This is a genomic window from Bradyrhizobium sp. 215_C5_N1_1 (assembly GCF_052075935.1).
GTDB classification, from domain to species: Bacteria; Pseudomonadota; Alphaproteobacteria; order Rhizobiales; family Xanthobacteraceae; genus Bradyrhizobium; species Bradyrhizobium barranii.
The window spans coordinates 4,575,059-5,019,687 of sequence record NZ_CP197228.1 but is presented as its reverse complement, the minus strand read 5'-3'; the positions used below and the strand labels follow the sequence as shown (position 1 = coordinate 5,019,687).

Annotated in this window: 452 protein-coding genes, 5 tRNA genes and 14 pseudogenes (1 of these 471 cut by a window edge); 252 read left to right on the top strand and 219 right to left on the bottom strand. The window is 63.0% G+C overall.

Features of this window, described 5'->3' with window-relative positions; translation table 11 throughout:
• The first annotated feature begins 60 nt into the window (after positions 1-60).
• Positions 61-318 (top strand): hypothetical protein, encoded by a 258-nt coding sequence (locus AB7G19_RS24380; RefSeq protein ID WP_014495671.1) that lies wholly within the window; start codon positions 61-63, stop codon positions 316-318.
• Positions 319-495: 177 nt separating this feature from the next.
• Positions 496-1,587, top strand: a complete 1,092-nt coding sequence (locus AB7G19_RS24375; protein WP_063983601.1) for a TRAP transporter substrate-binding protein — start codon at positions 496-498, stop codon at positions 1,585-1,587.
• A gap of 141 nt (positions 1,588-1,728) precedes the next feature.
• Here the strand turns inward: AB7G19_RS24375 and AB7G19_RS24370 are convergent, their stop codons facing one another.
• From AB7G19_RS24370 to AB7G19_RS24345, 6 genes are all read right to left on the bottom strand, one after another.
• The gene (locus tag AB7G19_RS24370; protein ID WP_439034831.1) at positions 1,729-2,511 is read right to left on the bottom strand and encodes an ABC transporter ATP-binding protein; all 783 of its coding nucleotides are present in this window, start codon (positions 2,509-2,511) and stop codon (positions 1,729-1,731) included.
• A complete protein-coding gene (locus tag AB7G19_RS24365; RefSeq protein WP_441268154.1) occupies positions 2,499-3,554 on the bottom strand; it encodes a dihydrodipicolinate synthase family protein in 1,056 nt (351 codons plus the stop codon). The genes AB7G19_RS24370 and AB7G19_RS24365 overlap by 13 nt, the downstream gene beginning before the upstream one ends.
• Before the next feature lie 6 nt (positions 3,555-3,560).
• Positions 3,561-4,382 (bottom strand): GNAT family N-acetyltransferase, encoded by an 822-nt coding sequence (locus AB7G19_RS24360; protein ID WP_441268153.1) that lies wholly within the window; start codon positions 4,380-4,382, stop codon positions 3,561-3,563.
• Positions 4,369-5,406: an NAD-dependent epimerase/dehydratase family protein gene (locus AB7G19_RS24355; RefSeq protein ID WP_441268152.1), complete on the bottom strand. Its 1,038-nt coding sequence runs from the start codon at positions 5,404-5,406 to the stop codon at positions 4,369-4,371. The genes AB7G19_RS24360 and AB7G19_RS24355 overlap by 14 nt, the downstream gene beginning before the upstream one ends.
• Before the next feature lie 30 nt (positions 5,407-5,436).
• Positions 5,437-6,207 carry an ABC transporter permease gene (locus AB7G19_RS24350; RefSeq protein WP_166353007.1) on the bottom strand — a complete coding sequence of 257 codons (771 nt, stop codon included), beginning with the start codon at positions 6,205-6,207 and terminating at the stop codon, positions 5,437-5,439.
• 84 nt (positions 6,208-6,291) lie between these two features.
• Positions 6,292-6,939 carry a TetR/AcrR family transcriptional regulator gene (locus tag AB7G19_RS24345; protein ID WP_063983595.1) on the bottom strand — a complete coding sequence of 216 codons (648 nt, stop codon included), beginning with the start codon at positions 6,937-6,939 and terminating at the stop codon, positions 6,292-6,294.
• 99 nt (positions 6,940-7,038) lie between these two features.
• Between AB7G19_RS24345 and AB7G19_RS24340 the strand changes: the two genes are divergently transcribed.
• The gene (locus AB7G19_RS24340; RefSeq protein WP_441268151.1) at positions 7,039-8,055 is read left to right on the top strand and encodes an ABC transporter substrate-binding protein; all 1,017 of its coding nucleotides are present in this window, start codon (positions 7,039-7,041) and stop codon (positions 8,053-8,055) included.
• 119 nt (positions 8,056-8,174) lie between these two features.
• Here the strand turns inward: AB7G19_RS24340 and panB are convergent, their stop codons facing one another.
• A complete protein-coding gene (panB, locus tag AB7G19_RS24335; protein WP_441268150.1) occupies positions 8,175-8,996 on the bottom strand; it encodes a 3-methyl-2-oxobutanoate hydroxymethyltransferase in 822 nt (273 codons plus the stop codon).
• A 370-nt stretch (positions 8,997-9,366) separates the two neighbouring features.
• On the opposite strand from panB, the gene minC reads away from it, so the two are divergent.
• From minC to AB7G19_RS24315, 4 genes are all read left to right on the top strand, one after another.
• Positions 9,367-10,065 carry a septum site-determining protein MinC gene (gene minC / locus AB7G19_RS24330; protein ID WP_441268149.1) on the top strand — a complete coding sequence of 233 codons (699 nt, stop codon included), beginning with the start codon at positions 9,367-9,369 and terminating at the stop codon, positions 10,063-10,065.
• A 21-nt stretch (positions 10,066-10,086) separates the two neighbouring features.
• Complete coding sequence (gene minD, locus AB7G19_RS24325; RefSeq protein WP_063983591.1) at positions 10,087-10,902, top strand: septum site-determining protein MinD; 816 nt, start codon at positions 10,087-10,089, stop codon at positions 10,900-10,902.
• Complete coding sequence (minE, locus tag AB7G19_RS24320) at positions 10,899-11,180, top strand: cell division topological specificity factor MinE (protein ID WP_063983590.1); 282 nt, start codon at positions 10,899-10,901, stop codon at positions 11,178-11,180. The genes minD and minE overlap by 4 nt, the downstream gene beginning before the upstream one ends.
• A gap of 208 nt (positions 11,181-11,388) precedes the next feature.
• The gene (locus AB7G19_RS24315; RefSeq protein ID WP_028161169.1) at positions 11,389-11,574 is read left to right on the top strand and encodes a hypothetical protein; all 186 of its coding nucleotides are present in this window, start codon (positions 11,389-11,391) and stop codon (positions 11,572-11,574) included.
• A gap of 16 nt (positions 11,575-11,590) precedes the next feature.
• Here AB7G19_RS24315 and AB7G19_RS24310 read toward each other — a convergent pair whose 3' ends face one another.
• Together AB7G19_RS24310 and AB7G19_RS24305 are read right to left on the bottom strand one after the other, a co-directional pair.
• The gene (locus AB7G19_RS24310) at positions 11,591-11,839 is read right to left on the bottom strand and encodes a hypothetical protein (protein WP_441268148.1); all 249 of its coding nucleotides are present in this window, start codon (positions 11,837-11,839) and stop codon (positions 11,591-11,593) included.
• Between the two features lie 110 nt (positions 11,840-11,949).
• On the bottom strand, positions 11,950-12,339 hold the full coding sequence (locus tag AB7G19_RS24305; RefSeq protein WP_441268147.1) for a hypothetical protein: 390 nt from the start codon (positions 12,337-12,339) through the stop codon (positions 11,950-11,952).
• 129 nt (positions 12,340-12,468) lie between these two features.
• Here AB7G19_RS24305 and AB7G19_RS24300 point away from each other — a divergent pair, with 129 nt between their 5' ends.
• Positions 12,469-13,251: an SDR family NAD(P)-dependent oxidoreductase gene (locus AB7G19_RS24300; RefSeq protein WP_441268146.1), complete on the top strand. Its 783-nt coding sequence runs from the start codon at positions 12,469-12,471 to the stop codon at positions 13,249-13,251.
• A 95-nt stretch (positions 13,252-13,346) separates the two neighbouring features.
• On the opposite strand, the gene AB7G19_RS24295 is transcribed toward AB7G19_RS24300, so the two are convergent.
• Both AB7G19_RS24295 and AB7G19_RS24290 read right to left on the bottom strand, forming a co-directional pair.
• A complete protein-coding gene (locus AB7G19_RS24295) occupies positions 13,347-13,577 on the bottom strand; it encodes a DUF6894 family protein (protein WP_441268145.1) in 231 nt (76 codons plus the stop codon).
• 377 nt (positions 13,578-13,954) lie between these two features.
• A complete protein-coding gene (locus tag AB7G19_RS24290) occupies positions 13,955-14,986 on the bottom strand; it encodes a hypothetical protein (RefSeq protein WP_441268144.1) in 1,032 nt (343 codons plus the stop codon).
• A 335-nt stretch (positions 14,987-15,321) separates the two neighbouring features.
• Here AB7G19_RS24290 and AB7G19_RS24285 point away from each other — a divergent pair, with 335 nt between their 5' ends.
• Complete coding sequence (locus AB7G19_RS24285; protein WP_166105773.1) at positions 15,322-15,939, top strand: L,D-transpeptidase; 618 nt, start codon at positions 15,322-15,324, stop codon at positions 15,937-15,939.
• Positions 15,940-16,006: 67 nt separating this feature from the next.
• Here AB7G19_RS24285 and AB7G19_RS24280 read toward each other — a convergent pair whose 3' ends face one another.
• Together AB7G19_RS24280 and AB7G19_RS24275 are read right to left on the bottom strand one after the other, a co-directional pair.
• Complete coding sequence (locus AB7G19_RS24280; protein ID WP_085399034.1) at positions 16,007-16,438, bottom strand: COG4315 family predicted lipoprotein; 432 nt, start codon at positions 16,436-16,438, stop codon at positions 16,007-16,009.
• Between the two features lie 121 nt (positions 16,439-16,559).
• The gene (locus AB7G19_RS24275) at positions 16,560-17,024 is read right to left on the bottom strand and encodes a MarR family winged helix-turn-helix transcriptional regulator (RefSeq protein ID WP_441268143.1); all 465 of its coding nucleotides are present in this window, start codon (positions 17,022-17,024) and stop codon (positions 16,560-16,562) included.
• A 102-nt stretch (positions 17,025-17,126) separates the two neighbouring features.
• Here AB7G19_RS24275 and AB7G19_RS24270 point away from each other — a divergent pair, with 102 nt between their 5' ends.
• Together AB7G19_RS24270 and AB7G19_RS24265 are read left to right on the top strand one after the other, a co-directional pair.
• On the top strand, positions 17,127-19,049 hold the full coding sequence (locus AB7G19_RS24270; RefSeq protein WP_441268142.1) for an FAD-binding monooxygenase: 1,923 nt from the start codon (positions 17,127-17,129) through the stop codon (positions 19,047-19,049).
• Positions 19,050-19,288: 239 nt separating this feature from the next.
• Positions 19,289-19,516, top strand: coding sequence for a hypothetical protein (locus AB7G19_RS24265; protein WP_224580733.1), 228 nt, complete (start codon positions 19,289-19,291; stop codon positions 19,514-19,516).
• Positions 19,517-19,531: 15 nt separating this feature from the next.
• Here AB7G19_RS24265 and AB7G19_RS24260 read toward each other — a convergent pair whose 3' ends face one another.
• Entirely contained in the window at positions 19,532-19,810 is a 279-nt protein-coding gene (locus AB7G19_RS24260) for a DUF3551 domain-containing protein (protein ID WP_176400468.1), read from the bottom strand.
• Between the two features lie 112 nt (positions 19,811-19,922).
• On the opposite strand from AB7G19_RS24260, the gene AB7G19_RS24255 reads away from it, so the two are divergent.
• Positions 19,923-20,129, top strand: a complete 207-nt coding sequence (locus AB7G19_RS24255) for a hypothetical protein (protein ID WP_071914443.1) — start codon at positions 19,923-19,925, stop codon at positions 20,127-20,129.
• Positions 20,130-20,217: 88 nt separating this feature from the next.
• Positions 20,218-20,580 carry a hypothetical protein gene (locus AB7G19_RS24250; RefSeq protein WP_354113124.1) on the top strand — a complete coding sequence of 121 codons (363 nt, stop codon included), beginning with the start codon at positions 20,218-20,220 and terminating at the stop codon, positions 20,578-20,580.
• Positions 20,581-20,592: 12 nt separating this feature from the next.
• On the opposite strand, the gene AB7G19_RS24245 is transcribed toward AB7G19_RS24250, so the two are convergent.
• The 3 genes from AB7G19_RS24245 to AB7G19_RS24235 form a co-directional block, all read right to left on the bottom strand.
• Positions 20,593-21,162, bottom strand: a complete 570-nt coding sequence (locus AB7G19_RS24245) for a TetR/AcrR family transcriptional regulator (protein ID WP_071914440.1) — start codon at positions 21,160-21,162, stop codon at positions 20,593-20,595.
• Positions 21,162-21,506 carry a DMT family transporter gene (locus AB7G19_RS24240; RefSeq protein ID WP_014495640.1) on the bottom strand — a complete coding sequence of 115 codons (345 nt, stop codon included), beginning with the start codon at positions 21,504-21,506 and terminating at the stop codon, positions 21,162-21,164. The genes AB7G19_RS24245 and AB7G19_RS24240 overlap by 1 nt, the downstream gene beginning before the upstream one ends.
• Before the next feature lie 222 nt (positions 21,507-21,728).
• On the bottom strand, positions 21,729-22,394 hold the full coding sequence (locus AB7G19_RS24235; RefSeq protein ID WP_354113125.1) for an O-methyltransferase: 666 nt from the start codon (positions 22,392-22,394) through the stop codon (positions 21,729-21,731).
• A 97-nt stretch (positions 22,395-22,491) separates the two neighbouring features.
• Between AB7G19_RS24235 and AB7G19_RS24230 the strand changes: the two genes are divergently transcribed.
• The 3 genes from AB7G19_RS24230 (at position 22,492) to pdxY (ending at position 24,836) form a co-directional block, all read left to right on the top strand.
• Entirely contained in the window at positions 22,492-23,124 is a 633-nt protein-coding gene (locus AB7G19_RS24230; protein WP_354113126.1) for a TetR family transcriptional regulator, read from the top strand.
• Positions 23,125-23,231: 107 nt separating this feature from the next.
• Positions 23,232-23,873, top strand: coding sequence for an FMN-binding negative transcriptional regulator (locus AB7G19_RS24225; RefSeq protein WP_354113127.1), 642 nt, complete (start codon positions 23,232-23,234; stop codon positions 23,871-23,873).
• A 144-nt stretch (positions 23,874-24,017) separates the two neighbouring features.
• Positions 24,018-24,836 (top strand): pyridoxal kinase, encoded by an 819-nt coding sequence (pdxY, locus tag AB7G19_RS24220; RefSeq protein ID WP_085399041.1) that lies wholly within the window; start codon positions 24,018-24,020, stop codon positions 24,834-24,836.
• 5 nt (positions 24,837-24,841) lie between these two features.
• Here pdxY and AB7G19_RS24215 read toward each other — a convergent pair whose 3' ends face one another.
• On the bottom strand, positions 24,842-26,164 hold the full coding sequence (locus AB7G19_RS24215; RefSeq protein ID WP_354113128.1) for a hypothetical protein: 1,323 nt from the start codon (positions 26,162-26,164) through the stop codon (positions 24,842-24,844).
• Between the two features lie 305 nt (positions 26,165-26,469).
• On the opposite strand from AB7G19_RS24215, the gene AB7G19_RS24210 reads away from it, so the two are divergent.
• The 3 genes from AB7G19_RS24210 to AB7G19_RS24200 all read left to right on the top strand — a co-directional run bounded on the left by AB7G19_RS24210 (position 26,470) and on the right by AB7G19_RS24200 (position 27,526).
• Positions 26,470-26,634 carry a Flp family type IVb pilin gene (locus tag AB7G19_RS24210; protein ID WP_028169565.1) on the top strand — a complete coding sequence of 55 codons (165 nt, stop codon included), beginning with the start codon at positions 26,470-26,472 and terminating at the stop codon, positions 26,632-26,634.
• Between the two features lie 207 nt (positions 26,635-26,841).
• Positions 26,842-27,096 carry a hypothetical protein gene (locus tag AB7G19_RS24205; RefSeq protein WP_028161188.1) on the top strand — a complete coding sequence of 85 codons (255 nt, stop codon included), beginning with the start codon at positions 26,842-26,844 and terminating at the stop codon, positions 27,094-27,096.
• A 283-nt stretch (positions 27,097-27,379) separates the two neighbouring features.
• Positions 27,380-27,526 (top strand): hypothetical protein, encoded by a 147-nt coding sequence (locus AB7G19_RS24200; RefSeq protein WP_166096368.1) that lies wholly within the window; start codon positions 27,380-27,382, stop codon positions 27,524-27,526.
• A 25-nt stretch (positions 27,527-27,551) separates the two neighbouring features.
• Here AB7G19_RS24200 and AB7G19_RS24195 read toward each other — a convergent pair whose 3' ends face one another.
• The gene (locus AB7G19_RS24195; protein WP_028151760.1) at positions 27,552-28,133 is read right to left on the bottom strand and encodes a bifunctional transcriptional activator/DNA repair enzyme AdaA; all 582 of its coding nucleotides are present in this window, start codon (positions 28,131-28,133) and stop codon (positions 27,552-27,554) included.
• A 122-nt stretch (positions 28,134-28,255) separates the two neighbouring features.
• Between AB7G19_RS24195 and AB7G19_RS24190 the strand changes: the two genes are divergently transcribed.
• The 3 genes from AB7G19_RS24190 to AB7G19_RS24180 all read left to right on the top strand — a co-directional run bounded on the left by AB7G19_RS24190 (position 28,256) and on the right by AB7G19_RS24180 (position 30,144).
• The gene (locus tag AB7G19_RS24190) at positions 28,256-28,672 is read left to right on the top strand and encodes a nuclear transport factor 2 family protein (protein WP_441268141.1); all 417 of its coding nucleotides are present in this window, start codon (positions 28,256-28,258) and stop codon (positions 28,670-28,672) included.
• Between the two features lie 76 nt (positions 28,673-28,748).
• A complete protein-coding gene (locus AB7G19_RS24185; protein WP_135216145.1) occupies positions 28,749-29,669 on the top strand; it encodes a DMT family transporter in 921 nt (306 codons plus the stop codon).
• Positions 29,670-29,742: 73 nt separating this feature from the next.
• Positions 29,743-30,144 (top strand): VOC family protein, encoded by a 402-nt coding sequence (locus AB7G19_RS24180; protein WP_354113129.1) that lies wholly within the window; start codon positions 29,743-29,745, stop codon positions 30,142-30,144.
• Positions 30,145-30,164: 20 nt separating this feature from the next.
• Here AB7G19_RS24180 and AB7G19_RS24175 read toward each other — a convergent pair whose 3' ends face one another.
• On the bottom strand, positions 30,165-30,515 hold the full coding sequence (locus AB7G19_RS24175) for a zinc ribbon domain-containing protein YjdM (RefSeq protein ID WP_354113130.1): 351 nt from the start codon (positions 30,513-30,515) through the stop codon (positions 30,165-30,167).
• Positions 30,516-30,802: 287 nt separating this feature from the next.
• Between AB7G19_RS24175 and AB7G19_RS24170 the strand changes: the two genes are divergently transcribed.
• The 4 genes from AB7G19_RS24170 to AB7G19_RS24155 all read left to right on the top strand — a co-directional run bounded on the left by AB7G19_RS24170 (position 30,803) and on the right by AB7G19_RS24155 (position 33,081).
• Entirely contained in the window at positions 30,803-31,336 is a 534-nt protein-coding gene (locus AB7G19_RS24170; protein WP_354113131.1) for a helix-turn-helix domain-containing protein, read from the top strand.
• Between the two features lie 254 nt (positions 31,337-31,590).
• Positions 31,591-32,262: a cell envelope biogenesis protein TolA gene (locus AB7G19_RS24165; RefSeq protein WP_354113132.1), complete on the top strand. Its 672-nt coding sequence runs from the start codon at positions 31,591-31,593 to the stop codon at positions 32,260-32,262.
• A 66-nt stretch (positions 32,263-32,328) separates the two neighbouring features.
• On the top strand, positions 32,329-32,610 hold the full coding sequence (locus AB7G19_RS24160) for a hypothetical protein (RefSeq protein ID WP_071914421.1): 282 nt from the start codon (positions 32,329-32,331) through the stop codon (positions 32,608-32,610).
• 183 nt (positions 32,611-32,793) lie between these two features.
• A complete protein-coding gene (locus AB7G19_RS24155) occupies positions 32,794-33,081 on the top strand; it encodes a hypothetical protein (protein ID WP_063983572.1) in 288 nt (95 codons plus the stop codon).
• Positions 33,082-33,343: 262 nt separating this feature from the next.
• On the opposite strand, the gene AB7G19_RS24150 is transcribed toward AB7G19_RS24155, so the two are convergent.
• Positions 33,344-34,138, bottom strand: a complete 795-nt coding sequence (locus tag AB7G19_RS24150; RefSeq protein ID WP_354113133.1) for a transglycosylase SLT domain-containing protein — start codon at positions 34,136-34,138, stop codon at positions 33,344-33,346.
• 346 nt (positions 34,139-34,484) lie between these two features.
• Between AB7G19_RS24150 and AB7G19_RS24145 the strand changes: the two genes are divergently transcribed.
• Positions 34,485-34,991 carry a hypothetical protein gene (locus AB7G19_RS24145; protein WP_071914417.1) on the top strand — a complete coding sequence of 169 codons (507 nt, stop codon included), beginning with the start codon at positions 34,485-34,487 and terminating at the stop codon, positions 34,989-34,991.
• A gap of 68 nt (positions 34,992-35,059) precedes the next feature.
• Here AB7G19_RS24145 and AB7G19_RS24140 read toward each other — a convergent pair whose 3' ends face one another.
• Positions 35,060-35,284: a GCG_CRPN prefix-to-repeats domain-containing protein gene (locus AB7G19_RS24140; protein ID WP_371498184.1), complete on the bottom strand. Its 225-nt coding sequence runs from the start codon at positions 35,282-35,284 to the stop codon at positions 35,060-35,062.
• A gap of 185 nt (positions 35,285-35,469) precedes the next feature.
• The gene (locus AB7G19_RS24135) at positions 35,470-36,516 is read right to left on the bottom strand and encodes a hypothetical protein (RefSeq protein WP_354113174.1); all 1,047 of its coding nucleotides are present in this window, start codon (positions 36,514-36,516) and stop codon (positions 35,470-35,472) included.
• A gap of 489 nt (positions 36,517-37,005) precedes the next feature.
• On the opposite strand from AB7G19_RS24135, the gene AB7G19_RS24130 reads away from it, so the two are divergent.
• Both AB7G19_RS24130 and AB7G19_RS24125 read left to right on the top strand, forming a co-directional pair.
• A complete protein-coding gene (locus AB7G19_RS24130) occupies positions 37,006-37,302 on the top strand; it encodes a hypothetical protein (protein ID WP_014495618.1) in 297 nt (98 codons plus the stop codon).
• A 100-nt stretch (positions 37,303-37,402) separates the two neighbouring features.
• Positions 37,403-37,600 carry a hypothetical protein gene (locus tag AB7G19_RS24125; RefSeq protein WP_014495617.1) on the top strand — a complete coding sequence of 66 codons (198 nt, stop codon included), beginning with the start codon at positions 37,403-37,405 and terminating at the stop codon, positions 37,598-37,600.
• Between the two features lie 228 nt (positions 37,601-37,828).
• On the opposite strand, the gene AB7G19_RS24120 is transcribed toward AB7G19_RS24125, so the two are convergent.
• Both AB7G19_RS24120 and AB7G19_RS24115 read right to left on the bottom strand, forming a co-directional pair.
• The gene (locus AB7G19_RS24120) at positions 37,829-38,521 is read right to left on the bottom strand and encodes a phasin family protein (RefSeq protein WP_354113134.1); all 693 of its coding nucleotides are present in this window, start codon (positions 38,519-38,521) and stop codon (positions 37,829-37,831) included.
• Between the two features lie 143 nt (positions 38,522-38,664).
• Positions 38,665-38,838, bottom strand: coding sequence for a hypothetical protein (locus tag AB7G19_RS24115; protein WP_198518601.1), 174 nt, complete (start codon positions 38,836-38,838; stop codon positions 38,665-38,667).
• A 388-nt stretch (positions 38,839-39,226) separates the two neighbouring features.
• Between AB7G19_RS24115 and AB7G19_RS24110 the strand changes: the two genes are divergently transcribed.
• Positions 39,227-39,430, top strand: coding sequence for a hypothetical protein (locus tag AB7G19_RS24110; RefSeq protein WP_354113135.1), 204 nt, complete (start codon positions 39,227-39,229; stop codon positions 39,428-39,430).
• Positions 39,431-39,512: 82 nt separating this feature from the next.
• Here AB7G19_RS24110 and AB7G19_RS24105 read toward each other — a convergent pair whose 3' ends face one another.
• The 6 genes from AB7G19_RS24105 to AB7G19_RS24080 all read right to left on the bottom strand — a co-directional run bounded on the left by AB7G19_RS24105 (position 39,513) and on the right by AB7G19_RS24080 (position 46,881).
• Positions 39,513-40,247, bottom strand: coding sequence for a transglycosylase SLT domain-containing protein (locus AB7G19_RS24105; protein WP_354113136.1), 735 nt, complete (start codon positions 40,245-40,247; stop codon positions 39,513-39,515).
• Between the two features lie 140 nt (positions 40,248-40,387).
• Positions 40,388-40,903 carry a ParB N-terminal domain-containing protein gene (locus AB7G19_RS24100; RefSeq protein WP_354113137.1) on the bottom strand — a complete coding sequence of 172 codons (516 nt, stop codon included), beginning with the start codon at positions 40,901-40,903 and terminating at the stop codon, positions 40,388-40,390.
• Between the two features lie 331 nt (positions 40,904-41,234).
• Positions 41,235-41,813 (bottom strand): hypothetical protein, encoded by a 579-nt coding sequence (locus tag AB7G19_RS24095; RefSeq protein ID WP_439036433.1) that lies wholly within the window; start codon positions 41,811-41,813, stop codon positions 41,235-41,237.
• Positions 41,810-42,445 carry a DUF5343 domain-containing protein gene (locus AB7G19_RS24090; RefSeq protein WP_354130244.1) on the bottom strand — a complete coding sequence of 212 codons (636 nt, stop codon included), beginning with the start codon at positions 42,443-42,445 and terminating at the stop codon, positions 41,810-41,812. The genes AB7G19_RS24095 and AB7G19_RS24090 overlap by 4 nt, the downstream gene beginning before the upstream one ends.
• A 321-nt stretch (positions 42,446-42,766) precedes the next feature.
• Complete coding sequence (locus AB7G19_RS24085; protein WP_354113140.1) at positions 42,767-42,994, bottom strand: hypothetical protein; 228 nt, start codon at positions 42,992-42,994, stop codon at positions 42,767-42,769.
• A 122-nt stretch (positions 42,995-43,116) separates the two neighbouring features.
• Positions 43,117-46,881, bottom strand: a complete 3,765-nt coding sequence (locus tag AB7G19_RS24080; protein ID WP_354113141.1) for a vitamin B12-dependent ribonucleotide reductase — start codon at positions 46,879-46,881, stop codon at positions 43,117-43,119.
• Positions 46,882-47,626: 745 nt separating this feature from the next.
• On the opposite strand from AB7G19_RS24080, the gene AB7G19_RS24075 reads away from it, so the two are divergent.
• Positions 47,627-48,523: a DMT family transporter gene (locus AB7G19_RS24075; protein WP_354113142.1), complete on the top strand. Its 897-nt coding sequence runs from the start codon at positions 47,627-47,629 to the stop codon at positions 48,521-48,523.
• 15 nt (positions 48,524-48,538) lie between these two features.
• Here AB7G19_RS24075 and AB7G19_RS24070 read toward each other — a convergent pair whose 3' ends face one another.
• The 4 genes from AB7G19_RS24070 to AB7G19_RS24055 all read right to left on the bottom strand — a co-directional run bounded on the left by AB7G19_RS24070 (position 48,539) and on the right by AB7G19_RS24055 (position 56,773).
• The gene (locus tag AB7G19_RS24070; protein ID WP_354113143.1) at positions 48,539-52,900 is read right to left on the bottom strand and encodes an autotransporter domain-containing protein; all 4,362 of its coding nucleotides are present in this window, start codon (positions 52,898-52,900) and stop codon (positions 48,539-48,541) included.
• A gap of 336 nt (positions 52,901-53,236) precedes the next feature.
• A complete protein-coding gene (locus AB7G19_RS24065; RefSeq protein ID WP_085401107.1) occupies positions 53,237-55,495 on the bottom strand; it encodes a CHASE3 domain-containing protein in 2,259 nt (752 codons plus the stop codon).
• Positions 55,492-55,905, bottom strand: coding sequence for a response regulator (locus tag AB7G19_RS24060; RefSeq protein ID WP_028148724.1), 414 nt, complete (start codon positions 55,903-55,905; stop codon positions 55,492-55,494). Before AB7G19_RS24060 ends, AB7G19_RS24065 begins: the two co-directional genes overlap by 4 nt.
• Before the next feature lie 247 nt (positions 55,906-56,152).
• The gene (locus AB7G19_RS24055) at positions 56,153-56,773 is read right to left on the bottom strand and encodes a BA14K family protein (RefSeq protein ID WP_354113144.1); all 621 of its coding nucleotides are present in this window, start codon (positions 56,771-56,773) and stop codon (positions 56,153-56,155) included.
• Positions 56,774-57,019: 246 nt separating this feature from the next.
• Here AB7G19_RS24055 and AB7G19_RS24050 point away from each other — a divergent pair, with 246 nt between their 5' ends.
• Positions 57,020-57,427, top strand: coding sequence for an NADH:ubiquinone oxidoreductase subunit NDUFA12 (locus AB7G19_RS24050; RefSeq protein ID WP_028148726.1), 408 nt, complete (start codon positions 57,020-57,022; stop codon positions 57,425-57,427).
• Between the two features lie 355 nt (positions 57,428-57,782).
• Here AB7G19_RS24050 and AB7G19_RS24045 read toward each other — a convergent pair whose 3' ends face one another.
• A complete protein-coding gene (locus AB7G19_RS24045) occupies positions 57,783-58,430 on the bottom strand; it encodes a glutathione S-transferase family protein (protein WP_354113145.1) in 648 nt (215 codons plus the stop codon).
• 87 nt (positions 58,431-58,517) lie between these two features.
• Positions 58,518-59,291: a DJ-1/PfpI family protein gene (locus AB7G19_RS24040; RefSeq protein WP_354113146.1), complete on the bottom strand. Its 774-nt coding sequence runs from the start codon at positions 59,289-59,291 to the stop codon at positions 58,518-58,520.
• Between the two features lie 94 nt (positions 59,292-59,385).
• On the opposite strand from AB7G19_RS24040, the gene AB7G19_RS24035 reads away from it, so the two are divergent.
• The gene (locus AB7G19_RS24035) at positions 59,386-60,327 is read left to right on the top strand and encodes a GlxA family transcriptional regulator (RefSeq protein ID WP_283018737.1); all 942 of its coding nucleotides are present in this window, start codon (positions 59,386-59,388) and stop codon (positions 60,325-60,327) included.
• 35 nt (positions 60,328-60,362) lie between these two features.
• A complete protein-coding gene (locus AB7G19_RS24030; RefSeq protein WP_354113147.1) occupies positions 60,363-61,157 on the top strand; it encodes a methyltransferase domain-containing protein in 795 nt (264 codons plus the stop codon).
• 7 nt (positions 61,158-61,164) lie between these two features.
• Here the strand turns inward: AB7G19_RS24030 and AB7G19_RS24025 are convergent, their stop codons facing one another.
• The gene (locus AB7G19_RS24025) at positions 61,165-62,172 is read right to left on the bottom strand and encodes a Na+-dependent transporter (RefSeq protein WP_166096383.1); all 1,008 of its coding nucleotides are present in this window, start codon (positions 62,170-62,172) and stop codon (positions 61,165-61,167) included.
• 8 nt (positions 62,173-62,180) lie between these two features.
• On the bottom strand, positions 62,181-63,128 hold the full coding sequence (locus AB7G19_RS24020) for an alpha/beta hydrolase (RefSeq protein ID WP_354123635.1): 948 nt from the start codon (positions 63,126-63,128) through the stop codon (positions 62,181-62,183).
• 465 nt (positions 63,129-63,593) lie between these two features.
• On the opposite strand from AB7G19_RS24020, the gene AB7G19_RS24015 reads away from it, so the two are divergent.
• From AB7G19_RS24015 to AB7G19_RS24000, 4 genes are all read left to right on the top strand, one after another.
• Positions 63,594-64,175, top strand: a complete 582-nt coding sequence (locus AB7G19_RS24015) for a hypothetical protein (protein WP_441268140.1) — start codon at positions 63,594-63,596, stop codon at positions 64,173-64,175.
• A 2-nt stretch (positions 64,176-64,177) separates the two neighbouring features.
• Positions 64,178-65,320 carry a DUF262 domain-containing protein gene (locus AB7G19_RS24010; protein WP_354131253.1) on the top strand — a complete coding sequence of 381 codons (1,143 nt, stop codon included), beginning with the start codon at positions 64,178-64,180 and terminating at the stop codon, positions 65,318-65,320.
• A gap of 435 nt (positions 65,321-65,755) precedes the next feature.
• Positions 65,756-67,165 (top strand): invasion associated locus B family protein, encoded by a 1,410-nt coding sequence (locus AB7G19_RS24005; RefSeq protein WP_354131254.1) that lies wholly within the window; start codon positions 65,756-65,758, stop codon positions 67,163-67,165.
• Between the two features lie 137 nt (positions 67,166-67,302).
• Complete coding sequence (locus AB7G19_RS24000) at positions 67,303-69,033, top strand: adenylate/guanylate cyclase domain-containing protein (RefSeq protein ID WP_354131255.1); 1,731 nt, start codon at positions 67,303-67,305, stop codon at positions 69,031-69,033.
• A gap of 115 nt (positions 69,034-69,148) precedes the next feature.
• Here AB7G19_RS24000 and AB7G19_RS23995 read toward each other — a convergent pair whose 3' ends face one another.
• From AB7G19_RS23995 to AB7G19_RS23955, 9 genes are all read right to left on the bottom strand, one after another.
• Entirely contained in the window at positions 69,149-69,487 is a 339-nt protein-coding gene (locus AB7G19_RS23995; RefSeq protein ID WP_354131256.1) for a hypothetical protein, read from the bottom strand.
• A 369-nt stretch (positions 69,488-69,856) separates the two neighbouring features.
• Positions 69,857-70,048 (bottom strand): hypothetical protein, encoded by a 192-nt coding sequence (locus tag AB7G19_RS23990; RefSeq protein WP_354131257.1) that lies wholly within the window; start codon positions 70,046-70,048, stop codon positions 69,857-69,859.
• Between the two features lie 34 nt (positions 70,049-70,082).
• The gene (locus AB7G19_RS23985; RefSeq protein ID WP_354131258.1) at positions 70,083-70,604 is read right to left on the bottom strand and encodes a hypothetical protein; all 522 of its coding nucleotides are present in this window, start codon (positions 70,602-70,604) and stop codon (positions 70,083-70,085) included.
• Entirely contained in the window at positions 70,591-70,947 is a 357-nt protein-coding gene (locus tag AB7G19_RS23980; protein ID WP_354131259.1) for a hypothetical protein, read from the bottom strand. Before AB7G19_RS23980 ends, AB7G19_RS23985 begins: the two co-directional genes overlap by 14 nt.
• Entirely contained in the window at positions 70,944-71,363 is a 420-nt protein-coding gene (locus AB7G19_RS23975; RefSeq protein WP_354131260.1) for a hypothetical protein, read from the bottom strand. The genes AB7G19_RS23980 and AB7G19_RS23975 overlap by 4 nt, the downstream gene beginning before the upstream one ends.
• Before the next feature lie 231 nt (positions 71,364-71,594).
• Positions 71,595-72,392, bottom strand: coding sequence for a hypothetical protein (locus AB7G19_RS23970; protein ID WP_354131261.1), 798 nt, complete (start codon positions 72,390-72,392; stop codon positions 71,595-71,597).
• A gap of 770 nt (positions 72,393-73,162) precedes the next feature.
• A complete protein-coding gene (locus AB7G19_RS23965) occupies positions 73,163-75,652 on the bottom strand; it encodes a phage NrS-1 polymerase family protein (protein ID WP_354131262.1) in 2,490 nt (829 codons plus the stop codon).
• 134 nt (positions 75,653-75,786) lie between these two features.
• Positions 75,787-76,032, bottom strand: coding sequence for a helix-turn-helix transcriptional regulator (locus AB7G19_RS23960; RefSeq protein ID WP_354131263.1), 246 nt, complete (start codon positions 76,030-76,032; stop codon positions 75,787-75,789).
• Positions 76,033-76,206: 174 nt separating this feature from the next.
• Positions 76,207-77,550, bottom strand: coding sequence for a tyrosine-type recombinase/integrase (locus AB7G19_RS23955; protein ID WP_354131264.1), 1,344 nt, complete (start codon positions 77,548-77,550; stop codon positions 76,207-76,209).
• Positions 77,551-77,802: 252 nt separating this feature from the next.
• On the opposite strand from AB7G19_RS23955, the gene AB7G19_RS23950 reads away from it, so the two are divergent.
• Complete coding sequence (locus AB7G19_RS23950) at positions 77,803-78,864, top strand: DUF2155 domain-containing protein (RefSeq protein WP_354123636.1); 1,062 nt, start codon at positions 77,803-77,805, stop codon at positions 78,862-78,864.
• Positions 78,865-78,903: 39 nt separating this feature from the next.
• On the opposite strand, the gene aat is transcribed toward AB7G19_RS23950, so the two are convergent.
• The 10 genes from aat to AB7G19_RS23900 all read right to left on the bottom strand — a co-directional run bounded on the left by aat (position 78,904) and on the right by AB7G19_RS23900 (position 88,767).
• Positions 78,904-79,584, bottom strand: a complete 681-nt coding sequence (aat, locus tag AB7G19_RS23945; protein WP_166096386.1) for a leucyl/phenylalanyl-tRNA--protein transferase — start codon at positions 79,582-79,584, stop codon at positions 78,904-78,906.
• 47 nt (positions 79,585-79,631) lie between these two features.
• Complete coding sequence (locus tag AB7G19_RS23940; RefSeq protein WP_208071663.1) at positions 79,632-80,747, bottom strand: sensor histidine kinase; 1,116 nt, start codon at positions 80,745-80,747, stop codon at positions 79,632-79,634.
• Complete coding sequence (locus AB7G19_RS23935; protein ID WP_166096387.1) at positions 80,744-81,184, bottom strand: response regulator; 441 nt, start codon at positions 81,182-81,184, stop codon at positions 80,744-80,746. The genes AB7G19_RS23940 and AB7G19_RS23935 overlap by 4 nt, the downstream gene beginning before the upstream one ends.
• On the bottom strand, positions 81,181-82,698 hold the full coding sequence (locus tag AB7G19_RS23930) for a sensor histidine kinase (RefSeq protein ID WP_166096388.1): 1,518 nt from the start codon (positions 82,696-82,698) through the stop codon (positions 81,181-81,183). The genes AB7G19_RS23935 and AB7G19_RS23930 overlap by 4 nt, the downstream gene beginning before the upstream one ends.
• A gap of 103 nt (positions 82,699-82,801) precedes the next feature.
• Entirely contained in the window at positions 82,802-84,157 is a 1,356-nt protein-coding gene (gene accC, locus AB7G19_RS23925; protein ID WP_354123637.1) for an acetyl-CoA carboxylase biotin carboxylase subunit, read from the bottom strand.
• 59 nt (positions 84,158-84,216) lie between these two features.
• The gene (accB, locus tag AB7G19_RS23920) at positions 84,217-84,705 is read right to left on the bottom strand and encodes an acetyl-CoA carboxylase biotin carboxyl carrier protein (RefSeq protein WP_063983552.1); all 489 of its coding nucleotides are present in this window, start codon (positions 84,703-84,705) and stop codon (positions 84,217-84,219) included.
• Positions 84,706-84,740: 35 nt separating this feature from the next.
• Positions 84,741-85,208 (bottom strand): type II 3-dehydroquinate dehydratase, encoded by a 468-nt coding sequence (gene aroQ, locus AB7G19_RS23915; RefSeq protein WP_135213477.1) that lies wholly within the window; start codon positions 85,206-85,208, stop codon positions 84,741-84,743.
• Positions 85,209-85,465: 257 nt separating this feature from the next.
• A complete protein-coding gene (locus AB7G19_RS23910) occupies positions 85,466-86,260 on the bottom strand; it encodes a DUF1236 domain-containing protein (protein WP_063983551.1) in 795 nt (264 codons plus the stop codon).
• Positions 86,261-86,497: 237 nt separating this feature from the next.
• Entirely contained in the window at positions 86,498-87,265 is a 768-nt protein-coding gene (locus tag AB7G19_RS23905) for a DsbA family protein (RefSeq protein WP_135213478.1), read from the bottom strand.
• A gap of 98 nt (positions 87,266-87,363) precedes the next feature.
• Complete coding sequence (locus AB7G19_RS23900; RefSeq protein ID WP_071914367.1) at positions 87,364-88,767, bottom strand: M48 family metalloprotease; 1,404 nt, start codon at positions 88,765-88,767, stop codon at positions 87,364-87,366.
• Between the two features lie 178 nt (positions 88,768-88,945).
• Here AB7G19_RS23900 and AB7G19_RS23895 point away from each other — a divergent pair, with 178 nt between their 5' ends.
• The 3 genes from AB7G19_RS23895 to AB7G19_RS23885 all read left to right on the top strand — a co-directional run bounded on the left by AB7G19_RS23895 (position 88,946) and on the right by AB7G19_RS23885 (position 92,215).
• Entirely contained in the window at positions 88,946-90,133 is a 1,188-nt protein-coding gene (locus AB7G19_RS23895) for a pyridoxal phosphate-dependent aminotransferase (RefSeq protein ID WP_354123638.1), read from the top strand.
• 106 nt (positions 90,134-90,239) lie between these two features.
• Positions 90,240-90,797: a biotin transporter BioY gene (locus tag AB7G19_RS23890; protein WP_354123666.1), complete on the top strand. Its 558-nt coding sequence runs from the start codon at positions 90,240-90,242 to the stop codon at positions 90,795-90,797.
• Between the two features lie 83 nt (positions 90,798-90,880).
• A complete protein-coding gene (locus AB7G19_RS23885) occupies positions 90,881-92,215 on the top strand; it encodes a dicarboxylate/amino acid:cation symporter (RefSeq protein ID WP_208086594.1) in 1,335 nt (444 codons plus the stop codon).
• 35 nt (positions 92,216-92,250) lie between these two features.
• On the opposite strand, the gene AB7G19_RS23880 is transcribed toward AB7G19_RS23885, so the two are convergent.
• Positions 92,251-93,135 (bottom strand): SDR family oxidoreductase, encoded by an 885-nt coding sequence (locus AB7G19_RS23880; protein WP_354123639.1) that lies wholly within the window; start codon positions 93,133-93,135, stop codon positions 92,251-92,253.
• Positions 93,136-93,226: 91 nt separating this feature from the next.
• On the opposite strand from AB7G19_RS23880, the gene AB7G19_RS23875 reads away from it, so the two are divergent.
• Positions 93,227-94,066: a helix-turn-helix transcriptional regulator gene (locus AB7G19_RS23875; protein ID WP_354113150.1), complete on the top strand. Its 840-nt coding sequence runs from the start codon at positions 93,227-93,229 to the stop codon at positions 94,064-94,066.
• On the opposite strand, the gene AB7G19_RS23870 is transcribed toward AB7G19_RS23875, so the two are convergent.
• Positions 94,063-95,295, bottom strand: a complete 1,233-nt coding sequence (locus AB7G19_RS23870) for an NAD(P)/FAD-dependent oxidoreductase (protein WP_354113151.1) — start codon at positions 95,293-95,295, stop codon at positions 94,063-94,065. The genes AB7G19_RS23875 and AB7G19_RS23870 overlap by 4 nt on opposite strands.
• Before the next feature lie 64 nt (positions 95,296-95,359).
• Positions 95,360-98,455 (bottom strand): Rne/Rng family ribonuclease, encoded by a 3,096-nt coding sequence (locus AB7G19_RS23865; RefSeq protein ID WP_354234043.1) that lies wholly within the window; start codon positions 98,453-98,455, stop codon positions 95,360-95,362.
• A gap of 705 nt (positions 98,456-99,160) precedes the next feature.
• On the opposite strand from AB7G19_RS23865, the gene AB7G19_RS23860 reads away from it, so the two are divergent.
• The 8 genes from AB7G19_RS23860 to AB7G19_RS23825 all read left to right on the top strand — a co-directional run bounded on the left by AB7G19_RS23860 (position 99,161) and on the right by AB7G19_RS23825 (position 110,987).
• Entirely contained in the window at positions 99,161-100,456 is a 1,296-nt protein-coding gene (locus tag AB7G19_RS23860) for an N-acetylmuramoyl-L-alanine amidase (RefSeq protein ID WP_354113154.1), read from the top strand.
• Positions 100,457-100,719: 263 nt separating this feature from the next.
• On the top strand, positions 100,720-103,230 hold the full coding sequence (locus AB7G19_RS23855; protein ID WP_071914354.1) for a penicillin-binding protein 1A: 2,511 nt from the start codon (positions 100,720-100,722) through the stop codon (positions 103,228-103,230).
• A gap of 104 nt (positions 103,231-103,334) precedes the next feature.
• Positions 103,335-104,466, top strand: a protein-coding gene (gene prfB / locus AB7G19_RS23850) for a peptide chain release factor 2 (RefSeq protein ID WP_166341001.1) whose coding sequence is annotated in 2 segments (ribosomal slippage) — positions 103,335-103,403 and positions 103,405-104,466 — 1,131 coding nt in all. Because the reading frame shifts where the segments join, the coding sequence is not laid out codon by codon here.
• Positions 104,466-105,347, top strand: coding sequence for an NAD(P)-dependent oxidoreductase (locus tag AB7G19_RS23845; protein ID WP_283018754.1), 882 nt, complete (start codon positions 104,466-104,468; stop codon positions 105,345-105,347). The genes prfB and AB7G19_RS23845 overlap by 1 nt, the downstream gene beginning before the upstream one ends.
• Positions 105,348-105,361: 14 nt before the next feature.
• Positions 105,362-106,237, top strand: a complete 876-nt coding sequence (locus AB7G19_RS23840) for a DMT family transporter (protein WP_354113155.1) — start codon at positions 105,362-105,364, stop codon at positions 106,235-106,237.
• A 78-nt stretch (positions 106,238-106,315) separates the two neighbouring features.
• On the top strand, positions 106,316-107,221 hold the full coding sequence (locus AB7G19_RS23835; RefSeq protein WP_354113156.1) for a DMT family transporter: 906 nt from the start codon (positions 106,316-106,318) through the stop codon (positions 107,219-107,221).
• Positions 107,222-107,330: 109 nt separating this feature from the next.
• Positions 107,331-108,566, top strand: coding sequence for an ABC transporter substrate-binding protein (locus tag AB7G19_RS23830; protein ID WP_354123642.1), 1,236 nt, complete (start codon positions 107,331-107,333; stop codon positions 108,564-108,566).
• A gap of 237 nt (positions 108,567-108,803) precedes the next feature.
• Positions 108,804-110,987, top strand: coding sequence for a hypothetical protein (locus AB7G19_RS23825; protein WP_441268139.1), 2,184 nt, complete (start codon positions 108,804-108,806; stop codon positions 110,985-110,987).
• Positions 110,988-110,992: 5 nt separating this feature from the next.
• Here the strand turns inward: AB7G19_RS23825 and AB7G19_RS23820 are convergent, their stop codons facing one another.
• From AB7G19_RS23820 to AB7G19_RS23800, 5 genes are read right to left on the bottom strand one after another with little or no spacing between them, the layout of a single operon-like run.
• Entirely contained in the window at positions 110,993-112,351 is a 1,359-nt protein-coding gene (locus tag AB7G19_RS23820) for an O-antigen ligase family protein (protein WP_441268138.1), read from the bottom strand.
• A gap of 12 nt (positions 112,352-112,363) precedes the next feature.
• The gene (locus AB7G19_RS23815) at positions 112,364-113,743 is read right to left on the bottom strand and encodes a glycosyltransferase family 4 protein (protein ID WP_354123645.1); all 1,380 of its coding nucleotides are present in this window, start codon (positions 113,741-113,743) and stop codon (positions 112,364-112,366) included.
• On the bottom strand, positions 113,740-114,480 hold the full coding sequence (locus tag AB7G19_RS23810) for an ABC transporter ATP-binding protein (RefSeq protein WP_354123646.1): 741 nt from the start codon (positions 114,478-114,480) through the stop codon (positions 113,740-113,742). The genes AB7G19_RS23815 and AB7G19_RS23810 overlap by 4 nt, the downstream gene beginning before the upstream one ends.
• Before the next feature lie 3 nt (positions 114,481-114,483).
• Positions 114,484-116,412: a glycosyltransferase gene (locus AB7G19_RS23805; protein WP_441268137.1), complete on the bottom strand. Its 1,929-nt coding sequence runs from the start codon at positions 116,410-116,412 to the stop codon at positions 114,484-114,486.
• 7 nt (positions 116,413-116,419) lie between these two features.
• A complete protein-coding gene (locus tag AB7G19_RS23800) occupies positions 116,420-116,581 on the bottom strand; it encodes a hypothetical protein (protein WP_193375689.1) in 162 nt (53 codons plus the stop codon).
• A gap of 126 nt (positions 116,582-116,707) precedes the next feature.
• Between AB7G19_RS23800 and AB7G19_RS23795 the strand changes: the two genes are divergently transcribed.
• Both AB7G19_RS23795 and AB7G19_RS23790 read left to right on the top strand, forming a co-directional pair.
• On the top strand, positions 116,708-117,607 hold the full coding sequence (locus tag AB7G19_RS23795; protein WP_354123648.1) for a DUF6502 family protein: 900 nt from the start codon (positions 116,708-116,710) through the stop codon (positions 117,605-117,607).
• On the top strand, positions 117,604-118,812 hold the full coding sequence (locus tag AB7G19_RS23790; RefSeq protein WP_354123649.1) for a DUF5666 domain-containing protein: 1,209 nt from the start codon (positions 117,604-117,606) through the stop codon (positions 118,810-118,812). Before AB7G19_RS23795 ends, AB7G19_RS23790 begins: the two co-directional genes overlap by 4 nt.
• 36 nt (positions 118,813-118,848) lie before the next feature.
• Here AB7G19_RS23790 and AB7G19_RS23785 read toward each other — a convergent pair whose 3' ends face one another.
• Complete coding sequence (locus tag AB7G19_RS23785) at positions 118,849-120,216, bottom strand: M23 family metallopeptidase (RefSeq protein WP_201266171.1); 1,368 nt, start codon at positions 120,214-120,216, stop codon at positions 118,849-118,851.
• Positions 120,217-120,326: 110 nt separating this feature from the next.
• Positions 120,327-121,016 carry a peroxiredoxin gene (locus AB7G19_RS23780; protein WP_166096410.1) on the bottom strand — a complete coding sequence of 230 codons (690 nt, stop codon included), beginning with the start codon at positions 121,014-121,016 and terminating at the stop codon, positions 120,327-120,329.
• Between the two features lie 202 nt (positions 121,017-121,218).
• Here AB7G19_RS23780 and AB7G19_RS23775 point away from each other — a divergent pair, with 202 nt between their 5' ends.
• Positions 121,219-125,019 carry a DUF3971 domain-containing protein gene (locus tag AB7G19_RS23775; RefSeq protein ID WP_166105781.1) on the top strand — a complete coding sequence of 1,267 codons (3,801 nt, stop codon included), beginning with the start codon at positions 121,219-121,221 and terminating at the stop codon, positions 125,017-125,019.
• A gap of 166 nt (positions 125,020-125,185) precedes the next feature.
• Here AB7G19_RS23775 and AB7G19_RS23770 read toward each other — a convergent pair whose 3' ends face one another.
• Both AB7G19_RS23770 and AB7G19_RS23765 read right to left on the bottom strand, forming a co-directional pair.
• Positions 125,186-126,880 (bottom strand): methyl-accepting chemotaxis protein, encoded by a 1,695-nt coding sequence (locus tag AB7G19_RS23770; protein WP_441268136.1) that lies wholly within the window; start codon positions 126,878-126,880, stop codon positions 125,186-125,188.
• Between the two features lie 270 nt (positions 126,881-127,150).
• Positions 127,151-128,842 (bottom strand): methyl-accepting chemotaxis protein, encoded by a 1,692-nt coding sequence (locus AB7G19_RS23765; protein WP_441268135.1) that lies wholly within the window; start codon positions 128,840-128,842, stop codon positions 127,151-127,153.
• On the opposite strand from AB7G19_RS23765, the gene AB7G19_RS23760 reads away from it, so the two are divergent.
• Complete coding sequence (locus tag AB7G19_RS23760) at positions 128,825-129,064, top strand: hypothetical protein (RefSeq protein WP_208086614.1); 240 nt, start codon at positions 128,825-128,827, stop codon at positions 129,062-129,064. The two genes, AB7G19_RS23765 and AB7G19_RS23760, sit on opposite strands and share 18 nt — an antisense overlap.
• 138 nt (positions 129,065-129,202) lie before the next feature.
• Here the strand turns inward: AB7G19_RS23760 and AB7G19_RS23755 are convergent, their stop codons facing one another.
• From AB7G19_RS23755 to tyrS, 3 genes are all read right to left on the bottom strand, one after another.
• Positions 129,203-129,646 (bottom strand): DoxX family protein, encoded by a 444-nt coding sequence (locus AB7G19_RS23755; RefSeq protein ID WP_071914328.1) that lies wholly within the window; start codon positions 129,644-129,646, stop codon positions 129,203-129,205.
• 219 nt (positions 129,647-129,865) lie between these two features.
• Positions 129,866-131,125, bottom strand: coding sequence for an MFS transporter (locus AB7G19_RS23750; RefSeq protein WP_208086615.1), 1,260 nt, complete (start codon positions 131,123-131,125; stop codon positions 129,866-129,868).
• A 56-nt stretch (positions 131,126-131,181) separates the two neighbouring features.
• Positions 131,182-132,435, bottom strand: a complete 1,254-nt coding sequence (tyrS, locus tag AB7G19_RS23745) for a tyrosine--tRNA ligase (RefSeq protein WP_135213502.1) — start codon at positions 132,433-132,435, stop codon at positions 131,182-131,184.
• A 164-nt stretch (positions 132,436-132,599) separates the two neighbouring features.
• On the opposite strand from tyrS, the gene AB7G19_RS23740 reads away from it, so the two are divergent.
• The 3 genes from AB7G19_RS23740 (at position 132,600) to AB7G19_RS23730 (ending at position 134,823) form a co-directional block, all read left to right on the top strand.
• Entirely contained in the window at positions 132,600-133,703 is a 1,104-nt protein-coding gene (locus tag AB7G19_RS23740; RefSeq protein ID WP_063983525.1) for an anhydro-N-acetylmuramic acid kinase, read from the top strand.
• A gap of 108 nt (positions 133,704-133,811) precedes the next feature.
• On the top strand, positions 133,812-134,489 hold the full coding sequence (locus tag AB7G19_RS23735; RefSeq protein ID WP_354123651.1) for a glutathione S-transferase family protein: 678 nt from the start codon (positions 133,812-133,814) through the stop codon (positions 134,487-134,489).
• A gap of 10 nt (positions 134,490-134,499) precedes the next feature.
• The gene (locus AB7G19_RS23730; RefSeq protein WP_354123652.1) at positions 134,500-134,823 is read left to right on the top strand and encodes a DMT family transporter; all 324 of its coding nucleotides are present in this window, start codon (positions 134,500-134,502) and stop codon (positions 134,821-134,823) included.
• Here AB7G19_RS23730 and AB7G19_RS23725 read toward each other — a convergent pair.
• A complete protein-coding gene (locus AB7G19_RS23725; protein ID WP_135213506.1) occupies positions 134,820-135,332 on the bottom strand; it encodes a DUF1697 domain-containing protein in 513 nt (170 codons plus the stop codon). The genes AB7G19_RS23730 and AB7G19_RS23725 overlap by 4 nt on opposite strands.
• Before the next feature lie 8 nt (positions 135,333-135,340).
• Positions 135,341-135,988, bottom strand: a complete 648-nt coding sequence (locus AB7G19_RS23720) for an alpha/beta hydrolase (RefSeq protein WP_014495555.1) — start codon at positions 135,986-135,988, stop codon at positions 135,341-135,343.
• Between the two features lie 345 nt (positions 135,989-136,333).
• Between AB7G19_RS23720 and AB7G19_RS23715 the strand changes: the two genes are divergently transcribed.
• The 8 genes from AB7G19_RS23715 (at position 136,334) to AB7G19_RS23680 (ending at position 143,882) form a co-directional block, all read left to right on the top strand.
• A complete protein-coding gene (locus AB7G19_RS23715; protein WP_441268134.1) occupies positions 136,334-137,473 on the top strand; it encodes a cysteine desulfurase family protein in 1,140 nt (379 codons plus the stop codon).
• 115 nt (positions 137,474-137,588) lie between these two features.
• Positions 137,589-139,085, top strand: coding sequence for a Fe-S cluster assembly protein SufB (sufB, locus tag AB7G19_RS23710; RefSeq protein ID WP_135213508.1), 1,497 nt, complete (start codon positions 137,589-137,591; stop codon positions 139,083-139,085).
• Between the two features lie 62 nt (positions 139,086-139,147).
• On the top strand, positions 139,148-139,900 hold the full coding sequence (sufC, locus tag AB7G19_RS23705) for a Fe-S cluster assembly ATPase SufC (protein ID WP_028161255.1): 753 nt from the start codon (positions 139,148-139,150) through the stop codon (positions 139,898-139,900).
• An 11-nt stretch (positions 139,901-139,911) separates the two neighbouring features.
• A complete protein-coding gene (sufD, locus tag AB7G19_RS23700) occupies positions 139,912-141,216 on the top strand; it encodes a Fe-S cluster assembly protein SufD (RefSeq protein WP_354075584.1) in 1,305 nt (434 codons plus the stop codon).
• On the top strand, positions 141,213-142,460 hold the full coding sequence (locus AB7G19_RS23695) for a cysteine desulfurase (RefSeq protein WP_166096422.1): 1,248 nt from the start codon (positions 141,213-141,215) through the stop codon (positions 142,458-142,460). The genes sufD and AB7G19_RS23695 overlap by 4 nt, the downstream gene beginning before the upstream one ends.
• Positions 142,457-142,828: an SUF system Fe-S cluster assembly protein gene (locus AB7G19_RS23690; protein WP_354123653.1), complete on the top strand. Its 372-nt coding sequence runs from the start codon at positions 142,457-142,459 to the stop codon at positions 142,826-142,828. Before AB7G19_RS23695 ends, AB7G19_RS23690 begins: the two co-directional genes overlap by 4 nt.
• A 49-nt stretch (positions 142,829-142,877) precedes the next feature.
• Positions 142,878-143,288 (top strand): HesB/IscA family protein, encoded by a 411-nt coding sequence (locus tag AB7G19_RS23685; protein ID WP_071914312.1) that lies wholly within the window; start codon positions 142,878-142,880, stop codon positions 143,286-143,288.
• 162 nt (positions 143,289-143,450) lie between these two features.
• Positions 143,451-143,882, top strand: a complete 432-nt coding sequence (locus AB7G19_RS23680) for a TfoX/Sxy family protein (RefSeq protein WP_354123654.1) — start codon at positions 143,451-143,453, stop codon at positions 143,880-143,882.
• A gap of 60 nt (positions 143,883-143,942) precedes the next feature.
• Here AB7G19_RS23680 and fabA read toward each other — a convergent pair whose 3' ends face one another.
• The 4 genes from fabA to AB7G19_RS23660 all read right to left on the bottom strand — a co-directional run bounded on the left by fabA (position 143,943) and on the right by AB7G19_RS23660 (position 148,660).
• Entirely contained in the window at positions 143,943-144,473 is a 531-nt protein-coding gene (fabA, locus tag AB7G19_RS23675; protein ID WP_354075579.1) for a bifunctional 3-hydroxydecanoyl-ACP dehydratase/trans-2-decenoyl-ACP isomerase, read from the bottom strand.
• A 104-nt stretch (positions 144,474-144,577) separates the two neighbouring features.
• Entirely contained in the window at positions 144,578-145,645 is a 1,068-nt protein-coding gene (locus tag AB7G19_RS23670; RefSeq protein WP_247310734.1) for a GGDEF domain-containing protein, read from the bottom strand.
• A gap of 165 nt (positions 145,646-145,810) precedes the next feature.
• Entirely contained in the window at positions 145,811-147,349 is a 1,539-nt protein-coding gene (locus tag AB7G19_RS23665; protein ID WP_063983517.1) for a DEAD/DEAH box helicase, read from the bottom strand.
• A 300-nt stretch (positions 147,350-147,649) separates the two neighbouring features.
• Positions 147,650-148,660 (bottom strand): helix-turn-helix transcriptional regulator, encoded by a 1,011-nt coding sequence (locus AB7G19_RS23660; RefSeq protein ID WP_354113161.1) that lies wholly within the window; start codon positions 148,658-148,660, stop codon positions 147,650-147,652.
• A gap of 200 nt (positions 148,661-148,860) precedes the next feature.
• Between AB7G19_RS23660 and AB7G19_RS23655 the strand changes: the two genes are divergently transcribed.
• The gene (locus AB7G19_RS23655) at positions 148,861-150,381 is read left to right on the top strand and encodes a caspase family protein (protein WP_354113162.1); all 1,521 of its coding nucleotides are present in this window, start codon (positions 148,861-148,863) and stop codon (positions 150,379-150,381) included.
• A 49-nt stretch (positions 150,382-150,430) separates the two neighbouring features.
• On the opposite strand, the gene AB7G19_RS23650 is transcribed toward AB7G19_RS23655, so the two are convergent.
• Positions 150,431-150,715, bottom strand: coding sequence for a hypothetical protein (locus tag AB7G19_RS23650; RefSeq protein ID WP_028148780.1), 285 nt, complete (start codon positions 150,713-150,715; stop codon positions 150,431-150,433).
• 121 nt (positions 150,716-150,836) lie between these two features.
• On the opposite strand from AB7G19_RS23650, the gene AB7G19_RS23645 reads away from it, so the two are divergent.
• Positions 150,837-152,096, top strand: a complete 1,260-nt coding sequence (locus AB7G19_RS23645; RefSeq protein ID WP_354113163.1) for an FAD-dependent oxidoreductase — start codon at positions 150,837-150,839, stop codon at positions 152,094-152,096.
• 179 nt (positions 152,097-152,275) lie between these two features.
• Positions 152,276-153,043: an outer membrane protein gene (locus AB7G19_RS23640; RefSeq protein WP_354113164.1), complete on the top strand. Its 768-nt coding sequence runs from the start codon at positions 152,276-152,278 to the stop codon at positions 153,041-153,043.
• A gap of 366 nt (positions 153,044-153,409) precedes the next feature.
• Here AB7G19_RS23640 and AB7G19_RS23635 read toward each other — a convergent pair whose 3' ends face one another.
• Both AB7G19_RS23635 and AB7G19_RS23630 read right to left on the bottom strand, forming a co-directional pair.
• Entirely contained in the window at positions 153,410-154,180 is a 771-nt protein-coding gene (locus tag AB7G19_RS23635) for an SDR family NAD(P)-dependent oxidoreductase (RefSeq protein ID WP_063983511.1), read from the bottom strand.
• A gap of 21 nt (positions 154,181-154,201) precedes the next feature.
• Complete coding sequence (locus AB7G19_RS23630) at positions 154,202-154,387, bottom strand: hypothetical protein (protein ID WP_007609848.1); 186 nt, start codon at positions 154,385-154,387, stop codon at positions 154,202-154,204.
• A gap of 139 nt (positions 154,388-154,526) precedes the next feature.
• On the opposite strand from AB7G19_RS23630, the gene AB7G19_RS23625 reads away from it, so the two are divergent.
• On the top strand, positions 154,527-155,177 hold the full coding sequence (locus AB7G19_RS23625; RefSeq protein ID WP_354113165.1) for a hypothetical protein: 651 nt from the start codon (positions 154,527-154,529) through the stop codon (positions 155,175-155,177).
• Between the two features lie 92 nt (positions 155,178-155,269).
• Here the strand turns inward: AB7G19_RS23625 and AB7G19_RS23620 are convergent, their stop codons facing one another.
• The 3 genes from AB7G19_RS23620 to parE form a co-directional block, all read right to left on the bottom strand.
• Complete coding sequence (locus AB7G19_RS23620) at positions 155,270-156,094, bottom strand: outer membrane protein (protein WP_354113166.1); 825 nt, start codon at positions 156,092-156,094, stop codon at positions 155,270-155,272.
• Positions 156,095-156,372: 278 nt separating this feature from the next.
• On the bottom strand, positions 156,373-157,155 hold the full coding sequence (locus AB7G19_RS23615) for an outer membrane protein (protein ID WP_085401054.1): 783 nt from the start codon (positions 157,153-157,155) through the stop codon (positions 156,373-156,375).
• 428 nt (positions 157,156-157,583) lie between these two features.
• The gene (gene parE, locus AB7G19_RS23610; RefSeq protein WP_071914292.1) at positions 157,584-159,629 is read right to left on the bottom strand and encodes a DNA topoisomerase IV subunit B; all 2,046 of its coding nucleotides are present in this window, start codon (positions 159,627-159,629) and stop codon (positions 157,584-157,586) included.
• 271 nt (positions 159,630-159,900) lie between these two features.
• Between parE and AB7G19_RS23605 the strand changes: the two genes are divergently transcribed.
• On the top strand, positions 159,901-160,431 hold the full coding sequence (locus AB7G19_RS23605) for a DedA family protein (RefSeq protein WP_354113167.1): 531 nt from the start codon (positions 159,901-159,903) through the stop codon (positions 160,429-160,431).
• 40 nt (positions 160,432-160,471) lie between these two features.
• Here AB7G19_RS23605 and AB7G19_RS23600 read toward each other — a convergent pair whose 3' ends face one another.
• A complete protein-coding gene (locus AB7G19_RS23600) occupies positions 160,472-161,473 on the bottom strand; it encodes an MBL fold metallo-hydrolase (protein ID WP_441268133.1) in 1,002 nt (333 codons plus the stop codon).
• Positions 161,474-161,861: 388 nt separating this feature from the next.
• On the opposite strand from AB7G19_RS23600, the gene AB7G19_RS23595 reads away from it, so the two are divergent.
• The 4 genes from AB7G19_RS23595 to AB7G19_RS23580 all read left to right on the top strand — a co-directional run bounded on the left by AB7G19_RS23595 (position 161,862) and on the right by AB7G19_RS23580 (position 165,258).
• Entirely contained in the window at positions 161,862-162,530 is a 669-nt protein-coding gene (locus AB7G19_RS23595; protein WP_063983505.1) for an FMN-binding negative transcriptional regulator, read from the top strand.
• Positions 162,527-163,513 (top strand): N-acetyl-gamma-glutamyl-phosphate reductase, encoded by a 987-nt coding sequence (argC, locus tag AB7G19_RS23590; RefSeq protein WP_208071606.1) that lies wholly within the window; start codon positions 162,527-162,529, stop codon positions 163,511-163,513. The genes AB7G19_RS23595 and argC (AB7G19_RS23590) overlap by 4 nt, the downstream gene beginning before the upstream one ends.
• Positions 163,514-163,609: 96 nt before the next feature.
• Positions 163,610-164,656 carry an N-acetyl-gamma-glutamyl-phosphate reductase gene (argC, locus tag AB7G19_RS23585; protein WP_208071604.1) on the top strand — a complete coding sequence of 349 codons (1,047 nt, stop codon included), beginning with the start codon at positions 163,610-163,612 and terminating at the stop codon, positions 164,654-164,656.
• Positions 164,657-164,670: 14 nt separating this feature from the next.
• On the top strand, positions 164,671-165,258 hold the full coding sequence (locus AB7G19_RS23580) for a class I SAM-dependent methyltransferase (protein ID WP_085401209.1): 588 nt from the start codon (positions 164,671-164,673) through the stop codon (positions 165,256-165,258).
• A 19-nt stretch (positions 165,259-165,277) separates the two neighbouring features.
• On the opposite strand, the gene AB7G19_RS23575 is transcribed toward AB7G19_RS23580, so the two are convergent.
• Together AB7G19_RS23575 and AB7G19_RS23570 are read right to left on the bottom strand one after the other, a co-directional pair.
• Positions 165,278-165,676, bottom strand: coding sequence for an MAPEG family protein (locus AB7G19_RS23575; RefSeq protein ID WP_063983501.1), 399 nt, complete (start codon positions 165,674-165,676; stop codon positions 165,278-165,280).
• A 63-nt stretch (positions 165,677-165,739) separates the two neighbouring features.
• The gene (locus AB7G19_RS23570) at positions 165,740-167,548 is read right to left on the bottom strand and encodes a PHA/PHB synthase family protein (RefSeq protein ID WP_354234062.1); all 1,809 of its coding nucleotides are present in this window, start codon (positions 167,546-167,548) and stop codon (positions 165,740-165,742) included.
• Positions 167,549-167,801: 253 nt separating this feature from the next.
• Between AB7G19_RS23570 and AB7G19_RS23565 the strand changes: the two genes are divergently transcribed.
• From AB7G19_RS23565 to AB7G19_RS23540, 6 genes are all read left to right on the top strand, one after another.
• Entirely contained in the window at positions 167,802-168,077 is a 276-nt protein-coding gene (locus AB7G19_RS23565) for a hypothetical protein (protein ID WP_135213523.1), read from the top strand.
• A gap of 209 nt (positions 168,078-168,286) precedes the next feature.
• On the top strand, positions 168,287-169,507 hold the full coding sequence (locus AB7G19_RS23560; RefSeq protein ID WP_014495524.1) for an LL-diaminopimelate aminotransferase: 1,221 nt from the start codon (positions 168,287-168,289) through the stop codon (positions 169,505-169,507).
• Between the two features lie 30 nt (positions 169,508-169,537).
• Positions 169,538-170,854, top strand: a complete 1,317-nt coding sequence (locus AB7G19_RS23555; protein WP_085401211.1) for a homoserine dehydrogenase — start codon at positions 169,538-169,540, stop codon at positions 170,852-170,854.
• 139 nt (positions 170,855-170,993) lie between these two features.
• Positions 170,994-171,995: a class II fructose-bisphosphatase gene (glpX, locus tag AB7G19_RS23550; protein WP_063983497.1), complete on the top strand. Its 1,002-nt coding sequence runs from the start codon at positions 170,994-170,996 to the stop codon at positions 171,993-171,995.
• A 142-nt stretch (positions 171,996-172,137) separates the two neighbouring features.
• On the top strand, positions 172,138-172,857 hold the full coding sequence (locus AB7G19_RS23545; RefSeq protein ID WP_135213525.1) for a haloacid dehalogenase type II: 720 nt from the start codon (positions 172,138-172,140) through the stop codon (positions 172,855-172,857).
• 71 nt (positions 172,858-172,928) lie between these two features.
• Positions 172,929-173,822, top strand: a complete 894-nt coding sequence (locus AB7G19_RS23540) for a LysR family transcriptional regulator (RefSeq protein ID WP_135213526.1) — start codon at positions 172,929-172,931, stop codon at positions 173,820-173,822.
• Between the two features lie 18 nt (positions 173,823-173,840).
• Here the strand turns inward: AB7G19_RS23540 and AB7G19_RS23535 are convergent, their stop codons facing one another.
• From AB7G19_RS23535 to AB7G19_RS23505, 7 genes and pseudogenes are all read right to left on the bottom strand, one after another.
• Positions 173,841-174,050 (bottom strand): hypothetical protein, encoded by a 210-nt coding sequence (locus AB7G19_RS23535; RefSeq protein WP_354123658.1) that lies wholly within the window; start codon positions 174,048-174,050, stop codon positions 173,841-173,843.
• Between the two features lie 7 nt (positions 174,051-174,057).
• Positions 174,058-174,183 (bottom strand): MFS transporter small subunit, encoded by a 126-nt coding sequence (locus AB7G19_RS23530; protein WP_014495518.1) that lies wholly within the window; start codon positions 174,181-174,183, stop codon positions 174,058-174,060.
• 4 nt (positions 174,184-174,187) lie between these two features.
• Positions 174,188-174,346 (bottom strand): hypothetical protein, encoded by a 159-nt coding sequence (locus AB7G19_RS23525; RefSeq protein ID WP_157790313.1) that lies wholly within the window; start codon positions 174,344-174,346, stop codon positions 174,188-174,190.
• 27 nt (positions 174,347-174,373) lie between these two features.
• Positions 174,374-175,795, bottom strand: coding sequence for an L-lactate MFS transporter (locus tag AB7G19_RS23520; RefSeq protein ID WP_354131283.1), 1,422 nt, complete (start codon positions 175,793-175,795; stop codon positions 174,374-174,376).
• A gap of 264 nt (positions 175,796-176,059) precedes the next feature.
• Entirely contained in the window at positions 176,060-176,746 is a 687-nt protein-coding gene (locus AB7G19_RS23515; protein ID WP_071914273.1) for an alpha/beta fold hydrolase, read from the bottom strand.
• 278 nt (positions 176,747-177,024) lie between these two features.
• Positions 177,025-177,507: a bleomycin resistance protein gene (locus tag AB7G19_RS23510; RefSeq protein WP_354123660.1), complete on the bottom strand. Its 483-nt coding sequence runs from the start codon at positions 177,505-177,507 to the stop codon at positions 177,025-177,027.
• A gap of 110 nt (positions 177,508-177,617) precedes the next feature.
• Positions 177,618-178,090, bottom strand: a pseudogene (locus AB7G19_RS23505) (GntR family transcriptional regulator).
• Here AB7G19_RS23505 and AB7G19_RS23500 point away from each other — a divergent pair.
• Positions 178,052-178,192, top strand: a pseudogene (locus AB7G19_RS23500) (4-hydroxythreonine-4-phosphate dehydrogenase PdxA); the annotation flags it as partial. The pseudogenes AB7G19_RS23505 and AB7G19_RS23500 overlap by 39 nt on opposite strands.
• 10 nt (positions 178,193-178,202) lie before the next feature.
• Here AB7G19_RS23500 and AB7G19_RS23495 read toward each other — a convergent pair.
• Both AB7G19_RS23495 and AB7G19_RS23490 read right to left on the bottom strand, forming a co-directional pair.
• A complete protein-coding gene (locus tag AB7G19_RS23495) occupies positions 178,203-178,616 on the bottom strand; it encodes a cupin domain-containing protein (RefSeq protein WP_354097772.1) in 414 nt (137 codons plus the stop codon).
• Between the two features lie 50 nt (positions 178,617-178,666).
• Complete coding sequence (locus AB7G19_RS23490) at positions 178,667-179,410, bottom strand: SDR family oxidoreductase (RefSeq protein WP_354123661.1); 744 nt, start codon at positions 179,408-179,410, stop codon at positions 178,667-178,669.
• A gap of 370 nt (positions 179,411-179,780) precedes the next feature.
• Between AB7G19_RS23490 and AB7G19_RS23485 the strand changes: the two genes are divergently transcribed.
• Positions 179,781-179,954, top strand: a complete 174-nt coding sequence (locus AB7G19_RS23485) for a hypothetical protein (protein ID WP_166096445.1) — start codon at positions 179,781-179,783, stop codon at positions 179,952-179,954.
• A gap of 73 nt (positions 179,955-180,027) precedes the next feature.
• Positions 180,028-180,786, top strand: coding sequence for a sulfite exporter TauE/SafE family protein (locus AB7G19_RS23480; RefSeq protein ID WP_354123662.1), 759 nt, complete (start codon positions 180,028-180,030; stop codon positions 180,784-180,786).
• An 80-nt stretch (positions 180,787-180,866) separates the two neighbouring features.
• Here AB7G19_RS23480 and AB7G19_RS23475 read toward each other — a convergent pair whose 3' ends face one another.
• Positions 180,867-181,943 (bottom strand): methyl-accepting chemotaxis protein, encoded by a 1,077-nt coding sequence (locus AB7G19_RS23475; RefSeq protein WP_085401220.1) that lies wholly within the window; start codon positions 181,941-181,943, stop codon positions 180,867-180,869.
• Positions 181,944-182,226: 283 nt separating this feature from the next.
• Here AB7G19_RS23475 and recJ point away from each other — a divergent pair, with 283 nt between their 5' ends.
• The 3 genes from recJ (at position 182,227) to AB7G19_RS23460 (ending at position 185,875) form a co-directional block, all read left to right on the top strand.
• Positions 182,227-184,068, top strand: coding sequence for a single-stranded-DNA-specific exonuclease RecJ (gene recJ, locus AB7G19_RS23470; RefSeq protein WP_071914265.1), 1,842 nt, complete (start codon positions 182,227-182,229; stop codon positions 184,066-184,068).
• A 91-nt stretch (positions 184,069-184,159) separates the two neighbouring features.
• Positions 184,160-184,969 carry an SDR family NAD(P)-dependent oxidoreductase gene (locus AB7G19_RS23465; RefSeq protein WP_283018788.1) on the top strand — a complete coding sequence of 270 codons (810 nt, stop codon included), beginning with the start codon at positions 184,160-184,162 and terminating at the stop codon, positions 184,967-184,969.
• A gap of 108 nt (positions 184,970-185,077) precedes the next feature.
• Positions 185,078-185,875: an aldolase gene (locus AB7G19_RS23460; RefSeq protein WP_283018789.1), complete on the top strand. Its 798-nt coding sequence runs from the start codon at positions 185,078-185,080 to the stop codon at positions 185,873-185,875.
• Positions 185,876-185,881: 6 nt separating this feature from the next.
• On the opposite strand, the gene AB7G19_RS23455 is transcribed toward AB7G19_RS23460, so the two are convergent.
• Entirely contained in the window at positions 185,882-187,111 is a 1,230-nt protein-coding gene (locus AB7G19_RS23455; protein ID WP_354131284.1) for a lytic murein transglycosylase, read from the bottom strand.
• 133 nt (positions 187,112-187,244) lie between these two features.
• On the opposite strand from AB7G19_RS23455, the gene AB7G19_RS23450 reads away from it, so the two are divergent.
• The 3 genes from AB7G19_RS23450 (at position 187,245) to AB7G19_RS23440 (ending at position 188,103) form a co-directional block, all read left to right on the top strand.
• Positions 187,245-187,505, top strand: coding sequence for a hypothetical protein (locus tag AB7G19_RS23450; RefSeq protein WP_028151025.1), 261 nt, complete (start codon positions 187,245-187,247; stop codon positions 187,503-187,505).
• Between the two features lie 73 nt (positions 187,506-187,578).
• Positions 187,579-187,830 (top strand): hypothetical protein, encoded by a 252-nt coding sequence (locus AB7G19_RS23445; protein WP_063983484.1) that lies wholly within the window; start codon positions 187,579-187,581, stop codon positions 187,828-187,830.
• 84 nt (positions 187,831-187,914) lie between these two features.
• Complete coding sequence (locus AB7G19_RS23440; protein WP_166096450.1) at positions 187,915-188,103, top strand: hypothetical protein; 189 nt, start codon at positions 187,915-187,917, stop codon at positions 188,101-188,103.
• 6 nt (positions 188,104-188,109) lie between these two features.
• Here AB7G19_RS23440 and AB7G19_RS23435 read toward each other — a convergent pair whose 3' ends face one another.
• Complete coding sequence (locus AB7G19_RS23435) at positions 188,110-188,640, bottom strand: MarR family winged helix-turn-helix transcriptional regulator (protein WP_441268132.1); 531 nt, start codon at positions 188,638-188,640, stop codon at positions 188,110-188,112.
• Between the two features lie 53 nt (positions 188,641-188,693).
• On the opposite strand from AB7G19_RS23435, the gene AB7G19_RS23430 reads away from it, so the two are divergent.
• A complete protein-coding gene (locus AB7G19_RS23430) occupies positions 188,694-189,173 on the top strand; it encodes a carboxymuconolactone decarboxylase family protein (RefSeq protein ID WP_283018792.1) in 480 nt (159 codons plus the stop codon).
• Positions 189,174-189,205: 32 nt separating this feature from the next.
• Positions 189,206-189,709, top strand: coding sequence for a cupin domain-containing protein (locus AB7G19_RS23425; protein ID WP_208086655.1), 504 nt, complete (start codon positions 189,206-189,208; stop codon positions 189,707-189,709).
• A gap of 31 nt (positions 189,710-189,740) precedes the next feature.
• Here the strand turns inward: AB7G19_RS23425 and AB7G19_RS23420 are convergent, their stop codons facing one another.
• Both AB7G19_RS23420 and efp read right to left on the bottom strand, forming a co-directional pair.
• A complete protein-coding gene (locus tag AB7G19_RS23420) occupies positions 189,741-191,360 on the bottom strand; it encodes a M23 family peptidase (RefSeq protein WP_283018793.1) in 1,620 nt (539 codons plus the stop codon).
• 17 nt (positions 191,361-191,377) lie between these two features.
• Positions 191,378-191,944 carry an elongation factor P gene (gene efp, locus AB7G19_RS23415; protein WP_063983478.1) on the bottom strand — a complete coding sequence of 189 codons (567 nt, stop codon included), beginning with the start codon at positions 191,942-191,944 and terminating at the stop codon, positions 191,378-191,380.
• 162 nt (positions 191,945-192,106) lie between these two features.
• Here efp and epmA point away from each other — a divergent pair, with 162 nt between their 5' ends.
• From epmA to AB7G19_RS23400, 3 genes are read left to right on the top strand one after another with little or no spacing between them, the layout of a single operon-like run.
• Positions 192,107-193,171, top strand: a complete 1,065-nt coding sequence (epmA, locus tag AB7G19_RS23410) for an EF-P lysine aminoacylase EpmA (protein ID WP_283018794.1) — start codon at positions 192,107-192,109, stop codon at positions 193,169-193,171.
• Entirely contained in the window at positions 193,168-194,262 is a 1,095-nt protein-coding gene (locus AB7G19_RS23405; RefSeq protein ID WP_283018795.1) for a lysine-2,3-aminomutase-like protein, read from the top strand. The genes epmA and AB7G19_RS23405 overlap by 4 nt, the downstream gene beginning before the upstream one ends.
• Positions 194,263-194,305: 43 nt before the next feature.
• The gene (locus AB7G19_RS23400; protein WP_085401231.1) at positions 194,306-194,563 is read left to right on the top strand and encodes a hypothetical protein; all 258 of its coding nucleotides are present in this window, start codon (positions 194,306-194,308) and stop codon (positions 194,561-194,563) included.
• 58 nt (positions 194,564-194,621) lie between these two features.
• Here AB7G19_RS23400 and AB7G19_RS23395 read toward each other — a convergent pair whose 3' ends face one another.
• From AB7G19_RS23395 to AB7G19_RS23355, 9 genes are all read right to left on the bottom strand, one after another.
• Positions 194,622-195,707, bottom strand: a complete 1,086-nt coding sequence (locus AB7G19_RS23395; RefSeq protein ID WP_283018796.1) for a 3-deoxy-7-phosphoheptulonate synthase — start codon at positions 195,705-195,707, stop codon at positions 194,622-194,624.
• Positions 195,708-195,938: 231 nt separating this feature from the next.
• Positions 195,939-196,517, bottom strand: coding sequence for an HdeD family acid-resistance protein (locus AB7G19_RS23390; protein ID WP_063983474.1), 579 nt, complete (start codon positions 196,515-196,517; stop codon positions 195,939-195,941).
• Positions 196,518-196,586: 69 nt separating this feature from the next.
• On the bottom strand, positions 196,587-197,627 hold the full coding sequence (locus tag AB7G19_RS23385; protein WP_283018797.1) for a PrsW family glutamic-type intramembrane protease: 1,041 nt from the start codon (positions 197,625-197,627) through the stop codon (positions 196,587-196,589).
• Between the two features lie 579 nt (positions 197,628-198,206).
• On the bottom strand, positions 198,207-198,464 hold the full coding sequence (locus AB7G19_RS23380; RefSeq protein ID WP_283018798.1) for a hypothetical protein: 258 nt from the start codon (positions 198,462-198,464) through the stop codon (positions 198,207-198,209).
• 138 nt (positions 198,465-198,602) lie between these two features.
• Positions 198,603-199,610: an acyl-CoA desaturase gene (locus AB7G19_RS23375; RefSeq protein ID WP_283018799.1), complete on the bottom strand. Its 1,008-nt coding sequence runs from the start codon at positions 199,608-199,610 to the stop codon at positions 198,603-198,605.
• A 122-nt stretch (positions 199,611-199,732) separates the two neighbouring features.
• The gene (locus tag AB7G19_RS23370) at positions 199,733-200,359 is read right to left on the bottom strand and encodes a PilZ domain-containing protein (RefSeq protein ID WP_283018800.1); all 627 of its coding nucleotides are present in this window, start codon (positions 200,357-200,359) and stop codon (positions 199,733-199,735) included.
• Between the two features lie 141 nt (positions 200,360-200,500).
• Positions 200,501-201,160: a hypothetical protein gene (locus tag AB7G19_RS23365; RefSeq protein ID WP_283018801.1), complete on the bottom strand. Its 660-nt coding sequence runs from the start codon at positions 201,158-201,160 to the stop codon at positions 200,501-200,503.
• A 1,211-nt stretch (positions 201,161-202,371) separates the two neighbouring features.
• A complete protein-coding gene (locus tag AB7G19_RS23360) occupies positions 202,372-202,602 on the bottom strand; it encodes a photosystem reaction center subunit H (RefSeq protein WP_081369264.1) in 231 nt (76 codons plus the stop codon).
• A 744-nt stretch (positions 202,603-203,346) separates the two neighbouring features.
• A tRNA-Glu gene (locus AB7G19_RS23355) sits at positions 203,347-203,421 on the bottom strand.
• Between the two features lie 225 nt (positions 203,422-203,646).
• Here AB7G19_RS23355 and AB7G19_RS23350 point away from each other — a divergent pair.
• The 3 genes from AB7G19_RS23350 to AB7G19_RS23340 are packed head-to-tail and all read left to right on the top strand — an operon-like array spanning position 203,647 to position 204,376.
• Positions 203,647-203,901, top strand: coding sequence for a PilZ domain-containing protein (locus AB7G19_RS23350; protein WP_071914215.1), 255 nt, complete (start codon positions 203,647-203,649; stop codon positions 203,899-203,901).
• Positions 203,902-203,957: 56 nt separating this feature from the next.
• A complete protein-coding gene (locus AB7G19_RS23345; RefSeq protein WP_283016370.1) occupies positions 203,958-204,203 on the top strand; it encodes a hypothetical protein in 246 nt (81 codons plus the stop codon).
• A 5-nt stretch (positions 204,204-204,208) separates the two neighbouring features.
• Positions 204,209-204,376, top strand: coding sequence for a hypothetical protein (locus AB7G19_RS23340; RefSeq protein WP_014495480.1), 168 nt, complete (start codon positions 204,209-204,211; stop codon positions 204,374-204,376).
• 131 nt (positions 204,377-204,507) lie between these two features.
• Here AB7G19_RS23340 and AB7G19_RS23335 read toward each other — a convergent pair whose 3' ends face one another.
• From AB7G19_RS23335 to AB7G19_RS23305, 7 genes are all read right to left on the bottom strand, one after another.
• Positions 204,508-205,146 carry a glutathione S-transferase family protein gene (locus tag AB7G19_RS23335; RefSeq protein ID WP_441268131.1) on the bottom strand — a complete coding sequence of 213 codons (639 nt, stop codon included), beginning with the start codon at positions 205,144-205,146 and terminating at the stop codon, positions 204,508-204,510.
• Between the two features lie 355 nt (positions 205,147-205,501).
• Positions 205,502-205,954 (bottom strand): VOC family protein, encoded by a 453-nt coding sequence (locus AB7G19_RS23330; RefSeq protein ID WP_014495478.1) that lies wholly within the window; start codon positions 205,952-205,954, stop codon positions 205,502-205,504.
• Positions 205,955-206,154: 200 nt separating this feature from the next.
• Positions 206,155-207,726, bottom strand: coding sequence for an IS66 family transposase (gene tnpC / locus AB7G19_RS23325; RefSeq protein ID WP_354134956.1), 1,572 nt, complete (start codon positions 207,724-207,726; stop codon positions 206,155-206,157).
• A 73-nt stretch (positions 207,727-207,799) separates the two neighbouring features.
• Positions 207,800-208,147 carry an IS66 family insertion sequence element accessory protein TnpB gene (gene tnpB, locus AB7G19_RS23320; protein ID WP_354125837.1) on the bottom strand — a complete coding sequence of 116 codons (348 nt, stop codon included), beginning with the start codon at positions 208,145-208,147 and terminating at the stop codon, positions 207,800-207,802.
• On the bottom strand, positions 208,144-208,554 hold the full coding sequence (gene tnpA, locus AB7G19_RS23315) for an IS66-like element accessory protein TnpA (protein ID WP_441268130.1): 411 nt from the start codon (positions 208,552-208,554) through the stop codon (positions 208,144-208,146). The genes tnpB (AB7G19_RS23320) and tnpA (AB7G19_RS23315) overlap by 4 nt, the downstream gene beginning before the upstream one ends.
• Positions 208,555-208,791: 237 nt before the next feature.
• On the bottom strand, positions 208,792-209,412 hold the full coding sequence (locus AB7G19_RS23310; RefSeq protein ID WP_283016371.1) for a hypothetical protein: 621 nt from the start codon (positions 209,410-209,412) through the stop codon (positions 208,792-208,794).
• A 78-nt stretch (positions 209,413-209,490) separates the two neighbouring features.
• Positions 209,491-209,880 (bottom strand): hypothetical protein, encoded by a 390-nt coding sequence (locus AB7G19_RS23305; RefSeq protein ID WP_283016372.1) that lies wholly within the window; start codon positions 209,878-209,880, stop codon positions 209,491-209,493.
• Between the two features lie 852 nt (positions 209,881-210,732).
• Between AB7G19_RS23305 and AB7G19_RS23300 the strand changes: the two genes are divergently transcribed.
• From AB7G19_RS23300 to AB7G19_RS23290, 3 genes are all read left to right on the top strand, one after another.
• Positions 210,733-211,266, top strand: coding sequence for a hypothetical protein (locus AB7G19_RS23300; RefSeq protein ID WP_283016373.1), 534 nt, complete (start codon positions 210,733-210,735; stop codon positions 211,264-211,266).
• 188 nt (positions 211,267-211,454) lie between these two features.
• A complete protein-coding gene (locus AB7G19_RS23295; protein ID WP_028151003.1) occupies positions 211,455-211,661 on the top strand; it encodes a hypothetical protein in 207 nt (68 codons plus the stop codon).
• Positions 211,662-211,666: 5 nt separating this feature from the next.
• The gene (locus tag AB7G19_RS23290; protein WP_354113853.1) at positions 211,667-212,380 is read left to right on the top strand and encodes a hypothetical protein; all 714 of its coding nucleotides are present in this window, start codon (positions 211,667-211,669) and stop codon (positions 212,378-212,380) included.
• A gap of 362 nt (positions 212,381-212,742) precedes the next feature.
• Here AB7G19_RS23290 and AB7G19_RS23285 read toward each other — a convergent pair whose 3' ends face one another.
• Positions 212,743-212,928: a hypothetical protein gene (locus tag AB7G19_RS23285; protein WP_028151001.1), complete on the bottom strand. Its 186-nt coding sequence runs from the start codon at positions 212,926-212,928 to the stop codon at positions 212,743-212,745.
• 240 nt (positions 212,929-213,168) lie between these two features.
• Here AB7G19_RS23285 and AB7G19_RS23280 point away from each other — a divergent pair, with 240 nt between their 5' ends.
• A complete protein-coding gene (locus AB7G19_RS23280; RefSeq protein ID WP_283016375.1) occupies positions 213,169-213,369 on the top strand; it encodes a hypothetical protein in 201 nt (66 codons plus the stop codon).
• Positions 213,369-213,647 (top strand): hypothetical protein, encoded by a 279-nt coding sequence (locus AB7G19_RS23275; RefSeq protein WP_283016376.1) that lies wholly within the window; start codon positions 213,369-213,371, stop codon positions 213,645-213,647. The genes AB7G19_RS23280 and AB7G19_RS23275 overlap by 1 nt, the downstream gene beginning before the upstream one ends.
• A 467-nt stretch (positions 213,648-214,114) precedes the next feature.
• Here the strand turns inward: AB7G19_RS23275 and AB7G19_RS23270 are convergent, their stop codons facing one another.
• The 3 genes from AB7G19_RS23270 to AB7G19_RS23260 all read right to left on the bottom strand — a co-directional run bounded on the left by AB7G19_RS23270 (position 214,115) and on the right by AB7G19_RS23260 (position 215,344).
• Positions 214,115-214,291, bottom strand: a complete 177-nt coding sequence (locus AB7G19_RS23270) for a hypothetical protein (RefSeq protein ID WP_283016377.1) — start codon at positions 214,289-214,291, stop codon at positions 214,115-214,117.
• A gap of 92 nt (positions 214,292-214,383) precedes the next feature.
• Complete coding sequence (locus AB7G19_RS23265) at positions 214,384-214,686, bottom strand: hypothetical protein (protein WP_028150997.1); 303 nt, start codon at positions 214,684-214,686, stop codon at positions 214,384-214,386.
• A gap of 163 nt (positions 214,687-214,849) precedes the next feature.
• Entirely contained in the window at positions 214,850-215,344 is a 495-nt protein-coding gene (locus AB7G19_RS23260) for a hypothetical protein (protein WP_283016378.1), read from the bottom strand.
• 350 nt (positions 215,345-215,694) lie between these two features.
• On the opposite strand from AB7G19_RS23260, the gene AB7G19_RS23255 reads away from it, so the two are divergent.
• Complete coding sequence (locus AB7G19_RS23255; protein WP_007591377.1) at positions 215,695-215,991, top strand: HU family DNA-binding protein; 297 nt, start codon at positions 215,695-215,697, stop codon at positions 215,989-215,991.
• Positions 215,992-216,119: 128 nt separating this feature from the next.
• Positions 216,120-216,296: a DUF2934 domain-containing protein gene (locus AB7G19_RS23250; RefSeq protein WP_283016379.1), complete on the top strand. Its 177-nt coding sequence runs from the start codon at positions 216,120-216,122 to the stop codon at positions 216,294-216,296.
• A 295-nt stretch (positions 216,297-216,591) separates the two neighbouring features.
• Here AB7G19_RS23250 and AB7G19_RS23245 read toward each other — a convergent pair whose 3' ends face one another.
• Both AB7G19_RS23245 and AB7G19_RS23240 read right to left on the bottom strand, forming a co-directional pair.
• Positions 216,592-216,819, bottom strand: a complete 228-nt coding sequence (locus AB7G19_RS23245; protein WP_208086669.1) for a hypothetical protein — start codon at positions 216,817-216,819, stop codon at positions 216,592-216,594.
• A gap of 324 nt (positions 216,820-217,143) precedes the next feature.
• Positions 217,144-217,476, bottom strand: coding sequence for a hypothetical protein (locus tag AB7G19_RS23240; protein WP_283018953.1), 333 nt, complete (start codon positions 217,474-217,476; stop codon positions 217,144-217,146).
• A 112-nt stretch (positions 217,477-217,588) separates the two neighbouring features.
• Here AB7G19_RS23240 and AB7G19_RS23235 point away from each other — a divergent pair, with 112 nt between their 5' ends.
• Positions 217,589-217,717 carry a hypothetical protein gene (locus tag AB7G19_RS23235; protein WP_256461575.1) on the top strand — a complete coding sequence of 43 codons (129 nt, stop codon included), beginning with the start codon at positions 217,589-217,591 and terminating at the stop codon, positions 217,715-217,717.
• A 370-nt stretch (positions 217,718-218,087) separates the two neighbouring features.
• A complete protein-coding gene (locus tag AB7G19_RS23230) occupies positions 218,088-218,285 on the top strand; it encodes a hypothetical protein (protein ID WP_248883244.1) in 198 nt (65 codons plus the stop codon).
• Here the strand turns inward: AB7G19_RS23230 and AB7G19_RS23225 are convergent.
• Together AB7G19_RS23225 and AB7G19_RS23220 are read right to left on the bottom strand one after the other, a co-directional pair.
• Entirely contained in the window at positions 218,282-218,407 is a 126-nt protein-coding gene (locus AB7G19_RS23225) for a hypothetical protein (RefSeq protein ID WP_085965803.1), read from the bottom strand. The two genes, AB7G19_RS23230 and AB7G19_RS23225, sit on opposite strands and share 4 nt — an antisense overlap.
• Positions 218,408-218,485: 78 nt before the next feature.
• Entirely contained in the window at positions 218,486-218,824 is a 339-nt protein-coding gene (locus AB7G19_RS23220) for a hypothetical protein (RefSeq protein WP_245344071.1), read from the bottom strand.
• A gap of 171 nt (positions 218,825-218,995) precedes the next feature.
• On the opposite strand from AB7G19_RS23220, the gene AB7G19_RS23215 reads away from it, so the two are divergent.
• Positions 218,996-219,262, top strand: coding sequence for a hypothetical protein (locus AB7G19_RS23215; protein ID WP_283016380.1), 267 nt, complete (start codon positions 218,996-218,998; stop codon positions 219,260-219,262).
• Between the two features lie 69 nt (positions 219,263-219,331).
• On the opposite strand, the gene AB7G19_RS23210 is transcribed toward AB7G19_RS23215, so the two are convergent.
• Positions 219,332-219,496 (bottom strand): hypothetical protein, encoded by a 165-nt coding sequence (locus AB7G19_RS23210; RefSeq protein WP_166096472.1) that lies wholly within the window; start codon positions 219,494-219,496, stop codon positions 219,332-219,334.
• Positions 219,497-219,780: 284 nt separating this feature from the next.
• Between AB7G19_RS23210 and AB7G19_RS23205 the strand changes: the two genes are divergently transcribed.
• From AB7G19_RS23205 to AB7G19_RS23160, 10 genes are all read left to right on the top strand, one after another.
• On the top strand, positions 219,781-220,542 hold the full coding sequence (locus AB7G19_RS23205; RefSeq protein WP_071914182.1) for an SIR2 family NAD-dependent protein deacylase: 762 nt from the start codon (positions 219,781-219,783) through the stop codon (positions 220,540-220,542).
• 199 nt (positions 220,543-220,741) lie between these two features.
• On the top strand, positions 220,742-221,374 hold the full coding sequence (locus AB7G19_RS23200; RefSeq protein WP_028150990.1) for a cold-shock protein: 633 nt from the start codon (positions 220,742-220,744) through the stop codon (positions 221,372-221,374).
• 123 nt (positions 221,375-221,497) lie between these two features.
• Complete coding sequence (locus tag AB7G19_RS23195) at positions 221,498-221,980, top strand: DUF192 domain-containing protein (protein ID WP_038936099.1); 483 nt, start codon at positions 221,498-221,500, stop codon at positions 221,978-221,980.
• Positions 221,981-222,072: 92 nt separating this feature from the next.
• Positions 222,073-222,149, top strand: a tRNA-Pro gene (locus tag AB7G19_RS23190).
• A gap of 326 nt (positions 222,150-222,475) precedes the next feature.
• A complete protein-coding gene (locus AB7G19_RS23185) occupies positions 222,476-222,694 on the top strand; it encodes a helix-turn-helix transcriptional regulator (protein WP_441253917.1) in 219 nt (72 codons plus the stop codon).
• A 35-nt stretch (positions 222,695-222,729) separates the two neighbouring features.
• Positions 222,730-223,611, top strand: coding sequence for a hypothetical protein (locus AB7G19_RS23180; protein ID WP_441253915.1), 882 nt, complete (start codon positions 222,730-222,732; stop codon positions 223,609-223,611).
• Positions 223,545-223,964 (top strand): hypothetical protein, encoded by a 420-nt coding sequence (locus AB7G19_RS23175; RefSeq protein WP_441253913.1) that lies wholly within the window; start codon positions 223,545-223,547, stop codon positions 223,962-223,964. Before AB7G19_RS23180 ends, AB7G19_RS23175 begins: the two co-directional genes overlap by 67 nt.
• Before the next feature lie 305 nt (positions 223,965-224,269).
• Complete coding sequence (locus AB7G19_RS23170) at positions 224,270-225,097, top strand: DUF7146 domain-containing protein (RefSeq protein ID WP_441253911.1); 828 nt, start codon at positions 224,270-224,272, stop codon at positions 225,095-225,097.
• Positions 225,097-226,389, top strand: coding sequence for an AAA family ATPase (locus AB7G19_RS23165; protein WP_441253909.1), 1,293 nt, complete (start codon positions 225,097-225,099; stop codon positions 226,387-226,389). The genes AB7G19_RS23170 and AB7G19_RS23165 overlap by 1 nt, the downstream gene beginning before the upstream one ends.
• 1,242 nt (positions 226,390-227,631) lie before the next feature.
• Entirely contained in the window at positions 227,632-229,995 is a 2,364-nt protein-coding gene (locus tag AB7G19_RS23160; RefSeq protein ID WP_441253907.1) for a PAS domain S-box protein, read from the top strand.
• 298 nt (positions 229,996-230,293) lie between these two features.
• Here AB7G19_RS23160 and AB7G19_RS23155 read toward each other — a convergent pair whose 3' ends face one another.
• From AB7G19_RS23155 to AB7G19_RS23145, 3 genes are all read right to left on the bottom strand, one after another.
• On the bottom strand, positions 230,294-230,695 hold the full coding sequence (locus AB7G19_RS23155) for a transporter substrate-binding protein (RefSeq protein WP_441253905.1): 402 nt from the start codon (positions 230,693-230,695) through the stop codon (positions 230,294-230,296).
• Between the two features lie 357 nt (positions 230,696-231,052).
• Positions 231,053-232,087, bottom strand: coding sequence for an IS110 family transposase (locus AB7G19_RS23150; protein WP_441253904.1), 1,035 nt, complete (start codon positions 232,085-232,087; stop codon positions 231,053-231,055).
• Positions 232,088-232,263: 176 nt separating this feature from the next.
• Positions 232,264-232,473, bottom strand: a complete 210-nt coding sequence (locus AB7G19_RS23145) for a hypothetical protein (protein WP_441253902.1) — start codon at positions 232,471-232,473, stop codon at positions 232,264-232,266.
• Positions 232,474-232,724: 251 nt separating this feature from the next.
• Between AB7G19_RS23145 and AB7G19_RS23140 the strand changes: the two genes are divergently transcribed.
• Positions 232,725-233,894 carry a sensor histidine kinase gene (locus AB7G19_RS23140; protein ID WP_166341767.1) on the top strand — a complete coding sequence of 390 codons (1,170 nt, stop codon included), beginning with the start codon at positions 232,725-232,727 and terminating at the stop codon, positions 233,892-233,894.
• Positions 233,895-234,206: 312 nt separating this feature from the next.
• Here AB7G19_RS23140 and AB7G19_RS23135 read toward each other — a convergent pair whose 3' ends face one another.
• Positions 234,207-234,449, bottom strand: a complete 243-nt coding sequence (locus tag AB7G19_RS23135; RefSeq protein WP_084795104.1) for a septal ring lytic transglycosylase RlpA family protein — start codon at positions 234,447-234,449, stop codon at positions 234,207-234,209.
• A 176-nt stretch (positions 234,450-234,625) separates the two neighbouring features.
• Here AB7G19_RS23135 and AB7G19_RS23130 point away from each other — a divergent pair, with 176 nt between their 5' ends.
• The gene (locus AB7G19_RS23130; RefSeq protein ID WP_063982871.1) at positions 234,626-234,850 is read left to right on the top strand and encodes a hypothetical protein; all 225 of its coding nucleotides are present in this window, start codon (positions 234,626-234,628) and stop codon (positions 234,848-234,850) included.
• A 6-nt stretch (positions 234,851-234,856) separates the two neighbouring features.
• Here AB7G19_RS23130 and AB7G19_RS23125 read toward each other — a convergent pair whose 3' ends face one another.
• From AB7G19_RS23125 to AB7G19_RS23095, 7 genes are all read right to left on the bottom strand, one after another.
• Positions 234,857-235,192, bottom strand: a complete 336-nt coding sequence (locus tag AB7G19_RS23125) for a hypothetical protein (RefSeq protein ID WP_071911101.1) — start codon at positions 235,190-235,192, stop codon at positions 234,857-234,859.
• 12 nt (positions 235,193-235,204) lie between these two features.
• Complete coding sequence (locus AB7G19_RS23120; protein ID WP_038936050.1) at positions 235,205-235,708, bottom strand: YciE/YciF ferroxidase family protein; 504 nt, start codon at positions 235,706-235,708, stop codon at positions 235,205-235,207.
• A gap of 363 nt (positions 235,709-236,071) precedes the next feature.
• Positions 236,072-236,710 carry an isochorismatase family cysteine hydrolase gene (locus AB7G19_RS23115; protein WP_071911104.1) on the bottom strand — a complete coding sequence of 213 codons (639 nt, stop codon included), beginning with the start codon at positions 236,708-236,710 and terminating at the stop codon, positions 236,072-236,074.
• 69 nt (positions 236,711-236,779) lie between these two features.
• Entirely contained in the window at positions 236,780-237,346 is a 567-nt protein-coding gene (locus AB7G19_RS23110; protein ID WP_441268129.1) for an MOSC domain-containing protein, read from the bottom strand.
• The gene (locus AB7G19_RS23105; protein WP_304494832.1) at positions 237,343-238,491 is read right to left on the bottom strand and encodes a YihY/virulence factor BrkB family protein; all 1,149 of its coding nucleotides are present in this window, start codon (positions 238,489-238,491) and stop codon (positions 237,343-237,345) included. Before AB7G19_RS23105 ends, AB7G19_RS23110 begins: the two co-directional genes overlap by 4 nt.
• 78 nt (positions 238,492-238,569) lie before the next feature.
• On the bottom strand, positions 238,570-238,974 hold the full coding sequence (locus AB7G19_RS23100) for a VOC family protein (protein WP_441253896.1): 405 nt from the start codon (positions 238,972-238,974) through the stop codon (positions 238,570-238,572).
• Positions 238,975-239,053: 79 nt separating this feature from the next.
• Complete coding sequence (locus tag AB7G19_RS23095; RefSeq protein ID WP_441253894.1) at positions 239,054-239,971, bottom strand: sensor histidine kinase; 918 nt, start codon at positions 239,969-239,971, stop codon at positions 239,054-239,056.
• A gap of 298 nt (positions 239,972-240,269) precedes the next feature.
• On the opposite strand from AB7G19_RS23095, the gene AB7G19_RS23090 reads away from it, so the two are divergent.
• From AB7G19_RS23090 to AB7G19_RS23080, 3 genes are read left to right on the top strand one after another with little or no spacing between them, the layout of a single operon-like run.
• Positions 240,270-240,833, top strand: coding sequence for a phosphatase PAP2 family protein (locus AB7G19_RS23090; protein WP_304489690.1), 564 nt, complete (start codon positions 240,270-240,272; stop codon positions 240,831-240,833).
• Positions 240,830-241,177: a DUF3147 family protein gene (locus tag AB7G19_RS23085; RefSeq protein ID WP_071911114.1), complete on the top strand. Its 348-nt coding sequence runs from the start codon at positions 240,830-240,832 to the stop codon at positions 241,175-241,177. The genes AB7G19_RS23090 and AB7G19_RS23085 overlap by 4 nt, the downstream gene beginning before the upstream one ends.
• Before the next feature lie 2 nt (positions 241,178-241,179).
• Positions 241,180-241,650 (top strand): hypothetical protein, encoded by a 471-nt coding sequence (locus AB7G19_RS23080; protein ID WP_038937345.1) that lies wholly within the window; start codon positions 241,180-241,182, stop codon positions 241,648-241,650.
• A gap of 20 nt (positions 241,651-241,670) precedes the next feature.
• Here the strand turns inward: AB7G19_RS23080 and AB7G19_RS23075 are convergent, their stop codons facing one another.
• Positions 241,671-242,186 carry a YciE/YciF ferroxidase family protein gene (locus tag AB7G19_RS23075; RefSeq protein ID WP_038937344.1) on the bottom strand — a complete coding sequence of 172 codons (516 nt, stop codon included), beginning with the start codon at positions 242,184-242,186 and terminating at the stop codon, positions 241,671-241,673.
• Positions 242,187-242,273: 87 nt separating this feature from the next.
• On the opposite strand from AB7G19_RS23075, the gene AB7G19_RS23070 reads away from it, so the two are divergent.
• Positions 242,274-242,468 (top strand): hypothetical protein, encoded by a 195-nt coding sequence (locus tag AB7G19_RS23070; protein WP_038937343.1) that lies wholly within the window; start codon positions 242,274-242,276, stop codon positions 242,466-242,468.
• 180 nt (positions 242,469-242,648) lie between these two features.
• The gene (locus AB7G19_RS23065; protein WP_038937342.1) at positions 242,649-242,837 is read left to right on the top strand and encodes a hypothetical protein; all 189 of its coding nucleotides are present in this window, start codon (positions 242,649-242,651) and stop codon (positions 242,835-242,837) included.
• A gap of 558 nt (positions 242,838-243,395) precedes the next feature.
• Here the strand turns inward: AB7G19_RS23065 and AB7G19_RS23060 are convergent.
• Both AB7G19_RS23060 and AB7G19_RS23055 read right to left on the bottom strand, forming a co-directional pair.
• Positions 243,396-243,611: a hypothetical protein gene (locus AB7G19_RS23060; RefSeq protein WP_304489691.1), complete on the bottom strand. Its 216-nt coding sequence runs from the start codon at positions 243,609-243,611 to the stop codon at positions 243,396-243,398.
• A gap of 394 nt (positions 243,612-244,005) precedes the next feature.
• Complete coding sequence (locus AB7G19_RS23055) at positions 244,006-244,407, bottom strand: hypothetical protein (RefSeq protein ID WP_441254544.1); 402 nt, start codon at positions 244,405-244,407, stop codon at positions 244,006-244,008.
• A gap of 136 nt (positions 244,408-244,543) precedes the next feature.
• On the opposite strand from AB7G19_RS23055, the gene ku reads away from it, so the two are divergent.
• From ku to AB7G19_RS23040, 3 genes are all read left to right on the top strand, one after another.
• Complete coding sequence (ku, locus tag AB7G19_RS23050) at positions 244,544-245,470, top strand: non-homologous end joining protein Ku (RefSeq protein WP_441253891.1); 927 nt, start codon at positions 244,544-244,546, stop codon at positions 245,468-245,470.
• Between the two features lie 80 nt (positions 245,471-245,550).
• On the top strand, positions 245,551-245,778 hold the full coding sequence (locus AB7G19_RS23045) for a hypothetical protein (protein WP_038937338.1): 228 nt from the start codon (positions 245,551-245,553) through the stop codon (positions 245,776-245,778).
• Between the two features lie 15 nt (positions 245,779-245,793).
• The gene (locus tag AB7G19_RS23040; RefSeq protein ID WP_441253889.1) at positions 245,794-246,369 is read left to right on the top strand and encodes a cell envelope biogenesis protein TolA; all 576 of its coding nucleotides are present in this window, start codon (positions 245,794-245,796) and stop codon (positions 246,367-246,369) included.
• Between the two features lie 17 nt (positions 246,370-246,386).
• Here the strand turns inward: AB7G19_RS23040 and AB7G19_RS23035 are convergent, their stop codons facing one another.
• The 3 genes from AB7G19_RS23035 to AB7G19_RS23025 all read right to left on the bottom strand — a co-directional run bounded on the left by AB7G19_RS23035 (position 246,387) and on the right by AB7G19_RS23025 (position 247,944).
• Positions 246,387-246,650, bottom strand: a complete 264-nt coding sequence (locus AB7G19_RS23035) for a hypothetical protein (RefSeq protein ID WP_441253887.1) — start codon at positions 246,648-246,650, stop codon at positions 246,387-246,389.
• Positions 246,651-247,054: 404 nt separating this feature from the next.
• Positions 247,055-247,405, bottom strand: a complete 351-nt coding sequence (locus tag AB7G19_RS23030; protein WP_049813237.1) for a hypothetical protein — start codon at positions 247,403-247,405, stop codon at positions 247,055-247,057.
• 77 nt (positions 247,406-247,482) lie between these two features.
• Positions 247,483-247,944 (bottom strand): Hsp20 family protein, encoded by a 462-nt coding sequence (locus AB7G19_RS23025; protein ID WP_038959803.1) that lies wholly within the window; start codon positions 247,942-247,944, stop codon positions 247,483-247,485.
• 331 nt (positions 247,945-248,275) lie between these two features.
• Between AB7G19_RS23025 and AB7G19_RS23020 the strand changes: the two genes are divergently transcribed.
• Genes AB7G19_RS23020 through AB7G19_RS23005 form a run of 4 tightly spaced genes read left to right on the top strand, consistent with a single transcriptional unit; the run spans position 248,276 to position 249,813 of the window.
• The gene (locus AB7G19_RS23020; protein WP_304489694.1) at positions 248,276-248,497 is read left to right on the top strand and encodes a hypothetical protein; all 222 of its coding nucleotides are present in this window, start codon (positions 248,276-248,278) and stop codon (positions 248,495-248,497) included.
• Positions 248,494-248,670, top strand: coding sequence for a hypothetical protein (locus AB7G19_RS23015; RefSeq protein ID WP_441253884.1), 177 nt, complete (start codon positions 248,494-248,496; stop codon positions 248,668-248,670). The genes AB7G19_RS23020 and AB7G19_RS23015 overlap by 4 nt, the downstream gene beginning before the upstream one ends.
• A complete protein-coding gene (locus tag AB7G19_RS23010; protein WP_441253882.1) occupies positions 248,667-249,020 on the top strand; it encodes a hypothetical protein in 354 nt (117 codons plus the stop codon). Before AB7G19_RS23015 ends, AB7G19_RS23010 begins: the two co-directional genes overlap by 4 nt.
• The gene (locus tag AB7G19_RS23005) at positions 248,956-249,813 is read left to right on the top strand and encodes a glucose 1-dehydrogenase (RefSeq protein WP_441253880.1); all 858 of its coding nucleotides are present in this window, start codon (positions 248,956-248,958) and stop codon (positions 249,811-249,813) included. Before AB7G19_RS23010 ends, AB7G19_RS23005 begins: the two co-directional genes overlap by 65 nt.
• A 317-nt stretch (positions 249,814-250,130) precedes the next feature.
• On the opposite strand, the gene AB7G19_RS23000 is transcribed toward AB7G19_RS23005, so the two are convergent.
• Positions 250,131-251,231, bottom strand: a complete 1,101-nt coding sequence (locus AB7G19_RS23000; RefSeq protein WP_441253878.1) for a DNA topoisomerase IB — start codon at positions 251,229-251,231, stop codon at positions 250,131-250,133.
• Between the two features lie 515 nt (positions 251,232-251,746).
• Positions 251,747-252,016, bottom strand: a complete 270-nt coding sequence (locus tag AB7G19_RS22995; protein WP_441253877.1) for a hypothetical protein — start codon at positions 252,014-252,016, stop codon at positions 251,747-251,749.
• A gap of 26 nt (positions 252,017-252,042) precedes the next feature.
• Here AB7G19_RS22995 and AB7G19_RS22990 point away from each other — a divergent pair, with 26 nt between their 5' ends.
• Together AB7G19_RS22990 and AB7G19_RS22985 are read left to right on the top strand one after the other, a co-directional pair.
• Positions 252,043-252,168: a hypothetical protein gene (locus AB7G19_RS22990; protein ID WP_354134884.1), complete on the top strand. Its 126-nt coding sequence runs from the start codon at positions 252,043-252,045 to the stop codon at positions 252,166-252,168.
• Between the two features lie 511 nt (positions 252,169-252,679).
• Positions 252,680-252,940: a hypothetical protein gene (locus tag AB7G19_RS22985; protein WP_441253875.1), complete on the top strand. Its 261-nt coding sequence runs from the start codon at positions 252,680-252,682 to the stop codon at positions 252,938-252,940.
• A gap of 192 nt (positions 252,941-253,132) precedes the next feature.
• Here AB7G19_RS22985 and AB7G19_RS22980 read toward each other — a convergent pair whose 3' ends face one another.
• Together AB7G19_RS22980 and AB7G19_RS22975 are read right to left on the bottom strand one after the other, a co-directional pair.
• The gene (locus AB7G19_RS22980) at positions 253,133-253,522 is read right to left on the bottom strand and encodes a hypothetical protein (protein WP_354134882.1); all 390 of its coding nucleotides are present in this window, start codon (positions 253,520-253,522) and stop codon (positions 253,133-253,135) included.
• 322 nt (positions 253,523-253,844) lie between these two features.
• Positions 253,845-254,079: pseudogene (locus AB7G19_RS22975) on the bottom strand (IS5/IS1182 family transposase); the annotation flags it as partial.
• A gap of 359 nt (positions 254,080-254,438) precedes the next feature.
• On the opposite strand from AB7G19_RS22975, the gene AB7G19_RS22970 reads away from it, so the two are divergent.
• From AB7G19_RS22970 to AB7G19_RS22950, 5 genes and pseudogenes are all read left to right on the top strand, one after another.
• The gene (locus tag AB7G19_RS22970; RefSeq protein WP_441253873.1) at positions 254,439-254,759 is read left to right on the top strand and encodes a hypothetical protein; all 321 of its coding nucleotides are present in this window, start codon (positions 254,439-254,441) and stop codon (positions 254,757-254,759) included.
• 41 nt (positions 254,760-254,800) lie between these two features.
• On the top strand, positions 254,801-255,421 hold the full coding sequence (locus AB7G19_RS22965) for a hypothetical protein (RefSeq protein WP_354134880.1): 621 nt from the start codon (positions 254,801-254,803) through the stop codon (positions 255,419-255,421).
• Between the two features lie 69 nt (positions 255,422-255,490).
• A pseudogene (locus AB7G19_RS22960) lies at positions 255,491-255,929 on the top strand (YidB family protein).
• A gap of 26 nt (positions 255,930-255,955) precedes the next feature.
• A complete protein-coding gene (locus AB7G19_RS22955; protein WP_441253871.1) occupies positions 255,956-256,219 on the top strand; it encodes a GlsB/YeaQ/YmgE family stress response membrane protein in 264 nt (87 codons plus the stop codon).
• A 21-nt stretch (positions 256,220-256,240) separates the two neighbouring features.
• Positions 256,241-256,594: a CsbD family protein gene (locus AB7G19_RS22950; protein WP_441253869.1), complete on the top strand. Its 354-nt coding sequence runs from the start codon at positions 256,241-256,243 to the stop codon at positions 256,592-256,594.
• 204 nt (positions 256,595-256,798) lie between these two features.
• Here AB7G19_RS22950 and AB7G19_RS22945 read toward each other — a convergent pair whose 3' ends face one another.
• Together AB7G19_RS22945 and AB7G19_RS22940 are read right to left on the bottom strand one after the other, a co-directional pair.
• A complete protein-coding gene (locus tag AB7G19_RS22945) occupies positions 256,799-257,365 on the bottom strand; it encodes a hypothetical protein (protein WP_441253867.1) in 567 nt (188 codons plus the stop codon).
• A gap of 163 nt (positions 257,366-257,528) precedes the next feature.
• A complete protein-coding gene (locus AB7G19_RS22940) occupies positions 257,529-258,839 on the bottom strand; it encodes an OpgC family protein (protein ID WP_441268128.1) in 1,311 nt (436 codons plus the stop codon).
• Between the two features lie 758 nt (positions 258,840-259,597).
• Here AB7G19_RS22940 and AB7G19_RS22935 point away from each other — a divergent pair.
• Positions 259,598-260,575: an AraC family transcriptional regulator gene (locus AB7G19_RS22935; RefSeq protein ID WP_441253863.1), complete on the top strand. Its 978-nt coding sequence runs from the start codon at positions 259,598-259,600 to the stop codon at positions 260,573-260,575.
• 208 nt (positions 260,576-260,783) lie between these two features.
• Entirely contained in the window at positions 260,784-261,137 is a 354-nt protein-coding gene (locus tag AB7G19_RS22930) for a methyltransferase domain-containing protein (RefSeq protein ID WP_441254543.1), read from the top strand.
• A 519-nt stretch (positions 261,138-261,656) separates the two neighbouring features.
• Here AB7G19_RS22930 and AB7G19_RS22925 read toward each other — a convergent pair.
• Together AB7G19_RS22925 and AB7G19_RS22920 are read right to left on the bottom strand one after the other, a co-directional pair.
• Positions 261,657-261,884, bottom strand: a complete 228-nt coding sequence (locus tag AB7G19_RS22925; protein WP_354134873.1) for a hypothetical protein — start codon at positions 261,882-261,884, stop codon at positions 261,657-261,659.
• Between the two features lie 152 nt (positions 261,885-262,036).
• Positions 262,037-262,321: a hypothetical protein gene (locus AB7G19_RS22920; protein WP_441253860.1), complete on the bottom strand. Its 285-nt coding sequence runs from the start codon at positions 262,319-262,321 to the stop codon at positions 262,037-262,039.
• A gap of 977 nt (positions 262,322-263,298) precedes the next feature.
• Between AB7G19_RS22920 and AB7G19_RS22915 the strand changes: the two genes are divergently transcribed.
• The gene (locus AB7G19_RS22915) at positions 263,299-263,535 is read left to right on the top strand and encodes a hypothetical protein (RefSeq protein ID WP_441253858.1); all 237 of its coding nucleotides are present in this window, start codon (positions 263,299-263,301) and stop codon (positions 263,533-263,535) included.
• A 921-nt stretch (positions 263,536-264,456) separates the two neighbouring features.
• Here the strand turns inward: AB7G19_RS22915 and AB7G19_RS22910 are convergent.
• Positions 264,457-264,612, bottom strand: coding sequence for a hypothetical protein (locus AB7G19_RS22910; protein ID WP_166341775.1), 156 nt, complete (start codon positions 264,610-264,612; stop codon positions 264,457-264,459).
• A 477-nt stretch (positions 264,613-265,089) separates the two neighbouring features.
• On the opposite strand from AB7G19_RS22910, the gene AB7G19_RS22905 reads away from it, so the two are divergent.
• Entirely contained in the window at positions 265,090-267,849 is a 2,760-nt protein-coding gene (locus AB7G19_RS22905) for an AMP-binding protein (RefSeq protein WP_441253856.1), read from the top strand.
• Between the two features lie 113 nt (positions 267,850-267,962).
• On the opposite strand, the gene AB7G19_RS22900 is transcribed toward AB7G19_RS22905, so the two are convergent.
• Complete coding sequence (locus tag AB7G19_RS22900) at positions 267,963-268,553, bottom strand: ATP-dependent DNA ligase (protein ID WP_441253854.1); 591 nt, start codon at positions 268,551-268,553, stop codon at positions 267,963-267,965.
• 631 nt (positions 268,554-269,184) lie between these two features.
• Complete coding sequence (locus AB7G19_RS22895; protein ID WP_441253852.1) at positions 269,185-269,565, bottom strand: hypothetical protein; 381 nt, start codon at positions 269,563-269,565, stop codon at positions 269,185-269,187.
• A gap of 535 nt (positions 269,566-270,100) precedes the next feature.
• On the opposite strand from AB7G19_RS22895, the gene AB7G19_RS22890 reads away from it, so the two are divergent.
• The 4 genes from AB7G19_RS22890 to AB7G19_RS22875 all read left to right on the top strand — a co-directional run bounded on the left by AB7G19_RS22890 (position 270,101) and on the right by AB7G19_RS22875 (position 271,824).
• Positions 270,101-270,343, top strand: coding sequence for a DUF6894 family protein (locus AB7G19_RS22890; RefSeq protein WP_441253850.1), 243 nt, complete (start codon positions 270,101-270,103; stop codon positions 270,341-270,343).
• A 129-nt stretch (positions 270,344-270,472) separates the two neighbouring features.
• Positions 270,473-270,670: a hypothetical protein gene (locus tag AB7G19_RS22885; RefSeq protein ID WP_166341785.1), complete on the top strand. Its 198-nt coding sequence runs from the start codon at positions 270,473-270,475 to the stop codon at positions 270,668-270,670.
• 674 nt (positions 270,671-271,344) lie between these two features.
• On the top strand, positions 271,345-271,545 hold the full coding sequence (locus AB7G19_RS22880) for a hypothetical protein (RefSeq protein ID WP_224517253.1): 201 nt from the start codon (positions 271,345-271,347) through the stop codon (positions 271,543-271,545).
• Positions 271,546-271,593: 48 nt separating this feature from the next.
• The gene (locus tag AB7G19_RS22875) at positions 271,594-271,824 is read left to right on the top strand and encodes a DUF6894 family protein (RefSeq protein WP_166341789.1); all 231 of its coding nucleotides are present in this window, start codon (positions 271,594-271,596) and stop codon (positions 271,822-271,824) included.
• Between the two features lie 9 nt (positions 271,825-271,833).
• Here the strand turns inward: AB7G19_RS22875 and AB7G19_RS22870 are convergent, their stop codons facing one another.
• Positions 271,834-272,103 (bottom strand): hypothetical protein, encoded by a 270-nt coding sequence (locus tag AB7G19_RS22870; protein ID WP_166341791.1) that lies wholly within the window; start codon positions 272,101-272,103, stop codon positions 271,834-271,836.
• Between the two features lie 381 nt (positions 272,104-272,484).
• On the opposite strand from AB7G19_RS22870, the pseudogene istA reads away from it, so the two are divergent.
• Both istA and istB read left to right on the top strand, forming a co-directional pair.
• Positions 272,485-273,975, top strand: a pseudogene (gene istA / locus AB7G19_RS22865) (IS21 family transposase); the annotation flags it as partial.
• 8 nt (positions 273,976-273,983) lie between these two features.
• On the top strand, positions 273,984-274,847 hold the full coding sequence (istB, locus tag AB7G19_RS22860) for an IS21-like element helper ATPase IstB (RefSeq protein WP_441253413.1): 864 nt from the start codon (positions 273,984-273,986) through the stop codon (positions 274,845-274,847).
• A 1,894-nt stretch (positions 274,848-276,741) separates the two neighbouring features.
• Here istB and AB7G19_RS22855 read toward each other — a convergent pair.
• From AB7G19_RS22855 to AB7G19_RS22830, 6 genes are all read right to left on the bottom strand, one after another.
• The gene (locus AB7G19_RS22855; RefSeq protein WP_441253848.1) at positions 276,742-277,062 is read right to left on the bottom strand and encodes a hypothetical protein; all 321 of its coding nucleotides are present in this window, start codon (positions 277,060-277,062) and stop codon (positions 276,742-276,744) included.
• 1,322 nt (positions 277,063-278,384) lie between these two features.
• Complete coding sequence (locus tag AB7G19_RS22850) at positions 278,385-278,585, bottom strand: ribbon-helix-helix domain-containing protein (RefSeq protein ID WP_441254542.1); 201 nt, start codon at positions 278,583-278,585, stop codon at positions 278,385-278,387.
• 125 nt (positions 278,586-278,710) lie between these two features.
• Positions 278,711-278,935 (bottom strand): hypothetical protein, encoded by a 225-nt coding sequence (locus tag AB7G19_RS22845; protein ID WP_441253846.1) that lies wholly within the window; start codon positions 278,933-278,935, stop codon positions 278,711-278,713.
• A gap of 31 nt (positions 278,936-278,966) precedes the next feature.
• Complete coding sequence (locus tag AB7G19_RS22840) at positions 278,967-279,227, bottom strand: hypothetical protein (RefSeq protein ID WP_441253844.1); 261 nt, start codon at positions 279,225-279,227, stop codon at positions 278,967-278,969.
• 226 nt (positions 279,228-279,453) lie between these two features.
• On the bottom strand, positions 279,454-280,719 hold the full coding sequence (locus AB7G19_RS22835; protein WP_441253842.1) for a tyrosine-type recombinase/integrase: 1,266 nt from the start codon (positions 280,717-280,719) through the stop codon (positions 279,454-279,456).
• 367 nt (positions 280,720-281,086) lie between these two features.
• On the bottom strand, positions 281,087-281,308 hold the full coding sequence (locus AB7G19_RS22830) for an RNA-binding protein (RefSeq protein ID WP_166096495.1): 222 nt from the start codon (positions 281,306-281,308) through the stop codon (positions 281,087-281,089).
• 957 nt (positions 281,309-282,265) lie between these two features.
• Here AB7G19_RS22830 and AB7G19_RS22825 point away from each other — a divergent pair.
• Complete coding sequence (locus AB7G19_RS22825) at positions 282,266-282,457, top strand: hypothetical protein (protein ID WP_166096496.1); 192 nt, start codon at positions 282,266-282,268, stop codon at positions 282,455-282,457.
• A 65-nt stretch (positions 282,458-282,522) separates the two neighbouring features.
• Here the strand turns inward: AB7G19_RS22825 and AB7G19_RS22820 are convergent, their stop codons facing one another.
• Positions 282,523-283,704: an OpgC domain-containing protein gene (locus AB7G19_RS22820; RefSeq protein WP_063983449.1), complete on the bottom strand. Its 1,182-nt coding sequence runs from the start codon at positions 283,702-283,704 to the stop codon at positions 282,523-282,525.
• A 258-nt stretch (positions 283,705-283,962) separates the two neighbouring features.
• Between AB7G19_RS22820 and AB7G19_RS22815 the strand changes: the two genes are divergently transcribed.
• The 3 genes from AB7G19_RS22815 to AB7G19_RS22805 all read left to right on the top strand — a co-directional run bounded on the left by AB7G19_RS22815 (position 283,963) and on the right by AB7G19_RS22805 (position 285,596).
• Positions 283,963-284,268: an ETC complex I subunit gene (locus AB7G19_RS22815; protein WP_014495449.1), complete on the top strand. Its 306-nt coding sequence runs from the start codon at positions 283,963-283,965 to the stop codon at positions 284,266-284,268.
• 309 nt (positions 284,269-284,577) lie between these two features.
• A complete protein-coding gene (locus tag AB7G19_RS22810) occupies positions 284,578-285,069 on the top strand; it encodes an Lrp/AsnC family transcriptional regulator (protein ID WP_135213563.1) in 492 nt (163 codons plus the stop codon).
• A gap of 239 nt (positions 285,070-285,308) precedes the next feature.
• Positions 285,309-285,596, top strand: a complete 288-nt coding sequence (locus AB7G19_RS22805) for a DUF3551 domain-containing protein (RefSeq protein WP_063983447.1) — start codon at positions 285,309-285,311, stop codon at positions 285,594-285,596.
• Positions 285,597-285,687: 91 nt separating this feature from the next.
• Here the strand turns inward: AB7G19_RS22805 and AB7G19_RS22800 are convergent, their stop codons facing one another.
• Positions 285,688-286,716 carry an AraC family transcriptional regulator gene (locus AB7G19_RS22800; protein WP_166096498.1) on the bottom strand — a complete coding sequence of 343 codons (1,029 nt, stop codon included), beginning with the start codon at positions 286,714-286,716 and terminating at the stop codon, positions 285,688-285,690.
• Positions 286,717-286,863: 147 nt separating this feature from the next.
• Between AB7G19_RS22800 and AB7G19_RS22795 the strand changes: the two genes are divergently transcribed.
• The 4 genes from AB7G19_RS22795 to AB7G19_RS22780 are packed head-to-tail and all read left to right on the top strand — an operon-like array spanning position 286,864 to position 292,541.
• Positions 286,864-287,991, top strand: coding sequence for an isovaleryl-CoA dehydrogenase (locus AB7G19_RS22795; protein ID WP_283018864.1), 1,128 nt, complete (start codon positions 286,864-286,866; stop codon positions 287,989-287,991).
• Between the two features lie 24 nt (positions 287,992-288,015).
• Positions 288,016-289,620, top strand: a complete 1,605-nt coding sequence (locus AB7G19_RS22790; protein WP_166096500.1) for a carboxyl transferase domain-containing protein — start codon at positions 288,016-288,018, stop codon at positions 289,618-289,620.
• Positions 289,621-289,624: 4 nt separating this feature from the next.
• Complete coding sequence (locus tag AB7G19_RS22785; protein WP_283016381.1) at positions 289,625-291,628, top strand: acetyl/propionyl/methylcrotonyl-CoA carboxylase subunit alpha; 2,004 nt, start codon at positions 289,625-289,627, stop codon at positions 291,626-291,628.
• A 1-nt stretch (position 291,629) separates the two neighbouring features.
• A complete protein-coding gene (locus AB7G19_RS22780) occupies positions 291,630-292,541 on the top strand; it encodes a hydroxymethylglutaryl-CoA lyase (RefSeq protein WP_283016382.1) in 912 nt (303 codons plus the stop codon).
• Between the two features lie 108 nt (positions 292,542-292,649).
• Here AB7G19_RS22780 and AB7G19_RS22775 read toward each other — a convergent pair whose 3' ends face one another.
• From AB7G19_RS22775 to AB7G19_RS22760, 4 genes are all read right to left on the bottom strand, one after another.
• Positions 292,650-293,576: a dihydrodipicolinate synthase family protein gene (locus tag AB7G19_RS22775; protein ID WP_166096502.1), complete on the bottom strand. Its 927-nt coding sequence runs from the start codon at positions 293,574-293,576 to the stop codon at positions 292,650-292,652.
• Between the two features lie 73 nt (positions 293,577-293,649).
• Complete coding sequence (locus tag AB7G19_RS22770; RefSeq protein WP_283016383.1) at positions 293,650-294,633, bottom strand: TRAP transporter substrate-binding protein; 984 nt, start codon at positions 294,631-294,633, stop codon at positions 293,650-293,652.
• A gap of 24 nt (positions 294,634-294,657) precedes the next feature.
• Positions 294,658-295,923: a TRAP transporter large permease gene (locus AB7G19_RS22765; protein ID WP_063983439.1), complete on the bottom strand. Its 1,266-nt coding sequence runs from the start codon at positions 295,921-295,923 to the stop codon at positions 294,658-294,660.
• Positions 295,923-296,531: a TRAP transporter small permease gene (locus AB7G19_RS22760; RefSeq protein ID WP_283018865.1), complete on the bottom strand. Its 609-nt coding sequence runs from the start codon at positions 296,529-296,531 to the stop codon at positions 295,923-295,925. Before AB7G19_RS22760 ends, AB7G19_RS22765 begins: the two co-directional genes overlap by 1 nt.
• 231 nt (positions 296,532-296,762) lie before the next feature.
• Here AB7G19_RS22760 and AB7G19_RS22755 point away from each other — a divergent pair, with 231 nt between their 5' ends.
• Positions 296,763-297,455 (top strand): GntR family transcriptional regulator, encoded by a 693-nt coding sequence (locus AB7G19_RS22755; protein WP_071914159.1) that lies wholly within the window; start codon positions 296,763-296,765, stop codon positions 297,453-297,455.
• 126 nt (positions 297,456-297,581) lie between these two features.
• On the opposite strand, the gene AB7G19_RS22750 is transcribed toward AB7G19_RS22755, so the two are convergent.
• Genes AB7G19_RS22750 through AB7G19_RS22740 form a run of 3 tightly spaced genes read right to left on the bottom strand, consistent with a single transcriptional unit; the run spans position 297,582 to position 300,510 of the window.
• Positions 297,582-298,940 carry a TRAP transporter large permease gene (locus AB7G19_RS22750; RefSeq protein WP_063983437.1) on the bottom strand — a complete coding sequence of 453 codons (1,359 nt, stop codon included), beginning with the start codon at positions 298,938-298,940 and terminating at the stop codon, positions 297,582-297,584.
• Positions 298,937-299,491, bottom strand: a complete 555-nt coding sequence (locus AB7G19_RS22745; protein WP_063983436.1) for a TRAP transporter small permease — start codon at positions 299,489-299,491, stop codon at positions 298,937-298,939. The genes AB7G19_RS22750 and AB7G19_RS22745 overlap by 4 nt, the downstream gene beginning before the upstream one ends.
• Positions 299,488-300,510, bottom strand: coding sequence for a TRAP transporter substrate-binding protein (locus tag AB7G19_RS22740; protein WP_063983435.1), 1,023 nt, complete (start codon positions 300,508-300,510; stop codon positions 299,488-299,490). The genes AB7G19_RS22745 and AB7G19_RS22740 overlap by 4 nt, the downstream gene beginning before the upstream one ends.
• A gap of 297 nt (positions 300,511-300,807) precedes the next feature.
• On the opposite strand from AB7G19_RS22740, the gene AB7G19_RS22735 reads away from it, so the two are divergent.
• Complete coding sequence (locus tag AB7G19_RS22735) at positions 300,808-301,050, top strand: pentapeptide MXKDX repeat protein (RefSeq protein ID WP_354131290.1); 243 nt, start codon at positions 300,808-300,810, stop codon at positions 301,048-301,050.
• Between the two features lie 116 nt (positions 301,051-301,166).
• Here the strand turns inward: AB7G19_RS22735 and AB7G19_RS22730 are convergent, their stop codons facing one another.
• Positions 301,167-301,514, bottom strand: coding sequence for a DUF6481 family protein (locus AB7G19_RS22730; RefSeq protein WP_071914157.1), 348 nt, complete (start codon positions 301,512-301,514; stop codon positions 301,167-301,169).
• 263 nt (positions 301,515-301,777) lie between these two features.
• Between AB7G19_RS22730 and AB7G19_RS22725 the strand changes: the two genes are divergently transcribed.
• The 3 genes from AB7G19_RS22725 (at position 301,778) to AB7G19_RS22715 (ending at position 303,256) form a co-directional block, all read left to right on the top strand.
• On the top strand, positions 301,778-302,005 hold the full coding sequence (locus AB7G19_RS22725) for a hypothetical protein (RefSeq protein ID WP_028150973.1): 228 nt from the start codon (positions 301,778-301,780) through the stop codon (positions 302,003-302,005).
• 70 nt (positions 302,006-302,075) lie between these two features.
• Positions 302,076-302,300: a hypothetical protein gene (locus AB7G19_RS22720; RefSeq protein ID WP_166096504.1), complete on the top strand. Its 225-nt coding sequence runs from the start codon at positions 302,076-302,078 to the stop codon at positions 302,298-302,300.
• Positions 302,301-302,473: 173 nt separating this feature from the next.
• Positions 302,474-303,256, top strand: a complete 783-nt coding sequence (locus AB7G19_RS22715) for a hypothetical protein (RefSeq protein ID WP_247310434.1) — start codon at positions 302,474-302,476, stop codon at positions 303,254-303,256.
• A 100-nt stretch (positions 303,257-303,356) separates the two neighbouring features.
• On the opposite strand, the gene AB7G19_RS22710 is transcribed toward AB7G19_RS22715, so the two are convergent.
• Positions 303,357-303,515, bottom strand: a complete 159-nt coding sequence (locus AB7G19_RS22710; protein ID WP_028161343.1) for a hypothetical protein — start codon at positions 303,513-303,515, stop codon at positions 303,357-303,359.
• A gap of 608 nt (positions 303,516-304,123) precedes the next feature.
• Here AB7G19_RS22710 and AB7G19_RS22705 point away from each other — a divergent pair.
• The gene (locus tag AB7G19_RS22705) at positions 304,124-304,342 is read left to right on the top strand and encodes a hypothetical protein (protein ID WP_063983431.1); all 219 of its coding nucleotides are present in this window, start codon (positions 304,124-304,126) and stop codon (positions 304,340-304,342) included.
• Between the two features lie 147 nt (positions 304,343-304,489).
• Here the strand turns inward: AB7G19_RS22705 and AB7G19_RS22700 are convergent, their stop codons facing one another.
• Positions 304,490-304,744: a hypothetical protein gene (locus AB7G19_RS22700; protein WP_354123820.1), complete on the bottom strand. Its 255-nt coding sequence runs from the start codon at positions 304,742-304,744 to the stop codon at positions 304,490-304,492.
• A 276-nt stretch (positions 304,745-305,020) separates the two neighbouring features.
• Positions 305,021-305,097 (bottom strand) — tRNA-Arg (locus AB7G19_RS22695).
• Between the two features lie 163 nt (positions 305,098-305,260).
• Here AB7G19_RS22695 and AB7G19_RS22690 point away from each other — a divergent pair.
• The 7 genes from AB7G19_RS22690 to AB7G19_RS22660 all read left to right on the top strand — a co-directional run bounded on the left by AB7G19_RS22690 (position 305,261) and on the right by AB7G19_RS22660 (position 316,709).
• On the top strand, positions 305,261-305,503 hold the full coding sequence (locus AB7G19_RS22690) for a hypothetical protein (protein WP_155795229.1): 243 nt from the start codon (positions 305,261-305,263) through the stop codon (positions 305,501-305,503).
• The gene (locus AB7G19_RS22685) at positions 305,500-310,704 is read left to right on the top strand and encodes an alpha-2-macroglobulin family protein (RefSeq protein ID WP_354123819.1); all 5,205 of its coding nucleotides are present in this window, start codon (positions 305,500-305,502) and stop codon (positions 310,702-310,704) included. The genes AB7G19_RS22690 and AB7G19_RS22685 overlap by 4 nt, the downstream gene beginning before the upstream one ends.
• Positions 310,705-310,781: 77 nt before the next feature.
• Positions 310,782-312,932 carry a penicillin-binding protein 1C gene (pbpC, locus tag AB7G19_RS22680; protein WP_354123828.1) on the top strand — a complete coding sequence of 717 codons (2,151 nt, stop codon included), beginning with the start codon at positions 310,782-310,784 and terminating at the stop codon, positions 312,930-312,932.
• Between the two features lie 50 nt (positions 312,933-312,982).
• A complete protein-coding gene (locus AB7G19_RS22675; RefSeq protein ID WP_028151725.1) occupies positions 312,983-314,725 on the top strand; it encodes an ArnT family glycosyltransferase in 1,743 nt (580 codons plus the stop codon).
• Positions 314,726-315,571 (top strand): phosphatase PAP2 family protein, encoded by an 846-nt coding sequence (locus AB7G19_RS22670; RefSeq protein ID WP_354123818.1) that lies wholly within the window; start codon positions 314,726-314,728, stop codon positions 315,569-315,571.
• Positions 315,572-315,636: 65 nt separating this feature from the next.
• Entirely contained in the window at positions 315,637-316,374 is a 738-nt protein-coding gene (locus tag AB7G19_RS22665) for a glycosyltransferase family 2 protein (protein WP_085401448.1), read from the top strand.
• Positions 316,371-316,709, top strand: coding sequence for a lipid-A-disaccharide synthase N-terminal domain-containing protein (locus AB7G19_RS22660; RefSeq protein ID WP_071914138.1), 339 nt, complete (start codon positions 316,371-316,373; stop codon positions 316,707-316,709). Before AB7G19_RS22665 ends, AB7G19_RS22660 begins: the two co-directional genes overlap by 4 nt.
• 9 nt (positions 316,710-316,718) lie before the next feature.
• Here the strand turns inward: AB7G19_RS22660 and AB7G19_RS22655 are convergent, their stop codons facing one another.
• Both AB7G19_RS22655 and metC read right to left on the bottom strand, forming a co-directional pair.
• On the bottom strand, positions 316,719-318,407 hold the full coding sequence (locus AB7G19_RS22655) for a Na/Pi cotransporter family protein (RefSeq protein ID WP_354234379.1): 1,689 nt from the start codon (positions 318,405-318,407) through the stop codon (positions 316,719-316,721).
• Between the two features lie 179 nt (positions 318,408-318,586).
• Positions 318,587-319,771, bottom strand: coding sequence for a cystathionine beta-lyase (gene metC, locus AB7G19_RS22650; protein WP_135213582.1), 1,185 nt, complete (start codon positions 319,769-319,771; stop codon positions 318,587-318,589).
• Between the two features lie 394 nt (positions 319,772-320,165).
• On the opposite strand from metC, the gene AB7G19_RS22645 reads away from it, so the two are divergent.
• From AB7G19_RS22645 to AB7G19_RS22630, 4 genes are read left to right on the top strand one after another with little or no spacing between them, the layout of a single operon-like run.
• Complete coding sequence (locus tag AB7G19_RS22645) at positions 320,166-321,182, top strand: amino acid ABC transporter substrate-binding protein (protein ID WP_085401451.1); 1,017 nt, start codon at positions 320,166-320,168, stop codon at positions 321,180-321,182.
• A gap of 19 nt (positions 321,183-321,201) precedes the next feature.
• Positions 321,202-322,407 carry an amino acid ABC transporter permease gene (locus AB7G19_RS22640; RefSeq protein WP_247310409.1) on the top strand — a complete coding sequence of 402 codons (1,206 nt, stop codon included), beginning with the start codon at positions 321,202-321,204 and terminating at the stop codon, positions 322,405-322,407.
• A complete protein-coding gene (locus AB7G19_RS22635) occupies positions 322,404-323,924 on the top strand; it encodes an amino acid ABC transporter permease (protein ID WP_354123816.1) in 1,521 nt (506 codons plus the stop codon). The genes AB7G19_RS22640 and AB7G19_RS22635 overlap by 4 nt, the downstream gene beginning before the upstream one ends.
• 11 nt (positions 323,925-323,935) lie before the next feature.
• The gene (locus AB7G19_RS22630; protein WP_063983419.1) at positions 323,936-324,673 is read left to right on the top strand and encodes an amino acid ABC transporter ATP-binding protein; all 738 of its coding nucleotides are present in this window, start codon (positions 323,936-323,938) and stop codon (positions 324,671-324,673) included.
• A 167-nt stretch (positions 324,674-324,840) separates the two neighbouring features.
• Here the strand turns inward: AB7G19_RS22630 and AB7G19_RS22625 are convergent, their stop codons facing one another.
• Both AB7G19_RS22625 and AB7G19_RS22620 read right to left on the bottom strand, forming a co-directional pair.
• Positions 324,841-325,875: a cysteine synthase A gene (locus AB7G19_RS22625; protein ID WP_028161359.1), complete on the bottom strand. Its 1,035-nt coding sequence runs from the start codon at positions 325,873-325,875 to the stop codon at positions 324,841-324,843.
• 109 nt (positions 325,876-325,984) lie between these two features.
• Positions 325,985-327,214 (bottom strand): cyclopropane-fatty-acyl-phospholipid synthase family protein, encoded by a 1,230-nt coding sequence (locus AB7G19_RS22620; RefSeq protein WP_354265823.1) that lies wholly within the window; start codon positions 327,212-327,214, stop codon positions 325,985-325,987.
• Positions 327,215-327,862: 648 nt separating this feature from the next.
• On the opposite strand from AB7G19_RS22620, the gene AB7G19_RS22615 reads away from it, so the two are divergent.
• The 11 genes from AB7G19_RS22615 to AB7G19_RS22565 all read left to right on the top strand — a co-directional run bounded on the left by AB7G19_RS22615 (position 327,863) and on the right by AB7G19_RS22565 (position 341,512).
• Positions 327,863-329,314 carry an efflux transporter outer membrane subunit gene (locus AB7G19_RS22615; RefSeq protein ID WP_354265824.1) on the top strand — a complete coding sequence of 484 codons (1,452 nt, stop codon included), beginning with the start codon at positions 327,863-327,865 and terminating at the stop codon, positions 329,312-329,314.
• Positions 329,304-330,704: an efflux RND transporter periplasmic adaptor subunit gene (locus AB7G19_RS22610; RefSeq protein WP_439036522.1), complete on the top strand. Its 1,401-nt coding sequence runs from the start codon at positions 329,304-329,306 to the stop codon at positions 330,702-330,704. The genes AB7G19_RS22615 and AB7G19_RS22610 overlap by 11 nt, the downstream gene beginning before the upstream one ends.
• A 36-nt stretch (positions 330,705-330,740) precedes the next feature.
• Positions 330,741-333,890 (top strand): efflux RND transporter permease subunit, encoded by a 3,150-nt coding sequence (locus AB7G19_RS22605; protein WP_354265825.1) that lies wholly within the window; start codon positions 330,741-330,743, stop codon positions 333,888-333,890.
• Positions 333,890-336,994 (top strand): efflux RND transporter permease subunit, encoded by a 3,105-nt coding sequence (locus AB7G19_RS22600; RefSeq protein WP_354265826.1) that lies wholly within the window; start codon positions 333,890-333,892, stop codon positions 336,992-336,994. Before AB7G19_RS22605 ends, AB7G19_RS22600 begins: the two co-directional genes overlap by 1 nt.
• Before the next feature lie 225 nt (positions 336,995-337,219).
• Positions 337,220-338,020: a class I SAM-dependent methyltransferase gene (locus AB7G19_RS22595; protein ID WP_354265827.1), complete on the top strand. Its 801-nt coding sequence runs from the start codon at positions 337,220-337,222 to the stop codon at positions 338,018-338,020.
• 83 nt (positions 338,021-338,103) lie between these two features.
• Positions 338,104-338,478 (top strand): hypothetical protein, encoded by a 375-nt coding sequence (locus AB7G19_RS22590; RefSeq protein ID WP_208012672.1) that lies wholly within the window; start codon positions 338,104-338,106, stop codon positions 338,476-338,478.
• A 151-nt stretch (positions 338,479-338,629) separates the two neighbouring features.
• Positions 338,630-339,364: a tRNA-uridine aminocarboxypropyltransferase gene (locus AB7G19_RS22585; protein WP_063983412.1), complete on the top strand. Its 735-nt coding sequence runs from the start codon at positions 338,630-338,632 to the stop codon at positions 339,362-339,364.
• 67 nt (positions 339,365-339,431) lie between these two features.
• On the top strand, positions 339,432-340,277 hold the full coding sequence (locus tag AB7G19_RS22580; protein WP_441268127.1) for an ABC transporter permease: 846 nt from the start codon (positions 339,432-339,434) through the stop codon (positions 340,275-340,277).
• Between the two features lie 7 nt (positions 340,278-340,284).
• Complete coding sequence (locus AB7G19_RS22575; RefSeq protein WP_208071470.1) at positions 340,285-341,046, top strand: ABC transporter ATP-binding protein; 762 nt, start codon at positions 340,285-340,287, stop codon at positions 341,044-341,046.
• 56 nt (positions 341,047-341,102) lie between these two features.
• Positions 341,103-341,176: transfer RNA gene (locus tag AB7G19_RS22570), tRNA-Cys, on the top strand.
• A gap of 189 nt (positions 341,177-341,365) precedes the next feature.
• Positions 341,366-341,512, top strand: a complete 147-nt coding sequence (locus AB7G19_RS22565; RefSeq protein ID WP_008132040.1) for a hypothetical protein — start codon at positions 341,366-341,368, stop codon at positions 341,510-341,512.
• A gap of 81 nt (positions 341,513-341,593) precedes the next feature.
• Here the strand turns inward: AB7G19_RS22565 and AB7G19_RS22560 are convergent, their stop codons facing one another.
• On the bottom strand, positions 341,594-341,788 hold the full coding sequence (locus AB7G19_RS22560; RefSeq protein WP_354265855.1) for a hypothetical protein: 195 nt from the start codon (positions 341,786-341,788) through the stop codon (positions 341,594-341,596).
• A gap of 262 nt (positions 341,789-342,050) precedes the next feature.
• Between AB7G19_RS22560 and AB7G19_RS22555 the strand changes: the two genes are divergently transcribed.
• The 16 genes from AB7G19_RS22555 (at position 342,051) to AB7G19_RS22480 (ending at position 358,865) form a co-directional block, all read left to right on the top strand.
• Entirely contained in the window at positions 342,051-342,314 is a 264-nt protein-coding gene (locus tag AB7G19_RS22555) for a hypothetical protein (protein ID WP_166096520.1), read from the top strand.
• 440 nt (positions 342,315-342,754) lie between these two features.
• Positions 342,755-343,672, top strand: coding sequence for an ABC transporter substrate-binding protein (locus AB7G19_RS22550; RefSeq protein ID WP_166096521.1), 918 nt, complete (start codon positions 342,755-342,757; stop codon positions 343,670-343,672).
• Complete coding sequence (locus AB7G19_RS22545; protein ID WP_354265856.1) at positions 343,672-345,294, top strand: amino acid ABC transporter permease/ATP-binding protein; 1,623 nt, start codon at positions 343,672-343,674, stop codon at positions 345,292-345,294. Before AB7G19_RS22550 ends, AB7G19_RS22545 begins: the two co-directional genes overlap by 1 nt.
• Before the next feature lie 43 nt (positions 345,295-345,337).
• Positions 345,338-346,579 (top strand): acetamidase/formamidase family protein, encoded by a 1,242-nt coding sequence (locus tag AB7G19_RS22540; protein ID WP_208071464.1) that lies wholly within the window; start codon positions 345,338-345,340, stop codon positions 346,577-346,579.
• Between the two features lie 134 nt (positions 346,580-346,713).
• A complete protein-coding gene (locus tag AB7G19_RS22535; RefSeq protein ID WP_441268126.1) occupies positions 346,714-349,044 on the top strand; it encodes an acetamidase/formamidase family protein in 2,331 nt (776 codons plus the stop codon).
• A 14-nt stretch (positions 349,045-349,058) separates the two neighbouring features.
• Positions 349,059-349,442 (top strand): RidA family protein, encoded by a 384-nt coding sequence (locus tag AB7G19_RS22530; protein ID WP_441268125.1) that lies wholly within the window; start codon positions 349,059-349,061, stop codon positions 349,440-349,442.
• A 340-nt stretch (positions 349,443-349,782) separates the two neighbouring features.
• Positions 349,783-350,946, top strand: a complete 1,164-nt coding sequence (locus AB7G19_RS22525; RefSeq protein ID WP_166096524.1) for a PspA/IM30 family protein — start codon at positions 349,783-349,785, stop codon at positions 350,944-350,946.
• 10 nt (positions 350,947-350,956) lie between these two features.
• A complete protein-coding gene (locus AB7G19_RS22520; RefSeq protein WP_166096525.1) occupies positions 350,957-351,616 on the top strand; it encodes an OB-fold-containig protein in 660 nt (219 codons plus the stop codon).
• A 23-nt stretch (positions 351,617-351,639) separates the two neighbouring features.
• Positions 351,640-353,334: a flotillin family protein gene (locus tag AB7G19_RS22515; protein WP_441268124.1), complete on the top strand. Its 1,695-nt coding sequence runs from the start codon at positions 351,640-351,642 to the stop codon at positions 353,332-353,334.
• 210 nt (positions 353,335-353,544) lie between these two features.
• Positions 353,545-353,913, top strand: coding sequence for a hypothetical protein (locus tag AB7G19_RS22510; RefSeq protein WP_354175623.1), 369 nt, complete (start codon positions 353,545-353,547; stop codon positions 353,911-353,913).
• 132 nt (positions 353,914-354,045) lie between these two features.
• Positions 354,046-354,120 (top strand) — tRNA-Asn (locus AB7G19_RS22505).
• Between the two features lie 390 nt (positions 354,121-354,510).
• A complete protein-coding gene (locus tag AB7G19_RS22500; protein ID WP_441268123.1) occupies positions 354,511-354,750 on the top strand; it encodes a helix-turn-helix transcriptional regulator in 240 nt (79 codons plus the stop codon).
• The gene (locus AB7G19_RS22495; protein ID WP_441268122.1) at positions 354,747-355,391 is read left to right on the top strand and encodes a DNA N-6-adenine-methyltransferase; all 645 of its coding nucleotides are present in this window, start codon (positions 354,747-354,749) and stop codon (positions 355,389-355,391) included. Before AB7G19_RS22500 ends, AB7G19_RS22495 begins: the two co-directional genes overlap by 4 nt.
• Positions 355,318-356,394, top strand: coding sequence for a DUF7146 domain-containing protein (locus tag AB7G19_RS22490; RefSeq protein ID WP_441268121.1), 1,077 nt, complete (start codon positions 355,318-355,320; stop codon positions 356,392-356,394). Before AB7G19_RS22495 ends, AB7G19_RS22490 begins: the two co-directional genes overlap by 74 nt.
• Positions 356,394-357,599 carry an AAA family ATPase gene (locus AB7G19_RS22485; protein ID WP_441268120.1) on the top strand — a complete coding sequence of 402 codons (1,206 nt, stop codon included), beginning with the start codon at positions 356,394-356,396 and terminating at the stop codon, positions 357,597-357,599. The genes AB7G19_RS22490 and AB7G19_RS22485 overlap by 1 nt, the downstream gene beginning before the upstream one ends.
• 834 nt (positions 357,600-358,433) lie before the next feature.
• A complete protein-coding gene (locus AB7G19_RS22480; RefSeq protein WP_441268119.1) occupies positions 358,434-358,865 on the top strand; it encodes a hypothetical protein in 432 nt (143 codons plus the stop codon).
• Positions 358,866-359,082: 217 nt separating this feature from the next.
• Here AB7G19_RS22480 and AB7G19_RS22475 read toward each other — a convergent pair whose 3' ends face one another.
• A complete protein-coding gene (locus AB7G19_RS22475) occupies positions 359,083-359,607 on the bottom strand; it encodes a hypothetical protein (RefSeq protein ID WP_441268118.1) in 525 nt (174 codons plus the stop codon).
• Positions 359,608-360,282: 675 nt separating this feature from the next.
• On the opposite strand from AB7G19_RS22475, the gene AB7G19_RS22470 reads away from it, so the two are divergent.
• The 3 genes from AB7G19_RS22470 to AB7G19_RS22460 all read left to right on the top strand — a co-directional run bounded on the left by AB7G19_RS22470 (position 360,283) and on the right by AB7G19_RS22460 (position 362,655).
• Positions 360,283-361,254: an MBL fold metallo-hydrolase gene (locus tag AB7G19_RS22470; RefSeq protein ID WP_441268117.1), complete on the top strand. Its 972-nt coding sequence runs from the start codon at positions 360,283-360,285 to the stop codon at positions 361,252-361,254.
• 60 nt (positions 361,255-361,314) lie between these two features.
• The gene (locus AB7G19_RS22465) at positions 361,315-361,752 is read left to right on the top strand and encodes a DsrE family protein (RefSeq protein WP_441268116.1); all 438 of its coding nucleotides are present in this window, start codon (positions 361,315-361,317) and stop codon (positions 361,750-361,752) included.
• A 135-nt stretch (positions 361,753-361,887) separates the two neighbouring features.
• Positions 361,888-362,655: an HD domain-containing protein gene (locus tag AB7G19_RS22460; protein ID WP_441268115.1), complete on the top strand. Its 768-nt coding sequence runs from the start codon at positions 361,888-361,890 to the stop codon at positions 362,653-362,655.
• A gap of 234 nt (positions 362,656-362,889) precedes the next feature.
• Here AB7G19_RS22460 and AB7G19_RS22455 read toward each other — a convergent pair whose 3' ends face one another.
• The 6 genes and pseudogenes from AB7G19_RS22455 to AB7G19_RS22430 form a co-directional block, all read right to left on the bottom strand.
• Positions 362,890-363,846 (bottom strand): NADP-dependent oxidoreductase, encoded by a 957-nt coding sequence (locus tag AB7G19_RS22455; RefSeq protein WP_441268833.1) that lies wholly within the window; start codon positions 363,844-363,846, stop codon positions 362,890-362,892.
• Between the two features lie 144 nt (positions 363,847-363,990).
• Positions 363,991-364,425: a cupin domain-containing protein gene (locus AB7G19_RS22450; protein WP_354100441.1), complete on the bottom strand. Its 435-nt coding sequence runs from the start codon at positions 364,423-364,425 to the stop codon at positions 363,991-363,993.
• 41 nt (positions 364,426-364,466) lie between these two features.
• A pseudogene (locus AB7G19_RS22445) lies at positions 364,467-365,158 on the bottom strand (glutathione S-transferase family protein).
• 26 nt (positions 365,159-365,184) lie between these two features.
• A complete protein-coding gene (locus tag AB7G19_RS22440; RefSeq protein WP_441268114.1) occupies positions 365,185-366,423 on the bottom strand; it encodes an MFS transporter in 1,239 nt (412 codons plus the stop codon).
• Positions 366,424-366,506: 83 nt separating this feature from the next.
• Positions 366,507-367,148, bottom strand: a complete 642-nt coding sequence (locus tag AB7G19_RS22435; protein ID WP_441268113.1) for an HD domain-containing protein — start codon at positions 367,146-367,148, stop codon at positions 366,507-366,509.
• A gap of 210 nt (positions 367,149-367,358) precedes the next feature.
• On the bottom strand, positions 367,359-368,369 hold the full coding sequence (locus AB7G19_RS22430; protein WP_441268112.1) for an RES family NAD+ phosphorylase: 1,011 nt from the start codon (positions 368,367-368,369) through the stop codon (positions 367,359-367,361).
• Between the two features lie 242 nt (positions 368,370-368,611).
• Between AB7G19_RS22430 and pdxR the strand changes: the two genes are divergently transcribed.
• Entirely contained in the window at positions 368,612-370,015 is a 1,404-nt protein-coding gene (gene pdxR, locus AB7G19_RS22425) for a MocR-like pyridoxine biosynthesis transcription factor PdxR (RefSeq protein ID WP_441268111.1), read from the top strand.
• 484 nt (positions 370,016-370,499) lie between these two features.
• On the opposite strand, the gene AB7G19_RS22420 is transcribed toward pdxR, so the two are convergent.
• Together AB7G19_RS22420 and AB7G19_RS22415 are read right to left on the bottom strand one after the other, a co-directional pair.
• Positions 370,500-371,903 carry an FAD-binding oxidoreductase gene (locus AB7G19_RS22420; RefSeq protein WP_441268110.1) on the bottom strand — a complete coding sequence of 468 codons (1,404 nt, stop codon included), beginning with the start codon at positions 371,901-371,903 and terminating at the stop codon, positions 370,500-370,502.
• Positions 371,904-372,268: 365 nt separating this feature from the next.
• Positions 372,269-372,511: a hypothetical protein gene (locus AB7G19_RS22415; RefSeq protein ID WP_441268109.1), complete on the bottom strand. Its 243-nt coding sequence runs from the start codon at positions 372,509-372,511 to the stop codon at positions 372,269-372,271.
• A gap of 244 nt (positions 372,512-372,755) precedes the next feature.
• Here AB7G19_RS22415 and AB7G19_RS22410 point away from each other — a divergent pair, with 244 nt between their 5' ends.
• Entirely contained in the window at positions 372,756-373,253 is a 498-nt protein-coding gene (locus AB7G19_RS22410) for a hypothetical protein (protein ID WP_441268108.1), read from the top strand.
• 12 nt (positions 373,254-373,265) lie between these two features.
• On the opposite strand, the gene AB7G19_RS22405 is transcribed toward AB7G19_RS22410, so the two are convergent.
• Positions 373,266-373,787: a hypothetical protein gene (locus tag AB7G19_RS22405; protein ID WP_441268107.1), complete on the bottom strand. Its 522-nt coding sequence runs from the start codon at positions 373,785-373,787 to the stop codon at positions 373,266-373,268.
• 137 nt (positions 373,788-373,924) lie between these two features.
• On the opposite strand from AB7G19_RS22405, the gene AB7G19_RS22400 reads away from it, so the two are divergent.
• The 3 genes and pseudogenes from AB7G19_RS22400 (at position 373,925) to AB7G19_RS22390 (ending at position 376,029) form a co-directional block, all read left to right on the top strand.
• Positions 373,925-374,773, top strand: coding sequence for a hypothetical protein (locus tag AB7G19_RS22400; RefSeq protein WP_441268106.1), 849 nt, complete (start codon positions 373,925-373,927; stop codon positions 374,771-374,773).
• A 163-nt stretch (positions 374,774-374,936) separates the two neighbouring features.
• Positions 374,937-375,224: pseudogene (locus AB7G19_RS22395) on the top strand (transposase); the annotation flags it as partial.
• Positions 375,225-375,687: 463 nt separating this feature from the next.
• On the top strand, positions 375,688-376,029 hold the full coding sequence (locus AB7G19_RS22390) for a hypothetical protein (protein ID WP_441268105.1): 342 nt from the start codon (positions 375,688-375,690) through the stop codon (positions 376,027-376,029).
• Between the two features lie 496 nt (positions 376,030-376,525).
• Here the strand turns inward: AB7G19_RS22390 and AB7G19_RS22385 are convergent, their stop codons facing one another.
• Together AB7G19_RS22385 and AB7G19_RS22380 are read right to left on the bottom strand one after the other, a co-directional pair.
• Positions 376,526-377,164, bottom strand: coding sequence for a hypothetical protein (locus AB7G19_RS22385; RefSeq protein ID WP_441268104.1), 639 nt, complete (start codon positions 377,162-377,164; stop codon positions 376,526-376,528).
• 158 nt (positions 377,165-377,322) lie between these two features.
• On the bottom strand, positions 377,323-377,562 hold the full coding sequence (locus tag AB7G19_RS22380) for a DUF6894 family protein (RefSeq protein ID WP_441268103.1): 240 nt from the start codon (positions 377,560-377,562) through the stop codon (positions 377,323-377,325).
• A 426-nt stretch (positions 377,563-377,988) separates the two neighbouring features.
• On the opposite strand from AB7G19_RS22380, the gene AB7G19_RS22375 reads away from it, so the two are divergent.
• Both AB7G19_RS22375 and AB7G19_RS22370 read left to right on the top strand, forming a co-directional pair.
• Positions 377,989-378,264 (top strand): hypothetical protein, encoded by a 276-nt coding sequence (locus AB7G19_RS22375; RefSeq protein WP_441268102.1) that lies wholly within the window; start codon positions 377,989-377,991, stop codon positions 378,262-378,264.
• Between the two features lie 695 nt (positions 378,265-378,959).
• Positions 378,960-379,262: a hypothetical protein gene (locus tag AB7G19_RS22370; protein ID WP_259258585.1), complete on the top strand. Its 303-nt coding sequence runs from the start codon at positions 378,960-378,962 to the stop codon at positions 379,260-379,262.
• Positions 379,263-380,006: 744 nt separating this feature from the next.
• Here AB7G19_RS22370 and ligD read toward each other — a convergent pair.
• Positions 380,007-380,927: a non-homologous end-joining DNA ligase gene (ligD, locus tag AB7G19_RS22365; protein WP_441268101.1), complete on the bottom strand. Its 921-nt coding sequence runs from the start codon at positions 380,925-380,927 to the stop codon at positions 380,007-380,009.
• Between the two features lie 2 nt (positions 380,928-380,929).
• Positions 380,930-381,277, bottom strand: coding sequence for a hypothetical protein (locus tag AB7G19_RS22360; RefSeq protein ID WP_441268100.1), 348 nt, complete (start codon positions 381,275-381,277; stop codon positions 380,930-380,932).
• Positions 381,278-381,394: 117 nt separating this feature from the next.
• Between AB7G19_RS22360 and AB7G19_RS22355 the strand changes: the two genes are divergently transcribed.
• Together AB7G19_RS22355 and AB7G19_RS22350 are read left to right on the top strand one after the other, a co-directional pair.
• Positions 381,395-381,622, top strand: coding sequence for a hypothetical protein (locus tag AB7G19_RS22355; protein ID WP_038937520.1), 228 nt, complete (start codon positions 381,395-381,397; stop codon positions 381,620-381,622).
• Between the two features lie 369 nt (positions 381,623-381,991).
• The gene (locus tag AB7G19_RS22350) at positions 381,992-382,234 is read left to right on the top strand and encodes a hypothetical protein (protein WP_135216011.1); all 243 of its coding nucleotides are present in this window, start codon (positions 381,992-381,994) and stop codon (positions 382,232-382,234) included.
• A 1,766-nt stretch (positions 382,235-384,000) separates the two neighbouring features.
• On the opposite strand, the gene AB7G19_RS22345 is transcribed toward AB7G19_RS22350, so the two are convergent.
• Positions 384,001-384,267 carry a hypothetical protein gene (locus tag AB7G19_RS22345; protein ID WP_157788513.1) on the bottom strand — a complete coding sequence of 89 codons (267 nt, stop codon included), beginning with the start codon at positions 384,265-384,267 and terminating at the stop codon, positions 384,001-384,003.
• 352 nt (positions 384,268-384,619) lie between these two features.
• Here AB7G19_RS22345 and AB7G19_RS22340 point away from each other — a divergent pair, with 352 nt between their 5' ends.
• The 3 genes from AB7G19_RS22340 to AB7G19_RS22330 all read left to right on the top strand — a co-directional run bounded on the left by AB7G19_RS22340 (position 384,620) and on the right by AB7G19_RS22330 (position 386,533).
• The gene (locus AB7G19_RS22340) at positions 384,620-385,027 is read left to right on the top strand and encodes a hypothetical protein (protein WP_441268099.1); all 408 of its coding nucleotides are present in this window, start codon (positions 384,620-384,622) and stop codon (positions 385,025-385,027) included.
• A 27-nt stretch (positions 385,028-385,054) separates the two neighbouring features.
• On the top strand, positions 385,055-385,315 hold the full coding sequence (locus AB7G19_RS22335) for a hypothetical protein (RefSeq protein ID WP_441268098.1): 261 nt from the start codon (positions 385,055-385,057) through the stop codon (positions 385,313-385,315).
• 237 nt (positions 385,316-385,552) lie between these two features.
• Positions 385,553-386,533, top strand: a complete 981-nt coding sequence (locus tag AB7G19_RS22330) for a tripartite tricarboxylate transporter substrate binding protein (RefSeq protein ID WP_441268097.1) — start codon at positions 385,553-385,555, stop codon at positions 386,531-386,533.
• A 74-nt stretch (positions 386,534-386,607) separates the two neighbouring features.
• Here AB7G19_RS22330 and AB7G19_RS22325 read toward each other — a convergent pair whose 3' ends face one another.
• The 3 genes from AB7G19_RS22325 to AB7G19_RS22315 all read right to left on the bottom strand — a co-directional run bounded on the left by AB7G19_RS22325 (position 386,608) and on the right by AB7G19_RS22315 (position 388,051).
• Positions 386,608-386,901: a hypothetical protein gene (locus tag AB7G19_RS22325; RefSeq protein WP_162479075.1), complete on the bottom strand. Its 294-nt coding sequence runs from the start codon at positions 386,899-386,901 to the stop codon at positions 386,608-386,610.
• Positions 386,902-387,280: 379 nt separating this feature from the next.
• Positions 387,281-387,658 carry a hypothetical protein gene (locus AB7G19_RS22320; protein ID WP_162479076.1) on the bottom strand — a complete coding sequence of 126 codons (378 nt, stop codon included), beginning with the start codon at positions 387,656-387,658 and terminating at the stop codon, positions 387,281-387,283.
• A 102-nt stretch (positions 387,659-387,760) separates the two neighbouring features.
• Positions 387,761-388,051, bottom strand: a complete 291-nt coding sequence (locus AB7G19_RS22315) for a LuxR C-terminal-related transcriptional regulator (RefSeq protein ID WP_354131014.1) — start codon at positions 388,049-388,051, stop codon at positions 387,761-387,763.
• A gap of 293 nt (positions 388,052-388,344) precedes the next feature.
• On the opposite strand from AB7G19_RS22315, the gene AB7G19_RS22310 reads away from it, so the two are divergent.
• Positions 388,345-388,575 (top strand): DUF6894 family protein, encoded by a 231-nt coding sequence (locus AB7G19_RS22310; protein ID WP_162479166.1) that lies wholly within the window; start codon positions 388,345-388,347, stop codon positions 388,573-388,575.
• Between the two features lie 254 nt (positions 388,576-388,829).
• On the opposite strand, the pseudogene AB7G19_RS22305 reads toward AB7G19_RS22310, so the two are convergent.
• Together AB7G19_RS22305 and AB7G19_RS22300 are read right to left on the bottom strand one after the other, a co-directional pair.
• Positions 388,830-389,052, bottom strand: a pseudogene (locus AB7G19_RS22305) (hypothetical protein).
• Between the two features lie 103 nt (positions 389,053-389,155).
• The gene (locus tag AB7G19_RS22300; protein ID WP_162479078.1) at positions 389,156-389,485 is read right to left on the bottom strand and encodes a hypothetical protein; all 330 of its coding nucleotides are present in this window, start codon (positions 389,483-389,485) and stop codon (positions 389,156-389,158) included.
• A 1,998-nt stretch (positions 389,486-391,483) separates the two neighbouring features.
• Between AB7G19_RS22300 and AB7G19_RS22295 the strand changes: the two genes are divergently transcribed.
• The 4 genes and pseudogenes from AB7G19_RS22295 to AB7G19_RS22280 all read left to right on the top strand — a co-directional run bounded on the left by AB7G19_RS22295 (position 391,484) and on the right by AB7G19_RS22280 (position 393,027).
• The gene (locus AB7G19_RS22295; RefSeq protein WP_441268096.1) at positions 391,484-391,705 is read left to right on the top strand and encodes a hypothetical protein; all 222 of its coding nucleotides are present in this window, start codon (positions 391,484-391,486) and stop codon (positions 391,703-391,705) included.
• 151 nt (positions 391,706-391,856) lie between these two features.
• Entirely contained in the window at positions 391,857-392,162 is a 306-nt protein-coding gene (locus tag AB7G19_RS22290; RefSeq protein WP_441268095.1) for a hypothetical protein, read from the top strand.
• Positions 392,163-392,255: 93 nt separating this feature from the next.
• Positions 392,256-392,656 (top strand): annotated as a pseudogene (locus tag AB7G19_RS22285) (response regulator).
• Positions 392,657-392,664: 8 nt separating this feature from the next.
• Complete coding sequence (locus AB7G19_RS22280; RefSeq protein ID WP_441268094.1) at positions 392,665-393,027, top strand: response regulator; 363 nt, start codon at positions 392,665-392,667, stop codon at positions 393,025-393,027.
• Positions 393,028-393,491: 464 nt separating this feature from the next.
• On the opposite strand, the gene AB7G19_RS22275 is transcribed toward AB7G19_RS22280, so the two are convergent.
• A complete protein-coding gene (locus tag AB7G19_RS22275; protein WP_441268093.1) occupies positions 393,492-394,184 on the bottom strand; it encodes a helix-turn-helix domain-containing protein in 693 nt (230 codons plus the stop codon).
• A 580-nt stretch (positions 394,185-394,764) separates the two neighbouring features.
• Between AB7G19_RS22275 and AB7G19_RS22270 the strand changes: the two genes are divergently transcribed.
• Entirely contained in the window at positions 394,765-395,121 is a 357-nt protein-coding gene (locus AB7G19_RS22270) for a hypothetical protein (protein ID WP_441268092.1), read from the top strand.
• A 60-nt stretch (positions 395,122-395,181) separates the two neighbouring features.
• On the opposite strand, the gene AB7G19_RS22265 is transcribed toward AB7G19_RS22270, so the two are convergent.
• Positions 395,182-395,343, bottom strand: coding sequence for a hypothetical protein (locus tag AB7G19_RS22265; protein ID WP_441268091.1), 162 nt, complete (start codon positions 395,341-395,343; stop codon positions 395,182-395,184).
• Between the two features lie 574 nt (positions 395,344-395,917).
• Here AB7G19_RS22265 and AB7G19_RS22260 point away from each other — a divergent pair.
• Together AB7G19_RS22260 and AB7G19_RS22255 are read left to right on the top strand one after the other, a co-directional pair.
• Positions 395,918-396,160 carry a DUF6894 family protein gene (locus tag AB7G19_RS22260; protein WP_441268090.1) on the top strand — a complete coding sequence of 81 codons (243 nt, stop codon included), beginning with the start codon at positions 395,918-395,920 and terminating at the stop codon, positions 396,158-396,160.
• Positions 396,161-396,609: 449 nt separating this feature from the next.
• Complete coding sequence (locus tag AB7G19_RS22255) at positions 396,610-397,773, top strand: ATP-binding protein (RefSeq protein WP_441268089.1); 1,164 nt, start codon at positions 396,610-396,612, stop codon at positions 397,771-397,773.
• Positions 397,774-397,959: 186 nt separating this feature from the next.
• Here the strand turns inward: AB7G19_RS22255 and tnpC (AB7G19_RS22250) are convergent, their stop codons facing one another.
• From tnpC (AB7G19_RS22250) to tnpA (AB7G19_RS22240), 3 genes are all read right to left on the bottom strand, one after another.
• Positions 397,960-399,438, bottom strand: a complete 1,479-nt coding sequence (tnpC, locus tag AB7G19_RS22250) for an IS66 family transposase (RefSeq protein ID WP_441268832.1) — start codon at positions 399,436-399,438, stop codon at positions 397,960-397,962.
• 122 nt (positions 399,439-399,560) lie between these two features.
• Positions 399,561-399,917 carry an IS66 family insertion sequence element accessory protein TnpB gene (gene tnpB, locus AB7G19_RS22245; protein WP_441268088.1) on the bottom strand — a complete coding sequence of 119 codons (357 nt, stop codon included), beginning with the start codon at positions 399,915-399,917 and terminating at the stop codon, positions 399,561-399,563.
• Positions 399,914-400,342 carry an IS66-like element accessory protein TnpA gene (tnpA, locus tag AB7G19_RS22240; RefSeq protein ID WP_135179689.1) on the bottom strand — a complete coding sequence of 143 codons (429 nt, stop codon included), beginning with the start codon at positions 400,340-400,342 and terminating at the stop codon, positions 399,914-399,916. The genes tnpB (AB7G19_RS22245) and tnpA (AB7G19_RS22240) overlap by 4 nt, the downstream gene beginning before the upstream one ends.
• 573 nt (positions 400,343-400,915) lie before the next feature.
• On the opposite strand from tnpA (AB7G19_RS22240), the gene AB7G19_RS22235 reads away from it, so the two are divergent.
• Positions 400,916-401,110: a hypothetical protein gene (locus tag AB7G19_RS22235; RefSeq protein WP_084795114.1), complete on the top strand. Its 195-nt coding sequence runs from the start codon at positions 400,916-400,918 to the stop codon at positions 401,108-401,110.
• Between the two features lie 514 nt (positions 401,111-401,624).
• Here the strand turns inward: AB7G19_RS22235 and AB7G19_RS22230 are convergent.
• The 7 genes and pseudogenes from AB7G19_RS22230 to AB7G19_RS22200 form a co-directional block, all read right to left on the bottom strand.
• Positions 401,625-401,912 (bottom strand): hypothetical protein, encoded by a 288-nt coding sequence (locus AB7G19_RS22230; protein WP_135217207.1) that lies wholly within the window; start codon positions 401,910-401,912, stop codon positions 401,625-401,627.
• An 864-nt stretch (positions 401,913-402,776) separates the two neighbouring features.
• Complete coding sequence (locus AB7G19_RS22225) at positions 402,777-403,007, bottom strand: hypothetical protein (protein ID WP_135217208.1); 231 nt, start codon at positions 403,005-403,007, stop codon at positions 402,777-402,779.
• Between the two features lie 559 nt (positions 403,008-403,566).
• A pseudogene (locus tag AB7G19_RS22220) lies at positions 403,567-403,847 on the bottom strand (tyrosine-type recombinase/integrase); the annotation flags it as partial.
• 487 nt (positions 403,848-404,334) lie between these two features.
• Positions 404,335-404,616, bottom strand: a complete 282-nt coding sequence (locus AB7G19_RS22215) for a c-type cytochrome (protein WP_063982906.1) — start codon at positions 404,614-404,616, stop codon at positions 404,335-404,337.
• Positions 404,617-404,724: 108 nt separating this feature from the next.
• Positions 404,725-405,606: pseudogene (locus AB7G19_RS22210) on the bottom strand (AI-2E family transporter); the annotation flags it as partial.
• 1 nt (position 405,607) lies between these two features.
• Entirely contained in the window at positions 405,608-406,729 is a 1,122-nt protein-coding gene (locus tag AB7G19_RS22205) for an IS630 family transposase (RefSeq protein ID WP_063981152.1), read from the bottom strand.
• A gap of 341 nt (positions 406,730-407,070) precedes the next feature.
• A pseudogene (locus AB7G19_RS22200) lies at positions 407,071-408,141 on the bottom strand (AI-2E family transporter); the annotation flags it as partial.
• A 494-nt stretch (positions 408,142-408,635) separates the two neighbouring features.
• Here AB7G19_RS22200 and AB7G19_RS22195 point away from each other — a divergent pair.
• Positions 408,636-409,746 (top strand): annotated as a pseudogene (locus AB7G19_RS22195) (TAXI family TRAP transporter solute-binding subunit); the annotation flags it as partial.
• A 611-nt stretch (positions 409,747-410,357) separates the two neighbouring features.
• Here AB7G19_RS22195 and AB7G19_RS22190 read toward each other — a convergent pair.
• Complete coding sequence (locus AB7G19_RS22190; protein WP_063982908.1) at positions 410,358-410,783, bottom strand: hypothetical protein; 426 nt, start codon at positions 410,781-410,783, stop codon at positions 410,358-410,360.
• 1,870 nt (positions 410,784-412,653) lie between these two features.
• Between AB7G19_RS22190 and tnpA (AB7G19_RS22185) the strand changes: the two genes are divergently transcribed.
• The 6 genes from tnpA (AB7G19_RS22185) (at position 412,654) to AB7G19_RS22160 (ending at position 416,277) form a co-directional block, all read left to right on the top strand.
• Positions 412,654-413,079, top strand: coding sequence for an IS66-like element accessory protein TnpA (tnpA, locus tag AB7G19_RS22185; RefSeq protein ID WP_283017312.1), 426 nt, complete (start codon positions 412,654-412,656; stop codon positions 413,077-413,079).
• Positions 413,076-413,423, top strand: a complete 348-nt coding sequence (gene tnpB / locus AB7G19_RS22180; RefSeq protein ID WP_283017311.1) for an IS66 family insertion sequence element accessory protein TnpB — start codon at positions 413,076-413,078, stop codon at positions 413,421-413,423. Before tnpA (AB7G19_RS22185) ends, tnpB (AB7G19_RS22180) begins: the two co-directional genes overlap by 4 nt.
• Positions 413,424-413,492: 69 nt before the next feature.
• Positions 413,493-415,142, top strand: coding sequence for an IS66 family transposase (gene tnpC, locus AB7G19_RS22175; RefSeq protein WP_283017310.1), 1,650 nt, complete (start codon positions 413,493-413,495; stop codon positions 415,140-415,142).
• Positions 415,139-415,390, top strand: a complete 252-nt coding sequence (locus tag AB7G19_RS22170) for a hypothetical protein (protein ID WP_283017309.1) — start codon at positions 415,139-415,141, stop codon at positions 415,388-415,390. Before tnpC (AB7G19_RS22175) ends, AB7G19_RS22170 begins: the two co-directional genes overlap by 4 nt.
• Positions 415,391-415,670: 280 nt before the next feature.
• Positions 415,671-415,880: a hypothetical protein gene (locus AB7G19_RS22165; RefSeq protein ID WP_441268087.1), complete on the top strand. Its 210-nt coding sequence runs from the start codon at positions 415,671-415,673 to the stop codon at positions 415,878-415,880.
• Positions 415,881-416,028: 148 nt separating this feature from the next.
• Complete coding sequence (locus AB7G19_RS22160; RefSeq protein ID WP_038958497.1) at positions 416,029-416,277, top strand: DUF768 domain-containing protein; 249 nt, start codon at positions 416,029-416,031, stop codon at positions 416,275-416,277.
• A 12-nt stretch (positions 416,278-416,289) separates the two neighbouring features.
• Here the strand turns inward: AB7G19_RS22160 and AB7G19_RS22155 are convergent, their stop codons facing one another.
• Together AB7G19_RS22155 and AB7G19_RS22150 are read right to left on the bottom strand one after the other, a co-directional pair.
• Entirely contained in the window at positions 416,290-417,480 is a 1,191-nt protein-coding gene (locus AB7G19_RS22155) for a tyrosine-type recombinase/integrase (RefSeq protein WP_441268086.1), read from the bottom strand.
• Between the two features lie 312 nt (positions 417,481-417,792).
• Positions 417,793-418,677: a helix-turn-helix domain-containing protein gene (locus AB7G19_RS22150; protein ID WP_354079866.1), complete on the bottom strand. Its 885-nt coding sequence runs from the start codon at positions 418,675-418,677 to the stop codon at positions 417,793-417,795.
• Between AB7G19_RS22150 and AB7G19_RS22145 the strand changes: the two genes are divergently transcribed.
• From AB7G19_RS22145 to AB7G19_RS22060, 18 genes and pseudogenes are all read left to right on the top strand, one after another.
• Positions 418,657-418,836: a hypothetical protein gene (locus AB7G19_RS22145; RefSeq protein WP_223153560.1), complete on the top strand. Its 180-nt coding sequence runs from the start codon at positions 418,657-418,659 to the stop codon at positions 418,834-418,836. The two genes, AB7G19_RS22150 and AB7G19_RS22145, sit on opposite strands and share 21 nt — an antisense overlap.
• Before the next feature lie 459 nt (positions 418,837-419,295).
• The gene (locus tag AB7G19_RS22140; protein ID WP_441268085.1) at positions 419,296-420,309 is read left to right on the top strand and encodes a formylglycine-generating enzyme family protein; all 1,014 of its coding nucleotides are present in this window, start codon (positions 419,296-419,298) and stop codon (positions 420,307-420,309) included.
• A gap of 18 nt (positions 420,310-420,327) precedes the next feature.
• Positions 420,328-422,037 (top strand): arylsulfatase, encoded by a 1,710-nt coding sequence (locus tag AB7G19_RS22135; RefSeq protein WP_441268084.1) that lies wholly within the window; start codon positions 420,328-420,330, stop codon positions 422,035-422,037.
• A gap of 72 nt (positions 422,038-422,109) precedes the next feature.
• Positions 422,110-423,930 carry an arylsulfatase gene (locus AB7G19_RS22130; protein WP_085399539.1) on the top strand — a complete coding sequence of 607 codons (1,821 nt, stop codon included), beginning with the start codon at positions 422,110-422,112 and terminating at the stop codon, positions 423,928-423,930.
• A 166-nt stretch (positions 423,931-424,096) separates the two neighbouring features.
• Positions 424,097-424,333: pseudogene (locus tag AB7G19_RS22125) on the top strand (hypothetical protein); the annotation flags it as partial.
• Between the two features lie 36 nt (positions 424,334-424,369).
• Positions 424,370-424,861: a hypothetical protein gene (locus AB7G19_RS22120; protein WP_441268083.1), complete on the top strand. Its 492-nt coding sequence runs from the start codon at positions 424,370-424,372 to the stop codon at positions 424,859-424,861.
• Between the two features lie 32 nt (positions 424,862-424,893).
• Positions 424,894-425,133, top strand: a complete 240-nt coding sequence (locus tag AB7G19_RS22115; RefSeq protein WP_439034963.1) for a DUF3302 domain-containing protein — start codon at positions 424,894-424,896, stop codon at positions 425,131-425,133.
• Complete coding sequence (locus AB7G19_RS22110; RefSeq protein ID WP_441268082.1) at positions 425,133-426,074, top strand: HlyD family secretion protein; 942 nt, start codon at positions 425,133-425,135, stop codon at positions 426,072-426,074. Before AB7G19_RS22115 ends, AB7G19_RS22110 begins: the two co-directional genes overlap by 1 nt.
• 11 nt (positions 426,075-426,085) lie before the next feature.
• Positions 426,086-427,105: a DUF1214 domain-containing protein gene (locus AB7G19_RS22105; protein WP_441268081.1), complete on the top strand. Its 1,020-nt coding sequence runs from the start codon at positions 426,086-426,088 to the stop codon at positions 427,103-427,105.
• A gap of 21 nt (positions 427,106-427,126) precedes the next feature.
• Positions 427,127-428,554 (top strand): DUF1254 domain-containing protein, encoded by a 1,428-nt coding sequence (locus tag AB7G19_RS22100; protein WP_441268080.1) that lies wholly within the window; start codon positions 427,127-427,129, stop codon positions 428,552-428,554.
• Positions 428,555-428,615: 61 nt separating this feature from the next.
• Positions 428,616-429,632 carry a SphA family protein gene (locus AB7G19_RS22095; protein ID WP_441268079.1) on the top strand — a complete coding sequence of 339 codons (1,017 nt, stop codon included), beginning with the start codon at positions 428,616-428,618 and terminating at the stop codon, positions 429,630-429,632.
• 22 nt (positions 429,633-429,654) lie between these two features.
• Positions 429,655-431,760, top strand: coding sequence for an adenylate/guanylate cyclase domain-containing protein (locus AB7G19_RS22090; RefSeq protein ID WP_354175611.1), 2,106 nt, complete (start codon positions 429,655-429,657; stop codon positions 431,758-431,760).
• Positions 431,757-432,761, top strand: coding sequence for an ABC transporter substrate-binding protein (locus AB7G19_RS22085; RefSeq protein WP_354175609.1), 1,005 nt, complete (start codon positions 431,757-431,759; stop codon positions 432,759-432,761). The genes AB7G19_RS22090 and AB7G19_RS22085 overlap by 4 nt, the downstream gene beginning before the upstream one ends.
• A 286-nt stretch (positions 432,762-433,047) precedes the next feature.
• A complete protein-coding gene (locus tag AB7G19_RS22080; RefSeq protein WP_094183926.1) occupies positions 433,048-433,224 on the top strand; it encodes a hypothetical protein in 177 nt (58 codons plus the stop codon).
• A gap of 137 nt (positions 433,225-433,361) precedes the next feature.
• Positions 433,362-434,018: a protein-L-isoaspartate O-methyltransferase family protein gene (locus AB7G19_RS22075; RefSeq protein WP_071914066.1), complete on the top strand. Its 657-nt coding sequence runs from the start codon at positions 433,362-433,364 to the stop codon at positions 434,016-434,018.
• A gap of 217 nt (positions 434,019-434,235) precedes the next feature.
• A complete protein-coding gene (locus AB7G19_RS22070) occupies positions 434,236-435,627 on the top strand; it encodes a TolC family outer membrane protein (RefSeq protein WP_071914064.1) in 1,392 nt (463 codons plus the stop codon).
• A 307-nt stretch (positions 435,628-435,934) separates the two neighbouring features.
• Positions 435,935-436,696 carry a PopZ family protein gene (locus AB7G19_RS22065; RefSeq protein ID WP_441268078.1) on the top strand — a complete coding sequence of 254 codons (762 nt, stop codon included), beginning with the start codon at positions 435,935-435,937 and terminating at the stop codon, positions 436,694-436,696.
• Positions 436,697-436,846: 150 nt separating this feature from the next.
• Positions 436,847-439,723 (top strand): valine--tRNA ligase, encoded by a 2,877-nt coding sequence (locus tag AB7G19_RS22060; protein WP_441268077.1) that lies wholly within the window; start codon positions 436,847-436,849, stop codon positions 439,721-439,723.
• Between the two features lie 86 nt (positions 439,724-439,809).
• Here AB7G19_RS22060 and AB7G19_RS22055 read toward each other — a convergent pair whose 3' ends face one another.
• A complete protein-coding gene (locus AB7G19_RS22055) occupies positions 439,810-440,418 on the bottom strand; it encodes a DNA-3-methyladenine glycosylase (RefSeq protein ID WP_441268076.1) in 609 nt (202 codons plus the stop codon).
• Between the two features lie 130 nt (positions 440,419-440,548).
• Here AB7G19_RS22055 and lipA point away from each other — a divergent pair, with 130 nt between their 5' ends.
• Both lipA and AB7G19_RS22045 read left to right on the top strand, forming a co-directional pair.
• On the top strand, positions 440,549-441,505 hold the full coding sequence (lipA, locus tag AB7G19_RS22050; protein WP_063983327.1) for a lipoyl synthase: 957 nt from the start codon (positions 440,549-440,551) through the stop codon (positions 441,503-441,505).
• Positions 441,506-441,511: 6 nt separating this feature from the next.
• Positions 441,512-441,982, top strand: coding sequence for a type II toxin-antitoxin system RatA family toxin (locus AB7G19_RS22045; RefSeq protein ID WP_071914058.1), 471 nt, complete (start codon positions 441,512-441,514; stop codon positions 441,980-441,982).
• Positions 441,983-442,092: 110 nt separating this feature from the next.
• Here the strand turns inward: AB7G19_RS22045 and AB7G19_RS22040 are convergent, their stop codons facing one another.
• The 3 genes in view from AB7G19_RS22040 to AB7G19_RS22030 are tightly spaced (each overlapping or abutting the next) and all read right to left on the bottom strand, a layout consistent with a single transcriptional unit that may run on beyond the window.
• Positions 442,093-442,908, bottom strand: coding sequence for a c-type cytochrome (locus AB7G19_RS22040; RefSeq protein WP_166096541.1), 816 nt, complete (start codon positions 442,906-442,908; stop codon positions 442,093-442,095).
• A complete protein-coding gene (locus tag AB7G19_RS22035; RefSeq protein ID WP_135213613.1) occupies positions 442,908-444,530 on the bottom strand; it encodes a b(o/a)3-type cytochrome-c oxidase subunit 1 in 1,623 nt (540 codons plus the stop codon). Before AB7G19_RS22035 ends, AB7G19_RS22040 begins: the two co-directional genes overlap by 1 nt.
• Positions 444,517-444,629, bottom strand: partial view of a cytochrome C oxidase subunit II gene (locus AB7G19_RS22030; protein WP_135213614.1) — the end only. 451 nt of this gene lie beyond the right edge of the window; 113 of the gene's 564 nt are visible here — the last part of the coding sequence; its start codon lies beyond the right edge, outside the window; the stop codon is at positions 444,517-444,519. The genes AB7G19_RS22035 and AB7G19_RS22030 overlap by 14 nt, the downstream gene beginning before the upstream one ends.

Below are 444,629 nucleotides of genomic sequence, written 5' to 3'. Positions count from 1 at the left end.
TGCTGGACGGCGGGGGTGCCGTTTCCCCTTCGTTAAGCCCACCTCGTCCAGAAGCAGCCCATGAGTGATCCCCAGAGTTCCGAGACCCCGCTGCGTACGACGTTCAAGATCAAGCTGAACGGCGACACGCTGGCGATTGCGACCGTCGGCCAGGCCTATCAATTCCTCACCAACTTCAAATCGGTCGAGTGGATGGAATTCCGCTCGCTCCATGAAGAGGCGGTCGCGGCGCTCGAAGGCGCCGCCGACAACGCCATGCTCGCGGTGCAGGCGACCAACGCCGTGCGCGCGTTGTTCGTGAGCGCGAAGCTGCTCTGAGCGGCCTTTCAACGCGCTCTCGTCGCCCGGATCGCGCTGCGCGCCATCCCGGCTACGGACGCCAGCAGGCCTTCCGCTCCCGGCTTGAACTCCGCTATAGGAACGGGCAAACGGTCCGCGAAGACCGTCGCCGGACGCCGATATGTTTAAAATTTACCTCCAGGGAGAGACCCCAACATGAAACGCCGTACATTCCTCAAGGGCGGCGCGGTCGCCGGCGCGACGACGCTGGTTGCTGCACCTGCGATTGCGCAAGGCGCGCCCGAGATCAAATGGCGCCTGACCTCGAGCTTCCCGAAGTCGCTCGACACCATCTACGGCACGGCGCAGACCTTCGCGAAATACGTTGCGGAAGCCACCGACAACAAATTCCAGATCCAGACCTTCGCGGCCGGCGAGCTCGTTCCCGGCCTCCAGGCGCTCGATGCCGTCAGCGTCGCGTCCGTCGAGATGGCGCAGACGCCGCTGTATTTCTACATCGGCAAGGAGCCGGCGCTGGCTTACGCCACCGGCGCGCCGTTCGGCATGAACCATCGCCACCAGGAATCCTGGTGGTATTTCGGCGGCGGCGCCGAACTCACCAACGAGGCGTTGAAGCCGTTCAAGACGCACGCCATCCTCTGCGGCAATTCCGGCACCCAGATGGGCGGCTGGTTCCGCAAGGAGATCAAGACCGTCGACGATCTCAAGGGCCTCAAATTCCGCATCGCCGGCATGGGCGGCCATGTGCTGGCCAGGCTCGGCATCGTGCCGCAGCAGCTCGCCGGCGGCGACGTCTATGCGGCGCTGGAGAAGGGCTCGATTGACGCCGCTGAATTCGTCGGTCCCTATGACGACGAGAAGCTCGGTTTCCAGAAGGTCGCCAAGTACTATTACTTCCCCGGCTGGTGGGAAGGCGGCGCGATGCTGCACATGATCGTCAATGACGAGAAGTGGGCGAGCTTGCCGAAGCAGTACCAGGCGATCGTCAATCAGGCTGCGTCTGCGGCCGGCGCCTGGATGCTGGAGAAATACGACAGCGTGAATCCGGCGGCCCTGAAGCGGCTGATCGCCAACGGCGCGGAGCTGAAGGCGTTCCCGCAGCCGGTGCTGGAAGCCTGCTACAACGCGACCCAGGAGCACCTGAACGAGCTCGCCGCCAAGAGCGATTTGTTCAAGCGCACCAAGGAAAGCCACGACGCCTATATGAAGGAGCTGCTGTTCTACACGCAGATCGCAGAAAACTTCTACGACAACTATTTGCTCAGCAAGATGCGCAACAAGACCTGAGTGTGAAGGGGGCGCGGTGGTTACGCCGCGCCCCGCTTCCGTAGCCCGGATGGAGCGCAGCGAAATCCGGGATCTCGCACGTCAACGGCACCGCCCCGGATTACGCTGCGCTCCATCCGGGCTACGGACGCATCGGGCAGCCTACCCCGCGCTCAACCCCAGCTTCGCATAGATCCGCCGCGCATAGGCGCCGAACGCGTCGGTCGTCTTGAGCGGCAGATCGCGCGGGAAGGGCAGGTCGATCGGGAAGTAGTCGGCCATCTTCGCAGGCCCCGCCGTCAGCACGGCGCAGTGCGAGGACAGGAACACGGCTTCCTGGATCGAGTGCGTGACGAAGATGATGGTCTTGCCGCTCTCGCGCCAGATCCGCAGCATCTCCAGATTCATCTGCTCGCGAGTCAAGGCGTCCAGCGCCCCGAACGGCTCGTCCATCAGGATCAGTTTTGGATCGTGAATGAAGGCCCGCGCGATCGCGGTGCGCTGCTGCATGCCGCCCGAGAGCTCTCGCGGATATTTCTGCTCGTAGCCGGCAAGCCCGACCAGGTTGAGCAGATCGCGCGCCCGCTCGCGCGCGGCCTTGATGGGCAGGCCAACGATCTCGGCCGGCAACAGCACGTTGTCCAGGATGGTGCGCCACTTCAGCAGCAGCGCCTGCTGGAACACCATGCCGATGTCGCGGGTCGGATCGAACGGGCTTTTGGCATTGCCAATTCTGACGGTGCCGCCGTCGGCGCCGTGCAGGCCGGCCAAGATCTTCATCACCGTGGTCTTGCCGCAGCCGGAGGGGCCGACCAGCGAGACGAGCTCACCTTCCTGCACGTCCATCGTGACGTCGGACACCGCCAGGAACTCGGCGCCGCCGCTGCGATAGACCTTTCGGACGCCGCTCAGGCTGATGAAGGGCTCGGCGCTCATGCCAGCCATTTGTCCAGATTGGAGGCGACGAACGCATCGTCGCCGAGGTCGGCGTGCTCGCGATAGACGCGGTCGATCTCCTCTTTCTGGCCGGGGCTGAGGCCTTCGTTCGGGTCGAGGCACCACAGGCCCTGCATCAGGCCCTGACGCCGCAGCACCTCGTGGCAACCGGCGATGCAGCCGTGAAAATTGTTGGCGACGTCGAAGAAGGCGCTGTTGCAGTCGGTGACGCGGGCATCGAGCGCGAGCAGATCGGCCGGCACGGCCTCCTTGTGCCGCGCCGCCTTGCAGCGCTCGAACTGTTTGATGGCGCTCGCGGTCCACACCGACCAATGGCCGAGCAGACCGCCCTTGAAATAGGTTCGCGTGGTGATGCCGTTGTCGCGCAGATCGAACGGCAGCATCAGGTCGAGCAGGATGTGGTCGTCGTTGCCGGTGTAGAGCGCGACGCGATCGAGCGCACCGGCCGCCGCGACGCCGCGCAGCACGTCGAGCGTGCGATAGCGGTTGAACGGCGCGATCTTGATCGCGATCACATTGTCGATCGCGGCGAAGCGCTGCCAGAACCGGCTCGACAGGACGACCCCGCCGACGGCCGGCTGGAGATAGAAGCCGACCAGCGGGATCTCGGCGGCGACCGCCGTGCAATGCGCAATGATCTCATCCTCGGAGGCGCTCTTCATCGCGGCGAGACTGAGGAGCCCTGCGTGATAGCCGATATCGCGCGCGGTGCGGGCCTCAGCCGCTGCCTGCCGGGTCGGGCCGGCGAGGCCTGCGACCATCGCCAGCGGACGCTTGGTCCAGTTCGCAGCGGTCTCGGCGGCGAGCTCGAGCACGGGACGGTAGAGGCCGACGTCCCGGATCGCAAATTGCGTGGTGTGGACGCCGACCGCAAGGCCGCCCGAGCCGGCGTCGATGTAGTAGCGCGTCAGCGCGCACTGATGCTTCTTGTCGAGCTGGCGCTCCGCCGTGAGCGCGAGGGGGTGCGCCGGCAGCACGGTGCCGTCGGCGATCAGCTTGCGGACGTCGCTGTTGATCTGGCTGTGGTGCATGATGTCCTATCCGAATTCTGGGCCGGCGACGGCGAATGGCGTATCCTTGGCAGCGATGGTGGCGGGGCCGAACCGCATGCGCTGGAACGGCCGCTCGATGGTCCAGCCCGAGGCGATCAATCCGTCCAGGAATGCGGCTTGCGAGGCAACGGCATCGATCAGAATCGGGCCGGTCTCGGAGCGCGTGATCGCATGAACCAGGGCCAGCGCTGGCGCGGCATTGTTGGCAAACAACGGCCCGATATGGCGCGCGGTTCGGCCGTCGCGAACCAGCGCGATGGCGCCATGCGCGGCGACGATGCGCGAGCCGGAGCGCAGGGCGATGGCGGAGAGGAGCGCAGTGCGGTCGAAACCGGTGGCGCGCCGGTCCCGCGCCCGCAGCGCATCGATGGTGGCCGATGAAGACGGTGGGGCTTCGGCTCGCCCGGATTTCACCAGCTTCAGCCGGCGCAATTGCAGCGTCGGCGTGAATCCGAGCGGCCCGTAGACGGCGGCGCCGTCGGGCGTCGCGTCGAGCCAGCTCGTCAGGCCGTTCTTGCGCGCGGTTTCCAGGCAGGCATCGACGAGCCGGGTGGCGAGGCCGCGGCGGCGATGCGTGCCCGATACCAGCACCATGCTGATCCAGGCGTTGTTGCCGGAATAGGGCAGCAGCGCCGCGGTCGCGACCAGCCGTAGGCCGTCGCGAATACCGAACACCACGCCCTCGTGCAGGAAGATTCGCCAGTCCTCCTCGGTCTGGTTCCAGTGCGCTTCCGTCGACAGCACCAGCCCGGCGATCGCGTCGTCGACGCCGAGCTTGAGGATGGGCGAACCGTCAGTAGCGTCCATCGCGCACCTCGTATTTGGTGGGCTTGCCGAGGCTTGGCATGGAACGCGAGACCCAGTCCGCGGTCCAGGCGATCAACTGCTCGGTGTCCACGACCGGCAGGCCGAACAGCTCGACCGCCCTGGACGTGTCGGTCAGCCATGCCGTGGGTTCCTCCTTGCCTGTCAGCACCGGCGCGCGGCCGAAGCGCGCGCCGAATTTTGCCGCGAGATCTCGCACCGCCAAAATCTCGTGGCCGCTGACGTTGATCGGCGAGCTTGGCGCGGTGCAATGCGCAAGGCAGCGCAGCGCCTGCGAGGAGGCATCGCCCTGCCAGATGAAATTGACGTGGCCGAGACTGACATCGATCGGCGTTCCCGTGAGCACCTTTGTGGCGATGTCGTGCAGCACGCCATAGCGCATGTCGATCGCGTAATTGAGCCGGAACAGGCGGCCCGGCGTTTCAAACTTGCGCGAAAAATACTCGAACATGCGCTCGCGGCCGACGCAGGACTGTGCGTATTCGCCGGGCGGGTTCGGTGCCATGTCCTCGGTCGCGCCTTTGCCGTCGACGGGGACGAAGGGATAGATGCAGCCAGTCGAGAACGCCACGATGCGCGACGTCGGGAAGGCCTGCGCGACGAGGGCCGGCACATGCGCGTTCATCGCCCAGGTCAGCGACAGGTCACCCTCGGCGCCGAACTTGCGGCCGGCCATGAAGACTATGTTGGGTGCCTTCGGCAGGGCCTGAATCGCGCTCTCGTCCATCAGGTCGCAACTGATCGTCTCGACGCCGCGCGCGTGCAGCCAGTCCTTGACGCTCGCATCGCTGAAGCGGGCGACGCCGATGACGCGGCGATCGGGGGCGGCGGCTTTCGCGAGCCCCGCCAGCGTCGGTCCCATCTTGCCGGCGACGCCGAGGATCATGATGTCGCCCTCGACCTTCTTGAGGTCGTCGATCAGCGCCTGGGTCGGCCGGCACAGGAGATCGTCGAGGGCTGCGATATCCGGGATCGTCTTCGGCAGCGTCTGGCGGGTGAGCAGCATGGATCGGTCCTTGTCGTTAGTTCTGCCGTTTCAAGTTTGCCTGGCATCGCCGACCACGAACCTGCGTTCGAGGGCGAGGACCAGGCCGTAGAGAGCGACGCCGAGCAGGGTCAGCAGCACGACGGCCATCACCATCGCGGGCGTGTCGAGCGACGACTGAACCTGGATCATGAGATAGCCGAGCCCGCGCTCGGAGGCGATGAACTCGCCGACGATGGCGCCGGCCACCGCGAGGATGGCGCCGACCTTCATGCCGGAGAACACGTAAGGCAGCGATCCCGGCAACTGGATCTTGCGGAACAGCGTCCAGCGCGAGCCCCGCAGCGATTTGACGAGGTCGAGCAGGTCCGGCTCGACCTCGCGCAGGCCGCGCGCGGTGGTCAGCAGGATCGGGAAGAAGCAGATGCTGAAGGCGATCAAAATGTTCGGCACGATGCCGTAGGAGAACCAGACGATGAAGAGCGGGCCGAGCGCGACCTTCGGGATCATGTTCATCGTCACGAACAGCGGCAGCAGCACGAGGCTCAGCAGCGGTGCCCAGCTGAAGATCACGGCCAGCGCGACGCCGACGAACGCGCCGAGCGCGAAGCCGCCGAGGATTTCGATCGCCGTGACCAGCGTGTTGGCGCCCCAGGCATAGCTCGCGGTGCCCAGCGTCTGCACCGTCGCGAGCGGGGAGGGCAGGATGAATTTCGGCACGTGGAAGGCATCGACCGCGACCTGCCAGAGCACGAGCACGGCGAGATGCACGATCAGGATGATCGCAAAGCTGCGCGAGGTGCGTGCGCCGTCTCCGGTCACCGGTTGCTCCCTGTCACTGCGGCGACGATGCCGCTGGAAGTTAAGCCTAGCCGGCCTTTCGGAAAGTTTCAACCAGTTGGTTGATTAGGGCCGGAGCGAATGCAGCAAGAGGTCGACGACATGCCTGCGGCGGGCGCGCCTTGCCGCCCGGCTCGACAGGTCCTTGCCGAAGATCGCCGACAGCGTCGGCGTGTTGGAGAGATAGAAATAGCTGAGGCCCGCGATCGAGATATAGAGCTGGATCGGGTCGATCCCCTTGCGGAAGACGCCGGTGCGGACGCCCTCGTGGAGGATGTGGGAGACGCTCTTCACCAGCGGCGAATGCATTGCCTCCAGCCGCGTCGAGCCGCGGACGTGGCGGGCGCCGCCGCGGTTCTCGTCGTTCAGGAGCACGATGAAATCGGGGTTTGTCGCGAGGTAATCGAACGAGGCCTCGATCAGCTTCCGGATCGCCTTTTCCGGCGGCAGGCCTTCGAGGTTGAGCTGGCGTTCCTGCTCGCGGATGTCGGCGTAGACCCATTCGAGCACGGCGAGATAGAGCGCGTCCTTGTCGCCGAAGTAGTGGTAGACGAGCTGCTTGTTGACGCCGGCGCGCTCGGCGATCTCGTCGACGCGGGCGCCGGCAAAGCCGTGCCGGGCGAACTCCAGGCGCGCCGCCGTGAGCAGCTTCTTGCGGGTGGCGACGGGATCGCGCCGCTGCGGCACGGTGTCGCCTGAACGTTTTGCGGGCATTTCCAACCAGACAGTTGACAAGTCGAGGGCGGCTTGTTGCATTGGTATCCTCACATGGGGAGAGCGACAAGCCGGGTCGCGGCAATGAGGAGGGATGCGATGAAGCGTTTGCAGGCTGCGGGCTCGGCTTTGGCTTTGGCCCTGATGCTCGGTGCGCCGGCGGTGCCGGCGAGCGCGGGCGAGGCGGTCAACCTGATCCTGAACTGGACGCCGACGGCCGACCATTCGCCGTTCTATTTCGCCAAGGCGCAGGGCTGGTACGAGAAGGCCGGCATCGACCTGACCATCGAGGTCGGCAAGGGCTCCGGCGTCTCCGCCGCCAAGGTCGGCTCGGGCGGCTCAGCCTTCGGCATCGCCGATCTTGCCACGATGCTGGTCGCGAAAAGCAAGGGCGCCGACGACGTCGCGCTGATGAGCATCTACGCCAACACCGGCCAGACGTTTTATTGGCTGAAGAGCTACGGCGTGAATGGCGTGAAGGATTTTCCGAGCCACAAGATCGGCAACCCGCCCGGCGACGCCTCGCGCGTGATGTGGCCGGCTTTTGCGAAGGCCGCAGGCATCGCGCCTGATGCCGTCAGCTTCGTCAATATCGGCCCGACCGCGAAGATCGCGGCGCTAAAGAGCCATACCGTCGACATCATCAGCGACTTCTACAACGAGCACGATCTCAAGGTAATCGAGTTCGGCCCCGATCTCGGCTTCGTCAACTGGAAGGACATCGGGCTCAACCCCTACGGCAATTCGCTGATCGTCAACGGCGCCTATCTCCAGAAGAATCCCAAGCTGGTCGAGGAGTTCGTCCGCGTCTCGCAGAAGGCCTTTGCGGCCTGCGTCGCCGACGTCACGCCGTGCCTGAAGGCGCTGCTCGACCAGGTCTCCGGTCTCGACAAGGAGAACCAGGAGCGCCAGTGGGAGCGCATCAAGTATTTGATGACCGACGAGTTCACGACCACCAAGGGTCTCGGCTGGATCGACGGCGAGCGGATGAAAAAGGACTATGAGCTGGTCCAGACCTATCTCGGCATGGAGAAGCCGTTCGACGTGACCACGGCGTTCACGACGAAGATGCTGGATCCCGCTGTCAAGATGGATGCGAGCAAGGTGAAGAAGTAGGGGGAGCGGTACGCTTCCGCTTGTAGCCCGGATGGAGTGAAGCGTAATCCGGGAAACCTGCCGCTGAGGATGCGCTGTCCCGGATTTCGCTGCGCTCCATCCGGGCTACGGTGCCACCCTCAGCTCTGTTTCATCTCGTAGACGTGTTCGGGCCCGGGAAAGGTGCGTGACCGCACGTCGGCGGCATACCCTTCGATCGCCGCTTCGATGGCCGGACCAAGATTGCCGTAGCGCCGGACGAATTTCGGGGTTCGCGGCGACAGCCCGAGCATGTCCTCGAGCACGAGCACCTGACCGTCGCAGGCAGCGCTCGCGCCGATGCCTATGGTGGGGATCGCAATCGTCTCCGTAATCTTGCGCGCCAACGGTTCGGCCACGGCTTCGACGACGACCGAGAATGCACCGGCATCGGCGACGGCCTTCGCATCGTCCTCGATCGGGCTCCAGTCCACCTCGTTGCGCCCCTGGGCACGAAACGAACCGAGCGTGTTGATGGATTGCGGCGTGAGGCCGATATGACCCATCACCGGGATGCCGCGACCGGACAGGAATGCGATCGTCTCCGCCATGCGAACGCCGCCTTCAAGCTTCACTGCGCCGCATTGCGTCTCCTTCATGATCCGCACCGCGGAGTTGAACGCCTGCTCCATGGAGGCTTCATACGATCCGAACGGCATGTCGACCACGACCAGCGCCTGCTTCGAGCCCCGCATCACCGCGGCGCCCTGGAGGATCATCATGTCCAGCGTAACAGGCACCGTTGTCTCGAAGCCATGCATGACGTTGCCAAGGGAATCGCCGACCAGGATGACGTCGCAATGCCGATCCACCAGTGCGGCCGTATGCGCGTGATAGGACGTCAGCATCACGATCGGCTCGCCCCGCTTGCGTGCACGGATGTCCGGCGCGGTCTTGCGCCTGATGGAAGACTGAATTGACATGATCGGCTCCGTCTGCGGGGGAGGCGGATCGAAACCAGATGCCATGAGCATGTCAATCCGGATGGTCGGGCCTGCGATCACAATGGACGGCGTGAGGGCCCACTGTCTCGACATTCTCAGTGTCATCGCCCGCGTAGGCGGGCGATCCAGTATTCCAGAGGCCGTGCCATGATGCGGATAAGCCGCGGCGTACTGGATGCCCCGGTCAAGCCGGGGCATGACAGCGGTGTGTTGCGCGGAAGCGCTCGCCCAAGCCCTTCCGCAGGCCCAGCCCGTCCACACCCCCACGTGCCCTAGGATAAATTAACCAGCCATTAACCAAATTCGCCGCATCGTTAACCATTCAATAACAGGGATCGAGTCGGCCGCTATGGAGGCTGCAGCAAAAGTCCAACGCCAAATGGTTCGCCTGCGCGGGCGCTCCTACGTGGCCTTCGTGTTCGTGCCGACGGTTCCGATCCAGGACTGGCTGCAGGAGATCGACGCCACGATTGCGCGCTCGCCGGGTTTCTTCGCCGGCCGGCCCGTGGTGATCGATCTGTCCTCGGTCGATCTCAGCCAGTCCGGCATCGCCCATCTGCTCACGAGCCTCCAGGATCGCAACATCCGGGTGCTCGGGATCGAGGGGGTGGAGGAGGGCCGGCTGACGCCGACCATGCCGCCGCTGCTCTCGGGAGGGCGCAGCTGCGTGGTCGAGCCGAGCGCGCCGAAGAAGGCCGAGGCGAAGGCCATAACCAAGCCGACCTCGCTCCTGCTCGATAGCCCGGTGCGCTCGGGCCAGACCGTGATCTTCCCGGAGGGCGACGTCACCATTCTGGGCTCGGTCGGCTCCGGCGCCGAAGTCGTCGCCGGCGGTTCCATCCACATCTACGGCGCGCTCCGCGGCCGTGCCATGGCGGGGGTCAATGGGCACACGAGCGCCCGCATCTATTGTCAGAAGATCGAGGCTGAACTGCTTGCAATTGATGGATTTTACCAGACTGCGGACGACATCGACGCCGCTTTGCGCGGCAAGCCGGCGCAGGCCTGGCTGCAGGGGAATACCATGCGAATTACAGCACTGAACTGACCAGCAAAGGAGACATTTCAGATGAGTAAGGTACTGGTCGTGACATCAGGCAAGGGCGGGGTCGGCAAGACAACGACGACCGCCGCGTTGGGGGCTGCGCTGGCGCAACGCGGCGACAAGGTCGTCGTCGTCGATTTCGACGTCGGCCTGCGCAACCTCGATCTCGTCATGGGCGCCGAACGCCGCGTCGTGTTCGACCTCATCAACGTGGTGCAGGGCGTCGCAAAGCTCCCGCAGGCGCTGATCCGCGACAAGCGGCTGGAGAATCTCTGGCTGCTGCCGGCCTCGCAAACCCGCGACAAGGACGCGCTGACGGAAGAGGGCGTCGGCAAGGTCATCGACGATTTGCGCGACCGCTTCGACTGGGTGATCTGCGACAGCCCGGCCGGCATCGAGCGCGGCGCCTCCATGGCGATGCGCTTTGCGGACGAGGCCGTGATCGTCACCAATCCGGAAGTCTCCTCGGTGCGCGATTCCGACCGCATCATCGGCATGCTCGATTCCAAGACGGTGCGGGCCGAGAAGGGCGAGCACGTCCAGAAGCACATTCTCATCACCCGCTACGATGCCTCGCGCGCCGCGCGCGGCGAGATGCTGACCATCGACGACATCCTCGAAATCCTCGCAACGCCCTTGCTCGGCATCATCCCCGAGAGCCAGGACGTGTTGAAGGCCTCCAATGTCGGCACGCCGGTGACGCTGTCGAACGTGGACGGTGCACCCGCACGGGCCTATATCGACGCGGCGCGGCGGCTGTGCGGCGACACGGTGGCGATGCAGGTTCCGGCCGAGCGCAGGCGCTTCATGGATCGTCTGCTGCGACGGAGGGCTGCATGAGCATGGGTCTGCTTCGGCTTCTCCGCGGCAAGAAGGCCTCTGCCCCGGTCGCTCGTGAGCGATTGCAGATCCTGCTTGCCCATGAACGCGGATTGCGCGGCCAGCCCGATCTGCTCGGCGTGCTGCGCGAGGAAATTCTTGCTGTCGTGTCCAGGCACGTCACGCTGGACCCGACCAAGGTCATCGTCCGGCTCGAGCGCGGCGACGAGGTATCGACCCTGGAGGTCGATATCGAGGTGCCGAACGATTTGGAGCGCAAGCGCGCGGCGGTCGGGTAGGGGATCCGGCCGGCTGCAAATTTGGGGTGGGTGAGAAGGCGGTCCGCTGGGCATAGCGGACCGCCTTTGTCTTGCTTGCTCGTCACGTCAAATTCCAGGCCTGCCGATGTGATCGGTCGTGGGCGGAACGGGACCTGCGGCGAAATCGTTGTCAGAGGCCGCGGAGCGCCAAGCCAGGCGCTGCGGTTTCCTGAACAGGAGAGCGCCCATGATATCCGAGATCCAGGTCCACACCATCGCGCGCCAGATGCTGGAAAAACATGGTTTCGCTGCGATTGCGAAGGCCGCCGAGCAGGCCCAGGCCTGTGAGGGCCGCGGCGAGGCCGATGAGGCCAAGGAGTGGCGTCACATCGAGGACGCCATGAAGATCATCCGCGGCCCGCACCAGAGCTGATCCGCGGCCAGCGCGCTCAGCGCTCCCCGCGGTCGGCGCCCGACTGCGTAGTGCGATTTTGTGTCTGCGGCTGGGGACGCTCGCCTGTCTCTTTGCAGGGCAGCGGTTCCCACGAGCCGTCGGGTGCCTGCTGGTAAGCACTGCAGGATGACGAGGTGGATTTTTCCTCGCCTTTCTGGGCATCGGAGTTCTTCGCCAGGGCGGGCGCGGTCAGCACAGCGGCGGCCGCAAATGCGCCGGCGAAAACAAAATGGATACTCCGCATGTGGGCTCTCCTGTTCGAATTCGAAGAGGCCGCATGGTGTCGAGGATTATGACGATAGTTGGCCGCCGCGACGGTTCCGCCACGGCGTGCTTAACGCGGCGAGAGAGCGCCTAGCCGCCCTTGCTGCGGATCAGGCCGGCGAGGTTGGTTTTCTGGGCCTCGCACCAGCCGGGCATGCCGAGGCGGCGCTGGTCCATGTCGGTCGCCTGCGTCGCGACCGCGACCTCGGCCATCAAATCGTCGTCCTGCTTCTCGCCCATCTTGCCGCCGGTGTGCATCCAGGCGATCGCCTTGCGCACCCTCTCGGTGGTGCCGTCCGGCAGCTGCATCTGCTGCGCCTTCTGCACGAGGTCCTGATAGACGAGATCGGTGTTCGGACATTCCACCTTGGCGGCGAAGGCCTGCAAGACCATCGTCACATAGGTCGAGCGTGCACGGTCCGCCGCTTGGGCCGGCGCGGCGAGCAGTAACAGACCTGCGATCAGGAAACCGGTGCGCATCCTTGGTATCTCCTCCGTTTTTTTGGGAGGCTAGCGTCCGGCAAGCCACTCCGCAATGGTGCCGGGACGTATTTGTCGCTCCCCGGTGCGGTGCGCTATCGTCACCCCGTCCTGGCCAAGGAGAGCGACATGAGCCTGTTGAGCACGCCGTTCGACCCCGCACGCGACACGGCCCTCGTCACCGGCGCAGGCAACGGCATCGGCCGCGCGATTGCGCAGGCGCTGGTCGGCGAGGGCGTTCGGACCCTGTTCGCCGATGTGAGCCTGGAACGGGTGAATGCGGCGATCAGCGCGAGCGGCAGGCCTGAGCTGGCGGTGCCGTGGGTCGGCGATCTCGCCAGGTCGGACGCTTGCGATGCCCTGCTGGCCGCCGCAGAGGCGCTCGGCGAGGTCTCGCATTTCGTGCACAGCGCATCGCCGCCGCGGCGGGAGGCCGATCATGCGCTCGCGGTCGATCGCAAGACCTGGCAGGAGATGCATGCCGTCAATCTCGATGCCGGATTCCATCTGGCGCGCGGGCTGGCAAAACGGCTGATCGCTGCGAAACGGCCGGGCTCGTTCCTGTTTCTCACCTCGCTACACGCGGGCACGCCGCGCAACCTGCCGCATTATTCGACGGCGAAGGCGGGGATGGCGATGCTGGTGAAGGAGCTCGCGAAGACGCTCGGGCGTCACGACATCCGCGTCAACGCGCTGGTGCCCGGCGCGATCGCGGCGGGCGGGTTCGTTGCCGATGCCTCGCTGACGAAGCACATTCCGCTCGGGCGCCTCGGCGAGGCCAAGGACCTCGCGCCGATGGCGCTTGCGGTGCTGTCGAACAAGCTCTCGGGTTACATCACCGGCGCAGCCTTCGTCGTCGACGGCGGATTGTCGCTGACGAACTGGTTCGAGCCGCCGGAGCTGGACGACTAAGGCCCCGTTCCGATGACTCGGAACAGTGCTTTTGAGTCACGGTTCGACGCACATTTGCGCGAACCGGTTTCCAAATCGCTCGAAAACGCTGTGACCTAGCGTTGCCAGGCCGGCACGGGATCGAGCGGCGTGCGATAGACCTCGTTGTGATCGCGATCGGTGACGCGCACCGCGCAACCCTTCCGTTGCAGCTCCGGCTTCACCTGCGACAGCTCGGTAGCCAATTGAACGGCGCGATCGGAAGCGACCTCGATGTCTTCGAGGATGATTCCACCCTGGTTCTTGAACTCTTCACCAACCACGAGATCGAAGGAATAGTAGGGCATTCGATTTCCCCGGTGTGACGACGTGAGCTTCAGTGGAAGTCTCAACACATCCCGGATGATACCACTGAGTCGATATTTTCGAATGAACAGGTCGCGCAATCTCTGTGCTTATGGCGCAGAAATCATGTGCAGCATTTGTGTGCGTTAAGATTTTATTAAATATGTCGACGTGATCATAAGGCATGGAATTGCAGCAGAACCGGGCTCCGGGAACCGGCAGCTGCAAGAGAAGGCCGGCGGCATAAATCCCGACGGCCTTTTCTCTTGACGGAAGACGATCGAAATATCGGTCTCCGTAATTGCCCGGACTCAACGCGTCGCATCGACTCGGACAGCTTGGGCGACGTCGCGACAGCGACGCTGCGCTCACGCTTGGTCTAGCGCAGCGGCATCGGCGGACGCACGACAGGTCCGTCGTCATCGGCAACGGCTTGCGTCGTGGCGACCGGGGCTGCTGTCGGCGCGACCGCGGCAGCCTGCGAAGGTGCAGGCGGCGCGGGCGAATAGGCCGGCATGTAGGTTTGCGACGCGACCGGCTTCGGCTTGCGAACCGGAGGCGCCGGAGATCGCGGCGGGAGCGTGGATACGCGCGCGCGCGGATCGACCGGCTTGGCCTCAGCCACCGGCTTTGGCGCGGGCGGTTTCGCCATCTCGCGCGCCATCTGCTCCTGCCCGGCCTTCAGCTCGGCGATGTTGGCCTTGAGCGCTTCGATCTGCTGCGCCATCGCTGCGAGATCGCGCGTCATCGATTGGACCGACTGCGCGGGATCGGGCTGTGTTGCGACAGGTGCGGCTGCTGCAACCTGAACCGGAGGCGGCGTCGCAGGTTGAGCAGCTTGATCCGCCGCTTGATCCGTTGCGACTGGCTCCGCGGGCGGCGCGGCCTGCGCAGCGGTGACCGGCGCGGCGGTCACCGGTGCCGCCGTTCGCGATGTCGAAGGCAACAGCGAAGTCAACGCAGTCAATGCAGGTGTCCATTCGGCGAGCATCTGCCTGGCCGTGTCGCCATGTTTCTCCCAGGCGACAGTGGCGGCCGCGCTTCCGCCCGCAAACAAGATCATGACGAACGCGCCGCGCAGCCATTTGCCGGCGGAGGATCGCTTCTGCCGGCGACCATCGCTGGCGGCGACGCGCACGGCGGTGTCGACCGAGGGCGCTGCCGTCTGCGGCTCCAGGACGGGACTGAATTTCGGCTCCGGATTGATGGTGCGCTCCGGCGCGAACTTCGGATCTATTTTCGCCTCTGGACGGGTTGCGATCTCAGGGGCCAACGCGGGCGCACCACTGATGGGGCGCGAAGCCAGCACCATGTCGGGTGAAATCTCAACGGCGTCGTGCGGATCGTTGTCCTTGACCGTGTCCTTCACGATCTCATCGACGATTTGCCTAGAGTTCAGCGTCGCGAGCATCGCAGCTCCTTTGAAGTCCGAGTGTTTAAAGTATGGGCGTCCGCATTGGCGCGAGCCGATCTGTCGAGGTGAACCCATCCCAAATCCGATGAGTCCGCACGATGACCCACGAGTCCAGCCGGGTTTGACGAAAGCAAGGCGAGGGGATGGAGACTGTGCGACGGTTCTTCGCCGTTTGTGGTGATGGAACCATGCCAGTCGAACACGGGCACGTGTTCCGCATTGCCTTGTTTTCAGCACGATTTGGGCAGCATCTGGCGTCGCTGGGAGCGCAACTATCCGCTATCGGGGGGCCGGTGGTGCCAAAATCTCTAATCGTATTGTTCGTCATGGCCATGCTTCCGCTCGCCGGCTGCATGCAGACGACGCTTTCTCCATCGACGGATGCGAGCATGACGCCGCGCGACCGGCAGTTGCTTGCGCACACGCCCTACGCGCAGGCGAACGTGCCTGAGCAATATCTCCGTCATATTGTCGACTATCCGCGCAAGGAGCAGCCGGGCACGATCCTGGTCGATACCGATGCGCGCTACCTCTATTTCGTGCTGCCCGAAGGCAAGGCGATCCGCTACGGCGTCGCGGTCGGCGAGGAAGCCATGGCCTTCTCCGGCGTCGCGCGCGTCGGCCGTCTGGCGGAATGGCCCGACTGGGTTCCGACAGCGGAGATCCAGGCGCGGCTCGGACCGTATCCAGCGCGCGTCGCCGGTGGCCCCGCCAATCCGCTGGGCGCGCGGGGCATCTATCTCTACCTCGGCAACAAGGACACGCTCTACCGTATCCACGGCACCAACCAGCCGGAATATATCGGGCAGGCGATCTCGTCCGGCTGCATCCGGATGCGCAACGAGGACGTGATCGATCTGTTCGACCGGGTGAAGCTGAATGCCACGGTGGTGGTGCTGCCGCCCGGGCAGAATGCACGGGTCGACGCGGGGTCTAGCTGGCGCGGCTAAGCGCAGTGCGATCGGTCATTCCACTGCTCACGAGGCTTTCGTCGTGGGCAGGGTTGCCGGTTGAGACCTAGTTCTCAGGCCGGGCGACGCGCCATTGCAGAGTCGTGGCATTGCCGTTGGCATCGCCTGGCGCCTTGTCGGCCGGCGAGGTGTAGAGCGGACGATAGCGGTACGCCCACATCTTGCTGCCGTCGTTGCGGCTGATCACGGTGAAGTCGCCGATGGCCTTGGCGTCGACCGTAGCGGATAGCGGGACCCAGCTTTCGGTGCACTTGCCGTTGCAGTTCGACGTCTTGCCGGTGGTGTCGCGCTCGTAAGTGTAGAGCGTCATGCCCTTGAGGTCGACGAGCGTGGGGCCCTGCTTGGTCAGGACCACCTTCGCCGGTGCGGTCGTGGCCTCGGGCTTCGGCGGAGCAGGGTCGCCGCCGCCATGGCCGTTGGCAAGCGCAGGACCGGCCGAGAGCGCGATGGCCGTCGCCGCAATGAGGAACCTGAACATCCGAAACTCCCGAGCGGCAAAGTAAATCGCGCGTTAAACGCCGAATGTTGCCGACCCTAGCAGCCGAAGGTTAGTTCCAGGTTTCGCGGCACTACGACAATTACGGATGGAAATACGGGGTTCATGCTTCCACCCCGCGCAGCGGGGCGCGGCTGAGCTCGTTGCCGGCGGCAATGGCCTTGCGCAGCAGCCGCATCAGCTCTTCACTTTCCTTCGCGCTGAGGCCGCGCAGCATGACGCGCTGGGCGGACTCCACCGCCGGAGTGATCTTGCGCAGCGTGCGTCGACCCTCGTCGGTGATCTCGAGCTCGCGGGCGCGGCGGTCGCGGCTGGAGGCGCGGCGCTCGGCAAGGCCTTTCTGGACGAGGCGGTCGATGACCCCGGTGATGGTGGTGCGGTCGTAGGCAATCAATCCTGCGAGCGTCACCTGGTCGAGCCCCGGATTGGCCTTGATGGTCGCAAGTGCCGCGTATTGCACCGGCGTGAGGTCGAAGCCGGCTTCGCCGACCTCGGCCAGAAACACCGCCACCGCGATCTGCTGGAACCGGCGCGCCAGGTGCCCGGGCATGTCGTTGTTGTCTTTCACCGAATTCTCCGTTGCGGCAGGGAAGGCGCGGATCGTTGACAAGTATACTGATAGTCAGCATACTGAGCAATATCGAAGAAGACGTTGACGGGAGAGGTGCTCATGCAATTCCATCTCAATGGATTTCAGCCGGGCGATCCTGAAATCGCCGATCCCGCCGAACGCATTCTGGCTTCGGGCGCAGCCGGGGCCGTGCCTGAAGAGGTCGATGTCCTCATCGTCGGCTGCGGCCCTGCGGGCCTGACGCTCGCGGCCCAGCTTGCGCAATTCGGCGACATCAAGACCTGCATCGTCGAGCAGAAGCCGGGCCGTTTGCTGGTCGGGCAGGCCGACGGCATCGCCTGCCGCACCATGGAGATGTTCCACGCCTATGGGTTTAGCGAGCGCGTGCTGAAGGAAGCCTATTGGGTTAACGAGACCACGTTCTGGAAGCCGGACGAACGGAAGCCCGAGACGATCGTCCGCAGCGGGCGTGTGCAGGATGTCGAGGACGGGCTGTCTGAATTCCCGCATGTCATCCTCAACCAGGCGCGCATCCATGACGGCTTTCTCGATGTCATGCGCAAAGCTCCGGCCAAGCTCGAGCCCTATTACAGCCGCCGCCTGCTCGATCTCGTGGTTGATCCGGCGGCGGGTCCCGCCAACCATGCCGTGACGGTGCGCCTCGAACGTGCCGATGCCGGCAATGAGGGGAAGGTGGAGACGATCAGGGCGCGCTACGTCGTCGGCTGCGACGGCGCGCGCAGCACGGTGCGCAAATCGATCGGCCGCGAGCTGCATGGCGATTCCGCCAACCACGCCTGGGGCGTGATGGACGTGCTGGCGGTGACCGATTTTCCCGACATCCGCTTCAAGGCCCTGATCCAGTCGGCGAAGGACGGCAGCCTGCTGATCATTCCGCGCGAAGGCGGCTACATGGTCCGCCTCTATGTCGAGCTCGCAAAGCTCGATGTCGGCGAGCGCGTCGCCAATCGAAACATCACCGCCGATGACGTGATCGCGAAAGCGCGGCGGATCCTGAAGCCGCACACGTTGGATGTGAAGGAGATCGCCTGGTGGTCGGTCTACGAGATCGGCCAGCGCCTGACCGACAAGTTCGACGACGTTCCGGAGGCCGAGATCGCCTCGCGCCTCCCGCGCATCTTCATCGCCGGCGATGCCTGCCATACCCACAGCCCGAAGGCGGGGCAGGGCATGAACGTCTCGATGCAGGACGCTTTCAATCTCGGCTGGAAGCTCGCCGCCGTCCTCCGGGGGCAGTGTGCACCGGGCCTCTTGCATTCCTATTCGGCCGAGCGCCAGGCGGTGGCGAAGGAGCTGATCGATTTCGACCGCGAATGGGCGGGCATTCTCGCCTCCGCCGCCAAGGCCGGTGGTGCCGATGCGGCCAGGACGCAGGACTATTTCGTCAGGCACGGGCGCTATACCGCGGGCACGGCGACGCATTACCGGCCGTCGCCCCTCACTGGCGCGACATCACACCAGCATCTTGCCGAAGGCCTCGTCATCGGCACGCGCTTCCATTCCGCGCCGGTGATCCGGCTTGCGGACGCCAAGCCGGTGCATCTCGGCCATGCCGCGCAGGCCGATGGCCGCTTCCGCGTCTACGCGTTTTCGCCCGCGGAGGATCCCGCCGCCGCGGGATCGGCGATCCGCGCGCTGTGTGATTTTCTCGCAGAGGCCCGTGAATCGCCGGTCCGTCGCCATACGCCCGCTGGAGCCGACATCGACAGCGTGATCGACCTGCGTGCCGTCTTCCAGCAGGATCATCGCGCGCTCGCCGTGGAGGCGATGCCGGCGCTGCTGCTGCCGCGCAAGGGGCGACACGGCTTGATCGACTACGAGAAGATGTTCTGTCCGGACCTCAAGAGCGGCCAGGACGTTTTCACCATGCGCGGTATCGATCGGAGGGCTGGCTGCATCGTCGTGGTGCGCCCCGACCAATATGTCGCGCAGGTCCTTCCGATCGACGCTTTTTCTGCGCTCGCGGCGTACTTCGACGGGTTCATGCTGCAAGCGAGCTGACGCTCAAACAGCCCTGGCGTTGCCAACGAAAGCCCGGTCCTCGCGCCGGGCTTTCCGTTTGGTTCGAGTCAGGTTCCCGGCTTGTCCAATTTAAGAAAGTTCTTCGCGGGCAGATTTCATCGATCGTAATATGTGTACTCAAAGCTGTAAGCATCCACTCGGGGCAGCGGGGCAACGGGAGGATGACGATGAGACAGAGCCAGGCTGAGACGCGCCGCCAAAATGTCGCGAAGCGGTCGATGACCAAGGAGGCCAAACAACTGTCCAGCCTGATCGCCGGGCTGCGCAAATCCCTCGACGGGATTCACAAGGAGCGGACGAGCACGAAGCTCACCGGTGCCGAGATGGGCATGCTCGACGAGCGCCGCAACAACCTGTTGCTGACCATCGCAGCGTTGGACGACCGTCTCTCGGCGGTGCAGGGGCTGATCGATCTCGGCCGTCCCCATATCATCCGGGTCCACTGACCGGATCGCGATCCCCTAACGGTTCCGTCGCGGCGGCGATGGGCCCGGGCCCGGTGGCCGGCTCCGCAGGGCATAAGGGTTGGCGTAGCACTGGGCGGACTGCCCGGAAGCAGTCGCGGCGCACTGCGCGATCGACGTGAAACTGCAATCGATGCTGCTGCCGTCGATGGTGTAGATCTCGATGCAGACGGGATAGCGCGGATCGTAGGTCTGCGCCCGCGCAGGTGCGGTGGCAAGCAGCGCCACGCCAGGCAAGCCCGCGACAAGCAGAATCGCATTTCTGATGCTGCGCACGATCAATCTCCGTCGCTCAGTTGGAACCAGGGCACAATGCTGCCGTCGATGGCACCAAATTGCCACGCTCCCGGCGAATTGCCGCCAAAGCCCGCTGCCACGAGGGGAGCTGGTGCAGGGCGACGCAAGGGGATGCGCATTGGCCTATAAAATGGTCGCAGAACGCGACAATGAGAAGTGCAGTTTTGCCCGCGAGAGCCGGTTGCTCATCGTGGCGAAGGCAAAAGTATGGGCGAGCGAGGGATGGAAGGTCGTCATCACCGACCCGGACGGCAAGGCCTACACTCCGCCCGAATTCGATCAGCTGTTGGCGGCGTGACCGCGCGACGGGGCCGATTCTTCTTTTGACGCGTTTTCTTTACGCGAACCGGAATCCACTTCGCTCGAAAACGCTCTAGGGGGCGACATTGATTTCGCTGTTTCGACCGGGGCGCGACGTGATCGCGCCCCTGGTGACTCTCGCAGCCGCGGCGCTGACGGTGACGGTCGCGTCCGCGCAAAATCTCGATGCCGGCAAGCCGGCCGCAAAGCTCTTCGCGGACGGCTGCGCGACCTGCCATCGCAGCCCGCGGGGATTGGCGAAAGGGCGCTTTAGCCTGACGCTCGCCTGGTTCCTGAAGGACCATTACGTAACCAGCTCCGACTCCGCCAAGGCGCTCGCCGCCTATCTGGTGTCCGTCGACGAACCGCCGCCGCGCGCGGCGGCCAAGTCCGGTGCAAAGCCGGCCAAATCCGCGCCGCGTCCGCCCAAGGCAGTGCAGAGCCAATAGCTGTCGTTCCGGTTATCCGCGCCGATAGGTCTGTGCGATCAGGCGGTCGTGCACGGCACGCAAGTCCGCGCCCATACGCGTCTGTCCCGTCGTGATGTAGGACAGCCAGGCGCCGTCGGCGGCGAGGCGCACGACGTGGAGTTCGGGCGCCGCGTCGGTCGTACGGTGACGCTTCAGGCGCGCCTTCATCCAGTCGTTCCAGAGCCGGCGCAGAGAGGGATCGGTGACGACGACCATGCTCAGCGCCGCCCAGGGCGTCGCAAAGCCGAAGGCCTTGCCGGTGAAGACCGCATTGACATAGGCCCGCGTAAAGCTGCCGCGCGGCTTCGGGTCCGCTTCGATAGCGGCGTCGATCTCGGCATCGACGCGGGCGAGAAGATCGGCGAACAGGCCCTCGATCAGCGCCTGCTTGCTGCCGAAATGATGAAACAGCCCGCCCTTGGTGACGCCGGCCGCCGCTGCCACCGCTTGCACCGTGATCCCCGATACGCCGTGATCCATGGCGATCGCCGCGGCATGGTCGAGCAGGGCGCGCCGGACCTGCTCGGGCTGCTTGGCGCGGGTGTAGGCGCTGGCTGGCATCAATGCGCCGTCGTCTGCGAGAACAGGTTGATGACCACGACCCCTGACACGATCAGCCCGATGCCGACGAAGGCTGCGGCGTCCAGCATCTGGCGGAACAGCACGAAGGAGACGGTGGCGGTCAGAATAATGCCGACGCCGCCCCAGATCGCGTAGGCGATGCTGAGCGGAATGACCCGGATCGCCACCGACAGCGCGTAGAAGGAGGCGACGTAGAACAGCACCATGGCCAGCGTCGGCCATGGCCGCGTGAACTGCGCGGACTGCTGCAGGAAGGCGGACGCGGTCACCTCGAAGACGATGGCGAGGGCAAGCGCTGCGTAGGCATTGAAGGCGGAGGTCATGGCGAGCTCAGATGTGGCGCGCGAAAGATACCGCGCGGTAGGTATGTTTAGCACGCGGAACATGGCTTTTGGCGGGTGGAGGTATCACGTGTGAGTGACGAGCCTGCGACAGGGCGGAGCCTGCTGGCAGCGGTTTGCCGGAGTTTTGGCTGTTTCGCCGAGAAGACGAAGCCGCCGCGCGATGGATCGCACGACGGCTCAGAGTGTCGATTTTACGCGGCGTCAGCTGATCCGCACGGACAGCTCGACGTCTTCGGCGAAGGGGGTGGACATGTATCCGCTTGCGGGCCTGCGGACGCGCGCGAGATAGTCGGGGCTGTCGTCGGCATTGTCGGCGACGATGATCGCGCCCGGCTTGAGATGGCCTTCGACCAGATCCAGGATCTCCGGGTAGAGCGCCTTGGCGCCGTCGAGCAGCACGAGGTCGATCGTGTCGGGCAGATCGGCGCTGAGCGTCTTCAGCGCATCGCCCTCGCGGATTTCGACGAGATCGATCAGCCCACCAGCCGAAAGATTGTCCCGCGCCCGCGCCGCCTTGGACGGCTCGAATTCGCTGGTGATGAGGCGGCCGCCGCCATTGTCACGCAGGCCTGCGGCAAGGTGCAGGGTCGAGATGCCGAACGAGGTCCCGAACTCGACGATCACCTTGGCGCGCGAACTGCGCGCCAGCATGTAGAGCAGGTGACCCGTCTCGCGCGAGACCGCGAGCGGTGCGTCCTTCAAGCGTCCGTAGAGGTCGCGGTAATCGGTCTTGCTCCGCATCATCCGCGCGCGGTCGGCGTCGGACAAATCGGCGACGGCGGCATGCGTTGCGCCCCTGGCCGCTTCGGCCTCGTCAAACAGGCGATCCAGCAGCGGCGCCAGCGTTGTGATGGTCGGGGTGGTCATTTGATGTCTCCGGAGTTCGCGAAGAAGCGCGTGCTTGCGCAGGGATTGAAATACGACTAATTCGTCGCATTTCCTATTCGCATTGCCCGAGCACGCCATGGCCGATCGCCGAAGCCGTTCAATTTCCTCACGAAAACAGCCGCAACAGGCCCGATCGAGCGGGCTGGTGGCCGCCATTCTGGATGCCGCTGTTCAGGTCCTGGCAAAGGAAGGGGCGCAGCGTTTCACTACGGCGCGGGTGGCGGAGCGGGCCGGTGTGAGCGTCGGATCGCTCTACCAATATTTTCCGAACAAGGCGGCGATCCTGTTCCGCCTCCAGAGCGACGAGTGGCGGCGCACGAGCGAGCTGTTGCGCGGGATCCTCGCGGATGCGGCGAAGCCGCCACCGGCGCGGCTGCGCGCGCTGGTCCACGCCTTCATTCGCTCCGAGTGCGAGGAGGCCGCGATCCGCGTCGCACTCAGTGACGCTGCACCGCTGTATCGCGACGCGCCCGAGGCGCAGGACGCCCGGGCAGCCGGCGAGGGGATCGTCGCCGCGTTCATGCGGGAGGCGCTGCCGAATGCCTCGGATGCGACGCGTATCCTTGCCGGCGAGCTGATCACGGCGACGCTGAGCGAGGTCGGCAAGAGTTTTTCGGAAGAGACGCGGAGCGAGACGGAGATCGCAGCCTATGCCGATGCCATGGCCGACATGTTCTGCGCCTATCTTGCGACGCTGGCGCGGCGCTGAGGCATTGCTGACATCAGCGTTTGCGGGCCGATTATTCTTCAGATTTTGCCGGGTCATGGGTTAGCCTTCGCTCGCCGTCCCCTATTCGCCCCATCGAGCGCCGCGCCATGCATCTGCTTCGCCCCCAGTTTCGCATCGAGGAGCAGCGCGCGCTGGAATTTGCCGGGCGACGCGGCTTCGGCATGATCGTCGCGGCGGACGAGCACGGTCCGCGCGCCTCGCATGTGCCGTTCGTGCTGGGCGAGCGCGACGGGCAGGTGATCGTGCAGATCCATTTCACCGCCAAGAATCCGCTCGTGGCGCTCGCAGACGGCACGCGGCGCTTCCTGCTGATCGTTGCCGGCGACGACGCCTACATCTCCAACGACTGGTACTCTTCGCGCGACAATGTCTCGACCTGGCTCTACGAGGCCGTGCACCTGTCCGGCGTGGCGCATTTGCGCGAACTGGACGAGAACCGCGGGCATGGCGATGCGCTGCTTGCGGCGTCCGAGGCGCGGTTGCCGAAGCAGCCCTGGGACCTCGCGCAAATGGAGCCGGGCAAGCGCGAGAGCATGCTGGCTGCTATCCGGGTCGTCGATCTCGTGGTCGACACCGTCGAGGGGCAGGCCAAGCTCAATCAGCACAAGAGCGATGCGGACCATGTCGCGATCGCTGACCGGCTGGCGCGGTCGGAGGAGACGGGGCACCGGCGGCTGGCGCGGAAGATGCGGGCGCTGCGGCCGGGGCTGGGGTATGAGATGCGCTAAACTTGTAGCCCGGATGGAGCGCAGCGTAATCCGGGATTCATGCCGCGATCTGAGAACCCCGGATTGCGCTTCGCTCCATCCGGGCTACGCCAGCCGTTCCTGCTACGCTTGCTTCGCTCAGCATTTGATCTTACGGACCTCTCAATGCTCGTCATCTCCATTCAAAGCCAGGTGGTCCACGGCCATGTCGGCAACAGCGCGGCCGCCTATGCCATGCAAGCGGAGGGCGTGAACGTCGCGGCGGTGCCGACGACGCTGCTGTCGAACCATCCGCGTTATCCGACGTTGCGCGGGCGGGTGCTGGAGACCGAGCTCGTCGCCGATCTCCTCAAAGGCGTCGAGGAGCGCGACCTCGTCGACGAGGCCGCGGTGCTGGTCACCGGCTATCTCGGCTCGCCTGGCAACGCGGCTGTGATCGCCGACTTCGTCGAGCGGGCGCTGACGCGGAATTCGAAGCTCGTCTATCTCTGCGATCCCGTGATCGGCGATGACGGCCGCGTCTATGTTGCCGACGGCATTCTGGACGTGGTGCAGCACCGGCTGCTGCCGGCCGCCAACCTGACCACGCCGAACCAGTTCGAGCTCGAGCTGCTGTCGGGCGTCACGATCGCGGACACGCAGAGCCTGCGCACGGCCTGCGCGGCGCTGGCGGGGCAACGTCGCATCGATGTCGTCGCTACCGGCTGCACGCTCGCTGACACGGCAGAAGGGCAGGTGGAGACGATCCTGTGCGCCGACGGCCAGCTGTCGCGCTTTGCGACGCCGCGGTTGCCGATCCGCCCCTCAGGCACCGGCGATCTCCTTACCGGCCTGATTGCGGCGCATCTGGCCAAGGGCAAGGCGATGCAGGCGGCCGTACGGCTCGCGGTCGAAACCATCTTTGCGGTGCTGGTGCGCACGCAAGACGCAGGCACCGCCGAGATGCGCCTCGTACCGCTGCCGATCCCCGGGCGGAAGCCGTAACAGGGTCAGGTCGCGCGCTTGCCGGCCGATTGCGCCGACTTCTGCGGCTTAGCCAAACTCTTCTGCTCGCGCGCGGCGTGTGTCTTTCGCAGCTTTGCGTGGGCCGCGGCCCGCATCACCTTCTTGGACCTCACGTTGGCCGCTTCCTTGCGGTCTCCCGTGCCACGCTTCGAGATGTATTCCTGGCCGTCGACCGGGCCGACATGCGGCGGATCGCGGCCGAGATAGGGCCGGCCAATGCCGAATGCCTTGCCGTTGGCGTCGACCCACTTCCACAGGATTTCGGTCGAGACCCAGCGCTGTGCGCGGTTGTTGCCCTGGGTGCTGACGATGTCGGCCGCCATGCCGTGGCCGTAGCCACCGCGCGTGCTGCCGCCATGATAGGAGCGGTCGAACGCGGCCTTCAGGCCGCTCGCGATCGACTGGCGGTAGTCGTCGCGGAACGCGCTGGTGATGCCCGGCGACAGGCCGGCGGCCTCGGCTGCGAGCAGCATGCGAAACAGCTTTCGCTTGAAGCTCTTGTCCATGCCGCCGATGACGTAATCCATCATCGGCATGCTGGCGCGCTCGGCCGCTTTCGGATCCTTCCAGCCAAAATCCTGATCGACCAGCTTTGTGAAGCTGCGCATCACCGTGACCATCTTGCCCCTACGCTTGACGGTAACGGCGCGGCGGTCCTCGACCTTGATCGAGTCCTCCTTGGCCGTGCGCTGGTAGAGCGCCCAGAGGTAGCGGTCGATGCAGGCGTCCATGACAAAGCACTCATCGAGCACGGCGACGGTGTCGGCCGGCGGCGACGGCTTGCTCGCGGCAGGCGCTGGGCCGGTCGCGATCGCCGCGGGCGACAGCTCATCTGTCGTCACGATCTCGGTGGGATCGGCGGATGCGAGTTTGATCACGGGCTCCGGCGCCGGTGCGGCTTCTGCTGGTGCAGCCTCGCTGAGGACGGGCGCGGGTTCAGGCGAAATCTGTAGCGCCGGCGGCGCTTCCGCCGGCAAGATCAGCGCCGAATCGGCCGAGGCGAGCTTGATGACGGCGGCGGGCATCTCGGCTGTTGCGGCCTCGGGGGCCGGATCCGGATTCGGTGTCGCAGCGACAGCGGCCGCGATATCGGCGGTCAGGGCGACGCCATCCTCGATGGCCGCAGCATGCGGGACGTCAGCGAGTTCGAGCCGGCCAAGATCTTTCGCGCGCGACACGGCGGAAGCATTGGCGCTGCTTTTTTCGATGAGGGCCGGAGCGTAGGCGGACAGGGAGAGCGCCAGCCAGCCGGCGAGAACGGCCGAGGGGCACGAGACCGCCACCAGAAGAGACCGCCGATCATTCATGATCCCTGCCTCCAAACGGTTCTGTTCGAACCAATCTTGCACAGCCAGGCACGCGACGCGTCGATTGTTCGGAGGATGGTGTGGCGGCGCAATGGCGCAAATGGGCGAAACGGGGCTTTTCGGGCGGGTGTTGCCGAGGTGCAACGCAAGTTCCCTGCGGTTTAGGGCGGCAAGTGGCTGAAAAGCGGCAGCCATTCATTGTCATCAAATTGAAGGGATTGAATTTACTCAATCTTGGATTGCGACTTGGTATCTCTCCCGTGCCGGCAACGTGCGGTAGAGTTGGAAGGATGCGAGTTGTGAAATTGAAATGCCTGTTGACCGAATTTGCCGCCGATGAATCCGGCGCCACCGCGATCGAATACGGTCTGATTGCAGCCGGTATCGCGCTGGCGATCATCGAGATCATCTATGCGCTCGGCACCAATCTCGTCGCAAAGCTGCAATCGCTGGCGACGGCGCTGAAATAAGCCGCGTGGACGCGGGGCATGTGCTTGGTGCCTGACCGCCGCCCATAAAAGTGTCATGTCGCGTCTGGCGGGGCTTCGACCAAGCGCTTGTGCGCATTAAACATATTGCCATGCAGCGGGCGCGCTGTTGCAATGCAACAGAGCATGTCGCAATGCAGCAAAACGCGCTTAAATGTGCTCCGAACCTTCCACTCAGGAGCATCACCAATGAACAAGAAGACTCTGTCGATCGCCGCCGCCATCCTGACGATCGCGGGCAGCACCGCGGCCTTCGCCGCCGAGCTGCCGACCTATGAGGCCAACGGTTTTCCGGTCTCCCCCCTGCAGGTGCGCGTGCTCGGTGCCGCGCATGTCGAGCAGCAGGCAACCGTGCCGACCACGGTCGCTTCGGTCCACCAGGCCCGCGTGCTGACGCCGCGCAAGGTCAAGACCGCGGACGTCACGACGGGCACGGCCCGCTGATCTCAATCGCTTGAAGACATGAAACAGGCTCGTCTCCTCCCGAGCCTGCATGGACCGCGTTCCCTTTCAGGAGCGCGGTCTTTTTTTTGAGAAGCGAGCCACGTTCTGGCGCGGCCGTGCGCGGGTTGAGAAAGTCGCGGCAAGAAAAACCGCCGTCGCGCGCCGATTGTGGACGGCCGTTCAAGACGAGTGTGATCTCTTTAATAGTTGCTTTGCAGATCGCGGCGCCTGATGCGGGCGCCGCTTAGTGGCGGCCAAAAACCGTTTTCATAATGGAGCCGTCATGCCCGTTGCGCAAAAAGCAGTTATTGCCACCACCTCGCCGCGCGCGTTTATTCTCAGACATATTGCATTGTTCGCAGCCGCCGCGCTGTTCGTGTTCGTGCTGAGCCTGACCTATGGGCTCGATCTCAGCCCCGGATTTTTCTGAGCGAACTTGCGCAGCTCGATGCGGGCTACGCATGCTTCGATGAGCGCAGGCTGGACGGCGATCTTCCATAGAGCTCGGCGAACGCGGCGTTGAATCTGCGCAAGCTGCCGAAGCCGGCCTGAAACGCGATGTCGGTCATGGTGTGTTCACCAGCATCGAGCAGGCGTTTTGCGCGCTGGACGCGCAGCGTCTTGGCAAGCTGCTGCGGCGTCGCGCCGACATGGCGCTCGAACAAGCGCGCCAGGTGACGCGAGGAGATGCCGAGCCGCATCGCGAGCGTCACCACCGAATCTTCATCGAGCGCGCCCTCGTTGATCAGCTTCACCGCGCGCGCGACCGTCGAACGCGTGCCGTTCCAGGCCGGGCAGAACGGCGCGGTTTCGGGACGGCAGCGCAGGCAGGGCCGGAATCCCGAGGCTTCGGCCGCGGCCGCCGTGGGGTAATAGACGACGTTGCGCGTCAGCGGCTGCTTGGCCGGACAGACCGGGCGGCAATAGATGCCCGTGGTCTTCACTGCGGTGAAGAAGCGGCCGTCATAGCGGGGATCCCTGCGCAGGCGCGCGGCGTTGCAGTCGTCAAAACTCAGCATGGCCGGATGATAGCGCATGCCCGCGCGGGCGGAAGGGCCGCGGGATGACCGAGTCCGATTGTGGCGAGCCGCAACGCGCATGGTGGCCTAGAAGGCGGCCCTCGATGCAAGCCCCCTCAATGCCAGTTCTGGAGCGCGCCGTGACCAGCCCGAAAGACATCGTTCTCAACGCCTGGAAGACCTTCTCGTCGCGCGATGCCGGCCGCATCGCCGCACTGTTCACCGACGATGCCGAATGGATCGCGCCGAAGGGCAACGCCACCGCCGTCGCGCTCGATCACACCGATCACATGGTGGGCGCGCAAGCGATCGCGCGCTTCATCGCGCAGGAGATGCACAGGATGTTTTCCGAGATCGATATCGCCTTCCGCGGCGTCTACGCCGACGGCGATGTCGTGATCGTGGAGGAGCGGATGCGTGCCGCGCTTGCGGGCGGCAAGCCCTACGAGAACGACTATTGCTTCGTGTTCACGGTGGCCGGGGACCGTATTCGCGAAGTGCGGGAATACATGGACACGCGCAACGGATGGCAGATGGTGTTCGGCGAGGAGGCATGATGGTTGGGCTACGCTGCGTGCCAGACCTGCAACGGCGTGGGTTGAGGCGGCTCACGCGCTGACATAAGGCTTGTCGATGGATCAGCGAACGAGCGGCGCTGACGCTCTCATTCAGAAGAACGATGCGGCGCCGGCGTTACTCGGCGTCATCTGCGGCCTGTCGGCTGCGCTGTTCTGGGCGCTGGGCTTTGCCGGCACGCGGCACGGCCTCAAGGTCGGTTTCACCCCGGTCGATCTGCTCGTGCATCGCTATGTCTGGTCGGGCATCGCGTTCCTGCCGCTGGTCGCGCGCGCCGGCATCGGTGATCTCTGCGGCATCGGCTGGGGCAGGGGCCTTGTGCTGATGGTGCTCGGCGGTCCCGTGATGTCGCTGATCTCCTACACTGGATTCCTGTTCGTGCCGCTCGGCCACGGCAGCGTGATCCAGCCCTCCTGCGCGACGCTCGGCGGCCTCCTGCTCGCGGCAGTCGTGCTGAAGGAGCACATCTCCGCGTCGCGCCTTGCCGGCGCCCTGGTCATCGTCGGCGGCCTCTGCGTGATCGGCGCGGAATCGATCGGCCATATCGGGTCTGATGGTGTGCTCGGCGATCTGACCTTCGTGCTCACCGGATTCATGTTCGCCGGTTTTGGCGCGCTGCTGCGGCACTGGCGCGTCTCCGCCGTGTCGGCCGCGCTCGTCATCAACGTGCTGTCGCTGCTGCTGTTGCCGATCTATCTCGCCACCGTCGGTCTCGCCCATGTCGCGGCGATCGGTGTGACCGAGAATGCCATTCAGGCGCTGGCGCAGGGCGTGCTCGCCGGCCCCGCCGCGCTTTATCTGTTCGCCGTCTCGGTCCAGCGCCTCGGCGTCGCCCGCGCCGCCGTGATCCCGGCCTGCGTGCCGGCGCTGACGCTCCTGGTCGGTTGGCTGCTGCTCGGCGAGCCGCCGACGATGTTGCAGGTGGCGGGTCTGGTCACGGTGCTGTGCGGGTTCTATCTGGCGCAGCGGCAGCGGTGATCGCATAGCGCGACCGGAGGTGCGGCAAGATTCCGGATTATGCGTCCGCTCCGTCCGGGTTACGCTGCCCGTCATGACCATCCTGCTCAACATCGACGTTCCCGACGCAGCGCAAGCGACCACCTTCTACACCGCCGCCTTCGGCCTCACGGTCGGCCGCCGCTTCGGCACCGACTTCGTCGAGCTGCTGGGCTGGCCCGCGCCGCTGTATCTTCTGACCAAGCAGGCCGGCACACCGGGCGCGGGCAGCGACCGCCGCCGCTACGAGCGGCACTGGACGCCGCTGCATATCGACGTCGTCGTTGACGACGTCGATGCCGCCGTCGCGCGCGCACTTGCCGCCGGTGCGATCCTCGAGGCGCCCGCGTGCGATGCGCCCTATGGCCGGATCGCCATGCTGGCCGATCCGTTCGGGCACGGGTTTTGTCTTCTGGCGTTCACCGCGAAGGGGTATGACGCGCTGCTGGAGGAATAGCGCGAGCGGACGCGGGCGGCTCAGGCCTTCTTCACGAACTCCGATTTCAAATTCATCGCGCCGATGCCGTCGATCTTGCAGGCGATGTTGTGGCCGTCGGTGGCGTCCTGGAGGCGGATGTTCCTGACCTTCGTGCCGCCCTTGACGACCGACGACGACCCCTTGACCTTGAGGTCCTTCATCACGATGACGCTGTCGCCATCGGCGAGCGCATTACCATGCGCATCGCGCACCCCGGCCTCCTGCGGGGCAGGCGCGGCCGCATCGCCCCCAGCGCGCCATTCATGGGCGCATTCCGGACAGACCCAGAGATCGCGGTCCTGATAGGCGTGGTCCGACTGGCAGTTCGGGCATTTCATCGGTTCGGTCATTGCTTGCCTCGTCACCCCCTAGAGCCTTTGCTCCAGGTTTTTGTTTTGGCGCGTTTTCTTTACGAAAACCGGTATCCACTTCGCTCGAAAACGCTCTCACGGGCGCGCCGCACGCATTCCGCCGGAAAAGATGGATTGGGAGCAAATCCTTTACCATGGCGTCCGGTCCCGGTTGAAGTGCCGGAGCCTTAGGAGTTCGGGAAAAATTCCGCGGTATCCATGTCCTGATCATACGGATGCGTCGGCTACGCCGTTCGACGCTGCCGCAAGCTTTGGGAGTCCAGGTCATGAGCGAGCATCGTGCCGCTGCCAGACATCAGACGTTGCGAACCGGGATTGTCGAGTTCGACAACGGCACCGGCAGCCTCGTCAGCGTGCCCTGCACGATCCGCGATGTCTCCGGCACCGGCGCCCGCCTGCAGCTCAACTCGTCGCTATGGGTCGCCGAGCAGTTCACGCTGGTCTTCAGCAGCGGACTGCGCAAGGACTGCCGCGTCGCCTGGCGCAAGGGCAGACTGATCGGCAGCGCGTTCGCCGAGGGTTATGCGAGCCCGGACGAACAGGCCGTCATGATGACCGCGGACGAGCAGTCCCGGCACCGGCTCGGGATCGGCGCGCGTGTTAAAGCGGCACGCGAGACCCGCGGCTACACCGCACTCCAGCTCGCCGAGCGCATCGGCGTCACGCCCGCCTTCCTGGCGCTGGCCGAGAGTGGCGAGGCGGACATTCCGCTCTACCAGCTGATGCACATCGCCGATTTGCTGATGGTCGGCCTCGACGGGCTCGTGGCAGGTCCGGCGCCTGAGGACGTCGACGCGTAGGGGGCACACCTCGCGGAACTGCGCGGCCAACAAAAATGTCGAAAACAACCCCATGCACAGTAGAAAACACGCATGATTTCAGGGGGCTGCGAGACCGAATTTTGTGTTGATCCGTCGGCAAGCCAGGTCGTTGCTTGCCTCGCATCGATTTCGGTGATCCCGAATAAAATTTGACTCGTCGGGCAAAACAGGGGCACTATGGCATGGTGGCGCCGGTGCGACGGACAGGTGCGTCGCCGGGGCCGCGGGGCGACATGCCGAAAAAACCGAAAAGCGAAGCGACAAGAAAACCGCAAAGAAAACTGAAGACCTACCAGACCTCGCTCGGCTTCTACGACCAGGCGGTCGCCGCACCCTCGATGAAGGCGGCGCTGGAGGCCTGGGGCGCCAGCTTCAACCTCTTCCATCAGGGCGCCGCGAAGGAGACCAACGACCCCGACATCGTCGCGGCGACCATGGCAAGCCCGGGCGTCGTGCTCCGGCGCCCGGTCGGCTCCGGCGGCCCGTTCACCGAGAGCGCCGCGCTGCCGACCGATCTCGCCGACGATGAGGCCAAGCCAAAATCCAAATCCAAGTCCAAATCCGAGTCGAAGCAGCGTCCGGCCGAGGGCGTAACAAAACAGTCACGCAAGATTGACGATCAGGACGCGCGCAAAGCCGCCGCGGCGTTCGAGAAGGAAGAGCGGCGGCGAGACGCCGAGCGACGCAAGGAAGAGGCCGCCCACGCTAAGCAGCGCGCGCGCCGCGACAAGGCGGTCGCCACGGCCCAGGCGGCGTTGGACAATGCGAGGCGGCAGTACGATGCGAAGGCGGAGGCGATCGAAGCCGAGCGGGCCGCGCTCTACGAACGCGCCGAGGCCGAGCAGGGCCGGTGGGACAAGCAAAGGAAAAAGCTCGAGGAGGCTCTGCGCCGCGCGCGCACGTAGCGCGAGCGAATTTAGCTTGCCTTGCCTTGCGTCCTTTTGCACTCTTCCAGGGAAGGAGACCAACGCATGAAGATCATCACCGCCGCGTGTGCGCTCGGAACGGCCCTGGTGCTGTGCAACCTCGGGATATCAGGCGCTGAAGCCCGGACGCGGAAGGCCCAGGTGGTTCGCGAACCACAGCAGAGGCTTATCGTCACGGCGCCCGTGCTCAGGCCGACGCCGTGGGATTACTACATTGTTCCACGATATCGTTATCGCCCTGAAGACGACCGAGTCGATCCGAACGGCCCGCCCTATGTGTCGTCATGGGTCCGCTATGAGGGATGGCGGTGGCCGTACTGGTGGTAGAAGAATAGATGCGTAGGATGGGTAGAGCGACTTGTCCGCCGTAGCTCGAAGAGCGAAGGCGGAAGCGAAACCCATCGATAGCTGTCGCGGCACGATGGGTTTCGCAAGCGCTCCTCCCATCCTACGTGCTGCTCCTCGAGGCATCCCCGAGACGTGCTATGCTCCTGGGCGGGAGGAATCAGCATGAGAGTCCCTACCGCGATACTCGCCCTGCTTCTTTCGAGCCCGGCCGCCGCCCAGGAGTGCCAGACATGCTCAATGGCCGACGCCTGCATGAAGGAGTACTCTAAGGCGACGTTGGAGGCCCAAAGGGCCACGAAGCAAGCAATCCGGGACTGGAAGCAGAATCTGGACAGAAAGGCCTCCGCCGAACTGTCCAGCAGGGGCATACTCGCATTGCAGGACGCGATGGAGGCGCAGGTTCGTTCCGAGCTGGAGCGGCTGAAGGAGTGCCTGGCGAAGATCAGGTAGGGCGCAAGCGCGCGGCGGAAAGCACCCGCATATAGGGACGGGTTGAGCCTTTGCCAAAACGCATGATCTTCGTGGCTGGCAAGGCACTGGTTGCGCCTTCTTCGCGGCAAGCCTCGCATAAGCGCGCGTTAGGAAAGCGATGAGTGTTGGAAGGATATCAACGCGCCTCAAAGCGCCGGCCAGCCCGCTGAAGCACGCGCCCTCGCGACTATAATGTCTAGGCTGGTGCACTGCGCTTCGCGCAGCCGCAGGCAAACCCACCCTACGGGGCATCCGCCGATAGTCGCAGGAACTGCCGCTTCATCGCGTTGACCCTGGCGATATAGCTTGCAACCGAGTGATCGCCGCAGCGTTCGTCGGCGATCATCTGAAACTTGCGGCGCGCGTAGGCTGTGGCGGGACCGGCGCCGCAGAGATGGATGAAGGCGGCCAGATCCTGCTTCTGCTCGCGGCTTGCCTTCACATCGCCCGTGCGGGCGAGAACGTCAGCCACGTTGCGATCCAGATACACCGATGCCAGCTCGATGGCGTGGCTCGGGATCGCGCGGGTATAGAGGCCCGTGAACCCGCAACCGGTCTCCGTAACCGCGTTGCCGCGGACACAGAACCGTGCGGCGTCGGCGTAGGCGGGATCGGTCATCTGGTAGAGGCCGACGGCGCTGGAGGCGGGCCGGTAGATCGCGAGCGGATTGAGGCTCAATCGCCAGCGCCAGTAGGTGCGCGCCACCGGATTGCCCGAACTCTCGACCTGCGCCAGCGCCGCCAGCAATTCCGGCGTGATCGTCGCGGTGGAAAAGCTTCGGAACAGCGGCCCGTATTGCCGCCAGTTCTCGGCCGGTTCCTTGTCCAGCGCGTTGCCGACAAGGACGAACAGCTCGGTCGGCTTGCGGATGACGTGATAGACGATGTTCACAAGCGCTGCGACCGCAAGCAGGATCGCCACGCTACCCGCGATCCGAACCACGCTCGGTGCGCGCGCGAACCTCTTTCGCACCCACCGGGCGCCCCGCCGGACGCTGCGAAGGCGGGGGAGGCGGCTCTTGCTTTTCCTTGGCATGGGTCTGGTGGAAGCGCGTGGATGAGTTGAGGCTTTGCGAAATCCATCACCTGACGAAGTTGATGGGGATCGATCCGCTCCACCCATCCTATGGATCGTGTGGGGGTATCACTGCAACGATTCGTCCCTATCCTCTGAGAGTTGGGGGCACCGTCACCGCAATTCGAACCGCGACTAGGAGAGGTTGAGCGCTGATGACATCCATCATCGCTGCGTGCCGGGGTGGAAACTGCACAAAAATGGCAAAGCTGCGACTGTCAACGACATATCTGATTAGAAGGTCGCTTATCCACGTAATACACTCAGCGCCGTTTGGGGTACGGGGAGCGTATTGGGAGGGTCAATCATGGCAAGTGTCGAACAATTGCGCAGACGTGAAGGCGTAAACCTGGTCCAGCTCGAGGCGGACATTGCATCGGTGCGCACGGGAAGCTCGATTGCTTCAATTGCGCTGCCCGATTACGTCGAGCACACCGAGGGGGTCACGCGCGTGGGCGCGCTCAGTGCAGAGGCGGTCATTCGTGACTATGAGTCCGCTGCAAAGGAGATCGAGGCCATGGGCGCCGAGCTGATCGATGCCGCGCGAAAATGCGAGGCGCTGACAGCCCAGGTCCATGATGCGATCGCCTTCATGCGCGAGACGGCAGCGGGGTATCGCGACGAGGGGCGGAAGATCTTCAAACGCATCGAGGAATGCGCGCTCTTCACGGAAGACGTCCGCAAGACGTGCGAGCAGGTCAAGCGCAGGATGAAGGACGTCTCGGTCGGCGAGTACTGCAGCGAGGAGCTTGCGACGGAAGAGCTCGAGCCGACCGGGATCGAAGCCAAGGTGTCGGTGTGCGAGGTACGGTGAGGCGGGCGTAGAGCGTCGTTCGCAGGATGGGGTGAGCGCTCGCGCGCCCCCATCCTGCGGGCTGGGCTTCAAAGCCAATCGCGCGTCGACGGGAAACAAGCCCGTTTGCGAGAGTCCCAGACGTAATCCGAACCGCCGCAAGGCGGACGCGCACGCGACGTGGCCGGACATTGATTCCAGACCCGCGCACCCGTTGCCCAGCCATCGACCACGCACGCGCCGGAAACGGTGGCGTGGCAACCGGTGCCGCAGCCGTCTGCGGCGCTGGCCGCGCAGACTGCAAACAGAAGCATCATGGGGGTCAACAGGACGCGTGAAAGGTGCCTGGTCATGGGCTTGCTCCTTCATGCCGAGGCCCGTCGTGACGTCGCACAGATCTGGCCGAGGGCCTGCCGGCCGATCACCGCGCAGCATAGCACCAAGGTTCTTGGCACCAAGGCTCTTGGCACCAAGCCTCTTGGCCGAGAACGCTGACGGCTTACCAATCCGGATCGTAGGGGTCGGCCATATAGGGCGGGGGCATCCAGCGTCCTCGCGGCGGCGGTGGCCTGGGCCGCCGGGGGGCGGTCGCTTGCACGTGCGGCCGTGCAGGCGCAGCCGTCTCGCTGCTCGTCGCGCTCCGCACGACGGGTTTCGCGGGTGCAGGCGCCGATGAAGTCGTCGGTTGCGTTTGCAGCGCCTGGACCTGTGCGGCGAGGCGCGCATTGTCCGCGGCATCCTTCTCCTGCGCCGCCTTGAGCTGTTGAATGGTGTCGGCCTGCTCGCGCAGCGTCTGCTCGTTGCGGCTTTTCAGTTGCTCGAGCTTTCCGTTGATGCTCGCAAGCTCGCTGGTGATGGTCTTGAGCGATTGCGCGAGATCGGACGATGACGGATCAGGCGCCGTGGCGCCGGTTCTTGGCGCGTCAGGTCTTGCAGCGTCAGGTTTTGGAGCCTCAGCTCTTGGAGCGTCAGTTCTTGGAGCGCTTTCCGTTTCCTTGCCGAGCGGCGGCGCGGGCACCGGACTGGGCCCATCCGCAGCAGCCAGTTGCACGGCCGGCGGTTGCGCCGGACTTTCGACCACGGACGCTCGCGCGGGTTCGCTCGCGGCCGGCGGAGCCCATCGCGCCATGATGGACCTGGTCATCGACTTGGCCTCATCGCGATATTGCGAAGCGAAGGCGGCGCCGAGAAGGCCGATCGCCAACACGAGGCCAACCAGGGCACGCAGCATGGTCCGATCTCCCTTCAGGCCTTGATTGCCCACCTTGCTAACCGGTGCCGGCACCTTGTCCTTGGGACCCTCGGCTGCCTTCGCTCCGGCGCTGGCCTGCGAGGTCCGCGGGGCTTCGTTGCCGCGTTCCATTCCGGAAACCAGCCGGTCCAGCCGCGCAAGGTCTTGCTCTGCGCTCTTGATCTGGTCATAGGCCCGCGCCAGCCCGCCATCGGCGCGCACCTCGTCCGGCTTGGCGGCCTCAGGCTTTTGGGCCTCAGGCTTGTCGGTATCAGGCTTGGGGTCGTTCGCTTCAGGCACCGATGCGCGCTCCATCCAGTCGGGCGTCAATGGGAGTGCGGCAGTCCGATCGTCGGAAGGATAGGCCTCACCGTTGTCCAACACAACGCGTGAGCGAAGGAGAAATTATGGCGGGCTACGGTTGCTGAAGCAGCCGGGCGCTGCTCCCCGGGGCATCCCTGCGACGTGCTGTGCTATCGCGGGAGGAAGCGCCATGAGGGTCTCCACCGCGACAGCCGCTCTGCTTCTTTCAGGTCCGGCCGCGGCCCCAGGAGTGCCAGACATGCTCAATGGCCGACGCCTGCATGATGGAGTACGTTAAGACGACGTCGGAGGCCCAAAAGGCCACCAAGCAAGCCATCCGGGATTGGAAGCAGAATCTGGACAGAAAGGCCTCCGCAGAATTGTCCAGCAGGGGCATACTCGCATTGCAAGACGCCATGGAGGCGCAGGTTCGTACGGAGCTGGAGCGCCTGAAGGAGTCCCGGCGAAGATCAGGTAGGGAGGGGCGCAAAGGAGGATCCAATGAAATCGCTTCTGCTGCTCACGGCGAGCGGTCCGCTGCTCATTCTCACCTCGCACCAGTCCCTGGACGACCAGAAGCTCCTTGGGGTGCTCAGGCAAAAAGGCATCGGCAAGTTCGTCGCGTTCGAGGTTCCCTTGTCGCTCGCCAGAGAGCGCTACGGCGGGCACTTTCACGCGGTCGAAAGCAATCTGCACGAGACCGATGATTTGAGAGTGCTCGACTTCAACGGCCAGCGGGTCTTTCAGCTCTTTCATTTCGAAGAGCTCGGTTCACCGATCCTGATAGAGCGGTCGTGATCCGGCTTTATTCGGCGGCGAAAGGGGATGTGTTGAGCAGGGCTGTTCCGAAGAGACGCCGATTGAGGTACGGTGGAAGCCTGGACCCGTGGAGTCTGCCATGACGTCATATACTGTCGGGTTGAAGCTCGGGGTGCGTGCCAAGGTGCTCACGATCGAAGCCGAGGACGCATTGGTCGCGGCGCTGAAGATCAAGCTCGAGAACCCCGAGGCACTCGTCACCTACGTTCGCAAGTCAAATCGGCGCGGCGATCGTCGCCACCCGCACGAAGTGCAGCGGGCCAAGACAACCGGCTAAAGCGCGATGAGATTGAGATGAATCGTCATCGCGCTTTAGGTTGTTGTTTGAGCATGATCTTTTCGGAAAACCGCTTCGCACTTTTCCGGATCATGCGTTAGCCGATGCCGAGACCGCGGCAGGTAGCCCGGATTTCGCTTCCGCCTTCGCTCTTCGAGCTACGGCGGACAAGTCGCTCCATCCGGGCTACGCTCGCTCCCCCCGCTGTGTCGGAATACGCAGTTGTCATTAGTGACGTGTCGCGCGGATTTCGAGCGTCGTCTGGGTGAGCTTGGCCACGAATCCCTCAAAATGCATGACCCTTTGTCTGGTCAATTGTCCATGCAACTCGGCGATCTTCTGGGATTCGGCGATCAACGATCCGCACACCTGTTTCGCGTACTCCATCTGAAGCTCAAAGGCCTCGACGGGTGAGCGCGCCGCCGCGAGCTTTCCCAGGAAGTTCCAGGCGTGCTCAAGCGACGTCCTCGTGTAGTCGCTATAGGCATCGGCAATCGCCTGCGGGCTGGCCTGGGAGGGTTCCACCGGTGCGACGGGCGCGCTTGCAGCGATCTCCATCCCGGAAGCCTCGCCTGGCAAGGCTGCAGCCGAGGGTATCTGGGCACTGATCTCTCGGCTCGTCTCTTGCCTTATCTCTTGCTCGGCCTCTTGCCTGTTCTCTTGGGTGCTCTCTTGCTTGTTCTCTTGGCTGATCTCCGCCGAGGCATCCGGCAATTGATGGGCCGCAGTTGCGTGTTGCTCGCCGGCCCTGGTCCGTTGCCCGGCCTTCTTCTTCGCGCCGCGCCGGCCGGATTTTCCCGTTGTCTTATTTTCGCCCGCACTCAACATTGCAAATAACTCCTGAATATCGCTGAAGCCGCAAGCCTCCGTCGTGTTTGCGCTGAAATCGCGATTGTGGGTTGTTGCTTGCGTGGCGGCCATGTGGTGAGATTTTGCCGGGCATCGGCAAGGCGCAATTCGCGGGTGACGGCCTCGACTGCTTCGCGGAGCCTGTCATCGGGCCGCGCTCCGCGCGGACCCGGTGGCTCGCAATGACGGGCGTCCCGGTCCTTGCGCGTTCGTCGTCACCCGAACAGGGCGACATAGATCACGTAGAGCCAGCCTAAGATGCCGTGGATGATCGCCCACAGGATCGAATGATTGTTGGTGTACGAGATTGCGATGGCGAGTGCGGAGCCAAAACCCACGCCGTATTTGGCGCCCTCGACCCGAACCCCGTAGTAGCGATTGCCGTTCATGGCGGTCCTTCCTGCGGGCCACGCTTGCTCATCATGCCTTATAAAAGTCTTCCGGTAATTGTGAAATGGCACACAGACGGCAGCCCTCGGGTCTGCTTCTGTGGCGCCGACACTACACCTCGTGCGCTTGCTCGGCGATGCGCACCGGCGGGTCGGCATTTGGCAATTTCGGGATGATCGCTATGGGCGTTTTCAATCGCACGGCCATGCTTTGCAGCTCTTTCATCGAGTCCACCATGAGCGGGTGAACCGAGAGAGTTTCGCGTGCGCGCAACGGCGCGTGCAGGGATTTTTCTTGAGGCCCCGCCGGTGACGGACGGGGCCTTTCCATTTTTCATGTCAGCCCACGACTGCCCGGCGGTGCCTTCGCGAAGAAGGATGCAGGGTCATGTGGGAGTATTTTGGACCCGATTTCGCTTTTGACGTGGTGAAGGGATTTGTCGCTGGCGTTGCCTCCATGGCGTTTCAGGTCGTGGCGCCGCGGGCGTTTCATGCCGCGAAGCGATTTCGCGCGCACTGGGTTGCCAGAAAAGACGAAAGACAAGCCGCAAGGCAAGCACGCCGCAACGCGCCGGCGAATGATGAGCCGTGAGGTCTCTGGGCGAAGCGAAACCCATCAACAGCCGTCATGGCACGATGGGTTTCGCAAGTGCTCTACCCATCCTACGGACAAGCTAACCGCCGTCATCCGCCGCCAGGCGCTGAAATTGCCGCTTCATCGCATTGACCCCAGAGATATAGCTTGCGACGAGATGATCGCCGCAGCGCTCGCCGGCCGTCAGCTGAAAGTGGCGGCGTGCGTAGGCCGTGGCGGGACCGGCGCCGCAGAGATGGATGAAGGCGGCCAGATCCTGCTTCTGCTCGCGGCTTGCCTTCACATCGCCCGCGCGGGCGAGAACGTCGGCCACATTGCGGTCCAGATACACCGATGCCAGCTCGATGGCGAGGCTCGGGATCGCGCGGGTGTAGAGGAAGGTCGACCCGCAGCCGGTCTCCGTGACCGCGTTGCCGCGGACACAGAACCGTGCGGCGTCGCTGAGGGCCGGATCGGTCATCTGGTAGAGGCCGACGGCGCTGGAGGCGGGCCGGTAAATCGCGAGCGGATTGAGGCTCCATCGCCAGCGCCAATAGGTGCGCGCCACCGGATTGCCAGAGCTCTCGACCTGCGCCAGCGCGGCCAGCAATTCGGGCGTGATCGTCGCGGTGGAATAGGTGCGGAAGAGGGGGCCGTATTGGCGCCAGATCTCGGCGGGGTCCTTGTCGAGGGAGTGGCCGACGAAGGCGAAGAGCTCGGTTGGTTTGCGGATGATTTGATAGGCGATGTCGAGGAGGGCGAGGGCCGCAAGCAAGACTGTTACGCTGAGCGCGATCCGGACGATCCGCGGTGCGTGGGCGAACGCCTTTCGCATCCGCCGAGCGCCTCTTCGGAGGTTGCGAAAGCGAGGGAGAGGGTGGCTGCGTTTTCCTGACATTGCGCTTGCGCAGCACTGTCACCGCAATTCGAGCTGTGATCTCAAGACGCTGAAATCTCAAGAGCTGGAGCCGGCCATCAATAGCGGCCGCCGGTGCCCTTTTGCTGCGTGATCCAGTCCGACAATGTTTTCGGTGTCGATCCCGCAGTCCGGCCCGGTGATGCCTTCGGATTGTCGCGGACGCCTTTCGTCGAACGGGTGCGCGGCGATTCCGTTGCGTTGACGCTCTTCAAGGCAGCCGTCGATGCCTCTGCGGCTTCCTTCTCGAGCCGCAACTGTTTCAATCGCGCCATCTTGATGCGCTCTGCCTCGACTTCGGGTCCGTCGGACAGCAGCGGCTTGTGTTGAGCCAACTCCGCCGGGACCATGACACCGATAATGGTTGTCTCGCCGAGCGCCTTGCAGGCTTCGAGCCGATGCAGTCCCTCGACCAGAACGAGGCGGTCTCCGTCGGGCCGAACGAAAATGGGGGCCTGTTGTCCGATGTCCAGAATACTTTCGGCGATCTCCCCGACGATCTCGGGCTTGATGGCCTTCTTCATTTTCGTGGGAACGAAAATCTTCTCGATCGGGAAGCTTTCCGATGTGGGCATAACTCGACTCCGCTTCTACCGGGCCCGTCGGAACCCATGCCGGTGGTGTTGGGAGTTTAGGAGAGAAGGGTTCGACGGCAAAGGCAATTTCGGCGGCAGGGTGTTGATGAGCATCGAAGCCGGAACCAATCTGCGATGACGGTGACAGTGCAATCAATCGAGGTCGCGCACTAAAAGCGATCCGAACCCGCAGATCGGAGCGAGTGAATTTAGTGCGCTGTCACCGTAATTCCATGATCAGCTCTTGCCGCCAAGCCATCGTGCATCATGGGTTTTGTGCACTGTCACCGTAACTCTACGGATTGCTGCATTTCATCAGTGGGGCGGCACCTTAAGAATATACTTGTGCAGCCCAGTCGCGAATGAACGTCCCAAGTCTTGCCATGTCGCGTTTCGAGACTCGTCCAGAATGCATGATCACGTTGCGAGAACGTTCGATTACTTCGAAAATGTTTGATGCCCATTCGATATTGGGGAGCAAAGGAAAGCGATCCTGATTCTGGCGAATGATATTTAAGAGGTTCGGAAGCATCGTAAAATTGATAGGATCGTTACCCCTCGGCGTGTGCCAGCGTATCTTCTCTTCCTCCTCCATGCGCTGAGCAGCTTGCTGACGAATTTTGTCTGACACACACGTAGCCCACCAATTTTCTCCGACTTCCTCCTTGAGCGTCGAAGAGATCAACTCCCTGACGGAGTTTTCAAAGGCCGCAATCAGAACGTAAACTTGTGCCATCTGGCGTGCCTCCTGAACGAACCGCTCGTCAAGGGCATCAAGAGCTAGCAATGCTTCGACGTCTTCCGTGGCTTGGTCGTTAGGCTCAGAAGATTCCGCAATTACGGAATCGATCGCCTCTTTGGCGAGCAGGCCTCTAAAGACAAAGCTGTAGATTCTATCCGAGGGGGTCATCCGATGAGATGCTCCCGCAGACTTCGGAAGATGCTGTCGTAAATCTTCGGATCTCTGGTTTCAGGTAAGACGACTTGGATTACGTAGTTGAGGCCGCCAAAACTCGGAGGGGAGGCCGTTGCGCCATTTGCTTGTGGCATCGTCGGTAAACTCTGGGGTCGCTCATCCACTTGCGCACTCAAAACGGCGTCCGAGAGGGACGCTTGTTTTTTGAAGTCAGCAAGCTTGCAGAGTTCTAAAAACGTCATCGCCATCTTATCGATGACAGATTCCGAAAATTGCCCTTGGCCTAGGGTTTTCATTTTATTCATGACGTCAGTTTTCGTCATGTTCTGGGCGCTTGTATTGACCTGAAACAGGTCACGATAGGCATCTCGGATACCTTCTGCGAGCACCACGGCAGACTGTGTTTGGTCTAGAAAACGAAAATAGCGCTCTGTGGGTGATCCGTCTGGTCCAATCAAACCGACCGACTTAAGTACGCCAACAATCAACCGGTCCGCGGTGGATTTGAAGTCCAGTGACTCTAGGAATTTGATCGTGAATTTGGAGGGTGCTTGAGCGGCCTTCATTGCCTCCAAAATCGCACCGAGGTTTTTTGCCGAAGTTAAATAGCTGCGAGGAAGCGCCATACTCTACCCCTAATTGAAAGTAGAGATGTGCATGATCTGTTCTTTTCAATCAACAGCAGTGGTCTTTATATCCACAACTAAAGGCCGATAAGACTGGATCTATTCTGGCTCGTTAACAGGCGGCTAATCAGGCGGTTACGTTGCCCCGATTGCTCTTTTCTTCTCCGGCAGCATCTTCGGGTTCCTCATAACGACCATATACCCCCAAGAACGATCCTCGGGGATGATATTGGCCATCAGAGCCAAGGAAGGAGCCGGGTAGATGATAGACGCCATCGGATCCCAGGAATGATCCGGGGAGATGGTATCGACCGTCAGAGCCTAAGAACGATCCGTGAGGATGATATTGGCCGTCTCGACCGAGAAACGCTCCTTGCGCGTGATATCGTCCATCTGTCCCAAGGAACGAGCCTGCTGGATGATACTTTCCGTCGGTCCCCTGGAATTGGCCGGCGGGATGGTAGCGTCCATCGCCGCCGACAAATTGTCCTCTGCGATGGTATCGACCATCCGAGCCAAGAAACGACCCTGCTGGATGATATCTGCCATCGGCGCCGAGAAAATATCCCTTGGGATGATACTTGCCATCGACCCCAAGGAATGACCCCATGGGGTGATACTTTCCATCCACGCCAAGAAATTTTCCCGCCACCGCAATCTGCTCCTCTAGGTTACGAACACCCCGTCGTGGACCCGCAAGTATCGCACTTCATGCACGTGCCATTCCGCACCAGCGTGAAGTTGCCGCACTCCGAGCACATCTCGCCTTCGTAGCCCTTGGCCTTCGCTTCCGCGCGGCGCTCGGCCTTGGAGGGGACCAGGGTCTGCGCGGTGCCGGATTTGCTCCACTGGAGCTGCTCGAGCTTCTCGGTCGGCGAGAGGTCGTGGCTTACTTCCTGCTTCAGCGCGACCGCGCCTTCCAGGGCATCGCCGACCCGCGCGCTTGCGCCGTGCGAGGCCAGCGCCGTGACCTTGCTGCCACCGGTCGGGGCGCTGTCGTTGCCCTGGGCGACCGCGGCGGAGCCGCCGCGCATCACGACGAGGTTGTCGGTGCGGGAGCGGGTGAGGCCGCGCGAGACCAGCTTGGTCGCGTGCTGGGTCTCGTCCGGCTCCTTGCCTTCCTCGACGCCCTTGCCGAGTGCGTCGAAGTTCGACTCGGTCGGATCGACATGGGCGAGATCGAAGCGCGACATGTAGCTCACCGCGAGCTCGCGGAAGACGTAGTCGAGGATCGAGGTCGCGTACTTGATGCTGTCGTTGCCCTGCACGGGTCCCGCCGGCTCGAAGCGGGTGAAGGTGAAGGCGTCGACATATTCGTCGAGCGGCACGCCGTACTGGAGGCCCAGCGACACCGCGATGGCGAAGTTGTTGATGAAGGAGCGGAGCGCCGCGCCTTCCTTGTGCATGTCGATGAAGATCTCGCCGAGACGGCCGTCGTCATACTCGCCGGTGCGCAGGTAAACCTTGTGGCCGCCGACGACTGCCTTCTGGGTGTAGCCCTTGCGGCGATCCGGCATCTTCTCGCGCTCGCGCATCACGATGATGCGCTCGACCAGCTTCTCGACGATCTTTTCCGAGACCTGGGTGGCACGCGCCGCCATCGGCTTCTCGTAGAGTGACTCGACCGCATCCTCCTCGTCCTCATCGTCGGCGATGAGCTGCGAGTTGAGCGGCTGGGAGAGCTTGGAGCCGTCGCGATAGAGTGCGTTGGCCTTCAGCGCCAGCTTCCACGACAGCATGTAGGCGGACTTGCAGTCCTCCACCGTGGCGTCGTTCGGCATGTTGATGGTCTTGGAGATCGCACCCGAGATGAAGGGCTGGGCCGCCGCCATCATGCGGATGTGGCTCTCGACCGACAGATAGCGCTTGCCGATCTTGCCGCAGGGGTTGGCGCAGTCGAACACCGAATAGTGCTCGGCCTTGAGGTGCGGGGCACCTTCCACCGTCATCGCGCCGCAGATGTGGACGTTGGCCGCCTCGATCTCGCGCTTGGTGAAGCCCACGGCCTGGAGCAGGTCGAAGCCGGGGGCGGCGATCGCCTCGGCACCGATGCCGAGCTGGTCGCGGATGAAATCTTCGCCAAAGGTCCACTTGTTGAAGGCGAACTTGATGTCGAAGGCGGTCGGCAGGGCCTTTTCGACCTTGGCGATGGCTTCATCGGTGAAGCCCTTGGCCTTCAGCGTCGAGGCGTTGATGGCCGGCGCGTTGGAGAGCGAGCCGTGGCCGACGGCGTAGGCTTCGATCTCCGCGATCTCGCTCTCGCGATAGCCGAGCGCGCGCAGCGCCGCGGGGACCGCGCGGTTGATGATCTTGAAGTAGCCGCCGCCGGCGAGCTTCTTGAACTTCACCAGGGCGAAGTCGGGCTCGATGCCGGTGGTGTCGCAATCCATGACGAGGCCGATGGTGCCGGTCGGCGCGATCACCGTGGTCTGGGCATTGCGATAGCCGTGCTTCTCGCCGAGCTCGAGCGCCGCATCCCAGGCTGCCTGCGCGTGGCTGACGATGTCAGCCTGCGGGCAGGACACGAGGTCCATCGGCACCGGGTTCACCGAGAGCGCCTCGTAGCCGTTGGACTGGCCGTGGGCGGCGCGGCGGTGGTTGCGGATCACGCGCAGCATGTGCGCGGCGTTCTTCTTGTAGCCCGGGAAGGTGCCCAGTTCAGCAGCCATTTCCGCGGAGGTCTTGTAGGTGATGCCGGTCATCACAGCGGTGAGGGCGCCGCAGAGCGCGCGGCCTTCCTTGCTGTCATAGGACAGGCCCATGGTCATCAAGAGGCCGCCGATGTTGGCATAGCCGAGGCCGAGCGTGCGGAACTCGTAGGAGAGTTCGGCGATCGCGCGCGACGGGAACTGCGCCATCATCACGGAGATTTCGAGCACGATGGTCCAGAGCTGGCAGAGGTGCTCGTAGCCGGCGACGTCGAACTGCTTGGTCTCGGTGTTGTAGAACGTCAGCAGGTTCGCAGACGCCAGGTTACAGGCGGTGTCGTCCAGGAACATGTATTCCGAGCACGGATTGGACGCGCGGATGTCGCCGGACGCCTTGCAGGTGTGCCAGTCGTTCATGGTGGTGTTGAAGTGCAGGCCGGGATCGGCCGACGCCCAGGCGGCGTAGCCGATCTTCTCCCAGAGGTCGCGCGCCTTCAGCGTCTTGGTGATCTTCTTGGTGGTGCGTCCGACGAGATTCCAGTCGCCATCCGTTTCCACGGCGCGGAGGAAGTCGTCCTTCAGCGAGACCGAGTTGTTGGAGTTCTGGCCTGATACCGTGAGGTAGGCTTCCGAATCCCAGTCGGTGTCATAGACGTCGAACTGGATGTCCTTGTAGCCCTGCTTGGCGAACTGCATCACGCGCTTGATGTAATTGTCAGGCACGAGGCTGCGGCGCGCGAGCTTGATCTCGCGGCGGAGCGCCGGGTTCTTCTCGGGGTCGAAGCAATCGTCGCCCGAACCTTCGCAGTTCACGCAGGCCTTCAGCACCGCCTTGAGGTGCTTCTGGTTGATCTTGGAGCCGGTGACGAGAGCGGCGACCTTCTGCTCCTCCTTCACCTTCCAGTCGATATAGGTCTCGATGTCGGGGTGATCGACGTCGACCACGACCATCTTGGCCGCGCGGCGCGTGGTGCCGCCCGACTTGATCGCGCCGGCTGCCCGGTCGCCGATCTTGAGGAAGCTCATCAGGCCGGACGAGCGGCCGCCGCCGGAGAGCTTTTCGCCTTCGCCGCGCAGGCGGGAGAAGTTGGAGCCGGTGCCGGAGCCATACTTGAACAGGCGCGCTTCGCGGACCCAGAGGTCCATGATGCCGCCCTCGTTGACGAGGTCGTCACCGACGCCCTGGATGAAGCAGGCGTGCGGCTGCGGGTGCTCGTAGGCCGACTTGGACTTGGTCAGCTTGCCGGTGAAGGGGTCGACGTAATAGTGGCCCTGGCCGGGGCCGTCGATGCCATAGGCCCAGTGCAGACCGGTGTTGAACCATTGCGGCGAGTTCGGCGCGACCATCTGCATGGCGAGCATGTAGCGGATCTCGTCATAGAAGGTCTGGGCGTCCTCGTCGGAGGAGAAGTAGTTGCCCTTCCAGCCCCAATAGGTCCAGCAGCCGGCCAGCCGGTCGAACACCTGCTTTGCGCTGAGCTCGCTGACGAAGCGCTCTTTCTCAGGGAGAGCGGCGAGCGCCTCGGTGTCGGGCACGGAGCGCCACAGGAAGGAGGGGACGGATTCCTCCTCGACCTTCTTCAGGCGCGCGGCGACTCCCGCTTTGCGAAAGTACTTCTGGGCGAGCACGTCGGAGGCGACCTGCGACCACTCGGTCGGCACCTCGACGTTCTCAAGCTTGAACACGACCGAGCCGTCGGGATTCCGGATCTCCGACGTGGTCAGCCGGAAATCGATCCCGGCGTAAGGTGACTGTCCCGAAGTGGTGTGGCGCCGCTCAATCCGCATGGTCTTGCCCCGTCCTTTTATCTGCCGGACTGCCTCCGCAAGGCGCCCGGGTCGCTATTTCGGTTCGCGATTCCTCCGAGGGCCTCATCGGCCCAAAGGCTTCGCAGTTCAGCCGGTGGATCCGGCCCAGTTTCTCCCGGCGCGATGGTTCTCATCCGCCGGCATGTCCACACCCATCCGCCCCCAAGGGGATGTGCGCGACATGCGTTCAACGCCCCACACGCCACTTCAACCAATGCCATCCGAGCCTGTTGCCGGCCCGTTCTGGCGCCCGAAGGTCTGCATTTCGAGGGCAGACAAGCCCTCATCCGCGGCCTTTGGCTGGCTTGGCGGAGTGGCGATTTGCGAGACCCTTTGGGGGAGTGCCGGCGGGACGCAAACTCACTCGCGCCGAACGGACCGAAAGCTAGGACTCTCCGTTGCGCCCGTCAAGAACTAGTGCGAGTTCCTGAATCAAATACTAAATATGGTGGATTGCGGGGGATAACAGGGGGCAAGCCCGCGCCTGTTGTTGAGCCAAGTATCAGTGAGTCCTCAGGGATTCCCAACCAAAAAAATTTGCATCCCGTGACGATACGGACCCTTCACCCCGCTGTTCACAGGGCAGGTATATTTTTCGGGACCGGGCTTGCCTCAGCGGGACTCACGTAGGGCTACGGAAGGTGAGGGCAGGCATGCCCGCCGGGGTGGTGGTGGCGCGTGCGAATCCGCGCCAAGCTGACCGCGATTTTGCCGGGTACCCCACATGCTTGATTCGACTCGCCGGGATGCGCGACCGCGCATCGCCCCGGCCGGCCTGATGTTCCTCGCCATCACCTCGATCGGCTGGGGCTTCAACTGGCCGGTGACGAAGTTCCTGCTGTCCGAGCTGCCGCCGCTGACGCTGCGCGGGGTGACTGGCGTGCTGGGCGCGGTGTTGCTCGCCGCCCTCGCGCTGATCCGCCGGCAGAGCCTCAAGGTGGGGCCGGGGATCTGGCCGCGGCTCCTGACCGCCGCCGTCCTCAACGTCACCGGCTGGATGGTGCTGATGGGCCTGGCGCTGCTCTGGCTGCCGGCCAGCGAGGCGGCGCTGATTGCCTACACCATGCCGGTCTGGGCCTCGCTGATCGCCTGGCCGGTGCTGGGCGAGCGGCCGACCGTGCTGCGCACGCTGGGGCTGGTGATGGCCTTCATCGGCCTGGCCTCGATCATGGGCGGCAACGGCTTTGCCGCGAGCGTGGAGAAGCTGCCGGGCATCATCATGGCGCTGGCCGGCGCGCTCGGCTTCGCCATCGGCACGGTGTTCTCGAAGAAGTACCCGATCCATCTGCCGCCGATCACGGCCGCGGCCTGGCAGATCGGGATCGGCTGCCTGCCGATCTCGATCATCGGCCTCTTGGTCGAGACCACGCATCTTTCGCTGGTGACGCCGGTCGGCTGGTGGCTGCTGGTCTATTCCACCGTGGTGCAGTTCTGCATCGCCTATGTCAGCTGGTTCGCAGCGCTGGCGCGCCTGCCGGCCTCGGTCGCCGCGATCGGCACCATGGCCGTGCCTGTCATTGGCGTGGTCGCCTCCGCGCTGGCGCTGGGCGAGCCGTTGGGGCCGGGCCAGATCGCCGCGCTGATCTTCACGCTGGCTGCCGTGGTGCTGGCGACGCGCTAGCTCGAGAACCAGGCATCACCATGCGTAGCGGATCGCGCCCTTGCCGGCATAGCTTTGCGTGACATTCGAGAACTCGCCCTCGAACGTCGCGGCGGCAGACCAGCCGTTGGTCCACTGCCATTCGGCCGAGGCTGTGGTCAGCGCAGAGTCGGGCGCCTGCGCCGCACCGTTGACGACGAAGCTTGCGCCCGGCAGCGACTGGAAGGTCGGGGCAATCGAACGATCCGGATTAAAATCATGCGCCCATGCAAGGCGGCCGCGCAGCGTGACGATGCCGTTCTGCATGGCAAATGATTTGTCGGTGCGAATGCCGAGCTCGCTGCGCGTGTCGGTCACGCTCTTGGCGGCATAGGTCTGTGCAAACAACAACGAACCGGCGACGACACTTTCGGCATAGGCCGGCAGGTCGAATGTGGTGAATTGCCCTGCGGCGTAAGGGGTGATGCCGAGACCGCCCAGCGTCGGCATGACGAAGCGGTAGCCACTTTCCAGGCGGCCCGAATACGCGTTCGCATTGAACTCGGCGCGCAGGTGGTCGATGCCGGCGACCGTGACGATGCGGTTGGTCGTGATGTCCTGCCAGCCATAAGCCAGCGCAGCAATGATGTAGGCCGCACCGATGTTATGGCGAACGAAGGCGCCGGCCTGGAACAGGTCGGAGCTGCCATAGCCGAGGCCGTTGACGTTGAAGCCGGTGCGGCCGCCCGCCAGCGCAAATCCCGCGAGCGTGTCCGGCGAGACCCGATAGTCCGCACCGACCGCGATGCCGTAGATGCTGCTCGCGCTGTTGTTCGAGCCGATGATTGCGTTACCGGCCGTGGTCTGCGAGCCGCCGAAGCCGGCGGCCCACACGCTCCAGCGCTGTTCGAAGGTCGGGACTGCCAGCGCCTTGGTGGACATCGCCGCATAAGCGTCGCGCTCGCCAACAGTTCGACTGCGTGCCGCGTAGGCCGAGCCGTCCTCGGCATACGCATTCGGCGGGCCGCCGGCGCTGACGGGACCGCGGCGACCGGAGATGAATGGATCCGTCATCACGCCGATGAACTGGTTCATCGCGTTGAACGTCGTCTGCTGAGAGCCGGTGGCGCTCTCGCTGGAGACCTGGGTCAAGCCGGCGGGATCGAGCCCGAAGAAGCCCATCGGAAGGCCGCCGTTGTTGTTGAAGGCGTTGGTCAGCGCGTTGGCGACGTTCTGTTGGTTGACGTTGAGGCCGGTGTAATTGGTGAAGGCGGCCGTCAGGTTCAGATAGGCGTTGTTGGCGTCATAGCTCAGCGTATCGCTCGCGCCCGTCGGCAGTCCGATATTGGTGATGCCCGCGAACGTCGTTCCGCCCCGTCCGCCGGCCGCGGTCAGGATCGTGTATGTCTTCGAGACATAGCTGCCGGGCAGGAAATTCGCGACCACGGTCGCGCCCGTCAACGTCACCGCGCCGGTGACGTTGGCGAAGCTCGACGTCGATGGATTGAGCGCAACGACGTAGAGCGCGCCCGATTGGAAGGCCAGATTGCCGGCGACCGTCGTCGACGTCCCCGGAGTGTTGACGGCTCCAGGCACGAACGTGCCACCGGCATTGACCGTCGTTGCGCCGACAGTGCCCGTGCCGCCAAGCGTGCCGCCGGCGTTCACGGTCATGGTCGAATTGGCCAGCGAGCCGTTCACCAGCAGCGTGCCGGCGGCGATCGACCACGGCAATGCAGCGCTATTGGTGCCGCTTAGCGTCCAGGTCGAAGCGCCCGTCTTCTCGAAGCTCGCGAAGCCTCGATACTGCGCAGCGGCGCCGATCAGCGAGACATCGAAAGAAGCAGTGGGGTTGGTGCTGCCGCCGAACTGCAAGGTGCCGTTGCCCGTCTGATCGACGACGTTGCCGCTGAAGCTGTAGCCGGCCTGAAGCTGCAGCGTGTTGGTGCCGCCGGTGAAGGTGATGGCGTTGGCACGCGTGACGCCGTCGCCGGCGAGACCGCCGGAAATCGATCCGCTGTTGATGATGCTGAGATTGGTGCCGATGACGCCGGCGCCGCCTGCACCGACCGCGCCGGAGACCCCGGCGGTGACGGTGCTGCTGCCGGAGCTACCGCTCGCGCCGGCGCTGCCGCTCACGCCGGAGAAGCCGTTCGTCCCCGTGGTGCCGTTCGTGCCGCCGCTGGCGGCCAAGGCCCCGGCACCGCCGACGCCGCCGGAGCCGCCGACACCACCGCTGCCGGCGCTGCCCGCGGTGCCGCCGAGGCCACCGCTGCCCGCGGCCCCGGCGATGCCGCCATTGCCGCCGGTGATCGTGCCGCGATTGATCAGCGTGCCGCCGTTGGAGAAGGCGGCGCCAACGCCGCCGGTGCCACCATAGCCGCCATTGCCGCCGCGGCTCGAGGCGCTGCCACCGTTGCCGGCATTGCCGCCGGCACCGCCAAATCCGCCGGTCCCGCCGTTGCCGCCATTGCCGCCGTCGGTCGAGCCGGCCACGTTGACGCCAGCGGTGCCGTTGCCGCCGGCGCCGCCAACGCCGCCGACACCGCCGTTGCCCGCATTGCCACCGGCGCCGCCGTTGCCGCCACTACCTGCGGTGCCGCCGCGGCCGCCATCGCCGCCGGTGATGATGCCTTGATTGGTCAGCGTGCCACCGTTTGAAATGGTCGCGCCGGCGCCGCCGGCGCCGCCATGACCACCTACGCCGGCATTGCCGGCGCTTCCTCCGCTCCCGCCGTTGCCACCCATTCCGCCGGCGGCGCCGCTGCCGCCGCTGCCGCCAGCGACGGCCGGGAGAAGGGCACTCGCGCCAGCACCGCCGGTGCCCGCTGTGCCGGCGTCACTGCCGTTGCCCCCGGCGGCGCCGTTGCCGGCATTGCCGCCGGAGCCGCCAAACCCGCCGGCGCCACCAGCGATGCTGCCCGAAACTGTAACGGTCCCGCCGTTCGTGAGCTGGACACCATCGCCGCCGCTGGATCCGCTACCGCCAATGCCGGCATTTCCGCCGGCGCCACCATTCCCGCCGTTGCCGCCAGCGCCACCAACCAGACCGTTGTTGCCATTGAGAAAGCCGGAGCCGGAGGACCCGTTGGCGCCATTGTCGCCTGTGCCGCCGGCGCCGCCAGTCCCGCTTGCGCCGCCATTGGCGCCGTTGCCGCCAGCGCCGCCATTGCCACCGGCGCCTCCCATGATCGTTTGGGAAATTGAGAGCGTGCCACCGCTCGTCACCTGCAGACCAACGCCACCGCCGGCACCATTGGCGCCATCGCCTGCGTGGGCGCTGGCGCTGCCGCCAGTGCCACCATTGCCACCGCGCCCGCCGGCTACGCCGAGCCCGATGCTGGATCCCGCGTTGCCGCCGTTGCCGGCCATGCCGCCGGCGCCGCCTGCACCGCCAGCGCCACCGCTGCCGCCGGTACCTGCCGTGACGCTTTGCAAAATCGTCACGGTGCCGCCACCCGTGACCTGGATGCCATCGCCACCGCTGCCGCCGATCGCACCGTTGCCGCCGGCACCAACCCCGCTATTGCCGCCGTTTCCACCGGTCCCGCCATCGAGCGCGCCGAGAACATTGGCGCCGGAAGCGCCCGCACCACCGCTCCCGCCGTTACCCGCTGTACCGCCGCGCCCGCCGCTGCCGCCATCGCCGCCAGCGACCGTTTGCAGGACCGTCGTGGTGCCTGCGCCGGTGACTTGCACGGCGGTGCCGCCATTGCCGCCGCCGCCGGCAGCGCCCCCGCTGCCGAGGACGTCGCCACCGGTCCCGCCGGTCACACCAGCGACGCCCAGGGAGAGAGCACTGGCTCCATTGCCGCCGCTCCCGCCGGCGCCGCCACTGCCACCAACCCCACCCGCGCCGCCGGTCACCGCTATCGAAAGCGTGCTGCCGCCGACGCTGACCTCTACGCCGGTGCCACCCCCACCGCCGCCGCCGCCGATGCCGCCGCTGCCCCCTCCCGCGCTCGCATCAAGGCCGCCAATGACAGCAGAACCATCGGCGCCGCTCGCACTGGCGCCGCCGTGACCGCCGGCGCCACCCGCTCCACCGGAGCCGGCACCGAGCGCACCTTCGCCGCCACCGCCGCCGCCACCGCCACTACCCGCAGTGAGGGCTGAGTTGCCGTTGCCGCCGTTTCCGCCGTTGCCACCGACAACGTTGCCGCCATCACCGCCCAGTCCGCCGTTGCCGCCTGAGGTGGCCGTGCCCCCGGAGCCTCCGGTGCCGCCTGCGGCAGCGCCGCCGCCGCCGCCCGCGCCTTGTCCGGTCGCGTTGTCACCGCCATTCCCACCGTTAGGAGAGGCGCTGGTACCGGCCGCGCCACCGCCGCCGCCCGTGCCATTGCCACCGGCTCCGCCAGCGCCGCCGTCGGCGCGCACCGACACGATCGTCAGCGCCAGTGCGACAGCCGTGCTCGCCAACAATGTGGGGAGCCTGAAACGGCGCCGGGTCGGACAAGAACCAATTCTCGATTCAATTATCAATTGTATTACCGGCAGCCTTGGCACCGACCCGCAGGCCATTCCGAGGTGAAATCCTCAGAAACAGACCGCAACATATTCGCTCGCCGAAGCGGCTCAACGAGAATGGTCTTGCCTGCCAGGAATACCGTTTGATTTCGGTCGCCTGTCACCCGAAAACAACATCGACACCCGCCGCGAGACCGCGGATGACGTCAGTGAGCATTCGTAATTCAGTGCAGTTCTCAGCCGAGCGCACAGACAATCCGCGCGCTTTCGAAGCCGTGAGAAAGTGCTCTAGCCCGCCGTCATCCCGCCGCCGTTCAGCGCCTTCCTGATCATCTCGGCGAGCTGGTTGCGGCGGTAGGGCTTAGTCAGCAGCAGCACGCCGTCGTCGAGCTTGCCGTGGTGGACGATGGCGTTGTCGGTGTAGCCGGAGGTGTAGAGCACCCTCACGCCCGGCCGGCGCTTGGCCACCTCTTCGGCGAGCTCGCGGCCGCTCATGCCGCCGGGGATGACGACGTCGGTGAACAGGAGGTCGAAGTCCTGGCCGGCCTCGATCATGTCCAGCGCGGCCCGGCTGTCGGGCGCGGCGACCGTGTCGTAGCCGAGGCTCTGCAGCTGCGCGGTGACGAAGTTGCGCACCAGCGTGTCGTCCTCGACCACGAAAATGGTCTCGGCGCCGCCTTCGGCCTGGGGCGCCACCGGGGCCGCCGCATCCGTCATGCCGTCGCCCGGCGGCAGATAGAGCTTGATCGTGGTGCCGTGGCCTTCCTCGCTGTAGATCTTGATGTGGCCGCCGGACTGCTTGACGAAGCCGTAGACCATGGAGAGGCCGAGGCCCGAGCCCTTGCCGACCTCCTTGGTGGTGAAGAACGGCTCGAAGGCCTTCTGCTGGATGTCCGCCGACATGCCGGTGCCGGTGTCGCTGACCGCGAGCATCACGTAGGGGCCGGGCTGCACCTCCACGTGGGCCTGCGCGTAGGCCTCGTCGAGCACGACGTGGTGGGTCTCGAGCAGCAGCTTGCCGCCGTTCGGCATGGCGTCGCGGGCGTTGATCGCCATGTTGAGCACGGCATTGGTGAGGCGGGACGGATCGATGTGCGCGGTCATCGGTCCCTGTTCCAGCACGGTCTCGATCTGGATCTGCTCGCCGAGGGTGGGGCGCAGCAGCTTGGCGATATCGGCGATCGCGCCGTTGATCTCGACATTGCGCGGCTGGAGCGGCTGCCGACGTGCAAAGGCGAGCAGATGCTGGATCAGCTCGGCGCAGCGCTCGGCGGCATCGTCGATCAGCCGCGCCACGCGCTGGAGCTCGGGCTGCTGCTTCAGGCTCGCCACCAGCGTCTCGGTATTGCCGGAGATCACCGTGAGCATGTTGTTGAAGTCGTGTGCGACGCCGCCGGTCAGCTTGCCGATCGCATCCAGCTTCTGCGACTGGTGCAGCTGTCGCTCGGTTTCGCGCGACGTGGTCGCGTCGTGATAGACCAGCACGGCGCCGGAGACGTTGCCTTGTCCGTCGCGCATCGGCCGGCCGCTGATCATCAGATGGCGGGGATCGTTGCCGTTATGCGGGCGGACGATCATCTCCAGATTCTCGAACTGCTCGCCGCGCAGCACGCGCGTCGAGGGCAGTTCGTCCGCCCTGAGCGGCGTGACGCCGTCGCCGTGAAACACGTCGGACAGGGCGCGCAGATTGCGCAGGCTCATCCCGGCGCGATGCAGCAAGATGCGCTCCGCGGCCGGATTGGACAGAAGGACAGTGCCCTCGGCGTCGATCACCAGCACAGCCTCGGCCATGCTGTGGAACGTGCTCTGGAGCACGTTCACCGACAGGCGCAGCTCGTCATGCGCGTTGACGAGATGCTCGGTGCGCTCGGCGACGGCCGCCTCGAGTTGCTCCTTCGCCGCCGTGGTCTCCAGCAGCGTGCTCTTCAGCGCGACCGTGGTGCGCTGGCTCTCGCGCATCAGCATTGCGACCAGCAGCAGGATCACCAGCGCGCCGATCACGTCGATGCCGAGCAGGACGATGCCGGTTCGGCGTGAACTCTGGGCGCGGGCGGCGAGCAATCGCTCTTCCTCCGCGCTCAGATGATCGAGATTGCCCATCACCGTGTCCATCAGGCCGCGGCCCTCGGCCTTGCCCTGAAGCGCGGCAACGCCGGCCTGGTTGTTCTCGGCGCGCAGGCGCATCACCTCTGCGGCGATCTCGACCCGGCGCAGCGCCAGCGACTCGGTGCCCTCCATGAGCGCGACCTGATCCGGATTGTCACGCAGGCTGCGCTTGAGGTCGGCGAGCGCCGGCGCGAGCTGGGCGTGCACCGCCTGAAACTCGTCGCTGAAGCTCGGGTTGCGATAGATCTCGTAGCCGCGCGCGGCGCTCTCGGCGTGGCGCATCAGCACGCGCAGATCGGAGATCTTCTTCTGCGTCTCGATGGTGTGATTGACCCAGGCGGCATCGAACCGCGACTTGACGTCGAGTCCGATCGAGGCGGCGGTGATGATCAGGAGGATTGCAAGTCCAGCACCGAGAATGACGCGCTGCGTTGGGATCAAGGGGCTTCTTTCTTGTCCTTCGGCTGCGCGGCCTCGCCGAGGCATTCCCGGATCGTGGTCAGGAGCGCGTCCGGCGTGAACGGCTTGCGCAGGCAGCGTGTCGCGCCGAGTTCCAATGCCATGCGGAGGAAATCGGGGGAGGGCGAGGCGGACGAGGCGAAGGCGTAGCCGGACATCGCGATCAGAGGGATCGCCGGCGCGCGCTCGTGAAAGATGCGGATGGATTCGAAGCCGCGCATGTGCGGCATGAAGATGTCGACCAGCATCACGTCAAACGTCTGCGCTTCGAGCGCAGCCAGTCCCGTTTCGCCGCCGTCAGCCATCGTGACATCGAAGCCCTGACGCTGGAGCAGAACCTCGATGGTCGCGCCGACCATCGGATCGTCATCTACCACGAGGATACGCGGCATGACATTTCCCAGTAGATCGAAGTCCCAACATTCATCGGTGATATAGGCGAATCGCGGGACGGGTCAATTTGGGATTGGATCATTGTAGATATGCACGGTGCGGTGAATAAAGGTCCCTCGCGCCTCGCATGTATAGATCGTCGCACGAGATGCGCGGGCTGCGCGCGAAACTGGCGATGAGCGCGCGACAAACGAAAGAGGCGCCGCACCGATGCGACGCCTCTTCCTTCAAGCGTTGTCGATCTGCTTACGGGCAGGGATGACGCTGGCCGTCATAGCCGAGATACGTGCCCGAGGCCGGATCGTAGGACTTGTAGCGCTGCGCGCAATAAGCCGACGAGTCACCACCGCTATCCGGCACCACTGCGACCGACGGTTCGTCATAATAGCTGTCGTCGCCATAGTAGTAGGGATCGTTGTAGTACCCCCCACCGTAGTAGGCGTAGGAGCCGAGCCCGCCGATCGCAGCACCGGCTGCGACGCCCGGCCAGAAACCGCCACCGTGACGACGCCAGCCGCCACCGTGCCAGTTGCCACCGCCGCCGCGCCAGTTGTTACCCGCGACTGCGAGGGGACGGCCGCCGCCACCACTAAACGTGGCTCCTGCGGTCGGACGCATGGCTAGGCCGGCGCTCGGGCGCATGGCTCCGGCTGCGAAATTGCCGCCGCCGCCACCGAACCGCGCGCCGCCAAAGCTGCCGCCGCCCATGCGGGCGCCGCCACCGCCGAAATGGGCGCCGCCACCACCGCCAAAATGACCACCGCCGCCACCGCCGTGGCCGCCACGGCCCTGGGCGAAGCTCGGCGTCGCCAACGGAAGGACCAACGCTACCGCTGCCGCGGCGCTCAAAATTCTCAGACTTTTCATGTTCAAACTCCTTATTCCCTGAAGCAAACCTCTTGAAGGGCCCGCGGTTCCAGGGTTCACGCCGGTGTGCGCGTATGGCGCAGGTTTCCATGCGGCCGCTGTACCCGGCATGAACGGATCGCGTCCGATTTGCGGCAGTGCTTGCGCCGGGGCACCACATTTTGCGGGGGCACGGCCGCCCCCGCCGAACTGGACATTTCGCCGCCCGGATGGCATCAGGGCCTCACGAAGCAGGGCCCTAGCCGCATGAAACAGTTCTTCCTCAAGTTCTTCACCTGGTGGAGTGGCCAGACCTTTGGCACCCAGCTCTGGACCAAGCGGTATGGCGAGCTGGTCGGCCAGGACGAGCAGGGAAACCGCTATTATCGGACCCGCGGCGGGGCGATCGATCCGACGCTCGGCTTCGAGCGGCGCTGGGTCATCTACAACGGCTACGCCGAGGCAAGCCGCATCCCGACGGGTTGGCACGGCTGGATGCATCACGTCGTCGATGTGCCGCCGACTGAAGAGAACTACCAGCCGCGCGAATGGCAAAAGCCGCACCAGCCGAACCCCACCGGCACGCCGAACGCCTATCGGCCCTCCGGCTCGACGCTTGCCAGCGGTAAGCGTCCCAAGGCGACCGGCGACTACCAGCCCTGGACGCCCGGCTAGCTTTCCGATCTCCGTCCGAATCCTTGCCGTGGGGGTGGATGCACCAGCATCCGCCTCACCTTGCTGTGGACAACGGGAACAGCGGGGACAGCGCCTGCGCGGGCGTTGCAGCTACGCGAGCGATGCGGCTCAATGGTCCCATCTTACGGAGATGGGAGACCATCGCGTTCGGTTCGGGCAACAGTTCGCGACTGTCCCGAGATGCAGCGGCCGCCGACGAGGACTCGATTGGGAGATAGGCCCCCGGTCTGGAAGTTCGAAATCGCCCGATGGAATGTGCAGCCACCGTAAGACAGGAAAGGCCGCTTGGGAAACCGAGCGGCCTTTTTCTTTGATCTGTTGCTCTGCTCGCTTCTCAGAGATGGAGCGTCGGTGAGTTGCCGACTGGCATCATCTCATAGGGCGGCTTCCAGCCCGGCAGTTCGGCGACACGCCGGCGCCAGGCATCAATCGCCGGGAAAGTCGCGGCAAGATCAAAGCCCGTCTCCTCGGTCGGATAGTACAGATAGCCCAACATTGAGAAATCGACGATCGTCGGCCGATCGCCCAGCATGAAGCTGCGGTGGGAGAGGTGTCTGTCGACGATCGAGAAGGCGCTGTCGGTCCGCGCGCGCAAGTAAGCGAGCACAGCGGGATGGGCGGGCTCCGGCATGAAGCAGCGTTGAAACCGGTGCTGGGCAAAGTTCGCGGTGAACTTGTGGTTGTCGAACAGCAGCCAGCGCGTGGCTTCGAACGTCTCCTCGGGCGTCGGACGGAACACGCCGTGAGTCTCGGCGAGCCGCAGCAGGATCGCACGGGACTGGCTTATGTGCCGGCCATCGACCTCGAGGACGGGGACCTCGCCCATGACATTGGTTGCGGCCCGCCAGTCAGGCGTGCGGGTCTCGCCGCCGGCGAAGTCGAGGCCGACCGGCTCCCAGTCGAGCCCGGCGCAGTTGAGGAATAGCGCGACCTTGAACGAATTGCCCGAAGCTCCGATGCAGTGCAGCCGGTATCGCGCCATGGTCAGATCCTCCTGTGCGCACGCGACCGGGAAGCGTCCGTGGGCGTTGGGCGCGATATGGATTGTCGCGACAGGCTCCTGACAGCGTCATGTCAGCAGTGCGGAGCTTCCGGACGATGCTTTGCATTGCCCGGGAAGTGCTGCGCTGCGTTCGGGGCGCGTGAGCAAAGCCTCTGCTCTACACCGCTCAGCCGCGCGCTTGACCGCCTCGAGGCGGCGGGCCTGGTTTGCGGCGCCGCGCTCTCTCAGCGAGGCCAGCACCTCGGCCGGCGCGGTGTCGGGCGAGCCGGACGTGAACGGCGGGGCGGGGTTGTATTCGATCTGGAGCTGGATCGCTTCCGCCGTGGTGCGGTCGACCAGGATCGACACCAGCGTCAGCGCGAAATCGATCCCGGCGGTGACGCCACCGCCGGTGACGCGGTTGCGGTCGATGCAGACGCGCGTCTTGGTCGGCGTCGCGCCGAACTGGCCGAGCATCTCCATCGCGCTCCAATGGGTGGCAGCGCGGTAGCCCTTGAGCAGGCCGGCAGCGCCGAGCGCCAGCGCCCCCGTGCAGACCGAGGTGACGTACTTGGCGCCTTCGGCCTGCCTGCGCAGGAAATCCAGCACCTCTTCGTCATTGAGCAGGTCGTTGGTGCCGGCGCCGCCGGGCACGCAGATCACGTCGAGCTGCGGACAGTCGGCGAATGTCGTGGTCGGCGTCAGCGTCAGCACGGAGTCGCTCGGCACCGGCTCGATCCGTTTCCAGATCAGGTGCAGCTTGGCGCCGGGGACGGAGGAGAACACCTGCAATGGACCGGTGAAGTCGAGCTGGGTGACGCGCGGAAACACCAAAAGACCGATCTGGAGCGGTGACGACATGGGCAGGTCCTCCAAAGATGAGCTTGACGGACGCAGCCTCTCATGATGCCATTCCGTCCAAAATGGCGTATTTCCCTCACTTTCGGACACAACCATGATCGGCATCCTGATCTTTCCCGATTTCCAGTTGCTCGATGCGGCAGGTCCGATCTCGGTGTTCGAGATCGCGGCGCGCTGCACGGGCAAGACGACCACCGGAATCCGCGTGCTGGCACTGAACGCGGGGCCCGTGCGCAGCTCGTCCGGCGTGGAAATGATGGCGCGCGACTTCAGGTCGGCGAACGCGATCACCACACTGGTCATCGCGGGTGGCGCAGGCGTGACGGACGCCGCACGCTGCGAGGCCACGCGCGCCTTCGTGCAGCGGCTGGCGCGGCGCGGTGTGCGTGTCGCCAGCGTCTGCTCGGGCGCCTATGTGCTGGCCGAGGCGGGCCTGCTCGATGGGCGCCGCGCCACCACGCATTGGGGCCGCACGCGGGATTTCGTCGCGCGCTATCCCAAGGTGAAGTTCGAGCCGGACCAGATCTTCACGCATGACGGCAATGTGTGGACGTCGGCGGGCATCACCGCGGGTATCGACCTCGCGCTCGCGATGGTCACCGAGGACCATGGTGAGGAGATCGCGCAACAGGCCGCGCGTCAGCTCGTGCTGTATCATCGCCGCAGCGGCGGCCAATCGCAGTTCTCCTCACTGCTGGAATTGAAGACACCGAACGGCCGGTTCGGCGCGCTGCTGTCCTGGGCGCGCGAAAACCTCGATGCCCGGCTGACGGTCGAAGATCTCGCCGATCGTGCCGGCATGAGCGCACGGCATTTTGCCCGCGCCTTTGCCGCCGAGACCGGCACGACGCCGTCGAAGGCGATCGAGCGCTTACGGATCGAGGTCGCGCGCGAGCGCGTGCAGTCCTCGCGCGAGGCGATCGAGCTCGTCGCGGAGGCGACCGGATTTGGCGACCCCGAGCGCATGCGGCGCGCCTTCATCCGCGCCTTCGGCCAGCCGCCGCAGGCGCTGCGGCGCGCGGCGCGGGCGGGTTAGGGAATCTCACCTGGCACTCGAGCGCGGAGGCGAAGATGGGCGGGATGGAGTACAGCAACGAGAACGCGAAACGGCTCCAGAGAATTTATCTCACGGGGGACGTGACCGCCCAGCGCGCGGAGACCATTCGGCAGCTCAATCTGTCTGCCGGCGAGAGCGTTCTCGATATCGGATGTGGTCCCGGCTATCTCTGCGAAAGCATGGCGCAGATCGTTGGGCCTGATGGTGCTGTCGTCGGTATCGATGTGTCGACTGACCTGATCGCGGTCTGCAACCGGCAGAAGGCTTCCGCCTGGATTTCATATGCGATCGGCAACGCCACGGAATTGGGGCAACCCGATGCGTCGTTCGATGTCGTCGTGTGCACACAGGTTGCCGAGTACGTGCCTGATGTCGACCGCGTCCTTGCAGAGACATTTCGCGTGCTCAAGCCAGGGGGCCGCACGATTTTTGTCGCAACGGATTGGGACGCGGTGGTGTGGCATTCCGAAAGCCCGGAACGTATGGCCGCGGTCATGAAATCATGGGAAGCGCACTGCGCTCACCCGCGTCTCCCGAGGTCGATGGCCCGCAGATTGCTGAATGCACGACTTCACCTGGACGGAGCATCGGTCTTTCCAATTCTGAATTTGCAGTACGATGACGATAGCTACAGCAAGGGGCTGGCCCAGGGCATTCGGGACTTCGTCGCCCGCAGGAACGACGTTTCAGCCGATGATCTCGAAGCATGGCACAGCGAGTTCGAGCGTCTGGGCGGGGCGGGACAATACTTCTTCAGCACCAACCGGTATCTCTTCAGGGCCTCAAAGCCGGCTGCGACGCCGCTATGACTGCGGCCTAGGTCGCCTTGCCTGCAGCGGCCTCGCCGTTGCCATCCGCGCGGGCCACCAGGCGGCGTGCAATCGGCGTCAGCATGTAGGGCGCAAGATGGATCGGAAACTGCGTCATCGCGAAATAGAGCCAGGTGGTTGGCGGCAGCGCGCCGGCGGTCGCGGCCAGCATCAGGCCCAGATTGCGCTGTGACACCATCAGCCCGAGCGCCAGCGCGCGCTCATAGCCGATGCGGCGGAACAGCAGCGTGGTGACGGCGAGCAGCGTGAAATAGATCGCGAAGGACAGAGCCGCCAGGCTGATGGTGAACACCGGCTGCGCCACCAGATCGTTCACAACATCGCCCATGATCGCGGCGGCGAAGATCAGGAGGATGATGATGTTGAAGCCGTCGATCGGCTTCCTGTGGCGCTGGATCGCTTTTGCGCCGAACACCCAACGGATGATGGTTGCGGCCAGCAGCGACGCCGCGAGGATGCCGAGCAGCTTCAGGCCGAGCGTCGCCGGCGTGACGCTGAGCATGCCGTCGAGGAACAGGCTTGCGAACAGCGACGCTGTGAAGGGGACCAGCGCGGTGGAGGTCACCAGCGTGACCAGCACGAGCGTGGCATCGAGGCCCATCAGCGCGGCGAGCGCCGGAGACGCCATCATGGGCGAGGCCATGCTCTGGAGCATCAGGGCAACGGAAAGGCCGGGCGAGCGGTCGTTGAGCCCTGTTGCATAGATGATCAGTCCGACGATCAGCGGCACGCCCATCGTAGTCCAGGCGGTTGCGGTCGCAATCAGCGCCGGGCGGCGTAGGTGACCGTACAGCGCCGCGAGATCGACTCGCATGAAGGAGATGCAGAGCAGGACGAGGATCGCTTCGGTGATGTAGGGCCGCAGCAGCGCGCCGAGCGGCGGCACGGCGGCGGCGACGAACACGACCGCCGCGACCCCGCGGGTGCCCTGGCTGCCGAGCCATGTCAGCGCGCGCAGGGGGAGGGCGAAGACGGTTTGAAGAACGAAGGGCATGGGAGGCGTCAGCCCAGCTCCTTCAACCAGGCGCCGATCTCGCGCACCGCGACATTGGCCAGCGGCAGCAGCTTGCCCATGGTGAAGAAGCCGTGGAATTGGCCGGGATAATGCTTGTAGGCGACGGGCACGCCGGCTTGCCTGAGGCGCTCGGCATAGTCGTCGCCTTCGTCGCGCAGCGGATCGGCGCCGGCCGTGAGCACATAGGTCGGCGGCAAACCGGCGAGGCTTTTCGCGCGTGCCGGCGAGGCGCGCCAGTCGTGGATGTCGGCTGTGCCGTTGAGATAGTGATCGCGGAACCAGCGGATCACCGAATGCGTCAGCAGCACGCTGGTCTCGGGCTCGCTGTGGGAGCCGTGCGTCATGGCGAAATCGGTCGCGGGGTAGATCAGGACCTGGCCCGCGATCTTCGGACCATTGCCGTCGCGTGCGGTGAGTGCGACCACGGCGGCGAGATTGCCGCCGGCGCTGTCGCCGCCGATCGAAAGGCGCGAGGCATCGATGCCGAGTTCGCGCGCATTCGCGGCGATCCATTTTGTGGCGGCGATCGCGTCATCGGCGGCGGCGGGAAACTTGTGCTCGGGCGCGAGGCGGTAATCGACCGAGATCACGATCAGCGCGCCTGAAACGGCGAGCTGGCGGCAGACGACGTCGTGGGAGTCGAGATCGCCGATCACCCAGCCGCCGCCATGGAAGAACACCAGCGCCGGCGACAACCCGTCCTGAAGGCGCGGATCCTTCGGCACGTAGATGCGGGCGGGGATTTCGCCGTGCGTCGCCGGGATCGCCAGCGCGGCGACGCGCGCCAGTTCCGGCGGCTCGGGGTTGGTGGCGAAGCGGGCCTGCCCGTAATAGGCGCGGGCTTCCGGTGCGGTCAGGGTCTCGTAGGCGGGGCGGCCGGCGTCCTGGAACGCCTTGTAGACAGCGGCGGCATCGGGATCGAGCACGACGGGCATGGGAGCGACCTTGGGCTTTCTGTTGTCGTTGGACGTCGTTTCCGGGGGCGCTGCCCGCCTCAGCCCCGGGGAGGGGCCGGTGAACTATCCCATCCGGTCGCCGGTCTGGCCAGCCGGCGGCGGGCAGGCAGGGATGCCGCCCTTTCCGCCCGTCAAGGCTAAAAAGTCAATATTTTCAATGTTTGGAACATTTGGCTAACCAGTCGCCGCTAACCACTATGCCACATCGCCGTAACGCAGGTTGCAGCGATCGAAACCTGCCCGGCATAAGCGAAAAGCTGTGAACAAAGGCATATTGAGCGAAGTCTCACACCCACACCAAATTATGGTTCCATGCCAGATGATCTGGGCAGTGATTCGTGCCGGGTCTCCGTTCCCAGGGCTCCTAAGCCTCGGGCAGGGATCGGCAACACGAATCGCTGCAGCACTGCGCAACGCGCAACCAGGTCCGAGCCGACAAGCGATATGAAAATCGATGATTTAAAGAACCACGTTCGGACAATCGGTAAGAAATATACTGATCGCGAACAGCGCGCCCGCCGTCTCTTCATTGAAGAGCGGGCCGCTGCCCTTCACAACGAAAGAGATCGCGAGTTCGCGATCAAAACTGAAATATCAAACTATTTTTGCATCGCTTATTCGGCTGTCAGCTTTTCCGGGTCGGGACAAATTGGCTTCAGCATCCATAAAGACAAATTTTTCGAACCGAGCGTCTCCGATCTGGACGTCGCCTGCATTGACGTCGAGCTATTTCAGAGAGCCTGGATCGATGTAGTATCCACCACTCGAGCCTTCACCGACCTGACGCCGTTCGGAAAACGGGGCGTGGGCTACATCGACCAATTCAAGGAACAGATTTTGAGGCGCGGCATGATTCGGATCGATGTCATGCCCCAATCCCCCCTCAGTCAGGCTTGGTCTCGATTTCAAGGACAGTTAAGCCGGAAACACACCACGATGTTCAAAAACATCAACTGTGCGATCTACATGAACGAATACGCTTTTTGCTGGAAACAAGACAGTGCGCTAGCTGATCTCATAGGCTGAATATGCAAAACGATCTCAAATATACCGTTCGATCAAGAGAGATAATTGATCTTGTCGCGGCGATGCGCAGCTCTCGTTTGACGCTGTCACCGTATTTTCAGCGAAATCTCGTATGGCGTGAGGCACACAAACGTGACTTCATCGACACGATCATGAAAGGATATCCGTTCCCGCAAATTTTCCTCGCTAGAGGACCAATCGACCTCGACACGATGGAAGCAAGTCAGGCGGTTGTCGATGGTCAGCAACGACTCAACTCCATACGGGACTTTGTTGAGGGAAAGTTGGACTTTGAAGGAAAAACATTCAGAGAACTTACGCCTAAAGAGCGCGAAGATTTTTTGAAGTACGAAGTGGCCGTGATCGACTTTGATCTTGATGCGGGAGACCCCCGCCTGAAAGACGTATTCTACCGGCTCAACAGAACTTACTATTCGTTGTCCGCAATCGAAAAGCTTGCATCAGAATACTCGGCCTCTGAATTCATGCTTGTGGCGAGAGTGCTGTGCGGTGAGATCGTCGGACACCCTCCGGACGACGATGAATTAGGTGATGTCGGCAGTGAGACTGACGGTGAAGAAACGATACCGGCAAATATCTTCAGCCGTGACCCCGGCATAGACTCGGACACGTGGCACTGGCTTCTTTCACAAGCCGAGGGTCCATTCACGAACCTGGTCCGATCGAAGGAAATCTTCACCAGCTTTGAGTTTGACCGCAAAGTCCCTTTGATGTTCACTTTGAACCTCATGTGCACATACATGACGGGTTACTTTCAGCGAAATAATCGAGTCCGTAAGTACCTCGAAGATCGCGCCAGCAGCTTTCCAGAAAAAAACGAAGTCATCGAGGCGATCAACAAAGCCGCTGCCTATATCAAGTTGATGAATCTGCCCGACGGTTCGATGTGGTGGAATAAAGCTAACTTCTTTACACTCGTCTCCGAACTTTCTCGAATCCCTGAAACAATGGAGCAATCTGCGCAAGATGCGAAACAAAAGCTGCTCAGTTTTGCGGATGCAGTGCCGATGGACTACGCACTAGCGGCCCGCGAAGCGGTCGGTCAGAAGGCAGAGCGAGAGTTGCGTGGTAAAATAGTTCGCAATTTGCTGGTTACACGCGCAGGGAACAAAAAGAGCCGCTAGAAGGCGTTGCTGGTCAATCGTCTTCGTTAGCGACCGCAATTCGATGAAACAATTCAAAGAAGTTGGCGGATGACGTTTCCGCCGCTCGTCCACTTCAGCACGCTTACCAGACATTGCCGCGCCCCGCGCGAAGGTCAGCCACGGGCCAGCAACAGACAAACAAGACCAACTAGTCCAGACTGAATCGCCCCCGTATGGTCCCTTAAGACAAGGGGGTCTAGTGAGGCTTTCGGCCCGGAGCCGGTATATGCTCTGCGGCGCTCCGGGTCCCGCCTCCGGCCCCGAGGAGCCATGGGAGAGACACTAATCCCACGGTTCCAACGCGGTTTAAACCATTAGCACGCCGGGCCGTCCCGATTGATCATTGATCCAGATCAACGGCTTCCTGCCCCTCAGACCTAGCGTTAGGCTAGAACTCATGGGCGGAGACAGCACATGCTGAAGCACTTGCTGATGGTTCTCGTCTTGCTGGGCAGTGTCCCCTCGGCATTCCATTCCTCGGCGATCGCAGATGACCGAAGCGCGGGACCAGCAATCCAAGAGGAGATTTGGGCGCTGCCGTTTCCACTGCCGGTGCTTGCCTTCCTGGTACGGCCGGTCGGAGATGGTCCGTTTCCCCTAGTGGTTATGAACCACGGAATTTCGCTCGACGCCAATCAGCGGACGTTGTTTCCCGCGATCGAATATCGGGACGCGGCACGTTGGTTTGCACGCCGCGGTTATGTGGTCATCTCGCCTATCAGGTACGGGGCTAGTAGTCTCGATGACAAGGATCAAGGTCTCTACGGATCTGTCTTTGCCCACGTCGGCAGCTGCGACAACCCGAACTTTCGTGGTCCCGGACTCGCTATCGCCACTTTGAATGAGTGGGTCATCGACTACATGAGTAAGCGGAAGATGATCCAGCCTGGCAAGGTTGTCGTCGTTGGCCAGTCCGGCGGCGGATGGGGTTCAATCGCTCTTGGGAGCCTAAACCCGTCATCAGTTCAGGCCATCATTACATTTGCGGCTGGCCGTGGGGGCCGCGTTGACGGCAAACCCAACAACAATTGTGCTCCCGACAAGCTCGTTGCCGCTACTGGTGAGTTTGGCCGCACCGCACGCGTCCCGATGCTCTGGATCTACGCGGAAAACGACACCTACTTCGGACCGGAATTGACGAAGCGGATGCATCATGCCTTTGTCGAAGCGGGCGGAAATGCCGATTACCGTATGTTCCCGTCCTTTGGGACCGACGGGCACTTCATGATCGATTCCGCTGACGCGGTGCCGATCTGGTCGCCCTTGGTATCGCAATTTCTAGAGAAGCATTCGGCGACCGCCCCGCCGCTTGGGCAGCAGGTCAACGGCGCTTCGGCCCGGCAGGAGCCTCATTCGACGCCGCCGCGATTGCGGCTGCCTGAAAACATCCATTTATCAACCTGGCAAAAATTTTGTTTCGCCTCATCCGATCGAACCACGATATGCCGATCGACATCAACCGCCACGGACGATCTCGATCAGGTCGTGGTGCGTGTCGATCTGATCGAGCGAGCTGACGGTCCGGCTCGCTTGCAGCTATTCGTTCCGCAAGGGGCAAATCTGCAGCAGGGAGTCAAGGTGACGGTAGATCAGGGCAGCCCTATCCAGGTTCCTTTCAACTGGTGTCTCACCAACATCTGCATCGCAGCCCGCGGAATCGAACCAACTGTGGCGGCCCAAATGGAAGCCGGTCAACAGCTCAAACTCGAACTCACCGACCTTTACTCCTCTTCGCTGGTGATAAATTTGCCGCTTAGCCAGTTCGGGGCTGTTCACCAAGGCCCGCCCGCCAAAACCTTCGAATTCAGCTTGAATGAGGAATGAACGAAGTTGGTCTCTGACCGCTTGACGTGGCTGAGCGCGGGGAAGCTCGACTGTGAGTACATCGGACGTTTCACCACGGAGCACGAGACATCTCAAAGGTTCTCGCTCTTAAAGGATTCAAGAATTTCTCCGGATCGATGATCAAACAGTCGATACGGCGGCGGATTGTTGCGATCTCCGTCGGATTGATCATCCTCATGCTGGCGACATCGGTCCTATCGATAGTGATGGTCAGGCGGGTCGGCCATCTGCTTGATGAACTCTCTGCACGGTACGCCCCGATCAACGGGCATCTGACGCGGATCAATACTCTGTCTCTGGAACGAGGTCTCGCGGTCCGCCGCATGGTGATCGCGAAGATGCAGGAGCCGCCCGATGTGCTCGGGTATAGGGCCCGCTTGGAGCTATACAACGCGAAGGGAGACGAGGTCGAAAGTGAGGCGCAAGCCGCGCGGACACTGATCAATTCGATCATTGAGGACGCAAGTACACCCTCGGACAATGCAGGCCTGGCGCGCATCGAAAACAGAATTGAAAATCTGAGCGATACTCGCCGCCAACTGAAGCAGGAAACCGGAGAGCTACTTTCACACCTTGAGGCCAGAGACTTTGCGGCGGTCAGGCGCAGCCTTGCGCAAGCAGACGCTGCTCGCGACGAGCTGGATGAGAAAGTCAACGCTATTCGGTTGAGCATGTTGACCGTCAGCGATGGGGCTATCGCAAAAATCAGGTCGGAACAAACCCGGGTGGCCCTGACCTCGGCCATCGTTACGCTGCTTGCCGCGATCGTCGGATTGATTTTCGCCAACCTGGTCAGTGGCGGCATCATTCGCTCGATCCGTCAACTGCTAGAGGGTACCCGCGCGGTCGAAGCGGGCCAGCTCGATCAGTCAATCGATGTAAGGGCGACTGACGAAATCGGACAACTGGCGGCCGCCTTCAATCGGATGGTTGTGCAATTGCGCAACAACCAACGCATCAAGGAAACATTCGGCAAGTATATCGACCCGCGCGTCGTTGAAGGACTGATCGATCGCCCTAATTTGACGGCCGCCGAAGGCCAGCGCCGAGTGATGACTGTGTTGTTCTGCGACTTGAAGGGCTTCACCAGCCTGAGCGAAGGCATGACCCCGCAAGGTCTCGTCAAGGTTATGAACCACTATCTTTCGGTCATGTCCGAACCAATTCGGAACAACCGAGGGATCATCGACAAGTATATCGGCGACGGCATCATGGCGTATTGGGGCCCTCCTTTCGTCGATGAGGCCGATCATGCCCGGCTTGCATGCCTCGCCGCGCTGGAAATGATCGAACGTATCGACAAATTGCGCGAGGAGATTCCTGAACTGCTTGGCGTTCGCGCAACCCCAATGGAGAAATGCGATCTAAGGATCGGAATCGCGACCGGCGAGGCGCTGGTCGGCAGCATCGGCTCCGACGTGATGATGAGCTACACCGTCATGGGCGACGTCGTGAACCTCGCCTCGCGGCTGGAAGGCGCAAACAAGGTGTATGGCACCCGCAATCTCGTTTCCGAAAGAACAATTGCTGCCGTGGGCACCTCACTTGAGGTTCGGGAGATCGATCGCATCGTGGTGGCGGGCCAGACTCGTTTCGAGGCCGTGTTCGAAATCGTAGGAAAGAAAGGTAATCTTACGCCGCAGCAGCTTGCATCACGTGACAAGTACCTCAAGGCGCTCGCGGCCTACCGGGACCGGCGATGGGATGAAGCGCTTGCCGCGTTCAATGTGTCGCTCGAAGCGATGCCCGGCGACGGGCCTGCCACGGCTCTAATCCAGCGCATCGAAAGCTTCAAAGCAAAACCACCTCCATGCGACTGGGACGGGTCGTGGCACATCGAAAAATAAGCGTCGGACCGACACGGCGGACGTCTCCTATGGGTCTTAAGCCGCCGATGATCGACCGAACTGGCAACTTCCGCTTTATAACCGAAAGCCGACGTTTATGAGTACTCGCCACTATTTAGCCCTGCGTGAACGATGCGACTTGCATGTTCGACGCTGTGATGATCTGAGCCGGCCAATCCTGCTTTAAGTTGGGCGCGAACTCGGCGTGTTGCAGGAGCCGCACAAGATCATCAACCGCGTTCTTGTCACGCAGGAAAGACAGCACGGGAACCGGCCCGCCATTGGGGATCGGACCGAAGACGACAGAGGGGACCGGTGCGACGACATTGCGATTTTCCATCGTGCGGTCGAGCGCGGCGAGGTTTACGTAGGCAATCTTCAGCGCATCAACCGCGCTGGCGTAGGCTGCACCGGCAGCGGCTCGCTGCGTCATCAGTTGTGAAAGTGTGCTCATTTGACGGATCTCCTTATGCGCCTCTGTGGCCGCACAAGATCGGCCGTTCGGGCCGGACGGTCAAAAGTGGCAGATTGGGATCAGAAAAGGTTACTAAGCGTCACGAGCGGTCATGAACGGTCATCGGGCGGATATCGCGTGACGATTTCCACAGCCATATAAACCGCGATGGTCAGACAGTTTGGTGAGTGCGCGGGCCATCGCGATCCTCATCGCAATCAATTCAGCAATTTAGGAGTAGACCTCGGCGGAGGGCGCGTCCGTCTTCGAAGCATTCCCCGGACGTGTTGCGTACATCCGACAACACGTCCGGGGTGCGAGCACCGGCAATGGAGAAGCGACTAACCTTTGCCGGTGCTGCATTCCGACTTAATGCTTTGTGGGTTCGCGCGTATCGATCACGCCAAGCGCTTTCACGCTCTCATATATGAGAATTGAGCGTAGGTGATCGGCATGGAGATTGAGCGTTGCGCTGTCGCCGTGCTCTTTCAGTAGCTGGCGCATGTGCTCGATGTGTGACATTCCTGCTTCGCAATATTGTGCTTTGGTCATCTTAGCCATGGGTGCGTACCTCTGTTGTTCGGACTGGAAAACATTACGGTTCGTCCGATAAACCGTGTCGCTGTTGCCATTCAACCATTTCGCGCAAGATGGTCAAAAAGGCGCGCGCACGGTCGCGTGGAGTAATTGCTTCGAGCCAGTCGAGAGCGTCGTTTTTCTGGTTGGTGTACTGCTCGAATAATAGTGCAAGCTCGCGAGGCTTGAATGCACCGCCCGGATTGCTGTTGCGCATGGAATGAAACGTAATGATCTTGGTCAACGTTTCGCCGTTGACCAATAGATTGTCATGCCCAAGAGCATCTTTACCGATGCGAAACGGTTCAGCTATCCCGCTTAACATCAACGCTTCAACACGTTGAATGTCTTGTCGCTTGTTTGCTTCATACAGACCGTGCTTGCGGTCAAATTCCTTTACCGTTAGGAAATGTCTAAACGTTGATGGTAGCTGCTGCCATGTGTACGGATCGATTTCAGGACCGAAAGTATAGATGATCGGCGTAGGATGCTCGACGCGGATCATGTGCCAACCTTCGGGAATTCTATCAACGTTGCTCATCGCAATATTCCTTGTAAATCCGCATGGCTTCGTCCTCGCTCGCCGTTTTCAATATCCTTGGCGTCGGTCCGAACAGCGCCATTTGCACACGCGCGTCTAATCTCGGTTCGTAACTCTTAGAGTCAATCGATCGCGCGTATAGATGCGCATCGATACCGCCTTCATAATCATCTGGGCACATTGCATTTATGCGTGTTGCCCATTGCACCATCCGCCAACAATAAATGTCGTACCGAACGCGATGTTCTTCGCTCAACTTCTCAAGACGTGCTTCCAGCGAATTGGCAGGCTTCACGATCGCGATAATCGACGCAAGTTGTCGCTTGTCTCGCTCGGTGATCATTGCCTTGGCAGCTTCTCCAAAATCTCGCTCATCATCGCCCGGTGTTCATCGAGTTCGTTGATTGCCTTGCCGTCCTTTTTGTTGGCGATCATCGCCTTGGCTTGCTCGGATGAAATGTCACCGCTAGCAAGCGCGCTTTCCACGTCTGCCGGCTCAACGCCATGCATGGCGATAGTTAAGCCGGATGGTAGGGCCAACTTTATGATGGCTTGCACCGCCCACGGCTCAGAATTGTCTAGAGCGTCTGAAAGCTTTTGCGCTGCGCGCGGGATCATCGCGACTATGAGCGCGGAGAAATCCCGTTGATGACGGGACTTGGCACCGACCGGCCGTCCGATATTGCCGGGGCCTTTTGCCCAGCGACCCTTGCCGTCGCGACCGTTATTATCGGCTGGCAACGGCGTGACATTGCTCATGATCTCAACACCAAAGTACGGCGCAATTGCGAGATGCGCACCATTTTCCAATTTCGGAACGCACGACCGGACCGTGTGATTTCGTCGGGCGAGGAAACTGATACGCGTGGCGCCAATAATGCAAGCGCGCTTTACTGATGTTGAACGCACGCATGATTTCGCCCGGTCCGATCTCCCGTCCAGTTGCCAAAACGATCTGAGCCGGGAGACGTGGACCACGGATCAATGCTGTCACTCCACAACATCAATGCTGCCTGTGGTCAGCAGTCGATAGGCTTGCGGGCGGTGCAAATCACAGCACGTTTCAACGACGCTAATCACTTCGTTGAGCGCCTTCTCAACAAAGCCAATATTTTCCGATCGCTGTTTCAGTTGATCGAACGAAGCTTTCGCCGCACGTTGGGCGCTAGCGACATCGGGTCCACTTAAAAGTGGGGCAGTGTCGGTCGGTCTCTGGGTGTGATCCGCCTGAATGCCTGACACGCGGATGCCCCTAAGTGAGGCATATCGTTCGCGAGCTTGCTGAGCTACCTCAGGCGGGAGGTCATCGAGCGCCCCGACTTCCATTATGCCCGCCAGTTCTTGCTCTCGCATCACGGACAGCAGCGTTGGTCTCTGGCCGTCCGGTGTGGCGTCAAACTTCGCCACGCCGCGCGCACGAATAGCCGCCGTGCCAAAGTTTGCAGGTTCGATAGCAGTGCGCTCAGCCCAATCCTTCCGGGTGCCGTCAGCTTCAATCAATCCGGCACGCTGCGTGCTCTTAAACGCGGCTGAAACCGTGGAGAATTCAACAGCGGCGCGATTGTGGGACATAAGGGATGCCGGCTGGTACTCAGCGGAGTTCTTTTCAACGATAGCCCCGAGGTTTAAGAGGGCGTTATCGAGCATCTTGAGCGAAGCATCGTAGGGTGTGCCGGTCAGTTCCGTCACGGGGATGAACGTACTAGCGTTCCTACCAGTGGCGACGTTCGTGAACGTGTAATTGACGCCACGATTCTCAACGATGCTCCGCGTCATTTGAAATTTCATTTCCGAAAATCCTCAATTTGACCTTTTGGGATCAGCGCCGGGCGGGAAGGTCAAACATCCCCGGACACGCGTCGTGTGGCACTCATGAATCACCCATGAAGCAAAGTCGAGAGACGCATCGGGCGTCTCCCGATCGACGGCAAACATGAGTTACAAATTGATGCGGACAAAATCGTCGTGATGCGTTGTGCTATTGCGACGTTACAAATTGATGCGGGTGAAAATCGTCGTGATGCGTGGTGCTATTGCGAATTGATGCGGGTGAAAATTGCGATGGTAGCAATCGGAGATTCATGCAACTTACCTGTGGATAAGTCGGGCGGCAGCAAATCGCCGGGCGCTCACCCTGTAGCCGGGACGCCGCCCGATGGAACGGTGTGACGCTATTTGTCCAGGGGGAGGGGGGGCTCGCGTGGCGACCGTCGCAATCATCATCGTAACCGAGGAAGTGATCAATTTGGTGATCAGGGTGGTGAGTGCCCCGATCATCGCATGACCGTCGCTTGTTCCAACGGCAATCAATTCAGATGGTTGGGACGGCGAGCACGGCGGATGGTTCTTCCGCCGTGGATCGTCCTTCTCCATAATTCGGCTGGACAGCTTGGACAGGTCTCCCATTCCCCTACGAGACGAAACATGCCTGATGTATTTTCTTCTAGAGTAGCAGAAAGGCTGTCCAAGCTGTCCAGCGAGATGAAAATGAAATTATGGAAGCTGCCACTGTGACCGGGAGGGCAACAAAAAGCCCGGTGCGAAGCCGGGCTTGATGATCATTCGGATGGTTGGTTGAAAAACGTTGCTGCTGTGGTGTGAGTTGCCGAAGCCTGCCAGCGGGCGGGGTTGTCGTAAACATCGGCTGGTCTCAAGTCGCGGACGATCACCATGCGTCTTTTGTCGTTTCCGGTGCCAATGCGTTTATCCAGATACACCATGTCAAGCTTCATCAGGTTGCGTCTGATCGCGGCTTTATTGAGCTGTTCGCCGGGCGCGCGTTGCCTGAGAAAGTTTTCGATGGTGATGTAATCGACCACTTGGGCGCTGCATTGGTCTTTGAATTCCTTTAGCGCCTGTTCAAGATCGGTCGAAACGCTGTTGAGCATCCTTTCGCGTGCGGCATTGTTTATCGATCGATCGCCGACGTTGAAGCCGTCTAGCGGCCGTGTGGACAGATGCGCCCATACCGCCGCAATGAATTCATCGCGCCGGACAAGGTCATAGATTTCTTTGTAATAAGCAGTTGATTGCGGTTTCGTCGGGTTTTCGACGATGTTCCATCGCCGATCGTCGCGTTCAATGGGGAGCGCGTCCCAATTGTTGGAAAACACAAGCCAACGCATCGCGTTGTGTTCCACCCATTCCAAGCCGTGCTTTTCGTTTATCTCGCGGAAGTCCGGATTGACCATCGTTTTAAGTTTCTCGGACAACGCCCATGTGTTCGGGCCGCGCATTCCTGCCTTGGCTTCGTCAACGATCATCAGCAATTTGCGCGACATTCGACCGTTGAACTTGCCGTCTAGGACAACATCCAAAATCGCGTTGTTCAGCACGTAGCCGCGCACCACGCGCGAGAGAACGCTACCAAGCCAGTTGCGGCCAATGCCGGTCATGTTCGCGACGAAGCACCAAGCCGTTTCGACTTTCTCGCCGGGGTGCTGCAAAATGTGCGCAAGCCAGCGTTCAAATAGATCGCGCTCAGCTTCGATCGGGACCAGATAGCCGAGGTGTTCGCGCCATCTTGTCAGCCATCGCTCGCGCAACTGATTATCGTTGATGAAGTGATCATGCCACGTTGGCTTGATCAATCCGCGCCACGTGTTGAACCCGCTTAGACCAACCTTTTCCGGAACGTCGCAAATCGAGCCACCTTCCGGCTTCCATGTAACGCTATCAACGCGTTTTCGCTTTTCGTGCGGCAACCATTGTTCAAACGCTGGAACGATCTTAGTCTTTGTTTCGCCCGTTCGCTTATCGGTGTATTCAAGCGGGTGTTTTGACGGCGCGTATTCGTTGCGCGCAACCGCAACAGACAGAACGTTCAGCGTCTTTGCGCTTGCCACGCCGCCCGACGCTCCGACGCCGCTGACGAAATAGAAATCGCTGATCATTTCATCCAGCGTGATCAGCTTCGTCGTGATATCGAATTCAAGCTGTTCGCCGATCCGCTCGTTTTCTTGGCGCTGTTTGTCTCGTCGCTCTTGATTGGTGCCCCGATAAACATCGCGACATGACTGGTTGCTGCTGCTGGCTGTCCTGTTGCGATAATATGCCCGGTTGCACCATTTCTCGCGTTTGCCTAATGCCGACATGCTGAAAAGCCGGATCATCCGCACGTGATCCTTGCCGCTCCAGAAAGCGAGCTTGTTCATAAGCGCCAGATCCGCCGCACTGTGGTCGAATAGCTTTCCTGCCGACGACGGATAGAACTGGTTCAATACATTTGCATCAGCGTTCCACAGCGCGGCGAATGGAACGCGACGGCTTAAAATGTCGAATTGGGCTTTCGCGACAAAGTTGCTCGGATCGCGCATGATAGCGTCGTTCAGCTCGGCAATTCGCTCCGATGAAATCTTATCATCAGATGCAAGCATGCGGGCCAGTAGTTCTTGATCGTCTTCCGGCCCTGACCATCGTGGATCGCGGATCGTATCGAGTTCTTGATTGTCGCGGCCATGTTCACGAATTTGCAGGAATGTTTGCAGCGATGCCGTTTGCTCTAGATCGGCGTTGCCAATCCATTCGTTACCCGCAATCGCAACAAAGCGGTTGTTTTGATAGAACTCAAATCGACCGCCCCATTTGTTGCGCCGATTGCCGAATTGGGTTTTGTCGCCTCTCATGATCAGGTGTAAACCTGTTCCTGATTGGCTAACCTCAGCTGCGACGCCCGGAAATAGGCGCGTGCAAATATGCGTTGCTTCGTCGTTATATGTGCCGGTGTCCGGATCGCGGCACCCGTCTAGGTCAACGAAGATATACGGATCGTTCAGGGTGAAGACGAAGCCGATGCGGAATTCCGGATTGATCGTTGCGATCGTCGTTGCGGTTTCGAAACTCGCCCATGTGGTCGGATTGGTCGTATCGGCGCGTTGAAGCGTCTTCGGATCGTAAGGGATTTTGCGCGGTTTCGGTTCACCATCGTATTGCTCAAGTCGCCATAGCACCCATTGCGGAAGGGCTGTCAGTCCTGCGAGAGGATCGGCGAGGTGAGGGGATGGCTGCGCGAAGCTGTTGAGCCGCGCGACATGAGCGTGTATAGTCATCGGACTTTCCTAAATGACGTTGATTGAGGCCCTGCCGGGTGCCACTGGCGGGGCCTACTTCTCCGTGCTGCGGATGAACGTTCCGCCGTTTTCATTGAGAGGGTTCACAGATTGTCGCGCCACTAACCGGACGATTAACCGTCCGCTGTGGCGAGTGCGGCTTTGCGCCGGTTCGCGATGTAGTTCTCGATGTCGCTGGCGAGATAGCCGACACGACGCGGACCTAAGGGAATCTTGGGAGGGAAGCCGTGGCCTGCTTTGGAGTAGCGGCGTAGCGTCGGCGCGGAGATCGTGAGGCGCTGGCAGACTTGATCGGTGGTCAGAATGGTCGTGCTGTCCTGGGACATGTGGGCGGGGTCCTGCTTCGAATTGATGGGCATTGCAGGGCATCCACCCACGCACGCTGCGTCTTCACCGCAACTCAGGCCATCCGACCCTTACGCCGCTGTCATCCGACCACGCGACTAGCTAAGCAGTCTCATATTCGCTCACGATGCGTCAAAAAGAAAAAGCCCGCGAACGGGCTTCTTCCGGGGATTATACACAATCCGCTTTCAGGCGATCAGTTTTTCCCATTTCGCTTTGTATGTCGGTGCGTCCGTTAAGAGGTAGTCGCACCATTGTTGCATTAGATCGCGGCGGCGGTCGAATGCATTGCCCCGGCGATAGGCCCGCTTGGTCTTGTTCTTGATCGTGTGCGCGAGTGCCATATCGGTGATCACGTCCGGATGCACGGTTGTGTCTTCCGCCCAATCTTGGAACGTTGATCTAAAGCCGTGTACTGTGAAGCCTTCGCGCATTCCGCATAGCAATTCCAACATGCTCATGTGGCCTAGCGGCTTACCGCGCTTCATACCGGGAAATGCGTAGGGGTTCTCATCGATCGTTGGTAGCGACCGCAGTAGCTGAACAGCAGCATCCGACAAAGGGACGCGGTGTTCTACGCCCGCTTTCATACGCTCGGCAGGGATGATCCAGATCGCATTGTCTAGATCGAATTCGGTCCGTTGCGCGTTTAGCGTTTCGTTCGTGCGCGTCGCGCAGAGAATTGTCAGCATCAATGCCTTTGCGCTGTAGTCAGGTTTCTCGCGCAATTCGATCATGAATGCGGGTGCGTCTTTCCAGTCCATGGCGTTGAAATGTCCTCTCGATTGCTTCCCGTTCAGCCAATGTTCAAGATGATCCTTCCATTGCGCCGGGTTGTGATGGTTGATCCAAATTTCGCGCGTGTCGGGATTGGTTATCCCTTTCGCCTTCGCGGCGCCGATCACGGTTTCGATTCTCATACGGAGACGCGATGCTGTTTCACGTGCGCCTGTCCAAAGCGTGTCGTTCTTTTCCGCGCGCTCGTGATCCTGTCGCAAGACCTTCAACACGTCATCGGTTGTGATCTCGTGCGATCGTAATTTGCCGATGATCGGATATGCATAGGTTTCGAGCGTGTTTTCCCACTGCTGAAGGTGTTTCGCACTTTTCCAACCATCCTTATGTTGAGCGATGTAGTCGCGGGCGACTTCCTCGAATGTATCGACGGCTAATCGGTTGACCGTCGTGCCCGCCGTAGCGGTCGCGGCGGCGTCCGCGTCGCGTTCGGCCAACGGGTCGCGGCCTGCCTTGATCAGCTTGCGGAGTTCCGCAGCCTGCCATTCGAGGGCTTTCAGCCCGGCTGCATCGATCGGCTGGTACGGCTGCAAGGTCATCAGTCGCCGCCGACCCTCTGCTGTGGAATAGCGGAACGCCCAGAAGGCTGAGCCGCTTTTGGCGACCGCAAGGCATAGCCCGCGTTCGTGCGCCCACATGCCCGGCTGAGCGGCTTGGACAAGGGTTTGGATGGTTTTGAGGGTGAGACCTTTTTTGGGGCTTGCTGGCTGGGGTCTATGGGGATTTGGTGCGTGCACTGCTGGCGACCTCGCTGGTTAATCGCCACGCTAGACATTCACCTTTCCGAGTTCACCACTGCTCTCTGCGCCTGTTTCTTCATGATCGCTCATGATCGTCTAAACTTGGGGATAATAAAACAAGCTCAAAGAGTTAAGTGCGCTCGTGATCGCTAGTGACGTCGCGTGACGCCGCCAAGCTACGGCCGCCCTTCCCCCGCCGTATTCGCCGTGTTAACCGGATGGCCTGCGAGCGGCGGTATCCCCTGTAGAATGTCCAGCAAGCCCGATTCGCTGTTGAAGCCGCGCGAGAAGATGGTTCGAACCTTTACCCTTACAAGACTTGCCCTGCCAGGTCTTGCGGCGCTTCTGGCCGCCACCGCATTGACGGTTGCGACGCCCGCGCAGGCGCAGATCGGCACGATCTTCTCCGACCCGCCGCCGCGGCCGCCGGGTTCGATTCCGCGTGGTCAGCCGCAGCCTCAGATCCCCGATGACGACGAAGAGGTCCCCGAGCTGCCGCCGCAGGGCCGCGTGCTGCCGTCGCGCCCGATGGCGCCGCCGCCGGGCCGGCAAGGTAACGTGATGCCGGGGCCGGTCGAGTCCCAGCCCCTGGCGCCGCCGCCGGGCTCAACCGTCGCTCCGCCGAACCAGCCGCCGCCGTCCGTGGCGGTCGCTCCGCCCAATCCGCAAGCCGCCCCGGGTGCGCCCGGTCAGCGCCAGCCCCAGCAGAAGGGCGGGCCGGGCGGCACTGTCCCGCAGACCCCGGCTAGCCTCCAGCCGGGCGACGAGGTCGTGACCGAGCCGCCGGCCCAGAAGATCGTGAACAAGAAGGCGACCTTCTCCGGCCTCGACAAGATCACCGGGCGCATCATCAATTTCGACGAGGACATCGGCGAGACCGTCCAGTTCGGCGCGCTGCGGGTCAAGACCGACGCCTGCTACACGCGGCCGGCGACGGAGGCCACCAATACCGACGCCTTCGTCGAGGTCGACGAGATCACCTTGCAGGGCGAGGTGAAGCGCATCTTCTCGGGCTGGATGTATGCGGCAAGCCCCGGCCTGCACGGCGTCGAGCATCCGATCTACGACATCTGGCTCACCGACTGCAAAGAGCCGCAGCAGACCATTGCAACCGCGGCGCCCGATCCGGCCGCGGCAAAGCCGCCGGCTCCGCCGCCCGCGCAGAAGAAGGCGGCGCCACCCAAGCAGGCCGTGCAGCAGCGCCCGCCGCAGCCCTTGCCGCCGATCCAGCAGCAGCAGCCGGCGCCGCCACCCCCGCCGCCGCCGGAGCAGCGGCCGGGCCTGTTCGGTATCCCGGGGTTTGGGCGTTAGACCAAATCCCCGGGTTCGGGCGCTAGGCCCCATCACCGATTATGGCCGGGAGGCGACGATGTCGAGCGCGCGCGCGCCCGGGATCGCGTCACCGGCTGACAGCCTCAGGAAATCGCCGGGGTCGCCGGCGAGGGCCTTGTCGAGCAGTGCGGTGTAGCGCCGACGCGAAATCTCGACCGCGCCAAAACTCTTCAAGTGCTCGGTGACGTATTGCGTGTCGAGCAGCTCGAAGCCGCCATGGATCAGCCGCGCGACCAGATGCACCAGCGCGACCTTCGAGGCATCGCGCGCGGTGTGAAACATGCTCTCGCCGAAGAAGGCGCGTCCGAGGCTCACGCCGTAGAGCCCGCCGACGAGGTCGTCGCCCTGCCAGGCCTCGACGCTGTGGCAATGGCCGAGCTCGTAGAGGCCGCCATAGAGGTCGCGGATCCGCTTGTTGATCCAGGTGTCCTCGCGTCCCGCTTGCGGCGCCGCGCAGCCGGCGATCGTTGCCTTGAACGCGGTGTTGACGGTGACGCGAAAGGCGTCCGTACGGACGGTGCGCGCGAGCCGCGAGGCCACGCGAAATCCCTCGAGCGGGATCACGCCGCGCAATTCCGGCTCGACCCAGAACAGTGTCGGATCGTCGGCGCTCTCGGCCATCGGAAAAATGCCGCAGGCATAGGCACGCAACAGCACGGCCGGCGTGATTTCAGACGAAGCGGAGTCGCGCGAAGTCATGGCGCAACAATAGCAGGATCGTGGAGGTGTTGCGAAGGGGGCGAGGGTCAGCCTGCGGCGGCGTTGTTGGTCTTGTCGGGGGCCGCGGGCGTGCGGCGGAACCTCAGCATGACGCGAGTTCCGGAATGGGCGGGGTCGCGCTCGACGGTGGCGTCGAGCTTGGTGGCCATCGCCGCGACGATGCGCTGGCCCATGCCGGTCGAGCGTGGATCCGCCTTGACCTTGTCGCCGACGCCGTTGTCGGTGATCGCCAGCAGCAGATCCTCGCCCTGCGAGGTCAGCTCGACATGGATGGGGCCGGCGCCGTCGGGATAGGCGTATTTCACCGCGTTCATCACCAGCTCGTTGACGATGATGCCGACGGCGACGGCGCGGTCCGGATCGATCTCGATCGGCTCGGCCTTCACCGTCAGCCGCGACATCCGGTTGCCTTCGGCCGAGCGCCTGAGATCCTCGAGCAGCGAATCCAGATACTGGTTGAGCACCACGCTCTTCAGGTCCTGCGAGGTGTAGAGCCGGCGGTGCACCTGCGCGACCGCGGCGACGCGGCCCATCGCGTTGGTCAGCGCCGCCTTGACCTCTTCCTGGCCTGCGGAGTTCGCCTGGAGATGCAGCAGCGAGGCGATGATCTGGAGCGAGTTGCCGACGCGGTGATTGACCTCGCGCAGCAGCAGCTCACGTTCGGCAGCGAGCGCGGCGTAGCGGTCGCGCGATGCGTGGATCTCGGCCTCGGCTTCCTCGCGCGCCTTCTGCAATTCGGCCTGGCGTAGCGCGCCGTCGGCGGCGACGTGGAGCAGGGGGATGAAGTCGCCCTTGACGTCCTTGACGAGATAATCGGCCGCGCCCGCCTTCAGCGCGGTGACCGCGATGCTGGAATCCTGCGATGCGGTGACGAACACCACGGGCGGAGCGCCTGCGATCGCCATGATCTGCTCGAGCGTCTCCAGCCCGTCGAGGCCGGGCATGTACTGGTCGAGCGCCACGACGTCGATGCAGCCGTCGGCGCTGTTTTGGGTCCCCGCGCGACGGATACGCTCCAGGCCTTCCTCGCCGCTCGCGGCATGAATGACCTTGTAGCCGCGCCGCGTCAGGCCGCGCTCGACCAGGCGGGCCAGCGCCGCGTCGTCGTCGATGTAGAGCAGTGTAGGCGGGTGCTGGTTCATGAGGCGGCGGGCGGGACCTGGATGACCGAGAAGAACAGGCCGAGCTGCCGGATGGCATTGGCGAAATTCTCGTAGTTCACGGGCTTGGTGATGTAGACGTTGCAGCCGAGCTCGTAGCAGCGCTTGATTTCCTGGCTGTCGTCGGTGGTGGTCAGCACCACCACGGGCGAGGCCTTCAGATATTTGTTCTCCTTGATCTGCTTCAGGATGTCGATCCCGGTCATGTCGGGGAGATTGAGATCGAGCAGGATCAGGAGCGCATTGCCCTTCTGCACGAGCCCGCTGCCGTCGGCGCCGAACAGGTGCTTCATCGCGTCCGTGCCGTTGGCGAAGGGAATGATCTCGTTGTTGACGCCGGATCGGCGGATGTTGCGCTCGATCAGCCGGGCGTGGCCCTCGTCGTCCTCGATCATGATGATGGTGACGGGTTGAGTCATTGGTCGGCGTTCCGGTTGCTCGTGTTCCAGGTGATGGGCAGCGTGATGGTGAAGGTGCTGCCGGTATTCAGTTCCGATGATACCGACATGGTACCGCCGAGGCGGCGCACAAGTGCACGCACATGCGCAAGACCGATGCCCTGACCAGGCTTGTCCTGGGTTCCCGCCCGGCGAAACAGGTCGAAAATCCGCTGGTGATCTTTCGGATCGATCCCGCGGCCGTTATCGCTGATCTCGAAGATAGCGTAGCCAAGCTTGGTGCGCCCGCGGATTCTGATCTCGCCGGGGGCGCCGGCCTTGAGATATTTGATGGCATTGTCGATCAGATTGGAGAAGATCTGCTCCAGCGCAAGGCGGTCGCTGACGAGATCCGGCAGCGGCGCGACATGGATCTCGGCCTGCGCTTCGGCGGACTGATGCGCCAGCGTCGAGACGATGGCTTCGATCAACTCGCGGGTGTCGATCTTTTCGGGCACGAATTCGCGCCGGCCCTCGCGGGTGAGGTTGAGGATCGCCGAGATCAGGCGGTCCATCTTGGCGATCGACGACTTGATGAAGCCGAGCGCTTCGGAAAAATCCGTTGAAAGCTGCTTGTCGGGGCCTTCGAGCGTGACCTCGCCGTCAGCTAGCGGCGGGCCATCGGCCGGGACATGGGTAAGGCCGCCGATACGGCGGAAAATGTCGCCGCTGAGCTCTTCGAGTTCGCTGGTGAAGCCCATGATGTTGACGAGTGGCGAACGAAGGTCGTGGCTGACGATATAGGCAAAGCGCTGAATCTCGTTGTTGGCCTCGCGCAGGTCTGCCGTGCGTTCGTCGACCACGGTCTCGAGGTTGGCGTAGGCGTCGCGCAGGCGCGTCTCGGCCTCGTCGCGGGCCAGCACCGAGCGCCGCACCAGCCAGATCGAGATCAGGGTCAGCAGCACCACGAGGCCCGAACCGATGCCGGTCATCGAGGCCGCCAGCGTCTGGCTGCGGTCGGAATTGGCCGATCGGAGCCGGAACAGACGCTCCTCCTCCTGGATCATGGAGACGGCGACTTTGCTGATCTCGGCCGTGGTGTCGGTGGAGGCGGCCTCGCGGACCTGCGCTATGGCCTTGTCCGGCCGATTCTGGCCGATGAAGTCCAACTCCTGCTTGAATTGCCCCAGCCGGATTTCGATCGCCGCGCTCAGCTTCTCGATGTTGCCGCGTTGGTCCGGATTATCGCGGGTCAGGCGCGTGAGCTTGTCGAGGGCAGGTATGATCGCTGCCACGGCTTTCTCATGGTCGGCCTTGAAATCCGCCCCTTGGGTCAGGAGATAGCCGCGGGCGGCGCTCTCGGCACGCCGGATTTCCAGCAGCAGAGCGTTGATCTGGTTCTCCGCCTCGATGGTGTGGATCACCCATTTGCTATCGTCTCTGGCCTTGTTGACCAGGTAGACGGAGCCGGCGCTGATCACGGTCAACACCAGAAGACCCGCCGAGAACAGCAGGATCTGCCACATGGAGCGCCGTCGTTGCGCTTCAGTCGTCACGACGGTCTCGCTTCGTCACGTCAACGGAACTCAAAAGGCCCCCTCGGAACTGTCCCCGTCCAGAACGCGATGGGGGCCAAAGGGTTCCACGGGAGGAGAGGGGTCACCCCGCGACCGGTTCCTTGCCCGCGAGGTACTGTTCCAGCCAGTGGATGTGATAGTCGCCGTTGATGATGTCGTCCTGGCGCACCAGGTCGCGGAACAGCGGCAGCGTCGTCTCGATACCCTCGACCACCATCTCGTCCAGTGCCCGGCGCAGCCGCATCAGGCATTCGGCGCGGGTCTTGCCGTGGACGATGAGCTTGCCGACGAGGGAGTCGTAATAGGGCGGGATGGTGTAGCCCTGATAGACCGCGGAATCGATGCGCACGCCGAGCCCGCCGGGCTGGTGATATTGCGTGATGCGGCCCGGCGAGGGACGGAAGCTCTGCGGGTTCTCGGCGTTGATACGGCACTCGATCGCGTGGCCGATGATCTGAATCTCGCTTTGCTTGGCCGGCAGATCGCCGCCGGCAGCGATGCGGATCTGCTCCAGCACGAGGTCGATGTCGGTGATGCTCTCGGTGACGGGATGCTCGACCTGGATGCGGGTATTCATCTCGATGAAGTAGAACTCGCCGTCCTCGAACAGGAATTCGATGGTGCCGACGCCGAGATATTTCATCTCGCGCATCGCCTTGGCGCAGGTTTCGCCGATCTTGGCGCGTGCAGCGGCGGCAAGGACGGGCGAGGGACCTTCCTCCCAGACCTTCTGGTGGCGGCGCTGCAGCGAGCAATCGCGCTCGCCGAGATGGATCGCGCCGCCGCGGCCGTCACCGAGGATCTGGATCTCGATGTGGCGCGGCTTCTGGAGGTATTTTTCGAGATAGACGGACGCGTCACCGAAGGCGGACTTGGCCTCGTTGGCTGCCGTCGACAGCGCCACCTGGAGGTCGGCCTCGCTCTGCGCGACCTTCATGCCGCGGCCGCCGCCGCCGGCGGCTGCCTTGACCAGCACGGGGAAGCCGATCTTCCTGGCGATCGCCATCGCGTCGTCCTCGGGGCCGACCGCGCCGTCCGAGCCGGGCACCACGGGAATGCCGAGCTTCCTGGCCGTCTTCTTGGCCTCGATCTTGTCGCCCATCAGGCGGATGTGCTCGGCCTTGGGGCCGATGAAATGCAGATTGTGCTCGCCAAGGATTTCGGCGAAGCGCGCGTTCTCGGAGAGGAAGCCGTAGCCGGGATGCACGGCATCCGCGCCGGTGATCTCGCAGGCCGCGAGCAGCGCGGGCACGTTGAGATAGCTGTCCTTGGACGGCGGCGGCCCGATGCAGACGCTCTCGTCCGACAGGCGCACATGCATGGCGTCGGCATCGGCAGTGGAGTGCACGGCGACGGTCGCGATCCCGAGCTCCTTGCAGGCGCGCAGGATGCGAAGGGCGATCTCGCCGCGATTGGCTATGAGGATCTTGTCGAACATGGTGTCCTTAAGGGACTGGCGCGCGGGAGGCGGCTAGGGCGGCTGACCGCCCACGACCATTACTCTATGATGACGAGCGGCTCGCCGTACTCGACCGGCTGGCCGTCTTCGACCAGAATCTGCGTCACCGTGCCGGCGCGCGGCGAGGGGATCTGGTTCATGGTCTTCATGGCTTCGATGATCAGCAGCGTCTGGCCGACCGAGACCTTGCTGCCGACCTCGATGAACGGCTTGGCGCCGGGCTCCGGCGCCCAATAGGCGGTGCCGACCATCGGCGAGATCACCGCGCCCGGATGCTTCGACAGGTCGGCCGCGGCTGGCGCGGCGGCAGCTGCGGCCGCCGGCAGGACGGCGGGACCGGCCGCCATCTGCATCGGCATGGTGGCGGCTACGCTGATGTTGCGGGCGACGCGCAGGCGAAGGCCGGCCCGTTCGATCTCGATCTCGGTGAGGCTGGTCTCATCGAGCAGAAGTGCGAGCTCGCGGACGAGCGCGGAATCCTCGCTGGAAAACTTTACGGCTGCTTTGTCGTCTGGCTGGCGCGCCATGTTCTGATCCGAATGTTCTGTGTGAAGAGGGAGCGTCAGGCTTTGGGCTTGATGCCGAGCTTGGCGGCAAGGCCCTGGATCGCGAGGCGGTAGCCCTCGATGCCGAAACCGCAGAGCGAGGCGAAGGCCGCGCGCGCGGTGTAGGAATGGTGACGGAAGCTCTCGCGGGCGTGGATGTTGGTCACGTGCACTTCGACGGTCGGGATCTGCACCGCGAGCAGCGCGTCGTGCAGCGCGATCGAGGTGTGCGAATAGCCGCCGGCATTGATGATGATGCCCTTCATCTTGCGGGCATGCGCCTCGTGGATGAAGTCGATCAACTCGCCTTCGCGGTTGGACTGCCGGCAGTCGGCCTTGAGGCCGTACGCCGCCGCCGCTTCGCGGCACAGCGTTTCGACGTCGGCCAGCGTCGCGTGGCCATACTTCTCGGGCTCGCGCGTCCCCAACATGTTGAGGTTCGGCCCGTTGAGAACGAGGATCGTGTCGGTTGCTGGTTCGGCCATTCCAATCCCGCAAGAGGTGCTTCGGCGTGGCGGGGGTTATAGGTAACAAAGCGCCCTAGGGGAAGCCTTGAAGGACCTCCCAGGGGGCTTCAAACAGCTCATCCGGGGTGCAAAAACCTGTGCGGAAGCTACGGAAATTGCTTGTTAACCAGTTCTAATCGTGGCTGCCGGGCGGGATAGGCAGGGGAGGCCGCCCAATAGGCCAAAAGCCCCTGCCGATCTCTCGGCAAGGGCTTATCGGGCGTCAGCCAAGCGGCTTAGCCTTCGATGATGTACACGATCTCGCGCGTCTGCGGACGGACGATGATGTACTGTCCGCGGACGTAGATCACGTCATAGCCGCGCCACTCCGGATAGATTTCCACGATCCGGGGCGGCAGCGGATGGAAGCGAACGGATGCCGGGATCGCGGCGCCGACCGAGATGTTGAAGTTGACGTTCGTGGTCTCTTCGATCTTGGTCGACTTGATCGCCGTTGAGATCTCGGTCCGCTTCTCGGCAGGCGGTGCCGCAGCGGTCGCAGGCGCGGCGCCGGTCGTGGTCTGAGACTTGGTGTCGGCAGCCTTGCTGTCCGCGCCCTTGGTCTGGGCGTTCATGTTGCCGCTCTTGGTGTCAGTCTCGGTGCTCTTGGACTTGTCCATCTGGGACTTGTCCATCGTGCTCTTGGACTTGTCCTGCGCGCCCTGGGCGTGCTCACCCTTCGTCGCGCCGGCCTTCTCGTCAGCCGCGTTCTTGTTCATCGTGCCGGATTTTTCCATCCCGCCTGACTTTTCCATCGCACCGGATTTCTCCGTCGCGCCAGACGACTTCTCCTCGGCTGCTCCGCCGGGCTTCATGGCGCCGCCAGCCTGGCCGACGGTGCCCCTCTCGGGAGCGGCTTCCTTGCCCATCGCGCCACGTTCAGCTGCGCCACCGGCGGGTTGCGAATGTTGCGTCGGCTGCGCGCCGGCCCCGCCACCGCTATCGCGGTTCATGGTGCCCTGTGCGTTCGCCAGCCCGGTGCCTGCGACGAGCGCGAGCGCGGCGACCGAGATCATAAAGCGGTTAGACATCAAATTTCTCCTCACGTGTTTCTTTGCGTCATTGCCCGCGCCACCAACGAAAGGAGATTTGAGTTGTTCCGGAACATCGGCGGTTCCGGGGTATTTGTTTCTTAAACGCGAGATGAATGCGCGCGCCGGATTCGCGCCAGAATTCGCGCAAAGCTGCGGTCAACGAAAAAGGCCGGCTGTTCAGCCGGCCTCGTCGCATGCGCAGATTGTGAAATGCGGGATCAGCAGGTCGCCTTGTTAGCAAGTCGCCTTGCCGCAACGGGCAACGCCGATCTTTTCCTTCAGGCCTTCGAGGCCGACGGCGCCGATCACGATCTGCTTGCCGATCACGTAGCTCGGCGTGCCGTTCATGCCCATCGCTTCGGCGAGCTTGAAATTCTCCTCGATGGTGGCGCGCACCTCGGGGCTGCCGATGTCCTTCTCGATCTTCGCGGTATCGAGGCCGGCTTCCTTGGCCGCCTGCAGCGCGCGCGCCTTGTCGGCGGCGCCACGGCCGCCGAGCAGCTTCTGGTGGAAGTCGAGATACTTCTTGCCGGTGGGATCCTGCATGCGCACGGCGACCGCGACCTGCGCCGCTTCGACCGAGCCCTGGCTCAGCACCGGAAACTCCTTCAGCACGACCTTCAGCTTCGGATCGGCCTTCATGAGGTCGAGCATGTCGCCCATCGCGCGCTTGCAGTAGCCGCAATTGTAATCGAAGAACTCGACGAAGGTGACATCGCCGTCCTTGTTGCCGAGCACGACCTGGCGCGGCGAGTTGAAGATCGCATCGGAGTTCTGCGCGATGCTGGCTTCATGCTTCTGCGTTTCGGCCGCGGCCTGGCGCTTGGTGAGTTCGGTCATCGCTTCCTCGAGCACCTCGGGATGGGTGACGAGATAATTCTTGATGATCGCCTCGATGTCGGTGCGCTGGGCATCCGAGAAGCTGTCGGCCGACGCGGGAACGGCTGCGCCGAACATGGCGAGCGCGAACAGCGCGGGAGCAAGCAGGCGCAGCGAAGGCATAGGCAAATCCTCTTATCGAAAGCTGGTTTCGGAAAACGTCCCGGCGGACTTAAGCTCGGTGTCGTGACGTCGTGGTGTCAGGCGTCGTCTTGGTCGCGTTAGTTGCGCGGCGGCTTGGCCGCCACGATGTCGTCGGCCTTGACCCATCCGGGCGTGCCGACGGCGAAACGGGTTTTCGCGCGCGTGGCGAGTTCGCGGGCGGTCTTGTTGTCGCCGCGCAGATAAGCGGCCTGCGCCGACGCCAGATCCGCCTCGGCATAATCGCCCTTCCGGCCATAGGCCATCGCGAGCTGCATATAGCCGAGCGCGGCCTCCGGTTCCCGTGCCACAGCGGCCCGGAGAATCCGAACAGCATCATCGGTGTAGGCCTTATTATCCGATCCAACCAGAGCCTGCCCAAGTAACATCTCGATGAGGGGGGCGTTGTTGGACAGCTGCACCGCCTTGCGCAGGGCAGGGATCGCTTCGGCCGGCTTGCCGCCCTCCAGCAGGGCCTGGCCGCGCACCTCGTAGAAATACGGGTTGTTCGGCTGGACCTGGATCAGCGCGTCGATCTGGGCCAGGGCGCTGCGTAAATCGCCGTGCAGATAGGTGCTGATGGCGCGGGCATAGCGCGCCGGCATGCTGTCGTTCGTCTGGGGATAGCGGCGGTAGACCGTCTCCGGCCGCTCCATGAACGCGGAAATCTTGGCGCGCGCCATGTCGTGGCGGAGCTGGAGCGCGGGATCGTCCTTCTTGTCCCAATAGGGGCTGGAACTGGCGAATTCCTGAAGCGATGCGACACGCTCGGCGGGCATCGGATGCGACTGGAGATAGGGATCGGCGCCGCGGGACGCGAACAGGCTCTCGCTGGTGAAGCGCTTGAAGGTCTCGTACATGCCCTTCGGCGACTGCTGGGTCGCGGTCAGGAATTTCACGCCGGCGCGGTCGGCGTTCTCCTCCTGCTGGCGCTGATAGGACAGCAGCGTGCGGCGGATCATCTCCTGCGGTCCAGCGATGGCGGCGGCACCGGCATTGGCGAGGCCGTTGTTGCCGGCGCTGTTGCTGCCTCGGGTGCTGCCCACGGCAATCGCGCCGGCCCCGAGCAGCATGGCGATGATCATCTGGGTCTGTGCGTTGGCGAGCTGTTCGCGCAGCTTGGACAGATGGCCGCCGGCCAGATGCCCGGTCTCGTGCGCGAGCACGCCGATGATCTGGTTCGGCGTCTCCGACTGCATGATCGCGCCGTAATTGACAAAGATGCGGCGGCCGTCCGCGACGAACGCGTTGAACGAGCTTTCGTTGATGATCACCATCTGGATGTTCTGCTTTTCCAGACCGGCAACGCGCAGGATCGGGCGCGTGTATTCGCGCAGCAGCTGCTCGGTCTCGGTGTCGCGCAGGATCGGCGGCCCCTTGGCCTGCGCATGCGCGGCCGGCGTCGGCAACAGCGCGATCGCCGCTGCAGTGACGAGGGCGGTGAGGGTGGAGGCCTTCTTGCGCAATGCGATCTGGAGCAACATCAGGCGGTCTGGGTCAAACGGTCTTGATCAAGCAGTTTCGTGATTGGTTTTTGGCGATTGGCGGCGGACCGGATACGAGATATGCCCTTATGAGCCGTACAATGCGGCCAGTCTGGGGCGCAAGCGCCCCGTTTCCCGGACCAAACCGACCGGTTCGCCAGCGAAATAGCAGAATTCGATGCACGATGCGACATTGAGGAACCGGGTGGGGCAGTGGCTCGAGCCCTCCCGCCGCAGCGATGTTCCCCCGTTCATGGTGATGGACGTCATGGCCGCCGCGGCCCGAATCGAGGCGGCAGGCGGCCATGTCATCCACATGGAGGTCGGCCAGCCCGCAACCGGCGCCCCAAAGACCGCGATCGCGGCCGCCCATGCGGCGCTCGAGGCGGGGCGGATCGATTACACCTCCGCGCTCGGCATCCCCTCATTGCGCGAACGCATCGCGCGCCACTATCGGGATGCCTATGGCTGTGATGTCAGCCCCGAGCGGATCGTGGTGACGACAGGCTCCTCCGGCGGCTTCATCCTGGCCTTCCTGTCGATGTTCACGCCCGGCGACCGCGTCGCCGTGACGGTGCCGGGCTATCCGCCCTACCGTCACATCCTCACCGCGCTCGGTTGCGAGCCGGTGCTGATCGAGACCACCAATGACACGCGCCACGCGCTGACCGGCGAGGCGCTGCTGGCGGCGCATCGCAAGGCGCCGCTGAAGGGCGTGCTGGTCGGCAGCCCGGCCAATCCGACCGGGACGATGATGTCCCGCGAGGCGCTCGCAGGTCTGATCGCTGCGGCAGAAGACGCCGGCATCCGCTTCATCTCCGACGAGATCTATCACGGGCTCGACTACGCGTTTCCGGCGGCGACGGCGGCGGCGCTGTCGGAGCACGCACTCGTGATCAACTCGTTCTCGAAATATTTTTGCATGACGGGCTGGCGCGTCGGCTGGATGGTCGTGCCCGAGATCCTGGTGCGGCCGATCGAGCGGCTGCAGCAGAACCTGTCGATCTCGGTGCCTTCGCTGTCGCAGATCGCGGCCGAGGCCGCCTTCGACGGCGCGGCCGAGATGGAGGAGATCAAGCACGGCTATCAGGAAAACCGGCGCATCCTGATCGAGGGATTGCCCAAGGCGGGCCTCAGCAGGTTCCTGCCTGCCGACGGCGCCTTCTATCTCTACGCCGACGTCTCGGACTTCACCTCGGACAGTTTCGAGTTCGCCAAGCAGATGCTGGAGCAGGCGCACGTTGCGGCCACGCCGGGTCTCGATTTCGATCCCATCCATGGTCGTTCGTTCATACGGCTTTCCTATGCGCGTTCGGCAGCGGAGATGCGGGAGGCAGTTGACCGGATCGCTCACTGGCTTAAATAGCCGCCAGTTTTCGACAGCCGTCTCGACACCAGCCCTGCGGAGTTCAACTTTGTCTGACCGTTCCCTCCCGTCCGTCGCCACGCCGCATTCTCCTCTCGCCGCATTGATGTGGCCGGCCCGTCCGGGTGAAACCGTCGGCGCACTTCGCGCCGTCGTGCTGATTGCGCTCGGCACCGCCTTGATGGCGCTATCAGCCAAGGTGAATCTGCCGCTGCCTTACGTGCCCATGACCCTGCAGACGCTGGTCGTGCTGATGATCGGCGCCGCCTATGGCTGGCGCCTTGGCAGCGCAACCATGATCGCCTACCTCGCCGAAGGCGCGATGGGGCTGCCGGTGTTCGCCGGTCCGGTCGGTGGAATTGCACCGCTGCTCGGCCCGACTGCCGGCTATCTGTATGGCTTCGTGCTGGCTGCCTTCATCACCGGCTGGCTGGCCGAGCGCGGCTGGGATCGCAATGTCGCGCTGCTGTTTGGAGCAATGGCGCTCGCCCATGTCGTGATTTTCATCGCCGGCTTCGGCTGGCTGGCCTACGTCATCGGCCTTGGCGCAACCAAGGCCTGGGCGGTCGGCGTCGCGCCGTTCATTGCGGCATCGGTGGTCAAGAACGCGCTGGGCGCCGCGCTGATGCCGGCGGCCCGCCGGATCGTCGATCGACGCGGGTAAAGCGCACCGTTCCGAGCAGTTCCGATTGACAGAGCCGGCCAAGTTGATCTTGGCTGGCTCTGAGTTTGAGGGGGAGTGAAACAATGACGACGACAACGATGGCGGGGGCGCCGGTCGCGCCGGCCGCCGCCAAGCCTTGGTACAAGGTTCTCTACGTCCAGGTGCTGATCGCCATCGTGCTCGGCGCCTTGGTCGGCTGGCTGTGGCCGTCGCTCGCCACCAACGAGTGGATCAAGGCGATGGGCGACGGCTTCATCAAGCTGATCAAGATGGTGATTGCGCCGATCATCTTCTGCACCGTGGTCTCCGGCATCGCGCATATCCAGGACGCCAAGAAGGTCGGCCGCATCGGCGTCAAGGCGCTGGTCTATTTCGAAGTCGTCTCGACCTTCGCGCTGGTGATCGGACTCATCATCGGCAACCTGGTGAAGCCGGGTGCGGGCTTCGGCAGCGCCGCCGCCAACGCGCAGGCCGTCGCCAACTACGCCAAGCAGGCCGAGGGCCAGAGGTCGGTCGACTTCATCCTGCACATCATCCCCGACACCGTGGTCGGCGCCTTCGCGCAAGGCGAGATCCTGCAGGTGTTGCTGTTCTCGGTGCTGTTCGGCTTCGCCATCATGGGCCTCGGCGAGCGCGGCCATACCATCCGCAGCTTCATCGATGACGCCGCGCATGCGGTGTTCGGAGTCATCTCCATCGTGATGCGCGCGGCGCCGATCGGCGCCTTCGGCGCAATGGCCTACACCATCGGCAAGTTCGGCACCGGGGCGATCCTCAACCTGGTCGGCCTGATCGCGACGTTCTACGTCACCGCGGCGCTGTTCGTGTTCGTCGTGCTCGGAACCATCGCGCGCCTCGCCGGCTTCTCCATCTTCAAGTTCCTGGCCTACATCAAGGACGAGCTGCTGATCGTGCTCGGTACCTCGTCCTCGGAAAGCGCGTTGCCGTCCTTGATGGAGAAGCTCGAGCGCCTCGGCTGCTCGAAGTCGGTGGTCGGTCTCGTGGTGCCCACGGGCTATTCGTTCAATCTCGACGGCACCAACATCTACATGACGCTGGCGACGCTGTTCATCGCGCAGGCGCTTGGCTTCGATCTCTCCTTCGGCCAGCAGCTCACCATCCTGGTGGTGGCGATGCTGACCTCGAAGGGTGCCTCCGGCATCACCGGCGCGGGCTTCATCACGCTGGCCGCGACGCTCGCCGTGGTCGATCCGCGCCTCGTGCCGGGCATGGCGATCGTGCTCGGAATCGACAAGTTCATGAGCGAGTGCCGCGCGCTGACCAACCTCTGTGGCAACGGCGTGGCCTGCGTGATCGTCGCCTGGTGGGAAGGTGAGCTCGACCGCGACAAGCTCAACGCCAACCTCGCCAGGCAGATCGATCCGACCGACCTGGAAACGGCCGTCACGACGGACTGATCTGCAAGCGGAATCTGACGGCGCGGGCGGCGCCGTCAGACCTCGAAATAATGGGGCTGGTCGAGATCGTCGATCAGCCCTTTTTCTTTCGGCGCCCAGCTGAGCGAAGCGCGCGTCTTGGTGCTTGAGGTCGGAACGTCGATGCCGGCGAACTGTGCGAACCAGCCGAAATGCGCGGCCGCTTCCTCGGACGATTTGGACACGACGGGGACGCCGAGCCGTCGGCCGATCACCTCTGCAATCGCCTTGAACGGCACGCCTTCCTCGGCGATCGCATGATAGCGTCGCGCGGTCGCGCCTTGCTCCAGCGCGAGACGATAGACGCGCGCGGCGTCGAGGCGGTGCGCGGCCGGCCAGCGGTTTTGGCCTTCGCCGATATAGGCAGCGGCACCTTTCTCCCGGGCGAGCGCGATCAGGCGCGGCACGAAGCCGTGGTCGCCCTCACCGTGGGTCGTGGGCGGCAGCCGCACGATGCCGGTGCGGACGCCGCGCTCTGCGAGGTCTTCGGCAGTGGCTTCCGAGACGCGCGGAAAGTGGCGGGCCGCCGCATCGTCTTCGGTCGCGAGCCGTCCGGGCGCCAGCAGCGCTACACCGGATGTGACGATGAGAGGGCGGTCGGAGCCTTTGAGCTCCTCACCGAGCGCCAGGATCGCGCGGCGGTCGAGCTCGCAATTGTCGGCGAATTTCGAGAAGTCGTGGTTGAAGCCGAGATGCAGCACACCGTCCGAAGCGGCGGCGCCGCCGCGTAAGGAGGCATGATCCTCCAGCGACCCACGATGGACCTCGGCGCCCATCGCGGTGAGCGCTGCGGCGCCGGCATCGGAGCGGGCGAGGCCGAGTACGCTATGGCCGGCGGCCATCAGGTCTCGAACGACGGCGGAACCGACGAAGCCGGTGGCACCGGTAACGAAAACACGCATGCGAAATCTCCTGGTGTTGGTGGAGAGAACCATCTGCGCTACAGTTATCCGGGTAAAGTAGTGACCTTATCAGGTTATAATAGCTAACAGGATGAGTGAGAGCGCTGCCGCCGAGAACTTGCTTGGGGCCTATCTGAAGGACCGTCGCACCCGGCTCGATGCAGCCGCGTTCGGCTTCTCCGGCAGCCGCAGGCGCACGCCGGGTCTGCGCCGGGAGGAAGTGGCCCAGCGCGCCAATATCAGCTCGACCTGGTACACCTGGCTGGAGCAGGGCCGCGGCGGGGCGCCATCGGCCGACGTGCTCGACCGGATCGCGCGCGCGTTGATGCTGACCGATGTCGAGCGCGAGCACCTGTTCCTGATCGGCCTCGGCCGCCCGCCCGAGGTGCGCTACCAGGCGAGCGAAGGCGTCTCGCCGCGGCTGCAACGCGTGCTCGATGCGCTCTCATTCAGCCCGGCGTTGGTACGCACCGCGACCTGGGACGTCGTCGCCTGGAATCGCGCCGCAAGCGTCGTGCTGACCGACTACGGCGCGATCCCTCCGGGACAGCGCAACATCCTGCGCTTCATCTTCTGCGATCCGCGCGTGCGCGCCGCGCAATATGACTGGGACAGTGTGGCACGCTTCGTGGTGGCCGCATTCAGGGCAGACGCGGCGCGAGCAGGTGCCGTCTCGCATGTCGCCGATTTCGTCGACGAGCTCTGCCGGACAAGTCCGGAATTCGCGGCGCTCTGGCGCGACAATGACGTGCGCCATCATGGCGACGGCACCAAGCGGCTGCGGCATCCCGTTCACGGCACGATGTCGTTCGAATATTCGAGCTTCAATGTCGAGGGCCGCTCCGATCTCAGCATGATCGTCTACAATCCGGCGACGCCCGAAGATGCCGACCGCATCAGGAAGATGCTGGCCGAGCGCGCCGACAGCTAAAAGCGCTCAGGCCGGTATGGCGTCGGATCTATCGCCGGCGTCTCGCCGCTCATCATCTCGGCGAGCAGGCGGCCGGTCGCAGGTCCAAGCGTAAAGCCCTGGTGGCCGTGGCCGAAATTCATCCAGAGGCCGGGATGACGCGGAGCTTGCCCGAGCACCGGCAGCATGTCGGGCGTGCAGGGGCGGGTGCCGAACCACGGGTCGGGCTCGACCCGCTTGCCGAGGTCGATCAGCTCTCGCGCGGAAGCTTCGGCACTGGCGAGCTGCACGGGCGTTGCGAGCGCGTCCATGCCGGTCAATTCCGCACCCGTGGTGATGCGGATGCCCTTCGCCATCGGACCCATGGCGTAGCCGCCGGCCTTGTCGACCAGCGGCAGATCGAGTGATGCGCCGCCGCTGTAATGCATGTGGTAGCCGCGCTTGCGCACCAGCGGAATGCGGTAGCCGAATTTGTGCAGGAGATTGGGCGACCAGGGCCCGAGCGTCACGACGGCGGCCGCAGCGTCGATGGTTCCCTGGTCCGTATCGACTGACCAGCCGGTCGCGGTCTGCCGCAAGGTCTGGGCATCGCCGAGCACGATGGTACCGCCGAGGCGCTCGAACAGCTCGGCATAGGCCGTGACCAGTGCGCCGGGATCGGACACGGTCCAGGTGTCGAGCCAATGGATCGCACCGGGCAGGTCGTCGCGCAGAATCGGTTCGGCCTTGGCGAGCTCGGCCCCCGAGAGCGCGCGAAACCTCACGCCGAATTCGCGCTGGTCTTCTTCTGCCGCCTTGACGGCGAGATCGAAGGAGGCCGCGTCGCGATGCAGATGCCGGTAGCCCGCGCGGCGGATCAGATTGTCGGCATGAGCTTCGCGAATGAGGATGTCGTGCTCCGCCGTCGCGTAGGCGATCAGCCGCGCCCAGGCGTCGATCGCCTCGCGATGCCGCTTCGGCGCCGAGTGCCACCAGTAGCGGAGCAGGGGCTCGATATGGAGATGAAGCGACGACAGGCTGTAGCGCACGTCGTTGGTGCGGCCGGTCGCGATCTTCAGGAGCGAAGCGAGGTCGCGCGGCATCGGATAGGGACGCACGGCTTCTGCCTGGATCATCCCGGCATTGCCGTAGCTGGTCTCGCGGCCCGGCTCCCTGCGGTCGACGAGCGTGACCGACCAGCCGCGCTGCCGGAGGTGCAGCGCCGCGCTCACGCCGATCATGCCGCCGCCGAGAACAATTGCGCTTTGCATCGTACTGACCTTGCCAAATCAAAACCGCCCGGTTTGGCCGGGCGGTCTCAACTGATTTGTTCGCCTATTCGCCGCCGCCGAACCGGCGAGACCACCAGCCGGCGCGACGCGGGGCGGCCGGGGTTTCGGTTGCCGCCTCCGGCGTGGGTTCAGCGGCTGGTGCGGGCGGGGCAACCGGCTCTGGCGCTGCCGCAACCGGTGTTGCCGGCTCGCTCGCGCTGCTCGACAGGAAGCTCACCTTTTCCCGGACCGTGGAGCGGCGACGCGCAGCCTTGTCGTCGGCCGGCTCTTCGTCCGCGGCGGCAGGAGCGGGCTCAGGCTGGGCCGGCGCCTCAATCTGCACCTCGGCGCGCGGCTCGGGCTGGCTGACCTCAGGCTCGGCGGTGGTGTGTTCGGCCTGCGCGATCGAGGGCGCAGCCTCGCCGCCAAAGCTGTCGAAATCGGCGACGGCATCGGTCGCTTCCGACGGCGCATTGGCCGCGAGTTCGTCGCCGATGGAGCCGGCGAGACCTTCCTCGTTGCCACCGCGACGGCGACGTCCACCGCGACGACCACGCCGGCGACGGCGATCGCCGTTGCCCTGCTGCTCGCTGCGGGCCGCCTGGTCCTCACCTTCCTCGCCGTCCTGTTCGGATTCGGAATCCTCTTCACCTTCGCTGGCCGCCACGGCCGCTTCGGAAGACGCCGGAGCGCCATCCTCGCGCAACTCGCCGTCGCGCGGGGCACCGCGGCCGCGCCGACGCCGGCGGCGCTTGCGGCGCTGGCCATCCTGGTCGGAAGCCGCTTCGCTGCCAGCCTGCTCTTCGGTGAGGCCTTCGGTTTCTTCGGTCTCGACCTCGGATTCCAGCTCCGGATCGAATTCCTCGTCGTCATAGACTTCTTCGGCTACGGGCGGCGGGCTTGCGGCGGCCTGTGCCGCCAGCAGCGCCTTCGCGGCTTCCAGCGTATGCACCTGCTCGCCGCGGTCGATGAGATAGGCCTGCGGTCCGCTGACGCTGGGGTCGGCGATGACGGCCAGCGTGACCTTGAAGCCGTTCTCGAGGTCGCGCAGATGGCCGCGCTTGTGGTTCAGCACATAGAGCGCGACGTCGGTGCGGGTGCGGACCACGAGATTGTGGGTCGCGCCCTTCATCAGGATCTCTTCGAGGCCGCGCAGCAGCTGGAGCGCAACCGAGGAGACCGAGCGGACATGGCCGGTGCCGCCGCAATGCGGGCAGGGATCGGTCGAGGATTCCAGCACGCTGGCGCGGATGCGCTGGCGCGACATCTCGAGCAGGCCGAAATGCGAGATGCGGCCGACCTGGATGCGGGCGCGGTCCTGCCGCAGGCAATCGGACAGCTTGCGCTCGACCGCGCGGTTGTTGCGCTTCTCGTCCATGTCGATGAAGTCGATGACGATCAGGCCGGCGAGGTCGCGCAGACGGAGCTGGCGGGCGACCTCTTCGGCCGCTTCCAGATTGGTCTTGAGCGCGGTGTCCTCGATATGGTGCTCGCGGGTCGATCGTCCGGAGTTGACGTCGATCGAGACCAGCGCCTCGGTCTGGTTGATGACGATGTAGCCTCCGGAGCGCAACTGCACGGTCGGAGAGAACATCGCGTCCAGCTGGCTCTCGACGCCCATGCGTGAGAACAGCGGCTGGCCGTCCCGATACTGCTTCACCGCGCTGACATTGGCGGGCATCAGCATCTTCATGAAGTCGCGCGCTTCGCGGTAGCCGGACTCACCGGCAACCGAGATCTCGTCGATCTCCTTGTTGTAGAGGTCGCGCAGCGAGCGCTTGATCAGCGAGCCTTCCTCGTAGACCAGGGTTGGGGCCTGCGACTTCAGCGTCAGGTCGCGCACCGTCTCCCACATCCGGATCAGGTATTCGAAGTCGCGCTTGATCTCGGGCTTGGTACGGGCAGCGCCGGCGGTGCGCAGGATGATGCCCATGCCCTCGGGCACGTCGAGATCCTGCACAACTTCCTTCAGGCGGGAACGATCCTGGGCGCTGGTGATCTTGCGGCTGATGCCGCCGCCGCGCGCGGTGTTCGGCATCAACACGGCATAGCGGCCGGCGAGCGAGAGATAGGTGGTCAGCGCCGCGCCCTTGTTGCCGCGCTCTTCCTTGACGACCTGCACCAGCATCACCTGGCGGCGCTTGATGACTTCCTGGATCTTGTACTGGCGGCGCGGGCGGAAGGTGCGCTCCGGCACCTCCTCCATCACGTCGTCGCCGCCGACGGATTCGACGTGTTCCTCTTCGGCTTCCTCGCCGTCCTCGTCCTCGTCGTCTTCCTCCTCGGACTCCTGATGGCGAGCATCAGTGCTTTCGCCGGCAGCGTAGACGGCGTCGGCCGGTTCGGCGGAGGCGGTCACGGCTTCGGCGAGAGCCTCGGCATGGGCTTCGGAGGCGATAGCCTCCTGCGGTTCGGAAGCGGTCTCGGTCGCGACCACGGGCTCGGCGCCGAAGGCTGCGACAGGCGCGGGCGTTTCGTCGGCATGATCATGGTCGTGATGATCGTGCTGGCCGTCGTGGCCGTGGTCATGATCGTGATGATGGTCGTCGTGCCCATGATCGAGATGATCATGGCCTTCGTGGTCATGATCGTGGTGATCATGATCGCCATGTTCGTGGTCTTGATGCTCGTGGCCTTCGTGCTCGCCGTGATGCTCCGTCTCGGCGTGCAGGTGCTCGCCCTCGTGCGACGCACCCTCGGTGTGCAGGGCGTCGCTCTCGACCGGCTGGGCCGCTGGATCGGCGCCGGCCTCGAGGCCCTCGACGATGTCGCTGCGGACGCGTTCGCCTTGACTGCGGCGGCGGGAGTTGCGGTGGCGCGAGCGGCGGCGGCCGTGGGAGCGGTTCTCGCTCTCTTCCTCGGCCTCGCGATGGGCCTGTTCCTCGGCCTCGATCAGTGCCTGCCGGTCGGCGACCGGGATCTGGTAGTAATCGGGATGGATTTCGCTGAAGGCGAGGAAGCCGTGGCGGTTGCCGCCATATTCGACAAAGGCGGCCTGGAGCGAAGGCTCCACCCGGGTGACCTTGGCGAGGTAGATATTCCCGCGCAGTTGCTTGCGTTGTGCGGTCTCGAAATCAAACTCTTCGACGCGATTGCCGCGGACCACGACGACCCGGGTCTCCTCCGGGTGGGTGGCATCGATCAACATCTTGTTGGGCATGTCTTAACTCTTGGCGGCGGCGGGCGCGATTCACCGTGGGCGCGATTAGCGCTGCCGGGTGCCGCGACGGTCCACCTGATTCGGGGGTGAGGGGAAGGCCGAAACGCCGTCTCTCGCGCCTTGCCGAAACGGAAGCTGGAGGGCCGAAGCGGCGCGCGGGATTGTCACTCCGCAGCGTCGCGAACGGTCCTTCAGAATTCGTCGGCACAGTCTGGCGCATCAAGCGTCGGCCCGTATGAAACATTGGGCGGCGGGGCCGCCCCTCAATCAGTTGCTGCTGGCCAGGCATGGCGCGAGCGCGCTCGCCTTGGGGATTACGAACCGCTCCCTTGGGATTAAGGGACCGGGTAACGAGTCACGTCGCTGTCAAAACCGTCCCGGAAACGCGGTGGTAACCAGGGACCGTCCGCCACCGGGGCTTGACCCGCTCCACCTCGCTGCCGCGCACCGCGCTGGTCTTTGAGGGGAACGGAAAAACGCTGGAATTCCCAAACCTTGAGAGTTCCGGCGCTGCACCGGGAGGCTGAACGCGACACAACCGGAAATATCGGCCGTCAGCACTCCGTACATACGTGGAATGGACCAACCGTGCAAGGGAGCGTCGCACGGCGGTCACAGTCGGGGAGTTTCGTATATCTGTCATTAGGCGACGATTAACCCTGTGGTTCTATTGCGTTAGAAGGGCCGCTCGGAGGCACTGAATCGGTGACGAGCCGCACAAATCAAAGGGTTTTGCTGGGATGCGCGCTTCTGTGCGCCGCAGCATTGGTATGCGCTGATTCCTGGCGCCTGAGCGCGGCGGAAAGCCAGCCGCAACCCTCTGTTGCGGTAGCGAATTTTCCCACCGCCTCCGCCGCCCGGCTGGCCGGCGATGGCAAGCAGACCCGCTTCATCCTCGACATCGATCAGGCCGTCACCTTCCGCGCCGTGACGCTCGCCGACCCGTATCGGGTGGTGGTCGATGTGCCTCAAGTCAATTTTCAACTGCCTGCGGGCACCGGGGTCGAGGGGCGGGGACTGGTCAAGGCCTTCCGCTACGGGCTGGTCATGCCCGGCGGCTCGCGAATCGTGTTCGACCTGACAGGCCCGGCCAAGATCGCCAAGTCCTACGTGCTGGAGGCCGCCAATGGCCAGCCGGCCCGGCTCGTGCTTGAGCTGGAGGAGGTCGACCGGACCGCCTTCGTGCAGTCGCTCGTCCCCGAGAAACGCCCCGAACTGCGGCCGGCAATCGCCGACGCGCCGCCGGCAACGGTTCCGGCCGCCGCAACTCCGGAAGCCGGGCAGCAAAAGGTCGACGGACGCCCGATCGTCGTGATCGATCCCGGCCATGGCGGCATCGACAACGGCACGCAGTCGGGCGGCGAGAGCGAGAAGAACCTGGTGCTGGCCTTCGGCCTGGCGCTGCGCGACCGGCTGGACAAGGCCGGCAAATTCCGCGTGGTGATGACACGGGACGACGATACCTTCATTCCGCTCAACGACCGGGTCAAAGTCGCTCGCGGGCTCAAGGCCGCCTTGTTCGTCTCGATCCACGCCGACGCGCTGCCGAAGGCCGAGGGCGATGCGCAGGGCGCGACTATCTATACGCTGTCCGACAAGGCCTCCGACGCCGAGGCGCAGCGACTGGCGGACGCGGAAAACCGGGCGGACGCGATCGCCGGTTTCAATCTCGCGGAGGAGCCGACCGACGTCGCGGACATCCTGATCGACCTCACCCAGCGGGAAACTCGTACCTTTTCAAGCCGTTTTGCCCGCCTGTTGATGGGCGAAATGAAGTCGTCGGTGCGGATGCACAAGCATCCCCTGAAGTCGGCCGGCTTCCGGGTCCTCAAGGCGCCGGACGTGCCGTCGGTGCTGGTCGAGATCGGCTATGTCTCCAACAAGGGCGACCTCGAGCATCTGGTCTCCGAGGGCTGGCGGTCCAAGGCCGTGGGCTCGATGGCGCAGGCGATCGACGGGTTTCTGACCAAGCGGATGGCCACGGCCGGATCGTCAAATTGACGACCGGGGGATCGTCGAATTGACGACCGGGAGGCGTCGAATTGAGAGGGATTTTCCGTCCCGTTGCAAAAGCCCTAGTTTGGCCACAGCGGGCGCTTTATAAAAATGCCGCAGGGGGTTCCGGAATCGGCGAGAATCCCGTTCGGCAAGCGTCTTGGGTCCGGCACTGATGTAATTGAGTAGGCCGGTAAATTCGCGACGTGGAGTTGGCGCCTGTTTTGGGTGCCTTGAGCTGATCCAGAGTTTGAACGGATAAACATATAATGCGCTTGCTGGTGCGGTTCATGGGCTTCCTGTTCGCCGCGGGAACGGTGGTGTTCCTTGTCGGTGTCGGGGCCGTGGCAGGCCTGATCTGGCATTTCTCCAAGGACTTGCCGGACTACTCTCAGCTTCAGGATTACGAGCCGCCGGTGATGACCCGCGTGCACGCGGTCGACGGCTCGCTGCTCGGCGAATACGCCAAGGAGCGCCGGCTGTACCTGCCGATCCAGGCGGTGCCGAAGCTCGTGATCAACGCCTTCCTCGCGGCCGAGGACAAGAATTTCTACGAGCATGGCGGCATCGACTACACCGGCATGGCGCGCGCCGGCGTGCTCTTCATCCAGAACTACGGCTCGAACCGGCGTCCGCAGGGCGCCTCCACGATCACCCAGCAGGTCGCCAAGAACTTCCTTCTGACCAACGAGGTCTCCTTCGCCCGCAAGATCAAGGAAGCCTTGCTGGCGATGCGCATCGAGAAGACCTACTCGAAGGACAAGATCCTCGAGCTGTACCTGAACGAGATCTATCTCGGCCTCGGCGCCTACGGCATCGCGGCCGCTTCGCTGGTGTATTTCGACAAGTCGGTGAACGAGCTGACGGTCGCTGAAGCGTCCTATCTGGCCGCGTTGCCGAAGATGCCCGCGACGCTGCATCCGGTGCGCAACCGCGACCGCGCCATCGAGCGCCGCAACTACGTCATCGACCGTCTGCTGGAGAACGGCTGGATCAAGCAGGCCGACGCCGACAAGGCGCGCAAGGAGCCGCTGGCCGTCACCAACCGTTCCAACGGTGCCCACACCTTCGCCGGCGAATATTTCGCCGAGGAAGTCCGCCGCGACATCTTCGAGCGCTACGGCGAGAAGAAGCTCTACGAAGGCGGTCTGTCCGTCCGCACCACGCTCGATCCGAAGATCCAGGTCATGGCGCGCAAGGCCATGGTCGCCGGCCTCGTGAACTATGATGAGCAGCAGGGCTATCGCGGTGCGATGAGCAAGCTCGATATTTCGGGCGATTGGGGCGTGAAGCTCGCCGAGATCAAGTCGCTTTCCGACATCTCGCCATGGCGCATGGCGGTGGTGCTGGAGACCAGCGACCAGTCGGCGCGCATCGGCTTCCAGCCGAACCGCGAGCTCGGCGGCGCCATCAGCAAGCAGCGCGAGACCGGCATCGTCACGGTCGACGGCGTGCGCTGGGCGAGGGCGGCCCAGGGCAATGCCAAGGGCAAGACCCCGACGTCGGTGGCGCAGGTGTTGCAGCCCGGCGACGTAATCTATGCCGATCCGCTCTACACCAAGGAGGGACAGCCGGTCGAAGGCCAGTACCGCCTGCGCCAGATCCCCGAAGTGTCCGGTGCGATGGTGGCGATGGATCCCTGGACCGGCCGCGTGCTCGCGATGGTCGGCGGCTTCTCGTTCGACCAGAGCCAGTTCAACCGCGCCACGCAGGCCTACCGGCAGCCGGGCTCGTCGTTCAAGCCGATCGTCTATTCGGCCGCGCTCGACAACGGTTATACGCCCTCGACCGTGGTGCTCGACGCGCCCATCGAAATCGACCAGGGCCAGGGCGCCGGCGTGTGGCGGCCCGAAAACTTCTCGTCCGGCAAATTCCAGGGACCCGTCACGCTGCGCAACGCGCTGCGGCAGTCGCTGAACACCGTGACGGTGCGCCTCGCGCAGGACATCGGCATGCCCCTGATCGGCGAATATGCGCGCCGCTTCGGCGTCTATGACGAACTGCCGAACTATCTGTCCTACGCGCTCGGCGCCGGCGAGACCACGGCGATGCGCATGGTCACGGCCTATTCGATGCTCGCCAATGGCGGTCGCCGGGTGAAGCCGACCTTGATCGACCGCATCCAGGACCGTTACGGCCGCACCATCTTCAAGCACGACCAGCGTGAATGCCGCGGCTGCGACGCGCCGGGCGGCTGGAAGAATCAGGTCGAGCCGCAGCTGATCGACCGCCGCGAGCAGGTGCTGGATTCCATGACCGCCTATCAGATCACCGAGCTGATGGAAGGCGTGGTCCAGGCCGGTACCGCAACCGTGGTCAAGGAGGTCGGCAAGCCGATCGCCGGCAAGACCGGCACCACCAACGAGGCCAAGGACGCCTGGTTCGTCGGCTTCTCGCCCGACGTCGCCGTCGCGATCTATATGGGCTACGACAAGCCGCGCGCGCTCGGTAGGGGCAACGCCGCGACCGGCGGCCATCTGGCCGCACCCATCGCGCGCGACTTCCTCAAGCTTGCGCTCGCCGACAAGCCCGCCGTTCCGTTCAAGGTGCCGGCCGGCATCAAGCTCGTGCGCGTCGTCTCCAAGACCGGCATGCGCGCCGGTCCCGGCGAGACCGGCGGAACCATTTTGGAAGCCTTCAAGCCGGGCACGGCGCCGCCGGACAACTATTCGGTGATCGGCGTTGCTGATGCCGACGGGCGCGGCGGCGTGCCGGCGTCGCAGCAGCAGCAGCCGGATTCCGGCTTCTTCATGCGGCCGGGCACCGGCGGGCTGTACTAGCGGATAAGACGGACGATCGCGGTTCCGGCGGTTGCGCTTTGCAGCCGCCGCCGCTACATCCCGATCTGAATTGCACGCGGGATTCCGCGAGATCAGAGAACAACATGCGCGCCGAAATCGAACGGTTGGTAGAAGAGATCAAGCAGTCAGTCGGGCTGCTGAGGAGGCATCTTTGACGTCGAGAAATCGACGGCGCGCCTCGCTGAGCTGAACAAGCTCGCAGAAGATCCCAACCTCTGGAACGATCCCCAGAAAGCCCAGAAGCTGATGCAGGAGCGCACCTCGCTTGAGGATTCGCTCTCGGGCATCGGCAAGGTCGAGCAGGAGCTCGAAGACGACATCGGCATGATCGAGCTCGGCGAGGCCGAGGGCGATGCTGGCGTCGTCGCTGAGGCTGAAACCGCGCTGAAGAACCTCAAGAAGGAAGTCGCGCGGCGCGAGCTCGAGGCGCTGCTGTCGGGCGAGGCCGATCGTTTCGATTCCTATCTCGAAGTCCATGCCGGCGCCGGCGGCACCGAGAGCCAGGACTGGGCGCAGATGCTGCTGCGCATGTACACGCGCTGGGCCGAGACGCACGGCTTCAAGGTCGAATTCCTCGAAGAGTCCGAGGGCGAAGAGGCCGGCATCAAGTCCGCGACGATCCAGGTCTCGGGCCACAACGCCTATGGCTGGCTGAAGACGGAGGCGGGCGTGCACCGGCTGGTGCGCATCTCGCCGTTCGATTCCAACGCGCGGCGGCACACCTCGTTTTCGAGCGTGCAGGTGTTCCCCGTCATCGACGACAGCATCAAGATCGACATCAAGGAAGCCGACGTCCGCGTCGACACCATGCGCTCGGGCGGCGCCGGCGGCCAGCACGTCAACAAGACCGAATCCGCGGTGCGCCTGACGCATATTCCGACCGGCGTTGCCGTGGTCTGCCAGGCCGGCCGGTCCCAGCACAAGAACCGGGCGCAGGCCTGGGACATGCTGCGCGCGCGGCTTTACGAGATCGAGCTGAAGAAGCGCGAGGAGAAGGCTGCCGCCGACCAGGCCGCCAAGACCGATATCGGCTGGGGTCACCAGATTCGCTCCTACGTGCTGCAGCCCTACCAGATGGTGAAGGATTTGCGCACCGGCGTGCAGACGTCCGACACGTCGGGCGTGCTGAACGGCGAGCTCGACGACTTCATGGCCGCAACCCTGGCGCAGCGCGCCTTCGGCACCACCGGCGCCGACATCGAGGACGTCGACTGATGTCCCGCGTCGCCTTCATCGGGTTGGGGCGGATGGGCCACGGCATGGCCGGTCGCTATCTCGATGCCGGCTTCACGGTGACGTTGTGGAATCGCAGCAAGGCAAAGGCGGACGACCTGATCGCGCGCGGTGCGCATTGGGCGACGTCGCCTGAGGATGCCGCGATCGATGCCGATGCGGTCGTGACCATGGTCGCCGACGACGAAGCCTCGCGCGCGGTCTGGCTCGGGCCTGAGGGCGCGGCCAAGACGGCAAAGGCCGGCACCATTGCGATCGAGTGCTCCACCGTCTCCTATGACCACGCCCGCGAGATGGGCCGCGAACTGAACGCGCGCGGGCTGATCTACATCGACTGCCCCGTGACGGGATTGCCGGATGCGGCAGCGGCCGGAAAGCTGACGCTGCTCGCCGGCGCTGACGCAGCTGATCTCGAACGTGCGCGGCCGTTCCTCGAACCGATCGGCTCGACCATCCGCCATTTCGGCGCGGTCGGCTCCGGCACCGTCTACAAGCTCATCAACAATCTCCTGGGTGCGATCCAGATCGCGGGCCTTGCCGAAGGCCTCGCCATCGCCGAACAGGCCGGGCTCGACATGAACCTGGTGCTGGAATCGATCCAGGCCGGTGTCGCGGCAAGCCCGCAGGTGCAGCGTCATTCCAAGCGCATGGTCGCCCGCGATTTCAGCGGCGCGACGTTTACGGCGGCGCTGCGGCACAAGGATGCCGCCTACGCCGTGAAGCTCGCCGAAAGCCTGCTCGCCGACAAGCCGCTGGTCTCGCGCGCTGCGGTCGAGTCCTACGCGCAGGCGAAGGCCGCAATGCCCGACGACGATGAAGGCAAGATGATCGAGCTGGTGTCGCGGCCGAAGAAGCCGACCTAGCTGGACGCATCAACATGGGGCAGCCTCGTTCGGATCGCGGTCTCGGCATTGCCCTCGTCATCGCTGCCGCAGTTGCCTGGAGCACGGCGCCGTTCTTCACGCGCCTCTTGCCGTTCGATCCCTGGACCATCCTGTTCTGGCGCGGCCTGTTCGCGGGCAGCCTGATCAGCGTGTTTCTTGTCGTGATGCAGGGCCGCGCTGCACTGTGGCAATTGGTAGTGCCGGGGAAGGGCGGCCTGCTCGTCGCGTCCTTGTCCGCGGTCGGCATGGTCTCGTTCATTCCCGCGCTTCAGATGACCAAGGTCATGAACGTGGCGGTGCTGATCGCCACCCAGCCCTTCGTTGCGGCTGCGCTGGCGTGGCTGTGGCTCGGCGAAGCCGCGACGTGGCGTACGCTGACCGCGAGCCTGATCGCCTTTGCCGGCGTGGTGATCACGGTCGGCGGCGTTCGGGCCGGCGCCGATCTCGGCGGCGTCGCGCTGAGCTGCCTGATGGTGCTCGCCATCTCCGCCATGACGGTCGTGGTCCGGCGTCATCGCGAGACGTCGATGGTGGCCGCGGCCGCGCTGTCGAACTTCATGGGGAGCCTCGTCAGTCTTCCCTTTGCCCACGACATCGCCCATGTCGGCGGCAACAGCCTTGCGATCCTCGCGATGTTCGGCTGCCTCCAGGTCGCGCTCGGCCTGACCTTCTACATGCTCGGCTCGCGCTTGTTGCCTTCGGGGCAGGCTTCCCTGATCGCGACGCTGGAAACGCCGCTAATGCCGTTCTGGATCTGGGTCGCTTTTCGCGAACTGCCCGCCGTGCATGCGCTCATTGGCGGCGCGCTGGTGATCGGAGCGGTTGTCGCCGATATTGCCGGTGACGCTCGCTCGCGGCGCCCCTCCTGAGCAAATTTGTCGGAAATCGGGTGGCGGCCTGTCTCGCGCCGTTCTAGGCGGCAGGCTCGGCCGCCGAGGTGAAGCAACATGTCCCCGAACGATAACAGGATCGACGCGCGAGACTGGTCGCTGCTCGCGGTGCTCTCGGTTCTCTGGGGCGGATCGTTCTTCTTCAATGGCGCGGCGCTGCGGGAATTGCCGCCGCTGACGCTGGTGCTGCTGCGCGTCGCGCTTGGGGCGGCCATTCTGCTGCCGTTGCTGCGGATGCAGGGTATCGGTCTTCCCAAGGGCATGGCGGGCTGGAAGCCGTTCGTCGCGATTGGGCTGCTCAACAACGTCATCCCGTTCTCGCTGATCGTGCTCGGCCAGACCTACATTCCGAGTGGGCTGGCCTCGATCCTGAATGCGACCACGCCGCTGTTCACGGTGATGGTGATGGCGGCGGCCGGCGAAGAGGCCCTGCAGATGCGTCGGGTGGCCGGCGTGGCGCTCGGGCTCGCCGGCGTCATCATCCTGCGCGGATGGGAAACGAGGCCGGGGCAGGGGCTCGGCATCCTGCTCTGCCTGGGCGGCGCATTCAGCTATGGCTTTGCGGCGCTGGCCGCGCGGCGGCTGCTGAAGGACACGCCTCCGCTGGGAACGGCGACGTTTCAGCTGATGGCATCGACTGTGATGATGGCGATCGTCGCCGGCGCCATGGAGCAGCCGTGGCATCTTTCGATGCCGGGCCTGACGACCTGGCTCGCGGTGCTTGGCCTTGCCGCCCTGTCGACGGCGCTCGCCTACATCGTCTTCTTTCAGATCATTCGGCGTTCGGGCGCGACCAACGTGATGCTGGTGACTCTGCTCATTCCCGTCACCGCCATCCTGCTGGGATGGCTGGTGCTGGGTGAGCCGATCTCCGCGCGCGAGATCGCGGGCGCCATCGTCATCGGTAGCGCATTGCTCGTGATCGACGGGCGCGCGCTGAGACTGCTGCGGCGCACCGCGTAAGTTCCGGGTCCGTCGTTTCACGGCGCGGAAAATCGCGGCGCTTGCCAGCGGCGAACGGCCTTGCGACACTCTCCGCAAAACAAGACTACAAAACATAGGGGAGAGAACGATGCCGGGTCGTCGCGAAAGCCTTGCTGCCCTCGCCATTCTTGCTGCCGGCGTGCTCGTCACGGCACCGGCTCTGGCGCAGAAGAAATACGATCCCGGCGCCACCGACACCGAAGTCAAGATCGGCAACATTATGCCCTATAGCGGGCCGGCGTCGTCCTATGGCGTGATCGGCAAAACCGAGGCCGCCTATTTCAGGATGATCAACGACCAGGGCGGAATCAACGGCCGCAAGATCAACTTCATCAGCTATGACGACGCCTATTCGCCGCCGAAGGCGATCGAGCAGGCGCGCAAGCTGGTCGAGAGCGACGAGGTGCTGCTGATCTTCCAGCCGCTCGGCACGCCCTCGAACTCGGCGATCATGAAATACATGAACGCCAAGAAGGTGCCGCAGCTGTTCGTCGCCTCCGGCGGTACCAAGTTCGGGGACCCCAAGAATTTCCCGTGGACCATGGGTTTCCAGCCGAACTACCAGAGCGAGGGGCGGATCTACGCAAAGTACATCCGCGATCATTTCCCCAACAGCAAGATCGCCGTGTTCTGGCAGAACGACGACGCCGGCAAGGACCAGTTCAAGGGCCTGAAGGACGGGCTCGGCGACAAGGCCGGCATGATCATCGCCGACAAGTCCTATGAGGTCAGCGATCCCTCGATCGACTCGCAGATCGTGGCGCTGCATGACTCGGGCGCCGACATCTTCTTCTCATGGGCCGCCCCGAAGGGATCGGCGCAGGCAATCCGGAAGGTCGGAGAGCTCGGCTGGAAACCAAAATTCTTCCTCGCCAATACCGCGACCTCGGTCGCCTCGGTGCTCAAGCCCGCCGGGCTCGACTATTCCAAGGATATCATCTCGACCGTCTATCTGAAGGATCCGACCGACCCGACCTGGGACAAGGACCCGGCGGTGGTGAAGTGGCGCGAATTCATGGACAAATATTATCCCGATGGCGACAAGGCCAACGCCAACAACATCTACGGCTATGTGCAGGCCGAGGCGATGGCGCAGGTGTTGAAGCAGTGCGGTGACAATCTCACCCGTGAGAACGTGATGAAGCAGGCCACTAGCCTGAAGAATTTCCACACTGATCTGATGCTGCCAGGCATCATGGTCAACACCTCCACCGACGACTATTTCCCGATCGAGCAGATGCAGTTGATGCGCTTCAACGGGCAGGCCTGGGAGCTGTTCGGCGACGTCATCACCGGCGAGGTCGGCCACGAGCGGAGTCCGTAGTTCGGTTGTATGTGCCAACAGCGGTCGCGGTGTCCAACTCCGCTAAAGAAATGTCCTCCCGGGTGTGTTCTACTTCACATTGCAGCCGGGTCGGCCCAGCGTAGTCTTCCCTATTGTTCGGGCACCTGTGTCGACGCGCGCTGCGTCTCCACGATGTCCCTGATCTGAATTGTGCCCTGCCTCGGCGAGGGCAGAGCCATTCATGCAAGCGTCGCCTGCTATGTGGGAGCGCGTAACATGGACATCATTGAAGCGATCGTTACGAAGAGCCAATGGATTATTGCGATCTTGGCACTCTTTGTCGTTGCCTGGGCTCGCTTCAACTCTCCGCCCACCAATCGGTCCGGTACGACCTTCGCGCTGTTCTTTTGGGGGGTGATATTCTACTATGCCCTGATGATACCGCTCTGGCTGGTCGTCATGATCGGACTCGTCCAGGGCAGCATCGGGTTCGACTTCATCGTCGGCCAGGTGAAGGCGGTAGATCCAAAGGCGCAGGCGCAACTGGCTCAATATGCTCCGATCGTGGCCGTGCTCATCATCGTCGTCGCTTCGCAATTCCGGCAGGTGGCACGGATCGACCGGGCCGCGCGCGCATTTTGTGTCAGATTGGCCGCCATTCCGCGTGAAGCCGACCGACTCGCATTTGAACTCGCGCAAACCACGGGTTTCGTCCCGCGCGACGACCTTCGAAGCAAGGTGACCAAAATCGTTTCGGAGAATATCGGTCCGCAAGCGTTGAGTTTCAGCAGGGACGGTACTCTTCCCGACCGCTTCACAAGAGCCATCGGCCTTTACAACCTGTTCGTCGGACCCCGGCAGAATGCCGCGGCACTCGACTTCACCGGAAATGGCTATGGCCGATCCGCCTACGCCATGATCATGCAATTGGGCGACGCGGTGGCGGCTCGTGGGGATGCCCGTTACGAAGAGATGATGCACGCCGGTCTTGCCTTTTTCACGTCGTCGCTTCCAACCCCGGAATTGAAGGACGCTTTGAACCGCAACATTGCTGAGGTCACCAACCTCACTTGCGGCCTCGTGTCTCGCTATGTCCTGTTTTGCGAACGGACCCATAGCGGCCGATTGCAGCGGCTAGCGAGGATGGGCTTCGCCTACAGTCCGGGGCCGACCTTTGGGCTGGATCAATGGGCGACGACGATCTTCCTCGTGACGGCCTGGAGCATTGGCATGATGGTGTTCATGCCGGGAACACTTCCGATCGACGTCGGCAAGGTGCTGACGATTGCGGTCACGTTCGGCGCTTCGATCGGCTTCGCAGTCCTGGGCGCGATCGTCGTGGCGCAACGCTTCATCGGACGCAAGGAAGGCAACACACCCGGATATCCGCCTATCGCCGAGTTGGTTGTCGCCGGTCTCGTCGTCGTGGGGCTGTCGATTGGGCTCCGGATCGGCATTCCACTAGTGTCCGCCCTGATGCAGGGAGGAGGATATCAGGACGTTCTTAGGCAGTTCATCGAGCGGCTATACGGCGTCATCACGCCTTTCATCTGTACGATTTCCCTCGGGCTCATTTGTTCCTACATGGGATGTTCGCGGATGAGCTGGTACCGCGTGGCGGCCCTCGGGGCTCTCGCGAACGGCGCCGCGCTGACCTGTGCGGGGTGGCTGGTCGCGCATATGATCGGCCAGCAAGTACTGGCTCTGTTCTATGTACATCCGCAGGATGCGATCCAACTGGTGGCGTTAAGCACTGGCTTAACCGGCTTCATCGTCGGCGGCATGGTCCTCGCGGTCTTCAATGAGTCCGAGCGCATACGCAACGTCACTGCTGAGCGGATAGCCACCAGTCCGCACAAGGAGTTTCCATTGCATGATGCGCCGTCGATTGCCGGCGGACTCGAACCTCCGCCAGCGACGTCTAGGTTCGACGTCGCCGATGATCTTGGTTACCGCGATCGCGCGGGAGTGGAGGCCTTCGAGGGGGACTACGTCTGCTTCAGGCCCGCGTTCTCCAACCCCGAGATCATCAGTGCCTACATCATCGGCATTCATTGGGACGAAACCGAGTCCTGTCTCATGTTCGAGGAACGCGAGCGTGTTGATGCCGGGCACACGCAGAGGGGCCGTGTCTACATCCCGGATGGACGCCCGTTCCTGAACTTCGTCACCCTCGAAAAGGGAGCGATACGTCTGATCATGGTGTCACGTCCCGATAAGAGAAACGAGCCCGCACGCGGTCTGATCACGACGCTGTCCAATCCCGGTGGCGCCCAGTTTACACCGGCGAGCGCTCCGATCGTTCTCAGGCGTGTGGTCGATCACACGCTTCAACTCGGCTTCATTCGGCCGGGAGCGCTCAGCTACGAAAGCTATCGCCGCGAACTCGAAATGGTCGTGCCCGATTTCGGCGTCTTTGCGTTGGCTCCCCCCCAGGTGGCTTGCGTGGCGGCGGAGTAAAAGGCCTAGTCGGCGCTGAGCCGCACGCGGGCGCGCAGAAATCTCTGCGGATCGACCGCTTCACCCCCGATGCCGGTCTCATAATGCAGATGCGGTCCGGCTCTTGCCTTCAGCGCCATACCGCCGGCGACGCCAACGCCCAGCACATACATCCAGCCTTCGTGGAAATCGAACAAATGCGAGTTCAGAAGCGAGCTCGCGATGTTCTGTACGACGGCCACGAGCCCGATCCAGGCCGCAAGGCCTTCGTCAAGGAACAGGCGAAGGTGGGCGATCCACATGGCGTAGAGCAGAGCGACGCCGAGTACGCCCCATTGCATTGCGACATTGAGGGTCTGGTTGTGGGGATTGCTGACGATCTCCGCATCGAGGCGGCTTCCACCGGTGGCGGCGCGCTCGAACTGGCGCTTGATCGACCCGGTGCCGTGACCGGTCAGGGGCGCCTCGGCAATGGCGTGAAGCGCCTTGCGCCAATAGGTCAGGCGTTGGGCGGTCGAGGCTCGGCTGATGTCCTCGTGGCCGTGGCGGTATTCCACGGCGATGTCCGCAATGCGGTGGCGCAGATAGGGCGATGTCGTCCAGGCCAGCGCGCTCGCGGCTATCGTGCCTGCGAGCAGGACCAGCGCCGCGCGTCGGCTCAAATGCCTCCAGGCGAGCAGTCCAAGCAGCACCGCGATGCACAGCAGCGCCGTGCGCGCGAAGGCGACGAACGCCATGTTGGTGGCGAACAGCAGGATCAATGCCAGACAGACGGCTGTCGCGACCACGTTTCCGCCGCGCCAAAAAGTCAACGCCGGCAGCGCGAGCGCAAAGGCGCACAGCGTGAATTCCTGGCTCTGGTCGATGTAGTTCTTGACGGGAACGCCCGCCGACGCGGTCGCGGTGAGCTTCCAGGCGGGATCGTGCAGCACGATCCAGGAGTAGACTGCAAGCAGCGCGCAGGATACGAGAAAGCCAAGGAAAACCCAGAAACCGCGTTCGGATCGGCTGAAGTGATAGAGCAGTGCTGGAATGAGCACGAGCTTTGCGACCGGCTTGATCGCATGCACCCGGTCGGCCCACGCGCCGTCCGACCAGAGCGTGCCGAGAAGCGCGAGCAGCAGCAAGACAAAGGGCAGGGCGAACGCAGGCCGTGCGAGCTGGCGTCCATAGTCGCGCCAGTCGATGGTCGGTGTCACCACCAGCAGCCAGAGCCCGACGAAGATCGAAGCCGCTGTGGTCGACCAGGGCAGGGACGCCGCGATCAACACAGCGAGCACATCGGCGGCCCCGATCAGAGCGCGCGATTTGCCCATGGCCTGCCATCGGGCGCGCAAGGCTTGTCGACCGGCCGGGCCGGACCATTCCGCGGTTTCAGCAGTCATGTGCAACGACGCTTATTGCGCGGCGGCCAGGCTTTCCCGGGGCATCTCATGCCCGAGGAAGTCGCGCGCCTGGGTCTCGTAGCCGAAGCGCTCGGCGAGCTCGTGTCGCCGCGCGCGGATGCGGCCGCGGCATTCCTCCTGCCGCGTCAGCACGCGGGTGATTGAAGCTGCGATCGCATCGGTCGAGAACGGATCGAAATAGTCGGCGAGCTCGCCTGCGACCTCACGGAACACCGCGATATCGGAGCATAGCACCGGTGTGTTCGCGGCCAGCGCCTCGATGATCGGTATGCCGAAGCCTTCGGCCAGGCTCGGCATGATCAGCCCGTGCGCCTCCGCGATCATGGCGGCCTTTTCATGCTCGTCGACATAGCCGGCGAAGCGGACATTTGGCGGCAGGTTGCGCATCCGGCTGATCTGGCCCGCATGACCGATCACCACGAGATCGGCCTGAGGGACGTTGCGGAAGGCACGAATGACGGTGGCGACGTTCTTGCGCGGCTCGTTCGACACGATGATGACGAAGTTCGGCCGCCCCGGACGCCCCGACAGGGCTGGGAGGTGGAGGACATCCGGGGCGTCGAACCGGGTGCGGGGATACACGACCCGCGCCGGCAGGTGCGCAAATTGCGGCAACAGTTCCCTGAACCGCATCATGCTATAGTTTGAAACGAAGGCGAGCTCGTCAGCCTGGCGCAGGCTGGTGCCGATCCGCGCCAGGAACTGCCGCGTGGCGATGTCGCTGAGCTTGAGGTCGGTGAGCGGCAGCAAATCGTGGACGACGCAGATCACCTTGGCGTTCGGCTTGCGCCTGATCGCGACCCGCGTCGGGGTGTCCACGACGATGAGATCATAGTCACGCGCGTCGATCCGCGGCGGCGGCAGCAGGAAGAAGGCCGAGGAGTCCTGATAGTTGAAGAATCCGGGCTCGAGCTGGAATTCGCTGAACAGTTCGAGATGGCGCATATCCGGCGGAATGTATTCGAGCGCGGCGGTCCGGTTCTCGATCAGCCGGGCGTGCAGGCCAAGCAGGCCGATCGCGCGCAGGAGGCAGAGGATATTGTCCCGCGACAGCAGCATGGTGGCCTTGTGGCGGAACCAGTCGAACCTGCGACGCGCGCCGCTGAGCATCACCGGCCCGCTCACGTTGACCTCGTCGAGGAAGCGATAAAGAGCGAGCAGCTCGATGTTGCGTGACTGCGCCGGAAACAGCTTCGTGCGTCGCTCGCGCCGACATAGCTTGCGGTAACGCTTTGAGGTTTCCACCAGCAACGTGAGTTCGTGGCCTTCCGACGCGAGCGACCGTACCAATTCCCGGGTGAAGTGGAAGATGCCGCGCTTGTGATTGGGTTGTCCGAGCGACTCGGACACGACCAGGATGTTCTGTTTCATGCGCGTTTCTCTCGGAGCTCAAAGGTGTGCGTGACGGGCGGCTCGACCGCGATGGTCGAGGCGATGCGGCCGTGATCGAGGTTGATGATGCTGGAGCAGGTGCGGCGCAGCAGCGGCAGGTCGTGCGAGGCGATGATCACGATCGCCGCCTGCGAGACCAGGTTTTGCAGCCGTCTCTCGGCCTTCTCGGCAAAATGCTCGTCGACGACGCTGAGCCATTCGTCGAGCAGCAGGATGTCGGCCGGGAAAGCGGTGGCGGTCGCGAACAACACCCGCATCAGCATGCCCGAGGAGAACATCCGCAGGGGCAGGCGCTGCATGCGCGCTTCGAGCTCGGTGAAGGCCCATATCTCGTCGATCACGCTGCGTGTGGGCTTGCGACCGCTGATCCGCAGCAGCAGCGCGATGTTGTCCTCCGCCACGAAGTCCAGATTGACCCCGGCGTTCAGGCCGAGCAGGGGCACGACGTTGCCCCGGACCGTGACGCGGCCACTGCTCGGCGGATAGACACCGGCGATCAGGCGCAGCAGCGTCGACTTGCCGGAGCCGTTGGGCCCGGCAAGCCCGATACGGGCGCCGGCTTCGGCCTCGATCGAGACGTTGTCGACGGCGCGGATGATCCGCATCTTGCCCGGTTCGCGGATGAGGTGGCCGAGCAGCCGCCGCTTCAGCGAGAAGTCGTAGGCGCCGTAGAGCGGATAGTCGAGACAGACATCGTGCAGGCTGATCGAGACCATGCGTCAAATCCAGAATGCGGCTTTGCGCAGGTGGACCAGCGTCAGCACGCTCGCAAAGATCAGCAGCGCCAGCGTGATGAGGACGTAGACGATGCTGGCGGGATCGATATGGCCGCCTGCAAGTGGCTCGCGCCATACCGCGAACAGATGCGTCAGCGGATTGAGCCGCATCACCGTCGAGCGGTGATTGATCATCTCGGCCGACCAGATCACGGGCGAGGCGAGGAAGGCGAGCATCAGCGTGGATTCGATGATCGGCTTGAGGTCGCGATAGCGCGTTGCCGTCGCGCCGAGGACGAGGCTCAGGGCGAAGGTACAGGCTATGAACAGCAGGAGGCCGGGCAGCGCCGCCAGCGCGTGAGAGAGGTCGTGGGGCGAGAGGATCAGCCACAGCACCAGCGGCACGCAGGCGTTATGCAGCGCGAACAGCGCCTGGCGGAAGGTGCATTGCAGCAGGAAGATCACCGGCGGCAGCGCCCGGTCGCGGATCAGGCTCGCGGAATTCTGAAGCGCCGTGGTCGCATCGAGCACGACGCTGTTGAGGAAGGTCCAGGCCGTCATCGACAGCGCCAGCATCGGCAGGCGCGCCAGCATGTCGGCGCTCGACATCTGGCCGATCACCGAGCCCAATACGGCGACCATGATCGCCATCTGAAGCGACATCCAGAACGGGCCGAGCAGCGAACGCACGTAGCGGTGGCGCATGTCCGACCAGGCCAGTGCCGCCGCAATCCGGACGGTGTCCAGCCAGCCGGTCGCCTGCGGCAGCTCGGCGGCGGTTGCGGGTTCCCTGCACGACGCGGTGACGGCGTCGCGGTAGACGGCCTGCATGCCTTCCCTGAAGGCTGGGGCGGAATAGCGGGTGAGGGCGCGCGTCCGGGCTGACAGTCCCATGCGGCGGCGGCGCTCGGGATCGCTGATCAGCGTGTCGATGGCATCGCCGAGCTTTTCGGCATCGCCAGGCGGCACCGTGATCGCCTCCATGCCATGGCGGGCGACGCGCGGCACCGCGGTGTCGAGCGCCGTGTTCACAACAGGGCGGCCGGCGGCCATGGCCTCGAGCTGGACCAGGCCAAAGGTCTCGGCATTGGTCACCGACGGCATGACGAAGACGTCGGACAGGCACATCAGCTTGATGCGCTCGCTGTCGTTCACCGAACCGAGCAGGCGGACGCGGTCACCGAGGCCGAGCTCGCGGATCAGCTGCTCGAGCCGCGGACGCTCGGTGCCTTCGCCGATGATCCAGACCTCGAACTTGCGGTTGACGGCGGCGCGGATCAGGACGTCAAAGCCCTTGTAGGGCACGAGCCGGCCGCAGGCGAGCACGAGCCGGCCGCGATCGTTCACGTGGTGAGGCTCGATCTTCGGCCAGTCGTAACCCGAGGTGTCGATGCCGAACGGCACGACGTGGCATTTGTCGACGAATTCCCGCAGCAACGGCGTGTTCTCGATCAGCGCGTGGTCCGAGACGATGATCGCTTTCGCCCGGCGCAGTGTCCGCCGCATCAACGGTTCGATGAACCAGCGAAGGCCGGCATGGGTGACGATGTCGGCATGCCAGTGCACCACCAGCGGGCGATTGGCGCCGAAGCCGAAGGCGAAAACGAGGTCGGCGAGCGGGAAGGGGGCATGGAGCGCGAGCAAATCGTGCTCGGCAATCTTGCGCCAGAGCCGCCAGGGATAGGTGGGAGCGGTGGGAAGCGACAGGACATTGCCGAAGGAGCGAACGCGCTCGACCGGCACGTCATTGACGACGATCTCGCGCCGCTCGGCCGATTGCGAGCAGACCAGCACGGCGGAGGCGAAGCTGTCCTTCAGGCTGGCGCAGATGTCGCGGATCACCGTCAGCGTGCCGCCGAACAGATCGGGATAATAGATCTTGAAGATGTGCAGCACCGACGGGCGGCGCTGAGTTTCGCTGGTGTGATGCATGATGGTGTCAGCCTGCGAGAAGGGCCGCGACGAACGGTGCGGCCAGCACCGAGATGAAGATCACGCCGCGCAACAGCGCCGGCAGCATCGGCTCGATTGCGCCGCGCCCCCAGTCAGGAGCCGGCACAGCACGCAGTGAGTTGGAATTGCGGACCAAACGGTCAGCCATGGGTGTGAGTCCCTTTACGTCGCGCCCTCAGTGGCGTCTCATTTACGTGGGAAAATTTACCACGTCAATCGGAAGGGAGAAATAAGTGGGATTGTGTCCCACGTGGGGCGCGGGTACAATTCAGACATGAATGCCAAGTCCGGGTCCAAAGCAGCGGCTCCGCAGCCGACTGCCGCGAAGCTGCACGCGCCGCTGGCGCGGCTGCTGCGCCCGCTCGTGCGGCTCTGCATTCGCAGCGGCATGACCTTTCCTGCATTGGCGCAATTGCTCCGCGAGCTGTTCGTCAACGTCGCCGAGCACGATTTTGCGCTGGAGGGGAAGGAGCAGACCGACAGCCGTGTCAGCCTGCTCACCGGAATCCATCGCAAGGAGGTGGCGCGGCTGCGCGGTGCCGGCGCGCCGGTGCACGAGGCGCCGGCCGCGGTGTCGCTGACGAGCGCTGTGATTGCGCGCTGGCTTGCTGCGCCCGAATTCACCGATGCGAAGGGCGAGCCGCTGGCGTTGCCGCGCACGGCCGAGGGCGATGCGCCGTCGTTCGAGCAGCTGGTCGCCTCGGTGACCAAGGACGTGCGGCCGCGCGCGGTGCTCGACGAATGGGTCGACCGCAAGCTCGTCACCATCAACGATTCCGACGAGATCGAGCTGGTCGAGGCGGCCTTCGTCCCGAGCGGCGAGGACGACAGCAAGTGGCACTATCTCGGCCGCAATCTGCACGACCATATCGCGGCCGCCGCGCAGAACGTCTCAGGCGCGGCGCCGCGCTTCCTCGAACGCGCGGTGCACTACAACAACATTTCGCCCAAGCTGGCGCGGCGCCTCGAGGCACGCTCGCGCGAGCTCGCGATGGACGCGCTGAAGACCGCTAACCGCGAGGCCAACCGCGCGCTCGGCAAGGACAAGGGCGGCGACGCCCGCTGGAATTTCGGCATCTACATCTACAGCGAAGATGCAGATGGCGAGGCAGAGGCCAAGGAAGGCGGCAAGGACAGCGGCAAGGAAAGCGGCAAGGAGGGTGGTTCTTCATGAGCCGGCCGCCGCTGATCTCCCGCCGTCTGCTGCTGACAGGATTTTGGCTCGCCGGTACGGCGATGGCCCACGCGCAGGTTAAGCGCGGCACCGATCAGGGCATCGGCGGCACCGGAATCAGGCGCGGTGACGACCACGGCATCGGCGGCACCGGCATCGTCGGCGTGATCCAGCGGTTTGGCAGCATCTACGTCAACGGCGAGCGGGTCACTTATGCGAGCGACGTGCCGGTCCGGATCGACGGCGAGGCCGCGAGCCCCAAGGCTCTACGCATCGGCCAGCTTGCGCGCGTGGTCGCGACCCGTCAGGCCGACGGCACGCTCGTGACGCGCAACATCACGATCGCGAGCGAGGTCGCAGGTCCGATCGAAACCGTGAGGGGCAACGAGCTGACGGTGCTCGGCCAGAAGATCGTCACAAGCGAGAAGGAGAGCAAGCTTCGTGCCGGCACGCAGGTGGCCGTCTACGGCCTGCGCCGGACCGACGGCGTGATCGTCGCAAGCTTGATCGAGCCGCGGCGCGAGGCGACCGAGCGTGTCACCGGTCTCGTCGAGCGCGGGCCTGACGGCTTGCATATTGGCGGGCTGAGGCTGAGCGGGGTCGATCCGCTGCTGGTTGGCCAGCGCGCCCAGATCGAGGGCCGTTCGAGCCAGGGCACGATGCAGGCCGCGCGCACGCGCATCGACGACTTCTCGGATCTCGTCGGCGCAAGCCGCCTCTCGATCGAGGCCTATGTGCAGCGTGTGGGATCGAACCTCCAGCTCGGCTCAGGCTTCGTGGCTCGTGACGGTTCGCGCTTCGGCCCGGCCGCCGGCGAGGCCCGCATGGTGGTCAACGGCGTGTTCGATCGCTCGCGCGGCTTCCAGGTGGAGTCGGCTCAGGCCATCGGTCAGGGGCCTGGAGCCCCTCCATCCGGTGGCGGCAATCCCAATCGGTCGCCCGGCGGCTCGATCCTGCATCCGAACCGCAGCGCCACCACCCCGAGCGGTGGCCAGCCCGGCGCGCCAGGTGGTGGACCTGCCCCGGGATCTGGCGCAGGACCTGGCCCAAGTGCGAATCCCGGCTCCGCACCGGCGGGCCCGAGCGGCCCGTCAGGCCCCGGCGGATTTGGTTCGCCCGGCGGTGGGCCCATGGGACCCGGCGGTGGAATGGGCGGTGGCGGCTTCGGAGGTCCCGGAGGCGGGATGGGCGGCGGCCGGCGGTAGGACGCGGCCACGCTGGAAGCGCGTGGCGTGGGCTTGTTAGCCCGCGCTGAGCCGCACGCCGGCGCGCAAGAACTTCTGCGGATCGACCGCTTCGCCGTCGATGCGGGTTTCGTAATGCAGATGCGGGCCGGTGGAACGGCCGGTCGAGCCGACGAGGCCGATGACCTGGCCGAGCTTCACGATCTCGCCGACCTTCACGTTGATCTCGGAGAGATGGCCGTAGCGGGTCGACAGCCCGTTGCCGTGATCGACTTCGACCATGCGGCCGTAACCACCGGACCAGCCGGCCGAGACCACCTTGCCGTTGGCGGTGACGCGGGCGGGATCGCCGGTCGCGGCGCGGAAGTCGAGCCCGGTATGCATCGCGGGCCGGCCGAGGAAGGGATCGCTGCGCACGCCGAAACCGGAGGTGAATTCGACCTCGCCGATGACGGGCTTGCGGTAGGGCACCAGCGCCAGCGTGCGATTGAGCCGATCCATCTCGGCGCGGGTGACATTGATGCGGTTGAGCTGCTTCTCGAACGGCCCGGCATTGGCCGTCAGCTTGACGGGCACGAAAGGACCGCCCATCGCGGAGCGCGGCACGGCGGCTTCGAGGCTGGCGAGATTGAGGCCGAGGTCGCTGACGACGCCGCGCATCCGGCGCATGCGTGAATCCATGCCTTCCTCGACGGCGCTGAGCGTCGCCATCTGGCGACGCTCGACCTGGTCAAGCGAGGTCGTGAGCCGGACCAGGACGTTGTCGAAACCCTGGTTCTTGGCGAATTGGCTGGTCGGCGGTGCCGCGACGGTCGGCGCACGCGACTCAAGCCGCGCTTCGCGATCGGGCGGTGCCACGAAGATCACGGTGTCGCTGATCGGCGACGGCTTCGGCGTGCCCTGCGTCGCGCCCTGGCTCGAATCACCGCGCTGCGGGGCCGTGCGGGGGATTGATCCGGTCACGTCGGGCATGGCCCCGAGCGCCGTGGCGCGGGACTCCAGCGCCGTCTGGCGCTTCATGATCTGGTCGAGCTTCTGGTCGAACTGTTCCTGGTCGAGCAGCTGCCGGCTGGTGGTGCGGTCGACCTTGGCACGGAGCTCGGCGATGCGATCCTCGTAGGCGTACTGCATCTCGGCCTGACGTGCGATCAGCCGGGTCAGGACGTCGTCGCGGAAGGCGAAATAGGTCGCGGTCGCGGCCGACCAGAGTCCGAGCAGCACGACGGTGCCGACCACGATCCAGAACACCACCGGTCCGAGGCGGACCTGCTTGCCGTGGTGCACGATGGTGTAGGCGTCGTCGGTCGAGGGAAGGGGGATCGCGGCTGCAGCCACGGCGGCGGCAGGACGGCGATGGAGGGGCCGTCCGTGGTCGTGCGCGTGATGTTGGGGGTACTGCGAATATTGGGCAGAACTTTTCGACATCGGCACTCCCGCGCCGGTCGGATGAGTCCGTACGGCCTAATTGCCGCAGCAATCTGGGCCGGTCATGGTTAATTTTCCGGAAACGGAACCGCTCGAATTTAACGGATTGGTTAAAGGCCTCTTGCCGCTTCCAGCACCTCGTCGGCGTGGCCGTCGACGCGGACATTGCGCCAGACCCTGGCTACCTTGCTGTCGGCACCAAGCAGTATCGTGGTGCGAAGAACTCCGAGGAAGCTCTTGCCATACATGGATTTTTCGCCCCACGCGCCGTACGCCTCCAGCATCTCGTGTTTCTCATCCGAGATGAGGGGCATGCCGAGGCTGTGCTTGTCGCGGAACTTCTCCTGGGCCCTTAACGGATCGGCGGAGATGCCGAGCAGGGCCGTGCCGGCAGCGCTGAAAGCGTCCGCCAGCCGCGTGAAATCGATCGCCTCCCGGGTGCAGCCGGGCGTGTCGGCGCGGGGGTAGAAGAACAGGACGAGCTTCCGACCGGCATAGTCGGCGAGCGAGACCACATCGCCGCCGTCGCGGGGCAGCCGGAAGGCGGGCGCCTTCTGGCCTTCGGTCAGGGCCGGCTTCGCCTTCGCGGGCGCGGAGGCCGATTTGGAGGAATTTAACTGTTTCGATGCGGCCTTATGTGATCCTGCTTTTGCTACGGTCCTGGTTGATTTGCTCGCCTGCGTCCGCTGTGTTTTTGCGGACTTTGTTTGAGTCGTTGCCCGCTTGGTCGGGGTCTTCTTTTTAGCCGTTGCGATGCCGGAGGGCGTTTTGGACGATTTCTTTCGGGATTTCTTGGACATACGCCTTCCTTTCGTCGCTTTCGGCGGGTCAACCAAAGCGGTATTGCAGCTCTCGTCCGGTGTGCCGGAATCGCCCTCGTCTGGGCAAGTCTGGCGACGCCGGGGTATGGTTACAAGGAATTCCACGCACCACCCCACTGCTCGTTGAACGCGCGCCCGGGGCGAAATGACGAACAGCAGGAACATTCGAGGTATGGCGGCAATGCCGGCGCGGGGAGCTTCGCTTCCCGCGGACGGCTGCGGTCCCGGCGGTGCTCAATCCTACGATGGGCGCCTGTATCGAGAGGCAATGGCAAGGAATACGTCGCCCCAGGATTACAATCGGGATTTCGATCGGCGCGGCGGTCAACAGCAGCCGCAGGAATGGGACGACGCCGACTGGGATCCGGATCAGGAAGCAGCGGCGGGCTATCGGGCGCGCCGGCTGTTGTCGCGTTCCAATTCAGGCTTCCATCGTTTCGGTGACGGGTTTGCGTCAATGCGCCGCTGGCTGGCGGCTGATCGCTGGCTGAAGCGGCTGGCCATCGTGGTCGGAGCCCTTGCCGTCATTTTCATCGGCTGTTTCGGCGCGCTGTGGTGGCGGCTTGGTGCAGGTCCCATCAATCTCGATATCGCGACACCCTGGCTCGCTGCTGCCATCGAGGACAATATCGGCCACGGCAACACTGTGGAGGTCGGCGGCACCCAGATCGAGCGGGCCGGGCGGATCCGCATCGCCGTGCGCATCCGCGACATCGTCGTCCGCGACCACGACCACGCCATCGTCGCCACCGCGCCGAAGGCCGAGGTGAAGCTGTCGGGGGCAGGTCTCCTGATGGGGCACCTGCGCGCCGAGAGCCTCAATCTCGTGGACGCGGAGCTCGCGATCCGCATCGCGCCCGACGGCACCGTCACCGTGTCCGCCGGCGACACCGCCAAGCCGCTGGCAACCGGCGTCGCATCCAAGAAGGAAGCGGGCCTGCCGCCGACATTCCCGCGCAACGGTGTCCCGCCGCCGCCATTCGCCACCGGACCTGCAAGCCCGGACGCATCGCAGGCCGCTCCCCAGGCCGCTGCCCCGAGCGGCATTCTTCAGGGCCTCGACTGGCTCGACAGTCTGAGTATGACCGGCCTCGACGGCCAGAACCTCAACGAGATCGGTCTGAAGAACGGCAATCTGATCGTCGACGATCAGCAGCGCGGCAGCAAATGGAGCTTTGAGAACATCACGCTCAGCCTGCGCCGGCCGAGCCATGGCGGCGTCGCGCTCAGCCTAGGCGAGGAGGGCGCGCGCCCGTGGTCGCTGCGCGCCACGATCGGCCCTGCCGAGAATGGTGTGCGTTCGGTCGACATCCGCGCCGATAAGCTTTCCACCGCCAACATCCTGCTGGCGCTCCGGGTGAAGGACTTCACCTACACCGCCGACCTGCCGCTGACCGGCGAGCTCAAGGGCGAGCTCGGCCGCGACGGCGTGCCGACCTTCTTCCGCGGCAAGATCGCGGTCGGCGCGGGCAATATCATCGACACCGACACGCCAGATTATCCGATGGCGATCGACTCGGCCGAGATCAACGTCGAGTGGGATTCGAACCGGCGGGTATTGGTCGCTCCGTTCAAGATTCTCTCGGGCGCGAACCGCCTGACGCTTCTGGCCCATCTCGAGCCGCCCAACGGCACCATCAACGACTGGCAGCTTGGCTTCAGCGGCGGCTCGATCCTGCTGGGCGGCATCGACAACGAGCCCCCGCTGGTCTTCAACCGCATCGCGATCGGCTTCCGCTTCGATACCGACCACAAGCGCATGCTGCTGACGCAAGCCGATATCAGCAATGGCGAGATCGGCGTCGCCGGCACCGGTGCCATCGACTATTCGGGCGAGCCGCGGTTGACGCTGGGCTTTGCGGGAACGCCGATGTCGGCCTCCGCGCTCAAGCGGATGTGGCCGACGCTCGTCGTTCCCGAGTTGCGCGAATGGGTGATCGAGCGGATCGAGCGCGGCACGCTCCAGCGCATCGAGATCGGCGTCAATTCGCCGACGAAGAACCTCCCGCGCAAGGGCCCGCCCATTCCCGACGATGGCCTGTCGGTCAACATCGTCGCGAGTGGCGTCGCGGTCCGCCCCGTGGATGGCATGCCGGTGGTGCACGATGCCGATTTGAAGGCGCGTGTGACCGGGCGCACCGCGACCGTGAATATCGGGCAGGGCATTGCCGATACGCCGGCGGGCCGCAAGGTCACGATCTCCGACTTCGTCTTCGAGGTGCCGGATATGGCGCCCAAGCCGTCGCCATCGCGGACCAGGTTCCGCGCCGACGGCCCCGTGGCGGCAGCCGCCGAAATCCTTTCCAATGATCGGCTCAGCGATCTGTCGGCGACGTTCGTCGATCCCAACACCAGCAAGGGAACGTTCTCGGCGAACATCCAGCTCGGCTTGCCGGTCAAGGGCGCGCTGACCAAGGGCGACACCAGCTACGCCGTCAGCGCCGACCTCAGCGGCTTTGCCGCCGACAAGCTGGTGATGAATCAGAAGCTGGAGGCCAACAACCTCAAGATATCAGCCAACAACCAGGGCTATCAGGTCAAGGGCGACGTCAAGATCAACGGGCAGACGGCTTCGCTGGACTACCGCAAGCCGACCGAGGGCGACGCTGACGTCAAATTGCAGGCCACGCTCGACGATGCGAGCCGCGCGCGTCTCGGATTCGACCTCAGCCCTGCCGTGAGCGGATCGCTGCCGATCAAGCTGTCGGGCAAGATCGCCGGAGGTCCCGACCAGACAACGAAGCTCGGTGTCGAGGCGGACCTGACCTCGGTCAAGCTCGACAATATCCTGCCCGGCTGGGTCAAGCTGCCGGGCAAATCGGCCAAGGCCAGCTTCAAGGTGGTGCCGACGGCGCAATCAACGCGCCTGGAGGACATCGTCGTCGAAGGCGGCGGCGCCTCGATCAAGGGCTCGCTTGAAGTCGATCCGAACGGCGACCTCATGAACGCGAACTTCCCGACCTACGCCCCGTCCGACGGCGACAAGGCCTCGTTGAAGGTGGAGCGTGGCCAGGACGGGGTGGTGCGGGGCACGATGCGCGGGGATGTGTTCGACGGCCGCGGTTTCCTGAAGTCGGCGATCTCGGGCAATTCCAAGGACGACGCCAAGAACAAGATGAAGAACGTCGATTTCGACATCGACGTGAAGCTCGGTGCCGTCGCGGGCTTCAACGGCGAGGCGATGCGCAGCGTCGACGGCAAGATGTCGCGGCGCAACGGCACCGTCAAAGCCTTCACGCTGAACGGCAAGATCGGCCGCGACACGCCGGTGGCAGCCGATTTGCGCGGCGGCCGCGCCCAGGGCAATCGCGAGGTGATCTACCTCCAGACCAACGATGCCGGCGCGTTGCTGCGCTTCACCGACACCTACACCAAGGCGAGCGGCGGCCAGATGGTGGTGGCGATGGAGCCGCCGACGTCGGAGCCGAACACCACGCGCGAGGGCCTCATCAACGTCCGCGACTTCACGGTGAAGGGCGAGGCGCAGCTCGAACGCGTTGCCGCCGGCGCGCCCAACGGCACCGGGAACGGCGTCTCCTTCAGCGCGCTGCGCGCCGAGTTCACGCGCCAGAACGGCGCGCTGACGATCCGCGATGGCGTCGTCAAGGGCCCGATGATCGGCGCCACCATCGAGGGCTCGATCGACTATCCCGGCAACCAGGTCTGCATGAGCGGCACCTTCGTGCCGATGTACGGCTTGAACAACATGTTCGGACAGATTCCGGTGCTCGGGTTGTTCCTGGGCGGTGGCGACAAGGAAGGCCTGATCGGCGTGACCTACGAGGTCGTCGGTACGCCGGCCGCGCCGGTGATGCGCGTCAATCCGGTTTCGGCCATGGTGCCGGGTGTGTTCCGCAAGATCTTCGAATTCAACACCGGCAAGCAGAACACGCCGTTCGAGGAATTCCCGTCGCAGTCGAACGACGGCTCGACCGGATCGGCGCGCCAGCTCTCGAGCGGCTGCACCCTCGCGCGGCGATAACCCACTAAAATTCGCAGGTGCTCGTCCCGGCTGCGCGGCCGAAGCCGCTTCGGCGCGGCGAAGGCCTGGGTATCCACGTCCTTCCTGCCGCGCGGCAAAACGTGAATGGCCGGGACAAGTGTTTAGCCCGGCCATGACGCATGTGGAGGGATTGGCGTCGGGAAGCTTACGCCGCGCGCACGCCCGCCAGGAAGGTGCCGACTTCGCCTGAGAGCTGCTCGGCCTGCTTGGAGAGATTGCTGGCCGCAGCGAGCACCATGCCGGCGGCGTTGCCGGTCTCGTTCGCTGCGGTGCTGACACCGCCGATATTCGTGGTGACTTCCTTGGTCGCTTCAGCGGTCTGCGAGACGCTGCGGGCGATCTCGGCGGTGGCGGCGCCTTGCTCCTCGATGGCCGCGCCGATCGAGGTGGCGATCCGGCTGACTTCCTCGATGGTGGCGGTGATGCCGCCGATGGCATCCACCGCCTCCTTGGTCGCACCCTGGATCTGGGTAATCTTGTCGCCGATCTCGCGGGTGGCTTCCGCGGTCTGGCTCGCCAGCGACTTCACCTCGGAGGCGACGACGGCAAAGCCGCGGCCGGCTTCACCGGCGCGCGCGGCCTCGATGGTGGCATTCAGCGCGAGCAGATTGGTCTGCGCCGCGATGCTGGAGATCAGCTCGGCGACGTGCTCGATCTGCTGGGCGCCGTCAGAGAGGGCACGGACGATGGTGTCGGTGCGGCGTGCGCTGTCCACGGCGCGGCCGGTCACTTCGGCGGATTGCGCGACCTGGCGGCTGATCTCGGTGATGGAGGAGGAGAGCTCTTCGGCGGCAGCCGCGACCGTCTGGACGCGCTGGCTGGCTTCGGTGGCGGCCGAGCCGACCACGGCGGCGCGGTGGTTGGTGCCCTCGGCCGTGGACGACATCGACTTGGCGGTGGTCTCGAGCTCGCCGGAGCCCGAGGCCATCAGGCCGACGAGCTGGCCGACCGAGGCATCGAAGCGGTCGGCGAGCGCGATCAGCGCGTCACGCTTCTCCTGCTCGCTGCGTGTCTTGGCGGCGATCTGTTCGGACTCCAGCGTGCGCGCCGTCAAAGCGGTCTGCCTGAGCACTTCGAGGGTTTCGGCCATGCGGCCGATCTCGTCACCGCGGCTGGTCTCCTCGACCGGCTTGTCGATGGCACCGTCGGCGATCTCCTGCATGCGGGTCTTCTGGCGATCAAGCGCGCCGAGCACGTCGCGGGCGATCAACCAGGACAGCGTCGCCATCAGCAGCATCAGGCCAACGCCGATTGCGGCGAGCTCCAGCGTCAGCGCGCGCACGTCGGCGTCGATGTCGTCGACATAGAGACCGTAGGCAATTGCGACGTTCCAGGGGGCGAACTGGCGGGCGAACACCAGTTTGCGAACCGGAACCGTCTCGCCCGGACGCGGGAACAGATAGGACAGGATACTGCCTTCCGGTGTCTGCTTGCCTGCGGCCACCGTGGCATCGCCGATCACGATGCCATTGGCATCCTTGATGCCGTTGTTCTTGCCCTCGAGCTGAGGCGCGCCGCCATTCATCATCACTGTTGAATCGGCGGTATAGACGACGGGATAGCCTTGGCCGCCGTTGAACTTCATTCGCCGGCCGCGCAGCTTGAACTGGTCTTGCGCATCGGCGAGCGTCATCTTGCCGGCGGTGACGTCGTCCTGGAGCGATTGCGCGAAGCCGTGCAGCAGATCGACCGCCGTCTGCATCTGGCGCCCGCGATCTTCGAGCATGCGGGTCTTGCTGAGATAGGCTGACGCGACGATGAGGGCGGTCACGGTGAGCGCCGCAAGACAGACCATGCTGGCAAGCTTGGTGCGGATTTTCAGGTGACTGAGCAGCGTCATGACGGCCTCGGGAACGGTTGTAAGATGCTTGTTCTCGCGCAGCCGTATCAGGAAGTTCTTATGATTCCTGAACGCACCGCATGGTGCATTCAGGCGTGGCGCAATTCGCGCAGCCGTGGACACGCATATGCAGACGAGACGCCGAGGTCTGCGGCGACGTGTCCAAAAAAACGGATCGTGATCGTGTTCGTGCGATCGCGTGTCGGTTCGATCGATGCATCGATTCGCCGATGCTTCGTCGCGTTCAGAACCAGCGTAGCGTTGCGCGGCTTAAGCCGCGCGCACGCCCGCGAGGAACGTCCCGACTTCGCCTGAGAGCTGCTCGGCCTGCTTGGAGAGGTTGGAGGCGGCCGCGAGCACCATGCCGGCGGCGTTGCCGGTCTCGTTCGCTGCGGTGCTGACACCGCCGATATTCGTGGTGACTTCCTTGGTCGCTTCAGCGGTCTGCGAGACGCTGCGGGCGATCTCGGCGGTGGCGGCGCCTTGCTCCTCGATGGCCGCGCCGATCGAGGTGGCGATCCGGCTGACTTCCTCGATGGTGGCGGTGATGCCGCCGATGGCATCCACCGCCTCCTTGGTCGCACCCTGGATCTGGGTAATCTTGTCGCCGATCTCGCGGGTGGCTTCCGCGGTCTGGCTCGCCAGCGACTTCACCTCGGAGGCGACGACGGCAAAGCCGCGGCCGGCTTCACCGGCGCGCGCGGCCTCGATGGTGGCATTCAGCGCGAGCAGATTGGTCTGCGCCGCGATGCTGGAGATCAGCTCGGCGACGTGCTCGATCTGCTGGGCGCCGTCAGAGAGGGCACGGACGATGGTGTCGGTGCGGCGTGCGCTGTCCACGGCGCGGCCGGTCACTTCGGCGGATTGCGCGACCTGGCGGCTGATCTCGGTGATGGAGGAGGAGAGCTCTTCGGCGGCAGCCGCGACCGTCTGGACGCGCTGGCTGGCTTCGGTGGCGGCCGAGCCGACCACGGCGGCGCGGTGGTTGGTGCCCTCGGCCGTGGACGACATCGACTTGGCGGTGGTCTCGAGCTCGCCGGAGCCCGAGGCCATCAGGCCGACGAGCTGGCCGACCGAGGCATCGAAGCGGTCGGCGAGCGCGATCAGCGCGTCACGCTTCTCCTGCTCGCTGCGTGTCTTGGCGGCGATCTGTTCGGACTCCAGCGTGCGCGCCGTCAAAGCGGTCTGCCTGAGCACTTCGAGGGTTTCGGCCATGCGGCCGATCTCGTCACCGCGGCTGGTCTCCTCGACCGGCTTGTCGATGGCACCGTCGGCGATCTCCTGCATGCGGGTCTTCTGGCGATCAAGCGCGCCGAGCACGTCGCGGGCGATCAGCCACGACAACGTCGCCATCAGCAGCATCAGGCCGAAGCCGACCGCGGCAAGCTCGAGCGTCAGCGCGCGCACATCGGCGTCGATGTCGTCGACATAGAGGCCATAGCTGATCGTCGCGTTCCAGGGAGCGAACTTGCGCGCGAACACGGTCTTGCGCACCGCTTCGGTCTGGCCGGGGCGGGGATAAAGATAGGAGGCTACGCCGCCGCCATTCTGTTCGCCGGCCTTGAGGATCGCGTCGGCAATCAGGACGCCGTTGGCGTCGATCGCGCCGGTGATCTTGCCTTCGAGCTGCTGGTTGGCGCCGTTGACGAGGAGGGACGTGTCGGCGTTGTAGACGACCGGATAGCCCTGGTTGCCGTTGAAGGTCATGCGCCGTCCGCGCATGTGGAACTGGGCCTTGGCCTCGGCCTGCGTCAGCTTGCCGGCGGTGACGTCGTCCTGGACCGACTGGGCGAGATTGTAGAGCATGTCGACCGCGGTCTTCATCTGCTGGACCCGGTCCTCCATCATGCGGCTCTTGCTGAGGAAGGCCGATACCGCGATGATGGCCGTGACTGTGAGAGCCGCAAGACAGACCATGCTGGTAAGCTTGGTGCGGATCTTCAGATGGCTCAGCAGCTTCATCGCAGCCTCTACGAAATGGTTGTTATTGCTCGCATCGGTAGCATGAAGTTCTTACCAATCATGAACATAGGCATGCGGCCGCCGGCCGCGCGCGTGACCGTTCGCAGCCTGATGCGCAACCGTGCAGGCAAAGCGACATGCGTCGGCGCACGTCAGCGCGTATGCTGGAAAAGATCGATGCTGGACTTTGGTGGTCATCGAGCCTGGCGGGAGCGGCAATGAACCGATTCGTTCACCGCCTCATCATGTCCGCGCTGCTCGTCGCGGCCCTCGTCCTGATCTGGAACGTGCTGGGCTCGCGGTAGATGACACCGGCAAAGCTGCCGGTGCCATCCATGACTTGCGCGTCAATTGCGCGCGTCAGCGTCGCGCAAATGCGCCGCCGGTTGAGGCGCGTTCGTTGCCCAGCGCCGCATCGACGCTGATCGGGCCACCGCCGGCCGCCGAGAGATAGAGGCAGGCGAAGCAGAACAGGATGGCAAGCGTGCCGTTGTTGAGCAGCGGCAGGAGCACCGGCGTCTCGCCCTTGAGCATATGTCCCATGAAGTAGGCGAAGGCCATTTCACCGGAGAGGATGAAAGCGGCGAGGCGGGTGAACAGGCCGAGGATCAACAGCGCGCCAAGCACCAGTTCAAGCGTCCCGGCCGCGCCGTAAAGCGACATCAGTTCGACTTTCGCGAACATCGGCAAAGGCGGAAACTTGAAAAGCTTGGCTACGCCGAATTGAAACAGCAGCAGGCCGGTGATGAAGCGGAACAGGCTCAGGAGAACCGGTTCAAAGCGAGTGAGATAGGAAAAGTTCATTGGTTTGTGCCCTCCATCCAATGGGCGACTTGGACCGTATTCAGTTCGGCCTCGCAAGCCACCCGGGGTCAATTCCGTGCTGACATTTTTGTCATGTGGACAAAATATCGCAGTTCGTCCCTTAACTCCGGTTGCGCTCGACTGTTTCGCACGCGGAGCCGCGTGTGTCGCCCGTAATTTCCCGGTGACGCGGAGGGGTGCAGGTTACGTCGGGGAGACCTACTCCCGCAAGGCAGGGACAATCAGAAATGGAATCATTCCGAGGATCACGCTCGCAAGTGCGAAGACGAGCAGGAGATTGTAGCCGTGCGTGAAGTCGTGGATGAGGCCGCCGCTCCATGAGCCGAACGCCGAACCCAATCCGCTGCCGATCGAGATGGTGCCGAAGATCGTGCCGACGCGCTTGCCGCGAAAAATCTTCATGGCGGTCGCTGTGATCAGCGGGCCGCGCGAGCCCATCATGCTGCCGAAACAGACGACGAAGCCGGTGAGCAGGATGATGTTCGGATAATACTGCAAGAGCCAGAGCAGGACGATGCCGATGATCGAGATCGCGTAGCTGAGCAGTACCGAGGGCCGGCGCCCGATCAGCCCGTCGAGCGCGGATACGCCGAGCATGCCGAACACCAGCACCACGCCCGAAAAACCCCAGGCGGTCGCGGCCTGGAGCGGCGGAAAGCCGGCGTCGATGAGATAGGCCACGATCTGCGCGGCGATCGAATACATGCCGACCGCGGTGAAGAAGAAGGTCGAGAACAGCGCCCAGAAGGCGTGGTGGCGCATCGCGCTCGCAAGCGTCCAGCCGTTGTCGATGAAATCAGGATCGGTCTTCTTGCTGACACGCGGCGAGCCGAGCGCGAACATGCGCCAGGGCAGAAGCAGCAGCGGCACGAGCAAACCGAGCGCGGCGAAGCCGTATACCTGATAGGCTTCACGCCAGCCGAGATGATCGATCAAAAGCTGCGAGGTCGGGAGCAGCGCCAGCACGCCGCCGCCCATCGCCGAATAGACCACCGCCATCGCGGTCGGCAGCCGTGGCCCAAACCAGCGGCCGAGCAGGATCGAGTTCGGCACAATGCCGATGAAGGCGACGCCAATGCCGACGCAGAGGCCGATCGAGAGCTGAAATTGCCAGAGCGCCTGCGCGTGCGCAGCGATCAGGAAGGCCGAGCCGAGCAGGAAAAGTCCGAGTGCGTAGACGATGCGCGGTCCGGAATGGTCGAACAGGCGCCCGACCAGTGGCGCGGTCAGCCCGCTGATCAGCCAGGTCAGTGAGTAGATCGAGACGACCTGCGCACGGTCCCAGCCAAAGTTTTCGGAGATCGGCTTGAGGAAGACAGTGAAGCTCTCGCTGAGGCCGCGGCCGAGGACGGCGAGCGTGAAGCACAGTCCGAGCACGATGAGTGCGGTGCGCACCGCATCTCGCTGCGTGCGTACGGCTTGTTCCCTCGAAGTTTCCCTGGGCGTGTTTTGATCCATTGCCGGTCAGGGAGCGCGCTTCGGCGTGCCCTGACAAGCATCAAAAGCTCATACGCCTATGCAGGCCGGATCAGGACGTGCTTCTTCTTGCCGAAGGACAGCTTGATCACGCCCTCGGGTGTCAGATTGGCCGCAGACAGCGCCATCTTCTCGTCGCTGACGGACTCGTCGTTGACGCGCAGGCCGCCGCCCTTGATCTGGCGCCGTGCCTCGCCATTGGAGGCAACCAGGCCTGCCTTGACGAAGGCGTTGAGCACGCCGAGGCCGGCGTCCAGCTCGCCGCGCGGAATTTCCACCGTCGGCAGGCTTTCGGCCAGTGCGCCTTCCTCGAAGGTGCGGCGCGCGGTTTCAGCCGCTTGGTTTGCCGCGTCGCGGCCGTGCAAGAGCGCGGTCGCCTCGGTCGCAAGCACCTTCTTGGCCTCGTTGATCTCGGAGCCGCCGAGCGCCTCGAGCTTCCTGATCTCGCTCATCGGCAGCGTCGTGAACAGTTTCAGGAATTTGCCGACGTCGGCGTCCTCGGTGTTGCGCCAGTATTGCCAGAAGTCATAGGGCGAGAACTGGTCGGCGTTCAGCCACACCGCGCCTTGCGCGGTCTTGCCCATCTTGGCGCCGGACGCCGTGGTCAGCAGCGGCGTCGTCAGCGCGAACAGCTGGTGGGTGCCCATGCGGCGGCCGAGATCGACGCCCATGATGATGTTGCCCCACTGGTCCGAGCCGCCCATCTGCAATTTGCAACCGGTGCGCTTGGCGAGCTCGACGAAGTCGTAGGCCTGGCAGACCATGTAGTTGAACTCGATGAAGCTCATCTCCTGCTCGCGCTCGAGGCGCAGCCGCACAGAGTCCATGGTCAACATGCGGTTGACCGAGAAATGCCGGCCGACGTCGCGCAGCATCTCGATCCAGTTGAGTTTTGTGAGCCACTCCGCATTGTCGAGCATGATGGCGTCGCTCTTGCCGTCGCCGTAGCGCAGCACCTTTGCGAACACGCCGCGGATCGATTCCTTGTTGGCCTCGATCTCGGCGACCGTGCGCATCGCGCGGGTCTCGTCCTTGCCAGAGGGATCGCCGACCATGGTGGTGCCGCCGCCCATCAGCGTGATCGGCTTGTTGCCGGACTGCTGGAGCCAGTGCAGCATCATCATGGTCAGGTAGTTGCCGATGTGCAGCGAGCGGGCGGTGCAATCGTAGCCGACATAGGTGGTCGCTTCGCCCTTGGCGGCAAGCGCGTCCAGCCCCTCGAAATCGGAGCACTGATGGATGAAACCACGTTCCTGCAGGGTGTTGAGGAAATCCGATTTAAATGCAGTCATCTGTCGGCGAGCCTGACAATTCTTGGTTTACTGTTTCGGGTGCAATTTAAGGGTCTCCCGTGGGAACTTGATTGCCACCCGCCACTTTGCCTGTGGCATTATAAGATGTGTCCCTCTGGCACAAGATCGGCATGCCGGAGGGGGTCTCTTGAGGACGCTGATCCATGATGTTGACGGCACTCGGTTTGATGAGCGGCACCTCGCTGGACGGGGTGGACGTCGCGCTGATCGAAACCGACGGAAAGCAAGTGAAGGCGTTCGGGCCGTCCGGCTACCGGGCCTACAGCCCGGCGGAGCGCAATCTGCTGCGCCAGGCGCTGAGCGAGGCCGTGCACCTGCCGCGACGCGACGCCCGCCCGGGCGTTCTGGCCGAGGCCGAGCGCGCGGTGACGCTGGCCCATGCCGAGGCTGTGGCCGCCTTCATCGCCCAGAACCGGATGAAGCCGGAGGACATCGACATCGTCGGCTTCCACGGCCAGACGGTGCTGCATCGCCCCGAGAAGCGGCTGACGGTCCAGATCGGCGATGCGCCGGCGCTGGCCAGGGCGATTCATATCCCCGTGATGCACGACTTCCGCGCCGCCGACGTCGAGGCCGGCGGGCAGGGCGCGCCGTTCGTGCCGGTCTACCACCGGGCGCTCGTCCATTCGCTGGAGCGCGAAGGGCCGATCGTCGTCGTCAATATCGGCGGCGTCTCCAACATCACCTATATCGACGGCAACGACACGCTGATCGCCTGCGACACCGGACCGGGCAACGCGCTGCTCGACGATTTCATGTACCGCACCATGAACCAGGCCTTCGATGCGGAAGGAAAGTTCGCGGCGCTCGGCAAGGCGGACGAAGCCTGGATCGCGCGGGGACTGGAACTGCCGTTCTTCGCAGCTCCGCCGCCGAAATCGCTCGACCGCAACGACTTTGCCGCGCTGAAGCTCGGCGACGTCCCGCCGGCCGATGGCGCCGCGACCCTGACCGCCTTCACCGCGGCGGCGATCGCCCGGATCATCTCGCTCCTGCCGCGCCGTCCGCGGAGCTGGATCGTTTGTGGCGGGGGCGCCCGCAACCTCACCATGCTGCGGATGCTGCGGGAGCGGGTGGGCTCGGCCACCGTCGAAGCCGCCGAGACGCTCGGCTGGGCCTCCGACGCCATCGAGGCGCAGGCCTTCGGCTTCCTGGCCGCCCGCGGCCTCAAGGGCCTGCCGCTGTCCTACCCGGCCACGACGGGGGTGCCGATGCCGATGACGGGCGGCGTGATGGCGCGGCCCTGAGGTCCGGGAAGATCCAAGGACGGTTGATGCAAATGCATCGATCTTGACGAGTGAATGCAATTGCATCTATATTGGATGCAGTTGCATCAAACCGCCGGGATCATTGCCATGACCGCTTCACTGAAACTCATCAGCCACAAGCTTTGCCCGTATGTGCAGCGCGCCGTGATCGCGCTCAACGAGAAGGGCGTGCCGTTCGAGCGGATCGACATCGATCTCGCCAACAAGCCCGACTGGTTTCTGAAACTCTCGCCGCTCGGCAAGGTGCCGGTCCTGGTGGTGACGACGGAGAAGGGCGAGGTCGCGCTGTTCGAGAGCAACGTGATCTGCGAATATATCGAGGAGACGCAGGCAGGCCTCAAACTGCATCCGGCGGATCCGTTGAAGCGCGCCGAGCATCGCGCCTGGATGGAGTTCGGCTCGGCGATCCTCGGTGACCTCTGGGGTCTGGAGACCACGACCGATCCGGCGACGTTCGAAAGCAAGCGCCAGGCGGTTGCGGCGAAATTCGCGCGCGTGGAGGCAGCGCTCGGCGCAGGGCCTTACTTCGCAGGCGATGCGTTCAGCCTCGTGGATGCGGTCTTCGCCCCGATCTTCCGCTATTTCGACCTGTTCGACGAACTGACCGAGCACGGTATCTTCCGCGAAGTGCCGAAGGTCCGCGCGTGGCGCGCCGAGCTTGCGAGACGCCCGAGCGTGCGCACCGCGGTCGGCACGGATTATCCGCAATTGCTGCGTGCCTTCCTGGTGCGCCACGACGCGCATCTGCTGAAGCTTGCGGCCTGAGCGCACGCCAATGTCGCAATCCATGGCCTGGCTGATGCTGGTGATCGCCGGTGCGCTCGATGTCGGTTGGGCGATCTCGATGAAATATGCGGAGGGCTACACGCGGGCAGGCTGGAGCATCACCTCGCTGGTGCTGCTCGCCGCCTTCGTCTTCCTGCTCGGACGCGCTTTGCAGGTGCTGGAGGTCGGCGTCGCCTATTCGGTGTGGACCGGCATCGGCGCGGCCGGCACCTTCCTGCTGGGCGTCGTGCTGTTCGGCGAGACCTTGAGCGCGATGAAGCTTGCCGGCATCGCGCTCGTGCTGATGGGGATCGCCGCGCTCAAGCTGGCCTAGATCTCCGCGGCCATCTTCGCGAGCGTTGCGACGGTATTCATGTTGCGCGCGGTGCCGGTCTTGGCGGCGGGGATGACGAGCTTCGACGTCCCCATGCCGTCGCCATAGTGCACGTAAATCTCGCGGCGGCCGAGGCGGAGCTCTTCGCTGTTCCGGCCGCGGATGTTGGCAAGCGCGTCTTCAGGTGGCGCCCTGTCGAGGAAGATCGCGACGGTGCGATTGGGCGTAGCCTTTGGAAAAGGATTGTCGGCCGAGACTTGCGCCATCTCGGCGGCGCTACGCACGAGCACCCCGACCGGCGCGCCGGCGTAGGCGTGCAGGCGCTTTTCGAGGGCGGTCTTGATTGCAGCTTCCGACTTGCGGCTCGTGAAGACGACGTTGCCGCTCGCAATATAGGTGCGCACGGCGGCGAAGCCGAGCTCTTCGCACATGGCCTTGAGCTCGCTCATCGGCAGCTTGCCGGTGCCGCCGACATTGACGGCACGCAGCAAGGCGACGAAGGAGCCCATTTGAGGCCTTAGCGCACGTTGGCGAGGCGCATGTCGAGATAGGCCGTGATGGTTTCCATCAGCGGCTCGAGCTTGGCGTCGAAGAAGTGGTTGGCGCCGGGGATGACCTGTTGGTCGATCACGATGCCCTTCTGCGTCTTCAGCTTCTCGACCAGCGTGTTGACGTCCTTGGGCGGCACCACCGCATCCTTCTCGCCATGCACGATCAGCCCCGACGAGGGGCAGGGCGCCAGGAACGAGAAGTCGTAGAGGTTGGCGGGCGGCGCGATCGAGATGAAACCCTCAACCTCGGGACGGCGCATCAACAGCTGCATGCCGATCCAGGCACCGAACGAGAAGCCCGCGACCCAGCATGCGCGTGCTTCGGGATTGATGGTCTGCGCCCAGTCGAGGGCTGCGGCAGCATCCGACAGTTCGCCGGTGCCGTGGTCGAACGAGCCCTGGCTGCGGCCGACGCCGCGGAAGTTGAAGCGCAGCACCGAGAAGCCGCGATGCGCGAAGGCGTAGTAGCACTGGTACACGATCTGATGGTTCATCGTGCCGTGAAACTGCGGATGCGGATGCAGGATCATCGCGATCGGCGCGTTCTTCTGCTTGGCCGGGTGATAGCGGCCTTCGAGACGGCCAGCAGGGCCGGTGAAAATGACTTCAGGCATGATGATCTCTTGATTGATCCCTTGAAGACGCTCTTCAGCAATCAACCGATTGTGCGGACTTCATCGACTGCTGTGCCGATCAAACCGCGAATGGAAGAGTGGAGCGGCGCCCTCGGATGGTGCGCGAGCGGCGCGCGGTGAACTGACGCGGGCGTTCTAACATGAGGCGAGGGTCAAAAAGCAAGCATCTTGAACATCCCGCAATGGGCTCAAGATGTTAGCGCGTCATGGCGGCGTCATTGAACGGTGGGGATTCGGAATCGAGTTGCCAAGCGCTCCACGGGGGCCCATGTCGGGCTCCAGGACGGGCACACCAGCTTGATCCATGGAGTAACATAATACCTCATGCAGAGTCGTGTCTATCTCGACTGGAATGCGACCTCGCCGCTCCGCGCCGAAGTGCGGACCGCGATGCTTGCAGCCTGGGAGCTGATCGGCAATCCGTCCTCGGTTCATGCCGAGGGTCGCGAGGCTCGCCGGCTGGTCGAGGAAGCCCGCGCCACGCTCGCGGCAGCCGTCGGTGCATTGCCGAGGAACGTCGTCTTCACCTCAGCCGGAACCGAGGCCAATGCGTTGGCGCTGTCGCCCGGTCTGCGGGGGGCGTCCGGCGGCCCCGTCGAGCGCCTGTTGGTCTCGGCCGTCGAGCATGCCTCGGTGCTGTCGGGCGGCCGATTCCCACCGGAGAAGGTCAGCCAGATCCCGGTCACACGCGCCGGCGTGATCGACCTCGACCGTCTGCAGGCTTTGCTCGGTGACTGCCCACCGGCGCTGGTCTCCATCATGGCTGCGAACAACGAGACCGGCGCAATTCAGCCGATCGCAGAGGCTGCTGGTATCGTCCACGAGGCGGGGGGGCTCCTGCACGTCGATGCGATCCAGGCGCTGGGGAAAATCCCGTTCGATATCAAGACTGTGGACGCAGACCTTGCGACCTTTTCCGCGCACAAGATCGGCGGCCCCAAGGGCGTCGGCGCGCTGGTCCTGGCGGAGGGGATCGCCGGACTGGAACCCGTGCTGCGGGGCGGCGGGCAGGAGCTGAGCCGGCGCGCGGGAACCGAGAATGTCGCCGGCATCGCCGGCTTCGGGGCGGCGGTGAGAGCGGCCCTTCAGGCTCTGCCGGAGGATGCGGAGCGGATGGCAACCCTCAGAGATTCCTTGGAAAATGGTATCCGCGGGATTGCCGGGGCGATGGTCTTCGCGGATGACATCAAGCGGTTGCCAAATACCACCCTTTTCACTGCCCCCGGCCTGAAGGCCGAAACCGCCGTGATCGGCTTCGATCTCGAAGGCGTGGCTGTGTCCTCGGGCTCGGCCTGTTCATCAGGCAAGGTGCAGCCGTCTCACGTGCTGTCGGCGATGGGGTATGATGCCACCCTTGCCCAGGGAGCGGTGCGTCTCAGTCTGGGCTGGTCCACGGAACCAGATGACATCAACAGGACGTTAGAGGCTTGGCGAAAGCTTGGTAATACCCTACTTAGAGCCTAAGCGACGAAACACGGCTTGAACGGTTCTAAGCGCGTGCTTTCTGCCGAAAAACATCGTAATACTCGTCCAAGTTTGTGATCCACCGCGGTCCTTGAAACCGCGAGCGGAGGATAGAATGCCAGCCGTGCAAGAGACGGTCGAGCGCGTGAAGCGCATCGACGTCGATCAGTATCGTTATGGGTTTGAGACCCTGATCGAGTCCGACAAGGCCCCCAAGGGACTGTCGGAAGAGACCGTCAAGTTCATCTCCGAGAAGAAGAACGAACCCGCCTGGATGCTCCAGTGGCGGCTCGAGGCCTATCGGCGCTGGCTGACCATGACCGAGCCTACCTGGGCGCGCGTCGACTATCCCAAGATCGACTTCCAGGACCTCTATTACTATGCGGCGCCGAAGCCGAAGAAGACGGTCACCTCGCTCGACGAGATCGATCCGGAGATTCTGAAGACCTACGAGAAGCTCGGCATTCCCCTGCGGGAAGTCGCGATGCTCGAAGGCGTCGAGCCGAAGCCCGGCGAGGAAGATCCGGCCCGGCGCAAGATCGCGGTCGACGCGGTCTTCGATTCGGTCTCGGTTGCGACCACGTTCAAGGCCGAGCTGAAGAAGGCCGGCGTGATCTTCATGCCGATCTCGGAGGCGATCCGCGAGCATCCCGAGCTGGTGCAGAAATATCTGGGCTCGGTGGTTCCGACCTCGGACAATTTCTACGCGACGCTGAACTCGGCGGTGTTCTCCGACGGCTCGTTCGTCTACGTGCCGCCGGGCGTGCGCTGCCCGATGGAGCTGTCGACCTATTTCCGCATCAACGAGCGCAACACCGGCCAGTTCGAGCGCACGCTGATCATCGCCGACAAGGGTTCTTACGTCAGCTATCTCGAAGGCTGCACCGCGCCGCAGCGCGATGAGAACCAGCTGCACGCCGCCGTGGTCGAGCTCGTTGCGCACGATGATGCCGAGATCAAATACTCGACGGTGCAGAACTGGTATCCCGGCAATTCGGAAGGCAAGGGCGGCATCTACAATTTCGTCACCAAGCGTGGCGACTGCCGTGGCGACCGGTCCAAGATTTCCTGGACCCAGGTCGAGACCGGCTCCGCCATCACCTGGAAGTACCCGAGCTGCATCCTGCGTGGCGACAATTCCAGCGGTGAGTTCTACTCGATCGCGATCTCGAACGGTTTCCAGCAGGTCGATTCGGGCACCAAGATGATCCACCTCGGCAAGAACACGTCGAGCCGGATCATCTCGAAGGGCATCGCCGCCGGCAAGTCGCAGAACACCTATCGCGGGCTCGTCACCGCGCACCGGAAAGCGACCGGCGCGCGCAACTTCACGGCGTGCGATTCCCTGTTGATCGGTGACAAATGCGGCGCGCACACCGTGCCGTATATCGAGGCCAAAAACTCCTCGGCGACGTTCGAGCACGAGGCGACGACCTCGAAGATCTCCGAGGACGTGCTGTTCTATTGCATCCAGCGCGGCCTCACCCAGGAAGAAGCCGTCGGCCTCGTCGTCAACGGTTTCGTCAAGGACGTGCTTCAGCAGCTGCCGATGGAATTCGCGGTGGAAGCGCAGAAGCTGATCTCGATCTCGCTTGAAGGGTCGGTCGGCTAATCGCCGACCCTCGCGGTGCGCTACGGCGCTCCATGCATCATTTGAATAGACTGGACACCAAGATGGCTTTGCTTGAAGTGAAGGATTTGAAGGTTCGTGTCGAAGAGCGTGAGATCCTCCACGGGCTGACGCTGACCGTGAACGAGGGCGAGGTTCACGCGATCATGGGGCCGAACGGCTCCGGCAAATCGACGCTCTCCCACGTCATCGCCGGCAAGCCCGGCTACGAGGTTACCGACGGCCAGATCCTGTTCAAGGGCGAGGACCTGCTGGAGATGGATCCCAACGAGCGCGCCGCGAAGGGCGTGTTCCTGGCGTTCCAGTATCCGGTCGAGATTCCCGGCGTCGCCACCATGACCTTCCTGCGCACCGCACTGAACGCGCAGCGCAAGGCGCGCGGCGAAAGCGAATATTCGACCCCGGACTTCCTGAGGAAGGTCCGCGAGGTCTCGAAGTCGCTGAACATCCCGCAGGACATGCTCAAGCGCGGCGTCAATGTCGGCTTCTCCGGCGGTGAGAAGAAGCGCAACGAGGTGCTGCAGATGGCGCTGTTCGAGCCGAGTCTGTGCATCCTCGACGAGATGGATTCCGGCCTCGACATCGACGCGCTGCGCATTGCGGCCGACGGCGTCAACGCGCTGCGCTCGCCCAAGCGCGCGATGGTCGTCATCACCCATTATCAGCGGCTGCTGAACTACATCGTGCCCGACGTCGTGCACGTGATGTCGAAGGGCCGTGTCGTGAAGAGCGGCGGCAAGGACTTGGCGCTGGAGCTGGAAGCGTCCGGCTACGCCCAGTTCGAGGATGCCGCGTAAGGAATTTTAGGATGAACGTTGCTGTGGCAAAGACCGGAAACGGCCGTGCGGTGAGCGATCTCTTCGCCAGCGCCGAAGGCCGCCTGCCGGGTTCGCCTTCTGTGATCGCGGTACGCCGCGAGGCGTTCGAGACCTATGAGCGTCTCGGCCTGCCGCATCGCCGGATCGAGGAATGGAAATACACCGACCTGCGTGCACTGGTCGGCGAGGTGCTGCCGCTTGCAGCCAGCCCCGATGCGGCCGCGCTGAAGCGTGCCGCGGATGCCGTCAAGGCGCATGCGATCGAAGGCGCCCGCAAGCTGGTGCTGGTCGACGGCGTGTTCGCGGCCGATCTCTCCGACGTCAAGGCGCTTGCCTCTGAGGCGGGCCTCAAGATGCTGCGGGAAGCGCTGGAGAAGGACGCAGGTCTCCTGAAGACCGCGGCCACCGATGCCGTGATCGCGCTGAATGCGGCGCTGGCAACCGACGGCGTCGTGTTGTCGATCGCCGACGGTGCGCAGCTGTCCGCGCCGATCCAGATCATCCACATCGCGACCGCTTCGTCCGCGTCGGCTTTCAGCCGTTCACAGATCGCGGTCGGGAACGGCGCTCGCGCCACCATCATCGAGAGCTTTGTTGCGGCCGGTGCCAAGGCCTACCAGGTCAACGACGCCGTCATCCTCTCGGTCGGCGACAATGCCGACGTCGCGCATATCCGCCTGTTGGACGATGCACCCGACGCAGTGAATGTGACTTCGCAGTTCGTCACGGTCGGCGCGAACACGAAGCTCAATTTCTTCAACATGACGACTGGCGCTGCCGTCAGCCGCCTCCAGGGCTTCATCACGATGGCGGGCGAGGGCAGCGACCTCTCCGTCAACGGCGTGAACCTGCTCCAGAAGACCGAGCACGGCGACACCACGCTGGTGGTCGATCATGCCGTGCCGAACTGCGTCAGCCGCGAGGTCTTCCGCGCGGTGATCGACGATCGCGCCCATTCGGTGTTCCAGGGCCGCATCATCGTCCGTCCCGACGCGCAGAAGACCGACGGCAAGATGATGACCCGCGCGCTGCTGCTTTCGGACGAAGCCGAGGCCGACAACAAGCCGGAGCTCGAGATCTTCGCCGATGACGTCTCCTGCGGCCACGGCGCCACTGCCGGCGCGCTCGACGACAGCCTGCTGTTCTACCTGAAGGCGCGCGGCCTCCCGGAGAAGCAGGCCCAGGCGCTGCTGATCCAGGCTTTCGTGGGTGAGGCGATCGAGCAGATCGCCGATGACGGTTTGCGCGAGCACGTGATCGGTATCGCCGAGCGCTGGCTGGAGCGGCGCCAATGAGCACGCATCCCGCAGTCAAGAACGGTGCCTACGACGTCGCACGCGTGCGCCAGGATTTTCCGGCGCTCGCCATGCAGGTCTACGGCAAGCCGCTGGTCTATCTCGACAACGCCGCCTCTGCGCAGAAGCCGAGCGCCGTGCTCGACCGCATGACGCAGGCCTATACGTCCGAATACGCCAACGTGCATCGCGGCCTGCATTACCTCGCCAATGCCGCCACCGAGGCCTATGAGGGCGGTCGCAGCAAGGTTGCGCAGTTCATCAACGCGCCGCGGACCGAAGAGGTCATCTTCACCCGCAACGCGACGGAGGCGATCAACCTCGTCGCGTCGTCCTGGGGCGAACCGAACATCAAAGAGGGCGACGAGATCGTCATCTCGATCATGGAGCACCACTCCAACATCGTGCCGTGGCATTTCCTCAGGGAACGCCATGGCGCCGTGATCAAGTGGGCGCCGGTCGACGACGAGGGTAACTTCCTCATCGACGAGTTCGAGAAGCTGCTGACGTCGAAGACCAAGCTGGTCGCGATCACGCAGATGTCGAACGCGCTCGGCACCATTGTGCCGATCAAGGACGTCGTGAAAATCGCCCACGCCCGCGGCATTCCCGTGCTCGTCGACGGCAGCCAGGGTGCAGTGCATCTGCCTGTCGACGTCCAGGATCTCGGCTGCGATTTCTATGTCTTTACCGGCCACAAGGTCTACGGGCCGACCGGCATCGGCATCCTCTGGGCCAAGTACGATCACCTCGTCGCGATGCGTCCCTATAACGGCGGCGGCGAGATGATCCGTGAGGTCTCGCGCGACATCGTCACCTATGGCGATCCCCCGCACAAGTTCGAGGCCGGCACGCCCGCGATCGTCGAGGCCGTGGGCCTTGGCGCGGCCATCGACTACGTCAATTCGATTGGCAAGGAGCGCATCGCCGCCCACGAGCACGATCTCACCACCTATGCCCAGGACCGGCTGCGCGAGATCAACTCGCTGCGGCTGATCGGCACCGCCCGGGGCAAGGGCCCGGTGATCTCCTTCGAGCTCAAGGGCGCCCACGCCCACGACGTCGCCACCGTGATCGACCGCCAGGGCATCGCCGTGCGCGCCGGCACCCATTGCGTGATGCCGCTTTTAGAGCGGTTCAACGTGACTGCCACCTGCCGGGCGTCGTTCGGCATGTATAATACGCGGGAAGAAGTCGATCATCTGGCACAGGCGCTGTTGAAGGCGCGGGATTTGTTCGCATGAGTGACACGGCCGAAGTCAAAGCCAATCCGATGGAGACCCAGTCGGCGCTGCCGCCTGAGGAGACCGAGCGTCTCACCACCGAGATCATCGCGGGCCTCAAGACCGTGTTCGATCCGGAGATCCCGGCCGACATCTACGAACTCGGCCTGATCTACAAGGTCGAGATCAAGGACGACCGCTCGGTTGACGTCCAGATGACGCTGACGACGCCGAACTGCCCGGCTGCCGGCGAGCTCCCGACCATGGTCGAGAACGCGGTCGCCAGCGTCCCCGGCGTCGGCGTGGTCGACGTTAAGGTCGTCTGGGAGCCGGCATGGACGCCGGAACGCATGAGCGACGAGGCCCGTCTCGTCCTCAATATGTGGTGACGCGTAACTCTGGCATTGAATTCGCTCAGCAACGGACCACATCACTGACATGACACAGATATCGTCCGGCCCAACACCAGCATCCACTCCGAAACCGCGGCGCCCGCGTCCGCAGGTGATGCGGCTGACCGATGCCGCCGCCCAGCGCATCAGCGAGCTGACGAGCCGCGCCGATTCCGAGATCGTGGGCCTGCGCGTCGGCGTGAAGAACGGCGGCTGTGCCGGCCAGTCCTACACGGTCGAATACGCCCATGATGTCCGCCCGACCGACGAGGTCGTCGAGGACAAGGGCGTCAAGATCCTGGTCGATCCCAAGGCCGTGCTGTTCCTGCTCGGCACCGAGATGGACTACAAGGCCGACAAGATGCAGGCCCAGTTCGTCTTCAACAACCCCAACCAGGTCTCCGCCTGCGGCTGCGGCGAGTCGGTCGAGCTGCGGCCCGCGAAGATCGACGGGTAAGTCGCTGTCGTCCCCGCGAACGCGGGGACCCATACCGCGTGATCTGGCGATGACGCTCGGTATCAGTACCAAGCTTTCCTGGCTGGTAGTCTTCGCTAAACTCCTCCCTGTGGTTATGGGTCCCCGCGTTCGCGGGGACGACCGTGGGGAGACAGCTTGGCCATGGACCGCGAATTCCTGATCGACCTGTTCGCCAATTTCGGCCCCGTCACCATCCGAAAAATGTTCTCCGGCTACGGCATCTCCGCCGACGGCATCAACTTCGCGCTCGCCTTGCGCGCGGGCCTGTTCTTCCGCGCCGACGAGGTCACCATCCCGGACTTTGAAGCGGAAGGCTCGAAGCCGTTCCAGTATTCGACCCGCGCCAAAACCGTGCTGGTGAATTCCTATTGGGAATTGCCGGCGCGCCTGTTCGACGATTCCGAGGAGCTTGCGCAATGGGCGAGGGCAGCGCTCGCCGCCGCCCAGCGCGCCAAGGTGAAGAAGCGGCCGAAGGGGAAGAAGGCGGTGGCGAAGAAGCAGCCAGCCAAGAAAGTGGCCAAGAAGGCGGTGCGTAGGGTGGGCAAAGCGAAGCGTGCCCACCGTTCGAGATAGTTATGCCGAGATGGTGGGCACGACGCTGCGCGCCTTTGCCCACCCTACGGGACCTGAGGATCAATCTACGGCCTTGGTCAGGCCGACCCTCATGTCCTTGGCCATGAAGACACCGACGCCGTCGGCCAGCACGCGACCGTCGGCAATTCCGAGCACCAGCTTGCCGCGCCGGACCATACGCATGGCGACCTCGTAGCGCACGCGTCGCGTCTCCGGTGTGACCAATCCCGTAGCCTCGACCTCGCCGACGCCGATGGCGCGGCCCTTGCCCGGTGAGCCCGACCAGCCGAGCCAGTAGCCGATCATCTGCCACATCGCATCCAAACCGAGGCTTCCCGGCATCATCGCGTCACCGCGATAGTGGCAATCGAAGAACCAGTGGCCGGGCACAATATCGAGCTCGCCGACGATGTGGCCCTTGCCGAACTCGCCGCCGTCCAGGCTGATCTCGGTGATGCGATCCATCATGAGCATCGGCGGGGCCGGCAATTGCGCGTTGCCCGGGCCGAAATAGCCGCCGTCGCTCGATCTCAGCAGTTCGTCCCTGGTGTAGGATGGTTGCGGTGTGTGAAAGTCATGGGGATTGGGCAAGACGACAAGTCCTCTCGACGCTCGCAGTCGGGCGGCGGGGAAGATGTCGTTCGGCGGGTTGGAATGTCAAGCGCCGGCCGTCTCTTCGGCGCGCTGCTTCGGCGTCAGGCCACCCGGCTGTGCGACTCGATCGCGAATTCCGGATCGGCCTCGCAGATCACGCGGTTGCGCCCGTTGCGCTTGGCGGCATAGAGGCAGGCATCCGCACGCTCGATCAGCGCGTCGGGGTCGTCGCCCTGCTTGAGCATGGAGACGCCGACGGAGATGGTGACGCGGCCGAGGATCTCGCCGGTCGATTTCTTCTTCAATTCCTTCGCCATCACGGCGCGGCGGATGTGATCTGCAACGGTGAGGGCCTGGCGCAGCGCCGTGTTGGGCAGCAGGACCGCGAATTCCTCGCCGCCATAGCGCGCGGTGATGTCCTGTCCCTTGATGGTCTGCTTCATGGACAGGCCGACCAGCCGCAACACTTGGTCGCCGGTGAGATGGCCGTAGGAATCGTTGAACGATTTGAAATGATCGATGTCGAACAGCAGCAGCGACAGTGGCTCGCCCGAGGCGAGCGCGCTCTGCACGGCCATGCCGATCATGCGATCGAAATATTTGCGATTGCCCAATCCCGTAAGCGGATCGGTCAGGCTCTCGGCGCGGATCGCCTCCAGGCTCTGCTGGAGATTGCTGATCTCGTTCTTGGACAGGGTCAGGCGGTCTTCCAGCGCCTTGTTGGTCTCCCGCATCTCGCTGGTCGAACGCAGCAGCGTCTCGACGATCGACTTGATCTGGTCGCGGCTCTTGGCCGACGACAGTTGCTCGGTCGCGCCCGACAGGCTGGCATCGTAGGAGCCGGTCATCCCGAGCGCTTCGCTCAGCACCGTCATCACGTCGTCGATCTCGCCGATGACGCGTGCGCCGACCTTGTCGATGCGGTCGGTGGTCTTGATGTGGGAAAGATAGGTCTCGTAGATCTGCTCGAGATCGCCTTCGGTCAGCTTGCCGTGGCGCGCCAGCGTCTCGTTGATGATCTTGTTGAGCGGTGCGTTATAGCCGGTGGCGTAGACGTACCAGATCTCGTAATTGCGGGGAATTGCAGTCTGTCGAAGCGAGCGGATCTGACCGAGAGCCACTTCGGCGAACGCCATCGTGCGTTCGTGTTCGTCGAGCACCTTGACCACTGAACATACCCCACAGCGGTCGGTGCGCCATCGACCGCAGCAATACTTAAATTATGTTCGCAGGCTAACGGACGATCGTGAACGCTCTGTAAACAGACGTTCGCGAATGCATCAGAATAAGTGTGAAGCGGTTCTGCTCAACCGAACCTGAATCGCGCCGGCGCGTCAGGCGCCGGCGGGAGAACGCACTGGCCGGAGCAGAAACGCCGGAAGGTGCGAGTGATCGCCGGGCTCGGTATCGGCCTCGCGCTGGCGGCGCGGCTCGGGGCGGCCGATCGACGGCACATGCGATGGATTGGCTTGCTGGCGCGATCCACCGCGCGGCTCGGATGATTGCTTCGCTTCACGCGGAGGCCTCGCCTCCCGTGCGGGCCTCGGCTCACGTGCAGGTCTCGCTTCAGGAGCGGGCTGTGTCTCTGCGGAGGGCCTCGCCTCGCCGCGCGGTTCGCGGGGCTCGTGGCTGCGCTCACGATCGCGGCCACGCTGCGGCTTGCCGCGTCCGCCGCGGGAACGTTCACGGTCGCGCCCGCGCGGTTCGCGCGAACGTGCGCTCTGCTCGCCTGCGTCCGCGGGCACTTCGAAATCGCCCTCGGCGCGCGGAATGCTCTGGCCGATCAGCTTCTCGATCGCCACCATCGACTTCTGGTCGAGCGGCGTCACGAGCGAGATCGCCATGCCGGACCGGCCGGCGCGGCCGGTGCGGCCGACGCGGTGAACATAGTCGTCGGGGTGGTGGGGGACGTCGAAATTGAAGACGTGGCTGACCTCAGGGATGTCGAGGCCGCGGGCGGCAACATCGGAGGCGACCAGCAGCGGCAGTTCGCCCTTGCGGAACTGTTCGAGCGCCGCCGTGCGGGCCGACTGGTCCATGTCGCCATGCAGGGCGCCGACGCTGAAACCATGCTTTTGCAGTGATTTGTGAACGACGGCGACCTCGCGCTTGCGATTGCAGAAGATGATCGCGTTCTGGAGATCCTTGGCCTCGCGCAGCAGGCGTCGCAGCAATTCACGCTTCTCATGCGCCTCGCGCCCGGCCGGGACCTGACACTGCGTGACGGTCACGGCGGTGGTGGCGGGCTTGGAGACCTCGACCTTCTGCGGATTATGCAGGAAGGTCTCGGTGATGCGCCGGATTTCCGGCGGCATGGTCGCGGTGAAGAACAGGGTTTGCCGCGTGAACGGGACGAGCTTACAGACGCGCTCGATGTCAGGAATGAAGCCCATGTCCAGCATGCGGTCGGCTTCGTCGATGACGAGCAGCTCCACGCCGGTGAGCAGGAGCCCGCCGCGCTCGGTGTGGTCGAGCAGGCGGCCGGGGGTGGCGATCAGCACGTCGACGCCGCGCGTCAGCTTGGCATCCTGGTCGCCGAAGGAAACGCCGCCGATCAGCAGGGCGACGTTGAGCTTCTGGCCGGCGCCGTAGCGGTCGAAGTTTTCCTTCACCTGCGCCGCGAGCTCGCGGGTCGGCTCCAGGATCAGCGTGCGCGGCATGCGCGCGCGGGCGCGACCCTTTTCGAGGATGGTGAGCATCGGCAGCACGAAGGCCGCGGTCTTGCCGGTGCCGGTCTGGGCGATGCCGAGCACGTCCTTGCGTGCGAGGACGTGGGGGATCGCCTGTTCCTGAATGGGGGTGGGGGTGGTGTAACCTGTGGCCGCCACTGCGGCGAGGACTTTTTCGGACAGTCCGAGATTTGAAAAGGACATTGAGCCTCTGGTCGAAACCGCCGTTCGGAATCGAGGGTAATTAAGGCTGTCGCGTTCCACCCCGAAACGGCGCGCTCTCAAAGAAGCTGGGGGTGCTGACTCACGCGAACAAAGCGCAAGGCTCAAGAATCGGTCTTCGATCTGAGCCGCGTCGCCCCGGAACATAGGCGGGAATCGGCCAAAGTCAATGGAGCGGGCGCGGGAAGACCCTAAAAAACCTGAGGTTTTTGCCCAAATAGCGGGCCCGGCTGGGCTTTTCCGCCTCCACCGCTAACCGGGCGATGGCTGCCGGAGGGACGGCTAACGCCCTTCCGGGCCCCGGGCCCGGAAATCGCCGGGGGCCATTCCGTAGGCGGCGTTGAAGACCCGGTAATAGGTCGCCAAGCTCTCGAAGCCGCAGGAGGTTGCGATATCAGCGATCAGCCGGTCCGGCGCCTCGCGCATCAGGCGGCGGCTCTGTTTCAGGCGTTCGTCCGTCACGGTCTGCGAAAAGCTCTTCGCCGCGGCTTCGAACAGCATGTGCAGGTGACGCACGGACACACCGAGCTGGTCGGCCACCATCGCCGGCGCCAGATCGGGGTCTTGCAGATAGCGCGCGATCAGGCGACGCGCCTGTGAGAGCCGGGCGGTCCGCAGCGCGGCCTGCCCACGGCGGCTGCCGGGCCGCACGATGCCGCGCTCGATCAGGGCCAGATGGGCCAAGGCCTGGACGAGCGAGGCTTGATCCAAGGAGGCTTGATCCAAGGAGGTCTGGGCGACTGAGGTCGCATCAGTGGCGCCGTTATCGCCCGCGGCGGCTTCATCGAGGTCGGCGAAGCAGGCGCCGAGCAGGGGCGCCAGGCCGGGATCGCTGAAGGTCCGGGGCGCAAGCTCGCGCATGCGCCTGTCCTGCGTGGAGAGCCTGCTCACGGGGATCTTCAGGATGCGCAGGTGGAAGCCGCCTGCGCCGAGCGGCGCGGTGCGATAGGGCTGGTCGGTATGGCTGGTGGCGAAGCTGCCGTTGGCGATCGCAAAGTCGCCGGTGCGCATGCCGCCGAACCAGCCGCCGCTGCCGAGCTGCTGGTAGACGCAGATGCTGTCGCCGGGCGCGTAGGCGATGTCGGAGTTGCTGCGCTCGACCGTGTAGTGCGACGCCTTCAGCTCGACGAGTCCACCGCCGCCGAGCTGGCGCAGCGAGAATTCGCCGTAGAAGTCCGCGCGGCGCTCGCGCTCGAGTTCGGCGGTGACGCCGAACAGGCCCTTGGACCGGACCTCGCGCCAATAGTCGAACCGGTCATGCGGCTCGACCTCGTCAGTACACCATCGATACACGGCAGCCCCCGCTTGCAGCGCAGCTTCCTAGAAAAAGCAGATTCCGGAGGAATCTGCCATAGTCCAGATGACGGAACCCGTGGGCTCTGCGCGTTGAACCGTCGATATGGCTGGACCGACTATCATCAACGGCAGAGGGTTCCAATGAATCGCTGTTCGAGGGGGCCGGCGGAGCGCCGTTCTGCAACGGGAATTTTACGATGACGCGTCGGCTTTTCAGAATTCTGGCGGCCCTTGGCCTTGCGGTGAGCCTGAGCGGCTTCGCGCTGCCCGCACAAGCCGAGAAGCGCGTTGCGCTCGTCGTCGGCAACAACGACTACAGGAACGTCCCCAAGCTCCTCAAGGCGGTCAACGACGCCCGCACCATGGGCGATACACTGAAGCAGCTCGGTTTCTCGGTGATGGTCGCCGAGAACCAGAGCCGGCAGCAATTCTCCGAGACGCTGCTCGCGTTCGACAGGACGATCGAGCCCGGCGACACCGCATTCTTCTTCTACGCCGGCCACGGCTTCGAGATCGCGGGCCAGAACTACCTGTTGCCGACTGACGTACCGGCGGCGACCGAAGGGCAGGAAGAGCTGGTGCGCGACGCTTCCATCCTGGCCGACCGCATCGTCGAGCGCCTTCAGAACAAGAAGGCGCGCACGTCGATCCTGGTGTTCGACGCCTGCCGCAACAACCCGTTCGAGCGCAAAGGCACCCGCGCGGTCGCCGGCGGCGGCGGCCTCGCGCCGATGGTGCAGCTGCCCGAAGGCGTGTTCTCGGTGTTCTCCGCAGGTCCCCGCCAGACCGCACTCGATCGTCTCTCCAACGACGACGCCAATCCCAATTCGGTGTTCACGCGCACCTTCGCCAAGGAGCTGCTCCAGCCCGGCGAGAACCTGGTGCAGGTGGCGCAGCGCACCCGCCGTCTCGTCAGCGAGATGGCCGACACCGTCAAGCACAGGCAGGTGCCGGTCTATTTCGACCAGATGGTCGACGACGTGTTCCTCAGTGGTGTTGCCAAGGACGCGACGGCCGCTGCGCGCCCGGCCGATCCGCCGCCGCAGAAGCTCGCGGCTCTCCCGCCGGTGTCGGTACCGCGCGTGCCGAAGGAAGAAACCACCAACGCGCCGATCGCCAGCTTCTCGCGGCACAATGGCGGCTGGAGCGTGGTGTTCTCCTTCGCCGACCCGACGCTCGGCATTTCCTGGCGCATGGCCGGCAATGGCGATTTCCGCGAGACCGGCTTCATCGACACGCTCGATCCGCGCACGCGCAAGCGGATGCCGAACCCGTCGATCGAATTGCCGCCGGATGCGCAGGCCGGCACCATCGAGGTCCGCTATGTCGATCAGTCCGGCGACATGCAGGGGCCATTCCCGATCAGGTTCGATCCCGAGGCCGCGCTGATCCGCGACCAGCGCAAGATTCTCGACATGACCGCGACGAGCTGGCTGTCGTTCCGCGAGTTCAACGGGCTGCTCGTCTATTACACGCATCTCGTGTCCTACCGCTGCGCCATCCGCGAGGTGCGCATCGGCATCGACACCGCCGTTCCGAACCAGGTGTTGAAGATGCCGGGCTGCGACATGCGCGATCCCAGCGCGATCAGCGCCGGCATGCCGCTCTACATGAAGCTTGCCCCGGCGACGCAGTTCGTCTCGGTGGAACTGACCTACCGCGATGGCAGCGTGTCGGAAATCAAGAGTTTTCGGGCCGCGAACCGCAGCAACAACTGAGCGGTCTGCGGTTTCATTGTTGGGCGGCGAGCGCAGTTGGCGCGGGAAACTAGCCGCGACGCTTCCCGATGTAGCGCTTGATGGAGTCGATCGCTTCCATCAAGGGCGGTGCAAGCGAGAAGAACGTCCCCATGGCGATCGAGATGACCACATGGCGAAGCAGGACCTTCTCCTGTTCCTCGAACGGATAGCCGTTCTGGTCGATCCGTGCCGGCGCGAGCGTGCCCGCCTCCTGAGGATCCGGCTTCCGCGGCTTGCGCGGCGGCAGCATGATCACGACGAAAAGCACGTTGATCAGCAGCCAGATGCCAAGCACTATCAGTATGGTGCGCAACGCGGGATCATCCTGAAATCAATCGAAATTATCAGCAACGCTACCGGCCATTCGGCGTTGCGGCAAACCAATTCCGGCTTGTTGCACCGCACAGAGTACTAAAGTTGTAAGCGAGGAGTTGATGACGGAATCTGATACCCCAGAGCACACCGTGCGTCACTCCGTGAGAACCCGATGTTGCATCGTCGGCGGCGGGCCGGCCGGCATGATGCTCGGCTATCTCCTGGGACGCGCCGGCATCGACGTCGTGGTGCTGGAGAAGCATGCGGATTTCTTCCGCGACTTTCGCGGCGACACTGTGCATCCCTCGACGCTCCAGGTGATGGACGAGCTCGGCCTGATCGATGGGTTCCTGAAGCTGCCGCACCAGCGCCTGCAGATGATGGACGGTCTGTTTGGCGGCACGCCCGTGCGGATCGCCGATCTCCGCCGGCTCCGCACCAAGTACCCGTTCATTGCCTTCATGCCGCAATGGGACTTCCTGAATTTCCTGCGTGAGGCCGGCCAGCGCTTCGCCTCGCTCAAGGTGATGATGAATACGGAAGCCGTCGATCTGATCCGTCGCGGCGAGACCATCGCCGGCGTGCGCGCGATGACACCGGATGGGCCGATCGACATCGAAGCCGATCTCACCATTGCCTGCGACGGCCGGCATTCGACGGTGCGCGAGCGTGCGGGGCTCCGCGTCGAGGAGATCGGCGCGCCGATGGACGTGCTGTGGTTCCGCGTCGGCCGCAAGGCGGACGAGACCGAGAACCTGTTCGCGCGCATCGAGCCCGGAAAGATGATGGTTACGTTCGAGCGCGGCGACTATTGGCAGTGCGCCTATGTCATCGCGAAGGGACAATACGAGGCGGTGAAGGCGAGGGGATTGCAGGCGCTGCTCGACGACGTCGTGCGCATGGCGCCGATCCTTCGATCCGGCATTGCCGATGTGAAGAGCTTTGACGACGTCAAGCTGCTCACCGTCGCGATCAACCGCCTGGCGCGCTGGACGCGGCCGGGCCTGCTTCTCATCGGCGATGCCGCGCATGCGATGTCGCCGGTCGGTGGCGTCGGCGTCAATCTCGCCGTGCAGGACGCGGTCGCGACCGCCAATTTGCTGGCCGACAAGCTTCGGCAGGGCTGCCCAACCGAGAATGAACTCGATGCCGTGCGCCGACGCCGCGAATTCCCGGTGAGGATGACGCAGCGCATGCAGGTGATCGTGCAGAACAACATCATCAGCGGCGCCCTGCAGGGCGGCGATCGGCCGCTGAAGGTGCCGCTGGTCGTGCGCCTGATCACTGCGCTGCCATGGCTCCAGGGTCTTCCGGCGCGCCTGATTGCGCTCGGCGTGCGGCCCGAGCACGTGCAATCCAAGGCCGCGCCGGCGTCATAGTGCAGGAGGTCGGTAGGGATAACGCGGCGTTAAATCGCGCGCCGCGCGTTGCGTGCGCGCAACAGCGCAAACGGATTCACGTCGTGCCGCTTGCCAATCCGGCGTCTTAACTTTCTTGATTCAAATTTGAGTAAGACCTGCGTGTGACCGTGCACCCATCAAAGGACACGGGGTGTACCATGCGTAACAAATTGATTGCCGCCTTCGCCTGCACGACCGCTCTGGTTTCGACCGGCGCCGCTTCAGCCGCCGATCTCGGTGCGCGCTACATGAAGGCGCCCGCCTATGCGGAGCCGCTGTTCAACTGGACCGGTTTCTATGTCGGCGGCCACATCGGTGGCGCATGGACCAACGAGCAGTTCATCAACAACGGGGCCGGCGCGCCGTTCGGCGATCTCGTTCCGGGCCAGGGCTATCGCCAGCGTGGCGCCGGCATCATGGGCGGTGCTCAGATCGGCTACAACTGGCAGGCCAACAACTACGTGTTCGGCATGGAAGGCACGATCTCCGGCCTCGACAACAAGGGTACGGTCGTCAACACCGCCTTCGGCGCCGCTGACGACATCTTCACCTGGCGCGCCAACGTGCTCGCGACCGTCGTCGGCCGCGCCGGCTTCGCCGTGCAGAACAATTTGTTCTACATCAAGGGCGGCTATGCCGGCGTGAACAACCGCCTCAACGTCAGCGACACCGTTGCGCCCTCGACCGGCTCGGGCGGTCAGACCCACTGGGCCAACGGCTGGACCGTCGGCGCCGGCTGGGAATACGGCATCACCCGCAACTGGATCGTCGGCCTCGAGTACAATTACGCGGCCTTCGGCAGCCAGACCTATCAGCTCGGCGGCACCTCGGGTAACTACACCTTCGATGCCAAGCCGCGCGACATCCAGTGGGCCGTCGTGCGCGCGAGCTACAAGTTCGACGCACCGGTCATCGCGCGCTACTGAGCACGTCAACAAACGACCGAAGCTAAAAAAGTACTGCCAACAACTGAAAGCCCCGGCTCCGTCCGGGGCTTTCTTCTGCCGATTCGCGCGTCGTTGTCGCCACGGGCGGGACGGCGCAGCGGATGGTCATCTCCGGAAACTGACCGTGACGGTGCATAAGGGTGCAGTAGGTAAATAGCACTTGCCTATTTCTGCCCCACGTACTCAGCGACGTATCGTTCAGCCATGTCGTTGATGCGGTGCGCGTCGGCGTGAACTACCGCTTCGGTCCCTCGGCCGTCGTCGCAAGGTACTGATCTCTCCGAACGTGAGAGCTTTCAAAGCCCCGGCATCTGCCGGGGCCTTTTCGTCGACCGCGGGGCAAGCTTACGCCATCACGGAGAATCCACCGTCGACGGGGATCGCAGTGCCCGTGACGAAGTTCGAGGCGGGCGAGGCGAGGAACACGGCGATGCCGGCGAAGTCGTCGATATCGCCCCAGCGTCCCGCGGGCGTGCGCGCCAGCACGCGCTCATGCAGTCCCGAGACCTGCTGCCGCGCGCCGCGGGTGAGGTCGGTGTCGATCCAGCCCGGCAGGATGGCGTTGACCTGGATGTTGTCGGGCGCCCACGCATTGGCGCACGCGCGCGTGTACTGCACGATGCCGCCCTTGCTTGCCGCATAGGCGGTGGCGAAGCTCGCACCGAAGATCGACATCATCGAGCCGATATTGATCACCTTGCCGTTGCCCGACGCCTTCAGCGCCGGATAGGCCAGCTTCGAGCACACGAAAGCGCTGGTTAGGTTGGTGTCGATCACCTTGTTCCACTCGTCGAGCTCGAGCTCGTGCGGCGGCTTGCGGATGCTCATGCCGGCATTGTTGATGAGGATGTCGATCCGGCCGAGCTCCTTGACGACGCGGTCGATCATGGCCGCGACCGCCGCCTTGTCGGTGACGTCGGTGGTGACGGCAATCGCCTTCACGCCGCGCTCTCTGAGATCGGCAACGGCAGCGGCCGACTTGGTTTCGTTACGTGCGACCACGGCGATATCGGCGCCGGCATCGGCGAGTCCGTGGGCGAGGCCAAGACCGATGCCGCCATTGCCCCCTGTGACGATCGCGACTTTGCCGCGGAGATCGAACCGGTTGGATGTCATATTTGTATTCCCTGGTTTCTTCTATTGGTTGCTCTGCCAGATCAGGACCAGTCCGAAGCCGGCCATGGCTGCGCCATAGCCGGCCCATTGCAACTGGTTGACCATGAAGCTCGACCGCGGCCAGGCGACGGTGCCCGTTCCCTGTCCGATCCAGAGCAGCCCGACGGCGAGGGCAAACAGGCCTGCGATCAGCAGAAATCTGCGCATGCATTCCTCCCCGTTGGTTTGCCTCTGTCGTGGCCTACGGCATCAACGATCGCCGCTTGTCACGAAAACTTCCCGCCAGACTAGCCGTAGCTTCGGTTTGGATACAATGGCTGCGGATGCAGGGCCGCTGGGAGGATCCATGTCCGTGCGGAAGATGATCCTTGGTAGCACCCTTGGCATCGCTGCTGCGGCCGCACTGGTGGCGGCCTATGCCGTCATTCCGCGTCGTGCGGATCTGCGGGCGTTCGATCCGGCCGAGATGGCGCGGCTCGAGACAGCGATGTGGCGCGACTATTACGACAAGCGCTATGCCGCGCTGTTCTACCATCTCTACGAATCGACGCGGACGCAGTTCGGCTTTTCGCCGCTAGGAAGCTTGCAGATCGCGTTCGGCGCCGCCGGGGCCGCCAGGACGTTCCAGCCGACGCGGTCACGCCGGGAGGCCGATGCGGCCCTGCCAGCGCTCGTTGGATACTACCGGGATCTTGCATCGGCCGCGCCCGCGGCATTCGACGCGCACGAGGCCGCCCGTCTCGAGCTTGACTGGTGGCGGGCGCGGCGCGAGGCGGTGGACCCGCGCGACTATGGCCTCACCATCGCACGCGTGGCGGCGCTGACCTACGGCAAGAGTGCGGACGATTCCGGCATCAGGCAGTTCGGCATCGCGCGGGCAGAGGCCATGGCGTTTCGCGATGCGCGGGGCGAGGCGATCACCGAGGCCGACTGGGCGGGAATCGAGAACCGGCTTGATGAGGCATACCGATCTCTGAAGGCGAGCGTCGGCCGCTGACAATCCGGCAACGAAAAAGCCCCGGATGATGCCGGGGCTTTGACGTCTGATATCCAGACTGGATCGGGATTTGTCTCAGGAGTTGGGCCGCTTCAGTTGAAGCGGTAGACCAGCGACGTGCTGATGGTCTGGACCCAGGGCTTGAAGGTAATTGCGGTGCCCGTCAGACCCACCGCCGGCGCGCCGAAATTATTGCCCGGAGCAAACGTCGTGGGCCGGGAAATGCGGTCATAGTACGCCGAACGGTATTCGGTTTTCATGAACCAGCCGGGCGCAGCAATTCCGAAAATGTCGAGGTTGTTCTCGACGCCACCGCCAACGAAAAAGCCATCGCGGTGGAAGGAGCCAGTGGTCGTCTGCGTCGCGGTACTGGCGCCCGGTCCCACACCCAGAAACGTCTGAGACGTGCCTGACCATTCCGAACCCGAGTAACCGGCGTTGACGTAGGACAGGACATTGGGCGCAACGAGATAGCCTAACCGCGCGCCGGCCGTGTAGCTGGTGCGGAGCTTTTGGCGGCCTTCAGTTTGCCAGAAGGCGGGGTCGGTCAGCGAGCCACTGATGTCACCGAACTGGCCGTCAGCAAAGACGCCGGCCACCCAGCGGCCGTTGAATTGCCAATCGTAACCGGCGCCGACGGTTCCAAACCAGCCGCTGCCGCCTAGGCGCGTATCGCGGGTTATCGCGGTGCCCGCCGGTCCGAAGGCACCGAACCCTCCGGCAACACCGGTGCTCTGGATGTTGCTGTCAGCGGACCACAGACCGCCGCCGCCACCGCCGAAGATGTAGAAGCCGGTCCAGCTTTGCACTGGCGCGGGCGCCGGAGCCTTCACATAGGGGCGGGCCCCAAGGTCAGCCGCCGCGGCCGAACCGGTCATCGCCGCCAATGCCGTCAGAGCGAGCAAAAACTTCTTCATGATTAAATCCCAACCTTGGTCTGTTCGGCGCGCGCGCTGAACTTCGAGTCATCGGATGACCAAGCTATAGGCGGTTCCAGCCAAAAAGCTGTTGCCGGTCAGGTACATATGAATTGGGAACGCAGAGCTTGAGGCGACGCCTCCGGACTGGCACGACCCGCTGGGGCACCGCGCACCGGAGCTCTCGATGTATCGAGCCTTGAACTCCGCAAAACAGAAGCCGCAACGAAAAAGCCCCGGACAATGCCGGGGCTTTGACGTCTGAATTTCAGAACAGATCAGTACTTCGCGACGACCGGACCGGTCCAGTTGAAGCGGTAGACCAGCGAGGTCGAGATCGTCTGGTTCCAGCTGTTGGCGCGGATGCTGTTGCCGGTCGGGAGGTTGGTGCCGTCGATCAGTTCGTCCTGGGTCTTGGCGTTGTAGAAGGCCGAACGATATTCGGTCTTCATGAACCAGCCGGGCGAAGAGATGCCGAAGATGTTCAGGCTGTTCTCGACGCCGCCGCCAACGAACCAACCATTGCGGTTGTAGCTGTTGAGGTGGGCACCAGCGGGAACGCCGGCCAGCGTCAGGAAGTTGGTCTGGCCGAAGTGAGCGCCGGAATAACCGCCGTTGACGTAGGAGAGAACGTTCGGAGCAACCAGATAGCCGAGGCGCACACCAGCGGCCCAGGAGTCTTCCAGCTTCTGCGAGCCGGTGATGCCGAAGAAGGGATCCTGAACCGTGCCACGGATGCTGCCGAACTGACCGTCAGCGAACACGCCGGCGACCCAAGTGCTGTTGAACTGCCAGTCGTAGCCGAGACCGACGGTGCCGAACCAGCCCGAGCCACCCTGGCGCTGGCCGATCGTCAGCGGAACCGCGCCGACCGTGGTCTGGACGGACTGATCGGAGTTCGAGAGGCCACCACCACCACCGCCGAAGATGTAGAAGCCGGTCCAGTTGGCGACGGGCGCCGGAAGCGGGGCCTTCACGTAGGGACGGGCAGCCAGATCGGCCGCCGACGCCGAGCCGGTCATCGCGGCAACCGCGGTGAGTGCGAGCAAAATCTTCTTCATCTTAAAATCCCCAAGCTTTGGTCTGTCCGGCAGGCGCGAGCGCACTGAAGTCCGAGTGATCTGATGCCCGGACTATAGCCGCTTTCCACCGAAATGCTGTTGCCGGACAGGCACAGTCGCCGGGAAACGCCGCTCGGCGAGGATTCCGGGCGTGATCGCCGAAATCAAAAATATCTCTATTATTACAATATGTTGCGTCATTTTCCGAAGATCGAATTCCGGTAACTTCTCGTTAGCAAATCCGGCTCTGTCCGAAATGGTAGCAATCCTGCCTCAGCCTTGGCGCCGGTGAGTCGTTGGCCGAGTCGTTCCGCCCCAAGATGAGTCGGGTAGCGGACGCGGTCTGGGTCGGGCGCCTCCGCGAGCAGCCGCAAACAAAAAAGCCCCGGCCGAGGCCGGGACTTTGTGCGTGACGTCGGAAGACTGCCTCAGACGTCCAGCAGCTCCTCGCTCGCAAACTCCGCCTTGTCCGAGATGAACGCGAAGCGCGCCTCGGCCTTGGTGCCCATCAGACGCTCCACCGAATCCGCCGTGGTGTCGCGGTCGTCGGCGAGCAGCACCACCTTTAGCAGCGTCCGCTTGCGCGGATCCATGGTGGTTTCCTTGAGCTGCGCCGGCATCATCTCACCGAGACCTTTGAAGCGGTTCACCTCGACCTTGGCGTTGGCGTTGAACTCGCTCTTGAGCAGCGTCTCCTTGTGCTTGTCGTCGCGTGCGTAGACGGACTTCGAGCCATGGGTCAGCTTGTAGAGCGGCGGCACCGCGAGGAAGAGGTGGCCCTCGTCGATCAGCCGCGGCATCTGCCGGTAGAAGAAGGTGATCAGGAGCGAGGCGATGTGGGCGCCGTCGACGTCGGCGTCGGTCATGATGATGATGCGCTGATAGCGCAGATCCTCTTCGCGATATTGCAAAAGCTGGCCGCAGCCGATCGCCTGCACGAGGTCGGAGAGCTGCGCGTTCGCCGTCAGCTTGTCCTTGCCGGCCGAGGCGACGTTGAGGATCTTGCCGCGCAGCGGCAGCACCGCTTGCGTCTTGCGATCACGGGCCTGCTTGGCGCTGCCGCCCGCCGAGTCACCCTCGACGATGAAGAGCTCGGAGCCCTCGGTGCCGGCATCGGTGCAGTCGGCGAGCTTGCCGGGCAGGCGCAGCTTCTTGCCGGCGGTCTTGCGTGCCGTTTCCTTTTCCTGGCGACGGCGCAGCCGCTCCTCGGCGCGGTCGATCACGAAGTCGAGCAGCCGGTTGGCCATGTTCGGATTGCCCGATAGCCAGTGGTCGAACGGATCCTTCATCGCCTGTTCGACGATGCGCTGCGCTTCTGCGGTGGCGAGACGATCCTTGGTCTGGCCCTGGAATTCAGGCTCGCGCACGAACACCGACAGCATCACGGCCGCGCCCACCATGACGTCTTCCGACGTAATGGATGACGCGCGCTTGCCCTGACCGACGCGCTCGGCGTGATCCTTCAGGCCGCGCAGCAGCGCGCTGCGCAGGCCGGATTCGTGCGTGCCGCCATCGGGCGTCGGCACGGTGTTGGTGTAGGACGACAGGAAGCCGTCGGCATCCGCGGTCCAGGCGACAGCCCATTCGCAGGCGCCGTGCGCGCCGTTGCGGCCTGATTTGCCAGAGAAGATGTCGGGATGCACCAGCGTGTCGGCGTGGATCGCAGCGGCGAGGTAATCCTTGAGTCCGCCGGGGAAATGGAACGTTGCTTCCGCCGGCACGTCCTCGACGCCCTTCAGGAGCTCGGGCGCGCAGTTCCAGCGGATCTCGACGCCGCCGAACAGATACGCCTTCGAGCGCGTCATCTTGAACAGGCGCTGCGGCTTGAACGCGGCCTTGGCGCCGAAAATGTCGGTGTCGGGCTTGAAGCGCACGCGGGTGCCGCGGCGGTTGTTGATCTTGCCGAGATCCTCGAGCTTGCCCTTCGGGTGCCCGCGCTCGAACGTCATGCGGTAGAGTTTCTGGCTGCGTGCGACCTCGACCTCGAGCAGCGAGGATAGGGCGTTCACCACGGAGATGCCGACACCGTGCAGACCGCCGGAAGTCTCGTAGACCTTGGAGTCGAACTTGCCGCCCGAATGCAGCGTGCACATGATGACTTCGAGCGCCGACTTTTTCGGAAACTTCGGATGTGGATCGATCGGGATGCCGCGGCCGTTGTCGGTGACGGTCAGGAACCCGTCGGCGCTGAGCTCGACTCCGATGAAGGTCGCGTGCCCGGCCAGCGCCTCGTCCATCGAGTTGTCGATGACTTCGGCGAAGAGGTGATGCAGCGCCTTCTCATCGGTGCCGCCGATATACATGCCGGGCCGGCGGCGCACCGGTTCCAGGCCTTCGAGCACCTCGATATCGGCCGCAGTGTAGTCGGCTTCGCCGCCCGTTCCGCGCGAAGCCGCCTTGGCGGGCGCACGCGACTTCGGCTCATCGCCGCCGAAAAAATCGTCTTTTGCTTTTGGCTTCAACTGCTTGGACATATATTTTGATGCACTTTGATGGCCGCGATGGCGGCGAATCGGTTGGGCCGACTATGCCACGGCTGGCCTGCAAAGGTCACCGCAGGTCCGCCCGGCGGGTGTGGGTGGGAGCCAATCCCGGCGATTTTACGCCGCAGGCCCCACCAATTCCCGGCAATTTGACACCTGGGCCCGGCTCAGGCCCGGCTTTGTGACTTGATGTCACACAAGTCCTTGGCTTACCAGTCCTTTTATCTGACAGGACCGTGACGGGGCGGGAAGGCAATCTGGAATGGAGCAGTACGCGCACGCGCTGGCCGATTTCGTGCGCGCTCACCAGGCTTGGGCGGCCCCGATCGTGTTCCTGCTCGCCTTCGGGGAGTCGCTGGCGTTCGTCTCGCTGCTGATCCCGGCCTGGGGAGCGCTGGTTGCGATCGGCGCGCTGATCGGGGCGAGCGGCATCAGCTTCTATCCGGTCTGGATCGCCGGCGGCATCGGTGCTGCGCTCGGCGACTGGGTCTCCTACTGGTTCGGCTATCGCTACAAGGAGCAGGTCGCCCAGATGTGGCCGCTGTCGCGTTACCCGGAACTGCTGCCCAGGGGCGAAGCCTTCGTGCGGAGCTGGGGCGTGCCCAGCATCTTCATCGGCCGCTTCTTCGGCCCTTTGCGCGCCTCGGTGCCGCTCGCAGCTGGCATTTTCGAGATGCCCTATTGGAGTTTTCAGGCCGCCAATTTCATCTCGGCGCTAGTCTGGTCCGCGGCGCTGCTGCTTTTTGGCGACGTGATCGCGAAGATCATGGAATGGATCTGGCGCGTGATCTGACCGGGCAGCTCGGCCGCCCGGTCAGCGGATACGGCAGAGCCTAAAGCGAGGCGTTCCAGATCGACGGAATCCAGCGATAGCCCGAACCATCCTTCTCCTTCTCGACGCGGACGAGACCGGGGAAGGCGGCATGGAAGGCCTGGATCGGCATCTTCTCGGCAATCGCCATGTCGTAGAGCTTCCGCCGCGTCTCTTGCGCCAGCGGCTTGTCGACGTCGGAGGCAATGTTCCATTCAGGATGCTTCACGAACAGGAACGCTGCGCCTGCGGTGATGTCGACCTGCACAAGTACCTTTTCCGCGCCGGACGCGACGATGAAGGAGTTGTGTCCCGGCGTGTGGCCCGGGCTCGCCACCGAGGTGATGCCGGGCGCGACTTCCTTGCCGGACTCGTATTGCGTGACCTTGCGGCCGAGCGCATCGAACACGCGGCGGATATTCTTGAAGTTGCTCTCAAGGATCGGATTGCCGGTACCCTTGCTCATCTCGCCGTCATCCATCCAGAACTTCCATTCCACTGCCGGAACCATGATCTCGGCGTTGGGGAAGGCCGGCTTGTTCTCGGCCGCGAGCAGGCCGTTGATGTGGTCGCCGTGGAAGTGCGAGATGATGGCGGTGTCGACTGCCGCGCGGTCGATGCTGGCCGCTGCAAGGTTGTTGTGGAACTGGCCGACCTTGCCCTTGGTCTGCGTGAACTGGTCGGGCCCGAGACCGGTATCGATCACGACGAGCTTCGGCCCGGTGTTGACGACGACCGGATTGAAGGTGTGGGTGACCTTGTCGGTCGGCAGATGGTTCTCGGCGAAGATCTTGTTGATGTCGTCCTTGCTGGCGCCGGCCGCGTAATTGTCCGTCAGGTTGACGGTCGCGACGCCGTCGCAGACCACGGTGATCTGGTGGGTGCCGACATTGTAGCGGTAGAAGCTCGCATTCTGGGTCGCTGCCTGGGGCGCGGCGGCGCTCGCGGGCGAGGTCTTCACGAAGGGCAGGAGCGCCGAGGCGGCGGCGCCGGCTAGCGTTGCGCGACGGGTGATCTCGGTCATGGCGATGTCCTGGGGCTGGGTTGCGAACGAAAGGCACGAACCGGCGGGGTTGTGGCGCCTTTCTTTCTCGGGAACCCCCAAGCTTAGGAGAAATTCCGCTGCGACCCGATGACATCCGTGCGGCATCCTGCCGTCACGTGGTGCGGCAGCCGTCGCGCCCCATCGATTTGGACTTGACCCTGGAACCCTCTGGCCTTATAGCCGCGCGCCATGATCAACGCCGCGACCATCCTGTTCGCCCGTCGCCGCCGCCGCTCTTTAGCGGTTTGGGCGGTCGATCGCGTTTGAGATCATCGTCTTTGCCGCTGGATCCTATCCGCGGCATTCTCTCTCCTGTCAGCGCGATCTGATCCGGCGGCCCCTCAAGGAGGCCCAGCAGGAGACCACGATGTACACGCCACCCTTTTTCAAGCAGGACCGCGCCGCGAGCCTGAAATTCGCCGAGGAGCGCGGCTTCGGCACGATGTGCGCCTTCGACGGCCACAAGCCGGTCGCCTCGCCGCTGCCGTTCTACCTGACTTACGCCGCTGACGGCACGCCGCAGGCCGCCTTTCATGTCGCCCGTCACAATCCGCTGCTAAAGCTGGCGGATGGGACGACCTCCTGGCTGCTCGCGGTCAACGGCCCCGATGCCTATGTATCGCCCGACTGGTACGTCTCGCCGGATCAGGTGCCGACCTGGCTCTACCAGTCGGTGCATCTGAGCGGGCCGGTGCGCCTCTTGTCGGACGATCAGCTGGCGGTGCAGATCGACACGCTGAGCGACAAGTTCGAGAGCTGGCTGTTGCCGAAAGCGCCGTGGACATCGGCGAAGATGACGGCAGGCCGGCTGGAAGCGTTGAAGAAGGGGATCGTGGGCCTGGTCATGACGGTTGAAGAGGTCGAAGGCAGCTTCAAGCTCAACCAGCACAAATCGGACGCCGACTATACCGCGATCGCCAACGCGCTCGGGGCGCAACCCGCAGCCGACGCCAGAGAGATTGCACAATTGATGCAGGACGTGAGGCCGGAGGCCTTCGCGAACGAAACCAACATGCTCGAAAGGAGCGCGCCATGAGCCTCACGGAAACCACCAAGGCCCCGACCACCGGCGCCGCCAAGAAGCCCGCCACCGTCTTCGTCGACGGCGGCTCCGGCACCACCGGGCTCGGCATCAACGAGCGGCTGAAGCTCCAGAGCGACGTCACCGTGAAGACGATCTCCGACGACAAGCGCAAGGATCCCGCGGCCAAGAAGGCGCTGATGGAGGAGGTCGATCTCGTCATCCTCTGCCTGCCTGACGAGGCCGCGAAGGAAACAGTGGCGCTGGTCGACAGCATGGGCGCTTCGGCGCCGAAGGTGCTGGACGCTTCCACCGCGTACCGGGTCGCGCCCGACTGGGCCTACGGCTTTCCGGAGCTGACGTCGGACCAGGCCGCAAAGATCAAGGCCGCGAAGAAGGTCTCCAATCCCGGCTGCTATCCGACCGGTGCGATCGCGCTGCTGCGGCCGATCGTCGATGCCGGTCTGTTGCCGCCCGATTATCCCGTCACCGTCAACGCGGTGAGCGGCTATTCCGGCGGCGGCAAGTCGATGATCGCGAGCTTCGAAGACGGCAGCGCGCCGTCCTTCGAGCTCTACGGCCTTGGCTTCGAGCACAAGCATCTTCCGGAGATGCAGCTCTATTCGAAACTGACGCGGCGGCCGATCTTCATTCCCTCGGTCGCCAACTACCGGCAGGGCATGCTGGTCTCGGTGCCGCTCCAGCTCGACGCGCTGCCGGGCAAGCTTGGCGGTGCGGACCTCCAGGCCGCGCTGGCCAAGCGTTACGCCGGCTCGAAATATGTCTCGGTGATGCCGCTCCAGAACGAGGCGACCAAGGGCGGCAAGCTCGAGCCGGAGGCGCTCAACGAGACCAACACGCTCGAGCTCCACGTCTTCGCCAGCGACAAATATCACCAGGCGGTACTGGTCGCCCGGCTCGACAATCTCGGCAAGGGCGCCTCGGGTGCGGCCGTGCAGAACATGCGGCTGATGCTGGGCCTTGCCGACAATAGCTGATCGAACGTTGCTCGGGAGGCCAGCCCGGTGGACGAAGCGACGCTGCGACTTTCGACCCCGGCAAGACGATCAAATGACGCCTGAAAGGTACGCGTGATGAGCTCGAAGAAGATCGGCATTCTCGGCGCCTCCGGTTACACCGGGGCCGATGCGGTGCGCCTGTTGGCCCGGCATCCGAATGCCGAGATCGTCGCGCTCACCGCCAACACCCATGCCGGCAAGTCGATGGGCGACGTGTTTCCGCATTGTTTCATGCTGGACCTGCCGAAACTCGTGGAATGGGAAAAGGTCGACTGGAGCAAGCTCGATGCGGTGTTCTGCGGACTGCCGCACGGCACCACGCAGGAAATCATCGCCGCGGTCCTCAAGGCAAATCCCAAAATCAAGGTCCTCGACATGTCCGCCGATTTCAGGCTGCGGGACAAGAGCACCTATGCGCAGTGGTACGGCCATGAGCACCGGGCGCTCGAACTGCAGGGCGAAGCGGTCTACGGTCTCACCGAATTCTATCGCGAGAAGATCACGTCGGCGCGGCTGGTCGCCTGTCCCGGCTGCTATCCCACGGCGGCGCTGCTCGCGCTGGTGCCGCTTGCGAAAGCCAAGCTGATCGACGTCGACGACATCGTCATCGACGCGAAATCGGGCGTCACCGGCGCCGGCCGCGGGCTGAAACAGAACACGTTGTTCAGCGAGGCGGGCGAGGGGCTGTCGCCCTATTCGGTCGGCACCCACCGGCACGCGCCCGAGATCGAGCAGGAGGTCGGCGTCGCCGCCGGTTCCGCAGTGACGATCAACTTCACGCCGCATCTTATTCCGATGGCGCGCGGCGAACTCTGCACCTCCTACGTCAAGCTCAACGGCGCGACGCCGGACGATCTGCGAAGCGCGCTGGAGCAGGCTTATGCCAACGAGCCCTTCGTGCATGTCGCCAGGAAGGGCGTGCTGCCGCAGACCCAGAATGTGCGCGGCTCCAACTATGTGCAGATCGGCGTCGTCGCCGACCGCATCAAGAACCGGGCGATCGTGATTTCCACGCTCGACAATCTGGTGAAGGGGTCGGCCGGGCAGGCGATCCAGAACATGAACCTGATGTTCGGGCTGCCCGAGACGGCGGGGTTGGAGCAGATCGCGCTGTTTCCATGACACGAGGTACTGCGGTGGACGAAGCGACCTTGCAATTCTACCGGCAGAACGCCGAGGCCTATGCCGGCTGGGCGAAGGCCGCATCGACGCGGTTGCGGGGCTTTCTCGCCCTGCTGCCGCCGGGAGGCGCGATCCTCGAGCTCGGTTGCGGTGCCGGCAATCATTCCGCAGTGATGCTCGCCGAAGGTTTTTCAGTGCGTGCGACCGATGGCTCGCCCGAAATGGCCGGGATCGCCTCGCGCCGGCTTGGTCATCCCGTCGAGGCGATGCGGTTCGACCAGCTGGATGGGCACGAGGCCTATGACGGCGTCTGGGCGAGCGCCTGTCTGCTGCATGTGCCACGCGACGAGCTCGCCGGCATCCTTGGAAAGATCCACCGTGCACTCAAGCCATCAGGCGTGTTCTACGCCAGCTACAAGATGGGCGAGGGCGACGCGCGAGACAGCCTCGGGCGGTACTACAGCTACGTCTCGCGGGAGTGGCTCGAGATGACTTACGCCAGCGCAGGTTCGTGGATCACGCTGTCGTCGGACACCAACGTGATCCAGAGTTTCGACGAGACGCCAGCCAACATGCTGAACCTCGTCGTACGCAGGGCCTGATCCCTAAGAGACCCGATTTCTAGAGCACCTTGAAGATTGCCAGCGCAAGCACGGCCTGGGCGAGGAAGCCGACGGTGAAGGCGAGAGTCCGGAACACCGGGATTCCGAGCGCATAGACGATCAGATGCGCGACACGCGACCAGAAATAGACCGCACAGGCGAGCACGGTCCATTTCGAGGAATAGTCGATCGCGTTTAGGATCAGCACCAGCGGCGCGAAGAGCACGAGGTTTTCGACGGCGTTGTCATGCGCGAACATCAGGCGGTTCGCCCACTCCGCCTGCGGCTTGTCGGCGCGCGAGGGATTGGCCAAGGCGCCACTGAGCCCCCGAACCTGGCAGCGGTTGATGGTGTAGGGAATCCAGAGGATCCCGGTCAGGATCACCGTCAGTGTCAGCCAGAACAATTCGCGCGTCATGGTCCGTCCCCTGTGTCTTCGCTGCGTTGAGAGCGAGTCTATACGAAAGCGCGGGCGAGTCCGCTATGCGCGAACCCTGACATAGCTGCCGGGCGCGTCCTCGATCGGGGGCAGGGCCTCGCTGCCGACCACGCGCGCCGGGACTTCCTCCGGATCGAGCTCGCCCAGCCATTGCCGCCAGTCCGGCCACCACGAGCCCTTGTGCTCCACCGCGCCCTTCATCCATTCGGCGACGTTGACATCCTTGACGTTGTCGTTGGTCCAGTACTGGTACTTGTTCGAGGCGGGCGGGTTGACCACGCCGGCGATGTGGCCCGAGCCGGACAGGACGTATTTCACCGGGCCGCCGAAGAACTGCGAGCCGTACAGCACCGATTCGGCCGGCGCGATGTGGTCCTCGCGGGTGGCGAGGTTGTAGACGGGCACCTTGACCTTGGAGAGGTCGAGCAGCGTGTTGTCGAGCACCATGGTGCCGGTGGAGAGCCGGTTCTCCAGGTAGCAATTGCGCAGGTAATAGGAGTGGTTCGATGCGGTCATGCGCGTCGCATCCGAATTCCAGTGCAGGAGGTCGAACGCGCTCGGCTGCTGGCCCTTCAGATAGTTGCTGACGACATAGGACCAGATCAGATCGTTGGAGCGCAGCATGTTGAAGGCCATCGCCATCTTCGAGCCTTCGAGCACGCCGGCCGCCTTCATGTCCTGCTCGAGGGCCGCGATCTGGTCCTCGTCGACGAACACGAGGAGATCGCCGGCATGGGTGAAGTCGACCTGCGCGGCGAAGAACGTCGCCGACGCGACGCGCTGGCGGCGCTTCTCGGCGAGCCAGGCCAGCGTGGTCGCGAGCATGGTGCCGCCGACGCAATAGCCGGCGGTGTGCACCTTCAACTCGCCGGTGACCTTCTCGATCACGTCCATCGCTGTGAGCGGGCCTTCCTTCATGTAGTCTTCCCAGCTCTTGTTGCCGAGCCGCTTGTCGGGATTGACCCATGAGATCACAAACACGGTGATGCCCTGGTCGACGCACCACTTGATGTAGGATTTCTCCGGCTTGAGATCGAGGATGTAGAACTTGTTGATCCAGGGCGGCACGATCAGGAGCGGCGTGCGCAGCACGTTCTCCGTGGTCGGCGAATACTGGATCAGCTGCATCATCTCGTTCTGGTAGATCACCTTGCCCGGCGTCGTCGCCATATTGACCCCGACGACGAGATTGTCCGGATTGGACTGGCGGATCTTCAGCATGCCCTTGCCGGCCGCGATGTCCTCGGCCAGCATCTTCAGGCCGCGCGCGAGGTTCTCGCCGCTGCTGGCGACCGTCTCGCGCAGCACTTCCGGATTGGTCAGCACGAAGTTGGACGGCGAGATCGCGTTGGTGATCTGCTGGATGTAGAACTCCGCCTTGCGGCGGGTCTGCGGGTCGAGCCCGTCGGCGTCGCGCACCAGCTCCTGCGCCCATTTGGTCGTGAGCAGATAGAGCTGCATCATGAAATCGAAGAACTGGTTCGACTTCCATTCCGGATCGGCAAAGCGCTTGTCACGCGGCGAGGGCGCGATCGCGGGCGGGGCGTCCTGGCCGGCCATGCGGCGCGCCGCCGAGCCCCAGAGGTCGAGATAATCCTTGGCGAGCTTGGTCTGCAGATCCGACGCGCGGGATGTGTCCGACAGCCAGTATTCGGCGACCGACGTGAAGGCCTTGACCACTTCCGTCAGCTCGGCCGGCGGGCGATCCTGCACCTCGCCGCTCTCGCGTGGCTTGAGATACGCGGCGAGCGCCTTGCCGCCGCTCTCCATCGCCTGCGCGACATTCATCGCGAAGGCTTCCGCATCGAACTTCGTTTCGGATTTGGGTGTGTCGGTCGTGGCGCTACTCATGAGCAGAACAGTAACGATTCATTCCGTATTCGTCACCGCGAAGCTCGCATGTTTGGCGTTAAACAAGCTCCAACATGTGCTGCACTGCGACAAAGCCCCTTGGTTTTGTCACAATCAGCGTGCACCTCTTCCGCAGTGGGCCTTGGAAGTATTCTCGCTCGTACCATTTGTGGGCAGCAATGGTTTGAGCTTGGGCAGGTTGTCGGGTTAAGTTCCGGCAGCCTTGCATTGGGACGAGTAGGGGATTTCCCAAGTGTTGGCGTTGAGGGACCTGCAAAAGTCGCTGCCGATCTGTGGCGCGCTGCTGATGGCGGCGCTTGCCTTGGGCGGCTGCTCGAGTCAGCTGGCTGACTATACGCCCACCGACGCGCAGGCCCATCCCAGGGAGCCCGGCTCCTACCTTCCGGTGCACGATCTGCCGCCGGATCGTGATCAGGCGATCATCCCGCCGGACCAGCGCGCCAAGATTGAAGCCGAGCTGGCCGCCGCGCGCGAACGCCAATCGGTTGCCGCAAAAGACGCCAAGTAACGCGGCGTAATCGCTGGCGCCCCCGCCATGCCGTGCTAAAAGACCTCAGTTCAGCCGAGAGTCAGGGCGAACGACTTCAGCTCCTGCCGTCGAATATTACTCTAAGCGTTTGATTTTGAGTGATTTTCGCGAGGGGGCGAGAGCTTTCCCGAGCGGCTGTCATGGCCGGTCGATTCTGTCCTGACCGGTTGCCCGGAGCCCAGAGAGCCATGGAAGAGTTTTACCGCATCCGCCGCCTTCCGCCTTACGTGTTCGAGCAGGTCAACCGGGCCAAGGCGGCCGCGCGGAATGCCGGCGCCGACATCATCGACCTCGGCATGGGCAATCCGGACCTGCCGGCGCCGGCGCATGTGCTGGAGAAGCTGAAGGAGACGCTGGGCAAGCCGCGCACCGACCGCTACTCGGCCTCCCGCGGCATCCCCGGGCTGCGCCGGGCTCAGGCCGCTTATTACGCCCGCCGCTTCGGCGTGAAGCTCAACCCCGACACCCAGGTCGTGGCGACACTCGGTTCGAAGGAGGGCTTTGCCAATGTGGCGCAGGCGATCACCGCGCCCGGCGACGTCATCCTCTGCCCGAACCCGAGCTACCCGATTCACGCTTTCGGCTTCCTGATGGCGGGCGGCGTGATCCGCTCGGTGCCCTCGGAGCCGACGCCGCAATTCTTCGAGGCGGTGGAACGGGCGATCGTGCATTCGATCCCGAAGCCGCTCGCGCTCGTCGTCTGCTACCCCTCGAATCCGACCGCCTATGTCGCGAGCCTCGACTTCTACAAGGACCTCGTCGCGTTCGCGAAGAAGCACGAGATACTGATCCTGTCCGATCTCGCCTATGCCGAAGTCTATTTCGACGAGAACAACCCGCCGCCCTCGGTGCTCCAGGTGCCCGGCGCGATCGACGTCACCGTCGAGTTCACCTCGATGTCGAAGACCTATTCGATGGCCGGCTGGCGCATGGGCTTTGCGGTCGGCAACGACCGCGTGATCGCCGCGCTCGCCCGCGTCAAATCCTACCTCGACTACGGCGCCTTCACGCCGGTGCAGGTCGCCGCGACCGCCGCGCTGAACGGCCCCGACGATTGCATCAAGGAGATGCGCGACACCTACCGCAAGCGCCGCGACGCGCTGGTGGAGTCATTCGGCCGCGCCGGCTGGGAGATCCCGCCGCCGGAAGCCTCGATGTTCGCATGGGTGCCGCTGCCGGAGGCCTTCCGCAGCGTCGGCAGCATGCAGTTCGCAACCCTGATGGTGGAGAAATCCGGCGTCGCGGTCTCGCCCGGTGTCGGCTTCGGCGAGCACGGTGAAGGATATGTCCGCATCGCCATGGTGGAAAACGAGCAACGGATCAGACAAGCCGCGCGCGGCGTGCGCCGCTTCCTTGAAAGCGGCATCGAAACGTTGCACAACGTCGTTCCGCTCGCCAATCGGCGTTAAGTTTCTCTTCGGCAGGTTTTCTAAAGCATCATGGTTGCACCCCTGAAAGTGGGCATAGCGGGGCTCGGCACCGTGGGCGCCGAAGTTGTCCGTTTGATCGAGACCCAGGCCCGCGTGCTCGCGGGCCGCAGCGGCCGCGGCATTCGCGTCGTCGCCGTCACCGCGCGCTCGAAGGCGAAGAAGCGCGGCGTCGATCTGCGCGGCATCGAATGGGTCAGGGACCCCATGGCACTGGCCACGCATCCCGGCATCGACTGCTTCGTCGAGCTGATGGGCGGCGCCGGTGATCCCGCTCTCTCTGCGGTCGAAGCGGCACTGAATGCGGGCAAGTCGGTCGTCACCGCCAACAAGGCGCTGCTCGCCAAGCACGGCCTGAAGCTTGCCAAGGCCGCCGAAAAGCACGGCGGCGCGCTGAATTTCGAGGCAGCGGTCGGCGCCGCGATCCCTGTCATCAAAACGTTACGCGAAGGGCTTGCCGGAACCGGCGTCACCCGCGTCTACGGCATCCTCAACGGCACCTGCAATTACATCCTGACGCGGATGGAGCAGGAGGGCCTGTCCTTCGCCGAATGTCTCAAGGATGCGCAGCGGCTCGGCTACGCCGAGGCCAATCCGTCCTTCGACGTCGATGGCCACGACACCGCGCAAAAACTTGCCATTCTCGCCAGCCTCGCTTTCGGCACGAAAGTTGCTCAAAGCGCTGTGTATGTCGAAGGTATCTCATCCATCGCGCCGGAAGATCTGCGCGCGGCCGACGATCTCGGTTACCGGCTCAAGCTGCTCGGTGTTGCCGTCCGTACCGCCAAGGGCATCGAGCAGCGCGTGCACCCGACCATGGTTCCAAAATCCTCCTCGATCGCGCAGGTGATGGGTGTCACCAATGCGGTCACGATCGATGGCGAGGGCATTCCTCCGATCACGCTGGTCGGCCCCGGTGCCGGCGGTGCTGCGACCGCATCCGCCGTCGTCGCCGACATCGCCGACGTTGCGCGCGGCATCCGCGCCAATCCGTTCGGCCGGCCGATCTCGCATCTGCGCGACACCAAGAAGGCGCCGATGGAGCGGCACGAGGGCGGCTACTATATCCGCCTGCTGGCGCGGGATTTCCCGGGCACTGCGGCCGCGATCGCGACCCGGCTCGCGGAGCAGAAGATTTCGATCGAGTCGATCGTGCAGCGTCATCCCAATGGCGGCGCTGCGCCGGCGAACGGCAAGGCGGTGCCCGTGCCCGTCATCCTGATCACCTATGCGACGCATGAGGACGCCGTGCGACGCGCGCTCGCGGCCGTGCAGAAGGACAAGGTGATCAGCGGACGGCCACAGGTGATCCGGATCGAGAAGAACTGAGCATGACCCGGAAAAGTGTGAAGAGGTTTTCCGGAAAGGTCATGCTCAAACAATAGGACACGGTTCGAACGAACTGTGGGTGTTACGAGTTGATGCGGACGGAGATCTCCGTCCAAAACTGTTCCGAAGGAGTTAGCCGATGTCGACCCATATTTCAGTCCCGCCGCACGCGTTGCTCGAGCGCATCCTCACGCTGGAGATCGTGCGGGTGACGGAGCGGGCGGCGGTTTCTTCGGCGCGGCTGCGCGGGCACGGCAACGAGAAGGCGGCCGACCAGGCCGCGGTGGACGCCATGCGGCGCGAGCTCAACAAGCTGCCGATCGAGGGCACCATCGTGATCGGCGAGGGCGAGCGCGACGAGGCGCCGATGCTGTTCATCGGCGAGAAGGTTGGCATGAACGCCGGCCCGCAGGTCGACATCGCGGTCGACCCGCTCGAAGGCACCACGCTGTGCGCCAAGAACATGCCGGGCTCGATTGCCACCATGGCGATGGCCGACGGCGGCACGCTGCTGCACGCTCCTGACGTCTACATGGAGAAGCTCGCGATCGGTCCCGGCTACGACAAGGGTGTTGTCGAAATTGATGCCTCGCCCGCCGACAACGTCCGCCGCCTCGCCAAGGCCAAGGGTGTCCAGCCGGAAGGCATCACCGTTCTCGTGCTCGACCGCCCGCGCCATGCCAGCATCATCGAGAGCGTGCGCTCGACCGGTGCCGCCGTCCGCCTCATCACCGACGGCGACGTGGCCGGCGTAATCCACTGCGCCGACCCCGATAACACCGGCGTCGACATGTATCTCGGCACCGGCGGCGCGCCGGAAGGCGTGCTCGCGGCCGTGGCGCTGCGCTGCATCGGTGGCCAGATGCAGTGCCGCCTGATCCTGGATTCCGACGAGAAGCGCGAGCGCGCCGCCAAGATGGGCGTCAACGATCCCAAGATGATCTACGGCATCGAGGACATGGCGCGCGGCGACTGCCTGTTCGCTGCCACCGGCGTCACCACGGGCTCGTTGCTGTCGGGCGTCAAGTTCCGCAAGGACGGCGTGATCGAGACCGAGACGGTCGTGATGCGCTCCGTCACCGGCACCGTGCGTTACATCAAGGCCGAGCACCGGCAGTTGGAGAAGTTTTACCTGGGCTGACGCGCTTCGTCATTCCGGCGCGACGGGACCGCGCAAAGCGCGCGGCCCGGAGAAACCGGAATCTCGCGCCATAACTTCTGGATTCCGGGTTGGTGCTGACGCGCCCCCCGGAATGACAAGAACAACAAAAGAGGAAGCGCACATGTCCGATCTCTCCTCCGTCAAAGCCCTGGTCTTCGACGTGTTCGGCACCGTCGTGGACTGGCGCACCAGCCTGATCACCGACCTCACGTGGTGGGGCAAGGGCCGCGGCATCTCCGCCGACTGGACCGCTTTGGTCGACGGCTGGCGCGGCATGTACACGGCCGCCATGGATGACGTGCGCAAGCACCCCGAACGTGGCTATGTCATCCTCGACGTCCTGCACCGCCGCTCGCTGGACAAGCTGGTCGAGAAGTTCGCGATCAAGGGTTTGACCGAGGCCGACCTCGACTACATCACCAAGGGCTGGCACCGTCTGCATCCCTGGCCCGACAGTGTCGCGGGCCTCACACGGCTGAAGTCGAAATTCGTGATCTCGCCGCTGTCGAACGGCAATGTCGCGCTGCTCACCAACATGGCGAAGTTCGCAGGCCTGCCGTGGGACCTCATCATGTCGGCCGAGCTGTTCGAGCACTACAAGCCCGATCCCGAGACCTATCTCGGCGCCGCGCGCCTGCTCGGCCTCAAGCCGGAGCAGGTGATGATGGTCGCCGCCCACAACGGCGATCTCGCCGCCGCGCAGAAGAACGGGCTGAAGACCGCGTTCGTGGCGCGGCCGACCGAATACGGTCCGCTTCAGAAGGTCGACTTCGAGGCGACCGGCAATTGGGACATCGTCGCCAAGGATTTTGGCGGGGTCGCCGACAAGCTCGGCTGCTGAGCGGCATCGCTTTTGACATCCTTCAAGACAGCGCCTTTCATATCGACAATGTCGATGTGTGAGGTGCGCCCCTGGATACCGAGCTCGCGCGTACATTCCTGACGGTGGTTGCCACCGGCAATTTCATCACCGCCGCCGACCGGCTTCACGTCAGCCAGTCCACCGTCAGCACGCGGATCCACTCGCTCGAGGAGCTGCTCGGCTGCACGCTGTTCGTGCGCAACAAGGCAGGCGCGACGCTTACGGTGGCGGGGCGGCAATTTCAGCGCCATGCCTCGACGCTTGTTCGCACCGTCGAGCAGGCCCGCCATGACGTCGGCCTCCCCAAGGGCTTTAGCGGGGTGCTGGTGCTCGGCGGCCGCATCGGCCTGTGGGAGGAGTTCCTGCTGCTTTGGGTGCCGCGCATGCAGGAGGCCAATCCGCAGATCTCGATCCGGGCCGAGAGTGCCCTTGAGCCCGAACTGATGCAGGGGCTGGTCGAGGGACGCATCGACATCGGCGTGATGTACACCCCGCAAAGCCGCCCCGGCCTCAAGGTCGAGTTGCTGATCGAGGAGCAGCTCGTGCTGGTGTCGACCAATCCCAGGAGCGATCCGGAGCCGCAGGAGGGCTACGTCTATGTCGACTGGGGGCCCGAATTCTACGCCCGGCACAGTGCCGTCTTTCCCAATTTCGCGGGGCCTGCGCTGACCGCCAACATCGGCTGGCTCGGGCTGCAGCACGTCCTCGCCAACGGCGGCTCCGGCTATTTTGCGCACCGGATCGTCGAGCCGCTGCTGAAGGCGCGGCGGCTGCACCTGGTGGTGGGAGCGCCGAAATTCTCGATGCCGGCCTATGTCGTCTATTCGGTCGACCAGCCCGACGACCATGTGCAGAGCGCGATAGCGATCATGCGCGACCTCGCCGCCGAGCAGACCCGGCGCGTGACGGAAACGCCGGCGCGTGGCGCGCGCAGGCGCCGCTGACGGCTCGTTTGACTGGATCTATCCGCGCCGGTGCAGGCGGGTCTCGGCGAGCGCCGTCACCGCGCCAAGTGCGAGCGTCGCGACGACGATATCCGCAGTCGCGTCGAAGCCGACGGCGAGAACTGCAGCGGCGATCACCGCGGCCAGCACGGTGATGGTGAAGCCTTCGTCGGTTATCAACCGTCGTGCGCCGCTGAGAAGCGTTGCACGCTTGTTCGTGGGACGCATTCGCCGCCTACTGAAACAGCTTCATGGCGTTGAGCAGGGTCTGGATCACGCCCGCGAGCAGGGGGATGCCCGCAAAGCTCCAGGCCAACGCCAATTGCAGCGGCGTGGTCTTTGCCGTCTGAGCGGTCTGCATGATGTCAGGCCCCCGAGGGATTGTTGCTCGCCGCGGCTGCGGCCGCGATCTCGGTGGCACGATGCACCGGCCGCATCGCCGCCATCGTCCGTGATACCCGCCAGGCGATCCAGCTCAGCAGCGATTGGGAGAATGACGCTTCGCTCCGTGATGTCGTGGTCATGGTCGCCTCCTTGTGTTCGTCCGAACGTCAGGCAGCACGCGCCGCCTCGAGACCTGAACTGTCCTCGTCTTTCATGTGATGACGCTTGTCGACGGCACGGACGCAGAGGTTGGCGAGGAAGCCGATCACGAGCAGTCCGGCCATGATGTACATGGTCGTGTTGTAGGCCTGCGCCTTCGGCACGCCGTGCGTGACGTTGTATTCGCGGATGTAGTTGATCAGCACAGGCCCAGCGATGCCGGCCATCGACCAGGCCGTCAGCAGGATGCCGTGGATGGCGCCGACATAGCGCGTGCCGAACATGTCGCGCAGATAGGCCGGCACGGTGGAAAAGCCGCCGCCATACATGCTGACGATGATCAGGAAGCACAGCACGAACAGCACGACATTGCCGCTCGCGCCGGCATAGGGCACGGTCACGTAGAGGGCGATTCCGAGCACCATGTAGACGAAATAGGTGCTCTTGCGTCCGATGAAGTCGGATAACGAGGCCCAGCTGAAGCGTCCGCCCATGTTGAACAGGCTCATCAGGCCGACGAGACCTGCGGCCGCGACTGCGGTGATGTGGCCGGGGAACATCTCCTGGCTCATCGCCGAGGCCTGGCCGAGCACGCCGATGCCGGCGGTGGTGTTGCAGAACAGCACGATCCAGATCAGCCAGAACTGCGGCGTCTTGATCGCCTGGTAGACGAACACGTCGTTCCTGGTCATCAGCTTGGTGGCGGCCGCAGGCGGCACATAACCCTCCGGCTTCCAGCCCTGCGCCGGCACGCGCACGATGGCGGAGCCGACCATCATGAAGACGAAGTAGACACAGCCGAGCGTGATGAAGGCGCCGAGCACGCCGACGTCGCTCGTGGTCGCAAACTTGCTCATCAGCCATACGGAGAGGGGGGAAGCGATCAGCGCGCCGCCGCCAAAGCCCATGATCGCCATGCCGGTGGCCATCCCCGGCCGGTCGGGAAACCACTTCATGAGCGTCGAAACCGGGGAGATGTAGCCGATGCCGAGCGCGCAGCCGCCGATCACGCCGTAGCCGAGATAGATGATCCAGAGATTGTGGAGATAGACGCCGAGGGCCGAGATCAGGAATGCGCTCGCCCAGGCAACGCCGGCAGTGAACATCGCCTTGCGCGGGCCGCCTTCCTCGACACAGCGTCCGAACACTGCGGCCGACAGTCCGAGGAAAACCATCGCGATGGAGAAAATCCAGCCGAGCTCGGTGAGCTTCCAGTCGCCGGATGCCGATTGGGTGACGCCGAGCAGCTTGGTCATCGGCAGGTTGAAGACGCTGAAGGCGTAGGCCTGCCCGATGCACAGATGCACGCAGAGTGCGGCGGGCGGCACCATCCATCGGCTGTAGCCCGGCCTTGCGATCGTGTGCTCGCGATCAAGGAAGGGCAGCAGCGAACGTGCAGGCATTCCCGATGCGTCGAGCGTCGTCGTCATCCAATCCTCCGGTGCCTCGCTGTTCTCGGGGGCGGCCTTTACGGGCAGCCGGGCGATGGCGCGGATCAGGCTACGCAGAAGGAGGATTTTGACAAACGAATAATACGCGCTGTTACAATCGGATTAATCGATATTAGAAAGAGCAGAAATCGGCATGGCGTTTTCGCGATGGACAAAAGGTCCGGGCGGTCTCGCGCCGCCCGGACCTGATCTGAAGAATGACAACGTCATCTGCCTTGGTTCGGTATGGTATGTCAGCCGATGCTACTTCGCTGTGACCGCATTCGCAGCCTTTCGGATCACATCCAGCACCACATCCGGCTTCGACAGCATGGGGACGTGGGACGAAGCCACTTCGGTCACGGTAGCGTTCATGCGCTTCGAGACGAAGTGTTGCAGATCGGGGTGAACCGTCTGGTCCTTGCTGGCGAGGATGTACCAGCTCGGCTTCGAGGTCCACGCTGTGCCATCGACCTTCTGGGTCAGGAGATCCGCAACCGGCGCCCCTTGCGTTGCGTAGACCAGCTTTTGCTCGGCTTCGGGCAGGTCGCCGGCAAAGTGCGTCAGGCCGCTTGGCTTGAGCCAGACACGGCCCGCCGGCGCGTCGATGTGGCCGAACACCTGCGTCGTCGGAAATTTTGCAATCTGGCTCTGCGAAGTTTCGTCGGCAGCGGGCGCGAGCGCGGCGATGTAGACCAGCGCGGCGACCCGCGGATCGGTTCCGGCATGCGTGATCAGTGTGCCGCCATAGGAGTGGCCGACGAGGACCACGGGTCCGGGAACACGGCCAAAGCACGCCGTCACGCAGGCGACGTCGGTTGCGAGTGAATCGAGCCCGTGCTGGCTCGCCAGGACCTCGTGGCCTTCGGCTTGCAGCGTCGGGATCAGCTTGCCGAAGCACGATCCGTCAGCCCAGAGGCCGTGCGCGAAAACGATGCTTGGTTTGGTCATGAGATGGTCTCCGTTGGCTGCGCAACGGCGAGCCGAGGTGCTCGCGGAGCGGGAAGCGGGGGAGCTTCACGTCTAACGCGCGACCACGTCAGCTGACAGAGGGTCGCAAGGATAATCGGGCGAATGCGAAATTGAGCAAGTTCGGCTCGCGAGCCGAATGCAGCTTACGCCCCACACGACAGAGAGCGTGCATCAGTTCAATGGTCCGGGCAGCGTGCACCGTCGCGATTGTGTCTCCTGATCGCGCGATGCGGCAGGACGGCACGAATCTTTTTGCGTCAGGATGGCGTGCGCATGCCCAGGCGTTCGACGAAGCGCACGAGGTAACCGTCCGGATCCTGGACGAGGAATTCACGCTGGCCGAATTCCTGGTCGCCAGCCCGATACCAGGCTTCGTTCGGCTGCTCGTAGAGCGGCCATTTGGCATCGCCGAGAGCCCTAAGCATGGGATCAATGCGATCGACGACCATCTGGAAATTGACGCCGCGTCCGAATGGCCGCTGCATCTCGGCCGTCTCCCAGCGTCCATTCAGTTCGCAGAGCATCACCTGCAAACGCCCCCTGACGAGATACGCAAATCGCGCATCGGGGCGATCATAGGCGAGCTCGAAGCCGAGCAAGTCGCGCCAGAACGGCAGGCTGGCTTGAATGCTGGAAACGCTGAGTTCGGGAACGAGATCGGCAAAGCCGCCTTGCGGTGCGCTTCCCGTGCTGTTGGAGGTCGCACGCGCGACGGGGGCAGAGGGCAGTGGTTTGTTCATTGCGGCGTCGCCTGATCTTATGACCGACCTTCGGGGCGGTTATCGCAGCGAAGCGGCGCGAATGCCAGACGCGGAATGGGGCGAACGAGTGCTCGCCGGGCAAGGTCGCCTCACGCGATCCGCAGCGCGAGGTCGTTTCCTTCCGTCTCGGCAAAGCCCGCCTGCAAGACCTCTTCGCGCTTGTGGCGCAGATGCGCACGCAGGATGTGGGAGAGGCCGGCGCCATCGCGCCGCTGCAGCGCGTTCAGGATCGCCTCGTGCTCCTTCACGGCGAACGCCCAGCGCTGCGGCGTCATCGGCGTGACGTAGCGCGCGCGCCTGATGCGCGCGGTCACGGAAGCATAGAGCCGGGTCAGCGCGGGATTTCGGCTGCGGCGACGATGGCCTCGTGAATTGCGCGGTTGCCGCGATAATACTGGATCAGATCGCCCTCGCGATAATGCCGAACCATGTCGTCATGTGCGGCGGCGATTTCGCCGATCCCGGCGTCGCTGATGCGCTCGCAGGCGAGCTCGCCGGCGAGCGCCTCGAGACCCTGGCAGACCTCGGTGGCTTCCCATTCCCGATCTGCACGCCCGCGCACGGCACCGCCTACGACATCGCAGGGCAAGGCATCGCGTCGATCGGCGCCAGCCGCGCCGCGTTGCTGCTCGCCGCGGAGATGGCCGCGCGCCGCGGTGCGTGACGAGGCGGCGCTACTTCGTGATCGGCGTGACCAGCTCCTTGTCTGCTGAATCCACGACGAAGACGGCAAGCAGCTTCGCAGGTTCGGTATCGCTGGCATTCGCGCTTATGGCGTGACGGTCGCCGGGCTTTTCGAAGAAATTCTCTCCTTTGCGATAGACCTTGGCGGGCTCGTCATTGACCTGACTGCGGATCGCTCCTTCCAGGATGGTCGCATAGATGAATGCGGAGCGCGGATGCATGTGGGCCGGCGAGGAGCCTCCGGGACCATACTCGACCAGCACGCCCTTCATGCTCTTGCCCGGGACGTTCGGCAGCGCCTGGTCGAACACGACCGTCACTTTGGCCAGAGGTGCCGGTTCGGCCGCATAAGCCGTCAGGATTGATGCGGCATAAACCGCCGTTGCGATCAGCAATCTGCGCATGGGATTTCCTTCATTGCAGTGGTTGTCGTGATGGAAGCTCTTGCGGTCCCTCAGAGTCTTGCGAGCCACGTTGCGAGCGGCGTTTTTCCAAGCCGCGCCTCGCCGAGCGGGTTCAGCGATGTGTCGTCGATGGGGGCGCCGTAGTACGGTGCCTTCGGGTCTCCCACCACCGGTCGGGCGTCGCCGGACGCCTTCAGGCGCCGCGCAATGAATTCATTGAAGGGCGCCTTCTCGGGGCCTGCGATATCGATGGTGCCGTTGAGCGGCCGGCCCATGGCGACCTCCGCGAGGCGATCGGCTACGTCTTCGGCGGCGATCGGCTGAAACAGTGCGGACGGGACGACGATCTTTCCTTCGACCACAGCCGTTTCGGCAATGGCGCCGAGGAATTCGAAGAACTGGGTGGCACGAACGATGGAGTAGGGGACCGACGAGGATTTGATGATGGTCTCCTGGGCGAGCTTGGCCCGAAAATAGGAATTGTCGGGCGACCGTTCGGTCCCCACGATCGACAGCGCCACGTGATGCTTCACGCCCGCGGCCGCCTCTGCCGCGACGAGGTTTGTGCTTGAGCGCTGGAAGAAATCGAGCACGGCGGCGGGCTCCCAGGACGGCGCGTTGGCAACGTCGACGACGACATCCGCGCCAGCCAGCGCTGCAGCGAGGCCTTCCCCGGTCACGGCGTTCACGCCTGATTTCGGCGAGGCTGCAACGGCCTCGTGGCCGTGCTGTTTCAACTTCGTCACGAGCTTGGATCCGATCAATCCGGTCCCGCCGATCACGACGATCTGCATGGCATGTCTCCTCGGCATGTGACGAGCGTGAGTGATCCCAATCCGTGAGCCGATCACGTCACGTCCGCCCAACGTGATGCGAAGCGCAGCGTAGCCGAGCAATGCGGCAAGCTCTTGCCTGTAACCGGCCTGCTTTGCCGGAAAATGCTTCAGAAGACTCGTTGCGACGGGGTGGGCGCCGCGCCTGCCGCGGTCGGTTCGAAGCCCAACGCAAGAAGTTTGCTGCATCTGCTCTGCTCATGCGGAGGCGGCAAAATTGCACCGAGATCAATGTTCTTATTGTACTGAATAATGTACCGGTTCATATTGCGCCGCATCGACCCTCAAATGCACCGAGAGGTGGTCGCGCCCGACAAAGCGGAGCAACAGAATGAGCGTGAGTTATCTTGATGTGTTTCTGGCATTCCTCGGAATGACCTTTGGCCTGCCTTCAGTGCTGCCCGGTCTCTTTTTCCAGCCGAAGGCCGAGCCGCCTCGAACCTCGCAAGCGACGTCGACCGACGCCGGCCCAACAGCAACCGATGACGACGTCACGGCGACCTGAGCCGGGTCTCGCCCGCGATGTTTCGGCGTGACGCGCGCCGAGGCGCGAGCGTGGCGGTCATGGAGATGCGCAGATGGATTTGACGGTCGCCACGGTGATCATCGCCTTTTCCGGCGTCTTCCTGATCTGCTTCATGAAGGGCGCATTCGGCGGCGGCTTCTCCATCGTTGGCATTCCGTTGCTGTCGTGCGTGATGGATCCGGTCACCGCGGGCGGCCTGCTCGCGCCGCTCTTCATCGCCATGGACCTGTTCGCGTTGCGCTACTGGAAGCCATCGACATGGTCGAAGCCGGACCTGGTGCTGCTGTTGCCCGGGCTCGTGATCGGCATTGCCCTCGGCTATCTCTTGTTCCGTGTATTGGACCATCGCGCCGTCGCGATCGTGATGGCGGTCGTGACGTTGAGCTTCGTTGGCATATGGTTCGTAAGTGATCCGAAGGTGGTCATTCGTCCGCGCTCCTCGCCGAAGGCGGTTGCTGCCGGTCTTGCCTCGGGTGTCACGACCATGGTCGCGCATTCCGGCGGACCGCCGCTGGCGATGTACCTCCTGCCGCTTGGCCTCAGCAAGGAGGTCTACGCGGGAACGACCAGCCTGTTCTTCACCGTCGGCAACGCGATCAAGGCGGTACCTTGGCTGCTGCTCGTGCGGCCGGCGGGCAACGTCTGGATCGTGATGGCGGCGTGCCTCTTTGCCATTCCCAGCGGCGTCTGGCTCGGCTGGCGGCTGCACGGAAAGCTGGACCAGCGGCAGATCTACCGGGCGTGCCATGGCTTGCTGGCCGTGACGGCGTTGAAGCTGTTGTGGGACGGAGTGTCTGGCTATCTCGGATAGGCTGCAAGTCACTCCGCATCACGGCGCGACCATCGTTCGACGGTCACGCTGCCGCGCTCACAGATCACGCGATGATGTCGTCACGCCCCGCAGACGATCACGCCGTACCAGCCGAGGCCGCGATAGGTCTCGTAGCCCGGGGTCGCATGGAACGCGACCAGTGCGCCCGTGCGGTCGTGGTAGAAGCCGGAGCGCTGGCCGTTCAGCGAGATCGAGATGCGCTCGCTCAAAATACCCTGGCCGTCGGAAGCTGCGATGACACGCAGATTGGAGTCGACCAGCAGCACGCGCGCCTTGTCGCTGTCGCCGACGCGCACCCCCTGCACGATGGCGCGGGCCTGTGCCTCCCAGTCGAAATGGATGGCGAGCACGCCGATCGGCGCGCCGTTGGCCTGGCCGCCGGCGCGGACGCTGGCACAATAGGTCGCGACTTGCGCATTGCCGAGCAGCGGCTGGTTCTCGACGTCACCGGCGACATAGTCGTCGCCGGAGCGCAAGGTTCGCGCCTCGCGAAACCACTTTGTGTGGGCGACGTTCTGGCCGACGACGCGAAAGCGGTCGGCGCGGCCGTTGGCGATGACATTGCCGTCGAGGTCGCAGAGCCAGAGGTCGAGATAGACGGTGTAGGCGCCGAGGATCACGCCAAGCCGCTGCGAGGCATGGGAGACTGCTGCGGCGTTGGGCGAGGCCGCGCAATCGACCACGGCGGAATCGGTCGCCCACCAGCGCACATCGCAGGTGCGTTCATAGAGGTTGCGATCGATCAGCTCGATGGCGTTGAGCGACAGGTCGACCATGCGCTCGCCGCGCGAGCGCTGGCTCATGCGGTCGATCGAGGCGACGAGATCACCGGTGCGCTTCGTCAGCTGGGTTTCGAGCTCGCGGGCGATGGTTTCGACCTGCTGGCCGACGCCGCGCACCTCCTGCGCCACCACTGCGAAGCCGGCGCCCTGCGCGCCGGCGCGCGAGCTTTCGATCAGCGCGTTCAGCGCCAGCATCTTCATCTGGTTGGTGATCTGCTGGATCGCCTTGGTCTTGTCGACCGCGATCTGGTTGACCTCCGCGGTCAGGCGATTGATCAGCGCGGAGATATCGGAATCGTCATCAGCGGGTTCGGTGGCGATTGGCTTGGCTTTCAGACCCAGCGCAGCAGACATCGGGGAGCTTCCCTTGGCAATGAGGCCTGATCTGCAACGAACCCGGAACAACTAATTACAGATCGAATACGAGTCTTTTTCGAAGATTCCGCCTAACGCCCGCTTAATTTGCTGTTCCACGGAATGCCCAAATGATAGTCAGTCCGCGCAGCAAAGCGGCAATCCACCGCTTTGTGCGGCGCGGACATTGCAAATCCCGGGGGATTCCAGGTCAATCGTCATTGTCGGCCGATCGCCGCAACGCCCAGTCCGATTCCCGGGTTCCTCAAGCCAGTCTCGACTCATGACGCCGCCCGCAACCGCCTTGCCCGTCGAAGTGCCCCAGGCGTTTCTGGGCGTCGCGCGCTCGCTCACCGACAAGCTCTGGCTCGACCGGCTGGATGCGCGCGGGGCGGCCAAGGCGCTCGCCATCGTGCAGCGGCACCAGCTGCCGGAGTTGCTGGCGCGGGTGCTGGCGGGCCGCGGCATCGACATCGATGGCGTCAGCGACTTCCTGGATCCGACCATCCGCAAGCTGCTGCCGGACCCGTACACTGTGACCGAGATGGAGGCCGCCGCGAAGCGGATCGCGGACGCAGCGATGCGCGGCGAGAAGGTCGCGATCTTCGGCGACTACGATGTCGATGGCGCGACCTCGGCGGCGCTGCTCGCCTGGCATCTGCGCCATTGCGGGCTCGATCCGCTGATCCATATTCCCGACCGGATTTTCGAAGGCTACGGCCCGAACACTGAAGCGATCCGCGCGCTGGCCGCGAAGGGCGCCACGCTGCTCGTCACCGTCGATTGCGGCACCACCAGCATCGAGCCGCTCGCTGAAGCCAAGCGCCTCGGCATGTCCGTGGTCGTGATCGATCATCACCAGGCCGGCACGGAGCTGCCGGAGGTCGATGCGCTGGTCAATCCGAACCGGCTCGACGATCTCTCGGGCCTTGGCCATCTCGCCGCCGTCGGCCTCGTGCTGGTGACGCTGGTCGCGGTCAACCGCGAGCTGCGCCAGCGCGGCTTCTGGACGAGCGAGATGCCCGAGCCCGATCTCCTCGGCATGCTGCATCACGTCGCGCTCGGCACGGTTGCGGATGTCGCGCCGCTGATCGGGCTCAATCGTGCTTTCGTCGCAAAAGGCCTGATCGCGATGCGGCGGCGCGACCATGTCGGCCACACCGCGCTGATGGACGTGGCGCGGCTCAACGGCCCGCCGGAGGCCTGGCATCTCGGCTTCATGCTGGGGCCGCGCGTCAATGCCGGCGGCCGCATCGGCCGCGCCGACCTTGGCGTGCGGCTCTTGCTCGAAGGCGACAGCGTCGAGGCGGCTCGGATTGCGGCCGAGCTCGATCGCCTCAACAGCGAGCGCCGCGTCATCGAGCAGGCGGCCGAAGCGCAGGCTGAAGCCGAGGCGCTGGCCTCGATCGGGCTAGAGGACAAGATTGGCGTCATCGTCACGGCCTCCGAAGGCTGGCATCCCGGCGTGGTCGGCCTCGTCGCGTCCCGCCTGAAGGAGAAGTTTTCACGGCCGGCCTTTGCGATTGCGCTGGAGCCCGGCGGCATCGGCACCGGCTCGGGCCGCTCCATCGCCGGCGTCGATCTCGGTAAGGCGGTGCGGCAGGCGGTGACCGACGGCATCTTGCTGAAGGGCGGCGGCCACGCGATGGCCGCGGGCGTAACGTTGCGGAAGGAGAAGCTCGCCGAATTCCGCGCCTATCTCGAAAATGCGCTGGCGCGGGACGTTGCCGAGGCGCGCCATGTCAACGAGCTCTATGTCGACGGCGCGGTGTCCGCGCGCGCCGTGACGACGGAGCTTGCAACCACGCTCAACCGCGCCGGTCCCTTCGGCAGCGGCAATCCGGAAGTCGTGCTGGCGCTGCCGTCGCATCAGCTCGTCTATGCCGATGAGGTCGGACAGGCGCATTTGAGGCTACGCTTCAAGTCGGGCGACGGCTCGATCGTCAACGGCATTGCGTTCCGTTCGGTCGGCCAGAAGCTCGGCAATGCACTTCTCGCCAATCGCGGTCAGCAATTGCATGTCGCGGGATCGTTGTCGGTCGACCGGTACCAGGGCGCCGAGCGCGTGCAATTCCGCGTCGTCGACGTCGCGCTACCGGACCAGGGGCCATCCGTGATTAGATGACGCAAGATCCCTCGCGACAAACGCGGTACGCGTTTGCGCGGAGATCATGCGTCAAAAATAAGCCGCTCAAACAACAAAAAAGGGAGTGAACATGGCAGGGCAGGTTGAGGGCAAGGTCGCGCTGGTGACGGGCGGCGCCTCGGGCATTGGCGAGGCTATCGTCGAATTGTTCGCGCGCGAAGGCGCTACCGTCGTCATCACCGACATCGACGAGCTGCGAGGCCCGGAGCTCGTCAAGCGCTTGACAAAAGCCGGCGGCAAGGCGATTTTCCTGGAGCAGGACGTCACCAGCGAGGAGCGCTGGATCGAGATCGTAGCCGAGATCGCCAAGCGCCATGGCCGGCTCGACATCATGGTCTCCAATGCCGGCATCGGCATTGCGGTACCCTCGATCGTCGATATGACGCTCGCTGACTGGCACAAGCAGAACGCGATCAACCTCGACGGCGTGTTTCTGTCCGTGAAGCATTGCCTGCCGCTGATGCGCAAGACGGGCGGCAGCTCGATCGTGATGATGTCCTCGCTCGCGGGCTTGCGCGGTGCGCCCGGCCTCTCGGCCTATTCGCTGACCAAAGGCGGCGTGCGGCTGTTCGCCAAATCGATCGCGATGGAGTGCGCGGCCGCCGGCGACGGCATCCGCGTCAACTCCGTTCACCCCGGCATCATCGATACCCCGATCTGGGGCAAGATTCCGACGGGGGCAACGGGCGCCGGCCAGAACGCCCCGATCGACCCCGAGGAGCGAGCCAAGGTCGCAACCCCGCTCGGCCGCGCCGGGCAGGCCGCGGAGATCGCTTCCGGTGTGCTGTATCTGGCCTCCGATGCCTCGCGCTACGTCACCGGCAGCGAGCTCGTCATCGACGGCGGCATGAACGCCGGCGGCGTGCCGCGGCGGCAATAAGCCGCCGCGCAAGACGCGAAGGGCAGGGTGGCGCCCGCAGGGGCTGACGCAGAGGCGTCGGCCCTGTACAACGCGGGCCTCTTCCGACCGAAAGAGGTTTCCTTCGCCATGGCGCACAGCCTTCAATCTTCCTCATCCGCACCTGCGCCGTTCCGCTCGAACCGGCCTGATCTCGCCACCGACGCGATCCGCACCGCGCGCGAGGATCTTGCGGCCTGCTTCCGCATGGCCGCGCGCAATGGTTTTGAGGAGGGCATCTGCAACCATTTCTCGGCCGTGGTGCCTGGCCATGACGATCTCTTCCTGGTCAATCCATATGGCTACGCCTTCCGCGAGCTGACGGCGTCAAAGCTCCTGATCTGCGATTTCCACGGCAACGTCCTCGACGGCGAGGGCGCGCCCGAGGCAACCGCGTTCTACATCCACGCCGAGATGCACAGGCTGCTGCCGCGCGCGAAGGTCGCCTTCCACACCCACATGCCCTACGCCACGGCTTTGTCGATGACCGAGGGTGATCCCCTGATCTGGGCCGGCCAGACCGCGCTGAAATTCTACGGCCGCACCGCAGTGGACCGCGTTTACAACGGCCTCGCACTCGACAACCGCGAAGGCGCGCGGATCGCATCCGCCGTCGGCGATGCCGACATCGTCTTCATGAAGCATCATGGCGTGATGGTCCTGGCGCCGACCATCGCGGAGGCCTGGGACGATCTCTACTATCTCGAGCGCGCCGCCGAGGTGCAGGTGCTGGCGATGTCGACGGGACGAAAGGTGCTGTCGGTCGATCCCGCGATCGCGGCGGAAACCTACAGGCAGATGCGCGAAGGCGATTCCGAATCCGCGCGATTGCATCTCGCCGCGATCCGCCGCCAGCTCGACGCGGAAGAGCCGCAGTACCGGCACTGAGGCAAGTTACGACCCTTGCCGCAGCTTCGCCAGCACCTTCAGCCCGCCATAGCCATCGGCGGGCGTGATCCCCGCGCGCTGCTGAAAATCCTTGATTGCCTTCATGGTGTCGTTGCCGACACGGCCGTCGGTGCCGCCGGTGTCGAACCCGGCCTTGGTCAGGCGCGTCTGCATCTCCTGCACCTCGGCGAGCGTCAGCGCGCGCTCTGAGCCGGGGAAGGGCTGGATGAAGGGCGGCGCGCCGAGGCAGCGGTCGCCCAGATGGCAGATTGCGAGCGCATAGTTCATCGAGGGATTGTAGCTCTTCACCGAATAGAAATTCGGTCCCAGCAGGAATGTCGGCCCGCCCGCAACCGGCGTCCACATCTGCGCGGATGCATTCGGTTGCGGAAACGGCTGGCCGTCGGCGCGGGTGACGCCGGCCGCCTGCCACGCCGCATAGGTCCGGTTGCCGCTCGCCTCGCCGGATGCGCGCACTTCGTAGCCCCAATGCTCGCCACGGCGCCACTTGCCGCGATTGACCAGGTACTTTGCCGTCGATCCCAGCGCGTCGTCGGGCTTGCCGAACGGCGAGACCTTGCCGTCGCCGTCATAGTCGATGCCGACATTGAGCCAGACCTCCGGCATCCATTGCGAATGCCCCATCGCGCCGGCCCAGGATCCCTGCATCTGCTCCGGCGTGCTCCAGCCCTTGTCGACGATGCGCAGCGCGTTGATCAGCTCGGTCTCCCAATAGGCCTTGCGGCGCGGCTCGTTCCAGGCGAGCGCGGCGAGCGAGGGGAATACCGGCGTCATGTGGTTTTGCTGCACCAGCGGATCGCCGTAGGCCGACTCCACGCCCCACAGCGCCAGCAGCGTGCCGCGCTCGACGCCGAAATCGCGCTCGATACGCGCGAGCAATGCCTCGTTGTTCTTGAGCGCGATTTTGCCGTTGATGATGCGCCAGTCCGAGACGCGGCGGTTGATGTATTGCCAGACCTGCTCGTGGAATTCGGGCTGGTTGCGCATCTGCTTGAACACGCTCATGTCGGGCTCGACCCGCGCCATCGCGCGCTGCCAGGTCGCAGCCGAAATGCCCTTCGCCATGGCGCGTGCACGAAAACCCTCGCGCCATTCGTCGAAGCCCGGAGGCGCGGCGAGAAGCTGCGTGGGGAATGTGATGAATGCGGCTGCGCCGAGCGTGGATCGAAGCAGGGCGCGGCGGCTGTGATTGGCCGAGGAATCAGCTTGTTTCATGGACCCATTCTAGCGGGAATCACGGCCGCTGTGGGCCGGTTCCTGGAACACCGGGAACAGGCCATCGCGCTGCGTTCCGCCGGAACAAAGTGTCGCAGTCCCGCATTCCCTCCGCATACACTGGAGGATGAAGATGAAAAGATATCTGTTTGCCGCCGCCATGGTCACGGCCATCGCCGCTCCTGCATTCGCCGACGAAGTCGGCGTTCACGTCGGCCCGGTCGGAGCCGGCGTGACGGTCGGACAGTCCCACGAATATCGTGAGCGGGACCGCGATCGCGACCGCACCACGGTCATCAGGGAGCGCGAGCCTGCCAACCGCACCACGGTGATCAAGAAGGAAGATGAATTCGGCAATCGCAGCAAGACCGTGATTCATCACGACAACGACTGACGGAGCTGGGCCCCGGCCGAGCGCCGGGGCCCGCCGTCTGCACGCAATCTGCTCATCGAGAATTCGGGGTGGAATGAAGATACGGGCACACGCGGAAAGTCATGTCGTCGAACTCGACGACGGATCGCAATGGCGGATCTATCCCGGCGATCTCGCGACCACGTTGAGCTGGAAGCCCGAAACCGATTTGCGTCTCGAGCCGAGCGGTGATCGGACGAGTTCGCATGTGCTGGTGAATGCCACCGATCAGAGCCGCGTGCGCGTGAGCGCGGCAGGCGATGCCTGGCCCGACGGCGAGGTTAAGAAAGCGTTGAAGGGCGGCTGAGCGTCCCTGCGCTTGCCCGGATATCCCCAACTTCAAGCCTGTCGCTTTACGGTCGGTTTGCTTCCGTCTGCCCAGAATGCGCGCATGCGGGAGCTGTTCGACATCATCCGTAGCAATCCCTGGCCGTTCGGCGCCGGGCTGTTTGTCGTGATCCTGATGATCATCGCCGAGAACTTTGGCCGTGGCATCCAGGGCGACGGCGTCGTCAGCGATTTCTCGGATGCCGATGGAGGCGACGGCGGCTGCGGTGGTGACGGAGGCGGCGGCGACTAGAGCCGGTTAGTCCTCCTGCAAATCGGCGGCGATGCCGGCGAGCCAGCGCCGGATCGCGGTCTCTGCCTTGGCGTCCAGACTTGCGGCAAGGCGCTTCTCCAACGCGATCACGCGCTCCCTGCACGCCTTCAACAGCGTCGTTCCCCGCTGCGTCAGCGTCCATTGCTGGATCCGGCCGTGGACCGGATGAGGCGTCATCACGATCGCACCGTCGCGATCGAGGTTGCGAATGATCACGCCGACCGTCTGCGGGGTCAGGAAGGTGAGCCGGGCGACGTCGGCGCCCGAGAGGCCCGGATAGGCGTTCAGCATGGTCAGCACGGCAAATTGCGGCGACGTCACGCCGAGGTCGGCGAGCGTCCGTTCCATCGTCAGGCGGACCGCGGCGTGGGCCTGTCGCAGCAGATAGCCGAGATAACCTTGCTCGCCGCGCTTGCCTTCGCCGGGCGCCGGCACGCGAACGGCAGCGATTTCGGCAGGCGAGGCGGGCTTCCGCGAAGGCTTCGATTTCGTGATGGCATCGGTCTTGCGTGTCATATAAGAGCTCTTATAAGATATAAGCAGTCTTACAATACACGAGGTGAACGCCAATGTCACACGCCCGCAGCGAATACGAGGATTTCAAGAAGATCGCGCCCGATGCGTATGAGCTGGTGCTGGCGCTCGGTCAGGTGGCGGCCAAGGCGGGCCTCGACAAGCAGCTGCTCGAGCTGGTCAAGCTGCGCGCCTCGCAGATCAACGGCTGCGCCTTCTGCGTGCAGCACCACGTCCTGTTGTCGGAGCGGATCAGCGTGCCCGTGGACAAGCTCAATCTGGTTGCGGTCTGGCGCGAGGCGCCGGTCTTTTCCGCGCGCGAGCGGGCCGCGCTGGCCTGGGCGGAGGCGCTGACCTTCCTGCCCGATGGCGTCAGTGAAGAGGTCTATGCGGACGCTTCCGGCGAATTCTCCGAGGCCGAGCTGATGTACCTGACCTCGGCGGTCGCCTCGATCAACGTCTGGAACCGCTTTGGCGCCGCGTATCGCTGGACGCCGGCGAAGCGGCCGGTCGCAGCGAGCGCCGCGGCATCTTGATTGCAACAACGATAAAACAAGGGGAGGTTATCATGACTGCAATGAGTTTGACCCATGCGCAGCGTCCGGTGCCGTCGCGCTCGATGGCGCTGGCCGTCGTCGGCGGGCTCGCCTGCGCGCTTGCGATCGGCAAGGCGTTGCCGGTGACGATGGACGCCGTATCCGGCGCGTTGGCGCCGCTCTGCGCGACCGCGGCGGAGAGCTCGCCGCTCGACAAGGTCGAACCGATCGGCTCCTACGCGTTGCCGAACGTCCCGGGCAAGCGCGTCACCATCGTGCGTGTGTTCTACGGTCCCGGCGGATTCTCGCGGCCGCATCGTCACGCGGGTTCGGTGACCGCCTACATCACCAAGGGTGAAATCCGTTCCCAGCTTGGCGGCGGTCCTGTCGAGACATTTGGTGTCGGCCAGTCCTTCTTCGAGCCGCCGGGATCGACGCATCTGGTCTCGGCCAATGCCAGCACGACCGAGCCGGCGGAATTGATCGCGGTGTTCGTGGCGGACGAGGGCGCGCAACTGACGACGCTGTTGGAGTAGTCCGTAGCGGCCGCATGAGCGAACTCGCCGCTCAATTCTCCTCGCCGCTCGATCCCTCGCGCAGGTCCGGCTTGATCACGTCCTCCGGCAACGCATGCGCCACCGGCTGCGGCGTGCCGGCGATCTCGGGGCCGACTTCGCGGCCGCGGGCGTGGATCAGGCGTTCATAAGCCGAGACCAGCGTGACGTAAGGACTGACCCAGATCCAGCCGTCGCGAGTAAATACCTGCACGTCGAAATGCAAATGCATCGATGTGCCGGCGGGATGGTCGAGATAGTTGGAGACCACGCCGATCTTCTCGCCTTCGGTGACGATGCGGCCGTTGAGCATGCCGTCGGCGGTCAGCGCCTGCGGGTTCATGTGCATATAGCGGAAGCGAATATGCTCGGTGCGGCTGTTGACCTCGAGCGTCGCGGCCTGATCCTTGGCGCCGCGGATCACGATGGCGTCGCGCACCGCGACGACGCCGCGCTGCTTGCGATCGCAGGGCTCGTGGCCTTCGCCGGGCGGTGGGCATTCGGCGGCGCGGATGTCCTCGCCCTGGTGGCCATAACCGCCGCCGCACTGCCAGACCTCGAAACTGCGGGACTCGCAGAAATTGTCGCGCCAGGGATAGGCCGTCGGGCCGTCGCTCTTGTCGCGCTTGCCGTAGGATTGCGAACGCACGAAGGCGGGCGCTTTTTCGAGCGGAAAACGGATCTGCGCATAGGCCATCACATCCGGATGGCCGGCCTTGTTGCGATAGCCGGTGTTCGGGATGATGTCGCCGCTCGGTCGGTAGGTGAAATCCGGCGACCGCGCTGAAGGACGATCGATGATGCTGGAGGCCATGTCCGTCAGCGGCCGCATGCGCTGGCCGCCGGCGACGCGGAGCCCTTTCAGGAAGCGCTCGGCAACCGGATAGGCTTCCTTGCAGGCGAGCCTCCGCGGCTTTGCGATGCTGTCCAGGCACTGGATGGAGACGACATAGGCAACGCCGAAGCGGGTGAAGGCGTAGCGCACATAGCCTTCCCGGATGAACCTGCGCAGGTCCGGATACGTTGCCGCAAGCGGCTTGACCTGCTCGCCCTTGCCGCCGGCGGGATCGGCGACGTCGTAAACGAGTGCCGAGCCCGTGATCTGCACCTCGACCGGCCTTGTGTAGACGCGGCTCGGCATACCGTCGCCGGCACCGGGTTCGAGCGAGAAGCTGGCACTATAACCTGAGGGGCCGGCATCGAACATGTCGACGGGATTGAAATCGGCCTGATAGTGCGAGAGCGCGAGTGTCCCCGGCGCGCGATTGCGCGCCTCGAGATAGGCGGCAGCATCGAACGGCAGAAGCACGGGCACGGAGCTGCGGGCGATTCCGGTGAAGAATTGCGATGAGACCGCGTTGAGCTGCACCAGCGCAGGCATCGCGCGCGGATCGTAGCGTGGCACCGAACGGCGGGGCGCGAAGATGAAGTCGCCCGCGATCGGGGGACGGCTGTTGACCTCGGTGCGGAGCTGGTCGAGCGCTGCGCGCCAATCGACGCGAAGCGCCGTGAGCGAAGGGCTGCGGATTTCGTCCGCAGCGAGCGGAGTGGCGGTGAGAAGCGAAAGCGCCGCCAGAAACAGCGAGACGAAGCGGAAACTTTTCCCAACCACTGCCTCGGCCCCCGGCGGCACCTGCTCTGATTCTTCGCTTAGTCCTTGGCGCGCTCGGAGTAGGAGCCGTCTTCGGTCATCACCACGATACGGGTGCCGACGGCGATGTGCGGCGGCACGGTGGTGCGCAGGCCGTTGGAGAGCACCGCGGGCTTGTAGGAGGAGGAGGCGGTCTGGCCCTTGGTCACGGGCTCGGTCTCGACCACTTCCAGCGTCACGCGCTGCGGCAACGCGATCGACACCACGTTGACGTCATGCGTCGACAGCTTGACCGTCATACTCTCCTGGAGATAAGCGGCCGCATCGCCGATGACGTCCTTGGACACCTGGACCTGGTCATAGGTTTCCGGGTTCATGAAATGGAAGCCGTCGCCATCTTCATAGAGGAAGGTGAAGTTGCGCTCTTCAATCGTGGCCTTCTCGACCTGGTCGGTGGTCTTGTAGCGCTCGGAGATCTTTACCCCGTCCGAGATTCGGCGCATTTCGATCTGGCTGACCGGAGTGCCCTTGCCGGGATGGATGTTCTCGGCGGTCACAACGACATAAAGCTTGCCGTCTTGCTCGATCACGTTGCCCTTGCGAATAGAACTGGCGATGACTCTCAAAGCTATATTTCCTGCTTGCTTGGCCCGGCTCCGGCCAGGACGTGGTCAAATTGATGGGGGACCTGGGGCCTCAAATCAGACCGCGGCACCCGTTTCGGGCCGCAACATACGCATTTTGTCGTTGAATGCCAGCATTTTGCTGGCCTGCGGGGCGGCCGGTTGATGGTTGGGGACAAGCCGATTTCGCCGTTCTGGTCGCCCTCGCGGCACCTCGACCGGCGGCCGTTCCTCCAGGCCAGGGGGGCCATTACCGGGTCTCTCAGGGGCTTTTTCGCCGAGCAGGGGTTCCTCGAGGTCGAAACCTCGGTCCTTCAGGTCTCCCCGGGCAACGAAACCCATCTGCACGCCCCCCGGACCGAGATCATGCGGCCCGATGGCAGCCGTGCCAGCCGGTACTTGCGGACCTCGCCGGAATTCGCCTGCAAGAAGCTGCTGGCGGCGGGCGAGGAGCGGATTTTCGAATTCGCACGGGTGTTCCGCGACCGTGAGCGCGGCGACCTGCATCTGCCCGAATTCACCATGCTGGAATGGTACCGGGCCAGCGCCCCCTATGATGCCATTATGGCGGACACCGTCGTCGTCATCGCCAGCGCCGCGCAGGCGACCGGGATCGGGACGTTCTCCTTCCGCGGCCGGACCGCCGACCCCTTCGCGGAGCCGGAGCTGGTGACGGTCGCCGGCGCCTTCGAGCGGTTCGCAGGGATCGACCTGCTGTCGACAATCTCGGGCGGCGAGGGTAATCGTGCCGCGCTCGCGCAGGCGGCCGGCGCCAAGGTCCGCGTGGCGGAGGACGACACCTGGTCCGACATCTTCAGCAAGGTCCTGGTCGAGCATGTCGAGCCGCATCTGGGGCAGGGGCGTTTGACCATTCTGTTCGAATACCCATCTCCAGAAGCGGCGCTGGCGCGCGTGAAGGCCGATGACCCGCGGGTCGCCGAGCGGTTCGAGGTCTATGCCTGCGGCGTCGAACTCGCCAACGGCTTTGGCGAGCTGACCGACGCCGAGGAACAGCGCAAGCGCTTCACGGAGTCGATGGCGGAGAAGCAGCGCCGCTATGGCGAGGCCTATCCGCTGGACGAGGATTTTCTGGCCGCGGTCGCCCAAATGCCGGAGGCGAGCGGTGTCGCGCTCGGCTTCGACCGGCTGGTGATGCTGGCGAGCGGCGCAGCGCGGATCGATCAGGTGGTGTGGACACCGCCTGCAAATGAAACGTTAAGTGAGACATGACGAAGATCAACCTTGCACGCACCCTGCGTGAGCCGGCCGAGCTTGTGGCCGCGCAGCTTGCACCGGCCGAAGCGCTGCCCGCGCTCGAGCGTGTCGCCGCGCGCTATGCGGTGGCGATCACGCCGGCGCTGGCCGAGCTGATCGACACGTCCGATCCCGACGATCCGATCGCGCGGCAATTCGTTCCGACCGTCGCGGAACTGGAGATGCAGCCAGGCGAGAGCGCCGATCCGATCGGCGATCATCCGCACTCGCCGGTGCAGGGCATTGTGCATCGCTATCCCGACCGCGTGCTGTTCAAGCTCGTCCACGTCTGCGCGGTCTATTGCCGCTTCTGCTTCCGCCGCGAAATGGTCGGGCCCGGCAAGGAGAACGCGCTCTCGGACGGCGCCTATCGCGCGGCGATCGACTACATCCGTTCGCACAGCGAGATCTGGGAAGTGATCCTGACCGGCGGCGATCCCTTGATGCTGTCGCCGCGCCGGATGAGCGAGATCATGGCCGATCTCGCGGGAATCGATCACGTCAAGATCATCCGCCTTCACACCCGCGTGCCGGTGGCCGATCCCGCGCGGATCAGCGAGGAGATGGTGGCTGCGTTGAAGGTCGAGGGTGCGACCACCTGGGTGGCGGTGCATGCCAACCATGCGCGCGAGTTGACGGGGCCTGCGCGCGCGGCCTGCGCACGGCTTGCCGATGCCGGAATTCCCATGGTGAGTCAGTCCGTGCTTTTGCGCGGCGTCAACGACAGCATTGCCGCTTTGTCGGATTTGATGCGAGCTTTCGTCGAATGCCGGATCAAGCCCTATTATCTGCATCACGGTGATCTCGCGCCGGGCACCGTGCATTTGCGAACGACGCTGGCCCAGGGGCAGGATTTGATGCGGCAGTTGCGCGGACGGGTGTCAGGACTGTGTCAGCCCGATTATGTCATCGACATTCCCGGCGGCGCCGGCAAATCGCCGGTGGGGCCGAATTATGTGTTGGCGGTGCAAAATACCGCAGCCGACGCGCGTGAAGCGGAGACGGAAACGAGCTATCGTATCGTGGATTATTGCGGCGACGTTCATCTGTATCCGCCCGAGACGTGAGCGGCGATGCAGAGAACGTGGGTTTGAGAATGGAGGAACGGATATGAAGAAGATCATGGTGGTGGCAGCGTCGCTCGTGGTCTTGCTTGGCGGCGCGGCGGTTGCACAGCCCAGCGGCTCGAAGGGGTCGACATCCGGCGGCGCCACGTCGGGATCAGTGCCGCAGGCACCCATCGGTCATCGCCAGCCGCGCGCCGGCGATGTGCCGAACGAGAAGAATCTGAGCGATCCGAATAATCCCGTGAACAAGGAAGACGCGGCGCTCGACAAGAAGATCAAGAGCATCTGCCGCGGCTGTTAGCTTGTGGCTAGCGGCGGGCAGGGCGCGACAGCTCGCCCCGCCCGCGTTGGCTTTGGCCTTACGCCGAGCGTTCGTGCAGTCCCGCGCGCTTCGTGTTGCGCCGGATCTCGACCGCGTCAGCGAGTTGCTCGAGCGCGGTTGCCGTGGTCGCCCAGTCGATGCATCCGTCCGTGATGCTCTGGCCGTAGGTCAGCGGCTTGCCCGGCACCACGTCCTGGCGGCCGGCGACGAGATTGCTCTCGATCATCACGCCCATGATACGGTTCTCGCCACCCGAGATCTGGCCGGCGATGTCGGCCATGACCAGCGGCTGGTTTTCCGGCTTCTTGCTCGAATTGGCGTGGCTCGCATCCACCATCACCAGCGGCGCGACGCCGGATTTGGCCAGATCGTCGCAGGCCGCCGCGACGCTTGCCGCATCGTAGTTCGGCTGGCTGCCGCCGCGCAGGATGATGTGGCAATCCTCGTTGCCCGCGGTCGAAGCGATCGCCGAACGGCCGAGCTTGGTCACCGCCATGAAATGATGCGGATGTGAGGCCGACTTCACCGCGTCCGCCGCGATGCGCACATTGCCGTCGGTGCCGTTCTTGAACCCGACCGGGCAGGACAGCCCCGAGGCCAGCTCGCGATGGATCTGGCTCTCGGTCGTGCGCGCGCCGATCGCGGCCCAGGACACGAGGTCCGCAATGTATTGCGGCGTCGTCATGTCCAGAAATTCTGCGCCGGCGGGCAGGCCGAGATTGTTTACCGCGGACAGCACGTTGCGCGCCAGCCGCAGGCCCTTGTTGATGTCGAAGCTGCCGTCCAGGTCAGGATCGTTGATCAGGCCCTTCCAGCCGACGGTGGTGCGCGGCTTCTCGAAATAGACCCGCATCACGATCTCGAGCTGGTCGGCAAGGTCTTCGCGCAGGCTCGCGAGACGCTCGGCATATTCGAGCGCGGCCTTGGGATCGTGCACCGAACAGGGGCCGACCACGACGAGCAGGCGGTCGTCCTGGCCGTTGAGGATGGCATGGATGGCGTTGCGCGCCGCCATCACCACACGCGTTGCGGTGAGCGTGCGCGGGACTTCCCGCATCACCTCTTCCGGTGTGCTCAGCTCTTTCAGTTCGCGGATACGAAGATCGTCGGTCGTGCTCAGCACGGCGGGCTCCTGTTTGTTTGAACCTGCCGGCAATAAAAAAGCCGCCAGGTCTGGCGGCTTGTTCGGACGTTTGCTTCAATATTCAGATTGAGCGCGATCCTCCTGCCGCCAGCGAGCTGTCGTAGCTAAAGTACCAAAAATAGCTGGTGACGAGGGTGATCATGGCCGCTCATATAGCGCGCGATTGGCGGGTTGTCACCCCCCAATCGGCGCGAGGGGCCACGAGGCGCCTCAACTGTTGCTCTTGCGTGCTGCCAGCGCCATTCCGATCAGGGTGGCGCCGCCGAACAGCAAATTGATACCGACGAGGATGCCGATCGCCCATTCCGCCGAGCTCGGCAGCCCCGTGATCACCATGAACGCGATCGCGATGTCGACGAGGCCCGAGATCAAGAGCCAGGACCAGCGGCTGCTCAGCTCGCGGCGGTGCTCCAGCGCATACATGATGGTGGCGACGCCCTCGGCGAGGAAGTAGGCGCCGAGCACGATGGTCAGCGTCAGCACGGCCTGCATCGGCCGGGCCAGCAGGAGCATGCCGGCGAGCACGGCTAGCGCGGCCGAGATCAGCGACCACCAGAATCCCGGCGAGCTGCGCGCCCAATAGGTCACGATCAGCCCGCCAATGCCGCTGATCAGGAACATCCAGCCGAGAAAGATCGTGATCGCAAGGCTTGCGAGCGGCGGCAGGATCAGCGCGGCGACGCCGAGAACGGCAAGCAGGATGCCTTCGAACAGGAAGGCCTTCCAATGCGCCTTGACCGTTTCGCTCATGGCGGATTGCAGCCGGGAAAAATCCTCAGGCGATGTCATCGGCAGGCTCCAGATCGAAAGATGTCTGCTCAATCTAGTATGCACACACCGCGCTTGCCATCCCGTGGCTCAACCGCCGCCGTGCGCTGACGAAAAACCTTCGCCGCTGGTGCGAACGCGGTTGCGGCCGAGAATGTAGATCGCGATCGTGACAATCAGGAGCGCGAGGCCGAGCAGGATCGAGACGAAGCCGATCGGGATCAGGGCCAATGTCAGATTGCGCTCGGGGTTGATCAGCCAGTGATGGATCGAGGTCAGCACGAAGGCGAGGCCGAGGAAGCCGACGCCGCCGCCGGCGAGCAGCAGCGCCCACATCCGGCGCAGCTGGCTGAGCCGCTCCCGCGCGATATCGGTCCGCGGCGCGTGATGGCGCGCGACCCGCCGCACCAGGCGGATGGCGAAGGCGATCGAGCTGAAGCCGATCAGCAGGCTCGCTCCGCCCAGCCACATCCGCAGCGTCGGATCGAGATCGGGCATCCGCTGCAAGGTCAGCAGCGGGAAGTCGAAGGCCGAATGCAGCGCGACCGGGCCTGCGAAGATCAGCAGGCGGCTGGACAGGCGGGCCCAGTCGCGATGGTGGCGGTTGGCACCCAGCGCCGTGCCGGCGCGCGCGATCGTCAGGTAGGCGCCGGCGATGATGCCGAGCGCGCCGTGGAACGGTACGGTCAGCACGCTGCGCAGGGCGGCCAGCGAGCGCCACATCTCGGCGTGCTGGACGAGGTAGGCGAGGTTCTCGTAGGCGGCGAAGCCGAGGCCGACGGCGGCGCCATAGACCACGGTATCCATCGGATTGGCGAAGGTCCGCCGCTTGGTCGAGGAGACCAGCACGATGGCGATCACCTTGACCGCTTCCTCGGGCAGCGCGACCCCGAAGACCGAATGCATGGCGAGCGCCGCCCAGGGGTTGTCGGGGGCTGCAACCATCTTGGCGAAGGGCGCGCGGGCAACGCCCAGCAGCGAAATGCTGGCCGCGCCGAGCAGGAAGGCGGTCCAGACCTGGGCCGGCGGTCCCGGGCGCTCCTCGGCGGCAATGACGAGCCACAGCATCAGCAGCGCCGGGGCGATGGCGGCAGTTCCGATGACGGTGGGCAAAGCTTCAATCAGGTACATCGGCGCCGAAAATAGGTTCCCTTGATTTGCTTATCTACGTCTACCGATGCGACCATGTGTCATGCATTTGCTGTCGCGTCACTTAACAGGCGCGACAGCCGGCGTTCATCGGGATCGGCACCGAACGTGTAGATTGCGAGCGCAATCAAGCGCATGACAGAACCAGTTCGTCATCGATGGGAGCGGCCCGCGCCCGCCACCGGATCGCGATTGGCAAGTCAGATCAAGGCACTGCGCAGGTTTCTTCGATTCACGATGCACGTGACTGAGCGGCGAGTCCAGAGGCGGCGGGGCTTCCGCCTGGACAACGCGCGGCCGGGCTAACCGGCCTAGTCACGCTTCGTTGTGCGCCCACGTGGCGGCGCAGCGACCCGGCGTGCCCGCAGCTGCTCCAGCTCCCAGAAGGCGCGTACGAGGCACGTGCCAAGGCAGAAGACGATGAGCAGCAGCAGGAGGGCCTGGTCGACGGCAGGGATGTGCATCATGACGTTGATTAAGCAACGTGCATGCCATGCGTTCCCGCAGTCGCCTGCGCCGCGCGCAGCCCGCAAGGCGGTTTGGGCCGGCGCTTCCCGCGCTTCAATGCGTGGTGAACGGCGGCGGCGCGTCCGGCGCGATGTCGAAGGCGCCGAGATGGAATTCCTCGCCGACGGCCTCGTCCGGCTCGGCGTGGTGCGCCAGCAGCGTGAAGGCGGCTTGCGGATATTGCTTCCAGATATCGAGATCGCCAGCCGTAATCGTCAGCCAGCCAAAGGTGTACATGTAGCGTCCGGGCTCGGTGACCCGGCCAACTCTGTCCCAAGTGATCTTATCAATCCTAATCTTGTTGACTGCCATTCGGTCCCCCGATCGCAAGTCTGCAAATGAGGTCCGGCACGAGGCACAGACCCTCAAAAGCTGATCCCGCAATGGGGCCGCGATAGGGCAGCGGAGCGGAGGCAGGGCGGCCGGAGGAACGGCCGCCGCCTGCCGCCTTTAGCGCCCCGTCGTGGCCGCCTGCGCCTCCGTTTCGGACGCCAGCTCGAGCTGACGGTGCGAGGCGTGGAAGACGTCGTGGACGAGGCCGATCTTCTCCATGCCCAGAATGATCAGGCCGTTGAGATCGATCTCCCACCAGGCGTGCGAGATATAGGCGTCCCGCGGGAAGCGGTGATGGTTGTTGTGCAGACCCTCGCCGAAGGTGAGGATCGTGGTCACGAACTCGTTGGTCGAGGCGTCCTCGACCTCGAAGCGGCGATAGCCGTAGGCGTGGCAGACCGAGCCGGTGAGCTGGCTGGTGAGGATCAGCAGGTAACAGCGGAGCAGGCCGGAGAACAGCACGCAGCCGATCATGGTGTGCACGCCGCCGAAGGTGTAGCCGATTACGGCGGGAATGAAGACAGCGGACATCCCGTACCAGACCCAGCGCGTGCGCACGAAGAACATCGCGATCGGATCGGCGAGAATGTCCTTGGCGTAGTATTCGTTGTCGGTGGTCGCCTGGTCGAACACCCAGCTGCCCTGGGCGTGCAGGAAACCCTTGAGCGCGCTGACATAGCGATTGCCGAAGCCGTCGAATTGCGGGCTGTGGGGATCGCCGACGTCATCGGCATAGAGGTGATGGCGGCGGTGGTTGGCAACCCATTTCGCGATCGAGCCCTGCACCGCCATCTGGGCGATGGCGCAGAAGAAGACGCGCATGATCGGGCCGGTGCGGAAGCTGCGATGGACGAACAGGCGGTGCATGCCTGCGCCGATGCCGAATGTGGTCAGCGCGAACATCCAGGCGAAGGTGAACAGCTCCACCTTGCCGACGCCTTGCGTGATGGCCCAGATGATGCCCGCGACAGCGCCGACGTAGAGAATGCCGAGGAGGAGATAGCTTTCGCGCAACTTGGCCTGAACGAGCGGGCCTTCAGTGATGACGCCGGGCGGGAGCTGCGGCTTTGCGACGGCGGGCGCGTTTTGGGCGGTCTCTGCCGGGGCGAACTCAGCGATGGACATTCCAGGACTTCCAATAAGTCGAGGCCCGCAGTGATTGCGGACGTGCTGGGTCACACCCTACCGCGCGGGGATCGGCACCTCCAGTATTTAGTTAAAGTTGAGTTAAAATCGATCGGGCCGATTCAGGCCGATTGCAGCATGGGCGTACGGACGACCAGGCGGACGAGGTCGTCCCGCTGCTGCTTTTCGGCGAACTTGACCGCAAAGCCGTTGTCGAATTTGCGAATGACGCGTCCGACGCAGGCACCGACCGCAAGCGGGGTTCCGATCGGCGGGTCGTATTCGCAGGATATCGCGACACCGGCTGTGGAGACGTCGATGATGAAGCAGGCATGGGTGCTGCCGTCGGCGAGCGTCAGAAAGGTGTGCGAGACCTGGGGAACGAAGCGCGCGTCATTGCGCAGTTCCTGAATGCTGGCGTCCTTCTGCTTCTTCTCCAGCCAGGTCAGCTTTTCCGACATCCAGGCGCGCCGCTCCCGCGTCATCTCGAGTTCCATCAGAAAGCCCGCCTTCAGCGTCGCGCTGATGGTGCACTGGAATTCGCCAAAGTCCTGGAAATAGGAGGTCACGCGCTCGCCGACCTTGCCCACGACTGGTACGTCGACGATCATGCGGAACGGGGAGACACGCTTGGTGCGGCAGGCGAAGGTGCGCAGCTGGCCCTCACAATCGTACCAGCGCGGCAGCGAGTAGCTGCCGCTCACGCTGACTTCCACTGCACGCCGCCGGAGGAACTCTGAGACGGACATGAACGCCAATCGTGTTTCGGATTGTTTCCGTAGATTCACGGTAGGGCGCAACGTCTAAGCAAACGATACGCCGATCAAATAGCAGGGGTAAATTTCCGGTAAACGCCCCGGCCATCTCACGACATCGTCATTGCGCGCCGCTCAGAGAGATCCGAGCAGCACCAGCAAGGCGAGCAGGCCAAGGGCCATGAGGAGCCTGATCGCCGTCGCGGTCAGGCTGTCCGGCCTGATCTGGAATCCGAACCACGGCAATGCGTGCCGCATAGCCAGCCCCGCAGACGCTTCGACGGTCGCGAACACGACGGCGATGCCGGCAATGGTGGACCAGGATGCGGCCGGCGGCATCCATGCCGCAAGCCAGGCCGGGACGGAGCCTTGCAAGGATGCGAGCAGCGCGAACCATCCGAACAGGGATGCGAAGCCCTTGATGATGTCGGGACCGACCGTATCCGGCTCGAACCGGATGCCGACCACTCTGAGCGCGTGCTCGATGCGCTCGCCGTCGGTGAGGAAGAGATAGGCGCCGAGATAGAGCGGAATGCGCGACTGGAACAGCAGGGCGATGACACCGAACAGGACCGTGTAGCCGAAGGCATCGCCGAGAATGTCCACGCCGCTCGTGCGCGACGGCGCTATCGCGGTTGCGGCCTGGGGCTGCGGAAGCGATCGGGCGCGCGCCATGTGCTCCAGCATTCTGGCGCGCCGCTCCGGCGCGTAGGGCGCTGTACGGTGCATCCACGACGGCGGTGCCGGCGAGGCGGCGCCGGTCTGGCGGTCCGAGGGGGATTTATGCAGCACCATGGCCTGTACCGGTTCCAACGGGACATTGGTCGTCGGTCAGGGGCAGGGAGGTTCAGGGAGAGGGGCGGATTTCGCCGCATCACCCGATGGCCCGGATGATGGCGCTCCCTGGCGGAATCGAACCGCTCTCTCCACCGTGAAAGAGATGGGATGATGTCCATGGTCGTTTATCCCCGTCTAAAAATGCGTGCTGCTTTGGCTTCCTCGTCGAGCTTACGCATCCGCTCCTGGTGGTAGGTCCTGGCGGCAGCTCGGTTCTCTACCTTGGTCATTGCGCCATCGAAGCCTGGCGCCGCGAGAGTCAAATTATCAATCCCTTGGGCCGCGGAACGAACGCGGGCGCATCGTGGGTGTGGAAAAGCAAAGGCCCCGCCGGTTCACGCTGGCGGGCCCCAGCCTTGTTGCATGCGCTAATCATTCGTGAATTGCCCAGCCCTGACGCCGTAGAAATACTGATCCAGCTATGATGGCGGTGGCGTTGATTACCGGCTGTGTCAGCGTTTTGGCTCTAGGCGCCACATTCGCGGTGGTCATCTATTTCGATGCTAGAGCGGATCGCAGGCGCCAACAGTAAGGCCGCGCCAGAAGTTGATTGCCTGATGAACAGGATCACTCAAACGTTGGGCCGGACGGGGATGTCCCTTGTTGTCGTCTCTCTCGTCTCTGCCTGCTCCAGCTCAGAACATGCCGCTCCGAAGTCAGTTGTTCGATCTGGCGCGCCGTGGGCCCGAGACCTCAATGAGCCGCCCCCAAATCGAGAGCCCGCGAGTGCCGCAACTGCACAGACAAAGGCAGGCCTGAACGCTGCGCGCCAGAAGGCGGTTACCGGGCGGTAGGGGGGCTTTCGCGCTGAGTCGTCCGCAAGCTTACCTGTGCTGGCAGAACTTCACGAGCGGCGGGGCTTTGGTCCCGCGCCTAGATCAGCGGAAAATGGTTGTTCCTATATTGAAGGGCTGACGGATCCGCAGGGCTCATGGGTTAGGAGCACGTGCCCGTGCCAACATTCATGGTGCGTTTGGGCGAAGCCAATCAAGGCCAGGATAATCAAAGCCACTGCGACGCATCCGGCTACAACGTTCTGCATCATGGCTGCCACTCCAGGTAAACTGTGACTGGCTTACTCGGCCAGGCACCGGCGAGCAGGCCTTCGAAGTCCGCGCTGGGCGCCCGGTCACCGAGTGATCACCGCGGACGGTGACCGGGCGGACAAGCTATCTGGCGAAACCGGAGTCTAGAAGCTTCAGAGTCGAAATCGGCCACTTGCCGTCGTGGCCACCGATCGAGATCCGGAGCCCGTGCACCTCGTCAAGGAAGACGTGATCAACCGTCCCCGCCTTACCGTCGGTCAGGATAACACCCCTGCCGATTAGCTCCGTCTCGGCAGCATGAAGTTCTCGAAGGATGTTCGTCGCTCGTTTGGTCCAGTCATCGGACATGGTCATGCCCTACGCGGCTGGCGGATTAGTGAAGATCAGTCAGAGCGGCAGATGCATTGAGGCCATCGCCGCTTCGCGCGAGTCAGTGCCGCCAACCGTCCTTGTCGAGCTCGACCCTGAAACCTTCCGGCAGCCGCGGCATCTCGCCTTCGGTCACGACTTGCAGCGCGGGTTACTTCGGTGGGCGCAAATCGCCTTGAAGCCAGCGGCCATTGGAATGCATGGGATCTTCATGCGTTGCGAATGTCGTAAGTGCGTGATTGCAGACAGCGCAGCGAAACATGTGCAGGTCCACGCTTAGGCTTTTTGGCTCGATGCTGACGAGCATCATCTGGGCCTTGCACCTCGGACAGGCTGGGCGCGCAAATGGAGCCGGCGGAATGTGCCGCGCCAATCTGGCGGCCCACCGTTGTTCGAACTTTCTTTCGAGGTCCGCAGGGATCGTGCTCATGATCCGAACTCCGGGGTTCGCGATCCTGCCCCGGTGCTAACGCCTCAACGCTCACCGCGCCCTAAAGGTCCCAAACAGCACCAGAGGGAACCATCGCGTCCGCAGCTGCGCGGTAGTCGGCCGCCAGCGCGTTCAGTCCATCGCGCGCGAGAACGAGATCGTCATCGTCCGCCCAATCCGAGCAAAGGCGCTCCATTTCGCGCAGCTCCGCGACCCGGCGCTGTGTACGAGTCCATACCCGTATATTGGACAGGTGTTGGACACGGCGGCGGAGGAGGGCGGCAAGTGATTGATTTTGTTGGCGCTCCCTAGCGGAATCGAACCGCTCTCTCCACCGTGAAAGGGTGGCGTCCTAACCGATAGACGAAGGGAGCAAACACAAGGCCCCGCCGCTTTTCACGGCATGGCCGCCGGCCATCCGAGTCGAGCCCGGCGGCTGCAGCGGGCGAACGTATAGTGGCCTTTGGCGCCGTGGGCAAGCCGTTCGGGAACGGTCTTTTGGGACCGGTGGATAGCCTCCACCCCCGTTACATTCGGGGGCGATTTCAACGGTTTCTTAGGGGGGCCTGAGCTAGCGCTGGAACCGGAGAAATTTGTCCATGCCCCAGCCCAAGAAGCGCGCAGCCCGCAAATCGCTGTCGCGGCACGCCTGGATCACGCTCGACGGCGGATTCGCGGCGCGGCATTGCCTGGTCCAGGACATCTCCGATACCGGCGCGAAGATCATGCTGGACGAGGACGCGAGCCAGCTCCCGGGCGTGATCCGGATGGCGTTCGCGCGTGATGCCCGCACCGGGCGGAGCTGCCAGGTGATCTGGCGCCGCGGCAAATCGGCGGGCGTCAAGTTCATCTGATCCCGGGCGAGGCGACCCGGATGGCGCGGGGCGCCGGTCCGGGCTAGAACGGTTGCATGCGCGCGCCGCTCCTCATCCTCCTCCCGTTGCTGGCCACGTCCGCGGCCGCGGCCGAGGCCCTGCGCCTTCCGCCTGCCGAGGGGCCGCAGGCCGGCAAGGCTCTGCCGCTGAAGGGGACGGGTGGCACGGCGAAGGCCGGTTCCTGCGCCTCCTATGGCCCGCGCTTCGTCATGGTCGAGGGTACCGGCACCTGCGTGAAGATCGGCGGCTCGGTCAGCGTCGAGACCACGGTCAGGCGCTGAAGCCGATGCCGCCGGATCTCATGCGGCCCGACATCATCGTCCCCTTCGTGATGTATTGCGCACTGCTGTTGTGGGTCGGGCGCGGCCTGAGCTGGACGGCCAAGCTCGCCACCGCCGCCGTGACGCTGGTGCTGATCATCTGCGTGCTGCTGGTCGAGCGCGGCTGGCGCTAGGCACCGCCCAGAGCAAAAACGCGAAAACAACCCCATGCACAGTAGCCGTCAAGTGCCGGCGCGACGCTTGATGCATGCGCCGTGACGACGATTCATCGCGCAGTCAGCACAGCTTACGCCGCGCCGCCGGCTCACGACATCGGCGGTGCGACGAACTGGGCAAATCCGGGCCGCTTGCCGAGCTCGGCGAGCCAGCGGGTCAAATGCGGTTGCGCCGGACGGGTGATGCCCTCGACGCTGAGCCAGCGCCGCGCATAGGCGCCGACCGCGATGTCGGCCAGCGTGAATTGGTCGCCATCCATGAAGCGGCGCGACGAGAGCAGGCGGTCGGCGATGGCCCAGACCTCGGCGGCGGCGTCGGCATCCCGCTGCACCTGGATCATGTCGCGCTCGGCGGGGGCCGTGCGCACGATGCCCCAGAACACCGGGCGGTCCACCGGCTGCACCATCGACAGCGTCCAGTCGAGCCAGCGGTCGACGCTGGTGCGCAGCTTCGCTGCCTCGGGATAGAGCGGCGTGCCGCGGCCATGCGCGAGGCAGAGATAGCGCATGATGGAGTTCGATTCCCACAGCACGAAGTCGCCCTCGACCAGCGTCGGGATCCGCGCGTTGGGGTTCATCGCGAGATAGTCGGGCTCGCGGGTCTTGCCGAAACTCATGCCGGCGTCGATGCGCTCATAGGGCAGGTCGAGCTCGGCGAGGCACCACAGCACCTTCTGCACGTTGACCGAGTTGGCGCGGCCCCAGATCGTCCGCTTGGTGTCCGGCATGAAGTCCTCCCGCGTTTCGCTTTGGCGCGCGTGATAGCGGAATTCCCTGGCGGGAGCGACGGCGATTGCGGCGCGCCCCTCATGCAAAAAGCTCCGCCGTCGGCGGAGCTTTCATTGCAAGCTGAACTTGGCAAGCTGAACTTGGCAAGTTGAACCTAGCAAGTTGAGCCTGGCAAATCGAACCCGGCAAATCGAGCCCGATGATCAGTGGCCGAAGAACAGCCACAACAGAATGATCACCGGGATCGGCACGCCAAGCATCCACAGCAACAGTCCTCGTCCCATTGCGTCCTCCTCCAATCGTTATGTCGGAAGGACAACACCGGTAGCGAGGGCTGGTTCCTGCGTCGCGGCCCTACCAGTGGCCGGTATTCGGCATCGACGACCAGGGCTCGGCCGGCGCCTTCGGCTCGCCCTTCTGCAGCAACTCGATCGAGTGCAGATCCGGCGAACGGACGAAGGCCATGTTGCCGTCGCGCGGCGGCCGGTTGATAGTGACGCCGGCCTTCATCAGCTGCGCGCAGGTTGCGTAGATGTCGTCGACCTCATAGGCGAGATGGCCGAAGAAGCGATCCTCGCCATACTTCTCCTCGTCCCAATTGTAAGTGAGCTCGACCAGCGGCGCGCCGCGCGTTTGCGGCTGCTTCTTCAGCGCCTCGAGATCGTCCGCCGAGCACAGGAAGACGAGCGTGAAGCGCCCCTTGTCATTCTCGATCCGCCGCACCTCCTTCAGTCCCAGCGCATCCTGGTAAAACTTCAGCGCGACATCGAGATTGCGCACGCGCAGCATGGTATGGAGGTATCGCATGGTTGTTGCTCCCTGATACGGAGGTGTTTTGGTTTGGGCCGGAACGGCGGGGACAGGAGATAGCAGGAAAGTGGGAGGAGGGGCAGGGGGCGTGCGCACATGCACGTGAGGTCGAAACCTGCTGGTGAAGTATCGCCCCAAGCGTACGCGTCCGGTGACGGCCCCTGGTTAGGTCATCTTGAGCGGATGGCTGACCGCGCTCATGCGGCGTGAGCGACATTCTGAGGTCGCCAATTCCAGGGCATGAGTTCGTGGATGCGCTTGGCAGGGTGATCCGGTAGGCGCGCTAGCACGTCGGCAAGCCAAGCCTGCGGGTCGATGTCATTGAGCTTGGCGGTGGCGATGAGGCTGTAGATGGCAGCCGCACGCCGGCCGCCCTCGTCGGACCCTGCAAAGGTCCAATTTTTTCGTCCCACGGCGACCGCCCTTAGCTCACGCTCAGCAGCATTGTTCGACATGCAAAGCCGTCCGTCATCAAGGAAGCGGCTAAATGCATCCCAGCGGCTGAGGCAGTAATTGATCGCTTTGGTCGTGTCGTTGTTCCTGGAGAGCTTGGCGCGCTGCTCGCGTAACCACGCCTCCAGCTCGACGATCAGGGGGCGGCTACGCTCATGGCGCAGACGCAAACGCTCCTGCGCAGTAAGACCGTTGATCTCGCGCTCGATGGCGAACAGGACATCGATGCGCTTGACCGCCTCGGCCGCGATCGGCGCCTTGCTGAGCCGCGCGAGATCAAAAAACTTGCGTCTGCCGTGCGCCCAGCACGCGGCCTCGATGATCGGGCCGCCCTTGCGATTGGCCTCGTAGAGCCTGCCAAAGCCGGCGTAGGCGTCGGCCTGCATCAGTCCGGCATAACCCGCCAGATGCCGCTCCGGATGCGCACCGCCACGATCGGGTGAGTAGAAGAACATAGCCGCCGGCGGATCTGGGCCGGCAAACGGACGGTCGTCGCGCACGTAAGTCCAGAGCCGGCCGGTCCGGGTCTTGCCCTTGGCCAGGACCGGCACCGTGGTGTCATCCGCGTGGATGCGCTCGGCTGCGAAGACGTGGCTCCCGATCGCATCGACCAGAGGCATCAGGGTTGCCGCGGAGGCACCTACCCAGTCCGCGAGCGTCGATACGTCGAGGTCGATGCCTTCACGCTGGTAGACGTTGCTCTGACGATGAAGCGGCAGGTGCAGGCCGTATTTGGCGAACAGGACATGGGCCAGCAGCTTGGGCCCTGCACGCCCGCGCGCAATCGGATGCGAAGGAGCCGGCGGCTGGGTGATCGCTTCGCAGGCTCGGCAGACGAGCTTCTCGCGCACGTGCTGGATCACCTTCCACTGACGTGGAATGAGCTCCAGCGTCTCGGTCACGTCCTCGCCAATCTTGCGCAATCGACTGTCGCCGCAGCATGGGCAGGTGGCCGGCACCGGATAGACAATGCGCTCCCGCGGCAAATGCTCCGGCAGCGGCCGGCGGGCTGGCTTGCGGCGCTCGAACGATGGCACCGCAATCTTCTCGGCTGCCATCTGTGCTGCGGTCTCAGCTTGCGCCGCGTTCTCCTCCAGGTCGGCGAGCTGTAGCTCGAGCTGGTCCAGCAATGCGCCTCGCTCGGAGGACTGTCCGAACTGCTCGTGTCGGAGCTTCTTGATCGTGAGCTTGAGCTTCTCGATCAGCAATGTCCCCGCCTGGGCTTCCGCCTCCGCGGCCAACCGGGCCGCTCGCTCGGCGCGCAGCATCGCCTGCAGCGTGGTCACATCGTCGGGAAGAGAATCATCAGCGCCCATCGCCGACCAGAGAATCACAAGACGCGATCTCTGTCCGAACCGCTGATCCTGCCACAGATTCAAATCCCAGCGATCAGCCAGCCGCCTGCGGTCGCCAGGTATGTTGCGGCATCCGCCAGTCGATGCCCTCCAGCAGATAGCCAAGCTGGGCTGGGGTGATGGTTACCACACCATCAGCCGACGACGGCCACAAGAAGCGGCCGCGCTCCAGCCGCTTGGCGTAGAGCGACATGCCCAGTCCATCGTGCCAAAGGATCTTGATCAGCTTGCCGCTTTTGCCACGGAACACATAGAGGTCGCCGCCGTGCGGGTCTCGCCTGAAGGCTTCCTGCACCAGTAAGCCCAGCGAGTTCATGCCGCGGCGCATATCGGTGTGGCCGGTCGCAATCCACACCCGTACGCCCGACGCAATGGGGATCACCGCAAGCGTCCATCTGCCAGCGCCGCCACGGCGGCCTTCAGCGTCGCCGTGTCGACCGTACCCGTGATCCGCATCCGAGCCCCGGCAGCAAACTCGATCTCGATCGACCCGCCGCTGCTCGTCGGCGCGACTGGACAAGGCGTCGGCCCTGATTCCGCGACCACTATCGCCGGTACGAAGCCAGGTTGATCCGCGGCATCCTTCCGCTCCGGCCGAAACGAGCGTCGCCATCGCAGCAGCAACGAGCGCGAAACGCCATACCGCCGCGCGGTTGCTGCGACCTGGCGCGGCGCCTGTAAGCTCTCCAGGACGATCTTGAGCTTCTCATCCTCGGACCAGCGCCGCCGCCGGCCCGTGTCCACTACCTCAAGCCGTTCGACTTGGGCACTGCGCCTATCACTGTCCATAAGGACAGTTCTCAACAACACGCCTCATTCGGCAAGGCGGCCTTCACCGGACGGATACCCCCAAGCGTGGACCGAAGCCACAGAGTCAGCAGGGGCGACGGCGAATGAGTTTAATCACCGTCACCGCAATTCACGCCGTTGCCGGATGATGCTCTTGGCCCATGCATGCCAATTGACCGGGTTAGTGTCTTTCTGGCCAACAAGCCGATTTACACAGTGTGCCGGTTGGGGGATGCCCTATTCTGAGCCATGCAACGAAATCTCGACCGTGATGCCGTCTTTGATTAATTCGCCATCGAAGAGAAATATTGCGGCTTCCGGATAGAAGTATTGTGCCTCCCAGCCAGCTTTTATCTCTCGATTGTCGATTTTGACGTCAGCCCGAATAGGGATGAACTGCTTATCATAGAATAGTATCAACGCCCATTTCCCATTGCTTAGGCTGTAAGCCAAGGGATATCGGACCACGTTGTAACGATTGAGAACATTATGTTTCCAGCCAGCACGTTCCATCTCGAAGCTCATGCTGGCGCGATTTTCGACTGGTTTGCCTTGCGTCGGGTCCTTTTGTTGGTTGAGTTGCGCGGTCTGCTTTTTGAGGTCTTCATTCACGCGATCGAAGGCTAGAAACGCAGAGATAGCTAGACCAACTATTACTAGCCGTCGGAAGGTCCTGTGGCGGCCTTCTTCAGGCCAGTGCTCATGGAGCCAATCCAAAAAGGCTTTCGGCCAAAAATTTCGACTCAGAAGCTGATCTATTAGAAAGATTATCCCAGTCGCCAAAAGGAAGAATTGAGTGAAGAAAGCGAAAGCGAACTCCCAAATCCTTGTCGCATAGTCGGTCAATGCCGCAATCATTGAAACACCCAAGTCGTCATAAGAACCATAAAGACACGTTGAGGCAGGTCATCTTCCCGCAATTGCGGTGACAGCTCGTCACTTCGCCTTCGCTATCTTATTTAAGATCGTTATTGCGTCATTTAGAGGTGCTAGACCGGCTCCCGCGTGGTCAGAGCAATATGGATAACTGTTTCCAGAACGAGCGGCGTTGATTGAATCAATGCCCTGCTGCGTGTCTAACACCAGTTTCGCGATAGTCGCTTGATCAACATTACTAGTGTTCGATTGCCAGAAACGCAGCTGCGGGTAAGAGAACGCAAAGAATGCCACTCCGGAGATTAGTGCTGCCGCGGAAGTAGCCGGCGTCCAATCGAATTCGATGCCGAAGAACTTCTTGGGAGCGAAGAGCCCGAGGAAGGCCAAGAATATTCCGAGCGCCATCGCGGCACTGTCGCCCGAACCATACAATTTCAAAAATTCGTCCATATAGGGGCTCTCTAAAGCTGAAGGTCGGTTGAAAGCCTTGCTAATAGCAGCTTTTCCGTGTGAATAGTAGTACGCTCCAGACGGAGCGCGCGGGGGCGCAAGAGCGATGGTTGTTGCGATTCAATATCTGAAAGTCTTGCTGACTTTAGCTACGGCTGGCTGCGCTGTTGCATCGGGATTATACTGGATCAAGTCAGCGCGAGCTAAGGTTATGGCATCCACAACTTCGGTCGGTGGTGTGTTCGGTGGCGGCATCCACGTAAAGTTGGGCACTGGCGAGGTCATCGATTTTCACGCGACGTTTGATGAGCAGTCAAAATTTAATTCGAGGGCTGCCTACACATCCGCCGCCGCAGCGGGATTAGGGGGCGCTCTCGCTCTGCTGAGTTTAATCACACCGACGTAGTAGCTCTTGCCAATAACATCGTAGCGGTGCGCACTCTCGGAGACGATCGTTCATCGCTCGCCTCGATCGACTGACCGGCCAGCTTCTGAAACCGGAGATTACGGTGACAGTGCACTCAATTGATCCTTCCACCAAGTGTGGATCGAAGCAGACCGCGAAGTAATTTAATGCACTGTCACCGTTACTCCCGAAATCGTCTCGCCACGTACGGTTTCAGCAAGCGTCCGAACGAGAGCGACCAAAATTATACGGTAAAACATGATGCGTCCCGGTAAGGAGTCCCGAGCCGCAGCTTATAGTAGAGTCCAAAACAGATAAATCCCGCGCTATGCGAGCGATTACGGTGGCAGCACAGTCACCGTAATTCCAAGGACGGTTATCGGACCTTCGGTCAACTCCTTGGACGAGATGCAGGAGCTAACAAACTTTCCTTGAGGGGAAGCGCAATGGCCGGACGAGACAAGCAACCGCCTAGACGTCTCGCAGACACTATCGTAGGCCGCGTGCTGGCTGGTCTAACCGTAGCGGGGATAGGCTTCCTCGCGGGCACCTTTCAGCCGTTCTGGCCGACTGAGCCGGAGTTTGACGCAGGCGCCCCCTCTCTGGCGTCGCCTTTCGACGTTCCCTTCACGGTCACGAACAATAGCAAGGTCTTCAAGATTACAGACCTGAAGATCATCTGCGAGCTGATCGAAGTGACGACCCGAAATAACAACGGCGTCGCGAACATCACCCTAAACGTTGCGGCATCGAACTTCATCGAGCCAGGGGAGGCGCCGATCTACATATGCCCTCTCAATCGCTTCGTTGCGCTGCCGCAAGGTGATCCGATTGTTAGGGCCGTAATGCGCTTCAACTATTCGTATTCACAATCTGCGTGGTGGAGCGAGACCCAGATGGCGTCAAAACAAACGCGTGTATTTTCGCTCTTGACGAACGTCGTTCCGCCTCGCTGGACCGCACAGCGTAGATTGAATTGATCGGAGTTACGGTGACAGTGCACTCAACTCCGACGGCAGATGGCAGCGGGTTGAATGCACTGTCACCGTAACTCCAATGCGCTGTCAGCGGAATTCAGCGCTTCTCGTCAATGAGCAAGCCCGGTCCTGCCGATGAACCATCCTCAATGCCATGGTCACTAATGCCCATATCTGGAAGGTATTTCGCCGTGAAATGGTTCAAACGATATGCAATTGGCTGCCTGATCTGGTTGATCCTCGGCGGCATCAACGATGGCTACAGACGGCCCGGCGAAGACATGCGTTGGGGCGCTATCGTCATGGTGGCGGGTTTTTGGCCAATCGTGACCGCCGTCATCGTTGGCAGCTCTGTTGGCGAGGTTGCGCACAAGATCAATGAAGGGAAGCTGGGGTGACTGACGTGTCCGACACCCAGAAACTGATGCCCGCACTCTCGACGCCTAGGCGCGACCTGCTGAGGCGAGAAATATATAGGCAATTCGGATTTGATGGTCGAAAGACGCTCTTCTTGCTCCTTCTCCTTTTCGCGATCCCCGCGGACGACTGCTCCGCGCAGACACCGCCGCCCCCAGTCGACGAACATGCGTTCGAGCGCGTGCCGCCGACAGTCGTGAAGAGATTGGCGACCCGCTTTTCGCTAGGCGCATTCGCCGGCCGCTTCGAAGAGACGCGGCTCGGCGCGGTTCGCGAAGCCGTGGGCGAAGGGACCATCCGACACCAAGGCGACGCTGGAGATAGCATCTATTGGCTGTGTTATCGGCGCGCGCAGCATCGATTATGGGTGGTGTCCAGCGGAGAGATGGGCGGCCCGGACCATCTCGTCACGGAGATCGTTGAAGAGCTCACCGAGAAAGACGCCGGGGCCTCGGCCGATTGCGCCATCATCCCGGAAAAGTTCTCGCCCGTCGTCCTCGACAGCAAGCTGCATTTAGGTATGTCGCGTCAGGAGGTAATCACGGCGTTGGGACCGCCGTCGAAGTCGGAAGCTGCTCAGATCGTGTATTCTCACGAGGGAAAGCTCGCAGACGGTTTCGATGAGACCGCTTGGCTCATTCTCGGATTTGGTGAGGACAAGCTCGTGTCCATGCGCGGCGGCAAGACCACGACGAATTGAAGTGGCTGCGAGCAGCGTTCGCGCTTCGCGACGGATGCGAACGAGTCACGCTCGCTCCCGCACCAGCCCCATCATATACCCCAGCTTCTCCACCACCTTCGGCGAAAGCAAGCCAATGGCACTTGCGCCACGCGCGTCGACCGGGCCCCAGGGGATCTGGTCCGGCAATATGACGATCTCCCCTTGATTGACGACGGTTGAATTTACTCCTTTTGGTTGCAGGGGGCGCTAGCGGGTCCTAACGCAAGGCGTGAGCCGCGCATGCGTGACCGTCTGTCCGCGCAAGGACATGACACGATGCGGCTGCAACATCAAAAAGGGGGATCGCGACGTGCGCGCGACAGCTACGTCACTTGGCTAGCTCACTTGGCGTAACCTTGGGAACGGAGCCATGCGATCTTGCGATCGCCGTTGATCCAGTCGTCGGCATCTGCCTTGCTGGCGAATCCGGTGATTTCGCGCTGTTCGTGGTCGGGGTAGTCCGCCAGTATCTTCCAGTCGCTGTCTGAGAGGCGGACGGTTTTGAAGGTCACTTTTGCTTTGGCCATGCCGCACTATGCAGGGAATTCTCTTAAATGAGAACCCGCCTCGGCCGGCTTTTCGTCAATCCGCATCGGCATCACTCACGGTGACGGAAAACCAATCCGGTCCCGATCGGCCCGTTCCTCGGCGATGATGGCTGTTTATGAGTGTCGAACAGTGACCTCGCCAGCAACCTATCGAACCGGCGCCCTCGATGGCCAACCCTCGGCGGTTGAACCCCGCCAGAGGTAGGGCGACTAAACGCCATGGCCGCTTTCTTTGCAGAACTCCTGTTTGATCTCGTCAGAATCCTGGTCGGTGACTGGCTGAGACAGGCTGCGGTGACCGTTTGTGCGTGGCTCGATACGAAGATTCACGGCCGCGGGGCACGCCTTGTCGTGGGCGGCCTTCTTGGGCTCGCCGCCTATTTCCTCGTTCCGGTTATCGCCGGGCTGCTGGGTTTTTGATGCTCTCCGTGAAGGCAAACCTCATCATCGCACTGGCCATCGGGGCGCTCATCTCCTCGGTGCTCCTCGCCATCGAGCCGCTGACCGACTTCGCTTTTCTTTCGCTGGAGTGGCCCGGCATCACCGCAGCGTATTTGTTCTGGGGAGCGGTCGGAGGCTCCAGCTTCGCAGGGATTGCCATTTCCTGGCTCGTGAATGCACTCACCTACGCTCTCGGTGCTTTCGCCATTCTCATCGTTCTCAGTGCTCTCAGGCTGCTGACCAAGCCGAAGACTTGAGAGGCGCGGCGACCTCCTGGAGCTTATGAAAGCTGATCCGGACAAAGGCGCAGCGGAGATCCACGCCATGATGGGAGCGGCATGAAGCGCTGGCTTCAAAGGCTCGGAAAGATTGCGAGGGTTGCGGCGATTTGCGGGACCGTCGCGTGGCTTGTGCTTTTGACGAGTTCTCCCCAGGCGCCTGATGCCGCGCATCCTGAACGCTACGCGCACCGGCACGATGTCCGGTATGTGAGCCAGGAGATGGGATCGACCCTGCGAATTCTGCTCGGCTCGACGTTTGCTCTGGTCCTGGTGGCGTTTGGATGTCACTTCGCGACCAGGGACATGCGAGATGGGACGTAGCCGCAGCGTGTTTGTCGCTGTTGGACCATGCTTCGCATCGCCGGGAGCGCTGCGTCCGGGGCACGAGCGCACATGAAAAGCCGCCCCTGACATGGCCAGGGGCGGCTTTGACAAAAGTCAGTCTAGTGACCGGTGCCGGGCTTCGTCGTCTTCGGCGGCTTGCCGTCTTCTACGCGGCCTTCGTTCCTGAGGTCGCGACCCTCCTGAGCCTTCTTCTGGCTCCCGGGCGACTTGCCGTGCTCGTACAGCTCTTCCTTGACGTAGCCGGCGGCTTCCTTGGCTTTACCTTCAACGCTCATTGCAATCTCCTCATCTGGAGACGGGTCAATGTGCGGGAGAGCCGACCGTTCCTATCCGCCGGTCATTGTGGGGATGCGCCTGCCGTCGGCAACTACGCAGCAATCCGTCGTTCGACAGGTGCTGTCAGATATTTGAGCATCTGCGCATGCTCGAGGTCGGGAACCGCAATCGCCGTGTGGCTGTAGATCGCGTGGGTCCGCGAATTGGCGATTCTGTCCAGGATCTCTTTGCCCTTGATGACGTGGAGGCCCATGCCCTCCTGCGAGGGGAAGATCGCCAGCACCACGTCGTAAGCCGCGATGACGGCCTTGAGCGCTTCGGCTTTGTCCTCGGCGATGTCAACAAACACGCGAACATCAGCCGCGAGTTCACGCAGCTCGTCAAAATTCAGCACTGTGGGTTTACTCCAACGCAACGATACTGGCGGGGAGAGTGGATGGGTTAGGTTACCGAAGTCTCAACAAGGCGTGCCGGGTCGCAGGTTTCACGACGAGGTGACGCGATGGCTGGGGATAACCGGGTTGCGGTGACGGTCCGCTCATTTCGGCGCAGCGCGCCTAGCGCTTGGCTTCGTCGTTGCGAAGCCTGTTATCCCAGGCCTCGTCCACGAGCTTCAAGGCGCTGCCGTCGTAGCTCAGCTTGAGCCCACGGCCGACGATCCACGTCCATCCGTCGCGGGCGTCCCTGGTCGGCTGGGCGTTGAACTGGTCGGAGATCGATTTGACGGCCGCGTCCTGCGGTCCCGGATTGTTCAACGCGGCATTGACGCGCCGGATGGGGTGGCTGGCGTCGACGTCGTCATTATAGACCGTGACTTTGGCGCCGTTGATTTCGCATTCGAGGATGTACGAACCGCGACCCTGTCGGCAGCGGTAGTGACGTTGCGTGACGAGCTTGTTGGTCTCCTCGAATGTCATCCCGGGCGAAAAGCCGAAGATGTCGGACTTCTTGACCTGCGCCAGAGACGCAGGCTTCAAAAACTCCGGCTGGATGGCGACCAGGGCGGCGACCGCAACGACGATCAGGCCGGCGATAACAATGGCAATCTTCATCAGCCCCTCACGAGAAACATCCGACCATATAACAGCCGGCGCGCTCCACCAGGCCACCAAAAGCGAAAGCCCCGCCTGGGGGAAGCGGGGCTCTCTGATGGGGGTGAAGCTTGGGGACTTCAATTAGTTAGACGCGCCAGCGGCAGAATGGTTCAAAGCCAACGCGGCGCATGCTGCGACACTTTCGCGGGAAAGGGTGGAACCCCAGCCGAAGCCATGCTTGTGTTTTGGGCTTCAATGGGTTCTAAGCCCCGTGACTTCATGACCTCCGGCGTGAATCGGCATCACACTTGCGTGGTTCAGCCGCGTCCTGAGCAGGATCTGCTCACCCGCACAAAAGGAATTCAGACATGGCGAAGATGACGAAAACTCAATTGATTGATGCAATTGCCGAGGGCACGCAGCTGTCGAAGAACGACGTGAAGTCGGTCATCGAGTACATGGCAACGGTCGGCTACAAGGAGCTCAACGAGTCCGGCGAGTTCGTCATTCCCGGCTTCGTCAAGATGTCGGTCGTGAACAAGCCGGCGACCGAGGCCCGCATGGGCGTCAACCCCTTCACCAAGGAGCCGATGCAGTTCGCGGCGAAGCCGGCGAGCAAGTCGGTGAAGGCCTCGCCGCTGAAGGTGGCCAAGGACTCCGTCTAAGGGGCCCGCGACGTCGTCGCGGCGGCTCCCTCTCTCGGAGCGCCGCAACGACCGCCGGCTGGTGTGTCAGACACGGACAAGGAACTCTCGGGCATCGTCACGCTTTGCTTCCCAAAGGGAGACGTCACATGGCCAGTCTGAGCGAGGAACAGATCCGGGACCGCGCCTATCATCTCTGGCGGCAAGCCGGCGAGCCCGCGGGGAGGATGGACACTTTCTGGTACGAGGCCGAAAAGATGCTCCTCGCCGAGCGGGCCGCGCAAGGCGAAGTCCCGCCGGGGCTGAACGACAATTTGCCGGTCTGACGGTCAACAAAGGCCGCACGAAAATTTGCCGTACGCCGGAACGTTGTCCGGCGTTCGGCGGTTGAGATGACGGCGACGGAATCTTGCGCGAAGCTGACAGTCGTCAAAGCAGCCACCCGGTGTAACGCCCGTGTGGCTGCTTTGTTATTCGCTGCTCTGTTGTTCGAGCGCGCCGCAAAGAAAAACCCCGGCGTTGGGCGCCGGGGCTTCTCAAAGCTGGACGGCCGCGTCGCACAGCCGCCAGCACCACTGAATTCGACCTGACAACACGGAGCGGTGCCATTCGTTCCGGCCGCTACTCCGGCGACACCGACACATCGATGATCGCCGGCGGATCGATCTGGCGCTCGCGCCAGACGATGAATTCACATTTGGGATTGAGCCACTGATATTCGGAGCCGCGCGCCTTGAGGTGCGCAAGCGCCGCATCGTGCGCCGTGGTCTCGTCGGGGGCCTCGACCATGATCTCCACGGTCTCCTCGATCTGACGAACCACCTCGACGGCGTAAAATTTCCTGGTCACGGTCCCTCGCTCCGGAATGGCTAACGGCGAGGGCGACGGCGCGTTCCCAAAAGAAAAACCCCGCGCTTGCGCACGGGGCTCTCTTGGCCGGCGGCGTTGGGATTTCAGCGCCTGGCCGCCAGCGCCTCGAACTTAAGGTTGAAAATCCAAAAAGCAACCCGCCGTGGCGACGGAGCATGTTCGTCAGGCCGCGGCCAGTGGCCGGGCGCGGAAATCCCCAGCTTTCAGGGGGCCGCGCAGCGCGAGCAAGGCTTGAGGCGATGTGCGTGGGAAATCGCGCGCGAGGGGCTGGACTTTTTGTTCTCATTTTGTTCTAGTTGGTCATCACGTTGGAGGTGACTCATGACCGTCGAGAAACAGCGCGAAGTGATCAGGCTCTGGAATCAGCTGAGGAAAGTCGAGGGGCCGGCCGCCGAAGAACTCCGCATCCAGATCCTCGAATGTTTTTCCGAGAAGGCCAACGCCAAGCGCGCGGCGTGAGGCGCGCCGGCGGGCCACGACGGCGACCCAGTCAGCGCGATCTCGTCTGCCGATGAAAATGTTGCCGATGAAGCCGTGACGGCGCGCGCCTTCATCGATCGTTAGGAGTCGCGCCGCGCTGATTTGCTCGACTCCGATTCGTTCTTTGCGAACGAAATGGAGTCGGATGCAGAACAAGGCGTGCCTTCTGTGTCGATGCGGGACAGTCCTTCTCGCCGCGCGTGAGCGTGATACTTCGCACGGTCCAGCCCTCATGTCCTCGTTACGGAATGGAGCGAGGGAGAGCGACATGGATGCGTGCTGGTTTCTCGCCGAGATCGTCAAAGTGTTCTGGTCCGACAGGCACAAGCGGCTGCGCAAAGGCAGGCCCTCGGTGCCGCAGGTGCCGCCGCCACTGAAGCGAGACGACATGGAGTGATGGTGCCTTCGCTGCGATCGCACGTTTGATTTCGCGACGATCCGCACCACTTGTTAAGAGTTGCTCCGCGGCGATTTTTTCGATTCCGATTCGTTCTTCGAGAACGAAATGCAGGCGAAGCTGGAACAAAGCCGTACCCGCGGCTCCGGCGGAGCGTTTACGAGTTTTGGTGCGGACGTTGTCTGAAGCGGCGCGCCGGGATCTCAAGGGCAGATGTCTCAAGCCTTGCGCAAACTCCTAACGAAAATTTGCGGGAAAGCCGATAACCCTATTCGGTTAGGTTAAAACCCCAATCGCGTTGCGCTTGCGGCTGCTTGGGATAGGTGTCTTGGCAAGGACAAGAGACGACTTTGCCCAGAAGCAAGTTTGCATGACACCTTTTTCAGAACCATCGTTTTATCAGGGCGACCGCCACACCTACCGGCGCGTCGCCGTCGTCGGCTCGCTGTTCTGCCTCGCCTTCGTGGTGATCAGCTTCTCGCTGCGGCCGCAGCTCGAGGACACGCGCGTCGCGGTCAAGGCCGACCGGCTGGTGCGCACGGCAGGCCAGGCGCCCCACACCAATTAGCGCTCGTCACCATAGGTGCGGTCGTCGGCGGAATGGCCCGGGCACGCGGTGCCGCGGCGCGCAAGCGCGACGAAGCCGGCATAGCCGGACAGGTTGAGCAGAACTTCAAGCCACGCGGGCATGTCGGGTCCCTTCTTGCGTGAAGAGGGTTCAACGTGCGCGGGAAACATTTGTTCCGTGCTCGCCAGAAACAAACCCGCTTACAGCGGAGAGGAGGGGTCCAGCCGCCGGCCGAGGGTCGCAACGGACGCGCTCGACGGCTGCTCCTTGAGGAACTCGGCGATGGCCCGCGCCAGCTCGCCGTCGCTCATCGGCGTCGGCGGCGGGCGCAGCGCGCCGACACCGAAGTTGCGGACGATCTCGTCGTAATGCTGGTCGCGGGATTTGGGAACGAGCCTGCGGATGCGCCCCAGCAAAGCGGATAGCGGCAATGTGTCCTCCTCGGCATCCGTCCCATTGGCAGCCATTGATGTCTGCCGCCATTTTCTGTCCGCGAAACCAAAAACCCCGCCAGCATCGCGGAGATGCTGACGGGGCATCGTGCTGTCGCCTCAACCGGATAGCGGAGGCTTCCGCACTCGCAGATGCAATCCGCCGAACCGGCTTTCGTTCCGCTCGTGCCGATATTTTCTGCCGCCCGGGTTCCACTCCTGCGCGCAACCATCGCGGGCCGGCGACGTTGTCCCCGCAAGACGCGAAGGAGGAGAGTCATGAAGAAGACATTGGCAGCTCTGGCCACCGTCGCAGCCGTCGGCGTGACCGCGGTCGCGGCACCTGCGCCTGCTGAGGCGCGCGGTCGCGGCATTGGCCCGGGCCTCGCATTCGGCCTCGCCGCCGGCGCGATCACCGCGGGCGCGGTCGCTGCGTCCCATCCGTACGGCTATTATGGCGGGCCCGCCTATTACAGCCCCGGCCCGTATGCCTATTACGGCGATGGGCCGTACTACCCCCGGCGCCACTACTACCGCCACTGGTAACGGCTGACCAAGTGAAAAGCCCGGAGCGATGCTCCGGGCTTTTTTCATGCGTGGCGATCGGAGGTGCCTTTATGGCCAGAGCGAGGGCCGCTCCACCTTGCGCGCATTGTCGAGCGTCGACACGAAATACTCTTCGCGCTCGCGCTGGAATCTTTCCTGCGTGGCACGGAAGGCGGCGACACGGGCGGCGATCTCTTCGCGTTCGCGGATTTTGCGTTGTTCGTCTTCGGTCATGTCAAATCCCCTCTACACGTCAGTATCTGTGCACTCCAATATGTGTGCACGGCCGAACTCACGCACTGCCGCCGCAATCACGTTGAGTCGCGTTAACACATGCATTGGCGCTTCTGATTGGGGCGTCAATGGGGAGGAGGCATTGCAGGATTGTGATAAGCGAAGGTCGGAAAAAATTGCCGACCGCGCTTGCGCGATTCTCACGCGGCAGTGGATAACAGCGTCAACGATCTTGTCGCTTGCGCATGGAGCGGCCAGCGCAAGGCCAACATGGGAGGCCGCGAGTGATTGCATCGGATCTTCGCAGCGGCGTCGAACGACTCGGCGACATGATCGCCGAGTCGAGGACCATCGTGCCGTTCACGGGCGCCGGCATCTCCACCGAATGCGGCATCCCGGACTTCCGCTCACCGGGGGGAATTTGGACGCGCAACCGTCCGATCCCGTTCGACGAATTCGTCGCCAGCCAGGAAGCTCGCGACGAATCCTGGCGCCGCCGCTTTGCGATGGAGGCGGTCTTTGCCGCGGCCAGGCCCGGCCGCGGTCATCGCGCGCTCGCCTCGCTCTACCGCGCTGGCAAGGTTCCCGCCGTCATCACCCAGAACATCGACAATCTGCACCAGGCTTCGGGCTTTGCCGCCGAGCACGTCATCGAACTTCACGGCAATACCACCTATGCGCGCTGCATCGGATGCGGGCAGGCCTATCAGCTTGACTGGGTGAAGCGCCGCTTCGACGAAGATGGCGGCGCACCCAACTGCACCGCGTGCGACGAGCCCGTGAAGACCGCGACGATCTCGTTCGGCCAGATGATGCCCGACGACGAAATGCAGCGCGCGACCGCGCTGTCGCAAGCCTGCGACCTCTTCATCGCGATCGGCTCCTCGCTCGTGGTGTGGCCGGCGGCGGGTTTTCCGATGATGGCGAAGAACGCCGGTGCACGTCTGGTGATCATCAATCGCGAGCCGACCGATCAGGACGACATCGCCGACCTCGTTATCCGCCACGACATAGGCGAGACTCTCGGGCCCTTTGTCGGAAATTGAGGCATCAATTTGATTCGCGGCTGTGCAAGCTGTTCATAGGTTCCGGCGAATCATTTTTTTATCTATGCGCCGCAACCGGGAGTGTTATCTTTTGAGTCGAAAGATTCGCATCGCGTCGAATTGAGAACATTCTCTTAAGACGCGTGATTCGACGCCGCCGCTGAGGCGGGTTGCAATGGGCAGTGTGGGGTCCGGGGTTATGGGGTCGTCGGACGGATTTGAGTCCAAGAAGATCGGAGTTCCCGCTGTGGGCGAGCACGGCGGCGGTCGCGATAACGCGCTAAGCCCGTTCAGCGGACTTGGTGAAGGCAGTGCCAACCTCGTCGAGGTTCACGGCGTCATCAAATGGTTCGACGCTTCAAAGGGCTACGGCTTCATCGTTCCCGACAATGGCTGGCCGGACGTGCTGCTGCACGTCACCGTGCTCAGACGCGACGGCTTCCAGACCGCCTATGAGGGCGCCCGCATCGTCGTCGAGTGCATCCAGCGCGCCAAGGGCTACCAGGCCTTCCGCGTGGTCTCGATGGACGAGTCGACCGCGATCCATCCGGCGCAGATGCTGCCGCCGCGCACCCATGTCACGGTCACCGCGACCAGCGGACTGGAGCGAGCCCAGGTCAAGTGGTTCAACCGGCTGCGCGGCTTCGGCTTCCTGACCTGCGGCGAGGGCACGCCCGACATCTTCGTGCACATGGAGACGCTGCGCCGCTTCGGCATGACCGAGCTCAGGCCCGGCCAGTATGTCCTGGTCCGCTTCGGGCCCGGCTCCAAGGGCATGATGGCGGCCGAGATCCATCCCGAGACCGGATCGCCGGGATTGCAGTCGCACTAGCGGCGATCGCCAACTCCCGCAATCGTGACAAGAGGCGCGCAGGCCGTCCGGCGCGCCTCTGGCTTTTGTCACGATCGCCGCGTAAGGACTGGTCCAGTCCCACGCCCCCTTGAGTACCGTCCCATGAATTTTGACCGAAAGGCCGTCTGGTCCATTGCGAGGGGCTGGCTGGCCGCCATCCTCGTCGTCGGCTGTGCCGTCGCGAGCGCGCCGGTGCGCGCCGCCAGCTTCCAGCCGCTCGAGATCGTCACCAGGAACGGCGTGCAGGTGTTCTCGGTGGAAATGGCGACGACCGAGGAGGAGAAGCAGACCGGGCTGATGTACCGCAAGGAACTGGCCGACGGCAAAGGCATGCTGTTCGACTTCAAACCCGAGCAGGAAGTGTCGATGTGGATGAAGAACACCTACGTCTCGCTCGACATGATCTTCATCCGCGCCGACGGTCGCATCCTGCGCATCGCCGAAAACACCGAGCCGCTGTCGACCAAGATCATCTCGTCCCAGGGGCCCGCGCGGGCCGTGCTGGAGGTGGTGGCGGGAACGGCGCAGAAATACGGCATCCGTCCCGGCGACCGCGTCGGCCACCCGCTGTTCGGCACCAAGTAGGGCGACCCGGCGGGGTTATTGCGGCCTTGCTGGCGGCTTGAAAGCTTGATGGCGCTTTGGGAAGCGTGTATCGACGGGGCTCGCTGGACATTCGGGGTATAGCGCAGCCTGGTAGCGCGGCAGTTTTGGGTACTGCAGGTCGTTGGTTCGAATCCAGCTGCCCCGACCAACAAAATCAAAGGCTTAAGGGCATTCGCAAAAGGGGGGTTCCTTCGAATCGCCACCGGGTAGCCACGGCTGAGCCTGTCGACACCGCGGCGACCAGCGAAATTATTTTATGATCGCTCCATGTGGTTCGCCGCGCTGGTCCATATTTATGTGTACCTTTCGGAAACGGGCGGCCACGAAAAATAATCCGCGGGACAGTGGTCAACGCTAAGGTTCGTACTATCCCTTACGACATGACGTTGCCGCGAACGAAAACCACCGCAGACGGGCACTTGAAACGGCTTAGGCCGGTCCGGGCGTATCGACCCTCCTGCCGGGAGCTATCCGGTGAATCTCCTATCCCTCGACCAGACCGTCGTCCTGACGGGGCTATCCCGCTCGTCCCTTGCCAAAAAGCGATGTGACGGTAGCGGACCTGCGTTCTTCAAAATCGGCCGCACCATTAAATATGCCTCAACCGACGTTGACGCCTGGATATTGTCGCGGCGGCGGACCTCGACCTGGGCTGCCAACGACAACGCCAAAGTCGGCGAGGTGGCCGCGTGACGGGCCTTGGTGACCTGCTGCGCGAGGAAAAGGCTATGACTGGCCTTGGCCTCGCAGAGCTAACAGTGCTGTCTCCGCAAAACGACCCATTCCGCCTCGATACCCCTTCGAATCACAAAAACGGTCTGTGGTTTCGGGACCGGATGGAAGAGTGCGGGTTACTCTCGGGCGCCGGCACTATCCACAACCACGGCATTCATTATGCCATCGTGTCGCTGGGTAACGCCGTGAGGCCAGACGGCAAGCCATGTGTCAACGATGCCGATTGCTGGGCTATCCTTGAGAACGCCAGCAACGTCGCCCGGTGGCTGAAGTATATACCATGGTCACGCATCGTCGACGCCCGGAACGCCGACCCTATTATCCGGGTGCGCGACGATGAAACCGACGAATGGGCAGTTGCCCTGCCGGCGGAAACCCTCATGCCGGATGACGATGACCTTATCCCGACCGTCAAAGGAGATTGGAAGCCGGCTCGGCAATGTTTCAGGCTAGCGTTATACGGCGAGAAGACCAGCCTCGGAAACGTACTTCAGCCGATTGCGGAGCAATACGGCGCGGACCTGTATCTGCCGTCGGGCGAAATCAGCAACACGCTGTTGGCGCAAATGGCAGCAACCGGCGCGGACGACGGACGTGAGATGGTCGTTGCCGTGTTCGCGGATTGCGACCCGGCCGGATATCAGATGGCCGTCAGCATCGGACACAAGCTTCGCGCACTGAAGGAGTCGCTCTATCCCAACAGCCTTTCCTTCCGCGTCATCGCACCCGCCCTGACGGTTGAGCAGGTTAAAGAGCTTGGCCTTCCTCATACACCACTCAAGCCGACCGAGTTGCGGGCCGCCGGTGGGTGGAGCGCTACGGTATTGAACAGACGGAAATCGATGCGCTGGCGACACTTAGGCCTGACGTTCTGACCGCCATTGCCCGCGATGCACTGGACCCATTCTTCGACCACACCCTGGCCAAACGGCATAGGCATGCAGAGCGTGAGTGGCATCGGATGGCTCAGGCCCGGCTCGCCGAGCACTTCAACGGTGAACTCGATGACGCTTGGCAGGCCGCGGCCGAGGCCCGCGCCGCCTTAGAGGCAAGGGTTAAGGCTCTCCGGGACCTCGCTGACGGCTTCAACGAGGCCCTGCCGGAGTTCATATCGCCGTCGTCGGAAGCCTACGGCGACTCGTCCATCACGCTGGTGAGCAGCGATATGCCGCTCTCCGTGCATGCCGGAATCCTGCGGCGTCGGAAAGATTACTCGGTCTCTGCCTAAAGCTCGATCGGCATTTCCGCCGAGAGCACCGCTCCGAAGGAGCAACCTCGTAAACGAGGACCCCCACAATGCGAATACTAGACATCAGACCAAACCCTCCGGGATCGACGAGGCTCGCGCGTTTCGATCTCGAACTGAATGACCACCTCAAACTCTTCAACCTCGCCCTCCGTCAGCGCGGCGACGAGCCGCGCACGTCACTGCGCCGAACGCCTTCCAGCAGCGCGTCGCGGGCTTTTCCGCGTCCTTCAGCAAGGCGCTTGCCGAACTGGCTCTTAAATCCCTTGTGGAGCTTCAGACCGCCAATGCATGCGCTTCGTAGTGTTGCTCGTACCCTCGGCGGCCAGGTCGCCAGCCGCGACTCCGTGTTGGTGCCCGGTCCCGGTCATTCTCGTCGCGACCGCAGCCTCAAGGTCAAGTTCAAGCCTGACGGCACATTTAGCGTCACCAGCTTTGCCGGCGACGACTGGGCGCAATGCAAGGACTACGTTCGCGCGAAACTCGGTCTGCCGAGTGACTGGCACCGCCAGCCTGACCGCGAGCCGGTTATCTACCTGCGGGAAGTCAGGGACGATGAGCCAGAACGAATCCGCGGTGCTTTGCAGCGCTGGGCGCACGCAGCCCCCATCACGGGCACCCTAGCCGAAAAATATCTGGCCAGCCGCGGTCTGACCTATAGCGGAGATGCCGTCCGCTTCCGGGAAAATGATCGGACGATGGTCGCGTTGATGACAGACATTGTCACCAACGAACCCTGCGGCGCTCACGTCACATATCTCGACGGTGAAGGCCGCAAGATCGCGCGCAAGATGTACGGCAAGGCCAAGGGCGCGGTGGTGCGGCTGTCTGATGACACCGACGTCGAGTATGGCCTCGGCATCGGCGAGGGCATCGAGACTGCGCTCGCCACCGGATTTGCGCCCATCTGGTCGTGCTTGAGCGCTGGCACCATGGCTGCATTCCCGGTGTTGGGCGGCATCGAGGCGTTGACCATTTTTGCGGACAGAGACCACGCCGGCATGTCGGCGGCAAACGCGTGCGGCCGGATCTGGCACGAAGCAGGAAAAGAAGTTGAGATCGTTGCGCCTTCCGAGATCGGTGCTGATTTCGCCGATGAATTGGAGGTTGCGTAATGTCACCGCTTAAATGGAAATCCGAGCCGAGCGGCGGGTTCAACGAAGCCGAGGTGCCGCCAAAGCCGAAGCATGCGAACGACAACAATGCTGGCGGCAATGCCCGCGCGAAGGTGGCGGAAGATGCCGAAACGGCGGAGAAGAAGCCGGTAGAGGCATCCCCGTTTGTTTGGCGCGACCCCAAAAAAATCCCGCCGCGGGAGTGGTTGTACGGTTACCACTACATCAGGGGTTACATCTCAGTGACCGTGTCCCCGGGGGGAGTTGGCAAGACGGCAAACAGTATCGTCGAGGCACTGTCGATGGCGTCCGGGCGCCCACTGCTTGGCGACCACGTACATGAGCGGTGCCGCACCTGGCTCTTTAATGAGGATCCCATAGACGAGATAGACCGCCGGATTATGGCTGCTTGTATTGAGCATAACATCCGACCGGAGGAGATCGACGGATATCTGTTCCGCGATAGCTTTCGCAAGCAGAGTCTTGTTACTGCCACGCAGGACAAGAATGGATTCTCGATTGCTACGCCATTGCTGAAGGAGCTTAAGGCCGAAATCAATCGCCGCGAGGTAGACGTCCTGATTATCGACCCGCTCGTCTCGACCCACCGTGTTTCCGAAAACGACAACATGGCCATCGACGCGGTGCTCAAGCAATTCTGGCAGCCCATCTTGGAGGAGACCAACTGCGCGATTGACTTGATCCACCACGCTAAGAAGCTTGGCGGAAACGAGGTGACGGCTGAGTCGGCCCGTGGCGCCGTGTCGCTCATCGGAGCGGCGCGGTCGGCGCGGGCGCTCAACGTCATGACGGATAAGGAGGCTGCCGCGTCCGGCGTCGATAACCGGCGGCTGTTCTTCCGCATCACTGACGCTAAGGCCAACATGTCCCCGCCGGCCGCAAAGTCGACGTGGCGGCAGTTGGTCAGCGTCGACTTGGAAAACGAAACCAATCATCGATCGTCAGACCACGTCGGCGTCGTCACCGAATGGAGCTGGCCCGACACCATGGCTGGCGTCACGACGGCGGACATTTTGGCGGTTCAGATCGAGGTGAATGCCGGCAGCTATAAGCAATCATCGCAGGCAGCAGACTGGGTTGGCCACGCGGTGGCGAAGGTGCTGAAGCTCGACCTCGAAGAACCGGGGGACAAGTTGCGGGCGAAGGCATGCATCAAGGCGTGGACGGCGAGCGGCATGCTGAAGGTGGAGCAGAAGGAGGACGGCAATCGCAAGAAGAGGCCGTTTATTGTGGTCGGAACGTGGGCAAATTCGACCGATGAGGAGGATTGATTTGCGCCACCTGCTCCACCTTTGCGCCACTTTGCGCCACCTTGGTGGAGCAAGGTGGCAAATCATTGAAATCATTGCATTTGCGCCACTGCGCCACTTGCTCCACCACCTCTATAGAGGTGGAGCAGGTGGAGGTGGCAGCAATGAAGGGCGGGGGGTGTCGACGAAGTGTCGGACCATCGGCCTTAACTTCCGGTCCCACAATCTAAGAGGTCCGGCCGCAGATATCGAAGAAATTTTGGGCAGTGAGACAATCTGGAAACTTGCGGCGCCGCGTCCGCAAGTTCAACGCCGGCTGTTAGAAGCGATCGGCCCAGGCCTAGAGGCGGCCACGCTCAGGCGTCATCTCCCCGCTGACGTGAGCCGCAGTGTGACCGGGGTGTCCTCTGTTTTGAAACCAATGGTTTCTTGGCTACCGGCCGCCCCGGAAAATTCGCGCATCCACAATTCAGAATATGGGGTATCTTAGGTTGTACTGCATATTAACGCGCGAGCTGCGCGCAAATGTGCCGAGATCAGCGCTCGGTATTCGAATAATAGTTCCTTCATGAGGCCGCTAGCAATCGATCCGATCGGCTCGGAGCGGTCTCCGATCGATCTCCGCGGAGGACATCGGCGCGTTGCTTGGCGGTGTCGCGAGGAGACGTTAGCGGCCGCTGGCGGCCCGATCCGCAGCCGCCTGAATCCGGATATTTTCGTAGAGACGGAGGACGCTCTCGTCGCCCATCAGAGCCGAGGGGAATGGGCCGCTGCGGATCGCGCCAACGTTCGTCCTCGAACTAATCTCGGAGCAGAACGTCGGGTTGCGGGTATCGAGCGGACTCGGGGGCTGGCTGCATGAGACACGTGGCCGCGGACGAGACTGCTGGCGACAGCGACGCAGATCCGCAAATTCCCCGAGGGACAAGGCGTAAGGCCGCCTCAGTTGGCGACGCCACCACGTCAGTGAATAGGTTTGCTCGGTGTGTTTGCGTCGCTGTTGTCGCTGGTCGAGAAGGTGATGCCTGAGCCCCGCCAATGTCGCGCACCGATATGCTCAAATTCGCAGCCAGCTATCCGGCGTTCGTCAAACTCGCACCAATCCGCCTTTGGTTGCGAGCTAATGAGCCACGCCTTACACGCCGTGTGACCGTGGACAAAGGCCAGAAGTCAGCTGCATGACCGAAGGCCAGATGGAACTCAACCGTCTTAGTATTGTTTTACCTCAACCCTCCAGCAGTCGGCGGGCTGGATAGGACTCGAATGGAAAAATCAGACCGCTTCGATGCTGCACAATCCAGCGAGGGGCGTTATCGGCTACTCGTTGAGGCGATCACCGACTACGCGATCTATATGCTGGATCGCGACGGGCATGTCACCAGCTGGAACCCGGGGGCGAAGCGCTTTAAGGGCTATGAGGCCGAGGAGATCATAGGGCACCACTTCTCGACATTCTATACGGAGACCGAGCGGGAGCAGAAAGTGCCTGCGTTGGCGCTGGAGGAGGCGGAGCGAACCGGACGCTTCGAGCGAGAGGGTTGGCGGGTGCGCAAGGACGGCACGCAGTTCTGGGCCCATGTCATCATTGACGCGATCCGCTCGCCTAAGGGCGAGCTTGTAGGTTTCGCCAAGATCACTCGGGATCTGACCGAGCGAAGGGCTGCCGAGGCCAAATTACGCGAAAGCGAGCAGCAGTTCCGGCTAATGGTCCAAAGTGTGACGGACTACGCCATCTACATGCTGGACGTGGAAGGCAACGTGGCGAGTTGGAACGCTGGAGCCCAGCGCATCAAGGGGTACGCTCCCGAAGAGATCATCGGTCGCCACTTCTCCAATTTCTATACGGAAGAGGATCGCGCCGCGGGCCTCCCGCGAACAGGCCTGCAGACCGCATCCCGTGACGGACGGTGGGAGCATGAAGGTCAAAGGGTACGAAAGGACGGCACTCGCTTTTGGGCGCATGTCGTGATCGACGCGATTCGAGACGACGACGGGAAGCTCGTAGGATTCGCCAAAGTGACCCGGGACATTACAGAACGGCGTGAGGCGGAAGCCGCGCTCCAGGCGGCGCAAGGAACGATGATCCGATCCCAGAAGCTGGAAGCGATCGGCCAACTTACTGGCGGCGTTGCCCACGACTTCAACAACTTGCTGCAGGTCATCAGCGGAAATCTGCAACTGCTTAGGAAAGATATCGCTGGTAATGCCCGGGCCGAGATGCGGGTCCAAAACGCCCTCGGAGGTGTGGCCCGAGGTTCTAAACTTGCCTCTCAACTGCTTGCCTTTGCACGGCGACAGCCGCTGGAGCCAAGGGTAGTGAACGCGGGCCGTCTCATCAAGAACATGGATGAGATGCTTCGTCGCGCCCTCGGTGGGGAGATCGAAGTCGAGACGGTCGTCGCAGGTGGGCTGTGGAATAGCCTCATCGACCCGGATCAACTGGAAAATGCGGTCCTGAATCTTGCGATCAACGCCCGCGACGCGATGAACGGCGAAGGCCGGCTGACGATTGAAGCAAGTAATGCCTTCCTCGACGACGAATATGTCCGCCAGCATGACGAGTTGTCTGCGGGACAATACGTGATGATCGCGGTGACCGATACAGGCACCGGAATTCCGCCGGATATCCTGGAACGGGTCTATGAGCCATTCTTCACAACCAAGGCGGAGGACAAGGGTACGGGCCTGGGCCTCGCCATGGTTTACGGCTTTCTCAAGCAGTCCGGCGGACACGTGAAAATCTACAGCGAGGTAGGGGCCGGGACCACGGTGAAGCTGTACTTCCCGCGAGAGATGGCATCCGAAGATACTCTGGTGGGGGCTCCGACCGGCGAGGTTCAAGGCGGAGAGGAAACTGTCCTCGTGGTTGAGGATGACGATGAGGTTCGCGAGGTCGCGGTCTCGATGCTTACCGAGCTCGGCTACCGCGTGGTCAAGGCGCGAGATGCAGCGAGCGCACTCGTCGTTGTCGACAGCGGCATTCCAATAGACCTTATCTTCACCGACGTCATGATGCCTGGCAGCCTGCGTAGCCCGGACTTCGCAAGAAAAGCCAAGGAGCGTTTGCCAAACGTCGCCGTACTTTTCACATCCGGCTATACTCAGAACGCCATCGTGCACGGCGGGCGGCTCGATCCCGGGGTGGAACTCCTGGCCAAACCTTACACGCGCGAGGCGCTCGCGCGGAAAATCAGACACTTGCTGGCTAATCAAGCTCAAAGGCGCGTCGCTCAGGGATCGCAACACTCGGCCGACGAAAAGTCTTTCAAGGACGCGACCGTGTTGCTCGTCGAAGACGACGACCTCATCCGCCTGACGACAACAGAGATGCTAAACGATCTTGGATGCAACGTAAAAGAGGCCAGCACGGCTCAAGAGGCCTTGAAGATCCTGGATGAGCACCCCGTGGACATCTTACTTACTGATGTCGGACTCCTAGGAGTTTCGGGTCTAGAGCTCGCAAGGAATGTCTATGCGCGCCGGCCCGATCTTTGCCTAGTTCTCGCGACAGGTGACAGCGGATTGAAATCTGAAGCCGCGCGATTGGGCGCAATACTCGTCGTGAAGCCTTACACTCCGAAGTCTCTTCGTCAGGGTTTGGAACAGGCGATGAACAAGCGTCGCTGAATAGATAGGTCTCACTGGGTGAAGCAACCCCATGCGCTTTCAACATTGACCGCTATACGATATTCAAAGTCCACGCTGATGCTGGCTGGGTAACGCCGAATGTGAGGTTAACGCTGCGCCGAATTACAGAAAGGCCGGCGCAACGTCCGATTTGGCACACAGCCGACCTTTTTGGGAAAGCCCGCGACGATTAGTTTTGACCCCAGGCGGACTACATCTCATCTGAAGACCAAGAACGTGGCACTGGTCAGCGCACTAACTGTGGCGTGAGATTTTGACGCAACTAGCGATGTAAGAATCACCAGTCCTTGAATGAAGGCTCAGCACATCCACCGCAAACCCAGAGAAATGTCCAATCGGCGGTGCGTCTCGCGCTCTCCGGAAGATATCGGCTCCACACGGATGCCTTGATCGGGCTGGCGCACTGCCAAACGACCTCGAAGGTACCCGTCGCCGCCGGCTTCGAGAGATGATGATTGGTATTCATCACATTCTGATGAACGCGTCGTTTCGACCGACTTGACAGACTGGAAGTATTCCGTGCCGCCAGGTGCCCGGCGAGTTTGCCGAGGTCGACACTGCGCAACTCATGTTCGCTGACGGAGAGGGCCATGAACTGGATCTGACGGGCATCTACCTGTTGCTTTATCAATACGGCGTACATATGAGCGTTGGAATCCCCAGCGACCGTCGATATCATTGCGGTCTTTGGTCCAGCTGTGCCTAAAGCCTACCTCGCGCATTGGCTTCCCTGCGGCCGTTAGCGAATTACGGACATCGCGGGCTATGATTATACGCCCTTCTGTAATGGGCCCGATGATGTCAAGCCTCCCGAGTGAATGTCACGCCGCCGAGCTCATGCTTCTGTCCGTGGTCAACGCCTGGCCGCCACATCATGCTGTCAGAGGGAGCGGTGAGCCTATCTAGATACGCGTGGTCCGTCAGAAGACGGCCACTGGGCGTGTAACGGCTTCACCGGATCCACCGTCCCGGCGACGGGACTTCGGGCACCAGGCTCAGTTCAGCCCGGTTGCATTCCAACTCTTCTCCTCGTGTTCTATGCTGCGATCGGGGCCGCGTCGGTCCATCGGTAAGTTGTGCCGTCGACCCAGATTCGATGCAGGATCACTGCGAGCTTGCGTGCCAAGGCGACTTTTGCGCGCTTCGAGCCTCGCCGCTTGGCGACGTCCATCCCCCAGCGCTTAAGTTTTGAGAATCGCGTGATGCGCGATAGCAGAACGTTGGCGGCCTCATACAACACCGTACGCACTATCTCGTCGCCGGCCAGCGTGATCCCGCCCGTGACGTCCTTTTCTCCCGATTGGTATTTCTTTGGCGTGAGCCCGAACAGCGCGCCTGCCGCCTTCGATTTTACAATGCGATGAGGATCATCAATCGCCGATTTGTAGGTAATCGCCACTAGGGGACCAACACCTGGCACTGTCATTAGCCGCCGACAGACCGTATTGTCACGCACCGTTGCCAGCACAGCTTTGTGTAGCCTTCCGTACTCTGCCTTCAAGGCCGATCGTGCCGAAAGCATCGCTATGGCAATGCGTTCCAATGTCGCCTGACCCGCAACCAACTCTCGGATCCGCGCTTCGAAATTCTTCCGCGTCACCGGGCCAACCTTCAGCCCAAAGCCACGCAAAATCCCGCGGATACTTAATTCCACATCGATAAGTCGCCCAAGAAGCTGCTTGCGCGCGACCAGTAGCGCTCGGATCTCTTGAGCCCCTATCGACTTTGCGTGCACCGCGCGGAACCATCCCATCCGGATCAACTGGGCAATTCCGCGTGCATCCTTGCGATCCGTCTTCACTGTCATCGCCGACAATGCTGCCTTCACATGCCGTGTTTCCAGCAGAACCGTCTCGAATCCTGCTCTTTGCAGCCCCGCATGCAGCCATTGCGACAGTGGCCCAGCCTCCAGTCCGATCCGACTCACTGCAAAGCCAAGCGTCTCGAAAAATTCGACTAAGGCGTCGGGTTCGCTTGCGACCTTCGCCTCCTTCAGGATCTTACCCTGGGAATCCACAACGCATACGCTCGACAGTTCCAACGACACGTCAATTCCGGCATAATTCTCCACGGCTGTCCTCCGTCTCCAGATGCTTGGGGCCGACTCAAGTCGTGACCCGTTTCATCATCTATCGGGGGACAGCCACCATCATGCCCCCTTACACGGAGCAGGGCCCATTACGGCATCTAGCGCCACTCCGGCCCAAGTTCCTAAATCTTACGTTTGACTGGTCGACACGCCGATTGCTAACGAGCGGCTCTTTTCTCCGGGTCATCCCGGCGCTGCGCCATCTCTGTGTTTCGGTCGAGCTGCGCACGCTCGCTGCGGCGCAACCTTCCCGTCTTCATAACGCCATACAGAATTGTGCCACCCAAGATGAAGGCGCCAATAAACACCATCCAGAGCGCCGTCACGGAGGTATCGCCGAGTAGCATTCCGACGCCACTGTTTCCCATTTTCGCTCTCGCTGTTTGTCTCAAGAACCAAACCCGCATCGGAGCGGAGGTTCCTGTGGAGCTCGCAGCAAGCCTTCCGACTCGAAATCCCATCTCTTTTTGCAGCCCCCAAAGGTACGTTGGCGATCGGCAAGCCGTTTTCGGTCGACCAGTTGAGGGCTAAATTGCGGATCGCGGCTCCTTTAGCGACCAAGCCAGCTTGTACGGTCTCGCGCTTAGGCACAATTCATGAGGCCCGATGTTAGAAACGAATGGAGGACCACCCGGCCGAACAAACTGAGGGCGATGTGCTGGACAAACTCCGGCGCCATATCCGCATTTTGGTCGATATCGGTCGTCTTTCGGTTGAAGAGGCCGGAACAGAACGCTTCTTGGACCAAGCGGTGCTGCAAATTGCCCGAGCCGTGGAAATCGACCATGTTAAGGTGCTTCAATATCGTCCAGACACGTCCGATCTTCTGTTGATTGCGGGAGTCGGCTGGAAGGATGGTGCCGTCCGCACCGCCACGCTGTCGGCCGACCTCCGCTCGCCGCCTGGCCGCGCTTTCCAAACGGCCGAGCCTGTCAGCATCAGAGATTTCGCCGAGCAGAACGAATTTGTTTGTTCCGAGTTCTTGGCGGAGCACAGCATTGTGGCTGTCAGCAACGTCCCGATCCTCATCGGCGGCGCCGCATGGGGCGTGCTGGAGGTGGACAGTACAAAGCCGAGAGACTTCTCCCAGGATACGACCGAGTTTCTGACCGCCGCCGCCGCGCTGATAGGTGCTGTGCTGCGTCGCGGTGCGCAACCGGACGAACATGCAAGCCTTATGGCTGCGGTCGCGGAAGCTAAAAAGGGGCAGATCTTGCTTCGAGAGATGCAACATCGGGTCAAGAACAATTTTCAACTCGTCCTGTCCTCGATTTCCATCCAGAAGCGCCGCTATCTTGATCCAGAATCACACCGCGCTCTGGACCACGTGGCCAGCCGCATCAACGCCATCTCGCTCGCACATGATCAGCTTGCCCCTCGCCAAGAGGGGCAGATCGTTAGACTTTCCCATTACATCCGGGCTCTTTGCAGCGCGATCCGCAATCAGGTGGATGAGGTTGAAGTCGACGTCGAATGCGACGAGCTCGAATTGGCGATCGACCGGGCCCTCCCGGTTGGCCTCATTTTGAATGAGACTGCGATGAACAGCATCAAGCATGCGTTCGGTGCAGAGGGAGGCAGGATCAGCGTAAGTTTAGTGGGAGGCGTCGGCTACGGCGAGGCCCGATTGACAGTGACCGACAACGGTCGCGGCATTCAACATCCTAACGAAAACGGGTCGGGCCTTAAGCTGATTACCTCTCTGGCGAGACAAATTGGCGGTACCGTCGACCAGACCAGCAGCGACGCGGGTACAACAACAACGCTTACATTCCCTTTGATATCGTAAAGTGGGACCTGCTGAGGCAGGCACGGGATAGGCAGCGCCTCGGCTAGTCGGCCGAGGGTACACCTGCGGACCACAAGCCCACATCGTCGCTGAGGTGGGGTAGTCGGGTTGTGACCCGTCAGCGAAGTAGCGTCGCACCTCGTTGAGGTCCGCTCAGTGAGGCACGGCGGACTAGATTTGCTCAGGTTGAGTTCTTCGCATCTTGAACCGAAGCGGACCACAGTGCCGACGCGGGTGAAGCGGTAAAAGCAAGGCCCGGCCTGAAATCACAGGCCCCGTGCCTGCGTGTTTTCGCTGGGCAATGGACGTCTGTTACAACACCTCAGCACGAACCTGGGCGACGCCACGGTTGGTAAACCCCAAGCTACGCGCGGCGGCGAGCGAGAGGTCGATGACGCGACTGCGAATCCATGGTCCGCGATCAGTGATACGAACGACCACCGATTTGCTGCTCTTAGGGTCAGTAACGCGAACATGCGTGCCGAGCGGCAGATTGCGATGAGCTGCAGTTAGCGAATCCCGATCGAACGTTGTGCCGCTCGCTGCAGCTTTCATCGACGACGCCGCAATCGCGAGGTCGAAAAGCCCTGTGACGTCTGAAAAACCTTAAGTTTGCCAGGCATTCAGGTCCAATAATCCGCCATGCAGCTTGGTTCCCGATCTTGGAAGGTCAGTTCCGAAATTGGAACGTCCGGGTCTAGAGTTCGTTTAGCCGGGATAGGAGAAGCGCCATGATCCTCGAAAGCTTCGATCGCCGCACACTTGCAAGCATGGAAGCCGTTCTCGAACAGCTCTGCCAAGGCAGGCCGGACGGCGTCAATCATGAACTGAGATCTTTCATCGCGGACAGCCTTGTCCAGTGCGCAAGGAAGGGGCAGACAACGCTCGGCGCCTTGACCGAAGCAGGAGAAGCCGCGCTGGCACGCTGGGCAATCTCGGACAGGAAACAGGCTTGAGCCAAGCTAGCGGATCGCGCGGTCCTCAGCCTGGGACGCGGCGGCTTCCTTACCGGCGCGAGGTAGCCAGCGCCATACGCCCAGCACGTTGATCAAGAGAAGCGCAGCGTTCTGGATGATGAGCGAGCTCTTCGGCTCAATTATCCCGTCGGCGATCCAGGCGATCGATGAGGCAATAAAGAGAGCGAACCCGCAGACGGTAATGCGCGCATTCCAGTTCGCCGCCACCATGGCGGCGGCGATAATCGTTATGGCGGCTGCCACCGTCCTCAATACTTCAAGGCTCATGCTTTGCTGCTCAAAAAGAGGGCCGCCTTCCGGGGCGGCCCTCTTACGTTTCATGTTGCTAACGGGTTAAGCGGCTTTCCGGTTCACGCTGCGCAGCGCCATCGTATTGAGCTTCTCGTCCGTCGCCTTCTCCTCATCGAGGTTCTGCTGCAGGACTGAGGCGCAGTCATCGCGGCCAAGCATCTTGGCCCATGCAATCAGGGTGCCGTACCTCGTGATTTCATAGTGCTCGACGGCCTGGGCCGCCGCGATCAGCGCCGCATCCAGCACCTGCTTGTCATCGATATCGCCCGCGACCTCGCTGGCTTCCTTGAGGATGCCATCGATCGCAGGGCAATCCACGCCCTTCGCCTGGGCGCCGTGCATTTCGAAAACCTTCTCAAGCCGGGTGATCTGGCCCTTGGTTTCGGAGAGATGCGTCTGAAAGCCGTTCTTGAGGCTGGGATCGCTCGCTTTCTCGATCATGTCCGGAAGGTTCTTCGCGATCTGCTGCTCGGCGTAATAGATATCTTGCAGCGTATGCACGAAGAGGTCGTTCAGCGTCTTTATGTCCTTGGTAAAAAAGCCCATGACGTCCTCCTGTTTTTCTGCTCTGCAAACAGCCGGTAAGGGAGAGCGTTCCTAATCTTACAGCGGGATGATTTCCTGGGCGCGAATGACGATCTCTTCCTGCGAAAGCTCGCGTTCCAGCCGCTCTGGCAGGGTGCGCCAGAACTCGGGAGCGAGCTTTGCCACGAGACTTCGATGACCGCGATATTGTCCCGCTCGGTCTCGTGGCCGCTGCGCCATAGGCCCTGGCCGGGCACCCGGACAAAGCTGGTGGCGCCGCCGAATTTGCCGGTCATTTCTTCCAGGAATTCCTCGAACCAGCTTTGCGAAACCGGCTCTCCGTCTCCTCGCTCTTTCGGCAGGAGAACCTGCACGAGGTAGGCTTTACTCATGATACGAGCTTGCCCTGGCGCTGCCCGGCCAGCTGCCGAGAAGCGTTTCGGTCGTGACGCACTCCACCTGCTGCCCGAAGCGGTTCAAGTAGATATTCATCATGGAGTCGTGCGTTTCGTCAGCCGAGCTGCACAGGGCGTCGGTGACAAGAATGACGCGGTAACCCCAGTCGACGGCGCCGAGCACGGTCGCCAGCACGCAGACATCGGTCTCGCCGCCGGTGATGATGATCGTATCGACATGAGCCGCGCGAAGCTGCTCGTGGAAATCGCTCCCTGTCCAGGGCGAGTAAACGTGCTTGTCGAAGATGCGTGCGGGCGGAACGAACTGCGCGAGATCCTGGACCAGACCGATCATCTCCGGGCCAAGCTCGTCGATGGTCATCGAACTCCAGCGCTCGTAGTAGTGGCGCCACATTCCCGCACCATGGCCGGGACTCTGCGCCGGAATGAAGCGGGTGAAGATGGTCCGCTCGGGATGGGCTGAGGTGATCGCGACGACGTTCGGCAGAACCCGCGGGAGCCACGGCATCGTCCAATCCGTGCCTTGCGCGAACATCCTCTGCATATCGACGCAGATATGAACTGCGTTCCGCGGTGCGCCGTGGCGCAGCTGATTTCCCTTAGACATTGACCATCCCTTAAAAAGCAAGCTCCAACCCAGGTTGAGAGAACTTGGTTCCTCCGGCTTGCGACTACGCTACAACGCGGGAAGCCGTTTTTGATGTCCATCGGGCAGCATGACCCGCGCATGATCGCCGGCGGCTACCTGTCCGCCAGCCCGCACGACGCCCAGGACGCCGCATTTGAATGCTGGACCAGTGTTTGCCGACGACACGACTTGCTTTTTCTGCCCGGTCCTGAAGCGGTCGATTAGCACGCAGGGCGTCCGCAGGCCGGTCAGCTCAACGATAGCCGTAGGTCCGAGTTCGATGCGCGTCCCGAGCGGCAAGTTTTCCAGGTCCAGGCCCACCGTGGTGATGTTTTCGCCGAGTTGTCCGGGTCCTATGTCGTAACCTGCTTCCCGGACGGTCGCAAAGAGCTCGCTGGGGATGAGGTGCACTTGACGTAAGTTGGGCAGGCGAGGGTGGCGGCGAGCAAGATATCTGTGCCGTACAAACTCGCCGGCGTGGGCGTCGCCTTCGATCCCCACGCCATCTACGAGCAGAATGTGGTCTCGCAGCGGCTTGCTGAAACGGTGCCCGCGATCGGCAGCGACTGCGGCGACTATGCCTTCGACGGAAGCACGCGATACGACCTTACTCAAGATCGCGCCGCTCCCACGGTGTCCGCCATCTTGGCGCCTCTGACGCCGAGCGGCTTGGGTCGACCGGTGGTGGTGTCGCGGGCGGTCTGGTGCTCCATCTCGGCGTTAAGTTCTGCTCCGAGCAGGATCACGATGGCCGAAATCCAGAGCCAGGTCATGAAGCCGATGACCGCGCCCAAGGATCCGTAAGTCTGGTTGAAGCTGCCGAAACTCGCGGCGTAGAAGGAGAAAAGCCCGGACGCGGCGAGCCAGAGCAGCGTGGCGGCCGCACTGCCCCAAGTGATCCAGGTCCATCGCGGGGCCTTCCGGCTGGGTCCGAACCGGTAGATGCAGGAGATGGCGAGCGCGAGCGCCACGAAGAGTACCGGCCAGCGGCCGATCCGGATCAGGAGATCGGTGGCGTTCGATAGACCGACGTACTGCAGCACGACCGGAACGACGACGACCCCGCCGAGGGCAGCGAGGACGAAGACGATCGCACCAATCGTGAATCCTAGCGACATCGCGTTCAGCCTGAAGAAGCCGCGCTTTTCCTGCTCGCCGTAAACGATGTTCAAGGTGTCGAACAGCGACTTCATGGCGGCATTCGCGCTCCAGAGCGAGATCACCAGGCCGATCGCGAACGTGAATCCGAGGGTCCGCTCGCCTTTTGTCGCAACGCGCGTCAGTTGCTCACGCGCCACGTCGATGGCCCCGCCGGGTATGAAGCCGGCGACGTCGTCGAGGTGTTTGGCGATAACGTTGGGGTCGGCAAAAAGGCCGTAGATGGCGACGAGCGCCGCGATCGCGGGGAAGATCGCGAGCAGGCTGTAGTAGGTCATACCAGCGGCGAGGGCGAGGATGCGGTGGTCGCCGATGTTGCCGTAGACGCGCCAGAGGATGTCCTTCCACCCCCTGGCCGGGATCTCGGCCGGAGAGGTGGCTTGGCGTCCGTGGTCTCCGTTCTCGGTCGCAAGGCGCGAAGGCGAGGTGTCCCGCTCTGCCCCGCGATGTTCGGGGAGCGCGTCATCGCCCTCAGGCGGGCTGGCTTGGTCGGGTGGGATCATACGGTCCCACAGGAACGCGACGGCCATGAGGCCGAGCGCCGCTGCGAGACTCAAGCTGGTTCCATCCGTGCGTGCAGCTGTCTTTTCGATTTCGGCCATGAACGTTCTCCCGCACTTCCAATCATGGCCGGGAAAGAGCGTTCCTGTCCGGTGTCCGCGAGCGCCGCCTAGCTCAGGTTATTCGCGCGGCGGGAGGCCGAAGCTCTCCCTGGCCGTATAGGTCACCGCTTCGATCTTGTTACCGTCCGGATCACGCACGAACGCGCCGTAATAATTTGCGTTGTATTTCTCGCGGATGTCCGGGGCGCCTTCGTCGGTACCCCCTTGAGCCATCGCGGTCTGATGAAAGCGCCGCACGGTCTCCCGGTCGGGGGCCTGAAAGGCGACATGGACGCCGTTGCCCGGCGCCGCCGGGCGGTCGTCGACTGGAGCTACGATGCTGAACACGATGTCGGATGCACCGTAATCCAGTGACGTGGCGGAGATCTTGATCAGCCGTAAGCCGACCAGCGACATCAGCGGATCGTAAAACGCTCTTGCTCGCTGGATGTCGTTACTCCCAAGGGATACATGATGGATCATTGAGCCGGCCCTTTTTGAGTAGTTGTCAATCGCGAGCGTGTGGCGCGGGTAAGCTTCGGCTGCGATAGTCGTTGGAAGGTCAGCTCTCCGCGGGAAGAAGGGGCATGGTGAACGTAAATCGGGTCTCGTCCGTCGTCGAACTCACGGTTAGCGCGCCGCCATGGGCCTTGGCGATCTGTGAGGCGATGTAGAGGCCAAGCCCAAGGCCCTGACGGCTCGCATGGTTGCCCCGAAAAAAGGGCTCGAACAGCTTCTCCATCGCCGCCGCCTCGGGGATGGGCTGGCCGACATTGGATACCCATAGTTCGAAGGACTCGCCTCGCGTCTCTCCGTGAACGAACACCGGTTTGCTCGAAGCTCCGTGTGTCAGTGCGTTTCCGACAAGGTTCGAGAGCAGCTGTCCCAGGCGCGAACGGTCGCAATTCACCGGGCGGTCGATTTTGAAATCGGCATGGATGACGCGGCCGGGCGAGGCCAGTCTCAGTTCGTCAACGACCCCTACGAGCACCGGCTCAAGCGGTTTCCCCTGGTCGCGATTCAGACCGATGCCGCCGCCCAGCCGGCCGCGGGCGAGATCGAGCACATCGTCGATCAGCCCCGCCATCCGCATGACCGTGGTCTGCATCATCGCGATGACCTGATGTTCTTTCTCGGTCTGGGCCGTTCTGTCGAGAATGCGGGCGCCGGCGCTGATGGATGCGAGCGGGTTGCGCAGATCGTGGCCGAGCACCGCGATGAACTGCTCGCGCAGCTCATGTGCTTCGTGCTCACGCTGCAGCCTCTCCTCTGCAATTTGGCCTGCGGCCTTCGCAAGTTCGCGCGTTCCGAGGAGCTCCTGTTCGTAGCGGCGGCGGTCGGTCGCTCTGATGAGCGCCAGGCTGATGGAGAGGGGTTTGTCTTGCGCGTCTCGCCGTTCCTTCGCGTTGGCGATCATCTGCAGCGGTTGCCCGTTGGCCTTGATCACGTCGATAGCAAACTCCTCGAACGAGCCTTGCATCCGCAGAAGCGGCGCGATGTGCGTCTCTTAGTAGATGCGCCCTGCCATCGTGGGGAAGTCGCTGAAGCGCTTTCCGACCATCTCGTCGGCGGTGTGGCCGCTCCAGCCACGGAAGGTCCCATTCACGTATTCAATCCGCCCGCCGGGCTTAGTGTCAACGTGGACTTCCGCGCACTGCGTTTCACCGAGCCTCCAATCCCTTTGACAACAACGGGTTGCGCCGCCGGTTCCATTTTTAAATTAGAACCAAGGACCCGCTTGGGAGTTGTGGAATCCCGAATCCAAACCGAGCGGACAGATGGCCTTTGTCAACGTGAAACCGACAGATGCCGACGTGCGGTTCGCGCGGGCGGTAGCGCGGCATACCAACCATCTTACGGAGACGGTCTCCCGCGGATTGACCTGGGGCGCCGACGAAAAGATCCTGCTGGCCTTGGCCGCGGCGGGTTGGGTGGTTACGCGCACGCGAAGGGAGTCGGTGCGTCGCGCCGGCGACCATGCCCTGCTTGTGGCGGCAACCGCGTCGGTTCTGCCGCATCTAATGAAGTCCGTCTTCGACCAAACCCATCCGGACCGGAAGACCGTGCTGGGGCACCTCAACGGAGTTTCATTCTCCGGCAAACGCAAGGATGCCTTTCCGTCCGGGCACGCGCTGCATATGGGCGCGCTCGCCTCCGCTGCCGGCCCGTTGCCTGCGGGGCTGCGCCGCGCGATCCGCGCGCTGGCGGTCGGCCTCTGCGTCACGCGCATCGTCGTGCTGGCGCACTGGGCGAGTGACGTCGTCGCGGGCTTCGCGCTCGGTGCGGTTCTCGAGCGAATGCTTCGCCCGTTGACCGGCTATCCGGCCAAGGAGCCGAGATGAGCGAGTACGTCATCCGTTTCCTGATCGGAGGCGCCGTCGTGTCGGCGTTCTCCATGCTGGGCGACGTGCTGAAGCCCAAGAGCTTCGCCGGTCTGTTCGGGGCGGCGCCATCCGTGGCGCTGGCGACCCTCGGCATAGCGATCTACCAGCACGGGGCCGGCTACGCCGGCTCGCAAAGTAAGGCCATGATGGCCGGCGCGGCCGCGCTCATGGTCTACAGCGTCTTCGTCTGCCAGCTTCTGATACGCACTCGGATGCGGGCCTTGCCTGCGTCCCTACTGTCGATCGTCGTCTGGTTGACCGCGGCCTTCGGTCTCTGGGCGCTTTCGGGAGGACATGCGTGACGATCCCGATCAAGGTCTCGCTCTCGTCGCTGCACGAAGGCCGCTGGTACGAATACCTTGTCCGATTCGCGCTGGGCGGTGCTGCGACCGTGTTCACGGGCCTCGTCAGCAGCCGCTGCGGAGCTTCGGTCGGCGGGCTTTTCCTCGCGCTGCCGGCGATCTTCTGCGCGAGCGCGACCCTGATCGAGTCGCACGAAATCCGGCGCAAGAAGGAGGCGGGGCTCGAAGGAAGGCGACGAGGGCAAGAGGCCGCAGCGCTGGACGCCGCCGGTGCCGCACTGGGCGCGTTCGGCATGCTGGCGTTCGCCGCTGTGTTCTGGGTCCTTGTCGAATGGAGCGTTGCGGGCACTTTTATCGGCGCATCGCTGTCATGGCTGGCTGTCGCTGTGGCGGCCTGGTTCGTGCGGCGCCGATTCCGCCTCGTGCGCTCGGCTCGACGGAAAAGCGGCTCCGCGATGTCGCGGAGCCGCTGAGTGTGACAGAGGATTTCCGGTTACGCGGCGTCAGAGGCCTTGGCATTCACGCCCTTGCGGAGCGCCACCGTGTTGAGCTTGGTGTTCGCCGCTTTCTCCTCGTTGAGGTTCGTGGTCAGGAAGCGCACGATCTCGTCGTGGCCAAGTTCTTCGGCCCAGGCGATCAGCGTGCCGTAGCGGCACATTTCGTAGTGCTCGACGGCTTGGGCGTTGGCGACGATGGCGGCGTCCAACACGGCCTTGTCCTCGATCTCGCCGGCGGTCTCGTCGGCTTCCTTGATGATGCCGTCGATGGCGGGGCACTTGGTGCCGCTCGGCTCCTTGCCGAGCTTCGCAAAGGCCTTCTCGAGCCGTTGGACCTGCTTGTTGGTCTCCTCGAGATGGCTCTTCAAACCGGTGACCAGATCCCGGCTGGTCGCCTTGTCGATCATCTTCGGCAGCGCTTTCAGGATCTGCTGCTCGGCGTAGTAGATGTCCTGCAGACCGTGGATCAGCAGGTCGTCCATCGTTTTGATGTCCTTAGTGAAGAAGCCCATAATTCGATCTCTCCTCTCGCAATGATGGCAATGGAACGCGCTGCGGTCTTCGGCGGTTCCCGTCTGCGACAAAGGACGGAGAGAACGATGGACAGGACCGAGACCTTCGCGGCGCTGCTAGGGCGGGCGGCCATGGACGTGTGGGGCGACATGCCGCGTGAAATCCAGGAAGCGCTTTTCGAGACGGCGATGAAGGGTCGCGAGCTGGATCGCGAGGAGTTCGCCCGGATGCTTCACGACAGGCAGAATCCGAGCCTCATCTTGGTGAGGCCTGCAAGCTAGAAGGGCTCCAGGTGAGAGACGTTCGAGGACGAAGCTCTCTTCCGCCTAATGATCCGCCGGGGCCCGTCTCATTGGGCGCAATTCAACGCAGCCGCCAAAATAAACAGGAACAGTCTCGGGCAAGGCGGGGTTGGCGCCGATAGACGAGGAAGTGTTCTGGACGAGCGGAAGGAGCAGCAAATGGACAACGAAGGAAAATCATCAAAAGCGGGGGAACTGGCCGCTGAAGGCTTGCGCGAGGCAACCGCCAAGGAGGAAGCGAAAAACGAGAGCGAGACGGGGCACGATCTAGCCAAGGGGGCTGATCGCTTCGAAGAACGCTCCAAAAGCTCCGATGGAAAAAGCGCAGAAGAAAAACAAAAAGGGTAAATGCAAATAGCAGACCCGGCGCAACGTTTCCTAGTGGGGCCTCAAGGTGAGCGTCGTTGTTTTGCGGCGTCGAAGACTAGCCGCCGGAGATGCTGTGACTACCTGCAGAGCGGGGCGGGAACAGTCGCCCCCTCTCTCGTTGAAGGCAATGGCGGAAAGAACTCTTTACGAAAGCTCGAACGGCGACATCTGGCGGCTAGTCCGTCAACCGCACACCGGAGTCCCTGTGGTCGCACATCGGCCGAATGCTGCCTCCGGCGGGCGGGCGTCCCTCATCGAGATCGGACAATTCCGACGCGCCGGCAGCAGCGGACCTGAACATCAGGCTTTGCTGGCGTTGATAGGCACCTTGGTACAGGACTGACGCCTGTGGCTGGAGGGCCGCCATGTTCTTTTTCTTCTCCAACCGGCTAGGCTGCCTCGGCTCGCTTCTGATCTCGGCCCTCGTCACGGTCGCGCTTCTCTTCATGTTCGGAATGCTCAGGTTCTGAGAACTGCCCTCTTGATCGGAGGCGCGAGGATGCCTGTGGGCTGAAGTCAGCCTTGTGGCTTGCTCTGTCAGGCCTCTCCCGGTCCGCTGAAGATCGAGGTCGGTGGGCTCGTGCGGGGGACCGGCAGGGGGCGCTCGGCGAGCCGCGGGCCCCCGCCCGCGCGGCCGCCCTTGACATCGTAGCTCTCGGCGAGCTTCAGCAGGCGTCGCCTGGTGAAGGGGTCGGCCCTGTCTGCGAGGTCGCGCACGCGCTGGGCCAAATCACTGTAGGATACCTGCTCCATCGAGCACCTCCGGCTACCATTTGCGAGCATTTCAGGACGGGCGCGAGGTCGCCGTCAAGACGAGATCACAGGTTTCATACCTTTTGCTGTTTCCGCTTGAGGCGGGCGGCTGCGCGGGCCTCAGCTCGTCCGTGGCAGGGACACCATGACGATACGGCATCCGATCCGGAGGCGTGCCCGGAGTGGGGGCGGCCACTAAAGCTCGTGCCTGGTGAAGAGGGCAGAAGCCGGTCAGCCTGGCGGATCAGCGCCTCGCCCTTGGCGCGGGCCTCGGCCGCCTGTGTCGCCAAAATGGTGGTCATGGCCCGGGCGTGGCCGAGCTCCTTCTGCAGCGCCTTGCGGTCGCCTCCGGACAACGGCGTGGGATGGTGCTTCGGAGCCATCGGCCCGCGGCCTACGGCACGTCGTAGGACGGCCAACAGCCGTCTTCCTCATGGCGGCCGGTCCGCTGCGTGCAGGTGTTGTCCAGCAGGCGCTGGCCGACGTCTTTCCAGACGGCGTCCGGTCCATACAGGCGGGCGGCATCGGCCTTCTGGATCTCGACGAGCCGGGCGCAGCGGCGGCAACCGACTCTCAGAACGTGCTGGCTGATTTGGCTGAGCCGTAGCGTTGCTCCAGAGGGGGCCGATCGGGTCTCGGCGCGAGGGTCCTCCAGGAGGGCTTGCCAGTAATCCGGAGGCAGGTCGGCGTCCGGAGCCAATCCAGGCTTCGTAGGTACGCTTCTGCCGACGGCAGCGGCCATCTTGTCCATCTGCGTTGAGTTCGGCATGCGCCAGCTCGCGGGTCGGTCCGTCATCGCTCCATAGAACACAACAAGAACAAAAGAGTCGATAGAGGGCGAAAAAGATTCTCGCTGATCGTGGGCCATCGCGTCGGAACCGGCCGCCGCCGTTCGTCTTGAATCCGCGGTCCCCAACCGGAGTTCTGCGTACATGGCCCCCCGCGCCAACTGGAAAGGCTTTCTGCGTCTGTCCCTCGTGACCTGTCCGGTGGCGCTGTATCCGGCCACGTCCGAGAGCGAGAAGATCTCTTTCAACCAGCTCAACCGGACGACCGGCCACCGCATCAAGTACCTGAAGGTCGATGCGGACACCGGCGACGAGGTGCCCAACGAGGACATCGTCAAGGGATACGAGGTCGAGAAGGGGCAGTTCATCGAGGTGACAAAGGAGGAGCTCGAGGAAGTCGCGCTCGAGTCGACTCGGACCATCGAGATCGACGAGTTCGTCGACCGCAGCGACATCGATCCGCGCTACCTGATCCGGCCCTATTACCTGCGCCCGGACGGCAAGGTCGGGCACGACGCCTTCGCCGTGATCCGAGAGACCATCCGCGAGATGGACAAGGTCGCGATCGGGCGGCTGGTGCTGACGAGCCGCGAGCACATCGTCGCGCTCGAGCCGCGCGACAAGGGGTTGATCGGGACGCTGCTGCGGTACCCCTACGAGGTTCGGGATCCGGCGGAATACTTCGATGAGATCCAGGATGTGAAGGTCACGAAAGATATGCTGGATCTCGCCAAGCACATCGTCAACCAGAAGGCGGGCCGCTTCGATCCGGACAAGTTTGAAGACCACTACGAGACCGCCCTGGTCGACCTCATCAACCAGAAGAGGGCAGGCAAGGTCATCCGCCCGAAGGAGCGGCCGAAGGGCGAGAACGTCGTCGATCTAATGGACGCGCTGCGCAGGAGCGTCGGCGGCGCAGCGGCCGAGGCGGGGACACAGAAGAAGCCCGCCAAGAAGACGAAGAAAGCTTCCGCTGGCCAGAAGGAAATGCTGATGCCGATCGCCGGCAAGAAGCCGAAGGAAGCCGCAGCGAAGAAGCCGGCGGCCGGGGCGCGGCGGAAGTCGGCGTAAGCCGTTGCCGTGCTCACGCTCGCTAGGTCGCGACGAGCGTCCGAGGGCCGGTTGCTTGGCTGCCAACACGGGAGGATGCCATGGATGAGCGCGAAACGTCTGCGATGACCGAAGCCTCCGGTCTCGTCACCGATCCGGCGGGCGCCGCGGCCCCGTCCGGAACGAGGTCTTCTCACCCCCCTCGCGTCAATTCCGGGGAATTCGCAACGGACCTGGCGGAGCGGTTGCGCGAGATCACCGTGAAGGCCCCACTGCAGGCGCTTTTTGCCGCGTTCCTGCTTGGGGTGTGGATGGCGCGCCGGCGCTAGGAGTGCTGCCGGCTGATGCCGAGGAAGCTGAAGACATTCCAGACGTCGCTCGGATTCTACGATCTCGCGATCGCCGCGCCTTCGATGAAGGCCGCGCTGGAGGCGTGGGGCGCCGGCAGCAATCTCTTCCATCAAGGTTTCGCCAAGGAGACCGATGATCCGGATGTCGTTGCGGCCACGATGGCGAAGCCGGGTGCAGTCCTGAAGCGCCCGGCCGGCTCGAGCGGTCGCTTCGCCGAGCAAGCGGACCTTCCCGATCTCGATGACGAGGAGAGCGGTCGGAAGAAGGCTCGACGGCCGGAGTCCAAGAGGCGGACGGTGCCCGCGATCAGCGTCGAGGATTCGCGCAAGGCCGCTGCGGAATTTGAGCGGGAACAGAAGCGGCGGGATGCGGAGCGCCGCAAGGAAGAGGCGGCGCGCGAGAAGGAGCGGGCCGAGGCGCTGGACACTGCGCGGCGTGAGCACGAAGCGCGCTCAGAGACCTTGATCGCCGAACGGGCAGCGATTGAAAAGAGGATCGAGGCCGAGGACGCGCGGTGGGAGAACGAGAGGGAAGAGCTCAAGGATGCCCTGCGCCGCGCTCGGGAATAGAAGCCCCGGCTGCTGCGTTATTCCGGCAGGCACTCGGGACAGGTGTCGCCGATCGATTCCAAGACGGCCCGGACTTCAGCGGCCGCTTGATCGGATGAGACGCCGGTCGGCGGATCCTGACGGGCAAAATCTAAAGCGCGTTCGCGCGCATGCGGGTCGGCCCGGTCACGCGCCCAGCCGTGCTCTTCGCACTCGTGGATGGCACCGGCCTCCTGCAGCACATTTATCGCCCATCCTCGCAGCGTCCGGATCGTTCGCGGTCTTTCCTTCGTCATCAGCATCGGATTCTCCTGCCCAAATGAATCCTGGGGTCGCTTGAGCGTTCCCGGCAGTTAGCACGGAGCAGGGATTCCAAAACGGCGAGGCTGGGGCTTGTCCACTTGTTCCAATGCCTTGGTACGGCATGCGGAAGTGTCGGCCTAGGAGGGGCGGTCGCCGCGCCGGTCGTTCGCTTCGAAGCCGCCCTGCGCTCCGCGATGAAGCGCACGAGAAAATCCGTCGCCGACCCGGGAGCGAAGCCGGAGCCGATGGATTCCAGCAGCATCCGGTGCGCGCGCCTGTCCGCTTCGCTTTCCCAATGCTTGGCGTAGGTCTCCAGGAGTTCGGCTCCAACGCCGTCGACCGTTTCGATGAGCCGCCGAAAGATCTCGGAGGCGGAATGCAACGTTGCCGAGCAACACCATCGTCAGGACGGCTGGCGTGAGCATCGCGTTCCGAAGGCAACCGCGGCGGCCCAAGGCCGCCGCAACCGCATCGGCACCCCGCCGCCGCGGGGCGGGTCGTCGTCGTCGCCGTCCAATTTGCGCAGTGCCGCAAGGATTTCCGCGAGCCGGACCGGGCGGCCCATGCCGGGAATCTCGCGCAAGGCCGGCGAGGATTCGACTGCGAACATGTCGGAGGCCCACGACGACAGGACGACCCGCTTCTCGGGAGCGGTCAGCTCCTGGTCGTTCAGGACGTCGTCCGGAGACGCGTAGTGCGCGGCCGGATGGAATAGAGGGTGGTGAGTGCAGGAATTCGTGTTGGCGTTGGTCATTGGTCGTCTCCCTTTTACGCTCCTTTCCAGGGAAGGTTTGAATGCGGGCGGCGGACCAACCACCGCCCGCATGGCCGTCAGGCGGCCTTTTTCTGCTCGATCTGGGGCGAGGAAGCCGTCGCGCCCGCGATCTGGATCCGGCGGGGTTTCATGGCTTCCGGGACCTCGCGGACGAGATCGATGATCAGGAGGCCGTCGCGGAACGCGGCCTCCTTCACCTGGACGTAGTCGGCGAGGTTGAAGACGCGGCGGAAGGGGCGCGCGGCGATCCCTTGGAAGAGATATTCGCTCGCCGGCTTCTCCGGCTTCCGGCCCTCGATGGTGAGCGCGTTCTGCTCGGCCGTTACGCTGATATCGTCGGCGCCGAAGCCCGCGACGGCGAGCGTAATCCGGTAGTGGTCTTCGCCGGAGCGCTCGATGTTGTAGGGCGGATAGTTGTCGTCGCTCGCCTGACGAAGCGCGCTATCGACCAGGCCAGCCAGGTGGTCGAAGCCGATGGTGGAGCGCCACAGGGGCGCGAAGTCGAAGGTCGTCCTCATATCCAAGTCCTCCTAGGAGCAAGATGGTTACGAAGGGACGCAAGTCGGCGGTCCGAGGACCTGCCGGCCGGCGCCCGCGCCGGGCCCAACCTGGCGTCCGGCACACCGCTCTCGCGGCGAAAAATGAATTAGAAAAACGACAAGAGGTTTCAAGAGGACCGTCGGAAATTTTTTCGGCCAACGTGATTGTTAACCCGGTGGCACAAGCATTCGCACGCTGCACCACTGCCATCTTGACAGCGATTTTGCGCCGAATATTTTTGCAACGGGGAATTCGTTTTCCCGTTTCTCGCAGCTGAAAAGGACAAGAAGACCGTCAGGAGTGGCGACGATGCTCGATGAAGATTTTGCCCGTATCCGTGCGCACCGCAACAACATCCACCGCTATCGCAGCCTGCTGAAGACCCGTCTCTCGGACCTCGAACGCCAGTTCATCGAACGGCGCCTCTCCGAGGAGAGCTCGGCGCTGGAGGTATTGACCTCCAAGACCTTCCCCATGGCATTCACGTTACCCCCACAATCGTCGCCGGCGACCGCGGGGGCGGTATCGTGACCGCCGTCACAGATCTGATCCGCGGCAGCGAGAAGGTCATCGCCTACTACCGCCTGCTCCTTGCCAGCGCGAAGACCGAAAGGGAGCGCGAACTCTACTGCAGCCGGATCGAGCGCGAACAACGGCTTCTGGACCAGCTACGCGACGGATTTCCGGAGCGGTTCGCGGCATGAAGTTCGAAACCGACGAGGACCGTTTTGCCGGCTACGACGTCGTGCTGAAGCAGCGGGGACGGGGCCGCTGGAAATGGGCCGTCTGCACCGCCGCGGGCGAAGTCGCCATGTCCGGCTCGGAGTGCAGTCGCGCAGGCGCGAGATACAGGGCGGAGCGGGCGCTGTTTCTTCTTCTTTGCGCAAGCGCGTCGCGGATGCCTGCCGCCAGCGAGGCGGGCAACGGGCTAGGAACCTTGGTTGTCGTCAGTTGGTTGTCGCGCTCTCAACCCGCGGAGACCGATTCCGATGCCCGACTATCCGAAGCCGCCTTACCCCAGTCAGAAGCAGTCAATGCCCGGGTTGACCGCTAAGATGGACCCACGCCCCGATCACGGCGAGGCCAGCTACAAAGGGGCGGGCCGCCTGAACGGCAAGCGGGCTATCATCACCGGTGGGGACAGCGGAATAGGGCGAGCTGTCGCCATCGCCTTTGCCCGCGAGGGCGCCGACGTCCTGATCGCCTATCTCGAGGAGCACGAAGACGCCAGGGAAGTTGCGGCCCTCGTCGAGGCGGAGGGGCGCAAGGTTGTTCTGGTCGAGGGCGACCTGAGGTCCGCGGACCACTGCAGGAAGGTCGTCGATCGGGCGGTCCGGGATCTCGGCGGGGTCGACATCCTCGTCAACAATGCCGCGCATCAGGCGACCTTCAAGGATCTTGGCGACATCAGCGACGAGGAATGGCGAATGACGTTCGATGTGAATATCCACGCCATGTTCTTCCTCGCGAAGGCCGCCGTGCCGCACATGGAGCCGGGCGGCGCGATCATCAATACGGCATCCGTGAACTCGGACATGCCGAACCCCACTCTCCTGGCCTATGCGACGACCAAGGGCGCTATCCAGAACTTCACAGGCGGGTTGGCCCAGATGCTAGCGGAGAAGGGCATCCGCGTGAACGCGGTGGCGCCCGGGCCGATCTGGACTCCGCTGATCCCATCGACCATGCCCGAGGATACCGTGAAGAATTTCGGCAAACAGGTGCCGATGAAGCGGGCCGGGCAGCCGGCCGAGCTGGCGACGGCCTATGTGATGCTCGCCGATCCGCGGTCGAGCTACACCTCCGGCACCACGGTCGCGGTGACCGGAGGGAAGCCCTTCATCTGATGCCGGGCCTGCAGCATCCAGTCACGCCCGACGGGCGCTATTTCGTCGTCCGCGGTAGACTCTGGCGGGTGAGCGATCCCGACCTTGCTGCCCAAGACAAGGAATGCGGCTGGTGAAACAGCTGATGGATGCGCGGCGAGCCGTGAAGGACGCCAGGGCGGCTATAGATCTGAACGCAGAGACCGTCGCCCATCGCCTCGTCGACGAAGCTAAGCGCCGGCTGGGAGAGCGGGGACCGGTGTGGCGGAAGGATGGCGCGCCCGACTTCAACCGACACGCGGTCAAGAACACGCCTTATGCCGAATGGTACGCGGGGCTCAGGCGGCCTTCAGGGCATCGAGACGCTTGCGGAGAAATGCCAGCACCATGACCTCGTCGGGCGTGAGCTTGGCGTACTGGCGCTTGAACTTCTGCGCGATCTTGGCTTCGATCATCTTCACGAGGTCGCCGGACATGTAGGCGTCCAGAACCTCGGGATGCACGTAGCAGTTGCGGCAGATGGCCGGCGTGTTGCCGAGTTGCTTCGAGACGCTCTCGATCGCGGCGACGACGTTGCGCTTTGCCTCGGCTTGGCTGTCGTACTTCTTGAACTCGGACAGCGCCAGCGCCGCCAGTACGGTCCCGGCCCAAGTGCGGAAATCCTTGGCGCTGAAGTCCTCGCCCGTAACGTCTTTGATGTAAGCGTTGACGTCGCCGGAATCCACGCTGCGAGGCTCTCCGTCGTCGTCGAGGTATTTGAAGAGCTCGTGTCCCGGGATCTCCGCGCAGCGTTTCACGATTGAGGCGATCCGCTTGTCTTCAACGCGGAGCTTCCACTGCTTGCCCGACTTGCCCGTGAAGGCGAACCGAAGAACGCCGCGGCCAACCGCGATGTGCTTGCGGCGCAGGGTCGTAAGCCCGTAGGACTTGTTCGTCTCGGCATACTCGGCATTGCCGACCCGGATCAGCGTCTTCTCCAGGAGGCTGACGATGGTGGCGAGCACCTTCTCGCGAGGCAGTCCGTCCCGCTTCATGTCGGCGGCGACCCGGTGCCGTAGCTCTGGGAGGGCGGCCGCGAACTGGATGATGTGCTCGTACTTGTTCTGGTCGCGCAGCTCGCGCCATTTCGGGTGATAGCGGTACTGCTTGCGCCCGCGTGCATCGAGCCCTGTCGCCTGGATATGGCCGTTGGGTGAGGGGCAGATCCAGACTGACTCGTAGGCCGGCGGGATGCCGATCGCCTTGATCCGCCGAACGACGGCGGCATCGGTAATGCGCTTGCCGTCCTTGTCGTAGTAGGTGAACGTCGTGCCGGTCCGCTTGCGCGTGTAGCCTGGCGAGGAGTCGCTGACGTACCGGAGGCCTTCTTCCGCGATGGTCGCCGCCAACTCGACGGTACGATCCAGAACCTGTTCTTCGTTTCCGGTCTGACGGAGCATTGGCCTGTCCCTCGGAAGCACCCTGGGATCGAGGCTCCGCTTCCTCATAAGGACCGAAGGCGCCTGTTCGTTCCGTTCGGAGGTCGGGCCAGGCTACAGAGATCCTCGCGCAGCCCTTTGTAGAACGGATGCCGCACCTTTCCCTCGGCGGACTTGGCGCGGTACTCGATCTCGGCCAGCAGCTTCGGTTCACCGACATACACGCCGGGGATGGACGGTTACGAACTCGCCGAGCGAGCGACGCGTCTTCGCTCGGGGCTAAAGGTATTGCAGCTGTCGGGCTGAGAGCGACGCCGGGAGGGCTTTCCGTTGATCCGAAAACAGTTCTCTGAAGATGAACTGCGCGCGTCATGCAGCAGACCACGGGCGTCTGCTAGAAGCTTTCGGTCGTCGAACTTATCCCGCCCGCCAGGTCCTCGCGCCGGGCACTGGGCAGCGGCGTCGGCAAGCTCGCATGAGCAAAGCGGGTTGGCCGAAAACCCGCTTCCCAGCACGACCAACGCAACGGCAGGTGCCTATGTGTCCTTCTCGGTATTCGTGACATAATTGTAGACCGCGTCGGATTCGAGCAGGGCCATCAGCGCGCGACGTGTCAAGGAGTGCGAGGGGTCTTTCGGGATATTTCGCGTGCTCCACTTGTGAAATGCGATCAATACACCGGTATCGGGATTTACAATCTCCCTCCCGGGGCTGGAAGCCGCCGCCTGCGCTTCGTTTAAGCGGGCGGCGTTTTTCTTTTGTAAAGCCGCGCCAACTGGCGGCCCATCTTGGCCGGGTACGAGCATAGTATCCCCCACTGCAAGGGGCTCGCATGTTCGACTTCGATCTATTTTCGAAACGCGAATGGGCGACGATGGTTATCGCTTTCGTGGCTGTAACCGCTCTCGCCCTCTACGGGTTTTTCAAGTTTCTCGACTATCTGGCGCCGCACCTGTAAGGACCGCCTCAGTTGGTGGCCCGCTTATTGATCATTCTTCAGCTTGCGCCGGCCCCATGCGCCTCTTTGCCCTTGAGCTTCAACCTTGAAATCAAAATCAATCATCGTGACAGACAAACCGCCTTCCAACCTTGCTCGGCAGCGTTAACTACCCAGCGATAGGCCGCGAGGCTTATGTCAACGTACGTAAGGAAAAACGAAAGCTGAAGGTCTATCAAGCTCGAAGATGGCGTAGGACGCGTCCTGCGGTCGGATAACTTGATGATCTGGGCTGACATGTGAATTCCTACTACTGGTCTCGGTGATCCCGGCGAATTGCAACATAGCAATAATAGCTTGGTTCCCGGTACCTACGGCCTCGTCAACGATGCGACGCGTCAGTTTGCCGAGAGTATCGGCCTAATCGCGCGCGCCGGACAGTAGGCGACGTGGGAGCCGGTGTGCGAGCTATTCCCTTTGAAGTGGAAAACCGCTAAGAATAACGCTGCAGTTGACGACATCTGGAGGGCCTATGACCGTGGCGACATCAGCATCGACCGAGCCCGAACAGCAGTCTTCGACCTTGCTGGCGGAATTGGAACGCCTGAGTGGGCAAGACGTGGCATTGGCGCGACTGCTCCATCACAGGGATCGACATATCGGTAAGCTGGCCGAAGGCTTCATTGCCATCAACTGGCGGAGGCAGGTGCCTGAAGTGATCGAGCCTGAGGAGCAGCACATCATCGATCTGCTGTGCGAGTACGACGCGGCACTCGCGCATGAGGCGCAATAACTGCGAGGGTGCAATCTGCGCCGACGGCGCGTGTTGCTTGTACGACCTTGGCCGTCCGGTCCATATAGCGTCGTGGTCCCTTGGGTGTCGGTGATCGCGCGGCCAGCGTTGCGCCCCGCGGTATCGTAGAACTGGCGCTGCTGAGCCATCGCATCACCGGAGGCGATCAGAACCAGCAGCGCGATCAGCGCCTCATTTGGACCTCCCGAACGTCTTGTCGGACTTCAGCAGGAACAGACCCTCGTTGCGGTCATCATCGTAGAACCCGATCCAGTAGTATTCCCGGTGGTTAGGCGGTCTCTCGCCGCGGCAGACGAACATCGCGCGATACTCGACATCGGCCCGCGTCGTCGGCCATTGCGGCCTCAGCCCGACAAGTCTGCACCCAGCGTCGTTTCCAGCCTCGTAATGAAACCCGCGCGGGGTGATCTGGATGCCTTCCTCATCCTTCCCGCAGTGCTTCATCATGTGCCGCTCGCCGCACCATCGGCCGTGGAACATCGAAGGCATCTCGGCGGCGTCGGCGGCGTTAGCGGCGAGCAGCAGCAGGCTGCCCAACAGGATGGTCCTCGTCAGTTCCATCACCAATCCTGTTGTTGTTGAAGCAGCCATAGACCCACTTGCTATGATCTCTCGGGAAATAGGTCCATGAGCCGTCTGGATTTTCGGCGACGACACGCACGCGACCATTGAAGTCGGTGAACTGGATTGTCGCGATGTGATCGCGGTCGACCATTTCATAGGCCACGACCGGAAAATTGAAGCTGTCCTTTCGGCTACCTCCTTCTGGCCCAAGGCCAGCAAGGCCCGGCCGGTCCCCAGGGCGTCCCCGGCATTCCGGGCCCGGCGTTCAATTTGGACAAGGTGCTGGCGCTATCGGAAAGCTACAGCGCGTCGTCACTCTCGACTGCACCCGGTTCAAATAGCCGTAGATGTAAAGCTTCAGGAGAACCGAGGGATGGTATGACGGCCGCCCGGTCGCCGCCGGTTCCCCCCTCGAAGCTTAACTCGGCCAAATCGAGTGCATCGACAAACACGTCGATCACCCGAACAGGGTTGCTCTCATCAATGAAATCGTCGAGGCATTCGGGCAACAACGTCGACTGCCCACGATCCGCCTCCGCAACGAAGCGCTTCATCCCAGCCCCCCGCAAATCGTGCGGGAATCATATCGCGCGAATCACATCAAGCGCAGCGTTTTCACACAGCCAGGGTCAAAAGCTGGCGACCGAGGCAAGTACGGTTCCGCGTCCGGTCCACTGCCGATATGCGACTCCCCTCTGATTCAATCGGGGAAGCTCGGCCAAGGGGCGCGCCCGATTTGTAACCTGTCGGGCGGGCGGTACGCCGAGGTCTCGCCGTCAGTCAGCTGGCGCTACGCGATTGCGGATTTGCAGATGCGATCTGTCCCTCATGGCGTGCTTCGTTTACCCGAAACGGGAGAAATAGGAACATCGTCGCGACGGGCGTGTTGTGACCGGCCACTAAGGAGGACGACATGAATAAGAAATTTCTTCTTTTTCTAACGGCGGTTTCGCTTCTGACCGGTCCGTCGTTTGCCCAGAATCCGCCGGCGACGGATCGGCCGAACAATAACGCGGTTAACAGCTCGGGCCAGAACAATTCCGAGAAGCCGGTTTCGGGCGCCAACAGTTTTACCGAGGGTCAGGCCAAATCGAAGATCGAAGAAGCTGGCTACACCAACGTGACTTCCTTGAAGAAGGACGACAATGGCGTGTGGCGCGGAAAGGCGAGCAAGGGCGGTGCGTCGGCCGATGTCAGCCTGGACTTCCAAGGCAACGTGAACGCAGCGAAGTGACCCCTCGCTCAACCGCCGCGATAACCGAGAAGGATTCGATTATGACCGTTACGATTTCACGTCTCTACGACAACTATTCCGACGCGCAGCGCGCGGTGACGAGCCTGGAGGCGGCGGGCGTGCCGCATTCGGATTTGAGCATCCTCGCCAACAACTCCGACAACTGGTACAGCACCGACAAGAAGGTCGATCGCGATCGCGATGGGGTCGACGATCGTGCCGAGGGTGCTGCGACGGGAGCTGGCGTCGGCGCGGGTCTCGGCGGCGCCGCGGGCTTGCTCGCAGGCCTCGGGCTGTTGGCGATCCCGGGCTTGGGTCCGGTCGTCGCGGCCGGGTGGCTCGCGTCGACCGCGCTGGGTGCCGCTGCCGGCGGTGCCACGGGTGGCGTGGTTGGGGCTTTGACGCAGGCTGGTGTATCCGATGAGGAAGCTCCGCTCTACGCCGAAGGCGTGAGAAGGGGCGGCACGCTTGTTTCGGCACGCGTCCCCGATGCCGATCGCGCGCGATACGAAGCGATCTTGAACCAATCCGCCGTCAATCTGCGCGACCGGAGCGTGGCTTGGCAGAAAGCTGGATGGAAGAATTACGACCCGTCGGCTCAGCCTTATGGCGCGGACGAGGTGCGCAGGGAGCGCCAACTCTACGGCACCGGCGTGCGGTAGATCATCGGCGGCCCGCCTTGGCGGGCCGCCTTTTTCTTGCACCCACAAACTTAAATCGATGAGCCGAACATGAACCGCGGAATGCCATCGATGACTGCCCTTTTTAGTATGCTCGCGATCGCCGGTTACGAAAATCGGGACAAGCTGGCGGACATGTTCCGCAACGCTACCTCCGGTCAGCCGGCGGGCGCCAAGAATTCGCTGAGTAGTATGCTCGGCAATCTTGGCGGTCTGGTGGGCGGCGGTGGAGTAGGTCCGCTCCTGAACGGCGGCCTCGGCGAGTGCTCGAGCACTTCAGGCAGAATGGGCAAGGGGACGCGGCCCAATCCTGGATCAATCAGGGGCCGAATCGGGAAGTCACCCCGCCCGAACTCCCGACGTCCTTCAAAAACTGGAGCAGCAGACAGGCCTGTCGCAGCAAGAGATACTCGACCGCTTATCACGCGAGCTTCCTACAGCCGTGGACCAATACACGCCCGACGGACGTCTTCCGGCTCCATCGGCGTGATAACATCGTAAGGCTCGAGGAAAGTCATGAGCATTATTTGGACGATCATCATCGGCTTCGTCGCGGGCGTCATCGCGAAGTTCATCATGCCCGGCGACAACGAGCCGTCCGGTTTCATCCTGACCACGATTCTGGGAATCGTGGGAGCGTTCATAGCGACTTACCTCGGCCAGGCGCTGGGTTGGTACCGGCCTGGAGAAGGCGCAGGACTGATCGGTGCCATCCTCGGCGCGATCGTCGTGCTGTTTGTTTACGGTATGGTATCTGGTCGAAGCCGTCGGGCCGTTTAGACGGGTTTGGCGGCGAACCTCATGAAGGGAGCGACGGTACCGGCTCAAGACCCAGCTCTCGGCAATTTCGGCGACGTCGTCGGCATAGCGGCCACCTTCACCTTGTGGAAGCGTCAGCGCCGCTGGAGGAACCACTGCGCAACGCTTTTGTTGGTTTATCTTCCAACAGCAAAGGACACGATTATGGACCGCGAACATGTGAAGGGCGCTGCCGACAAGGCAAAAGGCGCCATCAAAGAAGGTGCTGGCAAGCTTACTGGCGACAAGGACTTGGAAGCCGAAGGCAAGATTGATAAGGCCAAGGGATCCGCCCACAACGCAGTGGGAGACGTGAAAGACGCAGCGCGGGACGCCGCTGACGCCCTAAAGAAATAAGTAGAAGAAAGAAGACCAAAAACTAGCCGCCTCCGGGCGGCTTTTTCTTTTTAGACTAGCCGGTCTAGCACAGTGTAGTCGGCGCCATTCACGGGCCTTTAAAATTACGAACAGAAGAAGAGCCCAGTCCTGGTGGCGAGGCTCTCCTTCAGCTTTCCATGGTTGCCTCAACAGCCGCCTTTACGGCGACATCGAGTTCAGAGGTCATTTGATTTCCCAGGACGTGTTGTGTGGGATGTCCATCGCAAAATAATCGCCAGAGCCAGCCAGCGCAGGCATCGCTATACACGAAAATGGTTCGCTTCCGGTGATGCCCTTATACTTACCGGTACCGCCGGTGATGATATGCGTTCCACAATCCATCTTCGGCTGGGCCTTGTCGAGGTCTCGAGTATCGAAGGTCGAGAAAATCTTGTCGCCGTCGCTGTCGGCAAGCACGCAAGCTCCGTCAATGTATTTCTTGTCTCCGGACGCGACGTTCAGCGCCACGCAGCGTGCTGACATCTTGTCCAGCATCTTCTCTCCCTTCATGTTTTGAGTCGTCCCGACCGCCTCCAGCGTAGTGGCTTTGCCGAGTTCGGCAGTGTCAATGCTCATCAAGGGCCGAAAAATAAAGTGCGTCACATAAGGAGTAGTCCCCTTCTTTTCAATCGAATCTCCCGCGACAGCCGCGGGGGCAAAGGACATGAGCGCCGCAGCAAAAGCTGTTGCTTTGGTGAGTCCGATCGCTGCGGTGAATGTGGGGGCCATGCGCATGTTGATGACGTTCATGAGTGCCTCCTTAGATCAGGCGGCGGTTCAGGTCTCCGCCGTGAACTGCCGCGAGTTGAAATCGACCTGCGTCTGACGCCGGCGCCGAGCGCCAACGTGCCCGAGCACCGCGGTTAGGGTGGCGACAGCTCGCCGACCTGGAGCAAGGCGGGCGCGATACCAATTATGGGTCAAGAGCTTCCTTCCGCGTTCCATCCGCAACCTGCCAGCTAGAGAATGCCGGTGCGACCTTCTCGGTCGACTGCCTCCACCCGGGATAATGACCGTGCTTGACGCTGATCCGGTTCAGCAGCATCGCGACGATGATCATCGCCAGGATTCCAGCAAGACTAAGCACGAACTGCATCGCAAGGCGATCCGAGATGTCGAGCAGCGTCAGGTGGCTGGCCAGGGCTAGGGGGACGCCGAGACAATAGATTGGCAGCGAATTCTCGCCACAGCACCTCGCGCAGCGCATGACTGGCGTCGACAGCCCGCGCCAATCCTGAGGAACGAACCGTAGCACCACAATTGCAAGAGCCAGGAAATGCAACAGCCGGAACGGACTGAGATTCGATTTATCCAGCGGGAAGAGCAGATCGGACAAAGTTTGCGGGACCAGCGGCTTGCCGCTGCAACTCAGCGCGAGGACCAGGCCAAAAACCAGATAGACAACAGCAAGGGTAAGCGTCGTGCGCGACGTCACCCAGGGCCGGACCTTATCCCCTTCGATGACGCACCACGCGCCTAGCACGATTAAAAGCTGCCAAGCCAACGGGTTGAAGAACCAGGCGCCGTTGGGCCAGGCTGGAACGCTCCAGCCGAAGATGTGTACGAGTGCATAAAGCAACAGCGAAACACCAAGCGTAACGTTTGGTGCTCGCAGCAGCATCCACAGCAGCGGCGCGAACAACACGTGAAAGATGACGAAAGTCGGCAAGACGTCGGTGTTGACAGGGCGATATTGCAGGATTGCGGCATGCGCAAGCGTCGCGCCCGGATGATCGAGCAGAATCCGCGTATTGCTCACGTCGGCAAGCCGATCGCTGCCCGCGAGGTAGACGAGGATGGTGCAAGCGAGCGTGAGCAGCAGAAACGCGGCATAGATGTCCCATCCCCGCCGCAGCGAACGGCCAATCATGCCGCTCCAGCCCTCGCGCTGACGTGTCCTGCCGTAGGCCAGCGCGCAGGTCACGCCCGAAATGAACATGAATATTTCGGCGGCATCGCAGAAGCCGTAGTTGCGCGGTGTCAGCCAGCTTCCGATGTTGTTGGGAACATGATCAAGAAAGATCCACCATAGCGCGATCCCGCGACAGACATCGATGCGCAGGTCGCGGCCACCCCCCTGAACTCCGGCGGAGTTTCGCCGATCAATCGCTTCGAGGTGTGAGTTCGATCGTGCATCTGTTTGACCTGCCGGCGTGCTCGCACATCGGTCGATGAGACGCTCTGCTGCTCCGGGCTGGGGGTGCCAAGCGGGGTATCCGACCAAACGATGCGGTTACGAGCCCGAGCTACCTGATGGTTGGAGGCTCTTTCGTTTGCCAGCCGGTGCTCTGATTTCCTGGGCCGGAAGGATCGCCGTCCTCCCAAAACGTTTGCAATATGTCGTCGCTGGCAACCGGTATCAGAAGCTGCTTCCGCATTTCGGCGAGGCGGGCACGGCAATACTCACGGTAAAACATCTCGACTAAGGTGGACATGATCGAACCCTCGCTTGATCATCACCGTTGACGATAGATTTCGACCATTTCAACCGGCGGTAAATATCAACGGCGCCGGACTAGTTTGTGTCCGACGAACTCGGATGACGACGATGTGGCCGAAGAGGCGCGACACGAAATCGGTATCAGAGAACGTCTAGTGCTGCAGGACAGTCTGTCCGCGGATCGTTGAGTTCGATCAATCGCGAGAGTCATAGAAGCGGGGCTTACTCTTTCACCCTGCCAAGGATATCTAAACTAGATCCGATAGCGGCAATCAGAAATAGAGCCATCACGACCGCCTCCTCTTAAAGGAGATTTTTTGACGCCGCGGCTTTCGCAATCACTATAGACCTAATTTCTCGCCGCTAAGTGAACAAGTTCACATCAACATTGAATATAGGTGAGCGAGACTAGCAGGCCAATGGCGTCGCTTCTTGGACTCTTGCGCACAGATCAAAGCAAGTTCGGTGCGCGAACTGCAAAATGCAGATACCGGTAAGTTTGTCGCATTTGATCCCGATGTCCAACAAGGCTGGAGGTCCCCATGTCTATGGACGCAGCCGAATTCGTATCACATCGCTTCTCCACGCGGGAGTTTCCGGAGCGGATGCGAGTCCCGGTATGGCGCGAGGAGTTTGGGCGAGGCATAGTCCACGCTGATATTGAGCCTCTATCGAACGCACCGTTTCAGGCCTACGCAACGCTTCAAGCGATCCGAGGTTTGCGCAGGCTCGCGCTGAAAGGGTCCCCTATGCGTTTCAAGCGTTTGCAAGCAAGCATCGCTGATGGTGATGACTCGATCGGAGTCATCCTCAGTTCTCCCGGCAGAAGTCAACTATCGCAGCGTTGTCAGGAAATCGAGCTTCACGCCGGCGACGCCATCGCAATTCTGCATTCCGAGCCGGCCAGCGTCACCTATGTCGACGGATTGCTATTTGGTCTTGCCGTACCGCGCGACGCCCTCGCACAGCGCGTGACGAACGTCGAAAGCCGCGCCATGCGGCCGATTTCTCACCGAAGTGAAGCGCTCCGACTTCTCATGGCTTATCTCAAGTCGGCATTTAATGAGAGTGTTCTGGCCACCCCGAAGCTGCGAGATGCGGTCGTGGCTCACATACACGATCTCCTGGCGCTCGCAATCGGCGAGTGCGCTCCCTTGGGCGAGAGCAGTGCGAGCGCTGTCGTGACTGCGCGCCACGGCGCCGCCCTCGATTACATCGAGACACACTTTCAAGAACCAGGACTCAGCGTCGAGATGGTAGCTCGTTGCCAAGGCATCTCACCTCGCTATCTGCAGCGCCTGATGGCATCATCAGGATCGTCGTTCACCGGGCACGTCAATGAGTTACGCCTCCAACGAGCGCTCAAACTGCTGACCGAGTCCAGCGCCAGCGCGCGGCTAATTTCCGATATCGCTCTAGAGGTCGGCTTCTCGGATGTTTCGCATTTCAATCGCTTGTTCCGAGCTCGCTTCGGCGATTCGCCGCGCGGCGTTCGTTACGCACGAAGGGATCCCAGCTGAGCCACGTACTCCAGATCGGCGCGGGAGCGAGATGCAGTCAGCTAATGACCGCTTTGGGGCATGAGCGTCGTTCGGATGGGCGGCCGGTTGCTTCCGGTCCACCTCGATGAGCGGACCACCGGCAATTCGGCATCGACTTCCGCTTTGGGGCGCCCTTTTGCTACTATCGCACGGACACTATTGGGGGAGTCATGACAGCTCATGAACACTGGCAAATGGATGCGAGCGCGCCGAGCTTTACGAGCGCTACCTCGTTCCAGCTATCACTTCGATATGGGCCAATGATCTGCTCGACCGTGTCGGGCCAAGGAGTGGAGAAAGCATACTCGACATCGCCTGCGGGACAGGCGTCGTCGCGCGGCTCGCTGAGCAGCGAGGGCACGTCGGCCGGTTAGTCGGCATAGATCCCAACACGGCAATGCTCGCGGTGGCGAGGGTAAAGTCTGCGACTGTTGATTGGGCCGAGGGTAGCGCGCTCGACCTGCCGTTCCATGCAAACACCTTTAACGTTGTGCTCGCCAGCTCGGCCTACAATTCTTCACTGATCGGCCGGGGGCGCTGAAGGAGATGGTGCGAGTACTCAAGCCAGGAGGCCGCGCTGGGTTGAGCTTCTACAGCGCTATCGAGAACGCCAAGGAGCCCATGCTTTTGTGCAGGCGCTCGACAAGTATGTTGGAGCAGAGTCATCGCGAACCAAGCGCTCGGAACACCTCTCTTGCGATGCGTAGGAGGTCGAGGTTTGGGCGAAGCATGCTGGCTTCGATGTCGTTGAGCTTCTCGTGCAGGACCCACCACATCGGAGCGTCCTCTGTTACGAAAATGGCGGCTTGCCGTTGTCGGCTTTTACGGCTCTTTGCTTGCACTCATCCTGGTGTTTGCGGTTGCAACCACCAGCTCATGTGCAGTTCGCACGAACGGTCCCGCTGATCGCTTCTCAAAAGTGAGTTGACCGGTACGTCGATCTTGCGCCGACGTAAGCTTGCTAACGGCTCTATTTCGGAGCTCCGGTCTGGCTACTTGAACCCGTGGTCTGCTCACCTACCGGCCGGCCCGGAGGATGCGCAGAAGCGCCCGGCTTGTCTTAATCTGCCACATATCCGGAATCTCCAGAGTTGCGTGTCTTTACTCCTCTGTCTGCATCACGCTGCATCTGCTCATTCGGCTCGCTAGTCTTGAGCCCTTTGTCTACATCTCGGTGAATCTCCTCGTTGGTTTGCTCGCTAGGTGCGGCCTTTTGCTGTTGCGCCGTTGCTTGGAAGGCAATCGCGCTTCCGGCAACTACAATCATCACGAGAGTTGCAGTTCGCATGCTTCTGCTCCAGTGCGTCGCCCCAATCCTCTTTAACGCACGAGCTGTCCAACGTTTTCCTGGCTCCGCGATGCCGTTCTCGGAAGGTACCTTAGTGGTTCTGCGCTTTGCGAATTGGTGCGCGGACAAATTATCCGCTAGTCAGCAAAGCCTTAGGCCGGCGCGCCGCCGCGCTTCGGGGATTTCTCGGGGGGGGCGCGCGCCAGCTTCGCTTCCTCGCGTTGGGCCATTTTGAGTAATCGCTTTGCCTCCACGCGGAGCGCCTCCGCACGGCGAATAAGCCGATCAGCGGCCGCGCGCAGCTCCTTGATGCGAAACTTGCGGATCTCGCTAGACGTCGCTGCGAGCTTGCCCGACAGATCGCCAGAAACCGGCCGCCGACGCCTTATTTCGCCAGGGAGGTCGTCTGACCGCGGGGTGGGGGTGTTTGAACGCATGGGCAAGGCTCCCAGCGGGTTTCGGTCGCGGTGCTGATCGCAGTTGGCGTGCTCGGGTGTTGGCTGTCGTCATGGAGGCCCAACAGCACGAGCCGGGAGTCGAATAGGGGCGGCCAGGTTAGACCGGACTTCAGCCGGCGCGGGCCTGACCCGGCCGCCCCACTAGCCTGCTCAGAGCGCCCTCAAAGCGCCAATAGGTCACCGAGTTGGAAGCCCCACATTCGTTACAATGAAGGCTCTGCTCGCCTCGCATGTATCGTCCCCGGCGCGAGTTGGGTAAAGGCTCCCCTTAGGACAATAAGCATTCTGAAGCTGCGTACTTATGACCACAGCTTAGAGCGTAAGGATCAGCCAGACCATTAGACCGGCGTTGAGGGCGCCTACCGTGACAATGCCCGTCTGGATTAGCCGCTCGATCATGGCGCGCTCACCCGCTTCGGCGGGGCCTTGTCGTAGAGATCAAGTATTTCGAGCTGGCTCGGGAGCGCGCTCAGGCTTCGGGCGATGTTCCTCGGTGCAGTGGCCTTATTCGGGGCAAGGCCAGGGGCGCCGGCTTTCGCGCGGTACGCTTCCGCTAGCTCTCGATACTCGCCAGCACTGAGCACGAAGGCCCCCAACCATTGCCTGGTCAGGATGCTATGGCTCGAAGTAAGGGTCTATGCACCTTGTGCCAAGTCTGTATTGATTGGGATTTCTAGGGGTACTCCTTCGGTGGGCCAGGCGATCGCAGCGCTCATTCTGCTCGCCGCCTGGGCGGTCGAGGCCTGAAATTAAGCTCAGTATGTGCCTCGACATCGCCGGGCAGGGGTCTCCGGCATCTGACAGTAAAAGGCCCGCCGGTTCACGTTGGCGGGCCTAGGACTCCCGGCGCTCTAATCCGCAATTGGATCGGCAGCCGCGAGCATTGGGGGCTGGAAAGCGAGCCGTGCCATGTACTCCCATGGATGACATGATCTATTAGCGGACGGCGGGCCTTCATGGAAACGCGCGAGGACTACCTGCTTCGCCTAGCGAGTGGTTTGGAAGGTCTCGCGATGGACGAGCGGCTGATAGTTCGCGACCCATACATTGAGCGCGCGTTCGGCGGCACGCGTGCCCTCGCGATTGCAGAGGCGGGAGTCTTCGCCCGCGCGCATGGGTGCACGTTTCGTTACGACCGCATCAAGCGCCAAGGAGAGTTCACCCGTGCATATCCGGCAGGCGGCAGGGCGTGAAGTGGCTCGTCGAGAGCGCGCGCTACTGCCGCTCGTGAGTGGGAAAGCCGCCAGCTAGCGCACAAGTGGCCCTGGCACACCGCCGGCGGTTGAAGCAGATGCACGAGGCCCGCCGGTTCACCCGCGCGGGCCATCTCGTTAAGAAAGGCAGGCGACGATGGCGAGAACTACGTCGGCGCCTAGGTCGCCCGAAAACATGGCGAAGGTAAATCCGGCACCAAGGGCGACCGCAATTGCTTCCAGCGTAATCATTTTGAAATCCCCTCGTTAATGAGAGGAGTTTGGGCTCGGACTGTTTCGGGATCGCTTCGCGTGACGCAATAAACGGTTTCGTTCACCAAGGCGTTATCCGTAAGCAGGTGTTGAGCGCGACGAAAAGGGCCGCAGCGGCTGCGGCCCTGGCGCAAGGTCAAATAAGGCCGGGTAAAAAGATCTAAGTGAAACATGCAGCCAGCCCCAGCGAGATGATCCTACTGCCGCGCTTCCAGCTTGCAATATGATCTATTTAACAAACGCTGGATGCTTAACATAGGTGAGGGAAGGCCCGCCGGGGCTAACTGAGCTGGCGGGCCCTCGCCCCAAGCACAAGACCGCGCGTTCTCCCAACACGGCCCCGTCCCGAAACCGAGACTGCTCCTCCTTGTTTAACGAGCAGCTAAGAACCACTCAGGAACCTTCTCAGGCATGGAGCATTTTCGAATCGCTACTGGCCTATCCCCGTGGGTCGGAAGCTCGGTGACAGCACGGCTCCAGCTTCTGGCAACGCTGGAGCCGGAGCTTTTTGCGGCCCCCGCGGCTGCCGCACCGGCTCGAAGCTGCTCGATGCTGCGGCACCTGACGGCTCTCAACCGATGCGTTGAAGGCGGCGGGTCGCGGGGCCCTGAACCCACCAACGATGTGGCGCTGATTATCCACGCCAGATCACTCGATCACATCGTATTCGAACACGACGCCTTCCGGGTCGTTCTCCTCTAACCATCGTTCTGCGGCGTCCACCGTTGCGAAAATCTTGATGTACTCGACGTCGCCAACCTTCTTGGCGGTGTTGACGTAAACGAAGACTGTCGTTGGTGTCATTGGTCTCTCTTAGTTTTCCCTTCGGATTAAGCTCCGGGACCTAGTGGCGGGCCGCTTGTGCGAAAGCGCACAGAAGCGCCATGGGGCCGCCATGGGGCGCCGCACCGAACCCCATGGGGCACCGGTTGCCGATCTTCCTATAACTTATTACCACCGAGGCGACCCCATTACCGCCGAGGTAATTCCAACGGCCCCGGGGCCTCCACACACCTTCAGAAGCCCCCATGGCCGGGGCCGTTTTTAAGGTGGCTACCGATAGCCCATGCCGCCGATAGGCCCTTTTACGTTTCAGTTGAAATCCGGTCGTCCGCTGCGCCGCGCCCGCCGCCGGAGGTGCATGACAGCGAGCTAGGAACCGGCTCGGGAACAGGCATTGGGTGTCTTCGAGTCGCGCAGTGCTTCATGCAAACGAATGATGTTTGTGCGATGTATCTCAGTTATCTGCGACATTATGGAGACTTGACAGGGAGCGACGGCATGGCACCTGCCAACGCAAAGCCCCAAGCCCTTGGGCCCTCAAGCGCATTGAAAGAGCGTGACACCGGGATGATCCGTTTCACCCCTCGATCGGGCGGAGCAGTTGTCGACGGCGTTGAGTGGAATGCAGTGCGGGAGGGGCCGCTGGATGATGGCGGCCCAATCAATCCTTTCGAAGGGCTGCCCCTCGAATTTTCCAGCATTCCGGCGATCGAACATCTGGGCCGCGTCGTTGACCGTTTTCCTCATAGAATCTGCCTCGATGACGGAACGAACCACCTGACATTTGCGCAGCTTCATTCCGTCGCGGTCAAATTGGCTAATCTCCTCTCTGCTCTCGTCACTGCAGGACAAGCAGTCGGGCTGATGATGCCGAGCTGCATATGGCAGCCTGTTGCGATGATCGCCTGCATGGCGGCAAATCGACCTTGCCTTCCCCTAAACTGCCGTGATCCAGTCAGTCGCAACATCGAAATTTCGACGGACGCACGACTCACCCTTGTGATCGGTTGCGTGAAGGATGCTCCGCCGAGTTTCGCAAACCTTGCGGGTATGCGCTGGATCGATATCACAAATTTGGCCGACGATGAAAATGGCGGCTCCGTCGCTTCCCTTTCGCACTCCGTCGATGAGCCGGCTCTCATCCTATACACGTCGGGAAGTACCGGACGTCCGAAAGGCATCGTGAACAGCCAACGCAGCCTCCTCCAGCGCGTATTGCAGTATGTGAACGCAGCCCATCTGACGCACGAAGATGTGTTCTTACCGCTGAGCGGGCCCACCACCATTGCCGGCTGCAGGGAAATGCTGACGTCACTATTGATCGGTGCGAGGCTCTACATAGTGGACATCGAGGCACTTGGCCTCCATGGGACGCGGCAGGCAATTGGCTCGCAGTGCGCTACGGTCATTTATTCCGTTCCCACGCTGCTCCGCGCCATGATCTCTGCCGGACATCACGACGATTTTCAGTCAGTGCGAATCCTCAGAATTGGCGGCGAGAAGGTCTTAACGGCGGACATCGAGTTTTTTCGTCAGGCGATGCCGCGCGCTTACGTTCAGATCGGCTACTCTTCGACGGAGACGACAGGCTCCCAGTGCTTCCCTCCGGCACAATTCGCCGAGGGTGCCATTGCGGCTCCGGCGGGGTGCCTGCTGCCGGGGATTTGGTTTGCCGTGGTTGGCGACGATGGAACTTCCGTTGCACAAGGCAAATCCGGCGAGCTCATCATATCCAGCCCCTTCGTAACGCTCGGGCGATGGGAAAAGGGGGTACTGATTCCATCTCGCATTGATCCCACCGACCCGAAGCGTCGGATACACGCTACAGGCGATCTCGTCATGTTCGATGATCGAGACGTCATGCACATTGTCGGTCGTAAAGACCGGCAGATCAAGGTCAATGGAAGACGCCTCGAACCCGCGGAGCTCGAGGTTGCGGTTCGCCGGATTCCACACGTGACCGACGCGGTCGCCGTCGTCACGGTTGTGAGCGAATTGGTGATCTTTGTCGTTCTTGAACCCAACTCCCGAATTGCATTCCCAGGTGCAATCTGGGAAGCCATCCGCAGGACTGTTCCGGGATCGCTTCACCCCAAGCGAATACATGAAATTGCGAACATCCCCCGACTTGAGGGCGGCAAAATCGATGTCGTCGCCCTGCGTGCCCACGATGAAGCTTTCGCCGGAACCCGTCTCGTCTCGCCCGCACGACAGGCACCAGATGAACTCCGTTATGCGTACTCGGCAGTCGAGCAGGGATGGAAACGGGTGCTTGGTACGCGGAGCGCGGTAGGCTCGTGGGATGAAGCGGGAGGAAATTCTCTGCAGCTTCTCCAGCTTGTCATGGAATTGGAAAACCGAATTGGCAGGCAACTTGACCTCAGAGCATTTGCGTTGGACGCGGACGTAGCCCGTATGGCTGCCGCGGTGGCCCGCGCACTTGGCGAGGATGCGGATCTGGATTGTGACCAATCAAGCAAGCCGCCGTTGTTTCTGGTGCCGGGTTCAGTCGGTTTCGGTCCCAGCTTAATCGCTTTCGGGGCCACGTTGGACGATGTGGCCCAAGTCACCACCGTCCGATATCCGGCTCTGAATGCGCTCTTATCCGGGCAATCAGAAGTCGCAGACATGGCGGCTGCAGCCATGGAGCAGATCTGCCGCGTCCAGCCCAGTGGCGACGTAAGGCTTTTGAGCTATTCGCTGGGAGGTGCAGTTGCTTTCGAGCTCGGGCGTCGACTCATAGCCGAGGGTAGGAAAGTAAGGTTTTTCGGCATACTGGACACCAATGTGGGAAATGAATTTAGCGGCTACGCGGAAACAATCAGCCGGACGCTTCAGCGCATCCGGACTCACCGAGTTACCATCTACAGGATGCTCTGCCGTTCCTTTACCAAGATCCTTGTGCGCTTGGGTCGAGAGCAACTGCTCAGGCGCGTGCTCGAGTTCAGGCAATGGAAGTTCGCTCCAGCTACCCACTTCATGCTCACGCTGGAGGCAGAGGAAGTTTTGCGTATGCGCGCGTTTCGGGATTGGGTCCATCAAGCCCATGAGCAACTGCCAATCACCGGCACGCTTTTCTCCTGCAGACGCCCCCACGTCGCTCCGCGCATGGGCTGGGATCGACTGGTGGAGCGAGTGGAGGTCATTCCAGTCAGTGGTGAACACCTGGACCTCATCGTTGAACCACATTTGGCAATCAATCAGCCGCTGATCGAAAGAGCTCTGATCGCAACCTACCGAACGTCGGCGATCCGCTAAGCGTCTAAGGGGGCAAACCCCCTCGTTCCTCCAAGGACAATTGGCCCGGCATCGATGCCCTCGATGCCGGGCTTTTTCGTTTTGTTTCAGGTCGGGAGGTCGCTGGCGAACGCTTAGAATTCTCGCGTCATCGCCGGATGCGTCCGGTTCTTCACCTTGATCCAGTCTTTCGACCGACCGGCGCCATAGCGCCGGTCGCGGCGCTTCGAGACCAGGCCTTCAAGGCCCATGCGGCAGGCCGCGCCGAACAGGTCCGGGCCGATCTCGCCGGCCTCGAATGGCGCGACGAGTATGCCGTCCGGCCGACCGCGCAGTAGCCGCGCCAAATTGGTCTTGCGCATCGTCAGTGGCAGCTGGCGCAGGTCCTCGCCGCCGACCGCGAGGATGTCGAACACATAGAGTTGCACTTCGTCATCGTGCCGGCGCGAGTGCAGGGCGTTGAAGTCCGATGCGCCATCGACGCCGAGCACCACGGCCTCGCCGTCGATGACGAATTGCTGCTCGCGGTTCTTCAGCGCGGCCTCGACGATCCAGGGGAAGCGCTTGGTCCAGTCGTGGCCGTTGCGGGTGAAGAGCCGCACGGTCTTGCCCTGGCGTTCGACGCGCAGGCGATAGCCGTCATATTTGATTTCGTAGATCCAGTCGGGTCCGGTAGGCACCACCTTGGCGGCGGTCGGCAGGCAGAATTCGAACGCTGTACGCATAGGGCTCAGATAGGGTGTGAAGCCCGCAGAAGAAAGGGCCGCCTTTGTGGGGCGGCCCTGTCCAAAGTCTATCGACGCCGGTCAAAAAAATTGGTTCGAGCAAAGCCAGCCCCGGGAATGAAAACAACTAAGGATACAAACACCGCGCCCGGTTGAAGGCATGGAAGCAGCGGTTTGTGTCAGGAATATTTCGTCGGCTCTGTTCCGCGCAGGAACTCTGATAGCGTTGCACAGCGCAACGGCGGAAGCCCACAAAGTTAATCTGGGACACCCAACATTTGTTAGAGCCTGCGACGAATCCCGGGGCGGAGAATATCCACGGCGCCCCAGCTTCGAGCCGGTGCGTCGTGGCGGTCCCGGTGTCTCCGTTCCCCTCCAGCCCCGAGGCGCTTGGGGCCGCTCACATCAGTCGAAGGACCTCAGTGCCGCCAGCCGTCCTTGTCGACCTCGACCCGAAAGCCTTCCGGCATGCGTGGCACTTCACCTTCGCCAACAGCGTTGCAGGCCGGGCAGGGCGCGCCAGCGCCGCCACAGGGGCAGGCGCGCGGGCCGTCCCAAGGGCGGTCCGGGTGGTTCTCGCAAACCAGCCGAGATCGTCGCAGTTAACGCACGTCGTGGTCGTGGCACCGGCTTACCCTCGCTGGACATCAGGCGACCCAGTGCAATGGCAGCGCGCTAGCTGCATGTCGAAGCGCCTTGTGGCGTTGGCGGCGATGAAGTCTTGCAATGCAGACGAGATCTCGGCGTCCGTATCGGCCGCGCGCCGGGCCAACGCATCGGCTACATCGGAAGTCGCATCCCGCGACCACCCCTCGACGGGATTGAAGGATACAATTCGGACCGGATAGGCGTACTGGCCGGACAGCAGATTTTGCAGGATCGTCTCGAGGTCGGTGTCAGCCTCGTCCGTCTTGCGCCAGGCGCAACCGGCGCGCGCGCCGAAGTCTTCAAGCACTAGATAGATGTCGCGGTCGAGGCGGTCGGCCGGCACGATCGAGGGCGAGGAACGCATACGCTGCTCCGATAAGACAACGGAGAGACGGCCCCGGCTGCAGGGGCTTAGGGGGGTAGGCCGGGGCCGCTCCGCCAGCTCTGCCGGCGAGCCAGCGACGACTCAAATATCAGCCGCCCTTGTGGTTCCTTTTCCAAACTGAAGGGGGCGCTTCCGTATTTAACCAGTGTCATAAGACTGATTTTAACGGGGGCTAACATAGTAGAAGGCAAGCCAGCGGGGAAGGCGCTCCTGTGACCCGCACGGCCAACAGAAGGCAGAGCCAGTGATCAACATTGCTGAGTGCCGAGAACATGCTGACCACTACAAGCGACTTTCTGGCGCGAGCGGCATTTCCAAAGATCGCGCCGACGTCCTGAAAAACATCGCCCGAACTTATGTGGGTTTGGCTGGCCAACTGGACAGACTGGCTTCTCTCGCGAGGGACGAGCATAGGTAGGGGACCGGCCTGCTTTCGGCATCAGTCGCCTAGTTTGATTTGGGCGTGGTCTGTTTTACGAAAGAAACAATTTGAGGTTGGCGTCGTTCTGGTCTGATGAGACGGTATTATTTTGATATCGGAGAGGGTGACGAGATTTTCTCGGATGAGGAAGGTCTGGAACTCTCAACCGTAGAGAAGGTGCAAGAAGAGGCGGCGCGCTCGCTGGCCGATATGGCCCGAGATGCCGTTCGGACCCCCGGGGACGGCAGCCACCAGATGTCGATTGAAGTCCGGGACGACGGCGGTCCGGTGCTCCAGCTCAGATTCACATTCGAGGTCGAACGGCGCAGGCAGTGAGGCTGCCTCCGTTTGCGGTCTTGTCTTGTTAGATCTTCAGGTTGTCGTGTTCCTTCTGTCGGGAACCCGAGTTCTGGTTTATGGTCCGGAGATCACCGCCCCGTCCGAGGCGCCTATCGGTGACTGAGAGTGCTTCACGCTCCCGCCCTCTATGCCGAGGGGGAAGCCATGTGTGAGAAGTGCGTTCAGTACGACGACAAGATCGCCCGGTATCGGCGCCTGTCGCTCGGAATCAACGACCGACAAACGCTGGACGGAATTGCAGTCCTGATCGCACAGGCGACGGACGCAAAAGCCGTCATCCATCCATTCCCGCCCAAAGACTGAGGACGGGCTATTTGTGCGGCGAGGTTTCGCCTTTCATAGCTCCTTGCTGGCATTCAGGCGTTCGCCGTTGCATGTTTGTCCCTATGAGAGACGCGCGAAGACTTCCTGCTTAAGCTAGCGACGGTTTTGGATGACGTCGGGTCGAACCAGAAATTGATAATTCGGGACCGTTACATCGAGCGTGCGTTTGGCGGCACGCGTGCCATCGCGATTGCAGAGGCGGAGGTCTTTGCCCGGGCGCACGGCTGCACTTTTCGCTACAACCGCATCAAGCGCCAAGGAGAGTTCACCCGTGCTTATCCGGCAGGCGGCAGGGCGTGAGGTGGCTCGTCGAGTGCGCGGGCTACTGCTGGTCGTTGGGTGCGGAAAAGCAAGTCCGGCGGCCGGTTCACGCTGGCGGGCCAGAACTTCAAGTAAGCATCCAGACGGAGAAAACGACACAGAGGCAGCTTGCACCTATGAATGCGAGACCCAAAAAGAAGCGCTCGGCAAGGTCCATTTCCATGGCGTTCCCCTCCGGCTGCCCGCGATAAGTAACATTCAATTGTGATCCGAGGTCCCCGCGTTATCGCGTGGAACTTGTGTTCACTAGGGCACAGACCACGGAACTGCCCGCGCGTTAGGCTGCAAGAACTCAAACCCAACGGTTAGGACCCGTAAGATCGAGGTGTGTCATGCAGCGACGCCGTCGTTTTAAACAAACTGTGTCCCTCGAAGAACGTCTTGCCCAAGAAGCCGCACGCTTAAGAGAGCTAGCCAAGAAGCTCCCTGCCGGCTTCGAGCGAGAAGCTTTCCTCCGCAAGGCCAGACAGGCCGAGACCGGCTCGCACTTGAGCGAGTGGTTGAGATCACCCGGACTGCAGCCGCCAGAATAGGAACACGCGAACATTTCTTCTATGCTCTCCCTCGAATGAGGGCGGCTTATGACCCGGTACTACTTCGACATCCGGGACGACACTGGTTTGTACCCGGACGAGGAAGGTCTGGAATTCGACACTCAGCAAGAGGCCGAGGTCGAAGCCGCTAGGTCGCTTGCGAACTTGGCAAAGGACTTTGCCACCATACGGCAGGACGTTTCCGTGGAAGTGAGGACAGAAGTTGAGCGGGTGTTTCAAGCCGCATTCATTTTCGACAGAAGTAGGATGAAGCAGTAAGGACGGTTCCTATTTGCGAGTCAGCAGATCTTCCCCAGGCGGCATCAGCTTCACGTAGGTGCCGCTTTCATGCTTCGATAACCAGCCGCGCTCGATGGCGTATCTGAGCCCGGCGCCGAACTCTCTCCCGCTGCCCTTCAGCTCGAACATGAACTGCGCGTTGATCCGCTCGATATAGATGCGGCCGTCCTGAACAGCTTCGATCTTGGCCGCGATCTCGACGAGCTTGCGCGCGGCCGCTTCCGGCTCCGCGTAGGGTCGCTCTGCGGCGTGATTCATCGGTATGTTCCGTTGGCCGCCCGCGCGGCGGTAATGTGTGCGCGGTGGGGGTAGCTCTCCGCCGGTTTCCAGCTGTCGAATGTGGTCCCGCAGACGCAGCGCATGAGCGTGTTTCTGATCTCACTGTCGAGCTTCTCGCCACGCGCCCGCTTGGCCGGAACCTCAGCGCGCCAGTCGCGATCTTGGCGCCATTCGGCGAAGGCACTTTCGGGAATTGTAGGCAGTAGCCCGGTCCATGCGGCTTCGAAGGCCTCGCGCGCGGCTTCGTGTCATTCGGCCTGCAATATTGACCCCCTAAGCCGGGGGATCGGCGTCCAAAATTGACCCCCTATAGGTTGGTCTGTTGCGCTGCCTGCTTTGGAATGAAGCAGGTGGTCGAGGATGCTGATCGTGGAGACGATTGCGCGGATTCGGCGCGAGCACTTCATCAAGGGCAAGACGATCAAGGAGATTGCCCGTGACCTGAAGGTGTCGCGGAACACGGTCCGGAAGGTGCTGAGGTCAGGAGAGACCTCCTTCGAGTACGAGCGGCAAGTGCAGCCGCGGCCAAAGCTGGGACGATGGGCAGTAGAGCTCGACGGACTGCTGGCGGCGAACGCGGCCAAACCGGCTCGTGAACAGCTGACGTTAATCCGGATCTTCGAAGAGCTGCGCAGCCGTGGCTATGACGGCGGCTACGATGCGGTGCGGCGTTACGCCAGGCGGTGGAGCAAGGAACGCGGGCAATCGACCGCGGCTGCTTATGTCCCGCTAAGCTTTGCCCCAGGCGAAGCCTACCAGTTCGACTGGAGCCACGAGGTGGTCTTGCTGAGCGGCACCACGGTGATGGTGAAGGCCGCCCATGTCCGGCTCTGTCACAGCCGCATGCTGTTCGTGCGGGCCTATCCGCGGGAGACGCAGGAGATGGTGTTCGACGCCCACGACCGGGCGTTCGCCCTGTTCAAAGGCACCTGCACCCGCGGCATCTACGACAACATGAAGACCGCCGTAGAGACGATCTTCGTCGGTAAAGGGCGTCTCTACAATCGCCGCTTCCTGCAGATGTGCAGCCACTATCTGGTCGATCCGGTCGCCTGCACGCCAGCGTCGGGCTGGGAGAAGGGGCAGGTCGAGAACCAGGTCGGGCTGGTCAGGGAACGCTTCTTCACGCCGCGGCTGCGGTTCAAAAACCTCGACGAGTTAAACGCCTGGCTGCTCGACAAATGCATCGCCTACGCCAAGGTTCATCGCCATCCGGAGCTGGTCGATCAGACGATCTGGGAAGTGTTCGAAGCCGAACGCCCCAAACTCGTTCCCTATGCCGGCCGCTTCGACGGCTTCCATGCGGTGACGGCATCGGTCTCGAAGACCTGCCTGGTGCGCTTCGACAACAACAAGTACTCGGTCGCAGCCAGCGCAGTCGGACGACCGGTCGAGGTTCAAGCCTATGCCGATCGCATCGTGATCCGTCAGGATGGACGCATCGTTGCCGAGCACCCGCGATCCTTTGGCCGCGGCGATACCGTCTACGACCCCTGGCATTATGTGCCGGTGCTCGCCCGCAAACCCGGCGCCTTGCGCAACGGTGCTCCCTTCAAAGACTGGGTGCTGCCAGCCGCGATCGAGCGGATCCGGCGCAAGCTTGCCAGCACCGACGACGGCAATCGGCAGATGGTCGACATCCTCAACGCGGTGCTGACTGACGGTCTGCCCGCGGTGGAAGCGGCCTGTGCCGAAGCGCTCAGTCACAGCGTCCATTCGGCCGATGTCGTTCTCAATATCCTGGCCCGTCAACGTGAACCCGCCCCACCGGCCAACATCATGACGCCGGCCGCACTGACGCTCCGTCATGCACCGATCGCCGATTGTGCCCGCTACGACAACCTCCGGAGGACCATCTGATGGAACGAACCCAAATCTTCGACCTCATGGGCGAACTCAAGCTCTACGGCATGAAGGCTGCCTTCGACGAGATCATGGCAACTGCCGTCAAGCGCCAGCACGAACCTCAGCGCATTGTCGGCGACCTGCTCAACGCCGAGATCAACGAGAAGCAAGCCAGGTCGATCAAATACCAGCTCACCATTGCCAAGCTTCCGCTTGCCAAGGACATCGCCGACTTCCAGTTCGACGGCACGCCGATCAATCAGACTCTCGTCAATGATCTTGCTGGCGGCGGCTTCATCGCCCAACAACGCAACGTCGTGCTGGTTGGCGGCACCGGCACAGGCAAAACCCACCTGGCCATTGCCATCGCCAGAAGCTGCATCCGATCCGGTGCCCGCGGCCGCTTCTTCAACGTAGTCGACCTCGTCAATCGCCTCGAGACCGAGACCCGCAACGGACGGCAAGGACGGCTCGCCGAGCATCTGACCCGGATGGACTTCATTGTGCTGGATGAACTCGGCTATTTGCCCTTCGCCCAGTCCGGTGGCCAGCTTCTCTTCCACCTCGTCAGCCGGCTCTATGAGCGCGCCTCCGTCATCGTGACCACCAATCTCGCCTTCGGCGAATGGCCGAGCGTGTTCGGCGACGCCAAAATGACCACCGCGCTGCTCGATCGGTTGACCCATCACTGTGACATCGTCGAGACCGGCAATGACAGCTGGCGCTTCAAAAGCCGCGACGACGATCACGCCACCCGCGCTCGTCTCGTCTCCGCTATCCCGGCCAGCTCCAACGAGCCGAGCGCTACCGTCAAACCGCGGCGCACGAAGGGGTCACAATTGGACGCCGATGAGGGGTCAAATTTACAGGCCGATTGACATAGTGGTCCAAAGCGCCCGGCAAAAGCTTGTCCAGCTTTTCGATGTGTGTGAGCACATTCACCGTTTTGAACTCAGGAGACTGCTTCAACCATTCTTCGTCGCGGCTGGAGAAGATCCTGTTCATCGTGAGTTCATCAAGCCCCTTCAGATCCTCGGCGTTGAGTAGCTTGGACACACGCCCTTCGAAATCGACAAGTAGGGCAACGGTTTCAACGAGCGCTCGTGTGCAGAGAAAGGCCGGTAGCGGCATCGCCTCGTTCCAGGAGAGTGCCGTCCCTTCGGCAAGTGCTACGATCCTATAGAGCACAGCCTCGGCGAAGGTCTCAATTTTCCATGCGATTTTTTATCGGGCCAGGTGACCGGCCACGGAAATCGTTGATCGGCGTCGTTTCGCAAGCCTTACAATTTCATCATTGATAGAGGTCAGCGCCTCGGCGTCGCGCGGAGCGATGTCGTCAGTTATTTGGAACTGCTGGGCTGACAACGTAGGCATCTGAATGTCCGAATTGAAGCCGCATCCAACCGCAACCGAGGCGTGAACGCAAGCAGGAGTGCAGCGCGTCTGCGAGACTTTGGACGTAGGGAAAAATACGGGCGCGCAGACAAGTAGCGAGGAGTCCGCTTTAGTCCTCCCACTTGCTCCTTGGGGGCGGCACGAACTCAAATCTGGAGCTTGGCCGATTGGTTGGCTCAACCCGCCGTATTGTCCAGCGAGATGTGCTGCCAACCATAAGAGAACGCGACCACCACAGGCCAAAACCGGGCGCCCATCAACTCGCTGATCTTCGGCAAGCCCTGCTTGTCTACCAGGACTTTAGCGATTCGCTTCCAGTCCGGTGAGCCACGCATTCCGCCACGAGATTAGAATCTATATCCCAGCGCCATGTTCACGGATGGAGCCGCTGTTGGGAATCGAGTGTCCTGTAAGTTCGGCCTCTGCTCTTAGGAAAAGGTTATGGAAGTTGCGCTCAATGCTGGCACCTATAGAGACTAAGGGCGCGTAGCCGTTGATAAGAGTCACTGTCGTAGTCGGTCCATTGCCTTGTGACGCACACGAGTTGGCCAAGTAGTCGATGCCACCCGTTGAGTTCGGCCTCTGAACAATAGTCGGCCTGTAGCAGTAGACCGACCTGGAATCGTCGGCGGTAGAGATCGATTCTGATTTCTCGATACCAGCACCGGCCCGTCCGTAAAACAACCAGTCACTGGCTGTGAAACCAACCCTAAACGAAGCATCGATGGCGTAGGGCCTTCGGTAACTTGCGCTATATCGATGAGCAGAGAACAAAGTTACCGCGTCGGTGGAAATGCCACCACCAAGCCCGCACCCCCAGCACGAGCCGATTAAGACGGGCAACGGCGTTGAAATTGGAGATGATTCCACCGAATCCTCCACCTTCGCGAAACTATAGCGGCCTCGCAACTCGGCCCCAATCAACAGATGGCCTTCGACGACATTGTAGCCTGCGAAACCACCAACCGACGCCCCTTGTACAACTCCGCCGGGTGCGTATGGCGTCGCGCCGACAACGCTTTGGCGGCCGGTCCCCATGGCTGGGATGTCATACCCGCCCGAAAGACCAACGTAACTCCCCGCGAACGGGGAGGGTCGGGAAGGCGTTAGAGGCGGAGTGGGCTTTATCACCGCGGATGGCGGACCGAGGCTGGCAATCGGCTTAATCCGCTCGATACGCGCGGCCGCGTCATAACACGCAAGTCGGTCCTTTCTGAAATGTCCGCGCGCGCCGGCAGCCCCCACATTGCCACCACCGCGGCAATTATCAAAAGACGCATAATGAAAATTCCCTCACAACCCCGCCGCCACCATAGGGCGAGCAAAGCTGAGGGGGCAACTAGTCTTTGGTTTGGCGTTGGGGGCGCGAAATATGCCTCAGACTGGCTTCTGCCCTCTCGGTGGCGGGACAATTTGAATCCGGGACGGTGGGGCGTATTCAGGAATGCTGCCGCTCATTGGAACGCACTGCCATCCATAAAAGAACGCGACCACCGCAGGCCAAAAGCGACCGCCCATCAACTCTTTGATCTTCGGCAACCCCTCTTTGTCCTCCAGGACCTTGGCGATGCGCTTCCAATCTTTGGCCCGGTCACCCAGCACCGCGCGCGAGATCTGAGCCTCAGTGGGGTAGAGGGGCATGTCGTGGGTCGGCTCGCGCGATCTTCGGGTCTTATTTTCGTGCTCAGCAGTCGTCATTTATACTTCTTGATCCGGTGCTCTTGCATAACGCGCGCGGCTCGCACGCGCACTCGCTGCATCATGTCTTCCTTCGCTTTGGCCGCGGCAAGCTCCGATTCAAGCCGTTCGTAGATCGGAAGATAAACCTCGCCACCCAGTGGCGCTCGCGCCATCTCAAAGGCAACCGGTCGAGGCACCATTCCAGCGTGGCGACGGTGATTGGGTCACCGTCTTTCCATGGCGGGCTGCTCTTCGCGGATCGTTTGGCCATTGTGATGTGCCTCCCGCGCTTATCGTGGAGCGCAGGGAGTGGGGGCGTCAACGCTGCGCCAATCTCACGACGACCCACCCGCGTTTGCCGCACAAAAGAAACGGGAGGCCGAAGCCTCCCGCCTGCTCAGATGAAGCAATGAATGATTGCGGCGATTGCCCAAAGGCAACCAGCAACATTCACGTTCACGCGAACGTCGACTCGGTGTGTTGGCTTTTTCACAGCCAGCCCTCCGGGTCGGGCGCGCCTCGACCCTTGAAGGTTGAGGAGTTGGCCGCCATCGGAACGGAAAAAAACCGCCGTTCATGTGCTCGCATCGGCCTGCCGTCCGCGTTACGTACCGCTTCTAGCAGTCCCACGTCTCTTCTGGGTGCCTAGACATCGCGTCCAGGCGGGTGGTCGACACGGGATCACCCCACATCGACGCCCCCAGCGTGGGGCGACAGTTATCGCCTCCGGGTCGCGGACTTGAGAAGTGTCCGGTCCGGATTCGGCCGCCGCTGATACCAAGCTATAGGAGCCGGGTGGGATGCGAAAGTGCAGGTTGCGAGATCAACCTTGGGAAAAATACGGGTAACGCCCTAACGTGCAACGTCTAGCCGTAAAAACCCACGATAAAACGTATGGCAAAGAACGCCCCAGCGGCGACGGTCACTGTCGCGCCGATCGCAAGCATCACTCTCAAGCTCTCGTCCATGGTACCTCGCATGCAGAACGGCCCCCGCGGGGGCAACGCGGAGGCCGCTGTTGAGGCGCCTCAGGCCGGGGAAACCTGAAGCAAGAGAGAAATCTCTCGCCCGCAGGATGGTTCCTGTGCCTTTGACGGCGAAATGCGAGTCAGCCTTCGGCGTTAGGGTATCTTGATGCGCAAGGCAGCGAGGCCCGCCGGCGTGATCCGGTACGTCCCTGCCGTGCTCCCACGTTCGATCCAGCCCTTTGGCAGCATGTTTACGATGGTGCGCTGGCCGGTGGGCTCAAGAGCTCTCAGTGTCAGCTCGCGACCTGCCCGCAGTTTCTGCAATGCATCTCGCTCTGAGCTGGTCGGCAGATGGCTGGCGCGGGCTGGCATCTATTTCTTGGCCTTCAGTCCGATCTCAACTAGCCGACGAATAGCCTCGCTGCGGGAAACCTCGTGCTCGGCGGCCCATGCATCGATCTGGGATGTGAGTTCAGTCGGCAGGCGAATCGCGCTGACCGGGTCTCGCCCGGTAGCAGGACGGCCAGCACCGGGTCTCGCGCCTCCGTGTGTTTTTGGTATTGCCTTTTTCATAAGGTGTAATACCAAATTCAAGCTTGCCAAGCAAGCGGCCCGGCCGCGACCTCAGTCGAGTCGACGCGGTCGAGGCCCGCTACAGCAATGGGGCGGGCTTCTTTTTGGGGGCGGGGCGAATATTCTCACGTCAGCTTGTAAACATCCTCGGGCCCCAGGTTAAGCAAACAACCGCTGCTGCTCAGCTGTCGTGCGATATTCAAAACTTCCGCCGCCCAGCCTTCAGGCACGGCTGCGAGTATCAAGGTCAGCGCCTGACTTGGCTTGGCCAGCGCAATCCAAATGTGGGTTTTCGCGTCGTCGCCAGTCAATTGAACGACGGTGAAGGAGTTGCCGAACGACTCTGCCATTTCGTTCAATGCGGCACTAGCGCTCGGGTTTCTAATCCGAGGCGACTCGATCTCGCTTTGCCGGTCTTCCTACCTGCATATTATCCAGCGCGGTCGGCGGCTGCAGACCGGGAGAGGTCAACCATTCATTGATGTGCGAGGCCGTTTCGGCCTGGCGAGCGCGCTTGAGGTAGAGCTCCCGCTGGGTGCCGGGCGGCAACTGTGCTGCGGCTTCCTTGAAGCGCGCAGCTTCCTCGGCCAATCTCTCTTCAAATGTCTTAGTATGTTTGGTTCGGTTGCGACGCTTGACCATGACGCTGTGCTTTCCGTAGTTGGAGAAGGCGGGAGCGCGGTGACAGCGTTCTCATACCGATAGTTACCTGGAGCCTTGCGGTAGTGGGACCTACACTAATCCCTTACAATTTGGTTTCTATAACCTGCGTTAACTTACTGATATATATTGAGAACTACTCAAGTGTGGCAAACTACTCATTTTACTGGGAACACAACATTACCGACGTCCCACGCGCCCCGGCTTTCTACTTCCCCCCATTCATGGCCTCGGCGATCTTGCCCGCGATTAGATCCGCAGCCCGCTTCGCGGGATTGACCGCAATGTGTGCATAGCGTTGCGTGGTGCTCGCCTGCGTGTGGCCCAACAGACGCCCGATGATTGGCAGACCAAGATCGGATCCCGCTCCGACGCTGGCGAAGCTATGACGCAGGTCGTGGATCCGCACGTCCTCGATGCCAGCCCGCTTCCGTACGGCATCCCATGGGCGCTTCAGGTCCGCGCGGGGTTTCTCGTGCTTCGTGCCCGCCGATTCACCGGCGATCACATAGGCGCCGACGCGGGGCAGGGCATCCAGTATCGCGACGGCTGGCGCTGATAGCACGACCGTTTTCTGGCCGGTCTTCGAGTCAGGCAGGAACAGGAGGCCGCGGCCTGCGTCGTATTCCTTCCAGCGAAGATCGAGGATCTCGCGCAACCGGCAGCCAGTGAACAAAAGCAAGCGCAACGCTGCTGCGGCATGCCGATCGATATTCGTCAGGCGGTTCTCAGGCTTAGGGGCGTGCTTGGTTTTCTTCGACGGATCAGGCTCCCACGGAATGCCGACTGTTTCAGCCTCGCGAAGAGCATCACCAAGGCGCTGCAGTTCTTGTTCGGTGAGGTAGCGCTGCCGCTGCGTTTCGGCGAATGGCGTGATGCCGGCGGCAGGATTCTCAGTACGCTTGGGCAGGATCTCCTCACTGAGGCCGAACTCGTAGATTGTTCCGATCAGCGACACGACGCGGTTTGCTGCGACATCGTGTCCGGCTTCTTTGATCCTGAGGTGGACGCGGTTCACGTCTGAGCGCGTGAGAGCCGTGGCTTTCTTTTTGCCCAAGGCCGGACGAATATGATTTTTTATGTATCCGCTATTCAGACGGATCGTGCCCGCCTTGCATTTTGGTTTGAGGTGGTCCCTTACGAAACTATCGATCAACTCGTCTACGGTTTCTGCCTTCCTCGCAGCGCCTCGCTCGGCGGCCGGGTCGGCGCCCAGCTTGACCTTGGCCAGCAGTTTCTCAGCGGCGTCGCGCGCCTTCTCGGGCGAGAGCGTGGCCGGTGTACCAATTACCATTCTCTTCTTGGCAACGCGCCTGCCGCCCTCGCCAGGGCGATACTCCACTATCCAAGACCGTGCGCCGGTGGGCGTGACCTTGACGCCGAACCCGGTCAGTTCTGAATCGTAGAAGATCGTTGGTTTTGTCACGGCAGGAAGGCCGCTAACGGCCCGTCGCCCCAACTTCAGTATTGGCATCGCTTCCCCCAAATAGTCGCCACCGAGTAGCCACCGGATTAGGTATTGAGCGGAAAGGGAAGGAAAGCAATGGAAAAGGGATGCTGAAAATACAATAGCATTTTCAAGTGATTATACGCCGTACGGAAGTGATCGGCACACTTTGGAACCCGACGGAAAATAACCTGCTAAGTTTTGGGTACTGCAGGTCGTTGGTTCGAATCCAGCTGCCCCGACCAGTCCCGAGGTTGAAGCTCCTTCAATTCTCTCGATATTGCGCCGCGCTCATCCCGTTTCGCTGCCGACCGTCAGGTCAGCGGGGCGATCTCCGCGAAATTACGTCCGATGCAACTTTTGCGTGCGTCGGCGTGCCGGCGGCGTTTCGATTTCAGAACCACAGCCAATCGACCAGGCGCCAGGCGATCCAGGCGAGGGCGCAGATCCAGCCCAGCATTGCGATCCCGGCGACGCCAAGCCCGCACAGCGCGAACAGCGAACTTTCAGTCTCCGGTGTGCCCGAGAGTTTCTCGGTCGTATCGATTTGACTCACTGCATCCCCTTGGCTTGCGGCCTGCTGTTCGTTGGTCTCTGCTCGCTCGTGAAAATTCACCGGCCGCGCTCCAGCTCACACGGTCGTGAGGCGAGATGACCGTCCGTACATCGCGCGGGCATGGATCGCAGCCACGCAGCTTCCCCGGACAGACGGGAAGAACCTGCAACTCATGGCGCGGTGATTGGTTGCGACTGCAAAGGCGGGAACTGCACGGCCGCCGCGACAGACCGACAACGCGCAGGGCATCTCAGCCGGCGCGATTGCGGGGGATGGGCAGGCGGGCCTATGGCGACCGGAAGCGCGCGCGAACCTTGCTTGAAGCCTTGCCTGAAGCCTTGGCGCTTGTTCTTCACCCAACGCGACTTCTGCGCGATTTTTCAAGGCATTGCGCCGGCCGGCCCGACGCAGAATTCGCAAAATTGCTTCGAACCTTTGGCTGTCGCCATAGACATATGAGCATTGGGGATTTCAGCGCCCAATGCCTAAACGGACGCCGCCAAGCGATGATATTCCGCTTGAGCGGCGTCGCGCTATTCCGGGGATCAGTTCGTCGCGTACCAGCCGAGCGGAAACGGCAGGAACGGCCACGCCAGATGATTGTCGTTGGCCGCCTTCGGCGGTTCAGAGACAGATGTCTTGACTGCCTTGACACGCGGCGCAGGCGGCACCGAGCACACCGCCAGGCGCAAACGTCCACATTGCATATTCATTGTGGTGCCCCAGTCAGCAAGTCATTTGAAAAATGAAAATCAGTTCGCAATTGCCACGCGTCCGAAACGGCGCGCTCATTCTCAAATTGTGCACGCATCATAGAAAGATCGGCGCCGGCTTTCAACGGGTCTTGGCGGGTACCCACGAGGGGTAAGGTTGACCGGTTAGGTTAAGGCCGAGTGGTTGTTGCGGCCGCATTCCTGGCTGATATCAGGTCGGCAAGGCTCGCGATGGGCTGCCTGCAATCGGTGGTCACACAGGTCACAGTTCGTCGCGGCGCTCATATCTTGTGAGTTTTGCGTCATGTCTTTCGATCGCAACGTCCGAACCGTCCATCCGCAGTCGAGCTGGACCGAGATCTGGCACCTCTGGACCGTGATCGTGCCGCGCCGCTCGATCAACGGGCAGATCGTCTATGGAAAGGTCTGGCGCCGCCACGACGGCCGCGACTGGATCTACAAGAAGTTCACCGAGTACGACAGCGAAGCGGCCTGAGCCGGCTCCGCTGCCGCTACTAGAAGCTAGCACCCCGTTCCGATTTCATCGGAACGGAAATGGCTCTAGGCGGCCTTTGCGGGCGAGGCGGCGGCCGCAGGTTTGGGCGGCGGCGGCTTCAACGGCTTGTCCTGCTTTTTCGACCAGGAAATGTAATAGGCCACCGTCGTCATGATCGCGATGCCGGCGATGCTGACGAAGATCTGCGCGAACAGCGAGCCCGAGCTCATCGACAGCTCGAAATGGCCGACGAAGGACAGGAACACGCCGACGCAGAACACGGCGAGCGACTGCTGGCCGCAGACGATCAAGGGATCGAACACCTTCCACTCCAGACCAGGCCAGTCCTTCGGCACGAAGCGGATCACCAGGATCACGATCACGACGAAATGGAGGAAGCGGTAGGGCGCGAGATTGGTCTTGTCGTTGGGGTTGAAGGCCGAGAACAGCCATCCCGGGAACATGCCGCCGAGGGTGGGGAAGCGGCCGGCCATGGTCATGACCAGCGCGAAGGCGAGATAGCCGAGGCAAAGCCACAGCGTGATCGGCGAATTGATCACGGCTCCCGAACGCCGGGCGCCGCCCATCGCGCACCAGGCGCCGAACACGAACAGCACCTGCCAGGCATACGGGTTGAAGTACCACTGGCCGGCCGGATAGGCGGTCAGGTTCAGGCCGTAATGGCGGGCGGCGAGCCACAGCACGATGGACAGCGCCATCGTCAGGTCGGGCTTGCGCAGCATGAACCACAGCACCGGCGGAAACAGCCCCATCAGCACGATGTAGAGCGGCAGCACGTCGAGATTGAGCGGCTTGAAGCGCAGGAACAGGCCCTGGCGCAGCGTCTCGGTGGCGTTGTCGACGAGGCCGGCGACGTTGAACTCGTTGATCATGTCAGAGTCGCCGAAGCGCAGCGCCAGATAGCTGATCGAGGCGATGTAGATCACGAACAGGATGATGTGGGCGACGTAGAGCTGCCAGACCCGCTTGGTCAGCCTCGTGGCGCCGACGATGAAGCCGCGCTCGAGCATCATTCGCGCATAGACGAAGGAAGCGGTGTAGCCGGAGATGAAGACGAACAGGTCGGCGGCGTCGGAAAAGCCGTAGTTGCGGGTGGTGATCCAGTTCACCACGTTGTCGGGGATATGGTCGAGGAAGATCGCCCAGTTCGCGATGCCGCGAAACAGGTCGAGCCTGAGGTCACGGCCCTTTTCGGGAAGCGTGGCGTTGATGTTCAGGAAGGCCATGCGACGGAAGCTTTCGGAGGGGGCGGATACGCTGGTGTCGGCGAGACAGGGCCGCCGGGCGGGATCCCGGCGCGGAAGGCGGGTACGCAATTGTCACGGTGCAGCATAATGACTATACCCGTCGGCAACGCACCCCCGGGGGACCGGAATCACCGATCAGTTCCCAAAAGGTGTCTCTATACTATGCCCGCGGTTTCCACCAACTGCTACCGTGACGCATCGAAATCGAACGAAAAGACCAAGAGGCCCGGACCACCCATGACCGCACGCATTTTCAAGCCCGCCAAGAACGCGATGCAATCCGGCCGGTCCAAGACCAAGGAATGGCAGCTGGATTACGAGCCGGAGCAGCCGCGTTCGGTCGAGCCGCTGATGGGATGGACCTCGTCCGGCGACATGAAGCAGCAGATCACGCTGCGCTTCCACAGCAAGGAAGAGGCGGTCGCCTATTGTGAGCGCAAGGGTATCGCCTACCAGGTGATCGAGCCGCAGGATTCGATCCGCCGCCCGGTCGCCTATGCCGACAATTTCTCGTTCCGGCGCGGCGAGCCCTGGACGCATTGAGGGGCGGCTCGCTGCTACGACTTCATACGACGTGATTTACGCGTCAGGCCCGGGCCTTGTCCCGCCTGCGCGGCCGAAGCCGCTTCGGCGAGGCGAAGGCCCGGACATCGACGTCTTTGGGGCCGAGTGAAAGAGCGCGGATGGCCGCGACAAGCCCTGGCATGACGGCGGGGTACCCCGCCCGCAGACATGACGTCGCGTCCGATGACCCCGATAGACGGACAGCTATTGCGCCGCGCTGCCGCCACTTGGCAGCGATTCCGCCGCGTGCTTCGCTGACGTCATGATGGGATCATGGCGAGGTGGGGGATGGCCGGGCGTGACCAGCTCGACGGCGTCGATCTGAAGATCTTATCCGAGCTGCAGCAGGACGGTCGGGTGCGCAACAACGAGCTGGCACTGCGGGTCGGCGTGTCCGCGCCCAATTGCCTGCGGCGGCTGAAACTGCTGTTCAGCCGCGGCGTGATCCGGGCGGTCCGCGCCGTCATCGACGAGCGGCTGCTCGGCTATGAGGTGGTTTCGTTCGTCTCGATCCAGCTCGTGAGCCAGGCCCAGCCGGTGCTGGAGGCGTTCGAGAGCTCGATTGCCGCGATCCCGCGCATCCAGCAGTGCTGGCGGATTTCAGGCGACACCGACTACCTGCTGAAATGCGTCGCGCCGAACGTCGAGAGCATGCGCCAGCAGCTGCTGCATTTCGCCGCGATGCCTGATGTGAAGAACGTCCGCAGCTTTCCGGTGCTGGGCGTCGCGAAGGATGTGCCGCTGCCGTTACAGGATGTAGTGGCGGCACCCGTCGGATAGGCGTTCAAGTCTCTCTACTGAAATTCCGAAGTCGGGGGCGCTTGCGCGCGGTGCGGTCGATTCGGATAGTTATAATCGCTTAGTAACTCACCTAACTGTGACATGTGATTTAGGCAGGACTGCAATGCGCGCAACCGTGATTGTCGGCATCTTTGCGCTGCCTAGATGCAGGGTGTGAACCTCGGTCTGCGTCGCACGCCGGGGATGCTTTTGTGGGACCCTAAGCAGGAAAAGACATCATGACATCGACTTCGAAGACGATCGCAGCCTCTGCTGCGACGCTGTTTGCGTCTGCGTTTTTTGTTCTGTCGGCGCCGGCTGCGAAGGCCGACGATTATTGCATCACCAACGGCGCCCAGGCCGCTCACGGCTGCGGCTATCCGACGATGGAAGCCTGCCGTCAGGCGGCCGGTGGCATCGGCGGCACGTGCTCGCAGGCCGGCGGCGCCAAGACTAGCAACGATGCGCTCGCCTTCCAGCCGAAGCAGACGAAGCAGCCCAAGGCTCGCCAGGGCGCGCAGAACTAACGCCTGAGATCGCGACCTGATCCGAGAGATTGCGTCCTCCGAGAGTGATCTCGGAGGACGTCAATTTATGACAAGCAGGTGACGCCGCGCCTCAGCGATAGCGCTCGCGAAACTCGCGCGGGGAGGCGCCGGTCCAGGTGCGGAAGGCGCGCGAAAAACTCTTCTCGTTGCGGAAGCCGGCGATCTCCGCGATCCGCTTGATGGGCGCCCGGCCGCGCATCAGCTCCTGCTTGGCGAGCTCGAACTTTGCCTCTTCCTTGAGATCGCGTAGCGAGGTCGCTTCCTCGCGCAAGCGCCGATGCATGGTGCGGGTGGAGAGCGCCAGCTCGCTTGCGACATCCTCGGCGCCGAGAATGCGTCCGCGTGCATTGCGCAGCACGCGGCGGACGCGCTCGACCAGCAGCCGGTCGCGCCGGTAGGGCAGCACGGTGAGCCGCAGCGCGCCCTTGAGCATGCTGTCGAGATCGGCGGGGCTGCGGGTCAGCGGCAGAGAGAGATAATGTTTGTCGAAGACGATGCGGGCGCCGTCCGCATCAAAGCTCAAATGCCTGCAGAAGATCGTCGGATAGACCGAGACGTGGCCCGGCTCGGAATAGGGAAACTCGGCCGCACGCAGCGCGATCGCGGAATCGACGGCCCAGCAGGAAAAGCCGAGGACATAGCGGAGCAGGGTGACCAGGCAGAATTCACGCAACGGGCCAAGGTCGCGCTGCTCGCGAATGGAGATGGTCGCGGTCTCATCACCAAGCGAGAGCTTGAACAGCACGTCCTCGGTCAGTAGGCGATGATGCCGGCACCAGCGTTTTAGCGCGACTTCGAGATTGGGGGCCGTGATCGAGGCGCGGCACAGCATGCCATAGGTTCCCCAAGGCAGCCGGCGCGAGAACCAGCCGAGCGCCTCGTCGTCGAGCTCGCGCATGGCGTGGCCGGCCAGCGCCTCGAACTGGGCCGCCGTCACCCGTCCGTCCCGGGATCGAACAAGGTCCTCGGCGACCTGCCCCTTGCCTAGCGCTTCCGCTGGATCCCGTCCGTAAACGGCATAAGCGGCAACCACGCCGCGGACGAAGGCGGCTGGGGTCATGGCGCGGCGGGGCGTCGCGGTCGCGGCTTGAAAGGGCATGAAAAATCCTCGCCAAACTTGGCGGAAAATGCAACCTTTTCGACCGCTGGGACGCCCGGGCGGGGGTAGGTTCGGACCCGACAAGAATACGGAGGAATCGCCTTGAACATCCCGAGCATCGATTTCGATCTGGGCGAAGACATCAGCATGCTGCGCGACACGCTGCGCGCCTTCGTGGAGGCGGAGATCGCCCCGCGCGCAGCCGAGATCGAGAAGGCCAATCTGTTCCCGGCCGACCTCTGGAAGCGCTTTGGCGACCTCGGCCTGCTCGGCATGACCGCGCCGGAGCAATATGGCGGCTCCAGCATGGGCTATCTCGCCCATATCGTCGCCATGGAGGAGATTTCGCGGGGCTCGGCCGCCGTCGGGCTGTCCTACGGCGCCCATTCCAACCTCTGCGTCAACCAGATCCGCCGCAACGGCAACGACGCTCAGCGCGCGCGCTATCTGCCAAAACTGATCTCCGGCGAATATGTCGGCGCGCTCGCGATGTCCGAGCCCGGCGCGGGCTCCGACGTCGTTTCGATGAAGCTGCGCGCCGACAAGCGCGGCGACCGCTACGTGCTCAACGGCTCGAAGATGTGGATCACCAATGGCGGCGACGCCGACGTGCTGGTCGTCTATGCCAAGACCGATCCGGAGGCGGGCCCGCGCGGCATGACCGCCTTCCTGATCGAAAAGGGCTTCAAGGGTTTCACCCACGGCCAGCATCTCGACAAGCTCGGCATGCGCGGCTCCAACACCTATCCGCTGTTCTTCGACGAGTGCGAGGTGCCCGAGGAGAACGTGCTCGGCAAGATCGGCGAGGGCGTCAAGGTGCTGATGTCCGGCCTCGATTACGAGCGCACGGTGCTGTCGGGCGGCCCGCTCGGCATCATGGCGGCCTGCATGGACGCCGTGGTGCCCTACATGCATGAGCGCAAGCAGTTCGGCCAGCCGATCGGCGACTTCCAGCTGATGCAGGGCAAGCTCGCCGACATGTATGCGACCTGGCAGTCGGCGCGCGCCTATGTCTATGCGGTCGGGCGCGCCTGCGACCGGGCCGACCACGCCCGCACGCTGCGCAAGGATGCAGCCGCCGCGATCCTCTATTCCGCGGAGAAGGCGACGTGGATGGCGGGCGAGGCGATCCAGGCGCTGGGCGGCGTCGGTTATACCTCCGAATTTCCGGTCGGACGTCTCTGGCGCGACGCAAAACTCTACGAGATCGGCGCCGGCACCTCGGAGGTGCGTCGCATGCTGATCGGCCGCGAGCTGATGTCAGAGACGGCCTGAAACCTTCACCTCATTGGAATCAACATGCCGCTCCATTCCAGCATCGATACGTCTTCATCAGACTTTGCGCGCAATTCCGAGGCCATGCGCGGGCTTGTCGCGGACTTGCGTGAAAAACTGAGCCAGGTCGCCGGCGGCGGCGGCGAGGTCTCGCGCAACCGTCACACCTCGCGCGGCAAGATGCTGGCGCGCGAGCGCGTCGACCTGCTGGTCGATCCCGGCACCTCGTTCATGGAGCTGTCGCCGCTGGCGGCGTACGGCCTCTATGGCGGTGACGTGCATTCGGCGAGCGTCATCACCGGCGTCGGGCGCATCTCGGGCCGCGAATGCGTGATCGTCGCCAACGACGCCACCATCAAGGGCGGCACTTACTATCCGATGACGGTGAAGAAGCATCTGCGCGCGCAGGACGTGGCGCGGCAGAACAATCTTCCCTGCGTCTACATGGTCGATTCCGGCGGCGCCTTCCTGCCGCTTCAGGACGAAATCTTTCCGGACGAGCGCCATTTCGGCCGCATCTTCTACAACCAGGCCCAGATGTCGTCGCAGGGCATCCCGCAGATCGCGATCGTGATGGGCTCCTGCACCGCCGGCGGCGCCTATGTCCCCGCGATGTCGGACGAGAGCATCATCGTCCGCAACCAGGGCACCATCTTTCTCGGCGGCCCGCCGCTGGTGAAGGCCGCGACCGGCGAGGTGGTGAGTGCCGAGGAGCTCGGCGGCGCCGACGTGCATTCGCGGCAATCGGGGGTGACCGACCACTACGCCCAGAACGACGCCCATGCGATCGGCATCGCCCGGCGCATCGTCAGCACGCTGAAGCCGTCGGTGCGGCCGAACCTCAACATGCACAAGCCGCGCGATCCGCTGTTTGCGGCGGAAGAGATCTACGGCGTGGTGCCCGTCGACGGCCGAAAGCCGTTTGACGTGCGCGATATCATCGCCCGCATCGTCGACGGCTCGGAGTTCGACGAGTTCAAAAAACTCTACGGCACGACGCTGGTGTGCGGCTTCGCCCATGTCTGGGGCCATCCGGTCGGCATCATCGCCAACAACGGCATTCTCTTCAGCGAGAGCTCGCTGAAGGGGGCGCATTTCATCGAGTTGTGCTGCCAGCGCGGCATTCCCCTGGTGTTCCTGCAGAACATCACGGGCTTCATGGTCGGCAAGAAGTACGAGGCCGGCGGCATCGCGCGTGACGGAGCCAAGCTCGTCACGGCGGTGGCGACCGCCTCGGTGCCAAAATTCACCGTCGTGATCGGCGGCTCCTACGGCGCCGGCAATTACGGCATGTGCGGCCGCGCCTATTCGCCGCGCTTCCTCTGGATGTGGCCGAACGCGCGCATCTCGGTGATGGGCGGCGAGCAAGCCTCGATGGTGCTGAGCCAGGTCCGGCGCGACAACATCGAGGCCAAGGGCGATAGCTGGTCGAAGGAAGAGGAAGACAAGTTCCGCGAGCCTATCCGCGCGCAATATGAGAGCCAGGGACATCCGTATTACGCGACCGCCCGCCTGTGGGACGACGGCGTGATCGACCCGGCCGACACGCGCCTCGTGCTCGGCCTCGGCCTTTCCGCGGCGTCGAATGCGCCGATCGAGCCTACCAAATTCGGCCTGTTCAGGATGTGATGCGATGGACCGTTCAATGCTCTACCGGCGTTTTCGCACGCTCCTGATCGCCAACCGCGGCGAGATCGCCTGCCGCGTCATCCGCACCGCGCGAGCCATGGGCCTGCGCACGGTCGCGGTCTATTCCGAGGCCGACCGCGACGCGATGCATGTCGCGCTCGCGGATGAAGCCGTGCTGCTCGGTCCGGCGCGGGCGCGCGACAGCTACCTCAGTGCCGAGCGGCTGATCGAGGCCGCGCGCAAGACCGGCGCCGAGGCCGTGCATCCCGGCTACGGCTTCCTGTCCGAAAATGCCGAGTTCGCGCGGGCGTGCCTGGAGGCGGGCCTGGTGTTCGTCGGCCCGACCGCCGCGATGATGACGGCGATGGGCTCGAAGTCCGGCTCCAAGGCGCTGATGGAGAAGGCCGGCGTGCCGCTGGTGCCCGGCTATCACGGCGAGGCCCAGGACGATGCGACGCTTTCGAAGGCCGCGGACAAGATCGGCTTTCCCATCCTGGTGAAGGCGTCCGCCGGCGGCGGCGGCCGCGGCATGCGCATCGTTCGCTCGGCGGATGAGCTTGGACCGGCGATTGTCAGCGCCAAGCGCGAGGCCAAGGCCGCGTTCGGCGACGACCGCATGCTGATCGAAAAATATGTCGACAATCCCCGTCACATCGAGGTGCAGATCATCGGCGACAGCCACGGCAATCTGCTGTCGCTGTTCGAGCGCGAATGCACGCTGCAGCGCCGGCACCAGAAGGTGATCGAGGAGGCACCGTCGCCGACGCTCAATCCAGCCCAGCGCGAGACCGTCTGCGCCGCCGCGCGAAAGGCGGCCGGCGCGGTCAACTATGTCGGTGCCGGCACGATCGAGTTCGTCTCCGACGGCAAGGACGTGTTCTTCATCGAGATGAACACGCGTCTCCAGGTCGAGCATCCCGTGACCGAGTTGATCACCGGCATCGATCTGGTCGAATGGCAGCTGCGCGTCGCATTCGGCGAGGCGCTGCCGCTGAAACAGGACGAGCTCCGGCTCAATGGCCACGCGGTCGAGGCGCGCGTTTACGCGGAAAATCCGACCAAGAACTTCATGCCGTCGGTCGGGAGGATCTCGACCTGGCGCTTGCCGGCGGAAACCGGCGGCCTGCGCATCGACGCCGGCTATCGCGAAGGCGATACGGTCTCGCCCTATTACGATGCGATGCTCGCAAAAATGATCGCGTGGGCGCCGACGCGGGACGTCGCGATCGAACGGCTGAACCGCGGGCTGCAAGAATCCGACGTCCGCGGCATCGTCACCAACATCCCGTTCCTGTCGGCGCTGATGACGCATCCGAAGGTGCGGTCCAATGCGATCGACACCGGCTTCATCGAGCGCGAGCTGGCGGTGCTGACGCAGGCCCCGCCGGCGCCCGGCGAGCTCGAGCTGTGCGCGGCAGTCGCCGCTGTTATCAACGACGAGCGGCAGGCCGCGCAAGACGAGGCGAGTTCGCCCTGGCAGACCTTCGGCTGGATGCCGGTCGGTCGCCGCCAGCGCAGCTTTGCCTTCCGAGTCGGCCATGGACCTGAACAGAAGATCACGCTGAACTATGGCAGCGGGCCGTCGACGCTGGTGACCGGCGAGCGCGAATTGGCGTTCACGATCGCGCCGCGTGACGGCTGCTTCGATCTGACGCTCGATGGCGTCAAATCGCAGGTCGCAGCCGTGATCGACGGTCACGAGCTGTATTTGCGCACACGCAACGGCCGCTTCGACCTGCATTGGGTCGATCCGTTCGGCGGCGAGAGCGAAGAGCATGTCGGCGAGGACAAGATCGCGGCGCCCCTGCCGGGCACGGTCGTCGCCGTGCTGGCCGAGGAGGGCGCCAAGCTCGACAAGGGCGCGCCGATCCTCACCCTGGAAGTGATGAAGATGGAGCAGACGCTGCGCGCTCCCTACGCCGGCGTGCTGAAATCGATCAAATGCAAGGTCGGAGACATCGTCCAGGAGGGCGTCGAGCTCGCCGTGGTCGAGCCATCGGGAGAGTGAGATGAGCGATCCCGTCCGCATCATCGAAATGGGGCCGCGCGACGGCCTCCAGAACGAGAAGACGCCCGTCAGCGTCGAGGCCCGCATCGCCTTCGTCGAGGCGCTCGTAGCCGCTGGCCTCACCACGGTCGAGGTCGGCGCCTTCGTCTCGCCCAAGGCGATCCCGCAAATGGCGAGCTCGGACGCCGTGCTGCGCGGCGTCCGCCACGTCAAGGGTGCCGAATTCCACGTGCTGGTGCCGAACGAGAAGGGCTATGACGCCGCGCGCACTGCCGGCGCGCAAGTCGTCTCCGTGTTCGCGGCGGCCTCGGAAGGGTTTTCGCGCGCCAATATCAACTGCACGGTCGCGGAGTCCATCGAGCGCTTCAAGCCGGTGCTGGCGCGCGCCAAGGCTGATGGCGTCAGAGTCCGCGGCTATATCTCCTGCGTGCTGGGCTGTCCGTTCGACGGCGAGATCAAGCCAAAGGCGGTCGCCGATCTCGCCAACACGCTGTGGGAGCTCGGCTGCTACGAGATCTCGCTCGGCGACACCATCGGTGTCGGCACGCCTGATAAGGCCAAGGAGATGCTGCGCGCGGTTAGCGCCAATATCCCGCCAACAAAACTCGCGATGCATTTCCACGACACCTACGGCCAGGCGCTCGCCAATCTCTATGCCGGCCTGGAGGAGGGCGTCCGCGTCATCGATTCCGCCGCCGGCGGCCTCGGCGGCTGCCCCTATGCGCCGGGCGCGACGGGCAATGTCGCGACCGAGGACGTGGTCTACATGCTCGAAGGCATGGGCGTCAGGACCGGTGTCGACATGGACAAGCTGCTGGCGGCCACGAACGAGATGAGCGGCGTGCTGGGCAAGCCGCCTGTGAGCCGCGTAGCCTCCGCGCTGAACGCGAAGAAGAAGCGGGCTGCTTCCTAGCTTCGTATGGTGGGCAAAGGCGCGTAGCGCCGTGCCCACCATCTCTCCGCGACCGAATTTGCGAATGGTGGGCACGCTTCCGCTTTGCCCACCCTACGAGACCTTCGCCTACGCCGCCTTCAGCCCGACATCCGGCAGGCGCGGCCGGTTCTTGAGCGCCTTCGCCATCATCGCCTCGACCTCGGCCTTTTCCTGCGGCAGCAGCGCGAGGCGGGGCGGGCGGGTCAGCGCGGTGCCGCGGCCCATGATGTGCTCGCACAGCTTGATGCACTGGACGAGGTCGGGGCGTGCGTCGAGGTGCAGCAGCGGCATGAACCATTCGTAGATCGGCATGGCCTCGGCGAAGCGGCCGGCCTTGGCAAGGCGAAACAGCGTCTCGCCCTCGCGCGGGAAGGCGTTGGACATGCCGGAGACCCAGCCCACCGCGCCCATGGCGATGCTCTCGACGATGACGTCGTCGAGCCCTGCGAACAGCACGAAGCGGTCGCCGACCATATTCCTGGTGTCGATGAAGCGCCGCGTGTCGCCCGAGGAATCCTTGAAGCAGACCACGGTCTCGACGTCGACGAGCGAGGCCAGGATGTCGGGGGTGACGTCGTTCTTGTAGATCGGCGGGTTGTTGTAGAGCATCACCGGCAGGTCGGTCGCGCTGGCAACCGCGCGGAAATGTGCGGCGGTCTCGTGCGGTTTCGACGAATAGACCAGCGCCGGCATCACCATCACGCCGTCGATGCCGACGCGCGCGGCTTCCTTGGCGGTTTCGACCGCAAAGGCGGTGGTGAATTCGGCGATGCCGCATAGCACGGGCACGCGGCCGGCCGCGACGGATTTCGCCGTCTCCATGATCGCGACCTTCTCCTTGCGCTCCAGCGAGGTGTTCTCGCCGACCGAGCCGCAGACGATCAGACCGGAGACGCCGTCGCGGATCAACCCGTCCATGACCTTGGCGGTGGCGTCGATGTCGAGCGAGAGATCATCGTGGAATTGCGTGGTGACGGCCGGGAAGACGCCTTCCCAGGAAACGCGGCGGCTCATGATGTGACTCCAAGTGAGTTTGCCGGCGGGGGGCTGGATCCGCCGGCTGTGGTGAAGAGGATGGCGAATGGGATCAGAGCGTCGCGCCGACCTTGCGCAGCTCGGCGAGAACAGGTGCCTTGGGCAGCCAGATCTTGTCGAACTCGGCGATGACAGCCTCGGTGTCGCCGGGCGGGACCTGGCGGATCGGGATCGGCGCGTTCTTGAAATTCTCGATCAGCGCGGGCTCGTTGGAGGCCAACTCGTCGATCTGCGCGTCCAGCGTCGACTTCACCGTCTTGGCAATCAGCTCGCGGTCGGCTGCGGGGAGCGTCTGCCAGACCCGGCCGGAAACGACCGCGGCCATCGGCATGAAGACGGCGTTCATCTGCAGGATCACTTTGGAGACCTTGTCGAAGCGCTGGTTCCAGGAGAATTCGAGATCGGCCTCGAGGCCATCGACCTGGCCGTTGGCCATCGCGTCGAACACCTGCGGCGTCGGGATCGGCGTCGGTGCGGCACCGAGCGAGGAATAGAAGTCGCGATAGACCGGCGTCGGGTTGATGCGCAGCTTCATGCCCTTGATGTCGGCGAGCGAGTTCAGGTCCTTCGAGGAGAACACCGCGCGCATGCCGGTGATGCCCCAGCCGAGGCCGATGGTGCCGGTCTCCTGCGGCAGCACATCGAACAGCTTCACCGCCGCCGGATGCCGCACGAATTTCGCGACCGCAGGCGTCGAGCGGACGATGTAGGGCGCATTGATCGCGGCGATGTGTGGCACGCGCGAGCCGAGCTCGGCGGCCTGGATGAAGCCCATGTCGAGCGCGCCGGACTGCAATTGCTGCATCATCGCGGGCTCGTTGCCGAGCTGGCCGGAATGGAACACGGTCAGGGTGAGCCGGCCGTTGGTGGCCCCCTTGAGCTCGTCGCCGAACTTGAGCGCCGCCTTGTTCCAGGAATGGCCGTTCGGCGTGATCAGGCCGAGGCGGAATTCCTTGGCCTGGGCGAGCGCCAGCGAGGGCGCGAACACCGAGGCGGCGGCACTGGCGGCGAGAAAGCGGCGGCGTGAAAGCGGCATGGTCGGGCTTCCTTTTGAACGGGCCTATTTGATGAGGATCAGCGAGAGCGAGGGGTAGAGCGAGAGCAGCACCAGCAGGACGCAGGAGATGACGAAGAACGGCAGCGTCACCATGAACATCTTGCCCGGCTTGGCGCCGGTGACGGCGGCCGCGACGAAGAAGCAAAGCCCGACCGGCGGCGACAGCAGGCCGAGCACGAGGTTGATCACCACCACAACGCCGAAATGCCGGGGATCGATATGGTAGACGTCGGTTGCGACAGGCAGGAGGATCGGCACCGTCATGATCAGGCCGGGAATGCCGTCGATGACAGTGCCGATGATCAGCAGGATGACGTTACAGATCAGCATGAAGCTGACCGGGTCCTTGGCGGCGGACTGGATCCAGCCGGCGGTTTCCTGCGGCACCTTGCCGAAGATCAGCACCCAGGAGAACACCGCCGCGGCCGCGACCAGGAACAGCACGATCGCCGAATAGATGGCGCTGCGCAGCATCATCTGCGGCAACTGCGAGAATTCGAATTCCCTGGTCCAGTATTTCCCGACGAGTGCGGCGGCGACCGCGCCGACGGCCGCGGATTCCGTCGCATTGGCGAGGCCGCTGAGGATGGTGCCGACGATGACGATCGGGATCAGCAGGGTGGGTGACGTCCGCAGGATCGTCATGACGCGCTGGCGCGGCGTCTGATAATCGGCACGGGGATAGTTGTAGACATATCCCATCAGCGCGATGACGAGGCAGAACATCACCGTGAGGATCACGCCCGGCACGATGCCGGCGATCAGCATGTCGCTGACCGAGACCTGCGCGAGCACGCTGTAGACGACGAACATCACCGACGGCGGAATGATCGGCCCGAGCATGCCGCCATAGGCGGTCAATCCCGCCGCGAAGGTCTTGTCGTAGCCCTTCTTCTCCATCTCCGGGACCATGATCTGCGCCATGATCGCGACCTGCGCGGTGGCGGATCCCAGGATCGAGGAGATGAACATGTTGGCGAGGATGTTGACGTAGGCGAGCCCGCCCTTGAGTGAGCCGACGAAGGCCATCGCCATGTCGACGATGCGCCGCGTGATGCCGCCGCCGTTCATGATCTCGCCGATCAGGATGAAGAGCGGAATGGCGATCAGACCGTAGCTGTCGACGCCGCCGAACAGCTGGAGCGGATAGGACTGGAACAGCACCGGATTGCCGGATGCTGCGATGTAGACGAGGCCGGCGAGGCACAGGCAGAGGCCGATCGGCACGCCGACCAGCATGATCGCGACGAAGGCGGCTGACGTGATCATCAGTTGACCCCGTCGAGCTCGGAGAGCGCAAAGCCCTTCGGCGGCGTGCGCGGGACCAGTTCGAGATCTTCCAGCAGGTTGGCGAGGCCGTGGATGGTCATCGAGACCGCGAAGATCGGCAGCGTCAAATAGAGCACCCAGGTCGGCCAGTTCAGCGTCTGGGTATGCTCGGTGTAGAGAAAGTTGAAGGTCTCAGCCGCGAGCTTGCGCCCGTCGAAGCCGGCGCGCGCGAGACCAATCGGGTCCATCCAGAGCATGCAGGTCACGATCAGTGCGATTCCGAACGCGACGACCATGCCGGTCGAGATCACCTTTGCGATCTTCTGGTGCCGTGGCGAAAGACGCTCCGTCAGCATGGTGACCGCGAAATCGAGCCGCAGCCGCGTCATCGCGGAGGCGCCGACAAAGGTCAGCCAGACCACGCAATAGACGGCGGATTCATCGATCCAGTAGATCGGGAAGCGCGCGTAACGGGTGACGACGTTCACCAGGATCAGGCCGGTGAGCAGGTACATCAGGCCCATCAGCGCGACGCGCTCGACGGCGAGCAGGGCACTGGACGCGCGGACGACCATGTGTCGAACGCTGAGTGCGCGCGTGGCCGGCATCGTCTGCTCGATCATGAAAGAGGCCCCGACCCCTGAGAAATCTCGTGCTATCGGCAAATGTATAATTTATACATTTTGCGTGTCAAACGGAGATTGCGGTCATTTCGGCGGCAGGACGCGCTTTTGCTGGGCACTGGCTTTTGCCGGGCCCCACACTTTTGTTGGGCCCCTCAACATGCAAGAGAGAGACCGCTTCGGCCGGATGAGTCGGGAAGGACAACAGAAGGTCAGATGAAACAGCCTCTGAAGCATCGCACCCTGTCGGCCGCGATCGTCGACCAGCTCAGGCAGGCGATCCTCGACGGCACCTATCCGGCCGGATCGCAGCTACGGCAGGACGCACTTGGCGAGGCCTATGGCGTCAGCCGCATCCCGGTGCGCGAAGCGCTGTTCCAGCTCGAAGCCGAAGGCCTGGTGCGCATCGTCCCGCAGAAGGGCGCGATCGTCTCGGAGCTGTCGCTGGACGAGATCAACGATGTGTTCGACCTGCGCGGAATCCTGGAGCCACGCCTCCTGGCGCAATCGGCGCCGCGTTTCACCGCCGATGATTTCAGCGGGCTCGATGACATCCACAAGAGCTTCGAGAAGGCGATCAAGGCGCGTAACGTCAGCGAATGGGGCCAGCTCAACGCCGATTTTCACATGGCACTCTACGTTCACGCCCCGCAGCCGCGTACGCGCGCGATCGTGCTGTCACTGCTCCAGACCAGCGACCGCTACACGCGCCTGCAGCTCTCCAACACCAAGGCGATGGGGACCGCCGAAAAGGAGCACGCCCATCTGATCGCGCTCTGCCGCGCGCAGAAGGTCGAGGAGGCCTGCCGGTTCCTGGAGCGGCACATCGAGGCCGTGCGCAAGGATTTGTTGCAGGTGGTGGCCGGCAGCACGATCGCGCCGAAGGCACGGCGGAAGGATAAATCGTAGAGATCTTAGGGTTGGCTCGTAGGGTGGGCAAAGCGAAGCGTGCCCACCACTTTTATCGGGATCGAGGAGAGATGGTGGGCACGGCGCTGCGCGCCTTTGCCCACCCTACGGCAATTGCGATTGCCTCTACCTGCTCCCGTCCGGCCCCATCACAAGGTCCGGCAGGCCGGTCGAAATTCCCGGGAAGAAGCACAGCAGCAGCACCGCGAGCATCATCAGCAGCACGAAGGGCAGGGTGCCCCAGATCACCTCGCGCAGGGGAATGTCCGGCGCGACGTTGCGGATGACGAAGATGTTGAGGCCGACCGGCGGATGGATCAGCCCCATCTCCATCACGATGGTCATGACTACGCCGAACCAGATGATGTCGAAATTGGCGGCGCGGAGCGGCGGCAGGATGATCGGCGCGGTCATGAGAATAATGGAGACCGGCGGCAGGAAGAAGCCGAGCACGACGACCATGACGAGGATCGCGAACAGCAGCTCCCAGCGCGGCAGGTGCATCGCGACGATGGATTCGGCGACCGATTGCGAGATGTGCAGATAGCTCATCACGTAGGAATAGAGCAGCGACATGCCGATGATCATCATCAGCATGGTCGATTCCCGGATCGTCGACTTCAAGATCGGGGCGAGGTCGCTCGGCCGCCACACGCTGTAGATCGCCGCGATCAGCGCCAGCGCGAGCAGGCCGCCGAGGCCGGCGGTTTCCGACGGCGTCGCGTAGCCGCCATAGAGCGCGATCATGACGCCGGTGAGCAGCAGCACGAAGGGGATTACACGCGGTAGCACGCTGAAGCGTTCGGCCAGCGTGTATTCGTCGCGGGCCAGGATCGCAGCCTCCGGCCCGCCTTTCTCAAAGATCGCCTGCGCCGCGGCATATTCCTGGCGGAAGCGGATCACCGCATAGGCGCCGAACAGCGACACCAGCAGCAGGCCGGGCCCGATGCCGGCGAGGAAGAGACGGCCGAGCGATTTTTCCGCGGCGACCGCGAACAGGATCATCGTGATCGAGGGCGGCAGCAGAATGCCGAGCGTGCCGCCGGCCGCGATGATGCCGGCGGCAAATCCGCCGGAATAGCCGCGCTTGCGCATCTCGGGGATGCCGGCCGATCCGATCGCCGAGCAGGTCGCGGGGCTGGAGCCCGCCATCGCCGCAAACAGCGCACAGGCGAACACATTGGCGACGCCGAGGCCGCCGGGGACGCGATGCAGCCAGGCATGCAGGGCCGAATAGAGATCCTGGCCGGCGCGCGATTTGCCGATGGCGGCGCCCTTCAGGATGAAGAGCGGGATCGACAGCAGCGTGATCGAGGCCATTTCTTCGTAGACGTTCTGCGTCACCGTATCCAGGGACGCGGCCGGCATGTAGATGCCCATGAACACGACCGCGACCGCGCCGAGCGCGAACGCGATCGGCATGCCTGAGAACATCACGACCAGCGTCGCGATACCGTAGGCGAGGCCGATACCGAAAACGCTCATGGACGCCTGGCTCCTGCGAAAGGCAGCGCAAGCTGCACGAGGATCTGGATGCAGAGCAGGCTCATCCCGAGCGCCATCAGCGAATAGGGAATGGCGAGCGGCGGCGACCACATCGAGTTTGAGACCTGACCGTCGACATAGGCTTCATGGGTCAGCGTCCAGGACTTCCAGGCGAAAAAGGCGCAGAACAGGAACGTCGCGGCATCGACCAACCAGAGCCTGATCCGGTTCGCGAGCGGTGACAGCAGGCCGACAAAGGCCTCGATGCCGATATGGCCGCGGTTCTGCTGCACATAGGCCGCCGTCATGAAGGTGGCGCCGACCAAGAGGAATACGGCGGCCTCGTCCTGCCAGTAATTGGCGGCCTTGAACAGAGCGCGGCTGAGCACGCTGTAGCTCAGGATGGCGCAGGCCGCGATCAGCGCGATCGCTGCGAACACGACGATGATGGTGTTGAGGACGGCGAGACCGCGATCGATCGCCGCCGCAAGGCCGGTCCCTGCGGCAGCGTTCGCCTGGTCGTCACGATCCGGAAGCGGACCGTGGCTCATGCGCCGACGTCGGAGGCGAGCTTGAGCAGGTTGGCGGCGGTCGCGGTCTTGGCGCCGTAATCCTTCCACGCGGTGTCGCGGGCGATGTCGCGCCATTTGCCGACGGTGGCGGCATCGAGCGCACTGACCTTGGCGCCGGCCTTCTCGTAGACCTTGGCGACCTCGACGTCGTCGTCCTGCGCGCCCTTGCGGCCGAAGGCTTCGAGCTCGGTGCCGACCGCGAGCAGGACGTCCTGCTGGTTCTTCGGCAGCTTGTCGAAAATCGCCTTCGACATCATCAGCGGCTCGAGCATGAACCAGTAGGAGGCACCCGCACCGGAGGTCAGCGACTTCGCGACCTCTTCGAGCCGGAACGAGATCAGGCTGGTCGAGGAGGTGATGCCGGCATCGCAGGCGCCGGTCTGCATCGCCGCGTAGATTTCGTTCGACGGCACCGAGAGCACCGAGGCGCCGGCGGTCTGGAGCACCATGTCCATTTCGCGCGAGCCGCCGCGCACCTTCATGCCCTTGGCATCTTCAGGAGCGACGATCGGCTTGGAGCGGCTGGCGACGCCGCCGGCCTGCCAAACCCAGGTGAGCAGGATGATGCCCTTGTCGGCGAGGAAGTCGGTCAGCGCCTTGCCGACCGGCGCCTTCTTCCAGCGCATGCCCTGGTCGTAGGTGGTCACGAGGCCCGGCATCAGGCCGATATTGGTCTCCGGTAGCTCACCACCGGCGTAAGGCATCGGATAGAGGCTGATGTCGAGCGCGCCCTTGCGCATCGCGGAGAACTGCGCGTTGGTCTTGATCAGCGAGGAGTTCGGATAGATTTCGGCGGCGATGTCGCCTTTGCTGCGCTTGGCGACTTCAGCCGCGAACATGCGGCAGAGCCGGTCGCGGAAGTCGCCCTTGTCGATGGTCCCTCCCGGGAATTGATGCGAGATCTTCAGCGTGGTCGCGGCATGCGCGGTACCAGTGCCGAAGCGAAGAATGGCGGGTGCGGCGACGGCGGTCGCGATCAGATGACGGCGCGTGAGCATGGTGTATCCCCTTGGACGGCCCTTGGCCGGTTCTTGTTTGGTGTGAGGTGGGCTGGGTCCTTGAGACCAGCGCATAGGTCCATCCTAGCCGGTCTCTCACCCAATATTCTCTCATCTGATAGTTCGAGACCGAATGCCGGGGCAAGTGCCGGTCTTGCTGCAGTGCACACGGAACATCCTCGCAGCCGGCCCGCAGAAATTTTGTCAGTGGGCGCGTAACAACGCCAGCGGGCAATCCGTCGAGATCAGATAGCGGCGTCCGTCGCTGACAAACACCATCTCGAAGGGAAATCACTCATGACCATTCGCACCCGCATCGTGCTCGGCGTCTCGGCTGCCACTCTGTCGCTTGGCCTCGCGCTGTCGCCGGCCGCTTTTGCCCAGGACAAGATGGGCAAGGACGACGGCATGATGAAGAAGGACACGATGTCCAAGGACGGCATGAAGAAGGACACCATGTCCAAGGACGACGGCATGAAGAAGGACCACATGTCGAAGGACGGGATGAAGAAAGACGACGGGATGATGAAGAAGAACTGATCTTCCGCCGTCGTCGCGCGCTTGGAAGTCCGAGGGCGGTCACATGGACCGCCCCCAGCGATGTTTGAGTTCAACTTCACTTGAACGCGACGTGAGTTGAACGTGACTTGCGAACGTTACTTCCGCTTAGCCTTTCGGGCAGCGTAGCGGGCATCGCGCTTGGCCTTTTGCTCGGCCTCGACTTCAGCCTGCTTGGCGATCGCTTCTTCCGCTTCGCGGGCGATACGCGCGGCTTCGGCCGCTGCAGCTTCTTCCGCAATACGCTTCTGCTCGGCCTTCTCGGCTTCGCGCGCGGCCTTTGCCTCTGCGCGCTTGGCCGCGAGCGCCTCGCGCTCAGCACGACGTGCCGCCACCGCCGGATCATCCAGCCCGGGCTGCGACTTGAATTTGTTCAAAAGATTTTTGCGCGCTTCCTGCGCCGCCTTTTGCCGGTCTGAAAACCCGGGTTCCCTAAATCCACTCACGGGCCTTGCCTTCCTCGCTTTCAATCCTACATCGGTGACTGTTGGTACGTCGGCTGGGCATAGCAGGCACCACGCGACGCAGAAGCGTGTACATCGGCGCGCGTCGCGAAGCCACCCATAATCGCAGCCGATCAGGTAGACGAAAAATCGCCACCCCCGACGATCTCTCGTAGCCCCGAAAAACTGCCGAATTGTGATGTCCTTCATAGAGGACCACACGGAGCGGCGCCTAGCGTCCGCCCGGTACGAGACGGAGCACGGGCATGATGATCTCAAGACTGAGCCCGAAGGCGCTCGCAATCGCCGTCGCGGTGGTCGCCTTGGCTGGCGTCGCACTGTTGCTCGCCCGCCCGAAGCCGATCGAAAGTGCCGTCCTCGGCGCGGATTGGGAATGCACCCAGACCGCATTCTTGCTGACGACCTGCGCACCGCGGGCCACACCGGCGGTCGAAACCTCGCGCAAGGATGCGATCCGGCAGACCCGGGGCTGAACGATCGACCGGGATGTGACGCGACGTCGCAGAGGTGGTAAAGCCGGCTCACCCCTGCGATCGGCCAGTCATGTCCAAGTCTGAGTCCAAGCCCGAACCGGGCAAAAAGCCCAAATCCCTCGCAAAACCTCAATCCGGCGACAACCGTCGCGGCGCGATTGCCGGATTGATCATCGCGCTCGTGATCCTCGGTGTCGGCTGGTGGCTCGCCCGCGATCTCACCGCGGCCAGCAAGATGCAGGACTGCCTGATGTCGGGGCGGACCAACTGCAATGTGATCGAGCCGGCGCGCTAGAACGGTTCCGCCGCGCCCCCAGGGCCGAAAATTGCCGTGATCTTAATCATTTGTAACGGGACTTAGCCGACCAAAGCAGGTCAGTTATGTCCGCCGGCATCAGCCAGGCGCGAGGCGAATCGTCTATCGCGCTAGGCACCACGGCAATCGCGAGAGTAGGGGGTCAAGCACGCATGAGTGCGTCCAGCCGCATGAAGATCATTATTCCCTTGGTTTCGGCCATGTCCCTTGTCGCGCTTTCGGCGCAGGCACAGGACTCATTGCCGCCAAGACCCCAGGCCCAGACGCCTGCGGGGCCCGGCGCGGGCGCGCCGCCCCAGAACAACCAGAACATGCGCAAGGGCCCCCCGCCGCAGCAGGCGGCCCGGCCCGCGCAACAGCCCGGCGGCCAGCCCCACGCCGGCGGCCCCGGTCCCGGCCCGCACGGAGCAGGCGGCCCGCCGCCCGGACGCAATTACGCCAGGGGCCCCGCACCGGAGCGCGACTGGGGCGGACACGCCTATCGCGGCAATCGCGCCTGGGATGGCGGGCGCTGGCGCCACGAGGTCCGCAACGGCCGCTCCGGCTGGTGGTGGGACGTCGGCGGCGTCTGGTACTATTATCCGCAGCGGATGGCCGGCCCGCCGGCCTACATCTCCGAGGATTACTTCGACGACATGCCGGTGGCCTATGCTCCGGCGCCGCCTCCCGTTGCCTACGAACCGCCGCCGCCTCCGCCACCGGCTGATCCCGGCGCAAGCGCACTTGGCGGCGCCATCGTCGGCGGCGTGCTGGGCGGCCTGATCTCGGGCAACGCCTCGGGCGCGGCCGCGGGTGCCGTGATCGGCGGCGCCACCGGCGCGATCGCCGGCGCCACGGCTGCCTCGCGGCCCGGCTATTATTTCGCCCAGGGCAATTGCTACTACCGCTATCCGAGCGGCCAGTATGTGCAGGCCGATCCTCGCGCGTGTTACTGAGGCTTCAGGCAAGGTCTGAAACAAGGAGGCGGGCGCAGGCCCGCCTCTTTTTGTCTGGGCAACGTATTGCTTGCTGAAGCGATACTGATCGCTTCGCGCGTCACACCAGCCAGTTGAAGAACGCGATCGCGGCCCAGACCAGGCCTGCGATCCAGGCCAGCATCACGATACCGATGGTGGCAAGAAACGTGGCGCCGAACAGGTCGGGCCTTGCGCGTCGCGTTGGGACGTGAGCCTCGGCTGCTGCTTCCTGTGTCATGATGGACCACCCATGCCCTCTCGCGGTGGTGCGAGCGGTTGAGTTCTGTTTAGCCGAGACGCCGGTTGCAGGCTGTGACGCACTTCACAGATGCGTCAGGGTGGGTTCGGACGACGCGAAGCCACCCCGCATTCATACGGACGAAATTGCCATCGGTCCGTCCATATCGGTCGGTTAGGTTCGGCCTCATGTGCCCCAAGTACGACCCACAGCACGAAGCCGAGGCGGCGATGAAGCGGGCCGCGGCGTCCGCCGACGGCGCCGACCGGCAGAGACTGATCCAACTGGCTCTGGCCTGGCATCAACTCGCCCGCGACCGGCGCGACGAGCAGACGGACTAATCGCATCCTCGGCGAGATCTCGCGTCAATGGCCGGCCGAGGTCGGGACGCTGGTTGGCCTGCATGAGAAAGCCCCGTGCTCGGGGGGACAAGCACGGGGCCCTTCAAAGCCGACCGGGGCTGGCGGGTCGGCACCACTCCATTTCGTTGCAGCCAACGTGCTGGTCGTGATCTCGTTCGCGGCGCTACGCATTTCGTCGCGCCGTGGTTCGCTGCGACTGACGTTGCGCGGTTAGGAACATCCGTTCCCCGTCGACGTTGGCCGGCTATGACAGACCCCGAATTGCGCGCGCAGTCTTTCGAGATCGCCTGGAAATATCTCGACCAATCCGGCCTGCTCACCGGTGAGCCCAATGATTCAGCCCGCTTCATCCTGAACAGGATCGACCGGTTGATGCTGCGCGGCGAGCGGCGCAGGCTGCTGCTGTCGAACGCCGCGATCGATGCGTACCGATTGCGGCCCGTGCTCGTGACCTCGGATGCATGAACGAACCGAGCCAGCGAAACGCGGCATTAATGAATGCGCGCTGCCGATTTTTGCGATGACGATTCGTGCTTTTGGAACGAAGCGGAGTCGGACCGTGAACAAAAGAAATGCCGCTTAGGCGTCGGCTGATCTGGTGCTGCGCCTGACTCAATCGATCGCCAGGCAGTGCTCCAGATGTGGCTCCGAGTCCGCCTTCTGGCGGCTTGGACGCGCCCAGGCCTGAATAGCGAAGGCGAGTTGATGCTGACTGGCCGCCGCGTCCGCAATGGAAGCCCGCGCCGTCTCGATGCGCCGTGTGATCACGCTGGAGTTCACGACGCCAGCGTCGATTGCCAAATACGACATCGCGATCACGGCAACCGCAGATGCGATAGTCATTCTCGTCCACTCGGTTGGCAGCATCGAATTCCCTATCGGGCGCACGTCGCCCGGCGCATAGATAGGGTTCGTCTGTCCGGTTCAAAGACCGGGGCGAGGGTACCCACGTATTCGTGAAGTAATGAGGATTGGTAACTGTGCGTCCGTCACGTCGATCAAGCGGCACCGAAATTCCGGCAGCGCGAATCGAAATCGTCCACGGGATCGACGAGAACAGCGAGGCTCTTGAAGACGTCTCCGGTGAGCGGGCGGCCGATACCGCAAGTCGGCTCTCATCGGCCTCGTCAATCCAGTGATGAATGGCGATCCCAGCAGGACTCGAACCTGCAACCCGCGGAGTAGAAATCCGCTACTCTATCCAGTTGAGCTATGGGACCGTCTTGAGGCCAGCCTTGGCTGCCGCCTGCCGGTCTTCTATCACGCCAGATATAAAAAATCCTCGACCCCGCCAAGTCTGAACCGAACCGTTTTCCTGAACGCCGCGACTAAGCGGAACGGTGGGGTGTCAGGGTGCCGGGTTGAGCGGCAGCGGACTGGACGATGGATTACATCGCCGGGAACGCTGGCCAGCTTCCGGGACACGGCCGCCGGTCGATCGGTCAGGTATGGCTGCGCCATCAGGACGGCGTGCGCGGTGATATCTCGATCGGTCTCCTCAGGGCTTGCCTTGTCATGGCGAATGCGACGATTTGCACCTTTGGTTCCATCGCCTTGAGTCGGTCACCTTTCCGCGCATTTCATGCTCACGCGGCGTTCGCCGCGATTTCCGGGAGTCCATTATGATCGGTCTTGTTCGCGCCGTCACACTCTGCGCCACGCTGGCGCTCGGCCTTAGCGCAGCGCTGGCCGCCGACAAAGCGTTCAAGCGCGACGACCTCGCCGATTCCGCGATCAAGCTGGAGGCCCAGATCAAGAGCGAGGCGGGGCCGGTCGCCAAGACCAGCGCGACGCTGCGCACCGACGCCGACGCCGCCTTCCGGCGCAATGATTTCCGCACCGGGCTGTCGGTGCTCGGCCAGATCGCCGCGACCACGCCGGAGGATACCGGCAACTGGCTGCGGCTCGCCAAGGTGATCTTCCAGATCTCGCCGAAGAGCTCTAGCGAGCAGACGTTCCTGCTGGAGCGGGCCTCGACCGCCGCCTACATCGCCTACCAGCGCGCCGGCAATCCGGGCGAGGAGGCGGATGCGCTCGCCGTGCTCGGCAAGTCGCTGGCCGAACGCAAGCTGTGGCGGCCGGCGCTGGATGCGCTGCGGCTGTCGCTCGACATGCGCGAGGTCGCCGACGTTCGCGGCCAATACGAGAAGATGCGCGACGAGCACGGCTTCCGGCTGCTCGACTATACCGTGGACTCGGATTCGGCGAGCCCGCGCGCCTGCTTCCAGTTCTCGGAGGAGCTGGCCAAGCGCACCGATTTCGCGCCGTACCTCGCGCTGGCGGGCCAGGACAAGCCGGCGCTATCGGCCGAAGGCAAGCAGCTCTGCGTCGACGGGCTGAAGCACGGCGAGCGCTACAACATCAATCTGCGCGCCGGCTTGCCGTCCACCGTGAAGGAGGGCCTGCCGAAATCGGCCGAGTTCAACGTCTATGTGCGCGACCGCAAGCCCTTCGTGCGCTTCACCAGCCGTGCCTATGTGCTGCCGCGGACCGGCCAGCGCGGCATTCCCGTGGTCAGCGTCAACACGCCCGCCGTCAACGTCAACGTCTTCCGGATCGGCGACCGCAACCTGATCAACACGGTGGTCGACAGCGATTTCCAGAAGACGCTGTCGCGCTACCAGCTCGCCGATCTCGGCGGCGAGCGTGGCGTCAAGGTCTGGACCGGCGAGCTCGCGACCGCGATGACGCTGAACCAGGACGTCACCACCGCATTCCCGGTCGACCAGGCGCTCGGCGAGCTCCAGCCCGGGGTCTACGTGATGACCGCCGCGGCCAAGGGGCCGGGCTCGGACGACGATTACCAGCTCGCGACGCAATGGTTCATCGTCTCAGACCTCGGGGTCACCGCCTATTCCGGCAATGACGGCATCCATGTCTTCGTGAACTCGCTGGCCTCGACCGATCCGGTCGGCAAGGCCGAGGTGCGGCTGGTCGCGCGCAACAACGAGATTTTGGCGACCCGCAAGACGGATGAGTCCGGCCATGTGCTGTTCGAGGCGGGGCTTGCGCGTGGCGAGGGCGGCCTGTCGCCGGCGATGCTGACTGTCACGGGCGAGAAGGCCGACTATGCTTTCCTGAGCCTGAAGACCTCGGCTTTCGACCTGTCCGACCGCGGCGTTTCGGGCCGGGCGGTGCCATCGGGCGCCGATGCCTTCGTCTACGCCGAGCGCGGCGTCTATCGCTCCAGCGAGACCGTCTATCTCACCGCGCTCTTGCGCGACGGGCAGGGCAATGCCATTGCCGGCGGGCCGCTGACGCTGGTGATCGAGCGCCCCGACGGCGTCGAATTCCGCCGCGCGGTGCTGGCCGACCAGGGCGCCGGCGGCCGTACGCTGTCCGTGCCGCTCAATTCGGCCGTCCCGACCGGGACCTGGCGGGTGCGTGCCTTCACCGATCCGAAGGGCTCGTCGGTCGGCGAAACCACCTTCATGGTCGAGGATTACGTTCCAGATCGGATCGAATTCGACTTGTCCGCCAAGGACAAGCTGATCAAAGCTAACGCTCCGGTGGAGCTCAAGGCGGATGGTCATTTCCTCTATGGAGCGCCGGCGTCGGGTCTCCAGCTCGAAGGCGACATGCTGGTCGCGCCCGCGAGCGAACGCCCGGGCTTTGCCGGCTACCAGTTCGGCGTCGCCGACGAGGAGACCACCTCGAACGAGCGCACGCCGCTGGAGAATTTGCCGGAAGCCGACGCCAACGGCGTTGCCACCTTCCCGGTGACGCTGGACAAGCAGCCCGCCTCGACGCGCCCGCAGGAAGCGCAGATCTTCGTTCGCATGGTCGAGACCGGCGGCCGTGCCGTCGAGCGCAAGATCGTGCTGCCGGTCGCGCCCGCCAACGCCATGATCGGCATCAAGCCGCTGTTCGGCGACAAGAACGTCGCCGAGGGCGACAAGGCCGAGTTCGACGTCGTGTTCGTCTCGCCCGAAGGTGAGAGGCTGCGCCGCGATGGCCTGCGCTACGAGCTCCTGAAGATGGAGTCGCGCTACCAGTGGTATCGCCAGAACAATTACTGGGAGTACGAGCCGGTCAAATCGACTTCGCGCGTTTCCGACGGCGACGTGACGATCGCGGCCGACAAGCCGTCGCGGATTTCGCTGGCACCGCAGCCCGGCCGCTATCGGCTCGATGTGAAGTCGAACGATGCCGACGGTCCGGTGACCTCGGTGCAGTTCGATGTCGGCTGGTATTCCGACGGCAGCGCCGACACGCCGGACCTGCTGGAGACCTCGATCGACAAGCCGCAATATGCCTCCGGCGACACCATGACGGTATCGGTGAACGTCCGCAGCGCCGGCAAGCTCACCGTCAATGTGCTCGGCGACCGCCTGCTGACGACGCAGACCATCGACGTCAAGGAAGGTACCGCGCAGGTGAGGCTGCCGGTCGGCAAGGACTGGGGCACCGGCGCCTATGTGGTGGCGACGCTGCGCCGGCCGCTCGATGCGGCTGCGCAACGCATGCCGGGCCGGGCGATCGGCCTGAAATGGTTCGGCATCGACAAGCAGACCCGCACGCTCCAGGTGAAGCTGACGCCGCCGGCACTGGTCCGGCCGAATGCGACGTTGAAGATCCCGGTCAAGCTCGACGGGCTCAATCCGGGCGAGGACGCCAAAATCGTCATCGCCGCGGTCGATGTCGGCATCCTCAACCTGACCAATTACAAGCCGCCGGCGCCGGACGATTACTATCTCGGCCAGCGCCGCCTGAGCGCGGAAATCCGCGATCTCTATGGGCAACTGATCGACGGCATGTCGGGCACGCGCGGACAGATCAAGTCCGGCGGCGATGCCGGCGCCGGCGAATTGCAGGGCTCTCCGCCCGCGCAAAAGCCGCTCGCGCTCTACTCGGGCATCGTCACGGTCGCCGCCGACGGCACCGCCGAAGTGAGCTTCGATATCCCCGAGTTCGCCGGCACCGCGCGCGTCATGGCGGTGGCGTGGACCGCCACGAAACTCGGCCGTGCCAACACGGATGTCGTGATCCGCGATCCCGTGGTGCTGACCACGACCTTGCCGCGCTTCCTGCTCAATGGCGACCACGGCACGGTCAACCTCGAGATCGACAATGTCGAGGGCCAGGCCGGCGACTACGTCATCAACGTGAAGACCGGCGGCCCGGTGAAGATGACCGGCAATCCCGCAACCACGGTCAAGCTCGCCGCCAAGCAGCGCAACGCGTTTACGCTCGCAATCGACGCGACGGCGGCGGGGCAGGCGACGCTCGACGTGGACATCAAGGGGCCGAACGGCCTTGCGCTGGCGCGTCACTATGCGCTCGACGTCAAGGCGGCGACACAGGTGCTGGCGCGGCGTTCGATCCGGACGCTGGCGAAGGGTGAAAGCCTGACGCTGACCTCGGACATGTTCTCCGATCTCGTCCCGGGCACCGGCAGCGTCTCGGTTTCGGCCAGCCTGTCGACGGCGCTCGACGCCGCAACGATCCTGAAGGCGCTCGACCGCTACCCCTATGGCTGCTCGGAACAGATCACGAGCCGTGCCTTGCCGTTGCTCTATGTCAATGAGCTCGCCGTCGGCGCGCATCTGGCCATGGACACCGAGGTCGACCAGCGCATCCGCGATGCGATCGAGCGGCTCCTGGCACGCCAGGGCTCCAACGGCTCGTTCGGCCTGTGGTCGGCCGGAGGCGACGACGCCTGGCTCGACGCCTACGTAACGGACTTCCTCACCCGCGCCCGCGAAAAAGGCTTTGCGGTGCCGGACGTGCTGTTCAAGAACGCGCTCGACCGTATCCGCAACTCGGTCGTGAACGGCAACGAGCCTGAGAAGGACGGCGGGCGCGATCTCGCCTACGGCCTCTACGTGCTCGCGCGTAACGGCGCTGCTCCGATCGGCGATCTGCGCTACCTCGCCGACACCAAGCTCGCCAACCTCGCAACGCCGATCGCGAAGTCGCAGCTTGCGGCGGCGCTCGCACTGGTCGGCGACCGCAACCGCGCGGAACGCGTCTACGGTGCCGCGCTCGACAGCCTTGCGCCAAAACCGGTGCTGGAGTTCGGCCGCACCGACTACGGCTCGCAGCTTCGCGATGCCGCCGCGCTGGTCTCGCTCGCCAGCGAAGGCAATGCGCCGAAGGCGACGCTGACGCAGGCGGTGTCGCGGGTCGAGACCGCGCGCGGTCTGACGCCCTACACTTCGACGCAGGAGAATGCGTGGCTGGTGCTGGCGGCGCGCGCGCTCGCCAAGGAGAACCTGTCGATGGACGTCGACGGCCAGCCGGTCAAGACCGCGCTGTACCGCAGCTACAAGGCCGTGACGCTGGAGGGCAAGCCACTGAAGATCACCAACACCGGCGATGCGCCGGTCCAGGCGGTGGTCTCGGTGTCGGGCTCGCCGGTCACGCCGGAGCCGGCTGCATCGAACGGCTTCAAGATCGAGCGCAATTACTTCACGCTCGACGGCAAGCCCGCCGACATCAGCAAGGTCAAGCAGAACCAGCGTTTCGCCGTGGTGCTGAAGATCACCGAGGCGAAGCCCGAGTACGGCCACATCATGGTGTCCGACTATCTGCCCGCGGGCCTCGAGATCGACAATCCGAAGCTGGTGTCGTCGGGCGACAGTGGCACGCTGGACTGGATCGAGGACGGCGAGGAGCCTGAAGATACCGAGTTCCGTGACGACCGCTTCACGGCGGCGGTCGATCGCGCCTCGGACTCCAAGTCGGTCTTCACCGTCGCCTACGTCGTGCGCGCGGTCTCGCCCGGCAAATACGTGCTGCCGCAGGCCTATGTCGAGGACATGTACAATCCCTCGCGCTACGGCCGGACCGGGACGGGTAACGTCGAGGTGCGGGCGGCGAAGTGAGTGGAGAGATGAGCGAAGCAGAGCCACATACTCCGTCGTCATGCCCGGGCAAAAGCGCGAAGCGCGTCTTCGCGCAGATGTCCCGGGCATCCACGAGCTGTGGCGCTGCCGGCAAAGACGTGGATGGCCGGGTCAAGCCCGGCCATGACGGGGCAAGGGGCAGGGGCTTTCGCGTCCTCTCGGGCCTCGCGCTCACGCTCATCCTCGCCATCTTCGGCTTTGTCGCCTGGGTCTACTCGCTCGGCCCGCTCCCGCTCGACGAGGCGCGCCAGGTCTCCACCACCATCGTCGATCGCAACGGAAAACTGCTGCGCGCGTATGCCATGGCCGACGGCCGCTGGCGGCTGCCGGTCGATGCCAAGGCCAATGTCGATCCGACCTATCTCAAACTGCTGCTCGCCTATGAGGACCAGCGCTTCTACGCGCATAACGGTCTCGACCCGCTCGCTCTCGGGCGCGCCGCACTACAGCTCACCACGCGCGGCCACATCGTCTCGGGCGGCTCGACCATCTCGATGCAGCTGGCGCGGCTGATGGAGCCGCGGCGGCAGCGCTCGCTCTATGCAAAGCTGCGGCAGATCGTGCGGGCGATCGAGATCGAGCGCAGCATGAGCAAGGCTGAGATCCTCGACCTCTATCTCGCGCTCGCGCCCTACGGCGGCAATCTCGAAGGCATCCGCTCAGCCTCGATCGCCTATCTCGGCAAGGAGCCGAAGCGGCTCTCTCTGGCCGAGGCCGCGCTGCTGGTGGCGCTGCCGCAATCGCCGGAGACGCGCCGGCTCGATCGCTATCCCGAGGCCGCACGCAAGGCGCGCGACCGCGTGCTGGACCGCATGGTCGAGGAGCATGTGGTCAGTCTTGAGGACGCGAAGCAGACCAAGGCCGTGCCCGTGCCAAAACTGCGCAAGCCGATGCCGATCCTCGCGCCGCACGCTTCCGACACGGCGCTGTCGACGGTCAAGGATACGCCGGTCATCAAGCTGACGCTCGATGCCAATCTGCAAAAGGTGCTGGAGCCACTGGCGCGCGACCGCGCCATTGCGCTCGGGCCCAACATCTCGGTCGGCATCATCGTGGTCGACAATGAGAGCGGCGACGTGCTCGCCCGCGTCGGTTCGGCCGATTATTTCGACGAGAGCCGGGCGGGGCAGGTCGACATGACCCGCGCCGTCCGCTCGCCGGGTTCGACGCTGAAACCCTTCATCTATGGGCTCGCCTTCGAGGACGGTTTTGTCCATCCCGACAGCCTGATCGACGACAGGCCCGTCCGCTTCGGCTCCTACGCGCCGGAAAATTTCGACATGACGTTTCAGGGCACGGTGCCAGTGAAGAAGGCGCTGCAATTGTCGCTGAACGTGCCGGCGATCGTGCTGCTCGACCGCGTCGGCGCGAGCCGGCTGTCGTCGCGGCTGCGGCAGGCCGGCGGCAATCTGGTCCTGCCCAAGGACGAGGCACCGGGGCTCGCGATGGGACTCGGCGGCGTCGGTGTGACACTCCAGGACCTCACCCAGCTCTATACGGGTTTCGCTCGGCTCGGCACCACCATGCCGTTGCGCGACCTCATGACCGGCCGGGACGATCGGGAACCGCTGCGGCTGCTGGACCAGGTTGCGGCCTGGCAGGTCGGCAACGTGCTCCTGGGCACGCCGCCGCCCGAAAACGCCGCCCACAACCGCATCGCGTTCAAGACCGGCACCTCGTACGGCTATCGCGACGCCTGGTCGGTCGGCTTCGACGGCCGCATGACCATCGGCGTCTGGGTCGGCCGGCCCGACGGCGCGCCGGTTCCCGGCCTGATCGGCCGCGTGGCCGCAGCCCCGATCCTGTTCGACGCCTTCGCGCGCACCGGCAAGACGCTGGCCCCGTTGCCGAAGCCGCCGAAGGGAACCCTGGTCGCCAGCAACGCCAAGTTGCCATTGCCACTCAAGCGGTTCCGCCCGGTCGGGGACCTGGTGCGGACCGGCAGCGAGCAGGCGCTGCACATCCAGTTCCCGCTGAACGGCTCGCGGATCGATGTCGACCGTTCCGGCGGCGAGGGGAGCGCAGCCATGCCGGTGAAGGTCGCCGGCGGCGTCCTTCCCATGACCGTCATGGTTAATGGAACATCACTCGGCGAGATCGACGGGCGCCGCCAGCGCCTGATCGATCCGCCCGGTCCGGGCTTTGCGCGGCTTACCGTGATCGACGCAACTGGCGCCGCGGACACAGTTGTCATTCGAATTCAATGACCCCGCCTTAACCGGTTGTCGGAATGACGGTTTCAGCGTAAGCGGAACCAATGGCCGAGACCTATCCCAGCCCCCGTTTTGGAGCACCCCGCGAGCCGAAAGCGCCCGTGAATCCGGGCAGCCGGCTCGTGCTTATGCTGGACTACGCCACGGCCAGTCACGCCCGCGCAGTCGGCTTCCTGCTGCTGTGTGCGCTGCTGCTGTTCCTGCCGGGCTTCTTCACGATTCCGCCTGTTGACCGCGACGAGGCGCGCTTCGCGCAGGCCACCAAGCAGATGGTCGAGAGCGGCGATTATGTCGACATCCGTTTCCAGGAAGACGTCCGCTACAAGAAGCCGGTCGGCATCTACTGGTTGCAATCGGCCGCAGTTGAAGCCGCATCAGCGCTCAAGCTGCCGAAGGCCGAATTGCGGATCTGGGTGTACCGGCTGCCGTCGCTGATCGGCGCCATCGGCGCCGTGCTGATGACCTATTGGGCGGCGCTCGGCTTCGTCACGCGGCGCGCGGCGGTGCTTGCCGCGCTCCTGATGTGTGCCTCCGTGCTGCTCGGCGTCGAGGCGCGGCTGGCGAAAACCGATGCGATGCTGCTGTTCTGCGTGACCGCCGCGATGGGCGCAATGTCGCGCGCCTATCTGTCGTGGCAGCGCGCCGAGGATGAGACCCATCCGCCGTGGAGCTGGCCCGCGATCTTCTGGACCGCGCTCGCGGTCGGCATCCTGATCAAGGGTCCGCTGATCCTGATGTTCGCAGGCCTCACCATTGTCGCGCTCGCGATCCAGGACCGTGATGCCTCGTGGCTGTGGAAGCTGCGTCCGCTCTGGGGCCTGATGTGGATGCTGGTGCTGGTGCTGCCCTGGTTCGTCGCGATCTTCTGGCGCGCGGGTGATGCCTTCTTCGCCGATTCCGTCGGCGGCGACATGCTGAGCAAAATCGGCGCCCAGGAATCCCATGGCGCGCCGCCCGGACTGTATCTGGCGCTGTTCTGGATCACATTCTGGCCGGGCGCGCCGCTTGCGGCGATGGCGGCGCCGGCGGTGTGGCGGGCCCGGCGCGAGCCCGGCGCGCAGTTCCTGCTGGCCTGGCTGATCCCGTCCTGGATCGTGTTCGAGGCGGTGCTGACCAAACTGCCGCATTACGTGCTGCCGCTGTATCCGGCGATCGCGATCCTCACGGTCGGTGCGCTGGAGCGGAACGTGCTGTCGCGCTCGTGGCTCGCGCGCGGCTCGGCGTGGTGGTTCGCGATTCCCGCTGCCGCCTCGATCATCGCCGTGGTCGGCGCGGTCATGCTGACGCGGCAACCGGCGTTCGTGGCCTGGCCGTTCATTGCGGCCTCGCTCATCTTCGGTCTGTTCGCCTGGTGGCTGTTCGACACCAACCGCGCCGAGCGCTCGCTGCTCAACGCGCTGGTCGCAGCGCTGATGCTCGCGGTCGTGGTCTACGGCATCGTGCTGCCGTCGCTGACCCCGCTGTTTCCGAGCATCGAGATCGCACGCGCGCTTCGCAACGTCACCTGCGTCGGGCCGAAGGCAGCCGCCGCCGGCTATCACGAGCCGAGCCTCGTGTTCCTGACGGGCACGCAGACGCTGCTCACCGACGGCTCGGGCGCGGCGGATTTCCTGCGGCAGGGGAGCTGTCGCTTCGCGCTGATCGAGCAGCGCTCGGAGCGCAGCTTCGTGCAGCGGGCCGAGGCGATCGGGCTGCGCTACAAGGTAGGTACCCGCATCGACGGCTATAATTTCTCGCAAGGGCGCGCGATCTCGATCTCGATCTTCCGCTCGGAAGGCACTGAGTAGATGCCAGCGCCGGCCGACAGCGCGCCACGCCCGGGCTATCCCGCGCAATTGCTCGCGGTGTCGGGCCATGCCCTGGTGCAGCTCGTCCGTACGCCTTCGCATTCGCGCCGCGCCGAAGCCGCGCGAAAGCTGGCGCGGCATTCGCTGTGGCTCAGTGCGGCCGGTGCGACCTTGATCATCGTGCTGATGCTCGCGTTCGATCAGACCGAGATCCAGCTGATGCCGACGCGCGGCACGCCGAGCCTGTGGCCGATCCGTATCCTCACCGATTTCGGCAAGGACGAGTATGTGCTCTCGGTGCTCGGGGGGACGCTGGTGGTCCTGGCGCTCGTTGCAGCGGGATTGCACGGCACCCGTCGTGGGCTGCTGCTCGGCATCGGTACGCGGCTGCAGTTCATGTTTCTGTCTGTCGCCCTGTCCGTGTTCGTTGCCGAGATCCTGAAATATCTCATCGGCCGCGGCCGTCCGTTCGTGAGCGGCAAGGCCGATCCGTTCAACTTCATCCCGTTCGAGGGAACGGGGGCTTATGCCAGCCTGCCGTCGGGTCATGCGGTGACGGCGTTTGCGCTGGCGTTTGCTGTCTCGGCGCTGTGGCCGCGCCTGCGCGTGTTCATGTTCACTTACGCAATCGTGATCCTGCTGACCCGGCTGGTGCTGCTCGCGCATCATCCGAGCGACGTCGTCGCCGGCGCTCTGGTCGGCATGGTCGGCGCCATGGCAGTGCGCTACTGGTTCGCGGCCCGGAGGCTCGGCTTTGCCATCCGCGCCGACGGCACCATTGTGCCTCTTGCAGGGGCGGTCTCGGGCCGCCTCAAAAGGGTTGCCCACGGGGCATCCGCCCCATAAAAGCGGCTGCCTGCCGGGACCGCCGGTTCCCCGGGGCAGGCCAATTCCAACCACGAGCTTTCGATTTGTCGTCGTCCCAGCCTTCGGTTTCCATCGTCGTTCCCGTGCGCAACGAAGCCGACAACATCGCGCCGCTGATCGAGGAGATCGGCGCGGCGCTCGACGGCCGCTGGGCCTATGAAATCATCTACGTCAATGACGGCTCGACGGACGCGACCGGCGAACGGCTCGGCGCGATCATGCAGCAGCGGGACAATCTCCGGCAGCTTCGCCATGCCAGATCAGGCGGCCAGTCGGCAGCAGTGCGCAGCGGCGTGCGCGCAGCGCGCGGCGCGATCGTGGCGACGCTCGACGGCGACGGGCAGAACAATCCCGCCTTCCTGCCGGACCTGATCGCGGCGGTCGAGAAGGGGGCGGGGCGCGTCGGTCTCGCGGCCGGTCAGCGTGTCGGACGCAAGGATACCGGCTTCAAGAAATTCCAGTCGCGCGTGGCGAACGGCGTCCGCAATGCTATCCTGAAGGACGGAACGCGCGATACCGGTTGCGGCCTGAAGGCGTTCCGGCGCGACGTGTTCCTGATGATGCCCTATTTCGACGGGCTGCATCGCTTCCTGCCGGCGCTGGTGCGCCGCGAAGGCTACGAGATCGCCTATGTCGACGTGATCGACCGGCCGCGCCATTCCGGCGTGTCAAACTATGGTTTCTTCGACCGGCTGTGGATCGGCATCATGGATCTCGTCGGCGTGTGGTGGCTGATCCGCCGCAAGAAGCCGACACCAGATGTGACTGAGGTGAAGGCATGATCATCCAATACGGTCAGGCGTTGAATAACTATCTCTACGACGTCTTCGTCGCCAAGTTCGATTTCTGGCTGGCGTTCGGCCTCGTCGCGCAGCTGTTCTTCACCGCACGCTTCCTGGTGCAGTGGATCGCGAGCGAGCGGGCCGGCAACAGCGTGGTGCCGATGGCGTTCTGGTTCTGCTCGATGGGCGGCGGGCTGATGACGCTGGTCTACGGCGTCGTGAAGCGCGAGCCCGTCATCATCCTCGGACAGGCGCTCGCGACCATCATCTATATCCGCAACATCATGCTGATCATCAAGAACCGCGGCCGCGCCTCGAGGACGCTGGAACGCTGAGACGCGCCGCTAGCGCGGTAACGCCGACGCCGCGCCGGAGGCGGGCAGGGCGGCATCCGCCTCGCTCCTGCGATAAGGCTCGCCGGCGGCATCGAGCACGGGATAGGCGACCGAGCAGATATGCGAGTGGATGCGGCGTAGGTCGCGCAGCACGTCGAGATGCAGCGAGGTGGTCTCGATGGTCTCGGGGCGGCCCTCGCGCAAGCGGTCGAGATGACGCTCGACGGCGGCGAGCTCGGTGTTCTTCAGCGTGGTCTTCTCCACCAGCAGCTTGCGCGCTTCGTTGGCATCGCCCGACATGAAGACGCCGAAGGCGATCCGCAGCGAGTCCATCGTGCGCTTGTGGAAGGCGGCGAGCTCCTCGGCGCCCTCGGCCGAGAACTGGAAGCGGCGCTTGATCTTCTTGGTCGCGAGCTCGCTCAGGCTCTTGTCGATGATGTCGCCGATATGCTCGAGGTTGATGGCGAAGGAGATGATCTCCATCGCGCGCCGGCCCTCGCTCTCGTCGAGGCTGCCCCGCATCAGCTTCGTCACATAGAGCTTGATGGCTTCGTCGAGGCTGTCAACGACATTGTCCATCTTCGTGACCTGGTCGACCAGCGCGCGGTCGCCGGTCATCATCGCCGCCATTACCTTGCGCAGCATGACCTCGACCAGATCGCCCATGCGCAAGGTCTCACGCGCGGCGTCGGCGAGCGCCAGTGACGGCGTCTCCAGCGCGCTCTCGTCGAGATAGCGCGGCCGGGCCGGATCGTCTTCCCGGACGCGATCAGGCAGCAGCCGGGTCAGGAGCCGGGACATGATGTCGAGCAGGCCGATGAAGATGACGGCCGTGCCTACGTTGAAGGCGATGTGGAAGGCCGCCGTCATCCTGGCGAGATCAGGCTGCCAGGCGTGCATGTGCTCAGCGATCCCATTCAGGAACGGCAGCACCAGCGCGATCCCGATCACGCGGTTGGCGAGATTGCCGAGCGGCAGGCGGTAGCTTGCGGGATCGTCGCGCCGGGCCCCCTCGAACACGGGATTGATGGCGCTGCCGAGATTGGCCCCCAACACCAGCGCGAGGGCCGCGTAAGGTGTGATGAACTGCGAATAGGCCAGCGACATGATCAGCAGCACGCTGGCGACGCTCGAATGCACCGCCCAGGTGACGAGCGCGGCGATGACGATGCAGAGCACGGGATCGCCCGTGATCGCGGACATCATGACACGAACACCCGGCGCGTTCTCCGCCGGAGCCAGCGTGTCGAGCAGGATGTGCAGCGACAGCAGCATCAAGCCGAGACCGATGAATACGCGCCCGATATCCTTGATCCGCGACCGTGGGCCGGAGCGGAAGGCGACGAGCCCGAGCACGAACAGGACAGGCGCAACGGCTGCGATGTTGAACGACAGCACCTGCACGATCAGCGTCGTGCCGACATTGGCCCCCATCATGATGGCGAGCGCGGCGGCCAGGCTGACGAGGCCTTCTGCCGCGAATGAGCTGGTGATCAGCGCCGTCGCCGTGCTGCTCTGGAGCAGCGCGGTAAGGCCTAGCCCGGCGGCGAACGCGTTGAATCGGTTGCCGAGCGCCTTGCCGAGCAGCCGCCGCAGGTCCGGGCCGAAGGCGCGCAGAATCCCGCTGTGGACCATGTGCAGGCCCCACAGCAACAGCGCCACGCCGCCCATCAGATCGAGCAGAACCAACGTTCCCATGCTCCGCGTCCGGATTGGAGTCGATTGGTGAGGCTAGCGCCAAACGTCAGCGGTTCAAACCCTTTGTTGGCGCATCCGCGTTAACGTTTGCGGCGGTTGCGCGTTCCCGCGGCGCGCGTTTTGCGCGTCCGCCGGCGCGCGATTGCCGCGTCCCGAGGCGCGATGCCTTGTGAGCAGGCTCACATTGCCGCCTTGAGGGCAGCGAAGCCGCGATCGAGATCGGACTTGAGATCGTCGACGCTTTCGAGGCCGATGTGCAGTCGCAGGGTCGGGCCGCCCGGCGACCACTTCGTGGCGGTGCGATAGGCGTCGCAATCGAAGGGAATCACGAGGCTCTCGAAGCCGCCCCAGGAGAAGCCCATGCCGAACAGCTTGAGCGTGTCGAGCATGGTGTCGACGGCCTTCTGCGGCGCCGGCTTCAACACGATGCTGAACAGGCCCGACGCGCCGGTGAAATCGCGCTTCCAGATGGCATGGCCGGGATCGGTCTCGAGCGCCGGATGCAGCACGCGCGCGACCTCGGGGCGGGCCGCGAGCCAGCGCGCCATGTCGAGCCCCGAGCGGTGATGCTGCGCCAATCGTACCGACAGCGTGCGCAGGCCGCGCAGCGCCAGGAAGACGTCGTCAGGGCCGGCGCAGACGCCGAGCAGGCGGATGCCTTCGGCAATCTGCGGCCACGCCTTGGCGTTGGCCGAGATGGTGCCGAACATGATGTCGGAATGGCCGCCGATATACTTGGTGGCGGCCTGCATGCTGATGTCGACACCCTGGTCGAGCGAGCGATGATAGAGCGGCGTCGCCCAGGTGTTGTCGTCGATGACGAGCGCATCGCGCGCATGCGCGACCTCGGCGATGGCGCGGATGTCAGGCATCTCGAACGACTGCGAGCCCGGCGCCTCCACCAGCACCGCGCGGGTGTTGGGCTTGAACAGCTTGTCGATGCTCGCGCCGATCAGCGGATCGAAATAGGTGGTCTCGATGCCGAGGCGCGCGAGCATGCCGTTGCAGAAATTGCGCGAGGGCCGATAGACGTTGTCGCAGACGAGCAGATGGTCGCCGGTCTTCAGCACCGAGAGCAGGGTGGTGGAGATCGCCGACAGGCCTGACGGCACGATGCCGACGCCGGCGCATTGCGGCCCCTCCAGTGCCATCAGCGTCTCCTGGAACGCCCTGGTGGTGGGGGTGCCGTGGCGGCCGTACTGGAACTCGCCGCGATGGGCGTGCAGGTCCTCAGCGGTCGGATAGAGCACGGTCGAACCGTGAAACACCGGCGGATTGACGAACCCCTTCTGCGCCTTGGTGTCGCGGCCGGAGGTCACCAGCCGGGTTTCGGCGTGCTGTTGGGCGGGATGCGAGGAATCCATGCGTCTGCTTTCAAAAAGCGCGTTTCCACCGGGCGCGCCGCGCCCGCGGGCCGGCCGAAGGCCGCTGCCGTTAATAACAGAACACAGAAGAGTCCCGTCAACCCCTTGACCCGGCTCGCCAGTCGTTCTGAGATGCGCGGGTGCTATTCAGTCGCCGCATGTTGAGGGGCTGCCGCGACCTTCGATCCATCGTCTGACCGGACCTTGCGTCACAGCCATAACGGCGGACGCCTGCGGCGGGGATTAAGGTATGGCCTCCCGGGATGGGCGAGTGTTCGGCAAGGTTTTCCAGCATGACTCTTGCAAGGCTAGTCTTGATGCGGCTAGCCCTGGCGGAGACGATCCCAAAGACGCCATTCCTGACCTTGAGACGACTTTGAAAGGCCTTCAGCCCATGAAACGCGTAACCCTGGCTCTCACTCTCGCTGTCGCCGCCGGCCTCTCCGCCCAGGCCGCCGATGCGCAAACGCTCAAGACCATCAAGGACCGGGGCATGCTGTCCTGCGGCGTCAGCCAAGGCCTGCCCGGCTTCTCCTCGCCCGACGACAAGGGCAACTGGACCGGGCTTGACGTCGACCTCTGCCGCGCGATCGCAGGCGCGATCTTCAACGATCCGACCAAGGTCAAGTACGTGCCGTTGTCCGCCAAGGATCGTTTCACGGCGCTGCAATCCGGCGAAATCGACGTGCTCTCGCGCAACACCACCTGGACCATCTCGCGCGACACCTCGCTCGGCGCCAACTTCACCGGCGTGACCTATTATGACGGGCAGGGCTTCATGGTGAAGAAGTCGCTCAAGGTGAATTCGGCGCTCGAGCTCAACAGCGCCTCGGTCTGCGTCCAGACCGGCACCACCACCGAGCAGAACCTCGCCGACTACTTCAAGGCCAACAACATGAAGTACGAGGTGATCGCGTTCGGCACCAACGACGAGACCGTCAAGGCCTATGAAGCCGGGCGCTGCGACGTCTTCACCACCGACCAGTCGGGCCTGTACGCCAACCGCCTCAAGCTTGCCAATCCCAACGACCATATGGTGCTCCCCGAAATCATCTCGAAGGAGCCGCTCGGGCCGATGGTGCGTCACGGCGACGACCAGTGGTTCGACATCGTGAAATGGACGCTGTTCGCCATGGTTACCGCCGAAGAGCTGGGCGTGACCTCGAAGAACGTCGACGAGAAGGCGAAACTGGAAAATCCGGAGCTGAAGCGCGTGCTCGGCAGCGACGGCAATTTCGGCGAACAGCTCGGCCTGACCAAGGACTGGGTGGTGCGGATCGTGAAGGCCACCGGCAATTACGGCGAGGTGTTCGATCGCAACGTCGGCGCCGGTTCGCCGCTCGGCATCAGCCGTGGCCTCAACAATCTCTGGAATAAGGGCGGTCTTCAGTACGCGCCGCCGATCCGCTGATCCCGCCTGATCCGCGGCGATGAGCACCGAGGCTCGAAAACCGCCGGCCCAGATCGCGCTGAAGATCAGGCGTGTTCTGGGCGGCAAGGCAGGCTGGAACGGCGTCGCCGTCCAGTTTGCCTTCGCGGCGATCCTGGGCTGGATTGGCTATGAGATCGTTTCCAACGCCCGGACGAACCTCGAAAACCAGCACATTGCCGCCGGCTTCGGCTTCCTCCGGAACAATGCCGGCTTCGACGTCAACCAGACCCTGATCTCCTACACCGGCTCGGACACATTCCTGCGCGTGTTCGTGGTCGGGCTTTTGAACACGCTCGTGGTCTCGGTGGTGGGCATCTTCTTCGCCACCGTGATCGGCTTCATCGTCGCGCTGTGCCGGCTGTCGCCCAACTGGCTGTTGTCGCGCGTCGGCGAGATCTATGTCGAGATCTGCCGAAATCTGCCGGTGCTGTTCCAGATCCTGTTCTGGTACCTGGCGGTTCTCGCGGCCTTGCCCAATCCGCGGCAGAGCATTTCGCTGCTGGGCATCGCCTTCATCAGCAACCGTGGGCTCGTCATTCCGCGCCCGATCGGCGAGGGCGGCTTCGAGCCGTTCCTGGCGATGCTGGTCCTCGGCATCGTCGCTTCGCTGGTTTTGCGCTTCTATGCGCGGCGGGCGCTATTTCAGCGCGGTCAGATGATCCGGATCTGGCCCTATGTGCTGGGCCTGCTGTTCGGGCTGCCGCTCGCGGCCGTGCTGGTGTTCGGCCTGCCCTTCACCTTCGAGCTGCCGCAGCTCAAGGGGTTCAATTTTGCCGGCGGCTCAAGAGTCATCCCGGAATTCGTGGCGCTGACGCTGGCGCTGTCGACCTATACCGCGGCCTTCATCGCCGAGATCGTGCGCGCCGGCATCCTGTCTGTCCACTCCGGTCAGATGGAAGCGGGATCCTCGCTGGGGCTGAGCCGCGGCACCACGTTGCGCCTGATCGTCGTGCCGCAGGCGATGCGCGTGATCGTGCCGCCGCTGACCAACCAGTATCTCAACCTCACCAAGAACTCTTCGCTGGCGGTCGCGATCGGCTATCCCGACCTCGTCTCGGTGTTCGCCGGCACCTCGCTGAGCCAGACCGGGCAGGCGATCGAGATCATTGCCATGACGATGGGCGTCTACCTCCTGATCTCGCTGCTCACGAGCGCCGTCATGAGCGTCTACGGTTGGCGCGTCAGCCGGAGTCTGGGCGCATGAGCGACATCATCTCGTCCGCCTATGTCCGCCGGGACCTGCTCACCGAGCGTCCCGCGCCGGTCAAGACCACGGGCTTCATCGGCCTGATGCGCACGCGCCTGTTCAATTCGCCGACCAACATTTTGCTCACGATCGTCGGCGCCTTGCTGCTCTGGTTCACCGTCATTCCTGCCGTGAAGTTCCTGATGGTCGATGCGGTCTGGACCGGCAAGGATCGCACGGCGTGCCTGACCGAGAATGCCGGCTTTACGGTCGGCGCCTGCTGGCCCTTCATCCAGGCCAAGCTGCCGCAACTGATCTACGGCTTCTATCCCGAGGCCGAGCGCTGGCGGGTCAATCTCGCGCTGATCCTGTCGGCGGCTCTGCTGCTGCCGCTGCTCATTCCGCGCCTGCCGGCGAAAGGACTGAACGCAAGTCTCTTCTTCTTCGCCTTTCCAGTGGTTGCGTTCTTTCTGCTGCACGGCGGCGGCATCACCGGGTTCGGCCTGAGCTGGACGGCCGGCCTGCTGCAATTGTTCGACGACAGCATCATCGGCGCCGGGCAGGCTCTGCTCAGTCTCGCCAAGACCTCGGCCGTCGCACCGCTCTTCTGGCTGGCCGGCAATCTCATCGTGCTGGTCGGCAGCGCGATCTACTGGCTGATCTTTCCGCTGACCTGGCTCCGTGACCAGCTCCAGGGAACGGGCCAGTCGGTCTGGGCCGATTTCGCCATCACGGCGGCGGTCGTCTCCCTGATCGCCTTCGCTGTCGGTGGCGGCGTTCGCACCGGCGGCCGGGCTCTGACATCCAGCGTCGGCACCTTCATCGGCATCGCGGCCGTGATCAAGCTGATGGGGCTCGATCACGGCGGCTTGCCGGTCGTGACCACAAATCTGTGGGGCGGGCTTCTGGTGACGCTGGTGGTCTCCGTGACCGGCATCGTCACCTCGCTGCCGATCGGCATCGCGCTGGCGCTCGGCCGCCGCTCGACCATTCCGCTGATCCGGATCTTCTCGATCGCCTTCATCGAGTTCTGGCGCGGCGTGCCGCTGATCACCGTGCTGTTCTTCGCGACCTACATGCTGCCCTTGTTTCTGCCGGGCAATTTTACGGTCGACGGTCTGGTACGCGCGCTGATCGGCATTTCGCTATTCACGGGCGCCTATCAGGCCGAGAACGTCCGCGGCGGGCTGGCCGCGATCCCGCGCGGGCAGGGCGAGGCGGCCGCCGCCCTGGGCCTGTCCTGGTGGAAGACGACCTCGCTGATCGTGCTGCCGCAGGCGCTGCGCCACGTCATTCCGAACCTCGTCAACAGCTTCATCTCGCTGTTCAAGGACACGTCGCTGGTCTCGATCGTGGCGCTGTTCGACCTGCTGGGCTCGCTCAGGGCGTCGTTCTCGGATCCGAAATGGTCGACGCCGTCGACCGCGTTCACCGGCTTTGCCTTCGCCGGGATCATCTACTTCATCTTCTGCTTTGGAATGTCGCGCTACTCGCTCTTCGTCGAGCACCGCCTCAACGCTCACCGTCGCAACTGATCGAGGTCATCATGTCCGACCCCATCGTCAAGATTTCCGGCCTCAACAAATGGTACGGCGAGTTCCACGTGCTGCGCGACATCGACCTCGAGGTCAAGAAGGGCGAGCGCATCGTGATCTGCGGCCCCTCAGGCTCGGGCAAGTCGACCTTGATCCGCTGCATCAACGCGCTCGAGGAATTCCAGGAGGGCGAGATCGTCGTCGACGGCATCGAGCTCGGGCCGAACCTGAAGCACGTCGATGCGGTCCGCCGCGAGGTCGGCATGGTGTTCCAGAGCTTCAACCTGTTCCCGCATCTGACTGTCCTGGAGAATTGCACGCTGGCGCCGATCTGGGTGCGGAACATCCCGAAGAGGGACGCCGAGGTCAACGCGATGAAATTCCTGGAGCGGGTCAAGATCCCGCATCAGGCCAACAAGTTTCCCGGACAGATGTCCGGCGGCCAGCAGCAGCGCGTCGCGATCGCACGCGCGCTGACGATGAACCCCAAGGTGATGCTGTTCGACGAGCCGACCTCGGCGCTCGACCCCGAAATGGTCAAGGAAGTGCTCGACACCATGGTCGACCTCGCCGAGGAGGGCATGACCATGCTGGTTGTTACCCACGAAATGGGCTTCGCCCGCGAGGTCGCCAACCGCGTCGTGTTCATGGATGCGGGCCAGATCATCGAGGCCAACACGCCGAACGAGTTCTTCGCCGCTCCCCAGCACGCGCGGACGAAGCTGTTCTTGAGCCAGATCTTGCGGTGACCCCGTAGGGTGAGCAAAGGCGCCTTTGCGCCGTGCCCACCATCCGTCCGCAGTCTCCGGCAAGCAAGGTGGGCACGCTTCGCTTTGCCCACCCTACGGCTACGGCACCGCGGCTTGCCTCAACTTGAGCCGGACTTCGTAGTCCGGGCGGCTGCAACCCTCCCGGCCTAGACGAACGGCGGCTTGATGTTGCTGCGCTTCTCCAGCCATTCCGGCACCGGCAGGTTCTTGGCGCGCATGAAATCCGCGTTGAACAGCTTCGACTGATAGCGGCTGCCGGAATCGCAGAGCACGGTGACGATGGTCTTGCCGGGCCCGAGCTGTTTCGCGAGTCGTATCGCGCCGGCGATGTTGATGCCGGTGGAACCGCCGAGGCACAGGCCTTCGTGCTGGAGCAACTCGTAGATCACCGTGACGGCTTCTGCATCGGGAACAAGATAGGCGTCATCCACCTTCGCGCTCTCGACGATTGCGGTCGCACGGTTGAGGCCGATACCTTCCGTGATCGAGCCGCCCGGCGTCGCCTTGGCGTCGCCGCTCCGAAAATATTCGAACATGCCGGCGCCATGCGGATCGGCGCAGGCGATCCGGACGTCCTTGTTCTTTTCTTTCAGATAGCGGCTGACGCCGGCGAGCGTGCCGCCGCTGCCGACCGAGCAGACGAAGCCGTCGACCTTGCCGCCGGTCTGCTCCCAGATCTCGGGGCCCGTCGACTCGTAGTGCGCCTTCGCATTGTCGAGGTTGTTCCACTGGTCTGCGAACAGCACGCCATTGGGCTCGGTCTTGCGCAGCTCGTCGGCGAGCCGGCGACCGACATGCTGATAATTGTTGGGATTGGCATAGGGCAGGGCCGGCACCTCGATCAGCTCGGCGCCGCACAGCTTCAGAAAATCCTTCTTCTCCTGGCTCTGCGTCTCCGGGATCACGATCAGCGTGCGGTAGCCGCGCGCGCTCGCCACGACCGCGAGGCCGATGCCGGTGTTGCCGGCGGTCGCCTCCACCACGAGACCGCCCGGCTTGAGCTCGCCGCGCTTCTCGGCCTCCAGGATCATCCATTTGCCGGCGCGGTCCTTCACCGACTGGCCCGGATTCATGAACTCGGCCTTGCCCAGAATGGTGCAGCCGGTCAGTTCGGAGGCGCGCTTGAGCTTGATGAGCGGGGTGTTGCCGATGGCTTCGACAACGTCATTTTTGATGGTCATGTCAGGCAATTACCGGCTGGATCATAGGGTGGGCGCGACCCTAAAGTAGGGTGGCGGGCCTTACAAGCGACCCTTGCAAGCGACCCCTGCAAGCCGACCCCGCAAACCCTTATTGCTGCTTTGCGAAGATGACTTGCCGGACGTCGATATTTCCGGACAGGAATCCGGCCTCGCAATAGGACAGGTAATACTCCCACAGCCGCCGGAACCGGTCGTCGAAGCCGAGCGGCACGAGGCCCGGCCAGGCCGTCTGGAAGTTATTCCGCCAAGTGGCCAGCGTCTTGGCATAATCCTGCCCGAAGATGCGCTCGCGAATGACGGGCAGGCCGAACCTGTCACCGAGCGACTTGAGCACGGCGGGCGAGGGCAGCATGCCGCCGGGAAAGACGTAGCGCTGGATGAAGTCCACCTCGCGCCGGTAGCTCTGGAACAGCCTGTCCTGGATCGTGATCGCCTGGATGCCGGCGAGGCCGCCGGGCAGCAGCCGGTCCCGCAACTGGGCGAAATATTTCGGCCAGAACTGCTCGCCGACGGCCTCGATCATCTCGATCGAGGCGATGCGGTCGTAGCGGTCGCGTTCGTCGCGATAATCCTGAAGACGGATCTCGACCTTGTCGGCAAGGCCCGCCTCGTGAATGCGCTTCTGCGCAAAATCGCGCTGCTCGGTCGAGATCGTGAGGCCGACTACGCGCGTGCCGAAGGTCTTTGCGGCGAACTCGGCGAAGCCGCCCCAACCGCAGCCGATCTCGAGCAGCGTCTGGTCCGGCTTCAGGTCGAGCGCCTCGGCGAGCCGGCGGTATTTGTTGGTCTGGGCTGCCGTGAGATCGGAGGTGCTCTCCTCGAACAGCGCCGAGGAATAGGTCATGCCGGGATCGAGCCAGGCTGAATAGAACGCGTTGCCGATGTCGTAATGGGCATGGATGTTGCGCCGCGCCTGACGGCGGGTGTTGCGGTTGAACCAGTGCTGCAGCAGCTGGACGAACCGCATCAGCGGCTTGTCGTTCAGCATGGCCTGGATCAGATCGTGATTGACGCAGAACAGGTAGAGGAATTGCGTCAGGTCCGGCGTATCCCAGTCGCCGGCGAGATAGGCCTCCGCGATGCCGATGTCGCCGCTGTTGATGAGGCGCGACGCGAAGCCGTAATTGTGCAGTCGCATCGCCGCATTCGGGCCCGGCTCCTGGCCGCCGAGACGGATCACGCGTCCGTCGGGCAGGGTGACGTCGAGCGTTCCTCGCCGCAGCCGCGCGCCAAAACTGAGTGCGAGCCGAACGATGCGCGGCAGATCGGCGAGCACTGTGTCTATGGTGTCTGACGTCACCGAGATGGTATGCGACATCGGCAGATCCATCACCTGAACGGATACTGTCCGACCGCGAGCCAGGCGCCCCCATACGCCTCATATCGCTGGACCCGAGGGCGCCCCGCAAACGGTCAGCGTCGAATCATGCGAATGATATAGGTGCGCGCTGCGCCGGTCGCCAAGGGGCTGGCGGGGTACCTCCGGCAATCCACCGCCGTGTGCACAGCGCAATTGCAGGCCAGCACCCGATCAAAGCGCGCCGTGCGCTCAGCCAAGGCCGGGGAAGCTGCGGTGCGCCGCGATGCAGGTTTCGGTGGAGCGCCTGCCGGGACCGGTGGCGCTGGCGTCGGCGTGGCAGCAATATCACATGAAATCTTGGTAAGCTTGAATGCGCCCCGGAGCGAGGTTGGAATACAAAAAAGCCCTGTGACACAGGTATATTGTGTATTTGCGTGAGTTCGACATCGACGCATTCGAGGCCGCATTTCGCAGGTGCGGGACTGTCCCCCTGTTCCGCGCCCCGCTAGTATGAACTTCAGGTTCCGCAGAAAGCATCACGGCTGTGAACGAGTTACACAAACGCCCCCGGCCGTTCCGCCACGAATCGGTTAATCCGGCTCTGCGGTGGCGGATCTATCTGCCCGGCGGGGGGTGGATGTGACACAGGATGGTCCTGCGGTCGCCATGAGGCGATCTCCCGGCCTTACGTTCCGGACGTCGCGCGCGGCGCGATGGGCTGCCGTGGCGTGCCTTGCCGCCAGTTCAGGCGCCTGCGTGCTGACGCAGGATTTGCCCGATCCCGCACTCGATGTTCCCACGCAGTACAAATACGCGGGCAAGCCGGATGCGCCGCCGTCGCTGGATTGGTGGCGCGGCTTTCGCTCTGCGGAGCTGACGCAACTGATGGAGGAGGCGCAGATCGTCAATCTCGACATCGCCGCCGCCGTCGCGCGCATCGTCCAGGCCGACGCCCAGGCGCGGCAGGCGGGCGCGGCGCTGCTGCCGAGCCTGTCGGGCGGCGGATCGGAAACCTATTCACGCACCTCGGGTTCGAGCGCCTCGGGCCTGTCCATCGGCGGCCGCGAAGTCGTCAACTATTCGGCCTCGCTGAGCGCGAGCTACCAGCTCGACTTCTGGGGCCAGAACCGCGATGCGCTGCAAGCCGCAGAAGAGACGGCGAATGCCAACCGATTCGATCGCGACGTCGTCGCGCTGACGACGCTCGCCGGCGTCGCCAACGCCTATTTCCAGGTGCTGGCCTCGCAGGACCGGCTGCGCACCGCCCAGAGCAATATCGCCAGCGCGCAGCGGATCCTCGATGCGATCCGCGAGCGCCGCAAGGCCGGCACCGGGACCGATCTCGACGTCGCCCAGCAGGAGAGCGTGGTCGCCAACCAGAAGGCGCTGGTGCCGCCGCTGCGCCAGACGCTCGACCAGAACGTCAACGCACTCGCCGTGCTGGTATCGCGGCCGCCGGAGAGCGTCCGCGTGCTCGGCGGCTCGCTGAACAAGATCGCCATCCCGCGCGTCACGCCCGGCCTGCCGTCGGAGCTTTTGACGCAGCGGCCCGACATCCGCCGCCAGGAGGCACAGCTCGCCTCGGCGACCGCGAACATCGGCAATGCCCGCGCGCAGTTCTTTCCGACGATCCAGCTCACCGGCAATGGCGGCTATCAGAGCTCGGCGCTGGTCTCGCTGTTCCAGCCGCATGCGGCCTTCTTCCAGCTCGTCGGCAGCGCCACGCAGCCGATCTTCGACGGCGGCAAGATCCTCGGCAATTTCGAATTCGCCAAGGCGCGGCAGGACGAGTTGCTCCAGACCTACCGCAAGACCATCATCCAGTCGTTTGCGGACGTCGACAACGCGCTGTATTCGATCAAGCAGACCACGATCAAGCTACAATTGCAGCGCGATGTCGTTACCTCGTCGAAGCGCGCCTTCGATCTCGCCGAGCAGCAATTGCGCGCCGGCACGGCCGACATCGTGACTGTGCTGAACGTCCAGCAGACACTATTTCAGGCCGAAGATGCGTTGTGGCAGGCCCAACTCGCACGGCTTCTCGCCATCGTCAGCCTGTATCAGGCGCTCGGCGGCGGCTGGGAGCCGCGAATGGAGAAACCGGTCAATGCTCTTTAAGCCGGATACGAAGGAAGGCGCGAAAGAAGGGACGGCGAAGAAATCGCGCGGCCGCGGCTTCGTCATGACCCTGATCACGCTCGCCATCCTTGGCGGGCTCGGCTATTTCGGCTGGACCGTCTGGCACCAGCAGCCGCAGCAGGCGAATGGCCGCAACCAGCGGCCCGATCTGCCGGTGCCGGTGCTGGCGGCGACACCCCGCATCCAGGACGTCCCGGTCTATCTCGACGGCGTGGGTGCGATCCGCGCGCTCAACACAGTGACCGTGCGCTCGCAGGTCGACGGCAAGCTGATCGCCGTGAAATTCACCGAGGGCCAGGACGTCAAGAAGGGCGACGTGCTCGGCGAGATCGATCCCGCGCTCTACCAGGCGACGTATGATCAGGCCGTCGCCAAGAAAGCGCAGGACGAGGCGCAGCTCGCCAACCAGCGCATCGACCTTACGCGCTACGAGCAGTTGGCTGCCTCCAACGCGGGCTCCAAACAACAGGCCGACACCCAGCGCGCCGCGGTCGCGCAGACCGAGGCGCTGGTCAAAGCCGACCAGGCCGCGATCGACAATGCGGCGGCGACGTTGAGCTACACCAAGATCGTGGCGCCGCTCTCCGGCCGCGCCGGCCTGCGCCAGGTCGACCAAGGCAACATCATCCACGCCGCCGACGCCACGGGCCTCCTGGTGATCACGCAATTGCAGCCGATCGCGGTGTGGTTCAGCCTGCCGCAGCAGCAGATCATGCGCGTCAACGCAGCGGCGTCGAAGGGCACGCTCGCCGTCGACGTGTTCGGCAATGACGGCATCACCGTGATCGACACCGGCAAGCTCACCGGCATCGACAACCAGGTCGACCAGACCACGGGCACGCTCAAGCTCAAGGCGGAATTCCCCAACGCCAATTATCAGCTCTGGCCGGGCCAGTTCGTCAATGTCCGCCTCAAGGTCGAGACCTTGATGCAGGCGCTGGTGGTGCCGACATCGGCGGTGCAGCGCGGACCGATCGGCACCTTCAGCTACGTCATCGGCGAGGACAATGTCGTCTCGGCCAAGCCGGTCACGGTGACCCAGCAGAACGAGCATGACGCCGTCATTGCCAACGGCTTGTCGCCGACCGACAAGGTCGTCACGACGGGCTTTGCCAATCTGTCCGACGGCTCCAAGGTGGTCGTCGGCCGCGATGACCAGACACCGTCGGCCGATCTCGCCCCGCGCAAGCGCACGCGGGGCCCGGATGGGCAGAAGAAGGACGGGCAGGCCAAGGACGGGCAAAAGGACGGACAGGGCAAGGACGGCGAGCACCGCGCCAAACGGAGCAGCAGCGAAGGCGACCAGAAGGGGCAGACCGGACCGGCACCGGGGCCGGGGGCATCGGGACCTGGAGCCAAGCAGCCATGATCCCGACAACAGCCGCCTGAGCGGCAGGCACATCCCATGGGCGTCTCCGAACCCTTCATCCGCCGCCCGATCGCGACCTCGCTGCTCGGCATCGCCCTGCTGATCGGGGGCGCGCTCGGCTATTTCTCGCTGCCGGTCTCGGCGCTGCCGCAGGTCGATTTCCCGACCGTGCAGGTGTCGACGCAGCTTCCGGGCGCGAGCCCCGACGTGATCGCCTCGCTGATCACCGCGCCGCTGGAACGGCAGCTCGGCCAGATCCCGTCGCTGACGGCGATGAACTCGACGAGCTCGTTCGGCGTCAGCCAGATCTCGCTCCAGTTCGATCTCAACCGCGACATCGACGGCGCGACTCAGGACGTGCAGGCCGCGATCAACGCGGCGGCCGGCGTGCTGCCCAAGACGCTGCCCTATCCGCCGACCTACGCCAAGGTGAACCCGGCGGACGCACCGGTGATGACCCTGGCGCTTCGCTCCGACACGATCTCGCTGCGGGCGATGAGCGACATCGCCGACACGCTTCTGGCGCAGCGGCTGAGCCAGATCTCCGGCGTCGGCCGGGTCTCGGTGCTAGGTGGGCTGAAGCCGGCCGTGCGCATCCAGGCGGATCTGGCGCGCCTTGCCGCCTATGGCATCGCCATGGAGGATCTGCGCACTGCGATCTCCAATGCCAACGTCTCCGGGCCAAAAGGCTCGCTCGACGGCGCGCAGCAATCCTACCTCATCGCCGCCAACGACCAGATCACCGCTGCCGACGCCTACAAGCCTGTTATCATCGCCTACCGCAACGGCTCCCCGGTCACGATCGGCGACGTCGCGCAGATCGTGGATGGCCTCGAGAACGACCGCACCGGCGGCTGGTACCAGGGCACGCCGGCGGTCATCATCGACATCCAGCGCCAGCCCGGCGCCAACGTCATTGATGTCGTCAGCCAGATCCGGGCGGAAATCCCAAAAGTCCAGCGCGCCATTCCGGCCGGCGTGAAACTCACCATCGTCTCCGACCGCACCGTCACGATCCGCGCCTCGGTCCGCGACGTGCAGTTCACCCTGATCCTCAGCGTCGTCTTGGTGACGCTGGTGGTGCTGCTGTTCCTGCGCTCGCTGCGGGCCACGCTGATCGCGGGCGTCGCGCTGCCGCTGTCGCTGATCACGAGCTTCGGCATCATGTATTTCGCCGGCTTCAGCCTCGACAATCTGTCGCTGATGGCGCTCACCATCGGCACCGGCTTCGTCGTCGACGACGCCATCGTCATGATCGAGAACATCGTCCGCCACATGGAGAACGGCGACAGCGCGATGGAGGCCTCGCTGAAGGGGGCCAGCGAAATCGGCTTCACCGTGATCTCGCTGACGGTGTCGTTGATCGCGGTGTTCATCCCGCTGCTGTTCATGTCCGGCCTCGTCGGGCGCATGTTCCGCGAATTCGCGTTGACGCTGACGATCGCGGTCGTGACCTCGGCCGTGGTCTCGCTGACGCTGACGCCGATGATGTGCTCGCGGCTGCTCAAGCACGCCCATGAGGAACTGGCGGTGCCGGGATTGGCCGCGATCAGCCGCTTCATCGATAGCACCGTCGAGTTCTATCACCGGACGCTGCTCTGGGTCCTGGAACGCCAGCGCGCCACGCTGCTCGTGACATTTGCGACCCTGGTCGCGACCCTCGTCCTCTATGTCGTCGCGCCAAAGGGCTTTTTGCCGCTTCAGGACACCGCCTCGATCACGGCGGTGACTGAGGCGGGACCTGACGTGTCGTTCACCGAGATGCAGAAGCGCCAGGCCGAGGCGGCCGATGCCATCAAGGCCGACCCTGACGTGGTCGGCGTGGTCTCGGTGATCGGGGCGGGCTCGGTCAACCCGACCACCAATGTCGGACGCCTGGTCATGACCTTGAAGCCGCGCGGCGAGCGGCGCGACGACGTCAGCGCGGTCGTGACCCGGCTGAAGGAACGGGTGTCGGCCATCCCCGGCATGACCGTCTATTTCCAGCCGGTGCAGGACGTGCAGATCTCGACCCAGTCGAGCCGCTCGCAATACCAGTACACGCTGACCGGCACTGATGCGACGCTGGTGTCGGAATGGGCGCGCAAGCTTGTTGCCGAGATGCGGCGCGATCCGCTGTTCCGCGACGTCTCCTCGGAGGCGCAGGAGGGCGGCCTGCGGGCGCAGCTCGACGTGGACCGGACCCGGGCCGGACAGCTCGGCGTGAGCCTGCAGGGAATCACCGACACGCTCAACGACGCGTTCGCGCAGCGGCAGATCTCGACCATCTACGGCCAGGCCAACCAGTACCGCGTGGTGCTGGAGGCGCTGCCGATGTACCAGCGCGATCCCTCGATCCTGTCGAAGCTGTATCTGCCGGGCGCGGCGAGCAGCATCGTGGGCGCGCCCAACGCCCAGGTGCCGCTCTCGGCCGTGGCGACCCTGAAGCGCACCACGGCGCCGCTCGCGATCTCGCACCAGGCGCAATTCCCGTCGATCTCGCTCAGCTTCAACCTCGCCCCGGGCGCCGCGCTCGGCGATGCCGTCGAGGCGGTGAAGACGATCGAGACCCGGATCGAGATGCCCAACAGCATCGTCGGCGTCTATGCCGGCGATGCCGCCGAATTCGCCAAGGCGCTCGCGGGCCAGCCCTGGCTGCTGCTCGCCGCCGTCATCACGATCTACATCGTGCTGGGCGTGCTCTATGAGAGCTACATCCACCCGATCACCATCCTGTCGACGCTGCCCTCGGCCGGCGTCGGCGCGATCCTGGCACTGATGCTGTGCGGTCAGGACCTCTCGGTGATCGGCCTGATCGGCATCATCCTGCTGATGGGCATCGTCAAGAAGAACGCGATCATGATGATCGACTTCGCGCTCGAGGCCGAGCGCAGGCAGGGGATGTCGCCGAACGAGGCGATCGTGCAGGCCTGTCTCTTGCGCTTCCGTCCGATCATGATGACGACGCTGGCGGCGCTGTTCGGCGCGCTGCCGCTCGCAATCGAGAGCGGCACCGGCGCCGAGCTGCGCTTTCCGCTCGGTATCTCCATCATCGGCGGCCTGCTGCTGAGCCAGCTTCTGACGCTCTACACCACGCCCGTGATCTACCTGGCGCTCGACCGCATCAATCGCCGCCTCGAGCAGGCGCTGCCGCCGGCCGAATCCGGCGGCCCGCCGGTCGCGGGCGCGACCGAGGGGATGCAGTGATGGCATCGATCTCGGAGCCCTTCATCCGCCGGCCGGTCGCGACCACGCTGCTGTCGATCGGGTTGTTCCTGCTGGGTGTCGTCGCCTACGAGTTCCTTCCCGTCGCCTCGGTCCCGAACGTCGACTTCCCCGCCATCTTCGTGTCGGCCAGCCGGCCCGGCGCCGACCCGTCCGTGATGGCGGCGACGGTGGCCTCGCCACTGGAGCGCCGGCTCGGCGAGATCGCGGGCATCAACCAGATCACCTCGACGTCGTCGCTCGGCACGACCAGCATCCAGCTCCAGTTCGACATCGGCCGCAACATCGACAAGGCCGCACGCGACGTGCAGGCGGCGATCAACGCGGCGCTGATCGACCTGCCGAGCGACCTGCCGACGCTGCCGCGCTTCCGCAAGGCGAACACGGCCGGCGCGCCCGTTTTCGTACTGGCGCTGACCTCGAAGACGCTGTCGGCCAGCGCGATCTACGACGTCGCCGATACCGTGCTCGCGCAGCGCATCTCGCAGGTGCCTGGTGTCGGCGACGTGACGGTGAGCGGCGCCGACCAGCCGGCGGTGCGCGTGCAGCTCAACCCCGTCGCACTGTCCAACGCCGGCATCGCCACCGACGACGTCAGGACCGCGATCATCAACGCCAACCCGCTTGGTCCCGTCGGCATCTTCAACGGCGAGCGCCAGAGCGAGACGCTGTCGCTGAACAAGCAGATGCGGACGGCGAAAGAGTTCCGCGACATCATCATCAAGAGCTCGAACGGCAATTTCGTCCGGCTGTCCGACGTCGCCGACATCGAGGACTCCGTCCGCAACGCTCGCTCCATCGCCTGGTTCAACAAGCAGCCGGCGGTGCTGATCCAGATCACCAAGCAGGGCGACGCCAACGTCATCGACACCGTCGACCGGGTGAAGGCGCTGATCCCGGCGCTGAAGCAATGGATCCCGGCGGGTGTCGATATTTCCACGCTGGTCGATCGCACCAGCACGATCCGCGCCAGCGTGCTCGACATGCAGTGGACGCTGCTGGCAACCGCCGTCCTCGTGATGGTCGTGGTGTTCGTGTTCCTGCGGCGGCTGACACCGACGATCGCGGCTGGCATCTCCGTGCCGCTGGCGCTGGCCGGAACCTGCGCCGGGATGTGGGTCGCGGGCTTCTCGATCGACAATCTGTCGCTGATGGCGCTGGCGATCTCGGTCGGCTTCGTGGTCGACGACGCCATCGTCATGATCGAGAACATGTACCGCAATCTCGAACATGGCATGCGGCCGCTCCAGGCGGCGCTCGTAGGCGCCCGGCAGATCGGGTTCACCGTGGTCTCGATCAGCCTGTCGCTGATCGCGGCTTTCACGCCGCTGATCTTCATGGACGGCATCGTCGGCCGCCTGCTGCGCGAGTTCTCGCTGACGCTGACCTTTGCGATCCTGGTCTCGACGCTGGTGTCGCTGACGGTCACGCCGATGATCTGCGCCCATTACATCCGGCAGACCACGTCCGGGACCGCGACGCTGTTCGATCGGCTGATCGAAGGTTCGCTGTCGCGCGTGGTCGCGTTTTACGCCCGCAGCTTGCGCACCGTGCTGCAATATCCGCTGCTGACGCTGCTGGTGTTCTTCGCCACCATCGGCCTCACGGTGACGCTCTACATCAAGGTCCCCAAGGGCTATTTCCCGACCGACGATTCCGGTTTCGTCATCGGCGCGACGCGCGCCTCGGCTGACATCTCGTTCCAGTCCATGCTCGGCCTGCAGCAGCGGCTCGCCGACATCGTGATGCAGGATCCGGCCGTGGCCGGCATCGGCTCGACGGTCGGCAGCGGGGGCGGGCCGGGGGGAGCGACCTCGAACCGCGGCACCATGTTCATCAGCCTGAAGCCGCCGGAGGAGCGTGACCACGTCTCGACGCAGGTCGTGATCGACCGTCTCAGGCGCGCCCTGTACCCGGTGCCCGGCATCCGCCTGTTCATGTTCGCTGCCCAGGACGTCCGCGCCGGCGGACGGCAGAGCGATTCCGACTACCAGTACACGCTGACCAGCACCGACCTCAGCCTGCTCCAGAAATGGGCGCCGATCGTGGCCAAGCGCATGGAGAGCGTCGAGGGCATCACGGATATTTCGAGCGACCGCGATCCGGGCGGGCTTCAGCTCACGCTCTCGATCGACCGCCAGAAGGCCTCGGCGCTCGGCGTCAAGGTCCAGGACATCGACAACGCGCTCAACAATGCATTTTCGCAGCGGCAGATCGGGATCATCTACACTCAGCGCAACCAGTATATGACCGTGCTGGAGATCGACCCGAAATTCCAGGTCGACCCATCCAACCTCGATCGCATCTATGTCGCCGGTGCCAATGACGCGCAGGTGCCGCTGTCGGCCGTGGTGCATGCGACGCGCGGGCTCGCTGCGCTGGCGGTCTACCATTCGCAGGGGTTTCCCTCGACCACGGTGTCGTTCAACCTGATGCCGGACGTGCCGCTCCAGACCGCGACCCAGAACGTGCAGCGCGCGATCGAGGAGCTGCACATGCCGGAAGGCATTCGCGGCAGTTTTGACGGCAACGCGGGCGATTTCGCCAGGACCAGCGGCCGCCAGCCGCTGCTGATCCTCGGCGCGCTGGTGGCGATGTATATCGTGCTCGGCGTGCTCTATGAGAGCCTCGCCCATCCGCTGACGATCATCTCGACGCTGCCATCCGCCGGGCTCGGCGCGCTGCTCGCCTTGCAGCTCACCAACACGCCGCTGACGGTGATCGCCTTCGTCGGCATCATCCTGTTGATCGGCATCGTCAAGAAGAACGGCATCATGATGGTGGACTTCGCGCTCGATGCCGAACGCCAGCGCGGCCTGTCCTCGGCGGAGGCGATCTTCGAGGCCTGCCAGGCGCGCTTCCGCCCCATCCTGATGACGACCATGGCGGCCCTGTTCGCCGGCATTCCGCTGGTCATCGCGACCGGTCCGGGCACGGAGCTCCGCCGTCCGCTCGGCATCACCATCATCGGCGGCCTGTTCGTCTCGCAGATCCTGACGCTCTACACGACGCCCGTGATCTACCTGCTGATCGACCGCCTGCGCCGCCGCTCCGAGCCGCGCCCGCTGGCCGCACCGGCGGAATAGGCCAAGTATCGCGCACCTTCCGACACCGTCATTCGGCTCAATCCCCTAACATTTGATGTTGTCAACTTAACATCTGTTCTCATAAAGGCTGTTACTTCTCATTTCTGTCAACAAAGCTCGTTACAGAACGGAGACGGGCGCGGCCTTCGCTCGTCGCGCCGCCCGAAGCTGTTGCATTCGAACGGAATCCCGCCCCGAGAATGTGTGACGTGCTTGGGAAACCTTGTGGGCGAGCGGAAATCGGCTGGCTCGTGTTGCTTTGGAGTGATTGGCCAAATGGCTAATACCGTCGGATCGCACTTTTTCCCGGAGATTGCGGCGGGTGGATTCTCTCGGGTCGATGGCACGATTCAGTTCTGGCAGCGGGTCGGGGCCTTGGTTGGCCAGGATTCCATCGTGCTGGACTTTGGCGCCGGACGAGGCGCCGGCCAGAGCGAGGATTCGGTTGCCTACCGGCGCAGTCTGCGGTCGTTGAAGGGACGGGTGCGCGAGCTCGTCGGGGTGGATGTCGACCCGGCTGTCACGACCAACAAGGCGCTGGATCGGGCGTTCGTGATCACACCCGACGGAGAGCTTCCGATCGCCGATCAATCCATCGACGTGATCGTATCGGATTTCGTGTTCGAGCATCTCCAGGATCCTGCCAGAGCCGCCCGTGAACTCGACCGCGTGCTCAAGCCGGGCGGCTGGATCTGCGCGCGAACGCCCAACCGCTATGGATACATCGCACTCGCCAACCGGATGATCCCCGACCGGTTGCATGCCCGCATCATCCAGTCGGCCCAGGACGACCGCAAGGGCGAGGATGTCTTCCCGGCCGTCTATCGGCTGAACACTGCCGGCGCGTTCAAACGGCATTTTCCCGCCTCCCGATACGATCTGTATGTGATCCCGTGGGACGCGGAGCCGGCCTATTATTTCGGATCGAAGCTGCTCTATTCGCTGTTGCTTGCGGTTCAGCACTGCACGCCGGCTCCGTTCAAGACGGTGTTGACGGCGTTCATGCGCAAACGCCCCGTGCCGTGAGCCCGACAGCCAAGTTACGCCGGGCTCAAGCTGCCGCTGGGGCGATCGTACAGTGTGCCGCGCCTTCCAAGATGTCGTACACGGTGATCTACAACCAGATCAGCCAGGTCCTGCAGTTTCCGGTTGATGCGGACCGCTCGGTGTCGTTCGGCAAAATCGCGTTCGCTGCCGAGCTCGATTCCAACCGCAATGTCACCGGTTACCGACTCTACCTCGACCTCGACGGGCCAAACGCGGGCTTCATCACGTCGAACACGGGGCGCGTTCGATTGGGTGCAACCAATACGTTTGCGACTGGCCGGGGCGGTACTCCTCCGACGGGCCATCTCATGATCGGCGATCAGTTCTATGACACCAGCCTCGGAATTCCGATCTGGTACGCCGGTAAGGACAGTGAAGGCAACTACCTGTGGAAGAACGCCGCCGGAGCAGTTGTTGTGTCCATTGCTCCTCAGTGAAGTAGTCGGATTGCTCCGACACGCACGCGAAACGACCGCCTTCGGGCGGTCTTTTTGTCTGCCGAGGACGACGAAGATTCGGCGGCAGCCACTGCCGAGTCCACGCGAGGCCGGGTTGTTGAACCGCCGCTTCAAGCGTATAGCGGCGACCATGTCGAACCCCACAGCCGCCGCGCCGGCCGATCCGATCCCCGAATGCCCGCACTGCCAGAAGCCGATGCCGCTGTGCATCTGCGACAGTGTCACGCCCATCAAGAACCGGCTCTCGCTCCTGATCCTCCAGCATCCGCAGGAGCAGGACAGGGCGCTCGGCACCGCCCGGCTGCTTGCGAAGCACTTTGCCGATGCCACGGTGCGGGTCGGCCTGTCCTGGTCGAGCCTGTCCAAGGCGCTGGCGCGGCCGGTCGAGAACGCCTCGCACTGGGCCGTGCTCTATCTTGGCTCGGCGCGCGCGGCCGATCTGGAGGCCGAGGGCGAGATCCTGGCGCTCAACCGCAAGGGCGAGGTCGCGGAGAACCAGCGCTCGATCCTCGGCAAGCTCGAAGGCGTGGTGCTGCTCGACGGCACCTGGAGCCAGGCCAAGGCGCTGTGGTGGCGCAATCCCTGGATGCTCAAATGCCAGCGCGTGATCCTCAACCCGGCGCATCCCTCCCGATACGGACGCCTGCGCAAGGAGCCGCGGAAAGACGGGCTGTCGACCATCGAGGCGGCCGCGACCATCCTGGCCAGTCTTGAGAAGCGCCCCGATATCGCCGAGACGCTCAATGCCAGTTTTGAACGGATGTTGACGCGCTACCGCGAGGTTCAGGCCGAAATGCCGGAATTGGCACCAAAACCGCCGGTCAAGGACCGCCGGCGCGGTGTCCGGCGCAGCAAGCGCAGCTGACTCGCGCTTAAATCCTCCGTACGGTTGATTGCCCCGCGCGAGACGGGCGGGTAGAGACGATCGGCCGATGGGCCGCGAACTGTTATCTTCGCAGCATCGGATAGCCGGAAGCGGAAGGGGCAGTCGCATTCAGGCCGCGGCGAAGGAAATCCTTGCACAGGCGGCGCGGCCCGATCGCTGGGGCACGCTCGCGCTGATGGACATTTCGCTGCGTTACCGGCGCACCGTGATCGGCCCGCTCTGGATCACGCTGACGCTGGCAGCAACAATCGCAAGTGTCGGCACGGTCTACGCAGCGCTGTTCAAGCAGGACATCGCCGGTTTCCTGCCGCCCTTCGCCGTCGGCCTGATCGTCTGGACCCTGATCGCGACGACGCTCCAGGAAGGCTCCAGCATCTTCGTGGCGTCGGGCCACCTGATCAAGGCCGTACCCGCGCCGCTGATCGTGCATGTGCTCCAGATGATCGCGCGCAACGTCCTCATCTTCGCGCATCATCTGGTGATCGTCGTGCTGCTGTACATCGTGATGCCCTGGCCGCTGCATGGGAGCATGCTGCTCGCGGTGCCCGGCTTTGCGATCCTGCTCATCGTTCTGCTCGGCGGTTCGGTCGCGCTCGGCATGCTCTGCGCGCGCTTTCGCGATATCGGCACGGCGATCGTCAGCGGCCTGCAATTCATCTTCTTCCTCACGCCGATCATCTGGACCGAGGACGCCCTGCGCGGCACCGCGTTCCACTGGCTGATCCGGGCCAATCCGTTCGCGACGCTGCTCGACCTCGTGCGCAGGCCGCTGCTGTCGCAGCCGACCGATCCGCAGCAATGGCTGCTCGGGGCGATCTATGCGATCGTCGTAGCCGTCATCGCCTTCGGCTGCTACGCGAAATACCGCCACCGCGTGGCGTATTGGCTGTGAGGCGCGCATGAGCCTTGCTGCCCACATCGTGCTTCGCAATGTTTCGGTCAACTTTCCGGTGCTGTCGTTCCGCGACCGTTCGCTGCGCAGCCGCTTCGTCAGCGCGGTGACGCTGCGCCGGACGCCGGCGGTGCCGCACATCGTCTCCGCGCTCAACGACGTCAGTCTCGACATCCGCGCCGGTGACCGCGTCGCCATCATCGGCGCCAACGGCGCCGGCAAGACCACGCTGCTGCGGGTTCTCGCCGGCATCTATCATCCGACCGCGGGCAGCGTGGACGTGCTCGGCCGCTGCCTGTCGCTGTTCGACCTGTCGGCCGGGTTCGACGAGGAAGCGACAGGTTACGAGAACATCGTGCGCCGCGGTCTCGTGATCGGCGCACGGCGCTCCGAGATCGATGCGCGGCGGGCGGAGATCGCCGAGTTCACCGAGCTCGGTGACCGGCTCGACCTGCCGCTGCGGACTTATTCCAGCGGCATGATGCTGCGCCTGATCTTCGCGGTCGCAACCGCCGTGGAAGGCGAGATCGTGCTGCTCGACGAATGGATCGGCGTCGGCGACCAGCAATTCCGCCGGAAGGCGCGGCAGCGGCTCGACGAGATCGTGGCCCGTGCCGGCATCCTGGTGCTGGCCTCCCACGACATCGAGCTGATCCAGAATACCTGTAACCGCGCGATCCTGCTCGAGGAAGGGCGGATCACCGCGGCCGGCCCGACCGATGCGATTCTTGCGAAATATCTCGCTGGCCCCAGCGGGGCCAAGGCGTAAACGCCCGGTCGGGGTTGCCTAAGCCATTGATCCCCTATATTGCTCCGCCCTTACGGGGCCACGTGGCGGAGTGGTTACGCAACGGTCTGCAAAACCGTGTACACCAGTTCAATTCTGGTCGTGGCCTCCATAACAACCTCCTGATATTTCATCATAAATTTTGCTCACCGCGCGTTCCGCGGAGCACGCGATTGAGGCCTGCCAGGCCGTGCACACCGGGTTTGCCCGGGGCTTGGCGGACACCAGCGATTCAGGCCCGATGGCGTAGACTTCGCATCTGCGAAGTGATGCGTCACGAACCCCTGGAGCTGGAGAGCACGTGAGCGACGTCGTCCGATTTGTCCCGAAATCCGAGCTGGAGCGGGCTCGCCTCATTCGCGAGGCCCGTGCGATCTATGACAGCATCTTTCCGCCGGCCGCACCCGACCGGGCGCCGCAGGACGGCGAGGAGCGGGTCAAGACCTGATCGGTCCCGCGCCGTTCCGGCGCATGGCCGATAGCAAAACGCCCGCGTGAGCGGGCGCATCGGTTGACGTTGAAAGTGGTCTCAACAGGCCGCGTACCAGCCGTCCGGAAACGGCAGAAGGGGCCAGGCGCCCTCATTGTCATTGGCGGCTTTGGGCGTTGCGACGTACGACCACGAGCGGGGCACGAATTCCTTCTCCGGCTCGGGCGCGAAATCTTGATAGACCATGGCGTCCCGGACGGCATCCAGCAGCAAGTTGAATTCGGCTTCGCTCATCGCACCCTCGCAGAACGCGGATGGCGCAATGTCGCAAAGCCGGTTTGTTACCCGATTGAGCCGATCGTTCGCATTTTAGCGATCCGGCGATCGGGCTCCGATTGGTTAGCGATTCCTTAAAATCCCCGCGGAACCGTACGTTCCTCCCGTCCGGCCTCAGTGTGAAAGAGATCACATCCCCCGCGATTTATTTCTCCTACCCCTTGGCACGACACCGGCCAGCGAAGGCCGGGGGCGGGCAAGGCAGACGGGAGACTTGGTCATGAGGGCAAGGTTCTTACGGTTTGCGGGTGCGAAGAGCCGGGCGCGCCGCGCCTCGACGGTCGGGCTGTTCCTGGCGCTGTTCGCCTCCGCCGCCAATGCGCAGCAGGGAACGCCGGAGCAGCGCCGGGCCTGCACCCCCGACGTCTATCGGCTCTGCGCCGGCGAGATCCCCAACGTCCGCGCCATCACGGCCTGTCTGCGCCGTAACTGCTCAAGCTTGAGCGAGGCTTGCCGCACCGTCTTCGACCAGGCCGGCGGCTGACATAGCCGCCCTGTGGGTTTGTGCGCAGCAAGTGGCTCGTGCGGTCTCGCGAATCCGGCATAGTCGGCCTGTGGATATGCTGCGGACAGGCTGTGGAAAGCGGTGAGATGCTGTGGATGTCGTCCACAGATGCGTCTGCCCCGCGCCTCATTTCCGTCAGCAAACGTCATATCTCTGTCAAATATCCTGACTGATTGATTCTCCGACCGCCCAGATTATTGCGTCGCGCGAGATCATTTGGTTCTCCCGAATTCGGAATTGCGTGCCGCAGGACACCTGACGCACGAACAGTTTTTGTGCAGCGGGCTGCCCAATTCGCGGGCCCCATTCATCCAATTTTTTGTACGCCCGCGGACAAGCTTTCCCGTCCGCACTCCACCTAGGCTCGTTCCCGAGATCTGGAACATGGCCAGTGCCATGACAATTCGAAGGAGCTGGAGATGGAGACACGGGTATTGCCCCATGCACGGGGGATCGCACGCGCATCATTGCCATGGCGCAAGGTCGCGCTCGGCGCAACCATCGCTTTCGGCTTCGTCGCCGCGGTGCCGCTGAGCGCGCAGGCCGCCGCGCCCGCCGCCTGCGCCGCACTCCAGGAGAAATATCCGGACTGGAAGGGCAAGACCCTCGTCAACGCGATCAACCCGCACACGCCGGGCTATGAAACGATCGACCCGAAGGATCCCAGCAAATATATCGGCTTCGACATCGATCTTGGCGAAGCCATCGGCGAATGCCTCGGCTTCAAGCTGACCTACAAGCCGGTGACGTTCGCAGCACTCCTCACAACACTCGCTGCCGGCCAGGCGGACATCGTCATCTCAGACATCTACGCCACCAAGGAGCGCGCGAAGGCCGCCGACTTCATCACCTACTCGAAAGTGTTCGACGGCGTGCTGGTCGCCAAGGGCAATCCGAAGGGCATCAACGGCATCAACACGTCGATGTGCGGTGCTGCTGCCGCCGAAAACACCGGCTATGTCGAGGTGCCCCTGATCCAGGCCCTGATCCCGGAATGCAAGAAGGCCGGCAAGGCCGAGCCGACAATCCAGCTCTACGACAACAACGCCAACTGCATCCAGGCGATCCTGGCCGGCCGCGCCGACACCTACATCAACGACGTCAATACCGTCGACAGTGCGGTGAAGGCCTATCCGGACAAGCTGGAGAAGGCGGTCGCGGTGACGATCCCGTATTCGGTCGGCATCGCCGTGCCCAAGGACAAGCCGAAATTCCGCGACGCCGTGCTGGCCACACTGATCGAGGTGCAGAAGGCCGGCACGCATATGGAGCTTCTGAAGAAGCACGGGCTCGACGTGAACAACTTCAAGGAGCCGGACATTCTGACGGCTGACTGATGTCGCTGTTCCTCCATTATTTGAGCATGCCGTATCTGCTCGAGGGCATCGAGCTCACCCTCGAGGTGACGGCCCTCGGGCTCGGCGGCGGATTGATCCTCGGATTGATCCTCGCCGGCATGCAGCTCTCGCGCTTCTGGCCCCTGGCGGCGATCGCCAGGGCCTACACCGTGATCTTCCGCGGCACGCCGCTGATCCTGCAGATGGTGTTCGCCTACGACGCGCTGCCGCATATCGGCATCAAGCTGCCGGCGGTGCTGGCGGCCGGCCTCGCGCTCGCCTGCAACGAGGCGCCGTTCATCGCGGAGATGCTGCGCGCCGGCGTGCTCGGCGTCGATCGCGGGCAGGTGACGGCCGGTCAGGCGCTCGGCATGACGCCGCGGATCCTGATGTGGCGGGTGATCGCGCCGCAGGCGATCCGCACCATGATCCCGGCCTTCGGTAACGAGGCCGTCAGTGCGCTGAAGAATTCCTCGCTGGCGTCCGTCGTCGCGGTCCAGGAGCTGACCTTGCGCTCGACGCAGCTGGCGTCCTCGACCTTCGACTTCTTCTCGATCTTCTTCGCCTCGGGACTCTTGTACCTCGTGCTGACCTTCGCCATCAGCGTCATCCAGTTGTTCGTCGAATGGCTGCTCGATCTCGATCGCGCCAAGGGGCGTCAGCGCAAGCTCGCCGACTATCTGCCCTGGCGTCGCGTCGACCTCGGCACCAAGCTCGAGCTCACTGAGGCGACCGTTGCCAATTCCGAACTCGTGCAAGCAGAGCTGACCGACACGCCGCCGCTTGCTCTGACCAGAGAGGAGCGCACGCGGCGTTCCGCGACGATCGCGCGCAACAACATCGCGGTCGAGACCAAGGACCTCACCAAGAGTTACGGCACGCAAAAGGTGCTCGGCGGCCTCGATCTCACCGTTCGCGTTGGCGAAGTGGTCGCGCTGCTTGGACCCAGCGGCTCCGGCAAGAGCACGCTGCTCCGCTGCATCAACCATCTCGAAAGCTGGGACGGAGGCACCGTGCGCGTCGGCGGCCGCCGTCTCGGCTTTGACGACGACGGCAAGTTGCTGTCACCGCGGGCGATCGCCAACGAGCGGGCAACCGTCGGTGTCGGCATGGTGTTCCAGCAGTTCAATTTGTTCGCCCATCTGTCGGCACGCGAAAACATCGCCGGGCCTTTGCGCTGGGTCCACGGTATGACCCGCATCGACGCCGACCGTCGCGCCACCGAGCTGCTCGACCGCGTCGGTCTCTCGCATCGCGCCGACGCGCTGCCGCGACATCTCTCCGGCGGCCAGCAGCAGCGCGTCGCCATCGCCCGCGCGCTGGCGCCCAATCCGAGCGTGCTGCTTTTGGACGAGCCGACCTCGGCGCTCGATCCCGAGCTCGTCAACGAGGTGCTGGAAGTGATCCGGCGGCTCGCCATCGACGACGGCCTCACCATGATCATCTCGACGCACCAGATCCGCTTTGCCGATGAAGTCGCCGACCGCGTCGCTTTCCTGAGCGGCGGCGCGATCATCGAGGAGGGACCGGCGCACGAGGTGCTCACCAATCCCCGCAATCCGCTGACGGCGCGTTTCCTCAGCGTGATGGAAGCCGACAAGACTCCGGAGGTGGTGCGATGAGCGCTGCCTTCGTAAGGTTCAAGACTCCCGAAGAGGCCATCTCATGAAGCATTTCACGCTGCCGGTTTCGCCGAAGACCGTCCACTGGGGCTATTTCTCCAAGAAGGTGACGCCGGCCCTGACATTGCGCTCCGGGGATCGCGCCACCATCGAGACGCTGACCCATCATGCCAATGACGATTACGAGCGCATGATCCAGGGCGATCCCGGCGCCGAGAGCGTGTTCCAGTGGACGCGCGAGCACAAGGCGGTCGCGCGCCGCGGCTCGGGCCCGACCGAAGGTCCGTTCATGCGCGGCGCGGGCGAGGGGATCGGCGTGCATCTCCTCACCGGACCGGTCGCGATCGAAGGCGCCGAGCCCGGTGACATCCTGGAAGTGCGTATCCTCGATATCAGGCCGCGACCGAGCTGCAGCGCCTGCCATGCCGGCCGCTGCTTCGGCTCCAACGTCGCGGCCAATTGGGGCTTTCACTATCACGATTTGATCGAAGAGCCGAAGCCGCGCGAGGTCGTCACCATCTTCGAGCTCGACACCTCGGGCGAGCCTTATGCGAAAGCGGTCTACAACTACGTCTGGACGCCGCAGACCGACCCCGACGGCATCGTGCATCCCACCATCGACTATCCCGGCGTGCGCGTCGATCACGCCACCGTCAGGAAGCGCGAAAACATTCTGTCGAGCGTGAGGGTGCCCGCGCGATTGCATTTCGGCACCATGGGCCTCGCGCCGTCGGAAGCCGACTTCGTCAGCTCGATCCCGCCGAGCTACACCGGCGGCAACATCGACGACTGGCGCATCGGCAAGGGCGCGCGGATGTTCTATCCGGTCGCGGTCCCCGGCGCCTATTTCTCGGTCGGCGATCCCCACGCCGCGCAAGGCGACAGCGAGCTCGGCGGCACCGCAATCGAGACCTCGCTCACCGGCGATTTCGAGTTCATCCTGCACAAGAAGGCTGATCTGGCCGGCACCAATCTGGAGGGCCTCGACCATCCGATGCTGGAGACCGATCACGCCTGGTCGTTCTACGGCTTCACCTATCCGAACTATCTGGCCGCGCTCGGCGCCGACGCACAAACCGAGATTGCCAATCACTCGAGCCTCGACCGTGCGATGCGCGATGCGTTCAGAAAACTCCGGCGGTTCCTGATGACCGTGCACGGTCTCGGCGAGGACGAGGCGATCTCGCTGCTATCGGTCGGCGCCGATTTCGGCGTCACCCAGGTCGTCGACGCCAATTGGGGCGTCCACGGCACGATCCGCAAGAACATCTTTCGCTGCGACTAATGCATTGAGACACAGCGAGTTTTCGGGATGAGGGGATGAGCGGCGAACGTCATTTGCGGCCCGTTGCTGCGACGGATGACCGCGTTCGTCTGGCACAGAGGTTGCTTCGATCAACTGCAATCTGGGTTGATCCGATGAGCTTCCGGCCGTTCACGAGCGAGTCCTACGCGCAAGACGACCGCCCCGAAGCCTGGCGGGACGTGCTGGCGGCGGTTGGCCTGCAACCGGCGACCGGCCATTCCTTCTTTGACGGACATGCAACCGCATCGCATCGCCATGCCGCAGGTGTTGCGCTGACGCGCATGGCCGCTGGCGCGCAAAGCGTCGCGCCTCTTTCGCAACCGAATGAAGACCTTCCGATCGCGCTGATCCCGGTCGAGGACGGCATGGTGCTGAAGAGCGCCGGCGGCCACCGCATCGTTCCGGTCGGCCATCTCGTGCTGCTGCCGCGGAGCGGGGACTGGAGCATCGTGTTCCAGCGCGACATGCGGGCCATCGTGCTGTCGGTGACCTCGGAAGCGCTGCACGGACGCCTCTCGGGCAGGCCGCGGCTCGGCGAGCCCCGCGTCGTTCCACCCAGCGGCTTTGCCGATGTGTTCTCGCGTCTGCTGGACGCGACCGCGCGCACGCTCGACACGTTGAGCGATGCCGAGTGGAATTCGGTCGCGCAGTCGCTCGTTGATCTGCTCCTGACGCTCGCGCATCAACTGGCGGCTTCGACGTCCGATGCCGGATCGAGCGCGACGCAGGCAGCGCTGCTGCATCGGATCTGCCAGACCATCGAGCGCCGGCTCGACGATCCCGAACTGGCACCGGCGCGCGTCGCGCAGGCCGAGGGGATTTCCGAGCGCTACCTGCAAAAGCTGTTCGAGACGGTCGGCGACAATTTCACCCATTACGTCCGGGAGCGCCGCCTCCAGCGTGCCTGGGCCGATCTGTCCAATCCGACCGAGGCGCATCGTTCGATCTCGGAGATCGCCTATGCCCACGGCTTTGGCGATTCCGCTCATTTCAGCCGCGCCTTCCGTCACCGCTTCGGCCTGCCGCCGCGCGAGTTTCGCCAGCAGGAGGCGGAGCGGGCGACCTTGCAGCACGGCATTGCCGGCCAGCGCGGCTGGCCGCAGGAGGCGCTGGCGCAACTGCGCGTGCATTCGAGCGTCGAGGCACGCAGCACCGTTGCGTGTGCCGGCACTGAGGAGCGGACGACCACGGAACGCAGGCATCACCATCTCCCGGTCGAAGCCAGCCGCATCCATTGGGGCTATTTCAGCCGCTCGCTGGCGCCGCAAATCGAGATCGCCTCGGGGGACACCATCACCGTCGAGACGCTGACGCAGCACGCCTCCGACGCACCCGAGATGATGATCGCGGGCGATGCCGGTGCTGAAAGCGTGTTCGGCTGGACACGGGACAAGAAGAACGTCGATCGTCGCGGCGCTGGCCCGATGGATGCCAGCGTGTTCGGCCGTGGCGCCGGCGAAGGATTTGGCGTGCACATCTGCACAGGGCCGGTCGCGGTGAAGGATGCTCAGCCCGGCGACGTGCTGGAGGTGCGCATCCTCGACATCGTGCCGCGCGCGAGCCGCAATCCGAACCATGCCGGCCGCGTGTTCGGCTCCTCGGTCGCGGCCTGGTGGGGCTATCACTACAACGAGTTTCTCGGCGGTCCCATGCCGCGCGAGGTCGTCACCATCTACGAGATCTTCGACGATCCAGAGGAGCCGCACGCCCGGGCGCTTTATTCCTATCGCTGGGAGCTGCAGACCGACCCCTTCGGCGTCATGCACGCCACCTACGACTATCCCGGCGTCCCCGTCGCGCCGGCCACGGTGAAGCGCCGGCATGCCGTACTCGATGGCATCCGCATTCCCCTGAGGCCGCATTTCGGCGTGATCGCGGTGGCGCCGCGCGAGGTCGATTTCGTCGACTCCGTGCCGCCGTCCTATTTCGGCGGCAATCTCGACAATTGGCGGCTGGGGAAGGGGTCTACCGTCTATCTTCCGGTTTCGGTGCCCGGCGCGCTGCTCTCGGTCGGCGATTCCCATGCCACGCAGGGCGACGGCGAGCTCAGCGGCACCGCGATCGAATGTTCGATGACAGGGACGTTCGAGGTGATCCTGCACAAGAAGGCCGATCTTGCAGGCCGGCCCTTTGCCGATCTCTCTTATCCCCTGATCGAGACCGAGACCGACTGGGTGTTGACCGGGTTCAGCCATCCCAACTATCTCGCCGAGTTCGGCGCGCAGGGCCAGAGCGAGGTCTACGCAAAGTCCTCGCTCGACCTTGCCATGAAGGATGCGTTCCGGAAAATGCGGCGCTTCCTGATGAACGTCAAAGGCCTCAGCGAGGACGAGGCGATCGCGTTGATGTCGGCCGCCGTCGATTTTGGCGTCACCCAGGTCGTCGACGGTAATTGGGGCGTGCACGCCATCCTCAGCAAGCGCCTGTTTCGGGACGCGACTTAACAAGGACATCTCAAGTGAAATTCCACATGATCAGCGGCGGACCGAAGCCGGTCGCGCCCTTCAGCCACGCCGTCGAGACCGACGGGTTTGTCTTCGTCACCGGCCAGATGCCGGACACGCCGCAGGCGCCGGGTGTGCTGCCCGACGGCATAGAGGCGCAGACGCGGGCCGTGATGGAGAATTTGAAGGTGGTGCTCGCCGACCTCGATCTCGGCCTCGAGCACGTCGTGATGACGCGGATCTATCTGACGCGTTTCAAGGAAGACTACGCCTCAATGAACGAGACCTATCGCAGCTTCTTCGCACCGGATCGTTTGCCGGCTCGCACGTGTGTCGGCGTCACCGGGCTCGCCTATGATGCGCTGATCGAGATCGACCTGGTGTGCCGGCGGCCGTGAGCTCGGCTTTCGCAGCCCGGTCGCTGCGGCACGAACTGATGCGCAGCAGAGCCGGGGCCCATGCCACAGCTACGGTGCGGCTTTCCGGGTCCCGGCTTGGCGCCGTAACGTTCCACGTTGCAACGCGGCCGGGACACGAGAGTAGCAGTCGCCAAACGCTCCCTCCACTTCGTCTTAAATTGCAACCCGCGCGTGCAAGAAGTCTTGATCGGCCGTGATCTAGGGATGATCAACCGCCTTGAACGCGTCGCCTGCGGCCGACGACTAACCCACAGAGTGCATGAGGGTCAGGGGAACGTGATCGTACTTCCTCTTCCTAAAGCACCAAAATGGTGCTTTAGTGCTTTCCATGAGCCCGTCGTCCCGAAACGCGCCATCCGCGCTGCGTTACAGGCTTGCCCCTGACCCGGCCGCCAAGGCCGCCATGGAGGCGACGTTCCAGGCCTATGACCGCATGATGGAGATCCTGGACGAGGTCGCGCGGAGCCATAACGTCGGATCGAACGTCGTCCTGCTCCATGCCCATGCCTATGAGTCGATCCGGAAACAGACCGCGCTGCCCTCGCGCCTGGTGACGCTGGGCCTGCGCGACCGCGCCGATTATCGCGCCGCGCAGGGCCGCCGCCTGCCGCTCGACGACAAGCTCGCCAAGATCAAGGGCCCCGCCACCATTTCGATTGCAACCGTGGAAGGGCGCTTCAGCGTTCCCTTCGACTATGCCGGCTATGCCGAGGGTTGGGGGCAGAGCGCTCCCGCGCACCTCATCCGCACCGACGACGGTTTCGAAGTTCACTACGGTGTCACGCCGAACAATCTGCCAGAGGAGGAGAACGCTATGGATACCATCGCTGCCGCCCCCGACAACTTCCTGTCCCGGGTCGGGCGCCTGATCGCCGGGATCGCCTATGACGCGATCGAGCAGGCGGAGGGGAAGAACAAGCTGAACGTGGTTGGCCAAGCCATCCGCGAGATCGAGCGCGCGGAGAGCGAAGCGCGCGATGCGCTCGCGGCCGCGCGCGCCGAGGAATACCGTCTCAACGCGCGCCGCACCGAGATCGAACGCGAGATGACCGATCTCACGCCCAAGATCGAGGGCGCGATCGCGGATAGCCGCGACGATCTCGCCTGCGCCGGCATCGCGCGTCAGATAGACCTCGAGGCGCAGTTCGAGGTGCTCTCCCGGGCCATCGATGAGAACAACGAGAAGATCGAACAGTGCGTGACGTCGCTGCGCGCCGTGCTGTCAGCATTGCAAGATGCCGAGCAGCGCCGCGCCGATCTCGAAAAGAGCGAGGCTCACGCAAGCCATCAGGCCTCGACGTCGCCCCGGAAGTCCGGTGGTGCCTCGGCGGCAGCGAAGGCCTTGCGCGCGGGCAGGGCGGTGGCGCGCGCCACCGGCGTTCCGGCAGCGATCCCGTATTCAAGCGACATCGACGAGCTCAGCACGTTGCATCGCGACAAGGAGATTGCAGCGAGGCTGGCGCGGTTGAAGTCGCGCTCCTGAGTAATGTGTCATGAGCGCTCTGCTCGAACATGTGATGTCGCCGGAGGTCAGGCCGTTCGCGATCGCGGCGGCCATGATCCTCATCGTCGGCTCGATCGAGGTGGTCTCGATGCTGGTCGGGGCCTCGCTGAGCGAGATGCTCGGCACCAACATCGATTTTGGTCACCCCAGCGACAATGGCGTGATCAACGCCATTTCCTGGATCAATGTCGGCGGCGTGCCGCTGCTCATCTTCCTGCTGCTGCTGCTAGGCGCCTTCTCCATCACCGGCTTTCTGATCCAGGACATCGCGCGGATGGTGGCCGGTCCCTTGCCGGCGACGCTCGCCTCGGTCGGGGCGGTCGCCGTCTCGATTCCGCTCGTCCGCGCTACCAGCCGCGCCATCGCGCGGGTCATCCCCAAGGATGAAAGCTATGCCGTCGGTCTTGGCGATCTCGTCGGCCGCGTCGGCGAGGTCGTCATCGGCCCGCTCGATCAGGGGCCGCCCGGCCGCGTCAGCGTCGCCGATGTCCACGGCAACCGCCATTTCGTCTGGGCGGTCGCCGCACCGTCATCATCGCCCCTGCCGCAGGGAACTATGGTCCTGCTGGTCGATCGCGCCGGCACCCGCTTCGTGGCGGTGAAGGCCGACGATGAACTGAAACCTTCCAAGCCGACTCTAAGCAGCTAGCAAGCCATTTATTGGAGAAAGTCATGTTCGACATCGCAGTCCCGGCCATGATCGGCGTCGCGCTGATCGTTGTCCTCGGGATCGTCTTCACCATCCTCTATAAGCGCGCTACCCGCGACGAGGCCTTCGTACGCACCGGCCTCGGCGGCAAGAAGGTCGTGCTCGACGGCGGCGCCATGATCCTGCCGATCTTCCACTCCTATGCCAGCGTCAATCTGAAGACGCTGCGGCTCACCGTCGAGCGCAAGGAGCGGGAGTCCCTGATCACCAAGGACCGCCTGCGCGTCGACATCGTCGCCGAGTTCTACGTGCGCGTCCGTCCTGACGATGAGAGCATTGCGCTCGCGAGCCAGACGCTGGGCGCGCTGACGAATGACGCCGAAGCCCTGCGTAACCAGGTCGAGGCAAAATTCGTCGACGGCCTGCGTTCGGTGGCGGCCACCATGTCCATCCTGGAGTTGCAGGAGAAGCGCAGCGACTTCGTCAAGCATGTGCAGGCGACAGTGGAATCGGACGTGAAATCCAACGGTCTCGAGCTTGAATCGGTGTCGCTGACCAAGCTCGACCAGACCGACGTCAAATTCTTCAACCCGGAGAACTTCTTCGACGCCGAAGGTCTGACCCAGCTGAAGACCGTTACCGAGACGCGCCGGCGCGACCGCAACTCGATCGTGCGCGACAACGAGGTGGCGATTGCGCAAAAGGACCTCGAGGCGCGGCAGCAGACCCTGACCATCGAGCGCACCAAGAAGGAGGCCGAGCTTTCCCAGGAGCGGGACATCGCCAACAAGACCGCGAGCACCCGCGCCGAGGTGGCGACCGCAACCCAGACCGCGCGCCTGACCGAGGAGAACGCCCGCATCGACACCGACCGCGCCGTTGCCGAGAAGGAGGCCGGCGCCAAGCAGGTCAAGGAAACCGCGGTCATCGAGTCGGATCTGGCCATCAACAAGCGCAAGACCGACGCGCAGCGCGAAATCCAGATCGCCACGCAGGAGAACGAGATTCAGATCGCGGCTAAGAGCAAGCAGACCTCGGAAGCCGTCGCCGACGCCAAGACCGCCGAGGCGCTCGCCGTCTCCGCGGAAGAAAAGGTCGTGACCGCCCGCGCGGTCGAGGTCGCCGACCGTGCCCGTCTCACCCAGGTTCTCGCCGCGCGCACCGAGGCCGAGCGCAAGTCGACCGAGCTGATCGTCGCGGCCGAAGCCGAAAAGAAGGCCTCGCTCGATCGCGCCGAGGCCGTCAAGACGCTGGCCACCGCGGAAGCCGAGTCCAACAAGATCAAGGCTGTCGGCGTCAGGAATATCGGCGAGGCCGAAGCCGCCATCATCACGCTCAAGAACGAGGCGCAGAACAAGCTCGGCGCCAACGTCATCGACTTCGAGCTCGCCAAGAAGCGGATCGAGACCATGCCCTCAGCGCTGGCCGAGATGGTCAAGCCGATCGGCAATCTCAAGGACGTCCGCATCCTGCACACCGGCGGCGCGTTCGGCGGCAATGGCACCGGCGGCGGCAATGTCGGCTTCGGCGAAGGGCTTGCGGGCGAGCTCCTCAAGGTGCACGCGCTGCGTCCGATGATCGACGAGATCCTGCGCCAGAGCGGGTTTGCGCCGGGCGAGGATCCCGTGAAAGCGCTGGTCGGCGCCGTGACGGGAAAGAGCAACGGCGCCGCAGTGCCGGCGCCCGTGCCGGAGAAAACAAACGCCGCCGATCTATGAACGCCGGTTCATTGCTGCGGAGAATTCGAATCGATATGAACTGCCCGTGCGCGTCTCGCGTCGCGCACGCTCCGGAGCGTCGATCGATCGCGTGTTGAACCACTCGATCGCGCTCCGGGTGAATTCTTCGAGGCAACGCCATTTGTTGCCGCGGTGCCTGCGCGGATCGACGTCAGGCACCGGAGCCTCTTTCGATCGGGGGAATTTCACATGAAGTATTTTCTGTCCGGACTGATCGCGATCGGTCTTGCGATCGCCGTTACGCCGTCGTTCGCGGCCGACGCCCGCAATGTCACCGTCGTCAACGAGACCGGCTATGCCATCAAATTCCTGGGCTTCAACGCGCCGGACGACGGCCTGGACGAATGGGAGAACGAGCTCGACAAGGTTTTGCAGAACCAGGCGAGCACCTATGTCGAGTTCGAAGAGGACGACGAGGGATGTGTCTGGAACATCCGCGTCGACTGGCAGAACTATGACGAATCCGTGCTCTGGAAGAACGTCAACCTCTGCAAGATCACCGCGCTTCGGCTGCGGTACGACTCCGGAACCAAGACCACGTCCTTCGTCGCCGAATAGTTTGACCTGACGCGAGCCAGGGGAGGGCCGGCGGCCCTTCCTCGGCGCATTGTGCAAGATCGCGAATTCGTCCTTTGCAAGCGCAAGCGGCTTTGTTATACGCAGCCGCGCGCGAACGACTGGTTCGCCCTTTCCTCGGTAGCTCAGCGGTAGAGCATCCGACTGTTAATCGGATGGTCGCTGGTTCGAATCCAGCCCGGGGAGCCAATCAATCCGCTTTAAGTGATTGATTTTACTTCATTTTTCCAAATATAAAAAATCGCCTCCCCGCTTTCTCTCCCCGCTTTGATCCGAGGTTCGGCGAGTCGGGAAACTGAGCTGTGACGTACCGAACGACATCCCAACCGACTCAGACTGTAAAACCTGACGGGCCGATGAGCGCCCCGTCTATGGATCAAGTGCACGTCTGCGAAAAATAAAAAAGCAGTTTCTTACGGTTTTCGAATTGTCAATAGCGAACTTGTCGGCCATATTGGCACCACCTACGCGACTCAGTCGCAATCCGGACTGGCCTTTTGCCGGCGGGTATCGGTTTCCTCGACGCAGCCAAAGACCCTCAGGGGCTGGCACCGGCGTCTGACTGAAATCAACCTCTCCATGTCTACAAATCCGTCTGCCGGCGAGCCGTCGCTCGTTAGCATTAAGACCGCGTGCGAACTCACTTCGTTGAGCCGCACCATGATCAACCGCTATCGCGCGGAAGGCCGTTTTCCCTCGGCCGTGCCCTTAGGCGACCGGCGCGTCGCCTTCGTCAAATCTGAAGTCACGGAATGGATCGCCGCTCGCATCGCCGCGCGCGGTGCCAACGACAACACCGGCAAAACGGAGGCAGCGTGACTATCACCGAGTGGATCACACCCCGTCCTTATATTCATCTGGCGAAGTTGGTGATGGGCGATATCGACCTTGATCCGGCATCCAGTGAGGTCGCGCAGCGTAATGTGGGGGCGCAAAAATATTTAACGCGTGAACACGATGGGCTAACACAGCAATGGTTTGGACGCGTCTGGCTCAGCCCGCCAAACGGTCGCGGGGCGATGGCTGCCTTCACCGGCAAGGCCATCGAAGAATTCAAGGTGGGGCGGATCACGGAAGCGATTATACTTGTACCGAATAGTCTTGATACGGCTTGGGCGCATCGATTGATGACATTGGATATTCCGTTCACCTGCTTGCAGGGGCGCATCTGCTTTGAATCGCCAACTCGAAAAGGGACGACTCCCGCAAACGGGCAGGTCTTCTTTTATCTCGGTAATCAGCGCCAGAGGTTTATCGATAAGTTTAGACCGCTCGGCCCGACGTTAATGATGACAGGTGGCGGCGTTACCGACCCGCAGCCTAGCACGACTGGCCTTTGCCAGGTGCATCGCCCAACAGGGCAACCCCAATTAGGGGATTTCCACATTGCGAATATTAGCAATCCGACCCGGCCCACCGGGATCGACGACGCTTGCTCGTTTCGATCTCGAACTAAATGACCACCTGAAGCTCTTCAACCTGGGCCTTCGTCAGCGCGGCGATGAGCCTGCTCACGTCATCGCGCCCAATGCTTTCCAGCAGCGCGTCGCAGGCTTCTCTGCGTCCTTCAACAAGGCGCTTGCCGAACTCGCCTCAAGTCTCTTTTGGAGCTCAAGACCGATCATGTCTCAGTCGCTTAAAAGTATTGCTCATGCCCTCGGCGGGGACGCGGTGAGCAACAGGTATGTACTATGTCCCGGCCCCGGTCACAGCCGAAAGGACCGCAGCCTCAAGGTCAAGTTCAGGGCCGATGGCACATTCAGCGTCACCAGCTTCGCGGGCGATGATTGGCAACAGTGCAAAGACCACGTCCGCGAACGTCTCCACTTGCCGAATGACTGGCGGCGCGAGCCAACGAAGGGGCGCCCGGTAATCAGACTGAGCGAGCGGGACGACGATGAGCCTGCGCGGATTCGCAGTGCCCTGCAGCGGTGGGCGCGCGCCACCCCAATATCTGGAACGCTAGCGGAAGCCTACCTTTCGTCGCGTGGTCTGACATATAGCGGCGACGCCATCCGCTTCCGGACCAATGATCGCACGATGGTTGCGCTGATGACGGATGCCGTCACTAACGAACCCTGCGGCGCTCACGTCACATATCTCGACGGTGAAGGCCGCAAGATTGCGCGCAAGATGTACGGCAAGGCCAAGGGCGCGGTGGTGCGGCTGTCTGATGACACCGACGTTGAGTATGGCCTCGGCATCGGCGAGGGGCTTGAGACCTGCCTGGCTACGAGCTTTGCGCCAATCTGGGCGTGCCTGAGCGCTGGCACGATGTCGGCGTTCCCCTTGTTAGGTGGTGTCGAGTGCCTGACGGTGTTTGCTGACAACGATGCTTCCGGCACTGGCATTAAAGCCGCAAAGACTTGTGCGGAGCGGTGGCACGCTGCCGACCGCGAAGCAACTATCCGAATCCCTGTTGAAGTTGGTGTCGACTACGCCACCCGAAAGGAGGTGGCGTGATGGCCGCTCTACCGAAAATTCCAGAACATGTCTTTAAGTTCGAACCTGGCAAGAAAGCGCCGGAGATTCCCGCCAACGATAACAATATCCGCGGCAAACTTATCTTTCTGGGCGAGGACCGGCCTTATGTGCCGAAGCCGGAACTGGTGCGGGATACGATGCCGCGCAACGGCGTAGGCTTCTTCGGTGGTCAGTCGGGATCGTGGAAGACATTCTTTTCCATCCACGCCGCTACCTGCTTCATGACCGGAGAGCCTTTGGCTGGTCGCGATATCGAGCGTACCGGCGGCGTGGTCTACCTTGCGGCAGAGGGCGAAGGCACCATTGAGGGGCGACTGAAAGCGCGACGAACCAAGCTTAAGAAGCCGAATGCTGAGTTGCCATTCTATCTGCTCACGGGTATGGGCGCGATTGCGGATTCCAGCAGCTACAAGATCCTAGAAACCAGGCTCCGCGGCGCAGCCGACGACATGCGGAAGCGGTTCAATGTTCCGCTTGTTGCTTTCATCATCGATACCGTTGCCGCCGCCGGCATGATTGCGGAAGATAAAGAGAATGATCCTGGCGCGTGGCAAAAGGTGTTTGATGGGTTGCAGCCGATCGCATCGTGTCTGGATTGCGTCATCATCCTGGTTCATCACGCTGGCAAGAATGCATCTGCGGGACTGCGCGGTTCATCGAACGCGCGAGCCGGTGCTGACTTCGCCCTCATGTTGGCATGCGAGCGTGACGAGATTACCGGCGCGACCGGCCATCACTATCTGCACCTTGCGAAGAGCCGCGATGCACCCGAAGGACCGATCGCCGCGATCAAGGCTGAGCCTGTCGTCATCGGCAGTCGTCACGATGGCAGCCCGGTAACTACCCTTGTTCTCGAATTCAACACGAACGACCGGGAGCCACCGAAGAAGGCGCGCGCGACCAAGGCGGCCAAGCCGTTCCGCGAAGCCGTTGACGCAGTGCTGTCCGATAGCGGCGAGAATGTCCACGTGCGCGGCGAGTTCGACGCGCCGGTGGTAAGGGCCGCGCGGGTTGATTTGGTCCGTACCGAGTTCAACCTGCGTTACGTGACGGCGCAAGATGACGCCGTGCAAAGGTCTAACACCATGAGCAAGGGATTTAATCGGGAACTAAATCGAGCAGTAAATGCCAGTGAGTTCGCAACAGGGGCATGGGGCGGCAGGGAGTGGATATGGCGTCCCTAGCCGGAAGGACAAAAGGACAGCACAGGACATTTAGCAATTTGTCCTTTTGTCCCGAAAATGCCTAAGCCCGTCAGCGGTCCATGGTCAGAGGGCAACCACCACAAGTGGTTGTCCCCATGGTCCCGCGGATGGTGACGACGATCTGACAGGACAGGACACGTTCCTTATAGGTGTCCTGTCCTTTTGTCCCGAGCATATTGACCATCATGGCAACGGCCCAATTGAGATAATCCATGCACCACACAAACGACGACCAACCGCTTTCAGCCAACGAATTCACCGACCTTGCCGTCCGCCGGACTGGTGGGCATCAGCCGCGGCTAGGGGGGCCATTTCGATCTCCCCCACCGTGGGCCTTAACTTCCGGCCGCACACTCGCACGCTAAATCCCGCAGATTTCGAAGAAATTTTTGGCCTGTGACACAAACAAAAAACCTGCGGCATCGCGTCCGCAAGTGCCCATACCGGTATGGTGACGAACCGCCCGAGGGTTTGAAACCACCCCACCCAACACTCGATCGGCCCGCAGAGGCCGGCGAAACGAAAAGCCAGCAAATGGCCAGATCGGCACGTCAAGAGGACAATTATGAAACACGCGAACGACAACCGGCCGCTCTCGGCCAGCGACTTCACTGACCTTGCCGCCCGCCGCGCCTGGCTGACGTCAGCGCCAGCCACACACGCCGCTCACCACGAGCCGTCGACCTGCATAACCTAGCCGCCGCGGATGGCCGCGAACGACAATGAGCCTGATGAGGACGAGATCGAGCGCGGCGAGGCGCCACCGCTCAATATGGACAGGGAATTGATTGACGTCAGTGCTAAGCAGCTAATTTGGGCCCACGACAACAAACAGACGCGCTGGGTTGGCAACAAGCTGGTCAAGATCTGGATGGGCGCCGATGGATTGGCCCAGAAGAGCGCTTCGGCAAGGTGCGCACGCGCAAATCCGACAAAGCCGATGTCGAGAACTTTGATAGCGAGATGCCAGACGCGCAGAAGGAGCTAGATCGAGCCATGGACACCGAGAAGCTGCGTGCCAGAGCGGGTCATAAGGTCGCAAACATCTTGGACATGGCGGTGGGTGACAGCACGCTTGCCGAGATTGGCGAATTCCTTGGCGGGGGCGGGCAGTACGACCCGAATTGCAAAAAAGGAGGTGCGGGCAGCTGTGGCTGCGTTGAATGCGGTGTCAGAGGGAGACCAAGTGGCGGCGAAGGCCAGCCCATGGTGAACACAGATCATGCGCCCAATGAGAAGCACTAATCGCAGCGAGAGAGTAAACGACGCCCAACTTCCAAGCAGTGGCATGAGGACGACTCGCTGCCATAATTTGCCTTAATGGCGGTCCAGTTTTGGACATAGCGCAACAAAAAAAGCAGTGGGCTAGCAATGGTCCGTACCGGTGCTCCTAAAACTTCGACGATTTGGTCCGCAGAGGACGAAGAAAGGCTTGTGCAAATGAGAGAAAGCGGAGCCTCATTTAAGGACGTCGCAGCAGCGCTCGGCCGGAGCCAGGCGTCAGTCGAGGCTCGCTTTTCAATATTGAAGAAACGCGGCCAGTAGCGAGGCCGTCTGAATTATATGGCCGGTTTAGGCGAATTGCAGAAGCCTTCTCCTTCCTGATGCGGCAGGAGTCACTCCGGACTTGGACGAGCACAATATCCTCGATCTGGCTGTTGCGTTTGCCTCTGACACCGAACTGCACAACCCGTACCGGCGTCGGAGCGCCTCCATTTGATGGCTCGTTGGCCCTATGGCCGTGGGGCGGGTCGGTTTTCTTCCACAATCCGCCCGTGGCAACCGCCCCCCATTTTACTCGCATCTGCAATTCAAAAGTTGAGGTTAAATAGCGCAGGCCGAGGACAAAGGCTCTGTCATTAAAACTGAGGAGCATCATATGGATGGGTGGCTTGTACGGACTCATTGGATTTTGCGCTCTGAGCTCGCCGCTGTCGCGTGAAACGTCCAGTGCGCTGTCATAAATGAAGTCCGGCCATTGGATCATGGAGGAGCAACCTCGAGAGGTCGTCGGTTTAATTGTGGGTTGCCACTCACGATGATCATGCCATGTGAGTCTGATCCCGGGTTTAAGTGCGATCTCGAAAGACCCTCGAGAAGGAGCCAACTAGAAGCGGTACACTGACCATACAGCGATTGCGCGCCAACTCGGAAGCAGCACCTGCGGGACTGTGCCAGAGCTAAGTCCACGACGACAATGCAGAAGTCCAATAGCAGCTCCGTGGAATCGACTCACAAGCGGATCAAGACAAATGGTGTTACGCTTCATTACGTCACGGCCCGAGGTTGTGTGCATGCACGGGCGGTCCCAAAACCACCGTGGAGTTCCTCCCGAACATTGAGCGGCTCGGCGACGGATCTGCGCTTATCCCTCTGGATCTGCAAGGGTACGTCGACAACGACAAGGCTATGAGTATGAATCGAAGACCATTGCAGGAGACATGATTGTGGGACCGACAAGCGTGTTCAGCATGGCACGCCGACGACTGCGGCCCGAGCCACGCGGATCTCTTACATTCATCTGGAGTTAGCGGATCGCAAGTCATGGATCGCGCTGGCGCTGGGCGACAGCAGGTCAGGACCATTATTCACACCGCAAACAGCACGCGCGAGGTCGCATTGTGGCTCCCGGACCGTTTGCGGACATCCATAGGAGACACCCATGGCGACCCTCAACCAGCATATCATGTCGCGGCGCGGGTTCTGTCTGTGCTGCATGGCGGCGACCACAGTAGCGGCAACCAGCGGCTGGCTCTCGCCGCGACAGGCCTTCGCGGAAGCGCGCAATCTCGTGGACCTCATCCGTGACGACGCCGCCAAAGCGGCCATCAAAGTCCATAAGCTGCGCGACAATGTCAGCATCCTCGAGGGTTCTGGCGGCAATATAGCGGTCATGACGGGCACCGACGGCAAGGTGTTCATTGACGCCGGCATCACCGCATCCCGTCCGCGCATCCTAGAAGCTGCGAATAGTTTGAGCCGCGAGCCGATTTCGCACCTGATCAACACGCACTGGCACTTCGATCACACGGACGGAAATCAATGGCTGAATGCGGAAGGGGCAGCCATCATCGCCCATGAGAACACCCACAAGCATCTGCTAGTCGCCCAGAGAGTTGCGGACTGGGATTTCAACTTCCCGTCTCCTCCGCTATCGGCCGTTCCGACCGAAACCTTCTCGTCTGAGAAAGCCCTGAAGCTCAACCGGTCCACGCTTCTCCTTAAATATTACGGTCCCGCGCACACCGATAGCGACTTATCGGTGACGATCCCCGAAGCGGACATTTTTCATTGTGGCGATACCTACTGGAACGGCATCTATCCGTTCATCGACTATTCAACCGGCGGAAACATCGACGGGATGATCAAGGCGGCCGAGGCGAATATTGCCGCCGTAACCGACAAGACGATCGTCATCCCCGGGCACGGCAACCCCGTCAGCAACAAGGCTGAACTTTCGGCCTATCGCGACATGCTTGTCGCAATCCGGGACAATGTCGGCAAGCTCAAGCAGCAAGGCCGATCGCTCGATGACACGATCGCCGCCAAGCCGACCGCGGCGTTCGATGCGAAGTGGGGCCAGTTCCTCATCACCCCGGCGCTCTTCACCCGACTGGTTTACGAGGGAGTCTGACGGTCCTCTCGTATTATGGTCAATCACCCGTTCTTCTCTTCCAGTGAAAGGAGCATCGATATGTCCGCCTCCGAGAAGCCGCTCCACATCGATATTGCGGTGACGCTCAAGGACGTGAAGACAGTGTATAGCATCGGCGCGCTAACGTTCGAAGGCGATCTGCCGGCTTCCATTTTCCACCTTCAGCTCATCACCAACGACATCGCCCAATCGAACGCCGAATCGGAGGTTGTCGCCGTCTTCCACACGAATGCCGGCCACGTGACGCTGCACGATTTCGCCTACAACGCCGATCGAAACATCGGGACCGGCAATCCCTATAAGGATCTTGTGGCAGACCTGATGAAGCGCAATGTGCGCATCGAGCTATGCGGAGCGACTGCGAAGGCTCACAACTGGGGCAATGCCGATCTGCTCCCCGGCATCAAAGTCAATACGGATGCCATGGCGAGGACGACACAGCTCGTTCAGCAGGGATTCGTAAAGATTACGGAATAAGCGCGGCAGCGCGTCTTGCTTGCGATCTGAGGCCTGTCTTTTGGACTCGAACAGGCAAACTCCAATGGCCGATGCTGGGGCGAAAGCACGTTCTAGCCCAATACACGCCATCTCCGGCTACAGAAGGAGAACGCCATGAATGTTCGTGCCACTCTCAGCTGGGTCGCCCTCGCATTAGTGGTCGCCGGATCAGCCTGGGCACCAAACGGTCACGCCGAAACCGTAACGCCTAAAGTCGCTGAAGCGGTTCCGAACGCCGTCGATGAGGTTTCGGGGGTAAGAATTCCCGATAGCAAATTGGCGCGCGACGCAGCTCAGGTCATTCGCGATACCGAAAACGATTTGCTATTTCAGCACTCCATACGCGTTTATTATTGGGCTGCCTTGGCAGGAAAGCGCAGGGGTCTGACCTTTGACCCGGAACTTCTCTACGTGGCGACCATGTTCCATGATTATGGGCTGACGGCGGGCTATGGGGAAAGTCACCTGCGCTATGAAGTGGATGGCGCGAACGCCGCACGCGATTTTTTGCGGAGTCACGGCATTTCGGAAGCTGATAGCCAGAGCGTCTGGCTTGCGATCGCACTGCATACGACAAATGGAATTTCCCCGCATCTGTACCCCATTGCCGCACTTCTTGCCGAAGGAGCGAACATGGACCTTGTCGGCGCCGGCTATGACGACTTCACCGCCGCGCAGCGGAGCGCTGTCGAGACGGCTCATCCGCATCCGCCACAATTCGCGGAAGGCTTCCTGCAGGCGCTTTACGACAGCCTCAAGCACCGTCCTGAGACCACCCAAGGCACTGGCTTGGCCGATGTCTTGGCCTACAAGGACCCTGGTTTCCGTCGCAGGGACTTTAGCAATCTGATGCGGAAGTCGCGCTGGGCTGTCGGGCAATAGGCGAATCGATCCCTCAGCGGTCGGATACCCCACATGGAGTGCGACGACGCGCCCGGCGTCTGCCACCTCTTGGGTCGACGGCATGAAACCTGCGTTGAGGATCCAGCGCCAGCGGTGAGTGTGCAAGCAGAGCCCACAAAGCCAAAGCGTTCTCGGCCAAATGTTCCCGGTTCGCGCGGGAGCCGGCGGCACTCCCCACACCTGCTTGCCGCGACGCTCATCGTTAGCCCGAATTCAAGCGGGCGCGGTGACTTCGCCCGCGGCCTCTACGGTGAGAATGATTTTTCCTTTCGGCGGCGGTCGTCTGCCTTCCAACATCATGTGGGCGTCTCGCGCATCGGCTAGAGGGAGAACCGCACCGACGCGTGTTTTCAGTTCACCACGATCGATTAGTTCGCCAATTTTGCGCAGCCGCTCGGTGGTTACTTCCACCAAGAAGAAGGCCGCGGTGACGCCGCGGTGTTTTGCGCGGTCTTGATCAGGCTGGGACACGGCGGAGATCAGCTTGCCGCCCGGGCGAAGAACCTGAAACGAACGTGTTTGCGTCTCGCCCCCGACGAGATCGAGCACCGCGTCGGCATCATTGACCTCATCTTCGAACCGTTGCGTGTGATAGTCCACCACCTTGTCTGCACCGAGGGTCCGCACGTAATCGATGTCTTTGGTCCCCGCCGTCGCGATGCAGCGCAGGCGAGCACGACGAGCGAGCTGAACTGCGTAGGCTCCGACGTTCCCGGCAGCTCCATGGATGACGACCGTCTGGCCAGCTTCAAGGCGGGCTTGGTCGAACAGACCCTGCCAGGCCGTAACAGCGATGACGGGAACGGAAGCCGCTTCGACATAGCTAAGTGAGCTTGGTTTCTTCGCGAGCATTACAGCCGACGCCACCGCGTACTCGGCGTAAGCGCCAACAAACTGAGGGTTGGTCACGCCGAAAACCTGGTCTCCGGCTCCCAACTCGGAAATCCCGGAACCCAGAGCCGCGACTTCGCCAGACAGATCAGAGCCCAACGTGAGAGGAAGAGGTTGCGGCAACGCACTCTTGCCAGCCCTGATCCATCCGTCCCAGGGGCCGACCCCTGCGGCGTGAACTTTGACAAGGACTTCGCCTGGACCAGGGTCTGGCCGAGGACCCGTTTCGAAAATCATCGCTTCCGGCGGGCCGAACTCGTGCACGCGCCAGGCTTTCATCGTGGAGGGAGCTGGGCTCTGTGCCGCGTTGCCGACAAAGGTACTTGTCATCCTGGTCTCCTTATTGCCAACAATCTTTAGGTTCGGCTATTCGCCCAGTTGCAGTCCCGGACTCCACGGGCGCGATGCGATCGGCTCTGGGCACTATCGTGCGTCTGAATTCGGGTCTGGTATGGTCAGTGGCTGGTCCTCAGCATCGACGACGAAGACCGCCAGAAGACTCGCAGGGTCGGTCTCGCTGGCGTTTTCGCTCACCCGGTGATGCGCTCCAGGTTCTTCGTGGAAGCTCTCGCCCGCTTGGTAGACTTTGGCGGGCTCGGTGCCCACGACGCTTCGAATGGCGCCCGTAAGCACGTACGCGTAGATGAAGGCGGATTTTGCGTGATGGTGAGGCAGGGATTTCCCGCCGGGTGGATAGTTCACAACGACAGCGACCAATTTCTTTCCTGGGATGTTTGGGATCGCGTGCTGGAAAACCGGTTTTACCGTCTCAGGCTCGTGCGCATATCCAGCCGGCGCTCCTGCCAACGTCAAGCCAAGTACAGTGCAGAAGAGTGCGATTTTCGAAGAAGCTGGCATTTTCGTATCCTCATGTCCAAGAAGTTTGAACTCTCACTTGTTTACGGTCTTCGTGGAATAGTCAGCCCGCATTGCACAGCGGGACGTGCCAGGCCGCGTTCGAGCCAGGCTGGCACTTCCCGAAAATGTCGAATTCGACGAGTTCACGCGCCTCATAGAAGCCGATCAGGTTGCGCACCGAGCCAAGCATCGAAATGTCCGCGATGGTGTATTCATCGTCCATGATCCACTGCCGTCCGGCCAGACGCGCTTCCATCACGCCAAGCAGGCGTTTTGACTCAGCGACGTAACGCTGAAGTGGCCGCTTGTCCTCATACTCACGGCCGGCGAATTTGTTGAAGAAGCCGACTTGGCCGAACATGGGCCCGATCCCGCCCATCTGGAAATGCACCCACATGGTCTGATAACGGCGGGCCGCATTGACCGGCAAGAACTTGCCGGTCTTCTCCGCGAGGTATTGCAGGATCGCACCGGATTCGAACAAGGACAACGCCTCGCTGCCCGGGTCCATGATCGCCGGGATCTTGCCGTTAGGACTCAACGAGAGGAATTCCGGCGTGCGCTGGTCGTTCCGGTTGAAGTCGACCAGATGCGCCTCGTACGGCAGCCCGATCTCCTCCAACATCATCGAGACCTTGACGCCGTTGGGCGTCGGCAATGAATAAAGTTGCAAGCGGTTCGGGTGTTTGGCGGGCCAGCGTTGTGTGATCAGGAAGGCAGAAAGGTCTTTCATATCTCAACTCGTTCTTTCGAAGTGCTTCACCACCGGCGCAGCGGCCGGCCTTCGGCCGCGTCACCCTGCCGACCGCGATCCTCGCGGACGGCGCCAACCTCGACCTGACGTCCCGCTGTGCTAGCCAGCACTGTCAGCAGCGCGGCCAGGCTGAACCCCGCGGCCACCCAGCCGAGCCGCCCCACTGGGCCATCAGCGATGACCAGCGCGCCCACCGCCGCGCCCATGGCGCTGCCGAGATAGATAGCCGAAGAATTCAGGGAGAGGCCGACCGCGGCCAGAGTTGGAGCCAGCGCGACCAGCCGCGCCTGCTGCGCCGTAATCAAGCCCCAGCTGGCCAAGCCCCAAAGCAGGAGAGCCGGTAGCAGGGCCAGTAACGCGTGCGCCGGGCCAAGCGCGGCGCCTAGCGATAGGACAAGGTACGCCAAAAGGGTGAGCCCACAACCAACGATCACGGTGTAGCGCGCGCCCCAGTAGTCCGCGGCGGTGCCGCCGAGCTGGGTTCCAAGGGCACTGGCGACCCCGAATCCGAATAGCACCAGCGCCAGCCCCTGCGGCCCAATCCCAGCGACGCCGGCAAGGAAGACACTTAGATATGTGTAGACCGTGAATGTGCCGGCTACCGTCAGCACGCTGGTCGCTAGGACCGCAAGTATATCGGGGCGCCTGGTTAGTGCCAGGCGCTCGCCCAGACTCGCGGTGGTGCCGGGCACTTGCTTCGGCATTCCGAAAAGGATCCCGACGAGCGAGAGCGCCGCCAGCCCGCCCACGGCGAGAAAGGTGACGCGCCAGCCGAACCTCTGGCCAACCAGCACCCCGAGCGGCACGCCGGCGACGATTGCCAACGACAGGCCGTTGGTCACCATGGACAAAGCGCGGCCGCGCCGTTGCAGCCCGCCCGATGCGGCTGCATAACCGCTGGCCGCAGGCATAAAACTCGCGGCGGCGAAGGCCAATAGGAGCCGAGCCGCCAATAGCCCGGCGTAGTTCGGCGCGAGCGCTGCGAGTAGATTGGCAATGCTGAAGCCGGCAATCGCGAGGGCCAGCAGGCGGCGCCGCTCCAGCCTGGCTGTCAGCACTGCCATGACGGGAGCCCCGACGGCGTAAGCGAGGGAAAAGGCGGTGACTAGTTGGCCGGCGGCGGACAAGCCGACGTTTAGGTCTCGCGCGAGGGCAGGCAACAGCCCGGCGATCATGAAACCCTCGGTGCCGATCGAAAAGGCGCCGAGGGTTAACCAGAGGAGCGAGCTAAGCGAGTTAGACATCGATGCCATACCAAAAAGAGCGGTACTGATGAGTATGTGGTTTCCGCAACCGCCGTTTCAGGCAGACGAATGCCCACGACGGCTCAGCTATGCCAGGGAGTATTGCGGATGCGAGTGCACGCGTTCGGTTTGTGAAACGTGGGATCGTGATCTTCGATGTAATCGAAATTGACGGTACCGAACGTCGTCAAAGGCTTCTTTAAAGCGGAGCAAGTCTGAACTTGAATGAAATCATTTTTGAAATTATCACCGCGCGGAAATGCAGCGATCACCTGGTCGCGTTGCTCTGGCGTGTACTCATCATATCCAATCCCGACGACATCCACTAGAACCCCCGCGTTTGTGAGCGCGATTTCGGGCCGCATATATTGGGGGATACCGGGCGTGGTATGTAGGGCGATGGCTTCCCAAACCAGATCCGCATTCGGCTCGGGGATGCCGTGGCTTCGGAGAAATTCGCGCGCTGCGTCGGCGCCATCAACTTCAAATCGCTTTGTGTCGGTATGATAAGCGTCGACAAGCCCTAAATCGTGAAAAAGCGCTGCGACATAGAGCAGTTCAGAATCGAATTTGAGATTTTGGCGGACCCCCTTCATTGCGCCGAACGCAAACACTCGAACGGAGTGATTGAACAGCATCTCCGTTTCCTGTTGTCGCACCAGCTCAGTGGCCTCCCGAGCGATCTTGCTATCGGGAATCTTGATGCCAGAAAAAACGTCAGTCATTGTCGAACTCCTATTTCCTTGTTTGCGATCTGCACTGCGGCATTCACCGGGGTTGCAGGTCGCTAGTGACAGTGAATAAATGAGCTGCCCCTGGTCATAAAACAGTACCAAGATTGCCGAATTGGCTGTACCACCGCGCGGTGGTGGCCCTCCAGTCCAACGCGATCGTGCTAAATGACCGCGCGGCCGCACGGGCGCGCTTCTGCCCGCCTAAAAATCGATGCTATCCCGTTTTTTCCGACGATGCCGTTTCACCGTGAATTCCTCCGTGGCGAATTCGACGCGCTTTATGCGATGCACCTCGATGCATTCGGACACGATGCGGAGACTTGTGTCGCGCCGATCGGCATCCCGCGGGTCAAGAGGTATTGAGGCGAAGTCTGGCGATCCCGGCTCTTGCGCGTTCTGATCAACCTTGTGTAACGGTGGCACTTTCTCAAGCACCTCGTAATCTTCCTGCCAACCATCCTCGGCCCAGCGGCCCGTACTCACGCCGATCTCCGTTCCCTCGGGAACGTTCATGGCTTCGACACGGGCAGCCTTGTGAAAAAGGACGACGTTGAGAGCGTCTCCGGCGGTCTGCACCGACGGGAAAATAATGCCATCAATCGGCACCGAAGCTTCCGTCGCGAGAAAGTCGGCGATGGTCTGCGTTGCGAGGTATTCAAACGGTTCGTCATCGGGCATTGCCGGGCGCGTGATGCGCTCACTCAGCGACCGCAGGAACACGGCGTCCTCCGTCCTCCCGGCTAACCCGAAATCCAGAAGGCTTCCGGTGACGCGGATGTCACTGAGGGCGGTCAAATCGAGCAGTCGAAGCTTTCTGATGATCTTGAATTGAGCTACCAGGACGTGACTACCAACAGGCGGGCGGACCTCCGCAATAGCCGCTTTCTGATTGTTTGCGGCGTAGAAAACCGAGATACGACGCGCGTTAAGGGGACCGGCCGCCGTCAGGGGGGCTGGTGGCGAGCCGAGATGGATGTCCGGCCTGCCGAGGGCAGTTTCGAGTTTGTCGTCAGATCGAAAGACCCGAGCGCGATAGAGGGTATGAAAATCCGTTCCGGGACCCGCGTCCACCACGAGTGGACGGCCATCGCGCGTTTGCAACTCGCCAACACCACCGAAGATTGATGTGAGATGATTTGCCGCCGTGCGGCTGAAAAAGTGCGCCTCGGTTTTGAGTGAATTTTCGAAGCTGCGCCAATCCATGCGTGTCATCTGCGTTTTCCTTTGGGAGAAACGAGCCTCGCCAGGCGACGCCTTCGATCTGCGCAACCGGAGCACCAACCGCGACAAGCCGTGCGGGTGCCGGCTGCGCGGTTGGCGCTGCAATGGCTTTTTGTCGTCTGCTGCTGCGAGACCCGATCTATCGCTCTGGCCGTTGTTCAAGACGAATAGATGCGCTGCGCCCGGTCAAAAAAAAGTACCAAGATTGCCAACTTTGACTGTACCATCGCGCGATGGCTGCGTTTCCCATTCAACTCGATCGTGCCAGAAGGATTTCGCTGGCTGCCCAGATTTATTCGGCGATCCGAGAGGGCATCGAGAACGGGCGGCTCGCCTCGGGCGCGCGGTTGCCCTCTTGGCAAGATCTGGCCGCTCAGCTGGGCGTCTCGCGCGGCACCGTGCGTGTGGCCTACCAACGTCTCATCGCGGAGCAATTCGCGGTTGGTCTCGGGCCAGCAGGGACCCGTGTGGCCGAGCGGCAGCCCCGATCCTCAACGCACGACCGTTCGCCGGAAGCCCCGCTTCTGCCAGACCTCTTCTACGAGTTCGGAACCGCGCCGCTGGCATTTCAGATGGGCGTACCTTCGCAAGATGCCTTCCCGTTCAAGCTGTGGTCACGTATCGTCACTCGCGAGACCCGGTGGGCCGCGGCGGCGCCGGTGACGTATCCGGATCCGCGTGGCGATCCGGACCTGCGAAAGGAGGTGGCGGCTTACTTGGGGCTGGCCCGCGGCATTCGGTGCAGTGCCTCTCAGGTGCTCGTCACGGGCGGGTTCTCCGGGGCGCTCGGTCTGGCGATCCGAGGGCTTCAGCTTGGAGGGATAGGAGCCTGGATTGAGGATCCAGGCTTTCCGCTCACTCGCACCGCGCTCGGCTTGGCTGGCATGGCTGTGACAGCTGTCCCGGTCGATGCGGAAGGACTGGATGTCGCCGCTGGTGTCCAGAACGCCGCCGGAGCGGCACTGGCAGTCGTGACACCAGGCCAGCAGGCGCCGCTCGGGATGACGATGTCTCTGCCGCGGCGGTTTGCATTGCTCGCCTGGGCTCGGCAAAGCGACGCCTGGATCATCGAGGACGATTACCTGAGCGAACTGCAGCTGAACGGTCGGGCGGCGCCGGCTCTTGCATCGCTCGATCATGGGGGGCGGGTGCTGCACATCGGCAGTTTTAGCAAGACGATCAGCCCGGCGCTGCGCTTGGGTTTCATGGTCGTGCCGCCGGAACTGGGTCGTAGATTCGGTGAGCTCGCTGCTTGCTTGGCGCCGGCGCCAGCCGCAGCTGTGCAGCGCGCTGTGGCGAAATTCCTGCGGGAAGGGCACTATCTTCGCCATCTGCGTCGCATGAAGCGGCTTTACGCCGCCCGACGGGAGGCCCTGCTTCGTTGCCTCGGAGAGATGGCGTCAGACTCGATAAAGGTAAAAGCCACTGCCGGTCTGGCAGTTGTGCTCTCGCTTCCCGAGTATGCGTCAGACGTGGAAATCGCTTCACGCGCTCTACAACTCGGCATGGCGCCGGCTCCGCTGTCGCCGTGGTACATGCGGCCTTCCAGGCGGCAGGGGCTGCTGCTCGGCGTGACAAATCTCAATGAACGACGACTGAAGGCGGACTGTCGTCGGCTCTTGGAATTGGCGCGATAGCGCTGTGGACGCGACGCATGCTTGCCAAGAGTTCCGCGAAGAACCCATTGCGTCGTACTCCGACATTTGAAAAGAGCTCTATGAGCCCGCGCCCTCATAAAGCATTCGTGACGCCGGCATAGGCGTATTATCGCGTGTGGTCTTGAGTGACTTCAGCGGCTGCCGTTGTGTCCTGAAGCGCCTTTTAAGCAAATTCTTGAGAGGGCCGCCACTTGTTCTAATCCTGTTCTTATCCGATCTCTTTCATCGCCTACCCTCGCCATCAAAGACCTATTACGCAACACGCCTCGAGGCGGCGATGTTCGAATTGCGACTGCGCCGCTGCAGCAAAACTTTTCGTTACCGAAGGCGGATCGCCTCGTCCATGGGATTGGCGGCAGCAGCCGGGATATCTGCGCGCCTGGGCCCGGCCGAGACATCGGTGGCACCGGACATTATCTACGAATTGATCACGTCCGGCCCGGCCCGGTCGGCCATTGTCTAGTCAGGCGGCCGGTATCACGTTGTGATTGAGCCGGAACATGTTGGCCGGGTCGTAGGTCTTCTTGATGGACGCCAAGCGCTCGTAGCGCTCCGGGCCGTAAATCGCCGCGGCGTCGGCCGCCTCATCCGGCGCGAGGTTGTTCACCACCCGCCGGTCGCCCTGCCAGGGCTTCATGCCGTCGAGCAGCTCCGCGACCGACCTCTTGAGTTGCTGCTCCTGCGACAGCGGACCGGCCGAGACGCCGAGCAGGCTGTACGGCAGGCCCCTGGTCGCTACGGCGTTGGGCACCGCCGGCTCCCGGTCCCACGCCCCGCCCAGGGCACGCAGCTCGGCGATCACCAGGGTGGTCTCCGCGTCCGGACCGACGAGTTCGATCAGCTTGTCCTGCGCCTGCTCGGGGAACTCTCGCAGCATGATGGCCCGTTCGTAGTAGGGCACCGGTTCGGTCGGCTCGCTGTGGATCGACGCGACCTCGGTATACGGCATGTCCCGCAGGGTATCTAGGACTGCCGGAGCTACCGCCCGCAGCGGCTCTACCATCCGCTCGCCGTCCGCGGTCGTGCCGTTGTAGGCGATCCGCACCGCCACCAGAAACTTCCCGCGGACGGGCTCGGGCACTCCGGGCATCGAGGGCATCCGCATCACGGCGATCGACGTGACCATGGTCTCCGGGGTGCTCGGGTGCCAGTTGGTCCAGACTCGCAGGACATCGGCCGTCCGCTCACCGGTGAAGTAGATGCCGCCGCCGTAGAGGCGGGACACCGGGAACAGGTCGAATTCCAGGGCAGTGACCACTGCGAAGTTGCCCTTGCCGCCGCGAAGCGCCCAGAACAGGTCGGGTTCGGATTCCGCGTTGACGTGCCGCAGTTCGCCGTTCGCGGTGACCACGTCGAGTGAGCGCACGTGGTCGGCGGCGTAGCCGTGGGAGCGGCCGAGGGTCGGGCTGAGGCCGCCGCCCAGGGTGTAACCGGAGACTCCCACGGTGGGGTTCGACCCGTTAAGCGGAGCTAGTCCGGCCTTGGCCGCCTTCGCGACGACCTCGGACCATAGCACTCCGGCGCCGACCCGGGCCGTGCGGCCCGCCGCGTCGATCGTTATGTCGTTCATTCGACGGGTCGCGATCACGACGGCGCCGTGCGCCTGGCCGACTATCTGGTGGCCGGTGGTCTTCACCAGGACCGGCCGGCGCTGCCCGGCCGCGAAAGCAACGGCGGCCTGAACATCGGCCGCGCTCTCCGGCACCACGATCACCGCGGGCACCAACTCGTGATTCAAGTTCCAGACGGCGCGTTCGTGGTCGTATCCCGCGTCGTTCGGCAGTAGAACCGAACCCGCGACCGTGGCCAGGAGGGGCGCCGCATCCTCCGGCGATACCGGCGGCAGCGACCAATCGTCGAAAGCCATTACGTACATCCTATTACTGGCGCCATCCCCGGAGCCAAGACATCTCGGACGGATCCGAGAAGCCTCCGGCTTTCGCGATGACGGCTGCAGCGGGTGAGAACAGGGCAGGCACGTGGGAACCAAAGACGCGCTTCCCACGCGGCGATGGCTGGTAGGTGTGGCCGGCTCTGCTCATGAAACAGAACCAAGATTGGCGGGAATGATCGTACCATTGCGCCATGGCCGCTCTGCCTATCTATCTCGACCGCGCCGCAAGGACGCCGCTGGCGACGCAGATCTACCGGGCGGTCCGGGACGCCATCGACGGGGCCGGCTAACCACCACAAGCTGAGACCGATGCGTCAGACACCGATCGCGCGCTACAATCAGGAGCGCAACGCCATCCTGCTGTCGAGCGCTTCAAGCAATGGGCAACCGGCAAGGGCGTGGTTTTTCACGACGAGCTGCAGGCCGAGAACACGACGCACAAGCGCATCGCCGCTGTGCGGTCGCTGCCGATGGAGCTTCGGCGCAAGTCGAAGCGGTGGCTGGAGGAGCGGGGCCTCAAGGCGCGGGATGATGGCGATGTCGAAGTCGTGAGCTTGCTCGATAAGAAGCTTCGTCGACAAATTCGCCCACCAGCAAAAGCTGACGACCGATCCGTCAGGCGCCGATGAATCGAAATGTCACCGACGTAATTGCTCGCCGTCCTGGAAAATAAACAATATGTCCGTTGCGGTGCGCACGGTAAGGTGCCGGGCAAGCCAGGCAAATCATCCGCGCACGGCAGCACTTTGAAATCGCCGCCTGACTTCTGCCTTCCCTCTTGTACATCCCTTGATGCTAGATTAGCGGCAAGCTTTGCAAGGGGGCATGATGATGAGAGGCTTATTAGGTCTGTCCGTGTTGCTGTTGGCAATCGGCGTCAGGGCAGTTTTAGCAGAGGAGGTTGATGGCTTTCAGCTTGGGATGTCTACGGCAAAGGTCAGACAGCTTGCCATCGAGAAGGGTTATACCTTTAGCAAGCCGCAGGCGAGCAGCGGCAGGTGGGTCAATTACGTTCTTTTCGGTAACGGTTCGACTGGTCCCACGCTGTCGTTTTGCGATACGACTCTCAGCGCGGTGAGTTTGCAAAGGCCAAGCAGTCTCCATGAAATAGTGAGCACCATCAAAGATTGGAAGAGCGCGTATGGAGAGCCGGAAGTGCTGCCCACCATCATGTATCCCGAGGGCCAACAGTACAGCAACATCCAATTCCGATGGCTTGGGGAAGACAATAATCGGAGAGAAATTACGATTTCTCAGTATGGCCAACAGTCGATAGACATAACGTTCGGGTACTCCTACATCAAGCATCCTTGCCGACCTTGAGAATTGCCGCCTTTAGCCGATGTCATAGTGCTTGATGAACTCGATCCAGTAATTGTGCGCTCGACTAAACAGGCCGAGGTCGGAATAGGTATGCTCGCCGTCTTTGATAAACACGCCGTGCGCAGGAACCACGCGGCTTCTGCCATCATCAGAGACGTATAGTGAGACGCCCGGTGACCTGTACGACGACACGGACACATCGTTGTGCCTATCGAGGATGAAATGCTTTGATCCGTTTGCGAGTTGCTGACAAATGGCCAACTCGCGGCTTCGCTCTCTCAGCAACGAGGCAAGCGGCTCGGAACCCTTGGCGTCCGGGTTGGGGCTTTGCGCTCGAAACCGCTCGCGCAAGTCAGGAGTGGCGAAATTCCAAACCCAATCGCAAATGCTCCACGCTGTGACAGCACAGTTGAACGCTCTGTAGGACGCCACGACCTCCTGATCTGGGGGAAGCCCCAGTTGTTCGATCTCCCAGTCGAGTTTCGCCAGAAGATCGAGTGGTCGCTCTAGTCCAAGTCGCTTTCGGTCGGGCATCCGTCGCTCCAGTTTTGCTCCGACATTTTCCCGATGTGGGTGCTATAATCAATAAGTTGCGCCTCGCGGCTCTTGCACTTTTTTGCTGATTCGCCCCAATGCGTGTGCGTCGATCACAGGCCGGGGGGCTTCGCACGATGTTGGGCAAATACGCTCTTGGATATATCGTCATTTTTGAAAGCATCGATACCGTAAGTGCGATGCTTGACCACGCCGCCCGCAATCCTCCTCCTAAAACCGGCGACGCTATCAATCAGGTCACGCTCGCGATGCTGCGACAAGAAGCTCCGTTAGAGCGTTCGGTGGCCGAAAGAGCGAGGGATGTTCTGAACACGATCCTAGAAAGCATCGGCTCACACATGGCATTCCCGTCTGTAGCCGCGCAGGGAAAGCGGGTACTCGAAGCACTGCGAACTGCTCGCGGTCCTCAAGAGATTGGCCGCATGATCAATGATCTCAAAACCCGCCTGCGGGATGAACTTGAGGCCGCCGAGTTCTATTACGTACCGCCGAACCGCCTGCGCTATTATCGTGATGCAGCGATATTGATGAGCCAAAGCGTCAATACCTGTTTCCCCCACGCTGTTGACGACATCGAGGACGCATCCAAGTGCCTCGCACTCGGCCAAGGGACTTCTGCCGTCCTGCATGCCATGCGCATCATGGAGTGCGGTCTCAAGGCTGTGGGAGCCGCGCTAGGCGTTCCGCACTCGCCAAGTTGGGATGCGTGCTTGCGCAAAATCTCGGCTGAACTCGACAAGCCGCACAAGACCAAGAGCCGCAAGTGGAAGCGTGATGAGGCATTCTATCGCGACCTGAGCGGCGATTTGCTGACCGTCAAACAGGCATGGCGCAATCCGACAATGCACGTCGAACGGCGCTATTCGGCCGACGAAGCCGAGCAGATACTTTCAGCGGTAACGCGCTTCATGCAGCGCCTGGCGACGCACTTCAACGAAAAGCAACTGCAAAAGCTGCTCAAGTAGCCAGCGACAGCGAGCGACGAAGGTTTCTCCCCATCATGGGAAAAAACCGCGCGGAGCGTAAGGCGGGCGAGTTGTCGCGCAATCTGGAGAGTTCATCACTACTCGACCTTAACTGGAAAAGCCGGTCTCAGTGCTGCCGGTTGCTCTCCGCCGCGTCCGGGCAGGGCTCACGCCAAAGAAATATCAATCGGGAGAAAAGGACGTCACGGGCGGAATCACGCTGGCCGGCGATGAGACGGTGCGGACGGCCTTGTATGAAGCCGCCAACGTTCTGCTATCGCGCATCACGCGGTTCTCAAAACTCAAACGCTGGGGGATGGACGTCGCCAAGCGGAGAGGCTCGAAGCGCGCAAAGGTCGCCTTGGCACGCAAGCTCGCAGTGATCCTGCATCGGATCTGGGTCGATGGCACGACTTACCGATGGGCCGAAGCGGGCTCAATCGCAGCATAGAAGACGTGGAGGAGATCAAGAACGCAACCGGGATGAACTGAAGCCCGGTGCCCGAAGTCCCGTCGCCGGGACGGTGGATGCGGTGAAGCCGTTACACGCCCAGTGGCCGTCGTCCGACGAACCACGCGTATCTAGATAGGCTCACCGCTCCCTCTGACAGCATGATGTGGCGGCCAGGCGTCGACCACGAACAGAAGCATGAGCTCGGCGGCGTGGCGTTCACTCGGGAGGCTTGACATCATCGGGCCCATTACAGAAGGGCGCGTACTCATTAACTCGCAGATGTCCGATCTTTATTCAGCTCGGTCCAAGTATTAGGGTTCGACAAGGGACCAATATTCGCGTGCACTCCGGTTGCCGGCCGGGGGCGGGAGGACCACCAAATGTTCAATTGTGTACCAAAGTGAACGCACCAACCTGCGCCGACGGGTCTACAGTTCGTGGTTTGAAGGGGAGGCGTCACATGAGCATCCGATCACTGCACTGCTTCGCGTTCTTCAGTATTGTGGCCGCGTGTCCTCTCGGTGTTGTCGTTGCCCAAAACCTCCCTCCGGAACTTGAGGCCTGCCGCACAACTGGACTCATCGCGCTGAAAGAACGCAGTCCCGCGATAAAAGATATCTCGTTTGACGTTGATGGAATGACGATTGCAAAGGCCAATACAAAAGTCGAGGACACGATCATTCGCACCATCGTGATCGGGGATGCCTATCTTGAAAAAGGTAAGAACGACACCCGTCGGACTTTTCTTTGCCTGATCGGCGAAAAAGGCAAAGTGCTCCTCACATTCTTTACGGACAAATGATGCAGCGTCCAGAGCCATCCGGATGCTCAATGCTCAGGATTTGCGGCTCGGACGATACAACTTCGCGGCGCGGATGACGTCGCCGCCTGATCGGGGGTCGTTCGGCCCCCGCGTCGTCCTACGGAGGACGGATGACGGCGGCAAGGCCGCAGACGTTTGTGTAAAAGTCCCAGCCCGCGGACAGGGGGTGCCCACGAGCTGGGGTACATGCAGGGGTGCCCTGTTAGGGCAGGGCATCAGGTAAACTTGGCAGCACCGGTGAGTTGACCATACAAGTTGAACCGGTACACCTCGGCCGCGACGTACCAGGCCCAATCTTCCAGGTTCAGTTTTTCAATCATCGCCGTGCCAAGCTTCGCGATGCAACAAGTTGCCGAGCGGGGATCAAGGATTAGCGGAACGCGCGTTCATCATGGACCAACGTGTGGTTAGACAAGGGGGCGACTTCAACCGGACGTGTTAGCTCTGTGTCGCGCCCTCAAGGAAGGGCGGGCTGTCAGTCGCGCCCGCGCGCGGGCGCATAGCGCTTCGTCAGGTCCCTACGCTTTCGACCCATGCATTCCGGATCGTCCTCGGACGGATATTCGGTCGCCTCGTAAGAGATGTCTGTAGCGGCGTCAGTAAGCGCGTCGGCGATGTCTATGAAGTCCTCCATCCAGCGCGGCGAGCCAAGGTGCTTCTTGATGAGTTGTTCCAGCTCGATCTCAAACTGGGAGGGACAATCGCCTGGAGCGGCCATGGGTCGCAGCTCCGTATCGAAAGCAACATGAGGACTATCTAAGACACCGATGACGACAGTCATATTGTCTGAAAGGACACTGTCACATGGGACAATGAAGCTTGCTCTTGCGGTTTCTGGGTACCTGCCTCCGACGCATCTGTCCGGGATTTCTCCGGGAATGTGAAGCGAGAGAACTTGCCTCTTTCCGTCTGGCGTAAGCTTCGACCTGAACGCAAACCCATCGACGATCAGGCAGGATTGCGAAGGCCTATCCCCGTCGCGCACGATAGGATGGTGGGCGACGACGCGCTTGCTCTGGAGAGGCAATTGCTCAATCGCCAGGATATCGCCCTGAGTGAGCCGATTGGTGTTTTTGAGCTTTAGAACGAGCGCAGCCGTGACGGTACCGGGCATCGCACACCTCTTTCGCACCTGAGGAAGTTTGAGCCGGAATGGAACCTGCGGTCCGGCCTAAGGCGGGAGCACAAAACTCTCAGTCACCGGTGCCAGCGGGCCTCGACTGATGATCAAGGACAATTATAGGTTAAGGGATATGTTCCTGGTGTACGTAGTTAAGGGGTGGAAAGCTGTTCGATTTCGAACCGCAATGAAACCCGCAGGACCGGCCCAAACTCATCGCGAACTTCGATTGTTAGGATGCGGACGACGGAACCAGGCAACGCGTCTTTAGCGAAGTCCACCATCGCCGCGGAAGCAGTTGTCTTCACCTGCTCAAGGGACGGGATCTCAACGCCAATTTCGTCAGCGCTGAAAGCTTCATTATCCCGCGTATCGAAGTAGTAACGTGGCATGCACGCCAACCTAGCGCTCTAGTTCGTTCCTCGCGAGCGTGGCCCCGAGTGGTCCGCTCAGGGTCATTAGCGATGATGCTGTGACCGATCGAAAAATTTCGCAGACGTTCGGTTGCAGCGCGTCGGCCCCAGCCTCGAGGAGGCTGGAACAGGAGCCCGGAACGCCGGGGCAGGAGCGCGTCAGCCCAGCGCACTGAGCCATGCTCTGCTGTCGGTGCGTCCGAGCTCTCTCAAATGTTATGTTGCTGCATTAAATTTGGAGGTTCGCCTTCCAATGCGTCTTCAATAGGAACGCTGGCGCTCGACCATCATTTGCCTCACCGCGCATGCACTCGTCACAATCGGCCGCGTCGCGATGTCAATAGGAACGCCGCCATCCTTTATGTCGTTCTCGGAAGACTTAGAAACCAAAGGGAGACGACGTTCATGAAGAAAATTGCTATGGCCTCCGCCTGCATTTTCGCGCTCGCAACAACGGGCGCATATGCGCAATCCAACCAGCCCGCGCCGGGCGCCTCCGGGCAAGGTGAAGTCGGCCCCTCGTCCGCCGGCAAGAAGACAACGACCGGCGCTTCGAGTATGAAGAACCAAGCTGGAGACAGCATGGGACGGCAGCCAACGGGTGGCGGATCCAACACCAACAATATGGGCAGCCAAGCGGGCGGTGGGGCCGGGGGAGCTGGCGGATCCGGCGGGAAGTAAAGCCGCGGCGCAACCAACGTCCTGCTCGTCGCGGCCCTTTGCTAAGCGGCCGCGACGCATCCTCTGTCCCCGACAGCCATCCTCCGACTTAATGCGGGATCGCAATACTCTCAGCGGTATCTGAATGGGATGGTGAGATGGGACGATGCGGTCGGGAGTCGACAGAAATAGTTCTGCTGTGAGCGCGTTGATCTCAATCTTAGTCACCCAGGTGGTCGAACTGGCCGAGGTTCTCCCCTTCGTCCTGGACGAAATTCAGGACGAGCAGCCTGTCCCACCGTCTCAGGATCAGGAGGGGGGGACGGCGGGACGAGGGAGGGCGTGATTAGCGAGTGCTTTGCGCTGATATCAGATCCACCAAGTCCGCGGAGCGCCAAGCCTAAGGCGCCGGTAAGTAGCAGCAGTGCCGAGACGATGACAGCCAGAAACAGGCGGTCCATGGTGGGTTACCCTTAGAAGCAGCTGCCGACGGGATCGCCTCACAAAATGGTCGGCATGAGAGCCAAATGATCATCCGGCTGGACGGTTCCTGGTCAGCGGGCGTCTATGCGGCGGGCGATCGACTGCACGATAAAGTGCTGGGTTCCGACACGGCTGCATATGGTGCATTAGGGATCTGACAAAACCACATTTGTCGATGCGCTCCGCGGGCTGTATAAGTCGGTAGCTTCTTCTCCCTATTCGAAGAGGCTATCATGAACGCACTGCATACGTGGCTTTCGCAGCAGCACCACGGGTTGCACACCTTCCGCGAATTCCAGCAAAAACTCTACGAAGCCTGCAAGGACGAGCCTGACCACCAGGGCCTGTGTCGGCTGCTGAATTCGGTCGTCGACAACTATGTCGATACGTTCGACGAAGCGCCATTACCGGTCGCGGTCGCCGACCATGCCTATCAGCGTCTGCTCGATCTGGTGGCTGGCATAGATTTCAGTGCGAGCGCCGAGCAGCGCCTCGCCACGATCAACCGTGTGGCGGCCAGCGATTTGCTGCACTAAAGCGCGATGTAGCGAGCGCTTCGCGCTGATCTAGTCTGGACGCGGGTGGAGGCGGGCAGCGAACGCTCCGCTCAAAGACCGCGGTGCTCCTAACGATAGGAACGCGACCCCGCTCCCAGGCCGGTTAAGGAACGCAGCTTGGTGCGGGCGGTTCAGATCGTGCGGCACAAATTACGGAGCGCGCCCCGGCAGCTTATCTGGTTATGTATAGCGACCCGCTCTTTGATGAGTTGAGGCGACCAGAGCGCGAGGCAGTTGAAGCTGAGCGACAGCTTGCAGAGCAGGAGGCACTGGTGATTGCCTCGAAGCGGCAGGACCAGGACACGAGTCAAGTCGAGGGCGAGCTGAAAACGATGCGTGCCAACCAGCGCCTTCGTCAGGAAGACCGACTTCGCCTTCTCGCACTGCTGCAACCCTAGCCATCCAACAGGAGCCTGAACGAGACGTTGTCCTGCAGCACAGGGGCGCCTCATCGAGGTGAGGGAGGCAAACCGCGGCGGCGGTAAGATCAATTCGCCCGACGAGATAGCCGATGCAGCAGAGCGATGGGCCAGCTGGCCGGGCTATCGAGGCATCACGGAGAAAGTCTACGACCATCGTAGGAACCGCACCAGGGTTGGCTAAGAGCCCGGCAGCTGGCGAGGAAGCCCGTGTCTTCATCAATTTCCGGGCCGCTGGGCAGTGCAATCATGGCGAGGTAGTAGCTCTGCTCGATCTGCTCCCGGGGGGCGGGCGTACCATGCTCTAGAGGTCCTCGCGCAGGCCTTTGAAGAATGGATGCCGCACCTTTCCCTCGGCGGATTTGGCGCGGTACTCGATTTCGGCGAGGAGCCTCGGTTCGACCCAGATGCCTTTGTGCGCAATTCTCTTGGCATAGGGCTGTGTCTTCCGGACGAGCGGCTCAAGGCGCCGTCGCAGCTCGGCCGCCGATGTTTTGTCGAAGCCGTGATCGACCTTACCGGCATAGATCAGGTCGTCGCCCTTGCGTCGCGCGAGATAGATGCCGTCCCATTTGCCTTCGTCGAGCGCGAAGCCGGCAATCGTCAGGGTCTCGCGTTGCGCGCAAGTCTTCTTGACCCAGTTGTTGCCGCGGCCGCTCGCGTAGACGCTGTCGCGCACCTTCGACACGACGCCTTCGAGCCCGACCTTGCAGGCGTGCGTGAACATCTCGCGCCCATCAATCTCAAAGCTTTCGCTGAACTGGACATCGCTGCCAGTGATGATCTTCTTCAGCGCGGCCTTCCGCTGGAGAAGAGGGACTTTCCGGATGTCCCTGCCGTTGAGATAAAGCAGGTCGAAGGCGACGAGCACGATCTTAGTCGAGGTGCCCTTTAGCTCGTTCTGCAAGACGGAGAAATCGGTGCTGCCATCGGCGGCCGGCACCACGACCTCGCCGTCGATGATGGCCGAGCTCGCCTTGATGTGCCAGGCGTCGTCGGCGACCTTCTTGAAGCGTTTGGTCCAGTCGTGACCGCGGCGGGTGAATACCCTGGCCGCTTCGTTGGCGAGATGTACCTGGACACGATAGCCGTCGAACTTGATTTCATGGATCCATCGCTCGCCGGACGGCACGCGGTCGATCGAGGCCGCCAGGGCCGGCTCGATGAAGCCGGGGAAGGGCGCCTTGACGCCCAGCGCTTCCGGCTTTTTTCCCTGGAAGGCCATCGCTACACCAGGCGAAGACTGAATTGCTGCAGGTCTTGTGGTGAGTAGCGATCCACAAACTCCTGCAGGTACGAAGGCACGTCGCTCGGTTGAAGATTGCAACGACGCTGGATCTCGCCGGCAATGTCCTCGGAAACATCTTCCGACCAGCGTTCGGCCGTGTTGAAGGCGACTACCCGGATCGGCTGGCGATATTTTCCGGCAAGCAGATCCTGGATGACGGTTTCCGCCGCCATCTCCAAGTCTGCTTCGCACCATGCGCTGCCATTGCGGCCGGAGTTGTCTGCGACCAGGTAGACAGTCTCGTCGCTGTTCGGGGCGATCGACAGAAGCCATCGGGACTGACGCATACGCAACTCCACGCAACAGAACCGGGACTCAATTTGATATGCGCCAGTTCGTTCCTCGGGTTGGAACCGCTCGCTTAGCCGCGCCTTTTATAACGAGAGGCAACCAGCGGAGGAAACATGGCCGTCAATAAACCGACTGGCGACAACGCGCGCAAGGGCGCGGTGAAGAAACGCTCGCAGACCAAAACGACAATCGGCGGCGCGAGCGGCTACACCAAACGCGACAGGACGTCCGGCGAGTTCATGGCTGTGAAGAAGCCGAAAACAGCGAAGAAAGCCGCGAAAAAATTCAAAGGCGTGCGGGTCGAGAAGAAAGCTAAGAAAACCGCCAAGCGCGCCCGCTAGGGTTGACGGTTGGCGTTACCGCGCGGGCTCGGTTTTGTGCTAAGGCCGCCAGGTGAGGCGGCCTTGCCATGATGAGCGTCCGCTAAAAAACGGTCCCGGCACCCCTACATGCCGGGACCGTTGGACCTCGGCGGTAATGGGGGTCGCCGAGGTTTACTGAGGTCTAGGAAGAGTCGGCAATCCGGTCTGTATGCCTTCCGACATAGGCGGCGCCACTGGTCGCTCTCTCTGAGTAATCGACGCGCCTTAGCTTTTCCAAACCCACGACCTGCAGTGGCTCGCGCTCGTTCCACGACGCTAGGATGATATTGACGCAGCTTTTGCCGAATGGCTTCGGGAACGTTCGGTGGGGCCGTCGTTTGGAAAGCAATGACGAGCACGACCGTAGTTCTCATTCCCGGCATGCTGAAAGCGCTTCGCCTGGTGCGCGTCTACGGCTTTTTGGTCGAGCGCAGGGACGGCCTGTATTACCCCGGCAGCAGCCAGCCGGCATGTTCGAAGGCTTTGGCAGAGAAGATGGTTGAAGGCGGCTGGCTGGTGAAACGTGGAGAGCGTTATCAGCCGACAGAGAAGGGTTGGCATGCAGGAAAAGCCGGTTCGGATGTGGGGTAAGGTAGGTGAATCCCAGGGCCGCCCGGTGAAGATTACGCTGGCTAGATGCGCGAGATGGGCATGCGCAGCGTCCTGTCGATCGCGCTAACCGATGCAGCCATAGCGTAGCCCTGAACGCCGATTGCTGGCCGGACGATATGCGGCTGTCCGACCTCGAGCCGCGGTTCTTTTCTCGGTCGTGCGGCCGGCGCGGCGCCGACGTCCGGCCGGATTTCAATTGGAACGCAAAAGGGTCTATCGGCGGCGTGAGCTATCGGTAGCCACCTTAAAGACGGCCCCGGCCATGGGGGCTTTTGAGGTGTGGGACCGGGGCCGCTTGGGGATGCTTGGCCCTTGGCAAGACCAAGCGATTTTCAGATTACTCTGCCCTCACAGCGTTTCTGTTCGTTTGAGCACATTGCTGGAATCAAAAAAATGCCGATTTTTCCCGGTTCCGCTTACATATGTTATTAGCGGCCGCGCAGCGCCTTGATAGCCTCGGAAAGCCGGGCTGGTTCTTGATTTCGGATTTATTGCGTACCCGGGCGGCTCGCAGCTACAAGTTTGGCGGCGGGCATATTTCAGCAGAGAGTTTAGATCGGCGCTTCAAAACTAAGGCCGCCCTGGGGCGGCCTTTTTGCATTCACCAACAAAAAAGCCGCGGCCCCAGCTGCTGCCGGGCGGCTGGGGCCGTTGGGTTGCTCGGGCTGGCAGGGGGACCCAACATCCAGAGCACAACAACAAACCGCTCATTTGCCACTTGTTCCTACGTACAGGCCCGCCCCCGAGAGACCATGGTCAACGGGGCTGGTAGGCACGGGCTAGGCTCGGCGCAAGCTGAAGAGGGATCAATAAGAGCCACCAACTGAGGCGGCCTTAGAGGTGCGGCGCCAGGTAGTCGAGAAATTTGAAAAAACAGTAGAGGGCGAGAGCGGTTACAGCCACGAAAGCGACAATCATCGTCGCCCATTCGCGTTTGGAAAATAGATCGAAGTCGAACATAAGGAGCCCTTGCCGAAGAGCTAACGCCGAGAATGTATAGCCGTCTCCTACCGAGGCGGCCTCACGCTATCTCGTTTTCCCAACCTGTAGCACCTCTGACATTCGAACACCCCAACGTTTTGGTTCACGCGGGGATCGAATGTCGAAAAAGCAAGAGCCAACTCCCCATGGCAATGGGGGCACGAAGGGTATGGGCCTCGGTCTTGCGGTGGAGCTTCTTTGCCTGCGTCTGTCATCGTTGGTCGGCACGTTCCCGTTCATCCAATGCCGAACCACTACCATGACCAAACGGTTCCCTAAACGATTTAGGGCACTGCATTTTTCAAACAGGCCAGTACAGGGCCCGCGGGCTGAACCAAATCTCTACGCCTCCCGATCGGCGCATTCGGACCTTTGAGACACGACAAGCGTTACGCTCCAACCGGCAGGACCGTGAACCTGGAGTGTCGGACGTGAGTATAGTCCCTCTGGAATTTGAAAGACGGTTGGCGCAGCGGTGGGCGGCCAGATTTCAAAAGCCCGTTCCCCCAGTACAGCAAGAGCGTCAGCCACCCAACGAAGGTTGGCAGGTCGTCACTAGCTCGAAGCGAAAGGAATTATCTGCCAAGAAGTGGCGCCAGCGCATGGAGAGCCCGCCGGCTCAATAGCCGGCGGGACAAAAAGATTAGCGGCCTCGCAAACTCGATATGGTCGTGACGGCAAGCGCGGCCAGCAGCCCGATACAGACAGACGTTACGGGTCAGCTCATCCTCGGCGGAACTTCTCGACGACAAACCAAGTGAGACTTACTTACGTGGTTCGGTCACCACTTTGGTTGATCCGTCCGGCGCTGCCTGCATTCCTGGTGGGCTTTGACCTTGCGGGCTTTCCGGCGGCGCGCCACCCGATTTCGTATCCAGCGGTCCGGTCCAACCTTGTGGCTGCAATTGACCTTTTTCTTCTGGTGCCGAGTGTCCAGTTGGCGCGTTCAAGTCTTTCTTCGGATCGGCTTGCGCTGTCGCAAATCCGCACGAAAAAGCCCAGCAAATCGTCGTTATCAGAATGATCCTCACGTCAACCTCCGCTTGGCTTACTCAAACAAACAGGCTGGGCCACCCTTCAGTTCCGTATTGCAATGCGGGCGAACGACCGATGGAAAGCGAATGTCCGCTCCGGCTCAAAATGCGAAGAACTCAGCGTGAGCGAACCACCAGAGGCGCCAGTATGGTCGTAAATGTTCGTGGAGACATGGCAGAGACGTCCGCGGTATTCGTCGATGGCGATGACGTGTTCGCCGTTGGCGAACGACATGAGCATTTGTCGGGTTGCGATCCATACAATCGAGCTTGCACCAGTTGATCTACATGGCTGACGGTGTAGGTCTGTGCCGGGCGCTGGAGATCTCACCCCATTGGGGACCAAGCGGTGATCATTGAAATTCTGGCCCAGATCATTTTACAACTGGCATGGTACTGTTCGGCGGCGTTGTGGCCGAGATTGCGCAGAGAACGCAAGCTGGCGCGCAATGGATGGCAACCTTTCGAAGGAAGCTGCGTTCGCCAGGGCGCAGGAACTTCTCAAAGGGAGCGATCACACTTGAGCCAACCGAGGTTCATATCCGATTACACCGCCCTCAAAGTCACCGCTCTCGACGCGGTTAACGAGGTGCTCAACCATGTTGGCCGGGGTGCCGACGATGGGAGTGAGCGTTGCGCGATCATCGGGGTGTGTAGATCGCATATCACCGAGAACATTGACAAGATCGCAACCACACGCGAGCAGGCCTTCGCCGTGATCGATGAAGTCGCCCAACAGATGGAAAACCGATTGTGACGAAACGCACGACGCGGTCGAAAGAAAATGATCGATGCGTCAGGCACCGATGACGTGGCGCGCTACAATCAGGTGTGCAACGTTATCCTGCTGTCGAGCGCTTCAAGCAATGGGCAACCCGCAAGGGCGTCGTTTTTCACGACGAGCTGCGGCCGAGAACACGATGCACAAGTCATCACCGCTGTGCGGTCGCTGCCGATGAAGCTGCGGCTCAAGTCGAAGCGGTGGCTGGAGGAGCGGGGCCTCAAGGCGCCGGATTTCGAAAGCGGACATCGGGGCCGGCAGTGAGGCATTAGGATGAAACCGTCATTTGGGAGGTGTCCTTGGGAATCTGTTCCAATTTTCTCAAGCTTGTCGCGAAGCTTTGAGATTTTTGGCCCGCCGTGTCGGATTAGGATCCGAGTCGCTTTCTTGAGGTGACGAGGTGTGTTGACCTGAAACCTGGTTGGCCGCGGGCGACCTTGAAGCCCGGCTAAACGCCGGCCTTCAAGTATCGGCTAGAAAAAACAAAAATGAGAGGAAACGATGCGCGTACTGAGGACGATCCTTGCAGCGGCCGCCGCCGTAGTCGTTGGCGCAACTGTCGCTACTGCACAGGAAAGTGCCGCGGGCTATCCCAATCGACCGATCAAGATCATCGTTCCGTTCGCTGCTGGTGGGACGACAGACGTCCTTGCACGAATCGTCGGGCAGGCACTGACTGCTAAGTGGGGGCAGCCGGTTATCATCGAGAACCGTGCCGGAGCCGGTGCAACGATCGGCGCTGACATGGTTGCGAAGTCACCGCCCGATGGCTACACATTGTTGATGGGCGCTACTCATCACAGCATCGCACAGAGTGCTTATTCCAGAGTGCCTTATGACTTCGGGCGCGACTTCTCTCCGATTACCGTCATCGCCCTCGTGCCTAACATGGTCGTTGTCAACGCCCAGGTGCCAGCCAAGACCGTGGAAGAGTTTATTGCTTTGGCAAAACAGAAGCCTGGAGGCTTGAATTACGGAACTGCCGGTGCCGGCACCGCGCATCACCTCATCGGCGAAATGTTCAAGTTGAAGACGGGAACTGATATCGTTCACGTACCCTATCGCGGAAGCGCTCCGGCTCTGACCGACTTGATCGCGGGTCAGGTGCAGGTAATGTTCGATACCGTCACGTCCGGTTTACCACAGGTCAGGGACGGCATGACGCGGGCGCTCGCTGTCACGACGGCGCGGCGTTCGTCGGCACTTCCCGACGTGCCAACGCTCGCCGAGGGTCCTATACCTGGATTTGATGTCGGGACTTGGTTCGGCTTATTGGCGCCCGCAGATACGGCCCCCTCCATCGTCGAGAAACTGAATCATCAGGTGGTCGAGATCGTCAACTCGCCGGAGGCGAGAGCACGCATGCAAGAACTCGGGGCCGAACCGGTCGGAAATTCCTCTGTCGAAATGGCCGCTCAGATCAAGAAGGAGCTTGAGACGTTCGGCACCTTGACCAAACAACTTCAATTGGTGGTGGATTGAGCCAAGGGCTTTTTCTTTCCAATTAATGTCCGAGCTTGTTCCCCGCATCATAAGAGTCGGTGGCGAGCGCGATGCTAGAGGAGCATGAGCTGGATATCGACGCCGCGCCCGTGGATTTCGAGGAAGCCCTCGAGGCTCGGCGGGACCTCACCGCACTCAGCGCAGCGCCGCTGCAGCTCCTCGGCAATGTCCTCCGATGCATCGCGCGACCAGCCCTCGCTGGTGTTGAAGCTGACGATGCGGATCGGGCTGCTGTACTGCCCGTCCATCAGGTGGTTGGCGACGTCCGGCGGCTCACTCCTGCAGCAGAAAGGATAACCATGGCTAACAATCTCAACAGAAACAAACTTCGTCGCGAATTCGAGCACGAGGAAGCGTGGTGGAATTGCTGACGGAAGAACAGAAGCAAGCGCAGCGGGAGATAGATGACCTTCGCGGGAAGCTGATCATGGCCGAGCACGCGAGGAATAAGGACAAGAGTGCAGCGTCGTAGGCTCTGCCAAAGGAGGACAGGGACACCTGGCACAGGGTACGATGCGCTGTCGAAAGGTGAGTCGGCACACTCGGAAGAAAATACCGCTATTTATGCGAAAGTGCGCTGGAGCAGGCGAAGCGGCGCGCAAAGAGCCTTATTGGGACCAAGTAGGTGGCTTGGAGGAGTGTAGTTGCGCAATCTGGCCGACATCGTGCAGGTCTATCTTGGCAGCCGGTGGCGGCGAGGTGCGGTCCTTGCGGCAACTGTTTGAGTCAATGCTGCCGGAAATGTATTCGACGTTGCTGGAGAGATGCCGCAAACGATCCGGGGCGCGGAGTGGCTGTGAGGTCAGTCGAAACCGGTCGACACAGCCTGTGAGCCCGACTGCGCCAAACGTCCCGGTCCTTCTTCACGTCTGACAGTTCGTTGCGGAGCAGCTTGATAATTTGGCGTTGGGTGTCGATCTCCGCCTGTAGCAGAGCCATTTCGGCCCGTTCCCAGCCCGCAGCGTCTTGCCCCACTGACTCGCAGGGGGCATGTCCCTCGGCGGCTCCAAAGGCGTACACGCGGTGCAGCAGCAACTCGGCGGTGTCGATCTGGCCGATGTTCAGATCGCGGGATACCGGGGCAGCTTTCTTCAGCCTCAACATGGTGGACCTCGTTTTAGGTCACCCCCATTGCAACCTCCCAGATCCAGCTTAACCATTCGTTAACCCTGGACCAGTGGCAGCGGCGCAGATGATCTTTGATCCTTAGGTCAATGTACCGTGGTGTGCGCCGACTGTTCCGACAAGAGACGTGCGCTTGGTTTCGCCTGCGAGATTTCTACAGGATGCCTCGATGGCGCGGCCAGGCCGCCTATCGCTCTGCTGCGTCGGCGATCTCGACGGGCGAATTGATCTGCAGTCGCGCAAGCAACCGGGCTCTCTGCTGTGCGACTTCTTGGCGCTGCCGCCGAGCCTCCTCGCAATCTCCTTGTCAGTCTTTCCGGCAGCCAAGCGCCTCAAGAATCGCTTCTCACGCGGACTAAGCAAGTCTCGCATCGTGTGTCCCCACCGCCGACAACCTCGCGCATTTTGTAGCGCCGTTTCGCGGCACGTACATGATCACTAGCGACGGCCCCAAGCGTCTGGGAGGCTGGGACAGGATGCCGAGACGCCGGGGCCGCGAGCGCGCCGAGATAAGCCCAGTGCACCGAAGTGAGCATGTCCCACCACCGCCTGTTCCATCTGTTCACTTGTGCACCCTGGGCGTCCCGCTTATTCGCGGGATGGTTGATCCAAATCAACGTCCTAGATGCCAGTTCGCCGCGAGTTCGTTGTGGGCAGGACAGACCATGCCGCGCTATTTCTTCCACGTCATCCACAAACGCCGCGAACTCGACCGCGAAGGCTATGAGCTACCTGACGAGCACGCCGCTTGGAAGGAAGCCACGGTAACGGCTGGGCAGATACTCCAAGGCCTCCATGGGAAGTTAACGCCCGACCGCGAATGGCGGATGGAAGTCGTGGATGAGTCCCGAAACACGCTTTATGTCCTGCGTATTAATGCTGAAAAGCGAACGTAAGCCTTGGCTCAGTTGGCGGCTTCATCGTGCTGTCGATGTTGAGGGCCGCCGAACCTTCGCGATGGTGTCTAGTAAAAGAACTACAGCGCGATGATGATGAGTGATCCCAGAAACATCACCGACACCACCATTGCTCCGAGGCAGCCACCACTCTGGCTCAATGCCGACCTGCATTACACACTCAGCCTCATTAGGCAAACAGCTTGCCTGCGTCGGACAGCTCGCACCGCGAAGGTGTCTTGGCGGGCCAAGTTCTAGCGCCGCACGCCAAAGCAATTGACACCCCCATTTAAATTGCCACCGGCGTTATGGCGAACCGCAGCGCGTGCAACCGGACGAGGCCTAAGGACAACACCGGCGCGTGCGACGCAACTCGGCGAATAGCCAACATACGTGCAGTACACAACCGCCTCAGCCGGTTCTGGACTGAGTGATACCTGCTACACCCAACAGGGCGCTGGCCACAATCATTGTCATTGGCCTAATCGAAAGACGCTTAGTGGGCGCTGGGGTTAGATCGTCTCATTCCCCCAAGGAAACGATGATGCGCGTATAGATTTACACCGCCGGTCGGGCCAGCTCATTTGCGCTCGAGCAGGTTGGTGAAGGTCAGCCCCGGATTGATCGCCAGCATATTGATGATGTCGGACAGCGGCATCTCGGGCGCATCCACCATCACCTCAAAATGGCAGCCGGGATGCGCGACGTCGAAGTCGCGCAGATGTTGCAGCCACGCCTGTTGCAGGGATTCCGGGACGTGGGCGATGGTGAGGATCTTGACGTCAGCGGGGGCATAGTCGCGCGCTTTGGCGCCCTCCGGCGACAGTCCTTGCTGGCGATGGACTCCAGCGCCTTGCTTCACTTTCTCCATCCAGCCATCGACCCACGCTGTGAGATCGGGATTCTCCATATGGTCGCCTCCGTTTCATTTGAGTGGGCCTTCGGGACCGGGCGCGTAGAGCGAAACCAGATTGATAAGACAGGCACGCCCTTGAGCGCACCCGTCCCCTCAACGGCGCCGGAAGCTGGGGGGTAAGGCGGCCGTGGAGGCGCGACCCTAACGGATTGCGCCGGGTTCTGGTTTCAAATGGGTCGGGGCGGACGTGCTACTACGGGACGCCCGCCCCTAGAGCCGCAGGGTTGCCTTAGGCAAGGCCGGCGGCGGTGGCCGTCGAAGCCATGACGTGAGCGCAGAGCTTTTCGAGCGCGCCGCACCTGCGCGAAGCTGACGCAGCGGGCCGAGCGCCTCGTCGGGGAGTGGCCCCTCTCTTAGGAACGACCGGCCGGTTGCCGGGTTTTCCCGAGCCCCCACAAGTGGTGGCTCGTCGTGACCGGCCTCACAGCGCACTGTCCGGCAACAGCGCGCTGTGAGCCGTTGCCGGTCACCCGCGCATGCACGCGTCACAAACTTCGCTCACACTGGGCAGATCGCGACTGACCGAGGCCAAGGTGAACAATCCGAACAACAATCCCAAGTGCGACAGTGACAAGTGCCGCTACTCCGCAGGCGAGGTCAGGACCTACCCCGACAGCCATCCTCCGCTGACCCTGTGCGCAACGTGCTGGGCTCACGAGAGCGCGCGACGGCGATTTAGGATCGGCCTCCCGGTGTTGAAGTGGGGACAGGGCAGACCTATCAGCGCTCTGTCCTCATATACGGACTGAACTCAGGCGCCGGCTGCGGAGCGGCATTCAAGGAGAGTGTTGCGCCAACACGCGGGTGCCGGGGTCGCGGTGGCGAATTTCCAAATACGCTCAAGACAAATACGCTCAACACCATCGAAACGGCGGCGAGGATCAAAAGGTCACGGACCATGATGCCCCTCCCTTTCGCTGGTTCAATGGGGCAACAAGCCCAACGTTCCTAGACGAGCCGGTCGCCGCTTCGCGGCGTGGCCTGCGAGCCACAGGTCCGAACAAACCGAGGCGATCTGTCGGGATTCGCACAGACGCGTCAGCGCCATGTGTTCAGCCTACAGCCATTGGAATGGACGGCGGGTCGGCCCGGTGGTCTCCTCCAGAGCCACCGGGTTTTTCGGTCTGCGAGGGCGAGTAGCCGAGGGCGCTATGTGGGTGAGGGCGTAATCTTCATTTAAAATCGCTGTCATCGCCCTTGGCGCGTTTACGACCGTCTTGGCGATCAAGCTGATGTTTCTTCCTGAGGCGTTGAGGTTCCGGCCGGCATTATTTGCACGGTAGGGTGCAGAGGCGTGCCCGATGCTGGTGCGATGACGCAATGCGTTTTGCGTTTCAATTCGTTGGTTCGGGCTCGTCTTTGATGTGGGGTGATCCGCTGCTCCGGCGCGCGTCCAGAGCATTGCGAGCGTGGCGCACAGCCACCTGGTTACCGGCTTTCTCGATGTGCTCAATGGCCCATGTCAGATACTGCATAGCGGTCTCGGAAGGATCAGGGGCAGCAGTCATCGATGGTATCGAATCACCAGTTCGGGACGGGCGTTGTTACATCACGCCGTCAATTTTGGGACCATCATAAATGGGCACTGGCTTGTGTCCGACCTTAGGCGCTGGCCGTACTTATTGGTGCGGGAACAAGTGGCAATTCCACGGGTTTTCCGAACCGTCTGTGTTGCATGGTTTCCGAGGCATCGATGAAGACCAAGCTACCCGGGAAGTTGTCCCACTACGATAAGATGGCCGCCTCCGCTCAGCAATTTTTCAAGGAGGCGACGGCCTGTCGCGGGGAGGCGGCTCGCAGCCTCGACTAGGTCGATCGAGAAGGCTGGCTGAAGCTTGCGGGCGAATGGACAGAGCTCGCGCTCGCAGCCGAGCGGGGCCAGATTTTCCGCCGGGATTAGCGATGGATGCGTCCCAGCAGGACGTGTTGATTGCTGGATTGAGCCCTTGGAGCCAGGACCGTCTCTCCACCGTTGTTATATCGGAGTAACGTATGCGTTCCTCGCTCTCGATCATGCCAGCCGCCCCTCTCGACCACAATATTGCTGAGTGCCGCGAACATGCTGATCACTACAAGAGACTTTCTTCCGCGAGCGGCATCTCGAAGGACCGCGCCACCGCGCTGCGAAACATCGCCCGAACCTATGTCGGTTTGGCGGGCCAACTGGATAGACTGGCGTCTCTCGCGAGGAACGAGCAGACAATGGTGAAGTAAGCCGGCACTGGCCTGCTTTCCACTTCACGTACGCTGTTCGTATTTCAACTTCGGTGTCCCAAGCAGATCCCAATTTGCCGACTTTTCCCGACCGCGGTTACTACCTTTTAGTTGATCGGGGATATACGGGGGGACCACTTCCGTTTAGCCGATGCCCGCAGAAAAACAGCAAGAAGACCGAAGGGTCACCTTCGAGCATCCGTTGCCCGCGCAAATGATGGCCATCGACGGCACGTGGCGTCGCGCGTGCACGCTTAAGGAGGTCTCAGATGTCGGAGCAACCCTTCAAGTTGAGACCTCGATTGAGGGGCTGACCCTAAACGAGTTCTTTCTTCTGCTTTCGTCCACTGGACTTGCCTATCGGCGCTGTCAGCTCGAACGAGTAAACGGCGAAGATTTGCGGGTCAGCTTCATCCGGGAAAAGGTCAAGGCCAAAAAATTCTCGAACCGGAGCTAGACCCCAGGTTTCAAGACTGCCAAACTTTCCCCGGAACCTTTGGCTTGTGTGCACTTTGTAACCTCCAGTTTGCGCGGCGCCCAGAGGAAAACTATGACGGACGTACTGCCGGTAGTTCTTCTGGTTGAAGACGACGATGCGATCCAAGGCATGTCGAGGAAGCATTGAGGGAGGGGGGCTTCGCGTCCACCAGCGCCAAGACCGGCGAGGAGGCGGTAACGCTACTGAAGAGTCTGCTCGTTCCATACTGCGCTTTAGTGACTGACATCGATCTGTTAGGAAGGCTCACCGGCTGGGAGGTCGCGCGGGCGGCGCGCGAGACCGATCCCAATTTGCCCGTGGTCTACATATCGGGCGCAGCGGCCCACGACTGGCCGGCACAAGGCGTTCCCAACAGTATAATTCTCCAGAAACCGTTTGCCCTCGCGCAACTTACAACGGCGGTCTCTCAGCTCCTTAACGAGCGCTCGACGGCCAATTTAGGCAAGGCTTGAGGCGAGACATGACGCAGGCGTCAATACTCCTTGTGGAAGATGAGGCGCTTATTCGAATGATGCTTGTGCAAATGGTCGAGGAAATCGGACACAGGCTCATCGCTGAAGCGGGAAGTGTAGTTGATGGGCAATCTCTTGCACAGATCGAGGAGTACGACCTCGCGATCCTCGACATCAATTTACAGGGCGCGAACGTGGGGCCCGTTGCCGAAGCAGTAAGGAGACGAGGGCTGCCGTTCTTTTTCTTGAGCGGATACGGCAGCAGCGGCGTGCCGCACGGATTTGAAGGAACGCCCGTCTTAGTCAAACCGTGCACGCTGGATAAGCTCAAGCAGATAATCGATACTGTTTTGCCGAACGGAGAAACTTAAAAGCGCAAGACAACCGTTGCGGTTGCCTTTGCGAAGCAAGGCCGCCTCAGTTGGCGGGCTACCCCGCCCAGCACCTATTCTATTTGCGAGTCAGCAGATCCTCCCCGGGCGGCGTTTCGCTTTCATGCTGCGATCACCAGCCGCGCTCGATCGCGTATCTGAGCCTGGCGCCAATCCGCTTCAATTCATCTTCTCACGGAGCTTTCGGATGAACTCGCGAAGGTCATTCGCATAATCCTCAACGATCCGGCGCGCCTCCTCCAAGCGAGTTGGCTTGGGCTCGGGTTCGGTTGGCTTGGGCTCGGTTTCGGAAGGCTTGTTCATGGCAGAGGCCTTGAACCTAGATCGCCGGCAATCCTTGATCTAAGTCAACGGACCTTCGTGCTAGCTCTCGCAATATCCGCGATCATGACGTGGGTCTGCGTATTCATCATCGTCGCCAGTACGGCTCGTCGCTTTTGGTATCAGGGTTGTGCCGGCTCTTGCGGATCGAAATCGGCAAGCCGGCTCCTGTCGTTTAACATGATCTCTCGCTGATCGCCGTCGAGGAACGTAAGGACGCCCGCTTTACGCAAGCTAGATAGCACGCGAGAAACCGTCTCCAACGTCAGGCCGAGATAGTCCGCAATGTCGCGACGAGTCATCGGGAGCGACACATTGTCTGCTCCGGTGCGGCAATCCATTTCAAGTAAGAAGGCGGCAACCCTTTCTACCGCGGTCTTGCGGCCCAGAAGCAGCATATGGTTTTCGGCGTGCTCCAGGTTGCGGGTGGTCATGCTGAGCAGGTTGCGCGAGACAACCGCGTCTCTTGCGGCCACCAATTGAATGCTTTCTCGCTTAATCAGGCGCGCGACGGTTTCGACGACCGCCTCTGCGGTAAATCGATGCGTGTCGCCATTCTCAATCCCGAAGATATCGCCCACTAAGTGAAAGGCGGCGATTTGACGCCGACCGTCCGAGAGCAACTTGTAACTTCGCACCGCACCATGCTTGACTTGATAGACATACACAGCGGGCTCTTTTTCACCGAAGATTTCGGTGTCTTTTCGGTATTTAAATTCGCTGAGGCCGATAATTCGGTTGAATGTGCCCGCTAAACCGAATTCATCGAGCGTTTTGGGCTGAGGTCGTTGATCCGCTGTGATACGCACAAACATCGGTCATTCCTCTTCCGCATCAAATCCTTTGAATAATCCTTTGCCACCAGGTCGTTCGACGAGCGACCATATTCATTCCATGTCCCTTAGATCATTGTACCAAAGGACAATGTTAGGTTGCTGGCGCCCCCGGCCGCAATGTTGCGTTCCGAGGAGCTTGCGCGCGGACGCCTCCGGGTCTGCATAGGGTCGTTCTGCGGTGTGCTTCAAGATTTCTGCGGTTAGCGCGGTGGCGCTCATAACAGAGCCGACGTGCCGTATTCCCGATCTATCCAAGAGGGCGGAATGAAACTTTTGGTCCCATGGGCTATTGCGCTACGTGAGCCAATTGTTGTTGGGAGGCCGCCATATGGCCAATTCTGTTCGCCCATGGACCTCGGAAGACCTTGAGACGCTCAAGGCGATGGCCGGGAATCACCGCCGCGAAGAGATAGCCGCGGAATTGAACCGAGGCGTCTCGTCGGTGGCTGTTAAAGCGCATCAGCTTGGTATCTCTTTGCGATACCACGCCGTGCCAAAGCGTCGACCTTCAACAGCCGAGCCAGCGCCGGGCCGCTAACTTGATTGTTTCGAGCCTGCGTTGCCTTTCGATCCAGAGCGGAAGTTCGCCACCGTCACCACCGTTCATTATTACAAGCGCAAGCTTTCCCTCATGGAGTTACCGGCAGAGTATTTGATCCGGCTAGCGGCTGTCTTGGATGACCTTAGGCTGGATCAAGCGTTGAGACTGAAAAAGCGCTACATCGAGCGAGCCTTCGGCGGTGCCGGCGCAATCGCAATTGCCGAGGTCGAAGCTTTCGCTCGCGCCTACGGCTGCGCGTTTCGCTACAATCGGGCGACGCTTGAGGGCGTCTTTCACTCGGTCTTATTTGTCCGGCGGTCGCGCCTGAGCTTTGACGAGCTGCGGGTGCGTGAGGCTCGAAGTACGCCAAGCTGAGACCGGCTCGCGCCTAAGCGAATGGCTGCGCTCTCCTGGGCTGCAGCCACTGGGACCCCCTTATTTGGCCAGACAGGAGATTTTGCGGGATCGTTCGAGATCGGTGGCAGCCTCATCCGTCTCGCGCCAGGCGCAACCGGCACGCGCGCCGAAGTTTTCAAGCACCAGAAAGATGTCGCGGTCGAGACGGTCGGCCGGCACGATCGAGGGCGAGGAACGCATACGCTACTCCGATACAACAACGGCGGAGAGACGGCCCCGGCTGGCAGGGGCTTAGGGGTTTAAGGCCGGGGCCGCTCCGCCAGCTCTGCCGGCGAGCAAGCGATGACTCAAAATTCCCCCGCGCTCGTCGTTCCTTTGGGACCATCATTCCAAAAATGGGCACTGGCTTGTGTCCGACCTTAGGCGCTGGCCGTACTTCAATGTCCGAAGCTGATCTTTGACGGGCCCTAGCATGGTATATGCAAGCCAGCGGGGAAAGGCGCTCTATCACTCGCGCCGGCAAAAGGGAGGGTGAGCCAGTGATCAACATTGCTGAGTGCCGAGAACATGCTGACCTCTACAAGAGACTTTCTGGCGCGAGCGGCATTTCCAAGGATCGCTCCGACGTCCTGAAAAACATTGCTCGAACTTATGTGGGGTTGGCTGGTCAACTGGATAGACTGGCGTCCCTCACGAGGAACGAACAGAGGTAGGGGTGATGGCCTGCTTCCGGCCTCAGTGGCCTAGTTTGATTTGGGGATGGATGGCCTGCTTTACGAAAAGAACAATTTGAGGTCGGCGTCGTTCTGGTCTGATGAGACGGTATTACTTTGACATCAGAGAGGGTGACGAGATTTTCCCGGATGAGGAAGGTCTGGAGCTCTCAACCATAGAGAAGGTGCAGGAAGAGGCGGCGCGCTCGCTGGCCGATATGGCCCGAGATGCCGTCGGCCCCCTAGGGACCAGTGGCCGACAGATGTCGATTGAAGTCCGGGACGACATCGGTCCGGTGCTCCACCTCAAATTCACATTCGCGGTCGAACGGCGCAGGCATTGAGGCCGCCTCCGTTGGCGGGCTGTGTTCCTTCTGTCGGGAACCCGAGTTCTGGTTTATGGTCCCGAGATCACCGCCCAGTCCGAGGCGTCCATCGGTGACTGAGAGTGCTTCATGCTCCCGCCCTATATGCGAGCGGAAGCATGTGTGAAAAGTGCACTCTGTACGACGATAAGATCGCCCGATATCGACGATTGTCACTCGGGATCAACGACCGGCAAACACTGGACGAAATTGCAATCCTGATCGCACAGGCGACGGAAGCGAAGGCCGCGAATCACCCCCCCGCCCCGAAAGAGTAGGGCCGCCTAAGTTTGGCGGCTTCGGTCATTGACCTCTTCAGCCTGCGCCGCCGCTAACAAGCGTTTCTGAACTCACTCGAAGCATGCCGGGCTTTCACCTTAACAAAAGAAACCACGGCAGAATACTCAACATGCGCAAAGGGGCCGGCTGTGACCAATCCAAGTGAGACACGAGGGCATGAACGCCGGCTGGCGGACTTCATTCGGCAAAACCACGCCGCTATCGTCAAGGAATGGATCGATTTCGCGCGAACTATATCGCCGGCCAGCGACAAGATGACGAAGCTAGCTTTGCAAGATCATGTCGTGGATATTCTCGGGTTTATTGCAGACGACCTCGAATCTGCGCAGACTGCGCGAGAGAGGTTTGATAAATCGCGCGGCGTGGGCCCTCCAGACAATCCGTTTTCCGAGAGCGCGGCTGAGGTTCATGCCGCTCTTCGCCTTGCCGATGGTTTTGACATCGACCAGATGGTCTCCGAATACCGGGCGCTTCGCGCAAGTGTTGTGAAGCAATGGGTGGCTCATCATCAAGGGCTGGCTGCAACCGATGTTGAAGACCTCACGCGATTCAATGAAGCGATTGATCAGGCTGTCACGGAGTCGGTAGCTCACTACACTAAGACGATTAATGACTCCCGCAATTTGTTCTTGGGCGTGCTGGGTCATGATTTGCGCAACCCCATAGGCGCGGTTTCGATGGGTGCTCAGTGGATGGAGCGATCCGGAATAACAAATCCGAAACAGGCGAAGGTGGTTTCGGAGATTAGGACGGCGGCCGGCCGGGCGACACAAATTTTAAATGACTTACTCGATCTCACGCGCTCGTCCTTCGGTACTGAACTCCCAGTTGTAAAGACCAAAATCGACATGGTGGCGCTCTGTCAGGAGATTGCAGATGAGCTACGCGCCATCCACACGGATCGTGATTTTGAGGTCGCGCACGACGGAGATCCTACGTGCTCGTGTGACGCTGCGCGCCTGGGACAGGTGCTGTCGAACCTGATGGGCAACGCCACCCAATATGGCGACCGAGAGCAGCCCATCACTGTGAGGATCGTAGGCAACGATCCCGGCACCGTCACAATAGCCGTGCACAACATGGGTTCACCAATCCCCACGGACACACAAAAATTAGTATTTCACTCTTGGATGCGCGGCCAGGACGTCAGCGATGAGTCTGAGCACAGTACACATCTGGGCCTCGGTCTCTATATCGCGAAATTAATCGTCGAAGCCCACGGCGGCGAAATTTCTGTCGCCTCTAACGAACAAACGGGAACGACATTCTCCCTCCGACTTCCGCGCAGTTGAACTCGCAGGAGCAGGGCTACGCACTTCAAGGCTGTCCTTGGGCGGAGAGCCGGCCCCGGCTTCAGGGGTCGAGGGGGTAGGCCGGGGCCGCTCCGCCAGCTCGGCGGCGAGCCAGCGACGACTCAAACATTCGCCGCCCTTGCGGTTCCTCTGAACGGTCCCCCTGAAAAAGGGTAAGCGTCGTTCTCAGGCCACGGCTTTGAGGTCGTGACGGCAATAGGCCCACGGAAGCAGCTCATCGATGTTGCTGTTTGGATGGCCGTTGGCGATCCTGGTGAGGGCATCGGTCAGATAGGCAAGCGGATCGACATCGTTCAGCTTACAGGTTTCGATCAGGGAAGCGATGATGGCCCAGTGCTCGGCGCCGCCGTCGGAGCCTGCGAACAGCGCATTCTTCCGGTTGAGCGTGATCGGGCGGATTGATCGCTCGACCGCGTTGTTGTCGAGCTCGATACGGCCATCTTCGATGAAGCGCGTCAGGCCTTCCCAGCGTGAGAGCGCATAGCGGATGGCGTCGGCTAGCTTGCCCTTTTGGCTGATCAAAGCGAGCTTTGCGCGGAGCCACCGTTCGAAGGCTTCCGCCAGCGGCCGACCCTTCTGCTGCCGGACGAGGCGGCGCTCCTCGGCGCTGCGGCCACGGATGTCCTTCTCGATCGCGTAGAACTCGGCGATGTGCTGAAGCGCTTCGCTTGCGATGGGCGCGGGACCGGGTGTGGCAAGTTCGTAGAAGTTACGCCGCATATGCGACCAGCAGAATGCAAGCTGAACCTCGCCACGCTCGGCGAGCTTGCCATAGCCGGCATAGCCATCGACCTGCAGGATCCCCTTGAAGCCTGCAAGATGGGCGATCGGTCGGTCGGCTTTGCGATCGGGCGCATAGACATAGGCGACGCCCGGCGGATCGGCGCCGCCCCATGGCCGGTCGTCCGCCGCATAGGCCCAGAGCTGACCGGTCTTGGTGCGCCCGCGGCCGGGATCGAGCACCGGCATCGTCGTTTCATCGGCAAACAGCTTTGGCCGTTGCCTGAGCTTGCCAAGGAGGCGCTCATGCAACGGACGCAGGTGGAAGGCAGCTTGTCCCACCCAGTCCGCCAACGTCGAACGATCGAGCTCAATGCTCTGGCGGGCGTAAATCTGGGCCTGCCGGTAGAGCGGCAGGTGATCGGCATATTTGGAGACCAGGACCTGGGCGACGGTGGCCTCGGTCGGTAATCCTCCCTCGATCAGCCGGGCCGGGGCCGGCGCCTGCATGATGCCGTCCTCGCAAGCCCGGCAGGCGTATTTGGGACGCCGGGTCACGAGGATCCGGAACTGCGCCGGGACCAGGTCCAGCCGCTCGCTCCGATCCTCGCCGATCCGGTGCAACTCGCCCTGGCAACAGGGACAGGTCTTGTCCTCGATGTCGACGACGACCTCGATCCGCGGCAGGTGCGTCGGCAAGGCACCACGGTTGCCGCGGCGCTTGCGAGCCCGCGCCTCACGGCCTTCAGGTGCGCTCACGTCCTGCGCCGTCTCGCTGTACGCTGCCACTTGCTCGACGTCTTCCAGGCCCAGCAGCATCTGATCTTCAGGCAGCGTCTCTGCCCGCCGGCCAAACCGATGCCGCTGCAATTCCTTGATGATCTGACGCAGCCGCTCGCTCTCGCACCGCTCGGCGAGCAGCATCGCTTTCAGCGTCTCGGGATCGTCAGGCAGGGCGTCGCTCACACCCAATTCAGAGCATATTCGCCGCCATCTGGCGACGCGTCCGACGCTCCTGATTCACTTCGCCGCAGCGCCGCCAACAGCTATCCGGCCTGCGTTGGCTTCGACGTTTCCCGTGCCTCGTGCACAAGCCGCCAGTCGAGCCCCTCCAGCAGCGCCGACAATTGCGCCGACGACAGACGCATCACACCGTCCTCGATCTTCGGCCAGCGGAAGATTCCATCCTCGAGCCTCTTGGCGAACAGACACAAACCCGTTCCGTCCCAGAACACCAGCTTGATCCGGTCCGCCCTCTTGGCCCTGAACACATAGACAGCTCCTGAGAATGGGTCAGCCCCCATACTCTCGCGCACCAGGGTAGCAAGCCCCTCCATTCCCTTGCGGAAGTCTACCGGTTTGGTCGCCACCATCACCCGGACCGCACCCGACGGACCGATCACCGGCTCGCCTTCAGCGCCTGGACGATCGACGCAATCATCGTTGGGTCCGCACCACGACCGGCCCGGATCGTGATGCCGTCCACTTCGATCTCGATGATCCCGCTATCTGCCTTGCGCACCACTTTACGCTCCTGGTGAGCTGCCGGCGCCGGTACCACGGCCTCCACCACCGCTGGCACAAACTGGACTTTGTCCGCTTCGGAATGACCGCCTGCTGCTTCTCGCAACTGGCGGCGCCAACCAAACAACTGCTGCGGCGACAATCCATGCCGTCGGGCCACGGAACACACCGAGTCGCCACTCGCCACGATCTCGGCGACGATCCGCGCCTTGTCGTCGTCGCTCCACTTCCGCCGACGACCGGCTCCGGTGAAGACCTCAAGCCGCCGCACCGGCTCCGCGATAGCACTATGCACTGTGTCCATTCTAAGCCTAACGGTCCGAACAAACCGCAGACTCGCAGATCACCCCGTCATCCGGTAGGTGGCCGCTGAACAGCGCTTACGAAAAAGGGGAGCTGTCCGTGGTTAAGCTCCGGTGTCCTAAGTTGATTTTGGGGGTGTCCTAATTCGATAGATGAACAAAATCGACAGCTTGGCCGTCTAACTTTGAGGACGGTCATTGGGGACCGCCCATCCAGCGCGAATGCGGAATGATGATGTGCGACAAGTGCAAGGAACTGGACGGAAAGATCGAGCGCTACCGTCGTCATGCGACTCGAATAAACGATCAGTTAGCACATGACGGGATCAAAAAGCTCATTGAGGAGATGCAAGTCCAAAGGGCTGCGCTTCATCCCGAGCAAAAGAAGTAAGGCCGCCTCAGTTGGCGATCTCCTCGCCGCCGGTTCACGCTGGCGGGCCTCGGAGGTGAGCAATATTGACCATCACGGGGAACAAAGATGTGCCACCCTCCACCTTATCACCGCGCGGCCCTGGCTTTCATCGGTGATGAGAACGCCATTAGCGCTCCCGCCTCCTCTAGATAGGAGCAGCGCCATGCGTCGGCATTTCACGCAAACCCAATCCCTTGAAGAACGTCTCGCCGAAGAGGCGAAGCGCCTGCATGAACAAGCCGAATTGCTTCCGCATGGCAATCTGCGCGAAGCCGTCGAAAGGAAAGCACGGCAGGCTGAAACCGGCTCGCACATCAGCGAGTGGCTGCGGTCCCCCGGTCTAAGAGTCCCCACCTGAAGTTAAGGCCTCCCAGTTGGAGGCCTCTTCGTATGCGCAGTTCGCGCTGGCGGGCCCTGGACCCCAAGCACAAGGCCCTAAAGTTTCCCGCGGCCCAGTCTCGAGAGGGCCCACGGGCTTCCGCTTAGTTAGGGGTCTACAGCCTCAACGGACGGTTGAAGCTCTCACGAAATTTACGGTGCGGGCGATAAAGCGAGCGTAGGGTAGTGAACAGCCCCGCGGGGTTGGCTTCCCCGACGCCGCCCGGTTAGGCCCGGCGCTAGACTTACGGCTGGTGTCGGGCCGTCTGAGTTGGCGGTCTCGTCCACTTAGGAACCCGTTCCACAGAGTGTCGTTCAATACGCATGCCTAGAGAGATCGCCATAGCACTGTGGTCCCTGGCCGCCGCCTGCGTTGTGGCGTTCAGCATGGCTGCAATCGTCGCTCCTCACTGGTCGTAAAAGAGGGCGTTGGGTCACCAGCTTGCGGCCGTCCACCTCGATCGGCTCCTCGAAAAGCCGCCCCCAGCCCTTGGTCATTGCGTGTTTCGGTACCCCATGATTGCGAGCTGCGGGTTGCCACGTTCAAAATCCGGCCGAACCTCGGCGCCGCGATTACCGCAACCCCGGCAGACGAACCGCGGCTCGAGATCGGAGAGCCTTACACTGTCAGGCCAGCGGTCGGCGTCCAGAGCAATGTGATGGCCGCAATGGCAATAGATCAGCACGCCGCGAACGCCCATCTCCCGCATCTCGCCGATGGTGATCTTGCGCGGTCGACCGTCGGCATGCGTAGGCATGTGGCGTCTGGCGGGGCGAGGCATGCCTCGATCAAACCGGCATCGCATGCACCTTGCAAATTATCGATTCCTAGCGGCTCGGAACGAGCATGAGCCACCGCGGGTCGTGGGTGTGGAAAAGCTAAGGAGCGTCGATCACTCAGAGAGCGCGAGCAGTGCGCCGCCTATGTCGGAGGGCATACAGACCCGGTTGCCGAATCTTCCTAGACCTTAGTAGACCTTGGCGCCCCCATTACCGCCAAGGCTTCCAACGGCTCCGGCATCTAGTTGTGCTGGGGCCGTTTTTTGCGACCTGTAACAACGCTCGCGATATACTGCCTGTCGTGGGTGTGGACATCGCCCGCCGTTTCACACCGGCGCCTTCTAAAGGGCGCCGTGGTGTTCGGGTTCCATTTCTAAGCGCTGCTAAAGAGTTGCTTGATTTTCCCGTTTTGCTTAGCCTTACTTACGGGAAGCTTACGGATCGTCACTTCTCATCAGTCGATCGTTGACGTGATCATTGCCTCACATCGCGGAGGGCACGTGGACCGAGAGCTAAGGGAATTCCGTAGACTAGAGCGAATTTGCCGTGAACATGCAGCGATAGCTTCCATGGAGCTTGAGCGCGTCGGCCTTTTGAAGGTCGCCGAAGATTGCCGTCGGGCGGCTGCGTCGATCGAGAACCGTCAGAAAGACCCCCTAAAGGCCTGAGGGATATGACGGCCTCGACCTTGGAGAAGGCGAAGTTCTGCCTCCCCGGTCTGGGCCGGGAAGCTCTCGAAGAGATGGCTACAAAACTATCGAAATGAAGCTCAACGGCTTGAGGGCGAGGAGCGATAGGGCTCACGCCTTTGCAGGAACCTTCTCAGGTTTGATATCATTTGGCGACTCGGACAGCAGCCAAACTTCTCAACCGGCTTCTCCTGCGTGCCAACCCTTCTCTGTAGGTTGATAACGCTCTCCGTATTTCACCAGCCAGCCGCCTTCAACCATCTTCTCTGCCAAAGCCTTCGAGCATGCCGGCTGGTTGCTGCCGGGGTAATACAGGCCGTCTCTGCGCTCGACCATAAAGCCGTAGACGCGCACCAGGCGAAGGGCGTTCAGCATGCCGGGAATGAGAACTACGGTCGTGCTCGTCATTGCTCTCCAAGCAACGCCACCACCGAACGTTCCCGAAGCCACTCGTTAAAACCTGCGTCAAAACCTGGCGGCGCGGAACGAGCTCGAGCTACTGCCCGTCGTGGTGTGGAAAAGGTGTCGCTTAGGTCTGCCTAGCGTTGGAATCGCTTAGGCTGCCTACGGCGACGGAATCCAGCTGGGACTGGACAGTTGCACCCGAGGGCGGCGCGGCTTAGATCCCGCGCGCTCTCGGGCAAGAGATATGAAGTAGCGGAGATTAAGACTTGGGCTGGGAACGTCCGGATGCTGCCCGGCTTGTCTTTCCGGTGACGGTCTCTGTCCCACAAGGTCAGAGCCTGTCCGGAGGCCCCAGCATCATCATGCCCCCCGGCCGATGCTGGGGCCGTTTTTTTTTGTGCGAGGCATCGATTGGACGAGACTTGGAGAGTGGTGTTCGCAATTGGTGCGACGGCTATCCACGGGCGATGAAGTGATTGAATGACGCAGCGCGACTTCCGTTTCGGGCCCGCAGCCTCCTGTAACGGAGGGGCAGGGCAGGTCGGCTCTGCCAGGGCAGCCAGACGTCCACCTGTTCTGCTATTGCGAGTGCGTCATCGACCTCTATTCCGAGGTAGCGGTGCTCTCGATTTTTGTATGCCCCAACAGGAGCTGCACGGCTCGCAAGTTGCCGGTGCGACGATAGATGAGCGTCGCCTTGGTTCGTCGGAGTGAATGCGTTCCGAACAGGTGAGGGTCCAATCCTATACCGGCCAGCCAGTCCGATCGCAGGCGTGCATACTGCCGTGTCGTCAGGCTGCGGTCCGGCCCTCTGCGGCCCGTGAATAGACGATCTCCTGGCTTCAGAGCGCCAAGGATAACTCCTCAATGACTCGCTCTACGTGCTGTTTAAATCGTGCGGCTGACTTCGCGTCCATAGAACCATCCCGCGGGAACAGGGCCTGCCTTGCAAATGGCAACATACCCGCCTTTGGACCAAGAAGCCTTCCAAATAGCGAGAGCGCGACTGTTCCGCTAATGGCCCGTTTGAGACATGCCGGTCCGATCTGACGAGTCCGCTTATCAGGCTAGAGCGGAAGTCAGCGGCTCGCGGGAAAACCGACAAGATTGACCCAGAACAGACGTCGATTGTTCAGGCAAAGGGACCGTTTGGCTCTTTCAAGGCATCAAATTGCGTCGCTGACCGCACATGGTGGGTGTACAGTAGACCAATCTTCGGCAGCAGATGGGCGCGCTGCGGACTTCTTGAACTCGACCACACTTTGTCGGTCATCAAGCGCGGAACGTTCGGGATCGCGCGTGCTCCGCGTCGGCGGCGTGTTTTCTGCTGCTACTTGAGTGTCCCGATATAGGCGGCGATATCTGACGCTTCATCCCTGCTGAGCTGCATATTAGGCATCTTCGGGTGTGGATCGAGCAAGAAGAACGCTAGCTTGGCGGGGTCGAAATCCGGCCTCGCTGCGATGGACGCGAACGTTGGAGCGTCGGCTCTCGCGCCCTTCTGATCGGCTGCGACAAGATGGCAGCCTGCGCACCATCGTTTGACGAGATTTTCGCCTTGATCAGGGTTAGCCGCGAAGGTCGAAGTCGTGGTGATTGTCGCGCACACCATCAAGACGCAGCGAATTCGATTAGATTGGTTCCACACTCAAATAACCTTTCCAGCATTGGGCATATGCCGACAACGTCTGCCTGATTTCACGAGGCCATGATGGAAACTTCACGCAGCTACTGTTGCGGACATTTCCTGCTTGGAGGCTTCCTGGTCCTTCACTCCCGTCGCCTCGATGCACAGCTTGACCGCCTCACCGAGGCTCGCGGCAACGAGGTCGGCTTTCGCGCCTTCCCGCAACAATTCCAGCGCAGCCGGGTCGATTTCCTTGACCCAACAGCCCAGGATAATGGTTGCCTTCGGTAACTTTCGCCTTAGGCGTCGAACGGAGTAACGCATGTGCGCTGGTCCATTGGCATCGAGATAGACCAGGCATACGATCGCAACGCCGGTGGTATCAAGGCGGAAGACATTCGTCGTGGAGAGCGCTTCCGCCCCTTCCACTCGCGCCGCCAGGCCGTGCGTCGTCGAGAGCTGAGCCAGCATGATCGCGGCCGCCTCATCGATGCGACTGCGCCCCGCCACGCAGAGGACGGGATGTTCACCCTGCCATCCCGGCGGGAGGGATTCCTTGCTGAGAATGGGCAACGTTTCATTTGTCGCATTTTCTGCAACGCTTTCCACCGCGGACGATGCTTCCGCGTCGGTGGTTGAATTGCTTTTCGCCGGCGGCCGGTCCTCCTGATCCGAAAGGTCGCTGGCAAATTCGTTCACCGCGTCTCGAATCTTCGTTAGACGTTCCTGGTCAAGCGCGCCGCGCTCGGCATCGGCTTGCGCTAGCTGCAAACCCTTCAAGGCGACTTCATCATAGTACGAGGCCAGCGACCGTTCTTTCAGAAATTCTTCGGCCTTTTCGGCGGCTTCCGTCGGATCACCAGCCAGCATCCGCTGGTAAAATATTTCGGGGGGAGAAAGGGCCGGCCGGTCCCCGAACATGACATCAAGAAATTCCAGACGTTCCACATGACGCCCTAGTACCTCGTCACAGAGATTATGACTCTTTGGAAGTGGCGGGGTAGGCGCCAGCCATTTTGGCGCGAGCCTTGTCTGTTGTGAACATCCATTTGATGCGGGAGCGGGCGGCATTTCGTTGTCGTTCCCAGGCGGTGATTTCGCGGCGCAGTCGCTTAGGGTCGTCGATCCTGCGATCCAGGCACTGGCCCCGCAGGACGCCGATTTCGATCTCGACCATGTTGAGCCAGCTTGCGTGTTTTGGGGTATAGTGGAACTCGAGCCGTCGCAAAATCCGCCTGGCTTCGGCGGGCGGGAACGCCTGATAGAGGGCGCCGGCGGAGTGGGTCGATAAATTGTCCTGGACGACCCGGATGATCTCGGCGTCGGGATAATGGATGTCGACGAGATCACGCATGCATTGGGCGTAATCCCTTGCCGCTCGCCGCTCGGTGACCTTGACCTTGCGCCAGGGACGATGCACGTCGAGGAGAACGAAGAGATTGACCGTGCCATTGCGACGATACTCATAATCGTAACGTTCGAGCCTGCCGGGCTTGGCCGGGATGGGCTGACGCGTTTCGCCGATGAGTTGCACCGGGCTTTCGTCGAAGCACACCACTGGCCGCCTGGAGTCGGGCGCCTCGGCATAGAGGTCGAGCACATCCTCCATGCGGGCGACGTATTCGCCGTCGACCTGCGGAATGCACCACATGTCTTTGCGCCAGGGCTTGAGGGCATTCTCGGCCAGGCGCCGCCGAACCGTCTCGTGCGACAGGCTCTTGTGTTCGGTGAGCTTGACCATCGCACCCGCCAGCAGCTTTAGCGTCCAGCGGGCACGGCCCCTTGGCGGACTGGCGCAGGCTGTCGCCACCAGCAAGGCTTCTTCCTTGCCCGTGAGTTTGCGCTCCGCCCCGGGACGCGGCTCTTCGCTCAGCGCCCGCTCCAGATTGCCTTCCACGAAGCGTCGCTTGGTCCGGTACACGGTCGAGCCGCTCACGCCGACGCTCCTTGCGATCTCCTCGTCGCTGGTCTCGGCATCGGCGGCCAGCAAAATCTGCGCTCGCTTGAGCTTGCGGGACGCATGCTTGCCGCCGCTGAGCAGCGCCCTCAGTTCGGTGCGCTCGATTTGGCTGAGTTCGACCCGATAGCGTACATTCATGGCGTGCCTCCTCGTTCGAGGCACGCACGAACAACTGAATCGGATGGCCGGCGTGAGTCCTTCGACAAAACCCTTCACGCCCACGCAGGGGCAGTATCTGGCTTTTATCCACCTCTATACCCGGCTGCATCGCAGGCCCCCGGCCGAAACCGACATGCAGGAATATTTCCGCGTCAGCCCGCCTACGGTTCACCAGATGGTCCTGACACTGGAACGCGCCCGCCTCATCAGACGGCAGCCAAGGACGCCTCGCAGCATCGAGGTCCTCGTTGATCCGAAACTCCTGCCGGAGCTAATCTGACCGCCGGACCCAACCTGTCAAAATCACTGTGCAGAGCCACTAGCACGACAAGGCACACCGTCAGCGGCGTCGCGAGGACGAGCCCGATTGGACCCCATAGTGCAGTCCAGAACGTTGCCGACACGACCACGGCAACTGGAGAAAGCCCTGTGCTGTGGCCGTAAACCATCGGCTCGATGACATGGCCCACGACCGGCTCCACAACTAGGAAAAGCGCGAGCGTCCATAGCAGCATCGACCAGCCGGGATCGATGGCTACTGCCAACGCAAGCGGGAACGCGCCCGCGATGACGGCGCCGATGTAGGGAACGAAGCGGAGAGCTGCCGCCAGGATGCCCCAAAGGATCGCGCTTGGAATCCCGATGAGCCACAGACCTATCCCGATCACCACGCCAAATGCGCCGTTCAAGATGAGCTGAGTCAGGAACAGCCGGCTAAGGCGGCTCGCCGCGTCGTCGAGCGCCGCCGTCGTACGTTGGAGATCGGATGACCCCGCCAATCGAATGAGACGATTACGAAGATCTTCGCGTTGAAGCAGAATGAAGATGACGAAAATAATGATGATACCGGTTGTCGCGAGAGGATGAACCAGCGGCGAGATCAAAGTCCGCAAGCTTTCCAGCGCGCCAGGATCGGGCTGGCGTACTTCTACCGGAACCGGCGTCAGCGGCGCGGGCGTGTTGAAACCAGCGACAGAGCCTGAGCCACGTGCGGATGGTGCATCCTTTGGCTTATCAAGTTCTTTGCTGAGATCCTTCAGCATGTCGGAGGCGCGTTCCAGCGTGCCCCTGCCGGCTTTTGTGTCCCGGAAGGACTGAATTTTTTCGCTTATCGTCGATTGGTAACGCGGGAGGTCTCCCGCGAGTTGCGTCAGTTGCGTGGCGAGGAGACTCCCCATCGCGAAAATCAGCGTGAAGGCAAGTATAACCACGCTCACGACGGCTAATCCGCGGGGGACATGGATACGCTGCAGTATTCCGACCAGCGGCGCCAGCACGAAGCTGAGTAGAATAGCCAAAGCAACGGGCACGAAGATATCCCGGCCAAAATAGAGCATCGAGATAATGATGACCGCAAGAATTGCAGTAGCTACTGCGCTGAGCAGCGCCATAAGTTCTTCGGTGGTACGTGCCCTAAATGGCTGTCTCGCTAAAGGCCTCATCTGCTTTCGTCCCAAACCTCGGAGCCTGCTGATGCGCTGATAAGGACACGGCGCATAAAAAAGCCGCTCGGGCATTGCTCCGCGCGGCTTTCTCAGACGGCTGCCGTTTTCCGGTTCCGCCGCTATACATACCAATAGATGAGCAGCGTAATGGTTTCGTGCTGCGAGAAAGATAAAGCCGCGCTCGGCACTGGCCGGTCTCGGGAAGACTTTTGCTGGTGAGCAAATGTCTCCTATTGGCCCATCAGCGAAGTGGCGACACGCCTCACTGAGGTCAGCTTAGTGGGGCGTAGCGGACGAGATTGGCTCACGCTGAGTTCTTCGCCTTTTGACCCGGAGCAGAAGTGTTCGACAGTGACATGGGAACGATCAACGATTCGAGAGGTTGTGTCCGTGTGGCAGGTTCCACATGCCAGGAGGATGTTGTGCGTCAACTCCTTGGAATGATTGCCGCGATGATCTTGATGGCTTCTGGATTTGCGGCCCATGCCGGACAGACCGAGTATGACCCGGCCAAGGTTAGTGACAGCCTGAAGGCAGTCTTCCAATTCGGCTCGGTCTCGACCAAGAAGGCAATGAACGCCAACACGGTCACGCTGCTTACTGGTACGATCGGCGGCACCTATGTGCAGTTCGGTGCAGACCTCGCTTCCGTGCTCGACGACGACGGTAAGCTGCGCGTCCTGCCGATCACCGGTCGAGGCTCGGTGCAGAGCATCGCCGACATCCTCTTTCTTAAAGGCGTCGATCTCGGCATCGTGCGCGCCGACACGCTCGACTATCTCGAGAAGAAGGGCTTCGCCAACAACATCAAGAAGCAGTTCACCTATGTGACCAAGCTCTACAATGAGGAGATGCAGGTCATCGCACCGAAGGCAGTCAAGACTCTAAGCGATCTCGAAGGTAAGACGGTGAGCGTCGACCTGCCCAATGGCGGCACGTTTGTGACTGCACTGACAATTTTCGAGCGGCTCGGGATCAAAGCGAACTTCGTCTATATCGAGCAGCGGATCGCAATGGAAAAGTTGAAGAAGGGCGAGCTCGACGCCGTCATCGTGGTGGGCGGCAAGCCATACGTGTCTGTCACTGCCTTCAAGAATGACGGCTCCTTTCATCTTGCTGCGGTCGACTATTCGAAACCCCTGCAGAGCGATTATCTGCCGGCGACGTTGACCTCGAAAGACTATCCGAACCTGATTCCCGAGGGAGAAACGGTGGAAACGATCGCGGTGCCGGCGGTGCTCGCAGCATACAATTGGGCCCCCAACACTGAACGCCCGTCGCAAGCTCGCCTTGTTCGTTGACGCCTTCTTCTCGAAATTCGCCGATTTGCAGAACCCGCCCTTTCATCCCAAGTGGAAGGAGGTCTCCCTGACGGCACCACTCGCGGGCTGGAATCGCCTGCCGCTCGCGCAGCAATGGCTCGACCAACACGGCGTCGAACCGGTAAAGCGACAACACTTTGAGGCATTCCTGCAAGAGAACCCGGCCGTCGCCAATATTCAGTCGGAGGCCGATAAGGAAGCACTATTCCGGCAATTTAAGACCTGGGAACAGGGGAGAAATGCGCAGGCACGGATGGACTCCCAAGTGGACTCCAAGAAGGTTCGAGAGCGGGACCACACCTTCCACTCGGCACTGCAAGCTGCACCTCCACGCCACCCGCCCCGCCGATCGCACCCAAGACGAGCACTCGGTAGCTTGACGGGGCAAGGCTCGGTGAGCGAATGCAGCTATCCGGATTTCTGCAATCGCACGAGCGAGGAAGCCTGGCGGAACCCATTCCTCGGCGCCACTCCGCCCGACGGCGCCAAACAAGGACTCTCAACTTCCGATGATCCGTTTCGGGGCTTCGCTCCGACACAGCCTGTTCTCAGATAACGGAAGCCCTTCGACCACGCGCTGATGTTCGTCAGCGGGCGCCGTATTGCGCGCCTCCTTCAAGACATGCCGCACCGCGAGCGAGGCCGCCCAACTGAGCTTGATCGAACTGTCGGTAACTCTTGATTACAGGCTTGCCACGTGGTCGACAAGAAACCCGCGTCAAACCCAGGAGCGTCGTGACGTTGCCGGAGGTCCGCTGCTAGCCCTAAGTGGACATGCCTTTGTCCGCGCCTGGTGTCCGATTTCGGGGCCTAACCCGGCATCACATGTGAGTACACGGACTAGATTGCGAACGTCGTACCAAGATTAAGGACCATCTTTACCATCCACTGGCCCCTGATCGTAAAGGTCATCGGGTTCGTGTTGGGTAAATCGAAATTAAAAAAGACGCTTCCACTCTTATTGAATGCCACGCCGGACAAGTCATCTGGTGAAAAGGACACGTTTTGCGTGACGTCACCGCGATGCCCCTTAATGTCCTTCAACGAAAATGGGCCGCTGAAGGTGCGCATAAGTTGCGTGTCTAATTGGAAGTCCGTGTCCGCAACACCACTTCCCGAGATTGGTCCGGAGCAACCCAACAGTGCTGCGATGTTAGCTACCCTGCTGCCAATCTTAAACGATATCGATGCGGTGCCCGACGACGTGCGTACCCTCAGCACGTGCGCAGCAATAAACCAGTCGTCCGCCTTTGTGTCTGCTGCCACGGCCGCCTCCCGCTGTAACTGAAACCTCTCGCCAGCGACTGGAGATTAACCGTCCTGATGTCATACCCATGTGAAGAGGTTCACACGACGCAAGCCGGAGTAATCTACGAGGTAACCACACAGAATCGCTCATTAAGAAATTTGCCAATGTCAGCTTCTACTTCGTCACCCGAATATCTCCGCACTCCCCCTCGATCGGCCGCTCGCCATCAAAATCTGTCTGAGCGAGTAGGGCGCCGATACCAAACAGCACTGTGCGTTCCCACGATTGCTTTTTCTGAACCACAGCATCAAGCGAGCCCCCCAGACCCGCCGCCACCATAAGGCGAGCCAATCGCGGAGGGCAACTAGTCTTTGGAGTGGACGGCTCCATCCAGCCGCCATCTTTGCCGCGCCGAATTCGGTTCATGCCCGATTCGATTGACTGGACCGACGACACCCCACGCCGCCTATCCGTAAAATCCCACGATAAAGCGGATGGCAAAGAACGCCCCAGCGGCGACGGTCGCTGTCGCGCCGATCGCAAGCATCACCCTCAAGCTCTCGTCCATGGTACCTCGCATACAGGACGGCCCCCGCGGGGGCAACGCGGAGGCCGCTGTTGAGGCGCCTCAGGCCGGGGAAACCTGAAGCTAGAGAGAAATCTCTGGCCCGCAGGATGGTTCCTGTGCCTTTGACGGCGAAATGCGAATCAGCTCTCGGCGTTAGGGTATCTTGACGCGCAAGGCAGCGAGGCCCGCTGGCGTGATTCGGTACGTCCCTGCCGTGCTCCCACGCTCAATCCAGACCTTGGACAGCATATTTACGATGGTGCGCTGGCCGGTGGGCTCAAGGGCTCTCAGCGTCAGCTCGCGACCCGCCCGCAGTTTTTGCAATGCATCTCGCTCCGAGCTGGTCGGCAGATGGCTGGCACGCGCTGGCATCTATTTCTTGGCCTTCAGTCCGAGTCGCCCGTGGGTTAGAGCGGCATATCATTGATCGGCTCACGCGGCTTGCTCTTGCATAACGCGTACGGCTAAACGCGCGATCGCCTAAGGTCAAAGCGAGTAGGTGGTAATCACTGGAAGCTTGCCGGTTTGGGCTTGCCGCTTCGCATTCTCTAGCGCTTTCAGCCGCTCGGTGGGTGACCGCCCCTCCAGCCATCTGGAAGTGATGACGGTCCCAGAGACTACATAATCGCCGCATGCAGCGCAGTGAAAACCATCGCCGTCATGAGTTTTCGGCAGCGGCTCAGCAGGTTTCGCGCAGACTGCGCAACGCATCGCTTCACTCCAGTTTTAGGTTGGCGAGACCAGGGCGCGCTAGAATCGGCGGGACCATTCGTCCAGCAGTCTTTCGATCTTGATTAATAGCGCCATTTCAGCCGCGCCAGCCTCGATCTTTTTCTTCGAACGTCGGAGAAACACCGTTAGATCATCAGCAAAGTCAAAGGGTCTACGTGGTGATGTGGATTTGGCCAACTTCCAATAGGGAGTTTGAATGGCCGCGCCCGGGCGGTGTGCCCGCGATCTGTCAAATATCAGTTTTCCATCCTCGTCCGATATTCTTAGACTGGAAAACTCGGCGAACCAGGACGCGAGACTCGTTTTAGTAGTCCCGTCTACGGCCTCCAACAATCTTTGAGGAATGCGCGCGTCGTTATGAGTACCAAAATGATCGAGAACGCGTACTGCACAGTCATGGACGAGAGCCCTTGATGAGGCATCCAGCGCTGCAATATCACGTTTAACTATTTGCTTTCCTGATGAGCTTGACGGCGGCCCCGCCTTCTCGCGCCGCCGCTTCTTGAGATCGTCAATCAGTTGAAGGATCGTATCGCTCCGGCGGGGACCGCCTTGCGCGGTTCGATGGAGGATGAAGACATAGGCGTATGACTGATCATATGCCTATGCCGAAGGTTTCCCGACTTGAAGTCGTTTCGACGGGCGCTCGACGCCGTTGGACATTGCAAGAAAAGCAGCGGATCGTCACCGAGAGCTATGGCGGGCCGCGTCTGGTGTCGGTGACGGCACGACGCAACGGGCTGTCGACAAGCCAATTGTTCACGTGGCGCCGGTTGGCGCGCGACGGCAAGTTGAGCGGGGATACCGCGCCGGCGCTTGTTCCGGTTGAGATCACGCCTGGGGCGGCTCCGCTCTCGAGTGACGTGCCACAACCAGTGTCTTCACCGCCTGCGCAGCGTCCAAGGGCCGGCATTATCGAGATCGAGCTTGGCGAGGGCTGTCGCGTGCGCGTTGACCGGGACGTGGACACGGAGGCGCTGCAGCGGGTTCTTGAGCTTCTGAGACGGCGATGATCCCGATCCCGAGCGGCGTCAGGGTCTGGATTGCCACCGGCCACACCGACATGCGCCGCGGCATGCAAAGCCTGGCGCTTGCGGTCCAGGAGAGCCTGAAGCGCAATCCTCATGCTGGTGATCTCTACATCTTCCGCGGTCGCCGCGGCGATCTGGTCAAGATCCTCTGGCATGACGGGCTTGGCATGTCGCTCTACGCCAAGCGCCTGGATCGAGGCAAGTTCATCTGGCCGTCGGCGTCGGACGGCGCGGTATCAATCTCGGCGGCGCAGATGGCCTATATGCTGGAAGGAATCGACTGGCGGAATCCGCAGCTGAGCTGGCGGCCGCGGAGCGCGGGCTGAGCGCAAAATCCGCAGCTTTTTGCATTGTGGGGAGTCCCATCGCATCCAATCTGTGATTCACTGCGTCTCATGGATGCCGACCGCGACGCTGTTCCGGATGACATTGCCGCCCTGAAGAAGGCGCTGGCAGTCGAGCGCGCGAAGGGTTTGGAGATCGCCGCCGAACTCGCGGTCGCCCGCGCGAAAGCGTCGGAAGATGAAGCGCTGATCGCGCAGCAGAAGCTGCAGATCGCCAAGCTAAGGCATCAGATCTACGGCCAGCGGTCGGAGCGTTCGTCGCGCCTGATCGAGCAGTTGGCGCTGACGTTCGAGGAGCTGGAAGCCGACGCCACCGAGGACGAGCTCGCCTCGGAGCGGGCCGTGGCGAAGACGACGACGGTGCGCGGATTTACCCGCAAGCGCGCCGAGCGCCAGACCTTCCCCGAGCATTTGCCCCGGGAACGGGTGGTGGTTGATCCGCCGACGGCGTGCGAGTGCTGCGGTTCCAATCGCCTGCGCAAGCTTGGCGAGGATGTGACGCGCACGCTGGACGTGGTGCCGCGCCAGTGGAAGGTGATCGAGACGGTTCGGGAGAAGTTCTCCTGTCGCGACTGCGAAAAGATCAGCCAGGCACCTGCACCGTTCCATGCCGTCCCCCGGGGATGGGCTGGCCCGAGCCTCTTGGCGATGATCATGTTCGAGAAGTTCGGTCAGCATCAGCCTTTGAACCGCCAAGCCGAGCGCTATGTGCTGGAAGGCGTGCCAATAGCACTGTCGAGCATGGCAGATGCCGTTGGGGCGGTCTGTGCCTCGCTGGATCCCCTGCTGCGCCTGCTGGAAGCCCATGTCATGGGGGCCGAGCGCCTTCATGCCGATGACACGACCGTGCCGGTGCTGGCCAAGGGCAAAACCGATACGGGACGATGCTGGATCTACGTTCGGGACGACCGGCCGTTTGGGGGCACGGACCCGCCGGCGGCGATGTTCTATTACTCACGCGACCGCAAGGGCGAGCATCCTCAGGGGCATCTGGCCCGGTATGCCGGCATCCTGCAGGCCGACGCCTATGACGGGTATAACCAGCTCTATCTGGCGGGACGCCAGCCTGGACCGATCCGGGAGGCTGCCTGCTGGTCGCACGGACGGCGTCCGTTCTTTGCCATGGCCGACATCGAAGAGAATGCCCGGCGCAAGGCCACCGGCAAGAAGGAGATCCCGCTCTCGCCGATTGCGATCGAGGTCGTGAGGCGGATCGATGCGTTGTTCGAGATCGAACGCTCCATCAACGGCAGGAGCCCCAAAGGCCGTCTTCAGGTGCGGCAGGCGCTGAGCCGGCCTCTGGTCGAGGAGCTTCAAGTCTACATGCGGGAGCAGCTCGCCAAGCTGTCCCGGGGACACGACCTGGCCAAGGCGTTCAACTATATCCTGAAGCGTTGGGCGAGCTTCACCCTGTTCCTCGAGGAGGGGCGGGTATGCCTGTCCAACAATGCCGCAGAACGAGGCCTAAGAGGCATCGCCCTTGGACGGAAGTCCTGGCTGTTCTGCGGCTCTGATCGCGGAGGGCGGCGCGCGGCAGCTATGTACAGCCTCATCATCACCGCGAAAATGAACGGCATCGACCCGCAAGCCTGGCTGACCGACGTCCTCGCGCGGATCGCCGCCCATCCGTCGCATCGGCTTGACGAACTGCTGCCCTGGAATTGGACGCCGGCGTCAGCGAACTCCGCTCGAGCGGCATGACCACCCGCGTCAACAAGGTCCATCACGTCACCACCATCACCCGGGTCGCGAAAGACCTCGGCGAAGATGAAGATTGGCTACGAGACGTCGCCAACGAAATGGAGATCGAGGACGGCGCCATTTGGGTGTTCGGCGTTGGCGAAGACGGCGTTCAAGCGTTCACCGACTTCGGCATCGAGCGCCTCATCGAGCTCATCCAAATCTATAAAGAAAATCCGAGGTTGCTTAAGCGCTGGCCACCAGAATAATCCAATCAGGTCGCGGCCTACGCCGGATGCTTACGAAGGATCGGTCGTTCGTGATTGATGCGCGACATGACTCTTATTGGTGAAGCGGTGTGGATCTTAGTTTGCTCAACGCTTCTTATGTAGCGCGATTTCCACCAGCCGCCGTATCGCCTCTGGTCGACCCGGAAGGTCATCTTGCTTGCGGCGCCAGTCGTATAGTTCTTTGGCCATGTCGGGCTGGATACGAACCATAACCGGGTCCCCGGTCACGCTAGGACGCTTTTGTGAGGAAATAATACCAATGACTAATCTCAGCGATGCCGCCACCATCAAAATTGACCTCTCCACGCCTTTTTGCGCCCAATCCTATTACGTCCATCTCCGAGCCGAGGGTTGCGATCCCATTATTGGTGCGGGCGACTGGGCCGCGCGCCACGACCCGAAGGGTACGCTGCGGCTAGAGCACGCCCGGGCGGACGACGAGATCATCCTGCTCGGCGCCCGCCGGTAGCTATCCTGCGCAACGAACCGAATCCGCCTCCCCGAGGGGGCGGGCTGCCGCTTTCCCAAGAGCCTTTCATTTAGTCACACGGGAACCGTGATTTCGATTGTCCCTTTTGAGAAGGGCGCGCTAAGCGTGTCCCAGCAGGGGACGTCACATGTCAGACAGGGCCCGCGAGTTTATCGATTTCTGGGTAGAGAACTGCATACATGCAGTCGAACAGGACCATACTGCGGGCGCGTCGCAGGATGTGCCGGAACTCTCGCGACGTCTCATCGAGGCTGCCAAGGGGCAGGGCATTCCGGAGGCCGACTTGCGGGCTGCGATTGGCGACATCGCCGCCTATATCGAAGAGCTTCTGAGGGCGGCCAATAGCGTTGAAAACGAGCGACGTACGCCTACGTAGGCTTTGTCCAGCTTACTCCCTGCCGCAATACGCAGCCCAATCGTCCATCAGCGCTCGGCGTTTCTCCAGTGCCTCACCGCGACGATAGGCCCGCTCAACTGCGTCGCCGACAGCATGGGCGAGGGCGGCCTCGGCGATCTCTCGCTGGTGGTCTGTTTCGTCGGTGGCCCAATCCTTGAAGGTCGACCGGAAGCCATGAGCGACGGCACCGCCGCCACCATGGGCCGTGATTACCTTCCCGAAGGTCATGTCCGACAGGGGCCGGTTGGCACGCATGCCCGGGAAAACGAACTGATTGAGCGATTGATTCTTCATCGCCCTCACGATCTCAACGGCGCGAGCGCAGAGCGGCACGCGATGGGTCTTCTGTTCTTTCATCCGCTCTGCAGGAATCGTCCACGTCGCAGCATCGAGATCAAACTCGTCCCACACGGCTAGGCGCGTCTCGCCGCTGCGCGTGGCCGTCAGGACCAGGAACTCAAGCGCTCGCGCAGGTATTGTGTCGGTGGCGCGCAGGCGCCTCATAAAGGCGGGCGCCGCCTTGTAGGGCAGGGCCTCGTGATGACCACGTAGCGATGCGTCGGGCTTGTGGAGGACGTGTTCTAAGTTGCCCTTCCATGCGGCGGGATTGTCGCCGCTGCGAAGCCCTTCGACCTTGGCCGCATCCAGCACGCGCTCGAGTCGCCAGCGCAACTTCTCGGCTGTCTCTTGTTTCGTACCCCATAGCGGCCTTACGACCGACAGAACCTCTGTCACGCCGATGTCGGCCAGCGGCTTGGGTCGGATCAGTGCGGCATGGTTGGTCAGCGTGTTCCGCCATCCAGCCTCGGTCTTGGCGCCGCGCCACCGGCCGGCCTTCACGGCCCCATCAATATAGGCGTCTGCGTACTCGCCGAAGGTCTTCACACCTGCCTGCACCTTGGCAGCCTCGATGGCCGCAACGGCGCGTTGCTCTAAGGGATCGAAACCCTGACGGATCAGATCCCGCGCGCGTTCGGCCTTCTGGCGCGCCTCGGCAAGGCCAACCGTGTGTAGCGGACCAATGCCCATCTGGCGGCGCTTGCCGCCGCGTGTGTAGTCAAAGATCCAATATCGCCCCTTACCCTTGGTCACCAACCAAAGGCCGCCGCCGTCGCGCAGTTTCGCGGTCTTGCTGGTCTCGATCTTCTTTACGGTCAGCGCGTTTAGAGTATGGATCCCCATCGCCAGCTTCCCCCTTTTTCCCCACTTTAGGGTGTGCGCTAGCAGTAATCGCGAATGGACGGCATGGTCAAGAAACCAGCGGAAACACAAGTAAATCAGCGTGTTGCGTTGTCGCCATGGAACGCTATGGACAAGGAATAAAATCCAGCCCGGGGAGCCAAAATCCAGCAAATTCAAAGCCTTACACGCGTTGCAATTGCGCAACACTACCTGCGGCCGCCGCGTTGGGCCCGGTGCACGGCTGTGCAGTCGACCGGTGGAGCGGGAATCGGTCGGACCATAGCCGTCCCCCAGCACAGCCTGACCAGGCGCCTATAATTCATGCTGAGAGGGTTGAACCCTCAGGCGAGGGACAGTTCGTCCTCCCAGGGTCTGCGACGGACGTTCCCCGAACATCGCATGGTAATACTGCGAGAACCGCCCGAGCTCGTAGAAGCCCTGCTGCATGGCGACAGCGGCCACGGTCGTCGAGCCCGGCACGCTCTCATGCAGAATGGAATGAACGGCACACAGCCGCTTGTGCCTGAGGAAGCTGACCGGGCCCAAGCCGAACACCTCCTGAAACGCGCGATGGAGGGTGCGGCGCGACACCCCGAGAGCGGCGCAGATCTCCGAGACATGCACCGGGCGCGTGCCGGCCTCGTCGAGATACTCCTCGACCCGGCGGATCAGCCGCCTTGCCGAAGGCAGCCAGCCGGTGTCGTCGGGCGGTAGCGACGACATCACGTTGGCCGCCATGCATTCGACGATCGATCGCTTCCAGAAATCGGCGGTCGAGGGCGTCAGGCCGCTCCTGTAGGTGCGCAGATGTGACATGATCCGGACCAGACGATGTGCGGCGATCGCGCCGCTATCGGGGGCCGCCCGGAAATGGTCGCGCCTGCGCCAGGTGTCGGGATTGCTCAGCCTCGCTTCGCCGCCGAAGAGCGATGCGACCTCGTTGATGTCGAAGCGCATGGCGGCGTAAGCCGATGCACCGTGAAAGATTCCGTCATGCTCGAGCAGCGGCGGAATCACGAGCACGTCGTTGAGGCGCATGTCGAAGGACCAGTGGGTGACGCGCTCTTCGGCCGCGAGCAGCATCCCGATGATCAGCTTGTCGTCGCTGGCGACACGCTGCGTGCGCATGCCGACGCTGAAGGTGCCGATGCTGAGCGAGAAATCGCCGATGCCGACATGGGAGAGCGATCCGCGCAATCGCCCGCGCCCGAGCTGCATGACATCGACGTGCGAGCCGTGAACGGCCTGGTGAAGACCTTCGAAGCCGTCGAGCTTACGCGAATCAACCAGAAGGAATTGGCCCATGGCGCCACCCTGTTACTCAAGCGCGACAATTCTGCGGCAGGCGGCGGCTGAACACCACTACAACGCGAAGTGGGTACGACAGTCCAAGTTCGCGCTTTGAGGTAAATTATCGCCGAATTTGACGCGAGCTGTACGCCACACGACGCTGCGGATTGAGGAATTTGCGACATGTGTCGTTAAGCCTCACCGATCGGCGCGACGTATTGGCACAAACTGCACATCACGGGCATCCTATCTTCGGATACCATTTGCAACCTAGGCGATATCGGCAACGATCGTTCTGCGAACCGCGGGGCGGGGATGGCGGTATGGTGTTGCCGCGGGCTCGAAGGATGTGCGCAAAAGAGGGAGAGATGCTGACGCAAGTCTACGACACCCATCTCGCACCCTCGGCGCCAAGAAGAGGGGACCAGACAATGCGTCCAGAATGCCGGGCAATGTGCTCTCGTCGACGCCTGCTGAAATCCGCGCCATAGTATCGGGTGGAATACTCGTATCGGAGTTTCCACGATGCTGCGGGCGGATACGGATCACTGCGAGTGGTTGCCGGACGACGTGAAGACCGGCGAGATGGTCTTCATTCCCGGCGGGACCTTCCGTATGGGATCCGACCATCATTATCCCGAGGAGGCGCCGAGCCACCGCGTCTCCGTCGACGGTTTCTGGATCGACCGCACCTCCGTCACCAACCGGCAGTTCAAGCAATTCGTCAACGCGACCGGCCACGTCACCGAGGCGCAGATCGTTCCCGACCCCAAGGACTATCCCGGCGCGCTGAAGGAGATGCTCTACGCCGGCTCGCTGGTGTTCTCGCCGCTGCCGCGTATCACCGATCTCACCGACTGGAGCCAGTGGTGGTCCTTCACGCGCGGCGCCAACTGGCGTCATCCTTACGGCCCCGGCAGCAACATCAAGGGCCTCGACGACCATCCGGTCGTGCACGTCTCCTATAGCGATGCAGCCGCCTATGCCCGCTGGGCCGGCAAGGAGCTGCCGACGGAAGCGGAATGGGAGTTCGCCGCGCGCGGCGGCCTCGACGGCGAGGAGTTCGCCTGGGGCGATGCGCTGATGCCCGGCGGCAAGCACATGGCCAACATCTGGCAGGGCAATTTCCCCGTCCAGAATCTCGGCGAGGATGGGTTCAAGCGTACCTCGCCGGTCATGGCTTTCCCGCCGAACGGCTACGGCCTCCACGACATGATCGGCAATGTCTGGGAGTGGACCTCGGACTGGTGGTCGTCAAAGCATGCCGCCGATGCCGCGAAGCCTTGCTGCATTCCCAGAAATCCCCGCGGCGGCCGCGAGGAGGCGAGCTTTGATCCATGTCAACCCGACATCCGCATCCCGCGCAAAGTCTTGAAGGGCGGCTCGCATCTCTGCGCGCCGAACTATTGCCGTCGCTACCGCCCCGCGGCACGCCACGCCGAGCCGGTCGATACTTCAACCAGCCATGTCGGCTTCCGCTGCGTGATGCGGACGCCTCTCGTTGTTCATCGCGAACAAGAAGGGTCTGCTGCAACATAGCTTGATAGGGAGTATCGCATGAGCAGCGAGTTGGAGAAGAACAACACCCAGTCCGGGGCTGACCAGTCGATCAATCGCCGAAAACTGCTTTTGGGAACTTCGTCCATCGTCGCCGCGGCGACGCTGACATCGGAGGCACTGGCGCAAGCGCAGAAAGCGGCGCCGGGTTCAGCCGCGAGCCCGGCGGCTTCATCGGTGTCCGGCCGCAAGCCGAACATCCTCGTGATCTTCGGCGACGACATCGGACAGACCAATGTCTCCGCCTATTCCTTTGGTGTGATGGGCTATCGCACGCCGAACATCGACCGCATCGCGAAAGAAGGCATGATGTTCACGGACTATTACGCCGAGCAGAGCTGCACGGCGGGGCGGTCCTCGTTCATCACTGGCCAATGCACGCTGCGCACCGGCCTTTCAAAGGTGGGCATTCCCGGCGCGACCGTGGGTCTGCAAGCGCGAGACGCGACCATCGCAGAGTTGTTGAAGCCGCTTGGTTACGCCACCGGGCAGTTCGGCAAGAACCACCTCGGCGACCGCAATGAATATCTGCCAACCGTGCACGGCTTCGACGAATTCTTCGGCAATCTCTACCACCTCAACGCCGAGGAAGATCCGGAGAACCGCTTTTATCCGACCGGTATGCAGGACCAGATCGGCCCACGGGGCGTGCTGCGTTGCAAGGCGTCGGATCGCGACGATCCGACCGAACATCCGCGCTGGGGCAGGGTCGGCAAGCAGACCATCGAGGACACCGGCGCACTCACCAAGAAACGGATGGAAACGATCGACGACGAAACATCGGCTGCCGCCATCGATTTCATGCAACGTCAGGCGAAGGCCAACACGCCATTCTTCTGCTGGTTCAACACGACCCGAATGCACTTTCGCACGCATGTACGGGAGTCCCATCGTGGCCCGCCCGGGCTGACGGCCAGGACCGAATACGCCGACGGCATGATCGAAAACGATGCGACGATCGGAACGGTGCTCAAGGCTATCGACGATCTCGGCATCGGTAACGATACCGTCGTGATCTACACCACGGATAATGGGCCGCATCAGAACTCCTGGCCGGATGCGGGAACGACGCCGTTCCGCAGCGAAAAGAACACCAACTGGGAGGGCGCGTTCCGCGTGCCGTGCATGATCCGCTGGCCAGGACGAATTCAACCCGGCTCGATCTCGAACGAGACGATCAGCGCGCTCGACTGGATGCCGACCCTGCTGGCGGTCGCGGGCGAACCGGATATCAAGGACAAGCTGCTGAGGGGGCACCAGGCCGGAAGCAAAACGTTCAAGGTCCATCTCGACGGATATAACCAGCTTCCCCACCTCACGGGTCAGCAGGAGCGCAGCGCGCGCAAGGAGTTTGTCTACTTCGACGACGATGGCGACGTGGTGGCTCTGCGCTACGAGAACTGGAAAGTCGTCTTCGAAGAGCAGCGTGCGCAAGGTACATTAAGAATTTGGGCCGAGCCGTTTACCAAATTGCGCGTGCCGAAAATCTTCGATCTGCGCTCGGACCCCTACGAGCGCGCGGATATCACGTCGAACACCTACTACGACTGGCTCATGACGGACGGCGCGGGTGTGTTCATTGCTGCGCCTAGAATTGTGGGGGAGTTCCTCGCCACCTTCAAGGAATTTCCCCCGAGTCAGCGGCCGTCGAGCTTCAGCATCGATCAGATCGTCGAGAAGATGCAGAGGAGTTTTCAAGTCACGCAATAGCGTGGCGTGACCGCCTGGCAGCAACGCCGAGCGGCTGACGTGAACGACCAATGAAACACAGGGAGCGTAGAAATGAGCGGCGAACTAAAGAACAAGAACAATTCCTCCGACGCTGAACAAACGATCAACCGCAGAAATCTGCTCCTTGGAACATCATCGATCGTCGCAGCAGCGACGCTGACCTCGGAAGCACTGGCGCAAGCGCAGCAAGCAGCGCCCTCTCGCGCGCCGGCGGCAGCTCAGCCAGCGGGAGGCAAGCCCAACATTCTCGTGATCTGGGGCGACGATATCGGCATCGCCAACATCAGCGCCTACTCCAACGGATTGATGGGCTACGAGACGCCCAACATCGATCGCATCGGACGCGAGGGGATCAAGTTCCTCCACTATTACGGCGAACAATCATGCACGGCGGGTCGCGCGGCGTTCCTGACCGGCCAACACGGCATTCGCAGCGGCCTGACCAAAGTCGGCTTTCCCGGTGCGCCGATGGGCATGAGCCAGCTCGACCCATCGATTGGCGGCCTCCTTAAAAATCTCGGCTATGGCACCGGACAGTTCGGCAAGAACCACGTCGGCGACCGCAACGAGTCGCTGCCGACCGTCAACGGCTTCGACGAATTCTTCGGCAATCTCTATCATCTCAACGCCGAGGAGGAGCCGGAACTACCCGACTATCCCAAAGACCCCAGCTACCTCGCCAAGTTCGGCCCCCGAGGCGTGCTGAGGTGCAAGGCGGCAGACCGCGACGATCCGACCGTAGACCCCCGCTTCGGCAAGATCGGCAAACAGACCATCGAAGATACCGGCGCGCTGACCAAGAAGCGCATGGAAACGATCGACGACGAGACGTCGGCCGCGGCCATCGACTACATGAAACGGCAACAGGCCGCCGGCAAACCGTTCTTCTGCTGGTTCAACGCCACGCGCATGCATTTGCGCACCCATGTGCGTACCGATCATCGCGGCCGCTACACGCATGGCGACAGCGAATACATCGACGGCATGCAGGAGCATGACGATACGGTAGGTACTCTGCTCAAAGCCCTCGACGATATGGGGATCGCCAACAACACCATCGTCGTCTACTCCAGCGACAACGGTCCTCACATGAACAGCTGGCCGGACGGCGCGATGACCTGGTTCCGTTCCGAGAAGAACACCAACTGGGAAGGCGCTTTCCGCGTGCCGTGCCTGGTGCGCTGGCCGGGCGTCATCAAGCCGGGCACGGTCACCAATGAGCTGATGAGCCACAACGACTGGATTCCGACGTTGTGCTCGGCGGCAGGTGAGCCCGACATCGTCAACAAGCTGAGCGCCGGGTACACCGCCAACGGCATCAACTATAAGGTCCATCTCGACGGGTTCGACCAGACCGCATTCCTGCGCAACGTCAGTGGCACGGCCGGCAACAACAACGGCACCAAGAGCGCTCGTGACAAGTTCTTCTACTCGGATGATGACGGCTTGCTCGTGGCCTTGCGCAAGGGCGACTACAAGTATGTCTACGCCGAGCAGCGTCTGCCCGGCACACTGGGCGTCTGGGCCGAGCCCTTCACCAAGCTACGCCTCCAGAAGATATTCAACCTGCTTCAGGATCCGTTCGAGCGGGCTGACATCACCTCGAACACATTCTGGGACTGGCAACTCAACCATGTCGGGCAGGTCTACGGCGCGATGGACGACGTCGGCGCCTTCGTCATGACCTTCAAGGATTTTCCGCCGCGGTCGTTCCCACCGAGTTTCGTACCGGCCACGATCCTTGAAGAGCAGCTCGATGAGATCAAGGACAACCGCGCCAGGGCGGGACAACGCGCCCAGAGCATCGACAAGATACGCTCAGGCGTCAATCAGATGATCGAACAGCAGCTCCAGCAACGCGGAGTCAAATAGCTGACACCCCATCCTCACCGGCCCGCGTCGTTGCGGGCCGGTGCCACCTTCGTAGTTACTCGCTTGCGCCTGTGAGATCCAGAATGCTCGTTTCCCTCGCATCGGCCACCCGGCGTGGGTTTCTGATCGGTTTCGCCGCCATCAATGCTGTCGCGGTCTGGAGTGCGGCGGAGCGCGCTTCGTCGGCATCGTCCATCACACCGATGCGGCCCGCGAATATTCCTACGACAGGGAGTCCAAGATCGGAAAGCTCGACAAGGCCTGGGACGAGGCCACGCAGCGCGGCTGGACCGTCGTCGACATGGCAAAGGACTGGACGACGGTGTTTGCGTCCGAACGCGCACCGCGGAAGCGTCACAATGACGAGGACGCGTGCGGGAAGCTGCATCAACGACAGCAATAACAAAAGGGAGGGACAAGGATGTCTGGACATATGCGCATGTTTCGGTGGACGAACTGCCTGCTGGCGTTGGCAACCGGCGCGTCGCTTTCGGTCGGAACGGTGTCGGCGGCGCCGCTCCAGCCAGCGGCAATCCAGCAGGGCGCGACTGGACCATCCGATCTGATCGAGGTGCGTGCCGCTGTTCGCCGCGGCGGGGCCGCCATGGGGCCGCGTGGTGGGGCCGTGGTCCATCGTGGCGGCGCCGTGGTCGGCCCCCGAGGCGCCGCCTATCGCGGCCGGACCGCAGTGGTCGGACCGCGCGGCAACGTCGCCGTCCGCAGCACCACGGCTGTGGCCGGGCGCGGCGGCTGGGCGCGACCCGGCTATTACCACTGGCCGAGGGGCGGCGCGATCGCCGCCGGTGCTGCGATCGGCTTCGTGACAGCGGCCACGGCTGTGGCCTGGGCGGGTGCTGCGCCCGCGCCGGGGATGTGCTGGTACTACACCGATCCATCCCGCACGCAGGGTTTTTGGGACTACTGCCAATGATGGTGCATCCCTGATGCGATGAGGCAGTCGTCATGAGCGGTTACGACATCTTCGCCTGGATCGTGCTCGTCATCCTGCTGGCGAGCGCGATCGGCGTTGTCTGCATCGCCGGATGGCTGCCCGGGCATATCGCAAAGTCGCGCAACCATCCGCATGCGCAGGCCGTGACGGTCGCCGGCTGGATCACGCTGTTCTTCGGCTTCGCATTGTGGCCGATCGCCGTCATCTGGGCCTATCTCGACGTGCCCGCGCGGAAAGCGGGAGATGTGTGATGGGCGTTGCGATCTTCAACACCTACCTCGTGCTGCTCTTCCTGCTGGTCCACTTCGGCGTCGTGCGCTTCAACCTGTTCTGGAAGGCCTCGCCCGCGATCGTGCTGGTGCTGCTGCTGTTCGGGCTCTTGATCCCGATGGGGTGGGGCGCCCCCCAAGGCAACGCGCTGGTCGTGCGCAATGCGGTCTCGATCGTGCCTGATGTGGCGGGCGAGGTGACGGACGTTCCGGTTCTCGCCAACGCGCCGCTGAGGGCAGGCGATGTCCTGTTCAAGATCGACCCGACGCCTTACGCGGCGCAGGTCAAGGCGATCGATGCGCAGTTCAAGCTCGCCAAGACGCGCCTCGGCCAGATGACGCAGCTCTACGAGCGCGACGCCGGCCGCGGCTTCGATGTCGAGCAGCGGCAATCGGAGGCCGACCAGCTCGCTGGCCAGCTCGAGGCCGCGCAATGGAATCTCGACAAGACGGTCGTGCGCGCGCCGGCCGACGGCTACGTCACCAATCTCGCGCTGCGCAAGGGCGCGCGCGTGGCGAACCTGCCGCTGGCGCCGGTGATGGCGTTCATTGACGTCTCAAGCACCATCATCGGCGTCGAGATCAACCAGAACGATGCGCGCTACGTGACACCCGGCCAGGAGGTCGAGGCCACATTCAAATTCGCACCTGGGCAGATCTACTCCGGCAAGGTCGAGAGCGTGCTCCAGGCGATCGCGCCCGGACAGGTGCAGACATCGGGCACGGCAGTCCTGCCGAAAGCCATCGAGGCCGCCCCCTTCGTCGTACGCGTCAAGCTCGACGACGCCGATTTCGTCAAACGGTTGCCGGCCGGCAGCGCCGGAACGGCTGCGATCTACACCGATCACGTCAAACCGACCCACGTCGTGCGCCGCGTGATCCTGCGGCAGGTCGCAATCCTGAATTACGTCAATCCGTTCTAGCGAGAGGGCGCATGAAAAGAGCAGTGCTGACGGCTTCGTTCCTCATCCTCACCTCGGCCACGCAGGCGCAGTCGCCGGTCCCGGTGACGGTCGATAATTTTGGGCGCGCGGAATCCGACCTGTACTTTGGCAACGGCGTCAAGGACGCCGGTGGCATCGGCAAGCTGTTTCACCATCGCGAGCCGATGGCGATCGATAAGCAGGGCGTCATCCGGTCGAATCGTGACACGCTGTACTCCATGGCCGTCGTTGATCTCGATGCGGGACCGGTAACGATCAAGTTGCCGGACGCTGGCAAGCGGTTCCGGTCGTTGATGGTGGTCAACGAGGATCACTACATCGTCGGCGACATAGAGTATCGCGCCGGAAGTTACACCTACGATCGGAAGAGGGTCGGCACACGCTATGCGCTGATCGGGCTTCGAACCCTCGTCGATCCCAACGATCCCAAGGATGTCGAGAAGGTCCGCGCAGTCCAGGACGCCGTCACGATCAGCCAGAAGGCCCCGGGCAAGTTCGAGATACCGAATTGGGATCCGGTCAGCCAGAAGAAGGTGCGGGACGCGCTCCTGGTGCTGTCGTCAACCGCAGGCGGCTTCAAGGATGCGTTTGGCGTCAAGGGGCAGGTCGATCCGATCCGGCACCTGATCGCGACCGCCGCGGGATGGGGCGGCAATCCCGACAAGGACGCCACCTATCTCAGCGTCACCCCCGAGAAGAACGACGGCAGCACCGTCTACAAGCTGACCGTCCCCGGCAATGTGCCGGTGGACGGCTTCTGGTCGATCAGTCTCTACAACGCCGAGGGCTATTTCGAGAAAAACCCCTACAACGCTTACTCGCTCAACAATCTGACGGCGACGAAATCAGCCGACGGCTCCACGGTGGTCCAGTTCGGTGGCTGTGACGGCAAGATCCCGAACTGCCTGCCGATCATGAAGGGCTGGAACTACACGGTGCGACTCTATCGGCCGCGTCCCGAAATTCTGAACGGCAAGTGGAAATTCCCCGAGCCGAAGCCGGTGAGCTGAAGGCTGAGAATGGAGGCTGTCATGAGACACGCAATCGCAGGCGCCATCGCCATGACACTGATGACAGCGAGCGCGCATGCGCAGAGTCTGTCGCCGGATGAGGTTGCCGCGCGCACTATCCAGCGTCGCGCAGTCGAGGCGATGATCTGGGGCATGCCGGCAGTGAATGCCGATCTCATGCTCCAGACCATGCTTGGGACGACCAAGGCAAAGCCGAACGAGATCATCTACTGGTCGAAGCCGGTGAACTGGAAGAACCAGACGCTGACGCCCAATCCGGACTCGATCTATCTGATGTCGTTCTGGAACGTGAAGGACGGCCCGGTCGTGATCGACATTCCGCCGGCGCAAGGCGGCTCGATCGCGGGCAACATCGTCACGGCGTGGCAGATGCCGCTGGAGGACGCAGGTCCCGAAGGCGCCGACAAGGGGCAGGGCGGCAAATATTTGATCCTGCCGCCCGGTTACAAGGGCGACGCGCCCGCGGGCTACATCTCGCTTCAGTCGGACACGTTCAGCGGCTTCGCGCTGCTGCGCTCCAATCTCGCAAGCCACGGCGATGCCGACGTGGCGAAGTCGGTCTCCTACGGCAAGTTGGTCAAGGTCTACCCACTCGCGCAGGCGAAGGATCCGCCTCAGACCAATTTCACCGACGCCTACGACGTGCTGTTCGACTCCACGATTCCCTACGATGCGAGCTTCTATCGCAGCCTCGACCGCGTGGTGCAGAACGAGCCGTGGCTCGATCGCGATCGCGCCATGATCGACCAGCTCGCGAGCATTGGCATCGAGAAGGGCAAGGCCTTCAATCCGGATCAGAAGACCGTTGCGCTGCTCGATCAGGCGGCCCGCGAAGCCCACGCGATACTCGAACAGCGCTACGACGCCGGCTTCGCCGTGATCAATCCAGGCATCCGCTGGTTCCCGGCTGCCGTCGCAGAGATGGTCAAGGCGGCGAGCACGGGATACGCCGATCCGAACACCTATCCGGTCGAGATGCGCGGAGTCACCTATACGCTCGGCTTCACCGGCATCAAGAGACTGGGCACCGCACAGTTCTACCTGATGGCCAACAAGGACCGCGACGGTCAGCCATTTGACGGCGCGGCCACCTATCACCTGACGGTGCCGCCCAACGCGCCGGTCAAGCAATACTGGTCCGCAACCGTCTACGACCGCGAGACGCACGCGCTGGTGCGCAACATGCCGAGCGCAAGCCGGGCTTCGATCAGCCCGGGCATCCAGAAGAATGCCGACGGTTCGGTCGATGTCTATTTCGGTCCGAAGGCGCCGGAGGGCAAGGAAGCCAATTGGGTGCCGACCGATCCGGCGCGGAAGTTCGAGTTGCTATTCCGCCTCTACGGGCCCGAGCAGCCGCTGTTCGACCACAGCTGGAAACTGCCCGATGCCGAGCGTGTCGCCGCCACGATCGGGGGCGCCAAGAAGTAGTGCAATTGGACGAGCGTGATGCGTTTGGGTGGAAGACGTGACGAGAATAGGGAGACGCGACGTGACGGGACACATTCGCAAAGCCGGGCTCGGGACTGCATTGGCGCTGGCGAGCTTTACCGCTCAGCCCGCGCTTGCCGCTGCCGGCGGCGTGAGCTTCTGGCTTCCGGGCATCTTCGGCAGCTTGGCCGCCGTTCCCGTAACGCCTGGATGGGCCTACTCGACGATCTACCTTCACCTCAACGAAAAGGCCGGAGGAGGGCAGAACTTCGTCACCAGCGGCGGCATACCCGGCTCGGTGACCGCCGGCCTCAACGCACATGCCGACGCGTTCGTCATGGGCATCACCTACACCTCGCCGATGCCGGTGCTGGGCGGCCAAGCCGGCTTCACCGTGCTCACCGCGCCCGGCAACATTGGCGCCGGCATCGATGCGACGCTGACCGGTCCGCGCGGCAATACGATCTCGGGCAGCGCCACCGACAACCGCACGACGCTGACCGACGTGTTCTACCAGGGCACGCTGAAATGGAATCAGGGCGTCCACAACGAGCTGGTCTACATCACCGGCAACATCCCGAGCGGCACCTATGATTCCAGCCGGCTCGCCAATCTGAGTTTTGGCTTCCCCGCCATCGACGTCGGTGCCGGCTACACCTATCTCGATCCGAAGACCGGACACGAATTCTCGATCGTCGGCGGCCTCACCTATAGTTTCATGAACGGGGCCCTCCAGTATCAGAACGGCATGGATTTTCATGTCGACTGGGCTGCCTCGCAGTTCGTCAGCAAGAACGTTCACATCGGCATCGCCGGCTATTTCTTCCAGCAGATCACCGACGATAGCGGTCCCGGCGCCAAGCTCGGTGGCTTCCGCGGCCAGACGGTCGGCATCGGTCCGCAGATCGGCTTCATGATCCCGATGTCTGACGGCTACCAGGGCTATCTCAATGTCCGAGGCTACAAGGACCTTGAGACAGAGAACCGGCCGAACAGCTGGTCGACCTGGGTTACTTTCTCGGTCTCGCCGGCAGCGCCCGCGCCGGCGGCGACGAAGCCCATCGTTCGAAAGTACTGATGGAGGCGTTCAAGCAGCTCCGATGACCGGAGAGAAAACCAGCAAACGCGTATTTCGCATTGGCTACCAGACATCGATCATCACGGTGTTCGTGGGCGTGGTGCTGCTTGTGGGCCTGACGCTGGTCTATCTCAGCTTCGAACGCGTGACCGCCATCACCAGGACGGCCGCCTCTGGCTTCATCGAGAAGGTGGCGCAGCTTGGCGCCGATCACATCGACGAGCAGTTCAAGAATGTCCGCGACAATCTCGACATCCTGTCCGGCCTGCCGCCGATCCAGGAGGCCGACATCGCGGACAATACGCGGCTCTACAGCCTGATGGCGGCGATGCTGCGCAACAACCCGCAGCTCTTCAATCTCTATGTCGGCTACGAGGACGGCTCGTTCATCGAGATGGACGTGATCGATCGGGCGCAGCCGTCGTTCCGGAAGGGCTTGAACGTCGATGAGGATGCTGCCTTCCGCCTGGTCGTGATCTCGCGCACGGCGGGGGCCGCGCCTGTCACGCAATATCTCTCCGAAAACCTCATTCAGGTTGCCGAGGTCGCCGGACCCGCGAGCTACGACCCGCGGCAGCGGCCCTGGTATGTCGAGGCGTTCAAGAACGACAAGACGCTCCTGACCGGTCCTTACGTCTTCTACGCCACGGGCGAGCCGGGCTACACGCTGCGGACGCCGTTGAGGGAAGGGCGCCGCGGCGTCATTGCGGGTGATTTGCTGCTGAACCGGTTCGAGGACATGCTGGCGGAGCAGAAGCTCGGCCAATCAGGGCTGGCGTTCCTGTTCAACGATGCCGGGCGCATCGTCGGCCATCCCGAGATGAACCGCCTGATGGCGGAGATTCCGGAACGGCAGGACGACCTGCCACAGATCGGCGCGCTCAAGCTGCCTGCGCTCGTGCCGGTCATCCGCTCCTGGCGGGACGGCGGCGCGGCCCAGCAGTTCTTTGCCGACGCGTCGGGCCGAACCTATGTTGCGGCGGTTCACAGGCTCGAGACGGCCGGCTCGGCCAATATCCGGATGGCGATGGTCGCGCCGCTCGACGAGTTCTATGCGCAGATCATCGACGAGCGCCGTACGCTGTTCGCGCTTGCGCTGGCCTTTGTCGGAGCCACGCTGCCATTCGCGTTCTGGCTGGGATCGCTGATGGCGCGGCCGCTGCGCAAACTGGCCGACGAGACCGACGCGATCCAGCGGTTCGAGATTACCGAGCGGCCGCGCGTCCATTCCGTCATCGCCGAGATCGAGGAGCTTGGCCGCTCGGTGTTCACCATGCGTAGCGTGGTCCGCAGCTTTGCGAGCTTCATCCCGCGCCAGATCGTGCGGCAGTTGATCGAGACCGGCTCTTCGCTCAGCCTCGGCGGCTCCAGGCGTGAGGTCACGGTGCTGTTCACCGACGTCGCCGACTTTACCGCCAAGACGGAGCGCGCCGACCCGTCGCAGGTGATGATCCACACCTCGCGCTATTTCGCGGTACTGTCGGACGAGATCATGCGGCACCAGGGCACGGTCGACAAATATATCGGCGACGCCGTGATGGCGTTCTGGAACGCGCCGGCCGACGATCCCGACCACACCGTCAATGCCTGCCGCGCCATCCTGGCATGCCTTGCGGCCAACGAAGCGCTCAACCAGGAGTTTTGGCGCGAGGGCTGGCCGCCCTACGACACCCGCTTTGGCCTGCATGTCGGCGATGCCGTGGTCGGCAACATCGGCTCGAGCGACCGGATGAACTACACCGCGCTTGGCGCCACCATCAACCTGGCGTCGCGGCTGGAGGGACTGAACAAGAATTACGGCACGCGCGTGCTGGTCAGCGCGGCGGTCCGCGCCAGCGTCGGCGATCGGTTCCTGTTCCGCAGCGTCGACAGCATCACGCCGAAGGGATTTGCCGACGCGATCGAAGTCAGTGAGCTCCGCGGCGAGCTGGCGCACGCCGATGAAGCCGAGGTTGCGATGTGTCGACGCTGGGATGAAGTCTTTGCGGCGATCGCGCAGGACGGCGCGGCCGAGACGACGCGGGTCCGGCTGTCGGCCTTCCTGCACGACTATCCCGAGGATAGCGTCGCGCTATTTCATGCCCAGCGATTTCGGTCCGCGGCCCGGAATGCGGGAGCGGCGGCATGAACATCTGTGGTCTCAATCGCCGGCAATTGCTGCGGCACGGCGCGGCGCTGGCGGCCGCGTCAATGCACGCGGCGCCAGCCATTGCGCAGGCGCGCAGCAGAATTCGGCTCGGTTATCTCCATGTTGTCGCCGTGGACGGACACATCTGGACCGGGCTCGATCGCGGCTCGTTCGACCGCGAAGGGATCGATTTCGAATTGCACGAGTTCAACACCGGACCTGAAGTCTTCGAGGCGATGGCGCGGGGTGAGCTCGACGTTCTCTCGGCCGGCGGCGTCATCTCCAACTATCTGGCGCTCGGCCGCGGCCGGGGCTTTCTCATCAACGACATTGAGGTCGCGACCGCACAGCTCTGGGTCCGGCCGACGCTCGGCGTCAAGGGGATGGCCGATCTCAGGGGCAAGCGGATCGCGACGACGATGAAGACCACGGCTCACATTTTTCTCGATCGCGCGCTGCGGGCCAACAACGTCAACCCGTCCGAGGTCGAGATCGTCAACGGCAGCATGGCGGCCGCCGTCAAGGCGTTCATTGCCGGCGAGGTGCCGGCCGTTGCGCTCTGGGTGCCGTTCAACATTGCCGTCCGCGAGGCGTTGCCGGATGCGGTCAAGCTGGTGGACGCCTCCGCCTTCTACCCGCAATCCGCCGTGCTCGGCGGCTGGGCCGCGCGGATGGATTTTTATGCGGGGAACAGGGACGTGCTGGCCCGGATCATCCGCGCGTGGGCAGAAGCGAACGACCACATGGTGCGCAACCCGGCGGCCGCAGCGGAGGCGCTCCAGACACATTATGGGCAGTCGCGTCGCGCCGACATCGCGGAAGCCTTCAAGGCCCAGAAGCTCTATTCCTCGCGCGAATGGAAGCGGCTCTATTCCGACGGGACCGTCGTGAAATGGCTCCAGCAGGTCAGCGACTTCTTCATGACGGATGCCGGCGTCACCGCACCCGTGCGGGCCGCAGACTATTTCGACACGCAGCTCTACCTTGCAACCGTCGTCTGAACCTGCAGGGTGGAACCCGCTCGCACGAGCGTTCCCTTCCGGCCGGCGCTGGGCTTGCGAAGCACACATGAAATTTCAACGTAGTTTCAATATTCTATGCCCGTACTCTAATGTAACCGCGACATCACTTCAGACGACATTTCAACAGTGATCCGCGCAAATCCAGCGCAGAATCGCACTCAAGCAGTTGTGTGTGTCGGGCGCGGTCGCGTCATGAGGGCGACGCCAATTCGACCCAATTCAAATCGAGCTTGGCAGGCGCCGGATCCTTACGGAGGTGATTCCAATGCCAGACGTCCTCGACCGTTCCGAAATGGCCCCCTCGATTCTGCCGGCGGACGTTCCCGAGCTCAGCGATGATGAATGCCTGGCCTGCCTCGCGCGCGCCGTCGAGGCGCACGATTCGGCGCGGCTCGACGAAGTCGCCGCATTGATCGGCCGCCTCGCAGTCACGATCGAATAGCTCATCGATCACCTTGACGCCTCGGGTTGCGCAGCCTGGTCCGCCGGGCCAACGGACGTGTTGCGTTTTCGCGGAGCCTGTTCCAAAGATGCCGCCAAATTTCGTCCGCGGCATCGTCCGCATTGCAGGGTCCGCAAATGTCCGGTTTCTCGACCGCGCGCCTAAAAATGGTCGATGGCCAGGTGCGCACCAATGACGTCACCGATCGCCGTATTCTCGACGCGATGCTCACAGTTCCGCGCGAGGCGTTCGTGCCGGTTGCCAGGCAGGCATTGGCCTATCTCGACCTCGATCTCGACGTGAGCGAAGGCGGGGCCAAGCGGTTCCTGATCAAGCCGCAACTGACCGGCAAGCTGCTCCAGGCCGCCGAAATCGGCGAGGGGGACAACGTGCTGGTGGTCGGCTGCGCCACCGGCTACCTCGCCGCGCTGACGGCGGGGCTCGCCCGTCAAGTCACCGCGACGGAGTGTGATTCGGCCCTGGCCGCGAAGGCCAAGGATGCTTGCGCCAGCCTCGCCAACGTCACGTGCAAGGCCGCAGCCTGCGCCGAAGGGGATCCCTCTGCCGCTCCCTATGACGTCATTATCCTCAACGGCGCCTTCGAGGTGACGCCTGAGGCGCTGCTCGGGCAGCTCAAGGAGGGCGGGCGCCTCGTGGGGGTGTCGGCCCAATCCACGCCCCCCCGGGCCATGATCGTGACCCATACCCACGGTGAATTCGGCCATCGGGCGCTGTTCGATGCCGCAGCTCCGGTCCTTCCCGGGTTGGAACGGGCCGCCGCTTTCGTTTTCTGAACGCCCGATTGAGGGCTTTGGCCCGTTAAAATCCCGTTCTGAATCAGAAGTGTGGCCCGGATGCTGCACGTGAAGAGTTTCCACCGGGAACTACCTTCAGGTGGTTCCGTTGCGCCAATTGGCGGCCTATGTTGCTGAGGGGCAACGACTCCACTCGGTAGACGGTATCCTAGCTCGCGGGCACGAGCGGGGCGTTAGAATGAACGGAATTTAAGGGATGCATGGGGTGAAGCTCTTCACCGGAGCTGCGGTTTCGGTCCTGCTGCTGGCGCTTGCCGGGCCGACGCCTGCCTTGGCGGACACGATCGAGGCCGCCTTGGTGCGCGCCTATCAGAACAATCCGCAGCTCAACGCACAGCGCGCCCAGGTGCGCTCGACCGACGAGAACGTGCCTCAGGCGTTGTCGGGCTATCGCCCCAGGGTCGCGCTGACGGCGAACGGCGGCTATCAATATCAGGATACGTTGAGTTCGCCGGGGCCGGGTAACACACCAATCAACGGGCCCAGCGTGCCGCGCAGCGTGGGTGTGACCGTCACGCAGACGCTCTATAACGGCAACATCACCGGCAACAGGACGCGCGCCGCCGAGAGCCAGGTTTCCGGCTCCCGCGAAGCGCTGCGCAGCCTGGATCAGAGCGTGCTGCTTCAGGGCGCTTCGATCTACATGGACTATCTGCGCGATGCGGCTACGCTCGAAGTCCAGCGCAGCAACGTGCGCGTGCTCGAGCAGACGCTGAAGCAGACGCGTGATCGCTTCAACGTCGGCGAAGTGACGCGCACCGACGTTGCGCAATCGGAAGCGCAGCTGGCGGCTGGCAAGACGCAGGCCCTCACGGCCGAAGCAAATCTCACCACGACGCGCGCGAACTTCCGCCGCATCATCGGCAACGAGCCGACGAACCTCGCGCCCGGTTCGCCGGTGGATCGTTTCTTGCCCGCAAGCCTCGCCGGGGCAGTCGAGCTCGGCCTGATCGAACATCCCAACGTCACGGCCGCGATGTTCGGCATCGACGTCAACTTTCTGCAGGTCAAGGTCGCCGAAGGCGCGCTGCTGCCGACGATCGCGTTGCAGGTGGGGGCCACGCAGGGGAACGAACAGTCCTTGATTCAATACAGGTCGTTCAACGCGTCCGCCATCGCGCAGGCCAATTGGCAGCTCTACGATGGCGGCAATACATATTCGCTGATCCGCCAGTCCAAGGAAAACCTGGCGCAGCAGCGTCTCAACCTCGAAACCACCCGCGACCAGACCCGCGCGACGGTCGTGCAGTGGTGGGGTTCGCTGCAGGCCGGCAAGGCCCAGGTGCAGTCCGCGCAGGCGCAGGTCACGGCGTCCGAGATCGCGCTGAACGGCGTGCGCGAAGAAGCCAAGGCTGGTCAGCGTACCACCCTCGACGTGCTCAACGCGCAGCAGGCGCTGGTCAACGCGCGCGTCGCGCTGGTGACCGCACAGCACGACCGCGTGGTCGCGTCCTATCAGGTTCTGGCCGCCATCGGCCGTCTGTCGCCGCAGGTCCTCGGCCTTGCGACCACGGTTTATGATGCGAGTGTTCACTACCATCAGGTCCGCGACAGCTGGGCCGGCGTGCGCACGCCTGACGGACGCTAAAGTCCCGTAGTCATCCGGTCGGCCTCGCAAACAGCCGAGGCCGATTGGTGCTTTGCTTGCAATCATCAAAATCCCTGACATAGCCTTGCCAAGAAGATGCGGGTCGATTCGCCCGGCACCTGATGTCGTGTGCGTAAAGGCTTGAGTGCCGAGGGCAGGGGCGCACCTCCGCACGTTGAGCCGCGAACTGGGGACAAGTCGGGCTGCCGCGACGAAAATGTCGGGGCGTCCGTTGCGGAACCGGCCAATCCTGTCGTGCTTGGTGTAAAACAACGCATGCGAGGGCGTTGATGATGTGGAGTCGGAGATGACGCAGCCTGCAAAGGTCACAGAACCCTCGATGGAGGAGATTCTGGCCTCGATCCGGCGCATCATTGCCGACGATGAGGCCAAGCCGCCGCCGGCAGAAGCTGCCAAGCCAGCGCCCGCTGCAGCTGCGCCGAAGCCGTCAGCCATGAACGACATTCCGCCATCCAAGGTCGCTCCCGCAAAACCTGCTGCCGAGAAGCCCGCGCCGCCGCCGGTTGCGAAGCCGGCTCCAGCGCCGCCGCCGCCCGCACCTGCGGCGGATGCATCCAATAACCAGGACGATATTGATGCTCTGCTGGCGGGGCTGGACGCGGCTACGCCTGCGCCCGAGGTCCGTGAGCCAGAGCCCGAACCTGAACCCGACGTGCTCGAATTGACCGACGAGATGGCGGTGGATCCGGAGCCGACGCCGCCTCCGCCGCCGCCGAGCTTCCGCAAGGTCGAGCCGCGCGACGATCTGGAATTCGCCGAATCGCCGCTGCGCCTGACGCCGTCATCGTCCTATGCGGCGGTGGACTACGATGCGCCGCCGCTACCGCCCCAACAGCCGATCCTGGCCCAATCGACGGTCTCGGCGGTCGAATCCGCCTTCAACTCCCTGGCCCACACGGTGCTCAGCAGCAATGCGCGGACGCTGGAAGATCTGGTCAAGGAGATGCTGCGTCCGATGCTGAAATCCTGGCTCGACGACAACCTGCCGGGCCTCGTTGAACGCATCGTGAAGGCCGAAATCGAGCGGGTCTCGCGCGGCGGCAGGTGAGGGCGGCTCCCGAGCCCTCATAAAGCCCCTCTTATGCGCCTGTTTGGCCTGCCGACCGGCCGGAAAGCCGTTTTGCCGCCGGGCTTTCCGTTGATCCTCTCCCGGACCTTTTCGTTGACTTGCCCCCCGCGCGCGGCTTTCTAGCAGCCCATGATCGAGAAAAATTACCAGCCCGCCGATATCGAAGCCCGCATGTCCGTCGTGTGGGAGGACAGCCTTGCCTTCAGGGCCGGCCGCCCCGACCGCCGCGACGCAGTGCCCTTTACCATCGTGATCCCGCCGCCGAACGTGACGGGCTCGCTGCATATGGGCCACGCCCTCAACAACACCCTCCAGGACATCCTGTGCCGGTTCGAGCGCATGCGCGGTCGCGACGTGCTGTGGCAGCCCGGCACCGACCATGCCGGCATCGCCACCCAGATGGTGGTCGAGCGGCAGCTGATGGAGCGTCAGCAGCCCAGCCGCCGCGAGATGGGCCGCGAGAAGTTTCTGGAGCGGGTCTGGCAGTGGAAAGCCGAGAGCGGCGACACCATCATCAACCAGCTCAAGCGCCTCGGCGCCTCCTGCGACTGGTCGCGCGAACGCTTCACCATGGACGAGGGCCTGTCGAAGGCCGTCATCAAGGTGTTCGTCGAGCTGCATCGCGACGGCCTGATCTACAAGGACAAGCGGCTGGTGAACTGGGACACCAAGCTGCTGACCGCGATCTCCGACCTCGAAGTGCAGCAGACCGAGGTCAAGGGCAGCCTGTGGTATCTGCGCTATCCGATCGAGGGCAAGACGTTCAGCCCCGAGGATTCCTCGAGCTTCATCGTCGTCGCCACCACGCGGCCCGAGACCATGCTCGGCGACACCGGCGTGGCGGTGCATCCCGATGACGAGCGCTATCAGAAGCTGGTCGGCAAGAACGTGATCCTGCCGCTGGTCGGTCGCAAGATTAAGATCGTCGCCGACGAATATTCCGATCCGGATAAGGGCTCGGGCGCGGTGAAGGTGACGCCGGCGCACGACTTCAACGATTTCGAGGTCGGCAATCGCCACGGCCTGGGCCGGATCAGCGTCATCGACAAGGAAGGTTGCCTCGACCTCGTCGACAATGAGGATTACCTGCGTAACCTGCCGGAAGGCGCTTCGCAATTCGCCGAGGAGTTTCACAAGCTCGACCGCTTCGCGGCGCGCAAGCGCATCGTCGAGCGGCTGGAATCCTTCGGCTTCGTCGAGCGGATCGAGCCGCACACCCACATGGTGCCGCACGGCGACCGCTCGAACAGCGTGATCGAGCCCTATCTGACCGACCAGTGGTACGTCGACGCCAAGACGCTGGCAAAGCCTGCGATCGCGGCGGTGCGTTCGGGCGAAACGACGTTCGTGCCGAAGAACTGGGAAAAGACCTATTTCGAGTGGATGGAGAACATCCAGCCCTGGTGCATCTCGCGCCAGCTGTGGTGGGGTCATCAGATCCCGGCCTGGTACGGCCCTGACGGCAAGGTGTTCGTCGCCGAGACCGAGGAGGAGGCCGTCAGCCACGCGCTCGGCTATTACGTCGAGCAGGAGGTCATCACGGCCGAGCAGGGCCGCGAGATGGCGCTCGACCGCAACAAGCGCGAAGGCTTCATCACGCGTGACGAGGACGTGCTCGACACATGGTTCTCCTCGGCGCTGTGGCCGTTCTCGACGCTCGGCTGGCCCGAGGACGCGCCGGAAGTGCAGCGCTATTACCCGACCAACGCGCTGGTGACCGGCTTCGACATTATCTTCTTCTGGGTCGCCCGGATGATGATGATGGGCCTGCACTTCATGAAGGAAGTGCCGTTCTCGACGATCTACATCCATGCCCTCGTCCGCGACGAGAAGGGCGCCAAGATGTCGAAGTCGAAGGGCAACGTCATCGACCCCCTCAACCTGATCGACGAATACGGCGCCGACGCGTTGCGCTTCACGCTGGCCGCCATGGCGGCGCAGGGACGCGACATCAAGCTCGCCACCAGCCGCGTCGAGGGTTACCGGAATTTCGCGACGAAGCTCTGGAATGCGTCGCGCTTCGCGGAGATGAACCACTGCGCCGTGCCGGAAGGTTTCGAGCCGGCGAAGGCCAAGGAAACCCTGAACCGCTGGATCGCGCATGAGAGCGCGCACACCACGCGCGAGGTGACCGAGGCAATCGAAGCCTATCGCTTCAACGATGCGGCCGGTGCGATCTACCGCTTCGTCTGGAACGTCTATTGCGACTGGTATGTCGAGCTCGCAAAGCCCGTGCTGCTCGGTCCGGACAGCCCCGCGAAGGACGAAACCCGCGCCATGGTCGCCTGGGCGCGCGACGAGATCCTGAAGCTGCTGCACCCCTTCATGCCCTTCATCACCGAAGAGCTGTGGGAGGTGACGGCCAAGCGCGACGGCCTGCTGGCGCTGGCGCAATGGCCGCTGAAGCCGTCCGAGCCGACGCCGGAGCAGCTCGCGATGCTCGCCGCGGCAGCCGGGCCGACCGATCCGCTGATCTCGCCGGTCCTGATCATGCCGATCTTCGACCATGCCGACTTCACCGATCCCAAGGCGGAAGCCGAGATCGGCTGGGTGATCGACCTCGTCACGCAGATCCGCTCGGTGCGCGCCGAGATGAACATCCCGCCGGCAACGCTGACGGCGCTGGTGCTCGCGGGCGCCTCGACCGAGACGAAGGAACGCGCGCCGCGCTGGACCGACGTCATCAAGCGCATGGCGCGGCTGTCCGACATCTCGTTCGCCGACCGCGCACCTGATGGTGCGGTCCAGCTCCTCGTGCGCGGCGAGGTGGCCGCGTTGCCGCTGAAGGGCGTGATCGACGTCGCCGCCGAGCGCACGCGCCTCGACAAGGAGATCGGCAAGGCCGACGCCGACATCAAACGCGCCGAGTCCAAGCTGGCGAACGAGAAGTTCGTCGCCAACGCGGCCGAAGAGGTCGTCGAGGAGGAGCGCGAAAAGCGCGAGGCAGCACTGGCCCGCAAGGCCAAGCTGCTGGAGGCGCTGGAGCGGCTGAAGCAGGCCTCGTAGAGCGTTTTCGAGCGAAGTGGAAACCGGTTCGCGTCAAGAAAACGCGTCAAACCTAGAATCTAAAGCCCGTTCCATCGGAACGGGTTCTAGGCCTCCTTCGGGAACGGCTTGCTCAAAAACTTCGAGCCCTTGACGCCATAGCGCCAGGGCAGCTCGACGGCCTTGGTAATGCCGATCCGGATGCCGGCCACCACCTCGACGTCTTCTGTCCGCGCATGCAGCGCGATCGGCGGCCGGTCCAGGGGCAGGGCGTTGTGCGCGATGGTGATGCCGAGCGCTTCGGTCAGCTTGCCGGGGCCCGAGCACAGTGCGTGCACCTCCTGCAGATGGCGGCGTCGGCGCATCGCCGCCAAGCCATGCGTCGGCTCTAGCGCGCGGATCAGCACGGCGGCGGCCGAGCCCGCCTCCTCGCAGACCAAGTTCACGCACCAGTGGATGCCGTAGGAGCGGTAGACATAGGCAAAGCCGGGCGGGCCAAACATCACCTGGTTCCGCGGCGTCGGGCCATTGTAGGAGTGCGCCGCCGGCTCGGTATGATGATAGGCCTCGACCTCGACAATGAGGCCGCCGACGCCATTGACCAGCATGGTGGCCCCGATCAAATCGGGCGCGACCTCGTGGACGCTGCGGCCGAAAAACGCACGCTTCAGGGCTTTGCCGAGCCGCGGTGGTGAGGCTTTCGAGGTTGGAGCCATTCGAGGTGAGAATCGCCTGAGAACAGAGCAGGATATTGCCCATATCTGCCATGTTCCCTGAAGCGGCGCGAGCCGGGTTGCGGCAGGCAGCCAGACCGACTAGGTAGGAACTGAACAGACCGGACAGCCCATGGTCGTTATTGTCGACACCATCTCGAACCCGTTGCGCCCCCGCCACCCTGAAAAGGTGAATCGCCCCGACTCCGCTTCGCCGCCGAAGCCGGACTGGATCCGCGTGCGCGCGCCAAATACCCGCGGCTATGCCGACACCCGCAACATCGTGCGCGCCAACGGCCTGCACACGGTGTGCGAGGAGGCGGGCTGCCCGAACATCGGCGAGTGCTGGGACAAGAAGCACGCGACCTTCATGATCATGGGGGACACCTGCACCCGGGCCTGCGCCTTCTGCAACGTCAAGACCGGCATGCCCAATGCGCTGGATGCAGCCGAGCCGCAGAACGTCGCCGAAGCCGTCGCCAAGCTGGGGCTGGCCCACGTCGTCATCACCTCAGTCGACCGTGACGATCTGGCCGATGGCGGCGCCGAGCATTTTGCAGAGACCATCCGTGCGATCCGGGCCGCGTGCCCCTCGACCACGATCGAGATCCTGACGCCCGACTTCCTGCGCAAGGAGGGGGCGCTCGAAATCGTCGTCGCGGCGAGGCCCGACGTGTTCAACCACAATCTCGAGACCGTGCCATCGCGTTACCTCACTGTGCGGCCCGGCGCGCGCTACTTCCACTCAATCCGGCTGTTGCAGCGGGTCAAGGAGCTCGATCCCACCATCTTCACCAAGTCCGGGATCATGGTCGGCCTCGGCGAGGAGCGCCACGAGGTGCAGCAGGTGATGGACGATCTGCGCTCCGCCGACGTCGACTTCCTGACCATCGGGCAATATCTCCAGCCGACCCGGAAGCACCACGCCGTGATGCGCTATGTGCCGCCCGACGAGTTTTCGTCCTACGAGAAGGTCGCCTACACCAAGGGTTTCCTGATGGTGTCGGCGAGCCCGCTCACCCGTTCGTCGCATCATGCCGGCGAGGACTTTGCGAGACTGAAGGCCGCACGGGCCGCGACTGCCCGCTGAACCGCCATGCCCAAATTTTCAAGCAAGCGCCGTGTCCATCACAGCGCGTCCGAGATGTTTGATCTGGTCGCCGACGTCGAGCGCTACCCGGAGTTCGTGCCGCTGTGCAGCGCGCTCAAGATCCGCCAGCGGATGGCCAAACCCGACGGCACCGAGGTGCTGGTCGCCGACATGACGGTGTCGTTCAAGCTGGTCAAGGAGTCCTTCACCAGCCGCGTGACTCTCGACCGCGCCAATCTGAATATCCGGGTCGAATATCTGCAAGGCCCGTTCAGCAACCTCGAGAACCGCTGGACGTTCGAGCCCAAGGGTGAGGGCGTCTGCGACGTCGGATTCTTCCTGGCCTACGAGTTCAAGAGCCGGATGCTGGCGATGCTGATGGGCTCGATGTTCGATGCCGCGTTCGCGCGCTTCTCCATCGCATTCGAGAAGCGGGCGGATGCGATCTACGGCCGGCCGAAGCTGGCGTCGTCGTAAGGCGTACTCTCTCCGCCGTCATTGCGAGGAGCCCTTGCGACGAAGCAATCCAGGGTCTTTCCGCGGAGGGATTCTGGATTGCTTCGCTGCGCTCGCAATGACAGTGAGGCTCAATCCACCGCCTTCACCACATCCGGCGGCTGCGAGGCGTAATAGGCCGCGGCCGCCTCGATCTCCTGCGGCGTCATCGCGCGGGCGATGTTGCGCATCTGCTGGCTGATGTCGTTGCGCCGCTCGCCGGATGCGAAGGCCTGGAGCTGCGCCTTCATGTAAGCTTCGGACTGGCCTTCGAGCCACGGACTGCCGGTCTTGTTGTCGAGGCTGCCATGGCAGGAGCCGCAGGGCGCGATCCCGCGCATCGGCGCGCCGTAGATGACGATGCTCGGTTTCGGCAGCTGCGGCGTCGGGTGATAGGCTGCCGGCCGCGGCAGATAGGCGTAATAGTTCGAGAGATCGGCGATCTCCTGGTCCGTCAGATTGACGGCGAATGGCGACATCACGGCATTGGTGCGCGCGCCGGATCGGAAATCGTGCAGCTCCTTGTAGATGACGGCCGCGTACTGGCCGGCGAGATTGGGCGAATCCGCGCGGCTGATGCCGGTCGGGCCGTGGCAGATCGCGCAGCGCTGCGCCAGCGTCGCGCCGCGGCCGATCGCTTCCTGGCTCGGACGCGACAGCGTATGCGAGGTCAGCACGACCTCCGACAGGCGTTTTGTCTGCTCGGGCGCAGTAACATTCGCCGCGCGCTGTGGCACGCCGGCGGCGCTGCAGATCGCATCCCAGACATTGGCGAACTGAACCCAGGGCTGTGCGAAGGGCAGCACGATGAAGCCGGTGATCGCCGTCACGATCAGGATCGCGGCGGTGATGCCGACGCCCATCCTGAAATGGCTGTTGCGGAAGGTGAAGAGGTCGCGCGCGCTCATCACTGCGCTCCCACATAGACGGCCGGCACCGACGTGCCCTCGGTCAGCGCCAGCGTCACGATCGGGTAGCCGTAATTGGTGAGGGTGAGGACGATCATCAGCGCCACCCACAGCGCATGCGTGTTGAGCGCGACCGGCACGGTCGCGGGCTGATGCACAGCCAGCGCAAAGCGGTACGGGCCGGCGTCAACCCGGGGCGCACGCATGCCACGTGCGAGGATGACGATGAACATGATGCCCGACGCCAGCAGGATGAAGCCGCCGATCGCGGAGAACGTGACCGAGAGCGCCTGCGGCGCGATCGCGGGATCGCCGAAGTCGAAATAGGCCATGCGGCGCGGCATGCCCAGGATGCCGACCCAGTGCCACGGGAAGGTCGTGATGATCATACCGATGAACCAAAGCCAGAGCTGGGTGCGGATCAGGCGGATGTCGATGAGTTCGCGCCCGGTCAGATGCGGCCACAGATCATAGGCGATCGCAAAGTACATGATCACGATGGCGCCGCCGAAGATCAGGTGGAAATGGCCGGTGATCCACTGCGTGTTGTGGATCGACGCATCGAGCTGGTAGCTCATGTTGATCAGGCCGCCGGCGCCGCCGAAGCCGAGCATGACGAACGAGAACGCCAGCGCCAGCATCATCGGGTTGTCCCAGGGCAGCGCCTTGATCCAGCCGAATAGGCCGCGGCCGCCGCGCAGGCGCGCCGCGATCTCGACCGAGGCGCAGATCGTGAACACGGTCAGCAGCGTCGGCAGCGCGACCAGCGCCGTGAAGGCCGAATGGATGAACTTGAAGCCGGCGCCGACCTGCGGATCGGCGAAGGTGTGGTGCATGCCGATCGGCATCGCCACCACCAGGAACAGGATGAAGGAGATCCGCGCCATGCTGTCGGAATAAACCCGGCCGCCGATCGCGCGCGGCACGATGGTGTAATAGGCGATGTAGGTCGGCATCAGCCAGAAATAGACGATGGCGTGCAGCGTCCAGGAGAAGAACACGCGGGCAAGACCCGCGTCGATCGTGGCCTTCAGCCCGGCCGCGACGGGAATGATCTGGAGCAGCAGCTCGAGCGCGGCACCAACCGCGGTCCAGGCCCAGAGATAGGAGCCCGCAACATTGGCGAACATCGCCAGCGGCACCGGTGCACCGGGATGGGCCTTCCGCCAGACGCGCAGATTGATCGCCATCAGCGCGACCCAAATCCAGGAGCCGACCACGACCAGCACGACGCCGAGGTAGTAGAAAACGTTGCCGATCAGCGGCGGATAGAAGGTGTAGAGCACCGACGCGCGCCCCAGCGCGACCGGGATCAGCGCCATGACGCTGCCGATCACGATCAGCCAAAATCCGGTCCAGGCCCAGCGCACGCCGACCAGGCGCTGCTCCAGCGCGGACTCGCTGATGGCATAGCCAAAGCCCATCGCGACGAGCGTGGGAAAGACGTAGCCCATCACCGTGCCGTGCGCGGTCAGCGAGCGGTAATAGAGCTCGGGATTGGACAGCCAGGTGCCGATCGGGCTGCGGATGAACATCTGCCAGGCGCCGAGCGTGAGCGCGATGCCGAACACGCCGAAGGCCAGCCAGAAATGGGCGAGGATGAGTTTCCTATTCGCCAACACAGCTCAGCCTCCCGCCACCCTTCGCGCGATCGGCGAAGTCGGTCTTGTTGATCACCTTGACCTTGCCCCACATGCCCTCGTGGCCGAAGGAGCAAAACT

Bases quoted from the DNA above. Each gene is read 5' to 3' on its own strand.
- AB7G19_RS22855 (WP_441253848.1), bottom strand. From the start codon at position 277,062: ATGACGACTGCTGAGCACGAAAATAAGACCCGAAGATCGCGCGAGCCG.
- AB7G19_RS22370 (WP_259258585.1), top strand. From the start codon at position 378,960: ATGAACGCACTGCATACGTGGCTTTCGCAGCAGCACCACGGGTTGCAC.
- AB7G19_RS23965 (WP_354131262.1), bottom strand. From the start codon at position 75,652: ATGACTATACACGCTCATGTCGCGCGGCTCAACAGCTTCGCGCAGCCA.
- AB7G19_RS22825 (WP_166096496.1), top strand. From the start codon at position 282,266: ATGTCTTTCGATCGCAACGTCCGAACCGTCCATCCGCAGTCGAGCTGG.
- AB7G19_RS24265 (WP_224580733.1), top strand. From the start codon at position 19,289: ATGACCAAGGAGGCCAAACAACTGTCCAGCCTGATCGCCGGGCTGCGC.
- AB7G19_RS22265 (WP_441268091.1), bottom strand. From the start codon at position 395,343: ATGCGTTCCTCGCCCTCGATCGTGCCGGCCGACCGTCTCGACCGCGAC.
- AB7G19_RS22120 (WP_441268083.1), top strand. From the start codon at position 424,370: ATGTTTCGGTGGACGAACTGCCTGCTGGCGTTGGCAACCGGCGCGTCG.
- AB7G19_RS23815 (WP_354123645.1), bottom strand. From the start codon at position 113,743: ATGAAACAGAACATCCTGGTCGTGTCCGAGTCGCTCGGACAACCCAAT.
- AB7G19_RS23790 (WP_354123649.1), top strand. From the start codon at position 117,604: ATGAGCCGGCCGCCGCTGATCTCCCGCCGTCTGCTGCTGACAGGATTT.
- AB7G19_RS24120 (WP_354113134.1), bottom strand. From the start codon at position 38,521: ATGGCCGCCACGCAAGCAACAACCCACAATCGCGATTTCAGCGCAAAC.
- AB7G19_RS23995 (WP_354131256.1), bottom strand. From the start codon at position 69,487: ATGAGCACACTTTCACAACTGATGACGCAGCGAGCCGCTGCCGGTGCA.
- AB7G19_RS22275 (WP_441268093.1), bottom strand. From the start codon at position 394,184: ATGTTTGTGCGTATCACAGCGGATCAACGACCTCAGCCCAAAACGCTC.
- AB7G19_RS24130 (WP_014495618.1), top strand. From the start codon at position 37,006: ATGAAATCGCTTCTGCTGCTCACGGCGAGCGGTCCGCTGCTCATTCTC.
- AB7G19_RS23460 (WP_283018789.1), top strand. From the start codon at position 185,078: ATGGCGCACAGCCTTCAATCTTCCTCATCCGCACCTGCGCCGTTCCGC.
- AB7G19_RS22795 (WP_283018864.1), top strand. From the start codon at position 286,864: ATGCTGCGCGACACGCTGCGCGCCTTCGTGGAGGCGGAGATCGCCCCG.
- AB7G19_RS22160 (WP_038958497.1), top strand. From the start codon at position 416,029: ATGTCAGACAGGGCCCGCGAGTTTATCGATTTCTGGGTAGAGAACTGC.
- AB7G19_RS22920 (WP_441253860.1), bottom strand. From the start codon at position 262,321: ATGCGTTCAAACACCCCCACCCCGCGGTCAGACGACCTCCCTGGCGAA.
- AB7G19_RS23010 (WP_441253882.1), top strand. From the start codon at position 248,667: ATGAAGTTCGAAACCGACGAGGACCGTTTTGCCGGCTACGACGTCGTG.
- AB7G19_RS22635 (WP_354123816.1), top strand. From the start codon at position 322,404: ATGAGCGACATCATCTCGTCCGCCTATGTCCGCCGGGACCTGCTCACC.
- AB7G19_RS22435 (WP_441268113.1), bottom strand. From the start codon at position 367,148: ATGACTGACGTTTTTTCTGGCATCAAGATTCCCGATAGCAAGATCGCT.
- AB7G19_RS22715 (WP_247310434.1), top strand. From the start codon at position 302,474: ATGAGTGCGTCCAGCCGCATGAAGATCATTATTCCCTTGGTTTCGGCC.
- AB7G19_RS23870 (WP_354113151.1), bottom strand. From the start codon at position 95,295: ATGCAAAGCGCAATTGTTCTCGGCGGCGGCATGATCGGCGTGAGCGCG.
- AB7G19_RS23570 (WP_354234062.1), bottom strand. From the start codon at position 167,548: ATGAGTAGCGCCACGACCGACACACCCAAATCCGAAACGAAGTTCGAT.
- AB7G19_RS23250 (WP_283016379.1), top strand. From the start codon at position 216,120: ATGGCCAGTCTGAGCGAGGAACAGATCCGGGACCGCGCCTATCATCTC.
- AB7G19_RS22540 (WP_208071464.1), top strand. From the start codon at position 345,338: ATGAAGCATTTCACGCTGCCGGTTTCGCCGAAGACCGTCCACTGGGGC.
- AB7G19_RS22230 (WP_135217207.1), bottom strand. From the start codon at position 401,912: ATGCCTCGCCCCGCCAGACGCCACATGCCTACGCATGCCGACGGTCGA.
- AB7G19_RS24205 (WP_028161188.1), top strand. From the start codon at position 26,842: ATGAACAAGAAGACTCTGTCGATCGCCGCCGCCATCCTGACGATCGCG.
- AB7G19_RS23975 (WP_354131260.1), bottom strand. From the start codon at position 71,363: ATGAGCAATGTCACGCCGTTGCCAGCCGATAATAACGGTCGCGACGGC.
- tnpA (WP_283017312.1), top strand. From the start codon at position 412,654: ATGACTGATCATATGCCTATGCCGAAGGTTTCCCGACTTGAAGTCGTT.
- AB7G19_RS23775 (WP_166105781.1), top strand. From the start codon at position 121,219: ATGCCGGCGCGGGGAGCTTCGCTTCCCGCGGACGGCTGCGGTCCCGGC.
- AB7G19_RS22925 (WP_354134873.1), bottom strand. From the start codon at position 261,884: ATGCGAACTGCAACTCTCGTGATGATTGTAGTTGCCGGAAGCGCGATT.
- AB7G19_RS22820 (WP_063983449.1), bottom strand. From the start codon at position 283,704: ATGGCCTTCCTGAACATCAACGCCACGCTTCCCGAAAAGGGCCGTGAC.
- ku (WP_441253891.1), top strand. From the start codon at position 244,544: ATGGCCCCCCGCGCCAACTGGAAAGGCTTTCTGCGTCTGTCCCTCGTG.
- AB7G19_RS24105 (WP_354113136.1), bottom strand. From the start codon at position 40,247: ATGCGAAAGGCGTTCGCCCACGCACCGCGGATCGTCCGGATCGCGCTC.
- AB7G19_RS24355 (WP_441268152.1), bottom strand. From the start codon at position 5,406: ATGCTGCTCACCCGCCAGACGCTGCCGAAGACGATCCCGGATATCGCA.
- AB7G19_RS23030 (WP_049813237.1), bottom strand. From the start codon at position 247,405: ATGACCAACGCCAACACGAATTCCTGCACTCACCACCCTCTATTCCAT.
- AB7G19_RS22740 (WP_063983435.1), bottom strand. From the start codon at position 300,510: ATGCTCACGCGCCGTCATCTGATCGCGACCGCCGTCGCCGCACCCGCC.
- AB7G19_RS23430 (WP_283018792.1), top strand. From the start codon at position 188,694: ATGTCACACGCCCGCAGCGAATACGAGGATTTCAAGAAGATCGCGCCC.
- recJ (WP_071914265.1), top strand. From the start codon at position 182,227: ATGACGCCGCCCGCAACCGCCTTGCCCGTCGAAGTGCCCCAGGCGTTT.
- AB7G19_RS22785 (WP_283016381.1), top strand. From the start codon at position 289,625: ATGGACCGTTCAATGCTCTACCGGCGTTTTCGCACGCTCCTGATCGCC.
- AB7G19_RS23140 (WP_166341767.1), top strand. From the start codon at position 232,725: ATGGAGGACCACCCGGCCGAACAAACTGAGGGCGATGTGCTGGACAAA.
- AB7G19_RS24380 (WP_014495671.1), top strand. From the start codon at position 61: ATGAGTGATCCCCAGAGTTCCGAGACCCCGCTGCGTACGACGTTCAAG.
- AB7G19_RS22600 (WP_354265826.1), top strand. From the start codon at position 333,890: ATGGCATCGATCTCGGAGCCCTTCATCCGCCGGCCGGTCGCGACCACG.
- AB7G19_RS22390 (WP_441268105.1), top strand. From the start codon at position 375,688: ATGAGCATCCGATCACTGCACTGCTTCGCGTTCTTCAGTATTGTGGCC.
- argC (WP_208071606.1), top strand. From the start codon at position 162,527: ATGAGCCTCACGGAAACCACCAAGGCCCCGACCACCGGCGCCGCCAAG.
- AB7G19_RS22380 (WP_441268103.1), bottom strand. From the start codon at position 377,562: ATGCCACGTTACTACTTCGATACGCGGGATAATGAAGCTTTCAGCGCT.
- AB7G19_RS24340 (WP_441268151.1), top strand. From the start codon at position 7,039: ATGAAGCGTTTGCAGGCTGCGGGCTCGGCTTTGGCTTTGGCCCTGATG.
- AB7G19_RS23055 (WP_441254544.1), bottom strand. From the start codon at position 244,407: ATGACGGACCGACCCGCGAGCTGGCGCATGCCGAACTCAACGCAGATG.
- AB7G19_RS23135 (WP_084795104.1), bottom strand. From the start codon at position 234,449: ATGAAAGCTGCAGCGAGCGGCACAACGTTCGATCGGGATTCGCTAACT.
- AB7G19_RS23910 (WP_063983551.1), bottom strand. From the start codon at position 86,260: ATGTCTAACCGCTTTATGATCTCGGTCGCCGCGCTCGCGCTCGTCGCA.
- AB7G19_RS23100 (WP_441253896.1), bottom strand. From the start codon at position 238,974: ATGATCCATCATGTATCCCTTGGGAGTAACGACATCCAGCGAGCAAGA.
- AB7G19_RS23180 (WP_441253915.1), top strand. From the start codon at position 222,730: ATGACTGGCCTTGGCCTCGCAGAGCTAACAGTGCTGTCTCCGCAAAAC.
- AB7G19_RS23645 (WP_354113163.1), top strand. From the start codon at position 150,837: ATGACGGAATCTGATACCCCAGAGCACACCGTGCGTCACTCCGTGAGA.
- AB7G19_RS22585 (WP_063983412.1), top strand. From the start codon at position 338,630: ATGTCGAACCCCACAGCCGCCGCGCCGGCCGATCCGATCCCCGAATGC.
- AB7G19_RS23465 (WP_283018788.1), top strand. From the start codon at position 184,160: ATGGCAGGGCAGGTTGAGGGCAAGGTCGCGCTGGTGACGGGCGGCGCC.
- AB7G19_RS22450 (WP_354100441.1), bottom strand. From the start codon at position 364,425: ATGCCAGCTTCTTCGAAAATCGCACTCTTCTGCACTGTACTTGGCTTG.
- AB7G19_RS24345 (WP_063983595.1), bottom strand. From the start codon at position 6,939: ATGCCCGCAAAACGTTCAGGCGACACCGTGCCGCAGCGGCGCGATCCC.
- AB7G19_RS22430 (WP_441268112.1), bottom strand. From the start codon at position 368,369: ATGACACGCATGGATTGGCGCAGCTTCGAAAATTCACTCAAAACCGAG.
- AB7G19_RS22145 (WP_223153560.1), top strand. From the start codon at position 418,657: ATGGGAGAGCGATCCGCGCAATCGCCCGCGCCCGAGCTGCATGACATC.
- AB7G19_RS23770 (WP_441268136.1), bottom strand. From the start codon at position 126,880: ATGACGCTGCTCAGTCACCTGAAAATCCGCACCAAGCTTGCCAGCATG.
- AB7G19_RS23750 (WP_208086615.1), bottom strand. From the start codon at position 131,125: ATGGATCAAAACACGCCCAGGGAAACTTCGAGGGAACAAGCCGTACGC.
- minD (WP_063983591.1), top strand. From the start codon at position 10,087: ATGAGTAAGGTACTGGTCGTGACATCAGGCAAGGGCGGGGTCGGCAAG.
- AB7G19_RS23085 (WP_071911114.1), top strand. From the start codon at position 240,830: ATGAGCGAGTACGTCATCCGTTTCCTGATCGGAGGCGCCGTCGTGTCG.
- AB7G19_RS23605 (WP_354113167.1), top strand. From the start codon at position 159,901: ATGGAGCAGTACGCGCACGCGCTGGCCGATTTCGTGCGCGCTCACCAG.
- AB7G19_RS24370 (WP_439034831.1), bottom strand. From the start codon at position 2,511: ATGGCTGGCATGAGCGCCGAGCCCTTCATCAGCCTGAGCGGCGTCCGA.
- AB7G19_RS23230 (WP_248883244.1), top strand. From the start codon at position 218,088: ATGACACCTTTTTCAGAACCATCGTTTTATCAGGGCGACCGCCACACC.
- AB7G19_RS23735 (WP_354123651.1), top strand. From the start codon at position 133,812: ATGACCGCTTCACTGAAACTCATCAGCCACAAGCTTTGCCCGTATGTG.
- AB7G19_RS23260 (WP_283016378.1), bottom strand. From the start codon at position 215,344: ATGAAGATTGCCATTGTTATCGCCGGCCTGATCGTCGTTGCGGTCGCC.
- AB7G19_RS22280 (WP_441268094.1), top strand. From the start codon at position 392,665: ATGACGCAGGCGTCAATACTCCTTGTGGAAGATGAGGCGCTTATTCGA.
- AB7G19_RS24155 (WP_063983572.1), top strand. From the start codon at position 32,794: ATGAGAGTCCCTACCGCGATACTCGCCCTGCTTCTTTCGAGCCCGGCC.
- AB7G19_RS22905 (WP_441253856.1), top strand. From the start codon at position 265,090: ATGGCACCTGCCAACGCAAAGCCCCAAGCCCTTGGGCCCTCAAGCGCA.
- AB7G19_RS23620 (WP_354113166.1), bottom strand. From the start codon at position 156,094: ATGAAGAAGTTTTTGCTCGCTCTGACGGCATTGGCGGCGATGACCGGT.
- AB7G19_RS23765 (WP_441268135.1), bottom strand. From the start codon at position 128,842: ATGAAGCTGCTGAGCCATCTGAAGATCCGCACCAAGCTTACCAGCATG.
- AB7G19_RS23725 (WP_135213506.1), bottom strand. From the start codon at position 135,332: ATGGGCTCCTTCGTCGCCTTGCTGCGTGCCGTCAATGTCGGCGGCACC.
- AB7G19_RS24055 (WP_354113144.1), bottom strand. From the start codon at position 56,773: ATGAAAAGTCTGAGAATTTTGAGCGCCGCGGCAGCGGTAGCGTTGGTC.
- AB7G19_RS23090 (WP_304489690.1), top strand. From the start codon at position 240,270: ATGGCCTTTGTCAACGTGAAACCGACAGATGCCGACGTGCGGTTCGCG.
- AB7G19_RS22085 (WP_354175609.1), top strand. From the start codon at position 431,757: ATGAACATCTGTGGTCTCAATCGCCGGCAATTGCTGCGGCACGGCGCG.
- AB7G19_RS23375 (WP_283018799.1), bottom strand. From the start codon at position 199,610: ATGTCCATCGCTGAGTTCGCCCCGGCAGAGACCGCCCAAAACGCGCCC.
- AB7G19_RS23195 (WP_038936099.1), top strand. From the start codon at position 221,498: ATGAATTTTGACCGAAAGGCCGTCTGGTCCATTGCGAGGGGCTGGCTG.
- sufD (WP_354075584.1), top strand. From the start codon at position 139,912: ATGAACGTTGCTGTGGCAAAGACCGGAAACGGCCGTGCGGTGAGCGAT.
- AB7G19_RS23370 (WP_283018800.1), bottom strand. From the start codon at position 200,359: ATGTCCGTCTCAGAGTTCCTCCGGCGGCGTGCAGTGGAAGTCAGCGTG.
- AB7G19_RS22800 (WP_166096498.1), bottom strand. From the start codon at position 286,716: ATGCCCTTTCAAGCCGCGACCGCGACGCCCCGCCGCGCCATGACCCCA.
- AB7G19_RS22670 (WP_354123818.1), top strand. From the start codon at position 314,726: ATGCCAGCGCCGGCCGACAGCGCGCCACGCCCGGGCTATCCCGCGCAA.
- AB7G19_RS24025 (WP_166096383.1), bottom strand. From the start codon at position 62,172: ATGCCCTTCGTTCTTCAAACCGTCTTCGCCCTCCCCCTGCGCGCGCTG.
- AB7G19_RS23165 (WP_441253909.1), top strand. From the start codon at position 225,097: ATGTCACCGCTTAAATGGAAATCCGAGCCGAGCGGCGGGTTCAACGAA.
- AB7G19_RS22980 (WP_354134882.1), bottom strand. From the start codon at position 253,522: ATGGAACTGACGAGGACCATCCTGTTGGGCAGCCTGCTGCTGCTCGCC.
- AB7G19_RS23095 (WP_441253894.1), bottom strand. From the start codon at position 239,971: ATGCAAGGCTCGTTCGAGGAGTTTGCTATCGACGTGATCAAGGCCAAC.
- AB7G19_RS23950 (WP_354123636.1), top strand. From the start codon at position 77,803: ATGTCCAGCAAGCCCGATTCGCTGTTGAAGCCGCGCGAGAAGATGGTT.
- AB7G19_RS23035 (WP_441253887.1), bottom strand. From the start codon at position 246,650: ATGCTGATGACGAAGGAAAGACCGCGAACGATCCGGACGCTGCGAGGA.
- AB7G19_RS22165 (WP_441268087.1), top strand. From the start codon at position 415,671: ATGACTAATCTCAGCGATGCCGCCACCATCAAAATTGACCTCTCCACG.
- AB7G19_RS23835 (WP_354113156.1), top strand. From the start codon at position 106,316: ATGTCCCCGAACGATAACAGGATCGACGCGCGAGACTGGTCGCTGCTC.
- AB7G19_RS24080 (WP_354113141.1), bottom strand. From the start codon at position 46,881: ATGCGGATTGAGCGGCGCCACACCACTTCGGGACAGTCACCTTACGCC.
- AB7G19_RS23490 (WP_354123661.1), bottom strand. From the start codon at position 179,410: ATGCAGATCGTCGTGATCGGCGGGACCGGATTGATCGGATCCAAGCTC.
- AB7G19_RS22475 (WP_441268118.1), bottom strand. From the start codon at position 359,607: ATGATCCAATGGCCGGACTTCATTTATGACAGCGCACTGGACGTTTCA.
- AB7G19_RS24235 (WP_354113125.1), bottom strand. From the start codon at position 22,394: ATGACCACCCCGACCATCACAACGCTGGCGCCGCTGCTGGATCGCCTG.
- AB7G19_RS22290 (WP_441268095.1), top strand. From the start codon at position 391,857: ATGCCCGCAGAAAAACAGCAAGAAGACCGAAGGGTCACCTTCGAGCAT.
- AB7G19_RS23000 (WP_441253878.1), bottom strand. From the start codon at position 251,231: ATGCTCCGTCAGACCGGAAACGAAGAACAGGTTCTGGATCGTACCGTC.
- AB7G19_RS24075 (WP_354113142.1), top strand. From the start codon at position 47,627: ATGCTTGATTCGACTCGCCGGGATGCGCGACCGCGCATCGCCCCGGCC.
- istB (WP_441253413.1), top strand. From the start codon at position 273,984: ATGGAACGAACCCAAATCTTCGACCTCATGGGCGAACTCAAGCTCTAC.
- minE (WP_063983590.1), top strand. From the start codon at position 10,899: ATGAGCATGGGTCTGCTTCGGCTTCTCCGCGGCAAGAAGGCCTCTGCC.
- AB7G19_RS23905 (WP_135213478.1), bottom strand. From the start codon at position 87,265: ATGCCTTCGCTGCGCCTGCTTGCTCCCGCGCTGTTCGCGCTCGCCATG.
- AB7G19_RS23380 (WP_283018798.1), bottom strand. From the start codon at position 198,464: ATGGCAGTCAACAAGATTAGGATTGATAAGATCACTTGGGACAGAGTT.
- AB7G19_RS23885 (WP_208086594.1), top strand. From the start codon at position 90,881: ATGACGACGACAACGATGGCGGGGGCGCCGGTCGCGCCGGCCGCCGCC.
- AB7G19_RS24240 (WP_014495640.1), bottom strand. From the start codon at position 21,506: ATGACCTCCGCCTTCAATGCCTACGCAGCGCTTGCCCTCGCCATCGTC.
- AB7G19_RS23825 (WP_441268139.1), top strand. From the start codon at position 108,804: ATGGACATCATTGAAGCGATCGTTACGAAGAGCCAATGGATTATTGCG.
- AB7G19_RS23455 (WP_354131284.1), bottom strand. From the start codon at position 187,111: ATGAAACAAGCTGATTCCTCGGCCAATCACAGCCGCCGCGCCCTGCTT.
- AB7G19_RS22350 (WP_135216011.1), top strand. From the start codon at position 381,992: ATGACGAGCACGACCGTAGTTCTCATTCCCGGCATGCTGAAAGCGCTT.
- AB7G19_RS22760 (WP_283018865.1), bottom strand. From the start codon at position 296,531: ATGCCGGCCACGCGCGCACTCAGCGTTCGACACATGGTCGTCCGCGCG.
- AB7G19_RS24165 (WP_354113132.1), top strand. From the start codon at position 31,591: ATGCCGAAAAAACCGAAAAGCGAAGCGACAAGAAAACCGCAAAGAAAA.
- AB7G19_RS22545 (WP_354265856.1), top strand. From the start codon at position 343,672: ATGTCGCTGTTCCTCCATTATTTGAGCATGCCGTATCTGCTCGAGGGC.
- AB7G19_RS23515 (WP_071914273.1), bottom strand. From the start codon at position 176,746: ATGACCAAACCAAGCATCGTTTTCGCGCACGGCCTCTGGGCTGACGGA.
- AB7G19_RS23840 (WP_354113155.1), top strand. From the start codon at position 105,362: ATGGGGCAGCCTCGTTCGGATCGCGGTCTCGGCATTGCCCTCGTCATC.
- AB7G19_RS23425 (WP_208086655.1), top strand. From the start codon at position 189,206: ATGACTGCAATGAGTTTGACCCATGCGCAGCGTCCGGTGCCGTCGCGC.
- AB7G19_RS23740 (WP_063983525.1), top strand. From the start codon at position 132,600: ATGATGTTGACGGCACTCGGTTTGATGAGCGGCACCTCGCTGGACGGG.
- AB7G19_RS23405 (WP_283018795.1), top strand. From the start codon at position 193,168: ATGACGAAGATCAACCTTGCACGCACCCTGCGTGAGCCGGCCGAGCTT.
- AB7G19_RS24300 (WP_441268146.1), top strand. From the start codon at position 12,469: ATGAGCCTGTTGAGCACGCCGTTCGACCCCGCACGCGACACGGCCCTC.
- AB7G19_RS22100 (WP_441268080.1), top strand. From the start codon at position 427,127: ATGAGACACGCAATCGCAGGCGCCATCGCCATGACACTGATGACAGCG.
- AB7G19_RS22385 (WP_441268104.1), bottom strand. From the start codon at position 377,164: ATGCCCGGTACCGTCACGGCTGCGCTCGTTCTAAAGCTCAAAAACACC.
- AB7G19_RS22815 (WP_014495449.1), top strand. From the start codon at position 283,963: ATGACCGCACGCATTTTCAAGCCCGCCAAGAACGCGATGCAATCCGGC.
- AB7G19_RS22115 (WP_439034963.1), top strand. From the start codon at position 424,894: ATGAGCGGTTACGACATCTTCGCCTGGATCGTGCTCGTCATCCTGCTG.
- AB7G19_RS22910 (WP_166341775.1), bottom strand. From the start codon at position 264,612: ATGACACCAACGACAGTCTTCGTTTACGTCAACACCGCCAAGAAGGTT.
- AB7G19_RS22440 (WP_441268114.1), bottom strand. From the start codon at position 366,423: ATGTCTAACTCGCTTAGCTCGCTCCTCTGGTTAACCCTCGGCGCCTTT.
- AB7G19_RS24225 (WP_354113127.1), top strand. From the start codon at position 23,232: ATGCATCTGCTTCGCCCCCAGTTTCGCATCGAGGAGCAGCGCGCGCTG.
- AB7G19_RS22755 (WP_071914159.1), top strand. From the start codon at position 296,763: ATGAAACAGCCTCTGAAGCATCGCACCCTGTCGGCCGCGATCGTCGAC.
- AB7G19_RS23160 (WP_441253907.1), top strand. From the start codon at position 227,632: ATGGAAAAATCAGACCGCTTCGATGCTGCACAATCCAGCGAGGGGCGT.
- AB7G19_RS23970 (WP_354131261.1), bottom strand. From the start codon at position 72,392: ATGAAATTTCAAATGACGCGGAGCATCGTTGAGAATCGTGGCGTCAAT.
- pbpC (WP_354123828.1), top strand. From the start codon at position 310,782: ATGTCCCGGGCATCCACGAGCTGTGGCGCTGCCGGCAAAGACGTGGAT.
- AB7G19_RS22300 (WP_162479078.1), bottom strand. From the start codon at position 389,485: ATGGAGAATCCCGATCTCACAGCGTGGGTCGATGGCTGGATGGAGAAA.
- AB7G19_RS23120 (WP_038936050.1), bottom strand. From the start codon at position 235,708: ATGGGCTTTTTTACCAAGGACATAAAGACGCTGAACGACCTCTTCGTG.
- AB7G19_RS23220 (WP_245344071.1), bottom strand. From the start codon at position 218,824: ATGCCCCGTCAGCATCTCCGCGATGCTGGCGGGGTTTTTGGTTTCGCG.
- AB7G19_RS24150 (WP_354113133.1), bottom strand. From the start codon at position 34,138: ATGCCAAGGAAAAGCAAGAGCCGCCTCCCCCGCCTTCGCAGCGTCCGG.
- AB7G19_RS23730 (WP_354123652.1), top strand. From the start codon at position 134,500: ATGTCGCAATCCATGGCCTGGCTGATGCTGGTGATCGCCGGTGCGCTC.
- AB7G19_RS23310 (WP_283016371.1), bottom strand. From the start codon at position 209,412: ATGATTGCGGCATTGACCGACTATGCGACAAGGATTTGGGAGTTCGCT.
- tyrS (WP_135213502.1), bottom strand. From the start codon at position 132,435: ATGACTGCATTTAAATCGGATTTCCTCAACACCCTGCAGGAACGTGGT.
- AB7G19_RS22850 (WP_441254542.1), bottom strand. From the start codon at position 278,585: ATGAAAAAGGCAATACCAAAAACACACGGAGGCGCGAGACCCGGTGCT.
- AB7G19_RS22870 (WP_166341791.1), bottom strand. From the start codon at position 272,103: ATGAATCACGCCGCAGAGCGACCCTACGCGGAGCCGGAAGCGGCCGCG.
- tnpC (WP_354134956.1), bottom strand. From the start codon at position 207,726: ATGGGCGCTGATGATTCTCTTCCCGACGATGTGACCACGCTGCAGGCG.
- AB7G19_RS22400 (WP_441268106.1), top strand. From the start codon at position 373,925: ATGTTGGGCAAATACGCTCTTGGATATATCGTCATTTTTGAAAGCATC.
- AB7G19_RS23450 (WP_028151025.1), top strand. From the start codon at position 187,245: ATGAAAAGATATCTGTTTGCCGCCGCCATGGTCACGGCCATCGCCGCT.
- AB7G19_RS24315 (WP_028161169.1), top strand. From the start codon at position 11,389: ATGATATCCGAGATCCAGGTCCACACCATCGCGCGCCAGATGCTGGAA.
- AB7G19_RS23895 (WP_354123638.1), top strand. From the start codon at position 88,946: ATGCACGATGCGACATTGAGGAACCGGGTGGGGCAGTGGCTCGAGCCC.
- AB7G19_RS22875 (WP_166341789.1), top strand. From the start codon at position 271,594: ATGACCCGGTACTACTTCGACATCCGGGACGACACTGGTTTGTACCCG.
- AB7G19_RS23170 (WP_441253911.1), top strand. From the start codon at position 224,270: ATGCATGCGCTTCGTAGTGTTGCTCGTACCCTCGGCGGCCAGGTCGCC.
- AB7G19_RS23025 (WP_038959803.1), bottom strand. From the start codon at position 247,944: ATGAGGACGACCTTCGACTTCGCGCCCCTGTGGCGCTCCACCATCGGC.
- AB7G19_RS22335 (WP_441268098.1), top strand. From the start codon at position 385,055: ATGATCGATGCGTCAGGCACCGATGACGTGGCGCGCTACAATCAGGTG.
- AB7G19_RS23690 (WP_354123653.1), top strand. From the start codon at position 142,457: ATGAGTGACACGGCCGAAGTCAAAGCCAATCCGATGGAGACCCAGTCG.
- AB7G19_RS23805 (WP_441268137.1), bottom strand. From the start codon at position 116,412: ATGCATCACACCAGCGAAACTCAGCGCCGCCCGTCGGTGCTGCACATC.
- AB7G19_RS23330 (WP_014495478.1), bottom strand. From the start codon at position 205,954: ATGCGATACCTCCATACCATGCTGCGCGTGCGCAATCTCGATGTCGCG.
- AB7G19_RS22215 (WP_063982906.1), bottom strand. From the start codon at position 404,616: ATGGTGTGCGCGACAATCACCACGACTTCGACCTTCGCGGCTAACCCT.
- AB7G19_RS22110 (WP_441268082.1), top strand. From the start codon at position 425,133: ATGGGCGTTGCGATCTTCAACACCTACCTCGTGCTGCTCTTCCTGCTG.
- AB7G19_RS22840 (WP_441253844.1), bottom strand. From the start codon at position 279,227: ATGGTCAAGCGTCGCAACCGAACCAAACATACTAAGACATTTGAAGAG.
- epmA (WP_283018794.1), top strand. From the start codon at position 192,107: ATGGTTGGGGACAAGCCGATTTCGCCGTTCTGGTCGCCCTCGCGGCAC.
- AB7G19_RS22060 (WP_441268077.1), top strand. From the start codon at position 436,847: ATGATCGAGAAAAATTACCAGCCCGCCGATATCGAAGCCCGCATGTCC.
- AB7G19_RS24090 (WP_354130244.1), bottom strand. From the start codon at position 42,445: ATGGCGCTTCCTCGCAGCTATTTAACTTCGGCAAAAAACCTCGGTGCG.
- AB7G19_RS24230 (WP_354113126.1), top strand. From the start codon at position 22,492: ATGGCCGATCGCCGAAGCCGTTCAATTTCCTCACGAAAACAGCCGCAA.
- glpX (WP_063983497.1), top strand. From the start codon at position 170,994: ATGTCGACCCATATTTCAGTCCCGCCGCACGCGTTGCTCGAGCGCATC.
- AB7G19_RS22575 (WP_208071470.1), top strand. From the start codon at position 340,285: ATGAGCCTTGCTGCCCACATCGTGCTTCGCAATGTTTCGGTCAACTTT.
- AB7G19_RS23780 (WP_166096410.1), bottom strand. From the start codon at position 121,016: ATGTCCAAGAAATCCCGAAAGAAATCGTCCAAAACGCCCTCCGGCATC.
- AB7G19_RS23335 (WP_441268131.1), bottom strand. From the start codon at position 205,146: ATGCCGGACACCAAGCGGACGATCTGGGGCCGCGCCAACTCGGTCAAC.
- AB7G19_RS24140 (WP_371498184.1), bottom strand. From the start codon at position 35,284: ATGCTTCTGTTTGCAGTCTGCGCGGCCAGCGCCGCAGACGGCTGCGGC.
- AB7G19_RS24005 (WP_354131254.1), top strand. From the start codon at position 65,756: ATGCTGAAGCACTTGCTGATGGTTCTCGTCTTGCTGGGCAGTGTCCCC.
- AB7G19_RS22460 (WP_441268115.1), top strand. From the start codon at position 361,888: ATGAATGTTCGTGCCACTCTCAGCTGGGTCGCCCTCGCATTAGTGGTC.
- AB7G19_RS23435 (WP_441268132.1), bottom strand. From the start codon at position 188,640: ATGACACGCAAGACCGATGCCATCACGAAATCGAAGCCTTCGCGGAAG.
- AB7G19_RS23105 (WP_304494832.1), bottom strand. From the start codon at position 238,491: ATGGCCGAAATCGAAAAGACAGCTGCACGCACGGATGGAACCAGCTTG.
- AB7G19_RS23125 (WP_071911101.1), bottom strand. From the start codon at position 235,192: ATGAAACGTAAGAGGGCCGCCCCGGAAGGCGGCCCTCTTTTTGAGCAG.
- AB7G19_RS24375 (WP_063983601.1), top strand. From the start codon at position 496: ATGAAACGCCGTACATTCCTCAAGGGCGGCGCGGTCGCCGGCGCGACG.
- AB7G19_RS23285 (WP_028151001.1), bottom strand. From the start codon at position 212,928: ATGGCCAAAGCAAAAGTGACCTTCAAAACCGTCCGCCTCTCAGACAGC.
- AB7G19_RS23270 (WP_283016377.1), bottom strand. From the start codon at position 214,291: ATGAGCGTTGAAGGTAAAGCCAAGGAAGCCGCCGGCTACGTCAAGGAA.
- aat (WP_166096386.1), bottom strand. From the start codon at position 79,584: ATGACTTCGCGCGACTCCGCTTCGTCTGAAATCACGCCGGCCGTGCTG.
- AB7G19_RS22615 (WP_354265824.1), top strand. From the start codon at position 327,863: ATGAGGCGATCTCCCGGCCTTACGTTCCGGACGTCGCGCGCGGCGCGA.
- AB7G19_RS22775 (WP_166096502.1), bottom strand. From the start codon at position 293,576: ATGAGCCGCCGCGTTTCCTGGGAAGGCGTCTTCCCGGCCGTCACCACG.
- AB7G19_RS22465 (WP_441268116.1), top strand. From the start codon at position 361,315: ATGTCCGCCTCCGAGAAGCCGCTCCACATCGATATTGCGGTGACGCTC.
- AB7G19_RS23385 (WP_283018797.1), bottom strand. From the start codon at position 197,627: ATGTACCTGATTGAAGCTTTGCCCACCGTCATCGGAACTGCCGCCATC.
- AB7G19_RS24175 (WP_354113130.1), bottom strand. From the start codon at position 30,515: ATGACCGAACCGATGAAATGCCCGAACTGCCAGTCGGACCACGCCTAT.
- AB7G19_RS22455 (WP_441268833.1), bottom strand. From the start codon at position 363,846: ATGAAAGCCTGGCGCGTGCACGAGTTCGGCCCGCCGGAAGCGATGATT.
- AB7G19_RS22770 (WP_283016383.1), bottom strand. From the start codon at position 294,633: ATGCCGCTTTCACGCCGCCGCTTTCTCGCCGCCAGTGCCGCCGCCTCG.
- AB7G19_RS22235 (WP_084795114.1), top strand. From the start codon at position 400,916: ATGCGTCGGCATTTCACGCAAACCCAATCCCTTGAAGAACGTCTCGCC.
- AB7G19_RS23480 (WP_354123662.1), top strand. From the start codon at position 180,028: ATGGATTTGACGGTCGCCACGGTGATCATCGCCTTTTCCGGCGTCTTC.
- AB7G19_RS22990 (WP_354134884.1), top strand. From the start codon at position 252,043: ATGTTCGACTTCGATCTATTTTCGAAACGCGAATGGGCGACGATGGTT.
- AB7G19_RS22225 (WP_135217208.1), bottom strand. From the start codon at position 403,007: ATGACGAGCACGACCGTAGTTCTCATTCCCGGCATGCTGAACGCCCTT.
- AB7G19_RS23495 (WP_354097772.1), bottom strand. From the start codon at position 178,616: ATGCGCAGATTGCTGATCGCAACGGCGGTTTATGCCGCATCAATCCTG.
- accB (WP_063983552.1), bottom strand. From the start codon at position 84,705: ATGGCGCGCCAGCCAGACGACAAAGCAGCCGTAAAGTTTTCCAGCGAG.
- AB7G19_RS24170 (WP_354113131.1), top strand. From the start codon at position 30,803: ATGAGCGAGCATCGTGCCGCTGCCAGACATCAGACGTTGCGAACCGGG.
- AB7G19_RS22260 (WP_441268090.1), top strand. From the start codon at position 395,918: ATGAGACGGTATTACTTTGACATCAGAGAGGGTGACGAGATTTTCCCG.
- AB7G19_RS23890 (WP_354123666.1), top strand. From the start codon at position 90,240: ATGTGGCCGGCCCGTCCGGGTGAAACCGTCGGCGCACTTCGCGCCGTC.
- AB7G19_RS22065 (WP_441268078.1), top strand. From the start codon at position 435,935: ATGACGCAGCCTGCAAAGGTCACAGAACCCTCGATGGAGGAGATTCTG.
- AB7G19_RS22205 (WP_063981152.1), bottom strand. From the start codon at position 406,729: ATGAATGTACGCTATCGGGTCGAACTCAGCCAAATCGAGCGCACCGAA.
- AB7G19_RS24360 (WP_441268153.1), bottom strand. From the start codon at position 4,382: ATGGACGCTACTGACGGTTCGCCCATCCTCAAGCTCGGCGTCGACGAC.
- AB7G19_RS22075 (WP_071914066.1), top strand. From the start codon at position 433,362: ATGTCCGGTTTCTCGACCGCGCGCCTAAAAATGGTCGATGGCCAGGTG.
- AB7G19_RS22630 (WP_063983419.1), top strand. From the start codon at position 323,936: ATGTCCGACCCCATCGTCAAGATTTCCGGCCTCAACAAATGGTACGGC.
- AB7G19_RS22900 (WP_441253854.1), bottom strand. From the start codon at position 268,553: ATGCGTACAGCGTTCGAATTCTGCCTGCCGACCGCCGCCAAGGTGGTG.
- AB7G19_RS22420 (WP_441268110.1), bottom strand. From the start codon at position 371,903: ATGGCTTTCGACGATTGGTCGCTGCCGCCGGTATCGCCGGAGGATGCG.
- AB7G19_RS23535 (WP_354123658.1), bottom strand. From the start codon at position 174,050: ATGCGTCCCACGAACAAGCGTGCAACGCTTCTCAGCGGCGCACGACGG.
- AB7G19_RS24040 (WP_354113146.1), bottom strand. From the start codon at position 59,291: ATGTCGTCACCGCTCCAGATCGGTCTTTTGGTGTTTCCGCGCGTCACC.
- AB7G19_RS23225 (WP_085965803.1), bottom strand. From the start codon at position 218,407: ATGCCCGCGTGGCTTGAAGTTCTGCTCAACCTGTCCGGCTATGCCGGC.
- AB7G19_RS24270 (WP_441268142.1), top strand. From the start codon at position 17,127: ATGCAATTCCATCTCAATGGATTTCAGCCGGGCGATCCTGAAATCGCC.
- AB7G19_RS23475 (WP_085401220.1), bottom strand. From the start codon at position 181,943: ATGTCTGCTGCGCTGGGTCTGAAAGCCAAGCCAATCGCCACCGAACCC.
- AB7G19_RS23810 (WP_354123646.1), bottom strand. From the start codon at position 114,480: ATGGTCTCGATCAGCCTGCACGATGTCTGTCTCGACTATCCGCTCTAC.
- AB7G19_RS23990 (WP_354131257.1), bottom strand. From the start codon at position 70,048: ATGGCTAAGATGACCAAAGCACAATATTGCGAAGCAGGAATGTCACAC.
- AB7G19_RS24295 (WP_441268145.1), bottom strand. From the start codon at position 13,577: ATGCCCTACTATTCCTTCGATCTCGTGGTTGGTGAAGAGTTCAAGAAC.
- AB7G19_RS23935 (WP_166096387.1), bottom strand. From the start codon at position 81,184: ATGACTCAACCCGTCACCATCATCATGATCGAGGACGACGAGGGCCAC.
- AB7G19_RS23820 (WP_441268138.1), bottom strand. From the start codon at position 112,351: ATGACTGCTGAAACCGCGGAATGGTCCGGCCCGGCCGGTCGACAAGCC.
- AB7G19_RS23200 (WP_028150990.1), top strand. From the start codon at position 220,742: ATGGGGTCGTCGGACGGATTTGAGTCCAAGAAGATCGGAGTTCCCGCT.
- AB7G19_RS24060 (WP_028148724.1), bottom strand. From the start codon at position 55,905: ATGCCGCGTATCCTCGTGGTAGATGACGATCCGATGGTCGGCGCGACC.
- AB7G19_RS23635 (WP_063983511.1), bottom strand. From the start codon at position 154,180: ATGACATCCAACCGGTTCGATCTCCGCGGCAAAGTCGCGATCGTCACA.
- AB7G19_RS22765 (WP_063983439.1), bottom strand. From the start codon at position 295,923: ATGATCACGTCAGCCGCCTTCGTCGCGATCATGCTGGTCGGCGTGCCG.
- AB7G19_RS23855 (WP_071914354.1), top strand. From the start codon at position 100,720: ATGCGCTTGCTGGTGCGGTTCATGGGCTTCCTGTTCGCCGCGGGAACG.
- AB7G19_RS23630 (WP_007609848.1), bottom strand. From the start codon at position 154,387: ATGCGCAGATTTCTGCTGATCGCAGGCCTGTTTGCCCTCGCCGTCGGG.
- AB7G19_RS23680 (WP_354123654.1), top strand. From the start codon at position 143,451: ATGGACCGCGAATTCCTGATCGACCTGTTCGCCAATTTCGGCCCCGTC.
- minC (WP_441268149.1), top strand. From the start codon at position 9,367: ATGGAGGCTGCAGCAAAAGTCCAACGCCAAATGGTTCGCCTGCGCGGG.
- AB7G19_RS23440 (WP_166096450.1), top strand. From the start codon at position 187,915: ATGCGGGAGCTGTTCGACATCATCCGTAGCAATCCCTGGCCGTTCGGC.
- AB7G19_RS22560 (WP_354265855.1), bottom strand. From the start codon at position 341,788: ATGAGCGAAGCCGAATTCAACTTGCTGCTGGATGCCGTCCGGGACGCC.
- AB7G19_RS23640 (WP_354113164.1), top strand. From the start codon at position 152,276: ATGCGTAACAAATTGATTGCCGCCTTCGCCTGCACGACCGCTCTGGTT.
- AB7G19_RS22720 (WP_166096504.1), top strand. From the start codon at position 302,076: ATGTCCAAGTCTGAGTCCAAGCCCGAACCGGGCAAAAAGCCCAAATCC.
- AB7G19_RS23210 (WP_166096472.1), bottom strand. From the start codon at position 219,496: ATGACCGAAGACGAACAACGCAAAATCCGCGAACGCGAAGAGATCGCC.
- tnpC (WP_441268832.1), bottom strand. From the start codon at position 399,438: ATGCTGCTCGCCGAGCGGTGCGAGAGCGAGCGGCTGCGTCAGATCATC.
- AB7G19_RS22705 (WP_063983431.1), top strand. From the start codon at position 304,124: ATGACAGACCCCGAATTGCGCGCGCAGTCTTTCGAGATCGCCTGGAAA.
- AB7G19_RS24160 (WP_071914421.1), top strand. From the start codon at position 32,329: ATGAAGATCATCACCGCCGCGTGTGCGCTCGGAACGGCCCTGGTGCTG.
- AB7G19_RS22645 (WP_085401451.1), top strand. From the start codon at position 320,166: ATGAAACGCGTAACCCTGGCTCTCACTCTCGCTGTCGCCGCCGGCCTC.
- AB7G19_RS22985 (WP_441253875.1), top strand. From the start codon at position 252,680: ATGACCGTGGCGACATCAGCATCGACCGAGCCCGAACAGCAGTCTTCG.
- AB7G19_RS23665 (WP_063983517.1), bottom strand. From the start codon at position 147,349: ATGTCCTTTTCAAATCTCGGACTGTCCGAAAAAGTCCTCGCCGCAGTG.
- accC (WP_354123637.1), bottom strand. From the start codon at position 84,157: ATGTTCGACAAGATCCTCATAGCCAATCGCGGCGAGATCGCCCTTCGC.
- AB7G19_RS22780 (WP_283016382.1), top strand. From the start codon at position 291,630: ATGAGCGATCCCGTCCGCATCATCGAAATGGGGCCGCGCGACGGCCTC.
- AB7G19_RS24285 (WP_166105773.1), top strand. From the start codon at position 15,322: ATGCTTCCGCTCGCCGGCTGCATGCAGACGACGCTTTCTCCATCGACG.
- AB7G19_RS22675 (WP_028151725.1), top strand. From the start codon at position 312,983: ATGGCCGAGACCTATCCCAGCCCCCGTTTTGGAGCACCCCGCGAGCCG.
- AB7G19_RS22355 (WP_038937520.1), top strand. From the start codon at position 381,395: ATGGCCGTCAATAAACCGACTGGCGACAACGCGCGCAAGGGCGCGGTG.
- AB7G19_RS24200 (WP_166096368.1), top strand. From the start codon at position 27,380: ATGCCCGTTGCGCAAAAAGCAGTTATTGCCACCACCTCGCCGCGCGCG.
- AB7G19_RS22535 (WP_441268126.1), top strand. From the start codon at position 346,714: ATGAGCTTCCGGCCGTTCACGAGCGAGTCCTACGCGCAAGACGACCGC.
- AB7G19_RS23760 (WP_208086614.1), top strand. From the start codon at position 128,825: ATGGCTCAGCAGCTTCATCGCAGCCTCTACGAAATGGTTGTTATTGCT.
- AB7G19_RS24035 (WP_283018737.1), top strand. From the start codon at position 59,386: ATGATCGGCATCCTGATCTTTCCCGATTTCCAGTTGCTCGATGCGGCA.
- AB7G19_RS22690 (WP_155795229.1), top strand. From the start codon at position 305,261: ATGGATTACATCGCCGGGAACGCTGGCCAGCTTCCGGGACACGGCCGC.
- AB7G19_RS22710 (WP_028161343.1), bottom strand. From the start codon at position 303,515: ATGACACAGGAAGCAGCAGCCGAGGCTCACGTCCCAACGCGACGCGCA.
- AB7G19_RS22170 (WP_283017309.1), top strand. From the start codon at position 415,139: ATGACCACCCGCGTCAACAAGGTCCATCACGTCACCACCATCACCCGG.
- AB7G19_RS22375 (WP_441268102.1), top strand. From the start codon at position 377,989: ATGAAGAAAATTGCTATGGCCTCCGCCTGCATTTTCGCGCTCGCAACA.
- AB7G19_RS22970 (WP_441253873.1), top strand. From the start codon at position 254,439: ATGAATAAGAAATTTCTTCTTTTTCTAACGGCGGTTTCGCTTCTGACC.
- AB7G19_RS22520 (WP_166096525.1), top strand. From the start codon at position 350,957: ATGAGCGCTCTGCTCGAACATGTGATGTCGCCGGAGGTCAGGCCGTTC.
- AB7G19_RS22470 (WP_441268117.1), top strand. From the start codon at position 360,283: ATGGCGACCCTCAACCAGCATATCATGTCGCGGCGCGGGTTCTGTCTG.
- AB7G19_RS22295 (WP_441268096.1), top strand. From the start codon at position 391,484: ATGCGTTCCTCGCTCTCGATCATGCCAGCCGCCCCTCTCGACCACAAT.
- AB7G19_RS23070 (WP_038937343.1), top strand. From the start codon at position 242,274: ATGGACAGGACCGAGACCTTCGCGGCGCTGCTAGGGCGGGCGGCCATG.
- AB7G19_RS23560 (WP_014495524.1), top strand. From the start codon at position 168,287: ATGGAAGAGTTTTACCGCATCCGCCGCCTTCCGCCTTACGTGTTCGAG.
- AB7G19_RS23875 (WP_354113150.1), top strand. From the start codon at position 93,227: ATGAGTGAGAGCGCTGCCGCCGAGAACTTGCTTGGGGCCTATCTGAAG.
- AB7G19_RS22880 (WP_224517253.1), top strand. From the start codon at position 271,345: ATGCAGCGACGCCGTCGTTTTAAACAAACTGTGTCCCTCGAAGAACGT.
- AB7G19_RS22835 (WP_441253842.1), bottom strand. From the start codon at position 280,719: ATGCCAATACTGAAGTTGGGGCGACGGGCCGTTAGCGGCCTTCCTGCC.
- AB7G19_RS24180 (WP_354113129.1), top strand. From the start codon at position 29,743: ATGACCATCCTGCTCAACATCGACGTTCCCGACGCAGCGCAAGCGACC.
- AB7G19_RS22655 (WP_354234379.1), bottom strand. From the start codon at position 318,407: ATGGGAACGTTGGTTCTGCTCGATCTGATGGGCGGCGTGGCGCTGTTG.
- AB7G19_RS23275 (WP_283016376.1), top strand. From the start codon at position 213,369: ATGCTCTCCGTGAAGGCAAACCTCATCATCGCACTGGCCATCGGGGCG.
- AB7G19_RS22155 (WP_441268086.1), bottom strand. From the start codon at position 417,480: ATGGGGATCCATACTCTAAACGCGCTGACCGTAAAGAAGATCGAGACC.
- AB7G19_RS24115 (WP_198518601.1), bottom strand. From the start codon at position 38,838: ATGAACGGCAATCGCTACTACGGGGTTCGGGTCGAGGGCGCCAAATAC.
- AB7G19_RS24305 (WP_441268147.1), bottom strand. From the start codon at position 12,339: ATGCGCACCGGTTTCCTGATCGCAGGTCTGTTACTGCTCGCCGCGCCG.
- AB7G19_RS23555 (WP_085401211.1), top strand. From the start codon at position 169,538: ATGGTTGCACCCCTGAAAGTGGGCATAGCGGGGCTCGGCACCGTGGGC.
- AB7G19_RS23940 (WP_208071663.1), bottom strand. From the start codon at position 80,747: ATGAACCAGCACCCGCCTACACTGCTCTACATCGACGACGACGCGGCG.
- AB7G19_RS24365 (WP_441268154.1), bottom strand. From the start codon at position 3,554: ATGCACCACAGCCAGATCAACAGCGACGTCCGCAAGCTGATCGCCGAC.
- AB7G19_RS22955 (WP_441253871.1), top strand. From the start codon at position 255,956: ATGAGCATTATTTGGACGATCATCATCGGCTTCGTCGCGGGCGTCATC.
- AB7G19_RS24185 (WP_135216145.1), top strand. From the start codon at position 28,749: ATGGATCAGCGAACGAGCGGCGCTGACGCTCTCATTCAGAAGAACGAT.
- AB7G19_RS23845 (WP_283018754.1), top strand. From the start codon at position 104,466: ATGTCCCGCGTCGCCTTCATCGGGTTGGGGCGGATGGGCCACGGCATG.
- AB7G19_RS24135 (WP_354113174.1), bottom strand. From the start codon at position 36,516: ATGGAGCGCGCATCGGTGCCTGAAGCGAACGACCCCAAGCCTGATACC.
- sufC (WP_028161255.1), top strand. From the start codon at position 139,148: ATGGCTTTGCTTGAAGTGAAGGATTTGAAGGTTCGTGTCGAAGAGCGT.
- AB7G19_RS24310 (WP_441268148.1), bottom strand. From the start codon at position 11,839: ATGCGGAGTATCCATTTTGTTTTCGCCGGCGCATTTGCGGCCGCCGCT.
- AB7G19_RS23360 (WP_081369264.1), bottom strand. From the start codon at position 202,602: ATGACCATGTCCGATGACTGGACCAAACGAGCGACGAACATCCTTCGA.
- AB7G19_RS23485 (WP_166096445.1), top strand. From the start codon at position 179,781: ATGAGCGTGAGTTATCTTGATGTGTTTCTGGCATTCCTCGGAATGACC.
- AB7G19_RS23685 (WP_071914312.1), top strand. From the start codon at position 142,878: ATGACACAGATATCGTCCGGCCCAACACCAGCATCCACTCCGAAACCG.
- AB7G19_RS24085 (WP_354113140.1), bottom strand. From the start codon at position 42,994: ATGGCAGATATCATCCAGCAGGGTCGTTTCTTGGCTCGGATGGTCGAT.
- AB7G19_RS22135 (WP_441268084.1), top strand. From the start codon at position 420,328: ATGAGCAGCGAGTTGGAGAAGAACAACACCCAGTCCGGGGCTGACCAG.
- AB7G19_RS23215 (WP_283016380.1), top strand. From the start codon at position 218,996: ATGAAGAAGACATTGGCAGCTCTGGCCACCGTCGCAGCCGTCGGCGTG.
- AB7G19_RS23235 (WP_256461575.1), top strand. From the start codon at position 217,589: ATGGATGCGTGCTGGTTTCTCGCCGAGATCGTCAAAGTGTTCTGGTCC.
- AB7G19_RS22045 (WP_071914058.1), top strand. From the start codon at position 441,512: ATGCCCAAATTTTCAAGCAAGCGCCGTGTCCATCACAGCGCGTCCGAG.
- AB7G19_RS22310 (WP_162479166.1), top strand. From the start codon at position 388,345: ATGCCGCGCTATTTCTTCCACGTCATCCACAAACGCCGCGAACTCGAC.
- AB7G19_RS22130 (WP_085399539.1), top strand. From the start codon at position 422,110: ATGAGCGGCGAACTAAAGAACAAGAACAATTCCTCCGACGCTGAACAA.
- AB7G19_RS24030 (WP_354113147.1), top strand. From the start codon at position 60,363: ATGGGCGGGATGGAGTACAGCAACGAGAACGCGAAACGGCTCCAGAGA.
- AB7G19_RS22640 (WP_247310409.1), top strand. From the start codon at position 321,202: ATGAGCACCGAGGCTCGAAAACCGCCGGCCCAGATCGCGCTGAAGATC.
- AB7G19_RS24050 (WP_028148726.1), top strand. From the start codon at position 57,020: ATGAAACAGTTCTTCCTCAAGTTCTTCACCTGGTGGAGTGGCCAGACC.
- AB7G19_RS24100 (WP_354113137.1), bottom strand. From the start codon at position 40,903: ATGCCCACATCGGAAAGCTTCCCGATCGAGAAGATTTTCGTTCCCACG.
- tnpB (WP_283017311.1), top strand. From the start codon at position 413,076: ATGATCCCGATCCCGAGCGGCGTCAGGGTCTGGATTGCCACCGGCCAC.
- AB7G19_RS22080 (WP_094183926.1), top strand. From the start codon at position 433,048: ATGCCAGACGTCCTCGACCGTTCCGAAATGGCCCCCTCGATTCTGCCG.
- AB7G19_RS22485 (WP_441268120.1), top strand. From the start codon at position 356,394: ATGGCCGCTCTACCGAAAATTCCAGAACATGTCTTTAAGTTCGAACCT.
- AB7G19_RS24145 (WP_071914417.1), top strand. From the start codon at position 34,485: ATGGCAAGTGTCGAACAATTGCGCAGACGTGAAGGCGTAAACCTGGTC.
- AB7G19_RS24110 (WP_354113135.1), top strand. From the start codon at position 39,227: ATGTGGGAGTATTTTGGACCCGATTTCGCTTTTGACGTGGTGAAGGGA.
- AB7G19_RS22945 (WP_441253867.1), bottom strand. From the start codon at position 257,365: ATGAACGTCATCAACATGCGCATGGCCCCCACATTCACCGCAGCGATC.
- aroQ (WP_135213477.1), bottom strand. From the start codon at position 85,208: ATGGCCGAACCAGCAACCGACACGATCCTCGTTCTCAACGGGCCGAAC.
- AB7G19_RS23800 (WP_193375689.1), bottom strand. From the start codon at position 116,581: ATGGCTGACCGTTTGGTCCGCAATTCCAACTCACTGCGTGCTGTGCCG.
- AB7G19_RS24045 (WP_354113145.1), bottom strand. From the start codon at position 58,430: ATGGCGCGATACCGGCTGCACTGCATCGGAGCTTCGGGCAATTCGTTC.
- AB7G19_RS22915 (WP_441253858.1), top strand. From the start codon at position 263,299: ATGGAAACGCGCGAGGACTACCTGCTTCGCCTAGCGAGTGGTTTGGAA.
- AB7G19_RS23115 (WP_071911104.1), bottom strand. From the start codon at position 236,710: ATGTCTAAGGGAAATCAGCTGCGCCACGGCGCACCGCGGAACGCAGTT.
- AB7G19_RS23615 (WP_085401054.1), bottom strand. From the start codon at position 157,155: ATGAAGAAGATTTTGCTCGCACTCACCGCGGTTGCCGCGATGACCGGC.
- AB7G19_RS23340 (WP_014495480.1), top strand. From the start codon at position 204,209: ATGCCGCCGGATCTCATGCGGCCCGACATCATCGTCCCCTTCGTGATG.
- AB7G19_RS22620 (WP_354265823.1), bottom strand. From the start codon at position 327,214: ATGTCGCATACCATCTCGGTGACGTCAGACACCATAGACACAGTGCTC.
- AB7G19_RS22965 (WP_354134880.1), top strand. From the start codon at position 254,801: ATGACCGTTACGATTTCACGTCTCTACGACAACTATTCCGACGCGCAG.
- AB7G19_RS23715 (WP_441268134.1), top strand. From the start codon at position 136,334: ATGCAGAGTCGTGTCTATCTCGACTGGAATGCGACCTCGCCGCTCCGC.
- AB7G19_RS22805 (WP_063983447.1), top strand. From the start codon at position 285,309: ATGACATCGACTTCGAAGACGATCGCAGCCTCTGCTGCGACGCTGTTT.
- AB7G19_RS22790 (WP_166096500.1), top strand. From the start codon at position 288,016: ATGCCGCTCCATTCCAGCATCGATACGTCTTCATCAGACTTTGCGCGC.
- lipA (WP_063983327.1), top strand. From the start codon at position 440,549: ATGGTCGTTATTGTCGACACCATCTCGAACCCGTTGCGCCCCCGCCAC.
- AB7G19_RS23960 (WP_354131263.1), bottom strand. From the start codon at position 76,032: ATGCCCATCAATTCGAAGCAGGACCCCGCCCACATGTCCCAGGACAGC.
- AB7G19_RS23365 (WP_283018801.1), bottom strand. From the start codon at position 201,160: ATGGTGCTGCATAAATCCCCCTCGGACCGCCAGACCGGCGCCGCCTCG.
- AB7G19_RS22610 (WP_439036522.1), top strand. From the start codon at position 329,304: ATGCTCTTTAAGCCGGATACGAAGGAAGGCGCGAAAGAAGGGACGGCG.
- AB7G19_RS23155 (WP_441253905.1), bottom strand. From the start codon at position 230,695: ATGATATCGACGGTCGCTGGGGATTCCAACGCTCATATGTACGCCGTA.
- AB7G19_RS22890 (WP_441253850.1), top strand. From the start codon at position 270,101: ATGAGACGGTATTATTTTGATATCGGAGAGGGTGACGAGATTTTCTCG.
- AB7G19_RS22605 (WP_354265825.1), top strand. From the start codon at position 330,741: ATGGGCGTCTCCGAACCCTTCATCCGCCGCCCGATCGCGACCTCGCTG.
- AB7G19_RS23520 (WP_354131283.1), bottom strand. From the start codon at position 175,795: ATGACGACGACGCTCGACGCATCGGGAATGCCTGCACGTTCGCTGCTG.
- metC (WP_135213582.1), bottom strand. From the start codon at position 319,771: ATGGATTCCTCGCATCCCGCCCAACAGCACGCCGAAACCCGGCTGGTG.
- tnpA (WP_441268130.1), bottom strand. From the start codon at position 208,554: ATGGACAGTGATAGGCGCAGTGCCCAAGTCGAACGGCTTGAGGTAGTG.
- AB7G19_RS23545 (WP_135213525.1), top strand. From the start codon at position 172,138: ATGTCCGATCTCTCCTCCGTCAAAGCCCTGGTCTTCGACGTGTTCGGC.
- AB7G19_RS23390 (WP_063983474.1), bottom strand. From the start codon at position 196,517: ATGACATCGCCTGAGGATTTTTCCCGGCTGCAATCCGCCATGAGCGAA.
- AB7G19_RS22140 (WP_441268085.1), top strand. From the start codon at position 419,296: ATGCTGCGGGCGGATACGGATCACTGCGAGTGGTTGCCGGACGACGTG.
- AB7G19_RS23400 (WP_085401231.1), top strand. From the start codon at position 194,306: ATGAAGAAGATCATGGTGGTGGCAGCGTCGCTCGTGGTCTTGCTTGGC.
- sufB (WP_135213508.1), top strand. From the start codon at position 137,589: ATGCCAGCCGTGCAAGAGACGGTCGAGCGCGTGAAGCGCATCGACGTC.
- AB7G19_RS23525 (WP_157790313.1), bottom strand. From the start codon at position 174,346: ATGACCACGACATCACGGAGCGAAGCGTCATTCTCCCAATCGCTGCTG.
- tnpC (WP_283017310.1), top strand. From the start codon at position 413,493: ATGGATGCCGACCGCGACGCTGTTCCGGATGACATTGCCGCCCTGAAG.
- AB7G19_RS22745 (WP_063983436.1), bottom strand. From the start codon at position 299,491: ATGAGCCACGGTCCGCTTCCGGATCGTGACGACCAGGCGAACGCTGCC.
- AB7G19_RS23880 (WP_354123639.1), bottom strand. From the start codon at position 93,135: ATGCGTGTTTTCGTTACCGGTGCCACCGGCTTCGTCGGTTCCGCCGTC.
- AB7G19_RS22040 (WP_166096541.1), bottom strand. From the start codon at position 442,908: ATGAGCGCGCGCGACCTCTTCACCTTCCGCAACAGCCATTTCAGGATG.
- AB7G19_RS23785 (WP_201266171.1), bottom strand. From the start codon at position 120,216: ATGTCGAAAAGTTCTGCCCAATATTCGCAGTACCCCCAACATCACGCG.
- AB7G19_RS22845 (WP_441253846.1), bottom strand. From the start codon at position 278,935: ATGGCAGAGTCGTTCGGCAACTCCTTCACCGTCGTTCAATTGACTGGC.
- AB7G19_RS23145 (WP_441253902.1), bottom strand. From the start codon at position 232,473: ATGGGAAACAGTGGCGTCGGAATGCTACTCGGCGATACCTCCGTGACG.
- AB7G19_RS22360 (WP_441268100.1), bottom strand. From the start codon at position 381,277: ATGCGTCAGTCCCGATGGCTTCTGTCGATCGCCCCGAACAGCGACGAG.
- AB7G19_RS23345 (WP_283016370.1), top strand. From the start codon at position 203,958: ATGCGCGCGCCGCTCCTCATCCTCCTCCCGTTGCTGGCCACGTCCGCG.
- AB7G19_RS23865 (WP_354234043.1), bottom strand. From the start codon at position 98,455: ATGCCCAACAAGATGTTGATCGATGCCACCCACCCGGAGGAGACCCGG.
- AB7G19_RS23510 (WP_354123660.1), bottom strand. From the start codon at position 177,507: ATGAACAAACCACTGCCCTCTGCCCCCGTCGCGCGTGCGACCTCCAAC.
- AB7G19_RS24290 (WP_441268144.1), bottom strand. From the start codon at position 14,986: ATGCTCGCGACGCTGAACTCTAGGCAAATCGTCGATGAGATCGTGAAG.
- AB7G19_RS23720 (WP_014495555.1), bottom strand. From the start codon at position 135,988: ATGCCTGAAGTCATTTTCACCGGCCCTGCTGGCCGTCTCGAAGGCCGC.
- AB7G19_RS22330 (WP_441268097.1), top strand. From the start codon at position 385,553: ATGCGCGTACTGAGGACGATCCTTGCAGCGGCCGCCGCCGTAGTCGTT.
- AB7G19_RS23280 (WP_283016375.1), top strand. From the start codon at position 213,169: ATGGCCGCTTTCTTTGCAGAACTCCTGTTTGATCTCGTCAGAATCCTG.
- AB7G19_RS24245 (WP_071914440.1), bottom strand. From the start codon at position 21,162: ATGCCAGCCAGCGCCTACACCCGCGCCAAGCAGCCCGAGCAGGTCCGG.
- AB7G19_RS22750 (WP_063983437.1), bottom strand. From the start codon at position 298,940: ATGAGCGTTTTCGGTATCGGCCTCGCCTACGGTATCGCGACGCTGGTC.
- AB7G19_RS24280 (WP_085399034.1), bottom strand. From the start codon at position 16,438: ATGTTCAGGTTCCTCATTGCGGCGACGGCCATCGCGCTCTCGGCCGGT.
- AB7G19_RS23255 (WP_007591377.1), top strand. From the start codon at position 215,695: ATGGCGAAGATGACGAAAACTCAATTGATTGATGCAATTGCCGAGGGC.
- AB7G19_RS23020 (WP_304489694.1), top strand. From the start codon at position 248,276: ATGCTCGATGAAGATTTTGCCCGTATCCGTGCGCACCGCAACAACATC.
- AB7G19_RS23795 (WP_354123648.1), top strand. From the start codon at position 116,708: ATGAATGCCAAGTCCGGGTCCAAAGCAGCGGCTCCGCAGCCGACTGCC.
- AB7G19_RS23575 (WP_063983501.1), bottom strand. From the start codon at position 165,676: ATGACGCGCGAATTGTTCTGGCTGACACTGACGGTGATCCTGACCGGG.
- AB7G19_RS22410 (WP_441268108.1), top strand. From the start codon at position 372,756: ATGATGATGAGAGGCTTATTAGGTCTGTCCGTGTTGCTGTTGGCAATC.
- AB7G19_RS24195 (WP_028151760.1), bottom strand. From the start codon at position 28,133: ATGCGCTATCATCCGGCCATGCTGAGTTTTGACGACTGCAACGCCGCG.
- AB7G19_RS22735 (WP_354131290.1), top strand. From the start codon at position 300,808: ATGACCATTCGCACCCGCATCGTGCTCGGCGTCTCGGCTGCCACTCTG.
- AB7G19_RS24125 (WP_014495617.1), top strand. From the start codon at position 37,403: ATGACGTCATATACTGTCGGGTTGAAGCTCGGGGTGCGTGCCAAGGTG.
- AB7G19_RS22685 (WP_354123819.1), top strand. From the start codon at position 305,500: ATGATCGGTCTTGTTCGCGCCGTCACACTCTGCGCCACGCTGGCGCTC.
- AB7G19_RS23595 (WP_063983505.1), top strand. From the start codon at position 161,862: ATGTACACGCCACCCTTTTTCAAGCAGGACCGCGCCGCGAGCCTGAAA.
- AB7G19_RS23655 (WP_354113162.1), top strand. From the start codon at position 148,861: ATGACGCGTCGGCTTTTCAGAATTCTGGCGGCCCTTGGCCTTGCGGTG.
- AB7G19_RS23600 (WP_441268133.1), bottom strand. From the start codon at position 161,473: ATGACCGAGATCACCCGTCGCGCAACGCTAGCCGGCGCCGCCGCCTCG.
- AB7G19_RS23045 (WP_038937338.1), top strand. From the start codon at position 245,551: ATGGATGAGCGCGAAACGTCTGCGATGACCGAAGCCTCCGGTCTCGTC.
- AB7G19_RS22105 (WP_441268081.1), top strand. From the start codon at position 426,086: ATGAAAAGAGCAGTGCTGACGGCTTCGTTCCTCATCCTCACCTCGGCC.
- AB7G19_RS23300 (WP_283016373.1), top strand. From the start codon at position 210,733: ATGGCCGGACGAGACAAGCAACCGCCTAGACGTCTCGCAGACACTATC.
- AB7G19_RS23130 (WP_063982871.1), top strand. From the start codon at position 234,626: ATGATCCTCGAAAGCTTCGATCGCCGCACACTTGCAAGCATGGAAGCC.
- AB7G19_RS24000 (WP_354131255.1), top strand. From the start codon at position 67,303: ATGATCAAACAGTCGATACGGCGGCGGATTGTTGCGATCTCCGTCGGA.
- AB7G19_RS22510 (WP_354175623.1), top strand. From the start codon at position 353,545: ATGAAGTATTTTCTGTCCGGACTGATCGCGATCGGTCTTGCGATCGCC.
- AB7G19_RS22555 (WP_166096520.1), top strand. From the start codon at position 342,051: ATGAGGGCAAGGTTCTTACGGTTTGCGGGTGCGAAGAGCCGGGCGCGC.
- AB7G19_RS22625 (WP_028161359.1), bottom strand. From the start codon at position 325,875: ATGACCATCAAAAATGACGTTGTCGAAGCCATCGGCAACACCCCGCTC.
- AB7G19_RS22090 (WP_354175611.1), top strand. From the start codon at position 429,655: ATGACCGGAGAGAAAACCAGCAAACGCGTATTTCGCATTGGCTACCAG.
- AB7G19_RS22700 (WP_354123820.1), bottom strand. From the start codon at position 304,744: ATGCTGCCAACCGAGTGGACGAGAATGACTATCGCATCTGCGGTTGCC.
- AB7G19_RS23305 (WP_283016372.1), bottom strand. From the start codon at position 209,880: ATGGACGAATTTTTGAAATTGTATGGTTCGGGCGACAGTGCCGCGATG.
- AB7G19_RS22500 (WP_441268123.1), top strand. From the start codon at position 354,511: ATGTCTACAAATCCGTCTGCCGGCGAGCCGTCGCTCGTTAGCATTAAG.
- AB7G19_RS22055 (WP_441268076.1), bottom strand. From the start codon at position 440,418: ATGGCTCCAACCTCGAAAGCCTCACCACCGCGGCTCGGCAAAGCCCTG.
- AB7G19_RS22725 (WP_028150973.1), top strand. From the start codon at position 301,778: ATGATGATCTCAAGACTGAGCCCGAAGGCGCTCGCAATCGCCGTCGCG.
- AB7G19_RS23755 (WP_071914328.1), bottom strand. From the start codon at position 129,646: ATGAACTTTTCCTATCTCACTCGCTTTGAACCGGTTCTCCTGAGCCTG.
- AB7G19_RS23900 (WP_071914367.1), bottom strand. From the start codon at position 88,767: ATGTTGCTCCAGATCGCATTGCGCAAGAAGGCCTCCACCCTCACCGCC.
- AB7G19_RS23445 (WP_063983484.1), top strand. From the start codon at position 187,579: ATGAAGATACGGGCACACGCGGAAAGTCATGTCGTCGAACTCGACGAC.
- AB7G19_RS22070 (WP_071914064.1), top strand. From the start codon at position 434,236: ATGCATGGGGTGAAGCTCTTCACCGGAGCTGCGGTTTCGGTCCTGCTG.
- AB7G19_RS23980 (WP_354131259.1), bottom strand. From the start codon at position 70,947: ATGATCACCGAGCGAGACAAGCGACAACTTGCGTCGATTATCGCGATC.
- AB7G19_RS22895 (WP_441253852.1), bottom strand. From the start codon at position 269,565: ATGCGTTCCTCGCCCTCGATCGTGCCGGCCGACCGCCTCGACCGCGAC.
- AB7G19_RS22405 (WP_441268107.1), bottom strand. From the start codon at position 373,787: ATGCCCGACCGAAAGCGACTTGGACTAGAGCGACCACTCGATCTTCTG.
- argC (WP_208071604.1), top strand. From the start codon at position 163,610: ATGAGCTCGAAGAAGATCGGCATTCTCGGCGCCTCCGGTTACACCGGG.
- AB7G19_RS24010 (WP_354131253.1), top strand. From the start codon at position 64,178: ATGCAAAACGATCTCAAATATACCGTTCGATCAAGAGAGATAATTGAT.
- parE (WP_071914292.1), bottom strand. From the start codon at position 159,629: ATGTCCAAGCAGTTGAAGCCAAAAGCAAAAGACGATTTTTTCGGCGGC.
- AB7G19_RS22995 (WP_441253877.1), bottom strand. From the start codon at position 252,016: ATGCTCGTACCCGGCCAAGATGGGCCGCCAGTTGGCGCGGCTTTACAA.
- AB7G19_RS22935 (WP_441253863.1), top strand. From the start codon at position 259,598: ATGTCTATGGACGCAGCCGAATTCGTATCACATCGCTTCTCCACGCGG.
- AB7G19_RS22320 (WP_162479076.1), bottom strand. From the start codon at position 387,658: ATGTTGAGGCTGAAGAAAGCTGCCCCGGTATCCCGCGATCTGAACATC.
- AB7G19_RS23830 (WP_354123642.1), top strand. From the start codon at position 107,331: ATGCCGGGTCGTCGCGAAAGCCTTGCTGCCCTCGCCATTCTTGCTGCC.
- AB7G19_RS23065 (WP_038937342.1), top strand. From the start codon at position 242,649: ATGGACAACGAAGGAAAATCATCAAAAGCGGGGGAACTGGCCGCTGAA.
- panB (WP_441268150.1), bottom strand. From the start codon at position 8,996: ATGTCAATTCAGTCTTCCATCAGGCGCAAGACCGCGCCGGACATCCGT.
- AB7G19_RS23985 (WP_354131258.1), bottom strand. From the start codon at position 70,604: ATGAGCAACGTTGATAGAATTCCCGAAGGTTGGCACATGATCCGCGTC.
- AB7G19_RS23350 (WP_071914215.1), top strand. From the start codon at position 203,647: ATGCCCCAGCCCAAGAAGCGCGCAGCCCGCAAATCGCTGTCGCGGCAC.
- AB7G19_RS23005 (WP_441253880.1), top strand. From the start codon at position 248,956: ATGCCCGACTATCCGAAGCCGCCTTACCCCAGTCAGAAGCAGTCAATG.
- AB7G19_RS23075 (WP_038937344.1), bottom strand. From the start codon at position 242,186: ATGGGCTTCTTCACTAAGGACATCAAAACGATGGACGACCTGCTGATC.
- AB7G19_RS23040 (WP_441253889.1), top strand. From the start codon at position 245,794: ATGCCGAGGAAGCTGAAGACATTCCAGACGTCGCTCGGATTCTACGAT.
- AB7G19_RS23695 (WP_166096422.1), top strand. From the start codon at position 141,213: ATGAGCACGCATCCCGCAGTCAAGAACGGTGCCTACGACGTCGCACGC.
- AB7G19_RS24095 (WP_439036433.1), bottom strand. From the start codon at position 41,813: ATGACCCCCTCGGATAGAATCTACAGCTTTGTCTTTAGAGGCCTGCTC.
- AB7G19_RS24015 (WP_441268140.1), top strand. From the start codon at position 63,594: ATGAAAATCGATGATTTAAAGAACCACGTTCGGACAATCGGTAAGAAA.
- AB7G19_RS24020 (WP_354123635.1), bottom strand. From the start codon at position 63,128: ATGCCCGTCGTGCTCGATCCCGATGCCGCCGCTGTCTACAAGGCGTTC.
- tnpA (WP_135179689.1), bottom strand. From the start codon at position 400,342: ATGGACACAGTGCATAGTGCTATCGCGGAGCCGGTGCGGCGGCTTGAG.
- ligD (WP_441268101.1), bottom strand. From the start codon at position 380,927: ATGGCCTTCCAGGGAAAAAAGCCGGAAGCGCTGGGCGTCAAGGCGCCC.
- AB7G19_RS22660 (WP_071914138.1), top strand. From the start codon at position 316,371: ATGATCATCCAATACGGTCAGGCGTTGAATAACTATCTCTACGACGTC.
- AB7G19_RS22950 (WP_441253869.1), top strand. From the start codon at position 256,241: ATGAAGGGAGCGACGGTACCGGCTCAAGACCCAGCTCTCGGCAATTTC.
- AB7G19_RS23060 (WP_304489691.1), bottom strand. From the start codon at position 243,611: ATGGAGCAGGTATCCTACAGTGATTTGGCCCAGCGCGTGCGCGACCTC.
- AB7G19_RS22315 (WP_354131014.1), bottom strand. From the start codon at position 388,051: ATGCGAGACTTGCTTAGTCCGCGTGAGAAGCGATTCTTGAGGCGCTTG.
- AB7G19_RS22515 (WP_441268124.1), top strand. From the start codon at position 351,640: ATGTTCGACATCGCAGTCCCGGCCATGATCGGCGTCGCGCTGATCGTT.
- AB7G19_RS23530 (WP_014495518.1), bottom strand. From the start codon at position 174,183: ATGCAGACCGCTCAGACGGCAAAGACCACGCCGCTGCAATTGGCGTTG.
- AB7G19_RS24215 (WP_354113128.1), bottom strand. From the start codon at position 26,164: ATGAATGATCGGCGGTCTCTTCTGGTGGCGGTCTCGTGCCCCTCGGCC.
- AB7G19_RS22810 (WP_135213563.1), top strand. From the start codon at position 284,578: ATGGCCGGGCGTGACCAGCTCGACGGCGTCGATCTGAAGATCTTATCC.
- AB7G19_RS22580 (WP_441268127.1), top strand. From the start codon at position 339,432: ATGGGCCGCGAACTGTTATCTTCGCAGCATCGGATAGCCGGAAGCGGA.
- AB7G19_RS23625 (WP_354113165.1), top strand. From the start codon at position 154,527: ATGTCCGTGCGGAAGATGATCCTTGGTAGCACCCTTGGCATCGCTGCT.
- AB7G19_RS22550 (WP_166096521.1), top strand. From the start codon at position 342,755: ATGGAGACACGGGTATTGCCCCATGCACGGGGGATCGCACGCGCATCA.
- pdxY (WP_085399041.1), top strand. From the start codon at position 24,018: ATGCTCGTCATCTCCATTCAAAGCCAGGTGGTCCACGGCCATGTCGGC.
- pdxR (WP_441268111.1), top strand. From the start codon at position 368,612: ATGGCTGCGTTTCCCATTCAACTCGATCGTGCCAGAAGGATTTCGCTG.